The sequence below is a fragment of the Antarctobacter sediminis genome (genome assembly GCF_019218285.1).
Taxonomy (GTDB): Bacteria; Pseudomonadota; Alphaproteobacteria; order Rhodobacterales; family Rhodobacteraceae; genus Antarctobacter; species Antarctobacter sediminis.
In genome coordinates, this window is the sequence record NZ_JAHUZG010000002.1 from 555298 (window position 1) to 1006789 (window position 451492).

A 451492-nucleotide genomic window follows, 5' to 3' on the forward strand; every position below is an offset into this window, starting at 1 on the left:
GAGCACAAAGATTTCATCGCGCCCCCAGCCAAGAAAAACCATTTCCAGCCGGTCGCGCTGCACGTCGATTCCGGCCGTCACGAATAGCACCTCGGGCGGGATCGCGTCGGGCAGCGCGAAGGGCTCGGCCCGGGCGGCCAAGGCGGCGTCGTCAATCTCTTCGGCCGCCTCGCGCCAGCCTTGGCCCATGAGCGTATTCGTCCAGACTTGCAGCTTGTCCGGGTGGGCCTTCGACTCCAGAAACTCTTGCGCGATCTTGCCCCAAGAGGCGTTCGCCAGCGTGGACACCAGAGCATTGAGCCGAAAGCCCGCGTGGCCTTCCACCTCGGGCCGGGTGATACGCCAGCGCCCGGCGGCCACCATGGCGGGCTTGTGCCGCTCTTCCGTCACGCCGTCGCAGCTCGGGCAGACATAGGCGGCCTTCAGGGGCTCGCCCTCGGGCCACTGAATGTCTGCCCACGTGATTTCATGGAATCCGCCGCAATGGGGGCAAGGCACCTCATAGACGCGGGAGTCGCTGGTGGCGTAGCTGCGTAGCACGTTGCTGGTGGCTTCCAGCGTGGGCGTGCTGCCCAGCACGATCTTGCGATTGGGGAAGCTCAGAGTGCGGCGTTCCGCCAGCGTCAGGGGCGAGCCCTCGGCCCCGGGCTCCATGGCGTCGGCTTCATCTATCAGCAGGACGCGGATATTGTGGCGGCGCAGGTTCCGGGGGCTCTTGGCAGCCACGACTTTCAGGCTGCCACCCGGAAACCGGCGGGACAGGAGCGTGTTGCGCCCGGCTTCGTCGGCCTCGGCCGCCAGCAAGCCCTTCAGCTCGGGCGTGGCGGCGAAGATCGGTTCAAGGTCGCTCACCACGTAGTCGCGGGCGTCGGCTTCGGTCGGCTGCAAGACCATGATCGGCGCGGGTTCGTTGGCGATGTAGGACGCCACCGTGCCGGACAGCAGCGTGGTCAGCCCGACGCGCACCGGCTTGACCACCGTCACACGCTCAATCAGCGGGTCGCTGATAGCCTCGGCAATGCCGCGCTGATAGGGCCAGAGGCCCACCCGGCCGGGCGTGGCCGAGACGCCCTCGGGCAGCCGCATGGTGGACTCGATCCAGTCGGGCAGGCTCAGGCGCGGCGGGGGCCTCAGCGCCGCCAGAGCGTTGCGGCGGGTCCGGGTCAGCGCGTCAATCATCGTCGGCCAGCTCCATGAGCACGTCGCGCACCTCGGCGTCCAGCGTCTTCAGGTCGTGCGGGGTCAGGTGGCCGAGCTTGCCAGCGGCCCGGCTCGGCAGGGCGAGGAAGGCGGCCCGTACGTCGCGCAGGACGCCAGCCCAAGCGCGTTCCACCTCGGCCGCCGCGATCAGCTCGCCCCGGGCCTTGGCGTTTGCCAGTTCGAGCTTATCCGCGTTCGCCTTCGCCAGCCGCAGTTTCTCGGCCGACAGTTCGGAGTCGGCCCGGCGGCCAATTGCCCCGGCACGGGCGTGCTCGGCATAGGCCCGGACGGCAGCCTTGAGCGGAAAGCGTTTCGCGTCGTCGCGGGGAATGGTGCCATCACGCGCCAGAGCTGAAACGCGGTTGGCGGTAATGCCCAGCCAATCCGCCAGCTCGCCAGCGGTCACCGTGCCGGGGTCCGGGGGGCCACCCACCAGTGCGTCAATCTCTGCCAGTTCGGCGTCGGTAATCGTCATGCGTGCCTCACGGTAACGGCGGTGCTCACGGTAAAGTCGGTAAAACCCGGGTTCCCAATTTCAATTTTTCTGTGAAGTGGAAAAGCCCGGGGCTCCGCGCCCCCCGCGTTCCCACCCGCCGGGAAGGACCCGTCACGGTAAAGCCGGTAAAGTCGGTAACGCTTTACCCTCACGCTCTCTCTTCGCCACTGTCCGGGGCTGGGGCGGACCGGACAACCGGACACCCCTAAAGGGGTGTGTCCGTGTCTGTCCGGCCAACCGCCTGCCATTGCCCGTCGGACAAGTTTGGACATGTCCGGCAATGTCCGTGTCTGTCCGGCCCTATTCATCGGGAAAGTCACTTGCCAAATCCTTGCTGTGTCGTTCCACGTATTTGCCCTCTGCGAAAATGACCAATCCTCTTCGGGTCAGGTCTTTCACCGCACGCTCAAAGGCTTTGCGTCGGGAATCCGGTTTGTCGGCAGCAGACACTTCACGCCCGTCAATGCAGGCGTCGCGCCACACCTCTTCCGGCACTCGCATGGTTCCCTTGCCAAGATCGCGCAACACGGACAGGGCGGCTTGGACGCTGGGCGACAGTTTCAGTCCACGCCCACGGCTGGTGTTGTCCGCCTCTTCGCAGATTGCGGCCGTGATCGCTTCGCCGTCTTCGTCGGTGCCGACTTCCCGGACACCAACCGTAAACGCCAGCTCCTGTTCGGTCGTGCCGTTGCGGTTCTTGGACGGCCTCACGCTCACCACGCCGTCTTCCCGCTTCAGGTAAAGCGCCACGTCCAGAGCGCCGTTCAAGAGGCTATGGCCACGGGGCAACCCGTCGCCCGCCTTGGTATCGTGGTGGATCAGCACGACAGCCGCGCCCCACTTGGTCAGGGATCGGGAGGCCGCCACAACCTGCCCCATTCCTTTCGCATCGTTCTCTTCCAGCCCCGGGAAGGCCACGGCCAACGTGTCGATGATGACAAGCGCGGGCCGCCGTTCCTTCACAGCCCGTTGCAGCGCCTTGAGCTGGCCTTGCTTGCTCAGAAGATCGGAGACGCCCTCCACCACCTTGAAGTCCGGCGCGTCGCCATGTTCGGCGGACAAGGCTTGGACACGCCCTCGCATTCCGTGGCCGTCTTCCGCTGCCACATAGAAGACGCCGCCCGTCTTCACGCGCCGCCCGAAGACTTCGGCTCCTTGGGCAACGGCATAGCCGAGACGCGGCGCGAAGAGGCTTTTGCCAGCGCCCGGTGCGCCCACAATGGCCGCCACGTCGCCTTGAGCAAGGAGTCCCTTGATGACATAGGGGCGTGCTGCCGTGGCCGCGCAATCGCTCGGGCTCAGGAAAGTCAGGCCGCCGGAACGGTCAACCGGCCCGCCCACCAACTCGGCAATTTCATCCAGCTCGGTCGCGCCCCAATCATCATACTCCGGCGTCATACCAAGATCGTCCCAAAGCGAGTCAAAGTCTTCCAGCAACTCAATCCGGCGAAGCTCGGTCACGGCGGCGTCGCGCCAGCCGTGCCGCTCGGCCTCATGGACAACGTGCCAGCCAGTCAGGCCACGGTCGGCATTGCAGGAATCCCAAGCCGCGTCGGTGCTATCCGAGTCATAGCTCGGGTGTTGCCGGGACCATTCGTGAACCGCCTCGCGCCCCTCTTCGCTGCCCCCTGTCTCGCAATGCACGGCCATAACCATGTGCAACCAAGCGTCACGGCTGGCGTAGGCGTCTCCATCATTCGGGCACGTCATGAGCGCGGCGCGGGTCACGTGGAAGGGAAGGCCCGTAGGCTCGCCCTGTCCCGGCTCAGAGGGCCGCTTGCGGATTGGCAGAGCCTCGGGCCACTTGGGCAGCTCGCGCGTCAGGCGGCCCGTATAGACGCCTTTGCCATTGATCGCCCCCGGGGCCACCACGAAGCCGCCCTCGCCGCGCACGTCCAGCCCAGCGGGCAGCCCGGCGGCGCTGTTGCCTTCCCCGCCCCAGCGGAAATAGATGTGTCGCCCGCCGCTGGCGGTTTCGACTTGGCAGGGCGACATGGCGTCAGCGTCCAACCCCAGCGCCTTCAACTCGGCAAAGCCGTCTTTCCCGTTCTTCTGGTCAATATCCAAGACGGTGAATCCGTTGCGCTCACCAGACGGAATGCCGGGCATGGCGTCGGGCCATTTCGCCCACCAGCGTTCAATCTGCCGGGCGTCGCTGGTGGCCTTATCCTGCCAGCCCTTCACAAGAGGGCGCTTGTTCGGCCCCAGCGGAATTACTTTCCAGTCTTCGGCGGCCAATTTCAAAGCGGCGGCCAAATTCGGATTGGCTTGGCCTTTGGCGACTTTCAGGCTATATTCAGTGTGCATCGTTTTCCGTCCTTTGATGCCGCGACATGGGGATTTCGCATATCCCGCAAGTCGGATTATTTGGCCCCCGTCGGTTCAGCTCCGGCGGGGGTTATTCATTTGGAGAATCTACAGCAGAGCCCGGGGAGAGTCCCGAAAATTGTGCCATATTTTGTTGCACTAAGCGTGACACATTTCAGGAATCGAGATTTATAATATCGTTATTTCTCAATTGCTTAGCCATATTGCGAGACGGATATTGTCGGACTTCCTCTCCGCCATACATACCGATCAGCAGTGATTTCACGTGGTTTGCCATGTACCGGGCAGATACATGCGCGCCTGTGCTGTGGAGGGATGTGAGGGCTGGCGAGTCAAAGCCGGCCGCATTCAAGGAAAGATCCCCGAGATTGCCAGCGGTTGGCTGTTGGCGTCAGGCCGTGTTGTCACACAAGTAGGGCGGTATCAGCCCGCGGACGGGCTGATACCGATGGTGTCACGCAGCGGCGGCTTTTGCCTCTTTGCGTGATTTTGCGTCCTCTTTCCGCGCCCGCGGAAAGAAGCTGTAGTAGAAGACGGGCGCCGCAATCAGCGTCAGGATCGATGCAAACCCAAGGCCGCCCATGATCGTCACCGCCATCGATGCAAAGAAGGCATCCGACAGCAGGGGGATCATGCCAAGGATGGTCGTCGCCGCAGCCAGCACCACCGGTCGCAAACGCGAGGTCGAGGCTTCGATCACCGCCTGACGGAAGGGCACGCCTTCGGCCCGCACAAGGTCGATTTCCTCGACCAGCACGATGCCGTTCTTGATCAGCATCCCCGAAAGCGACAACAGGCCCAGCAGCGCCGTAAAGGAGAATGGCAGCCCCGTCCCCAAAAGACCCAGCGCGACGCCGTTCACACTCATCGGGACCAACAGCCAGATAATCACCGGCTGGCGGATCGTGCCGAACAGCAGAACCGAGATCAGCACCATGATGATCAGCGACAGCGGCAACTGCTTGCCAAGGCTGGCCTGCGCATCGGTGGAGTTTTCGTATTCGCCGCCCCACTCCAGCACATAGCCTTCGGGCAGGTCGATGGCCTCGACCGCGCCGCGGATCTGGGTAAAGACCGCTGATGCGTTCACACCGGCCGGAACCCCTGCCTGAACAGAGATCGTCGGCACCCGGTCACGCCGTACAAGGAAGGTGTTCTGTGCCTCCCAGGAAAAACCGTCGATGATCTGGGCCACCGGGATATAGGCACCCGCAGCGGCAGAATAGACCGGCAGGTCTGCCAGATGCGCGGCACCTTCGCTTTGCGCGTTGTCGGTGCGCATGATGATGGGAATCAGGCGATCTTCCTCGCGATAGTATCCCACCTGCACGCCATCCGATCCGATCAGCAATGCCTGCGCCAGATCCTCACGCGTTACGCCCGCCGCCTTGGCGCGTTCGTCGGCAAAGCGCGGCACCACGACCAATTCACGCTCGCGCCAGTCGGTGCGCAGATCCTGCAACTGGTCGGATGCGCCCAGCAACGCGGCCTCGGCCTGTTCCGCAAGTTCGCGCAAGACTACCGGGTCCGGCCCGGAAAAGCGCGCCACGATCGGTGCCCCGCCACCGGGGCCAAAGGCCAGCCGTTCGGTGCGGAATTCGCCAGTGGTCAGCGTGCCCCGGCCAAAGGCTTCGAGATCGGCACGCAAGGGCGGGATCTGTTCGAGGCTGTCCGTGCGGATGATCAGATGGCCATAAGTCGGCAATGCTTCTTCGGGCGCATAGGTCAGCATGAAACGAGTCGCGCCACCGCCGATAAAGGTCGCCACGGATTCCACCTCTTCGCGCTCGGCCAGCCAGTCTTCCAGCAGCGCCATGTCCTTGGACACCTGATGGATGCTGGCCCCCTGCGGCAGCTTGTAGTGGACGTAAAACAGCGGCGTGTTGCTGTCAGGAAAGAACTGCTGTTTGACCTGACCAAAGCCGATATAGCACACCACCGTGATGCCGATCAGCGCAAGGATCACAAGATGGCGTAGCGTCAGAGCCGCCGAAAGCACCGCCCGATAGGCACGGAACAGCGGACCGCCATAGTGATCGCCACCTTCACCGGAGCCAACCTTGAAGAAGTAATGCGCCAACAGCGGGGTCGCGGTGATCGCAAGGATCCACGACAAAAGCAGGGAAATCCCGATGACCGCAAAGAGCGAGAACAGGAACTCGCCGGTTGCATCGGGCGACAGGCCGATCCCGGCAAAGGCCATGATGCCGATCACGGTCGCGCCCAGCAGGGGCACCTGTGTTTTCTTCGCCACGTCCTCGGCGGCATCTCGGGCCGATTTGCCCTGAGCCATATCCCCCTGCATGCCTTCGGCGACAACGATGGCATTGTCCACCAGCATCCCCATGGCAATGATCAGCGCACCAAGCGAGATACGCTCCATCTCGATGCCAAAGATCGCCATCAGGAACACGGTGCCGACCACGGTCAAAAGCAAGGTCACGCCAACGACCACCGCCGCGCGCCAGCCCATGAACAAGGCCAGAACGATGACCACGATGGCCACAGACATGGCCAGGTTCATGAGAAAATCGTTGGACGCCTCGTCCACCACCACATGCTGCTGATAGATCGGGTGCAATTCCACGCCGGCGGGAACGTCAACCATGATTTCGGCCAGCCGCGCGTCCACGCGCTTGCCCACATCGACGATATTCAGAGCCGCCTTGCCCGCCACGCCTAGCGTAAAGGCCTCTTGCCCCTGAAAGCGGATGATTTCGGTCGGATCGGTCACGCGCGAACGCGACACTGTTGCAAGATCCAAAAGGTCGATCACATCACCGCCGACACCGATGGTCAGGTTGGCAATGTCGACCACGGTATCAGACCCTCCGGGTGCCTGAAGCCGCACATCCTGCCCGTTTTGCCGAATGCTGCCGGCAGGTGTGCGCGAGTCCGTATTGGACAGCGCGCCCGCAATGGCCTCTGGTCCGATGCCCAGGTTGGTAATGATCGAGGTATTTGCGTCGACATAGATCGCCTCGGACGGCAGGCCCGCGACGGCCACATCGGCCACGCCATCGACCGCCAGCAACTCACGCCTGAGGAATTCGGATATCTCGTGGATCTCGGCATCGGTAAAGCCGGGCGCGGTCACCGCGTAGAACACACCGAACACGTCGCCGAAGGTATCGTTGACGATGGGCGTTCCGGCCTCGGGTGGCAGGCTGCGCTGTGCGTCGGTGACGCGATTGCGCAGCTTGGTCCAGATAGCCGGCAGTTCCGTGCCGTCATAGGTCGACTCGATGTTCACCGAAATCCGGCTGACGCCGGGCTTGTTGGATGAGGTGATGAAGTCGATCTCACCCATCTTCTGAAGCTCGGATTCAATCGGCTCGGACACCTCGCGCGCCACCTGCTCGGCACTGGCGCCGGGGTATTGCGTGATGATGATGGCGTTCTTGATCGTAAAGGCGGGATCTTCGAGACGGCCGATCGTTCCAAAGCCCCAGATGCCGCCCAGAAGGCAGCCCAGCATGAGGAGCCAGGTGATCAGCGCCTTGTCGATGGAGGCGCGCGCGATGGACATGGAATTACTCCCCGATGCGGGTGAAGGGGCGCACGGACTGGCCGTCACGCAGTTGCGAAGCGCCGGTCATTACGATTTGGGTGCCGTCCTCGGGGCCTTCGGTCATGTAAAGACGCCCGTCTTCGTGAAGGACGATCTTGACCGGTGTCTGCCGGACGACCCCGTTGTCATAGACCATGACAGCGGCAGCCCCGGCGGGATCGTAAACCAGCGCCGTTTCGGGCAGGATGATCCCGTCGGGAGCCTTGCCTTCGACACTGGTGTAGACCGTCACGGACGCCCCCGGAAAGACGAAGGCCCCCGGGTTTTCCTCGAAGGCCAGTGTGATCGTGTAGGTTTGCCCAACGCTGGAGGTTTCTGCCTCGAACTCGCGCAGGACCAGCGGATGGCGCTTGGGGTCGCCGGGAAACTCGGCCGCGAAGGTCACCGCTTCGCCCGCCCCCGCCTGACGGAACAAGACCTCGGGAACTTCGATATCGACCCGCATTTCCGAAATATCGTGCAGCCGCACAACCGGTGTGCCGGCCGAAACCGTCTGAAAGTTGGCCACAAGTCGACGGGCCACCAGCGCGTCGAAAGGTGCCCGCAGGCTGGCATGATCAAGGTCGTCCTTTGCCACCTCTAGCCCGATTTCCGCCAGCCGCAGCTGGGTTTCGGCATCGCGGACCTGAACAGCTGAAACCGCCTGCCCGCTGAGCGTTTCCAGACGCTCGGCATCCCGCTGCGCCTTGTCGAAATTCGCTTGCGCCTGCGCGACGGCGCGTTCGTAACCTGACAGGTCCAGCTGCGCGACCATCTCGCCCTTGGGCTTGGTGCTGCCTTCCTCGGCATTCAGGATCAAAAGCTGACCGCCTACCTGAAATGCAAGGTCCACGGTCTGCCGCGCTGTGACCTGACCAAAGAACTGCCGTTGCAGCACAACCGGCTTGGTGGAAATCTCCATCAGCTTGACCGGTTTCGGCGCGGGCGGCGCCGCTTCGTCCTGAGCCATTGCGGCTATCGGTGAGATAAGGCCCACAAGGGCAAGGGCGGGAAGAAGGCGGCGCATGCAAGGGACTCCTGTCATGGAGATAAAATCAGTCCGGCGCTGATCTATGATGGATGCCGCAAAAAGCAAACCGTTTCGTTTAGAAATGCACGATTCCGCGACCGCGCCGCCACTGTGCGCCGGCGCACCGCCGAAATCTGGCCATCAAAAGGGCGGTTCAGCAGGTTCCGGGCCTATTGACTGTCCCGAAAGCATCGACTACCCACCTCGGCACTGGGCGGGCGTTGTGTAATGGTAAGACCTCAGCCTTCCAAGCTGATGATACGGGTTCGATTCCCGTCGCCCGCTCCAGATCATCCCTCTTTCCCCTCTGCCCCGCGTCAAGACGGCGCTTGACCCTCGCGCCCCGCGTGGCAAAACGCCCTGTGCGCGACAAGGAAGGAGACCCCATGGCTGCCAAGACCACGCCAGGCACCGGTGAACAGGAGCGTGAGAAGTCGCGCAAGCTGGGTTCGCTTGGGGCGCTTTGGCCCTTCATGCGCCCCTACCGGCTGTTGATGTTCGCCGCTTTTGCCGCACTGGTGGCCACGGCGACGATCTCGCTGATCCTTCCGCTGGCCGTGCGCCGCGTGGTGGACAATTTCAACACCCAGGATGGCGCGCTTCTGGACAAGTATTTCGGCGCGGCGCTGGGGATCGCGGCCGCATTGGCCGTCGGCACGGCGCTGCGATACGCTTTGGTTACGCGACTGGGCGAAAGGGTGGTCGCCGACATCCGCAAAGCCGTCTTTGACAAGGTCATCGGCCTGTCGCCCGCGTTCTATGAAAAGATCATGACCGGCGAGGTTCTCAGCCGGATCACCACGGACACCACGTTGATCCTGTCGGTGATCGGCTCTTCGATCTCGATCGCCCTGCGCAACACGCTGCTGTTTATGGGCGGGCTGGTCCTGATGCTGTTCACCTCAGCCAAGTTGACCGGCCTTGTGCTGTTGATCGTTCCGGTGATCGTGGTGCCGATCCTTGTGCTGGGGCGCCGTGTCCGCAAGCTGTCGCGCGAGAACCAGGATTGGATCGCCGCCTCGTCCGGCAATGCTTCCGAAGCATTGGGCGCCGTCCAGACCGTTCAGGCCTACACGCATGAGGACCAGTCCCGCGGCGGCTTTGCCGATGTGACGGAAAAAAGCTTTGACGCCGCCCGCCGCCGGATCACCACCCGCGCCGGCATGACGATGATCGTGATCTTTCTTGTGTTCACAGGCATCGTCGGCGTTCTGTGGATCGGTGCATGGGACGTGCGCGCCGGATTGATGAGCGCGGGCACGCTGATCCAGTTCGTGATCTATTCGGTCATGGTGGCCGGGGCTGTTGGTGCCCTGTCCGAAGTCTTTGGCGAATTGCAGAGGGCCGCAGGCGCGACCGAACGTCTGGTCGAATTGTTGCAGGCCGAGGACACCGTCCGGGATCCGGCAACACCGGTGCCCGCCCCTGCCCCGATGCGCGGCGAGATCCGGTTCGAGCATGTCAGTTTTTCCTATCCGGCACGCCCCGGTGTGTCCGCCCTATCGCAGGTCGACCTGACCATCGCCCCCGGTGAAACCGTGGCGCTGGTTGGCCCTTCGGGCGCGGGCAAGACCACCATCATTCAACTGTTGCAACGGTTTTACGACCCGGCAGAAGGGCGCATCCTTCTGGACGGCGTCGCGCTGACCGAAATGGCCCGGCATGATTTCCGGCGTTACATGGCGCTGGTGCCGCAGGATCCGGTGATTTTTGCCGCCTCGGCCCGTGACAACATTCGTTTTGGCCGCCCCGATGCTACAGATGCCATGGTCGAAGGTGCAGCCAAGGCTGCCGCGGCCCATGACTTCCTCACGGCCTTGCCAGAGGGCTATGGCACATGGCTGGGAGAACGCGGTGTGATGCTGTCCGGCGGCCAGAAACAGCGCGTCGCCATCGCCCGCGCAATCCTGCGCGACGCGCCTGTCCTTTTGCTGGACGAAGCGACCAGCGCGCTGGACGCCGAAAGCGAACGTGCCGTGCAACAGGCCGTCGACAAGCTGGCCGAGGGCCGGACCACCATCATCGTTGCGCACCGGCTGGCAACCGTCAAAAAGGCCGACCGGATCATTGTCATGGATCAGGGACGTATTGTCGCCACCGGCACCCATGATGCGCTGGTGGCCGAAGGCGGGCTCTACGCGCGCCTTGCCCGGTTGCAATTCACCGATGGAGTGGCCGCAGAATGATGGCCTGCGGCGGGTATCATCCCGCCGCCTCTGCTTCCAACCAAGCGCGAAAGGCCCGTACCTGCGGACTGTCCCAGCGTTCGCGCGCCCCCAGCACACAAACCCGGCCCAGATGCGACTCGCAAATCATTTCCGGGAACGGCATGACCAGCAGGCCCGAGGCCAGTTCGTCGCGGCACAGAAACATATCCGCCATCACGACCCCCTCCCCCATCACCGCGGCGCGTGTCGCAATGTCGAGATTCGGGAAATCGCTGCCCGACGATCTGTCGACCCCGGCCACATCAAAACTGTCCAGCCAATCGCGCCAATCCATGCGGCGCGGCGTTTCATGCAAAAGCGTCGCGCGCGCAAGGTCTGCCGGAGCCTTCAACCCCAGACGCTGCAAATAGGAGGGCGCGCAGGCCGGGGTCAGGCGGGTCTGAAACAGCGGCAAAACCTCGACATCGCTCGCTCTGTTCGGCCAATGTTCGATCGAAAAGGCAAGGTCATAGCCCGCGCCGACAAACCCGGCGCTATCGTGGAAATCCGTCGTCAGGCTTAGGCGTATGTCCGGGTGCCGGGCCCGAAAACGATCCAGACGCGGGATCAACCAGCGGATCGACGTGGCAGGCGGGCAAAGAATACGCAGTTCCGCCGCATCCCGAGAGATCCTCCGGGCTTCTGTTTCGATCCGGGCAAAGCATTCGGTCAAAACAGGCAGGAACCGCTGTCCTGCCTCTGTCAGCGTGACGCCCCTAGTATGACGCCGAAACAGAGGCACGCCCAGATGATCCTCCAGCAACTTCACGTGACGGCTGATCGCGCCGCGAGTGACATGTAACTCCTCTGCGGCATCGATATAGCCGCCATGACGCGCCGCAGCCTCGAAGGCGCGCAGGGCATTCAGGGGTGGCAGCTTGGTCATCAGGCGCATTCTGGATCAGAAAAACTACCCCAAACTATGAGAAAGCCTGGTTTGCGCGCAAGCCCCCTCAGACATAGCCTTTGTGTGCCAAACTTATCCGGAGGAGCCAAAAATGTTGACAGACGCGCAAACGCCCGCCCGCACGTCAGGACCCAGCATTGCCTTCAGTCTATCGGTCTGGCTTAGGAAAATTTCCGTTTCCCTCTCCCACCGAAAGGCGCGGCGCAGGGATCATGCGGGCTTGGCGCATCTGGCGCTGGCTGCGCCGCATGTCCTGACCGACATCGGGTTCCGCCGGCTGAACCCGAACCAACATGATACCGCAAAAGAGTGGCAACGGGGAAACCTGCGGATCACTTGCGACGCGGCCGACGTAACGGTCAAGATCATAGACACGGCCACCGCCGCAGAGTGACTTTCCAACAAGGAAAACGGCGCGCCGGTCCCCCGGCGCGCCGCCTGCCATCCCTTCCGGTGTGGCTTATTTCTTCAGCGTGATCCGGCCATCGGTGTAGGGCTGATAAGGCGCTTTTTCCGCGAGGTATTCGGCGGTCACATCCGCAAGGTCCGGACCAAAGTCATAAGCGTTCTGCGCGTCGCGGAACATCTTGTAACCGTCACCGCCGTTGCGGACATAGTTGTTGGACACAACGCCATAGACCTTGTCCATCTCGACAGCCGCGCCGCCGACCATGACCTCGGAAATCCGGCTGCCCGGCTCTTGGGTCAGATCCACCGTGAAGGTCATGCCCGCCACCTGCGGGAAACGGCCAGCGCCTTCTTCGACCTGGCTAACGCCGTTTTCCAGCGCCTCGATCAGCGTCGCACCGGTCACCTGGAAGGTCGACAGTGTGTTCTGGAACGGCAGCACGGTCAGCACTTCGCCCATGGTGACATCGCCTGCGTCGATCGACGCCCGGATACCGCCGCTGTTCTGGATCGCGATGTCGATGCCTTGGTCCTTGACCCGTGCCAGCATGGCGTCGGCGATCAGGTTGCCCATCGAACATTCCATCGCACGACAGACCGAACGGTCTCCTCCGATTTCCACGTCGGTAAAGGCCACGACACGGTTGCGGATCTCTTCCAGCGGCTTGGCGGCTTCCTTGATGCGTGCAGCGACATCTTCGTTGGCGAGGATAGCCGCATCCACAAGGATCGGGTTGCCGGTTGCCTCGGTGACAACACCGGCATCGTCAAAGGTGACGTTCAGTTCACCCAGATACTTGCCATAGGCATAGGCCTGCACGATCTGCACGCCGTTCACCACTGTCGGATAGGGGCCGTCCGCGTTGTCGTCGTTGTTGGCAAGATAAGTGTTGGAATGGCCCCCCACGATCACGTCGACACCGGTGGTGTTTTCCGCCACGCGCTGGTCCACGGCGTAGCCGGAATGCGACAGGACGATGATCTTGTTCACGCCCATTTCGGTCAACTTGTCGACTTCTGCCTGCACCGCATCGGACGGATCGGTGAAGATGATGTTGTCGCCCGGGCTGGCCAGTTCATCGGTGTCCTGAGGCGTCAGGCCGATCAGGCCCAACTTTTCGCCACCCCGTTCGATCACCGTGGATTTCATCAGCACATCCGCCAGCAGCGGTTCACCCGAAACATCGGCGTTCGACATCAGCACCGGGAATTCAACCGCATCCATAAAGCCGCGCAGCACCTCGGGGCCATCGTCGAATTCGTGGTTGCCGACCGTCATGGCATCATAGCCCATGAGGTTCATCATCTCGGCGGCCAGCTTGCCCTTGTAATAGGTATAAAACAGCGTGCCCTGGAACTGGTCGCCACCATCCACCAGAATGTGGTTGTTGCTGCGGGCCTTGGCCTCGTTCACGGCAGTCACAAGACGGGCCGACCCGCCAAAGCATTTGCCTGCCGCGTCGTCCTCGACCGAACAGCCCGAGTCATACTTGCTGATCGGTTCGAACCGGGCGTGGAAATCGTTGGTGTGCAGGATCGTCAGAGTATAGTCGGCCTGCGCGGCACCGGCCATCATGGCCAGCGCGGCAGCGCCTGTCAGCAGCTTGTTCGTCATTGGAAAACCTCTCTGCAGAGTCTTGTTGTTGGTGGCGAAAGCCTGCCCCGGCGCAGAGCCCGAGTCAAAGCCTGTCGTTACGCTACTATCGCACGGCCCTTGTCGGTTTGATGACGAATGCCCGGGGATGCAGCGCTTGACCGCGCGGAACGGGCGCGGCATCACGGCGCCATGGAAATCTACAAGATCCTCCGTGCCGACGAATGGTCGGCCCTGCGCGCCGAAAAGGAAACCAAGGGCGCGCCGATCGACGTGGCCGATGGCTATATCCATTTCTCCACCGCCGAACAGGCCCGCGAAACCGCGTCCAAGCATTTCGCCGGAGCCGAGGGCCTGTATCTGGCCGCGCTGGACAGCGAGGCATTGGGCGAGACCCTGAAATGGGAACCTTCCCGGGGCGGCGCGCTGTTTCCGCATCTTTACGGCCCCCTGCGTCTGGCCGACATCCTTTGGTGCCAGCCCCTTCCACTGGACCAAGACGGCGGACACCGCTTTCCGGACGGGTTCGCATGACCCATGTCGATCCGACCCGCCCCCAGTTCGAAGCCTTCAAGGCGCTGGACCGGGATGAACCCTGCGAAATGCTAAACTTGGTGCGCCTGCGCGATACGGCCGCCTATCCGGATGACCATGACCTGCATGGCTCCGGCCTTGGCGGCGCAGAAGCCTATCGCCTCTACGGTCAACACAGTGGCCCGGTTCTGGCACGTGTCGGCGGATCAATCCTGTGGCGCGGCGAGTTCCGGACCATGATGATCGGCCCGCCAGACGAACACTGGGACCACGTCTTTGTCGCCCGCTACCCGTCGGCCCATGCCTTTCTGGCCATGGTGACGGACCCGGAATACCAAAGGGCGGTTGTCCACCGACAGGCCGCCGTCAGCGACTCGCGCCTGATCCGCTGCGCACCGTCGCCCTCAGGGGAGGTCTTTGGATGACACCGCTGGAACGGATCGGCCTTGCCGCCCTGCACCGGGTTGACCCGGAAACCGCCCACGGCCTTGCGATCAAGGCGCTTCAGGCCGGACTTGCCCCCGCGCCGGGTGTCGTTACCTCGGACAGGCTGCGCACTTCGCTGGCGGGTCTGACGCTGCCAAACCCGATTGGGCTCGCGGCCGGTTTCGACAAGAACGCCACCGCGCTACAGGGCCTGTCCCGAGCCGGTTTTGGCTTTGCCGAGGTCGGCGCCGCCACGCCACGCCCGCAACCGGGCAACCCGCGCCCCCGGCTGTTCCGCCTGACCGAAGATCAGGCCGCGATCAACCGCTTCGGCTTTAACAACGACGGGATGGAAGCCATTGGCGCGCGTTTGCAAAAGCGGCCCGAACGCTTTGTGCTGGGCCTGAACCTTGGCGCCAACAAGGACAGCGGCGATCGCGCCGGCGATTTCGCGCGCGTCCTGACACATTGCGGCAGCAACGTCGATTTCGCCACCGTCAACGTCAGTTCGCCCAACACTGAAAAACTGCGCGACCTGCAAGGCAAGGCCGCGCTCGCCGCCCTGCTTGCCGGCGTTATGAAGGCGCGGGACGACCTTGCCACCCCAATCCCCGTCTTCCTCAAGATCGCGCCCGATCTGGATGACGCCGAACTGGCCGATGTCGCAGAGGTCGCGCTTGGCTCCGGTGTCGCCGGGGTCATCGCCACCAACACCACCCTGTCACGGGCCGGATTGGCCTCGCGCCACGCCTCCGAAACGGGTGGCCTGTCGGGGCAGCCGCTGTTTGACCGCTCGACACGGGTGCTGGCACGTCTGTCGCAATTGACCAATGGTGCCCTGCCCCTGATCGGGGTCGGCGGCATCGGCTCCGCCGAACAGGCCTATGAAAAGATCCGCGCCGGGGCAAGCGCCGTGCAACTCTATACGGCGCTGGTCTATGGCGGTCTTAGCCTTGTGCAGGAACTGGCTATCGGACTGGATGCGCTGCTTGCCCGCGACGGTTTCACCAATGTGGCCGATGCCGTGGGCAGCGGACGGAACCACTGGCTATGAATCCCGACCCCCGGCGTCACAACCGGGGCACGGCCTCCGCCTCGCGCGCAGCCGCTACAAAAGCGGCCACTTTCGAGGCATCCTTGACGCCGGGCGCGCTCTCGACACCAGACGACAGGTCCACCTGAACCGCCCCGGTCATGGCAATGGCGCGGCCCACATTTTCAGACGTCAACCCACCAGCCAGCATCCATGGCCGCGACCAGCGCCGCCCGGCGATCAACCGCCAGTCAAAAGCAAGACCATTGCCCCCCGGCAGCACACCGCTCTTGGGCGGCTTGGCATCCACAAGGATCTGGTCGGCCACCTGTTGATAGGTCACCAGTTTCTGCAAATCCGCCTCTTCGGCAACGCCCACCGCCTTCATAACAGGCAGACCATAGCGCGCGCGCACCTCTGCCACCCGCTCTGGCGGCTCGCTGCCATGCAACTGGATCATATCCAGCGGCACCGCGGACGTGATCCGGTCCAACAGCTCATCGGTCGGATTGACCACCAACGCCACCTTGGCCAACCCCACCGGCGCCTCTAACGCAAGCGCCCGAGCCGCCTCGATTGTCACGTTGCGCGGGCTCTTGGGAAAGAACACCAGCCCGCCATACGAGGCACCCGCCGCGGCAACCATCTCCATGTCGCCGGGCCGCGTCAGCCCACAGATCTTGATCCGGACACTCACCAGCCCAGTCCTTGTTTCTTCTTGGCAAAAATACTCCGGGGTGAATGCGCCAAAAGGCGCAGAGGGGCAGCGCCCCTCCTCCGGTTCACGCGATCAGCTGGCCTGGTCGAGGATCGCCAGAACCTCGTCCTTGTCCTTATCCCGCTCGGCCTGCGTCTTTTTCAGCTGACGCTCCAGCTTGCGCACCTCGGTCTTCTTGGCCGAGGCTTCAGCGCGGTGCTTGTATTCCCGCAGCCACTCCCAGACGAATCCGATCAGGAGGCCCGCAACGATCCCGGCGAAAATCGCAAGAAACAGCGGCATCTCGATCGAGAAGGACAGGATGTCCATACCTGGAACCCGCGCCAGGCCTTCGGGCAAGGTGTTCAACGTCACCGTCGCTCGGTTGGCAAGCGCAACAGTAATCAGGGCGACGGCCAGCGCCGCAAGGAATGCGTAACGGATGTAGCGCATGGGTTACTTCCCGTTCAGGCGGTCCCGCAGGAGCTTGCCAGTCTTGAAGAAGGGCACGTGCTTTTCCTCGACCTGGACAGACTCTCCCGTCCGGGGGTTCCGGCCGACGCGCGCATCCCGCTTCTTGACCGAAAAGGCCCCGAAGCCCCGCAGCTCGACCCGGTCGCCCCGGGCCATGGCATTGGTGATCTCGTCGAAGATCGTGTTCACGATCCTCTCTACGTCACGCTGATACAGATGCGGGTTCTCGTCTGCAATCTTCTGGATCAATTCGGATCGGATCATACCCCACGTCCCCTGGTGGATTTCGGCCTTCGCCTTGTTATTTGAGACAAACTATACGCGGCGAGAGTTCAAACGGGAACCGCCCAATTTTGGGGAAAACTCATATTTTGCAGCAGTTTGCGGCTGTTTTCCGCCGAAATTGCATGCATCCCCGCCACCCGCGCCCCTGCGCGGCATCGCAGCATGGCGATGACCTGCGACCGATTCGCCCGGTGGTCCGCCTATTGGCAGACCGCCGCGAATTGCGTCCATCCTTTCGAGTCCCGCCCCCCCGGCTGGAAATACACAAGCCGCATCCCCGCCTCGCCACAGACCTGTGCCGCGCGGGCGCGCACCTCGTCAGCTTGCCATTTGTCGCCAAAACTGCCGCGCAACTGGTTCTGATCCTTGACGGTCACCGCCCGCATCTTCAGCCCCGTTCCGCCGCCCGTTGGCGCCTCCTGAATAAAGCGCGTGTCTTCGTCCGGGATCACGATCTGGTCTTGGGCCAGCACCGGCAGGCCAAGCGCCGTCCCCATGCACAGAATAGTCAGATGCAAGGGCCCGATGCGCATGTCACGTCCTCCAACCTCGACTCGCCTGCCGAGAAAAGCAAACACCCGGCGCAAAGGCGAGCATTTCTTTTGGGCCGCTCCGCATCGTCTTGCTGGCCGCTGGTCAGAAAAGGTCGATTTCAACGCTGACCTTCGCACGGCGGCTGGCCCTGGCGGCGGCACCTTTGATCCGGTTCATCACAAAGGGACCGGAAATCGCATAGCCCGGCCCGCGGATGGTCCAGCGACCTTCGATCCGGTTTCCGTCAGCCGACACATGCCCGCTATAATGCACCGGATCCTCGCCGCCCCTTGGGCGCGCGAAATAGGCTTTGCGGAAATGCACCTCGCGCGCGCTGCGGCTGCCGCTGATCTCGGCTTCCAGCTCCGCGCCCGCCTCCGGTGCAAAACTGTTGGGTTCCAGCGTTGTCCCCCAGACAACCCCGCAAACGTCGAAAAGGGAGGCGGTAAAGGGCACCGCCTCGGCACCCTCGTGACCGTAATCATAGACCCCGGTCCAGTCGCCGCTCAGATCCAGTCCCTGCCCCTGCATGGTTCCCCCGTCTTTCAGGGTCGAGCCTACCGCAGGCGCCCTCGGGATCAAGCGCCAACGAAAAGGGCCCCCGCATCAGCGGAGGCCCGAATTTCTTTCAGCCTGAAGGCTGTGCAACGATTATTCGTCGCGCTTCAGGGCTGCGCCAAGGATGTCGCCCAGCGATGCACCCGAGTCGGAGGAGCCGAACTGTTCGACGGCCTCTTTCTCTTCGGCGATTTCGCGTGCCTTGATCGACAGGCCCAGACGACGGGTCTTCATGTCGATGTTGGTGACGCGCACGTCGACCTTGTCACCGACCGAGAAACGCTCGGGGCGCTGCTCGGAACGATCACGCGACAGGTCGGAGCGGCGGATGAAGGACTTCATGCCTTCGTATTCCACCTCGATGCCGCCGTCTTCGATCGCGGTGACCTCGACGGTCACGATCGAGCCGCGCTTCACGCCGCCGGTTGCCTCTGCGAACTTGTCGCCGCCCAGTGCCTTGATCGAGAGCGAGATACGCTCTTTCTCGACATCCACTTCGGAGACGACGGCCTGAACCACGTCACCCTTGCGATATTCCTGGATGGCTTCCTCGCCGCGCTGATCCCAGCTGAGGTCCGACAGGTGCACCATGCCGTCGATCTCGCCCGGCAGGCCGATGAACAGACCGAATTCGGTGATATTCTTGACTTCGCCTTCGACCTGCGTGCCCTCGGGGTGCGTTTCTGCAAACACTTCCCACGGGTTGCGCATGGTCTGCTTGAGACCCAGCGAAACGCGGCGCTTGGCGCCGTCGATTTCCAGCACCATGACGTCCACTTCCTGGGAGGTGGAGACGATCTTGCCGGGGTGCACGTTCTTCTTGGTCCAGGACATTTCGGACACGTGAACCAGACCTTCGACACCGGGCTCCAGCTCCACGAAGGCGCCGTAGTCGGTGATGTTGGTCACGCGGCCCTTGTGGACCGAGCTCAGCGGGTACTTGACGCCAACCAGATCCCACGGATCTTCCTGAAGCTGCTTCATGCCCAGGCTGATACGGTGGGTTTCCTTGTTGATCTTGATGACCTGGACCTTGACGGTCTCGCCGATCGACAGGATCTCGGAGGGGTGGTTTACACGGCGCCATGCCATGTCGGTGACGTGCAGCAGGCCGTCAACGCCGCCAAGGTCGACGAATGCGCCGTACTCGGTGATGTTCTTGACCACGCCGTCAACCGCGTCGCCTTCTTGCAGCTTGCCGATGACTTCGGCGCGCTGTTCGGCACGCGACTCTTCGAGGATCGCGCGGCGCGAAACAACGATGTTGCCACGGCGACGGTCCATCTTGAGGATCTGGAACGGCTGCTTGAGACCCATGAGCGGGCCAGCGTCGCGCACGGGGCGCACATCGACTTGCGAACCGGGCAGGAAGGCAACGGCACCGCCGAGATCGACGGTAAAGCCACCCTTGACGCGGCCAAAGATCGCGCCTTCGACGCGGGCATCGTCTGCGTATGCTTTTTCCAGGCGGTCCCAGGCTTCCTCGCGGCGGGCCATCTCGCGCGAGATGACGGCTTCGCCACGGGCGTTTTCGGCGGCGCGGAGGTAAACCTCGACTTCGTCACCGACCTGAACGTCGGGCTGCTCACCCGGCTCTGCGAATTCTTTCAGCTCGACGCGGCCTTCCATCTTGTAACCGACGTCGATGATGGCCTGACCCGCTTCGATTGCGATGATCTTGCCTTTGACAACCGAACCTTCGTCCGGTGTGTCCATTTCGAGGCTTTCATTAAGGAGGGCCTCGAATTCCTCCATCGATGCGCTGGGCATATGTGCGTTTGGTCCTTTATAACGGTTTTCTGGCCGAGCGGTTGTCTCCGCCGGTCTTGAAGTTGGTCACTCGGTCGTCCGCAAAACAAAGAGGGCCGGAATAGTCCGACCCTGCTCGATCTCTTTGCCGCGGCGTTTGATGCCTTGTCGACCCGCGCGGTATAGAGCACGCAAGCCCGGCGGTCAAGCCGGATGCCCGGAGGCGCGAAAGGCGGTCAAGCCCCCTGTCAGACTTCGGGCGGGGGGGGCAACAGGCAATCGCGTGCGCCGATCCCTGCCGCGCCCCTAAAAATCCGCCCCACGCTCCCTATCTTAAAAGCATTAACATTGCTCACCACCCAGATGGAGTCCGGAATGAACTATGTCCTTGCCCTCTTTCTTCCGCCGCTCTCGATCCTGCTGACCGGCCGGGTGATCCTGTCGATCATCGTGTTGCTGATCTGGATTCCGGCGATCCTCTTTTCCGGCGGCCTGACGCACCCGATGTTCATCGCACTGGCCTGGATCCTGATCTACCAGTCGGGCGAAGAGCGACGGACGCGTCGTATCGAACGCAGCCGCGACGTCTTTTGACGCCGCGGCGCGGCCATCAGGCCACCTGCCGCCCCCGGCTCCAGACGCCCCGCAACAAGGGCACATGGGCCGAAACTCGAAAGCGCATCATATCGGCCCGGCGTCCTGGTTCCAGAACGCCGCGATCGTCCAACCCGACGGCTTCGGCCGGAGTTTTCGTCACCGTGGCAATCCCGCGGGCCATGTCGCCCCAGATCTCGCTCAGTTTGACCGCAGCCAACAGCAAAGCCGCGGGCACATAGTCCGAAGAAACGATGTCCAACAGGTCCAGACGCGCCAGTTCCTCGGCCGCGACATTGCCCGAATGCGATCCGCCCCGGATCAGGTTGGGCGCGCCCATCATCACCGCGATGCCATGGTCGTGACAGGCCTGCGCCGCTTCGACGGTGGTCGGAAATTCCGCCAGCCGTATGCCATATCCCGCCGAGATCTTTACCTGTTCGCGCGTGGTGTCATCGTGGCTGGCCAGCACGGCGCCAAAGCGCCCCGCTTCGGCCACGGTGGCCGCCTCATGCGCCGCCCCGAAACGATCCCGCAATTCCTTGAGCCCGGCCACATGTTCGATGAATTCGGCATCCGACATGCCCCGCTTGGATTTGACGTATTGTTCCAGCTTCGAGATGTCGCGGAACTGCCGCTGGCCCGGGGTGTGATCCATCAGGCTGACCAGCCCGACGCGGTCTTCGCGCCCGAATTCGGCCAGTTCCGGCACCAGTGTCTCGGAACAGACCTCCGCTCGCAGGTGCAGGAAATGGCTGATCTTGAGCATGTCCTTCGCCCGCAAGTCCAACATCTCGCTGGACAGAGAGCGGGCGTATTTCAGATAGCGGCCCTTGCCCGAAGGGATCGAACCTACGCGCATGGCGTCGAAAACGGTGGTGATCCCGGTCGAGGCCAGTTCGGCGTCATGGGCCACAATGGCCGCCGCATGGGGCCAGTCGACGCCGGGGCGCGGTTCGATGTGCCGCTCAAGGTTGTCCGTGTGCAGTTCGATCAGGCCGGGCGCAAGGAAATCTCCGCCGCAATCCACCGCGCCGGCAGGCAGATGCATACCTTCGCCCATCTCGGCGATGACGCCGTTTTCCACGCGCACCCAACCCCGCGCCACCCGGTTGGGCAGCACCAGTGTCGCATTGGCAAGCGTGAAACTCTCTGTCACGCCGCCGTCACGTGCATCGGGCATAGGCCCGGCAAGAGTGGAGGTCGTCATGCATTTCTCCCGATACGCTGTCTATGTAACCCTTCCCAAGGGTCCGCTGTCTGATTTCGGCGCTGCCTGGCTGGGCTGGAACGCCGCGACAGGCGAACGGCCCGACGCGCCGATGGTCCATGGCCTGCCGATGCCCGTTCACGACATCACCGCCACCCCGCGCAAATACGGGCTGCACGGCACAATCAAGCCGCCTTTCCGTCTGGCCGAAGGGCAAAGCTTTGCGGCCCTTCAGGATGCTTTTGCAACGCTTTGCGGCGCGCTGGCACCTGTTACGCTGGACGGGTTGGCGCTGACCCGGCTTGGCGGGTTTCTTGCGTTGACCCCGACCGGCGGCACCGATGCGCTTTCGGCCCTTGCCGCGCAGACGGTCGAGGGGCTGGATCGCTTCCGCGCACCCGCGTCCGCGTCCGAATTGGACAAGCGCCGAAAATCCGGCCTCTCTGCGCGGCAGGAAGACCTGCTGGTTCAATGGGGCTATCCCTACGTGATGGACCAGTTCCGCTTTCACATTACGCTTAGCGGTAAGCTGGGGAAGGAAACCGCCGAACAGGTCCGCACCGCGCTGTTGCCCCACATCGACCAACGCCTGCCGCGCCCGTTCATCATCGACGCGCTGACGCTGTGTGGCGAGGATGCGACGGGCTATTTTCATGAATTGCACCGCTACGCCCTTTCCGGCTGAAGCCGGGACAGGATCGTATCTATCGTCTGGTCCAGCGGGCCAGAGTTGTCGACGGTCAGGACCGGCAGTTCCCTGGGCAGGTCTGACACCTTGCGGCGCAACCGCGCGGCGATGTCCTCGGCGCTTTCCCGGCCACGGCCCGCAAGACGGGCGGCCAGCACCTCGACCGGCGCGGTCAGCGACAGAACGACGAAACGGTCGAACCGTTTCTGTGCCTGCTCCAGCACCGCACGGGACAGGTTCACCAAGACCTCGTTGCCCTGCGCCAGTTGCTGGTCCACTGCGACGGGGATGCCATAGGACAACCCGTGCGCCTGCCACGACAGGGCAAAACCTCCGGCGCTTTGAACGCGCGCAAACTCTTCGTCGCTGACGGCGATATGATCTTCACCGCCCGCGGCCTGCGGCCGGGTGATCATCCGGCGCAAACACAGGAAACGCGGGTCTCGCGCGGCCAGCGCCGACATGACGCTGTCCTTGCCGACACCGGACGGCCCGACAACCGCGATGAACCGCCCTGCCATCATGCGGCGGCCTTGGGGGTAAAGCCCGTCACGTCGATTTCCCGGTCGCAAACCCGCTGTCGGGCGGCCTCGTCGTGAAAGATCCCGACAATGGCGGCACCGCGCGCCTTTGCCTCTTCGATCAGGCCAAGCACGGTTTCACGGTTCGTCGCATCCAGAGAGGCCGTCGGTTCGTCCAAAAGCAAAGCCGGATACCCATGGGCAAAGCCGCGCGCGATGTTCACGCGCTGCTGCTCTCCGCCGGAAAACGTGGTCGGAGACAAGCCCCACAGCCGCTCCGGAATCCGCAGGCGGGTCAGCAGGTCACGCGCCCGCGCCTCTGCTTCGGCCCGTTCAGTGCCAACCGCCAGCAAGGGTTCGGCCACCACGTCCAGGGTCGGCACGCGGGGCACCACCCGAAGGAACTGGCTGACATAGCCCAGAACCTCGCGCCGCAACTGGATGATCTCACGCGGCTCGGCCTGTGCCACGTCCACCTCTCCGACCCGGATACTGCCAGAGGCCGCAAGGTAATTGCCGTAGATCATGCGCATCAGCGTGGACTTTCCCGCGCCCGAGGCCCCGGTCAGCGCAACGCATTCCCCGCGCCCGACAGTCAAGGAAGCCCCGTCCATCACGCGGATCACGGCAGCGCCCTGATTGTGAAGGGTGAAGGTTTTGGAAACGTCGCGGATTTCGATCATGGCGGTCATAGCCAGCCCTTCCACTTGAAAAACAGATAGGTGCCCAGCGCCGAACCCGCCATGAGGCCTGTAGCGATCAGGTAGCCGTGCGGTTGGTCCACACCGGGCAGGATTTCGAAGTTCATGCCATAGACAGAGGCCACCAGCGTCGGCGGCAGAAACAGGACGGCGACGACAGACAGCGTCCGGTTCGCATCGCTTTGTTCAAGGTTGACCATGCCAAGCACTACGTCCGTCACATGGGCCACGCGCCCCATCAGGAAATCGGCGTGAACCACCAGTGCCTGAATATCGCGGGTATGCGCCTTGAGCACCTGCCGCAGTCCCTGCCCGTTTTTCTGCGGCAGGTTCAGCGAAAATGTGGTCAAGGCACGTTCCAGTGTCAGCAGAGACAGCCGGTAGTTGGCCAGTTCCTCGCCTCTGCGGCCTACGTTGCGCAGCATTTGTTCAAGAATCTTCTCGGGGTTCTCTCCCTCGAACAATTCGCGCGAGGCCGTGTCCAGCGCGCGACCGACGCCTTCCAGCAGGTCGGCGATCCGGGCCACGATTTCCTCGATCAGACCAAGGAACAGGTGCAACGGACCGCCACAGCCAGCGGCCGTCAGCGCCGCATGCCCCGGAAAGGTCGTAAAACTGCGCGGCGCGTGATAGCGCACCGTCAGCATGCGCTGCGGCGTCAGCATGAAGGCCACCGGGCCGAACGTGCGGCGGTCTTCTTCGTCCAGCCCCGGCAGCATGACGGTCAGCACCTCGGTTGCGCCCTCGCGGTAAAGCCGGTTCGAGATCTCGATCTCTTCCATGTCCGCAAGGCTGGGCAGCGTGATGCCCAGCGCCTGAACCGTTTCCGCCTCTTCGGGCGAAGGCTGATGAATGTCGACCCATTGGGCCGACTCCAGCGCCTCTGCCTCGGTCAGGGCGGCCAGCTTGTCGCCATCTATGCGGAACCCGCGCAGCATCAGACCTGCAACACCGAAGAGACCAACAGCTGCGTATAGGCATGCTGGGGGTCGTCCAATACCTGATCCGTCAGCCCGGTTTCGACCACATGCCCGTCTTTCATCACCATCAGCCGGTCCGCCAGCAAGCGCACCACGGCAAGGTCATGAGTGACGATGATCGCCGACAGCCCCATTTCGCGCACCAGACCGCGCAACAGGTCCAGCAGGCGCGCCTGTACCGACACATCCAGCCCGCCTGTGGGCTCATCCATAAAGACCAGCCGGGGACCGGTCACAAGATTCCGGGCAATTTGCAGACGTTGCTGCATACCGCCGGAAAAAGCCGTGGGGCGGTCGTCGATCCGGGTCCGGTCAATCTCGACCCGGCCCAGCCAGTCCTCGGCCTGATCGCGGATCTCGCCATAGTGGCGGGCGCCCACGGCCATCAGGCGTTCACCCACATTGCCGCCAGCGCTGACATTCATGCGCAGACCATCACGCGCGTGCTGATGGACAAAGGCCCAGTCGGTCCGGCCCAGCATCCGGCGTTCGGGTTCGGACATGACCACCGTGTCCTTGAGCCCCTCGGCGCGGGTATCGAACAGGACGCGGCCGGTATCCGGCTCCAGATGGCCCGCCATGCAATTCAGCAAGGTGGATTTCCCCGACCCGCTTTCCCCGACGATCCCCATGACCTCTCCGGGGTAGAGATCAAAGGACACGTCGGCACAGCCAATCCGCGCACCATAACGTTTCGCCAGGTTTTCGACTTTCAGCAACGGCGTCATGCGGCATCCTCCTGCGCGGGTTTTGACCCGGTATGGCCTGCCTCGCGCCGGGCGCGACAGAAATCGGTATCGGAACAGACGAACATCCGCCCGCCCGCGTCGTCCACGATCACCTCGTCCAGATAGCTGTCTTCTGCCCCGCAAAGATCGCAGCAAGCGTCGGCCTTCGACGCTTCGAACGGGTAGTCATTGAAATCGAGGCTGACCACCTGCGTATAGGGCGGCAGCGCATAGATGCGCTGTTCGCGGCCAGCGCCAAACAACTGGATCGCCGCATTCCCCGACATCTTGGGGTTGTCGAACTTGGGGATCGGCGATGGGTCCATGACATAGCGGCCCTCGACCTTGACCGGGTAGGCGTATGAGGTCGCGATCTGGCCGTGCCGCGCAATATCCTCGTACAGCTTGACGTGCATCAGGCCATAATCCTCCAGCGCGTGCATCTTGCGCGTCTCGATCTCGGACGGCTCCAGAAAGCGCAGAGGTTCCGGGATCGGCACCTGATACACAAGGATCTGATCCTCGGTCAGCGCCTCTTCGGGAATGCGGTGGCGGGTCTGGATGACGCTGGCCTTGGCAGTTTCCTCGGTGGTTTCCACCCCGGCGGTGCGCTCAAAGAACTTGCGGATCGACACGGCGTTGGTCGTGTCATCAGCCCCCTGATCGATCACCTTGAAGGTATCTTCGGGCATCAGCGTCGCCGCCGAAACCTGCACCCCTCCGGTGCCCCAGCCATAGGGCATGGGCATCTCGCGGCTTGCGAAAGGCACCTGATACCCGGGAATGGCCAGCCCCTTGAGAATGGCACGGCGGATCATCCGCTTGGTCTGTTCGTCAAGATAGGCAAAGTTATAGTCGGACATGGGATACCCCAACGGAAGAGAGTGCGCTGACATGTGGTACGGTTTCGGCTTCCTGGCCTTCGTGGGCCTTGCCATCTGGTTGAGCGTCCGGGACCAGCGCCGCAAGGCACGCCGACGGGCAACGCTGCGGCAGGACGGCAGCACGTGGATCTGGATCGACTTCGATGGCAGTACACGCCGATCGGACATTCACCCCGAACGCCCCGGCGGCGACTGGTACAGCGACGGAGGGTCGGACAGTGGCAGCGACGGCGGAGACGGCGGCGATTGACCCCGAAAGATCGCTAAAATCCCGCTCAAGTTTCAGGCGGAGGACCGCCGCCCGCTTCATATTGCTGCCCTGATTTGGTGACAGGATCCCGGCATCCGCCCCAATGTCAGGACGCCGCTCATGTTCACCGTTGCCACAGCCTTGTTGATCGTCTTCAGCCTTGCCCTGATCGCCAAGGTGATCCACGCCCGCAAGTCGGACGACTGAAGCGGTATAGATTGCCCGCCTTACGGTCATGACGTCCCTCCCTTGGCCGGATCGTGATCCGGCAAGAGGGGGTTGAACTCTTCCCGGCGTTTCCAGTCGGGCACTTTTGCCTGCCCGTCCCCCTGATCAAGGTAGTCCGACAGCTGTCCGCCCGAATGGATATAGCGCGGGCAATTCGTAAAGATCGCCAGTTCATCCACATGGATCATCGCCATGGCACCGGGCACCTCGGCCTGACGCGGATCGTCGAACACCAGCCGCGCGCGGCCATTCACCCGCAGCCTGCGCGGCGCTTCGAAATCGATGAAAAGCAGGCCGACAGACGGGTTGGCCTGAATGTTCCCCATGCTGCGGAACATGCCGTTGCCATCCAGACACGGAAAGGACAGCGACCCTGGCGACAGGACTTTCAGATGCCCGGGCGCGCCCCCCTTGTAAGAGCAGTCGGGAAAACCGTCGGCGTCCGTGGTCGCGAGGAAGAAACAGGTCAGCCGCTCGACAAAGGCGGTGTCATCCGCGGTAAAGGCCTCGCGCCGGTTATGGCGGGCCAGCGCGTCGGCCAGCGCCTCGGTGCCAAAGCGTCGCTGCAACGCGCGCATGGCGTCGTTGTAGACGGGGCGCTGTGTCATCCCGCGGCCTCCGGCTGGGTGCTTTCAGCCTCGCGGCGCAGTTTGCGCACCAGCTCCAGTTCGGATTGGAAATCGACGTAATGGGGCAGCTTGATATGCTCCAGAAACCCCGTCGCCTGAATGTTGTCCGAATGGTAGAGGACAAATTCTTCGTCCTGCGCCGGCGCGCCCATGTTGTCTTCGCCCAGCTCCCGCCAGCGCAAGGCACGGTCCACCAGCGCCATTGAAATGGCCTTGCGTTCGGTCTGGCCAAAGGTCAGCCCGTAGCCACGGGTAAACTGCGGCGGTTCGGTCTTGGACCCGGTGAACTGGTTGACGGTCTCGCATTCCGTGACCTCGACCTCGCCGATCTCGATCGCAAAGCCCAGTTCGGGAATATCCATTTCCACGGCCACGGTGCCGATGCGCAATTCGCCGACAAAGGCATGGTTGCGCGCGTATCCGCGTTGCGTCGAATAGGCCATGCCAAGGATGAAACCTTCGTCGCCCCGCGTCAGCGCCTGCAAGCGCAAAGCCCGCGAACCCGGCAGCTCCATCGGCGCCCGTGTCAGGTCGGGCGGGGTTTCGTCGCTCTCCACCTCTTGCTGGATCAATCCCTCGCGGTTCAGGAAACCGGTGATATGGGGCGTAGGCTCTTGCCGGGGGGCGGCGGCCGGGGCCTCGGGAACTTCGCCATCGGCGGCGAGTTTGAAGTCCAGCAACCGGTGCGTGTAGTCAAATGTCGGCCCCAGCACCTGCCCGCCCGGCGCATCCTTGAACGTGGCCGAGATCCGGCGGATGCAGGCCATGTCGGCGGTACTCACAGGGATCGTCGAGCCAAAGCGCGGCAGGGTCGTCCGGTAGGCGCGGATCAGAAAGATCGCCTCGATCAGATCGCCGCGCGCCTGCTTGATCGCCAGAGCGGCAAGGTCGGGATCATAGAGCGAGCCTTCTGACATGACACGGTTTACGGCCAGTTTGAGCTGCTCGCGGATCTGCGCCACGGACAGTTCGGCAACCTCTGTATCGCCACGGCGCTCTTCGGCAAGCCAAGCATGGGCGTTCTCGATGGCGCGCTCGCCCCCTTTGACGGCAACATACATGGCTTAGCCCTCTACCTTGGTGCTGCGCGGCAGCGCGGCCAGCCGGGAGCCAGCACAGAAATAGGCATCCCAGCCCAATGGAAAACGGGCCGCATTGGCCTGAAAGGCCGCGACCTCGGGCAACGAAAAACGGGCCGTGTCACGGATGCCCGGCCCGCTGAGCATAGCCCCTTCGGAGGACAGCGCATCGCATTCGACAACCAGCGTCGCGGACCGATCCGGGTATTGCGAGGTGCCGATGCGGTAACGGTCCAGCGGGTGCAGCGCCTGCCATGTCCCGACGGCAAAGTCGCAGGTTTCCGCACCAACCAACGGCGCGCCCGCATGGAAGGTGATCCAGTCGCGGACCGGCTTGCAGTCATGCTCACCGGCCAGATGCACCCCGGTTTCAGGATCGCATAGGGTAAGGATCAGCGCCGCAGCCGCCGGGGACAGCGGTGCAGGCGGGACGGCGCCGGTGATGTCGTGGATCGACCCCGGCCGCGCCATGGCCTGCATGGCCACCCGAAAAGCGCGAGAGGATTCGACCGGAGCATCGGCAAAGCCGCCCTTGAGAACAGTGGCGTCCATCAATCCTCTCCTCGTACCAGAGTAAAGAACTCGACCTTCGTGGCCGCGGCCTTGGCGGCACGGGTCTTGGCCTGATCTGCCATCCGGGCACGCAACGGGGTCAGAACGTCGGCCTCGACCGTCTCGGCCGCGTCGGTCTGCATCAGCGCATCCACCAGCGCCGCCCGTTCGGCATGCGCCTTGTCGCGGCCCTGCACATAGCCATGGCCGACGGTGCCATCGTCAAGCTGCAACGAGCAGCGGGTCACCGTCATCTCTCCCATGTTGAAGGGCGCGCCAGTGCCGCCCATGCGACCGCGCACCATGGCTGCCCCGATCTCGGGCGCGCGAAGCCATGTGAATCCGGGCATGTCGCGCCCTTCCATCAGCGCGTTCAGCGCCGGGGGCGGCGATTTGGCCAGAAGGCTCATCCAGTTCTTTCGGGCGGTCTGCTCTTGCATCTAGACACCTTGCGGAGTTGTCTGAATAAATATACAACTAGACAAGTTCTACCCCGCTCCCCCGAGTCGGACAAGCCCGCCCCGGTGAAAGTTTCATGACATGCCGCGCCCCGCGCTTTGGACCGCCATCTCTGACAACCTGACCCGGGACATTGCTGCCGGACGCTATCGTCCCGGCGACAAGCTGCCGACCGAGGCAGAGCTTTCGGCCCGTTTCGGTGTGAACAGGCACACGGTGCGCCGCGCCTTGCAGGCCATGTCGGACGGTGGGCTGGTCCATTCGCGTCGCGGCGCCGGTGTCTTTGTCGCGGCCACCCCCACGGATTATCCGCTGGGACGGCGCGTGCGGTTCAACCAGAACCTGCGGGCGGCAGGCCGTGTCCCGGGGCGCGAAATCCTGATGTCGGAAACACGTTCTGCCGATCCCGGAGAAGCGCGCGCCCTGGCGATCGACCCGGGCGACCCGGTGCATGTCTACGAAACACTGGCCACCGCCGATGGCGTGCCCATCGCACTGGGCGCCGGGGTCTTTCCCGCGCGGCGCATACCGAACTTCCTCGAGGCGCTGCATAGCACCGATACTGTCACGGATGCGTTGGCAGCCTGCGGGATCATGGATTACACGCGCGCATCAACCCGGGTGACGGCGCTGTTGGCGACCCCCACGCAGGCGGTTCGCCTGCGGCTTGCCGAAGGCGCGCCCATCCTCAAGACCTCCAGCGTCAACATTGACCCCGACGGCGTGGCCATCGAATACGGCGAAACCCTGTTCGCCGGGGACCGTGTTGCCCTCACGCTGGAAGCTTAGCCGCGAATACGCCTTATTTTCTTGGAAGTCTGGGGCAATCTGTCACTACGCTGATACAAAATAAGCGTAGGCAGGCCGAACAATTTTCGTGCCGAGCCGTTCCATGCCACTTGCCCCCTCCTCCCTGCGCCTGACTGGCGCCACTGTTCTGCGCGAAGGCGCGATGCAGTCGCGGTCCGTCGCCATCGAAGACGGCCGCATCTCCAAGGGACCGCTGCCCGAGGTGGACCTGAGCGGCTATTTCATCCTGCCCGGCATCATCGACTTGCATGGTGACGCATTCGAACGTCACCTTGCACCGCGCCCGACGGCCCCCTTCCCGATCCGCACCGCCTTGCAGGCGACCGACCGCGACGCAGCGGCCAACGGCATCACCACCGCATGGATGGCCCACAGCTGGAGCTGGGAAGGCGGCGCACGGGGCCCGGACCACGCCGAAGCTTTTCTCTGCGCGATGGATGACTATGCGGAAATGGCGCTGACCGACCTGCGAGTGCAGATCCGATGTGAGACTCACACGGTCGACACCATCGACCGGCTGCTGGCCGCGGTGCGCAGGCACAAGATCGACTATGTGGTGTTCAACAACCACCTCGACGAAGCCACCCAACTGGCGGGGATCGACTCGGCGCGCCTTGCCCATTGGGCGCGGCAGGCCGGACGTTCGGTCGAGGAACACCTTGAGGTCGTGCGCCACGCGCAAAAGCAAAAGCGCGATGTTCCGCGCTATCTCTGCCGCCTCGCCGAAGCCTTCGACATTCTGGGTGTCAGCTATGGCAGCCACGATGACGGCGATGGCGAAACGCGCGAATACTATTCCCAGATCGGTGCCAAGATCTGCGAATTCCCGACACGGCGCCCTGCCGCCGCGCTGGCCCGCGCGGTGGGTGATCCGATCCTGATGGGCGCGCCAAACGTGGTGCGCGGCGGATCGCAGTCGGGCAATATCTCGGCCCAGAAGCTGATCGAGGAAAGGCTCTGCGATGCTCTGGTGTCGGATTATTACTATCCGGCAATGATGCAGGCGGCCTTTCACCTTGTGGATCAGGGCGTATTGGATCTGCCACGAGCATGGGCGATGATTTCGACACGGCCTTCAGAAATCCTGCGAATGCCAGACCGCGGCGTGATCGACTATGGTCGCCGTGCAGATCTGGTGGTGGTGAACCCCGCCACGCGCGTCGTCGAAGCGACGCTTTGCGCAGGCCGAATTACCCATCTTGCGGGTGAAGCGGCGCATCGCTTTCTTGGAGCAAGCGGCGGGTTGCGGCTGGCCGCCGAGTGAACGCGTGACAATCACGCGTTTCCCACACGTTTCGCCGAATTCTTCACATAGATGTAACATCACCCGCTTAATGAAACGCCTGTGAGTGTGGCCACTCGCCGGAGTCTTCTAGTCGATTGTTCCGGGCGTGTTGGAGTGGTTCCAGGGTATTTCAGAACCAAACGGGCGGCCTTTTTTTCGGCCGCCTATATTTTTTCCAGAACCGTGATCTCCCCGATCAGGTTTCGTATTTCTCAAGGAATGCAGGCACGCTCAGCTTGCGGAAGTCCTCCAGCGCGTCACGCAGCGCGTCGTGGCCCCACTCCCACCAGCCAAGCGCTTCGATCCGCTCGGCCAGCTCTTGCGGCAGACGGTCACGCACCGGCTTGGCCGGAATGCCCGCCACGATGGTATAGGGCGCAACGTCGCGCGTCACGATTGCGCCGGAGGCCACAACGGCACCGTTGCCGATGGTGACCTCGGGTTTGACCTGCGCATTGTGACCGATCCACGTGTCATGGCCGATCTTGGCCATCCGCCCGGCGCGATGCGCGAACCAATCCGCGTCATCTGCCGCGTCGTCCCAGTAAGACGCCGAACGGTACATGAAATGATGCAGGCTGGCGCGGTCCAGCGGATGATCTGTTGCACCAATCCGGGTGAAACTCGCGATATTGGCGAATTTTCCGACCTCTGCATTCGCAATGTCAGCGTAGCGGTCGCAATAGCTGTAGGCCCCGAAACGGGTATTGGCGATGCGACTGCCCTGCCCCACTTCGGTATAGGGACCGAAATCGCTGTTGGTGACGGTGCACCCGTCGTGAAAAAGGGCGCCGTCGGCGGATAGTTTTTTCATGTCGTCCTTCCTGTGGCCGCGCGCAGTTGCGCCGCCGGTTTAGCGCCGCGCAGTCTAGTGACCGCTGCCGTCCCCCTTGATCAGGCGGCGGCGCAGCTTGCCTGAAATCCAGTCCATCAGGATGACCATCAGCACGATCAGCGTGATGTAATAGCTCACCTCTTCCCAGTCCTTCTGGGTGATGATCGCCTGCGTCAACATCAGGCCGATGCCGCCGCCAGTAATCGCACCGATGATGGTTGCGGAACGGGTGTTGGATTCAAGGTAGTACAGCACCTGACTCAGCAGGACGGGCGTGATCTGAGGGATCACGCCAAAACGATAGCGTTGCAAAGGTTTCGCGCCGGTCGAGGAAACCCCTTCGATTTGTTTCTGATCGACGTTTTCCAACGCTTCCGAAAACAGCTTGCCCAGCGACCCCGAGTCCGTCAGCAGGATCGCAAGCGCACCGGTCAGCGGACCGGGGCCAAAAGCCCGGCTGAGCAAGATGGTAAAGATCAGCGCATCCACACCGCGCACGAAATCAAAGATGCGCCGCACCAATTGGCGCACCACCACAACCGGCGTAAAGTTCTTGGCTGCAAGAAAAGCCAGCGGCAAAGCCACCAACGCGGCCCCCATGGTCCCAAGGAAGGCCATCAGGATCGTTTCGCCAATGGCCCAAGCGACCTTTCCGTGGTGCCACAAGGGGTTTGCCCAGAAGTCCTCCCACGCGCCGGCAATGTTGCCCCGCGTCGGATCGATCTGCGGCCCGAAAAAGACCTCAAGGACCGAGCGGTTATGATAGGGGCTGTCCAGCGTGAACCAAAACAGTTCCCAGCCAAAGAAATAGCGGAACACCTCGGTTCTGGCGCGGGTCATGGTCATGCGCCCCGCCTCGGTGCGAATGTCGAGCCGTGCGCTGGTGTAACTGATCCAGTCGGGCAGGTCTTCTAGGGGAATGTCGATGGTTACGCCCGGATCCAGCCGGGCGGTGATGTCGCCGAACTCCGGGTGCCGGTAAATCGCGGTCTGTCCGGGCAGGAAGACGACGCTGTGCCCTTTGAGCAGGTCGATGATCACGGTTTCCCCGTCCACATCCACCCAGTCAGGCGTAACGCCTTCGGGATAGGTGGCGGGACGCTCGCCCTCTTTGGCGACGGTCAATTCGCCGTTGCGGTTCGAACGCGTGACGTGCGTCTTGTAGCTGTAAGTATCCCGGATCAGCGTCATCGCATTGTCGAGCCGCGCACGCTCGGCCAATCCGCCCACGTCGAAGGCCACAAAAATATAACCAAGATACAACAGGATGACCGCTGGCACGGCCATGGCAATCAGGCGTTTGCGGCGGAACAGTGTTTCCGCCTCGGTCCGGCGCTGGGCCAGCGACAGGTTCACGGTGGCATCGGTCATTTTCCGGCCCCTTCGCTCAGTCGGTTGCGCAGGGCAGACGACAACTGGTCCACCACGACGATGGTCACGAACAGCAGCACGAAGATCGCCGCCGCCTCGTCAAACCGGCCCGGCCCCCAGGCCATCGAGTTGCGCAGCTCGTAGCCGATCCCACCAGCCCCGACGAAGCCAAGGATGGCCGAGGCGCGAATGTTGATTTCGAACCGCAACAGCCCATAGCTGAGATAATTCGGCGCCACTTGCGGCATCACGCCCAGCAGCATCCGCTGGCTCCATGTCGCGCCGACCGAGGTCAGGCCATCTACCGGCTTGAGATCGGCGTTTTCGTTCACCTCGGAGTACAGCTTGCCCAGCGCCCCGGCGGTGTGCAGGGCGATGGCGATCATGGCGGGGATCGGCCCGCCGCCCAACATGTAGATCAGCACCAGAGCGACCACGATTTCCGGCAATGCGCGCGACACGTCCATGATGCGACGAAAGACAGGGATCAATACCGGCCACTTCGCCAACCCGCGCGTCGACAAAAGCGACAACAGCAGGCCAAGAGCCGCGCCCAGAAGCGTGGCCACGGCGGCGATGTTCAGCGTTTCGATCAGGTCGGGCAGGTATTTCCACAGCAGGCCAAGCATGTCGGCGCGCTTGTCCCAGGCTTCGCTGATCACGTCCGCCGGAAAATCAAAGATCCGGTGCAGCCCGTCAAAGAAACCGCCCGCGTTGCGGTCATTGGCAACCCGGAAACCGGACACCAGCAGAACGATGAAAACAAGAATCGCGATGCCGCTATACAGCCGTTTCTGGCGCACCATGGCCATATAGCTGTCTTGCGTCGCGCTCAGCGGCGTTGCGCCCTGCGTCAAATCTGTCATCTGCCCAGCCTTCATGTGAGAACCCCGCCCCTAGCAGGGGGCGGGGTTCGATGGTCTTGACGGATCCGTGGATCAGCCGTCGATCTTCTTCTTGCGGACGGCGATGATGGTCTCATACGCCTCATGCGTGATCGGCTCGAAACCGGCGGTATCGCCAAAGGCCACGTTGTAGGCGCAGTCCTTGTCCTTGGCGTAGAGCCCCAGGACCAGAGCCTTGACCTTGTCCTGAACGTCGGCGGGCAGAGCCTTGCGGATCACGACCGGGCCTTCGGGGATCGGCTTGGACTTCCAGATCTGGACCAGTTCGTTCATGTCGACCAGACCGTTGTCCACGGCGCGGCGCAGAGCACCCGAGTTATAACCGTCTTCCCAGTTGCCAAGGCCGTCGGCCCAGGTCACGCCGGCGTCGATGTCACCGTTGTAGACGGCAACGATGGTCTGCTCGTGCCCGCCGGTGAATTTCACTTCACCGAAGAAGTCGCCGGAGTCCATGGTCACGCCATACTGGTCGGGGATCTCGACGGAGGGGATCAGGAAGCCCGAGGTCGAGTTCGGATCGCCAAACCCAAAGACCTTGCCTTCGAGATCTTCGATCTTGGTCACGCCGCTGTCCTTACGGGCAAAACCGATCGAATGGTAGGAATAGGAACCGTCGAGGTTGGTCTTGACGGCGAAAGGCTCACCCGCTTCGGGGTCTTGCAGGTAAAGCGCCGCGTAGGACGAAGCGCCGAACCATGCGAGATCCAGAGTGCCGCCCAGGAAGCCCTGGATCACGCCGTTATAGTCGGCGGGGGTGAACATCTTGACCTCGACGCCCAGCTCTTCGCCAACATAATCGGCAAGGCACTGGTAGTTGTTCAGACGGCTCTGAACGTTGTCGCCGCCCAGAATGCCGATGCGGAACTCGGTGATTTCCTGTGCCATGGCCGGAGCGGCCAGCGCGGTGGTTGCTGCAAGAGCTGCAATGATCTTTTTCATCGTCGTCCTCTCTGTTGGTGGCCCCTGCCAATCGCTGACCGGGGGTGATGAAAACGGAAAGCGATGCTCAGGCCGTCAGCGGCTGGCGATCGTGTTCTAGCGCGTTGATGTCGGTCGAGGTTGCGGCCTCGGAAAACTCGGCCCCGGCGCCATAAATGTCGCGGGCAACGCCGGTGGTCAGCTGATCGGGCCGCCCATCAAAAACCACCCGCCCCTTGCGCATGCCGATGACCCGGTCGCAGTAACGGCGCGCGGTATCCAGCGTGTGCAGGTTGGCGATGACCATGCGACCGTCTTCCTCGTGGATGCGGCGCAACGCATCCATGACGATCTGGGCGTTCATCGGATCCAGCGAGGCAATGGGTTCGTCCGCGAGGATGATTTGCGGGTCCTGCATCAACGCACGGGCGATTGCGACACGCTGCTGCTGACCGCCGGACAGCGCTTCGGCGCGCTTGGGTGCGTGTTCGGCGATGCCCAGCCGGTCGAGAATCTCGATCGCCTTGTGGATGTCTTCGGTCGGATAGAGGTTGAACAGGGTCGAAAGGGTCGACCGCCGGTTCAATGTGCCATGCAGGACGTTCGACACCACATCCATGCGCGGCACGAGGTTGAACTGCTGGAAGATCATGGCGCATTCGGACTGCCACTTGCGCTTGGCGCCGCCCGTCAGCCGCGTAACGTCCCTGCCCTGAAAGGCAATGGTGCCCTCGGTGGCATCCGCAAGACGGTTGATCATCCGCAACAATGTCGACTTCCCCGCGCCAGAGGCGCCGATCACGCCGATCATGGCCGGTTTGTCGATGGTAAAGCTGACGTTATCCACGGCAGCATTTGCGCCAAAGCGCTTGGTCAACTGTTCGATGCGTAGCACGCAACACCCCCTAAGTCTGGGCGCGTGCTACGGGGCGTCGTTATCCGTTCCATGACGAAACGACTAAATTTTTGTAACGCCGTTGAAGAAGGTTGCGGATATCCCTGTACACACTCTGCCCAATGTTTCGGCAGCCATGCAGAGGCCCGAAGGCGGCTATGCAGCAGCGCCTCTGGTGCTGCGCCGCAGCGAAACCTAGTATCTAGGCCAAGGGAGGGAACCCATTATCACAATGAGGAGTCCTGCAATGGCAAACGTTCACACAGCAATCGCCGCTCCCAGCGGCAACATCTTCGGAGCTTTCTTCACGAAGCTTTTCAACGGTCTGGTTTCCATCGCCGAAGCCAACAGCCGCGTGCGCACTGTCGAACGGCTGAACGCGATGTCCGACGCCGAGCTGGCCCAGATGGGTATCCAGCGCGCTGACATCGTGCGCCACGTGTTCCGCGACAGCTTTTACATCTGATCCAGACCACAGTCGCAGGCGGCATTCCCGCCTGACGAGTTGACCGCCGCGCTCCGCAAGGAGTGCGGCGTCACTGTTTCCGGAGCGGTCAATTCCCGGCGCGGCGCATCATCATCTCGTGCACTGCCGCCATACCACGATCGGCCATCTCTGTGACTTCGGCCGCATGGGTCTGCAAGGCCGCGACCAGTTCCGGCGCACGCGCTGTCTGAACCACGACGATCCCCTCGTCCGTAATGTCGATCTCGGTCGCTATTTCATCGTGCCGGGCAAAGAAGACGTCCAGCGTCGGGCTTTGGATCATCACCTTGGGGTCACGTCCCTCTTCGACGCGGGCAATCATGCCGGCCACATGGCTGACCAGCACATCCATCACAGCCGGATCACTGGAGAAAGTTACCGTGCGAATCCCGTCCGGCAGGTTTTCGACCCGCCGGTCGATCTTGGTAAAGTTGCGGAACATTACCGCCAGTTCGGCGCTTTCCTCCGGCGTTGCATCCAGACCGCGCAGGCCCGGCATATTGACCATGTCATGCCCTGTGCCGTCGGCCCCATGGTGCAGCCCCGCCCCTGCATGACCATGACCGGCCATCTGCGCGCCGGCACCCGGCGCAAAAACAACGGCCCCACAAAGGCCGATCAGCGCCGCCCTTACAATCCCCGCCATATCGCCTCTCCCTTTGCCGAACCGATCGGATTCACATCTCGGTCTTACGATACGTCGGCTGATCCTCCGAACCAAATGGAAAAGGCCGCCCCGGGGGACGGCCTTTCCAGATTCCTGTCGGAGGCAGGCCCGGGGCCTGCATGCACTTAGTTCTGTGCGTAGTATTCGATGACGAGGTTCGGTTCCATCACCACGGCGTAAGGCACATCGCCCAGCTGCGGGGTGCGGACGAAGGTTGCGGTCATCTTGGAGTGATCCGCTTCGATATAGTCCGGAACATCACGCTCGGGCAGCTGGGTTGCTTCCAGCAGGGCTGCCATTTGCTTGGACTTCTCGCGCACCTCGATAACGTCGCCTTCCTTGACGCGGTACGAGGGGATGTTCACGCGCTTGCCGTTCACCAGAACGTGGCCGTGGTTCACGAACTGACGGGCTGCGAAGACGGTCGGCACGAATTTCGCGCGGTACACGACGGCGTCCAGACGACGCTCGAGCAGGCCGATCAGGTTTTCACCGGTGTCGCCCTTCAGACGCTCGGCTTCGGCGTAGATGCGGCGGAACTGCTTTTCGGTCATGTCGCCGTAGTAGCCCTTGAGCTTCTGCTTGGCGCGAAGCTGCAGACCGAAGTCGGACATCTTGGCCTTGCGGCGCTGACCGTGCTGGCCCGGGCCGTATTCGCGGCGGTTGACGGGCGACTTTGCGCGGCCCCAGATGTTCTCGCCCATGCGGCGGTCGATTTTGTACTTGGCAGACGTGCGTTTGGTCACGGCTGATCTCCTTCGTTCAGGTTTCGAAGGGCGTTGTCCTCTTTCCGGATTAGGCCGGAGCGACAGGCATCCCCTTGCGGGGGCCACCAACACCAATGAAGCGGCGCTTATACAGGCGGAACCACGGCTGTCAAGCGGCCTCGCCGGGGCGCGTACAATTTGAACCAAACCGGAACATTAACAATTGTTTCACACCTCGGGTCGCAAATAGGGCAGGACCACGGCACGGAGGCGGAAGTGGCGAAATCGGCAGCATTCGACGGTGGCGCGCGCAATGCGTTGGAACATGCAGTCATGACGCGCGACAAGTCCGTCATGGAGATGGTTCGGCAGTCGATCCAGCACAGGCAGGTCATGCTGGCCTATCAACCCGTGATGCAGGCGCAGGCACAGGACCGCACCGCCTTTTACGAAGGGTTGATCCGCGTTCTCGACGAAACCGGGCGGGTGATCCCGGCGTCCGAATTCATCGAAACGGTCGAAGATACGGAATACGGGCGCATCCTTGATTGCATCGCTCTGGAAAAGGGGCTGGCAGAACTGGGTCAGGTGCCGGGGCTGCGCCTGTCCATCAACATGTCGGCCCGGTCTATCGGTTACAAGAAATGGATGCGCATCCTGAATCGCGGGCTGGATCAGGATGCCACCATCGCGGAACGCCTGATTCTCGAAATCACCGAAAGCTCGGCCATGCTGGTGCCTGAACTTGTGGTCAGCTTCATGGACGATCTGCAACGCCGGGGAATCACCTTTGCGATTGATGATTTCGGCGCCGGCTACACGGCCCTGCGACACTTCAAGGAATTCCGCTTTGATGTGCTCAAGATCGATGGCCAGTTCTGCGATGGCGTCGCGGCCGACCCTGACAATCAGGTTCTGGTCGGGGCAATGGTAAAAATTGCCGAACAATTCGACATGTTCACCGTCGCGGAAAAGGTCGAATCGCAGGACGATGCAGATTGCCTTGCCGCCTTGGGGATCGATTGTTTGCAGGGCTATCTCTTTGCCGCGCCCAGCGTGCGGCCGCCATGGCGGCAATCGGACGCCGACCGGCGCGCCGGTTGACCTCATCGCGCCACGAATTGCATGCATATCCGCCATGCAACTTCGGGATGAGACACCCTGTCCGGTAGTTATGCTCCTGAGTTTCGGCTATTTCCCTTGCGACAAGCGAGGAAGAGAAGGGCCCGCAACCGGCGGATCCGCGTCTTTCTGTGAGGCTCCCGCTTGCCTGGAGGACAACATATGACCAACGTCGTTATCGCAAGTGCTGCCCGGACGGCTGTCGGCAGCTTTGGCGGTTCCTTTGCCAACACTCCGGCGCATGATCTTGGCGCTGCCGTCCTGGAAGCTCTGGTCGAGCGCGCCGGTGTCGCCAAAGAGGATGTGTCGGAAACCATCCTCGGCCAGGTGCTGACCGCGGCCCAGGGGCAGAACCCGGCACGCCAGGCGCATATCAACGCCGGCTTCGCCAAAGAAGCGGCTGCCTGGGGCATCAACCAGGTCTGCGGTTCGGGCCTGCGCGCGGTTGCGCTGGGCGCACAGCACATCATGTTGGGCGATGCCTCGATCGTCGCCGCCGGCGGCCAGGAAAACATGACCCTTTCGCCCCACGCCGCGCACCTGCGCGCCGGTCACAAGATGGGCGACATGAAATACATCGACACGATGATCCGCGACGGCCTGTGGGATGCCTTCAATGGCTACCACATGGGCCAGACCGCTGAGAACGTGGCGGACCAGTGGCAGATCACCCGCGAAATGCAGGATGAATTCGCCGTTGCATCGCAGAACAAGGCCGAAGCCGCCCAAAAGGCAGGCAAGTTCGACGACGAGGTGATTCCCTTCACCGTGAAAACCCGCAAGGGCGACATTCTTGTCAACAAGGATGAATACATCCGCCACGGTGCCACCATCGAAGCCATGCAGAAACTGCGCCCGGCCTTCACCAAGGACGGGTCGGTCACAGCCGCCAACGCATCGGGCCTGAACGACGGCGCGGCCGGTGCCCTGCTGATGTCCGCGGATGAGGCGGAAAAGCGCGGCATCGAACCGCTGGCGCGTATTGCCTCTTACGCGACCGCCGGTCTGGATCCGTCGATCATGGGCGTCGGCCCGATCTACGCCTCGCGCAAGGCGCTGGATAAAGCCGGCTGGAAGGTCGAGGATCTCGACCTTGTCGAAGCAAACGAAGCCTTCGCCGCTCAGGCCTGCGCCGTGAACAAGGACATGGGCTGGGATCCGGCCATCGTGAACGTCAACGGCGGCGCAATCGCCATCGGCCACCCGATCGGCGCTTCGGGCGCGCGCGTGCTGAACACCCTTTTGTTCGAGATGAAGCGCCGCAACGCCAAGAAAGGCCTCGCCACGCTGTGCATCGGCGGCGGCATGGGCGTCGCTCTTTGCGTGGAGCGCCCGTAAGGCTCGCGGAACCGCATATCAGGGGCGTCCTGCGGGGCGCCCCTTTTTTTGGCCAGATTTCGGCCCCACCCCGGGTCCACCGAAAAAACCGCCAAGTCTGCGCAATTATGTTGCGCAACCCAAACCACAAAGGTAACGAAGTTACCAACGACGGACAGTAGAACTGGAGGAACTCTCATGGCACGTGTAGCACTCGTCACCGGCGGCAGCCGCGGTATCGGCGAAGCCATTTCCAAGGCACTCAAGGCAGAAGGTTACGAGGTCGCCGCGACCTATGCCGGCAACGATGAAAAGGCCGCCGCCTTCACCGAAGCCACGGGCATCAAGACCTACAAGTGGAACGTGGCCGACTATGACGCCTCGAAGGCAGGCATCGCACAGGTCGAAGCTGATCTTGGCCCGATCGACGTGGTAGTCGCCAATGCCGGCATCACCCGCGACGCGGCCTTTCACAAGATGACCCCGGACATGTGGAAAGAGGTGGTCGACACCAACCTGACCGGCGTTTTCAACACCGTGCACCCGGTGTGGCCCGGCATGCGTGAGCGCGGCTTTGGCCGCATCATCGTGATCTCTTCTATCAACGGCCAAAAAGGTCAGATGGGTCAGGTCAACTATGCGGCCACCAAGGCGGGCGATCTGGGCATCGTGAAATCGCTGGCACAGGAAGGCGCCCGCAAAGGCATCACCGCCAATGCGATCTGCCCCGGCTACATCGGCACCGAAATGGTCCGCGCGATTCCCGAGAAAGTCCTGAACGACGTCATCATCCCGCAGATCCCCGCAGGACGTCTGGGCGAGCCCGAGGAAATCGCGCGCTGCGTGACCTTCCTTGCCTCGGATGACGCCGGCTTTATCAACGGTTCGACCATCTCGGCCAACGGCGCTCAGTTCTTCGTCTGATCGACCGTTAACCTGATTATCAAAAGCTAAAGGGGCGCGTGGTTGAATCCATGCGGCCCTTTTCTCTTTATAGGTTACCTTGTCAGGGCAGTCGGCGGACTGCACCAACAAGGAGACAGCAATGAAAAAGACACTGACCTGCATGGCCCTTGCGTTAACCCTGGGCCAGGGGCCCGCCCCGGCGACCGCGCAATCCACCGAAGCCTACCTTGGAGCGATCTGGCTGTTCGGCGGCAATTTCTGCCCGGTTGGCACCAGGGAAGCAAATGGACAGATCCTCTCGATCAGCGAATATTCGGCGTTGTTCGCCCTGTTCGGGGTTCAATACGGTGGCGACGGTCGCACCACCTTTGCCCTTCCCGACATGACCAGCATGGTGCCCAGCCAAGGCGGAAAATACTGCGTGAACATTCGAGGCGTGTTCCCTTCCCGATCGTGATCTGACGCGTCGGAACGGAATCCCCAAAATATAAGCGCCTCCGGAGCCTGACGGTTCGGAGGCGCTTGTTGCCCGGACTAGACCGGCGGGAGCGGGGAGACTCGCGGCCTGCGGTCAGCGACGCCAGGCGAAAACCATCTGCCAAAGGCCAGAGACAAGGGCTCCGCGCGCATCATGCGCGGCACGGATGGCATCGCGGTGACGCATATCGATGGCAGATTCGAACATTGAAGTCCTCGTAGGGTAAGCAATCCTTGATATTCGTTAGGATAGTCAGGCGGGTGACCGACGACAAACGAGACTTTTCAGGCGGTCAGTTAAGATATACTTATGTATCCATGTCCGACAGACTGCCCCCTCTGACCGCCCTGCGCGCTTTTGAAGTTGCTGCGCGCCACTTGTCCTTTGCCAAGGCAGCGGATGAATTGAACGTGACACCCGCCGCCCTGTCCTTTCAGATAAAGAACCTCGAAGAGCATCTGGGCGCGCCGTTGTTTCACCGCCTGAACCGGGCTGTCGAACTGACAGAGGCCGGTCGCATCCTTGCCCCCGGAGCCACGCAGGGGTTTGAACGGTTGATGACGGCATGGCGTGCAGCGCGCAGGTTGCAGGACACCGGCAAGCTGACCGTGACCGCAGGGCCGGCATTTACGGCCAAATGCCTTGCACCTCGGCTATATGGGTTTGCGCAGGCCCACCCCGAGATCGAACTGCGGTTCATCGCCGGATTGCGCATGATGGATTTCGACCGGGACGAGATCGATGTGGCGATCCGCTACGGATATGGCCGCGATCAAGGGCTGTACAGCGCACATTTCCTCGACGAAGGCATCACCCCCATGATGCGCCCCGAACTTGCGGCGCAATATCCGACACCTGAAAGCCTGTTGGACGCACCGCTGCTGCACGATGCCTCACATGATTTCATGGATCCGCCCGCCGGATGGCGCCAATGGTTCAACGCCTGCGGAATCGATCAGGTCCCAACGCCGGCCGCAAGATTTTCACAGGCCGATCACGCGCTGGACGCCACGCTGGCAGGCAGTGGCGTCGTACTTTCCCGCACTTCCCTGGCGCAGCGATCACTTGCCTCCGGGCAATTGGTCGCGCCCTATAAGATCGCGCTGACCACCTCGGCCCGATTCCGGTTTCTTTGCGTGAAGGGGACGGAAAGCCGACCTCAGATCGCTGCTTTCCGGGACTGGCTCTTTTCAGAGATCAGGGCATTGCCGACAGGCCTTGATGGCAAAACGCTGATTTCCGTCGAAGACCTGTCCCAAGCGTGAAAGACGGGGCACCTTGGCCGCGTCGCGCCGGGACAGGCCCCCAAAAGCGCGGTTACATAACCGTTTGCGGCGACAGCCGCGTGATCTCTTCCTTGATCCTCAGCTTCTGTTTTTTCAGATCCGCAATATGCAGGTCATCAGTTCCCGGGGCGCGCTGCGCCTCTTCCACAGCCTCCGACAGGGCGTGATGCTTCTTTTTCAGTTCCTGCAGGTGCGAACTCAAGCTCATGGGATCCTCCTTTCAGATGATGAGACTCTCAGTGCATCACAGAATTTCTCTCAAGTCACGCTGCGGGTGCATCATGAATTCACAAAAATGTAACAGAGATATAGGTCACTTCACCGATGCCGGAAATTCCAGCGCCGCACCGCGCATCATGATTGCCTCAAAGCGGTCCGTGTAGCGGTTGCCCGGCTCTTCGTGACGATCACCAGAATGAATCACCGCGCCCGCGTGAAAGCGGAACGGCGCGCGCCCTTCCTTGCGGCCCCGCACCAGAACAAGGCGCGGCGCACGCCCCAAGCGCGGCAGCAACGGAAAAAGTTCGATCGCGCCCAACCGCCCCTGCATCGCAACCAGCAGATCCGGCAACCGCTCGGCCCGCTGGATGAAGGTGGCATAGCCCTTGGGCTTCAGCCGCTTGGCCGCGCATGTGACCCAATCCGTCAGCGGCGTGTCGCCGGCCAACGCGATTTCCCGCCCGCTTTCCTCGGCCTCGATCCGCTTGCCCGCCTCAAAGTAGGGCGGATTGGCAAACACATGGTCAAAGCTCTGCGCCCTGAGCTGTGGCGGCGGTTCAGACAGGTTGCCCGTCCAGATCTCGCCTTCAAGCTTGTTCAGGGTCAGGTTCTGGCGCGCCAATGCGGCATAGCCCGGCTGCAATTCCAGCCCCGTCAAGCGCAATCCCGGAACCCGGATGCCAAGGCAACACAGGCCCGGCCCGGCCCCGCATCCCAATTCCAGAACGCTTTGCCCCGGTACGGCTGCCACGGCGGCAGCCAGAACCACCGGATCGGTGCCCGCGCGATAGCCGTCCCTTGGTTGCAACAGGCGCACCTTGCCGCCCAGCATCGCATCCTCGGTCAGCGCGTCCGCGGAAAAGGGCTCAGCCCTCAAAGTTCACCCCGGCCTCGCGCAGCAGGCGCCGGGCCTGTTCGATCTGGTCGGCGCGTACCATCAGGCGCCGCGGCAGAATGCCTATGGAGCCCTCGAGTACGCTCATGTTTACGTCCAGTTCAAAGCTGTCTATACCCTCCTCGTTCAGGAGGGTTCGGACCAGCGGGATCAACGTGATGTCGTTTGTGCGCAAGAGCTCTTCCATGGTGGGGATGTAAGGACAAGGCCTACGGTTTGTCGAGCCTTGCACGGGAGTTTGATGAGCTTGGACGAAGCCACCCAGAAGCCGCATGAGCGCCTTGCCACCTTGCTGGCGGGTGATCTGGACGCAGTCAACGCCCTGATCCGCACGCGGATGGCCTCGGAACATGCGCCGCGCATCCCGGAAGTGACAGCGCATCTGGTCGAGGCCGGAGGCAAACGTCTGCGCCCTCTGTTGACATTGGCCGCGGCCCGGATGTGCGGCTATGACGGCCCCTACCACATCCATCTGGCCGCGACGGTCGAATTCATCCACACGGCAACCCTGCTGCATGACGACGTGGTGGATGAAAGCAAGAAACGCCGCGGACGACCCACCGCGAACCTGCTGTGGGACAACAAGTCCAGCGTGCTGGTGGGTGACTATCTTTTTGCGCGCTCCTTCCAGTTGATGACAGAAACCGGCAACCTGCGGGTGCTGCGCATCCTGTCCAACGCCGCAGCCACCATCGCTGAGGGCGAGGTGCTGCAACTGACGGCAGCGCAGGACCTGACCACCACCGAGGCGACCTACCTGCAAGTGGTGCGCGGCAAGACGGCGGCGCTATTTTCGGCGGCAACCGAAGTCGGCGGCGTCATTGCCGAACGACCCGAGGAGGAAGTGAAGGCGCTGTTCGATTACGGCGACGCCCTTGGCATCGCCTTCCAGATTGTTGACGACCTCTTGGACTACTGGGGGTCCGATGCGACCGGCAAGAACCTTGGCGATGACTTCCGCGAGCGCAAGCTGACCCTGCCGCTGATCAAGGCCTTTGCCGCGGCCGACGCGGAAGAGAAAGCCTTTTGGAAGCGGGTGATCGAAAAAGGGGATCAGCAGGACGGCGACCTTGACCACGCCATCGACCTGCTGAACAAGCACGGCGCGCTGGAGGCGACCCGGCAAGAAGCGCTGGCCTGGGCCGGGCGTGCCAAGAAAGCCATGGAAACCCTGCCGCCCAGCGAGCTTCGGAACCTGTTGATCGACCTCAACGATTACGTCGTCAGCCGGGTCAACTGATCAACGCCTCGCGGGCCGTCGGGCCTGCCGCCGGCGCCAGTTTGCTCAACATCCTTGGCCTGCGGGGACCGAGCCGTTAGCCAAGGGTCGCGCTTTTGACCCACCAGTTCGGAAATCTGCGGCGCAACTCCTGCGCCATGGCCTCGCTCTGGGCGCGGCTGTCGAACACTGCGAAACAGGTTGCGCCAGAGCCGGACATGCGCACCAGTCGCACCCCGTCCAGACACGACAGTTCGCGCAAAACCTGTTCGATCTCCGGGCGCAAGTCCGAGGCAGGGGCTTCCAGATCGTTGCGCTGATCACTCAGCCATGTCAGCACATCGCCAACGCGCCCGCTGGCAGGAATTTCGGACATTGGCGGATTATCGCGCCGCGCCAGCGCCTTGAACACCGCCGGGGTTGCGACCTCGACCCTCGGGTTGACCAGAAGCGCCTCCAGCGGCGGCACATCGACCGGCGTCACCGTTTCCCCGATCCCCTGCATCCGGGCAGAACGGGCCGCCATGCAGACCGGCACATCCGCGCCGAGCCGCAGCGGATCAAGGCCCGGAGCCGCCCCGAAGAGCGTTGTCATCGCGCGCAGCACTGCAGCCGCATCCGAAGAGCCACCGCCGATCCCGGCAGCGGCTGGCAGATGTTTGTCCAGCGTGATCGCGACCGGCTGGCCAAAGGCTTCCGCCGCCCGCCAGCAGAGGTTGCGGGCATCCTCGGGCACACCCGCCGCCATGGGGCCTGTCACCTGCAATGACATATGCTCCGCAGGCGCGACCGTCACCCGGTCCCCCACATCGGCGAACATCACCAGCGAATCCAGCAGGTGATACCCGTCGTCACGCTGTCCGGTGACGTGAAGGGTCAGGTTGATCTTCGCGGGGGCAAACTGCTCAATTGCCCGAAGCGTCATCCGTGACCTGCAACGGCGGCGCACCTTCCTCGATCAGCACCTGATCAAGGCCGATCTCGATCTTGCGTTTGATCCGTTCCGGGTCGGCCTCGGCTGCGGCATCCTCCCAATCCACGAAGGACAGCGCGCGTTTCCACATGAATTCGGCCTCACGTTCACGCCCGACCGCCCAATACACATCGCCCAGGTGATCGTTCACCACGGGATCGATGGGCATCAGTTCGGCGGCGCGTTCCATGTGCGGCACCGCTTCTTCATAGCGGCCCAGACGGAACAGGACCCAGCCAAGGCTGTCGACGATGTAGCCTGCGTTCGGCCGCGCCTTTACGGCGCGTTCGATCATATCCAGCGCCTCGTCCAGCTTGATCTGCTTTTCGACCAGTGAATACCCGAGGTAGTTCAGAACTTGCGGTTGTTCCGGATTCAGGTCCAGAGCCTTACGGAAATCGGCCTCGGCCTCCTGCCATTTGCCTTGGCGTTCGTAGGAAATCGCACGGGCGTAAAAGAGGAACCATTGGCGGTTCGAAACTTCGACGACACGCGACAGGCCCTCGGTATAGGCGGTGACCGCCTCTTCGTAACGCTCTTCCTGACGCAGGTAGTCGCCCATCGTGGTGTAGACCACGGCCATGGACCCATGCGTTTCGGTCAGCCCCTCAAGTACGGCGATGGCCTCGTCCATCTTGGCCTGTGCGCGCAACGCCTCAGCCTTGCCCAGTTCCGCCGCATGAAACGCCGGATGATCAGCAGGGACCTTGGCATAGGTTTCAATGGCCAGTTCGTTCTGACCGATGCGCGACAGAACCTCGGCCGACAGCAGGATCGCGTCGACATGATCGTTGCGCAAATATTCAGCGATTTGCGCGTAAAGCAGCGTCAGATCCTCATTGTTCTCTGCCGCCAGCGCCCCCGCCAGCGTGTAAAACACTTCGGCGATACCGTCGCGCGGCGAACGGACATGAGTAAAGGCCACGGATTCGCCAGCGGCAAGTCGGTTGCGCAGCGCCTCCAGCCCCGGGTCCAGATCACCATTGAATGCCGCAGACAAAAGTTCCAGTGCATCGTCATTGCGATCCAACTGGCTGAGGATTTCCGCACGTGCCATGACACCACGGCGCGTGCTGCCCATGCCCGCGCCGGGGTTGTTGGCAAAGATGGATTCGGCGCCTTCGAAATCGCCGACAGAGGCAAGCGCAAACGCCTTGTGATAGGCGGCAAACGGCCCCAGCCCCTGAATGCGCGACACCTCGTCAAAGGTCAGCGTCGCAGCGGCCATGTCGCCGGTGCCAAGCTGCGCCCAAGCCTTGATCAGCCCGTCCGCGAGCGGCCCAAGACCGCGCTTGTTGTTGACCGCCTCAATGATCGAGGCATAGGCCTCGCCCCGTGCGTCGCGGGCGACCAGCGCCATTTGTGCGATCTGGCTGGCAAATCCGTCCTGTGCCAGCTGTTCGGCATAGCTGGCCGCGCGATCAACCTGTCCAAGCGAGATATTGGCCAGAACCGCCCGCTCCAGCAGTTCAGGACGGCCGGGATCACGCGCCAGCGCCTTGCCGTAAAAATGGGCGGCTGCCTTGAAATCCGCAAGGAAAGAGGCCTGTCGCGCAGCGAGGTAGTCCCCGGCAAAGCCTGCCCCGATCGTGGCACGGCGCAGGCTGTCGGGGGCGGCCGCCGGATTCGCCTCGGGCGAGGGGCTGGCATCCGCCAATAGCAGCGGCTGCGGATCGGTCGCGGCAAGCCGGAGCTTGTCGGGGTCTGGTTGCGGTTGCGGATCGGGGTGTACAGCCAGTTCCGCATCGGGCTGCGGATTGTCCGGCTCTTGCAGAACCACCCACCCCAGCGCAAGCGCAAGGGCCACAGCAGAAACGCCAGCAAGCTTGCCCGCGCCGACCTTCGAAATCCAATCCGTCAAATGCCGGTCTCCTCAGTCACCATTCAGGCAAAGCCTAGAGCCCTTGTGCAGGCATGGCAATCAGGAGCGGCGGTGTGATGACCCCAAGACAGTCATCACAACCGCGCGAGTCCGGCATCACATGTTGGGATAGTTCGGCCCGTCGCCGCCCTGCGGCACCGTCCAGTTGATGTTCTGGCTGGGATCCTTGATGTCACATGTCTTGCAGTGGACACAGTTCTGGAAGTTGATGACAAACCGCGGGCCGGTTTCGTCCTCGACCACTTCGTAGACCCCGGCAGGACAGTAGCGCTGTGCCGGTTCCGCGTATTTCGGCAGGTTGATTGCCGTGGGAACATGCGGATCTTTCAGTTGAAGATGCGCTGGCTGGCTTTCTTCGTGGTTGGTAAAGCTGAACGACACGTTGGTCAGACGGTCAAAGCTGAGCTTGCCGTCGGGCTTGGGATAGTCGATCGGCTCACAGACCTGCGCGCTCCGGGTGGCCTCGGCGTCGGTCTTGCCATGGCTGATGGTCCCGAAGAAGGAAAAGCCCAGCAGGTTGTTCGTCCACATATCCAGACCGCCCAGCGTCAGGCTGGCGGTGAGCCCGTATTTCGACCAAAGCGGCTTGACGTTGCGGACCATCTTGAGGTCCTTGCCGATGGCGCCGGTGCGCACTTCGGTTTCGTAATCGGACAGTTCATCGCCGGAACGGTCGCTCTTGATGGCGGCATAGGCCGCTTCGGCCGCGGCCTTGCCCGACAGCATGGCGTTGTGGTTGCCCTTGATGCGCGGGACATTGACCATGCCGACCGAACAGCCCAGCAGCGCAACACCGGGCGCGACCATCTTGGGCATCGACTGATAGCCGCCTTCGCTGATCGCGCGGGCGCCATAGGCGACACGTTTGCCGCCTTCCAGCAGCTCGGCCACCATCGGGTGATGCTTGAACCGCTGGAATTCCATGTAGGGATAAAGGTGCGGGTTCTCGTAGTTCAGATGAACCACGAAGCCGACATAAACTTGGTTATTGTCGAGGTGATAGATAAACGAGCCACCCCCGGCGTTCGATCCCAGCGGCCAGCCCATCGTGTGCGTGACCGAGCCTTCCTTGTGCTTGGCCGGGTCGATTTCCCAGATTTCCTTCATGCCAAGGCCGAACTTCTGCGGCTCTTTCCCGGCTGACAGATCGTATTTGGCAATCACCTCTTTCGACAGCGATCCGCGCACGCCTTCGCCGAGGAAGACATATTTGCCCAAAAGCTCCATGCCGGGTTCATAGCCCGGGCCACGCGAACCATCGGCTTCCTTGCCGAATTCACCTGCCACAACACCGCGCACTTCGCCGTTTTCGCCGTAGACCAGTTCGGAACAGGCCATGCCCGGAAAGATCTCGACGCCCAGCGCCTCGGCCTGTTCGGCCAGCCAGCGGCAGACATTGCCCATCGAAACGATGTAGTTGCCGTGGTTGTTCATCAGCGGCGGCATGGGGAAGTTGGGGATCCGCAGCTTGCCCGCTTCGCCCAGCATAAAGAAGTTGTCCTCGCGCACGGGGACATTCAGCGGCGCGCCCTTTTCCTTCCAGTCGGGGATCAGCGCATCCAGACCGCAGGGATCCAGCACCGCACCAGACAGGATATGCGCGCCGATTTCCGAACCTTTTTCCAGCAAGACGACATCAAGGCTATCGTCCAGCTGTTTCAGTCGGATCGCGGCGGACAGCCCTGCCGGGCCACCGCCCACGATGACGACATCATATTCCATGGATTCGCGCTGCACGTCGGACATTCCGGCTCCTTCCGCGGGGCATTGAAATTTTGTTTCGCGATTGAGTAGCGCGGCAGTGCAGCACGGGTCAATCAAGACACGGCGTCGCAAGGAAAGAAAGCGACATGGAAAAGGCAGGTTCCGGGTGGTTTTTTCCAGAAAGGCCAAGGGACCTGCGCAGTTCAAAGGGCAAACAGGCGCGATCCACCCCTAGGCCGAGGACACAAATCCCCGTCATGGCTCCCGGGCATGCTTTGAGGGCGCGGTCGTCCAACCGCCTGTTGAAAGGCAATTATTCGGCCACTGTCCCGCCGGTCGTGCCCGATGATGGCCTCATGGGCAGATCAAGGATACCGCTTCTCTTCGGGCGGTTTCTGCAACTGCATCGCGCCGAAACGGTCAAAACCGGCCCGCCTGCCCAACTACTGCCCCTGCGTAACACGCCTTGGTCCCGCGTGGGCCCAAGGCCAAACAGACGGGCCGCCTCCCGACGCGGCATCGCGTCGATTCGCCGGCAAATATCACATCCGCTCCGGCAAACCGCCTGGTATCCGAAACGACAAAGGGGGCGATCCCGCCCCCTTTTCGCGTTGCAGATAAAGTGACGGATCAAAAGATCGGAGCGATCTCGATCTTGCCGCGGTCCGGGCCGACCTTGAGCAGACGATAGGCATTGGTGCCGAAATACAGCGTGCCATCCGGGGCCTCTGCCATGGCGGTCACCCATTCCGCAGGGCCACCGCGCAGGCGTTCGCCCTTCAATACCCCTTCGGGACCGTCTTTGCCCACGGGCACGAACCTCAGATCAACCCCTTTGGTCAGGATGTAGTTTTCCCCCTTCGCATCCATACCGGCAAAGTTGAAATAATCCTCGCCCAGATCGATCAGCGCGCCAGAGCCATCCGCCGAAAACATCATCGAATCGAAATTCGTCCGCAGCACCATCAACTGGTCCCCCATCATCCGCACGTCCTTGGGGAACGAGACGCGATAGGGTGTTTCGGCCATTTCAAAACTTCCGGTGCCAAAGTCCACCGACACGACATTGCTCACATAGCCATCGTGCAATTGCTTGAAATCGGCCTTTTGCAGCTTGGTCAGATCGGCGGGTTCATCCTGTTTCTCTTCGGCGTCGGATTTGTCGTAATTGGTCAGCACCATCGCCTTGTCGGCCCCGGGCGCAAGCGCGATCAGGTTGGCCTTGATCTTGCCCATGGCAACGCGGGCCATCTGCTCGCCGGTGGCGGCAAAAAACAGCGTCACCGAATCGTCCTTGTAATGCTGGTCCAGCGCGGCAATCGCCCCCGCGCGCGCGTCGTAGACCATGTCGTCCACATCCGACGCCTTCCATGCGACGGACATGTCAGCGGTTTTATAGGCGGTCAGCGTATCGGCATCATCGCGGAAAAAGACCATCTCGCCGTCCGCGCCATGCACGATCTGGCGCACCAATTGCGGCACATAGCGGCGACCGGTCACTTCCAGCGTGCCGGCCGTAACGGTATAGACCGTGCGGTTGGTGCCACCGACAAGCAGCGTCTTGCCATCGGGCGAGACACTTATGGTTTCGATGGATTGGGCACCGGCAGAGCTTGCCGCAACACCCGCCACGGCAAGGCCCGCGATCAGGGAAATAAGGGTACGCATGTCAAAATCTCTTTGTTAATCGGATGCAGATCAGACTACCCCCACCCCTTTGAAAGTCAAACCCGTGCGCAGACCGGTAAAAACCCGCTGGTCTGAGCGCGTCGTTGGCTTTACATCGACGCGACAGGCTACGACACTCCCGAAACACTCGCTGAGCAAGGCAGAGACGATCCGAAAATGGACAAGATCCTGATGACCCGCGCGGGTTACACCGCGCTTGAAACCGAATTGAAACAGCTCAAATCCGTCGAGCGGCCCGCCATCATCCAGGCGATTGCCGAAGCGCGCGAACTGGGCGACCTGAAGGAAAACGCCGAATACCATTCGGCGCGCGAAAAGCAGGGGTTCATCGAGGGCCGGATCAAGGAACTGGAAGGCGCGATCAGTCTCGCCGAGGTGATCGACCCGGCGTCCCTGTCCGGGTCGGTCAAGTTCGGCGCCACCGTGACCCTCGTGGACGAAGACACGGACGAGGAAAAGACATGGCAGATCGTGGGTGAACATGAGGCCAGCGTCGAAAAGGGCCTGCTGAACATCAAATCGCCCATCGCCCGCGCCTTGATCGGCAAGGAAGAAGGCGACAGCGTCGAGGTGCGAACACCCGGCGGCGCCAAATCCTATGAAATCCTGAGCATCGCCTACAAGTAAGGCCACCGCCATGAGCGACCAAAAGGACGCCCGCCCCACGCTGCCCGGCCTCTACGCCCGGGGTTCCGCCGAGGGCGTCACCGGCATCGAAATCGCCGCCGCCGCGGTTTCGGTCGTCTGGGTTCTGCTCTCCGGCTGGTATTTTCTCGGGCTGCCCGCCGAAGAAGGCGGGCCGCTACGCTTTTTGCTGGCGCTGATGGTCATCGTGATGCCGGTGGCCCTGATCTGGGTGGCCGCGCTGGCCATCCGCGCCGCGCGCGTCATGCGTGCGGAAAGCCAGCGCCTTCAGGCCGCCATCGACGCGATCCGCCAATCCTACGTCTCGCAAGCTCAAAGCGGTCGCAACCAACCGCCTCACCCGACAGTGATCAAGCGGCTCGACGATCTGGCCAGTGCCCAGAAAAACGTCGAGGCTACATTGGCGATGCTGGCAGGCATCCGGCAAGGCGGGCACCCTTCCGCCCTGCCCGCCCCCGAAACGGCCGAGGGCGAACACCAGCCCGCCCTGTCGCTGGGCACCCCGGCAGAGGCGCTGCAACCGCCTCTGTCCAATGCCGATTACATCCGCGCCCTGCATTTCCCCGAAACCGCAGAGGACGAAGAAGGCTTTGCCGCCCTGCGTCGCGCGCTCAAGGATCGCGGCACCGCCAAGCTGATCCAGGCAGCACAAGATGTGCTGACCCTGCTAAGCCAGGACAGCATTTATATGGACGACCTGCGGCCCGACCTTGCCCGCCCCGAAGTCTGGCGCGCCTTCGCACAGGGTGAACGCGGCCGCGCCATCGCCTCGCTGGGCGGCATCCGCGACCGCTCCTCGCTTGCCCTCGCCGCGGGCCGCATGAAACAGGATCCCATCTTCCGCGACGCCGCCCATCACTTTCTGCGCCGCTTCGACACAAGCTTCTCAGCCTTCGAACCCAATGCCTCGGACGAAGAAATCTCAGGCTTTGCCATGACCCGCACGGCCCGCGCCTTCATGCTGCTGGGGCGCGTGGCGGGCACTTTCGACTAGGCCCCGGCTTCTTCTTGGCCAAAATACTCCGGGGGAGTCGACCGGAGGGCGACGGGGGCAGAGCCCCCTTGCGCCGCTAGATCCCGAAACCACCGAACGGCAGGAAACGGACCGGCACACCGGGCGTGATCTCTGCCGCGCCATCCGGCAGTTCCACCAGACCTTCGGCCCAGCTCAGGCCCGAAATCCGCCCCGACCCTTCGGATTTGAACACTTCGGCGCGTCCGTCGCGCAGCCGCGCGCGCAGGTATTCGCGCCGCCCCGGCTTCTTGCGCTTGGCAAACCCTGCCGGCACCAGAAAACCTTCGGGGTCGGACCAATCCGCCCCGGCCAGCAACCGCAGCGCCGGACGTGCAAAGACCAGTGTACAGACAAAGGCCGCCACCGGATTGCCCGGCAGACCAAAGACCGGCCGCCCCTGCCAAAGCCCCAGAGCCAGCGGCCGCCCCGGTTTCAGCGCGATCCGCCAAGCGGTCAGCACGCCGCTTTCCCGCAACAAAGCCGAGACATGATCCTCATCCCCTGCCGAAGCTCCGCCCGACGTCAGGATCGCATCCGCGTCCGCACTGTCGAGCCGGGCACGCAGCACATCCCGGTCGTCCCTGACATGGCCCAGATCTACCGGGACATGGCCAAACCGCGCAATCAGCGACAATAGCATCGGCCGGTTGGCATCATAGATCTGCCCCGGCGCGGCGGGTTGGCCCGCGGGCACCACCTCGTCCCCCGTAGACAGGACCCCCACGCGTAAGGGCGCAAAAACCGGCAGATCCGCAAGGCCGGTCGCCGCCGCCAGCGCCAGATCCGCCGGGGTCAGCATCCGTCCCTGCCGCAGGATCTGATCGCCGGTCTTCACGTCTTCACCCGCGCGCCGGGTGTTTTGCCCGGGTTTGATCGGTCCGCGAAAGGCCACCTGCCCCTCGCCGGTGGCGCAATCCTCATCCAATACAACCGTGTCCACGCCCTCGGGCAAGGCAGCGCCGGTCAGGACGCGAATGGCGTATCCCGCAGGGACTGTGCCGGGATAGGCCAGCCCGGCAGCCGCCCGGCCTTCGACCAGGGGCAAGGCAATTTCTTCCTGCCCCGCAACCGAAGACGCGGCAAAACCAAAGCCATCCACCGCCGTGTTCGGCAGCGGCGGATTGGACCGCCGCGCTGTCAAAGGCGCGGCCAACACGCGACCTGCCGCCTGCATCAGCGGCACGGTTTCCCTGGCAACAACCGGCTGCAACCTGTCACGCAACATGGCCAGCGCCTGATCGACCGGTGTCCAATTGACCCCCGGCGGCAAGGCGAAACAATCATTTTGAAGGGGCGGCGGTTTCAGGCTCATGCGGCAAGCGTTTCCATGAGTTCGTGTTCACACCCCAATCCAAAGATCCAACCTTCTTCCGGGGCCTCGACATCCAGCATCGCGGCCAATCGACCCGCAGGCAACTGCTGCAAAACGCGCGCCATCAGGTCAACCTGCACGGCATCGCGTATCGTGTTCCCGCCGGTGGCCGCAACCACTGCGCGATTGATCAACGTCGGCCAGATCTCGACAAAGGCAACGGGGCGGTCCAACGGCTCGAACGGCCAGACGGCGATATTCCCGGCAAACCGTTGGCGCAGCCTGTCCAGTACCGGCAAACCCATCATGACCTGCGAACCGACGGCCCCCGCACCTGCCAGTTGCCAACAGGTGAACGAGCCTTTGGCGGCGCTTTCCACGCGGCGCCTGTCCGGGAAGGGATTGCGGTAGGCGGATTTGTTGCGCGGCAATCCGGGGACATCCCGATTCAACCCGTTACCCCAGAAAGGCCCCAGCCCCGCACCCAGCGACAGGTTGATCTGTCCAGCCAGATCAAAACGATTGTTTTTCTTCGGCGCATCCTCGATCCGGTCCGCCAGCCATCCCCAGACAGACAGCGGATCGGCGCGTCCGGTCAGGGCCTCCGCAAATCCCGCCGGATAACCAAAGGGGAAATCGAACCCGATCAACATCCGCTCTCCGGTGGTCAGCGCCGCCTCGATCCGGTCAGACAGGGTGGTCTCGGCGATGGCCCGGTTGCGTTGATACAGCGGCGCGCCACCGGTTTCGCCGATCCAGATCGCGTCCTTCCTTGGTGTCGGACCCGCATCATTGCCCCCCGACCAGTCGACCATCAGGAAACGGTCAAAGCCGGTCATTCCGCCGCCTGCATCAGACCGACCTCCGCAAGGATGAAATCGGCGATGGCGACGGTGTCGTTCAGGTCAAAGACCGGGCGATCAAGCGCCAGCGGTGTGTCGGACGCAACGGCGCGGATTGTCGGATCCTCGGGCGCGATCAGCGGATTGCCGGTTTCGGCGCGATGCGCCTCGACCTTGGGGTGGCGGTCGCGTTTGTAGCCTTCGACCAGAACCAGATCCACCGGGGCCAGCCGTGCCAACAGGTCTTCCAGCATCGGTTCGCCCGAGCCGCGCAGTTCAATCATATGCGCCACACGGTTGCGGGACGACAGGATCACCTCGGATGCGCCTGCCTGACGGTGGCGGTAGCTGTCCTTGCCCGGGTGATCGACATCAAAGCTGTGGTGGGCGTGTTTGACCGTGCTGACCGTCAGCCCGCGCCCGGTGATCTCTGTCACCAGCCGTTCCATCAACCCTGTTTTTCCGGCGTTCTTCCACCCGGTCACACCATAAAGCCTCATAGCAGCGCCTCCGCCTGTGCCAGATCTTCCGGCGTGTTCACGTTGAAGAATGGGTCGAAGGGCGTCGAAGGAAAGAGCGCCTCGCGCCCGCCGTGCTTCTCTGTCCAGAGCACGACTTTTTTCAACCCGTCCTGCAAGGCCGCCCGCAGGTCATCGCGCAACGCCACCGGCCAAAGGCCAAAGGTGGGATGGCGGATCAGGCCAGAGCGTGACTTGCTTCGGGTCTGCGCCTCACCCTTGGTGGCGGCAAGGACCAGAGGATGCGCCTGCCCTTCGGCCTGCAACAACAGGCGCGGGACAAGATCACATGGAAAAAAGGGCGTATCCGCGGCTACGCTGACCAGCGTATCGGCCCCCTGTGCTGCCGCCCAGTCCAATCCTGCCAGCACGCCTGCCAAGGGGCCTGCAAAATCCGGGATCGTATCGGCCACCACGGGCAAACCATAGCTGGCAAAACGCTCGGGAGCGCCATTGGCATTCAACGCCAGCGCAGCCACCTGCGGTGACAGCCTGTCGATGACGCGGGACAGCAAAGTCTGACCGCCAAGGGTCAGCAAGGCCTTGTCCCCGCCCCCCATGCGCGTGGCCTGCCCACCCGCAAGGATCACGCCAACCGGTTGTTTCATTCCGCCTCCGCGCTTTTGCGGCGATGCTTGCGGCCTTCGTCGGGCACGCTGTCCGGATCGACATCGCGCACCAGCCGTTCCACCCCGGACAGGCAGGTGAACCGCTTGCCGCGCATCCTGCCGATGCAGGTCAGCCCGACCTGTCGGGCGATTTCCACGCCCCAGGCGGTAAAACCTGACCGCGACGCCAGCACCGGAATACCCATCAGAGCGGTCTTGATGACCATCTCCGAAGTCAGCCGCCCGGTGGTATACAGGATCTTGTCATGCGCCGGCACGCCTTCGCGGAACATCCAGCCTGCGATCTTGTCGACGGCGTTGTGACGGCCCACGTCCTCCATATAGACCAGCGGACGGTCGCCCTGACACAGCACCGTGCCGTGGATCGCCCCCGCCTCGAGATATAGCGAAGGCGTCGTGTTGATTTTGTGCGCCAGCTCATAAAGCCAAGAACTTCGCACCTCTGTCGCGGGCAGGCGGACCTGTTCCAGCCCTTCCATCATGTCCCCAAAAACGGTGCCGACCGCGCAACCAGAGGTGCGGGTCTTTTTCTGCATCTTCTCTTCATAGGTCGTCTGCGAGGCCGTCCGCACGACGACCGTTTCCAGATCTTCGTCATAGTCGATGCCGGTGATCTCTTCGCCATCGGCCAACATGCCCTGATTACGCAGGAAACCGACCGCAAGGTATTCGGGGTAGTCCCCGATGGTCATGGCGGTCACAACCTCTTGGCGATTCAGGAAAATCGTCAGCGGGCGTTCTTCGACCACCGATATTTCGACCTCGGCTCCGGTCTGGTCGAAACCCGTGACCGCACGGGTCAAGCGCGGCGCCCGCGGGTCGGGCGTGATCAGGTATTCGGAGGAAATGTCGGTCTCGGTGCTGTCAGCGGGTGATTGCATCTGGCCTCTCGCAAGGATAGGGCGAACTGCGGCGTTAGGGGTGTAGTCATGGACGGGACAGAGGTGATGTCAAGCTATTGGCGGGGTGTGCGGAACGGCGTGCCCTTCCTGTTCGTCGTCGGACCCTTTGCCCTGCTGTTTGGCGTCGTGGCCACCGACGCCGGGCTGAACGTCTTTGAAACACTTATGTTTTCCATTGTCGTCATTGCCGGTGCGGCACAGTTTACAGCCGTGCAACTGATGCAGGACAACGCGCCAACCGTCGTCGTTCTGGTTTCGGCCATGACGGTGAACCTGCGCATGGTGATGTACTCTGCCTCGATCACGCCACACCTTGGCCCACTGCCGCTGTGGAAGAGGGTGATCGTCGCCTATTTCCTCGTCGACCAGACCTATGCCGCCTCGGTGATCGACTTCGAAGAGCGCCCGCAGCAGACCGTGGCGCAAAAATTCGCCTTTTTCATGGGGGTCGCCACGCCGATCTGTCCGCCGTGGTATTTGTTTACGCTTGCAGGTGCCTGGCTGGGCGAGGCGGTGCCGCCCGAACTGGGGTTGGATTTTGTCCTGCCCATCGCCTTTATCGCACTGTTTGCCCCGGCCTTGCGGACCGGCGCGCACCGTGCCGCGGCTTTTGTCGCGGCGATCATGGCGCTGCTTTTTGCGTTCCTGCCTTATAACCTTGGGCTGATCGTCGGGGCAGTGGCAGGAATGATGACAGGGGCAGAAATCGAGCGTCGCGCCGGCCTGCCCGCAGACCGGAGACCGGGCGCATGAATGACCTTTGGATCGTCATCATCGGAATGGGGCTTGGCTCTTTCGGGCTGCGCTTTGTCTTTCTGGGGCTGGTCGGCGACCGTGCGATGCCGGACTGGCTGTTGCGACACCTGCGCTACACCGCCGTTGCGGTGATGCCCGCACTGGTGGCGCCGCTGGTCGTCTGGCCCACCGCAACCGGCGGCGAAACAGATCCCCTGCGCCTTGTTGCCGCGGCGGCTGCGCTGATTGTCGGATATGTCTGGAAGAGCCTTTACGGCGCGGTTGCCGCAGGCGCCATAGTCATGATCGCAGGCGCCTGGTTGCCGTTCTGAACCAGCCTAGGGCTGGTTCTGTTTCTTTTTGCCTGCTTCCAGCTGGGCAATCGCGGCATCCTTGTCGTCACCGTCATCTTCGCGGAGCACGCGGCGGGTGACATTGGGCAGCTTTTCAAAGCCGTTTGCCAGCTTCTTCGGCGTCCAGATCCCGCGCAGCGGTTCGAACCCCGGCAGCTGGCCAAGAACATCCGACACGGCATTGGAACACAGCGCCGGCCCGGCTGGCCCCTTTTCCCGCACCAGTTTCAGCGCCAGTTCAGCCACGGCCCCGTCAACAGGGCGGCTGAGCGCCAGCATCCTGTAGGTGCTGCGGGCATGTGCGCTTTCGAAAAATTGCTTGGCCTGCGGCGTGATCCCGTAAAGGACATCGCCGATCTCTGGCACGCTGGAAAACCGAACCGATCCGGCGGGGTCATAGATCACGCGCTGCGACGGCGCGTTAATCAGCATGGACGAATGCGCGCCCGCGCCGGTGCGGTTGTTGATCATCGTGTAAAGGATGATCTCCGGCTCTCCCGGGTGACGGTATGCGGCGGCGGCCGCTTCTGCCGGGCTGGAATCGGGGCCAGACATGCTGCCTGCACAGCCAGCCACCAGAATCGACGACCCCAGCGCCGTCATCGCCGCACGTCTGTTCATCACGTCACCCTACCCCACCCAGACGGGCGGTTTTCCTGATCAGGAGTTGAAGATCGCCATGAAGATGACAATGCAGAGGATCACGATCACGCTGCGGATCGTGAAATTGATGAAGCCCTCAAAGGTCTTCTCCTGAACGGTGATGTCCATGCTTCCGTGCTTGTGCTCAGCCATATTGGTGTCCTGCGGCCTGTCCAGTGGTTGCGTTCCGTATGGGGTTAGCGCAATTCCGCGCCCCTGTCACGCGCCCCTGGACGCCAGGATGTCGCGCCTGCGGCAGAAGCACGCAGATGTGAGCAGGCGCGCGCCTCAAACCGCCCGAAAAACCCATGCACCATCGGCGCGACGTTCGCGGGTTGCACGCCCTTCGTGCCAAAGGTGGAGGCAATGGGCCATGGCTTCGACCAGTGCCAGCCCATACTCCGCAGGTCCGATCCGGCGTTTGAATAGCGGTGGGAAACACTCCCCTGCCGAATGCGGCTCTGCCAGATAGGCATGAAGGCGGTTCAGGGCGCTGTGGTGATTCTCGATCAACTGCGCCATGCGCAGCGGCAATCCGGTAAAGGGCAGCTTGTGGCCGCCCATGGCCAGATGTTCGGGCCGGGCCAGGGCTGCCAGCCGTTCGCAGGCCTCCAGCCAGTCGGCAACAGGGTCGGCCTCGGGTTCGGTGGCATAGACGCCGAGGTTGGAACTGATCGAGGGCAGGATCTGGTCGCCGGACAAAACCAGCGCATCATCGCGCGACCACAGCGTCGCATGTTCCGGCGCATGGCCGTTGCCTATGTGCACGTCCCATGTCCGCCCCCCTGCCCGAACGACAGAGCCTTGCCGGATGCGGGTGAACCCCAGCGGCAAAGGCGCGACGCAGTCGGAAAAGTTGAAGGGCCGTTCGGCCATGCGTTCAGCAAGGATCTCTGGCTGCATACCCGCACCGCGCCAATAGGCGAGGGTTTCTTCGGTCGGCCTGTCCTGCGTGTCCAGTTGCAGCATCCGCGCAAACAACCATGCGGTGCGCGTTGTCACCAGTTCAGCGCCATGCGCCGACTGGAACCAGCCCGCCAGCCCGACGTGATCGGGGTGGTGATGCGTGACCACCACCCGGCGCACCGGCTTGCCCCCAAGTGGACCCGCCATCAGATCCGTCCAGAGTCCGCGCGACTTGTTCGAGGCAAAGCCGGTATCGACCACGGTCCAGCCATCGCCATCGTCCAATGCATAGACATTGACGTGGTCCAGCTTCATCGGCAGCGGCAGGCGCATCCACAGCACCCCCTCGGCAAGTTCGATTGCCTCGCCCGGGGCGGGTGGCTCTTCCCAAGGATAGCGGATCGCCTGTGCTGCGCCGTCCATCACGCCACCAGATCGTCTGTAAGGATGTCGGCCAGCGCGGCGGTATCCGAACGCGCCTCGACCAGCAAACCGGCGTGTTCCGGCAATAGGCGTTGAATATAGAACGCCGCCAGCCGGGCATCGGCGCTGTCCGGGGCCGCCATGGCCGCCCTCAGGTGGAAATGCGCCCCCAGAACACGCGCGAATCCCATCAGATAGGGTACGGCACCGCCGAAACGGTCGCCCATATCGCGGGCGACCAGCGCCTCGGTGGTTTCGCGCAGCGATTCTGCCGCCTGCCAGACCGGCTCGGCCAGATCGGGGATCGTGCCCCGCGCCGCCTCGGCACCGGTTTCGATCTCATCCAGCAGGGCAAAGATCGCCTCGCCACCGTCCATCATCTTGCGCCCGACAAGATCCATGGCCTGAATGCCATTGGTGCCTTCGTAGATCGCCGTCACTCGCACGTCGCGCAGGTATTGCGCCGCGCCGGTTTCCTCGATGAACCCCATGCCGCCATGCACCTGAACGCCAAGATTCGCCACCTTGATACCGGTTTCGGTGCCAAAGGCCTTGGCAATCGGCGTCAAGAGCGCGGCGCGCGACACCCACTCGGCGTCGCCGCTGGCGTTGCCCATGTCGATGGCCACGGCAAGAGACAACGCAATCGCCCGCGCGGCAAAGGTTTCGGCCTTCATCGTCGCCAACATGCGCCGCACATCCGCGTGACCGATGATCGTCCCCTCGGGGGAACGCCCCTGTTTGCGTTCCTGAGCATAGGCCAGCGCGTGCTGAAGCGCGCCTTCGGCGACGCTGACCCCCTGCACACCCACGCCAAGGCGGGCATTGTTCATCATGGTGAACATGGCGCGCATCCCGTCGTGGGGTTCCCCCACCAGCCAGCCCTTCGCGCCATCGTACTGCATCACGCAGGTCGGCGAACCGTGCAGGCCCATCTTGTGTTCAAGGCTGACCACCTTGAGATCATTGGCGACACCCGGATTGCCGTTTTCGTCCGGGATCAGCTTTGGCACGAGAAACAGGCTGATCCCCTTGGTGCCAGGCACGCCATCAGGCAGGCGCGCCAAGACAAGGTGGCAGACGTTCTGGGTAAAGTCATTGTCGCCCCAGGAGATATAGATCTTTTGCCCGGAGATCGCGTAGGTGCCATCGCCGTTGGGCACGGCCTTGGACGACAGCGCGCCCACGTCCGAACCGGCCTGCGGTTCGGTCAGGTTCATGGTGCCCGCCCATTCTCCGGAAATCAGCTTGGGCAGGTACAGCGCCTTCAGTGCGTCGCTGGCGTGATGCTCCAGCGCGTCGATCTGACCTTGCGTCATCAGCGGGTTCAACTGGATCGACAGGCAGGCGGCCCCCATCATGTCATTGATGCAGGTCGTCACCGTCAGCGGCAACCCCATGCCGCCGAACTCCTCCGGTGCCGAAGTCGCGATCCAGCCGCCTTCGGCCAGCGCGCGATACCCCTCGGCATAGCCTTTCGAGGTCCGCACAACGCCGTTTTCCAGCCGCGCCGGATCAAGGTCGCCATTGCGCTGCAACGGGGACAGCACGTCTTCGCACAGTTTCCCCGCCTCGCCCAGAACGGCGGCAACGGTTTCGGAATTCGCTTCGGCGAAACGCTCGGTCCGGGCAACGGAATCGTATCCGACAACGTCGCGCAAAAGCCGCATGTAGGCATCGATCGGCGCACGATAGGGCATGGGGGTCTCCTCCGGCTTGGCAAGCACGCTCTGCTCTTGTAGCACGCGCGCAACGCGAGGGTGAACGTACCGTGCATCGCCCACGCTTCAACCGGAACGCCGCGTCATCAGGGGATCCCCGCGATGCCTGCCCTTCATCTCAGCGCCAGTACCCGCGATCTGACCCGCGCGGCCGAGCTTCTCGGTCAGGGCGATCTGGTCGCCTTTCCGACCGAGACGGTCTATGGCCTTGGCGCCGACGCCACGCAGGATCAGGCCGTGGCGCGTATCTACGCGGCCAAAGGCCGGCCCGAGTTCAATCCACTGATCGTTCATGTGGCCGATATCGAGGCCGCCAAGGCACTGGTTGTCTGGAGCGCCGAGGCCGAGGCGCTGGCACGGGCCTTCTGGCCGGGGCCGCTGACCCTTGTCTTGCCACTGCGCGACGGCGCGCCGGTGTCACGGCTGGTGACTGCCGGTCTGGACAGCCTTGCCATCCGCCTGCCCGCCGCGCCGGTGGCACAGGGATTGCTGCGCGCCTTTGGCGGGCCGGTGGCCGCACCGTCGGCCAACCGGTCCGGCCAGATCAGCCCGACCCGCGCCAACCATGTGCTGAACGACCTTGGCGACCGGATCGAAGCCGTGGTTGATGGCGGCCCCTGCACCGTGGGTCTTGAATCAACGATTCTCGGCCTTACCGGCACACCCACCCTGCTTCGCCCCGGCGGCGTCACCGAAGAGGCGCTCAGCGCGGTGCTGGGCACCCGGATCGCATTGCGCCGCGAGACCGATGGCATCACGGCCCCAGGGCAGACCCGTTCCCATTATGCGCCACGCGCCCGGGTGCGCCTGAACGCGGTGGATTTCGAACCGGGTGAGGCACGGCTTGGCTTTGGCAAGGTCGATTGCGACCTGAACCTGTCGGCCGAGGCCGACCTGACCGAGGCCGCCGCGAACCTTTTTGAGTATCTGCATCGGCTGGACGACGGGCAGGCACAAACCATCGCAGTTTCACCCATCCCGCATGTGGGCCTTGGAGTGGCCATCAACGACCGTCTCAGCCGCGCCGCCGCAGACCGCTAAGCGCCGCATGGACGGAACGGGCGTCAGCTTCGCCCTGCCAAGCCGTGGTGCGAAACGCCAACCGAGGGCTGGCGGGCGGGCGATGGTCCCGCAGGGGCCGAGTCCCGTCCCGACGCCTTCAGGCACGCCCTCCGGCGGAACTCAGCGCCAGTGCGGCAACGCCCAGTGTCTTCAGCGCCGCTTCCCACTTGTCCATGTCCGGAAGGTCAAAGATCAGTTCTGGCGCGGCGTCACAGACCAGCCAGCCATTTTCGGCAATCTCGCCTTCCAGTTGGCCGGCGGCCCAGCCGGAATAGCCCAGCATCATCATCCATTGCTTCGGACCTTCGCCGCTGGCCAGATCTTCGAGGATGTCCAGAGTCGCGGTCATGTGGATGTCGTCACGCACCTCCAGCGTGGTCACAACCGATTGATAATCCGGCGTATGCAGCACAAAACCGCGTCCAACTTCGACCGGGCCGCCGAAATGCACACTGCGGTGTGACAGGTCAGCCGCCGAGTCGATGTTCAGCTGCGACAGAAGAGTCGGAATGTCCACGTCATCGCTGGGCTTGTTCACGATCAGCCCCATCGCGCCCTCATCCGAATGGTCGCAGATAAAGACCACGCTGTGCTCGAACCGCGGATCCCCCATGCCCGGCATGGCAATCAGAAGATGCCCGGTCAGATTGGTGGGTGCGGTTCCTGTCGCGCCAGTCATAGGCCTCCCTTTCGCGTTGGACAAAAGCACCATGACCGCCCGCGCCGGGACTGGCAAGCCCGTCACATCTTCGTCATGTCACACCCTGTTTCGCTGGAACGTGACTTTTCATTTCAGTCCGGACAGGCCACATCCAATGGTCATGAGACACGCCCTTCTGATCCTTCTTCTGGCGCTGATGCCCGGGGTTGCCGCCGCCCAGTCCTACGATGACGTGGTCGACGCCGAACTGCGCCCCGGCTGGCGCTTGCCCAATGGCGACCACATGGCCGCCCTACACCTGAGGCTGGCCCCCGGGTGGAAAACCTATTGGCGCTCACCCGGCGATGCGGGCATCCCGCCGCAATTCGACTGGAGCGGGGCACGCAACATGGCCGCCATCGGCATTTACTGGCCTGCGCCCCACGTCTTTTGGCAAGAGGGCATGCGGTCAGTCGGTTACAAGGATGAGGTCATCCTGCCGCTGAAAATCCGCCCAAAACAGGCCGGGCAGGACGCGCGTCTGGGCGGCGTGATTGATATCGGCATCTGCAAGGACGTCTGCCTGCCACACCGCCTGCGGGTGACGGCCGTCTTGCCGGCCGATCACAAAAAACCCGATCCGGTGATCGCAGCCGCCATGGCCGATGTGCCTTTCGGTGCCACGGACGCCGGTGTGACCGCCGTATCCTGCCGGATTTCACCGCGCTCCGACGGTCTGGGCCTCAGCGTTGCAATTTCCATGCCACGCGGCACCGGCCACGAGGAAACCGTGATCGAAGCCGCCGATCCCAATCTCTGGATCGCGGACCCCAAGACTTCGTGGAGCGGTGGCAAGCTGGTCGCGGAAACGCGCGTGACCCATATGTCCGGCAAGACCTTCGCGCTGGACCGGTCCTCGCTGCGGATCACTATCCTTGGCGGGCGGATGCCGGTCGAGATGACGGGATGTACCGGGTAACACGGCAAACCACCTTTCGCGCGGAATGCAAAAGGCCGGGACACGTCGTTCCGGCCTTTTTTCTGGCGCACGGTTTTATGTCGGCGCGCGTTTCCCGGTGATCCGCCCAAGCGCGATGGCCAACCCGACAAGCACATAGATCACCAAGGGCAAGATCAACGCCCCCAGCAGAAACAGCGCCAACGCGGCAAACGCAGGCGGCAAGTCCGCCATTCCGCCGACAGCCAGCGCCGGCAACAGGTCCCCGCTCACCCCGGTATAGCCAAGCGTCGCGCCCAGCCACGCCAGCATCGCCAGCAATGCCGCCACAAGCACGCCTCGCAGGGCTTCGCCACGGAAGCGCAGCCCCTTTTTCAGGGCCGCCACCTGCTGTCCCACGTCATGTTGAATCGCCACCAATGAGGGCACGATCACAAGAACAAGAACCACCCCGAACCCAAGCCCATAGACCAGCGTGATCACCGTGGGTTTCAGGAATTGCGCCTGCGACGAACTTTCGTACAGCAGCGGCGCAAGTCCCAGAACCGTCGTGGCCGTAGTCAGGAACACCGCGCGCAAACGGTCCGCCGCACCGTCGATGATCGAGGGGATCAATCCGCGATCCTTGGCGTATTCGTCGATCTGCGTCACCAAGACGATGGAATCGTTGATGATGATACCCGTCATGCCCAGCAGGCCGACCACCGTGAACATGCTAAGCGGCACGTCCCACAAGGCATGACCGAATATCGTGCCGATCAACCCAAAAGGAACGATGGCCATGACGACGAACGGCCGTGTCCAACTGGCAAAGACCCAGGCCAAAACAAGATAGATCCCCAAAAGCACCATGATCAGACCATTGCGGGCATCGGTCAGGAACTCGTTTTCCTGCTCTGCCAACCCCGCAAGGCGATAGTCCACCTGCCGGGCTTCGGCGATCTGGGGCAGGATTTCCTCTTGCAGGGCTTTGACGATAGCCTCGGCTCGGGCTGCATCGTCCTCAGAGATGTCACCGGTGACGGAAACGACGCGCAACCCGTTTTCACGCCGGACGGTCGAGAACCCGGTACGCCGTTCAACGCGCACGATATCCGCAAGCGGCACGTAGTTCCCCGCCGGGGTCCGCAACTGCATCCGCTCCATGAAATCGGCGGTCAACTCTGCTTCGGGCAGTTCAACGCGGATCTCAGCCGAACGCGGACCGTCGGGATAAGTCGCCGCCTCGATCCCGCCCAGCCGATGACGCAGGGTGCGGCCAAGGCTGTCGATGTCAAAGCCCAGCGCCAACCCCTGCGGCGTCAGGTCAAGGATCAGCTCATCCTTGTCATACGACAGGTTGTCCTCCACCGCCGACACCTCGGGAAAGCGCAGAACGGCGGTCTTGAGGTCCTCTGCCGCGGCCTTGAGCGTTTCGGAATTGGCCCCGTAGAACTGAACATCCAGCGAATCGCCTCCCGGGCCGCCGCGCCAGCCGCGGAAGGAAATCGTTTCAGTCAGCGGATGGCGGGTCACACGGTCCTGCAATTCGGCCACGAAGGCAAAAGAGGAATAGGGGCGCAGGTCGGCGTCGATCAGTTCGATCGAAATCGCGCCCAGTTGCTCCGGGTCCTTGGTATCGGCCCCGGGCAGAGCCCGCCCCGCATTGCCGCCGATTTCGGCCAGCACGTAGTCCAGCGGGTTGCGGCCATATCGTTCGGCATATTCACGGCCCAAATCCTCGGTCGCTTGCTGGAACAGGCGCATTTGCTCCAACGTGTCCGCGCGCGTAGCACCGGGGGACATGGCAAAGTTGCCAGTCACCGAACCCTGTTCCGGCGAGTTAAAGAACCGCCAGGTCACATCGCCATTGATGAACGCGGTGATCTGCGTCGCCAGCGCAAGAAAGACAACCGCGACCACCGCATAGCGCGCCGCGATCACGCCGCGCATAAAGGGGCGGAACAGGTTTTCCCGCATCCAGCGAAAGCCCCGGTTGACAAGGATCGACGCCATGTCGATGCCGCCATCGGACAGTTGCTGCATCATTGGTTGCCGGGACGCGCGCGGCATCAATACCAGCCGAAGCAGCGTGCTGACCGCGACCAACGCGGCCAGTCCGCCCACAAGCCAAGGCAGTTCGGCCCAGATCGAAGCGCGCAGGTCATTGGATGCGGTTCGCAATGCGCCCAGCGCCTCGGGCAGCGCGCCAAATTGCGACCACAGGCCAGCCAGAGCGACGGGCAGCATCAATACCGCAAGCGTCGACAGCGCCACCGCCAGCACACCGATCAGTGTCACGCCCAGCACGCCCAACCCGACACGCCAGATCCGCACCCCGCGCTTTTCGCGCGGTTTCAACGCATGCGCCATGTGGTTGGGCAGGATCAGGAAGCATTCCACAAGCGAGGCGATCAGCACCACGATGACGGTAAAGGGGATGTCCGCGATCAATTCGCCAAAGCGGCCCCCGATGGCCACAAGGCCGAAAAAGGCGATGACCGTTGTGATAGTGGCGGAAAATACCGGCAACGCCATACGGCGGGCGGCGTTTTCAGCGGCATCGAAGGGCCCCTGCCCGCGCCGCGCAAGATGGTCGGCATGTTCGCCGACGACGATGGCATCGTCGACCACGATGCCCAGCGTGATGATCAGCGCAAAGAGCGAGATCATGTTGATCGTCAGTCCCGCCACATACATCAGCGCAATCGCCGATAGCAGCGCGGTCGGAATACCTGCCGCCACCCAAAAGGCCGTGCGTGTGTTGAGAAAGAGGAACAACAGCATGACAACCAGCGCCAGACCGGACAGCGCATTGTCGATCAGGATGTTCAGACGGCCGGTGATCGCCTCTGACCGCGTGCGGATCAGATCTATCTTCACCCCGTCCGGCAGAGAGGCCGTCAGTTCGGCGGCCACTTTCTCGACCGTCGACTGAATGCCGATGGCATCCCCTCCGGCGGACCGGTCCACCCGGATCGAAATCGCACGGTTCTGCCCCACGAAATAGCTCCGCTCGCGGTCGATCCCCTCCACCCGGATGCGCGCCACGTCGCCAACGGTCAGGTTGGATCCATCCGGGTTGGACCGCAAGACGATCGCGGCAATCGCCTCGGCCGAGCGTTTCTCGATCCCTGTCCGCACCCGCGCGCCTGCGCCGGCCACGTCGCCGGCAGGATCGGCCTGAACCTCGGCGGCAATGGCATCCGAAATCTCGCTCATCGTGACGTTGTGGGCGATCAGGTTCTGCGTGGGCACCTCGATCACGGTGCGGGGCGCGGACAGTCCCCGGATCGTGGTCTGTGTCACACCTTCGGCAAACAGGCGTACGACCAGTTCATCGGCAAACCGCGCCAGTTGATCCACCCCCACGGGCCCCGTGATGACCAGATCGGTCACCCGATCACGCCAGCCACCGCGCCGCACGGTCGGTTCGTCTGCATCGTCCGGCAAGGTGGTGATGGCATCCACCGCCTGTTGCACGTCATCGGCGGCACGGGCGATGTCCCACCCCGGTTCGAATTCCAGCTCGATGGCCGCGCGCCCCTCACGCGAGACCGCGCTGGAAGAGATCACCCCGTCCACCGCCAAAAGCGCCGGTTCCAGAACCTGAACGATGGCGGCATCCACGTCCTCGGCCCCTGCCCCGTCCCATGACACCGCGACGTCGATTTCGTCGACGATCACATCGGGAAAGAACTGCGCCCGCATGTTGGGGATGGCAAAGGCACCCGCCGCCAACATCATGACCAGCAATAGATTGGCCACCGTGGGATGGCGCGCGAAATACCCAAAGAGACCGCCTGCCGCCGAAGGAAGAGCACGCGCCATGGATCAGCCCCCCATCCGCGATTCGATACGTTCGACAACTTCGGCGGGCACCTGCTGTTGATCCAGCTGTGACAGGATGCGCGATTTGGCGGCCTCTGGCATGCGGGTGTTCGCCTCGATGAATGCCTTGAGCCGGGCGCGACGCTCTTCTGTCAGTTCGACCATGGCGGGCGGTTCCGGCGCAACGCCGGTCCGCAGCGGCTTGACCTTGATGCCAGCGCCCAGCAACGGTGTTCGCTGCGCCACGACCTCGCGCCCGCGCAGGTCTGCGCCGCGGATCAGCACGTCGTCCCCCTGTCGGCGCATCAATTGAACCTGCACAACCTCCAGCCTTTCGTCGGCCCCGACGACCAGAACCTCATCCGCTGCGTTCAGCGCCGTGGCGGGCAAACGTGCAACGCCGTCCAGTTGTGGCTCGTTGATTGTCACAGTCACGAAATCGCCCGGTTTGAAGCCGCGCGGCGCATCCAGCGTCGCAAACAGTTGCCGCCCCGTCTGACCGGCGCCAACCGCCGCACCATCACGGGAAATCCGCCCCTGAGCCGAAATATTGGTGCCGAAGAAATCCAGCGTCGCCGTCACCGGTGCCTGACGTATCCCGCCATCCCCATCCAGAAGGCGGGCGTATTGCTGGGTCGACACCCGGAACGCCACCTCAAGCGCTTGCGGGTCGACCAGTTGCGCCAGTTGTTCGTTCGTCGACACCAGACGCCCCGCAACGACGGTCACATCCGACAGGGTGCCGCCGAACTGGGCGCGGATTTCAGTGTCATCCAGCCTGCGTTGCGCCTCGTCACGGGCGATTTCAGCCCGGCGCAATTGGGTTGCGGCCTGATCAATCCGGGCCTCGGCGGTGGCCACCGCCTGCCGCCGTGTCAGGACCGACTGACGTTCGCTGGCCAAGGCAAGCTCGGCGGTTTCGACCGCGGCCGCCGTACCCACATTGCGATCCAGCAGGTCGCGTTGGCGCCGCAGGGCCGTTTCGCGCAAGACCACCTGTTCTTCAGCCGCAGACAGTTCGTCGCGGGCGATCTCCAGAGCGCGTTCGGCCTCACGCACCTCGGCGCTTGCATCCAGCAGATCACTTTCCGCACGGTCCAGCGCCGCCTGCGCATCAGCCGGGTCGATCCGCGCCAGCACCTGACCTGCCGTGACCTGCCCTCCCTCGACAAAAGCCGGATCCAGTTCGACGACCGCCCCGGAAGAAGCCGCGCGGATTTCCAGCGTCCGGCGGCTTTGCACTTCTCCGAAAGAGGTCAGCACCGGCGTCACGGTTTCAAATGTCACCGGCAGAACGTTGACCGCAAAGACCCGCTCACGCGCCTGCGGCACACGCGCCTCGGCGGCCATGCGCGCCAGAACGGCATCGCGCACCATGATCCCGGCATAGGCCATCAGACCAAGGGTGACCGACACAAGGAACAGCCCGGTCAGGCTCTTTCGCAGAAAGCGCATGGTTCAAATCATCTCCGCGGACGTCCCCTCAGGAAATAGAAGGGAGCAGATTGTTGCCAACCCTACGCACTTATACGCAGGTCGCGATCACTTCCGTCGCTGGTGTTCGTCCAGGCGGGGGAAAATCTCGACGAAATTGCAGGGGCGGTGCCGGTAATCCAGTTGAAGCGAGAGGATCTCGTCCCAGGCATCTTTGCAAGCCCCGGTGCTGCCCGGCAGCGCAAACAGGTAGGTGCCGCCCGCAACACCCCCGGTGGCACGGCTCTGCACCGCTGAGGTGCCGATTTTATTGAAGGAAACCATGGTAAAGACCGTCCCGAAAGCGTCGATTTCCTTTTCATAGACGTCGCGATGCGCTTCGACCGTCACGTCGCGCCCGGTCAGACCGGTGCCGCCGGTCGAAATCACCACATCCACGTTCGGGTCTGCGATCCAGCCGCGCAGGCAGTCGGCGATCTCGCCGCGCTCGTCCTTCACGATCTTGCGATCTGCCAGAATATGACCCGCATCGGCCAATCTTTGCACAAGCGTGTCGCCGGAACGGTCCTCTGCCAGCCCGCGGGTATCGGACACGGTCAGAATGGCGATTCGGACCGGAATGAATGCCTTGCTTTCGTCGATGCGGGACATGCGGAACTCCTGCGCTTGTAGATCACCGGCACTGTCGGCAGCCAACCGGTGAAGTCAAGCGCCGCTCAGGCCGCAAGACGCAGCGCCAGACCGCCAAAAAGCGTTGCACAGGCATAACGCAGGCCACGTTCGGTGCGCGACCCGCCGCGCAGATGCCGCCGCATGGCACCCGAAAACTGGCCCACCAGCCCGTTGATCACCACCCCTCCTGCGGACATCAACAGGCCATAGATCAGGAACTGCGGCAGGACCGGCAGCGCGGGATCGATGAACTGCGGCACAAAGGCCAGCACGAAAAGGATGAACTTGGGGTTGGTGATATTGACGACAAAGCCCTGCCGCATCGCCCTGGAAGGTGTCAGCGCCGGCGCGTCACTGCCCGCAATCGGCGTGCGCAGGGTTTTCCACGCGATCCACGCAAGATAGGCGGCCCCGCCCCAGCGGATCACGTCAAAGGCCCCCGGCAGCGCGGCCACCAATGCGCCCAATCCCAGCCCGGCCAACAGGACATGCACCATGCCGCCCAAAGCAACCCCGGTCGATGCCGCCCAGCCGCAGCGCGCCCCGCCCCGCAGCCCCTGCGCCAGGCAGAACATCATGTCCGGCCCCGGCGTCAGGTTCAGCGCAAGCCCCGCAGGCACGAAGGCCAGCAGCAAGATAGGATCTACGATCATGACAACCCTTTCAGTTTCGCCCGAAGCGACAACAGGTCGGCCCAGGTCTCGCGTTTCGCCTGCGGGTTCCGCAAAAGGTAGGCCGGGTGCAACATCGGCAGCGCCGGCCTGTCAGCGGCTTCGGTCCAGGTGCCGCGCAATCGCGTGATCCCCCGCCGCCCCAGCAACGCCTGAGCCGAGGTATTGCCCATGATGACCAGAAGATCGGGATCGGCCAGCGCGATATGGCGGTGCAGGAAAGGCATCAGCATGGCAATCTCGTCGGGCCTCGGATCGCGGTTCTGCGGTGGCCGCCAAGGCAGCACATTGGTGATATAGACAGACTCGGCTCGGCTCAGCCCGATGGCGGCCAGCATCTTGTCCAGCAACTGGCCGGCACGACCGACAAAAGGTTTGCCCTGCAAATCCTCGTCCCGCCCCGGCGCCTCGCCCACCAGCATCACCCGCGCCCCGGGCACACCATCCGCAAAAACAAGACTGCGCGCACCACGTTTCAAAGCACAATGTTCAAACTGCTCCAGCGCCCCGCGCAACCCATCCAGATCCGCAGCCCCCTTGGCCAGCATGCGTGCTTCGGCAACCGGATCCACCTCGGGTTCGGGCACGGGCGCTCCACCCGGCGCCGCCCCCGGCTTCTTCGCGCGCTCGGCATGGCGCGCCTTCAGTTCCGCCTCGGCGGCAAACCGGTCCACGGGCGCGTCGACGATCGCCTCGTCCACCCCCATTTCCATCTGCCATTCCAAAAGCGCCTTCGCGGCGTACCAGTCGAGTCCCTGATCCATGGCCATCATCTTACGCCCCGCCAGAGGGGAAGAAAATCGCCCCCGTTTCTTCTTGGTCCAAATACTCAAAAACGCGCCAAAGGCGCGACTCCGGAACACTTGCCCCGCAAGACCGCCCTACCTAAAAGGTCACAACGCCGCCAAGGGATCAAAATGCGCTTCGACCACCGCCACCTCCTGGGGATCGAACCCCTGCGCCCGGACGAGATCACAACGATCCTCGACCTTTCCGACCAATATGTCGATTTCAACCGCCGCCGTGACAAACACGCCAATGCGCTGGCAGGGTTGACGCAAATCAACATGTTCTTCGAAAACTCCACCCGCACGCAGGCCAGCTTCGAACTGGCGGGCAAACGTCTGGGCGCGGATGTGATGAACATGTCGATGCAGGCCAGTTCGATCAAGAAGGGCGAAACCCTGATCGACACGGCCATGACGCTGAACGCCATGCACCCTGATCTTCTGGTGGTGCGCCACCCGCATTCCGGGGCCGTCGACCTGCTGGCACAAAAGGTCAACTGCGCGGTGCTGAACGCGGGCGACGGGCGGCACGAACACCCGACTCAGGCCTTGCTGGACGCGCTGACGATCCGCCGCGCCAAGGGCCGCCTGCACCGGCTGTCGATCGCCATTTGCGGCGACATCGCGCACAGCCGCGTGGCACGGTCGAACCTGCTTCTGCTGCATAAGATGGAAAACCGCATCCGCCTTGTCGGCCCATCGACCTTGATGCCCTCCGGAATCGAGGCTTTTGGCGTCGAGGTCTTCGACGACATGCGCGAGGGTCTCAAGGACGTGGACGTGGTGATGATGCTGCGCCTTCAAAAGGAACGCATGGACGGCGGGTTCATCCCCTCGGAACGGGAATATTACCATCGTTACGGACTGGACGCCGAGAAACTCTCGCACGCCAAACCCGATGCGATTGTGATGCACCCCGGTCCGATGAACCGCGGTGTCGAAATCGACGGGACGCTGGCCGATGATATCAACCGTTCGGTGATTCAGGATCAGGTGGAAATGGGTGTTGCCGTGCGCATGGCCTCGATGGACCTTTTGGCGCGCAACCTCCGGGCGCGCCCGAAGGAGGTCATCGCGTGACACAGGTTCAGGTCAACGGATCGGATGGCGCGACGCTGCACCTTGTCCACCTCGACCTGCCGCCCGAGGCAGTCCAGCGGTTCACCCAGATGGCCGGCACCGGCGAATGGCCGCTGAAATATGCGCTTGGCGCAACCACGCTGCGCGAGAGTTTTGTCGACGTGGTCGCGCTCCGGGATCTGGGCGACATGCGCCTGTCGCAATATCTCTCGTCGGCCTATGACGTGCCGGCCCGCGCGCTTGGAGCGGATCGCGACCGCATCGACGCGCTGCAAGGCCATGTGATCGTTCTGCCGCCGCAGGCCTTTGGCGGCACGTCGCAGATGCTGACCATTGCGCCCCCGCTGAGGATGATTGGCAGTTATGGCGAGGCCCGCCCCACCGCGCGCGGGGCCAGCCCCACGTCCCGCGCCGCCAAGGGCCAGGTCGGATCGGCCAGCGCCGCCCCATCGGCCAGCGGCAATTCTCCCGTGCTGAAACTCATCCTCGCGGCGTTGGCCATTGTGCTGGCCGTCGTGCTTTGGCTGGCTCTGATATGACCGGCGCGACCGATCGACCCGCGGCAATCGCCCCGCCCGCAGGCTGGGACGGCCTGCTCGACCCCGGAGAACGTATCCTGTGGCAGGGCCGCCCCGGCACCGGCATCCGCATCGGCATCGGCGACGTCGTGTTGATGGTCTTTGGCACCTTCTTTGCGGGGTTCGCGCTGTTCTGGATGGTCATGGCGGCGGGGGCAGGCGGAATTTTCTGGCTGTTCGGGTCGCTGCATTTCATGGTCGGTCTCGGGATCATCACCTGGCCGCTGCTGGGCCGCCCCTTTCTGCGGCGAAACACGTGGTACACCCTGACCGACAAGCGCGGATTCATCGCAACCAACGTGCCCCTGCGCGGCAGGCAGTTGAAAAGCTATCCCATCACCGCCGAAAACCGTCTGACCTTCGAGGACAATACCCCAGGCTCGGTGATCTTTGCCTCGGAATGGCGGCGCGGCAAGAAAGGCAGCTACGAAACCTCCATCGGGTTTCATGACATCGACGACGCGCGCAAGGTTTATGCCCTGATGCGCAAGATCCAGCGGGGAGAGGCATGACGGAATTTGCCCCGGACCGGGCCACCTATATTCGCACCCACTGGATCATGGCCGCCGTGGCCATGGCGGCCGGCATGGCGATACTCTGGGCTGCGGGCAATCCGCATGTCTGGACCGGCGCCATCGGCGGGCTGGCTGCCGTGGCTCTGCGCGGCTGGTATCTGATGGGCGAGGAACTGGGCCACCGCTGGCATCTGACCGATACCGCGCTGAAAGGCCCGGCAGACCGCATCGTGCCGTTCGACCAGATCGCCAAGCTGCGCACCATTGGTGCCGCCGTTCAGGTCGTGACCAAAAGCGGCGACAAACATCTCATAAAATTCCAGGCCGACCCGAAGGCAACCATTGCCCGGATCGAGGCCGCCCGCCCACGAGGCCACGCATGACAAAGACCCTGATCCACAACGCCCGCCTGATCGACCCCGAAGCCGGAGTGATCACCCCCGGCGCCCTTCTGATCAAAGACGGAACCATCGCCGAGATCCTGCCGCAGGACGCAGATGTCGAAGGCCTGCTGAGCGGCCTCGGCCTTGCGCCCGAGCGGATCGACGCGGGCAATGCCTTTCTTGCGCCGGGCATCGTGGACATGGGCGTCAAGGTCGGCGAACCCGGCGAGCGGCACAAAGAAAGCTATGGCAGTGCCGGACAGGCGGCTGCGGCGGGCGGGGTGACCACCATGGTCACGCGCCCTGACACCCTGCCCTGTATCGACACGCCAGAGGCACTGGAATTCATCCGCCGCCGCGCGATCGAAGAGGCCCCTGTCAACGTGCTGCCCATGGCGGCCCTGACCAAGGGGTTCGAAGGCCGCGAGATGACCGAAATCGGGTTTCTCATGGACGCCGGGGCTGTTGCTTTTACCGATTGCAACAACGTGGTCAGCGACACAAAGGTTCTCAGCCGGGCCATGACCTATGCGCGATCTCTCAACGCGCTTATCGTCGGTCATCCACAGGATCCCGGCCTGTCCAAGGGCGCGGCCGCGACCTCGGGAAAATTTGCCAGCCTGCGCGGCCTGCCGTCGGTATCCCCCATGGCCGAACGGATGGGGCTGGATCGTGACATCGCCTTGGTCGAAATGACCGGCGTCCGCTATCATGCCGACAAGATCACCACCGCGCGCGCTTTGCCCGCGCTGGAGCGCGCCAAGAAAAACGGGTTCGACATCACGGCGGGGATCTCGATCCACCATCTGACCCTGAACGAAATGGACGTGGCGGATTATCGCACCTTCTTCAAGGTCACGCCGCCGCTGCGCTCTGAAGAGGACCGGCAGGCCGTTGTCGAAGCGGTCCGAACCGGGCTGATCGACATGATCGGCAGCTATCACACCCCGCAGGACGAAGAGAGCAAGCGCCTGCCTTTCGAAGAGGCCGCAAGCGGTGCTGTCGGGCTGGAGACCATGTTGCCGGTGTTGCTGCGCCTGTATCACGGCGGCGAGCTGGACTTGCCGACGCTGTTCCGTGCCTTGTCGTTGAATCCGGCGCGCCGACTGGGCCTGAACTGCGGACGGATCGCCAAGGACGCGCCCGCTGACCTTGTCCTGTTCGACGCCGACAAACCCATTGTGCTGGACCGGTTCCAGCTGCGGTCGAAATCCAAGAACACGCCGTTTGACGGGGGGCGCCTGCAAGGCCGCGTTTTGGGCACATGGGTTGGCGGCAAAAGGGTATTTTCGGCATGAGCGGCGGGCTGATCCTTTGGGCCGCTCTTGGCTATCTGCTGGGCTCCGTCCCCTTTGGCGTGCTGATTTCCAAGGCGATGGGGCTGGGCGACCTGCGCAAGATCGGTTCGGGCAACATCGGCGCGACCAACGTGCTGCGTACCGGCAACAAGGGGGCCGCGCTGGCGACCCTGCTGCTGGACGGTGGCAAGGGCGCGGCGGCGGTGCTGATCGCACGTGCCTTCGAGGCCGACGGCTTTGCCGTGCAGGCCGCAGGTGTTGCGGCCTTTTTCGGACATTGCTTCCCGGTCTGGCTGGGCTTCAAGGGCGGCAAGGGCGTGGCGACTTTCCTGGGCCTGATGCTGGCACTGGCCTGGCCCGTGGGTCTGTTGTGCTGTGCCAGTTGGCTGGCGGGTGCCTTCCTTTCGCGGATTTCCTCGGTCGGGGCGCTGGTGGCGTCTGCCTCGGCTCCGGTTTGGCTGCTGTTGACCGGGCGCACCGAAATGATCGTCAGTGCGATCCTTTTGGCGGTGCTGGTCTGGTGGCGCCATTCGGCCAATATTGCCCGCCTGCGCGCGGGCACCGAACCGAAGATCGGCAAAAAGTAACCCGCCGTGCGGGTTATGACGTCGGCAATTGACTGGCCAGCGCGGCAGTGACCGCCTTGGGATGAGAGGTCAGCACCATGTGACCGGCCCCGCCCACAACCGTTTCAGATGCCTGTGGCAGGCGCGCCATCAGGCCACGATGCACCTCGGGGATGATCGGAACGGTTTGCGCACCGCGCAGCAAGGTCACAGGAAAGCTCAGCCGTTCCAAACCGCCCGGGGCCAGCATTCCGGCAGCATCCTGCCACAGCGACGGCTCTGTCGCCCGGACAAAGGGCATCTGCACGGCCATCGCCTTTTGCACCTTTTCCGGGAAGCTGTCCCAAGGCACCCCGCCGCCCCAAAGGCGGTTGAAACCCCTTGCCGCCTCCAGCAAGTTGCCCGCATCGACCTGCTCATACAGCGCGTCTTCGGCGGCCTTATGCTCGCGCTTCAGCACGCTGTCCGCGGCGGCCGCAAAGAAAACCGGTTCGATCAGCAGAAGCGAGGCAATCTTTTCGGGTGCCTCAAGCGCAAGGCGCAGCGCAAGCGTTGCGCCGAAACTGTGGCCGGCAAGATGAACACCGGGGCCCAGATGCGAACGAACGGCGGCGGTGGCCACATCATGCACGTCTTCGCCATCGGGAAAGGCCGGGCTGCGGCCATGGCCGGGCAAATCAGGGGCGCGCAGCGTGCATTGGCTTTCCAGGGGCTGCGCGGCGCTTTTCCACATGCCGCCCTGCCCCAGACCACAATGCAGCGCCACAACCTCTGCCGCCCCCTGCCCCAAGGTGCGCCAGTGCAGCTCCATCCCGGAACCGCCGTCACGCATTACAGCTGTCCCGCGAGATGGGCATCCAGATCGTCCAGCCGATCATTGCCCCAAAAGACGGCGCCATCGTCCACCACATAGGTCGGCGCGCCAAAAACACCTTTCTCGATCGCGTCCTCAAGGTTGGCCGGATAGGTTTCCGCCCCCGCCAGAAGGCCCGTGTCAGCAAGCGCGGGATCGAACCCGGCCTCGGACAGACATGTCTTGATCACCGCGTCATGGGCAATGTCCTTTTCCCCGGCCCAGCAGGCCGCAAGGATCGAATGCACCAGCTTGCCCAGATCGCCGCCGCCCGCCTTTTGCGCCGCGATGATCGCATAGGACGACGGCGCCGGGTTGGTCGGGAAATGCGCCGGTTTCGGGTTCACCGGCAGACCGGTCTTTTTCGAGGTCCGCGCGATTTCCTGCAAGCGATAGGCTTGACGGCTGGGGTGACGCTGCGGCAAGGGCGTGCCGCCGGTCCGGGCAAACAGAGCCTGAATATCCAGTGGCTTGTAGGCAATGGTCGCCCCATGTTTCGCGGCAATCTCTTCCAGCCGTGTGCCCGCAAAATAGGTAAAGGGCGAAATCGTGGAGAAGAAGTAATCGATGTGAGCCATGGTGTCGCCTCCGGGGTCCTTTGCTGGCGCAGACCGTAGGCGCATGCTAACGGGACCGCAACATCGTCACGAATCCGTCATGCTCCGAGGACGCCTCCCATGCCCACCGTCATCGAACCCAAACTGATCGCCGGCAACGCCAATAAACCTTTGGCCGAAGCCATTGCCCGCCGCATGTCGCTGTACCGCGGCATGAGCGTTGGCCTTGTCGATGCAAGGGTCGAGCGTTTCAACGATCAGGAAATCTTTGTCGAAGTGTTCGAGAACGTGCGCGGCGAGGACATGTTCCTGCTGCAAAGCACCTCGAACCCGGCGAACGACAACCTGATGGAACTGCTGATCATGGCCGACGCGCTGCGCCGGTCGTCGGCGGCGCGGATTACCGCCGTGATCCCCTATTTCGGCTATGCCCGGCAAGACCGCCGCACCAAGGCGCGTACACCGATCACCGCCAAGCTGGTCGCCAACATGATCGCCGAGGCCGGGATCGAGCGGGTCCTGACAATGGATCTGCACGCCGCCCAGATTCAGGGGTTCTTCGACATCCCCGTGGACAACCTCTATGCCAGCCCGATCTTCGCGCTGGACATCATGAAACAGTTCGACACGCTTGAGGACGTGATGGTGATCTCGCCCGACGTCGGCGGCGTGGCCCGTGCCCGGGAACTGGCCAAACGGATCAATGCGCCTTTGTCGATCGTTGACAAGCGCCGCGAAAAACCGGGCGAAGTCGCAGAGATGACCGTGATCGGGAATGTCGAAGGCAAGCGCTGCATCATCGTTGACGACATGTGTGACACTGCCGGAACGCTCTGCAAGGCGGCCGAAGTCCTGATGGAACACGGTGCGACCGAAGTCCACGCCTACATCAGCCACGGCGTCATGTCTGGTCCGGCAGTGGAGCGGGTCACAAAATCGGTGATGAAGTCTCTGGTGCTTACGGATTCGATTCAGCCCACCGGTCCGGTTGCCGATGCGCCCAATATCCGCATCCTGCCCACGGCTCCGATGTTTGCCCAGGCGATCCTGAACATCTGGAACGGAACCTCGGTCTCGTCGTTGTTCGAGACCGATACACTGGGCCCGATCTACGAAGGCATCCTGTAACTCTTGCGAATGAACAGGCCCTGATCCGCCGTCACCCGGCGGGTGGGGCCAAAGCCCGAGACGCCCCCTTGGGGGATCAATAAAGATCCCAGTCGTCCTCGCTCTTGATCTCGCCAATGGCGAGCCAGTTCATCCGGACGCGGGCAACCTTGGTATCGGCCCAGGTTCGAAAGACTAGATCGAACCCCTCACGCGTGATGTCTTCGGCACTGACATCGGCCCGCACATTGGCCCTTTGGTCGATGTCCCAGAGGGACAGGGCCACCTGAACCGAAGGAGGCGCGCGAAACGGCTCGGAAAAGCGGACGGCTTTGCGACGTTCGCGCGACCCGTCGCCCGTCCACATAGAGCCACCGGTGGCGAATTCGGAAAACACTTCTTCGTCGCCCTGATCGATCCCGATCCGGCTGCCCGTCAGTTTCTTCATGGCCTGCCTCGTGTCATCGCACAGGCAATAATTGTCCAATCGGGCGAAATTGTGAACCGTGCTTGACTGCCGCGATCACAGCGGGCCGGTTGTGCCGGTCAGATTCAGGACGCCCACGGCATCCAGCCCGCCAAGCACTGCATCCACCGCGACCGTGGCAAGGATGATCCCCATCACCCGCGAGATCACCGAGGCCCCTGAGTTGCCAAGCACCCGCTTGAGCAGCGTCCCCAGCAACAACAGGCACAAGGTCAAAACCAGAACCAGCGTCAGCAATCCGGCCGTCATGATCTGGTCCGGGATCGAATTCTGGTGATTGTCCGTCAGGACCACAACCGCCAGCATCGCGCCGGGCGAGGCGATGCTGGGCATGGCCAATGGAAAGATCGCCCCGGAGAGATCGCTGCGTTCCGCCTCTTCGATTTCCCGTTCGGCCTTGGATTCCCCAAAGATCATCGTCAGCGCAAAAAGGAACAGGACAATGCCCCCTGCGATCTGGAACGAGCCAAAGCGCAAGCCGACCCCTTCGAGCAGGATCTGCCCCAGTACAAGAAAGCCCATCAACACGATCCACGCCACAAAGACGGCGCGCAGGGCAAAACGCCAATGCAGCGCCGCAGGCACGGTGGCCGTCGCGAAATAAAACACCGGCAAGGTGCCGATCGGATCGATCACCACCAAGAGCGTAATGAATTCGCGCAACAGCGCGCTTGTGTCAAAGATCATGGCTCAGCTTCTTCCAAGCGGTCCGCCGGGCCGGCGGGACGGTCGTTGGCCTCCTGTCAGAACAGGTGCCGCAGTTCAAGGTGATGCGCGGGAAACCGCGCCCGGGCAAGGTCAGACCGGCCCCGGCGCCGGTTTTCCCGGCCGCAATGGCCAGAAAACAACCGCACTAAGCAAGAGCAGCACGGCAGTCATCAAGAAAGGCGCGCCGGGCAGGTAGATAGCCGCCTCCGGGGATGCGAACGTCTTGAACATCGGGGTGACGATCAGCGGAGCGGTGATCGCGGCAATGGCGCTCATGCTGGCGATGACGCCTTGCAGCAAACCTTGCCTGTCCTCTTCAACAAGGTTCGAGGCAATACCGGTGGCATTGGGCGGAGCCATGTCCGAAAGACATGCAAACGGCAGGAACACCCACAAGAGCCACGCCGATGAGATGAATCCATAGGCGACTGAGGCGATGACGCCACCGGCAACCGCAAGCATCAGGGTCGGCCATTCCCCGAAACGCGGGATCATGATCCGCATCAGCCCCCCTTGGGTGATGACCACTCCAACACCATAGGCCGCAAGCGACAAACCGATCAGCGCCGAGGACCAGCCAAAAGCCTCGCGCGTCCAGAAGGCCCAAAGCACCGGGTAGACCATATTGGCAAACTCGAACAGGAACAGCCCGATCAGCGGCAGCCCCAGGCCCGGCAGGCGCGCCGCCTTGAGGATCGCGCCGAAAGGGTTCAGATCCTGTCGGTCAAATCGTCGGCGTTTTTCGACCGGCAGGCTTTCGGGCAGGACTGCAAGGCCGAACAAAAAGTTGACCGCCGCCAGAACCGCCGCCGCCCAGAAGGGCGCGGTCACATGAACCCCGGCCAGCAGGCCGCCCATGGCCGGGCCAATAATGAAACCAACCCCGAATGTGGCCCCGATCAGGCCAAAATTCGCGGCGCGGTCCTTGGGCGCGGAAATATCGGCAAGATAGGCCGTTGCGGTGATATAGGTCGCCCCCGCGATGCCCGCCAGCAACCGCCCGACCAGCAGGACCCAGAGGCTGCCGGCCAAGGCCATGATGACATAGTCGACCGCCAAGGCCGCAAGGGTGAACAAGAGCACGGGCTTGCGCCCCAGAGCGTCGGAAATGCCCCCCATCGCAGGCGAAAACAGGAATTGCGCACCGGCATAGCCAGCCATCAGGACACCGCCCCAGAACGCTCCGGTCGCGGTGTCCCCTGCCCCGACACGTTCCATCAGATCGGGCATGATCGGAAAGATCAGTCCGATCCCGATGGCATCCAGCAGAATGGTGGCAAGAATGAACCAGACAGCGCCGCGTTTCTTGTCCATAGAGGCAATCCCGATACCGCCCGGCGGCGGCCAAACAAACAAAATGAAAGGCCCCGCCGGATGGCGGGGCCTTGTCAGGATAGTCTGTCAGACGCCTCAGAGCGAGGGCTGTTTCGGGTCCAGCCCGATATGGGTGCCGACGGCAACCATGTCTTGCAGCATCTTGACCGCGTCATCCACCAAGCCAGGATGCTCGGCGGTTTCCTTGGTCTGCTGGTAGACGCGGTGTGCCTCGTCGACCAGGGCCTCGTAGGTGGCCTGATCCATGTCCGCACGCGGCAGTGCCTTTTCCGCCAGAACCGACAGGCTCTCGCCGATTTCGGCAAAGCCGCCGGTGACGACGAACTGTTCGGTGCCCTTTTCGGTTTCAACCGTCAGGATACCGGGACGCAGCGTGGTGATCAGCGGCGAATGGTTCGGCATGGCGGTCAGGTCGCCATCCGCGCCGGGGATCTGAACCGAGGTCACCTCGGCCGACATCAGACGGCGCTCGGGCGACACGAGGTCGAATTGCATCGTTTCTGCCATGTTGTCCTCCGTTCAGGCCGGGGGCGCGGCAGGCGCCCCCATGCGGTGGATTGGATCAGGCAGCCTCGGCGGCCAGTTTCTCGGCTTTGGCGATCACCTCGTCGATGCCGCCAACCATGTAGAAGGCTGCTTCGGGCAGGTGGTCGTATTCACCGGCGACAACCGCCTTGAACGACGTGATGGTGTCTTCCAGCGGAACCTGAACACCGTCCGAACCGGTAAAGACCTTGGCCACGTCGAACGGTTGCGACAGGAAGCGCTGGATCTTGCGGGCACGGGCCACGGTCAGCTTGTCCTCTTCGGACAGTTCGTCCATCCCGAGGATGGCGATGATGTCCTGGAGCGACTTGTAACGCTGCAGGATACCCTGAACGTCACGTGCCACCTGGTAGTGCTCTTCGCCCACGATCTGCGGGTCCATCAGGCGCGAGTTCGAGTCGAGCGGGTCCACGGCGGGGTAGATGCCGAGTTCCGAGATCGCACGGTTGAGAACCGTGGTCGCGTCGAGGTGCGCAAAGGTGGTTGCAGGTGCGGGGTCGGTAAGGTCGTCCGCGGGAACGTAGACGGCCTGGATCGAGGTGATCGAGCCGGTCTTGGTCGAGGTGATGCGTTCCTGCATGGCGCCCATGTCGGTGGCCAGCGTCGGCTGGTAGCCCACCGCCGAGGGGATACGGCCGAGCAGAGCCGACACCTCGGAGCCCGCCTGTGTGAAGCGGAAAATGTTGTCCACGAAGAACAGAACGTCGGTGCCCGACTGGTCACGGAACTGTTCGGCCAGGGTCAGGCCGGTCAGGGCAACACGGGCACGCGCACCCGGAGGCTCGTTCATCTGGCCGTAGACCAGGGCCACCTGCGACTCTTCCAGGTTATCGGGCTTGATAACGTTGGATTCGATCATCTCGTGGTAAAGGTCGTTGCCTTCACGGGTCCGTTCACCAACACCGGCGAACACGGAGAAGCCCGAGTGCACCTTTGCGATGTTGTTGATCAGTTCCATGATGAGAACGGTCTTGCCCACGCCGGCACCGCCGAAGAGGCCGATCTTGCCGCCCTTCGAGTAAGGGGCCAGCAGGTCGATGACCTTGATGCCGGTCACGAGGATTTCCGACTCGGTCGACTGCTCGCTGAACTCGGGCGCGGGCTGGTGGATCGCGCGGTATTCATCCGCGTTCACCGGTGCGCCTTCGTCCACCGGCTCGCCGATGACGTTCAGGATACGGCCGAGGGTCGCGTTGCCGACCGGCACCGAGATCGGGGCGCCGGTGTCTTCGACTGCCTGGCCGCGGACCAGACCTTCGGTCGCGTCCATCGCGATGGTACGGACGGTGTTTTCGCCGAGGTGCTGAGCCACTTCCAGAACCAGGCGCTTGCCGTTGTTGTCGGTGTTCAGGGCGTTCAGAATTGCCGGCAGGTGGTCGTCGAACTGAACGTCGACCACGGCGCCAATCACCTGGGTGATCTTGCCTTGTGCGTTTGCCATGTTTCGTCTCCGGGTGTCTTTAGAGCGCCTCGGCGCCCGAGATGATTTCGATCAGTTCGTTGGTGATGACGGCCTGACGCGAGCGGTTGTATTCGATGGTCAGCTTGTCGATCATCTCGCCAGCGTTGCGCGTGGCGTTGTCCATTGCCGACATCCGCGCGCCCTGTTCGGACGCACCGTTTTCCAGCAGGGCCGCAAAGATCTGGGTTGCGACACCACGCGGAAGAAGGTCTGCAAGGATCGCCTCTTCGTCGGGTTCGTAATCGTAGAGCGTGCTTTCGCCCGCGTCTTCGGAACCCTCGCTTTCATAGGCGGCAGGGATGATCTGCTGAGCCGTCGGCACCTGTGCGATGACGGACTGGAACTTCGCGTAGAAGATCGTAGCCACGTCAAATTCGCCACCGTCGAACCGGCCAAGGATATCGCGCGCGATGTCCTGAGCGTTGCCGTAACCGATACGCTTGACCTCGGAGAGGTCCACGTGGCCCACGAAAAGATTTCCGTAGTCACGCTTGAGCTGCTCGCGGCCTTTCTTGCCGACGGTCAGGATCTTGACCGTCTTGCCTTCGGCCTGGAGCTTTTCGGCGTGGTTTTTCGCCAGCTTCACGATGTTCGTGTTGAAGCCGCCGCAAAGCCCGCGTTCGGCGGTCATAACCACCAGCAGTTGCACGTCGTCTTTGCCGGTCCCCGCCAGAAGGCGGGGAGCCGAGGCACTGTCACCGACCGAGGCTGCAAGCGACGCCATCACACCGTTGAAGCGTTCCGCGTAGGGGCGGGCCGCTTCGGCCGCGTCCTGTGCCCGCCGCAGTTTCGCGGCGGCCACCATCTGCATGGCCTTGGTGATCTTACGCGTCGACTTGACGCTCTCGATCCTGATTTTTAGGTCCTTCAGGCTGGGCATCTGATGATCCCCTTACGAGAAGTCTGCTGCGTATTCGTCGAGAACCGCTTTGATCTTGGCTTCGTTGTCACCCTTGATCTTGGGATCTTCGTTGGTGATCCAATCCAGCAGATCCTGGTGCTTGCCACGGACATGGGCCAGCAGGCCCTTTTCAAAGCGACCCACGTCGGAAACCTTGACCTTGTCGAGGTAGCCCAGCGTACCGGCGCAGATGACAACGACGATCTCGGCGTTGGTCAGCGGCGAATACTGCGGCTGCTTCATCAGCTCGGTCAGGCGCGCGCCACGGTTCAGCAGGTTCTGCGTCGCGGCGTCGAGGTCGGAACCGAACTGGGCGAAGGCCGCCATTTCGCGGTACTGGGCCAGCGACAGTTTGATCGGGCCTGCGACCGACTTCATGGCGTTGGTCTGAGCCGACGAACCCACGCGCGAAACCGACAGACCGGTGTTCACGGCGGGGCGGATGCCCTGATAGAACAGTTCGGTTTCAAGGAAGATCTGGCCGTCGGTGATCGAGATCACGTTGGTCGGAATAAAGGCCGAAACGTCACCACCCTGGGTCTCGATGATCGGCAGAGCGGTCAGCGAACCGGCGCCGTTGTCTTCGTTCAGCTTGGCCGAACGTTCCAGCAGACGCGAGTGGAGGTAGAAAACGTCGCCCGGGTAAGCTTCGCGGCCCGGCGGGCGGCGCAGCAGCAGGGACATCTGGCGGTAGGACACGGCCTGTTTGGACAGGTCATCGTAGATGATCAGAGCGTGCTTGCCATTGTCGCGGAAGAACTCGGCCATTGCGGTCGCGGCGTAGGGCGCCAGGAACTGCATCGGGGCCGGGTCGGACGCGGTTGCGGCAACGACGATCGAATAATCGATGGCGCCGGTTTCTTCCAGCTTCTTCACCAGCTGGGCAACGGTCGAACGCTTCTGGCCGACGGCGACGTAGACGCAGTACAGCTTTTCCGAGTCGTCCTTGGCAGCGTCGTTGTACGACTTCTGGTTCAGGATGGTGTCGAGCGCGACAGCGGTCTTGCCGGTCTGGCGGTCGCCGATGATCAGCTCACGCTGGCCACGGCCGATCGGGATCATCGCGTCAACGGCCTTGAGGCCGGTCGCCATGGGCTCGTGCACCGATTTCCGCGGGATGATGCCCGGCGCCTTCACGTCCGCGATGCGGCGCTCGGAGGCTTCGATCGGGCCCTTGCCGTCCAGCGGGTTGCCAAGCGCGTCAACGACGCGGCCCAGCAGGGCGTTGCCGGCGGGAACGTCCACGATGGCGTTGGTCCGCTTGACGGTGTCGCCTTCTTTAATGTCGCGGTCCGAACCGAAGATAACGATACCGACGTTGTCGGTTTCCAGGTTCAGCGCCATGCCCATGATGCCGCCCGGGAACTCGACCATTTCACCCGCCTGGATGTTGTCGAGGCCGTAGACACGGGCAATACCGTCACCGACGGAGAGCACGCGACCGATCTCGGCGACTTCGGCATCCTGACCGAAGTTCTTGATCTGGTCCTTCAGGATCGCAGAAATCTCTGCTGCTTGGATACCCATTTATCCGACCTCTTTCATTGCATTCTGGAGGGAATTGAGCTTCGAGCGGATCGAAGTGTCGATCATCTTCGAGCCCACCTTTACGACAAGACCGCCGATGAGGCTTTCATCGACGGTCGCACTGATCTTGACGTCCTTGCCGACCTTCGCCTTCAGGGTATCCGCCAGTTGGGCGGCCTGCGCGTCGGTCAGGGCGGTGGCCGAGGTTACCTCGGCGGTCACTTCACCCTTTTCTACTGCAATCATCTCACGCAGGCGCGCAACCATGTGCGGCACCACGAAGAGACGGCGCTTGGAGGCCATCAGCCCAAGCACATTGGTCATGGCCGGCATCAGGCCCATCTTGTCGGCCACGGCCTTGACCGCCGCGCCCTGCGCATCGCGCGAGTAAACGGGGTTCACCAGCAGATCCCGCAGGTCAGCGCTTTCAGCAAGCGCGGCAGAGAGATCATCCAGGTTGCCTTCGAGTGTGGGAAGCGCGTCGGCCTCCTTCACGATCCCGAAGACGGCGGTGGCATAGCGCTCTGCGATGCCGGAGGAAATCGATGCTGAGTCAGACACGTCCACCCTTCCGATAGTGTGCCACCAAAGACGCGCGTCCCGGTCCCCGGGGCGGCGTCTGGCAGCGTTTCCTTACCTTGACCTGCGTCAAAGCAATCAAATCGTGGCGGATGTAGCAGAGCCTCCCCCACCTCGCAACATGCTTAGAAAAGATAAACGCTTGCGCTAAATTGATGCTTTTCAATCAGTTAGCTGAAAAGCGAGTCATGGTGCGACCTTTCGTGCTCTGACAAGATGCATAGAAACCACGGTTTTTGCTGCAAATGCACGATTCCCGGGCACCGCGTCAGGCATTCGCCCGCTTTCACGGCGAGCCGAAAAACCCGCCCGCAGGCACCCTCTGTCAGACCGGCTTGGCCTTGCCCGTGGGGCTCAGCACCTCCAGCGGGTTCAGCACCTTTGCGGCCTCCCCCACCCGGCGGCGGGACGGCGGGTGCCGTTTGGACGCCTCGACGATCATCACACCACCGGCGGTCACGGGGACCGCGCGGCCCATCCGCTCCCACACGGTGCTGGTCTTCATCCAAAAGCGGCGATTCGACGGCGGTTGGTACAGCACCGAGACATGCGCCTCGGGGACGAAATCATGGCGCTTGAGCTGTGTTTCCAACTGCCCGATGGAATAGGGTCGACCATAGCCGAAAGGCGTGTGATCCGCCCGCGCCCAAAGACCCGCCCGATTGGGTAGGATGAACAACGCCCGCCCGCCGGGACCAAGCACGCGATACGCCTCATCCAGAAGGTCGGACGGGCGCTCTGAGGTCTCCAGCCCGTGCATCAGGATCAACCTGTCCACATGGCCGGTTTCCAGCGGCCAGAGGGTCTCTTCGCTGAGGACCGAGACATTGGCCATGCCCGCAGGCCATGACATCACCCCCTGCGGCGCCGGCATCAAGGCTACGACGCGGCGGGCCTCTTTGAGGTAGGGTCGCAGCATCGGCACGGCGAACCCATAGCCGACCACCGTCTGCCCCTGCGCCTCGGGCCAGAAACGGGTGACCTGACCGCGCAGGATTTTCTGCGCCGCGCGCCCCAGCGCACTGCGGTAGTAGAAATCACGCAACACCTGCACATCCAGATGCATTGATACCCCGGCCCTGATGCGCCACTTTGACAGTGCCTGCATCCTGACAAAGCCTTGAAGGAAAGACCATGCCTCTCGACATCGTGACAGTTCCCTGCCTGTCGGACAATTACGCCTACCTCGTGCATGGCCCGGACGGCACCGCCCTGATCGACGCCCCCGAGGCCGCGCCGATCATCGCCGCACTGGAGGAACGGGGCTGGACGCTGGGCGTGATCATGATCACCCATCACCACCACGACCACGTGGGCGCGGTGGCGGAACTGCGTGAGAAATACGGCTGCCCGGTCATGGGTCCGAAGGCCGAAGAGGCCAAGCTGCCCAAGCTGGACATGGCGTTGGAACCGGGTTTCTCCGGCGGCACGGGCGAAGGCCGCTGCGAGGTGATCGCCGTCCCCGGCCATACACTGGGCCATATCGCCTATTACTACCCCGAGGCGGGCGCGGTCTTTACCGCCGACAGCCTCATGGCGCTTGGCTGCGGCCGCCTGTTCGAAGGAACGCCGCAGATGATGTGGGATAGTCTGGAAAAGCTGGCCTCTCTGCCGCCGGAAACCATGGTATACTCGGGGCATGAATACACAGCCGCGAATGCCGCATTTGCCCTGACCATTGAACCGGAGAACGAAGCGCTTATCTCTCGGTCACGGGCAATCGAAGAAGCCCGGAGCGAAGGGCGGCCCACCGCGCAGGTGCCGCTGTCGCTGGAACTGGACACCAACCCCTTTCTCCGCGCCAATCGTGACAGCGTCAAACAGGCCGTCGGCCTGCCCGATGCGTCGGATGCGCAGGTCTTTGCAGAAGTGCGGGCGCGCAAGGACCGTTTCTGACCATCCTCGCGGCAGGTTTCGCCGATACGACTATTTGTGAAGCAGGAGTCCCGAGAAAAAACTTGAAGGTTGGCCGCAATCGACCAAACTTTAACCTTATGAGGCAAAGCTGATCCTCACGGATCCGCGCAGACAAGAGGAGCACTCCCGTGCCTTCATTCTCGAACACACTAGAGCAGGCAATCCATTCGGCCTTGGCCCTCGCAAACTCGCGCAGCCATGAATTCGCCACGCTTGAACATCTTCTTCTTGCGCTGATTGACGAACCCGATGCCTCCCGCGTGATGAAAGCTTGTTCCGTCGACACCGAGGAACTGCGCACCACGCTGGTCGAATTCATCGACGACGACCTGTCGAACCTCGTGACCGATGTCGAAGGCTCCGAGGCGGTTCCCACCGCGGCCTTCCAGCGCGTGATCCAGCGCGCCGCCATTCACGTGCAATCCTCCGGCCGGACAGAGGTGACGGGTGCCAACGTGCTGGTTGCCATCTTTGCCGAGCGTGAGTCGAATGCCGCCTATTTCCTGCAGGAACAGGACATGACGCGCTACGACGCGGTGAATTTCATCGCGCATGGCGTGGCCAAGAACCCTGCCTATGGCGAGGCGCGCCCGGTTCAGGGCTCCACCGACGCCGAGGAAGAAGCCCAGCAGGCAGAGGCCGCAGCCCCCGGCGCGGACAAGGAATCGGCCTTGGCGAAATACTGTGTCGACTTGAACGCCAAGGCGCGGGATGGCGACGTGGACCCGCTGATCGGCCGCGACTCCGAGGTGGAGCGCTGCATTCAGGTGCTGTGCCGCCGTCGCAAGAACAACCCGCTTTTGGTGGGGGATCCCGGGGTCGGCAAAACCGCCATCGCCGAGGGGCTTGCGCGCAAGATCGTTGCCGGCGAAACGCCCGAGGTCCTGTCAGAAACCACGATCTATTCGCTCGACATGGGCGCGCTTCTGGCCGGAACCCGCTATCGCGGCGACTTCGAAGAGCGGCTGAAAGCGGTCGTGACCGAACTTGAGGAACACCCCGACGCGGTTCTCTTCATCGATGAGATCCACACTGTGATTGGTGCGGGGGCCACCTCTGGCGGTGCAATGGATGCCTCCAACCTGCTGAAGCCCGCGCTTCAGGGCGGCAAGCTGCGCACCATGGGGTCCACCACCTACAAGGAGTTCCGCCAGCACTTCGAAAAGGACCGCGCGCTCAGCCGCCGGTTCCAGAAGATCGACGTGAACGAGCCTTCGGTCGAAGACACCGTGAAAATCCTCAAGGGCCTCAAACCCTATTTCGAGGAGCATCACAGCGTCAAATACACCGGCGACGCGATCAAGACCGCGGTCGAGCTTTCGGCGCGCTACATCAATGACCGCAAGCTGCCGGACAAGGCCATCGACGTCATTGACGAGGCTGGCGCCGCTCAGCACCTTGTGGCCGCTTCCAAACGCCGCAAGTCCATCGGCACCAAGGAGATCGAGGAAGTTGTGGCCAAGATCGCCCGCATTCCTCCGAAAAACGTCTCCAAGGACGATGCAGAGGTGTTGAAGGATCTGGAAAACACGCTCAAGCGCGTGGTCTTCGGTCAGGACAAGGCCATCGAGGCGCTGTCCTCGGCGATCAAACTGGCCCGCGCTGGCCTGCGCGAACCGGAAAAGCCCATCGGCAACTACCTGTTCGCGGGCCCGACCGGCGTGGGCAAGACCGAAGTGGCCAAGCAACTGGCCGATACGCTGGGTGTGGAACTGCTGCGTTTCGACATGTCGGAATACATGGAGAAACACGCGGTCAGCCGGTTGATCGGCGCGCCTCCGGGCTATGTCGGCTTTGATCAGGGTGGTCAGCTGACCGATGGCGTCGATCAGCATCCGCACTGCGTGCTGCTGCTGGACGAGATCGAAAAGGCGCATCCGGATGTCTTCAACATCCTGCTGCAGGTCATGGACCACGGCACGCTGACCGATCACAACGGCCGTTCGGTGGATTTCCGCAACGTGATCCTGATCATGACCTCGAACGCCGGCGCCGCGGAACAGGCAAAGGCCGCCATCGGCTTTGGCCGCGACCGCCGCGAGGGCGAAGACACCGCCGCGATCGAGCGGACCTTCACGCCGGAGTTCCGCAACCGTCTGGATGCGGTCATCAGCTTCGCGCCGCTGCCCAAGGACACCATCCTTCAGGTGGTCGAGAAGTTCGTGCTGCAGCTTGAGGCCCAGTTGATGGATCGCAACGTGACCATCGAACTGACCCGTCCGGCGGCAGAATGGCTGGCCGACAAGGGCTATGACGACAAGATGGGCGCGCGTCCGCTGGGCCGCGTAATCCAGGAACACATCAAGAAGCCGCTGGCCGAGGAGCTGCTGTTCGGCAAGCTGGCCAAGGGTGGCGTCGTCAAGGTCTCGGTCCGCGATGGCGAACTGTTCCTCGACCTCAGCGGACCGGACAATCCGCGCCTCGGGTCGAAAAAGCCGCCGCTTCTGACCGCGGAATGACGCGTCCCCGCGCAGCCTTTGCGGCCGCGCTGGCCCTTATGTCCTCCGTCCCGCCAGCTGGGGCGGAGGATTTTCGTCTTTCTGTCCCTCTGCATTGCGAGATGGGCAAAACCTGTTTTATCGAAGACTACGTCGACAACGATCCAACCCAAGGGCGCCACCGTGATTTTGCCTGTGGCATCAATTCGCGCGATGGCCACAAGGGCACCGATTTTGCGCTGCTTGATTTCGGCGTGATCCAAAGTGGCGTGTCGGTTCTGGCCTCTGCGCCCGGGGTCGTGAAACGGATACGGGACTCGATGCCCGACGATCGCCTGATGCGAGGCGTCACCGCGCAGAACGCCTGTGGTAACGCGGTGCTGATCGATCACGGCGAAGGCTGGCAAACACTCTACTGCCACCTGCGGCTTGGCTCGGTGGCCGTTGCCCCCGGTGATCTGGTACAAACCGGTGATCCGCTTGGCCTTGTCGGTCTGTCCGGGCAAACCAACCACCCGCATGTCCATCTGACCGTCTTGCGCAATGGCCAGGTGGTCGATCCCTTCCGGCCCGAGGCAACCGGCACCTGCGGCGATCCGGGACCGACGCTTTGGACCGACCCGCCGACCTATGTGAAAACCGGCCTGATCACGGCGGGTTTCTCTGATGGCGTACCGACACTGGCCGCCGTCAGCGACGGCTCCGCCCGGCGTCTTGGGCTGACACCCGACCAGCCGATGGTGCTTTACGCTCATGCAGGCTATGCCCAGCCCGGAGATGTCCTCACCCTGACCGCGCACAGCCCCGCCGGCACCGAGGTTTTTCGCCGGGCGATCACGTTGGACCGCGACCAGATCAGCCAGATGCGCGCCTTTGGACGCAAGGCGCCGTCGACGGGGTGGCCACTGGGCGAATACCTTGGCCGGTCGAAACTGACACGCGACGGAACCGTGATCGCGCATCGCTTTGCCCATGTGACCGTAGCCGAATAAACGCCCTCAGCGTTCTGTCAGCTTCAACTCGATCCGGCGGTTCTTGGCCCGCGCCTCGGGCGTGTCCGCGGGATCTATCGGCTGAAATTCACCAAATCCGTTTGCAGACAAACGTTTCGGCGGAATGTCATAGTTGTTGATCATGTCACGGACGACGGACAAGGCCCGCGCCTGACTAAGCTCCCAGTTGTCCGCAAAATTGCCGCCCGGGCGAATCTGCTGGCTATCCGTGTGACCATCCACCCGGATCACCCAATCGATGCCTTCCGGGATCTCTGCCGACAGGTCCAGCAGGATACTTGCGACCTTTTCGATCTCGCGCCGTCCCGCAGCGGACAGATCCGCCGATCCCACTTCGAACAGCACCTCGGAGGAAAAGACAAATCGGTCCCCTTCGATCCGGATCCCGTCACGGTCCCCGACCACCGCCCGCAGCTTGCCGAAGAACTCCGAACGATAGCTTTCAAGATCCCTCTTCTCGGCCGCCAGACGTTCGGCCCGCTCCTCCTCCAGCCGGCGCTTTTCCTCTTCGGCCTTGCGCCGTGCCTCTTCGGCCAACCGGCGGCGGCGTTCTTCCTGCGCCACGCGGGCGATGGCGGCGTTCAGTTCGGACCCGAGGTTCTGCAACCGCACCTCGGCCGCGGCGTCCTTGACTTTTGAATCGTCCAGAAGGGCCTGCAACTCTCGCAATTGCCGGCGCAGTTCGGCCACGTTCTGATTCAGGGCTTCGACCTGCAATTCCGCCCGGGTGGCCCGCTCTTCCGTCTGGGCCAGCTTTTCACGGGCGGTGTTCAGCAGGACCTGCCGTTCTTCCACCGCATCCAGCCGCTCATCCAATTTGGACTCGGCCGCCTTTTGCGCGGCAAGCGCCGCCGTCAGCTTGTCCCGCGTCTCGGCCACCGAGGTTTCGGCGGCAAGACGCGCGGCCAGCGCGGCGGCAAGGCGTTCCTCCAGGGTCCGCGTGTCGTCGCTTTGCTCGGCGGCGCGGGCTTCGGCCTCGGCCAGTTTCTGGCGCAGGTCAGCGATCAGGGCATCGCGACGCGCGTCCCGCGCCCGTAGCGATTGCAACTCGGCAGAAATCCGGTCGATCCGACCTTTCAGCAAATCCATCTCGGCGGCGCGTGTCGCCTCTCGCCCGTCGGCCTCGGCCAGCTTGCGGCCAAGATCGGCATTCTCCGCCTCCAGCGTGATCACCCGCGACAAGCCCTGAGTTGCCCGTGACTGCGCTGCCTCCAACTGGGTGCGCAGCTGGGCAAGCTCGCCCCGCAGGGTTTCCAGTTCTGCCGCCTCGGCGGTACGGTCCTCTATCCGCGCCTCAGCCCGCGCCAATTCTTGTTGCAACCGCGCCATCTGGACATCCCGTTCGCCCGCCCGGGCCCGCGCAACATCCAGTTCACCGGACAGCCGCGTATTTTCCGCGCGCAATGCCGTGACGGCTGCATCCTGCTGTGCCGCCTCACCGCCCAATCGCGCCAGCCGGCCCGAAAGATCCGCGTTTTCAGCCTGCAACCGATCAATCCGTACACCCCGGTCCTCGACCCGTTTCAGCGCGGAATCCAGTTGCGCCTGCACCTGGGCAACCTGCCCGCGCAGCCCCTCGATCAGGTCGGTTCGCTCGGCCACGCGCCCCTGTGCGGCGGCAAGCTCTGCCTCCAGCGCCGCAACCTGATCCTGCAAGCTGGCGACCGCGCCGCGCGCCTCTCCCACTTCGGAGCGGGCCAAGGTCAGCGCCGCGTCCAACCGATCGCGTTCCACCGTCAGTTCGGCCAGCGCGGCGGCGCGGTCATCGGCCTTTCCTTCTGCTGCCGAAAGATCCGAAACAAGCGACTCATTGCGGACACGCAGCGCGTCCAGCTCGGTCTTGAGCGCCTCTGCCTCCGCAAGGCGGGCCAGCGCCTGAGCCAGTTGCGCCGAAAGATCCGTCAACCGCGTTGCCCGCGCCGTCGCCTCGGCCTGTGCATCTTTCAAGGCCCGTTCGGCCACCCGGCGCGCAGCTTCTTCGCGGGACAGTGCCTGCTCGGCCTCGCGCCGGGCCTGCTGGGCGGCGGACAGATCCCCGCGCAACGCCGTCAACCGGCTGTCGGCCTGTGCCCCCTGTGACCGCGCGTCGGCCAATGTCTCTTCAAGCTCTCTGATACGGGCAAGCGCCGCGTCGACCCGCGCCTGCAAGGCACGCGCTTCGCGCTCGCCATCCGCCAAAGCCGTCGCCAGCTCAGTGTTCAGCTTGGCTTCGTCCTGACGGGCCTTCGACAGCGCCGCTTCAAGCTCGGTGATCCGGGCCAGCGCGGCGTCGACTTGCGTCTGTAGGGTAACCGCCTGCGCCTCACCGCTGGTGCGCGCCTTTGCAAGATCAGCCGCCAGTTGCGCACCAGTCCTTTCCGAAGCGTCCAACGCGGTTTCCAGTTGAGCGATGCGGGCAGTAGCCTCGTCCAGCCGTGCCTTGAGCCGGGTGGCCTCCAACGCCGTTTCATCCTCAAGGTCAGCCAATTGGGCCGCCATGCGCGTGGCCTCTTGCCGTGCCACAGCCAGAGCCGCCTCCAATGCGTCGATCCGCTTTTGCAAATCGTCGCCTTGTTGCTGACCAGCCAAAACAGCCGCGGCAAGCTGGGCGTTCAGATCTGCCTCTGCCTTGCGCGCCGCCGCGAGAAGGGTCAGTGTTTCCTCGGCCCGGGCGCGCTCTTGCTCCAGCGCGAGGGTCATGGCCGTCAGCTCGGCATCAGCCTCTTCCAGACGTTTGCGCAGGGCCACCGCGGCCTCCGCCTCGGCCAGCTTGGCCGCTTCTTCATCGGTCAGAGCCTTTTCCGCAGCGTCCAGATCGGCGGTCAACGAGGCGATGCGCGCGTCGCGGTCCGCGTTCCGCGCACGCAGATCAGCGATCAGCGCCTCCAGCGCCTCACGACGGGTCGCGGCCAAACGGGCGGCTTCGGCCTGTTCGTCGATCTCGCTGCGGGCAGCGGTCAGGGCCTCTGTCAGCGCATCCCGCGCCTCTGCCAGTTCCGCGGCCTCTGTTCGCGCGGCATCGCGGGCCTGCGTCAGTTCCTTGACCTCACCCAGTGCCGCGTCCCGCTCAATCAAAAGTGCCGCGACGCGTTCCTCGATCGAAGCGATCCGGACAGCCGCCGCATCCAGTTGCGCCGCCTGCCGGTCGCGTGTCGCGGTCAGGCTGTCGATGATGCTTTTCTGTTCGGCCAGTTGCAGATCGCGGTCGTCCAGCGTGGCCGTCATCTGGCCCAGTTCGTTCTGCAACCGGGTTGTGCGGCTTTTCTCGACGCCCAGCGCCTGTGCAAGGGCGCTGATCTCGGCGTTCAACGTATCCAGTTCGCTTTCCTGCCCCGAAATCGTTTCGTTCAGGACGAACTGCATCACCATGAAGATCGACAGCACAAAGGTCAGCACCAGCAGCAGGCCCGTCATCGCGTCGACAAAGCCCGGCCAGATCGAGGCCTGGAATCGCGCGCCGGTGCGTCGCGACAGCGCCATGGCTTATCCGTCCCCGCGCGGCCGAGTTGCGCGGGTCACCCCCAGCGAGCGCGACAACGCGGCCAGATCGGTGCGCAATTCCGCCATGCTTTCCTGACGGCCTGCGCTGATCTCTTCGAGGATACGCAGCATCTGCACGTCGATGGACCGCAACCGCATCCGGCTTTCGGCATCCAGCCCCTCGTCCGTTTCCTTTTCGCGGATGGCCTGTGCCAGCAATTCCTGTCCCTCGGCGATCCGCGCCAAAGACGAGGCCGACGGCGATGTCGCCTCGATCCGTTCGGTCAGGCGTTCCACGCTGTCGGCCAGTTGCGCCAGACGGGTGTCCACCTCGGACCGGCTTTGTTCGGATTCGGCAAAGAGATACTGCAAGCGGTCCATTTGTTCGGCCATCTGGTCCAGAACAAGCCCGGCAGGGCCAAGATCCGGTCCATCGCCGTCGTGTGAAAACCCAAGGCGGGTGATCGAGGCCAGCCATTCCTCAAGCTCGCGGTAGAAGCGGTTCTGCCCGTGGCCGGCAAACAGTTCCAGCAGGCCAACGATCAGCGAACAGGCAAGACCCAGCAGCGAACTGGCAAAGGCCACGCCCATGCCACCCAATTGCGATTCCAGCCCGGTCATCAACCGGGCAAAGGCAGCGGTGCCGTTTTCGCCCTCTTGCGGCGCAAGGCTCTGGATCGTTTCGACAAGCGCCGGAACAACCGTCGCAAGCCCGTAGAACGTGCCCAGAAGGCCAAGAAAGATCAGCAGCGAAACGATGTAGCGCGTGATTTCCCGTGCCTCGTCGATCCGCTGGGCGACGGAATCAAGGATCGAACGGGTCGAGGTGGCCGTGATCTGCATCCGTTTGTCCCGGCGCGAGCGCAGCAGCGCCGCAAGGGGCGCCAACAGACGCGGCGGTGTGGCCCGCACCCCCTGATCGCCGCGGGCGGTATAGCGTTCGATCCAACGGACCGAGACCATAAGCTGCGCCACCTGCCAGAAACAGGCCAGCACCCCAATGACAAAAACCACCAGGATAAAGCCGTTCAGATAGGGGTTTGACTGAAACACCGGCAGGACGCGCGGCAGGGCAAGGAACCCGCCGAACCCCGACAGGCCAAGCACGGCCAGCATGAGGATCACCTGGCGGAAGGGTTGGCTGAAATGTGGCTCTGCCTCTAGGTCGGGCTGGCCCATCGGACACCTGACGCTTGTTCTCTTGCGTTATGTCTATGCGTTTAACGCCGCAGAGCCAAGAAGTTATGAACAATTCCGGGGTTGCCCTCGGGAAAAGCGGCAGTTTGGGCAACAGTCAGCCAATGTCGGCGAACAGCGCGGCTACAAATGCTTCGTAAAGCGCGATCTGTCGGGGCAGCGCCTCTTTCTCGCGCAGGGTCTTGGACAGGATGATCGCTCCGTCCACCAGCACGACAAGCATATCTGCAACGCCTTCTAGGTCCACCTCCTGACGTGGTGGATGCCGTGCCGCGATCTGAACCAGCCGCGCGTGAAACCGGTGACGCCAGTTCAGCAGGTTCTGGCGGGCAAGGTCATGTACGGTCTCGGTAAACAGCCGCTCCTGAAAGCAGGTGGCGGCGATCAGGCATCCGGGATGAACATCCGGCAGCGCCTCCATCTGTTGACGCAAGAGCCGCAGAAAGCACAGGAACTGTGTCAGGGGATCGTCGCTGTCCCCGGCGGCCTGTTCGAACAACCCGTCCAGCCATGCCTCTTCGGCGCCAAGATGACGCTCCAGAATGGCTTCGATCAGCGCGCTCTTGTCCTTGAAATGGTAAAAGAAACCGCCTTTGGTGATGCCGACCTCGGCAATCAGTTCCTCGATCGAGGTCGCGGCGTACCCCTTGTCGAGGATCGCCACCTCGGCCGCCGTCAACAGGCGGTCACGGGTGGTTTCAGTACTGCGCGGTTTGATGAAGGTCATGCGCTCTCCCTCCCCCGGTCAGTCTAACCCGGTCCGGCCCCGGGATCACTGTACCGACGGTACACTAGACCACGAGTCCACTGGCGGGCCAGCCTCCCTCCCGGTCACTCTGTCCGAAAACAGGAGACCGCCATGCCCCCCGTCTTTGCCCCGAATGCCCAAGGCCTGCCCTTCTTTACCGAGGGCGGGACCGAAACCGAGCTGATGTACCGCCACGGCCTCACCTTCGATCATTTCTGCGCCTTCACCTTGCTGGACAACCCTCGGGCCATGTCAGTGATCCGCGACATGTACCGCCGTCTGCTGGACAAGATCGCAGCTTCGGGCGGTTGTGCCCTGATCTCCGGTCTGGACTATCGCGCCAGTTCCGATTGGGGCGCACTGGTCGGCTATGACGCGGCGGCCCTGACCGACATCCAATTGCGCAACATCGCCTTTTTGCGTGAGGTCAGCGCGCCTTATGCCGGCGAGATCCCGGAAATCCGCATCGCCGGCATCCTTGGTCCGCGCGGCGATGCCTATGAACTGAACCGGACAATCACGACAGAAGAGGCCGAAGAGTACCACCGCCAGCAGATCGAAACCTATGCCCGCGACGGCGTGGACCTGATCTGGGCCGCCACGATCAACAACATCCCCGAGGCGGTCGGCATCGCCCGCGCCGCCACCTCTGCCGCGATCCCGGTGAATATCTCCTTTACCCTGACCTCGGATCACCATCTGCGGTCGGGCGACAGCCTTGCCGCCGCCGTAAGGGCCACGGATGCGGCCTGCGGTAGCGACAACCGCCCGGACAGCTATGGCGTCAACTGCTCTCATCCGCTGGAATTTGAACCTGCGCTGGGGAATGGCGACTGGCAAGACCGGCTGCGCAGCTTTCGCCCCAATGCCGCCGCGATGGACAAGATCGCCCTGTGCAAGCTGAACCATCTAGAAGAAGGCGACCCGCAGGAACTGGGCCAGCAGATGGGTGCCCTTGCCCGCCGCTATCCGCAGGCCGACATCTGGGGTGGATGCTGTGGAAGCTGGGACAGGCATCTCGGCCACATCGCGCCCGCAGTCATGGCTGCCCGTCGCGTGACAGCCTGACGCGCCACGAAAGTTCGCGTCAGGCGCTGCGGGCCAGCGCCTTGACCTCACGTACCAGCCACTCAAGGTCCGCATCCGGCACGCCGATCTCATGCAGGTGCTCGGCCGTATTGTAGAGGTATTCCGTGTTCGGCCCGCGCCCGCCCTGCGCCCGCGCGATGATCCGCGCCTGTTCCTCCAGTGCGAGGTGGCAGTATTGTTCATGATGCGGATCGATCACATAGGCCACGGCCTGAACATGCCGCCCATCGGTCAGCACCAGTTCCAGCTGCTTTTCAAGGTAGGCCGAGGAAATCAGCTCGCGCTCGCGCAGGTAGGCCAGCGTTTCTTCTTCGCTGCCCGGTGCGGCGCGCAGGGCCAGCCCGTCGCAGGATGCGCCCTCTTGTTCGTCCAGCGCCAGCACCAGACCCGGCTGTTCGACCGTGCCCCGGTGATGTATCGAATACATGCAAAAGCTGCGCGCATAGCCGTGCAGCTTGGCCTGCACTTTTTCGGCCACCGGGAACCCGGGGTTCCACAACAGCGAAGCATATCCGAAAACCCATAGCGTCATCGTTCTGGTCCTTCCCGCTGGCGGCCTGTAAACACGATCCGGCTGGGCAGGAAAAGGGGCAGGTGCCATGTATCGCTGGATATTCGCGGTGACGCTGGCGCTGGCGCTGGGATGGACCGGTCTGTGGTTTCATTCCTCTTCGGCGCTGAAGCGCGACATCGCCGCATGGTTCGAAGACCGCCGCGCCGACGGCTGGCAGGCGGAATACGACAGCCTTTCGGTGCGCGGTTTCCCCAGCCGTCTGGACGCCACGTTGACAGGGCTGCACATCGCCGATCCCACCAGCGGTTTTGGCTGGCAAGCACCGATGTTCCAGATCCTTGGCTTGACCTATCGTCCCGGACACCAGATCCTCGTGTTCCCGGATAATCAGGCCGTGACCCTGCCATCGGGTCAGGTCAGGATCACTTCGAAGGCCCTGCGCGCCTCGCTCATCCATGATGCCGAAGGCCGGGTTCTGCGGGGCAACCTGGAGGCTGACAGCCTGCGAACCGATGCCCCCCTGCCCATGTCCATGATGTTTGTCCGCGCCGCTTTTCAAGAGATCGCTGCGCAGTCCGCGCAGTATCGATTTGGAATCGGTGCAAGGACGGTCAATGGCGACAGCGTGCGGGAAGATCTGCGCCTTCAGGCAGAAATCGCCTTTGATCAAAGATGGACAATGGCGGCGCTCGCCGGTCCGCGCCCTCGGGTGCAAAGGCTTGATCTTCGCGAGGGCCACGCCGTTCTCGGGGGACAAGAGCTTTCCGTTTCCGGACGCATTGGCAACATCCAAGGCGGAGCGACCGGATCGCTGCAACTACGCGCGCAAGACGGCGCCGCATTGCTGGACATCCTCCGCCCCTTGTTGCCCCTCAACTGGATTGAAGCGCTTGAGGCCGCCGACCTGACTGGCCCGCTGGACATTCCCCTTGTCTTCGATGCCGGACAGATGTCGCCGGGTGAGCCGCCGCTGCCCTGACAGCAGGCAAAGCCGGCCTTGACGTAACGGCATCCAGACACGCCCCCCTTGCACCGGCCCGTCACGCGGCAGACACTTCACCCTATGACAGACAAGCTTTTTGCGCGCATTGATGGCACCCGCGACGATCTGATCGCGCTCACTCAGGATCTGGTGCGCATGCCCACGCTGAACCCGCCGGGCGCGCATTACCGCGAGATCTGCGACTACCTTGAACGCCGGCTGGCGTCATCGGGCTTTGCCTGCGAGCTGATCCGGGCCAAGGGCGCACCCGGCGACAGCGACCGCTATCCGCGCTGGAACGTCGTCGCCCGCCGCGAAGGCGCGCGCCCCGGTGACTGCGTGCATTTCAACTCGCATATCGATGTGGTCGAGGTCGGCCACGGCTGGACCCGCGACCCCTTTGGTGCCGTTCTGGAAGGCGACCGTATCTACGGGCGCGGCACCTGCGACATGAAAGGCGGACTGGCCGCGTCGATCATCGCCGCCGAGTGTTTTCTGGCCGAACATCCGGACTACGCCGGCGCCATCGAGATTTCCGGCACCGCGGATGAGGAAACCGGCGGGTATGGCGGCGTCGCGCATCTTGCGCATCTTGGCTATTTCGATCCCAAGCGGGTGCAGCACGTCATTATCCCCGAACCCTTGAACAAGGACCGCATCTGCCTTGGCCATCGCGGGGCATGGTGGGCTGAAATCGAAACCAAGGGCGAAATCGCCCATGGCTCGATGCCTTTCCTCGGCGATTGCGCGGTGCGCCACATGGCCGCCGTCCTGCACAAGCTGGAGGCCCAGTTGTTCCCCAGCCTGACGGAACGCGAAACCGCCATGCCCGTCACGCCCGAGGCCGCGCGCCATTCCACCCTGAACATCAACTCGATCCACGGCGGCGAACCGGAACTGGAGGATTTCGACGGACTGCCCGCGCCGAACGTGCCCGACAGTTGTCGCATGGTGATCGACCGGCGGTTCCTTGTTGAAGAGGCCTATGACGACGTGCGCGGGGAAATCATCTCCCTGCTTGAGGATCTCAAGGCCAGCCGACCGCGTTTTGACTATGAAATCCGCGACATCAACCGGATCGACCCGTCGATGACCGCGCAGGATGCGCCGGTGGTGACAACCGTCGCCGAGGCGATCGGCGACGTGCTGGGGCAGGCCCCGGACTACGTCGCCTCGCCCGGGTCCTATGACCAGAAACACATCGACCGGATCGGGCGGCTGAAGAACTGCATCGCCTATGGTCCTGGTGTCCTGGAACTGGCGCATAAACCCGATGAATGGGTCGGCGTGACCGACATGCTGGACAGCGCCAAGGTCATGGGCCGGTCACTGGAAAAGCTGTTGCTGCCCTAGCCGCGACCTCACACAGCGATATTGTCGATCAACCGGACCCCGGCCAGCCATGCCGCCACCAGCAGGCGCGCGGGCCGGTCGGGACGTTCCAGCAGGGACAGGTCATCATTGGCCCGCAGGTCGAGGTATTCGACCTCGGTGAAGCCAGCTGCCGTCAGCCGAGACTCGGCCGCAGGCCGCAGGTCCGAGGCCCTAGCCCCCCCGCGCAGCCCTTCGGCCATTTCCTCCAACGCCTCGTTCAGTGCTGCCGCCCGTGCCCGCGCCCTGTCAGACAACAGCAGGTTGCGCGAAGACATCGCCAGTCCGTCAATTTCACGGATGGTCGGGCAGCCCATTATCTGACAGGGCAGGTTCAGGTCGGCCACCAGCCGCCGCACCACCTGCAACTGCTGCCAGTCCTTTTCGCCAAAGAACGCCCGGTCTGCCGCCGTCTGCAACAAGAGCTTGGTCACGACGGTCGCCACGCCATCGAAATGGCCGGGCCGGTGCGCGCCGCACAGCACATCGGTCAGCCCCGAAACCGACACCCCGGTGGCAAAGCCCTGCGGATACATTTCATCCCCGTCAGGCACGAAAATCGCGTCCACTGCAAAGCGTTCCAGCTTGCGCGCATCGTCATGTTCGGTGCGCGGATATTTTTCGTAATCCTCGCGGCTGTTGAACTGTTTCGGGTTCACAAAGATCGTCACGATCACCCGGTCGCACTGATCCTTGGCCGCAGCCACAAGGCTCAGGTGCCCGTCATGCAGCGCGCCCATCGTGGGCACCGCCCCGATGGTTTCACCCGCGCGACGCCAGCCATCTGTCATTTCGCGCAATTCGGCAACCGAACGGACAATCGGTGCAATCATGCTTTCTTCTCCGGTTCGGCATCGCCGAAGACATGTTCCGCCGCAGGGAAGGCCCGCGCCCGGACCTCTTCGGCATAGGCGGCAATGGCGGCTTCGCCCTGTTCGCCCAAAGAGGCATAGCGTTTGACGAATTTCGCCTTGAAGGCGGTGAACAGGCCCAGCATGTCATCGACCACGAGGATCTGACCGTCGCAGCCCGCGCTGGCACCGATGCCGATGGTGGGGATCGGCACCTCGGCCGTCACCTCATCCGCCAGCGTTGCCGGCACCTTTTCCAACACCACCGCAAAAGCGCCGGCCTCGGCCACCGCCCGCGCATCGGCCATCAAGGCCTCACCGGCGGCCCCGCGTCCCTGCACCTTGTAGCCGCCCAGCGTGTTGATCGACTGCGGCGTAAGCCCGATATGCGCCATGACCGGCACGCCGCGCTTGACCAGAAAGGCGATCGTCGGCGCCATTTCGACGCCCCCTTCCAGCTTGACCGCCCCGGCCCCAGTTTCCGCCATCAGGCGGGCGGCGTTGCGAAAGGCCTGCTGCGGGCCTTCTTCGTAGGAACCGAACGGCATGTCGATGACCATCATCGCGCGGGACAGGCCCCGCGACACCGCCTGCCCGTGCAGGATCATCATTTCCATCGTGACACCCAGGGTCGATGGCAACCCGTGCAGCACCATGCCAAGGCTGTCGCCTACCAGCACGAAATCGCAGTGCGCGTCCATTATCTGCGCCATCGGCGTCGTATAGGCCGTCAGGCTGACCAGCGGCACGCCGCCCTTTCGGGCCCGGATGTCCTCGGGCATCGGGGCCTTTTTCTTCGCGGTCGCACTCATCCTCGGGTCCTCCCCTTCAACCGGCGCAAGCTCGTGACCCGTCCGGAACACCTCGCGCAACAAAGTTGCGCACCGCATTAGCATTTGCTGCGCCGCAGAACCAGAGGGCAATTGCAGGCCAAGCTTGAACCGGGGGCGGCAAAGCGCAACACTCGGGTCAAAGCAACAGGGAACCCGCCATGAAACTTCGCCTTACCCTCGCGGCCGCCTTGCTCAGCGGCAGCGCCGTCTTTGCCCAGCAGACCGACCTGACCATCGCGATTCAGTTGGAACCGCCGCATCTGGACCCGACCTCGGCCGCCGCCGGGGCCATCGACAGCGTGCTATATGCCAATGTCTTCGAAGGGCTGACCCGCTTTACCGACACCGGCGAGATCGTGCCCGGCCTCGCGCGCAGCTGGGACATTTCCGAGGACGGGCTGACCTATACCTTTCACCTTGCCGAAGGGGTCAAGTTCCACGACGGCACCAGCTTTGACGCCGAGGACGTGAAATTCAGCCTTGACCGCGCCCGGGCCGAGGACAGCACCAATGCGCAAAAGGCGCTGTATTCCGACATCGCCGAAGTGACGGTCATCGACCCCGCCACGGTCGAACTGAAGCTGAATGCGCCCAACGGTAACATGTTGTTCAACCTCGCATGGGGCGATGCGGTCATGGTTGCGCCCGAAAGCATCGAGAACATCAAGACCACCCCCATTGGCACCGGCCCGTTCAAGTTCGACGAATGGAAAAAAGGCGACAGTGTCCACCTTGTCCAGAACCCCGATTACTGGGCCGAAAAGCCCTTCCTTACCGAGGCGACCTTCAAGTTCATCCAGGACCCGACCGCCGCCTTCGCCGCCATGATGGCGCAGGACATCGACGTCTATTCCAATTTCCCCGCCCCGGAAAACCTGCCACAGTTTCAGGCCGATCCGCGTTTTCAGGTCCTGCTGGGGTCTTCCGAGGGCGAGGTCATCCTCTCGACCAACAACAAGCAGCCGCCCTTCGACAACCCGATGGTGCGCGAGGCGCTGGCCCATGCCATCGACCGTCAGGCAATCATCGACGGCGCGATGTTCGGCCTTGGCACGCCCATCGGCACGCATTTCGCGCCGCATAGCCCCGACTATGTCGATCTGACCGGCATGTCCGTCTACGACCCCGATCGCGCGCGCATGTTGCTGGTCGATGCCGGTTACGCCGAAGGGTTCAAGACCACGCTCAAGCTGCCGCCGCCCTCCTACGCCCGTCGCGGCGGCGAGATCATCGCCGCCCAGTTGCGCAACGTCGGGATCGAGGCCGAAATCACCAATCTCGAATGGGCGCAATGGCTGGAAGAGGTCTTTCGCGGCAAGGACTACGGCCTGACCATCGTGATGCACAGCGAACCGTTCGACATCGGCATCTATGCCCGCCCGGATTACTACTTTCAGTATGAAAACCCGGAACTTCAGGCACTGATGGCCACGCTGAACGCGACCACCGATCCCGAAGCGCGCTCGAACATGCTGGCCGAGGCGCAGACCATCATCGCCAAGGACTATGTCAACGGCTACCTGTTCCAGATGGCATGGCCGACGGTGGCCGACGCCCGCGTCGAAGGGCTGTGGGTCAATGCGCCGACACAGGCCAACGACCTGACCAAGGTGCGCTGGTCTCGGTAACGCGCACCTTTGCCCAACAAGGGCCCCTGCATCCCGGCGGATGTGGGGGCCTTTGTTCGTCAGGGCTTCTTGGATCGAAAAAACCCATGCTAGGGTTGCCCGGCATTTCAAGGCAAGGACCCGCGCCCATGTCGATTTTTCCATTCTCCCGTTTCATTCGCCTTTGGACCGCCGGACCAATCTGGATCGTGGCGGTGTTCCTATGCCTGTCGTCCGCCGTACCGGCGGCCACGGTGCAGGAAGGGGCCGCGCCCTGCGATTTCACCTTGGACGGTTCCATCACCGCAGGGGATTTCGACAAGCTGGCCGCCTTTCGAACCAACCCGGACACATGGTACAAAGACGGCCTTTACTGGGAGCCGACGCTCTGCCTGAACAGCCCGGGCGGAAGCCTCTCGGAAGGCGCGAAAATCGCCCGGTTTGTCTATGACACCGGATTGCAGACCCGGATCGGCAACGGCAGCGCATGCTATTCTGTCTGCGCGATCATCTTCATGATGGGCAACAAGCATTCAGGCCCCACTACGGTCGAGGAAACGCGCACGCTGCACATTGGTGGCGACCTTGCCTTCCACAGTCCGTCCATCACAATCGACGGGTCACAAAGCTATGGTGCCGATGAACTGAGATTGGCCTACGAACTTGGCGTCGAAAGCATCCTGAACATCGTCGAACTGGCCAACCTGCAACGACGCTATGAATCCGGGGCCATGATGCACCCCGGCCTGATCGGCGCGCTGCTGGACACACCTGCCAACCAGCTGTTTCACATTACCACTATCGAACAGGCGCTCAGTTGGGACATCGGGCTGGAAGGCGTGCCAGAACACCTGCCCCAAATGGACGTGCAACGGTCGATGACCTGCGAAAACGCGTTGTCCCGCGGCTATCGCCGCCCGTCCGAGATTTATGGCGGGACCGACAATCACTTTCTGACAGCAGATGTCTTTGCGCTGGCACCGCTCAGCACCACCGCGCAATACCGGCTTTTCTGGGATTACCAGCCCGAGGATCTGGACCATGGGCTGGTGTTCAGCTTTCGCTATTGGGACCTGCCCGTCGAATGCCGTGTCAAACTGAACAACGGCAAGGTCGAGGTCTGCGGGTTCGACAGCAGGTTCCAGCTCGAGATCGGCGACTGCCAGTCCGACCGCTTCGTTCGGCTGCCGCACTACGCCCGTTATCACCCGCAGACCGAGTTCCGGACGCTCGACCGCACCGGGATTTCGGCCGATATCTTGCGCGCGGCCCGGTGTTCTTGGCGCTCGGTTTCGGGGGCGACGCTGCGCGAAGAGGCCTGCACGCAGGCCATCGACATGTTCCAGCGCGCGGATCGCAAATTCGCCCGCCACACCCTGCACTGGCCCAACGGTGAACGGACAGTGGTCGAGATCGCCACCAAACCCGGTTTCGGGATCGATGATGCCATCGACATCTTTCGCGTCGATGGCGAAGCGGCCGAGCCGGTCGCCGGTATGCAACACTGCCTAATGCTGCCGCGGTCAGGCCAATCCATCTGTGTCAGCGAGGCACAATGACCGAACCACGCAACGACATCCCCGGCTTCTCCCCGGCGCGCGCCACGCTGGACGGGGTCGAGATCGCCTATGAAAGCGGCGGCAATGGCCCGCCTTTGCTTCTCCTCCATGGATTTCCCCAGACCCGCGCCATGTGGGCCGAGGTCGCGCCGGATCTGGCACGCGATTTCACCGTCGTCTGCCCCGATCTGCGCGGCTATGGCGAAAGCACCAAACCCACCGGTGTCAGCAGCTACAGCTTCCGCGAAATGGCGCGCGACATGCGCCTGCTGATGCAGTCACTGGGGCACGACAGTTTTCACGTGGCGGGCCACGACCGGGGCGCACGCACGGCACATCGCATGGCGCTGGACACGCCCGGGGCCGTGCGCAGCCTTACCGTCATGGATATCGTTCCCACGCATTTCCTGCTGGATCGCCTGACCCATCCCGTCGCCAAGGCCTATTACCACTGGTTCTTTCTGGCCCAACCCGAACCCTTCCCCGAAAATATGATCGCGGCCGATCCGGACGCCTATTACGAAAGCTGTCTTCTGGGGTTCGGCAAGGCCAGCCTTGCGGATTTCAAACCGGCGCAACTGGCCGCCTACCGTGCCGCATGGTCCGATCCGGACTGTCGCCGCGCCATGTGCGACGATTATCGCGCCGCGATCGAGGTCGACTTCGACCTCGACGCCAAGGACCTTGGCCGCCGCGTCACCTGCCCGGCGCTGGTCCTTTATGGCGCGGAGGGCGCCATGGCCCGCGCCTTCGACGTTCCCGGAACATGGGCTGACCGGCTTTCCGACATGACCTCGCGATCCATCCCCGGCGGTCATTTCTTCATCGACCAGTCACCTGCGGACACGGTCCGCGCGCTGCGGAAGTTTCTGCACAGCTGACCTCTGGACGCCCGGCCAAGCCGCTCATACGGTGCCTTCATGCTGGCCTATCTGACACGACGCCTGATCTCGCTGATCCTCAGCCTCGCCGTCGCCTCGGCGGTGATCTTCCTCGTGGTCGAGGTCGCCCCGGGCGATCCGGCCAGCTACATGCTGGGCATCAACGCCCAGCCGGAAACCGTCGCCGCCCTGCGCGCGGAACTGGGTCTCGATCAATCGCGCCTGCAACGGTACGCTAGCTGGACCACCGGCATGCTGACCGGCGATTTCGGCACCTCCTACACCTACCGCGCCCCGGTGGCCGAGATGATCGGCGAACGGCTCTGGATCTCGCTACCGCTGGCGCTTTATGCGCTGACGCTGGCGATTCTGCTGGCCTTTCCCGCCGGGCTGATCGCCGCCGCCACGCGGGGGCGCGCACCCGATCTTGCCGTCATGGGCTTTTCGCAACTTGGGGTCGCGGTGCCAAATTTCTGGTTCGCCATGCTGCTGGTGCTGGGTTTTGCCATCACGTGGCGGATCTTTCCCTCCGGCGGCTTTCCCGGCTGGGACAACCCGATGCAGGCGATCCGCGCGCTCACCCTGCCCGCCGTGGCGCTGGCCCTTCCCCAAGCCGCCATCCTTGCCCGCGTCCTGCGCTCTTCACTGATCGACGCCCTGTCCGAGGATTACATCCGCACCGCCCGCGCCAAAGGGTTAAGCCGCACGCAGACCCTGTGGCGCCACGGCGTTCGCAACGCGCTGATCCCGGTGCTGACCATCATCGGGCTGCAATTCTCCTTCCTGATCGCCGGGGGCATCATCATCGAACAGGTCTTCTACCTGCCGGGCCTTGGGCGGCTGATCTTTCAATCCATCAGCCAGCGCGACCTGATCGTCGTCGAATCCACTGTCATGCTTCTGGTCTTCGCGGTGATTGTCGTGAACTTCCTTACCGACCTCGCCTATGCGCTGGCCGACCCAAGGTTGCGCCGCGGATGAGCCGGAACCTCATTCTCGGCGGCACGCTGACCGCACTGTTCCTCGGGGCCGCGTTGCTGTCCTTTTTCTGGACACCGGGCGATGTGACCGCGATGGACATCCCCGCCCGGCTGCGCCCACCCGATACCGACAACCTCCTTGGCACCGATCACTTCGGCCGTGACATCCTGTCGATGCTCATGGTCGGGGCCCGCACCTCCATCGCGGTGGCGCTGGTGGCGGTGGGCATCGGCCTTGGTCTCGGCGTGCCGCTGGGCCTTGCCGCCGCCGCAAACCGCGGCGGCATGCTGGACGAACTGATCTCGCGCACGTCGGACCTCATCTTCGCCTTCCCCAGCCTCGTCATCGCGATCCTCATCACCGCCGTCTTCGGCCCCGGTGCGATCAACGCGATCCTTGCCATCGGCATCTTCAACATTCCCGTATTTGCCCGCCTGACCCGAGGCGCGGCGCTGTCGCTCTGGACCCGCGATTTCATCCTCGCCGCGCGCGTGGCGGGCAAGACCGCGCCCCGCATCAGCGCCGAACACATCCTGCCCAACATCGCCAACCTGCTGATCGTGCAAAGCACAATCCAGTTCTCGCTGGGCATCCTTGCCGAGGCCGGGCTCAGCTACGTGGGCCTTGGCGCCCAGCCGCCAGTGCCCTCCTGGGGACGGATGCTCGCCGATGCGCAGACGCTGGTCTCGCTGGCCCCCCATGTCGCGGTGATCCCCGGCCTGACCATTGTCTTCATGGTGCTCGGGCTGAACCTGATGGGCGACGGACTGCGTGACGCGCTCGACCCGCGGCTCAAGGTCATGCGCACATGACCCCTTCTTCTGTCCGTAAATATCCCGGGGGAGGCCGCAGGCCGGGGGCAGAGCCCCCACTGCTCGACATCTCCGCTCTCACGGTCGGGATCCACGGCAAGCGCATCCTTGACGCGATCGACCTGCACATCGCCCCGGGCGAGATCCTCGCCCTGACCGGCGAATCCGGCTCCGGCAAGTCGATGACCGCCCTTGCCGCCATGGGGTTGCTGCCACAGGGCGCCCGGGCGCGGGGCACCATCTCGCTCGACGGAACCGATCTCTTGGCGCTGCCCGAACGAAAACTTTGCGCCATTCGCGGCAATGACATCGGCATGGTCTTCCAAGAGCCGATGACCGCGCTCAACCCGGTGCAGACCATCGGCCGGCAAGTGGCTGAAACCATCCTCCAGCACCTCCCCCGTACCCCCCGCGCCAAGGCACGAGATCAGGCACGCGAGGCGCTCCTGCGCTGCGGGCTGGACCTACCGCTGTCGCGCTATCCGCATGAACTGTCGGGGGGACAGCGGCAAAGGGTCGTGATCGCCATGGCCATCGCCCTGCGCCCGCGGCTTCTGATCGCCGATGAACCCACCACCGCGCTCGACGTGACGACGCAGGCGCAGATCCTAGACCTGTTGCAGGATCTCACCCGGTCCGAGGGCATGGCCCTGATGATGATCACCCATGACCTTGCCGTGGTAGCCAAAATGGCCGACCGCATCGCCGTCATGCAGAATGGCCACATCGTCGAAAGCGCGCCAACAGCGCAGCTTATGAAAGACCGCCGCCACCCTTACACTCAGGCCCTGTTCCGCGCGTCCGGCCACCGACCGCAACTGCCGCCACGCCGCGAAACCGGGCCGCTGCTTCAGGCCCGGAACGTCACCTGCACCTACCCCCTGCCCCGCCCGCATCCCTTTGCGCGGCGCCCCGGCTTTACCGCCGTCCGAGATGTCAGTTTTCACATCGAACGGGGCGAGCGCATCGGACTTGTCGGAGAATCCGGCTGTGGCAAATCCACCCTGACGCGCGCACTGCTTGGTCTGACGCCAATTGCTGGCGGCAGCATTACGCTGGACGGGGAACAGGTTTTTGACGGCCCCCGGCCCAATCCCTCTGTCCGTCGCCGCATACAGGTCGTCTTTCAGGACCCTTACAGCAGCTTCAATCCAAGGCACAGGGTCGCACGGCTGATCACCGAACCCTTTCACCTGATGCCAGACCCACCACAGGGCCGTGCCCGCGACGAGGCCATCGCCGAGGCGCTTACCGCCGTTGGTCTGTCCCCCGAAGATGCCGGAAAGCACATCCACGCCTTTTCCGGGGGCCAGCGTCAAAGGCTCGCCATTGCCCGCGCGCTCATCATCCGGCCCGAACTGATCGTCTTTGACGAAGCCGTGTCCGCGCTGGACGTCCGGGTGCGGGCCCAAATCCTCGACCTTATGGCGGACCTCAGCGCCGCTTATGGCCTTGCCTATCTCTTCATCAGCCATGACCTGTCAGTGGTCCGCGGCGTGACCGATCGCGTCATGGTCATGCGCGCCGGGCGGATCGTCGAAGAAGGCGCAACCGAACAGGTTTTTTCGGCACCGACCCATCCCTACACCCAGAGCCTTCTGGCCGCTGCCCCGCAACTGCCCGATCTCGGCGCCGCCTGACTGGCATAACCGGGCTTCGGCCCGCGCCAAAGGGCTGGCGGGCGGGCGCTTTTGCGGCGCAGCCGCAAACAGTCCCGTCCCGGCAGTGATCCCACTGGACCTTCGCCGTGACAGGTCGCAGGATGCCTGAAAAGGGAGGAAAACCATGCGTTTCGAAAACCGCCACGCGGTGGTCACGGGCGGTGCTTCGGGCATCGGCGCGGCCATCACCGCGCGCCTTGCTACCGAAGGTGCCCAGGTCACCGTCTGGGATATTTCCGAGGCCAACCTCGCCGCCTTCCAAGACAAGCCAAACATTCGGACCCGACAGATCGACGTGACCGATGCCACTGCCGTCAGCCGCGCCATGGCCGAGGATCAGACCGCCATGGGCGGGCTGGACACGCTTGTCTGTTCCGCCGGGATCACCGGCCCGAACACCACTGTGATCGAATATCCCACCGATGCATGGAAGCAGGTCTTCGATCTCAACGTCCACGGGCTTTTCTATTGCAACCGCGCCGCCGCCGCGCTGATGCGGCCCGCGGGCTTTGGCCGGATCGTCAACATGGCCTCCATCGCCGGCAAGGAGGGCAATCCCAACGCCTCGGCCTATTCCGCCTCCAAGGCTGCCGTGATCGGACTGACCAAATCACTGGGCAAGGAACTGGCCGACACCCGGATCACGGTGAATGCCATTGCGCCCGCCGCTGTCCACACGGCGATCTTTGACCAGATGACCGATGATTTCATCGCCTACATGAAATCCAAGATCCCGATGGGCCGCTTTGGCTCTGTCGAGGAAATCGCCGCCATGGCCTGCTGGCTGGCCTCTGACGAGGCGAGCTTTACCACCGGGGCGGTCTTTGACCAGTCCGGCGGGCGCGCTGTCTATTAGGGAGAGGGATCATGAGACTGGAAGGGAAACGCGCCATCGTGACCGGCGGCGGTTCGGGTTTTGGCGAAGGGATCGTCACCCGATTTGCTGCGGAGGGCGCTCAGGTCGTCGTGGCCGACATCAATCTGGACAACGCCCGCAAAGTGGCCGAAGCGACCGGCGCGCATCCTCTGCACACCGATGTCGCAGACGGGGCAAGTGTCCGCGCCCTGATCGCGCTGGCCACCGAACAGATGGGGGGCATCGACATCCTTGTGAACAACGCAGGCATCACCCATCTGCCCGCGCCGATGGAAACCGTCAGCGAAGAGGATTTTGATCGCGTCTTTGCGGTGAACTGCAAGTCGGTCTACCTGACGGCCCGCGCGCTGGTTCCGCAACTGAAGGCGCAAGGATCGGGCGCAATCCTCAACATCGCCTCCACCGCAGGCGTGTCGCCCCGCCCCAACCTCAACTGGTACAACGCCTCCAAGGGCTGGATGAACACGGCAACCCGGGCAATGGCCGTCGAACTGGCCCCGGCAGGCATCCGGGTGAACGCGTTGAACCCGGTCGCGGGCGAAACACCCCTGTTGGCCAGCTTTATGGGCGAAGACACGCCAGAGATGCGGGCCAAGTTCCTTTCGACGATACCTCTGGGCCGTTTCTCGACTCCGCGTGACCTTGCCAATGCCGCGCTGTTCCTTTGCTCGAACGAAGCCGACATGATCACCGGCACCTGCCTTGAGGTCGACGGGGGACGCTGCATCTGACGCGCTGGCCGGGCATCGTTTTTCTTGCCAAGTTGCGCCTGCCCGGCCACTCTTTCCCCATGTTTCGCTTTGCCCTTTTCAGCCTGCTCTTTCTTGCGGCCTGCGGCCGGACCGTGACGCCCAGCGAAACCGCGTTTCTCCGGGCGTTCCATGGCGAGAGCCTTGATCCCGGCAAGATCCGGATCATCGACGGCAACCCGGCCGGCGCAGTCACCTATGAAATTCCGGTCCGCCCCCGAACCACCTGTCAGGAACGGATCTGGCCACCGCTGAACAAGGCGCGGACGGTCACGGTATCACCCGCTGCAACGGTGGTGTTCAACAAGATGCTGCTGCGGGATGACATCTACCGCGAGGATTTTCTCAAGGGTTATCCGCATCAGATCGACCTGTTCGACGCCATGCTCTTTGCCCATGAGGCAACCCATGTCTGGCAATGGCAGAACCGCAAACTGACCGGCTATCACCCGCTCAAGGCGGCGCGCGAACACGCCCAAAGCGATGACCCCTACCTGTTCGACACCGAAGCCGCCCGCGATTTTCTTGACTTCGGCTATGAACAACAAGGCAGCATCGTCGAGGAATATGTCTGCTGCCGTCTGCTGGATCCAAACGCGCCGCGCACAGACCGGCTGCGGGCGATGATCGGGAAATACATGCCGATCGACCGGCTGGACGCGGCGATCGACAGGCCCCGTGTCATCCTGCCGTGGAAAGACGCACAAACCAACGGGATCTGTCGCATCACCAGCGGGTGAACGATCAGTCCGTTTCGACCCTTTGCAGCTCCATCAGGTAGGCGACCAGATCGACCACCGGCTGCGAGGTCAGGATCGGCTGGCCCGCATCAGTCTTCATCGGCACGTCAAAGCTCTGCTCAAAGAAATCGCCAAAGACCGGCATCGGCGAGCCATGCGCCACCAGCGGGTCCCGCCCATCGATTCTTTGCACCACGCGGAACAGGGGAAAGACCCCACCGTTCCGGATCGTCAGTTCGGTCAGGTTGCTGGGTGGAATCGTCAGAACCCCCGCCATGGGGCCATCGCCCCGCCCTTCCAGCCCATGGCACGTGGCGCAGTGCGAATAATAATGGGCGCGTCCAATGTCGGCATCCTGCGCCAGCGCAGGCGCGGCCAGAAGGCACAGCAGGGCAATACGGGCGATCATCAACATATCCTCCGGTTGGTGGTTGCAGTAACTGTGCCATGACCCCGCACGTCAAAACATGACTCCGGTCAATTTTGGCAAACGACAGGCCTGCGCTACAGTGGCGCCAAAGGGGGAATGCCCATGCGGATTCTACTTATGGCGCTGTTGCTTTGGGCCGGGATCGCCCGGGCGCAGGACACGGATCTGGAGCTTGTGCTACTGGCGGATGCGTCGGGCAGCATCGACCAGCGCGAAATCCTGTTTCAGCGTCAGGGTTATGCCGAGGCGATCACCGATCCCGAGGTTCTGGCCGCCATTGCGAACACGGCTTATGGCAATATCGCGGTGACCTATGTCGAATGGGCCGCCAATCAGGCCGTCGTGGCCGATTGGCGGTTGATCGACGGCCCGTCCAGCGCTCGGGCCTTTGCCGATGAACTTATGGCCAAACCCCGGCAGGCCTATGGCCGCAACGCCATCGGCGCTGCCCTGCTCGAGGCCTTGCGGCTGATGGACACCAATGAGTTCGACGGCTGGCGGCGTGTCATCGACTTTTCGGGTGACAGTGTGAATTCCTATTCCGGTCCGCCTATCGCCGTGGCGCGCGAAAAAGTGCTTGCCGCCGGGGTGACGATCAACGCGCTGCCGATCCTGCGGCCCGACGATCCCGGACGTGCGCACGGCGGACTGGAGGCGCTCTATGCCGAACGGATCATCGGGGGAACCGGGGCTTTTGTCGTGACAGCCGAAAACCGCGCCAGTTTTGCCGAAGCGGTCAAACGCAAACTGATCCTCGAAATCTCGGGCACGGTCCCGCGACGGCAGGTTGCGGGGCGTTAGGGTCAGCTGACGGCGGTCAGATGCGCGGCGGGGTGGCGGGCCTCTTGCGGCCATGCAACGGGTGTTCCGTCGCGGCGCAACTCTGCATAGCCACGCCCAAATCGGCGCGGGTGGGCCTGTACATGCAGGCTTTGCCCGTCGAAATCCCGGAAAGACAGATCCGCGCTGCGGTTGTCCTGTTCCATCCGATCGCGCAGCAGATGCAGGGCGATGGCCTGCCCCAACCGCAAGTCCTGAATGTTCTCGGATGGGAAAAACCCGCCCGAAACGCAGCGCAACAAGCCGATATTGGCCGCCAGACGGTCCGCCTGATCCTCTAGCGCAAGCGCGGGGGCGCGCTGCCCCACCGGCTGCAACTGGGTTCGGCGCGAGGTATCGAACACCGCCTTGATCAAAGTCGCCAAGACACCGGCGACAACCACATGGGCGCCAAGGTCTGACGGATTCAGGTGCTGCCGCTCGGGGCCGGCAAGAGGCAGGAACAGGGCCGGATCGGACCGTTGCGGCCCACGGCGCGCACGATTGGCGCGGCTGACCCAATGCAAGAGGTTCGGCGCAGCAGCCGCAAGCTCTTCGGCGGCGATGCGATAGCCTTCGCCCCCCGCCACGGCGCGGTCATCCTGTGAAAGCCAGGCGGTCATCTGCGCGGCCACCACTGCCGGACGCGACAGCCGCCCTTTTTGCGCGGCCTGCGCCTGAACAAACTGGCAGGCAAGGGATTCACCCTCTGCCATCAGCGACATCAGCCGCGAACCGGTCCACAGCTCTGGCCCCGGCAGTCCGCTGGCCATCGCCATGCCCCGCGCCAAAGCGATCAGCGCGGCATTGTGAAAGGGACGCGCCGCCGGCGTCCGGTGCAATGCGGCGGCACGGTCCCCCAACGAAGGATCAAGCGGCGGCAGGACGGCGGACCACGGCAACTGCAATCCGGCACGGCTGTGATCCGCGCACCAACCGATCCACTCGGACAAAGGCGCATCTTCGGAAGGCCACTCACCTGCGGCACGCGGCGTGGTCGAGACCATGTGATCGCTGTCCCAGAAAGCCGACAAGACCGGCCCGCCCCCTCGCAGCGCCACACCGCCGCGCAGCAGGCTGCGCAGGGTAAACTGCCCCTCTGCGTTCCGGCGCAGCGCCCGACGTTGCGCTGCCTCGTCCTGCCCGGATTCCGTTGCCGCCTGTCGGGCAGCCGCACCGCCATCGAACCAGCCAAGGTTGCGCAATTCGCACAGCAACTCATGCATTGTGAACCGCGTGGCGCCATCGATCCGGACGGCGCAATGCGGATCCTGCAAGGCTTCGGCCCGCAGATCCTGTACAAGCCCGAGAGCAAAGATTTCGGCCATGTCGGCGGCCAGTTCCGCAGCCGACAGGCTTGGCGCAGGCGGCAGTGTGATACGGTCACGCAGCGACTTGCCCTTGCCGTCCCCATGGATCACGCCGAACCTTGCTTTTGAACTTTTGCCTGCCATGGTCAATCCCCCGGCCAATCCACCCCGATGCCCGTCATTGACGGTGCGTTAACCCGACATTGCACCGCCCCCGTGAACCCATCGCAAACGGCCCGCAATCGAAACGTGAAACTGTTATGAAATTCCCCCCATCCGTGGCAAAGCGCCGCCCTGTGCGGCGTGAATTTCCCGCAAACAACCGCGCCCGCAACGCGGCTTCCTTGACCCGGGGGGCAAAAGCCCCTTTTCTGAAGGCGGGCGAAAATGTCCTGTCGGATCAGAGGGATCATCATGTCGCATAGCTGGACGAACCCAAGCGAGCACGCCTTTCGCGACGCCTATCTGGACTGGTCACGATTGATCGGGCTCAGGCGCGACATGCTGCCGCCGGCCCGCCCGGACCGCGGACCGGAATACGCCCCAGTCTTTGTCCGGTTGAAGACGGCCGAGGATGCGCAGGCCGCCCGGACGGCGCTGCGCAATCACGTTCAGGATTCCGACGGCCCCCTGCGCATGGACAGCACGGAATTCGCAGCCCTGACGGCACGGATCAACGACCCCGCCGAACTGGCCGCACTCCCAGACGAATACATGCTGTATCGCCGCGTCGGCACTGCCGCAAATGCGCATGCCCCCCTGTTCGAGGTGATCGATACGGGATGTCCTGTTCAGATGCAGAGCGATGCGCCACCCCCCGGACCGGCAGGCCCTGTGCCGCCGACAGCCTCGCCCGGCGCGCCGATCGTTGCGATCATCGACGATGGCATCGGCTTTCTCAACGCACGGTTCTGCCGCAATGCGCCCCACCGCAAAACGCGGTTTCATGCCTTGTGGCTACAGGCGCTGGAACAGCATGCAGAACAACCGAAGGGAACCTTGGCCGGGCGCATCATGGACCCGGACGAGATCGACGCAATGCTGGCCACGGGCGATGAACGCGATGTCTATGCCCGTCTGAACGCCGCGCTGTACCCCGGAAAAACACGGGATGAAACCGGGTTTGGCACCACCCATGGCACGCATGTTCTGGACCTTGCCGCCGGGGCGGACCCCGGCGATGACAATGACCCGGTGCGCGACTGGCCGCTTCTGGGGGTGCAACTGCCGCCCGAAAGCATCGACGATACCTCGGGCACGTGGTTTGAAAGTTATCTGGTGATGGGACTGCGCTGGGTCTTGCGTCAGGCCCGGCAAGTCGATCCGGACGCACCGGTGATCGTCAATATCTCACTTGGTGTTCTGGCGGGCCCCAAGGACGGATCGCGCTTTGTTGAATATCAGGCCACACGCGAAGCCCGGCTTTGGGAACGGGCGACAGGACAGCCCGTGCGGCTGGTCTGGGCTTTTGGCAATGGCTATCGCAGCAGCCAAGTGGCGTCGATCACCACAAAGGGGGCGCCTTCGGAACTGACGTGGCGCGCCCAGCCCGACGATGAGACCGCCAGCTTTGTCGAGATCCATTGCCGGGACGCCGGATCATTGGGTTTGCAGGTTGGTCTGACAGCACCGGATGGTACGGCATCGGGCCCGATGCCAATGGCTCCCGGTGAGATCCGCTCGCTCGAACGGCCTGATGGCGCGGCCATGGCTCGCATCTATCACGTGGCGGCACGACACCGCGATGAAACGACCGAGGAACAGGCACATTACGTTCTGGCCCTTGCGCCAACGCGCGGTCAAAAGACCGGCGAACCGGAAGCCTTGCCCGGTGCCTGGACCGTGACCGTTCAGGGTGGCGGAGAGATTCTGCTTCAGGTTCAGCGCGATGACGCGATCCGCGGGGCGGAAGTACGCGGGCGGCAATCCTACCTCGATCACCCTGCCGCCTATGACTGGGACCCCGAACGCGCCGCCTATGTTGCCCCCGGCAACGGCCCGATCACCGACGCCGGCACGCACAGTGCCTTTGTCACCGCCCAGTGCCGGCAATCCTTCTGCGTTGGGGCGGCCGTTGCGTCGGACAGCCTGGGATCGCCCTGTGCAGATGCCTTCCATCCCGCCGCCTACAGCGCCCAAGGCGCGGCATGGTCGATGGGTGGACCGACGGTTTCAACACCGGTCGGAACGGGCGCCTTTGCACAGGGACTGCGCGCGGCGGGCACGCTCAGCGGCAGCACCCGGCGGCTTCAGGGCACCAGCGCCGCCGCCGGACACGTGACCCGCGCGCTTGGCCTGTCCTCGGCGCGTCTGGTCGCAAACGTCAACAACCCTGCCTCGGGCAAGCTGGACGACATCGACCCGGCCTATCTGGTTACGACGGACCAGCAGGATGCCCGGCTTGGCGCGGCCATTGTGACCGTCGCGGGAACGCTGCCCGTCAGCTAGGCAGGTTTACCATTCATCCTTGGCCTCGTCCCACATCTTGGCCAGCCAGCCGGGCACCATCCCGGCAGGCAGAGACAACGTGGTGGTTTCGATTTCCAGCGGGTTGTTCAGCGCCTCGACCATCCGCGACAGGGTAAAGTCGCCATCGTAGGTCGCGCCGTGGAAGATGCGCACAGGCGTCTGCGCCACGCCGTCCAGAAGGTTGATCAGCGCCTCGGCCACGCTGACGCCCAGAACCGCGCCCGCCATGCTGTCAGTCGGGAAATGCACCCCCGCCACGGTGCGGTTCATCGCGATCCGCTCGGCGTGGCGATACAGTTCGCTGCCTGCGGTGATCTGCTGAACCGGGTCAACCGCCGCGTTCATGAACAACCGCGACAACAGCGTGGCGCAGGCAAAGGCCTCGGTCGCGTGTCCCGACGGCCACGCCCCGTGACCCGGCGTTTGAATCAGCGGCTGAACCTTGCGGGACATGGCGATGGGACGGGCCACGTCAAACCCGTGTTTCAAAGGCATTTCAATGGCCGTACACAGCCGCAGCATCGCCTGGTTCAGCGCCAGCGTCCATTTGGTTGCATCCGGGGCCATGTACCCGACAAGGCCGAAAAAGCTCTGGATGTCGCCGGTCTGCATGATGATCTCGTTCAACCGGTCGGCCCGCAGATCCGCATAGGTCCGCAGGTAAGGCAGTTGCTTGTCCGCCAGATGGCCGTTGCCCGGGGCCTCCAGCGTCACAAGGGGCGCGCCCCCTATTGCGACCGTGCCTGTCGCGGGCCGGCTGCTGGTTTGCGCCTCCAGCGTGACGTTGAACATGCCCTGAAGGCAGGCATCCATGACCGCCCGGCGCGGCCCGGTGGCCATAGCGGTCAGGGCGTCCCAACCGCTGCGCCCTTCCTGTTTCGGAACCCGGTCCGCGGAACCGTCCCAATGCCCGACGGTCCCGTCCCGAGCCAGCCCAAGGGCGGAACTGGAAAACGTATTGTCCGGCCCGCCCTGCGAGTTTTCCGCAGCCTGACTATTTTGCGAATTTTGCGAGTTCTGGGAGTTTTGCGAATTCCGGCTGTTTTGGGAATTCTGAGAGTTCTGTGAATTATAAAGACCGGAGACAGGCATGGTTTCCTCACAAATTTTGGCGCAAGTTTTTGGCACTGCCTGCCACAGGTCAAAGCCTAACTGCCTGTGGGCGATTTATTTTGCGGAAATTTCACGTCCGTTGCCGCGTCGTCACGGCAATGCTAGTTTCGCCCCAACTGTCAGGAGCATGCATGGCCAATAGTGCTGGCAACAGGATCACGATTACCGTTCTTGGACCATTCATGGTGCGGGACGGCGACGGTGTATCCCTGCCCATCAAAGGCGCCAAGAACCAGGCGCTGCTGGCCATGCTTGCGCTCAGCCCCGACATGTCGCGCCCCCGCCGCTGGCTTGAAGACAAGCTGTGGTCCACCTTCGGCCCCGAGCAGGCCAGCGCGAACCTCCGGCAGGCGCTGTCGAAACTGCGTGGTGCGCTTGGCGAGGCTGCCCGGATTCTCGATGCCGATCGCAGCACCGTCAGGCTGGACCCGCGCGCCGTTACCGTCGATCTGCTGGAAGAAGTCGTGCCCGAGGATGACCGGGTCGAACTGTTGCAGGGGATCGACGTGCGCGACCCCGAATTCGAGGACTGGTTGCGGCAGGAGCGCGCCTCGCTGCTGGCCAAGCTGAACTCGGCCACGCCATCGGACAGCCGCGGTATCCTCATCAATTGCCGCGCCGATACGGAAGCACCCGGGCGCGACCGGATGCTGGGCGAGGTGCTGGCCAACCAGATCGGCGAGAATATCGCGGAACAGGTCCGCGCGTGGCGGCAATCGGATTCCGATGCCTCGCTGGTGGATGGCGCGCCGATGAGCGATGTCACCGTCAGCACCCAGTTGATGGAAAACGGCGATGGCGGTCATGCGCTGTTCATCAAGGCAACCCATCAACCCAGCGCCCGCATCCTTTATTCCAAGCTCCAACAGCTGAACCGGCTGGAGGACATCCTGACGGCGGAAATCGACGTGTCGCGCACCGTGTTCGAAGCCGCCGACCAAATCATCGGCAAGCTGCCGCATGTGCTGGAAAAAGACCGTCCCGAAACCCGGGCCACCGCCCTGTCGCGGCTGGGACTGTACCGGATGTTCTCGTTTGAAAAGGACGCCCTGCGCGAGGCCTATGGCCTGATGGATCAGGCATTCAAACGGGATGAAAACGGCATCTACCTTGCATGGGCCAGCATGATCCGCCTGACCCAGATGATCGAAATGGCGGAAGAAGACCAAAAACCGCTTCTGGATGAAGCGGTGGACCTGCACTATCGCGCGATGGAACTGAGCCCGGACAACGTTCTGGTGCATGCCATTGTGTCAAAGGTCCGCGGGACGGCGCTTGGCGATACAGCGGGGGTTCTGGACCTCGCGCAGAACGCGGTCGAACGGAACCCGGCCAGTGCCTTTGCATGGAAATCCCTGTCCGAAGCGCTGATCCTGTCCGGCGATATGGAGGGTGGGTTCAACGCCTCGGAGCGCGCCTGCCGAATCGCGCGCACCTCACCCTTCAAGCATTACTGGGACACAGGTCACTGCATCGTGGCCATCGCCTGCAACCGCCCGCAACAGGCCATCGAGGCAGGAGAGGCCGCCGTCCGGTCCGCGCCCCTTTCCCGCCCGGCGCACCGGCATCTTTTGGCGCTATATGCACTGGAAGGCCAGTTGGACAAAGCGCAGGCCGTGGCCGAAAAATTGGCCAAGATCGAACCGGGCTTTACGCTCGACAAGCTGGTGAACGACGACAGCTATCCGGTCAGAACCCTGCGCAACAAGGGCATGCTGGAACCGATCCGCGCGCTTTTGTAACCCTTCCCCGGGGCGGTTTTCGCGTGTCCCGGCGATGACAAGGGCCTATTTTCCTACATTCCGACCAATTCAGGCCACATTTTGGTTGTTTCTCTGCGCCTGCGCAATGCGCCGATAATTGGGGCAGGACGGGGAAGGCTGGAAACAATCACCCCCGCCGTGTGAGGTGAGGATCGCTGAATGGCGACGTATACGGTTACAAGTTCGAACTGGAATTCCGCATCCTTCTGGAACGGGATCAATCAGGGCAGCGCGGGACATACGTTGGATTTCTCCAACCTCGGCGCAAATTATTCGGTGACCTACGACGCCAATGGCGGCTCGCTGGTGATGACCAACGGGGCCAGCACCTTTACCGTTGGCGATATCTGGTACAGCGGCTTTGCCAATGCCTATCTGGGCGGTACCACCCAGTTCGAAGCCTTCACCACGATGATCCTGCCCGACGGGTCGGATTTCTATTCGGGCAGCGACCGGTCGGAAACCATCGAACTGGGCGGCGGCGCGGATACGATCTTTGCCTCGGATGGCACGGACACGGTCACGGGCGTCGATGGCGATGATTTCGTCAATCTGGGCGCAGGCGACGAATCCCTCGACGCAACCGGCGGCAACAACACGATTCTGGGCGGCGACGGCAACGATACGCTGACTTCGGATCTTGGCTCGGACGAATTGCAGGGCGGTGCCGGGGCGGATGTGATCGACGCGCTGGGTGGCGACAACACGATTGACGGCGGCACCGGTGCGGACAGCATCACCACGGGCGCGGGCAACGATGAGATCACCGGCGGCTCTGGTCAGGACACCATCAACGCGGGCGACGGCAACGACACCATCTATGGTGACGGCGGCGACGTCGGGACCAGCGCAGGCACCCTGTCCAGCTTCAACTTTGGCACCATCAGCGATACGGGCGACACCGGGAACGGCATCATTGGCTCTTATGCCGTCTACGACAACATCGGCGTCACCGATGAAGGCATCGTGGTACAGGCGCGGGTCACGGTGCTGGATTCCGAAGACCCGAACATCGCGTTCGAGTTCAACACAAACTCTGTCTACATCAACCGCGACGGCGCGGCGGACGCAGGGACAGGGGTCACTTTGGGCTTCGAATTCTACGATCAGGCCACGGGCGAGCCGATCAAGATCACCGGCGTCTTTACCTTTCAGGACATCGACACCACCGCCGAAAGCGTCACCGCGCAGACGGCGGATGTGACCAGCCTCGGGCTGGGCTCTTCCCCGACGACCAACCTGACCGCGACGGACTCCGGCGAGGAGCTGGGCGCGCAATCCGACAACACCAGTTCCAGCAATGCAGATCAGAACCACTGGGCGCAGTTCAGTTATAGCGAGCAGCAGGAACTTGTTTTTGTCGTGACCTCGCGCGGGGGCGGCACCAACTATGCGTTTTCGACCACCGGGTTCACCGATACACCCACGGTCATCACCTCGACTCCCGAAAGCCAGGACGACTATATCGACGCTGGCGACGGCAACGACCTTGTCTATGGGCTGGCGGGCAATGACACACTGATCGGCGGCGCGGGGCGCGACACGCTGGATGGCGGCAACGCGGCCGACACGATTGATGGTGGCGCGGACGAGGACGTGATTGCCGTCACCGATGATTTCGGCGCGGATGTGATCCGGGGCGGCGAAACGGTGACCACCGGCGCCGACTACGACACGCTGGATTTCTCTGGCATGACCCGCGGCGTCAACGTCACGATGACCGGCGACGAGGCCGGCACCGCGACCGATGGCACGGATACGCTTGGCTATACCGAGATCGAGCGCGTGGTCCTGAGCGATCAGGGAGACAGTTTTGACGGGCAATATGGCCCGGCGGGAACCGGCGTCACCGTCGAAGGCGGCGCGGGCAACGATTCTCTCATCGGCACCGAAGCGGCGGATTCCCTTGATGGCGGCGATGACAATGACACGCTGCGCGGCGGTATCGGCGCCGACACGCTGACCGGCGGCGCGGGCGATGACAGCCTTTTCGGAAACGAAGATGGCGACTCGATCACCGGCGGGGCAGGCAGCGACACGATTTATGGCGAAACCGGCAACGATTATGTCGATGGCGGCGACGACAACGACACCGTCGAAGGCAATGAGGGCGACGATACGCTGGTCGGCGGCGCGGGCGACGACTGGCTACGCGGCTCCTTTGGTCAGGATGCGCTGTATGGTGGCACCGGGGCCGACTATCTCTGGGGCGGTTGGGGCGACGACACGTTCCATATCGAAAACGATTTTGGCAACGACACCGTCGATGCCGAGGGCGTCGATGAAACCACAGGCGACGTGCTGGATCTGTCTGCCGTTACCGATGACCTGACCATCGACCTGACAGCGGCCAACGCCGAAAACGGAACCGTCACCGACGGTTCGGGCACGCTCGGCTTTACCGACATCGAAACCATCGTGCTGGGCAGCGGGACCGACACTTTGGTGCTGGCCAATGGATCGGGCGCCGATGTGGTCACGGGCTTTGCCGCCCCGACCGATCTTGGCGGCGGGACGTTCGCGGGTAATGACCTGCTGGATGTCTCGGGCCTGAGCGACACCGACGGCAACCCGGTCAATGTGACCGACGTGGTGGTCAGCGACACGGTGGGGGACGGGTCCGGCGACGCGGTACTGACCTTCCCGGGGGGCGAAACGCTGACCTTGCTCGGTGTTCCGGTTTCCGACGTATCCTATGCCGCGCAACTGGAAGCCATGGGAATCCCCCCTGCCCCGCCGGACTACGTGGTTTCGGGTACAGTTGGGGACGACCTTATCAACGCGGACTACCTCGGCGACCCCGAAGATGACCGCATTGACAACGCCGACAATGCCACGGCGGACGACGATGACGTGGTTCTGGCGGGCGCAGGCGACGATACGATCGACGCGGGCGCAGGTGATGACACTGTCTTTGGCGAGGCCGGAGACGATGAGATCTTTCTGGACGCGGTGCTGGACAATGACAGTATCGTCGGCGGAGAAACCGGCGAGACCGAAGGCGACCGGATCAACTTTTCGGCCATTTCCGACGACATCACGGTAACCTTCACCGGGGCCGAGGCCGGCACGCTCAGCGATGGCGTCAGCACCACGACCTTCGAGGAAATCGAACGGTTCCAGATGGGGACCGGCAACGACAGCGTGACCGGTTCGGATGCGGCAGAGCATATCATCGGCAACTATGGCGATGACACGATCATTGCGGGCGGCGGCGACGACACGATCTTTTCCGGTTTCGACAATGACAGCGTCTCGGGCGGCGAAGGCGCAGACAGCCTTCTGACCTCTTCGGGCGCGGATACAGTCGAAGGCGGCGCAGGCAACGATACCATCGACGTGGGCGCGGCAGATGGCGAAACCGACGTCGTGGTGCTGGCGGATGGATCGGGCGACGACCTGATCTCGGGTTTTGAAACGCCCACGGATCTTGGCGGCGGAGCCTATGCGGGCAACGATCTGCTGGATGTCAGCGCCCTGACCGATCTGGACGGCAACCCGGTCGATACCGGTGATGTGACTGTCAGCGATTCTGTGGGTGACGGCTCGGGCCACGCGGTGCTGACCTTCCCGAACGGGGAATCGATCACGCTGGTCGGGGTGACACCGGCCGAGGTGCAAAGCCCCGAACAGCTGAACGCGATGGGCATTCCGCTGTTCACCGGTGATTACATCGTCGAAGGCACCGGTCTTGGCGACACGATTGACGTGGGTTACGCAGGTGACCCGACCGGGGATTTCGTCGACAACAGCGATGGGATCGGCGGGTCGCAGGATGACACGATCCTTGCCTATGGTGGCGATGACAGCGTTGTGGCGGGGCTTGGCGATGACAGCGTTCTTGGTGGCGCGGGCGATGATACGCTGGAAGGTGGCACCGGGGCCGACACGCTTCTGGGGGGCGACGGCGCGGACCTGCTGAAAGGCGGCGCGGGCGCGGACCTGCTGTCCGGCGGGGCCGATGCCGACCGCGTGGTGCTGGAGGATGGCTTTGGCGCCGACACCATCACCGGCGGCGAAACCGCGACCAGCGGCACCGACAACGACGTGCTGGACACAACGGCGCTGAGCGCGCCTGTCACCGTGACCTATTCCGGCGACGAGTCCGGCACGGTCACGAATGGCGCGGAGACCGCCGACTTTGCGGAAATCGAGTCGCTGACGCTGGGCGCAGGCGATGACAGCGTCGATGGCAGCGCGGATGGTGCGGGTCTGAACGTCAGCGGCGGGGCCGGCGGGGATAGCCTGACCGGCGGCACCGGTGACGACACGCTGGACGGTGGCACCGGCGCGGACAGCCTGACAGGCGGCGCGGGATCGGACAGCCTGACCGGTGGCGACGGGGCCGATACCATCACCGCAGGCTCTGGCGACGTGGCCTTCGGCGGCGACGGCGACGATGTGTTCAACGTCCATGCGGACGATATGACCGGCGCGGACCTGACCATCACCGGCGGCGAAAACGATGAAACCGGCGGCGACACGCTGAACATCACCGGCCCGGCCAAGATCACCATGACCGGGGCGGAATCCGGCACAGTGGAATGGCTGGACGGATCGACCCTGACCTTTTCAGAGATCGAGAACGTCAAATACACCCCCTGTTTCACACCGGGCACCCGGATCAAGACCAACAAGGGCGAAATCGACGCCGCGCAGATTGCGCGCGGGGACCGCGTGCTGACCCGCGACAATGGCTATAAAAAGGTGCTTTGGGCCGGGTCCAAGACGATCAGCGGCGCGGAACTGGCCGCCACCCCGGACCTCTGCCCCATTCGCATTGCGGCGGGGGCCTTGGGCCGGGGTGTCCCGGAACGCGACATGCTGGTTTCTCCGCAACACCGGGTTGTCATGGGTGGCGCGGCGGTGGAACTGCTGTTCGGCGAGGACGAGGTTCTGGTCGCGGCAAGCCATCTGGTCGGCCGTCCCGGCATCACGCGCATCTGTCCCGCAGAGGGCGTCACCTATGTGCATTTCATGTTCAACGCGCATGAACTCGTTATGTCCGATGGCGCGTGGACCGAAAGCTTTCAACCCGGGGATCTTTCGCTGGCCGGTTTGGATGACGGGCCGCGCAGCGAATTGCTGACCCTGTTCCCGGAACTGTCGAACACTCCGGGGCGCGAGGCCTACACCGCTGCGCGGGCCTCGCTGAAAGCGGATCAGGCGCGCCTCTTGCTGGCCGCCTGACCCGTCAGGGCCTTAGCCCAGCGCCTGTAGCAAAGCGCGCGAGGGCTGGCCGGTCACGGGCAGCCCCTTGGCCTGTTGATAAGCGCTGATTGCGGCCTCGGTCTTTTTGCCGATCACACCGTCCGGCGTCCCCGCGTCAAAACCCGCCCGCGTCAGACCGCGTTGCAACGCCTTGCGGTCTTCCAGCGTCAGGCCGTTCTTGTCGCGGCCAAAATCCCCGACCAGCGGCCCCGCCCCGGCAAGGCGGTCCGAAAGATACCCCACGGCCAGGCCGTAGTTCTCGGATGGGTTGTAGCGCAGGATCATGTTGAAGTTGTGGAAGACAAGGAAAGCCGGCCGTCCCACACCCATCGGCGCAAGGATCGCGGCCGAGCCATGATCCGGCAGGCTGCCGCCCGTCGCGGTGCGCACGCCAAGTTCGCGGAACCGCGCCACGTCGGCCCGGTTCTTGCGCCCGGTCGGACCGGAATAGCCTTGCGGCAGGCGTACCTCGATCCCCCAAGGCTGGCCCCGGCGCCACCCGGCCCGGGCAAGGAACCGCGCCGTGGTGGCAAAGGCGTCAATCGGGTTGTCGGTCCAGATGTCCCGCTTGCCGTCACCGTCGAAATCGACCGCGTGCTCTTGGTAGGCGTTGGGGATCAACTGCGTGTGCCCCATCGCCCCGGCCCAACTGCCGACCAACTGTTCGGGGCGCGCGTCGCCGGTCTGAACGATTCGCAGCGCATCCATCAGGTTCGATTCGAAGAACCGCCCACGACGCCCTTCCCAGGCCAGCGTCGAGGTGGCCGAGATCACCGGGATCTTGCCACGCTTGGTGCCGAAATAGCTTTCGACACCCCAAATCGACGCCATGACCTGTGCGGGCACACCGTATTCCGCCTCGACCCGTTGCAGGGCGCTGCGCTGTTTGGCGAATTCTCCCCGGCCAAAGCGAACCTTTTCTTCGGGAGCGACGATGGCGATGTAGTCTTCCAGCGTGCGGGTGAATTCGGTCTGGTTGCGGTCGCGTTCGATCACACCGGGCAGGAAACCCTGCCCGCGAAAGGCGCGATCAAGGGTTGCCTGCGTGATGCCTCGGTCGCGGGCGCGCACCTTGAAGGCCGCGACCCATTCATCATAGGCCGCATTGGGTTGCGGTCGCAGACCGGGTTCCAGCGCGGGGTCCGGACGGGCCACGACAGGCCCCCCACCGCCCGGCAGGCAACCGCCCAGCCAGATCGCCGAAATGCCCAGCGCAAAACCTCTTCGGGAAAGGCGCATCTCCTGTCTCCTGCTCTTGTTTTCGGAGTTATCCGGCGCAGGCTAGACCGGCGGCAGGATACACTGCAACAGGCTGTCAGGCAGGAAACTGCCGAGCTGCGGTCACAAATGGTAGAACCAGATCACCGCGCCAATCACAGCCAGCAGGACGATGGGAAACCACCAGCGGTTCCAGATCGGGGTCGGTCGAAAACAATAGCTGCAACTGCTGCTGCCATACCGCAGCTCATGATTGCACGAGCACCTGAAAATTCGAATTGTCTTAATCACGCACATGTCCTCCGGACCGACACCATACCACTAGAGACCAAAAATTACGCGCTTTTCGTCGACAAGGCTTAATCAGGCGACGGTCCGGCAAAAACGGTCAGTTTGAGGCTAGTTAGGTCCAGGCGATTGGTTTTCAAGCAACCTTTCGTATCGAGCCGTCTTCGGCAAGGTGAACCAGCCGCGCCAATTCCCCGGCACACAGCCTGCCGGCACCTTTTCGCCCAAGCAAACGGCCCGGCACCGACGTCGCCATGGCCAGCACCTGCGACAGCGGAAGCCCCACGGTTCCGGTCATGATCCGGATCGCCTGCGGCAGGGTCACATCAGCCCCGGCAAGCGTCCCGTCCTCCAGTGTCAGGCGACCGTCCCGCCGCAGGACACGGCGACCATTAAGCCGAAATTCCTGCAACTGAGAGGCGAGCGGCGCCATGGCATCTGTCACAAGGTAGATCCGGTCTTGCCCACGCTTGGCCGCAACCGCCGCGCGAATTGCGGCGGGGTGGACATGCACGCCATCCGCAATGAGCCCGGCGCTGACAGTTTCGGTGTCCAGAGCCGCGCCAACCAGACCCGGTTCGCGATGGCGTAGCGGGCTCATGGCGTTGAACAGATGTGTCACGCAACTGGCCCCGGCAGAAAAGGCGGCCATGGCGTTATCATAGCTGCAATCACTGTGGCCAAGTGCAACCAGCGCCCCGGCGCGAACCAACCGCGCGATCTGGGCCGGGCGAACGCTCTCTGGCGCGACAGTCAGCTTTAACAGCGGCAGGCGGTGCGCGGCGGCCATCAGCACTTCAAGATCCGCGTCAGTCATGGCGCGGATCAATCCACCATCATGCGCCCCCTTGCGGGACAGCGCCAGATGCGGTCCTTCAAGGTGCAGCCCGGCGATGCCCGGCACGCCTTGGGCCACAGCGGTTTCGACCGCGTCTATGGCGGCGAGCGTACGGTCGGGCGTGTCCGTGATCAGCGTTGGCAGGATTGCTGCCGTCCCGGTCGAGGCGTGGGCCTCGGACATGATGCACAGCGCCTCGACGCTGGTGTCATCGTTGAACTGAACGCCGCCGCCACCGTTTACCTGCAAATCGACAAAGCCCGGCGACAGGACGCCGCCCTCCAAGGCAATCCGCTCGCCATCGGGGGCATCACTTTCTGGCACCATTCCTGAAATTCGGCCGTGTTCGACGACCAGCACAGCGCCTTCGTGCAGGGTTGCGCCGTCAAAGATCCGGGCGCCGGAATAGATCTTGCGTGTCATTTCAGCCTTTCCGCTGCCGCGCGCGCCAGTTGCAACGCCCCGTCCAGCGCGGTCCCCTTGGCGGGAACGATTCTGCGCGAAAGGTCGCCCAACAAGGGAGCATAGGCCGGCCCAAGACCACCGGTCAGACATATCGGAAGGCCCGCCCCCCCATCCAGAGCCCGAATGGCCTGTGACAGGTAGTCCGCCCCTTCGCCAAGGATCGCCCCGGCATGAAGATCCGCGCCGGCCGCGCTGACGATACGTGGCGCCAGGGCTGCGAAATCCCCCGGGGCCGCGTGGCTGGCAAAGGCAACGATCCCCAAGGCTCCGCCGGTGAATTCATCCAGCACGGCGCGCGTCAACTCTGAATGCGGCAACAGCCCGTCATGGCACAGCAGGACCCGTTCCATCAGGCACCGTCCCAGCCATGCGCCCGAGGCCTGATCAGACACTTGCAGTCCCCAGCCGCCGATCCGGCTCACGGCTCCGCCCTTGCGCCCCGCCAGAACCGATCCGGTGCCAACAGACACAAGGATGCCGTCACCAGCCCCCAGCGCCCCGGCCAAGGCGGTTTCAAGGTCATCGCTGACGGTGGCCCGAGGCACACCGCAGCCATCGGCAATCCGCGCCTGAACGTCGGCCGTCAGCGCACCGGCCAGACCAAGATGCGCGACCTGCGGGCCAGTCGTCAGGCCTGCCGCTAGAACCGCAGCCTCAATCGCCGCCCGTGCGTTGGCAATGGCCAACTCGGGATCCGTGGTCGCATTGGCCGGACCCGCCCGCCCGTGGCCAAGAACGGGACCGTCCCGCCGGGCGATCACCGCCCGACAGCCGGAACCGCCGCCGTCCACCCCCATCACCAGAAATTCGTCCATCTCCGACATGGTCGGATCATTGACACAGCGCCGCGACCCGCAAAAGCCACAAATGCCGCGTCATTCGTCCATGACCTCGGACAGGCGCTGAAGCCCCTTGCGAAGGCCGTCCAATGCCTCGGGGCCAAGCGCCTCTTCCAGCCGCTGGTTCCGCGCAACGAAACGGGGCCGCACTTCGTCCAACTTGGCCCGCCCCTCTTTGGTCAGGGCCACCAGCTTTTTGCGTTTGTTGTCACTGTCGCCTTCAAAGCGGACAAGCTCTTGTTTGGCCAACGCCTCGGCGGTGCGGCTGATCTGTCCGCGGTCGATTCCACAGGTCCGACTGAGATCCGAGATCGAGATCGCCCCCCACGTGTCGACAATATTCAGGATCCGGTAAGCCGTCAGGTTGATCGACTGATCGCGCAACATCTCGGCCCCTTGATGATCCAGTGCGCGGGACAGCACTGCCAGTTGAAAGGTCAGGCGACTTTCCAGATCGCGCACTTTGCGCAACTGGTCCTCTAGCTCCGCAGATTTAAGGCGCATGTTGCATCCTTCTTATTATTGTTGCGCGCGCATCATTATTGACGTATTTGTCAAATCATCGAATACCACGAACACATCGCATGCGCCAAGATGCTGGCGCGCAGGGAAGGCCGGAAATCATGCGCAAGGCGCCGAACATTCTGTTCCTGATGGCCGATGAGCACCAGGCCACCGCCCTGTCCTGCCTTGATCACGGCGTGGTCCGGACACCCAACCTTGATCGACTGGCGGCACGGGGGACCCTGTTTCGCAATGCTTATACGCCCAGCCCGATCTGCGTTCCGGCCCGCGCCGCTGTTGCCACGGGCCGCTATGTTCATCAGACCGGGTACTGGGACAATGCGCAGGCCTATGACGGCAGTGTGCCGTCTTGGGGCCATCACCTGCAAGCTGCCGGGGTTCCCGTAACAAGCATTGGCAAGCTGCATTATCGTTCGGCCGAGGATGACACCGGCTTTGACCGCCAGATCCTGCCCATGCACATCATGGGCGGCGTCGGGCAGGTCTGGGGCTCGGTCCGCAACCCCCTGCCCGACCGTCCGCGCGGGGGCGAGATGCTGGGCGGCATCGGGGCCGGCCTGTCAAAATACAACCGTTATGACATGGACGTGGCAGAGGCCGCCTGCGGGTTTCTTGCCACCAGAACCGGGGACGACGCGCCGTGGGCCGCCTTTGTCAGCTTTGTCGCGCCGCATTTCCCGCTGATCGTGCCGCCCGAATACCTCGCGCTATATCCGGCCGAAGACATGCCGCTGCCACCGGTGCGCCCTGCCAATGGCCACCCCACCCACCCATGGGTGGACCGAATGAACCGGATCGAGGATTCCGACAGCCAGTTGGGCAGCGATACCCGCCGCCGCCAAGCGATTGCCGCCTATTACGCCTTATGCAGCTTTGTCGATGCGCAGATCGGGCGGGTGCTGGATGCGCTGGACGCGGCAGGGATGACCGAAAATACGCTGGTCATCTACACCTCGGATCATGGCGAGCAACTGGGCATGCGCGGGCGCTGGGGCAAGTCGACGCTCTACCGCGAGTCGACACAGGTTCCGCTGATTGCAGCCGGGCCGGGTTTTGGCAGGGGCCAGCAAGTCAACACCTCCGTCAGCCTGCTGGACATCGCGCCCACCTTGACCGCCGCACAGGGGCTGCCCCCGGATCCTGCTTGGGTCGGGGCTCCGCTGCAAACAATCGCCGCCGGACCGACGGATGACACGCGCGTGGTCATGGCCGAATACCACGCGGTTATGTCTGCCTCGGGTGGATTTATGGTGGCCAATGCGGATTGGAGCTATCACCATTACATCGGCTACCCGCCACAACTGTTCGATCTGGACAACGATCCGTTGCAGACCCGGAACCTCGCAGGGCAGGCCCGTTATGAACCGGTCGAAACGCGGCTGCGCAACGCGCTGTTCGCCATTTGCGACCCGGAAGAGGTCGATACCCGCGCCAAGGCAGATCAGGATCGGCTGGTGGCGCAATTCGGCGGGCCCGAGGCCGCCTATGACACCGGACCCGCTGGCGCGTCCCCCGTGCCCGGCGCCTAGACAGACAATCGCAATCAGGTTGAGGAGGAGAACCAGATGAGATTTGCAGCACTGAAAACCGCGCTAGCCAGCGCCGCGCTGATGTTTGGCACCCTGCCCGCCGCGGCGCAGGACTGGGCACCGCAAGGCCCCGTCAAGATGATGATCGCCTTTGCCGCCGGTGGCGGGGCCGACACGCTGGGCCGGCTATTGGCCGAGGAACTGAACACGCGCTATGGCTGGGAAATCATCCCCGAGAACGTCACCGGCAAGGGCGGCGTGACCATGGCGGTGGCGTTGAAGGACGAACCGGCAGACGGGTTGTCCATTGGCATTTCGGTGACCGAAGCCGTGGCATATGCACCGCAGACCATGCGCAGCCCGGCCTATGCGCTGGAGGATTTCACCTTCCTGTCCACGATCACCGGCACGCAAATGGGCATCATCGCCAAGTCGGATCGCGGCTGGACCAGCCTGTCCGACGTGATCGCCGCCGCCAAGGCCGGAGAAACCATCACCGTCGGCGCCATGAGCCAGAAGCTGGCCGACGCGACCTATGTTCTGGCCAAACGCAACGGGATCGAGTTCACAACCGTCATGACCGGCGGCGGCAAGGCCAGCCTGAACGCGGTGATCGCCGATGACGTCGACATCGGCTGGTCCGCCGGGGCACAAACGGCCTCGGTTCTGGCCGGAGATGTGGTCAACCTTGCCTCGGCCGAAGATGCCGCGCTGAAGGTTTCGCCCGATGCCCCGCTGCTGGCGGAATACGACATGCCCTATACCTTTGGGGTCAAGTTCATGGTCATGGCCCCCGACGGCCTGCCCGAAGAGGTGCGCGCCAGCTGGGAAAGCAAGATCGCCGAGATCCTGAACGATCCGGACGGCAAGCTGCATGCCTTTACCAAAAAGGTCTTTTCCGGTCCCGAAGTGATCCAGGGCGCTGCTTTCACCGCCTTCATGCAAAACAGCTATGACGCCAATGGCGCCTTGCTGGACGAATCCGCCGAATAAGCCCGCATACGGCCCGGACGCCCAATGCGTGCGCCGGGCCGCTTTCATCCGGAGGCCCCCATGTCGGGACGCAGAACGGAATTGATCCTTGGCGCGGTGTTCTTGGTGCTGGGCCTGCTGGCGGCCCTTGTCTGGGTGCCCATGGACAGCGAAACACCGGTTCTCTACAGCCATCGGCGCCAAACTTATATCGGCGACGCGATGCTGCCCCTGCTGGCCGCGCTGGGGATCGCGATCTGCGCCGCGGTGCAAATCGTTGTGACCCTGCTGAACGCGCCGGACGGATCGCCGCGCGGAGCGGTCTTTGATCGCTATTCCGCCGGGTTCCTGCTGTCGGTCTTTGGCGTGCTGGCCCTCTCGGCGGTTGTGACCTTCTGGGCCGGTCCCGCTGCGCTGGCGCTCTTTGGGTCCGACGCGGAGCCGCCGCTGACCTATCGGCTGATGCGTAGCACCGCTCCATGGAAATACATCGGCTTTACCCTTGGCGGCACCCTGCTGGTCTTTGCGCTGATCTCGCTGCTCGAGGGCAGGATGCGCGGATCGCGGCTTGTTCTGGCCATCGTGGCGGTTGTGATGCTGATCGCCATTTTCGACCTGCCCTTCGACACGCTGCTGCTGCCGCCGAACGGAGATTTCTGATGGGTGTCTTCGACTACGTCTGGGCCGGGGTCATGGCGGTCATCGCCGGACCCGCCGCCTTCGAAATCATGGGGATCGGTGTGCCGATCACCGTGCTGATGACCGCCGCCGGATTCCTGCTGGGCATCCTTGGCGGAGCGACGCCGGGGCTGGCCGGGCCGTTCCTGATGGCTGTGTCGCTGCCGATCCTGCTGTCGATCTTCGGGTTTACGCCCGACGCTCTCTTGCCCGTCATGGGATTCCTTGTCGGCGTGATGAAAGGTGCCACGGTCGGCGGCGCGGTCCCCGCGATCCTGTTCAACACGCCCGGAACGCCCGATGCCATGCTGACCACGCTGGACGGCTATCCGATGGCGCAAAAAGGACAGGCCGGAAAGGCGCTGCGCACGGCGCATTTTGCCTCGGTCACGGGCGACACATTCTCGGACCTCGTGCTGTTCACCTGCGCGCCCTTCCTTGCCATCGTGGTCGAGGCCTACCTGGGCTTTGGCGAAAAGGCGGCGCTGATCCTGCTGAGCCTTGCCTTTGTCGCCGCCGTCGTCGGCGCCTCGCCGATGAAGGGCCTGATCGCCGCCTTTCTTGGCCTCTTCGTGGCCTCGGTCGGGACGGGAGAAGATGTTTACTCGCGCCTCTCTATGGGCACCGATGTTCTCTCTACCGGCTTTCCGCTGATCACCGCCGTGCTGGGCGTGCTGATCCTTGGCGAGGTGCTGTTTTCCTTTGAGCAGATGTGGCGCAACCGCCGCGACGCGCAGATGGCCGAGGAGACACCCCAGTCCGGCGACAACCGCCTGACATGGGGCGAACGGCGCCGCCTGATGCCCTATATCTCGATTTCGGCCCTGATCGGCACCGGCATCGGCGCGCTGCCCGGCATCGGCTCGACCCTGGCTGCCACGCTGGGCTATGCCACCGGGCAAAAGATGCACAAGGGGCCCGTCCGATTTGGCCAGGGCACGCCCGAAGGCATCGCCGCAACCGAAGCCGCCAACAGCTCGGTCTCGGGTGCGAACCTGATCCCGGTGCTGTCGCTGGGCATTCCGGGCAATGTCGGCGCGGTCTTCCTCATCCTCGCCGCCGAAAGCATCGGCGGTTTCAACCCCGGCCCGTCGGTCTTTCGGTTCTCGACCACCGAGGTGAACCCCGAACTGGTCATCGCCTTCGGCTTTTTCACAACGATGATGCTGGCCAACCTGATGAACTGGGCCGTGGGCGGTCAGATCATGCGCGCCACGGGCATCATGGCCCGCATCCCCAAGACCGTCCTGATGCCGATTGTGCTGCTGCTGACGCTGACCGCGATCTACGTGCAGGAAACCGATTTCACCGCGCTCTACTTCGCCATGGGCTTTGCCCTTCTGGGCTGGGGCATGCGCAAGCTCTCGGTGCCGATTCTGCCCTTTGTCATCGCTTTCATCCTTGCGGGCAACCTTGAACAGACCGTGCGCCAGGCCTTTGCCGCCTCGGGCGGAGATCCCTGGTTCCTGTTCCAAAGCCCGCTGTCCGTCACCTTCCTGATCCTCGGAGTTCTCGTGATCCTCTTCTTCCTGCGCAAACCCGCAACCGAGGCCAAGGCATGAGCCGCCCCAACATCCTGCTCATCAGCGCCGACCAGCACCGCGCCGATTGCCTCGGCGTCGAAGGGCGGCGCGTGCGGACCCCGAACCTTGACCAGTTGGCGCAGGAAGGCACGCGGTTCACCTCGGCCATCTGTCCCTCGCCCGTCTGCCAACCCGCCCGCGCCTCGATCCTGACCGGTCAGCTGTGCCGCACCCATGGCGTCCACGACAATGGCATCGATCTGGACACAGAAACCGGCGAGGCCGGCTTTGCCGGTACGCTGTCCCGCGCCGGCTATGACACCGCGCTTTTCGGCAAGGCGCATTTCTCCAGCTATGACGCCCGCGAACCTAACGGGCGCCCGGAATCGGCGGTGTCTTCGGTGGATTTCGGCCCCGACTGGTTCGGCCCCTACATGGGCTTCGACCACGTGGAAATGATGCTGAGCGGCCCGTCCAACCATCCTCCGCAGGAACCGCCAAGGGGCCTGCACTATGAACATTTCTTCTACGCCGACGGGCGCGGCAAGGAACGCGCCGCGCAATATGAGGCAGGCCCTCGCCCGGGCGCGGCACAGACATGGCATTCGCAACTGCCCGAGAACTGGCATTACACCCCATGGACGGCAGACCGCGCCATTGACTGGCTGCGCCATGGCCGTGACGCCGGCAAACCCTTTTGCGCATGGGTCAGCTTTGTCGACCCGCACCACCCGTTCGACTGCCCCGAACCCTGGTCACGCCTGCATGACCCCGCCGATGTGGACCTGCCCGAACACCGGAGCCGCGATCTGGAAAGCCGTCCATGGTGGCACCGCGCCGCGCTGGAAAACCGCCCCAAGGGCGACGCGGACGAGGTGCGCGTGCGCTCGCAATACTCACGGATCGACCCGCAGAGCGATGAGCAATTGCGCCAGATCATCGCCAATACCTACGGGCAGATCAGCTTCATCGACGCACAGGTGGGCCGCCTGCTGACCACGTTGCGAGAGATCGGCGCCGATGAGAACACGCTGGTGATCTACACCTCGGATCACGGCGACTGGCTGGGTGAGCACGGGCTGATCCTCAAGGGGCCCATGCCCTACGAAGGGCTGCTGCGCGTGCCCCTCTTGATGCGCGGCCCCGGCGTGCCCGCGGGCCAGACCTGCGATCAGCCGGTTTCGACTCTCGATCTGGCCGCCACTTTCCACGAATTCACACAGGTCCCGCCGACCCTGCCGCAACACGGGCAAAGCCTGTTTCCCACCTTGCAAGGCCAAAGCCGCGACCACGCGATGATGGAATGGGAACTGCTGCCCAATCGCGTTGGCGTGGCGCTCTCGCTCCGCACGGTCCGCACGGGATCCGCCAAGCTGACCATGGATCTGAAAAGCGGCGCTGGCGAAATGTACGACCTCGCGCGGGATCCGCATGAACTGCACAATCTCTTCGATGACCCGGCACATGCCAAGCTTCAAGCGGACCTGACCGCCCGCCTGCACAGCCGCCCAGATGACATGATCCCCAACCGCAGCGCCGTCGGTCCCGGCTGAGCCAACCGCCTGTTTCCCGGAGCCGCCCCTCGCTTGAGGCCGATCAGGACCGGGCCGCTGCCCGCCGCAAGGGGCCGAAGGCCCGCCGACAGGCGGCTTGCCCTTGCGGCGGGCAGCGGATTGGTTCAGGCCTGCGAACAGCGAACGGGCGGGCCGGGAAACAGGCTTGTTTGCTGGTGAGCCTCGAAGCGAAATCCGACGCCCAATAGGGTCGGTGGGCGGGCGCCTTTGCGGCGCAGCCGCAAACAGTCCCGCACAGCGACATGTCCCTTATCCCGGCGTGCGCTCCGCCCAGCCGGCAAAGATCTTTTCCAAAGCGACCACGACATAGTACAAAAGGATCCCCATCAGCGCCAAGGCGATCAGAACCGCGAACATCAGCGGATAGTCCGAATTCGTCTTTCCGCTGTCGAACAATGCCCCAAGGCCGCGCCCGTGCGGCGAGACGATCTCCATCAGGTTGGTCCCGATAAAGGCCAGCGTCACCGACACTTTCAGCGCGCCAAAGAACTCCGGCAGGGTCTTGGGCAAGGCGATCTTCCAGAAAATCGTCGTCTGCGAGGCACCCAGCGACCGCAGGATGTCGCGGTATTCCGGTTCCAGCGTGCTCAGCCCGATGGAAACCGACACGGCGATGGGAAAGAACGAGATCATGAAGGCGATCAGGATGGTGTTGAAATCATGTGCGCCGACGAACAGCAGCGCCACGATAGGCACCACGGTCGCCTTCGGAATGGCATTGAACCCCACCAGCAACGGATAAAGCGCGTCGCGCATCAGGCGTGAGAACCCCATGACCATGCCGACCAGAACGCCAAAGATGATCGCCACGACCAGCCCGACCACCGTGCGCCAAAGCGTCTGCCACCCCATCACAAGAAACAGGTTCCAGTATTTCGAATAGGCCGGTGGCAGGTCCGAGGGTGAGGCCATGACATAGTTCGGCCAGCCGTTGGCCCAGACCAGCAGTTCCCACAGCAGGCCAAAGACGACCATCGCCACAATCGGAACAAGGATCTTTTGCAAGCTCATGCTGCCGTCCCCTCGGGTTCGCCAGCCGCGCGCCCCTGCGCGATCTGGATCTGGTGGCGCAGGATGTTCAGCGCCTCGGCGCTTTCCGGCGTGTAGAGATGTTCAAGATCGCGGTCGCCGCCCAGATGGACGTCCATCACATATTGCGTCCGCGCGGGCCGGCCGGACAGCACCACGACCTGGTCGGCCAGAAAGATCGACTCGCGCAAGTCATGGGTGATCAGCACGCCGGTAAAGGGTTCCTCGGCCTTGACCTTGTGCATGGTTTGCCAAAGGTCCTCACGCGTAAAGGCATCCAGTGCGCCGAAAGGCTCATCAAGGATCAGAACCTCCGGCTTGTGTACGATGGCCCGGCAGAGCGAGGCCCGCTGCCGCATTCCGCCCGACAATTCGCTTGGGCGCTTGTCCTCGAACCCTTCCAGCCCCACCAGCGCCAGCAGGTGACGCGCGCGCTCTTCCTGTTCGCGCTTGTTCATCCGGGTCGAAACGATCTCCAACGGCAGCATGACGTTTTGCAGGATCGTCCGCCATTCCAGCAGCACCGGGTTCTGAAAGGCCATGCCCACCGTCGATCGTGGCCCCTTGACCCGTTCACCGTGCAGCCACACTTCGCCCTCGTCCGGTTTCATCAAGCCGGCAATCAGGCGGGTCAAGGTGGATTTGCCGCACCCCGAGGGGCCGACCACGGCGACAAACCCGCCTTCGGGCACGCTCAGTTCCAGCCCGTTCAGCACCGGCAACGGGCCGGCCTGCGTCTTGTAGGCGTGCCGGACGCCCTTGATCTCGATCAGCGGTTGCGACACGCGACGCTCCTTGCACAAGAAGACCCGCGGCGCGACATGGGCACGCGCCGCGGGTCGGGTTGTGTTGATTACTTCAGCATTCGCGCCGCTGCATCCGGCAGGTATGCGTCCGTGAAGTAAAGCGAGGCATCGGGCGCGTTCTGGAATTCGTAGGTTTCCGCCAGTTGCACCAGCGCCGCGTCAAGACGCGCCGGGTCGATCCCGCCCATGCCGTTCGTTTCGGCGTAGTCGGTCAGCACGTTGGCATCGATGGCCAGTTGCAGACGCCGCTGTTCCAGCGCCGCATCGGCTGCCGGGTTGCGCTGGATCAGGCTTTCGATGGCCGAGGCGGGATCTTCGATCGCGTCTTTCCACCCGGCCGCGATGGCCGTCAGGAAACCGGTGATGACCTCGGGGTTCGCGGCGGCATAATCGGTGTTGACGATGATCGCGTTGCCGTAAAGTTCCAGACCGTAGTCGGCCATGAGGATGGTCGAGATGTCGGCCTCATCCACGCCCAGCCGCACGAGGTTCAGGTAGGACGAGAAGGAAAAGCCGGTGATCGCGGCCACGTTGCCTTCGGCCAGCATCGGTTCGCGGGTGGGGAAGCCGACGGGCTCGACGGTGATCTTGGACATGTCCAGACCGTTGGCCGAGGCAAAGGCCGGGAACTGCGCCCATGCGCCATCCGGCGGCGGCGCGCCCAGCACCTTGCCTTCCAGATCTTTCGGCGCTTCGACGCCCAGAGACTTGCGGCCCACCACGGCAAACGGCGGCTTGTCATAAACCATCATGACCGCCGTCACCGGCGCGCCCGGGTTCTGGTCAAGGAACTTGATCAGCGAGTTGATGTCGGCAAAGCCCACCGGGAACGCGCCGGTCGCCACCTTTGGGATCGCGTCCAGCGACCCCTGCCCGGCAGAGATTTCCACCGACAGGTCCTGTTCCGCGAAATAGCCATCGTCGATGGCGACGAAATAGGGCGCGGCCGGACCCTCGAATTTCCAGTCCAGCGCAAAGGGTACGGCGGTTTCCGCAATAGCCGTGCCCGCAAGCACGACACTTGCGGCGAAGGCCGCAAAACTCTTCTTCAGCATTGGTCACTCCCTGTTAGTTATCGGACGGGACACTGCTGCAACGCGGGCGGCGGGAAAACCGGACAAGGCGGCCCCACCGTGCCAGCGCTGGCAGTTGCCTCTTTATTGACAGGCAGAGTGCAACCTGCCCGTTGATTAGGCAACTCTCAAATCCGCATTCTTGAATGGGACTAGGGGCAGTCAGGCCTGATAAGGCCCCCCATCCGCGTCATCGCCCGAAGCCAGCATAAGCGCCTGTAGGTCCGGCACATCGAACACGCGGCGCGAACGGGGCACCAACAGCCCGTCACGAACCAATCCGGTGATCTGCCGCGAAACGGTTTCGAAGGTCATGGACAGAAGATCGGCAAGCTGTTCGCGGCTAAGGATCATGTCCAGCCGACACCCGCCCGAGTTCAGCGGTGCCGTGTTCTGCCGCATCGCCAGCACAACCATCAGGCCCGCCAGCTTCTGCCGTGCGGTTTTGCGCCCCAAAACACCCAACCACGAACGCGCGGCATCCAGATCGGCCAGCACCATAGTCATCAGACGCGCCTGCAACCCCGGCACCCCTTCCAACAGCGCTTCGAAACTGTCAGCCTTGATCGCGCAGGTCTCGACATGGGTCAGCGCCTCGACATCGAAGGCATTGGCCGATTGCCAATGCTGCCCGATCAGATCCCCGGGCTGGATCAAGCTGACGATCTGGCGCGTTCCACGCTCTTGCGTGCGGCTCATGGTGGCCATGCCGGTAAGAACAGTGGCCACTTCACCCGGCTTGCGACCGGCCAGAAGGATACGTTCACCCGGTGCATAACGGCGATAGATCTTGACGGCTTCCAGCTCGTTCAACCCGTTCCGATCGACTCCGGCACAGACGCCGACAAGTCGGGCAGGACAGGTTTCACAACCGGGCAACTCCCCGAGAGATAAGGTATTTTGCTTCGCGCGCATGGCCCGCCTCTTTGCGCACTCCCCGATGGAACGCTAGGCAATCATGCATCTGTGATCAACCTTATGGAGAGCCAGAGCGCCGAAACGCCGCAGACGTTCACACGGTCAACTGTGGCGCCGGGGCAAGGTGACATGCCAGTGCCGGTCGGCCAGTCGTTCGCCTTTCCAATCTGCCGTCAGGCGACCGTCGATCACATAGGATTCAGCGTCACATCGCGCGGTCAGCACGCTGTGCATCTCCGCCAGTCCGTCGGGGCGGCGATAGCAGGCGCGATGCTCGAAACGGCTTTGGGCCGAGGCGGGGACACCCTCGTCAACCCGATGAAGGGCGTGGGTCTCGTACCCGAAATCCGTGCCCGTTTCCGTATAGTGCACCTCAGAATAGGGCTGATCCCAACCGGACAGCAATTGGCCGTCCTCGACCGATTGGAACCTCTGGATCTGCGGGGCGCTCTTGACGGCAAAGTTCTTGACCTCTGGCAGGTCCAGCGCGGGCGGCAGGTCTTGCGTCAGCGGCCGTGGTTCACCCTGAAACAGTGGCAACACCAACTGCCCCGCCGTGACGGTCAGGCCCCCTGCCTCTGCCGACGGCCAGATCATCGGCCAGCAAGAGGCGGACAGAGCCAGCCGGATCTTGTGCCCCTTTCGGAAACGATAGGCCTTGGTATGGAAAGGTACCGTGATCGCCCGCCCCTTGGCTGGCAGGGATTGGGCGGGCACGTCCAGCGCCTCGTCCAAGGCAAGGTTTCGCAGGCAAAGCCCCACCTTGACCGAAGTCCCATCCGGCGCGACGTCGTTCAGCCGCAGCGCCAATTGCCGGGTCCCCTCGGGCGCATCGACCTGTAACTGAACCTCGCCCGCGCCGTAGAGGATAAGATCCTCTGCCAAGACCTGACTGTCGAAACACAGCGACAGCGCATCGTCGTCCCGCTGATCCAGTGGCAGCCCGCCGAAACGCCCGAAATAGCCCGTATCGCCCAGCGCCTGCCCGATCCGCAGGTCCGATGGCACCGTCCAGTCCCCCTCTGCCGCGTCGTCCGACAGCCCGCCAGCGGCCAGATGCCAGACCCGCGGCGCGGTATGATCCTGCGGGGCGCCGGTTTCGATCCAGCGGCCATTGCGTTCGTCCAACACGTCCGCGGGCGGATCGTATTCGCGCAGCCAAGCCCGCATTGACGGCCAATACTCCTTGCGGCCCTCACCTTTCAACCAAAGGTCCCACCATTGAAGTGCAAGCTGCTGGAACCCCATGGCCGGACCGGGATGGCCGTGATCGGGATAGTGGTGCCCCCAAGGACCGACCACGCCACGTACAAGATCGGGGCGCGCCGCGACCAGCGACATGACCGAATTGGAATAGCGGTCGGACCAGCCCCCAACGGCCAACACCGGGCGACGAAGGCGATCCGCCTGATGGATCACCGACCCGTGCCGCCAGTACTCACCGCGCGCCTCTTCGCGCACCCATGCCTCGACCGGGAAACTCAGCGCCTCCACCCGCTCTTGCCACATGGTTTTCCAAGTGTCCCCGACGCTCGTCGTCGGCGGTGCCCCAAGGATCGCTGGCAGCGTCGCACCCCATTCAAAGGTATCCGTCAGCAGGCAGCCGCCCTTGTGGTGAATGTCGTCCTCGTAGCGGTCATGGGTGGCACAGACGGCGATGATGGCCTTCAACGCCTCGGGCGCGTCGATATTTGCCTGAAGCGAGGCTGTCCCCCCCCATGAGGTCCCGAACATGCCCAACCGCCCGTTGCACCAAGGTCGGGCGGCGATCCAGTCGATGGCGTGGCGGATGTCTGACAGTTCATGCGCGGAATACATGTCGTCCATCCGGCCTTCGCTGTCACCGGAGCCGCGCATGTCGATCCGAAGGCAGGCATAGCCGTTGGCCGCGAAATAGGGGTGGTTCCGTTCGTCCCGGGCACGAACCATGTCCGTCTTGCGATAGGGGATGTATTCCACGATTGCCGGAACCGGGTCATCGGCAGCCCCCTCCGGCAACCAGAGGCGCGCCGCCAACCGCACACCGTCCGGCATAGGAATCCACAGATGCTCTGTCACCGTGACTCGATGTTGTCCGGGCTCTGGCCGCATGGTCATCGGGGTCTTCCTCTGTGCTGGGGGCAGTAGAATCTTGCAATGATTCACCGCGAGAACATAATTTAGCAACAAAATTCTAGTCACGCGGAATAATCCAGGTAGAGTTTCGTCACACAGAGCCAAGGATCGCCCCATGACCGCCCCGTCCGATGTCATCCCCATGGTCGACAGCCTGTCTTCGCTGGGTTCGGAGCTGCGAGAGTTGCGCAAGGCCCGCGAGATGACGCTGAAAGACCTCAGCCACCGCGCCGGCATATCGCTCAGCCACCTTTCAGCCATCGAACGTGGCGCTTCGAAACCGTCGCTGGACGTGCTGGACGCGCTGTCCCGCGAGCTGGACGTCACCCCGGACTGGTTTTTCGTCCGACGCAGCGGTGCCGGTCCCTATGAACGCAACTGCGTCGTCCGCAGCCAGAACCGGCGCGATCTCAACACGCTATACGGGGAGGATGCCGGAGCACTGGGCTATGCGGACAGCCTCTTGTCCAGCTCGATCGGGGGGCAGTTCTACATGGGTCTGGCCGTCTATCAGCCCCGGTCGGAAACGCCGGTGGACCGGGTGCAACTGCACGAGGGCGAAACACACGGGCTGGTTCTGGAAGGCGAGCTGGAAATGCGGATCGGCGATGAGGTCATCACCCTGCGGGAAGGCGACAGCTATAGCTTTGACGCCCGCATCCCCCACCACGCCCGCAACCAAAGTGACAAACCCTGTCGCCTTGTCTGGGTGGTTTCCCCGGTGGTGATCCCAAAAAACGTCAGCGCCCGCGAAGACGGATAGCCCCCGATAGAACTTGCCGGAAAATATGGCATCAAATTCGTAATACAGGAATTTTCGCAAAAATTTCTTCTCAACCGTCGAATCGTCGTTACAGTTACGTAACGAAATCTTCCAGGAGGCGATTCGTGACACGGGCGCGCAAGACAGACTCGGCACGGGTGACACCGGACGAAAGCCTTGCCACCTTCGGGGCTGAGGTGCGGCAGTTGCGCAAGGCGCGGCAAATGACGCTGAATGACCTTGCCCGGAACAGCGGTGTCTCTGTCAGCCATCTTTCCGCCATCGAACGCGGTGCCGTGAACCCGACACTGGGCAAGATCCGCCGCATCGCCGACGCGCTTGGCGTGCCCGAAGACTGGTTCTTTACCCCCCGCCCCGGTCACGGGCCAATGGAACGAACCTATGTCGTCCGGCAGGAAAACCGCCGCAACCTGAACCTGCTTTATGGTGAAACGGTCGATACCGCGGGTTATTCCGACGCGCTTCTGTCCTCTTCCCTTGGCGGGGAATTCCACATGGGGATCTCGGACTATCCGCCCCACAGCGAGGCGGTGGCGGATGAACTCTATGCCCGCGACGGCGAACAACACGCGCTGGTTCTGGAAGGAGAGCTGACCCTGACGCTGGAGGACGAGGTTATCACCGTCCGCGCGGGCGACAGCTTTAGCTTTCCGGGCCACATCCTGCACAGCACCCGCAACAAAAGCGACAAACCCGCCCGGCTGATCTGGGTGAACTCGCCCGTGATCATCCCGAAATACGCGGCCCTCGATTCCGAAGACGCCCCGGAGACAGACAATACCGCGAAGAAAAAGCGCTCCGGCACGTGACTGGCAACGGTCCTGTCCGCGCCTCGGGCGCGGGCCGGGCAAAAAAGACAGACCAAGACAACAGGGAGACGACCATGACACAGAACAAGACCCACGGCCTGACCCGCCGTTCCCTTCTTGCCAGCGCCGGGGCCTTTGGCGCCGCGACACTGGCGATGCCGCGCATGGCGATCAGCCAAGATGGCAAGGTGCTGACAATCCGCTCCTACTCGGACCTGCAATTGCTGGACCCGGCCTTCCGCCTCTCGCTGCCCGAGGATGACATCATCCGCGCCATCTATCCCCCACTGATCGAACCGGTGTCCGGTGACGTCTGGGACTGGAAAGCGGTGGCCGTCGACAAGATCGAACAGCTGGACGATCTGACCATCGCCTTTACACTGAAGGACAACATCGGCTTTACCGACGGCTATGGCGACATGACCGCCGATGACGTCAAGTTCTCGATCGAACGGATTGCCGATCCCGCGAACGAAAGCCCCTATGCGGGTGACTGGGCCGCGCTGAAAGAGGTCGAGGTCAAGGACCGCCTGTCCGGTCTCATCCACCTCAAGAACAAATTCGTCCCGCTGTGGACCACCACACTGCCAACGCCTGCCTCTTGCGTCGTGTCGCGCAAGGCGGTCGAGGAATTGGGCGGCAAGATCGGCACCGAGCCGGTGGCCCAGTCCGGCCAGTACCTGCTGACCGAATGGGTGCCCAAGCAGCGCACCGTGCTCAAGCGCAACCCCGACTGGAAACACGAACCGGGCGGCTTTGAGGAAATCCACATCATCCCGATCGAGGACCCCGCCACCGCCGAGCGCGGTTTCGAAGCGGGCGATCTGGATTACACCTGGACCAGCGTTTCCTCCCTGCCCCGCCTCAAGGAAAACCCGCCCGCCAGCAGCGTCGTGCTGGAAAAGCCCTCGCTTGCCTATGTCTGGCTGGGCATGAACAAGGACAACGAAACGCTGAAGGATGTGCGCATCCGCCGCGCGATCCAGCACGCAATCGACCGCGAGATCGTCGTCGACGCCGCCTATTTCGGCGCCGCCGGTGTCGCCAATGGCATCATCGCCCCCGGCCTGCCGGGCAGCCGCGATGCCGTGACCTACGACTATGACCCCGACAAGGCCCGCGCCCTGCTGGCCGAGGCCGGTGTCACAAACCTGAACGTGACGCTGGACATCCTCAACCAGTCCGAACGCCTGACCGCCGCGCAGGTGATCCAGGCCAACCTGGCCGACGTGGGCATCAACTGCGAAATCAAGCAGAACGACAGCGGCACCTTCTGGTCTCTGGGTTCCAAAGACGGCGACTATTTCATGGACCTGCAACTGGTTCTCAGCCGCTTTTCGATGCAGCCCGATCCCTCTTGGGCGACGGTCTGGTTTACGCCGGAACAGGTCGGCGTCTGGAACTGGGAGCGGTTCGACAACGCCGAGTACAAGGAACTGCACGATCAGGGTCTGGTCGAAAGTGATCCAACCAAGCGCGACGAGATCTACAAGAAGATGCAGTCGCTGATGGACGAAAGCGGATGCTACGTCTTCCTCACGCACGAGGTTGTCGGCGCGATCCACAAGGACACCATCACGCCCGGCCTCAAACCCAACGGCGAGTCCCTGCTGTCGGATTTCAAACCGGCCTGACGGACCTTGCAGGCGGGCCCGAAACGGGCCCGCCGCCCCCTTCCCGAAGGACATCCCGATGTTGAATTACGCCCTCAAACGGTTGGGGCTGGCGGTGGCTATCGTGTCACTGGCCATGTTCCTGCTGTTCTGCATGATCTACCTCGTCCCCGGTGACCCGGCCTCGGTCGCGCTTGGGCCCCGGGCCACGGAGGCGATGAAAGAGGCGCTTCGGGTCAAGATGGGCCTCGATCAACCGATCTGGGTCCAGTTCTGGCACTTCTTCTCTGGCGCATGGACCGGCGATCTGGGCGAAGAGGTCCTGTCCGGCCGTCCGGTGCTGGACGTGGTGCTGGAACAACTCCCCTACACGCTGGCGCTGATCGCCGGCGGTATCAGCTGGTCCGTGGCGCTGGGGATCCCGCTGGGTTGCTGGGCCGCGATCAACCGGGGCAGCCTTGCCGACCGGTTCGTCGGCATCCTCTCGGTGGCGGTCATCGCCGTGCCTTCCTTCGTGATCGCCATCTACGCGCTGCTGATCTTTGCCGTCACCCTGCGTTGGCTGCCCGCCATTGGCGCCGGAGAGCCGGGGGATCTGGGCGACCAGCTGGTACACCTTGCCCTGCCCTCGCTCGCGGTGGGGCTTGGCTGGGTCGGCTACATCGCCCGCATGGTGCGCGCCTCGATGCTCGAGGTGCTGGAGGCCAGCCACATCCGCACCGCCCGCGCCTTTGGCCTGCCGGACAACATGATCACCTACCGCTATGCGCTGACCATCGCGATCCTGCCCACAATCACCCTTCTGGGTGTGGGCATCGGCCAGATGCTGTCCTCTGCCGTCTTTGCCGAGATCGTCTTTGCCCGCCCCGGTGTCGGCAAGCTGGTCTACGACGCCATCCTGACCCGCAACTTCCCGGTGGTGACGGGCGCTGTCCTTGTGACGACCGTTCTGTTCGTCCTTCTCAACCTGATCGCAGATCTCATCGTCGGAGCCTTGGACCCCCGTGTCAGAAGCAGCCTCTAACCCCCCCGCCCCGGCCTCCGAGCTTTGGCGCTCGATCCGCCGCCTGCTGCGTGAACCGCTTGGCGTGTTTGGCCTGACCCTTGTCGTGCTGGTGATCCTTGGCGCGGTTTTTGCCGACCTGCTGACCCAGTGGGACCCTACCCGCATCAATCCCCGCGACCGGTTTCAGGGACCGTCCGGCGCGCATCTTCTGGGCACCGACCAGCTGGGCCGCGACCTCTTTGCCCGGGTGCTGCACGGTGGCCGGATCGCGCTTTACGTCGCATTGTTTTCAACCGCCATCTCGCTGGGCATCGGCATCGTTCTTGGGCTGATCGCGGGCTATGGTCCGCGCTGGCTGGACAACCTGATGATCCTGCTTTTCGACGCGATGAAAAGCTTTCCCACCGTGATGTTGGCATTGGCGCTGGTGACCATTGTCGGTCCATCTCTGACGGCGGTGATCGTGGTGGTGATCCTCGTCAACGTGCCGGGATACGCGAGGATCATCCGTACCCAGACCATCGCCATCAAATCATCCGAGTTCGTGACCGCGGCCAAGAGCATGGGCGCCTCCAGCACCCGCATCCTTGGCGTGCACATCATGCCCAATGTCATCGGTCCGCTGGTGATCCTTGCGTCGATGGACATTCCCGTGGTGATCGCCATCGAGGCTGGGATGAGCTTTCTGGGCCTTGGCGTGCGCCCGCCGACGCCCAGCTGGGGGTCAATCCTGAACGACGGCTTCAGCCAGATCCGCGAAACTCCGTGGATCGCCATCGCGGGCGGGTTGCCCATCATCATCACCACGCTGGGCTTTACCTTTCTCGGCGAAACGCTGCGGGACGTCTTTGACCCCCGGCTGAAAGGACGCTGATGAACATGCTCAGTATATCCGGCCTGAACGTCTGGTTCTCGACCGAAGACGGGCCGCTGCACGCGCTCAAGGACGTGGGGTTTGACGTACCCGAAAAACGGATCGTCGGCATCGTCGGCGAATCCGGGTGCGGCAAGTCCACGCTTATCAACGCGATCCTCGGGCTGCTGGCCGACAATGGCGAAATCCGCAGCGGCGAGATCCTGTTCGACGGCAGCCATAACCTTGCCCAACTGTCCCCGCGCGACATGCGCGAGTTGCGCGGCCCGCGTATCTCGACCGTCTTTCAGGACCCGATGGGCGCATTGAACCCGGTTCTGTCGGTCGGCAAACAGATGATCAACATCCAGTACCGGTCCAAGCAATCCAAGGCCGAAAAAGCCGCCCGCGCCATCGAGATGCTGAAACTGGTCCGCATTCCCGATGCAGAAAGCGCCCTGTCGCGCTATCCGCACCAGTTCTCGGGCGGGATGAAACAGCGCATCGCCATCGCCATGGCGCTGATGATGGAACCGGCGCTATTGATCGCGGACGAACCGACCACCGCGCTGGATGCCACGCTCGAAGTCACGACCATCGAACTGCTGAAGGATCTTCAGGAAAAGATCGGTTGTTCGGTCATGTTCATCTCGCACCATCTTGGCGTCATCGCCGAGCTTTGCGACGACGTGGTGGTGATGTACGCGGGCGAAGTGGTGGAACGCGGCACCGTGCGCGAGGTGTTTCAAAACCCCAGCCATCCCTACACGCGTCGCCTGCTGGAATGCGACCCGGCGCGTCAGACGGAACGCACCCGCGTCCTGCCGACCATCCCCGGTGAAATCCCCGATCTGCGCGCGCGGCCCGATGGCTGTGTCTTTGCGGCCCGTTGCCTTGAACGTCACGGCGGTTGCGACAGCCCGCAGGTCGAACGCCGTGTCCGGGCCGATCATTTCGCCCGCTGCAACCTTGCAGGCCAAACCGCAACAGAAGGGGCCGAGGCATGAGCGACGATCCAATCCTGAGCGTCGAGGACGTGCAGGTTTCCTTTCCCGTCGGACGTCTGACAAACCGCAGCGCCATCCTTGGCGTGGCCGGTGTCAGCTTTGAGGTCAAGCGCGGCGAAACCTTTGCCCTTGTGGGCGAAAGCGGCTCTGGCAAGACGACGCTGGCCCGCGCCATCAATGGCTTGCAAGAGATTTCGCAAGGCGCGATCACCTTCGAAGGGCGGCGCATCGACGGGTTGGGCAAGGGGCAGATGAAACCCATCCGCAAGCGCATGTCGATGATGTTTCAGGACCCGGTCGGGTCGCTGTCGCCCCGGATGACGGTCGGCGATCTGGTGACGGAGCCATTCCGCATCCACGGCAGCGATGGGCGGGACCTGCGCGAGGAAACCCAGCGCTTGCTGTCCTTGGTGGGACTGCCAACAGATTTCGCCTCGCGCTATCCGCACCAGTTGTCGGGCGGTCAGGCCCGGCGGGTCGGCGTGGCACGCGCCATTGCGCTGGACCCGGCGCTGGTGATTGCGGATGAACCCACGGCGGGACTTGACGTGTCGGTGCAGGGCGAGGTGCTGAACCTGCTCAATGACCTGCGCGAAAGGCTGGGTCTGGCCATGGTCATCATCACCCACAACCTGCACGTGGTTCATCACGTGGCCGACCGCACCGCCGTCATGTACCTTGGCCGTTTTGTCGAAACAGGCGAGACCGAGGCAATGTTCGCCGCCCCACGGCACCCCTATACGGCGGCGTTGCTTTCGGCCAATCCCGAACCGGACCCGGACAAGATCCACGACCGGATCTCGCTGCGCGCCGAGGTGCCTTCGTTGTTGTCGCGCCCGTCGGGGTGCGAATTTCACACCCGCTGTCCCTGGGCGCAATCCAAATGCGCCACGGTCCCGCCGCCCGCCGGCGACGTGGCCTGCCACTTCCCCCTTGCGCCCGGCGCACAACCCCCAGTTCACGAGGTCCCCTCTTGACCGAAGTCATCGAAACCGTCTGGATCACCATGCCTGACGGGGCGCGGCTGGCCGCCCGCCTCTGGCTGCCCGACGGTGCCCGCGACACCCCGGTGCCCTGCATCCTTGAATACATCCCCTATCGCCGCCGCGACCGGACCCGGATGCGCGATGAATCCATGCACCCGCTTTTTGCCGAGGCCGGTTATGCCTCGATCCGGGTGGATATTCGCGGCTATGGCGACAGCGACGGGCTGGCCGAGGATGAATATTCCCATCAGGAAATGCAGGACGGCCACAACGTCGTGCAATGGATTGCCGAACAGGACTGGTGTGATGGCAATGTCGGCATGTTTGGCAAAAGCTGGGGCGCTTACAATGCCTTCCAGGTTGCCTCGACCCGTCCGCCCGCGCTCAAGGCGATCATCCCGGTCATGGGAACCGACGACCGCTGGCGCGAAGACATTCATTTCTACGGCGGCTGCCTTGCCAACGACAATTTCTGGTGGGGCACGATCATGCAGCTCTATAATGCCATGCCGCCCGACCCCCAGATCGTGGGCGCAGACCGCTGGCTGGACATGTGGCGCGACCGATTGAACGGGGCGCAGTTCTGGCCCGCCATGTGGCTGGAACATCAGACCCATGACGAGATGTGGCGGCGCGGCTCGATCTGCGAAAACTACGATGATGTGCAGGTCCCGGTCTATTTCTTCGGCGGCTGGGCAGACCTGTTCCGCGATACGCCGTTCCGCATCGCCGAGAACCTCAAAGGCCCGGTCAAAGTGATGATGGGCCCTTGGGCACATCTTTACCCGCATGAGGGCATCCCCGCCCCGCGCGCCGATTTCGTGGGCGAGGCGATCCGATTTTGGGATCATTGGCTGAAGGGCAAGGATACCGGATTGATGGACGAACCGCCGCTGCGGTTCTTCCTTCAGGAAAGCGTGGCCCCTGCCGGCATGCACAAGGCACGCGATGGCCGCTGGATCGAAGAGGCCAGCTGGCCTTCTCCCAATGTGTCCGATCAGACGATGTGGCTGAATGATGGCACGCTGGACGCGGCCCCCGCTGCGGGTGAGGCGCTGTCGGTTTGCTCTCCGCAGACCTTTGGCGGCGCGGGCGGCGACATGTGTTCCTTTGCCATTCCCGGCGACATGGCGATCGACTGCCGCACCGACGCGGGTGGCGCGTTGCAGTTCAAAGGCGCACCGCTGGAGGCCCCGCTGGACATCCTCGGCCAGCCCAGCCTTTCGTTGAAGCTGTCCGCCGACAGGCCGCAGGGCTTTGTTGCCGCGCTCTTGGTGGACGAGGCCCCGGACGGCGCGCAGACGCTGCTGGCGCGCGGGTTTTGCAACCTCACTCACCGCAACGGCGACATGGATCCGACCCCGGTCACACCGGGCAAAGAGATGGCGGTGACCGTGCCACTGTATGGCACCGGCTGCCGTGTGCTGCCCGGCCACCGGATCGTGGTGCAGATCGCCTCGGCCTATTGGCCGATCCTCTGGCCCGCCCCGCAGCCGGTCACGCTGACGGTGACGCCGGGGACATCTGCCCTGCATCTGCCGGTCCGCCACGACCCGCCCGACGCCCCTGCCCCGCGCGACCTGCACGAACCGGCCAAGCGCAGCGGCAAACGCGCGATTACCCGCGTCCGCGAAGGCGCGATGGAACGGTCGATCCACACCGATCTGACCACCGGAGAGGTGACGCATCGGTTCTTCCTTGATGGCGGGGTCTTTGGCCCCGTGGGCGACATGCGGCTGGACGAGATCGGCACCGTGCTCAGCGATATTTCGGACCGGCGCTATGTCATCCACGCGGATGACCCGCTGTCGGCCCGCGTTTCGATGCAGCAAAAGGCCAGCTTTACCCGCGACGATTGGGTGGCACGGATCGAAGCCTACGCCGAACAGACCGCCACCGAAACCGAGTTCCACCTGCTGTCACGGGTGAAATGCTGGTCCGGGGACGAGTTGATCTTTGAACGAGAAAAAACCTTCGCAATTCCAAGGAACGGCATGTGATGCAGGCAATCGCGGTCAAGACCGATTTCCCCCGCAAGGTGCGCGAAATCGAAAACACATGGATCCCCATGCCCGACGGTACACGGCTGGCGGCGCGGATCTGGCTACCCGAAGATGCCGAGGACAATCCCGTTCCGGCGATCCTTGAATACCTGCCTTACCGCAAGCGCGACGGCACGGTGGAGCGCGATCACCTCACGCACCCTTATTTCGCAGGTCACGGATATGCCGGCGTGCGCGTGGACATGCGCGGCAGCGGTGACAGCGAAGGTGTCTGCCTTGGTGAATACCTGTTGCAGGAACAGGATGATGCGCTGGCGGTGATCGACTGGCTGGCCGCCCAGCCCTGGTGTTCCGGCAAGGTGGGCATGATCGGCATCAGCTGGGGCGGTTTCAACGGTCTACAGGTCGCCGCGCGCCAGCCCAAGGCACTGGGCGCGGTGATTTCGCTCTGCTCGACCGATGATCGCTATGCCGACGACATCCATTTCATGGGTGGCGCCATGTTGACGGACAAGCTGGCTTGGGGCGCCACCGCCTTTGCCATTGCCAACACGCCCCCCGACCCTGAAATCGTCGGCGACCGTTGGCGGGACATGTGGGTGCAACGGCTGGAAAACAACGGGCTGTGGTTCCTTGACTGGGTGCGCCACCAGCGCCGCGATGACCTTTACCGCCATGGTTCCATCTGCGAGGACTATGCCGCCGTGCAGGTGCCCGTCTACGCGGTGGGCGGGTACGCGGACGGTTACACCAACCCGATCTTTCGCATGATGCAGAACCTGTCCTGCCCGCGAAAGGCGTTGGTCGGTCCATGGGCGCACAAATACCCGCATTTCGCCACGCCCGAACCGCGTATCGGCTTTTTGCAGGAATGCCTGCGCTGGTGGGATCAGCACCTGAAAGGCATCGACACCGGCATCATGGAGGAACCCATGATCCGGGCATGGGTGCAGGAACCAACCGCCCCCAGCCCCGAGTCCACGGAACGGCCGGGACGCTGGATTTCGGCAGCCGGATGGCCATCTGCCGCAACGCGGGAAACCGTGCTGCATGTGACGCCGGACGAATTGTCGGAAACAGCTTCCGACGCAGCCGTCCAGATCGACTGCCCGGAAAACGCGGGCCACGCGGCACAGACGTGGTGCATGTATGGTGCCGATCCCGACGGCCCTCTGGATCAGAACCGCGAAGCGGGGCGCATGGCATTCTTTGAAACCGCGCCACTGGATCAGGATCTGGAAATCTTCGGCTTTCCCATGCTGCATGTGAAGGCGGCCAGCGATGTGCCACAGGCCAACCTTGCCGCCGTGTTGTCGCTGGTGGCCCCGGACGGGCGCGCCACGCTGGTCAGCTTTGGCACGCTGAACCTGACCCATCGCAATGGACACGCCACCCCTGAGCCGCTGCCACCCGGACAGGCCGTGGAGGCGGTGCTGCAACTGAACGTTATCGGTCAGCGGATTCCGGCGGGCTATCGCCTGCGCCTTGCCTTGTCACAGGCCTACTGGCCGCTGATCTTCCCCTCGCCGCAAAAGGCGCGCCTGACCCTGACCAAGGCACGGCTTGTCCTGCCCAGCCATGATCCCGCACAGGACGGGCCGGCGCTGGCCCCCTTTGATCCGCCCGAGGGGGCGGCCCCGCTGGAGGCAGAGGTGCTGCGGCCGGGGTCCGGCCATCGCACCCTGACGCTGGACTATCCCACCGGGCTCGAAACCTACACGCGCTACGGCGATACCGGTGAAAGCCTGCACAAGCACACCGGCATCACCGTGCATTACGAAAACGAGGATCGGTTCGAAATGCATCCCGACGATCCCAATTCCGCCCGGGCGACCTGTCGCTGGACGAAACACTATCGCCGCGACGACTGGCTGGCCGAGCTTGACGCCTCGGTCACGGTCGAGGCGCTGCGCGACGTCTGGCGTGTCACCGCACGGCTGGAGGCCCGCGATGCCAATGGCACGGTATTGGCCCGCGACTGGAACGAAGACATCCCCCGAGATCACGTCTGAGGAGACTGACATGGCCGTATTTCCCGGCTTCGGCGACAAGGCCGAATTTCACCAACTGACCACCAAGGACGGCGTGACCATGCGCGTCGTGATCGAAGGCACCGGCCCAAGCGTGGTTTTCGTCCCCGGCGGCGACCAGGTGGCCGACGCCTATTCGCAGCAGTTCGCGCGCCTGACCGACCGTTACCGCTGTATCTCTTTCGATCCGCGCGGCGCCGGTGACACCAAGGCCCCGCCGCCGCCCTGGACCATGGCGGATTACGCCCGGGACTGCGCCGCGGTGATCGACGCCTTCTGCGATGGCAAGGCCGTTGTCACGGGCCTGTCGCTGGGCGGGTTGGTCACGCAGGCCACGGCGATCGATTTCCCCGACAAGGTGCAACTGGCGATCCCCATGGGCACCGCCGCCTATATCGACGGCTTCACCCGCGACTGGATGCAGGCCGAGATCGACCTGCGCCGCCAAGGGATCAAACTTCCCGATTATTTCCTTGCCCCGCATTACGCGGCCTATGCCTTTCCGGCCAAGGCGCTGCACGACCCCGAACTTTGGGCGCAGGTCAAGGAAAGCTATACCGAACGGTTCCGCGACCGCGATCCGCAGGACACCATCGACCAATGGCAGGCCTGCCTCGATTTCGACTGCCGCGAACAGCTCAAGACCTGCCCGGTGCCGTTCCACGTCATCTCTTTCTCCGAGGACGTGCAGACTGCGCCCTCCATGTGCAAGGTGGTCTCGGACCTCGCGCCCAACGGCACCTTCCATGAGATCCCGGGCCTTGGCCACGTCTCGCTGGTCAGGCACAAGCCCGAGGTCGTCGCCGCCAAGCTGCGCGAAATCCTCGACGACGTGCTGGCCCCTGCCTGACACCTCATGCCAAGGATTGCGATTGCCGGGTTTCAACATGAAACCAACAGCTTTGGCATCGGTCGTGCCGGGCTGACCGAGTTCGAGATGGCCGACAGCTGGCCCGGCCTTCTGACCGGGCCGGATGTGATCCCCGGCACGCAGGGCATGAACCTGCCCATCGCGGGGTTTGCCGCTGCCGCTCAGGCGGCAGGGGCGGACCTGTTCCCGATCCTGTGGTGCGCGGCAGAACCTTCGGGCCTTGTCACCGACGAGGCCTTTGACACCATCGCGGGCCGCATTGTCACCGCGCTGGGCCAAGCCGGGCCGCTGGATGGTCTCTACCTCGACCTGCATGGCGCGATGATCACCGACAGTCATGACGACGGCGAAGCCGCCCTGCTGGAACGCGTCCGGGCCGTTACCGGCCCGAACCTGCCCATCGTTGTCAGCCTCGACATGCACGCCAATGTCTCGCCCCCCTTCGTGGCGCTGGCCGATGAGGTCTGCATCTATCGGACCTATCCGCACCTCGACATGGCGTTGACCGGCGCGCGTTCGTGGGACCGACTGTTACCGCTGTTGCAGGGGACGCGCCCCGCCAAGGCCTTTCGCCCCGCGCCATTTCTCGTGCCGCTCCATGCTCAGAACACAGGCAGCGACCCGGCGCGCAGCCTTTACGCCGGACTGACCGACACGGCGGACGCACATGTCGAACTGGCCTTTGGCTTTACTGCCGGGGACACGCCGCACACCGGCCCCTCAGTCATCGCCCACGCCCCCACGCAGGCCAAGGCAGATGCGCTTGCCGACGACACCCTAAGCCGCCTGATCGCCGCCGAAATGGCGTTCGACGCAACACTGGCCCGCCCCGCTGCTGCGGTGGCCCGCGCCATGAGCGCGACAGGCGACAAACCCGTTGTCCTTGCCGATGTGCAGGACAACCCCGGCGCGGGTGCCTCATCGGACACGACCGGCGTTCTGCACGCGCTGGTCGAGGCTGGGGCGCAGGGCGCGCTGCTGGGCCTGATGCACGACCCCGAGATGGCGCTCCGCGCGCATGAGGCCGGTCTGGGCGCGGAAATCTCTGGCGCGCTGGGCGGAAAATCGGGCGTCCCCGGCGACAGGCCCTTTGCCGGCCGGTTCCGTGTCGAAACGCTCAGCGACGGCAACGTGCGCTATACCGGAGAGATGTACGGCGGCGGTGTCGCCACGCTTGGCCCCGCCTGCGCGCTGCGCATCCTTGATACCCCGGCTGAGGTGACGGTGGTGGTGACAAGCATCCGCAACCAATGCCTTGACCTGGCGCAGTTCACGCATTTCGGGCTGAGCCCCGCCACCGCCCGCATCGTCGTGGTCAAAAGCACCGCGCATTTCCGGGCCGATTTCGAACCCATCGCCTCCGAGGTGATCTGCGTCGCTGCTCCGGGTCTCTTTCCCTGCGAAAGTGCCGCGCTGGGCAATCGCAAGCCCTGACACCTTGCAGACCGCCGCCGAAGGGGGTCTGCGAAACGCTTGGTCTTGGCAAGAAATGGCGATCCCTGAAGGACTCGAACCCTCAACCTGCTGATTAGAAGTCAGCTGCTCTATCCAGTTGAGCTAAGGGACCGCTGAACCCGGTTTTGCAGGCTTTCCCGCCGCAGGGCAAGGGCTACAGCGCGCGGTACATGAAAACGCTGAGAGGGTCCGGGCGATAGCTGCCGAAAGGTGGGCATTCGGAAAAGCCCTGCGACAGGTAGAGCGCCCGCGCGGCCGCAAACCCGGCGTCCGACCCGGTTTCCAGACAGGCACCGCCTGCGCCGGCCAGACGCGCCTCTGTCAACATCTGCGACAACAGAGCGTGGCCCAGGCCGCGCCCGCGCCCTGCTGCCGCCACATGCATGCTTTTCAACTCGACCACCGGACCACAACCCGCCAAGGCAGTGGGTTCATCGCCAGCAGGAACCGCCTTGAAGGCACCAACCGCCAGAACGGTCCCGGCTTCGTCACTGAGGGAAAAAACCCGCGCGCCGTCTGCCCGCAGCGCGGCCCCGGTCATCACATGACAGCTTTCTTCCGGGCTTTGCGCGCGCATGGCCGCGTGATGTGCCGCCAGCAGCGTTTCAACACCCGGTTCAGCGCCTGTGGCCTCGACCAGTTGGGGCGTCAGTGCGTCCACGCCGACCGCCGGTCCACGGCGAAATTCTCGGCGTAGCCGCGCGGGCGGATGTTGGGCTTGCGCTTTTTCGGCTCAAAGACCTGCGCCTCGATCCCATTGTCTCGGGCATAGGCAAGCGCAGCCTCTTTGCTGTCGAACCGCAGGCGCACCTGCGTCTGGGTATCCTGCGACGAGGTCCAGCCCATCAGAGGGTCAACCGACCGCGCCGAAGCCGGTGCAAACTCCAGCACCCAAACCTTGGTCTTGGCCTGCCCCGAGGACATGGCAGTCTTGGCTGGCTGATAAATGCGTGCCCGCATGGCGCACCTCCTGTCACTAAGCCTCTTTCTGCGCGATATGCCGCGACGACACAAGCAGCGCAAGCGCGCCCTTTGTCACATTTTTTCGGTGCAGGGATGACGAAGGAGGCAAGCAGGCCAAGACCCGCATCGGGCCGCGGGGAGCGAGGGGTGGGTGTGTGCGGACCAGAACGCGGGTTCAGGGCACTGCTTGCTATCCAAAAAGGTACATTTCAGCCTAAGTTGACGCAATGTTAACCTAGATTGACGAATTCGGCCCGGGCGGTAAGAAGCCTTCGAAACTCCGGGCAACCACCTGAAACCAATTACAAACCCGCGCCCAACAGAAAATTTCGCCACTGCGCGACATTGGTCTTATTGGCGCGGCTTCCCGATTCTTTTCGGTTGTTTCGTCAACTATCTTGCCCGCAAGATCACCCCAGAAGCCAGTCTACCAGCTCTTCGAGGCTGTACGATACGGCCAGATTCTCCTGATCTTCGAAATTATAGCCGCTGGCGGTTCCCTGAAACATTCGGAGCGTGCCAAAGCCCATGTCGCTGTCCACGAGATACCCGCGCCTGATACCTTTGCGGCCCGGGAACCGGGGGATGATAAAGGCGTGGGTCCGGAATTCAGACGAACCATAGGCCGCAAAATCATGGCCTCTGAAATCCCACAAGGTTGGCAAATCCGCACCAAAGCGGGGATCTTCAACAACGCAATGCATTGCCTCGGCCAATTCGTCACGTGTCAGGTAGCCATGCGGACGCCCGCGCAACAGGCGACGGCCATTTCCCAATCTCCAGACCATCAGGTCCACGCTGCCCGCAGCCCCGTCGATCCGCGCCGTTGCCTCGGTCTTGCAATCCGGCACCCTGCCCATCGCCCCTGTCCTTTCCGGCCCCGACCAGGTTGCGATGCGTCGAGGCTTGCCCCAACTATAGAAAACTACCGCATAGGTTGAAAGCTGTTTGATGTCGATAACATCAGGAAAGGTAAACGCCACTCCGCCCGCTGGATTTCGGACCTCCCCTTGTCGCCCACCACCTTGCGCGACATATTCCACACGGAACGGAGCCTCCCCATGCACAACAATTCCCCCGAACAGATGCCCGCCTTGCTGCACGCACCGGCGCCCGATGTCCGCGAGCGCGAAAAGCTCGAAGGCGGCAAGCAGTTTGTCATGCATACGGAATTCTCGGCCGCCGGCGACCAGCCCACCGCCATCGCCGAGCTGTCCTCGGGCGTGAACAATGGCGAACGTGATCAGGTGCTGCTGGGCGCGACCGGCACCGGCAAGACCTTCACCATGGCCAAGGTAATCGAGGAAACCCAGCGCCCGGCGATCATCCTTGCCCCGAACAAGACCCTGGCCGCGCAGCTATATGGCGAGTTCAAGGGCTTTTTCCCCGACAACGCCGTCGAGTATTTCGTCAGCTACTATGACTACTACCAACCCGAGGCCTACGTGCCGCGCTCGGACACCTATATCGAGAAGGAAAGCCAGATCAACGAACAGATCGACCGGATGCGCCACTCGGCCACCCGGGCGCTTTTGGAACGCGACGACGTGATCATCGTCGCCTCGGTGTCCTGCATCTACGGTATCGGTTCGGTCGAAACCTATGGTGCCATGACGCAGGATCTGCATTCGGGCCGCGAATACGAAATGCGCAAGGTCATGGCCGATCTGGTGGCGCAGCAGTATCGCCGAAACGATCAGGCCTTTCAGCGCGGCTCGTTCCGGGTGCGCGGCGATTCGCTCGAAGTCTGGCCCGCCCACCTCGAGGATCGTGCCTGGAAGCTGTCCTTTTTTGGCGAGGAACTGGAGTCGATCACCGAGTTCGACCCGCTCACCGGTCAAAAGACCGACAGTTTCGACCGCATCCGCATCTACGCCAACAGCCACTACGTGACCCCGCGCCCGACCATGCAGCAGGCCGTGATCGGCATCAAAAAGGAACTGCGCCAGCGGCTCGACCAACTGGTTGGCGAAGGCAAGCTGCTGGAGGCGCAGCGGCTGGAACAGCGCACCAATTTTGACCTCGAAATGCTGGAGGCGACCGGCGTCTGCAACGGGATCGAGAACTATTCGCGTTATCTGACCGGCCGCGCGCCGGGCGAACCGCCGCCCACGCTGTTCGAATTCATCCCCGACAATGCCATCGTCTTTGCCGACGAAAGCCACGTCAGCGTGCCGCAGATCGGCGGCATGTACCGGGGGGACTATCGCCGCAAGTTCACGCTGGCCGAACATGGTTTTCGCCTGCCCTCCTGCATGGACAACCGCCCCCTCAAATTCGAGGAATGGGACGCCATGCGACCGCAGTCGGTTTTTGTCTCGGCCACCCCCGCCGCATGGGAGCTGGAACAATCGGGCGGCGTCTTTACCGAACAGGTCATCCGCCCCACCGGCCTTTTGGACCCCGAGGTCGAGATCCGCCCGGTCGAGATGCAGGTCGACGATCTGCTGGACGAAGTGCGCAAGGTCACGGCGGCGGGCTACCGGACGCTGGCCACAACGCTGACCAAACGCATGGCCGAGGATCTGACCGAATACATGCATGAACAGGGGATCAAGGTCCGCTACATGCACTCCGACATCGACACGATAGAGCGGATCGAAATCCTCCGCGACCTGCGCCTTGGCGCCTTCGACGTGCTGGTGGGGATCAACCTGCTGCGCGAGGGTCTGGATATTCCCGAATGCGGGCTGGTCGCCATTCTGGACGCGGACAAAGAAGGTTTCCTGCGGTCGGAAACCTCGCTGATCCAGACCATCGGGCGCGCCGCGCGGAACGCCGATGGCCGCGTCATCATGTATGCCGACCGCATCACCGGCTCGATGGAACGCGCCCTGGCCGAGACCAACCGCCGCCGCGAAAAGCAGATCGCCTATAACGAGGAACACGGCATCACGCCCGCGACGGTCAAGAAGAACGTCGATGACATCCTTGCGGGCCTCTATCAGGGCGACGTGGACATGAACCGCGTGACCGCCACCATCGACCCGGCCCGTCAGGGCGCCAACCTGCAAGCCGTTCTGGACGGGTTGCGCACCGACATGCGCAAGGCCGCCGAGAACCTCGAGTTCGAAGAGGCCGCCCGCCTACGGGACGAGATCAAGAGGTTGGAGGCGGTCGATCTGGCGGTCTCGGACGACCCTCTGGCCCGTCAACAGGCGGTCGAGAAGGCATCAGCCGACGCCGTCAAAGCCAAGGGCCGGTCGACAGCGGGGAAACCGGGCCAGCGTGGCGGTAATGTGAAAAGGCGGAAGAAGGGGTAAGGGAATGCCAGTTTACGATCGCCCTACAAAAGAACTGATGCGCGAGTGGGCCGCAGGTTGCCTAAAAAAAGGAGAGCAATTCTCAAAAATTGATGCCGTGGAATGGTTCAAAGAAAACTATCCAAAAATAAAACCAGGCACGGTAGAGATGCATGTCGAGGTTATGTCCACGAATAATGGCCGCATCAGGAAGCATCATAAATCTGTCTACGCGGGGTCAGGTCATGACCTATTTTTCAAAATTGGCCCCAACCGCTTCAGGTTGGCAGATCCAACTACTGACCCCGAGCCAATATACGACACCCAACAGGATCGGGAAGAACAGGAAGAAAGATCTCTTCGTCCACAGGATGAAGAAACAATTGTTGAACAACTTGACGATCAAACCCTCGATGCAGCATCGCAATTCGCCTATGAACGAGACTTACAGAATTTTCTCGTAAAAGATCTTGAACGACTCGAAACAGGATTGCGCCTCTACCGCGAAGAAGACGATGATGGACTTGTCGGCGTAGAGTTTGTTGTAGGCGGTCGTCGAATAGACATTCTTGGTGTAGATGCCGAGGACAGACTCGTAGTGATAGAACTCAAAGTCGGCAACACATATGACCGCGTTGCGGGCCAATTGGCGCGCTATATGGGATGGATCAAGGAAAACTTCCGCCCCGAAAAAGAGGTTCGCGGAATCATTGTGGCCAACAAGATATCGGACGACCTCAGACTCGCTTGTTCGATGATAGAGAATGTCGACTTGGTTGAATATGAGATCAATTTCAACGTCCGGAGAATAAAATAGAAAACACAATAGGAAGGCCATCTATCAATCAACCTTCCCTAGCCTGGATCAAAGGCCGAAGGCCCGTCGGGCACCAGCTTTGGGGCATGCTTTGCCCACCACCCCCACAAACAAAAAACGCGGCCCCCAAGGGACCGCGTCACATCATTCCAAAGCCGATTGGCTTCAGACCAGTTCCAAGTTCACTGCGCTCTCGCGGCCGTCACGGCCGGATTCGAGGTCGTAGGTCACTTTCTGGTTGTCGGCGAGGCCGGTCAGGCCCGAACGCTCGACCGCAGAGATGTGCACGAACACGTCCTTGCCGCCCGATTCAGGCTGAATGAAGCCGAAGCCTTTGGTGGTGTTGAACCATTTCACAGTGCCATTGGCCATCTGTCTGTTTCCTTGTGTATCTGCCGCTCGCAACATGCAGCGGCCCGGCGAAGGCGCGTCTTGATCGAGTGACTGCGCGCCGGTAACGGAAAACAGGTATCGAAGAGAAGGTCTCAGCCACGCCGACCTCGCAGGTTTTGACCGATCTGGCAAGGCTTAGATGTTGCGGCAGGCAGAACCCCGCCTCTTCCCCGCACGTCACCATCATGACATGTTTGCGCCATCAAACCGGAGAACCGCATGCCTCTCACCGCCTTCGACCACGTCAATGTCCGCACCGGACAACTGGACAAGATGATCGCCTGGTATGGCGAGATCCTCGGCCTGCATCCCGGTCCCCGCCCGCCTTTCGGATTCGGTGGCGCCTGGCTTTACCTCGGCGAGCAGGCCTATGTGCATCTGGTCGAGGTCAAAGACCAGCCGCCCGCCGTCCCCAAAGCCACGCTGGAGCATTTTGCCTTTCGCGCCGCCGGAATGACAGAGTTCCTTGCGAAACTGGAAGCCGCGCAATTGCCCTACAGCGTCGATGAGGTGCCAGGGTTCCCCATCGTTCAGGTCAATTTTCACGATCCTGACGGCAATCACATTCATGTGGATTTCGACAAGGCCGAACGGCAGGATTGAACCCGCCGTGCCAAAAGAAAGGGGCGCATAACGCCCCTTTTGCAACCAAGGTCGGGCTTAACTCTCGCCGCCCGCCACGGTCAGACCCAGCATGCGCCAGCCCTGCATACCCCAGCGATAATAGCTGATCTTGGCGGCAGGATAGCCTGCCTCGATCATGCGCCGGATTGCCGTAGGCGACTGGCCGCACCATGGGCCGTTGCAGAAAAGAACAACCTCGCGGACACTCTCGGGGGCGCATTCATAGCCTTCGAAATCCACTTCGCAGCCCAGTTCACCAAGCCGGTCGACCATTTCGGTGTAAGGGATGCTGACCGAGCCGGGAATCGTTCCCGTCTGCCAATCCGGACGCACACGGCTGTCGATGACCATGATTGCCGGGTCCTGCAACGCGGCCAGAACCTCCAGCTCACCTATGGCTCGCACCCCTTCGGCGGGCGATACAGGTTGAATGCAGAAGCTGGGACAGGGCCGCGCGATGCGCGCAAACTCTCCTTCGATCACTGCATCCGTGTCCTGCACGCGCGAGATCGTCACCTCTCCACCCGACGGCGTTGGCACGGCCACCTCGGCCATGCCTCGCGTGATATTGACCTCTTCGGCCCACAGGGGCGCGGCGAGCATCAGCCCGAAGGCTGCATATGCCAGCGGTTTCATCTGTCCTCCAAACGCGTTGCCAATACGCTGATCAAAGCCTAGCGCGGCCGCGAAAAAGGGTCAGTCGAAATCGAACAGGTCTTCCAGGAAACCGCGGCGCTTTTTCTTGCGGTAGTGGCCATCGTCATCGTCCCGGCGCTTTTCCGGTCGATAGCTTTCAGCAGCGTGCGGCGGAGCCGCCTGCGGCAGGCTGCGTTCGATGATCTTGTCCAGTTCGCCGCGATCCAGCCAGACACCCCGGCATTTCGGGCAGTAGTCAATCTCGATCCCCGTACGTTCGGCGATCACCAACTCGCTTCCGTCGACAGGGCACTTCATGCGCGCTCTCCTCTCCTTGTTCAGGTAGCAGATAGGGAGCCATCCACCGCATTCCCAGCGCAACATCGGCCCCCCGGCAGGAAAGCGCGGGTTAGGCGGGATTTCCGGACCTGCCCGGCAAAGGAACATCATCTATCTCTGGGGCGGACCGGCTTCGCCGCAACAATGGCTGTGAAAAAGATCCCGCGCAGCAAGGCGGAGAGATGACGCAGAAAAATGAATGGGCTAGGATTCCCGCATGATACGCTTCGGATTGATGTTCGCCTTCCTCATCTCGCTCTTGCCCGCCATGCTTTCGGCGCAGGAATACGACACGCGCACACTGATGCGGCACGGCCAATGGCAGGTCGATGTGACCTACAGCCAGAGCAGTGACAGTTATTGGTGCAGCGCCGGGGTGGAAAATGGCAGCGCGCAAAAGTTCAATCTGGTCGCCTACCAGAACGAGGCTTTTGCCCTGTTCATCTTCGATCCCCGCTGGGATCTGGAGCCGCGCAGCGTCCGCTTTATCGTCGATGTGGATCGTGACCGCTGGACCATGGATGGCAGCGGCGACGGCACCGGCATTGCGCTTAGCATGACCGATGCCGAAAAAGCGGCGAAGTTCCTTGTTCAGCTCAAGCGGGGCAACACCGTCTACGTCTATAACGAAGACCAACAGCGTCAGGCGACCTTTTCGCTTAGCGGTTCGTCGCGGGCCATCGACGCGCTGTTCGATTGCTGGGACACGATCGTCAGTTCACAGGATCCGTTCTGACCGCAGGCGCGCGTGCGCACGGTTCTGAACAGCAGCGGCGCCAGACCGGCGCCGCCTTGTTTTGTTAGGGATCAGCCGCGCACCCAACCAACGATCTGACCGGCTGGCATCGCGCCGGACTGGCGTTTTCGCTCGCGGCCACCGGCAAAGGAAACCATCGTCGGAATCCCCCGGATGCCGTGCTGCGCACCGGCTTGCGGAAAGCTTTCGGTGTTGAGTTTGACAAGTCGCGCCTCTTGCCCAAGCGTCGACGCCGCCTTGCCGAACTCTGGTGCCATCATGCGGCAGGGGCCGCACCACGGTGCCCAGAAATCCACAATCAGTGGCACTTCGTCATTGCGCGCCGCCTTGGCCAGCGTGGCCGCGTCCACTTCGACCGCCTTGCCGGGCATCAGGGCCGCGCCGCAGGTGCCGCATTTCGGGCCCGCGCCCAGTTTCTCTACCGGCACACGGTTGACCTGCCCACAGTCGAGACAGGTCAGCTTTTTGCCCGCCATCTCATTTCCTCCGATTCACATTCACCATTCCATATGCGAACCTGCATCACGCCAATCAAGACTCACGCCCGAAAACCACGGCGCTGGCCGGACGGGCCCGTCGCGCTATCTGCTGCGCTATGCGCCTGTTTCCGATCCTGTTGCTGGCCTCGACGCCGCTGCACGCGTGGGAGTTTTCCCCCGTGCCTGTCTGCACCGTGGTCAATGAAGCGCCCTTGCGGGTAGAGGTCACCTATGACGGCGCGCTTTACGCGATCCGACTGACGCGACGGGGCGGGTGGCCGGATGGCCCGGTGTTCAGCCTCCGGTTCTTGCCACAGGGCCCTGCGATCTCGACCACTCGGCACGTGATCGACGGCGAGACCCTGACCGTCACCGACACCGGTTTCGGAAACGTGTTGAACGGGTTGCAGTTCAACCGGACCGCCTTGGCCGTGATTGGAACGCTGGAGGCACCGATCAATTTGACCGGTGCCAGCGAACCGGTCGCGGCGTTCCGCACCTGCCGCCCCGGTCCGGCTGTCTAGGCCGTCTCAGGCACGGTCAGCGCAGGACATGCACTGAACATTGCGCGTGGCGCACCACCTGCGCCGCCGTCGATCCCAAGAGGTAATCCTGCATCCCCGGACGGTGCGAGGCGATCACGATCAGGTCCACGGAATTGTCGCCGGCCCAATCCAGAATCGTGCGCCCCGAATGGCCCGAGATGACCTGCCCCACACCGCCCGGAACCGCCGCTGCGATATCCGAGATTTCGTCCTCAATCGCCTTGCGGGCCTGAGCGGTATAATCCGCCGGCAAATAACTGGCGACATACCCCGGCACCTGTTCCAGCACATGCAGAAAGGTGATGCGCGCCCCGTCGTCAGCCAGTTTGCGGGCAGCGGACGTGGCCATGCCGATGCGCGCGTCGCTGTTTTCGTCAAAGGCAATCGGCACGAGAATGTTCTTGTACATGGTGGATCCTCCTGTCCAGACAGAGTGACCGCTTGCCCGCCCGACCACCTTGACACAGGTCATGTGCCCATCGGCCGCCACGCAGATGCCACAATCCAAACACAATGTCCGAATACAACATCAACCGGTGTCAGAACGCACCGCAAACAGGCCCCACACCCGATCACAGAACGGATCGACGGCGCCGGACATGCCCAGTGGCGCGCCGCATGGCGAACGCCCGCAGGATGGCAAGGAGTTTGCACCATGCGTTACCTGATCGCCGAAACCAGTTGGCCCCTCATGGCACTTGCCAGCGAGCTTGCCACCGCCGGAGTTCTGCTGACCCGAACGGACCGGCCCGAAGACATTCCCCAATTCCTGCAAACCACCGAAGCGGATCTTTTGGTCCTCGACGCGTCGGATCTGGACCGTCCGGGCCTGTCGCTGACACATCTGCGCCGCCTTCACCCCGAATTGCCCATCGTATTGATGAGCCGCGACCCCTCGCATGGCGACATCGTGCGCTGGCTGGACAGCGGCGCGGACACGGTTCTGGACGCCTCCGTGCCCCCCGAAGAGGCCGTGATGGTTCTTGCCGCCATCGCCCGCCGCGCGCATGGCATGTCTCAACCGGTGCTGCGCTACGGCCCGCTGGCCGTCAACCTTCAACGTCGCAAGGCCTATCTGAACGACTGCCCGGTCAAGCTCAGCCCCAAGCTGTACGAGCTTTTGGAATATATTGCGCTGCGCCCCGGTCGCCTTGTCAGCCGTGCGGCCCTCCTCGGCCATATCTACGGGCTGGAAGATGAACCCGATCCGCGCGTTTTCGATGTCTATGTCTGCAACCTGCGGGCCTGCCTTGAGGTGACCGAAGGGGCCGTCGACATCGAAACCGTCCGCGGGTCGGGATACCGTTTCACGGCGGCCTGCCTAGACGCAGCGATTGCCGCCTGACCGGACCTAGAAAGTGGCCGCAACGTCATACAGCACCGGTTCGAAACTCCGGCACAGGGCGTTCAGATCCCGGTTGCGCTTGCGCATCTCCGGCGATCGCAGCATGGCAAGGAAATCGTCGCGTTTCTGCCATTGCGAATAGTTGGCAATCCGCGTCTGGGCATCGTTCACATGCAACGCGGCCGCAATGAAACCGGGCTGTTTCGAGATAAATTCGGCATAGGCCGATTGCAGCGCATCCAGCAGATCCTGACACTGGCCCGGGCTGGTTTCAAACGTGGTGATGACGGTCTGGGCATCAGAGGTCACGGTGATGGTTGGCATGGGCGACTCCTCCTTGTGTTCCGAAGTGTTGCACGGATTCGGACCGTGGCCAAACCCGCGCGTTGCCCCACAGACACCCGCCAGAAGGGGCGGATTTCCTTGACACGAACAGGCGCGACGGGCGACACACTTTGCATTCCGTGACAAAACAAGCGCCCAAGCGCAGCACGAGCAGGATAACAGGCCCATGAACAGCACCCAGCGTATCGAGGAGTCCATCCGCGACTCGATCATTTCGCGTCCCGACATCATCCTCGACGACAAGGACCTGATGCAGGCCCTCATCGCCGCCAATGAACGGGCCATGGGCGGTAATATCATCGACCTGCGTGGCATCGCCATGGAACGGCTGGAGGCACGGCTGGACCGGTTGGAGGACACGCATCGCAGCGTGATCGCCGCCGCTTATGAAAACCTCGCCGGCACCAATCAGATCCACCGCGCCGTTCTGCGGATGCTGGACCCGGTGGATTTCGAAACCTTCCTGCATGACCTCGGCGGTGAAGTGGCGCAGATCCTGCGCGTCGATTACATCCGGCTCGTTCTGGAAACCGCCCAGGAAGAAGACGACCCCGTCGTCAACCGCCTTGGTGACGTGCTGTCGGTCGCGGAACCCGGTTTTGTCGAAAGCTACGTCGGTCAAGGCCGCGAGGCGCCGTTGCGCCCGGTTGTCCTGCGCCAGCTTCAGCAAGGAAACGAGGCTATCTTTGGCGAGCGCGCCGATTACATCCGGTCCGAGGCCTGCCTGCGGCTGGACTTCGGTGCCGGCCGCCTGCCCGGCCTGCTGCTCATGGGATCCGAGGATCCGCACCAGTTCACGCCGCAACAGGGCACCGACCTGCTGGCCTTCTTCGGCGGCGTCTTTGAAAGGGCGATGCGGCGCTGGCTGGCGTAAGGCCGGCCCATGAGCCTCGATATCTCTCCCGCCGCCCGCGACGCTTTGGCCAACTGGCTGGAGTCCTGCAAGGCGCTCGATGGCGCAGCCGACAACACGCTGCACGCCTATCGCACCGATGTGCTGGACTTTATCGCCTTCCTGACGGCGCATCACGCCGAACCTCAGGGGCTTGCGCCGCTCTCCAAGGTCAGCACCACGGACATGCGCTCCTGGATGGCGCATCTGCGGCGGCAGGATGTCGGATCACGCTCGATCGCGCGCAAACTCTCGGCGGTCAAGAATTTCTACCGCTGGCTCTCGCGGCGGGAAGGTTTTGAACCAACCGCCGTCCTGTCCGCCCGCGCGCCCAAGTTCCAAAAGAAACTGCCCCGCCCACTGACCGAAGACGCGGCGCGGGCGATGATCGACACGGTCGAGATGCAATCCACCGACAGTTGGCAAGGCGCCCGCGATGCGGCGGTCGTAACGCTGCTCTACGGCTGCGGGCTGCGGATCTCCGAGGCCCTGGGATTGAAAGGGCGCGACCTGCCCTTCGGATCCGCCCTGCGCATCCTCGGCAAAGGCGGCAAGGAACGCGTCGTTCCGGTGCTGCCCGTCGCCAGCCGCGCTGTCGACACCTACCTGCGCCTCTGCCCCTACCCGGTCGAACCCGACCATGCGCTGTTCCGGGGCGCCCGTGGCGGGCCACTGAACCCTCGGATCGTTTCCAAGGTGACGGAAAAGGCGCGTATGCAGCTTGGCCTGCCCGCCAGCGCCACGCCGCACGCCATGCGCCACAGCTTTGCCACCCACCTTCTGGCCGCCGGCGGCGACCTGCGCGCGATTCAGGAATTGCTGGGCCACGCTTCGCTCTCGACAACGCAGGCCTATACCGCAGTCGACGAGGTACACCTGATGAAAGTCTACGAGGCAACCCACCCAAAGGCCTGACCGCCACCTCTGCTTTGCTTCGGAGCCGCCGTCGCTTGCGCCCCCAAAGGCAGTGACGACGCCGCCGGGCAAGCGAAATCGCCGAGGGGCCCCATGAAATGGGGAGACGGCTATTTTGCTTGAGCGGAGGGGGCGGCTCTGCCATGCAGGGGTCAAGTGAAGGTGGATCCGAAGCTTTTGCTTTGGTGAGCCTGAAGCGGTTTCACACTTCCGAAAGGACGCCATGCAGCTTCTTCAATCGCCCGCCTCGCCCTTTGTGCGCAAAGTCAAGGTCACCCTGCACGAAACCGGTCAGCTTGACGACGTCGAGATGGTCGGTGTGACCGCCTCGCCCATGACCCCGGACCCGGCGCTGATTTCGGCCAATCCGCTGGGCAAGATTCCTGCGTTGATGCGCGACGATGGGCCCACCTTGTATGACAGCCGCGTGATCTGCCGCTTTCTCGACGCCCGCGCGCAGGCCGGGCTTTATCCGGAAAACCGGATCTGGGACACGCTGACGCTCGAGGCGACCGGCGATGCGATCATGGAAGCCGCCGTTCTGATCATCTACGAAGAACGATTTCGGCCTGCCGAAAAGGTCTCGATGGATTGGATCGAGGGACAGTGGGCCAAGGTCTCCCGCGCGCTTGATGCGCTTGGCACCCGTTGGATGAGCCATCTGCACGGCCGTCTGGACATGGGGCATCTGGCTGTCGGCTGCGCCCTTGGCTATCTCGATTTTCGGCACGAGGCGCGCTCGTGGCGCACCGGGCGGGATGCGCTGTCCGACTGGTACGCCGATTTCGCAAAACGCGAGTCTATGATCGCCACCACGCCGTCGGGCTGAAACGACAAAGGGCGGACCAATGTCCGCCCTTTTGCTTGTGATCGGACCCCGGTTCGCCCCGGGCCAATCCAGATCAGAAATGCAGCGACACGCCGATGTTCAGCGCGTTGGTCTTGATGTCGGTCTTGAAGGTGCCGCCATCGTCAAAGGTGCCTTCGTTGGTCGAATAGGTGAACTGGTATTCGCCAAAGACCGAAAAGCGATCATTGATCGGATAGCTGGCGCCTGCGGTCAGGCGCACGGCCGGGCCGGTCACCTGATAGCCATAGGTCCGCGATCCGCTGGCGTGATCCGCATCCACATGCGGAAAGGCGAAACCGATACCGCCGCCGACATAAGGGGTGATCTTGCCCCACTGTTCCTTCCAGCGGCGCATGACGTTTGCGGTGATCACGTTATGGCCGTCCGTGAACTCGAGTCGCGAAAAGCCAAGAGCCGCCCGGGCCTTGTCATCGGCATAGGCTTTGGTGTGCGTGTATTCGACACCGAAACCCAATGTCTCGCTCCGCCACCATGTCGCGCGGGCACCATAATACGGAGGGGCAGAAAACGGCTTGCCTTCCCAACCGACAAGCTGGTCATAGCTGCCGCCGCCATTGGGCAGGTCGCCCGAAATGCGGCTGTGCGGCAGGGTTTGCCAACCCGAGTAGATCGACAGTTCCATCTCGGCTGCGGCGGGCGCTGCGAGGCCGATCAGGATGCCAAGGGAAAGAATCAGTCGACGCATGGTGCCGCCCCCAAGAATTGCTCGCCGGGACATAATCATCGCGGGAACGGTGTTTCAACCGCGACAGATGCGCGCGAGCGTGGAGTGTGAGCCTTTTGCATCCTTTACCCGTCATGGGGTCCCGGATAGATAGCGTGCCTGAGCGGGGTCCGGAGTCTTTCGAGCCTCCGGAAACCATGGGTTTTACCGCGGGCCGACGGCCCCACAGAAATGGAGCGAACCTCGTGTCCCACGCAGAAGACCACGAAGGCACCCGAAGGGATTTCCTCTACTACGCCGCCGCCGGCGCCGGGGTCGTCACGACCGGCGCTGCCGTCTGGCCGCTTGTCAACCAGATGAACCCCTCGGCGGACGTGCGCGCGCTGTCCACCATCCGGGTAGATGTCTCGGGCGTTGCCCCGGGCACGCAGCTGACGGTCAAGTGGCTGGGCAAGCCGGTGTTCATCCGTCACCGGACCGAGGACGAGATCGCCGAAGCCAAGGCACAGGACGTCGCGATCGAGGACGGGTCCGCTCCGGCTCTGGTCGATCCGCTGGCCAACAACGCCAACATCGATTCGGGCGCACCGGCGACCGACGCCAACCGCACCCTGCCCTCGCCCGAAGGTCAGCCCGCAGAGGCATGGGTCGTCCAGATGGGCGTCTGCACGCACCTCGGCTGTGTGCCGCTGGGCAACGCAGGCGAGTTCGGCGGCTGGTTCTGCCCCTGCCACGGCTCGCACTACGACCTCGCCGGTCGTATCCGCAAGGGTCCGGCACCGCGCAACCTTCCTGTCCCCCCGGCCGCTTGGGTCGACGACAGCACCATCCTGCTGGGTTAAGGAGCACAAGACATGGCTGGAATCCCGCACGACCATTACGAGCCCAAGACCGGCGTGGAAAAGTGGCTGCATAGCCGCCTTCCGATTGTCGGCCTGCTCTATGACACCATCATGATCCCCACGCCCAAGAACCTGAACTGGATGTGGGTCTGGGGTATCATTCTGACGTTCTGCCTTGTGCTGCAGATCGTGACCGGAGTTATCCTGGTGATGCATTACACGCCGCATGTCGATCTGGCGTTCGCCTCGATCGAACACATCATGCGCAACGTGAACGGCGGCCACTTTATCCGCTACCTGCATATGAACGGTGCCTCGCTGTTCTTTGTAGCGGTCTACGCGCACATCTTCCGCGGCCTCTACTACGGGTCGTACAAGGCCCCGCGTGAAGTGACGTGGATCATCGGCATGCTGATCTACCTCTGCATGATGGGCACCGCTTTCATGGGCTACGTTCTGCCCTGGGGTCAGATGTCCTTCTGGGGCGCGACCGTGATCACCGGCCTCTTTGGCGCCATCCCGTTCATCGGTGAGCCGATCCAGACATGGCTGCTGGGCGGACCCGCCGTGGACAATGCCACGCTGAACCGCTTCTTCTCGCTTCACTACCTGCTGCCGATGGTCATTGCCGCGCTTGTGGCCGTGCACATCTGGGCCTTCCACACCACGGGCAACAACAACCCCACCGGTGTCGAAGTGCGTCGCGGCTCCAAGGCCGAAGCCGAGAAGGACACCGTTCCGTTCTGGCCCTACTACGTGATCAAGGACCTGCTGGCGCTGGCCGTGATTCTGGCGATCTTCTTTGCCATCGTCGGCTTTATGCCGAACTACCTCGGCCATCCCGACAACTACATCGAAGCCAACCCGCTGGTGACGCCCGCGCACATCGTCCCGGAATGGTACTTCCTACCGTTCTACGCGATCCTGCGCGCCTTCACTTCGGACGTCTGGCTGGTGCAGCTGGCATCCTTCGTGACCGGCGGCATCATCGACGCCAAGTTCTTTGGTGTTCTGGCGATGTTCGGCGCGATCCTGGTCATGGCCCTGGCGCCCTGGCTGGACACCTCGTCGGTGCGTTCGGGCCGTTACCGCCCCATGTTCAAGTGGTGGTTCTGGCTGCTGGTCTTCGACTTCTTCGCCCTGATGTGGCTTGGTGCAATGCCCGCCGAAGAACCCTTCGCCAGCCTCTCGCTGATCGCCTCGGCCTACTGGTTTGCCTATTTCCTGGTGATCCTGCCGCTGCTGGGCGTGGTCGAAAAGCCGCTGGCGCAGCCCGACACCATCGAGGCCGACTTCGACGCGCATTACCCGCCGAAAGCTGACGCCAAGGGCGCCGGCGCCGCGACCCCGGCGGAATAAGACAAGAAGGACCGTTAGAGATGTTCAAGAAACTCACCCTCGCGGCCCTCGTGGCCTTCGGTCTGGCCGGCGGCGCACATGCCGCCGGCGGCGAGGCCCACGTCGAGGACTTCCAGTTCTCGTTCGAGGGGCCCTTCGGCACCTGGGACCAGAACCAGCTTCAGCGTGGCCTCAAGGTCTACACCGAAGTCTGCTCGGCATGTCACGGGCTGCAATACGTCCCGCTGCGTGACCTCGAACAACTGGGTTACTCCGAAGAGCAGGTCATCGCCTACGCGGCCAACTTCGAAGTCTACGACGAAGAACTCGAAGACTTCCGCCCCGCCAAGCCGACCGACCACTTCCCGGCCAACACCGCGGCCGGCGCGCCCGACCTGTCGATGATGGCAAAGGCACGCGCAGGGTTCCACGGCCCCTTCGGTCTTGGGATCAACCAGCTGTTCAAAGGTATGGGCGGCGCGGAATACATCGCATCGCTGCTGGACGGTTACACCGGCGAGGAAAAAGAAGAAGCAGGCGCCATCCTGTACGAAAACCACGCCTTTCCCGGCGGTTGGATTTCGATGGCTCCGCCGCTTTACGGTGACGACGTCGAATTCGACGATGGCCACTCGACCGACCTGCATCACACGGCGGCTGACGTCGCGGCCTTCCTGATGTGGACGGCGGAACCCAAGATGATGCAGCGCAAGGAAGCAGGCTTTATCGGCGTGTTCTTCCTCGTGGTTCTCTCGGTGCTGCTGTACCTTGTGAACAAGCGGCTCTGGGCACCGATCAAGCGCAAGCCGACGGCCTGAGCCACGGCAGCCTGAAAAAGCAAAGCCCCGCCAAACTGGCGGGGCTTTCGTTTTTTGACGCCGGTTCATTGTGGGTCACGATCAACCCGGCATTCCGATATATGCGCGAAACGCCTCTGGCGGATCACCAAAGAACCGCTCGACCGGTATCGGCGCGTCGACCCGGCCATCCGCCACCAAAACAACCTCTTGCGCCCAATCCTCGGCATCGCGGGGGTCATGTGTAACCATGACCACCAGCGCGGCCAGGCTCTCTCCGACCTCGCGCACCAGCGTCAGCATCTCGCGCTTGAGCGCCGGGCCAAGAGCCGCGAAAGGTTCGTCCAGCAGGATCACCGGGCGCGCCATCAGAAGGACACGCGCCAAGGCGGCGCGACCCTGCTGGCCACCCGAAAGCGTACCGGGTTTACGGTCAGACATCCCGTCAAGCCCCACGCGGGCCAACGCTCCGCCTATGCGTTCACGCATTTCGGCGTCCGGGCGCCGCCCATCGGGACGCAGAGCCAGCCCAAGGTTGCGCTCCAGCGTCAGATGCGGGAACAGGTTGCTGTCCTGAAAGAGAATAGAGATCGGTCTCTTTTCGGGAAGCGAGGCCGTCAGGTCACGCCCCTGCCACGAAATCCGCCCCGACAGGATCGGGCGAAATCCGGCAATTGCGTCCAACAAGGTGGATTTCCCCGCCCCCGACGGCCCGACCAGCGCAACACGTCGACCGGGCGCAAATCCAAGGTCCGCGCTTAGCGGGCCACTGTCCATGGCAACCTTCATGGCTTCAAGCCGCAGCATTTGCCCGCCCTCCCCTGTCAAACAGCCAGAACAGGCCAAGGCTCAGTCCAAGCAACAGCAATGCCGCTCCGGCGGCGGCTTCCATCTGGTAGGATCCCATCAAACGATAGACCTGCAAGGGTAGCGTCGCCCGGTCAGGATCGGCGAACAGCGCGATCACGCCCAGATCCCCCATCGCCAGCGCGGCGGTCAAGCCGGCAGCAAACCCCATCGGGCGCCGCAGGCGCGGGATCCAGACCAGACGCAGCCATGCCAGCCGCGTCAGCCGCAGGCTGGAAGCAAGCCGGCCATAATCGCGTGATACGGCCTCTGCCTCGGGGCGCAGGATACGCAGCGCGAAGGGCAACGCCATCAGCGCATTGACCACGCCAGTCACCGGCAGCGCCATGTCAAACGGATTCACGAACGGACGCAGGATCAGGAACAAGCCGGTGCCCAGCACAAGCGGCGAAATCGCGATGGCGGGCAGTGCCAGAAGCTCTCCGCGCCGCGTCGCCAAGGGCAAGGCCCATGCCATACACAACGCCGTCGACCCCAGAGCCAGCAACAGAGAATGCCCCGCTGCACGCAGCGTGTCCGGTGAGATCAGCAGCAGGCCGGGCATTCCGCGCAGAATGACGGCCAACAAGGGCACGATAAGGAACAGCGCCGCGGCCATGATCCAAACCACATCCCAGATCCGCGCCAAACGCCCCTGCCCGTCCCAGCGCGGCACCCTGCGATCCCGGCCAACGCCAAACCCGGCCTTGGCCGAAACGCGCACGGCCACCACGCCCGCCGCAAGCGCCAAGACAAGCTGCAACACCGCCAGAGAGGACGCACGCCCCAGATCGAAATCGAAACGCATCGCCTGGTAGATGGCCAGTTCAACGGTGGTCGCGCGCGGCCCGCCGCCAAGGGTCAGGGCCACGGCAAAGCTTGTCAGGCAGATGACAAAGATCACGGTGAAGGCTCCGGGCAGCACCCGGGCAATCAATGGCCATTCGATCACCAACCAACGCGCGCGCCACGACAAGCCCAGCGAGGCGGACAGGCGGAAATGTTCCGCAGGCACCGTGACCCAGGCCGAAAACAGCATCCTGACCGCAAGCGGAAGGTTGAAAAAAACATGGGCAAGGACGACGCCGTGCAACCCGTAGATGTCCAGTGTTGGCGCCCCCAGCACCCGAAGCGCCGCGTTGACCAGGCCGGACTGACCAAAGACCGCGATCAACCCCATGACCGCGACGATCACGGGCAAAATGAACGGCGCGCCGAGCAGGGTCACCAACAGCGCCCGCCCCGCAAACCGCCGACGGGCCAGCGCCTTTGCCACCGGAAGGGCAAGAACCACGCTGACACTGGCCGACAGGAACGCCTGCCACAGCGTAAAACGCAATGCCTGCCAGTCCCCCGGGCCAAGCGCGCCAAAGCCCCCGGCCCGGGTCAGAACGACGGCGACCGGCCCCAGCGTCAGGAACGCCAGGACCAGTGCGGCGCTTATTGCGACAGCGCGCGACGCCATGCCTCGATCGCCTCGCCGCGCAGCGCTGCCGCCTCATCCTCGGAGTAGAAAAGCACCTTTTCCGGCATGTCCAATTGCTGGAAACCCGCCGGCCACTGATCTTCGGGCAAAGCTGCCGGGAACGACCAGTTGCCGGTGGCGATCATGCCCTGAAAATCCTCAGACAAGATGAACTGCATGAACTGGTCGGCAAGCTCGGGCTGGTCCGTCCCGGCCAGCTTGGCGGCCAGCTCCACCATGAAATAGTGGCCTTCGGGAAAGATCGCCGCCTTCTTGGTCTCATCCCCTTCGGCGATGATGTGGTAGGCGGGCGAGGTCGTGTAGCTCAGCACCATGTCGGCTTCGCCATCGGTGAACAGCCCGTAGGATTCCGACCAGCCCTTCGTGACGGTCAGGATCTTGGGCGCCAGTTTGGTCCACGCCTCTTCGGCCTTGTCGCCATAGACCGCTTGCACCCACAGCACCAGGGCCAGCCCCGAAATCGACGACCGCGGATCCTGAATCACCAGCCGCAGGTCGTCGGGTGCATTCAGCAGCGCCTCAAAGCTCTGCGGGGCAGTGTCGACCCGGGTCGTGTCATAGACAAAAGCCGTGTGGCCATAGTTGAACGGCACGAAAACCTCATCCGTCCATTCGATCGGCAGCGTCAGCGCCGAGAAATCCACCCCGTGTTCGGCGAAAAGGCCGGATTCGCGCGCTTTTTTGGTCACATCCGTGTTCAAGCCGATGACCACGTCCGCTTCGGTCCGAGCGCCCTCCAACAGGATGCGCGGCAAGAGATCGCCGGGTTTGAATTGAAGATCGCAGGCGCAGCGTGCCTCGAACAGTTCCTCGATCTTGGGGCCCGGGCCCCATTCCGAAACGAAGTAATCAGGCGCATAGACTGTCAGAACGGGGGTGTCCGCCAAGGCCATGCTGGCGCTCAGGCATCCCGCGGCAACAGTGAAGGTCAGTGACTTCATGAAGTCCTCCAATATTGCGGCGCAAGGGCAAGATTGGAGTCCCGGTGTCCGGTCCCTACCTTCCCTCCGCCGGTGTTAACCGGTTCAGGTTCAACGGGTTCGTCCGGCAAACGGACATCTCAGACGGCTTGTGCGCCGCCACCCCGAGGTGAGGCGGAACCTAGCGGCGACAGGTAGGAACATCAAGAAAAACCGTGATTTTTCGCATATGTTATGGTAAGTCTTTGCCATCCCGATAATTCAGGAGAAAGGAGGCGCCCTTGGGGGAACGCGTGTACTGATTTTATGTCTCGAGCTGGTAGTGATCTGGCTCATCTATCTTTTCTTCGGCTGGCTGGCGGCCTTCGAGATGCCCCTCTGGCTTTCCACTTTCATCGTTATTGCCGTAGACCGTGCGACCAGCGCGGTGGGCGATTTTGCCCGTCAGCGGCGCGATCTTCTCGAATAGTCTTGGCATTGGTCCCCGGCTTGCGTATCCCGCCCGGAAACGAGGGGAACCCGCCATGAGCCTGAACACGTTCGGACATCTCTTCCGTGTGACCACCTGGGGCGAAAGCCACGGACCGGCGCTTGGCGCCACGGTCGATGGCGTCCCCCCGGGGGTCGAGATCGACGAGGCGCAGTTGCAGCACTGGCTGGACAAGCGCAAGCCCGGCCAGAACAAGTTCACGACGCAACGGCGTGAACCCGATGCGGTGCGGATCCTGTCCGGCGTGTTCGACGGCCGCACCACCGGGACCTCGGTTCAGCTCATGATCGAGAACACCGATCAGCGGTCCAAGGACTACTCCGAGATCGCGCAGAAATTCCGCCCCGGCCATGCGGACATCACCTATTTCCAGAAATACGGCCTGCGCGACTATCGCGGCGGCGGGCGGTCCTCTGCGCGCGAAACCGCGGCGCGCGTCGCGGCGGGCGGTCTTGCGCGGGCGGCGCTGTCGGCGCTTGCTCCGGGGATCGAGATTCGCGGTTACATGGTGCAGATGGGCACCCATGCGATTGACCGGGCCCGGTTTGACGACGCGCAAATCGATGCAAACCCGTTCTGGTGCCCGGACGCCAAGGCGGCAGAGGATTGGGCCATCTACCTGGACGATCTGCGCAAGTCAGGTGAGAGCGTAGGCGCAGTCGTCGAGGTGGTGGCGCGCCGCGCGCCCGCCGGTCTGGGCGCGCCGATCTACGGCAAGCTGGACACCGATCTTGCCGCAGCGATGATGTCGATCAACGCCGTCAAAGGCGTGGAAATTGGCGAAGGTATGGCCTCGGCCGCGCTGACCGGCAGCCAGAATGCGGATGAGATCTATATGGGCGAGGATGGGCCGGTCTATTCCTCGAACCACGCCGGTGGCATTCTGGGCGGCATTTCGACAGGGCAAGAGATCGTCGTGCGTTTCGCCGTCAAACCGACCTCGTCAATCCTGACCCCGCGCAAGACCATTACCCTGACGGGAGAAGAGACCGAGATCGTGACAAAGGGGCGTCATGACCCCTGCGTCGGTATCCGTGCCGTTCCGGTGGGCGAGGCGATGATGGCCTGCGTTCTGCTTGATCACCTTTTGCTGCACCGCGGACAGGTGGGCGACGCTGGCGGGCGGATCGGCGGCTGAGACCTGCGCGTCAGAAATCCTTCCACTGTCCTGCGTCCCCCACGGCCTGCTTGAAGGCAGGCTGTGGCGACTGCACGGGCACGCCATAATCCGGGTCCTCTTCATCGATCGTGGCCTGAACGGGCTGAAGTTCCTCGGCATCCCAGCTGCCATGAACCAGCGTTTCCATATCCGGCAGGGCAGCGTCAAACTCCGCGGCGGGGTCCTCCCCTACATACGAAGTGTCGGTATCTGTCGCGCGTGCAGGAGGTTGCCAGTCATCGACGCCCTGCACCGCAGTTTCCTGCGCAGCAAAGCGTGCGAGCACATCCGACAGGCGCGTGGCCTCTACCCTCAGTTGCTGGCTGGCGGCATTGGTCTGACTGACCATCGCGGCGTTCTGCTGGGTCACCTTGTCCAGTTCGCCAACACCGACGTTGATTTCCTGAACGCCGCTGGCCTGATCCTTCGCCGACGCGGCGATATCCGAAACCATCTCGGACACTTCGCTGACGCTTTCGACGATATGGGTCAGCGTCTCGCTGGTTTCCTGCACCAGCTTTTCGCCGTCTTCCACCTGCTGGGTGCTGTTCAGAACCAGTTCCTTGATCTCACTGGCCGATTCCGACGCGCGCTGCGCGAGGCTGCGAACCTCGGAGGCCACGACGGAAAAGCCCTTGCCGGATTCCCCGGCGCGCGCGGCCTCGACCCCCGCGTTCAGCGCCAGCAGATTGGTCTGAAAGGCAATATCGTCGATCACGGTGATGATCTGTGCAATCTGTTCGGAGGATTTCGCAATCGACCCCATGGCCTGCAAGGCCCGTGCCATCACGTCGCCGCCCTGTTCGGCCCGGCGGCGTCCTTCACCCACCTTTGCATCCACTTCGGACGCCCGGTCCGAAGCTGTCTTCACACTGGCAGAGAGTTGGTCCAGCGCCGCCGCGGATTCCTCCAGCGTGGCGGCCTGCACCTCGGACCGGCGCGACATCTCGTCAGACATGGAAGACAGTTCATTGGCGTTGCCTGTCACCGCATCCGCGCTTTGCCTCAGTGAACCGACGAGATCCTCCAACGCCCCGGCAAGGTTATTGAAGTCAGCGCAAAGCGTGACATAGCTTTCGCCCAGATCGCGCCACTCCCCCTCTTCCATCCGGCTTTGCAGATCGCCGCCGCGCAACCGGCTCATGGCGCCGCTGAGGGTCTGGAACAGATCCACGCGCCGCCCGTTTTCCTCGGTTGCGCGTTTTTCGGCGGCATCGGCCGCCAAAAGCTTGCCGCGCAGATCATCAAGGCTGCGTGAGATCATGCCAACCTCATCCGCCCGTCCCGTATCGGCGATATCGACCGCATAGTCCCTGTCCGCCAACCGGGCGACGGAATCCCGCGCCCGCTGGATCGGTGCGGACAGCGAGCGCCCGAAGATAAACGCCAGCACCAGCGCGATGACCACGACAATGCCATTGCCAAGCAACTGCTTGATATCAGAGGCGGCGGCGGTATTCGTGGCGTCAGCCTCAAGCCGGGTAACATCAGCGGCCAGTTCACCGCTGACCTGAAACAGCTCCAGCCGGATTTCCTCTAGCTCGGGCAAAATGGCTTTGTAGGCAAAAGCCTTGCGGTCGAACAACGCCAATCCAGACAGGTGATCGAACTCATCCTCCAGCGCGCCCAGGCGTTGCGCCATCTCTGCCAACTGGGTGACGGTTGCATCCCGGCGCGCTTCGGCGACGCGCGTATCCGCGAAACTGGCCGGAACCTCGGCAAAACGATCCGACATTGCCCCGATCTGATTCTGCATCACGTCGATCTGCGGATCATCCCCTGCGACGAACAGCAACAACGCCATTTCCGCGTTCTGCATGTTCTGCGTGAGCTCGCCCAATAGCTTGCTTTGAGAGAACACGTCAGACGCATGGTACAGCTTGCCCGTCAGTTCCGATTTGACCGTCCAGGAGATCACGGACAGCACCAGAAGCGTGGCGATGAAGGCAGACGCCAGCATCATGACCTGAATACGGATCGAAAACCTACCCATCAAAAACCCTCGCCTTTGGCAGCGGGGCAAATCCCCCGGCCTATCAGAGAGGGTTTAGCGGGAGCCCGGTAAACAAAACTTTCCGGGCGGACAGGAATTCACATTCAATTCTTCGCAGTTTTGCGTTCAACTGACGGGATCTTGGCCAATTGCACCGCAAGAATACCTGCCGCAATCACCGCAACGCCCAGCATGTCCAGCGGCCGCAGAGACTCGCCCAGAAAGGCCGCCGCGATGGCAACGCCAAGGAACGGGTTGAGAAAGTGGAATGTCGCCGCGCGCACCGCGCCGATCCGGTCAACCAGCAGCACCCAGACAAAGGTCGCCGCCAGACCGGGCACCAGAGTGGTGTACAGGAAGGCCGAGATCAGAGAGGCGGACCATTCGACCTGTACCGTTTCCAGCGCCAGTGCCGGCACCCAAAGCACCGCGCTGCCCACCAGCATCTGTAGCCCCACCACCATCATGAAATTGCCCCCCGACGTTGCGCCGTGCAGCGACAGGGTTGCCACGGTCAGCGCCAGCACCCCGATCACGCAAAGCCCCACACCGTAAAGGTCCAGCCCGCCGCCGAACCGTGCGCCCATGATGATCGCCACCCCGGCAATACCCGCCAAAAGGCCGAACACCGCCTGTTTGCGCAGCGTATCACCCAGAAACAGCCACCCCGCCAGCGCCACCAGCAAAGGCATGGTCGAGGCGATGATCGCAGCCAGAGAAGCCTCGATTGTCTGCATGGCGACGAAGTTCAGGCCCAGATACAGCGCATTCTGACAGATGCCAAAGACGATTGTCGCCCGCCATTGATTACGGGTCAGCCGCCAAGTCTGGCCCATGGCCCGGGCGATCACGACCGCCAGCAGCCCGGAGATCAGAAAGCGCAACGCCAACGCAGACAGGGGCGGCGCCGCAGCAACGATGATACGGGCAGAGGTGAAGGCCGAGGACCACATGACCGCAAAGGCGAGGCCCATCAAAATCGCACGAATATCCATGGCCATATGGGTAGGGGCTTTCCTGACGTTGGGAAAGCCCTCACGCGCGGCTTTGCTCCGGCGATTGGCAGCCATGCACACAGCGCATTGCCGCGATGCTTTTATTCGGCGACCTGCGCGGGTTTGATCAGCGACTCCAGATGCCGGGTCTTGATGTAAATCAGACACCCACCTTCGCTGCGGATCCGGTTGCCAGAGCCGGTCGGACTGCGCAGCCATGTGCCCGCCGGATAGGTTCCGTTTTCATCCGTCAGCGAGCCCGCAACCACAAAGATCTCTTCCGGCGTTCCATGACCTGTCCCATCCAGAGTTGCGCCGGGTTGAAAGCGAACCATGCGCACGCGTTCGCCCGGAACGTCATGCAGCAACAGTTCCTGCACTCCCTCCGTCTTGCCGGGGGCAAACTCTGCCCTGCGGGTGTCGATCACCTTTTGCTCGGTGTCATCCTCTGCGAACTGGCACAGCTTGACCAGGATCGTCGCCCCTTCGGGACCGATGTGCGGGCGATGGGCCGTGCCGATGGGGTTCCGTACATAAGTACCCGCCGCGTAGTCCGCGTGTTCATCGGAAAAAACGCCCTCCAGCACAAGGAACTCTTCGCCGCCACCGTGGGTATGCGCGTCGAACTGGCTGTTGGGGGCAAAGCGCACAATCGTCGTCGCCCGCGCAACTTCATCCCCGATCCGGTCCAGCATCATGCGTTCGACACCATTGGCGGGGGAAGCGCGCCACTCATAGTCCTCGGGGCGGATCACGACACGTTTCGAAAAATCGGCGTTCAGTTTCATCCATCCCTCCAGAGTCGCGGATCAATCGGGCGCCGGCGGGGCGCTACGGGCTATACATATGCAGATCACGCGGTTTGTCTGCCAGTCCTGCGCCGCTAGTTCACGCAGGGTTGTACAGTGGAGTGGCCGTGATGTCTTTTGCCCTAGTTTTCGACTGCGAGTTCCTGACCGCCGAAGGGTCGCCCTCGCGTTTCTGGTGCGGTCCGCGTGACCCCGATCCGGTGGTGGCCCAGATCGGTATTGCCAAGCTGGGACTGGCCGGGGATTTCCCGCTGCTCGACACCATCCGGCTATACGTGGCTCCGCGGAACCGCCACGGAGCGCCGTGGCATCTGGACCCGTTCTTCACCCGGCTGACAGGGATCACGCCAGACCATATCGCCGCCGAAGGTATTCCGCTGGAACAGGCTTTGCGCCGTGTCGAGGATTTTGCCGAGGGGCGCAAGCTGTGGTCCTGGGGCAAGGATGAATTCAACATGGTTGCGATAAGCTGTTATGTCGAAGGCCTGACGCCCCCGCTCCCGGCCCGGCAATTCGGCAATGCCTGCGACCTGCTGCTGAAGGCCGGAATGCCCTACGACGATCTCAAACGCACGCGAAGTGACAAACTGGCCGACCATTTCAAAATCGAACATCCGCCGTTGCGTGGTCATGATGCTTTGGATGACGCCCTGTCGGTGACCTACGTACTGCAACATTTTTTGCGCCAAGGCGCGCTGACCCAAGCCGATTTTGCCTGATCCCATCAAAAATGCCCCGCCTGCCAACGGGCAAGCGGGGCCAGTTCGTGCCGCGGGCTAGTGCGCGGCATCGGCGGTGTTCATCTTGATGTTGTTGAAGGTGCCGCCCCTCAGTCGGGGCGGTCTGTCATTTCCGAACGGATCTGTTGACGCAGCACGTCGATCGGCACGGTCTGGCCGTCGCGCTTGAAACACCAGTAGGTCCATCCGTTACACGAAGGCGCGCCTTCCAGCTTGGCCCCGACCTGATGGATCGAACCTTTGACGTCGTTCCCGATCAGCGTGCCGTCCGCGCGTACCTTGGCCTTGTGGCGGCCGTTCATGCTCCACAGTTGTTCGCCCGGACGCAGCATGCCGCGCTCGACCAGTTGGCCAAAGGGAACACGCGGTTCCGACCGTTTCGAGGCACTGACCTCAAGCGCGACCTTGTCGAAGGCGCGCACCTTCGAAATCCGCTTTTCCGCAACTTCGCGGTACGCTTCTTCGCGTTCGATACCGATCCAGTCGCGGCCCAGCATCTTGGCCACGGCGCCGGTTGTTCCGGTGCCAAAGAAGGGGTCCAGCACCACGTCGCCGGGGTTCGTTGAGCCGACCAGCACGCGATGCAGCAGCGAGGTGGGCTTTTGCGTCGGATGTGCCTTGTCGCCGTTGGCGTCCTTGATCCGTTCGCCGCCGTTGCAGATCGGCAGTACCCAGTCGCTGCGCATCTGGATGCCTTCGTTCAGCGCCTTCAGCGCCTCGTAGTTGAAGGTGTATTTCGCACCTTCCCCCTTCGAGGCCCAGATCATGGTCTCATGGGCATTGGTGAACCGCTTGCCACGGAAGTTCGGCATCGGGTTCGACTTGCGCCAGACAACATCGTTCAGGATCCAGAAGCCCGCGTCCTGTAGCGCGGCCCCCACCCGAAAGATGTTGTGATAGGAACCGATCACCCAGATCGCCCCGTCGGGCTTGAGCAATCGGCGCGCCGCTGCGAGCCAGTCTTGGGTAAACTTGTCGTAGGCGGCAAAACTGGAAAACTGGTCCCAATGGTCGTCAACTGCGTCCACCTGGGAGTTGTCGGGCCGGTGCAGCGTGCCTTTCAGCTGCAGGTTATAAGGTGGATCGGCAAAGATCAGATCCACGGACGCCTCTGGCAGGCTATTCATCACATCGATGCAATCGCCTGCAAGAATCGTGTTGAGAGGGAGCGCCTGAGCGCTCTTCACCTTTGTCATCGTCTTCATTCTCTGCCTCTAGTCCCCGGCGCTTTTGCGCTCATTGGTTGAGCAAAAGATGAGTCAAAGGTGATTCGCGGTCAATTATATTTTTGAATCAGACACTTGAGTTTTTCGCTTGCCACAAGATATCGCGCACCGGAGCGAAGGAACGTCTATGAAGTGGGGTCACCCCCAAATCTCGGAGTGCAGATTTGTGACACTTCGTCGGGTATCCGGCGTTTGTTTCCCAGCCATATCCCGGAAACTGCGTGGCGGCCTTTTTCATGACATCATCCCGCCAGTTTTTTGCCACAATTGAGGCCGCCGCGATCGACGGTGAGCGCCCGTCGCCGCCGACAATCGGCGTCGCGGGACAGGGCAATTCGGTCGGAAGACGGTTGCCGTCGATCAGCAGATGGTCAGGCACGACCGGCAGATCGGCAACAGCACGCCGCATTGCCAAGAGACTGGCCTGAAGGATGTTCAGTTCGTCGATTTCCTCGACACTGGCCTGGCCGATCCCGACAAGCGCGCTTTGGCGCAGTAGCGGCACAAGGAAGTCCCGGCGCTTGGCCGACAGTTTCTTGGAGTCGTTCAGGCCTTCCGGGATCGCATCCCGGTTCAGGACAACGGCCGCCGCGACGACCGGTCCCGCCAAAGGCCCACGGCCCACTTCATCTACCCCGGCCACACGGGACAACCCGCGCGCCCAGAGCGACTCTTCAAGGTCCAAATTCAGCGTCATGCCCCGGTTGAACCCGAACACCGGGCCCGAGGCAAGGGCGCGTCAACCCGCCAGCCGCGCGACAGCGGGCAAACGCATGGCCAGCGCCCCGGCCCCCACGATCCCCAGAAGGACCAGCACGATCCAGCCAAGAACCGGGATCAGGCCCAACAGCCCTGCCGCCAAAGCGCCAAGGAAGGCTGCCGCAACGGCGGTCAGACGGTCCGAAAGAGAAATCGGCAGATATTCCACCCCCCAAGCGCCCAGCGCGTACAATCCGACGACAAAGCCAAGACCACCAAGGGCCGCCGCCGCGATCCAGAAGAAAGGGGTCAGCAGCGCTCCGATCACAGTGACTGCGACCAGAACCCCTCCGCCGGTCAGCATCGACAACGACAGAAAGCCGATCAATCCAACGCGGAACGGACGATCCGCGATTTCGGTACGCATCGACGACATCCACGACGGCAGAACCAGCGCCACAAGCGCCGTCACCGCACCGGCGATCAACACCCAGACAAGGAAATCCGCCACCAGTTCGCCGGTCTTTTTCTTCTTTGGCCCCTTGGGATGCTGGAACGCCCCGCTGACCCGTTTGAACTTCAGCTCTGTCCGCACCAGCCGGTCGGCAGGCACCACGGTTTCGGGCACCACGGTTGCGCCGATTTCCTCTTCGAAGATCGTCAGCGTGCCACCGATCCGCGCATCGGGGCCAAAGATCAACTCCCGGGCCGAAATCACCGCGTCCCCGCTGACTTCGGCATTCAACTCGACGATCTCGCCGTTCAGGATCGCGCTTTCGGAGATCGGCGCATTCAGGGTCAGCTCAGAGCCGAAGGCCCGCAAATCGCCGCCGACGGGGGCCGAAATGTCCAGCGTATAACCGGCCAATGCCGCATCCCCCGCAATCGGTGCCGCAAGCCGGATCCGCTGACCCGCGGCGTAAAGATTGCCGCCCAGCTCTGCCTCGACATCGACCCAGCGACCCGCCATATGCGCCGTGCCCGCAACCGGGGCCAAGATCTGGACACGCTGACCGGCCAGAAAGGCATCCTCTCGCCCGCTGTCGGACATGCGGACGGTTTGCCCGGCCTGATAGACGTCATTGCCCAGAAAGGCCCGTTGTTCAGTATCCTGTGCCAAGGCAGGGCCAGCCAGCACAAGGCTCAGGATCACCAGTAGCTTTTTCAACATGCGCAAAACTCCCCTGCCCCGGCGGGCACGATTCCCACGCCTGACAGATCAGGCGCCTTGCGCCGCTTTAAAGCGCGGGTCGGGGAGCAGGCTCAACCCTTTTCCGGGTCTTGCCCCTGTGCCTCTTCTTCCAGAATGGCCGTTATGAGGGACAAGACAGCCTCTTCTTCGGACACTTTCCTGGACGCGACCCACATCTCCAGCCGCGCCCGCTCTTCACAGCTCAGTTGCACAAGGATGGGGCGGCGGTCGCCGGAATTCACGGTCTTGTCCCAACCGATGCCCGCATCAAGGGCACGCCGAAGGGTCTGCCGGACAAGATAGGCCAGCGGCACATGGGCCACGGCCTGCTGAACCAGCTCTTTGCGCAGGGATTCTGGCAGGCCCAGGACCAGGGCTTTTCTCGCGTCTCGCCGACTCATGATTGTCCTCGTTTTGGCATGAGTTTCAATTTTAACAGAATGTCGGGCAGCGGCGAGGCCTGATCTCGTGAAAGTTGTAGCTGCTTTGCACGTCTTCCCTGCGGAAACAGCGGGGTTTGCCCAGCGACCAATTCAGGGTACAGCGGCCCCGCCCCCTGAAATGGAGCCGTCAAACATGCATCTTTTTGTCTATGGCACCCTGCTGACCGTTGCTGACCATCCTATGGGGCGCAAGCTGCATGAAGCGGCTGATTTTGTCGGGTCCGGCTGGATCCGCGCCTGCCTTTATCACATCGAGGATCCTGAAGAACCGGGCAACCGTTATCCCGGAGCGGTCCCGTCCGGCTATGACGATGACCGGGTTTATGGCGAGCTTTACGCCCTGCATGACGCCGAGGCCCTGCTGCCCGCCTTCGACAGATACGAAGCCTGTGACCCTTCGCGCCCGGAGCCGCATGAATTTCAGCGCCGCGAGATCCCCGTCACGCTTGAAGACGCCCGGGTGATCCCGGCAGTTTCCTATCTCTATGCATGGGATCTGTCGCGCGCGGCCCGCATCCCCTCGGGACGGATCACAGAGGCGATGCCATCCGCGCGTTGATACGCCGATAAAACGAACAAGGGCGCCCGAAAGCGCCCTTGCGTAATCCTGTGACGGCGTGACGCGCAACCTTCTGGTCCCGCGCCACCCGGCCTGTATCCCCGAAGGGAAACGGCCGTATTACATCATGCCGCCCATGCCGCCCATGTCGGGCATGCCGCCGCCTGCGCCTGCGCCTTCTTTGGCGGGCTTGTCAGCAACCATGGCTTCGGTGGTGATCAGCAGACCGGCAACCGATGCTGCGTCTTCCAGAGCGGTGCGGACAACTTTGGCCGGGTCGATGACGCCGAACTTGAACATGTCGCCATATTCGTCGGTCTGAGCGTTGTAGCCGAACTTGACGTCGTCCGATTCACGGACCTTGCCAGCCACAACCGAACCGTCAACGCCTGCGTTCTCGGCGATCTGGCGCAGCGGAGCTTCCAGCGCGCGGCGCACGATGGCGATACCCGCGTTTTGGTCGCTGTTTGCACCGTTCACGCCTTCCAGCGACTTGGCACCCTGAACCAGGGCCACGCCACCGCCGACCACGATGCCTTCCTGAACGGCGGCACGGGTTGCGTTCAGCGCGTCGTCGACGCGGTCCTTGCGCTCTTTCACTTCGACTTCGGTCATGCCGCCAACGCGGATGACAGCCACACCGCCTGCCAGTTTGGCTACGCGCTCTTGCAGCTTTTCACGGTCGTAGTCCGAAGTGGTTTCTTCGATCTGGGTACGGATCTGCGAAACGCGTGCTTCGATTTCGGCTTTTTCGCCAGCACCGTCGACGATGGTGGTTTCGTCCTTGGTGATCTGAACTTTCTTGGCGGTGCCCAGCATGTCCATGGTCACGGACTCGAGCTTCATGCCGAGGTCTTCCGAGATCACCTGGCCGCCGGTCAGGATCGCGATGTCCTGCAGCATGGCCTTGCGGCGATCGCCGAAGCCCGGTGCCTTGACGGCTGCGATTTTCAGGCCGCCGCGCAGCTTGTTGACCACGAGGGTCGCCAGCGCTTCGCCTTCGACGTCTTCCGCGATGATCAGCAGCGGCTTCTGCGACTGGATCACCGATTCCAGCAGCGGAACCATCGGCTGCAGCGACGAGAGTTTCTTCTCGTGCAGCAGGATCATGCAGTCTTCCAGCTCGGTGGTCATCTTGTCGGCATTGGTCACGAAGTACGGCGACAGGTAGCCACGGTCGAACTGCATGCCTTCGACGACATCGGTCTCGGTTTCCAGACCTTTGTTCTCTTCGACGGTGATAACGCCTTCGTTACCGACCTTCTGCATCGCGTCGGCGATCTGACGGCCGATTTCTGCTTCGCCGTTGGCCGAGATGGTGCCAACCTGAGCGACTTCGTCCGAGTTCTCGACGGTACGGGCTGCCGATTTGATCGCGTCGACGACCTTGGCGGTTGCCAGATCGATGCCGCGCTTGAGGTCCATCGGGTTCATGCCAGCCGCAACAGCTTTCAGGCCTTCCTTGACGATGGCCTGTGCCAGAACGGTCGCGGTGGTGGTGCCGTCACCGGCTTCGTCGTTGGTGCGGGAAGCAACTTCCTTCACCATCTGCGCGCCCATGTTCTCGAACTTGTCTTCCAGTTCGATTTCCTTGGCGACAGAAACACCGTCCTTGGTGATGCGCGGCGCGCCGAACGACTTGTCCAGAACCACGTTGCGGCCTTTCGGGCCCAGGGTCACCTTGACGGCGTCGGCGAGGATGTTGACGCCTTTCAGCATCTTCGTGCGGGCGTCGGTATCGAACTTCACGTCTTTTGCAGACATATGCGTTCTCCTAGATTCGGGTTGATGTCAGCGGTGGACGGGCCTGCGGCCCATCGTTTCCTCAGGCGATGATGCCGAGGATGTCGCTTTCTTTCATGATCAGCAGCTCTTCGCCGTCGACCGTCACTTCGGTGCCCGACCACTTGCCGAACAGGATCTTGTCGCCTTCGGCAACATCCATGGCGATGCGATCACCGTCGTCGTCCTTGGCGCCGGCGCCCACAGCCACAACCAGACCTTCAGCCGGCTTTTCCTTGGCGCTGTCGGGGATGATCAGGCCACCAGCCGTCTTTTCGTCGCTCTCGACGCGACGAACCAGCACGCGGTCATGAAGCGGTTTGAATGCCATCTTCGAGTTCTCCTGGCTCAAAGTTTTCCCTATCGACCCCGTGATCCGGGGCCGTTAGCACTCATCAGGGTCGAGTGCTAACGGCGCTGAGGTAAGGAACGCCCCGAGTCGTGTCAACACGCTGCCGTGAAAATTTGTGCTGAGCCGGAATTTCCCGGCGGCCTGCCCAGTGGTCGATGTAGGGTTTCAACGACAAAGCTGCCAGTCTGACGGCACTGGTGCGAAAGCAGCGACGGAGCACAGCATGAAGATCGGAATCGTCGGGGCCGGCATGGTCGGGGCAGCGGCGGCCTTTGCCTGCGTAATGCGCGGGGCGGCATCGCGCATTGTTCTGGTCGACATCGACGAGGCCCGTGCCCGGGCCGAAGCCGAGGACATCGCCCATGCGGCCCCTTTTGCCAGTGCCGCGCAGATCGCCGCCGGGACATATGATGACCTTGCCGGGGCACGGATCGTGGTTCTGGCCTGCGGGGTCGGCCAGAAGCCGGGCGAAACGCGCCTGCAATTGCTGGACCGCAATGCCGCGGTTTTTCGCTCGGTTGTGGACGAAGTCATGCGGGTCTGCCCCGAGGCGATCCTGCTGGTGGCTTCGAACCCGGTCGACATCATGGGACAGGTCACACAGGCGCTGTCGGGCCTGCCGCCAGGGCGGGTCATTGCCTCTGGCACGATCCTTGATACGGCGCGTTTTCGCTGGCTATTGGGGCGGCATCTTGGAATCGCGCCACGGTCTGTCCATGCCTATGTGCTGGGCGAGCACGGCGATTCCGAGGTTCTGGCATGGTCCGCCGCCCGCGCAGGCTCTGTGAGCGTTCAAAGCTTTGCCGCCCAGATCGGCGCTCCGCTGTCATCTGCGCTTCAGGCGGAAATCGACGAAGGTGTGCGCCGCGCCGCCTATACGATCATCGAGGGAAAAGGAGCCACGTGGTACGGGATTGGGGCCGGGCTTGCCCGCATCGTCAGCGCGATCACACAGGACGAAGGCGCGGTTCTGACTGTTTCGACCGTGGACGACGTCATGGGCGTTCAGGGGACAGCCTGTTCCGTGCCGCGCGTGGTCGGAGCAGCCGGCGTGACCGAGGCACTGGTTCCCGATCTTTCCTCCAGCGAAGCCGACGCCTTGCGCGCCTCGGCTGAAATGTTGCGCGACCGCTTCAGGGAACTCAGCCTCTGACGCGGACCTTGCGCCGCAACTTCATCGCCAGCGCCACGGAAAAACCCGCCGCCACAGCAAGTGCCGCCAACAGACCCGCCCAATCGCTGACCACCTGCGAGACGGCATCTATCTGCGTGCCAAACCCATAACCCAGCCCCACGTAGGCCCCGACCCAGATCGTTTCTCCCAGCGTGTCCCAGACGGCAAACCGCCAGCGGGACAACCCCATGGCGCCGGAAATCAGGTTCACCCAAGGCCCCAGCGGCGCCACAAGCCACGTCGAGAAAAAGACACCCAGCGCACCGTAGCGATGCACCGCCAGCCGCCCGCGCGCGATCAAGCGCCGCTTGCCGGTGCGCCGCGCGATCTGCCGAACCAGAGGGCGGCCGCCCCAACGACCCAGCTGATACCCGGCATTGTCCCCGGCCAGCGCCGCCAGCCAGCCGGCAAGAAAAACCTGCCCCAAGCTCAGGTCGCCCGCTGCGGCAAAAGCCCCGGCCGCCAGCATGACCAGCGCCGTAGGCACCGGCACCAGCAGACAGGACAGAAAGGCCGACCCGGCGACCACCCACAGGCCATACCCCGCGACAAGCGCAAAAATCGCATCACTCATGCCGTGCCCCACGGTGCGCGGCTATCGCCTGTTCCAGATCATCAATCAGGTCCTCAACCGGAACGCCGCGCGTCTGGGCGATCTTCCACAAAGGTTCAGGCCCCTTGCCATCACGGGTCAGCTCCAGCGCCTCACGGACGACCTCGGGCGGCAGATGCCATGACATGCCGACGAAACGCGGCGTCATCCATGCTTCGATGGGCATGTCCTGATGGCGCGGGTCCGCCCAAAAGATCATGCCCATGGCCATGCGCACCGCAAACACCAGCACGATCAGCAGGCTAAGCCCAAGGCCCGCCGTCAACCAAGGCGCATCGCGCCACATCCGTCGCATCAGGCTTTCCTCTGTTCCCGACATCCCATATCCTTCCTGAAACGAGTCACGCCCGCCTGTCCGTCGCTTGTCACGGCCCTTGGACCTCTGGCACGTCCCGATCCATCATTCCCATTTTTCGACACGGGGCAAAACCCGCGCCGTTTCTTTTCGCCCTCAGGATTGCCCATGCCCACGCCACAGGCTGCGCCGTTCCGCACCGCGCCCGCGCCTTCCCAACCCGACAACCTGCGCGGTATCGTGCTGATGCTGCTGGGTTTCTTTTCCTTTGCCGCCTGCGACGTGCTGGCCAAACTGTTGACTGAATCCTTCCATGCCGCACAGGTGGTGTGGTTCCGCCAGATCGGGCTGGCGCTGGGGATCATCGTTCTGATCGTGTTGCGGGGGCCGTCGCTTTTGCGGTCCCGCCTGCCCTTCCTGCAAATTTTCCGAGGCATCACCGCCGTGCTTTCGGCGGTCTGCTTCGTCGTAGGCGTCAGCTTTGTTCCGCTGGCCGATGCGGTCGCCGTGACCTTTATCGCGCCCTTTGTCGTTACCGTCCTTGGTGCGGTCTTTTTGCGCGAACCGGTGGGCATCCGCCGCTGGATCGCAGTCGGAATCGGTTTCGTTGGCATGCTGATCGTTATCCGCCCCGGCATGGGCGTGCTACATCCGGCCATCGGCTTTACCGTGGCTGCCGCCTGTTTCTTTGCCCTGCGCCAGGTTCTGTCGCGCAGTCTCAGCGGCACCGATCCGGTGGTCACGACCGTGGCCTATACCTCGCTGACGTCGATCACGCTGGTCAGCTTTGCCCTGCCCTTTGTCTGGATCACACCGGGGGAAACTTGGCTCTGGCTGGTCGCAATCGGGCTCGCCGTGACCGCGGGTCTGGGCGAGGTGCTGGTCATCCGTGCGCTGGACATTGCCCAAGCCGTCGTCGTCGCGCCTATGCACTATTCGCTGATCCTGTGGAGCACCTTCTACGGCTACGTGGTCTTTTCCGACCTGCCAGACGGCTGGACCATCTTCGGCTGTTCGATCATTGTCGCCTCTGGCCTGTACACGCTGCATCGTGAAAGGCTCGCCAACCGGAAAAAGCCCGCCTAGGGCTTTTCCTCCCAGCTATAGGCCCAATGTTTCAGTCCCGCCCGCCCGGCCTTTGTCAGGGCGTAGACACCGGTATCGACCTTCTCGAACCAGCCATAGTGATTGTCGCGCAGGATCCGGGTGGCCGCGACAACTCCGGTTGCCTTGGCAACGTCGCGCCCCCGGCAGGCACCTTGCTGCGCAAGATGCGCCGCGCAGGCCAGCGAATCCTGTCGATAGCCGGTCACGATTCCATGTCGGGTCGCGCCGCCTTCGTTGGGATCGCCCCGCAACCGTTCGAACGCGCGCAACAGGCGCACCGCCTTGGCCTTGTTCTTGCGCGGCACATATGGCCCTGGGTCGCAATGAACCTCGACCTTGCCGTCGGGCCGGACAGTGATGAACCCCAGCCCCAGCCGCCGACACATTGACAGATTGTCCTTCATCGCCCGTCGCGCCGTGCGCCCCGTGGGCCGCGCCACGGCGATATAGACGCTTTCGGACACGGCCAGCCGCGCGCAGGCCTGATGATACAGCGCCAGCGTGATCCGCAATTTCAGCTCGACGATGACCGGCGCTTCGCCCTCCCGCACGGCCACAAGATCGGCCGCGCCGACCTCGCCCTTGACCTCATATCCCTGCCCTTCCAGCAAGGCTTTGACCGGCCCGTATAGATCGCTTTCCCGCTTCATTTGCGCAGTCTCTTCTCGGTGCCTGCCCTTGTCCAGAACCCGCCTCAAGGACTAAGTGAAACACAACCTGACGCAGAAAGAGACGCCATGCGCCTGATCCTCCTCGCCCTGACCTTCCTTGGCCTCTGCGCCACCTCCCTGCGCGCCGCCTGTGACGGTCGCGATCTGATGGACACGCTGACGCCCACGGAACAGGCCGAATTCGACGCCCGGCTGGCCAAGACCGCCTTTCCCTCGGGTAATCACTGGCGGGCCACACGGGGCCAAAAAGTGCTGCACCTGGTCGGCACCGTCCATCTGGACGACCCGCGACTGGACGGACCGGTCGAACGGCTCGCTCCCCTGATCCGGGGGGCGGACATGCTGCTGTTGGAAATGGACGCCGACGAAAAGGCCGCGCTGGAGCAGGCGCTCAAGACGCGCATGGACATGCTGCTGCTACAAGAGACGACCCTGCCGGAACTCTTGCCCGAAGACGAATGGCAACGGCTGTCCGAAGCCATGCGCCTGCGTGGCATGCCCCCCTTCATGGCTGCCAAGATGCGGCCGTGGTACGTGTCGATCCTCTTGTCCATCCCGCCCTGCATGAAGGACCAGCTGGCCGAGGCCAACGGGCTGGACGCGCAACTGGAACAGATGGCAAGGGCCGACGGCGTGCCGACCCGGTCGCTTGAACCCTATGGCACCGGGTTCGAGGCCTTTTCCGACATGCCCATCGAAACACAGCTTTTGATGATCCGTTCAGCCCTAAGCTCACCGGAAAGCGGCGAAGACCTGTTCGAAACCATGCTCGCCGCCTATTTCGCCGAAGAGCACGGGGCAAGCCAACTGGCGCTGGAGGTGCTGTCGCCCCGGTTGACCCCGCTCAGCCGCGCGGAAAACGATGAGGTCTACAGCATGATCGAAGAGACCCTTCTGACCGCCCGCAACCGCGCTTGGATCCCCGAGCTTCTGGATGCGTTGGCACTGTCCGACGGGTATGTCGTCGCCGCCTTTGGCGCGGCGCATCTGGCAGGCGAAAACGGCGTCCTGCATCTACTGGCGGACGAGGGCTTTACCCTCGAACGCCTGCCGTTCTGAGCACTCCGACCGCCCCGGCGCGCCAGTGGCCGGGGATGGTGGGCGGGGCGACGTCGGGGCCAAAGGCCCCGTCGAGCGCCGTCCCCCCGGCCAACCTCAGGCCGCCAGCCCCCGCCCTTTCAGCAATGCCTCGACCCCTGGCATCCGACCACGGAATTGCATGTACAGGTCCTCGGCCTCGACCGAGCCGCCTTTCGACAGGATGAACCTTTCCAGCTTGGCCGCCGTTTCGGGATCAAAGGCCCCGCCCGCATCCTCAAAGGCTTCGAAGGCATCCGCGTCCATGACCTCGGACCACATGTAGCTGTAATATCCCGACGAATACCCGTCCCCGGCAAAAACATGTGCGAAATGCGGTGTCGCATGGCGCATCACGATGGCGCGGGGCATCCCGATACTCTCCAATACTTCGGCCTGCTTCTGCATCGGGTCTGCGGGCGCCGCACCCGAATGGAACTCCAGATCCACCAGCGCCGAGGCGACATATTCAACCGTTTGGAACCCCATGTCGAAATTCGCCGCCTTCAGGACCTTCTCCAGCAACGCCTCGGGCATTGCTTCGCCTGTCTCGGCATGGGTGGCAAATTCCGAAAGCACCTCGGGCACCTCCAGCCAATGCTCGTACAGTTGCGACGGCAGTTCGACAAAATCACGGGCAACCGACGTGCCCGAAACCGAACCAAAGGTCACATCCGAAAGCATCTGGTGCAAGGCATGGCCGAATTCGTGGAACAAGGTCCGCGCGTCGTCGTAGGACAGCAACGCAGGCTTGCCTTCGGACGGTTTGGCGAAATTACAGACATTCACGACGATCGGGGCCTTTTCCACCGGCCGTTTCGCCTGAGTCCGGAAGGCCGAACACCATGCGCCCGACCGTTTCGACGCCCGCGCGAAATAATCGCCGATAAACACCGCCACATGTTGGCCGTCCCGCGTGACCTCCCACGCGCGGCAATCTGCATGGTACAACGCCACGTCCAGCGGCTTGAACTCCAGCCCGAACAGACGGTTCGCACAGGCAAAGGCCGCTTCGATCATCCGGTCGAGTTGCAGGTAAGGCTTCAGCTCCGCCTCATCCAGATCGTGCTGCGCCTTGCGGCGCTTCTCGGCGTAATAGCGCCAATCCCATGGCTCCAGCGGTCCGTCGATCCCGTCGGCATGCAACATCTCCTGCATCTCGACCGCATCCCTCTCGGCCGCCGCCTTGGCCGGCTCCCAGACGGCCATCAGCAAGGCACGCACCTTGTCCGGAGCGCCCGCCATTTCGGTTTCCAGCTTGAAGGCGGCAAAATCCTCATAGCCCAGCAACCGGGCGCGTTCTTCACGCAGCTTCAACACCTCCGCTGCGATGCCACGATTGTCTGTTTCGCCACCATTTTCGCCGCGCATCACCCACGCCCGCCACGCTTTTTCGCGCAGATCGCGGCGCGGCGAAAATTGCAGGAAAGGCACAATCAGCGATCGTGACAGGGTCACGACAGGTCCGTCGGCCTCCAACGCCGCACCGGCGGACCGGGCGGCATCCACCACAAACTCCGGCAACCCGTCCAGATCCGCCTCGGTCAGGGCCATCGACCAGTCGGATTCATCCTTCAGAAGGTTCTGAGTAAATTCGGTCCCCAGAACCGCCAACCGCGACTTGACCGCCTTCATCCGCTCGGCCTCGTCGCCGTCCAGCGACGCACCGGCGCGCACGAAATCCCGATGCGTCAGATACAGGACGCGCGCCTCTTCCTCTGTCAGGCCCAGCGTGTCGCGCCGCTCCCAAAGGTCGCTGATGCGCCCGAACAACGCCGCATTGGAATAGATCGCCGAACTATGCGCCGACAACTTGGGGGAAAACGCCCGCTGCAAGTCCTGTCGCGCGGGGTTGCTGTCTGCGCCGGCAATGTTGAAAAACGTGCCCAGCACCTTGTCCAGAGCCTCCCCCGACCCTTCCATCGCCTCAATGGTATTGGCAAAGCTCGGCTCATCGGGGTTCGCGGCAATTGCCTCGATCTCGGCCGTATGCGCCGCCAATGCCGCGTCCAGCGCGGGGGCAAAATCCTCGTCCGAGATCTCGGCAAAGGGCGCGATGCCGAAAGGGGTGGTCCATTCGGCCAGCAGCGGGTTGGTCATCTGCAAATCTCCTGATCACTTACGCAAAACTATGCCTCGGCGCCCGCCGCTTCAATCGCGCCGGAACAGCTTTGTTCCGGCCTCTCCGCCCGGTTCACCCCTCTCGCGCCCCACAGACCGGACAGCTTTCACGCCGCTTCAACCCGATCTTGCGGGTTTCGCCCCATAGCGCGTCATAGATCAGCATCTCCCCCCGCAGCACGGCCCCGGCCCCGGCAATCAGCTTGATGCATTCCACCGCCATCATCGACCCAACGACACCGGGCAAAGGACCAAGAACACCGGCCACGGCACAGCTGGGGGCCAACCCCGGCGCGGGGGCCTCGGGAAAGATGCACTGATAACACGGGCCGCCCTCTGCCGGGTGAAAGACGCTGACTTGCCCCTCCCATTGGCTCAAGGCCCCGGAAATCAGCGGCTTGCCCGCCGCCACACAGGCCTTGTTCACCATGTAACGAGTTTCGAAATTATCCGTCCCGTCCAGCACGACATCGAAATCCTCAAGCAGGGCGGAAACGGTCTCTGCATCCAGCCGCCGCTTGTACGGCTTGACCGTGATGTAAGGGTTGATCCCCTCCATCGCGGCCTGTGCGGAAAACACCTTTGGCATTCCGATGCGCGCATCGCTGTGGATCACCTGCCGTTGCAGATTGCCGCTGTCGACCTCGTCGTCGTCGATCACCCCGATCGTCCCGACACCCGCAGCGGCAAGATACAACAACACCGGAGAACCAAGCCCCCCGGCACCCACCACCAGAACGCGCGCCTCCTTCAGCCGCTTCTGCCCCGGACCGCCCAATTCGCGCAGCACGATATGCCGGGCATAGCGTTCCAGCTCGCCCTCGCGGAACTTGCCCGGATCCTGCGCCGGGGCTTCTGCACTTGTCTTTTCCACCGCTCTTGCCTTCAACCAGCGCAGCCCCAGCGCATAGGCCAGCCCCAATGCGCCAAATCCGCCAAGGATCAACCATGGGGCCGCGCTGCCCCCTGTTGCCTCCCGCAGCGGGTGCCCGGCAGGCAGGATCACCTGCACCGCCAGCACACCCACGTAAAGCAGTCCCAGCATATAGCCCCGCGCCGCCCGAGGGGCCTTCATCAGGTGGCCGATCCCCCAGATCATCGCCGCAAGGCCCAAAACCAGCATCATCAGCCGCGTCCCGTGGAACCGAAACCGCCCGAACCCCGTGCGGTCTCCTCCAGCGCCCCCTCGCGGAACACCGCACGCACCACAGGGGCCACCACCATCTGCGCAATCCGGTCACCGTGGGCGATCACGAAATCCTCCCCGCCCGCATTCATCACGATCACGCCAAGCGGGCCGCGATAGTCGCTGTCGATCGTTCCCGGCGCATTGGGCAGGGTGATCCCGTGTTTCAGCGCCAGCCCGGACCGTGGCCGCACCTGCACCTCGAACTCCGCCGGGATGGCTATCCGCAACCCCGTGGGCACCAGCACCCGCGCGCCCGGTGCAAGGCGGATCTCCCCCCGATCCGGCAGGTTGGCGCGCAGATCCGCGCCCGCCGCCCCGGCGGTGGCATAGACCGGCAGGCCCAGCGCGCGATCCGCACCGTCGACCCATTCGAACCCAATCACGACCTGTGTTTCTTCTTGGCTCAAATACTCAATCTCCACCGGTGCCGCCTGCACCATCCCACGGACCGGGCGCGCGCGAACTGACGCCAAGCGCCTCGGCGATCCGGCACGCCAGCCGCTCCGCCACGGCACGTTTCGACGCCCGGGGCCAGCTCTCGGCCCCGGCCTCCGAAATCAGCACAACGGCGTTTTCGCTGCCCCCCATGATGCCCGTCGCGGGCGAGACATCATTGGCCACGATCCAGTCACAGCCCTTGCGCACCCGCTTGGCGGTGGCATGGGCCACCACGTCGTTTGTCTCGGCGGCAAAGCCGACCACCAGCGCCGGGCGCCCCTCCGCCAGCTGTGAGACCTCGGCAAGGATGTCCGGGTTCTCGGCAAACTCCAGTACGGGCAGCTTGCCGCCTTCCTTCTTGATCTTCGCGTCCGAGGCGCTGGCCACGCGCCAATCGGCAACGGCAGCGGCAAAGACCCCGGCCTCCACCGGCAGCGCGCCCATCACGGCGTCGCGCATTTCGCGCGCGCTTTCCACCTCCACCACCTGCACACCAACGGGCCGCGCGGCCTCGGCGGGACCGGTGACAAAGACCACCTCGGCCCCAAGGTCGCGCAGCGCCTCGGCGATGGCGGTCCCCTGCGCGCCTGACGAACGGTTGGCGATATAGCGCACCGGGTCGATGGGTTCATGCGTCGGGCCGGATGTCACCAACACGCGCCGCCCGGCCAGCGGCCCCTTGGCAAACACCGCTTCCACCGCGGCAATGATTTCCAGCGGCTCGGCCATACGTCCCGGCCCGTATTCACCACAGGCCATGTCGCCCGAATTGGGGCCGACCACCCGAATGCCGTCCCCTTGCAGGACCTCAAGATTGCGCTGTGTTGCGGGATGCTCCCACATACGGACATTCATGGCCGGCGCGATCATCACCGGCGTATCCGTCGCCATCAACAGCGTCGTGGCAAGGTCGTTTGCGTGACCGCCCGCCATCTTGGCCATGAGGTCCGCCGTCGCCGGGGCCACAACCATCAGATCGGCCACCCGACTCAGCTGGATGTGCCCCATCTCCGCCTCTTTGGTCAGGTCAAAGAGGTCGCGGTGAACCTCTTCGCCCGCCAGGGCCGACACGGACAAGGGGGTGACGAATTCCTCCGCCGCCCGTGTCATCACCGGCGCCACCAAGGCCCCGCGTTCGCGCAGCCGGCGGATCAGGTCCAGACATTTATAGGCAGCGATGCCGCCCCCGATAATCAGAAGAATGCGTTTTCCGGCCAGCACGTCGCGCCCTCTCTCAAGACGCCCGCACTATGCAGCACAGGCCCCTGTCCGCAAGTCCCCCACCCGCACGACCCTGCGATCACTTGCTGCGAAACGCCTCGCAGGGGTCACCACGGTCGACGGGCGGCGCGGTTTCGATCTGGTCAAAGCCCCCGTCCGGGACAGAGCGGCCCTTTTCACCTTGGCCCAGCGCAAAGATCACAACCTCGGGCGCGGCGCGCGACACAAGGGCCGGCGCGCCCCAGTCCAGCCGCGCATGGCCGTTTCCGGTAATCACCGCCACCGGCCCACCGGTCTGTTCCAGCGCCGCAAGCGCCGCAGCCGCAAGCCGCGCGTCCCGCAAACGTTGGATATCGACCATGGCGGGCAGCATCTCGGGAGGCAGCGCATCGCAATGGGCTGCCATTTGCAAGGCCTCCCGTGCCGCCTGCTCCCCCTCGGGCAAAGGTGTGTCCAACCCGAACCGCGCCGCGTCTTCACCAAAAACCTCGGCCAGCCCCTGACCCATAACGGCGCGCGCCTCGCCGCGGGGCAGTTGCGCACCGAAATGCACCGCCTCCGGGGCGGCGGCAAAAATCGGGTAGTACATGGAAAAGTCGGGCCAGCCGCTGTCAGCCCAGCCCAATGCCGCCTCCAGCGCGCTTTCGTCTGCGATCAGTTCGGGCGTCAACACGTCGGACGCGCCGGGCTCCAGCATTTCCCAGACGATGGCAGCAGGTTTGACCTCGGCCACAAAGGCCGCCTGCGTCAGGTGGTGCGCCGGATTGTCATGCACCTCGCCCAAGAACAGAACTTGCGCATCGATATGTCCGTCTGCAAAGGCTGGGGACGCGACGGCCATCAGGCCAAAAATCAGATGTCTCATGCGAGGAAGTGATGCACTTCTCCGCTCTGGGCCTCAAGCGACTTGCGCATCTTTCCAAAGGCCGCAGCCTCCAATTGGCGAACGCGCTCTTTGCTCAGGCCCAGTTCATTGCCCAGAGATTCAAGCGTCCGCGGATCCTCACGCAGCTTGCGTTCACGCACGATAAACCTTTCGCGATCATTCAGCGCCCCCATGGCCTGAACCAGCCACTCTCGGAGCTGTTCGCGATCATGTTCGTTTTCGACGATCTCCGAGGCCTGCGCCCCGTCATCCTCGATGGTGTCTATCCACTCCCGACCTTCATCCTCGACCGATTGGGTCGCGTTCAAAGAGTAGTCGGAACCGGACAGCCGACCTTCCATCATCTCGACGTCGCGCAGAGGCACACCGATTTCGGTTGCAATCTTGTGACGCAACTGGTGGCCGTCCAGCTGCTCGCCATGGGCCGCCGCCTCACGCTCGATCCGGGCCTGAACACGACGCATGTTGAAGAACAATGACTTCTGAGACGAGGTCGAGCCCGTCCGCACCATCGACCAATTCCGCATCACGTAGTCCTGGATCGAGGCCTTGATCCACCAGACCGCATAAGTCGAAAAGCGCACCCCGCGGTCCGGATCGAACTTGTCCGCCGCTTTCATCAGGCCCAGCCCCGCCTCCTGAATGAGGTCGTTCATCGGCGCGCCATAGCGTTTGAACTTGGCTGCCATTGAAATCGCCAGCCGCATATAAGCCTGAATCAACCGGTGCAGGGCCTGTTCGTCACGGTCATCACGCCAAGCGTAGGCCAGTTTCAGTTCCGTCTCTGCATCCAGCAATTCGGCCTTCATGGCCCGACGAGACAAGCTTTGGTCATTGAACGTATCAAGCGCCATATCAGCTCCCCTGATGATCTCGGGGCCCCTTTGTCGTGGGGCTCTTTGATCTTACTACGTGGCTCGATCGCGACCGGATCACTTTCGCGTCGGCGAAATTCGGGGCATTTGGCGAAATAGCGTTCTGCCTGCGTGATCGCACCGGCAACAAATCCTGATTTTCCGCAGACTGACCCATACGGTAGACAAACGCAGCAACGGCGGAGAGGTTCCATGGACGACAGGCTTTTTCTTGGCGACTACAGTTATTCCAGTTGGTCCCTGCGGGCCTGGCTCCTGTTTCACCGGTTCGACATTCCGGTCCGGATCGAGATCGTCGATTTCATGCAGGCCCCGGTCTCTGACCAGATGGCGCGCTATGCGCCGGCGCGCACCGTGCCGACCTTGGTGACGGGTGATGGCACCGTGATCTGGGACAGCCTCGCGCTCGCCGAAGAACTGGCTACCCGCAACCCGGAGGCCGGGCTTTGGCCCGCCGATCCGGCATTGCGGGCAATGGCACGCAGTCTCGCGGCAGAGATGCATTCCAGCTATGGCACGCTGCGCGAGCTATGCCCGATGAACCTGCGCGCCACCTATGCGCACAGCCCGGTTCCCGAGGCCCTGCAAGCCGATCTTGACCGGATCGAAACGATCTGGAGCCACGCGCTGACCCGCTCGGGCGGGGCTTGGCTTGCCGGAGGCTATTCCGTGGCGGATGCGTTCTTTGCGCCGGTTGCTGCGCGCATCGCCGGTTATGCTCTGCCCGTTTCGGAAACCGCGCGCAGCTATGTGGATCGACACCTTGCCGACCCGGCGTTCCGCCGGTGGCGCGCCATGGGGCTGGCGCGTGGCGCCACCCTGCCCTGGTATGATCGCGACTACCCGCAAACGGGCTGGCCCGGCCCCGCGCCGCGTCTTGCCCATGCCATCGACAGCGGCTCTGCGGAAAACGATTGCTGTCCCTATTCCGGAAAGCCCGTCACACATCTTTTGGAAACCGAAGGCCGCGTCTTTGGCTTCTGCAATGCCTTCTGTCGGGACAAGACGGTCCATGATCCCGATGCCTGGCCTGCCTTCGTGGCCCTGCGCGACGGGGCAGCGACATAAGCGCCGCACCTTAACGGCCTGCCAGCGGCGTTAACCAATTGCTAACCACGCGCGGGTCAGGCTCGCCCCGTCCTGATGCGGTAGGGGGTCATGGTCGCTCGCGCTCATACGGTTGCCTTTGAAGGCGTGCAGGCCCGTCCGGTCGAGGTGCAATGCGCCGTCACCCCGGGCGTGCCCGCCTTTTCCATCGTCGGTCTGCCGGACAAGGCCGTATCCGAGGCACGCGACCGCGTGCGAACGGCGCTAAGCGCGCTGGCCATTGCCCTGCCTTCCAAACGGATCACGATCAACCTCGCACCCGCCGACCTGCCTAAGATCGGATCGCATTTCGATCTGCCCATCGCACTGGGCCTTCTGGCGGCGCTCGACATTCTGCCTGCCGACGCCATCGCCCAGACCGTGGCCCTTGGTGAATTGTCTCTGGACGGTGACATTCTTCCCGTGGTCGGCGCGCTGCCCGCCGCCATGGCCGCGGCCGAAGAGGACCGCATCCTGCTGTGCCCGCGGGCCTCGGGGGCCGAGGCTGCCTGGGTCGATGCCTGCACGGTGATCGGCGCGGGCAACCTGCTGGACATTGTGCGCCATTTTACCGGTGTAAACGTGCTGGAGCCTGCCTCTCCCGGCGAAGTGACGACGGAAACCGCCGCCCGCGACCTGCGCGACGTAAAGGGACAGGAGCGGGCCAAGCGCGCCATGGAAATCGCCGCCGCGGGGCGGCATCACCTGATGATGATCGGCCCGCCCGGGGCCGGAAAATCAATGATGGCGGCGCGTTTGCCCGGAATCCTGCCACCGCTGACACCGGTTGAGGCGCTGGAAACCTCGATGATCCATTCGATTGCCGGATTGTTGAGCGATGGTGGCATCTCGCGCAGCCGCCCCTTTCGCGAACCCCATCACACGGCGTCGATGGCGGCGCTGATCGGCGGCGGACGCACCGCGCAACCCGGAGAGATCAGCCTCGCCCACAATGGCGTGCTGTTCATGGATGAATTCCCCGAGTTTCCCCGCACCGTACTGGAAACCCTGCGCCAACCCATCGAAACCGGCGAGGTGATGGTCGCCCGCGCCAATGCTCATGTCCGTTATCCTGCCCGGTTTCTGCTGGTGGCGGCGGCCAACCCCTGCAAATGCGGCTATCTCACCGACCCGTCGCAGGCCTGCTCTCGCGCGCCGAATTGCGGCGAAGATTACCTTGGCCGCATTTCCGGCCCGCTGATGGACCGGTTCGACCTGCGGCTGGAGGTGCCGCCGGTGGGCTTTACCGATCTGGATCTGCCCGCCACTGGCGACAGTTCGGCACAGGTGGCCAAGCGTGTGGCAGCCGCACGGGCCATTCAGCAGGACAGGTTTGCCGGGCAGGATGCGCTGCGCACAAACGCCGACGCCGAAGGGCAACGGCTGGAAGAGATTGCAACGCCCGATACCGAAGGCCGCGAATTGCTGACCCGCGCCGCCGACCGTTTTGGCCTGACCGCCCGGGGCTATCACCGCGTCTTGCGCGTGGCGCGCACCATTGCCGATCTGGATGACTCCGCCGAGGTGCGCCGCCCCCACGTGGCCGAGGCGCTCAGCTATCGCCTTTTGTCGGCGAAAGAGAGTTGATCCAGGACACCAGGCGCCGCAACGTCGCGCGCGCCTCGGGCAGGATATTGTGAAAGATCGGCCAGACATGTGGCAGGTCGCGCGCGATTTCCTCATGTACGGCCACTCCCTGCGCGCGCAGCCGCGCCGCCATGCGGCGGGTATCGTCCAGCAGGAACTCCCGATCCCCGGCGGCAAGCCAGACCGGACCCGCCCCCGCAAACTCGGCCCAAAGCGGAGACACGCGCGGATCCCGAACGTCCACATCGCGAGGGACATACATGTCGGCTGTTTCATGCACCCGGCTGACAGGCAGTACCACGTCGGTTGCCGCGTTTCGCGCAACGCTTTCGCCCGAGAAACTGAGATCGGTCAGTGGGGAAAAGGCAAATGCCCCCAAGGGGCGCGGCAGATCCAGCCGCAGCAGTTCGGCCAGCAGCGCAAGCACCAGCCCGCCACCCGCACTGTCTCCGCCAAGGATCACGCCGCCGGGATGGTCCATAACCGCACGATAGGCGGCGCTGGCATCCTCCAGCGCGGCGGGAAAGGGGTGCTCTGGTGCAAGCCGATAGTCGATTAGACAGGCAGGCACCTCCGCCAATCGGGACAGCCGCCCCATCAACGCCCTGTGCGTATCGGCAGACCCCATTACAAAAGCACCGCCGTGGAGATACAGGATCAAAGGCCCCGGTCTGTCGCAATTGACCCAAAGCACCGGAACGCCGTCCAACCTGTCCCGGACCAACCGTGTGCCCATCGGCGCGCGAAAAAAGATGCGCGCCTTGCGCTCGAACGAGGCCCGCAAGTGTTCCGGGTGCCTTGTTCGTTCCAGATGCGGCCGCTCCGTCAGTGCCAACCAGCGGTTCAGGAGCGGCCGCACAAGGCTCATGTCAGCTTGGCCTCGATCGCCTGCCAGATCTTCTCGGCGACGTTGATACCGTCGAAACGTTCAAGTTCCTGAATGCCGGTGGGCGAGGTCACGTTGATCTCTGTCAGCCAATCGCCGATCACGTCGATCCCCACAAAGACCTGCCCTTTATCCCGCAGGACGGGGCCAATCCGAGAACAGATTTCAAGGTCGCGTTCGGTCAGGGCGACCTTTTCGGGGCGCCCACCCACATGCATGTTCGAACGCACTTCTCCCTTGGCCGGGACACGGTTGATCGCGCCGACCGCCTCACCGTCAACGAGGATCACCCGCTTGTCCCCCTTGGACACGTCGGGCAGGTATTTCTGAACGATCAGCGGCTCTCGCGAGAAACCGGTGAACATCTCGTACAGCGAACTGAGGTTGCCGTCGGACGCACCAAGCTTGAAGACCCCGGCGCCGCCGTTGCCGTACAGCGGCTTTACGATCACATCGCCATGCTTCTCCCGGAACGCGCGCAGCACACCCAGATCCCGGGCAATCGCCGTCGGCGGTGTCAGGTCCGGGAAGTTCAGAACCAGCAGCTTTTCCGGCGAGTTGCGGACCCAGAACGGATCGTTCACCACCAGAACCTGACCTTTCAGGCGGTCCAGCAAGTGTGTCGTGGTGATATAATGCATGTCAAAGGGGGGATCCTGCCGCAGCCAGATCACATCCATGTCGGCCAGATCGACCGTCACCCGATCCCCAAGCACGGCCGGGGTTCCGGCCACCCGCTGAACCGTCATCCAATGGCCACGCGCCGTCACGCGCCCCTCTTCATAAGCCAGTTGATCCGGACCGTAGTAAAAAAGCTCGTGCCCGCGCGCCTGTGCCTCTTCGGCAAGGCGGAAGGAACTGTCTGCGTTGATATCGACCCCGGTGATCGGGTCCATCTGAAAGGCGATCTTCATGTGCATCCCCAGCAATCCTTTCGCCATAGATGGCGCAGGACGCCGCCGGGCGCAATGTGCGCAGCCCACCGGATGACGCGACCTTAATCCTCAGAGGAATGCGTTTTCGATCACACGAATGGCCCCATGGCCATCGACAAGCGCAAGGTCAAAGCGGATATCGGTCAGCGATCCACGCGGCCGGGTGCCAAGAAATTCCTCGCCCGCACGCATCAAGCGCCCGATCTGGCGTTGCGACAACCGCTCCGCAGCGCGCGAGAACGACCGGCTTTTCTTGACTTCGACAATGATCACGCCGTCGCCATCCGCAACCACAAGGTCGATTTCACCCGCATGCCCGCGCCAGCGTTGTGCCAACAGCGGATAGCCACGGCGGGCGTAATCCTGCGCCACCCCGTCCTCTGCGGCCAATCCGGCATGATATCCGCACCGGCCGGTGATCTGGCGTTCAGCCATGCCTGTAGTCCCTTGCCTGGCGTGAAGCGCCTTCATGTGTCCCCTTTCGCGGAAAGCCGCATCGCCATCTGGTAAACCGGACGCCTCTTGACGCCGAAGCGCGCGGAAACGAAATCCGCGGCATCCCGTACCGACATGGTTTCCAGCGCCTTGTTCACCTCCTGTTCTAGGTCAAATTCCCTAACAGATTCTGAATCACCTTTGCCAATCAGGACGACAACTTCGCCTTTGGCCGGGGTTTCGCGATAGTGGGCCGCCAGCTCGGACAGAGGCCCGCGCCGCGTTTCCTCGAATTTCTTCGTCAATTCCCGGCAGACGGCGGCCTCTCGGTCGCCCAGCACGTCTTTGGCAGACTCCAGCATATCGACCAGCCGTTTTGGCGATTCGTAAAAGACAAGTGTCGCCGGAGAGGCGGACAGCTCGCGCAGGGCGGTTTTCCTTGGCCCGCCAGCGTTAGGCAAGAATCCCGCAAAAAGGAACCGATCCGTCGGCAGACCGGCAAGGGTCAACGCCGTCACCACGGCACTTGCGCCCGGCGCGCTGGTCACCGCATGACCATCCTCGACCGCGGCCCGGGCCAGATCAAAGCCCGGGTCCGAAATCATCGGCGTACCGGCCTCGGAGGCATAGAGCACCGATTTCCCTGCCGCCATCTCTGCCAACAGCCGTGGCCGCACCCGCGCGCCGTTGTGGTCGTGATAGGCCACCAGCGGACGATCCCCCAGCGCGACGCCATGCAATTCCATCAAACGGCGCAGGCTGCGGGTGTCTTCGGCGGCCAGCACATCTGCGACCTTCAAAAGGTCCAGCGCCCGCAGGGTAATGTCCCGCGCGTTCCCGATGGGCGTGGCCACCAAGTACAAACCCGGCGTCAATCCGCCGTTCCCCGTGCCACTGTCCGCAATCGTCACTGGCCCCCCCTTTCGCCCTTCTCTATGATCAGCGCCAAATCGCGCCGCGCGCCACCCGTGCCGCGCATGACGCGCAAAAAACGAGGGAGTCCGCCGTCCATGTTCGCCATTTTTTCCAAGTTCCGCAAGGCACTGCGCCCGCTCGCCGGGATCGCTGCCGCGCTGACCCTCGCCGCTTGCGACCCCTCGGCGCTGACCAATATCGGCGGCGGGGGCGATGGCCCGCGCATCAATACCGGCAAACCCATCCCGGTGGCCCTGCTGGTTCCGCAATCGGATCAGGGCGCCGCGCCAATCGCGGTTTCGCTGGAAAACGCCGCGCGGCTTGCCATGGCCGACCTTGGCGAAGGCGTGACCATCGACCTGCGGGTTTATGACACCGGCGGCCAGGCACCCGCCGCGGCCGCGGTCGCGCAAAAAGCCGTCGACGAAGGCGCCAAGATCATTCTCGGCCCGCTGCGCGCCGACGCGGTCAACGCGGCTGGGCTTGCCGTTGCGGATGAGGGCATCAACGTACTTGGCTTTTCCAACAACCCGACCATCGCGGGCGGCAATGTCTTCATCCTTGGTTCGACCTTCGACAATACCGCGCGCCGGATGATGGCTCACGCCCGCCGCAACGGCAAATCCAACATGGTCATCATCTATTCCGACGATGTGGCCGGACAGCTGGGCAAACTCGCCATCGAAAAGGCCGCCACCGAATTTGGCGTGAACATCGTCGGCAGCCAGGGCTACCAACTTTCGATCGAGGGCGTGTCCTCGGCCGCCAGCGCGGCTGGACGGGTGGTCGCTTCGGGGGCTGCGGACAGCATTTTCATCACCACGGCCGCCAGCAACGAGGCGATGCCGATCCTGCTTGATCGCCTGCCCTCTGCCGGCGTCAGCCCGGATCAGGTTCAATATATCGGCCTGACCCGCTGGGACGTGCGGCCCGACCTGTTTGGCCTGCCAGCCTCGGACGGCGCATGGTTCGCGGTTCCGAATGTCGCACGGCTCGAAGGGTTTTCCGGCCGGTACAGCAGCACCTATGGCACCGCGCCGCACCCTCTGGCCGGGTTGGCCTATGACGGGATCATGGCCATCGGAACGCTTGCCGCGGAAGGCCGCGGCGACGCGCTGTCTGCCACGGCGCTCACCTCGACTGGCTTTACCGGCACGGGCGGTGTATTCCGCCTGATGACAGACGGCACGAACCGGCGCGCGCTGGCGGTGGCCACGGTGACAGACAAACAGATGGTGATCCTTGACCCTGCCCCCAGCAGCCTCCCGGGCGGCGGCCTCTGAGACCGAGACGCTCCCTGACGACCTGATCGCGCCCGCCGCCGAGATCTTTGACCCTGCGGCGGTGCGCAGCATCCTCTTTGCCGGAATGCCCAAGGGCACCGGCGAAGCCGAAGTGCGAAAACATACTGTGGCGGTCCTGCGGCAGGCCCGCGACGCGGGCCGCGAGGCCGTCGCCACCGCTTTTGCCAGCGAGCCTTTCGGGGCCCGGCGCACGACCCGCGCCTACACCTGGATCACCGATTGCCTGATCCGGCTGACCTTCGAAGTCGCCACAGAGGTGTTGCACCGCAATCCCACACCCACCGACTCGGAACGCCTTTCCGTGCTGTCCGTCGGCGGATACGGGCGGGGTGAAATGGCACCTTTTTCGGATGTCGACCTGCTGTTCCTGACGCCTTACAAAATCACCCCATGGGCCGAGAGCGTCATTGAATCGATGCTCTACATCCTCTGGGATCTGCGGCTGAAGGTCGGGCACAGTTCCCGCACGGTGCGTGACTGCCTGCGCCTTGGCGCCGAGGATTTCACCATCCGCACCGCCATGCTGGAAAGCCGTTTCCTGACAGGCGACGCCAGCCTTGCCGATGATCTGGACCGGACGTTGTGGAACGATCTGTTCAACTCGACCGCCCGCGAATTCGTTGAGGCCAAGCTGGCCGAACGTGATGCCCGCCATGACAAGCAGGGCCAGCGCTATATGGTCGAGCCCAACGTCAAAGAAGGCAAGGGCGGCCTGCGCGATCTGCAATCGCTGTTCTGGATCATCAAATACGTGCACCATACCGACGACGTGTCGGAACTGGTCAAGACCGGGGTCTTTCGTCCCGAGGAATACGAAACCTTTGTCCAGGCGGAACGCTTTCTCTGGGCCGTACGCTGTCACCTGCACCTTGCGGCCAACCGGGCAAACGAACAGCTCAGCTTTGACATGCAGGTCGAGGTGGCCAGCCGCATGGGGTACAACGACCGTGGCGGACGCCGCGCGGTCGAATGGTTCATGCAGGACTATTTCCGCCACGCCACCGCCGTGGGGGACCTGACGCGCATCCTGCTGACCTCGCTCGAAGCGGATCACACCAAGGGCGCCCCGCTGCTGCAACGCCTCTTCAACCGGCCGCCCCCTGTCAAGGATGGCTATCGCGTGGTGCACAACCGGCTTGCGATCGCCGATGACGAGACCTTTCTGTCGGACAAGCTGAACCTGCTGCGCGTTTTCGAAGAAGGGTTGCGTACAGGCTTGTTGATCCATCCGGACGCCATGCGTCTGGTCAAGGCCAACCTGCACCTGATTGACAACGCCTTTCGCGAGGACGACGAGGCGCGTGAATTGTTCCTCGACCTGCTGCTGAAACACGGCAATCCCGAACGCGCCCTGCGGCGGATGAACGAACTGGGCGTCCTGTCCGCCTTCATCCCCGAATTTGCGCCCATCGTGGCGATGATGCAGTTCAACATGTACCACCACTACACGGTGGACGAACACATCATCCAATGCATCTGGAACCTGTCAGAGATCGAGAACGAGCACCTGACAGAGGAACTGCCCGTCGCCTCGACCATCCTCAAGGAGGGCGTCAATCGCCGGGTTCTCTATGTCGCGCTGCTGTTGCATGACATCGGCAAGGGACGGGATGAGGACCATTCAATCATCGGCGCCCGCATCGCCCGCACCGTGGCCCCGCGCCTTGGCCTGTCCAAGGCCGAGGCCGCCACGGTCGAGTGGCTGGTGCGCTATCACCTGCTGATGTCCGACATGGCGCAGAAACGTGACATTGCCGATCCGCGGACCGTGCGCGATTTCGCCAAGGCGGTGCAAACGCGCGAGCGGCTGGACCTGCTCTGCGTCCTGACGGTCTGTGACATCCGGGGCGTCGGCCCCGGCGTCTGGAACAACTGGAAGGCCGCGCTGATCCGCGCACTCTACCGCCAGACGCGCCGCGCGCTCGAAGGCGGAATGGAGGCGCTCAACCGCGAGAACCGCGGCACGGAGGCCCGCAAAGCGCTGCGCGCGGCCCTGTCTGACTGGGACAGCGAAACCCTCGCACACGAAATGAAGCGGCATTACCCGCCCTACTGGCAGGGCCTGCACGTCACCGCGCACGAGGTCTTTGCCACCCTGCTCCGCGACCTCAAGGACGATGAGATCGCCATCGACATCCACCCGGACGAAGACCGCGACGCCACCCGCGCCTGTTTCGCGCTTCAGGATCATCCGGGCATCTTTTCGCGGCTGGCGGGGGCGCTGGCGCTGGCGGGGGCCAATATCGTCGACGCCCGCACCTTTACCACCAAGGACGGCTATGCCACCGCCGCCTTCTGGATTCAGGATGCCGAGGGCAGCCCCTATGAAAACCTGCGCATCCCGCGCCTGCGGGAAACCATCCGCAAGACGTTGATGGGCGAGGTCGTCGCACGGGAAGCGATGAAGCCGAAGGACAAGCTGAAAAAGCGGGAAAAGGCCTTCAAGGTTCCGACACATATCACCTTCGACAACGACGGGTCCGAGATCTTTACCATCATCGAGGTGGATACCCGCGACCGTCCCGGCCTGTTGTTCGACCTGACGCGCACGCTGGCGAACCTGAACATCTACATCGCCTCAGCGATCATCGCGACCTATGGCGAGCAGGTCGTCGACTCCTTCTACGTCAAAGACATGTTCGGGCTGAAATTGCATTCGAAGGTCAAACGCGACCTGATCGAAAAGAAATTGCGCGCCGCCATCGAAGAAGGTGCCGAGCGCGCGCGCGGCTAAGGCGTCGGCACTTCGTTGTCCCAGATTTCCCGCAGGCGCAGTGCTTGCGGGGTCTGGGGCCGGATGCCCAGAAAACCCATCGCCCGCTCGCGCCGGCGAAAGACTCCGATTTCCCAAGGGCTGACCCCATCAGCAATCGACTGGTACATGCGCGACATGCCAAAAACCACATCGCCCGGTGCGTAGACCGCAGTTTTCGAGCTTGGCGCCCGCACCGCGTAATAATCCTTGAGCCGATAAGCCAGCCGCTGCATGTCATCGAAATAAGCATCGTCCAATGTACAGTCGGACAAATCGACAAGAGCGTGCTGTCGACCGTCGAACAAAGGGTGCCGGGCGTATTCCTCGAACGAGGCGATGTGTTCCTCGGTGCCTACTTCGCCATGAAATCGCGCGAGCACCAGATTGAAGTCCGGCAAGATCTGAAAAGTAACAGGCAAAACAATGATCCTTTGAAACTGGCAACAAACGGATTGGACCAGCCTCGGCCAAGTCCGGGCTTCAAATCAACCGTCGCTTTGCCCTGATGGTGGATTTCCAACGCCCAAAGCCCAGATCGCCGCCTCTTCCGCGTTCGCCCGGATTGGGATAGGTCAGGCGGCAGAGCAGCAAGCGAGACCATCCATGAAACCCATCCGCCTTGTCGCCGGTGTCATGACCGTCGGGTTCTGGACCCTGATGAGCCGGGTTCTGGGGGTCGTCCGCGAAATCCTGATCCTTGGCCTGATCGGGCCCGGGCCGGTGATGGATGCATTTGTGGCAGCCTTCCGCCTGCCGAACCTCTTTCGCCGCTTCTTTGCCGAAGGCGCGTTCAACGCGGCCTTTGTGCCGCTGTTCTCCAAGAAATACGAGGGCGAGGAAGATCCCCTGATCTTTGCCCGCGACGCGCTGAACGGGTTGGCGACGGTTCTGTTGGCCCTGACTGCGCTGGCGATGGTCTTTATGCCGGCGCTGGTCTGGGCCACGGCCGGCGGGTTTGCCGGGGATGCGCGGTTCGACCTGACAGTCGGCTTTGGGCGCATCGTCTTTCCTTATATCCTGCTGATCTCGCTCGCGGCCCTGTTTTCAGGGGCGCTGAACGCCACCGGCCATTTCGCTGCTGCTGCCGCGGCCCCCGTGTTGCTGAACATCCTTGTCTGCCTGTCGATGGCGCTTGGCGCTGCGCTGGAGGGCGATGTCATCCTGTACCTTGTCTGGACGGTTCCGGTGGCAGGGGTGGCGCAGCTGGCGCTGGTCTGGGTGGCGGCGGACCGCGCCGGGGTGCGCATACGTCCGGGCCTGCCGCGCCTGACCCCCGACATGAAACGGCTGGTCGTGATTGCCGTGCCCGCCGCTCTTGCCGGGGGGGTCATGCAGATCAACCTGCTGGTAGGTCAACAGGTCGCCAGCCACTTTGAAAAGGCGGTGGGCTGGCTTTATGCTGCGGACCGCCTGTACCAGTTGCCGCTGGGCGTGGTGGGAATTGCCGTGGGCATCGTGCTGCTGCCAGACCTGTCACGCCGACTGAAGGCACAGGACGATACCGGCGCGCGCAATGCTTTTTCCCGCGCAGGAGAACTCAGCCTTGCGCTAACCGTTCCCGCAGCCGTGGCGCTGGTGGCGATCCCCCTGCCCATGGTCTCGGTCCTGTTCGAACGCGGTGCCACAACCGCCAATGACAGCGCGGCCATCGCGCTGGCCGTGGCGATATACGGGCTCGGCCTGCCCTCCTTCGTGCTGCAAAAAGTGTTGCAACCGCTCTATTTCGCCCGTGAGGACACGCGCAGCCCGTTCCGCTTCGCGGTCTGGGCCATGGTTGTGAACGCCGTCATCGCCGTGGGTCTGGCCCCGGTGATTGGCTGGATTGCCCCGGCCATCGCCACCACGCTGGCCGGATGGATCATGGTCTGGCAACTGGCCCGGGGTGCCCGCGCCATGGGCGAAGTCGCCCATTTCGACGATCGTTTCCGCCAGCGCCTGTGGCGCATCGTGGCGGCCTCGGTGATCATGGGGGCGGCTCTTTGGGGCTTCAACCTGTTGCTGGCCCCGTGGCTGGCGGTGCCCTACCTGCGGTTTGCCGTGCTCTTCGGCCTGATCCTTTCGGGCGTCCTGGTCTACGGGGTGGCGGGGCAAGCCCTTGGCGCTTTCCGCCTGTCCGAGATCAAGGCCATGTTCAAACGGTCACGAGGATGACCGCGCGCGCGCTGACCTCTGCGGCCGAGGCCTGGGCCGCCTTGGAACGCCTTGCCGCCACCGCGCGCCAAGACCTCTTGCTGTGCCTGCCGGCACTTTCCGCGGCAACGCCACTGGTCATGCCGGAACTGCGGGAACGCGGGCTGGAGACATGGGGCGACCTTTTGGCCCTGCTGCCCCGGCGCGGTGTATCGTTGCGCATCCTTGTCCCCGATTGCGACCCATTGCAGGATCCCGCCCGCCATCGTGCGGCATGGGCCGCGGTCTCGGGCCTCGCCGACGTGTTGCCGGGGGAGGTACAGTTGCTGTGTGCCGCACATGGACAGCGCGCCTCAGGCCTGAAAGGCTGGCTGCTAGGGCGTCACCTGCGCCCCGCGCTGGGCAGTCTCCGGGCAGACGAACAGCCCGGCCTGACCCCGGTTCAACGCGGTCTTCTGCGCCATCGCCCCGCACCGCAGCCGGTCGAAATCAACCAGACCTTTGCCGTGGCCGATGGGCAGCGTGCGATCCTTGGGGGGCATGACCTTGGCAGCGACGGCATGCAGGTCTTGGCTCTTTGGGTTGATGACGGCGATTTTGCCGGGGCTTTGAGAGGGCATTTCGCCGATACATGGTCTGACGCCATGAACGCAGGCGCGCCATCGCTGGGCGCAAGTGCCACCGAGATCCCCACGCCGACACGCCCGCAAAGCCGCGATGACCTGCGCCTGCTGCGCACACGCTCTTGCCCCCGACCCGGCTTTGCCCCCCGGCCTGTCGCCGAAGATTTTGCCCCTGCCTTGAAACGTCTGATCGGAACGGCGCGCCAGCGGATTGTGATCCGGACAACCGCCCTTTTGCATCCGGATCTTGCCGATGCTCTGGTGCAGGCCTCCGGACGGCAAGACCTGCAATTTTTCCTGCTGTTGCCACAACAGCCGGTCGGCACATGGGACAATGCCCAAGCGGCAGGTTTGCAAGCAAAGGTAATGGCACGGCTGCACAGCGCTTATGGCCAGCGATTGGTCGCGCGGACCCTGACGAATCCGACACCCGCCACGCTTTGCCTGATCGACGACACTTGCGTCATCGGCTCGACCGCGTTGACGCTTCGCGCCTGCCATTGGAACACGGAAACCGCCGCCCTTGTTCGGGACGGCGCATTGACGCAGGCCTTTCTGGAGGCGCTGGCCCCCGGGATGGCGCGCGACGGGGCGGATGCGGCAGACCGGTGCGGCCTTGGCGCACCGTTTGAACCGCAAGACAACACCGCCCGAAGAGGGTGGCTGCCTGCCTCGCTGTTCTAAGGCCCATTACCTGCGGCGGATTTTCTGTACAACCCGGGCCATGCCACCCGGAGCCAACACAAGCGTCAGGGCAAAGCCGGTCACGAAGCCGGCGACATCGGCGATCCAGTCCTGCCCGCCGCCGAACAGCATGCCAAAGACCAGTTGCACCGCGAGCAGCATGCCGATCAATGTAAAGGCCCGCACCTGCGGCGCGCCCTCTTGCCCAAGGCGCAGCCATAGCAGGAAGGTAAAGGCCCCGATCAGCCCGTAGACCGCTGGGAAGGCACCGATCAGCCACGGCTCATCGCTGATCACTCCAAAGGCCACCGCCCCGACAATCCCGGACACAAAGAAGACGCCCACGAAAACCAGTGCGCCGGCGGTTTCGGCAAGGATCTTGCCCATGGCCAGCAGGATCACCATCGCGAAAAGCGCATGGCTGAAACTGGCATGCAGGAAAAGGTAAGAGACGAAACGCACCAGATGTTCGGGCGGGTATTGCCCGGTCTCCAGCATCCAGTCAAAGGCACGACCGGAAAACGCATAGGTTTCGATTGCCGAATTGCGCCAGCCCACCGCCTCGGGCCCGCCGACGATGCCCTGCCCGCCCAGCCAGAGCACCAGCTCGATCCCGGCCAGCACAAGGAACAGCGCCACCACCACCGGCGGCAGAGGGTTGACCGGGGGTTCATTTACCGGATGCGTCATATGGGCCTCTTTCTTGACGGTGTCCGGCCGCATGGGTAAGCCAGCCGCGCGACAATTGCCACCACGGGAGTTCCCATGTCCGAGCCGCAGCCCAATGCCGCCTTCACCCCGCGTGTCTTCTCGGGCATCCAGCCTTCGGGCGGGCTGACCCTTGGCAACTATCTCGGCGCGCTCAAGCGGTTTGCCGACAGCCAGGAAAAAGGCATCGAATCGGTCTATTGCATGGTCGACATGCACGCGATCACCGTCTGGCAGGACCCCGAGGCGCTCAAGCGCCAGACGCGCGAGTTGACCGCCGGTTTCATCGCCTCAGGTGTCGATCCGGAAAAGTCGATCCTGTTCAACCAGAGCCAGGTTGCCGAACACGCCCAGCTGGCCTGGATTTTCAACTGCGTCGCCCGCATGGGCTGGATGCAGCGCATGACCCAGTGGAAGGACAAGGCCGGCAAGAACCAGCAGAACGCCTCGCTGGGCCTGTTTGCCTATCCCGCGCTGATGGCGGCGGACATCCTTCTGTACCATGCCACCCACGTCCCCGTGGGCGAGGACCAGAAACAGCACCTCGAGCTGACCCGCGATATCGCGATCAAGTTCAACAATGACTTCGGCGTCGATTTCTTTCCGATCACGGAACCGGTGATCGAAGGCGCCGCCACCCGGGTCATGAGCCTGCGCGACGGGTCCAAGAAAATGTCGAAGTCCGATCCGTCGGACATGAGCCGCATCAACCTGACCGATGACGCGGACGCGATCGCGCAGAAGATCCGCAAGGCCAAGACCGACCCCGAGCCGCTGCCCGAGACGGTCGAAGGACTGGAGGGCCGCGCCGAGGCGCGCAATCTGGTAAATATCTACGCCGCGCTGGCCGACCTGTCGGTGGAGCAGGTGATCGCGGAACATGGCGGCCAGCAGTTCGGCACCTTCAAACCCTCGCTGGCGGATCTGGCGGTGGCCAAGCTTGAACCGATCTCGACCGAGATGAAGCGCCTGACCTCGGACCCCGCACAGATCGACGCGATCCTGCGGCGCGGGTCGGACCGCGCACGCGAAATCGCCGCACCGATCCTGGCCAAGACCTACGAGATCGTGGGCATGGTGCGCTAAGGCAGCGGCCTGCGCCTGCGGCAAAGGGGGAACCGGGGCCCTGCCCCGGACCCCGGAGCACTTTCACCAAGAAGAAGCACAGGCGCGGGCGGGCGGTCTATTGCGCCTGAGCAGCAGCAATCCGTGCGGAAAGACGCAGCGCATGTGTCGGATCAGCGGCGGCGACTGGCAGGACCGGATCATAGGCCGCCCGGATCACCGCCGCGATGTCGGGCCGCAGGATCACGCGCCCGCCGTCCAGCCGGGCCAGGGGCGAGCGATCCGTGAAAGCCCGATCGGACCAGAGCAGGATCGCCTGCACAACCTGTGACAGCGCGAGCGTTTCGGCCGGCACCTTGGCCAGTTCGGCATCCATTCGAAGAAAGATGAAGCAGGCCTTGATGCCGCCGTCCGGGTCAAAGCGGAATACGCGGTACTGGTTGGCTTTTGCCTCTTGCAGCCGGTCCACCAGCGGGGCCAGCCCCTCGACCAGCCGGTCGAGATCCGGCACTTCGAGCAATTCCGCCCAGTCGCGGAAGAAAAAGACCATCACGTTGCTGCCCAGTTCCGGGTCTGTCTCGGCCATCTGATGACCAGCAAGAGTGCAGATGGCCTCGAACGCGCCTTTCACAACTTCGAGTGTCTTGTCCTCGACCCCGAAGACAATGGGGGCCAGCGGCCTGCCCCAGCGCGCGCAAAGGTAGCTGCCGTCGGAACGGGTAAAGAGGGACTCGATCTCTTGCGGGGTCAGCCTGTCTGCCATGCGGGTCGTGTCTTTCGTCTTGCGGAACTTTGGGCCTCAGCCCTCGAAAAGGTCGCTTTGCCCGGGCGGGACCGGCGCTGCAAGCCCAAGGTGTTTCCACGCCTTCTGGGCCAGCATACGGCCGCGCGGTGTGCGGCTGATCAGCCCTTGTTGCAGAAGGTAGGGTTCGACAACCTCCTCCAGCGCATCGCGGCTTTCGGAAAGGGCGGCAGAGAGTGTTTCGATCCCAACCGGGCCTCCCGCGTAGTTTTCCGCCATCAAGGACAGGTAGCGCCGGTCGGCCCCGTCAAGACCCAGCGAATCCACCCCCAGCCGGGTCAGCGCATTGTCCGCCAACGCGCGGCTGACAACGCCGCCGCCTTCGACAACGGCGAAATCCACGACCCGGCGCAGCAGTCGACCGGCGATACGCGGCGTCCCCCGCGAGCGGCGGGCAATTTCCAATGCCCCGTCCCCTTCGATGCGGACGCCGAGCTTGACCGCGTTGCCCGCCACGATGGTTTCCAGTTCGGGCACGGTGTAAAAGTTCAACCGCGTCGGGATGCCAAACCGGTCCCGCAGGGGCGTGGTCAGCAGGCCAAGCCGGGTTGTGGCCCCCACAAGGGTAAAGGGTTGAAGCTCAATCCGAACGGTGCGCGCCGCCGGCCCTTCGCCGATCACGAGGTCCAGTTCATAGTCCTCCATCGCGGGATAGAGCACCTCTTCGACAGCAGCGTTCATGCGGTGAATTTCGTCGATGAACAGGACGTCGTTGCGTTCGAGATTGGTCAGGATCGCGGCAAGGTCCCCAGCCTTGGCCAGAACGGGACCAGAGGTCATGCGGAACCCGACTCCCAGTTCGCGTGCCATGATCTGTGCAAGTGTCGTCTTGCCCAGACCCGGCGGGCCATGGAACAACGTGTGATCCATCGCCTCGCCGCGCGAGCGTGCGCTTTGGATAAAGACGCGGAGGTTGGCGCGCGCCTCGGCCTGACCGATGAAGTCGCCGAGCATCTGCGGGCGCAAGGCGCGGTCGCGGTCTTCGGGCAGCGGATCGGGGCGCAGGGTGGGGTCGGGATCGCTCATGCCCATCCTTTACCCCTTGGGCGCCAGCAGCTTCAACGCCGCGCGGATCAGGCTGGCGGTGTCGGCCTCCGGGTCCGCCCCCGCGGCTTCGGCCACCGCGCTGGCGGCTTCGGATGGGCCGTAACCAAGATTGCCCAGCGCCGAAAGCGCTTCGGCCTGGGCGCTGGACCGGCGCGGGGCCGCCGGTTTCGGTGCCGGGGCCGCCGTCGCTGGCCCTACCTCGATCACCTCAGGGGCGGGAGTATCGGCAGGCTCGACCACGCCCATGGCCATGATGGCGGGAGCCTTGTCCTTCAGTTCATTGACCACGCGCTGCGCCGTCTTGGGGCCAATGCCACGGGCAGCCTTGATCGCGGCCCAGTCGCCCAGCGCAAGCGCGCGGCTGACACCATCCGGGCCAAGTGTCCCCAGAATGGCCAGTGCAGCCTTGGCGCCCACGCCCTGCACTGACAGCAACAGGCGGAACCATTCCTTTTCCACCAAGGTCGGAAAGCCGAAAAGTTGCAGCAGGTCCTCGCGCACCAGAAGATCGGTGAACAGTGCGGTGGCCTCACCCGCTCCGGGCAGCCCCGCGCGCACGCGATCGCTGCAATAGACCACATAGCCCACGCCCTGCACGTCGATCAGAACGTGATCTTCGCCGTGGTAGACGATGCGCCCCGCAATCCGCCCGATCATGCCCGCACCTTCATGCGCCGTGTGCCCATATGATGGGCGTGGCAGATGGCGATGGCCAAAGCATCGGCTGCGTCCGGTCCTTCGGGCTTTGCACCGGGCAATTGCAAACCGACCATATGTTCCACCTGATGTTTTTCCGCATGTCCGACGCCGACCACCGTCTTTTTGACCGAGTTCGGCGCGTATTCCCCTATGGTCAGGCCAAACTGTGCCGGAACCAGAAGGGCAATCGCCCGCGCCTGCCCCAGTTTCAGCGTGCCCGCACCATCGCGGTTGACGAAAGTATGTTCGACTGCGGCCTCATCCGGCATCATGCGCGAGACGACATCGGTCAACAGCGAGTGCAGAGACAGCAAACGTTCGGCCAATTCCTTGCCCGCAGGCTTGCACAACCCGTTTGCCACATGCCTGAGTCGGCTGCCTTCGACCTCGATTACGCCCCATCCAAGGGTGCGAAGCCCCGGATCAATGCCCATTATCCGCATGGATGCCTGCACTTGTTGTTTTTCAGACACGGCTAGCACGAAACGCGAACAAAAGCCAAGGTTAATACCCTGAGGACCGTTTGCGACGCACCCTGTTCCAGCACCGACAAATAGGCGCTGAAAACGGCAGCATCGAGTCGGAAAACGACTTGGATTCAGGCGAATTTCTGCGTATAAATCCAGTAGGTTAACAAGACTTTCTGCTATGCAGAAACTGCATGCGACCCATGCAGAAAATGCGGCTTGTTGCATCGTTTTGCCCAAACTATGTGCGGTTTCAGAACGAACACCCCCATCTATGGAGACCAGCGATGGCCGCATACGACATCACCCGCCCGCACGCCGCTTCGGGCTCCGCCGCTCGGATCGGCGGTATCTTCACCGCAATGATCAGCGCATTTGCCGCTTGGAACGACGCACGTCTGACCCGCAACAGCCTGTCGGCCCTGACCGACCGCGAGCTGGACGACATCGGCCTGCACCGTGGCGATATTGACGCTGTTTCGCGCAATTCCTGAAAAGACCGGCGCCTGTCGGTCGGGATGAACGGACAGGCGCTTTCGCCACTCACGGCATGAGAAAAGCCCACGCGTTTTCGCAACGCGGGGGCTTTTCAATTTCTACGGTCAGGTAAGCTGTCAGCCGATGACAGGCGTCAGGTAACCGGCCAACGTCCGCGTCACCGGGTCGATCTGCATGATCCAGGCACCGGCTTTTTCATGGATGGCCCCGCTGGCAAGCGCCGCAACATGGTTCGCGTAGTTGTCCTCGCCCAGCCAGACCAACGCCATGACCTTGAACCCCATCAGCACCAGACACAGCCGCAGCGCGACTTGAAATCCGAAACCTCCGATTTTCCTGTCCGGGATCTGTTCAATGACACCGTTTCGGTTCATCCGTGTCACATACCCCTGTGACATGCGGATATGTTTGCGTCGCAGCGCCTGTTCGCGCTTGCGAAAGCTCCTTTGAGCGTCGTCCATGGCAGCCTCATTTCACCCGGCCCCCACCGGATGAGGCAATTTTTAGCCAAACTTTACGGCAAGAATGGGGCAATTAGGATCTAATTTGCCCCATTTTGTTTCCTTAACCCTTATTTTACGGGTTTTTCCGAAGCGTCAGCGTCACCCATTCACCAATCACATCGCGGCGCAATTGCGGCATCCCGTGGGCGGTATAGACCTCGACGACTTCATCCGCCTGCCAAGTCAGGATTCCCGAAAGGATGGCATAGCCCCCGGGGGCAAGATGGCTGGCCATGTCGGGGGCGAGGTCGATCAGCGGCTGTTTCAGGATATTCGCAAACACAAGGTCGTAGGGCGCGCCGCCATGCAGGTCAGGGTGATCGAAACCGGCCGCCTCGACGCAGGTCACCTTGCCGGCCAGGTCGTTGGCACGGACGTTTGCTTCGGCCACTTCGACAGCCACCTCGTCGATGTCCGAGGCGATCACCGGATCGGGCCAGATACGCGCGGCCCCCATGGCCAAAACGGCGGTGCCGCAACCGATGTCGGCAACCTTGCGGCCCTGAAAGCCATCGTTCGCCAAGCGATCCAGCGCCTCCAGACAGCCCTGAGTCGTACCGTGGTGGCCGGTGCCAAAGGCCATCGCCGCCTCGATCAGAAGCGGTTCGCTGCCTTCCGGGATCTTGTCCGCGTCATGGCTTCCATAGACAAAGAACCGCCCGGCCTCGACCGGGGTCAGTTCACGGCGCACCTTGTCGACCCAATCGGTGTCGGGCACCTCGGAGATGACAAAGCTTTTGGCGTCATAGGCGGCGGCCAGCAGGGCCAGCTCCACGTCGTTGGGCGCTTCGGTGAAATAGCCGCCCACCTCCCAGGTGCCAGAGCCATCCTCGATTTCAAAGACTCCGACGCCGGTGGGCTCCGGTTCTAGATCCTCAAGGGCAAGACCAAGGGCCTCGGCCCGGTCCTTGTCGGCAAGCTTGGTGAAGGCGGTCCAGGTTCTTGGCATTTTGGCTGTCCATTGGCGGGAAAAAACGCATTTGCTGTGGCATGAAAGCCCGCCCTTCGCAAGCGGCGGCGCGACCGACGTGATTCCGACGGGCAAGCGTGCTACCGCCAATCAGGACCAATCGCGTGACGCCATGCCCGCCGCCCTGCTTGTTCTGTTCTACCTTGCCCTGACCTGCGCGCCGCTGGCGCTGGCGGCGCTTCAGGGCCTGCCGCCGCGCCCGTTCCGCGATGAACTGGCCAGCGGGATGGCGCTGGCCGGGTTGGCGATCCTGCTGGTGGAATTTGCGCTTTCGGGGCGGTTCCGCGTCATCTCGGGGCGGATTGGCATGGACGTGACCATGCGCCTGCATCAGTTGCTGGCTCGCGCTGCCTCGGTCCTGATTTTCGCGCACCCGTTCCTGTATTCCGGCCCGCAAAGCCTGCGCCCCGGCCTGACGCCGCCCGGGTCCGCGCCGCTGAATTTCGACTGGTCCGGACTTTGGCCCGGCATCCTCGCATGGCTGCTGTTGGGCGCGGTGATGGTCATGGCTTTGGGGCGCGAAGGGTTATACCGGCACGAACGCTGGCGCATCCTGCATGGGGGCATGGCGCTGATCATGGCCGGGTTTGGTGTGCTGCATGCCACCCGAGCGGGCCGCTACAGCGGGGGCGACGCACTGGCTCTGCTTTGGTCGGGCATGTTTGCCGTGGCGGTCATGTCACTGGTTTGGGTCTACTTGCTAAAGCCCCTGATAAAAGCCCGTCACCCATGGACCGTCCGCGCAGTGACACGCCTTGCCGATCGCACATGGGAGCTGCGCCTGTCGCCCGTCGGCCACACGGGACTGCGCTATCGGGCCGGGCATTTTGCCTGGATCAGCATCGGCAAATCACCCCTGTCGCTGGATGAGAACCCGTTTTCCATCGCCTCGGCCCCCGACGAAGGGGAGGACTTGCGGTTCGTCATCAAGGAACTGGGCGATTTCACCGACCGCCTCGGGCAGATCGCCCCCGGCACCCGCGCCTATGTCGATGGGCCCTTTGGGTCGCTGACGCTGGAACGGCACACAAAGGCCAGCGGCATCGCTCTGATCGCGGGCGGCGTGGGGATCGCGCCCATGCTGTCACACCTGCGCCAACTGGATGCGCAACAGGATCCGCGCCCCCGCCTGCTGATCTATACCAACCGGACCAAGGATCAGATCGCCTGCGGCGACGAATTGCGCGACCGTGCGGCCAAGGGCCCCTTGCGCGTGGTTCACAGCCTGTCACAGCCACCAGAAGGCTGGACCGGCGAAACCGGTTTTGTCACCGCCGAGATGCTGCGCCGCCATCTGGAGCCGGACGCTTTGAGCGGCTGGGTCTTTGTCTTGTGCGGCCCGCCGCCTATGCTGCACGCTGTCGAGGACGCTTTGCTGGGCCTAGGCGTGCCCGCCCGGAACATCCTGCTGGAGCAATTCAGCTATGACTAGCCGCAGACAAATCACAGTCACTTTTTGGTGGCTGACGGCCTTGATCGCCCTGGCGATTCTTGCCTTTGCCCTGCGCGGAGGGCTTTAGCGCCGCCGCCAGCGGTTGGGATCACGCCAGGCCCGACGCTCCCTCAGATTGACCTCTGGCAGAGGGCCATCGCCGATGCCACGCACGAAACGCCATCCCAGCCAGCCAGCGATGACACCCATGATCACCCCGACCAGCGCCTGTGCATAGATCACACCCTGCGCGGCATAAAGGCCGGAAAGCCAGATCGCGGCAGGCCAGAGGAACAGGCACTCGCGCAGCCAGCTTTGCACCGAAGCCCAGACCGGCCGCCCCAGCGTGTTGAACGCGGCGTTCGAGACAAACAGCAGCCCGCCCAGCGTAAAGGACAGCGCACCGATGCCGGTGAAAGCCGCCAGTACCTGTGCCGCTTCCCCCGTCAGGCCGAAACCGGCGGCGATCTGCCCCGTCAGCGCCCAGAGGATCAGCCAGACGCCCCCGGCATAGAGAAGACAGAACAGCGCCGCGTCGCGATAGGTCTGGCGCAGGCGGGCAAATTGCCGGGCCCCGAAATTCTGGCCAAAGATGCCGCCGATCGCGCCCGCCAGCGAGAACAGCCCGCCAAAGGCCACCACGGTCAGGCGATTGATAACGGCCCAGGCCGCCACAGCCGTGTCGCCATAGACCGCGATCAATCCGGTGAGCAGGAAATTCCCGAATGGCGTAGCCATCTGGGTCACGATGGCCGGCATGGCCACGCGCAACAGCCCGGGACCATGCCGCAGCAACAGGCGTGGATCCGGCCGCGCCAGCAAGGGGTTGCGAAACCCGCCAAACCAGATCGCCAGCGACGCCATGATGATGCGAAAGATCCAGATACTCAGCGCCGCACCGTCAAGGCCCAGCTCCAGAACGTAGATCAGCAAGGGGTCCAGCCCCAGCATGATCAGGCCGCCGCCCATGGTGACCATCATCGCCTGTCGCGCCAGCCCATCGGCGCGCAGCACCGCGCTGCCGCACAGACCAATGGCCATGATCACCAGCGACGGCATCGACAGGGCGACATAGCGCGCCGCCAGGTCCAGCGCCGCGCCCTCGGCCCCGGCGCTGGCCAGCAGGTCATGCCGGAACAGGATCACAAGGCCGGCGGTCACCGCCTGCACCAACATGGTCAGCAGAACACCCGCAGTGCCCTGTTCACGCGCCAGCGCGCGTTCGCCGCGCCCAATGCTGCGCGACACCAGCGCCGTAGTGGCGATCATCAGGCCAACGCCGATGGAGACGGTAAAGAATTGGATTGCGAAGGCATAGCCAATGGCCGCCATCAGGATCGGCTCTCCCAACTGGGAGAGCCAGAACAGATTGGCTGCATCGACCACGAAAACAAATGTGATCCCCGCCGCGCCCGTCAGCGTCATGCGCACAACGTGGCCCATGGTGGGGCCGCTGAGGAACCGCCCCTGTGCCTCGGCTTCGGTCACGGGTTACTCGGCCGGGGCCGCGACGACCCCGCTGAATACGGTCTCGTTACCCGGTTCCGGATGGCGCGGGATCATCATCGCCAACACAAGGCTGGTCATCGCCATGGCGGCGGCCAGCCCAAAGACCGCACCGGGCGACACCAGCCAGAGATAGCCAAGCAAGGCGGGCAGGAACACCGCCGCGATGTGGTTGATGGTAAAGGCCACGGCAGCCGTGGGGGCAATGTCGCCCGGGTCCGCGATCTTTTGAAAATAGGTCTTCAACGCCAGCGCCATGGCAAAGAAAAGATGGTCAATCACGTAAAGCGTTGCCGCCAGCAGCACGCCCCATCCGAACCAGTAGATGCCCCCATACAGCAGGAACACCACCGTCAGCCCGACATATTCGAACACCAGCGTGTTGCGTTCACCGAACTTGAAAACCGCCCGGCCGAAAACCGGTCCGATGATCATGTTGGCGACAAGGTTGATAAGGTACAGCGCCGTCACCTCATGCACGTCGAACCCAAAGCGTTCGACCATCATGAAACCGGCAAAGACGACAAAGATCTGACGCCGCGCGCCCGACATGAATTGCAGCGCGTAATACAGCCAGTAGCGGCGGCGCAGGATGAACTTCTTGACCTGCGGATTGGGGCTTTCGAATTGCGGGAAAGCGAACCAGCAGTAGGCCACGATAGCCAGTGTCAGCCCGCCCGACACAAGGTAGACGAAGTTATACGACAGGTCCCACGCTTCCCAGGTCAGAACGATGGCGACATAGGCGATCAGCGTCGCCCCAGATCCCGCAGCGATCAGCCAGCCCAGCATTTGCGGCGCGCGATCCTTGGGCAACCATTGCAATTGCAGGCTCTGGTTCACTGTCTCGTAGTAATGGAAACCGATGGAACTGAGCAGCGTGATGAACAGCAGCCCGCCCATGCTGGGGAACATGGCCGTCAGGCCCGTCGCCACCCCCAACAGCGCAAGCGAAACCAGCGCCAACACCTGTTCCCGCATGACCAACAGCACGACGATCACGCCGATGGCGAGAAATCCGGGGATCTCACGCACGGTGTGCAGCCAGCCGATGTCCTTGCCGTCGAACGCCGCGGCTTCGATGACAAAATTGTTCAGCAGCGCCGACCAGGTGGCGAAGGAAAGTGGCATGGCAATCGCCATCAACGTCAAAAGCGCCGCGGGGCGGCGCCAGACAGGGAGGTGATGTGCGTCAGAAAGGGAAACCGGTGTCATCCTTTCGCTTTACGCCCCGGCACCCCGCTTGGCGAGGCCGCAATCTGTGCGTGCACGCACAGTGCTGCCGCCATGCGCCGACCTGCGCGCCGGAAACGGGGGGAGCCTCCGGCGCGCATCGGCCTGCGGCTCAGGTCGCCTGAGCGGCAGAGAACCGGTATTCCACTTCGGCAAAGCGATCCTTGGCAAAGACATAGAGGAACCGCAGCCCCTCGGGCCCGGCAACCGTGTCATGCTCGGCGTCTTCGGGGATATACAGCGCCATGCCCGGCGTCAGTTCATGCGCCACGCCGTCAATGGTGACGACACCCGACCCATCCAGCCCGAAATAGATCTCGGACGGGCCATGACGGTGTGGCAGCAGCGTGCCTTCGGGGCCGAACTCGGCCACGCCCAGAACCATGCCCGAAGTCTGGGTGCGATCCGCACAGAACAACGTTTTCCAGCGCACCGTCCCAAAGGCCGGATCTTCGCCGCCTTCCAACGGGGCATGGTTGGCATTGGCGATAACCGGCAGGGCGGCCAGCGCGGCGGCGGTCAGTTCGAATTGCGCGGTCTCTGTCTGGGTCATGGCTGTCTCCATGGGCTGAACTGGGAGGCAGTTGGACCGAATCGCGCGCCCCTGACTGGCCGAAAAACGACCCGGTGGTCGCATTCGAAACGGGCGCGTGCGAAGAATTTTCAGGCTGTCCCGATCGCGACCATTGCCGCTGCGTCACCGACATTGCGCGGGCATGATCTGCATCAAGGCAGAGCGCCACCGAACCGGTGCATCACGCTGCGCAACGCGCGCAAGGAGGTGCCGGAATGGATATTGTCCCCCTGATCGAACGCATCGGAGAAAATCCGACGGCGGCCTTTTTCGGCCTGATCACCGGGGTGATCTTCGGCATCGCGGCACAGCGGTCCCGGTTCTGCCTGCGCGCGGCCACCGTCGAATTTGCGCGCGGGATGATGAAAGACAAGGTCGCGGTCTGGCTGCTGACCTTTTCCACGGCCGTCGTCTGGGTTCAGGGGGCACAACTGTTTGGCCTGCTCGATACGTCGGACGCGCGCATGATGGCTGTGCCGGGAAGCTGGTCAGGCGCGATCATCGGCGGCCTTCTCTTTGGGGCGGGCATGGTTCTGGCGCGCGGCTGTTCCGGTCGGTTGCTGGTGCTGGCCGCCACGGGCAACCTGCGGTCGGTGGTTTCGGGGCTGATCTTTGCGGTCGTTGCCCAGATGTCGCTGACCGGCTGGCTGGCCCCGGTCCGCGACAAGCTCGCCGCGCTTTGGGTCACCAGCGGTGGCCGCAACATGGACCTGCTGGCAGCGCTGCACCTCCCGCGGGAGGCCGGGCTGGTGATCGGACTGGCCATTGCCCTTTTGGCGTTGGAACTGTCGCGCCGAAACCGCATCGGGTTCTCACGGCTGGTCTTTGCCTCGGGTGTCGGATTTGCCGCCGCCGTGGGCTATGGCCTGACCTATGCGCTCAGCCAGTCCGCCTTCGACCCGGTGCAGATCGAAAGCCTGACCTTCACCGGCCCCTCGGCCAACACGCTGATGTTCTTCCTCGACCGCAATTCGGTGCTGGAATTCGACATTGGCCTTGTGCCGGGCGTGGTGCTGGGCAGCTTTCTTGCCGCCGCCGCCAACAAGGAGCTGAAGTTTCAAGGCTTCGAGGGTCCGACCCCCATGCGCAACGCCATGATCGGCGCCGTGCTGATGGGCTTTGGCGGAATGCTGGCAGGGGGCTGCGCCATCGGCGCGGGTGTCTCGGGCGGGTCGATCTTTGCAGGCACTGCCTGGCTGGCGCTGTTCTGCATGTGGATAGGCGGCATGAGCATGGACGCCATCCTGGGTGGGCGGGGCCAGCCCGCCCACGTCTGAGCAATTTAGTTTCCCCGCACCGTGTCGATCATCAGCTGAACGTTCTCGGGGTCCGCATCCGGCGTGATCCCGTGGCCAAGGTTGAAGATATGCGGCCCTTTGGAGAAAGCATCGACCACACGCCGGGTTTCCTCGACCAGCGCCTGCCCGCCCGTCACCATGTGCGACGAGGCAAGGTTGCCCTGCACACAGCCCGACACCTGCACATGTTCCGCCGCCCATTCCGGCGTCACGCTGTCGTCCAGCGCCACGCAATCTGCCCCGGTGGCCTGATGAAAGCCGATGTACTTGTCGCCCGCCTGCCGCGGAAAGGCGATCACCGGCAGTCCCGGAAAGCGGCTTTTCAGTTCTTGCGTGATGGTCCGCGCGGGCGCGGTGCAATAACGGTCGAAATCCTCGCCCTGTAGCGATCCGGCCCAGCTGTCAAAGATCTTGACCACTTCGGCCCCGGCTTTCACCTGTTCCGACAGGTAGTCGATGGTGGCTTCGGTCAGCCGGTCGATGATCTTTTCGAACAAGGCCCGGTTCTCGGCTTTCAGCGCATGGGCCGGGCCCTGATCCTTGGTCCCCTGCCCGGCGATCATGTAGGTTGCCACTGTCCATGGCGCGCCCGCGAAACCGATCAGCGTCGTTTCCGACGGCAGCCGTTCGGAGAGGTTGCGCACCGTCTGGTAGACCGGGTTCAAGGTGTCATGGATCATCTCGCCCCGACCCAGCTTGTCGAAATCCGCATCGCTGGTGATGGTCGACAGGCGCGGCCCTTCGCCGGTGACGAACCACAGGTCCATGCCCAGCGCCTGCGGCAGCAACAGGATGTCCGCGAACAGGATCGCCGCGTCGAACCCGTAACGCCGGATCGGTTGCAGTGTCACCTCGGTGGCAAGCTCAGGGTTGTAGCAGAGCGACAGGAAATCCCCGGCCTCGGCCCGCGTCGCCTTGTATTCCGGCAGATAGCGCCCGGCCTGCCGCATCATCCAGATCGGCGGGGTCGGCAGCGTTTCGCCCGCAAGGGCCCGCAGGATCGTCTTGGTCATTCGGGTCGCTCCTCTCGTTCGTTCGTCGTGGTCCAATGCTAGCCCGCCGGTGTCAAGCGGCGAGACCCCACCGGGCGCGCGTGCCGCAGGCATCCGGCGCAAATCCCGTTTCCTTTCCCGTGTTCCCGCGCTAATCCCAAGGCATGACCGATCTGCCCACCGCTTCGACCCCGATGAAACTTGGCACCCGTGGCTCGCCGCTGGCGCTGGCACAGGCCCATGAAACGCGCGACCGGCTGGCCGCCGCCTTCGACCTGCCGCAAGAGGCGTTCGAAATCGTGGTCATCAAGACCACCGGCGACGACCGCAGCCTGATCGACGCCGACCGCCCCCTGAAGGAGATCGGCAACAAGGGCCTGTTCACCAAGGAAATCGAAGAGGCGCTGCTGGCGGGCCGGATCGACATCGCCATCCATTCGATGAAGGACATGCCGACGGAACAGCCCGAGGGGCTGATCTTGGATTGCTACCTCCCGCGTGAGGACGTGCGCGATGCTTTCATCTGTCCCGACGCCAACAGCCTGCATGACCTGCCCGCCGGGGCCGTGGTCGGCACCTCGTCGCTGCGCCGTCGCGCGCAATTGCTGCACCGCCGTCCCGACCTGACCGTGGTCGAGTTTCGCGGCAACCTGCAAACCCGGCTGAAAAAGCTGAACGACGGTGTGGCCCGCGCCACCTTCCTTGCCTGCGCCGGTCTGAACCGTCTGGGTATGAGCGATGTGCCGCAAACGCCCATCGCCACCGAGGACATGCTGCCCGCCGTGGCGCAGGGCGCCATCGGGATCGAACGCCGGACCAATGACAGCCGCGCAGCCAACATGCTGGCTGCCATCCACGATCGCCCGACAGAACTGCGCCTGAACGCAGAACGCGCCTTTCTTGCGGCGCTGGACGGTTCTTGCGAAACGCCCATCGCGGCCCTTGCGGAGCTGGATGGCAACAGCCTGAACCTGCGGGGCGAGATCCTGAAAACCGATGGCTCTGCGGCCTTTTCAGGCGAGGTCGACGGCCCCGCCGAACAGGGCGCAGATCTGGGCAAGGCGTTGGCCGCCGACTTGCTAGCGCAGGCAGGCGACGGCTTTTTCGACCACAAGCCCTGATCGCCGGAAACCGGCCTCTCACCAGCGTGATAGGCATTTCCGGCAATTCGTGCTACCTTTTGACGCATAAGCGCGTCTGACCGGCCCGACCGTCGCCGCGCGGCGGCCCCGCCCCTTTGACGCCGTTTCCCGTCCAAAGGAGAGCACGCATGACACAAACCATCGGAAACCCCGGAACATGGGTGGCGCAGGCCCTTGGCCTGGCCGGGCGTCACGCCGCACAATCGACGCAACGGCTTGGCGGCGTCGAAACCATGACCCGGCCGCGAACACGGCAACTGACAATGGAGGATCTGCACGCCGCGCTGCGCGCCGGATGGGCTGATTTTCAGGCATGCCGCACCGACGTGATGTTCCTTGTGCTACTTTATCCGATCATAGGCATCGGGCTGGCGGTATCGGCCCTGCACATGTCGCTGATCCCACTGATCTTTCCGCTGATTGCAGGCTTTGCCCTGCTGGGGCCGGTTACTGCCGTCGGGGTCTATGAAATCAGCCGCCGCCGCGAACAGGGCGAAGAAATCGGCTGGTTGAGCGCCCTCAAGGTCGTCGAACGTCCGCGTTTTGCTTCGATCGTTGTCATGGGGCTCTACCTCGCGGTGATTTTCTGCCTCTGGATGGTCGTGGCCGGGCATGTCTATGGCGCGACCCTCGGGCCAGAGGCGCCGGCCTCGCTCGGTTCTTTCCTCGGGGATCTCATGACCGGCGCCGGCATCGCCATGACCCTGATCGGATGCGCCATAGGCGGAGTTTTTGCCCTGACCGTGCTTGCCACCAGCGTGGTCTCCTTCCCGCTGTTGCTTGACCGCCGGGTTGGTTTGCCGGTGGCGGTGCTGACCTCGGTGCAGGTGACGCGCGAAAACCCCCGCGTCATCCTGACTTGGGGCGGCATCGTCGCCGCCGGGCTGGTGCTTGGCAGCATTCCGATGCTGCTGGGACTGGTGATTGTGCTGCCGGTGCTGGGACATGCCACATGGCACCTCTACCGCCGCGCTGTGGTCTGACAAACAAAAGGCGCGACGCCCCGGTTGACGCCGCGCCTTTGATTTCGGTTCGGTCCGCGCCTCGGGCGCTTACCCGGCCACTTTCAACACGATCTTGCCGATATGGCCCGAGCTTTCCATCCGGGCATGGGCGGCGGCCGCGTCCGCCATCGCGAATTCGCTGTCCATGACAGGGGCGATTTTGCCCGCGTCCAACAGCGGCCAGACGTTTTCCCGCAACGCATCGGCGATGCGCCCCTTGGCTAGGTCGCTTTGCGGGCGCAGCGTGCTGCCGGTGATGGTCAGGCGGCGCATCATCACCTGCGCAAAGTTCAACGCCACCTTGGGTCCCTGCAAAAAGGCGATCTGCACCAACCGCCCGTCATCGGCCAGCGCCTTGACGTTACGCGGCAGGTAATCGCCCCCCACCATGTCGAGGATCAGGTTGGCGCCGCCCTCGGCGCGCAGCACTTCGACGAAATCCTCGTCGCGATAGTTGATCGCCCGTTCCGCGCCGAGGTCGGTACAGGCCTTGCACTTGGCCTCGGACCCGGCGGTGGCAAAGACCCGCGCGCCAAAGTGATGCGCCAGTTGGATGGCCGTCGTGCCGATCCCGCTGGAGCCGCCATGCACAAGAAACCGCTCTCCCGCCTGCAAACCGCCGCGCTGAAAGACGTTGGACCAGACAGTGAAAAAGGTCTCCGGCAGGCAGGCCGCCTCTTTCATGCCCATGCCGGAGGGCACCGGCAGGCAATGCGCGGCGGGCGTCACCACGTATTCGGCATAGCCGCCACCGGGCAGCAGCGCGCAGACCTTGTCACCCAGCGCGATATTGTCGACGCCGGCACCCAGCGCCACAACCTCGCCCGAGGCTTCCAGCCCGGGCAGGTCGGATGCCCCCGGAGGCGGCGCATAGCTGCCGGCGCGTTGCAGCGCATCGGGACGGTTGACCCCGGAATAGGCCACTTTCAGAACCACCTGCCCCGCCGCCGGCTGTGGTACGGGACGTTCCGTTGGCTTCAGAACCTCGGGCCCGCCGGGTTCGGTGATCTCGATGGCGCGCATCATTTCTGACATGGTCAGCCTCCCTGTTTGCGGTTTGGTAGCAAGCCGCACAGGGTCGGAAAAGCGCTTTCGCCGCCGTGCCCTGCGCCGATTGCGCACGGGCAGACGGCCCCCTAGCGAGATACCGGCGTGCCGCCCGGCAGGTCCTCGTCGCGCGATGACGGAGCCTTGACGCGATCCAGCACCCGGCCGGGCCCCGCCATCAGTCCGCTGAGCAGACGGTTGCCGCGCACCTGTGCCTTGAACTTCTCAAACCGCATCACGTCCTCGATCCGGCGGTCCAGAAAGTCCCAGGTGGCTTCGGCACCAAGGGAATCATCGCCCAGCCAATACAGCACCGTCGAGGAATAGACCCCCGACAGCGTCGCCCGCTTGGTGTACCAGTTGAAATCGCGCGACGTATCGCCCAGCGCGGTCCAGATCGCATCCGCCGTGCCCCAGATCAGCCGCGCGCCGTCCGGCGCATACAGCGGCAAGGCGAACAGCGTGGTGCCACGACGGACAGCCTCGCGATCATCCACTGCTTCGATCCGCGCGCGGACGGCAAAGGCCACCTTGTCGCGAAACCGCATGTCGTCCAGATCAGCCGCCGCGATCCGGCGCAGCATCTCGGCATCACCGCGCTTGTGATAGGCCACGGCAAGATCGACCGCCCCGCGCGGGAACAATCCGCAGGCCACCACGGGATCCACGCCAGCATCGGACACAGCGGCGCGAAAGCTCTCTTCGGACCAGCCGTCAAAGGGCACATGCATCAGCGCGGCATCAAGGATCTTGTCTGCGGTGTCAGGCATCGGGAGGGGTCTCCTTATGTTGCTCCGTCAGCCTAGACAAATAGGCCGGTGCTTGCTATAGGGCCACCTCCTGCAATCTTCCTTGCAACTTCAACCTAGAAAGGTGGTGACAACCACATGCAGGTCAGTGTTCGCGACAACAATGTCGATCAGGCGCTCCGTGCCCTGAAGAAAAAGCTGCAGCGCGAAGGCGTTTTCCGCGAAATGAAGCTCAAGCAACATTTCGAGAAGCCGTCCGAGAAGAAAGCCCGTGAAAAGGCCGAGGCGATTCGCCGCGCCCGCAAGCTGGCGCGCAAAAAGGCCCAGCGCGAAGGGCTGCTGTAAGCAACCGAACGCACTAATAATCGTTAAAACCCCTGCGGTCCCGCCGTGGGGGTTTTTCTTTGCCGGCCAGTTTTGCGCCCGACTTTGCCGCCGGTGTCCTGCAAAAGCGCGCTGCGGCGACAAGCGCGGGAATTCCCCACCTTGTTCCGACTCGGCAAGCCCGCATAATCATTCCCCGAATGGATTCTCCTGCCCGCGAGGGATGACGATGCTGCTTGCCCGATCCGTATTTCTAATGTTGCTTGCCTGTCTTTCGGTGGCCCCCGCCCCCGGAAGGGCGCAGGACATCAGCCGGGTCATCGCGCTGGACTCTCTGGCCGGGACCGACCCTTTCCAGGCCTTGCAACAGGTGGACATCGCGCTGAGCGATCCACGTGTTCTGGGCACTCCGCCACAGATGCAGATTCTTGTCGACCTGATGCAGTTGCGCGCCGATCTGCTGGACGGGCTGGGCTATGTGCAGGCCAGCGACGCCTGGGCCGACTTGGCCCGTACCCGCGCCTTTGCCCGCAATGAATTGGGTGAGGATCCGGTTCCGGCCTTCGTCAAGGCCGCACGTATCTATGAGTCGCAGGGCGCCATCGGCTCGGCCCGCACGATGATCGAGGCCGCCATCGCCGCCGAACAGGAAACCGGGCGCAGTGACGCCATCCTGCGCGACCTCTATGCCGAACTGATGCGCCTCGCTGTTCTGATGGACGACGAAGAGACCGCGGAACGGGCCGAAGAGTTTCTTGAGGCGTTGAAATCACCGTCGCTCGAAACCGCCTTCAGCGATGCCGGTGACGGGTTTCACGCGGTGGACGTCTATTATGCCACCGACCGCGCGCGCACCGGGTCCGCGCACCCGGCCGATTTCTACGGAGGCGAACGTGGCGACCGTCTGGACCTTGGGGTGGCGACAGTCACGATCCCCAATATCCACGTCGCAGGCCAAGTCGAACGCCCCTCGATCTGGCGGCTGGAGTTCCGCGCCAATCCTTCCAAACACATCCTTCTGAAATCGGTCGAACCCGTCGATCCCGACAGTTTCTTTGGACGATTGCAGGGAGAGTTCGAGGATGACAGCCAGCGCGATCTGCTGGTCTTTATCCATGGCTACAACACCAGCTTCGAATATGCCGCGCAGCGCACCGCCCAAATGGTACACGACATGGGCAACGGCACGGTGCCGGTGCTGTTCTCATGGCCCTCTCGCGACACCACCATCGGCTATAACGCCGATGCGGCGGTGGTGCGTTTGTCGGGCCGTCGTCTGGCGCGCTTTCTCGAAGATCTGGTTTTGCGCTCGGGCGCGCGGTCGATCAACGTCGTGGCGCATTCGATGGGCAACCGCGCCCTGACCGACGCGCTTGAAATCATGGCGCTGCGCCGCGATGCCCGGCCCGGAGACCAGCCGATCCTCCATCAGGTCATGTTTGCCGCGCCAGACGTCGACGCGGACCTGTTCAGCGCCATGGCGGGCACCTTCTCGCCGCTCGCGCGGCGGATGACGCTCTATGCCTCGTCGACGGACTGGGCGCTGGTGTCCTCGCGCAAGCTGCATGGTTCGGCACCGCGCGCCGGTCTGGGTGGCGACGTGCTGCTGTCTCACCCGGCATTCGACAGCATCGACATGACCTCGCTGGGCGATGACATGCTGGCGCACAACTATTTCTCGAACGACAGTTCGGCCCTTGTCGATATCATGACACTGTTCTGGCAGGACGTGCCGCCCGAACGCCGCTGTGGCCTACAGGCGCGTTCGGCCCTGAATGGTACGGTCTGGGAATATCGCGAGGGCGTCTGCCCCTCCAATGACCTGATCGGCGTGATTTCTTACGCGCAGGCGCGTCATCTTCAGACCAGCAATGAACTGCGTGCCCTTGTCGCCGACCTGCTGTCCGAAGAAAGCCGTGTGGAACGGGTGATGAGCGTCATCGAACTGATCCTCGAAACAGTCCGCTGACCCCCACAAAATGAAAAAGCCGGCCACGTCTGAACGCGGCCGGCTTTTTCATGTCCAATGCCCCCCCGGATCAGCCGGGTCCAACCATGAAACAGGTCATCTGCCGCGCTTGCAGACGCCGACAGGCAAGTTCGGCCCCGTCGCGGGTCAGCCCCATGAAGGTGGCGTCGAAACCGGTCTTGCCGCGAACAACCTTGCGCGAGGCACCGTCCAGCGTAGCCGTTTCGCTCAGCGCCGTTTTCAGCAGGATCTTCTGTGCCGTGTATTCGCTGGGGAAACGGCCGATATTGATGCCCCAGTGCCGCCCACCTGACGTGGACAGACGTGTGACAACCTCGGCCTCGCGGGCGGGGGTTGGTGTATCTTTGAAATTCAGCGTCGCGGCGGCGGCCATTGCCACGGGCCGCTGCACTGGCTTGCGCGATTCGGCTGGTGCGGCGACGGCTATCTCGGTCACGTCCGGCGGTTCGGCCACCGGTGCGGTGTCCGACACCTGCGCAACCTCCATCAGTTCGCGTTCGATGTCTTCTTCGACGCGGGCCACCAACGGCGCAACCGCTGCCGGGTCTACGGTGCTGCCCGGGCGTGCCATGGGCCGCAAGCTGCGGGTCACAGCGGCCGAGGCCACGCGAATCGACTTGGCGCGCGTGCCGGGGGCCGGGTCAGAGGTGTTGGCCACGACGATGCCGCCTGCCCCTGCCCCCTTGCCCAGATAGGGCGGACGCTTGGGGTCACGCTTCTTTGCCCATTTCGGCGATTCCTTGAACCCGAGATCCAAAAGCTCAGCCACGCGTGCATTGCGCGACGCCGTGGACCGGCCACCAAAAACCGTGGCGATCACCCGCTCGCTGCCGCGTTCGGCCGAGGCAACAAGGTTGAACCCCGCCGCGCGGGTGTATCCGGTCTTGATCCCGTCGGCCCCCCGATAAGAGCTCAGCAGGCGCGAGTTGGTATGGCTGACCTTCCGCACACCCGCATCTGCCGTCTTGCGAGAGAAAAGATTGTAGTACTGCGGGTAGTCATAGATCACGTGCCGCCCGAGAATGGTCATATCCCGCGCCGTCGACAGGTGGCCACTTTCGGTCAGGCCGTGCGCATTCTTGAAGGTCGTGCGGGTCATCCCCATCGCCTTGGCCGTCCGGTTCATCCGGCGGGCAAAGGCCGCCTCGGATCCTTCGATCCCTTCGGCAATGGCGGTGGCGGCATCATTGGCGGATTTCACGGCCGCCGCACGCACAAGATAACGCAGCTTGATCTTCTGTCCCGCCCGCAAGCCCAGCTTGGACGGCTCTTCGGCGGCGGCCTTGCGGGACACGGTGATCAGCGTGTCCATGGTCAGTTCGCCGTTCTGTACCGCCTCAAAGGCGATATACAGCGTCATCATCTTGGTCAAAGAGGCAGGATGCAGCCGCGTGTCCGCGTTATGCGCATGCAGCACCTTCCCGTTTCGTGCGTCCATCACCATGGCGGCGTAGGGCGCTGCCGATACGCTGAGCGGCAACAAAACCACCAGCCACACGAACATGAAGAGATACAGGCCACAATGGCCCGTCTGCCTGCGACGTCCCGTCACGATACACTGCCTTTCTGCCTCGTCCCCCCGATTTTTCGGTTGGGGTTGTTGCTTTTGTCCCGGACCCATTTTGCGGGTTCCATGGTTAATAGGATGCTAACACGAGAAAGGCTTCAAGAGAAGGCCGCAATGCCCTGATTTTTAATGATATTTACCAAGGGGCAGCCGCAACATCTTGCGTTTTCCCCGGAAACAAGCCCCAAGACCGGCCAATGCGGCGGGATTGTGGCGAATTGAGGCGGAAATGTGGCGACTCGCAAGGTCCCCACGGGACTCAGCCGATCTCGGCCACGAGGTCCGGCAGATCCCCTAGATCCGTCACGCTGCGGAACCTGGGGGCCTCGGGAGGCTCGGCGTGCTCCAGCGCCCAGGCAAGGTCATGTGGCACGTGAACGCCCCAGGCCCCTGCCTCGATCGCCGGCACAACATCGGATTTCATCGAGTTGCCTACCATCATGGCGGCCTCGGCCCCGCCGGGCAACGGCCCGAAGATCCGCGCATAGGTCTGGGGTTGCTTGTCCGAAACAATCTCGACGCCGTCGAACAACTCGCCCAGCCCGGATTGCGCCAGCTTGCGCTCCTGATGCAGCAAGTCGCCCTTGGTAATGAGGACAAGGTGATGCGTTTCGGCCACGGCCTCGACCGCTTCGCGCGCATGGGGCAACAATTCGATCGGATGCGCCAGCATCTCGCGCCCCGCCGCCATCAACTCGGAGATGACAGAGGCCGGAACCCGCCCCTCGGTCACCTCGATGGCGGTTTCGATCATCGACAGGACGAATCCCTTCACGCCGAACCCATAGTGGCCGATATTGCGCCGCTCTGCCTCGATCAGGCGCTCGGCAAGGTGGTCGCGTTCTGCGTAATCCCGCAGAAGGTCTGCGAATCGCTCCTGTGTCAGCACGAAAAAGCGTTCGTTGTGCCACAGCGTATCGTCGGCATCGAAACCGATTGTTTGAAGTTTTCCCGCCATCTTGTATGCAGCTCCGAACGGCCCCCTTTTCGGCAATGCCTCTCACCCTATATACAGGGGCCGAACACGGAAACCCAAAGCGCGATTGCCCTGATGACCGACGCCCCCATCACACGGACGTTCACGATGACCGGCACCACGCCCGATGACGGCGAGGGTGACGCCGGCGTTGCCGTTCAGACAAAGCCCAAGACCAAGCGGCCACCGCTGTACAAGGTGCTGCTGCTGAACGACGATTACACGCCCATGGAATTCGTCGTGCATGTGCTGGAGCGGTTCTTTGGCATGACCCATGCCCAGGCGTTCGAAATCATGCTGACCGTTCACAAGAAAGGCGTCGCCGTGGTCGGCGTCTTCAGCCATGAAATCGCAGAGACCAAAGTTGGTCAGGTGATGGATTTCGCCCGCCGCCACCAGCACCCTCTGCAATGCACGATGGAGAAGGAATAGGCCCCCGCGCCATTCCGCCCCATGTCAGCAGATCGTCTCTCCTTCGCCCTCGCCTCCGGTGGCCTCGACTTGCCGGAAAGCGGGTCCATCGCGCTGATCGGCGCGCCCGGCGACGTCGCGCTGGACGGGCTGGACCCGTCGCGCATCGACGTTATCCAGACCTGCTTTCCCGACCATGCGGCGTGGCTGCGCCGTGGAGTGACAGCCCGAACCTCACCCGAAGGCCCCTATGCCGCGGCCATCGTGACCCTGCCGCGCGCCCGTGATCTGGCCGAGGACCGCATCGCCCGCGCCAGCGCGCTGACACCGGGCGGTTTGGTCGTGGTCAATGGCGCCAAGACCGACGGAATCGAGGCACTGGCCAAGGCCCTTCGCAGCCGCGTTACCATTCAGGGTCAGGTGTCCAAGGCGCATGGCAAATGCCTGTGGTTCGACGGGGGCACCGATCTGTCGGACTGGTTCCGCGAACCGGCGCGCCTGTCCTCTGGCGATCTGACGGCGCCGGGGATCTTTTCCGCCGATGGCCCGGATCCGGCCTCGCAGGCGCTGGCCGCCGCGCTGCCGGTCAATCTCAAGGGTCGGTTTGCTGATCTTGGTGCCGGGTGGGGTTGGCTGTCGCGCCAGATCCTGGGCCACGACAGCATCACCGAATTGCATCTTGTCGAGGCCGAGAAAGCCGCGCTGGATTGCGCCCGCGAAAACGTCAGCGATCCGCGCGCGCGGTTCCACTGGGCCGACGCCACGGATTGGACGGTTTCGCCGACGCTGGACGGCGTCATCATGAACCCGCCCTTTCATCAGGGACGCAAGGCAGATCCCGATCTGGGCCGTGCTTTTATCGCCTCGGCGGCGCGCCTGCTGGCGCCGCACGGCCGGCTCTGGCTTGTCGCCAACCGCCACTTGCCTTATGAGGCCGCGCTTGCCGACTCGTTCCGAGAGTCGTCAGAGATTGGCGGCGACAACCGCTTCAAGATCCTGCACGCCGCGCGGCCCACTCGCCAGCGGCGCTGATCCCGGCTAGCTTGACCGGGCAACCTTCACGAGGCCCCCAATGAGTTTCTCCATCGAAGGCAAGACCGCGATTGTCACCGGCGCTGCGAACGGCGTCGGCCTGGCTATCGCCCGGCATTTCGCCAACAAGGGCGCAAACGTCATGCTCGCCGACATGGACGAGCCGCAGCTTTACAAGGAATGCGGTGACGAAACCGACGAAAGCGCGATCCGCTACTTTGCCGGTGACCTGCGGGAACGGCTGACCATGGCCAACCTGCTGTCGGCGACGCTGGATGCCTTCGACCGTGTCGACATCCTGATCAACGGCTCGCGCCAGTTGCTGACCTCGGATCCGCTGGATCTTGAGGATGATACAGTCGAGACCCTGATGACGCAGAACCTGACCACCGCCTATCGCATGACTCAGTTGGTGGCCAAACGCATGATCAAACAGGCCGAAGGACAAGACGAAGGCCAGGTCGGTGCGATCGTGAACCTGTCGTCCATCGCCGCGCGCCGCACCCACCCCGAGCTTCTGGGCTATTCCGTTTCCTGTGCGGCGCTGGACCAGATGACCCGCTCGATGGCGGTGGCGCTGGCGCCGCATCGCATCCGGGTCAACGCCGTGGCCTTTGGTTCGGTCATGTCCGCCAGCCTCAAGGACACGCTGCGCGAGCACAAAAGCTATCGCTCGGATATCGAAGAACATACGCCGCTGGGCCGGATCGCCGCCCCGCGCGAACTGGCCGAGTCGGTGCAGTTCCTGTCCTGCGAAGGTGCGGGCTTTGTCACCGGGCAGATCATGACCGTCGACGGCGGCCGTACGCTGTTGGATCCGGTGGCCGCCCCGGCGCACTGAGCCTTCTTGTTCCCGCAGCCGGGCTGGCCTACACCTCCCTGAAAAGGGAGAATTCCGCATGATGGACGCTGAAAAGACCCGCGCAAGTCAATGGTTCCGCCAGCTGCGCGACGAGATCGTCGCGGCCTTCGAGGCGCTGGAGGACAGCCATGCCGTCGGTCCGTTTTCCGACATGGACGCGGGTCGCTTTGAAGTGACGGAAACCAAACGCGCCTCAGACGACGGCTCGGATGCAGGCGGCGGGTTGATGAGCGTCATGCGCGGCGGGCGCGTCTTTGAAAAGGTCGGCGTCAACGTGTCCACCGTTTACGGCACCCTTGGCGAGGCCGCGCAAAAGGCCATGGCCGCGCGCGGCGTGCCGGGGATCGAGGCGGACCCGCGCTTTTGGGCTTCGGGCATCAGCCTTGTCGCCCATATGCAGAACCCGCATTGCCCCGCCGTCCACATGAACACCCGTATGTTCTGGACCCCGGGGGCGTGGTGGTTCGGCGGCGGGTCGGACCTGAACCCTTGCATCGAATACGATGAGGACACCGCGCATTTCCACGCCACGCAAAAGGCGCATCTGGATCCGCATGGCGACACGCTCTACCCCGAGCTCAAGGCTTGGGCGGATGAGTATTTCTATATCCCGCACCGCCACCGCGCCCGCGGCGTCGGCGGCATCTTCATGGACGACCGCAACTCCGGCGACTGGGAAGCGGATTTCGCCCTGACACAGGACATCGGTCGCGCCTTCCTGCCCGCCTTTCTGCCGCTGGTCGAAAAGCGCCGGGTGCAGGATTTCACCGAGGCCGACAAAGAGACACAACTGGTCCACCGGGGCCTCTATGCCGAATACAACCTCGTCTATGACCGCGGCACCAAGTTCGGACTGGCCACCGGCCATGACGCCAATGCCGTTTTGATGAGCCTTCCACCGCTGGCGAAGTGGATCTGAACCGAGCGTCAGGCCTCCCGCCATTCTCCCGGCGGGAGGTCGTCCAGCGTCCAGTCACCGACAGACCAGCGCACCAGCCGCAGGCACGGAAGGCCGACATGGGCGCACATGCGGCGCACTTGCCGATTGCGGCCCTCGGTGATCGTCAGTTGTAACCAGGCATCGGGCACGGTCTTGCGGAAACGCACCGGCGGTACGCGTGGCCACAAATCGGGCGGGTCAAGCGCCACGCAACCCGCGGGCCGGGTCGGTCCATCCTTCAACGTGACACCCTTGCGCAACGCTTCGATCTGGTCCGGCTGCGGCGTGCCTTCGACCTGCACAAGGTAGCTCTTGGGCCGTTTGAACTTGGGACTGGCAATCCGCGCCTGCAACCGCCCGTCATCCGTCAGCACCAGCAAACCCTCACTGTCCCGGTCCAGCCGCCCCGCAGGATAGACGCCGGAAACATCGATGAACTCGGACAGGGTGGTGCGCGGGCTGTCCGCATTGCCCTTGTCGGTAAATTGCGACAGCACGCCGAACGGCTTGTTGAACAGGATCACTCGGGCCATGCGCTACCTCCGCGCCGCAAAAAATTCACGCAGCAGGGCCGAGGCGTCCTCGCCCCCGATGCCGTCATAGACCTCGGGGACATGGTGGCACTGGGAGTGCGAAAACACCCGCGGCCCTTGCCCGACCCCGCCCGATTTCGGATCCGATGCCCCGTAATACAATCGCCTGATGCGGGCGAACCCGATGGCGGCGGCACACATGGGGCATGGCTCCAGCGTCACGTACAGATCATGGTCAGGCAAACGTTCCGCCCCCAGCCGGGCACAGGCCTCACGGATCGCCAGCATCTCGGCATGGGCGGTGGGATCGTTCAATTCGCGGGTCCGGTTCCCGGCCCGTGCGATCACCTTGCCATCGGGGGCGACAAGAACCGCACCAACCGGCACTTCGCCACGGGCGGCGGCTGCGCGCGCCTCGTCCATTGCGATGTCCATGTGGCTGCGGAAGGTCATGGCACCTGTTAACGCGGGCAGAGAAGCGGGGGAAGGTGCTTCAAAGCGGCTTTTCCCCCGACGCCGCCCTGCGTTATGGAACCTCATGGAGAACACCACCCCCAAGGGCGAGCGAATCGCCAAGGTCATTGCCCGTGCCGGCCGCGCCAGCCGACGCGAGGCCGAACGCATGATCGAAGAAGGCCGCGTGACGGTGAACGGAAAGACGATCGACCGCGCCGCGCTGAACGTCACGGACAAGGACAAGATCACCGTCGACGGCACGCCGCTGGAAGCCCCGGAAGAACCACGGCTGTGGCTGTACCACAAGCCAACGGGACTGGTGACAACCACCCGCGACGAACAGGGCCGCCCCACGATCTACGACGACCTGCCCGAAGACCTGCCCCGGGTCATGAGCGTCGGCCGGCTGGATCTCAACTCCGAAGGTTTGCTGCTGTTGACGAACGACGGCGGCATCAAGCGCAAGCTGGAACTGCCCTCGACCGGCTGGCTGCGCAAGTACCGGGTCCGGGTGAACGGACGACCGACCGACGACATGCTGAAACCCCTGCGCGACGGGATCGAGGTTGACGGCCAGAAATTCCAGCCGATGCAGGTCAGCCTAGACCGGCAGCAGGGCGCAAACGCATGGCTGACCGTTGGCCTGCGCGAAGGCAAGAACCGCGAGATCCGCCGCGCCATGACCGACATCGGCCTGACGGTGAACCGCCTGATCCGGGTGTCCTACGGACCGTTCCAGCTTGGTCAGATGAAACAGGGCGAAGTGCAGGAAGTCCGCCGCAAGATCCTGCGAGACCAGCTTGGCCTTGATGCGGAAAAGCCCACCGGAACGGCCAAACCCTCTCGCCCGCCAAAGCGAAATGTCACGCGGCGGCGACCGCCGAAAAAGGGTTAACGCGGCGCCAAACCCACAGGGTTTGGCAACCTTCTGTTAACTTTTCTTTCTTTTTCCTGACGATTGCCCCGGTTTCGCCCGGTTTCACACGAAAGTTGTCCTCATGGTGACAACTTTCATAGCCCTCGCGATTCTACTGGCCTCGGCCCTTCTGGTCGTCGGAAACCTGCGCATGGTCGCGCTGGACACCTTTGATGCGGTCCAGACCTATGCTCGACATGCCCGACAAAGCGGTCAGTTGACCCGGCACGTCGCCTATTTCGCGCTGTGGCTGATGATCTTCATCATGAGCTATACCTGAGGGGGCCGACAATGGCGCAGGCGCAGATCGACAAGACGGCAAAAGCAGAAACCGGGGAACAGACCGGACGACTGTCCGACAGTCGCGCGCAGCTTGACCTCGGTTTGAACTTTCTCTTCCTCGCTGCCTTTCCCCTGTTGCTTTGGGTTTTTCAGGAATCCTTTGCCGGGATCGCCACGGCAATCGCGTTGATGTGGGTCTTTTCCTTGGCCCTGCGCCTGATCGCTTCGGGGCAACAGGTTCACCACGACTATGCCCGTGCAGAGGTGGCCCAAGCCCCCCGCATCCCGCGCAAGGTGATCGGATCGCTGATGATCGGCTTTGTCGTGATGGTTCTTGCCGGCCACAAATACGACAATCTCTGGATGCCCGCGCTGGCGGGTCTGATTGCCGTCGGCCTTGCGATTGCCGCCTTTGGGCTGGACCCGATGCGCAACAAGGGGTCAGAGCGCGCCCGGCAGGTGGCCGCCCTGAACAGTGCCGAAACCGCCATGGCTGCGCTGGTCGACCGGATTGCCGCGCTGGAGGATCCGGCCCTGACGCTGAAAATCGAGGCCGCGCGCCGGTTGGTGCTGCGCCCGATGCGGCAAACCACGGATGACGCCCGAACCTCGGCGCGCCTTGACCGGCCGGTGCGCAAGGTCATCGCGATCCTCGACGAAGAGGTCCGCCGGCTGGAAACCGCGTGGACCGGTCAGGGCAAGGCTTTTGCCCGCCGACGCTTTCTTGCCAAGCTTGAGGTCATGACCGAAAGCTTCGAGGCCTTTGCCGTTCACAACGGCGTCCGGGGCGCCCGGGATGCCTTTGAACGGCAGGCGGACATGCTCATCGACCGGATGCCACGGGAATCCGCCGCCTGAGCCGTTCGGGTCGGACTTCCCCCTAGCAAGCGCAGCATTTTGCCCCTAAGTTGCTGAGTGAAAAGGCGCAGGCAAGCGCCGATACCCGGGGAGTGCGATGTCTGGTAACGCCTTGCAAAAGGTGAGCTATATCCTGCTGATCGTGCTGCTTTTCGGAGTGGCAACCGGTTGGCTGGGAGGGCTTTGAACCCATGGCCCAGCGGTTTGGTGGAAAATTCAGCCCCGACGGCAAGTCTGACGGCCCCGATGCGCGCCCGCATGACGAGCGTCCGGCTTATCACGGCGCACGTGTGTCACCGGCGGGGGCACGGTCCAACGTTCTCTTTGTTCCCGGCGTCGTTCTGGCGATCCTTTCGATCAATGACGGTGCCATCGGCATGGCCGCAGGGCTTGCCGGGGCCGCATCGCTGATCCTTGGCGCATGGCTGTTGCGCGACGGTTTGATCGCCGAAGCGGCCTTTCACGACCGCAAGGTCGCGCGACGTCCGGCTATCCCACGCAAGATCTTTGCCGCCGCGCTGTGCGGCATTGGTGCCGGAATCGCGGCATGGCGGTCGGAGCCCGGCCTGCTGGCGCCGCTGATCTTTGGTGGCGCGGCAGGTATCCTGCACCTTGGCGCATTCGGCATCGACCCGATGAAAGACAAGGGAATGGAAGGCATCGACACCTTCACGCAGGATCGCGTGGCCAAGGTGGTGGATGAGGCCGAAAGCTATCTGACTGCCATGACCGACGCGGTGAAACGCGCAGGCGACCGTCAGGTGGAAACCCGCGTGGACCGGTTCGTGGTCAAGGTGCGTGAGATGATCCGCACCGTCGAGGAAGATCCGCGTGATCTGACCGGCGCCAAGAAGTTCCTTGGCGTTTATCTTATGGGCGCGCGTGACGCGACGGTGAAGTTTGCCGATATTTTTTCGCGCCAACAGGACCGCGACGCGCGAAGCGATTACATGATGCTGCTGACAGATCTCGAAGAAAGCTTTGACAAGAAGATCGACAAGCTGCTGGCAGACAATAACGAAGACTTGAACGTGGAAATCGAGGTGTTGCGCGACCGGCTGCAACGCGAAGGCGTTCACCTCGACAGAAGATGAATTTATTGAACGGGGGATCCCATGTCTGAGAATATTCGTCAGGAAGCCGAGAAGACCCTAGCCCTGGTCGACGAGGTCAACGCCGTCGTCCTGCCCGAACCGGTCGAGGCGAATGCCGTCGTGCCGCTTAAGGATGCCCCGGCTGAGGTCAGCTCGGAAATCCGCTCCCGGATGGACGAGCTGGACATGGGCGATACCAATTCGATCGTTTCGTTCGGCTCTGCCGCGCAGGCGGAATTGCAGGAAATCAGTCAGGCCATGCTGACCGATGTCCGCAACAAGGACGTGGGTCCGGCGGGCGACAGCCTGCGCAACATCGTGACAACGATCCGCGGCTTTTCGGTTTCAGAGCTGGATGTGCGCCGCGAACGCAGCTGGTGGGAAAAACTGCTGGGTCGCGCTGCGCCCTTTGCCAAGTTCACCGCCCGTTTCGAAACCGTGCAGGGCCAGATCGACAAGGTCACCGACGACCTTCTGAAGCACGAGCATGTGCTGCTGAAAGACATCAAGTCGCTGGACCTGCTGTATGAAAAGACACTCCAGTTCTACGACGAGTTGGCGCTGTATATCGCCGCCGGTGAGGCCAAGCTCGAAGAGCTGGACACCGTTACCATCCCGGCCAAGGAGGCCGAAGTCCAGGCTGCGCCGGAAAACGATGCGGTCATGATGGCGCAGGAACTTCGCGACATGCGCGCCGCCCGGGATGATCTGGAACGCCGCGTTCACGACCTGAAACTGACCCGGCAAGTCACTATGCAATCGCTGCCGTCGATCCGGCTTGTCCAGGAAAACGACAAGTCGCTGGTCACCAAGATCAACTCGACCCTCGTCAACACCGTGCCTCTCTGGGAAACCCAGCTTGCCCAGGCGCTGACCATCCAGCGGTCGAAAGAGGCCGCGGCGGCCGTACGCGACGCCAACGATCTGACCAACGAACTGTTGACCTCGAACGCCGCCAACCTGCGCGAAAGCAACAAGATGATCCGTCAGGAGATGGAGCGTGGTGTCTTTGACATCGAGGCCGTCAAGCAGGCGAACGCCGACCTGATCGCCACGATCGAGGACAGCCTTCAGATCGCGGACGAAGGCAAGGCGCGCCGCGCCAAGGCCGAGGAAGAACTGAAGAAGATGGAATCGGAACTGCGCGACACGCTGGCCTCGGCCACCTCCCGTCGCGACGCCTCCGGTTCGGTCCCGAACTGAGGAACGCAATGAAGGGCGGCCTGAAAATTGCATCGGCGCTTGGGGCCGCCCTGATCCTGTCAGGGTGCCTCGGGTCGCAACTTGCTCCGCGCAAGACCTCTGTCACACCGGCGGCACGCCCTGCCGCGCTGGCCCCGCCGGAAAAACCGGCGGCGGTCGAACCCTCACGCGCCAGTATTGCGCTGGCCAATTACTATAACCGTGTGCAAAGCGACCTGCTGGCGCGCGGCCTGTTGCGCACCGACGGCGGGGGGCCGGACACGGCTTTTACCGATACCATGTTGGTGCGCAATTTCGCGGCCGTCGCGCTTGAAGAAGAATACGAACGCGGTGCCGGCCTGCGGCCATCCTCGGGTGCGCCCAGCGCGATCAAGAAATGGACGGTGCCCGTCCGCATGACGACGGAATTCGGCCCCGGGGTTCCGCAAGATCAGATCGCGGACTCCAAGGCCGAGGTCGCCTCGTATGCTGCACGGCTGTCGCGGATCACCGGCCATCCGATCTCGATGGTCGACAAGGGGGCGAACTATCACGTGCTGTTCATGTCCGAGGACGACAGCGCCCGGATCGCCCCGCGCATCCGTCAGATCGTGCCTGACGTGAACCCCAACGCGCTGCGTATCTTCGACAACCTGCCGCGCAGCATTCATTGCGTGGTGGTGGCCTTTTCGCGCAGCCGTGGCGGCTATGACTATGGCACCGCCATCGCGGTGATCCGTTCCGAACATCCGCCACTGTTGCGCCGCTCGTGTATCCACGAGGAACTGGCACAAGGCATGGGGCTGACCAATGACAGCCCACGCGCGCGGCCGTCGATCTTTAACGACGACGACGAATTTGCACTGCTCACCGGCCATGACGAACTGTTGCTCAAGATCCTTTACGATCAACGGCTAAAGCCGGGCATGACTGCCGAAGAGGCGTTGCCCATCGTGCGCAGCCGGGCGGCGGAACTGATGGGCTCGGGCGGCCCAAGCTGATTAAGGGAGAAAAGACATGGGCATTTGGGATTTCCTGTCAGGTCAATTCATCGACGTCATCCATTGGACGGATGACACCCGCGACACGATGGTCTGGCGGTTCGAACGCGAAGGCCATGAAATCAAGTACGGCGCCAAGCTGACGGTCCGCGAAGGACAGGCGGCGGTCTTTGTCCACGAAGGCCAGCTTGCGGATGTCTTTACCCCCGGTCTCTACATGCTCGAGACCAACAACATGCCGATCATGACCTCGCTTCAGCACTGGGACCACGCTTTCCAGTCGCCGTTCAAGTCCGAGATCTATTTCGTCAACACCAACCGCTTCACCAACCTCAAGTGGGGCACCAAGAACCCGATCATGCTGCGCGACCCGGAATTCGGGCCGACCCGCATTCGCGCCTTCGGGACCTACGCGATCAAGGTCGCGGACCCGGCGCTGTTCATGACTGAAATCGTCGGCACCGACGGCGAATTCACCATGGACGAGATCAGCTTTCAGATCCGCAATGTCATTGTGCAGGAGTTTTCCAAGGACATCGCCGCCTCGGGCATCCCGGTGCTGGACATGGCCGCGAACACCGGCGAGGTCAGCGAGCTGATCCGCAAGGCGATCGACCCGGTGATCCACCAATACGGTCTGGAACTGTCCGAACTCTACATCGAAAACATCTCGCTGCCCCCTGCGGTGGAAAAGGCGCTGGACGCGCGCACCTCGCGCGGGATCGCGGGCAACCTTGACGACCACATGAAGTGGAAGGCCGCCGAGGCCATGGGTCAGGGTGGCGCCATGGATCAATCCATGGGCATGGGCTTTGGTGCCGGGATGGGCATGCAGATGGCCAACTCCATGGCACAGCAAGGACCTTGGGGTGCAGCGCCACAACATGCACAGCCCCAAGCCGCGCCGATGGCCCCGCCACCGCCGCCGGTCGAACACGTCTGGCACCTTGCAAAGAACGGCCAGACCTCGGGGCCGTTTTCCAAAGCGGACCTTGGCAAGATGGTCGCCACTGGCGAGTTGACCCGCGAAACCCACGCATGGACACAAGGGCAGGACGGCTGGAAACGCGCGGGAGAGGTGCCGGAACTGGCACAGCTCTTTACCGTGATGCCGCCGCCTCCGCCGCCTATGTAAACGCCTACAAGCTTGCCGGAGCGCCTGTGACGCCCCGGCAAGCCAGCCCCGAAAAGGATCCCCTCTTGCGCATTGCCATGACCGACTTCGCCCGCCGCAACTGGGAACTGGGCGCCAGCGGTACGCGGATCGTGGGGCTTTCGCCCGAGGATCTGACCCGCCGGTGCAACGAGGCCGTCGCCGCGGGCGTTCCGCTGGTCGATGGCTATGCGCCTTTCTGCAAACACCTGTTCCTGCGAAATGAAACCTCCACGCGCTGCGGTTTTGCCCCGATCACCGCGGACAACGCCCATCTTTTGCGCAGCGGCTACCGCGCCCGGCGCGAGGGCGAGATGGCCGTGCTGGAACGCTGGTTCGAAGGCGGCGCACCACGGGCCGAATGGCTGGATGTGATCCTGTACAGCCATGCGCAGATGCTGGCCGAAGCCGCGGACTATCCCGAAGATCAGGCTGTCCCCGACTGTGACTGGTGCGTGGTGTCGATCATCGGCACGCTGGAGCCGACCGAACCGCCCATGCCCCCAATCACCCAATGGCGCAATGCGCTTGGCCGCGCCGAAGGCGGGTCCGGACAGCCGGTTGATGCCACGGCCTATGCAAAAGCCGTGGATTTCTGGGAGCGTCACGCGCCGGTCAAGACCGCCGGCTGACCCCCGGCTCGGTCACTTTGCGGCACCACTTCGGGGTCATTGCAAAAGACTCAGCATCGCGGGGGCATTGCAGGCATCGCCCGGAAAGGCGAACTGCTCGACCCGAACGGCCGGGAAGGGCACATCCGGCGCGACCTGACTGTCAAAGATCAGGGTATCATCCACGCAGATATCCTGCGCCGCGTTGCCGATGTTGAACCCGAAACCGCCGGGGCCGCAATCATCCCCTTCGCCGTTCATGTTCCAGGCCTGCGGCATCCAGACCCCCTGTCCATCCACGACAAAGCTGCCGGTGGCCGGGTCGAAATGCAAACGCCAGCTGGTTTGTTCATTGACCATGGTCAGCGCCCAGCGCCCGACCGGATCGCCCTCTTTCCTCCCCTCGATCACGAAACACGCCAGGTCGTGTTCCCGCACGAAGGGGCCGGTGACCGCATCGCTGTCATACTGCAACGCGCCTTTGACCACGTAGCCGCCGCTGCCCTGCCATTCAAAGGCATAGGTCACGGGTTCTGCTGCGGCATTGCCCGCCGTCGCCATCAGCCAAACGCAAAGGCCCCATTTCATCCGCTTCGCTCCATCGTCACCCCGGGGCAGGCTAACGACCGGGGCGGGCCGCGCCAAGGGTTCTCGGGTTTTGCAGTTTTTTCCTTTTCCTGATGGCCGATCCGCGCAAGACTGCGGCCAAACCCAACAGCTTGATGTATTTTCCAGCATGAGTGATCTGCCTCCTCCTCCGCCCTCCGACACACCGCCGCCCGCCGCGCCGAAGGACATGGTCGACGAACATCGTTTTCCCTGCGACCAATGCGGCGCGGATTTCCGGTTTGACCCCGACCGCGGGATGTTGGTTTGCGAGCACTGCGGAAACACCGCCGAAATCGCCGACAGCACCGGCCCGTGGGACGGCGGCATTCGCGAGTTGGATTTCAAGGCAGCCATCGACAACCTGCTGCCACTGCAAGAGATGGAAGAAACCCGGGTTTCCACCTGTCCGAATTGCGCCGCGCAGGTGGAATTCGACCCGGACGTCCATTCCGCCGAATGCCCCTTTTGCGCCACGCCGGTCGTGACCGATACCGGCACACATCGCCATATCAAACCGCGCGGGCTGCTGCCCTTTGCACTGGACGAAGAAGCCGCGCGCGAGGCGATGTCAGAATGGCTGGGCAAGCTCTGGTTCGCTCCGAACGGTTTGCAGGCCTATGCCCGCAAGGGCCGCAAGCTGACCGGCATTTACGTGCCCTACTGGACCTTCGATGCGGACACGACCTCGGATTACCGGGGGGAACGCGGCACCGTCTATTACGAAACGCGGCAGGTGACGCGCGACGGCAAAACGGAAACCGAGCGCGTGCAAAAGATCCGCTGGTCCCCTGTTTCAGGCCGGGTAAAACGGTTCTTTGATGACGTGCTGGTGTTGGCCTCCAAGGCGCTGCCCAAGCGGTTCACCGACGCGCTGGAACCTTGGGACCTGTCGGCGATGGAACCCTATCGGCCCGAATTCCTTGCCGGCTTCCGGGCCGAAGGATATCAGGTCGATCTTGACGAAGGCTTTGCAGAAGCCAAAGCCAAGATGGACCAACAGATCCACCGGGACGTCAAGTTCGACATCGGCGGAGATCGTCAGCGTGTCCACAATGTCGACACGGAAATGCGGGACATCACCTTCAAACACGTGCTGTTGCCCGTCTGGATGGCCGCCTACAAATACCGTGGCAAAAGCTATCGTTTCGTGGTCAACGGCCGTTCGGGCCGTGTGCGCGGGGAACGCCCGTGGTCGGCATGGAAGATCGCCTTTGCCGTGGTGCTGGGCCTGATCATTGCCGGTGGTATTGGCTATCTGGTCGCTATGAACCAATAGGATCGGCGCAGGTCTGAGGCTTTGACGCGGGGATACTTCCGCTGTAGAGAGCGCGAAGCAGTTAGCGCAAACATAAGGATAGGGAGAGAGCCATGATCCTCTGCTGCGGCGAAGCTCTGATCGACATGTTGCCCCGCACATCGGTCGACGGGGAACAGGCCTTTGCTCCATATGCCGGCGGGGCCGTGTTCAACACGGCCATCGCGCTTGGGCGGCTGGGTGCGCCCTCGGGATACCTTGGCGGGCTGTCCGAAGACCTCTTTGGCCAGATCCTTGCCGATGCTCTTAGCGCCTCCAAGGTGGATTTCAGCCTCTGCCCGCGTTCGCCCCGCCCCACCACGCTGGCCTTTGTCACGCTGACCGACGGGCAGGCACGCTATGCCTTCTACGATGAAAACACCGCCGGGCGCATGCTGACAGAAAGCGACCTGCCAATGCTGGGTGATGAAACGCAGGCGCTGTTCTTTGGCGGCATCAGCCTTGTCAGCGAACCGCAGGCCGACAGCTATGCCGCGCTCTGTGCCGCGGCCGGCGACCGCGTGGTGATGATTGATCCCAACATCCGCCCCGGTTTCATCACCGACGAAGCCCGCTATCGCAGCCGCCTTGCCGGAATGCTGACGCGTGCAGACATCATCAAGATTTCTGACGAGGACATGGAGTGGCTGGGCACCGATGCTGCGTCGCTTTTGTCCGGCGAAACACGGGTTGTCCTTGTGACCCGGGGGGCCGAGGGCGTGGACGTGGTCACAGCGCGGGGCACGAAACGCGTACCCGCCCGCAGGGTCGAGGTTGTCGACACGGTCGGCGCTGGGGACACCTTCAACGCCGGTTTCCTCAGCGGGCTGCATCAGGCCGGTCTGCTGACCCGCGCCGCGCTGGCCGAAGCCACGGAAGAGGCGCTGTCTCTCGCGGCGGATCTTGGCGCGCGTGCCGCTGCCGTCACCGTCAGCCGGGCCGGCGCCAACCCGCCATGGGACACCGAACTGTGAGGGCGCTGATCCAGCGCGTCTCGCAGGCTCGGGTTGACGTGGGCGGTGCCACGATCGGGGAAATCGGGCCGGGCGTGCTGGTGCTGATCTGTGCCATGCAAGGCGATACCGAGGCGGAGGCAGACAAGCTGGCTGGCAAGATCGCCAAACTGCGGATTTTCAAGGACGACGAGGGCCGGATGAACCGCTCGGTCCTCGACACCGACGGATCGGCACTGGTGGTCAGCCAGTTCACGCTGGCCGCCGATACCTCGCGCGGCAACCGGCCGGGCTTTTCGTCGGCGGCCGCACCCGCTGATGGCGAAAGACTGTATGAATATTTCGCCGGAGCGATGCAGGCTCAGGGCATGTCTGTTGCCACCGGCCGCTTTGGCGCGGACATGGCCGTGCATCTTGTCAACGACGGTCCGGTCACGATCTGGATGGACACCGACGGGTGATCCCCGCGCTCACCAGAGTTTTTTGACCTGCCCCGGCGGCCCGCCGTGCGGGTGATTGCCCCACAGACCGCCGTTGTAGTTCGACGAATTCGTGGACGGCGCCGCCGCAGCCGAACGGGCGTCCAGCGCCGTCAGCAGGACCGCGCTGCCCCCCAGAATGCTGCGGGAATATTTGGCAAGCGCCTCACGCCGCCTTGCATCTTCCGGTTCGTCCCCCGGTTTCTGTTCACCAACCATGCTGCCTCACGCTTTTTCTTGTTGTTGATGCGGTGCAAAACCGATGATCGTTAATCAGGCCTAGGGTTCCCTGAAGGCCTCACGCGATTTGTAGAGCGGCTTCAGCAGGTATTGCAGAACCGTCTTTTCGCCGGTGTGCAGTTCCGCCTGTGCCTGCATGCCCGGCCGAATTTCCATGGCCACCTGCCGATCCGTGAGCGAAGACATGTCCACCCGCAGCGTCACCTTGTAGTGAGGCTCTGCCTCGGGTCGGCGTTCATCCTTGAAAGTGTCGGCAGAGATCACATCGACCCGACCCTTGAGTGTGCCGTAAATCGTGTAGTCATACGCTGTCAGCTTGATCGTCGCCTCTTGGCCCGGGCGGATATTGGCGATGTCCTGCGGGCGCACCTTGGCCTCGACATACAGTTCCTCGTCGACGGGAATGATCTGCATGATTTCTTCGCCCGGACGCACGACGCCGCCGATCGTCGTCACCGACAGCTTGTTGACCACGCCATGCATCGGAGAGGTCAGCACCGTCCGGTTCAACTGATCCAGCGAGGCCTTGAGGTTCTGTTGCAGCGTCGCCAGCTCCTTGAGCGTCTCTGAATATTCCTCGGCCCGGACCAGCTCCGTCTGTGTGACGATCTCGTCAAACAGTTTTTGCGCGTCCGCATGCGCCTTGCGGGCGCGTGTGACCTCGATCAGGGCGACCACTTTCTTGTCCAGCAGGTCTTCCATCAGCTTGAGTTCGGAAACCGCCTGTTCCAACACCCGGTCGGCCCCTTGCCGCCGCTTGAAATAGTCGGACTGTCGGGCGGCCAGCAGCGCCTGCTCCGAGGCCACCAACTGTGGCGACCGTTGCGCCAAAGAAGGGGGGACCTCGACAACCGAGGCCCCCTCCAGTTCAGCCTCGAGCCGCAGGCGTCGAATCTCGAGGGCGGTGATCTGGTCCTGCAAATCGTCCACGGAGGATTGAAACTGTGTCCCGTGCAGCCGCGCCAGCACATCGCCGCGCAGCACCTCGTCGCCTTCCTTGACCATCAGTTCCGACAGGATGCCGCCTTCGAGGTTCTGAATGATCTGCGGGCGCGAGGACGAGATGATCTCGCCATCGCCGCGCACGATTTCATCCAGCCAAGCAAAGTTGGCCCAGAGGATAAAGGCCCAGACCGCCCCGGCGCAAAGCCAGATGGTCATCGACGGGCCCTTGAGATCCTTGGACAGTTGCGCGGCAAGATTTGTGCTGGTGGCGGCCATTTACCCGGTCCCCGTCTGGGTGGTGCGCAGATGGTCCAGCACCTTGTCGCGCGGCCCGTCGATCACCATACGGCCGTTGGCAAGGATCAAGGTGCGCGACACGAGGCTGAGGATCGGCACCCGATGCGTGGCGATCACCGCCGTGCGTCCCTGCAACCACCCTTCCAACCGCGAGATCAGCGTCTTTTCCAGCGTCTGGTCCAGTGCCGCGGTCGGTTCGTCCAAAAGACAGATGTCGGGGTCCTGCAACCACAGCCGCGCCCAGCCGATGGATTGACGCTGGCCCACGGACAGGCCCTCACCACCGTCGCGAATATCAAGATCCAGCCCCTTGGGGTGCGTTTTGACAAACGGACCAAGACCCGCAAAATCCAAAGCTTCCAGCAGGCGGTCGTCGTCACGCTCCAACAGGCTGAGGTTGAGATTGTCGCGCAACGTGCCCTGAAACAGGCGCACCTCTTGGCCCAGATAGCCGATGGACCGGCGCAAGTCGCGCGGTTCGATCTGGCTCATCTCGGTTCCATCCACCAGAACCTTGCCACCGGTGGGCGCATATAGCCCGGACAAAAGCTTGAGCAGGGTAGATTTGCCCGATCCGTTGGCGCCCAGCACGGCAACGGTCTGTCCCGGCTGAATGGCAAGCTGGTTCAGGTCCAGCACGGTCGCGCCTTCGGGGTCGTAGCGGTAGGTGGTTTCGCGAAGTTCGTATTTCCCCGACAACCCCTCGCGGCGCAGATAGTGCCGCCCCTCGGAACGGTCCTGCGGTACATTTGCAATCGCGTCCAGCCCGTCCAGCGCCGCCTTGACGTTGCCCCATCGGGCAAGGATGCCGGACAACTGCGTCAGCGGGGCAAGCGTCCGCGACGACAGGATGCTGACGGCAATGATCGACCCGACAGTGAATTCGCCTGCAAACACAAGATAGGTGCCGGTGATGACGGCAGCGACATAGGTGCCCTGCTGGATTCCCTGGCTCCAGAAGGTCAGCTTGGCCGCAAGCCTGCGCTGATCCGAGGATTTCAGCGCCTGCACCGCGCTCAGTTCTTCCCAAAGGCGGACAAAGCGATCTTCGGCGCGCTGGGTCTTGATCGTGTCCAGTTCGACCACGGATTCCTGCAACAGGCGCGATTGGCGCGCGCTGGCGCCCTGCATTTCCTGTGTCAGCCGGATCATCCGTTTCTGCATGAAAAAGCCCGGCACGACCATCAGCAGACCGCCAAGGATCAAAACCCAGACGACGCTGCCCGCGATCGACCAGACCAACAGCAGAAATACGAAGATGAACGGGATGTCGGCCAGCGCCCCCACGGTCGAGGCGGTAAAGAACTCGCGCACCGATCCGAATTCCCGCACGGCCGAAAACAACTGTGACGGCGACCGGCCGGGCAGGTCCGAACGCATGCCCAGCAGCCGGTTCATCAGCAACCCCTGCACGCCCAATTCGATCTGGCGCCCCGCCCCATCCAGAAGATGCGAGCGCGAGACCTTCAGCAGCCCCTCCAGCAAAAGCGCCATCAAGGCACCGGCCGCCAAAACCCACAACGTGGCTTCGGACTGGTGCGGAATTACCCGGTCATAGACCTGAAGCGAAAACAGCGCGACCGAGACCGCCAGAAGGTTGGCGACGAAACTGCCCAGCGCCACTTCGGCGAAATGCTTGCTGAACCGGCGGAACTGCCCCCAGAACCAATGCGCCTGACCATCGACCGACGCATGCACATCCGACAGCGCCTGCACCGGGGCATCGGCCCGCAAAAGCTCTCCCGTAAAGACGGATCCGAACTCGTCCAGAGACACCTCGGACCGACGCGCGGCAGAGGTTTCATCATAGATGGTCAGGCTGTGCCCCTCTTGCGAGAGCACAAGCACCGCCTGCCCGTTGGTCATCATGGCCAGCGCGGGCCAAAGCGCGGGCACAAGGCTGTCCGGCGTTTCGACCTGGGCGATCAGACCCGCGGCCTGCACCCCGGCCAATAGCGCAGCCCCGTCGTAGCGGTCGCCATCAAGCGCACGGGGCGACAGCGCCTCGAGAATGTCGGCCTGCTTGGCCTCGACGCCAAGGCGGCCAGCCAGAACGCGGATCAGGCTGGCGCGGGCGCGGGCGCGATCCGTATGGCGCGGCGCCCGACGCGCGGCATTTGCAGCACCGGTTGCGGGCACTGCGCGCAACATCGCCTTGCCCGCTTTTCCCGCTGCCTGAAAAACATTCTGGCTCACAGTTGTGCCCCCTCGGCAAGGGCACCGCGCAGGCGGGCCAGTTCCAACCGGGCGCGCGCGGCCTTGTATTTCAGCGAAATGGCAGACTCGAGCGCCGCCGCATAGGTTTCGTAAACCCCGACCACATCCATCACCTGCCGTTGTCCGCCGTCATACTGGCGCTGGAACAGATCAAGGTTCTGCTTGGCCTGACGGGTCAGCACCTCTGCCTCCTTGGCCTGACGGGTATAAGCCGCCAATTGGCTGGACTGGCTGCGGATGGCGCGCTCGGCGGTTTCGCTGGCCTCGCCGATGCGGCGGGCTGCGGCCTCTGTCGTGGCTTCGATTGCCCGCAGGTCCGAAACGGTGCCCAGCGAAAACAGCGTATCCGTGCCAAGGTTCAACCCGCCGACCGTCCCACTGTCGCCAACCGATCCGCTGGCCACAAGGCTGGGCAGATGGCTGGCCCGGGCGATGCGCGCCTCGGCCACGGCGATGTCACGTTCAACACGGGCGCGCAGCACGCCAAGCGCCTCGCCGCCCGCGGCCTCCCGCAGCGCCCCCAACCCGCGCACATCGGACAAGGGGCTGGCCGCCATGGCGTCCAGTTCCGCCAACGCCGTGCGTGCGGTTTCCAAGGCCTCACCCCGGCGCGCGCGGATGCTGGCCAGTTTCTGGCGCAACACGTTCAGATCGGACATGTCCGATACGCCGCCGCGCACCCTTTCGTTCATGATCCATTCGAACTGGGTCATGTCTTTCAGGGCAAAATCCAGATGCGCCGCCAGTTCGCGGCTTTCTTCGGCACGCAGGTACAGTTTCAGCGCGTCGTTGACCCGGGCATTGCCATCTTCGACCAGCTTGACGGCGGCCAGTTCGACATTGGCCTTGGCCAGATCGCGTTCCGCCTGTTTGCGGCCATTGTCGAACAGAACCTGATTAATCACCAGATCGGCAACAAAGGCCCCCAGTGAATCCAGCGAGATGCGCGGCCCGATACTAGGCAGCCAGTTGTATTTCGCCGCCGCGGCGCGCAGTTGCGCCACGTGCAACTCTGCTGCTGCAACGCGGTTGTCGGACGCGATCACCGCGTTCGCCACCTGCGCGTAGGGTGTCCCCGGCTCGACCGCCGAGGCGCGCAGCGACAAAGCATGAATGACCGGCGCCGCCTGCGCGGGATCAGGGCGCGCCGCCAAGGCCGCGCGCGTGACGGTTTCTTCCGCCGGTGGCTTGGTCCCTGCGCCGAAACGCGGAACCGCCATATCCTTCATGCAACCCGAAAGCGTGACTGCCGCAGCAATCAGCCCCAGGGCTTGCCTGCCTATCCTCATTCGGGCCCCCGTCTCGGCGCGATTATCGTTATGTGCGGGATCCGCGACCCGGTTCTGCGCCGGGCCTGCGAACGGTACGTATTACGCGGTTACGTGACGCCGTGAACCTGCGTGATGTCATCCTCGATCAGCAGGGTCGCGTCACCCAGACTGAAGACGTTAAAGCCATTACCATCATTGCCCTCTGCCGTGGCGCCGGTGATGGTCACGCTGTCGTCTGCGCCACCACGGATCACAACGGTATCGGTGTGATCCGACAGCGCCTTGATCTGCGCCTCGGTGATGGTCAGGTTGCTGTCCTCGGCGAAATGCAGGTCGATGGTGTCGATCTGGAATTCGGACAGTGCGCTGGCAATGTCGTCGGACATCAACACCGTGTTCGTCGCCGGATCGTCCGTCACGAGGTAGGACCCGGAGGTGTTGCCCGCCGGATCGGTCGAGGCAAGAACCAGATGCGTGCCGTCCGGCACCGACCCGGTGAGGTCGATATAGCTTTGCCCGATGGCCGGAATGTCCGTTGTCGTGTCGATGGGCACTGCCGTCACGTCGGGCGTGCCCGCCGGATCGGTCAATTGACCCAGAAAGACATCGTCGGTGGTGATCTCGGTCCGGATCAGGTCAACGCCAGATCCATCGCGGCCATAGCCGGTCCAGTGCAGTGTGTCCGGGGCATCCGTGTCGATGCTCAGCGTTTCGTTGATCGCGCGGGTATTGCCCGCCGCGTCCACCGCCTCGATCAGCACCGGTGCGGTCAGTGTGCCCGTCGGAATGGCGCTGGATGCAATGTCCACCGACCAGTTGCCCGAGGCATCCACGGTGGCCACATGCGCCATGCCCCCCACCGTGACGGTGACGGTCGATCCCTGCTCGACCACGCCGGTCAGGGTGACGCCCTGCGCCGCCTCGGCGGCGTTGATCACGCCATCCGGTGTCACCGGGTCCGAGGACATGGCCAGACTGTTCACTTCGGTGTCGATGTCGAATGTTACCGAGGTCGTCGCGGTATTGCCCGCGGCATCCGTGGTGTCGATCACCGCCGAACTGCTCTTTTCGCCGGCGGGAATATCCCCGGCGCCAAAGCCCACGGACCAGTTGCCCGCGGCATCCACCGTGGCAGAGCGCGTAACACCTTCGAAGGTAACAGAAACGGTGCCGCCCGGTTCGGTTGTTCCGGTCAGGACAAAACCGTCGCTGGCTTCGTTCGCGTTGATTACATTGTCGCCCTCGACGGGCGTGGTCGAAGCGGCAAAATTCAGAACCTCGGTATCCACCTTCACGCTGTCGGTACGGGTCAGCACATTGCCCGCGCTGTCCGTGATCGTGGCGGAAATATCCGCGGTATAGGTGCCCGGAGCGATCTCGCCCGGGGCGTAGTCCACCGACCAGTTGCCGGAGGCATCGGTCAACACGGCATGGGTCACGCCGTTCATCGTGACATTGACCACCTGCCCCGGGTCCGAGGTGCCTTTGATCGTCACCCCGTCCGAGGCCTCGACAAAGTTCACGACATCGTCGGTTTCCACCGGGTCGGGGCTGATGGTCAGCGTGCCCGCATCCGTGTCGATGGTCACCGGCTGGGTGATGGTTTCGGTGTTGCCAGCCGGATCGGTCGACACGGCGGTCAGGGTGACGGTCTGTTCCCCCGAGGGGAGCTGTGCGGGATCAAAGCTGGCGGTCCAGTTGCCGCCCGCGTCGACGGTGGCCTGCACTGTATGACCGTTCAGCGTGATCGCCACCGTGCCACCCGGTTCTGTCGTCCCGGTCAGGACCAGCCCCTGCGCGGCCTCATCCGCGTTGATGACGGCATCCGCGCCACCCGGCGTCGAGGTGATGGCAAAATTGCGCACCAGCGTATCGACATCAATCGTGCCGTTTGCGGTGGCGGTATTGCCTGCGGGGTCCGTCGAGGTGGCGGTCACGGTCAGGCTACGCTCGCCCGCCGGGATCTCGGCGGCGGCGAAATCCACGGACCAACTGCCATCGGCGGCGACAGTGGCCTGATGCGTCACCGTACCCAGCGTCACCATGACCGTGCTGCCGGCCTCGGCAGTGCCCGTCAGGGTCACACCGTCCGACCGCTCGGCCGCGTTGACGACACCGTCGCCTTCGACGCCGGTGGTCATGACCGCAACGTTTGTTGTCGTGTCGATCTGGATGGTGCCGGTGGCCGTAACCACATTCCCCGCCCCGTCAATCGAAGTGGCCAAGACATCAAGCGAAGTTTCGCCCTCGGGGATCTCTGACGCGGGCAGGACCACGGACCAGTTTCCGTTGAAATCCACAGTCGCGTTATAGGCGGTGCCATTGACCGTCACAGTGACCGAAGACCCTGCATCGGTGGCCTCGGTATAGCCTGTCAGCAATACGCCGTCGGCACGTTCAGCCGCGTTGACGACGCCATCGCCTTCGACGGACGAGGTGTAGACCTCGACATGGTTGGTCACGTCGATTTCGAACCCGCCCGAGGCAAAGGCCATGTTGCCCGCCGGATCGGTCGAGGTGACCGTTGCCAGTACAGCGATACTGTCAGGCGATCCCGCATTGGTGGGCAGGACATGCGCCGGGAAAGGCATGGACCAGCTACCATCGGCGGCCACGACCGCAGTGACGCTCTCGCCATACAGTTCCAGAGTCACCGTGGCACCCGGTTCGCCGGTGCCGATGAAGGTGACCATGCCCGCGTGTTCGGTGCTGTTGATGATCCCGTCAACGGCAAGCGCCGAGGTATCAATGGTCAGCGCAAGTTCCGTGTCGATATCGACAGTGCCGGTCGCGGTCACGGTATTGCCCGCCGCATCGGTCGCGATGGCGGAAATATCCATCGTGGTGGTGCCCGAGGGCAGGTTCACCGCCGGGATGTTCACCGACCATGCACCGGACGCATCCGCCGTTGCCGTATAGCTGTAACCATTCGCGGTGACGACCACGCTGGCGCCTGCCTCGGCGCTGCCGGTCAGGACCGTGCCATCGCTGGCCTCTGCCGCATTGATGACGCCATCGCCCTCAACCGTATCGGTATGCAGCGACAGGGTGATCTCGGTATCGATGCTGACGGTGCCCGACTTGGTGATCGTGTTGCCCGCGTGATCGGTGGCCGTCGCCGTAATATCCAGCGGCATTGACCCGCGCGGCAGGCTGACCGAGGGGATGTCGATCGTCCAGCCACCGGAGGCATCCGCCGTGGTGGTGAAACTGGTGCCATTGGTGGAGACGACCACCGTGGCGCCACCCTCGGCAGATCCGGTCACGACCACACCGGCGTCGGCCTCTGCCCCGTTGATCACGGCGTCGCCGCCGACCGCGCCTGTGTTCACGGCAAGCGTGATTTCCGTGTCGACGTCAAAGCTATGGCTCAAGGTCGCCACGTTCCCCGCCGGGTCGGTGGACACGATCTGCGCCGTGGTGGTGTAGGTCCCTTCGGGCAGGTCGCCCGCAGCGAAATTGACGGACCACTTGCCATCCACGTCCGCCGTCGCCGTCACGGTCACACCTTCGACGGTCACGGTCACGGTCGATCCGGCATCCGTGGTGCCGGTGAAAGTCACGCCCGCATCTGCCTCGACCTGACCGATCAGATCATCGCCGGTCAGCGGTAGGTTTGTCAGGTGAACGCTGTTCTGCGTATCCACGGCCACCACATCGACAACGGTCGTGCTGTTGCCGAACCCATCGGTGGAAACCAGCGTGATGTCCTTGTCGTAGGTGCCTTCGGGAAAGACCGTACCGTCAAAGTCAAAAGACCAATCACCGTTTTCATCGACAACGCCTGTCTGCGTCGTGTCATCGACGGCGATGGTGATGGTTGTGCCCGGCTCGCCCTTGCCGGTCACGGTGACACCGTCGCTCTGGTCGTCGGCGTTCACAAGGACGCCGGTCGAAACGGTGCCGTCGGTCACGTCCACCGGCGGAGGCGTCGTGTCGATTTCGAACGACGGGCCATAAAGGTTGGTCACCGTGCCATCCGGATCCGTGACCACGACGGGAATGTTTTCATAGATGCCATCGGGCGGAAAGTTTTCGCCGTCAAAGACTATCTGCCACGTGCGGTCATCCCCGGCGATCCCGGTCAGGGTCACACCGCCAATGGTGACCTCGACAACCGAACCGGGATTGGCCGTGCCGGTGATCGTGATGCTGGGCGTATCGCCGCCCGCGATGTCATAACTGGCATCCGGATCGTCAACGGTCGGAGGGGTCCATCCAAAGGAACCGCCGCCTCCGCCACCGCCGCCGGAACCGCCCAACAGGGCCGCCCCGCCCAGCGCCGCAGCGCCAAGTCCGGCTGCACCCAGCCCGCCCATGCCGATCAGCCCGGCCGCCAACATGCTGACTTCGCTTCCGTCATCGGCAACGATGGGCGCTTCGGCAACCACGGTGGGCTCGTCGATAAAGATAAGCGCGTCCTCGGGGCTCCACTTGCCCCATTCTTCGGTCGGTCCGTATTGCGCGAACAACGCGCCGCCATCGGCCTCGACAAAGCTGACTTCGTTCAGCGAGCCGTAGGAACTGAGGAAAAGCCGACCTGCGTCGCTTTCGAAATAGCCCTCAAGGACGATGACCCGACCGTCGGCAAGCGTGATCAAAAGGTCGTCCCCGGCACGGTCATAGCCGCGCACATCGGACTGGGAAATGTTCAAGGAAATGTCTTGATCGCCCGCCGCATTGATAAGGAACCCTTTCTCGTCCCCATCGACAGCGCCACGCTCTACAATGCCCGCACGGGTACGGGTCACGAATTTAATCGCGTTCATAATTACACCGCTCTACCTCTGCGTCCGCCCGTTCAATGCCGGCAGACTTGTTTTTTTCACTTTGCGAAATATCGCATTTTTGTGGCTTTCGCTACTGACTTTTTCCCCAATATCCCGAGAAGTGGGGGAAAATCCCTGCAAAAGCACCAAATCTGCGTCGGGCTGTGACATAAATGTGGCGACCACTTTGGCGAAGACAGTCGCCTCAGCGGCGGCGCGCGTTAAGTCAGGAACACGCTGGACCACGGGCGCTGCATCGCTGATGTTGCGGACGCGGCCCGCCGCACGACCACCGACGAAGGATGACAGGCACGCAATGACCGACAGCTTCGATCCCTCCCAGACCGACAGCCATGCCTTTCGCGACGCCCTTGGCCGGTTCGGCACCGGGGTGACGGTGATCACCTGCGCCACACCCACCGGCCCTCTGGGCATCACCGCCAACAGCTTTTCCTCGGTCTCGCTTGATCCGCCGCTGGTGCTGTGGTCACCAGCCAAATCGTCGTCGCGCTATCCCTTTTTCATGGCCGCCCAGCGCTTTGCCATTCATGTCATGGGCGCCGAACAGTTTGATCTGTGCCGGGGGTTCGCACGCAGCGGCGATGCTTTCTCTGAAACCGACTGGCGGACAAGCGCGCAGGGCGTGCCGCTGATTGACGGCTGCCTGGCCCTTTTCGAATGCCTCCAGGTTGCCGCTCATGACGCCGGAGATCACTCCATCCTCGTTGGACAGGTCGAACGGGCCGCGGCGCGCGACGGCGCGCCACTGCTGTTCCAAGGGGGACGTTACGGCAGCTTTGCCGCCTCCTGACCCGCGATACCACCTCAAAACATAGCCCGAGAGCATTTCCCGCGCCGGAAACCTTTTGTTTTTCCTTCAAAAATTCCCGTTGGAAAATTGCGAACTTTCCGAAGCCTTGCCAAGAAGCACTCGATTGCTCACACTTTTGTTATCGGCTGTGATTTACGGCATTTCAAAAAACGGGTTCGGCATGTTTCGCAAATTATTCCCGCACACCGCACGTCTTTCGGCACCGGCGACCCTGGCCGCCGCACTTGCAGCCGCCGCGCCCCCTGCTTTTGCAGACATGATCGACCCGCAGGATTTCCTCCAGTTCGATCAACAGCAGGCCCAGCTTGGCCGCCTACTGTTTTATGACAAACTGCTGTCCGGAAATCAGAACATCAGCTGCGCCACCTGCCATCACCATTCGCTGCACGGGGCCGATGGCATCAGTCTGGGCATTGGCGAAGGGGGTGCGGGCCTGGGCACCGAACGCACGCCCGGCGACGGAACCGCCCGGATCGAGGCGCGCGTACCACGCAACGCCCCTGCCTTGTGGAACCTTGGCCACCGCGAGGTGCGCGAACTGTTCCATGACGGTCGCGTCGAACGGATCGGCGCCGGCTACGTGGCCTTCAAGACGCCCGCCAAGGAATACACTCCCGCCGGATTGAACTCACTGCTGGCAGCGCAGGCCCTGTTCCCCGTCAGCTCGGCCGTCGAAATGGCCGGACACCCGGACGAAAACCCCGTCAGCGCTGCATTTGCCGAACGGATCGACCTTGGCTGGGCGATACTGGCCGACCGCGTGCGCGACGTACCCGAGTACGAAGCCCTCTTTATCGACGCCTTCCCCGAAGTGCGCGACGGCGGTGACATCACCATTGTTCAGATCGCCAATGCCATCGCCGCCTTCATCGGGACCGAATGGCAAAGCCATGACAGCCCCTACGACAAATGGCTGAGTGACGGCACGCCGATGCCACCCATGGCCGAACGTGGTCGCCAGCTTTTCTTTGGCGAGGCGGGCTGCTCTGGCTGCCACAACGGGCCGCGCTTTACCGATCAGGCGTTTTATGCGGTCGGCGTCCCACAATTTGGCCCCGGGCGACCCTTTGGCGATGACACCATGCCCCATGACCTTGGCCGAATGGAAACCACACGCAACCCCGACGACGCCTACAAGTTCCGCACGCCAAGCCTGCGCAACGTGGCCCTGACAGCCCCCTATGGCCACAACGGCGCATATCCCACCCTGCGCGACATGATCCGCCACATGTGCGACCCGCTGACCGCACGCAGCGAATGGACGCCGGGCATGGCGCGCCTCCCGGATGTTTCATGGCTGAACGATGGTGACTTCACGCTTGTGTCCGACCCATTGGAAACCGCACAGCAGATCTCGTACCTCGACATCTCACCGGTGCAGATGGTTGATGCCGATATCGACGCGCTCGAAGCGTTTCTGAACGCCCTGACTGGCGAAACAGCTGAAAAGCGCCCCATGGGCCGCCCCGATGCGGTGCCAAGCGGCTTGCCGGTCGACTAGAACGCGCAGCAACCTTCCAAGCCTTCGCGCGTCGACTCGACGCGCCACTGGTTGGCAAAAGTTTGCAATTCGAAATGACCCGGGTGCTGGATCTGGATGGCATAAACACCGTCCGCGGATTGCGGGTAATCGTGATTGAAGCCATGTTTTTTTTGCATGAACACGCGAAACCTCGGACTTTCACGCGGGGTGTCGGCTTGCAGCAGCCGTCAAAGGAATTCAGCGGAACCTGCGTGTATTCCGTGCAATAGCCAAAATCCTCACCATCGACCTCCTTCAGCACCCTCTGAAGGAAATGATGGCCATAGCGCGGCCGACGTTCTGAACATCCAACAACGCGCTGATACCGCCGGGGTTTCAACAACAGTCCCGCCTATGGCAGGCGATCCGAGGTGAATCCCACCGCAAAGCAGCCTTGCCAACGATCGTCGACAGAGTTCCGTCAGGCTTCGTCGATCAGATCACGAATGGCGGGGATTTTGTGCGGTTTGCTGCGCAGGCTCAACAGCAACTCGGCAAGTTCGGGTTCATTCACCCGCTTGGCGGCAGCCTCGGGCTTGAACCACTTGCGCTTGCGCTCTTTCCGCTCCTTCCAATCCCGCAAGAGCTTGTCCACGAACATCGGGTAGACCTCGACAAGGCAAGGCACGACGTTGCCGTCGTCCAGCACCTTGCCATAGCAATAGCTGCCGATCATCGCACTGCCGATGCGGCCCTTGGCACCGGCCTCTTCCAGCGCCTCGATCTCGGCCGCGCGCCATGGCTTCTTGCCATCCATCTGCCAGCCTTTGGGCATGACCCAGCGCCCCGTGTCACGCGAGGTCACCATCAACACCTTGACCTGATCCTTGGCATCCCTGCGCATGGGCAGGGCGGCTATCTGTGCGCCCCGTTCCGACACGAAACCCCCTTTAGAAACAACCGATCGTCTCCGCGCGCAAAGCGCATAGCTCTATTAATTCCAATCAATCTTGCCCCGATCTTCTCAGATTTTCCGAGAGGACGCCAGAAAGGCCCGGAGCCGCGCAGAGAACTGCCGCTAAATTGATCGCCAGCCACCCGCGTTCCTCCCCGACCGCACGCAACAAAAAACACGCCCGAGGGCGTGTCATTTATCGGCATCTTGTCCGGAAAATCCTGCCCTACCGGGTGGTAGTGGCGGACCGAGGAGGATTCGAACCCCCGACCCCTTGATTCGTAGTCAAGTACTCTATCCAGCTGAGCTATCGGTCCGTGAGGGCTGCGTTTACCCCCCACTCCGGGGCTTGGCAAGGGCCTTTCCAAAGTTTTTCGCCTCAAACCCAAACTCTTTGCACCAAAGACCGGATGACCAAGCGTCACCCGACCCCACCCATCGGCAGGCGGATTTCGAAACAGGTGCCGCCTTCGTCTGACCGGGCCAGCTTGACCGTGCCGCCATGGCCGCGGATCAATTCCATCACGATGGCCAACCCCAAACCGGAGCCGCCTTTTCGAACACCCCCCTGAAAGGCTTGGAACAGGTGTTCGCGCGCCTTGGGCGGCAGCCCCGGGCCGGTATCCGTCACCGTGATCACCCAATCCGCCTCATCAGAGCGCGCGGCCACGCTGATTTCGCCGGGCTGGCCGGTGGCAACGATGGCCTGCCGCGCATTGCGGATCATGTTGGACAAGGCGCGATAGATCTGCTCCGGGTCGCCGCGCACCATCAATCCAACCGGAATATCTTCGGAAAGCGAGACATCCGCCTCTCCGATCGCAAGGCGCTCGGCCTCCAGCACCTCGCCGGTCAGTTCGGCAAGATTGAACAGCATCAGCCGCGGAGCGGGTTCCTCGGCCCGGCCAAAGGCCAGCGTGCTTTCACAAAGCGAAATCGCCCGCGTGATCGAATTCACCAGTTTGGGGGCCATGCGCTGAACAGCCGGATCCTCGGACATCTCGATCCGGTCGGTGAACAACTGCGCCGAAGTCAGGATATTACGCAGATCGTGACTGACCCGCGCAACAGCGCCACCCAACTGCGCCAGGCGCTCCTTCTGTCGCAACGCCTGCGTCAGCTGGGATTGCAGCGATTGAAGCGATTCCTCGGCCTCGCGCAACTCTCGGACGGTGGCCATGGGCTGAATGATCCGCCGCGCGTCCTCGGGGGCCGCGGCGTAGTCACGGATATGGCCAACGACACCCTTGATCGGTTTCACCAGCAACTTGCGCACGGCGAGGAACAACAGACCCGCCGTGATGATCGAGATCGCCGCCGACAACAGCAGGATCCGCACACCATAATCCAGCATCGCCGCGCGCAGCGGTCCGCTGTCCATTGTGACCTCGATCAGTTCGCCGCCATCGCGCAGCGGATTGCCCATCACCCGGATCACCTGCGGCTCGGCATCGACAAGACAGGCGATTGCGTCCCGCATGAGCGTCACCGCCGGGGCGTCGCGCAGATCGAAGGTTTGCGACACCTCGCCTGGCACTTCGGACGACAGCATCAACTGGCGGATCTGGTCACGTTGCAGCACGATGTTGAAGACACCGGCATTTTCCAGCAGCTCACGCTCCAGCTCCGGCTCGATCATGTCGTCCGCCAGCAGCGCCAGCGAGGCGATCTGCGCCCGTTCCAGCCGGGCCAGCAGGTAATCCTCGCGGAACCGCGCCACCGAGGGCACAAAGATCAGCACTTCGGCGACCATGACAAAGATCACGGTCAGGATCAGGAAACGTCCGGAAAGCGAGTTCAGAATGCGCATTTCTCTCTCAGGGAAGCCAGCGCTGCACCAGCCGTACCACTCTTTTCACCATGTCGCTCTCAAAGAGCTTCGGTGAGAAATAGGCCCCCGCGACCCGTTTGTTAATCTCCCCGATGGTCGGATAGGGCGAAACCATGGCGGAAACCGCGCTCATCTTCAGCTTGTTGGCGATCACAAGGGACCAAAGGTTCGCCAGTTCCCCCGCCTGATGACCCACGATGGTCACGCCCACCGGTCGGCCCTTGACCACCATCGCCTTGATGAAACCGCGCGTCTTGCGCTCGGCAATCAGCCGGTCGTTGTGGTGAAAGTCAAAGCGGGCAACCTCGACCTTGTCGCCATGCGCCGCGCGCGCTTGCGCCTCGGTCAGGCCGACCTGCGCCAGTTCCGGTTGGGTATAGGTAGCCCAGGGAATATGGGCCTGGCTCACCTTGGCGGGCAGGCCCAGCACGGCCGATCGCACCACGATCCCGGCGTGATACCCGGCCACATGGGTGAATTGCAGTCCGCCCGCCACATCGCCGATGGCATAGACGCGCCGGTTCGAGGTCTTCAGATTGTCGTCCACCTTGATGCCGCTGCGGGTCGTCTCGATCCCGGCGGCATCAAGGTTCAATTTGTCGGTATTGGTCTTGCGTCCGACCGCGACCAGCAGATGAGAGCCCCTGAAAACGCGCCCGTCCTTGGCCTCGACCTCGATGCCACCATCGACGTCCCGGATCTCGGCGGCCAACGCCTCCTCGGCAATCTCGATCCCCTCGGCCCGCAGGTGTTCCAGCACCAGTGCGGCGGCCTCCGGGTCATCCTTGCCCAGCGCCTTGGCCCCTTCGATCACCGTCACCTGCGATCCCAGCCGCCGATGCGCCTGTGCCATCTCCATCCCGATGGGGCCACCGCCGATGATCAGCAGATGCTCGGGCTGTTCGCGCAACTCCCACAGGGTTTCATTGGTCAGATAGGGCACCGCGTCCAGCCCCGGGATCGGCGGCACCAGCGGCGATGATCCGGTGGCGATGACGATCCGCCGCGCCGTGATGCGATACTCTCCGGCCTCGACCTCGTGATCCGAAACAAAGCGCCCGTATTCGCGGATCACCCGCACGCCGAAACCTTCGAACCGCTCTTGACTGTCCACCGGCTCGATCTGCGAAATCACATCGGCCACGTGATCTTTGGCGGCGGCGTAATCCACCTGCGGCACCACGTCGGACACCCCGTAGACCGAGGCATGTTGCATTCCGTAAGCGACCTTGCCCGAGGCAATCAGCGCCTTGGACGGGACACAGCCATAGTTCAGACAGTCGCCGCCCATCTTATGACCTTCCAGCAGGATCACGTCGGCCCCCATCTGGCTGGCCCCCGCCGCCACGGATAACCCCCCGGAGCCTGCACCGATGATCAGGATGTCGCAGTTCAGCTTTTCCATGGTCACAGGCCTTTCTTGCCGCGCAGGGATTTCAGAAGGATCGGCAGCGCCGACAGCGCGGCAAGACCAAGGATCGGCAGGATCACATGCGGCGCAAAGATGATGCCCAGGTCCGGGGTTTCGCCGCGGGCAAAAACCTCGCCCAGCCCCGCGCCGACCGAAGTATAGACCACCGCGCCCGGGATGATGCCAAGGAAGGTCGAAATCACGTAGCGATGCACCGGCACCTCAAGAAAGGCGGGCACAAGGTTGGCGACAAAGAAGGGCACCGCCGGGACCAGCCGGATCAGGAACAGCATCGACCACTGGTTTTCGTCGATCCCGTCCTTGATCTTTTTGACCATCCCTTGCGAGTTTTCCAGCTTGGCCCCCAGCCCGGCCCCCAGCCCCCAACGCGCGGCAAGGAAGATGCCGGTGGCCCCCAAGGTTGCCGCGGTCACATTGAACAGCGCGCCCGGAAAGGTCGCAAAGAGAAAGCCACCGGTCAGCGTCGCAATTGTTGCGCCCGGCAGCGAAAAGGCCACGATGATGATATAGGCCACCATGAACACCGCCAGCGTCAGCCCATAGTTCGCGTCCCGAAAGGCCAGCAGCGCCTCGCGATTTTCGGTCAGCGTCTGAAAGCTGAGGTAATCGCGCAGCGTGAAAAAGCCGATGATCGCGCCGATGAGAATCGCGATCAGGGGCAAATGGCGTTTTATTCCGGGTTGGGGCGTGTGGGTCATGTCGCTCATGGGTTGGGGGGCCTGTGTGATGTTGCGGCGGTATGCAGGATAGATGCCCTTCATTCCCGCGCCGAAACAGCCGCCTCACGCCCGCTTGATCTGACTTGTGCCCCAGCGTGAGAAATCGCCGCGCGAAAGGCCAGAGTGAAACATTTTCCGCGTCAGGCTGACCTGTCTTTGTTGCAAAACCGACGGGCACACAGGGGCCGAAAGCGATTTGAGCAGACCTGACAAAGATAAAGAAACCGCGTAGACAGTCGGGGGCGAGCGTCCGACAGACCGACGCAACGGATTCCGCCCGGCCTTGCGGCGAAAAAAACATGACATCCGTTTGACAGATCTCCCACGCCCCCCTATAGGCAGGGCTTCGAATTTCCTGTCCCCGAGTCGACTCGCGGGCATTGAACCGGAGTAGCCGCGATGAAACGTACTTTTCAGCCGTCGAACCTCGTCCGCAAGCGTCGCCACGGGTTCCGCGCCCGTATGGCCACCAAAGCGGGCCGCAAGATCCTCAACGCGCGCCGCGCTCGCGGCCGCAAGAGCCTGAGCGCCTGATATACCGCCTTTTGCGGGTATGACGAAGCACGCCAAGACAGCCGCCCCGGACAGGCCCGAGGCGGCTTCTTTGCCATTGACGGTCCTGTCGAAACGCGCGGATTTCCTGCGCGCCGCTCGCGCCCGCCGCGCCCCTTGCGAAGGATTCCTTCTGCAAGCCCGGCAACGTGGCGAGGACGAGCCCAAGACAGGCATCCGGGTCGGTTTCACCTGCTCCAAGAAGGTCGGCAATGCCGTTGCCCGCAACCGCGCCAAACGCCGCCTGCGGGAAATTGCGCGCATGATCCTGCCCGAACTCGGGCAGGATGGATGGGATTATGTCCTGATCGGTCGCGCCGAGAAAACCGCGTGGCGCGATTTTGCTGCCTTGCAAAACGACCTCCGCTACGCGCTGGCCAAGGTCCACGGCGGCTGCAAGTGAGTCCGCTGGCCCATATCGTCGCCCTGCCCGTGCGCGCCTACCGGCTGTTGCTGAGCCCTTGGGTCGGGCACGGTTGCCGCTTTCACCCCACCTGTTCCGTCTACGCGCTCGAAGCGTTGGAAAAGCACGGAGCCGTCAAAGGCAGCTGGCTTGCGGCAAAACGCATCGCACGCTGCCATCCGTGGGGCGGATCCGGCATCGACAACGTGCCCGATTGACGACACCCGGCGCGGTTTTCCGCCTTTGACGGCTTTTTCCCGAGAAACCTGTATCTTTTTCGATTCCATTCCGCTACGAGCCTACCCAGAGACCCACGCAACGTAAAGGGAGGGCTGGCATGTACAATCTGACACTCTCTGCCTGTGCGGGTTCTCAAGAAGCGACCTGGGGCAATGGCTTTCGCCGATCCCTTCAGGGCTGACACCGCTTCACTTTTGGCCCCTGTCTGACGCGGGCCGTTTTCCAAACCTGAACCGCTGATCCTTTCGCCCGGCATTGCTGTGCGATCTCGGCATTCCTCTATCCTGAACAGGGGCCCGGTCGCCATGGCGCCGGGACAGTTATATGCATAGTCACACCACGATTCCGTTTCCGGACACCAATATCGACACCACCATCGCGCAACATGGCGCGCTCAGAGTACTGGCCGCCGCGGCTGTCGCGCTGTTTCGGGCGCCGACATTGCGGCCTCCGCCCACTCCGACCGATGCGCTGAGCGACCACCTGCGGCGGGATGTCGGCCTGCCTCCCCACACGGTCGAAGACAGGCGGGTCTTGGCGGATCCCTTCCGCTACTGACCCCATGCGCCCGGCGATAGGGCTTGCTCTGGCTGTGGCGGGGACGTATCCCCGCCACATGCTGGACGAAACCGACGAGATTCACCCCCTGTTTCACGGGGCGCCCAAGACCACCGAGTTCAAGAAACTCCGCAAACGGATCGTGCAGAACGTGCGCGAGGCCGTCGATCAGTATGGAATGATCGAGGAAGGCGCCAAGTGGCTGGTCTGTCTTTCGGGAGGCAAAGACAGCTACACGCTGCTGGCCATCCTGCACGAACTGAAATGGCGCGGGCTCCTGCCTGTCGAGCTGTTGGCCTGCAACCTCGATCAGGGGCAGCCGGGGTTCCCCTCGACCGTCTTGCCGGAATTCCTTGAGCGGATGCAGGTTCCGCACCGGATCGAGTATCAGGACACCTATTCCATCGTCACCGACAAGGTTCCGCAGGGCCGCACCTACTGCGCTCTGTGCTCGCGGCTGCGTCGCGGGAACCTGTACCGGATCGCCCGCGAAGAAGGCTGTTCCGCGGTTGTTCTGGGCCACCACCGGGACGACATTCTGGAAACCTTCTTCATGAATCTCTTCCACGGCGGACGGCTGGCAACCATGCCTCCCAAGCTGGTGAATGAAGAGGGCGATCTCTTTGTTTACCGCCCGCTCGCCCATGTGGCCGAAGCGGATTGCGAGCGATTCGCCCGCGCGATGAACTATCCGATCATTCCTTGCGACCTTTGCGGCTCGCAGGATGGCTTGCAGCGCCAGCAGGTCAAGCAAATCCTTGATGGATGGGAAAAAAATGCTCCTGGCCGACGCCAGGTCATGTTCCGGTCCCTGATGAACATCCGGCCCTCTCATATGCTGGATCCCAAACTTTTCGACTTTGCCGGTCTCATGCGTGACATGGAATCGCCCAATTCGTTGAAAAACCCGGAGCCGCGTTAAGAACCGAGTTACCGACGTCGCCTAGTGTCCGATCCATGAAGAACAAGGATACGGGCATGTTGGCGTCACTTCGCACGCTTCCGGCCACGCTGCGCACGGGTCTGCGGCGGGGGCTGTTGGGACCACAGGCACTGGCTTTTCTTCCGGCGGCGGCGCTTGCCGCCTTCTGGTTGGGCGGCGAACCTCTTTTGCTGGTTGTGGCGCTTGGTATGCCGGGTCTGTTTCTGCTGGTCGGCATTCCGTGGGACGGGGGCGAACGCAGCGTCCGTACCGAACATGCCGATATCATTGACAGCATTGCCGCCGGCCGGATGGCGCAACAGGCGCTGGATCGGGCGCGGGCGGCCAATCTTGCCTCCGCCTGCCTTCTGATCGAGGTCGACGGCCTCGACCATGTGGCGCTTCAGGCGGATACGGCCACGGTGGATGCGCTGCGCGATCTCACGCTGGGTCGGCTGCGCAAGGCGCTGCGCCGCGATGATGAGGCCGTGCGCCTTGGCGAAAACCGTTTTCTGATCCTGCTTGGCCCTTCGCTGCGTCTGGACCTTGAGGCTCTTCTGCAGTTGTCGGGACGATTGCAAAATGCCGTCGAAGAACCCGCCTCTGTTGGCGATGCCATGCGCTATCTTTCTGCCTCTATCGGATTCTGCGGCAGCCTGCGGCTGGCGAATGAGGCTGCGGGTAAACAACTGCTGGAGGCGGCGCATGTCGCGCTGGAAGAGGCCAAGGCCAACGGTCCCTCGGCAATCCGCGCATGGTCGGAAAACATGCGACAAGCGCATATCGAGCAAACCTCCCTCCGCAACGAAGTCGACCGCGCCTTGTCCAATGGCCAGATCCAGCCGTGGTTTCAGCCGCAGATCTGTACCTCGACCGGGGCAATCAGCGGGGTCGAGGCTTTGGCCCGCTGGATTCACCCGGAACGCGGCATCGTGCCCCCGGCGCAATTCCTCCGCGTCCTCGAAGATGCCGGGCGGATGGATCACCTGAGCGAGGTCATCCTTCAGCACTCGCTGACGGCGCTGCGGAGTTGGGATCAGGCCGGGATCGACATTCCCCGCGTCAGCGTGAACTTCTCAGACCCCGAATTGCGCGACCCGCGACTTGTCGACCGCATTCAATGGGAACTGGACCGCTTTGGCCTGACGGCCGAGCGGCTGGGCATCGAGGTTCTGGAAACGGTGATCGCAGGCGCTCCGGAAGGGATTGTCGCCCGCAATATCGTCGAGCTGGGCAAGATCGGTTGCCATATCGACCTTGATGACTTTGGCACCGGCCATGCGTCGATTACTTCGCTGCGCCGCTTCAAGGTGCATCGGCTCAAGATCGACCGCAGCTTTGTCACCCGTATTGACCGTGACGAGGAACAGCACCGGATGCTGGCGGCCGTGCTTGGCCTTGCGGACCGCCTTGGCTTGGAAACGCTGGCGGAAGGTGTCGAAAGCGTCGGAGAACACGCTTTGCTGGCCCAACTGGGATGCGACCACGTGCAGGGCTTTGGCATTGCCCGCCCGATGCCGGCGGACAAGCTGATCAAATGGGCGCATGACCACGCCGACCGGATTGCCGACGCGCAAAAGCTGGGCCGCAGTTCCGGCTGAGTTCTGCGCCCCGGCGAGAGTTATCAAATCTGGGTGAAACCTCTCCACCTTGGCCCGAAAGGGCCGGCACCCATGTGCCACACCGTCCCTGCCACTTGGATTCCGCTTGACCTTTGCAGCGCGGAACGTTTGAACCCAGCGGTGACTTTCAAAGGATAGGTGGCCGGCCTCATGGACGATCAGAACAAGAACCTGCTTCTCGCGACGGCGCTCAGCATGGTCGTGATCCTTGTATGGTTCCTCTTGTTTCCCCCGCCAGACCCGGCAGAGGATCCCAATGCCCCGGTTGCAGCCGAGACGGGCGCCCCGGTTGCGCCCGATGGCGTGGCCAGCGCCCCCCGCGCGGCCGATCCGGTCGGCGGTGCCCCGGTCCCGGGCGCTGCGCCCGCGGCAGACGCCGCAGAGGCGCCGCGCCTGCCGCTGGACAGCGCGCGGCTTGAAGGTTCGATCTCTCTGACCGGCGGCCGCATCGACGACCTCCGGCTCAAGGACTACCATGTCGAACTGTCCGAAGAGTCCCCGATCGTTCAGTTGCTTGACCCGGTCAGCAGCACGAACCCCTACTACGCGCTCTTTGGTTGGGCACCGGGCAACGGTCTGGCCCTTGCCGATGTGCCCGGCGCGAACACCGCATGGACCGTCGAATCCGGCGAAACGCTGACCCCCGACAATCCCGTGACCCTGCTGTGGGAAAGCCCGGCTGGTCTTGTGTTCCGCCGCACCATCTCGGTTGACGAGGATTTCATGTTCTCGGTCACCCAGTCGGTTGAGAACACCGGTGACAAGACTGTTTCGTTGGCACCCTACGGCGTTCTGGCCCGCCATGGCGAACCGGATGACCTGAAAAACTTTTTCGTGCTCTTCGAAGGCGCGCTCCAGATGTCCGATGGCATCCTTGAGCAGACCAAATATTCGAACATGCCCGACCTTGATGTTGTCCCCTCCGAAGGCACGCAAGCCACGGTCGAACGGGTGCAAGAGGCGGGCTGGATCGGCTTCACCGATCACTACTGGATGGCGACGCTGATCCCCGACAGCGGCACGCCGTTCAAATCGGTCGTCAAATACGACGCACGGCGCGACATCTATCAGACCGAGGCCGTGCTGCCGACCATCGAACTGGCGCCCGGCACCACGCAGGAAGTCAGCAGCAAGCTTTTTGCCGGTGCCAAGGAATGGGAAACCATCCGCGAATACCAGAAAGCCGGCATCGACCGCTTCCTCGACTCGATCGACTGGGGCTGGTTCTTTTTCCTGACCAAGCCGATGTTCGCGGTTCTGCACTGGCTGAACCTTTATATCGGCAACATGGGTCTGGCGATCATCGGTCTGACCATCCTGCTCAAGGCAGTTCTCTTCCCGCTGGCGTATAAATCCTACGCCTCGATGGCGAAGATGAAGGAATTGCAGCCCGAGATGGAGAAGCTGAAAGAGCGCGCGGGCGACGACCGCGAAAAGCTCCAGAAAGAAATGATGGCGCTCTACAAGAAGGAAAAGGTAAACCCGGCCGCCGGCTGTTTGCCGATCCTTCTTCAGATCCCGATCTTCTTCAGCCTGTACAAGGTGATCTTCGTCACGCTGGAACTGCGCCACGCCAATTTCTTTGGCCCGTTCAACGACCTCTCGGCGCCTGATCCGACCTCGATCTTCAACCTGTTCGGCCTGCTGCCCTGGGCATCGCCCGATCCGCAGTCGATTCTGGCGCTGATCTTCATCGGCATCCTGCCGCTGTTGCTGGGGATCTCGATGTGGCTTCAGCAAAAGCTGAACCCGGCACCCGCCGATCCGACACAGCAGATGATCTTTGCGTGGATGCCTTGGGTTTTCATGTTCATGCTGGGCGGATTTGCCAGCGGGCTTGTGGTCTACTGGATCACCAACAACGTGATCACCTTCATCCAGCAGTACCTGATCATGCGCAGTCATGGCTACACGCCGGATATCCTTGGCAACATCAAGGCCGGGGTCAAAAAGAAGGGCAAGGAGCAGGATAGCAAATGACCCGCTCTCTGACCGCGATCTGGCGCTTTCCGATCAAGAGCCACGGCCGGGAAGAGCTGGACGCGGTCAGCCTTGTCACGGGCCAGTCCCTGCCATGGGACCGTCAATGGGCCGTGGCGCACGACCAGTCCGATGCCGACGGATCGAAATGGGTGTCTTGCAACCATTTCTCACGTGGCTCCAAGGCCCCGGCGCTTGCCGCGATCACCGCCCGGCTGGATGAGACGTCTGGCACCGTCACGCTGTCCCACCCGGACCGGGATGACCTGACGCTGAACCCCGATGCCGAAGGGGACAGACTGGTGGCATGGGCCGGAGGCTTTATCCCGGAGAACCGCGCGCCCTCTGCGCGGGTGATCCGGGGCCGGACCCAAGGCTTTACCGACAGCGACTTTCCCTCGATTACCCTGTGCAACCTGTCGTCTCACAGGGCCGTGGAACAACGGCTGGGCTATGCCCTGTCGATTCACCGTTGGCGCGGCAACCTGTGGTTCGATGGCGGCGCCCCCTGGGAAGAGTTCGACTGGATCGACCGTGAGGTTCAGATTGGCGAGGCCGTGCTGATCCCCCGCGAACGGACCGACCGTTGCCTTGCCACGCATAACAATCCCGACACCGGGCGGCGCGACCATGACGTGCTGGGCGCGCTGGATCATTGGGACCACCGCGATTTCTCGGTCCGGGCCGAGGTCGTGCGCAGCGGGCGGATTGCCCTTGGCGACCGTGTAGAGGTGCTTTGATGGAACTGACCTTTCCCTTGGCCGAAGAGCCCGATGACGCCACCCGTGAGGCGGCGCGCAAACTGTTTGTCGGCGATGTCGACTTTCTCAAAGGTGTCGTGGCCATGAACGGCCTGCCGCCGGACGACCGGGCCGAAGTCTGTTTCGCCGGTCGTTCGAACGTGGGAAAATCCAGCCTGATCAACGCACTGACCGGCCGCAAGGGGCTGGCCCGTGCGTCGAACACGCCCGGACGGACGCAGGAAATCAACTATTTCACGCTTGGGGGTGAACGCTATCTTGTCGACCTGCCGGGCTATGGTTTCGCGAATGCTCCGGTGGCCGTGGTTGCCAAGTGGCAGGCCCTGCTGAAATCCTACCTCGCGGGTCGCGTCAGCCTGCGCCGCGCCTTTGTGCTGATCGATTTCCGTCACGGCGTCAAACCCGTCGACGAAGAGATCATGACGCTGTTGGACCGCTCTGCGGTAACCTTTCAGGCGGTGCTGACAAAGGCCGACAAGGTCAAGGACAAGGACCAGGAAAAGATCCTGGCCCAGGTGCGCGAAAAGCTGTCCAAGCACCCCGCCGCCTATCCCGAGATCGTGGTGACGAGCAGCGAAAAAGGCGATGGCATCGCGTCGCTGCGCGCGATCATCGCCGGGCTGGACTGACCCCCGGTCCGCGCCCACTCGCGCCCGCGACCTCTGGCCTTCTTCACGCCAAGCGGGCATGCTGCGGCCTGTCAGCCGCGCGAAAGACCCGAGATGAGACGACAGAACATGAACAGAGACTGGATTGCCACCGCCCGGACCCTCTCCGAGGCCCTGCCCTACCTGCAGCGCTATACCGGGGCCGTCGTGGTGGTGAAATTCGGCGGCAACGCCATGGGCGACGATGAGGAAATGGCGAATTTCGCCCGAGACATCGTTCTCATGCGGCAGGTCGGTGTGAACCCGGTTGTCGTGCATGGCGGCGGCCCGATGATCAACGACATGCTCAAACGGCTGAACATCGAAAGCACCTTTGTCCGCGGCAAACGCGTGACCGACAAGGCCACCGTGGAAGTTGTGGAAATGGTGCTGACCGGGCTTGTGAACAAACGGATCGTGCAGGCGATCATGGACGAAGGCGGCCGGGCGGTGGGCTTGTCCGGCAAGGACGATGACCTGATGGTCTGTGAACCTGACGATCCCGAACTGGGCTTTGTCGGGCGTCCGATCGAAATGAACGTGCAGGTGCTGCGCGATCTTTTTGCCGCCGGGATCATCCCCGTTGTGGCCCCCGTGGCCACCGGCACCGAAGCGACCGAAACCTATAACGTCAACGGCGATACGGCCGCCGGGGCAATCGCGGGCGCGTTGAAGGCTGATCGCCTGTTGCTGTTGACCGACGTTCAGGGCGTCAAGGGCACCGACGGCGAGGTCGTGACCGAACTGACCCCCGACGACGTGCGCAAGATGACATCCGAAGGGGTGATCGCGGGCGGCATGATCCCCAAGACCGAAACCGCTCTCAAGGCGATCGAGGAAGGCGTGCGTGCCGTTGTGATCATTGACGGGCGCGTTCCAAACGCTTGCCTGCTGGAACTGTTCACCGAACATGGTTCTGGGTCGATGATCCGCTCCGACCGGTTGGCCCCGCTCAAGCGATGATCCCGGACACGGTGCATGCGGCGGACCGTGCCGCGGCCCGTGTCGGGCTGCGGGTACGCGGCGCCCTGCACCCCGGCCCTGGGGACGACGCGCCGGAGGGCACCGGCACGCTTCTGCTGCTTGGTCCGGACGAACCACGGTTCTGGTCCCTGTTCAGCCGCAGCCCTGAATACACGGACAAGGCCGCCGACCCTCTGGACCGATGGTCCAAACGTGTTGTCCGCACACTGGCAGAGGATTGGGATGCCACGGCGCTGTTCCCCTCGGACGGCCCCCCCTATGCACCCTTCCTTGCCTGGGCCTTGGGAACTGGCCGGGCGTGGTCCTCGCCGGTGGGGATGCTGGTGCATGATGCGGCAGGGCTGTTTATCAGCTACCGCGCGGCTGTGGCGCTGACCGCGCGCCTTGATCTGCCTGTGACGGGCAGCGCGCCTTGCGCACCCTGCCCCCGTCCCTGCGAAACCGCCTGCCCGGTGGGCGCACTGAAACCGGGGCACCCCTATGACGTGGATCGCTGCAAGGCTCATGTCGCCTCGCCCGAAGGCGCGACGTGCCGGACAGAGGGCTGCCTGACCCGACGCGCCTGCCCGGTTGCGGTGGATTTCACCCGCCGCCCGGAACAATCGGCCTTTCACATGGACGCATTCCTGGGGGTTCCGCGATGAAACACCTGATCCTCATGCGCCATGCCAAATCCGACTGGAGCCACGATCTGCCGGACCATGACCGCCCGCTGAACAAGCGCGGTCGGCGCGCAGCCCCGGCCATCGGCGCGTGGCTGCGCGCAGGCGGACACCTGCCCGATGAGATCCTGTGTTCCACCTCTGCCCGCACGCGCGAAACGCTGACACGCCTGAACCTGCCCGCGCCCGCCCGTTTTGAGGCAGACCTGTACCATGCCGCGCCCGACACCATGCTGGACATTTTGCGCACGGCCCGCGGCGATAGCGTCATGGTGATCGGTCATAACCCCGGCATCGCGGCCTTTGCGCAGATGATGTTGGCCACGCCACCCGAACATCCGCGGTTTGCAGCCTATCCGACCTGCGCCACGCTCGTGGCCGAATTCGATATCGGGGATTGGTCCGATCTGCGCCCGCACAGTGGCCGGGCAACGTCCTTTGTCGTGCCACGGGACCTGACGGATTGATCCCGCCCCTGCGGGATCAACGGAACGGCGGGCTGTAAAGCAAGCCGCCGTTGGTCCATTGCAGGTTCAACCCCCGCGACAGACCAATCGGCGTTGTTTCCCCGATGTTGCGGGCAAAGATCTCGCCATAATTGCCGCCCGCGCGGATCGCCCGCACGGCCCAATCCGCGTCCAGCCCAAGCATCTCGCCCATGGTGCCATCCGTCCCCAGAAGGCGGGCAATTTCAGGGTTATCGGTGCTTTCGCGCATCTCGTCGATGTTGACAGAGGTCACGCCCAGTTCCTCGGCCGAGATCAGCGCGTTGAGAACCCAGCGCACCACGTCGCCCCATTCGTCGTCGCCGTGACGCACAACGGGTCCCAACGGTTCTTTGGAAATCACATCGTTCAGTAGCAGGTGATCGCCCGGCGCTTTGAAGGTCGCGCGGATGGCGGCAAGTTCGGATGCGTCGCCGGTGAAGACATCGCATTCGCCTTCAAGGTACAGTGTTTGCGCCTGCGCAGTGCTTTCCACCGGCACCGGATCATAACTGATGTTATTGCGCGCGAAGTATTCGTTCAGGTTCATCGCCGTCTTGGTGTCCGGCTGCACGCAGACCCGTTTGCCGTTCAGTTCGGTCGGCGAAGAGACACCCAGCGCCTTGGGCACCATGAACCGCTGCCCGTCGAAATAGTTGATACCCGCGAAATCGACCTTCACCCCGACATCGGTGGCAAAGCTCCAGGTCGTGTTGCGGGCCAGCACGTCCAGTTCGCCGGACAGCAACAAGGTAAACCGCGTGCGGTTCGTGGTTTCGACGAAATCAACCGCTGTGGGATCACCCAGGACCGCCGCCGCAAGAGCGCGACAGAAATCCACGTCGAACCCGGTCCACTGGTCTCGCGCATCCCGCGAGGCAAAGCCGATCAACCCTGAATTCACGCCGCAGGTCAGCACCTCGCGATCCTTGACGTCCTGCAGCGTTCCCGCCGAGGCGCCGCCGACGGCACAGGCCAGGGCGGCCGTCGCGCTTAGTAGTAACCTCAGCATTCCGTTCTCTTTCCCCGGGTTTCGCTTCCCACAAACCGGCTCACCCTGCCGGACATGACAAAAGGGGGGCGTCTTCGCCGTTCCCCCTCGCCGCTGGACCAATTTGGGCGGATTCCCGCGCAAAGGTCAAGCAAGGATGCCGCCGGGGCAGGCAAGGCCGATCCGGGGCGCATCCCAGTTAAGCGCCTGCCAAAGAATGGAAAACAGCGGCATGCAGGAACTCGCCGCGTTTTCGTTGGGCGATTTCGGCCGCTTCTTCGTCTACGCCCCATTGCTCTTCTTGCCAGACCTCGTCGATCCGCGACAGTTGCCATGCGGTCTCGGCGTCACGCTCTCCCCGGATGACGGCCAGCGCCAGAACCAGGGAACCGGACATGGACACCAGGTCGTGGAAGGCGGCAAGCGCAAATGGCGACTGCCCATGAACTTCGGCGGTCAACCGCGCAAGCGCGCCCTTGTCCTGCGGCTGGTGCATGACACCCAGCACCGGCACCAACCGCGCGCCAAAGGTGGCATCCGCCCAGTCCAGCAGCGGATCCCAGCCTGCGGTCTGCCGTTCGACCAGCCCTTCGGGATGGTCGGCGCGGTAACACAGCAAATCACTGTCGCCATAGGCCGCCAGCATGTCCGCCACCGCCGCCTGTTGCGGCGTCACCTTGTCCAGCGCGGAATTGGCCATGCGGGTAAATGGCATGGTGACCGGGTTCACCCGTTCTTCCTGCACCTCCCACTCTGCCGCGATTTCGCGCGCCAGCGCCTCGGTCGGCACCACCAGCGCGGTTTTGGCCGGAGTCTTGACGCCGCGCCCGTCCAGCGTGACGGCAAAGCCCTCTGGCCGTTCCGCCACCTCGGCGTTCTTCCAGAACCGTTTGAGCGCCCATTCGCTCATGCCATGTCTCCCAGCAAGTCTTGGATAGCCCGCTCCAGACCGGCGGCATCATCGACCACGCGCTGCGCCCCTGTCAGCGCCTCCCGCGGATGATAGCCCCAGGTCACGGCGATGCGGGCAATCCCCGCCGCCTCGGCCATTTCCATGTCGTAACTCGTATCGCCGATCATCACCGCGCGATCTGCCTCCACCCCGGCTTCGTCGACGGCGTTGAACAGCATGGCGGGGTGTGGCTTGGATGGATTTCCGTCCGCACATTGCCGCGTGACGAAACGTTTGGTCATGCCGTGGCTTTCCAGCAGCGCGGTCAGCCCGCGACGGGATTTGCCCGTGGCGATGCCCAGCAAGACATCCTCACGCGCGGACAGGCGATCCAACAGTTCGGGAATGCCCGGATACAGCGGCGATGCCTCGGGGCCACCGGTCAGCCGCAGGTTGGCATAGGCCTCTTTGTAGGCTTCGACCAGCCGGGTGCGCTGCACCGGCCCGACCTCGGGGACCAGCTTGGTAAAGGCCTGCGGCAGGGACAGGCCGACAATCGACAGGATCTCTTCGCGTGAGGGGCAGGGCAGGTTTTCCTGCCCAAAGGCCGCGCCCATCGCGCCCAGAATATCGCCCTGGCTGTCGACCAGCGTGCCGTCGACATCAAAGATCACAAGGCTCAGGTTCATTGCAGCTCCTCAAAGGGGTCGTCGGCGGCAATATCCTCGGCCCAACCCAGCGTGTCCCAGCTTTGTGCCATATGTTCGGGCAGCGGCGCGGTCAGAGCCAATGGCTTGTGGGTAAACGGGTGTTCGAACCGCATGGACCGCGCGTGCAGGTGCAGCTTGCGCGAGATCATCCCGCCCAGTTGCGCGCCCCAGCCGTCGCCAAGGTTTTCCTGCCCGGAGCCGCCGTATTTGCCATCGCCGATGATCGGGTGCCCGATCTCGGCCATATGGGCGCGCAGCTGGTGCGTGCGCCCGGTGATCGGCTCCAGCGCCACCCAGGAGGCACGGCCCGCGACCCGATACAAGGTGGCGTACAATGTGTGCGCACGTTTTGCACCTTCTGTATGCGCCATGTCGCGCGGGTGTACGCACAGCATCTTTTCGCCTTCGCCGTGGTGGCCGTGGCCCGGCGCCTTGACCAGCCCATAGCGGATCTCGCCAAGGTACGGCGTGGGCACACCTGCCACCAGCGCCCAGTAGATCTTGCGCGTCAGTTTGTGCCGGATCGCGGCGGTCAGCGCCTTGGCCGCCTCGCGCGTGCGCGCCAGAACGAGAACGCCGGACGTATCCTTGTCCAGCCGGTGTACAAGGCGCGGTTTCTCGTCATAGCCAAAGGTCAGCGCCTCGGCCAAGCCGTCGACATGACGGGTTTGCTTGCTGCCGCCCTGAGTCGCCAGCCCCGGCGGCTTGTTCAGAGCGATGATATGGTCATCTTTGTAGATCACGCAGGCGCGGATCATCTCGGCATCCTGATCCGAGACGCGGGGTTTCGGCGCGCTTTCCACCTGTCCCGGTTCCGGCAACGGCGGGATGCGCACCTGCTGGCCAACCTCCAGCCGGGTCGAGGCCTTTGCCCGCGCGCCGTCCACCCGCAATTCGCCTTTGCGGCACATCTTTTCGATGCGCCCCTGAGCGACATGCGGGAAATGCCGTTTGAACCAGCGGTCAAGCCTCTGGTCGCCGTCGCCGGGGCCGACGGTCACGGTCTGTACGCGGCTCATGTGGCAAGACTCCGTGCAATGAATAGTCCCGCGCCCAGCGCGAGGATCGACAGCAGCACCGAGGCTGCAACATACAGGCCGGCCAGAGCAAGCTCGCCGCGTTCATAGAGCGTGACCGCGTCCAGCGAGAATGCCGAGAAGGTGGTGAATCCGCCCAGCAGCCCGGTCATCAACAGTGGCGCGAACCGGTTGCCGTTGAGATGCAACAGTCCAACCACGAGGACGCCCATAAGGAAGGAACCGACGATATTCACCGTCAAAGTCCCCCATGGGAATCCCTTTCCCAGCAGGCGAGCGGTGGCAATGCCTGTCATGTAGCGGGCCGACGCGCCAATGGCGCCGCCCAGCGCGACCTGAAGAATGGGTGTCATGCGCGCGGACATGGCGGCGCGCGTCTGTCTTGTCAAGCGGCGCGCCTGTCGCAAAGCCTGCATGGGGGTTCCACCCCCAGACCCCCGGGAGTATTTCGACCAAGAAGAAACGGGCGGCGGTTCAGCCCTTGTTCCGCTGCGCCCGGAGGCGTGCAAAATAATCGACACGCTTGCGAAGGTCGCGTTCGAACCCGCGTTCGACCGGTTCGTAGAAGGCCGGACGTTCCATCGTTTCCGGGAAATAATCCTGCCCGGAAAACCCGTCCTCGGCGTCGTGGTCATAGGCGTAGCCCGCGCCATACCCCTGATCCTTCATCAGGTTGGTTGGTGCGTTCAGGATATGTTTGGGGGGCATCAGGCTGCCGGTCTGCGGGGCACTGCGCCGTGCGGCTTTGTAGGCGGTATAGCCTGCGTTCGATTTCGGTGCGAGGGCGAGATAGATCAGCGCCTGCGCAAGGGCCAGTTCGCCCTCGGGGCTGCCAAGGCGTTCGTAGGTGTTCCAGCTGTCGAGGCAGATGGCCTGCGCCTGCGGATCGGCGAGGCCGATGTCCTCGACCGCCATGCGGGTGATGCGCCGGGCAAGATAGCGCGGGTCTTCGCCCGCCTCCAGCATCCGCGCGAACCAGTAAAGCGCCGCGTCCGGGTCCGAACCGCGCACGGATTTGTGCAGGGCCGAGATCAGGTTGTAGTGGCCGTCACCCGATTTGTCATAGAGTGCGGCCCGTTTCATCAGCCGGGTTTTGAGGCCCTGGGTATCCAGCGGTTTTTCCAGCCGCCAGGACATGACCTGTTCCACGAGGTTCAGCAGCGCCCGCCCGTCGCCATCTGCCATGTCCAGCAGCGCCGCGCGGGCCTGAGCCTCCAGCGGCACGTCGCGGCCCAATTCGGTTTCGGCCCGTTTCACAAGCGCTTCGAGGTCGTCCGGCCCCAGGCGTTCCAACACCAGCACCTGCGCGCGGCTGAGCACGGCGGCGTTCAGTTCGAACGAGGGGTTTTCCGTGGTTGCACCGACCAGAAGGATCGTGCCGTCCTCCATATGCGGCAGAAAGCTGTCTTGCTGGGCCTTGTTGAACCTGTGGATCTCGTCGACGAACAGCAGGGTGCCCTGCCCGGTGCGGCGGCGCTGTTTGGCGGCCTCGAAAACCTTGCGCAGTTCGGGAACGCCGGAAAAGATCGCGCTGATCTGGACGAAGTGCAGGTCGGTGGCATCGGCCAAGAGCCGCGCGATGGTGGTCTTGCCCACCCCCGGCGGCCCCCAGAAGACGATCGAGCCCAGCGTGCCGGCCTCCAGCATCACGCCCAGGGGCGCATCGGGCCCAAGCACCTGCCGCTGGCCAATGACCTCATCCAGCGAACGGGGCCGCAGCCTGTCGGCCAGGGGGCGCGGCGCGCGGTCGGTAACGGCCTCGCCGGTATCGAAGAGATCCGCCATGCCTCAGGCCCGGAACCGCAACAGCAGGCGACGGTTGCCCCGGCCCACGTCGATCTGCACCACGCCCGCACGGCGCAGCAGGCGATCCACGTCGCGGGGGGCGTCGACACGGCGCCCGTTGATGCCCAGCACCCTGTCTCCGGCCTGAAGGCCGATCTGAGCGCCATAGGGGCCGGGATCCAGCACCACGACACCGGAGGCATCGACGGGCAGCCCCAGTTCGGCGATCACCGCCGGGTTGGTCCGTGCCACGCGCAGCCCCGGAAGCACGGTCATTTCGCCCAGATCCACGGTTTCGCGTGGCGGGCTGTCAGGCGGGGCGATCATCGGCACGGTGGCGATCTTTTCCTGTCCCTGCCGAATGTAGATCACCTCGGCCGAGCGTCCGATTCCGCGCATCGACATGCGGAACAGCATTTCCGCCGGGGTGTTCACCGGCGCGCGGTCGACCTCGGCCACAACGTCGCCAACGCGCAGACCCGCGGCGGCAAACGGGCTGTCCTCATGCAGTTCGGCAATCACGACGCCACCGGGCAGCGCAAGGCCGAGGCTGTCGGACAGTTCCGCCGTAACCGGCTGGCCCACCATCCCGGCCCAGGGGCGCTGAAACCGGCGCTGGCCTTCCTGCGCCTGCTTGACGAATTGTGCCACCAGCCCCGAGGGAATCGCAAAGCCGATGCCGTTCGACCCGCCCGAACGCGTCAGGATCGAGGTGTTGACGCCGATCAACTGCCCGTTGACGTCGATCAGCGCCCCGCCCGAATTGCCCGGGTTGATGGGTGCATCGGTCTGGATGAAATAGCCGCGCGCGTTGCCTGTGGCCGTACCGGACCGCGCCAGCCCTGACACGATCCCCGAAGACACCGTCTGGCCGATGCCAAAGGGGTTGCCGATTGCCAGCACCAGTTCGCCGACCTCGACCGTATCGCTGTCGCGCAGTTCCAGATGCGGCATGTCTTCGGCCCCGGCGAGCTTCATGATCGCAAGATCGGATTCCTCGTCCGCCAGCAGGATCTCGGCGTCGTATTCCCGGCGGTCGTTCAGGACCACGCGGATGTCCGTCGCCTGCCCGACCACGTGGTAATTCGTGACCGCGATGCCATCGTCAGACAGGATGACCCCCGAACCAAGCGAGTTCTGCACCCGCGGGCGCTGTTCGAACTGGCGAAAGAAATCGCCGAAAACCGGGTCGCTGGCAAAAGGACTGCGGGCTTCGACGATGCGTCGGGCGTAGATGTTGACCACGGCCGGGGCCGCCTCTTTCACAAGGGGCGCGAAGCTGAGACTGATTTCGGCGGGGCTTTGCGGCACGCGCGCATCCTGCGCCCCGGCGGGGACGGCCAGCATAATCAGGCAAACAAAAGCTCTGAACATGAAATTCCTCCGGCTCTTTCGAATGTGTAGGATATGTCCTCCGGCCCGGCCCGTTGCAAGCCGCAGGCACAGCCTGACCGGTGCCGCGGCAATTGCAACCCGGGCGCAATTGCTTCATGACGGTTCCATGACGCACCGCATGAAACCCGAGACCCGCGCGCTCTCTGTTCACCTGCTGACCGCGACAGGCGCGGTCTTTGCCATGCTCGCCATGCTGGCCGCGGTGCAGGAAAAATGGTCGCTGATGTTCCTTTGGCTGGTTGTGGCCTTCGCCGTTGACGGGGTCGACGGACCATTGGCGCGAAAATACGACGTCAAGACCTTTGCCCCGCGGTTCGACGGTGTGCTGCTGGATCTTATCATCGACTATCTCACCTATGTCTTTATCCCTGCCTTTGCGTTGTTCCAGTCCGGTTTGCTGCCGGGGTGGACGGGCTGGGTGGCGATCATCCTGATCACCTTTTCCAGCGCGATGTATTTCGCCGACAACCGCATGAAGACGGCAGATAATTCGTTCCAGGGTTTTCCCGGTTGCTGGAACATGCTGGTACTGGTGCTGTTCGCGATCAAGCCGGATTTCTGGGTGATCCTCGCGTTGGTGGGGGCCTTGGCCACAGCGATGTTCCTGCCGCTGAAATTCATTCACCCGGTGCGCACCGCACGCTGGCGCAGCCTGTCGCTGCCGGTGGCGCTTGCCTGGACGATTTTTGCCGGATGGGCGGCCTGGGTCGATTTCCATCCCCAAAGCTGGGCGCATTGGGGATTGGTGACGACCTCTGTCTACTTGCTGTTTGCCGGGATCGCCCAGCAGATCATCCCCGCGCGCAAGACCGCCTAGATCAGCACAGCCCCCGCACCGCCGGATAGATCTTGCGCCAGTTGGCATAGGCCGCGTCATAGGCGGCTTGCAGATCGACCCGTGGGTCGATTGTTTCCCGCACCGGCGGCGGGGTCATGATCTCTTCGACAGTGGCCCCGCCGCTGCCCACCATGGCCAGCCGGGCCGCGCCCAGCGCCGCGCCGAAATCGCCCTTTTCTGGCAAGGACAACGGCACGCCCAGAACCGTCGCGATCAATTCGACCCACAGACGGGACTGCGCACCGCCGCCGATGGCCAAGATGCTGTCAAGGCGCGCGCCGGAGGCTATCAGCGCCTCGGCACTGTCGCGCAGGCCAAAGGCCACGCCCTCCATCACCGCGCGCGTCATGTCAGACCGCGAATGACCAACGTCGATGTTCAGAAAGCCACCGCGAATGCGGCTGTCGTTATGCGGCGTCCGCTCGCCAGACAAATAGGGCAGGAACCGCAAATTCCCCGGCCCGGTCGTCTCTTGGTCCAGTTCCGCCGACAGATCCGCCGGAGTGGCGCCGGTGATCCGTGACAGCCAGTTCAGACTGTCGGTGGCCGCCAGCATGACCCCCATCTGATACCACTGCCCCGGTACAGCGTGGCAAAATGTGTGCACCGCGCTTTCCGGCAGCGGCGCATAACCGTTGCGTCCGGTCAACACAACGCCGGACGTCCCAAGCGAGACAAAGCCAGCGCCGTCACCAAGCGCGCCCACGCCGCAGGCCGACGCCGCGTTGTCGCCCGCACCGCCCACCACCTGAACATCGGCAGGCATACCCCAGCGGTTCGCAAGATCGGCGCGCAGCATGCCGCCTGTCTCGCACCCTTCGACAAGGCGCGGCATCTGATCGGACCGCATACCCGATACGGCAAGCAGGCGCGCCGACCAGTTTCGGGCTCCGACGTCCAGCCATGCCGTGCCGGCACTGTCCGACATATCGGCAAAAAGGGCCCCGGTGAGATGATAGTTCATATAGGCGGCTGGCAGCAGAACATGAGCCACGCGGGCAAAGATCTCGGGCTCGTGCCGCGCCACCCAGACCAATTTGGGCGCGGTAAACCCGGGGAAGACGATGTTGCCGGACAGGTCCCGGACACCGTCCATGGCATCCAGTTCCCCGGCCTCTGCCGCGCTGCGCGTGTCGTTCCAAAGGATGCAGGGCCGCAGGATCGCACCCGCTTCGTCCAGCAAGGTCGCGCCATGCATGTGCCCCGAGATGCCGATGCCTCGCACCTGCGCCATCTCGCTGCCATGGGTGGCGGACAATTCCGTCAGCGCGCCGTCCACCGCGTCCACCCACGCAATTGGATCCTGTTCTGACCATCCTGGCCGGGGATGCACCGCTGCATAAGAGCGCACCGCATTGGCGACGGGCCGCCCCTCGATATCCACCAGCAGGGCGCGCAGCCCCGAGGTTCCCAAGTCCAGTCCCAGGTACATGTCGGCCTCCCCGTTGTTGGCGCTAACGAACGCCAATTCGGGGGGCACTGTCAAATCCAGACATGAAAAAAGGCGCGCCCGCTGCGGACATGCAACCGGGTCGCGCCTGTCTGTGCAGGGCTGTCAGCTGGCAAAACGCTGCCATCAGGGACGGTGGGTGGGGCGACGTTCCGGCCCCCTCGGGCCGGGACGAGCGTCACCCCCGGACCGTCATTCGTTTTCCAGCGCGTCCAACCGCGCCTTGAGCGCTTCGTTTTCCTCGCGCGCTTTTTGCGCCATGGCACGCACGGCGTCGAATTCCTCGCGGGTAACAAAATCGCGATCCGCCAGCCAGCGGTCGATCATCGACTTCATGGCGGTTTCCGCCTCGTCCTTGGCCCCCTGCGCCACGCCCATGGCATTGGTCATCAGTTGGCTGAGGTCTTCGAAAACCTTGTTACGCGTCTGCATTGGGTCACTCCGCCGTTGCAATCCCTACCTATATGGTCGCACAAGGCGAAACCCTCAAGGTTGACTTCGCCGCACGACAAGAGGCAACAGGACGCATGCAGGCCGCAATCCCCTTTCCCGACCTCTCGTCAGAGGTCTTTTCCATCGCGCTGTTCGGCTTTGAATTCGCCCTGCGCTGGTACGCCCTGGCCTATATCGCGGGCATCCTCATCGGCTGGCGCCTTGCGGTCTGGGCCGTCAAGCGCGCCGAGCTTTGGGCGGGGAACAGCCCGCCCATGACCCCGCGCCAGATCGAGGACCTGCTGACTTGGGTCATCCTCGGTATCATCTTAGGCGGGCGGCTGGGCTTTGTGCTTTTCTACATGCCGGGCCATTATCTGACCCACCCGGCCGAGATCCTGATGATCTGGCAGGGGGGCATGGCTTTTCACGGCGGGTTGATCGGGGTTGTTCTGGCGGTCTGGATCTTTTGCCTGCGCAACAAGGTTCCTCTGGCTTCGGCCTCTGACATGCTGGCACTGGCCACGCCGCCGGGCCTTTTGTTGGGCCGGATTGCGAATTTCATCAATGCCGAGCTATGGGGCCGCCAGACCGACGTGCCTTGGGCCGTCATCTTTCCGGGCCAACTGGCGCAGGACTGTGGCCAGCCTCTGGGAGAACTCTGCGCCCGCCACCCCTCGCAGCTTTACGAAGCCGCACTCGAAGGCTTGCTGCTGCTGATCGTCCTGCTGTGGATGGTGCGGCGGGGCTGGTTGAAGCGCCCCGGCGCCGTGGCCGGCACCTTTTTCATGGGTTACGGCATCGGACGTTTCATCGTTGAATTCTTCCGCCAGCCCGACGTGCAGTTCCAGTCCGAAGGCAATCCGCTGGGCCTTGCCCTGCAGGTTGACGGATATGGCCTGACAATGGGCCAGTTGCTGAACCTTCCGATGATCCTTGGCGGCGCGCTGGCGATCTGGTTCGCCATGCGCCGCGCCCGCAAGGCCGACAACACCGCCGCCAGCACATCGTGACCCCGCTCGCCGATATCCTATGCCGCCAGATCGCGGCCTCGGGGCCGATCACGCTGGCCGATTACATGGCCGCCTGCCTGATGCATCCGCAGCACGGCTATTACAGCACCCGCGACCCGCTGGGCGCGGCCGGGGATTTTACCACGGCGCCCGAGATCAGCCAGATGTTCGGCGAACTTCTGGGCCTCAGCCTTGCGCAGGCCTGGATGGATCAGGGCGCGCCCGCCCCTTTCGTTCTGGCCGAGCTTGGCCCCGGACGCGGCACACTGATGGCGGACATCCTGCGAGCCACCGCCCGCGTGCCGGGCTTCCACGATGCCGCCCGCCTGCATCTGGTCGAAACTTCGCCGACACTCAGGGCCGAACAGGCCAGCCGCCTGCCACAGGCCAACTGGCATGACCGTGTCGAAGATTTGCCTGATGGCCCGCTGTTCCTTGTCGCCAATGAATTTTTCGACGCTTTGCCGATCCGCCAGTTCCAGCGTGACGGCGCTGCGTGGCGCGAACGCGTGGTGGGACTGAACGACGGCGCGCTGACGCTTGGCTTGGCCGCCCCTGCCCCGCAACCCGCGCTGGATCATCGGCTGGGCGATACGCGGGACGGCGACATCGTCGAAACCTGCGCCCCGGCCCAAGGCATTGCCGCAGAGATCGGCAGACGGCTGGCCGCGCAGGGCGGCGTCGCCTTGATCGTCGACTATGGCGACTGGCGTTCGCTTGGCGATACCCTGCAAGCGCTGCAAGGCCACGCCCCTGCGGACCCGCTCAAGGCCCCGGGACAGGCCGATCTGACCTGCCATGTGGATTTCGAGGCGCTGGCCCGCGCGGGGGCCCCTGCCACACACAGCCTTTTGACCCCTCAAGGCATTTTTCTGGAGCGGCTGGGAATCACGGCACGGGCGCAGGCTTTGGCACAACGGCTGACCGGAGAGGCGCTTGATGCCCACATCGCTGCACATCGCCGGTTGACGCATCCCGCCGAAATGGGATCACTGTTCAAGACACTCGCCCTGCTGCCACGGGGCGCCCCACCCCCGCCCGGACTGGAGCAGCGCGCCACGCCATGACGCTCGAGATCATCACATCGGATAGCCTCGCCCCGTTTCGGCACGGGTTCTTTACCCGCAGGGGTGGCGCGTCTTCGGGGATTTTCTCGGGGCTGAATTGCGGTCCCGGATCCTCGGACCAGGCCGAAATCGTGGCGATCAACCGGGCCCGCGTGGCACAGGCGATGGAGGTGCCCGCCGCGGCTCTGGCCACCGTGCATCAGGTGCATTCGCCAACGGTTCTGACCGTGACCGCACCACCGACGGACCCGCGCCCCAAAGCCGACGCCATGGTTACCGCGACGCCCGGGATCGCCATCGCGGTCCTGACAGCCGATTGCCAGCCCGTGTTACTGGCCGATGCCGAGGCCGGCGTGATCGGAGCCGCCCATGCCGGGTGGCGCGGCGCGCGCGACGGTGTGCTAGAGGCGACCGTGAACGCCATGCTGGCCCTTGGTGCGTCGCGTGACGGCCTGAAGGCGGTCATTGGCCCATCGATCAGCCAGCGCGCTTACGAGGTCGGGCCGGAGTTCTTCGAGGATTTCATCGCCGAAGATCATACCAACACACGGTTCTTTGCGGGCGGCAACGGCGACCGGATGCATTTCGACCTGCCCGCCTATGGTCTGCACCGCCTGCGCGAGGCAGGTGTTCAGGCCGAGTGGACCCGTCATTGCACCTATTCCGATCCCGAGCGTTTCTATTCCTACCGCCGGACGACCCACGCGGGCGAAGCCGACTACGGCAGGCTGATCTCTGCGATCCGGCTATAGCCCGGCCCACCCGGAAACAATCCGCCTATGGGCGCGGGATTGTCCCAATGCTGCCCCAATTCGATGCAAATTGTCAGATCAGGCAAGACGCATCGAGAGAGCAGAGGACAGGTCATGAAACCCCAGCGCCGCTTTATCGCATCCATTACCGCCACCGCGAAACAGGGGGCGCCTCGGCTGCCGTTTGAACGGGGAGCGCCCCGCGCCGCGATGATCGCGCGCCGCGACCAAGATACCGCGCCGCAACCGGTAAAGGCCAAACGCGCCTAACGGGTAGCAGACCGCGATGACAAAACGCACAGGGGCGCGACGCCGCGCCCCGTGAAACACCTTGGCGCGAGCGATTCCCACCGCCGCCAGCCGCCCCGGCACGGGGCCACGATTCGCCGCTTCCCCAGCGGAATGTGGCGGGATCGTACACTCAACCCCAACAATCCAGAGCCACGCCACGCATTGTCGCGCACCTGCCGGGATGTGCGAGGCCAATTTTGACAGGCGGACCGGATTGCCGACAAATCGTCATCAGTCAGATGCGTAGTTTTAACCGTCCGTCTGTCGTTGTTGGTGGGGGCCAACACGGATGTGACCTTCCGTAAGGGTGATCACATGACTCGTCTCCACCGCGGTTTGTCGGGCAGCGCCCCGGCGACCAATCCGGCTCTCTCTCTGCCCGTTTCGCCGGAACGGGAGGACACACTTGACGGGCGGCCTCGTCGCGCAGCTTCTCTCATGCGCAAATACGAGGTCGCCGCCCTTCTTCCCGACCTGACCGTATCGTTCACCCAGCATGTCGCACCGGCCTCGCCTCTGTTCGAGGAATGCGCCTCGGCCTTTGCGCGCGGCACACTTATCGAAACCCTCCGCGGCCCCGTGGCGATCGAAGACCTTGTTCCCGGCGATTACATCGAAACCGCGAATGGTTCGGAACCGGTGACATGGATCGGATCAACCACCTATGTGCCGGGCCACGGCGATGAGGCCACAACGCTGACCCATATGACGCGGATCACCACCGATGCCTTTGGCATGGGGCATCCGCCCATGGATCTGTTGCTGGGTCCGTCCGCACGCATGGTCGTGCGGCATCCGCGCCTTTCGGACCTGCTGGGACAGGATAGCGTGCTGGCCCCGGTGCGTGACTACGTGGACCATGATCGTTTTTTACAAATCACGCCAATGGGGACCGTGCAACTGTTCCACCTGATGGTACAACGTCACACGACGATCCGCGTCGGCGGTATCGAAGTCGAGACCTACCATCCCGGCAATACCGTGGGCCAGTCGCTGGGCCAGAACATGCGGGCGCTGTTCCTGACGATGTTCCCGAACATCTCGGCGTTGGACGATTTCGGGCAGGTCAGCATGACACGCACGGCCCGCGAGGTGATCGACAACCTTGTCGACGCCTGACGAGACTATTGGCGTCCGAGTATTAAAGAACATGCGAGGGGCCAGCCCCTCGCGCTCCCCGGGATATTTTCGGACAGAAGAAACGAAAGACGCGCCGCGCCCTGTCAGGCAGTGCGGCTCAGTCGTTCCTCCAGCACCTCGAAAGGCACGCCCGGTTCATCCTTGGCGTTGCGGATCACCAGCGAGGTCTTGACGCTGGCCACGTTGGGCGCAGTCAACAGATCGCCGGTCAGGAAGCTCTGGAAGGTGGACAGATCCGGGGCGACGCATTTCAGGATGAAATCCACCTCGCCGTTGAGCATGTGGCATTCGCGCACCAAAGGCCAGGCGCGGCAGCGTTCCTCGAAGGCGCTCAGATCGACTTCGGCCTGGCTTTGCAGCCCGACCATGACGAAGACCTGCACCTCGAAGCCCAGCGCGCGGCTGTCGACATCGGCGTGGTAGCCGCGGATATACCCCTGTTCTTCCAGAACACGCACGCGGCGCAGGCAAGGCGGAGCCGAAATACCGACGCGGCGCGCCAGCTCGACATTCGTCATTCGGCCGTCCGCTTGCAGTTCTGCCAGAATCTTGCGATCGATCGGATCAAGCCGGTGACCTGCCATAGTCTCCCCCGTCATTTTCGCGATTGTTATAACAGCCTGCGGGCCTTGCGCAATAATATTTCAACATGGCGCAAGAATCTTTGCCCTGTATGGTCAATTCCGCGTCACCGCGCCACCCCTCTTTTTTCGCGGCCCTCGCGCGGCTATATGACGGGCCTGTTGCCGCTTAGGAGAGCTTCCATGTCCGAGACACGCCACACCAAGGTTCTCATCATCGGGTCCGGCCCGGCAGGGTATACCGCCGGTGTCTATGCCAGCCGCGCGATGTTGAACCCGATTCTGGTGCAGGGTCTGGAACCCGGCGGCCAGCTGACCACCACCACCGAGGTGGAGAACTGGCCCGGCCACACAGAAATTCAGGGCCCCGACCTGATGGTCAACATGGAGGCCCATGCCCGCGCCATGGGCACCGAGATCATCGGCGACATCATCTCGAAGATCGACTTCGACAAGCGGCCTTTCGTGGCGCATGGCGACAGCGGCACCACCTACACAGCCGATTCGATCATCCTTGCCACCGGCGCCCGTGCCAAATGGCTGGGCTTGCCGTCCGAGGAGGCCTTCAAAGGCTTTGGCGTGTCCGCCTGTGCAACTTGTGACGGCTTCTTCTATCGCGGCAAGGAAATCGTCGTGATTGGTGGCGGCAATACCGCCGTCGAAGAGGCGCTGTTCCTGACCAACTTCGCCAGCAAGGTGACGTTGATCCACCGCCGCGATGAGCTGCGGGCGGAAAAGATCCTGCAGGATCGCCTGCTGAAACACCCCAAGATCGAGCCGCTTTGGTTTCACCAGCTTGAGGAAGTTGTCGGCGACGACATGCCCAAGGGTGTGACCGGGGTGAAGGTCAAGAACGTCAAGACCGGCGAAATCTCCGAGATCCCCTGCGCAGGCGTTTTTGTGGCCATTGGCCATGCGCCCGCCAATGAGCTGGTAAAAGATGTGCTGGAAACCCACATGGGCGGCTATGTCGTGACCAAGCCGGACAGCACTGAAACCTCGATCCCCGGCATCTTTGCCGCGGGTGACCTGACCGACCACAAGTATCGCCAGGCCGTGACCTCGGCCGGGATGGGCTGCATGGCCGCGCTGGAGGCCGAACGCTGGCTGGCCGAACAGGACGCAGCAGGCGAACCGGCGACCGACGCGGCAAATGAGCCGGAAAGCGCCTGACCAAAGCGGACATCACTGGGACCGCATCCCGATCAGCCCGGCGTTTTTCGCCGGGCTTTTTGTTTTCCCTGATACCGCGCGGCCCGGAGGCACGCGATTTTTCGGCAACAGCCCGCCTGTTCGGGCGAAAAGAGCTTTTCTGCAACTGCGAAATATGTGATGCGTTCACCCGTGAACACACTTTGAGTCGCCCGCCATGTCCGCCCCCAAGGCACCGCTCATTTCGGATGAAGAAGGCCTGCTCTTCCGGCTTTTGCGTCAGCTTGACGTAGCGCCGGACGTGTCGTCGCAGCGCGCCATCGCATCCGCGCTGGGTGTGTCTCTGGGTCGGTTGAACGGGCAGCTCAGGGCAGCCGTCGAGGCCGGGTTCATCTCGATCAGCGAACGCGAGGGGCCGGACCGGCGCCAGAGGTTCGCCTATGCGCTGACCGCCCGCGGGGCGGCCGAGAAGAACCGGCTGACTGACCGGTTTCTTGCCCGGAAATTCGCGGAATACGACGCGCTTCACGCCGAACTGACAGGCACCACCAGCAACCTGGTTCCCATTAAGCACAGGACCGAATTGATGCAGAACAACCTTGCCCCCATCCCCGAGCTTTACGTTTCGTACGACAGTGCGCAGAAGCTGAAGGTCGAAGCCGCCGATCTGACCAGCCATGACCTGACGCCGCGCCAGATCTGTGACCTGGAACTGCTGATGAATGGCGGTTTCAACCCGCTCAAGGGCTTTCTGGGCGAAGAAGACTACAACGGCGTCGTCGAAAACATGCGCCTGGCGGACGGCACCCTGTGGCCGATGCCGATCACGCTGGACGTGAAAAAGGACTTCGCCGACAGCATCGAAATCGGTCAGGACATCGCGCTGCGCGATCAGGAAGGCGTGATCCTCGGCACCATGACCGTCACCGACAAATACGTGCCGAACAAGTCGCGCGAGGCCGAAAAGGTCTTTGGCGCCGACGATCTGGCGCATCCGGCCGTCAACTATCTGCACAACACCGCGGGCGAAGTTTACCTGGGCGGCCCCGTCACCGGCATTCAGCAACCCGTGCACTATGATTTCCGCGCCCGCCGCGACACGCCGAACGAACTGCGCGCCTATTTCCGCAAGCTGGGCTGGCGCCGCGTCGTGGCCTTCCAGACCCGCAACCCGCTGCACCGCGCGCACCAGGAACTGACTTTCCGCGCCGCCAAGGACGCGCAGGCCAACCTGCTGATCCATCCCGTCGTCGGCATGACCAAGCCGGGCGACGTCGATCACTTTACCCGCGTGCGCTGCTACGAGGCGGTTCTGGACAAATACCCGGCATCGACCACCACCATGTCGCTGCTGCCATTGGCCATGCGCATGGCGGGCCCCCGCGAAGCGGTCTGGCACGGCCTGATCCGCAAGAACTATGGCTGCACGCATATCATCGTCGGCCGCGACCACGCCGGCCCCGGCAAGAACTCGGCCGGTGAGGATTTCTACGGCCCCTACGATGCGCAGGACCTCTTCCGCGAGCACGCCGAGGAAATGGGCATCGAAATGGTCGACTTCAAACACATGGTCTATGTGCAGGAGCGCGCCCAGTACGAACCCGCCGACGAGATCGAGGACAAGGACAACGTCACGATCCTGAACATCTCGGGCACAGAACTGCGCCGCCGTCTGGCCGAAGGCTTGGAAATTCCCGAGTGGTTCTCCTTCCCCGAGGTCGTCAAGGAACTGCGCCGCACCAAACCGCCGCGGTCCAAGCAGGGCTTTACCGTTTTCTTCACCGGCCTGTCGGGTTCGGGCAAGTCGACGATCGCCAACGCGCTGATGGTCAAGCTGATGGAAATGGGTGGCCGCCCTGTGACGCTCTTGGACGGTGACGTGGTGCGCAAACACCTGTCGTCGGAACTGGGCTTTTCGAAAGAGCACCGCGACATCAACATCAAGCGGATCGGTTACGTCGCCTCCGAGATCACCAAGAACGGCGGTATCGCGATCTGCGCGCCCATCGCGCCCTACACCGCGACCCGTCGTGCCGTGCGCGAGATGATCGAGGAATATGGTGCCTTCTGCGAAGTGCATGTCGCCACCTCGCTGGAAGAATGCGAACGCCGCGACCGCAAAGGCCTGTACAAGCTGGCGCGCGAAGGCAAAATCAAGGAGTTCACCGGGATTTCGGATCCCTATGAAACCCCCGAAAATGCCGAACTGGTCGTGGAAACCGAAAACGTGGATGTGGACAACTGCGCCCACCAGGTGATCCTCAAGCTGGAAAGCATGGGCCTGATCGCCGCGCAATAAGCCGCGCCCCTGCAAGTAACGACAAAGCCCGGCGCCGTTGCGCCGGGCTTTTTCCGTTCTGCCAGAGCCGTCAGGGGATCAATCGCCCCCGGCCCGCGTGACCCAGCCGCCCCGTGCCCTTCAGCGGGCCAAAGCGCATATCCAGACCGTAGGGTTCCTTCGCCTGCGCGAATTTCACCAGATTGGTGAGGTCGCCGCGCAACTCTTCGAACAGGTTCTCGAAGTCGGTCAGCTTCATGCCATAGACGGTCTCGAAAGCGGTTTCCCAATCGTCATGCTCGCCGGCGGCACGCCAGAAGGCCGCCATGCGCTCCTCTCCATAGCGCAGCGCCAGCACCGCCGCCGCAAGGTTCGAAGCCGAGTATTCGCCGCCCGTGCGGACCGATTGTTTCTTGCGGATATAGTCAAGCGGCACCGCTTCTTCGGCATCGCGTGACCGCAGCGACACCAGCATCGGTACAGAAACCTCGCGCGTGGGTCCGCCGCGCGACTTGATCTGAGCGAGGTAGGCGCTCCCCTCGACCATCCAGCCCGGCCCCATCCGGCGACGGCCGGTTTCGTCGTAGGGCACCTTGTCATAGGTCATCTCGCGTTGAACGTGATGCATGTATTCATGCAGCATCACGTATTGATACCGCCCCTGCCAGATCTCGTAGCTGGTGATGCTGTCCTGATGTTCGGCGGGCATGCACAGCGCGATGCGGTTGCGATAGGCGCTGCCCATGACCCGCTCGACCCCGATGCAGAGATCCTCGGCGGTGTCCCGCGCCGCACTTGGCGACAGATCGGGAATGCCGGGCACCGGCTCCAGCAGCAGTTCTTCAAGATCCTGCGGGTTAAAGGCCACCACAAGCACCGGCTTGCTGGCCGTGGTGATCCCCCATTCTTGCGCGAACATCAGGCGGGCGTCCTCGTAAGACCGCTGGATATAGCCGCGAAGCTCCTGCGAAACATCCGGCTTTGTCAGGATCACCGGCGGTTCGGCAGAAGGCATAAGCGCCGCCGCTTCTGGCGCATAGCCGCCGATTTCGCGGCACCAACCCACCGCGGCGCGTTCTGAAAAATCGGGCAAACCGTCAAAGATCGCGTGAACATCTTCTCCGACCAGGCCATGGACGAACTCTGCCAACGCCTGCCGCGTGCGCGAACCGCTGACGCCGTCGGCCTCGCCCGGATCAAGCCCGAGAGTGGCCAGTTGCCGCTGGACGCAGGTCACATGCCTGTCCGAGGCATCGGCGGCCCCGGCGGTCGCGCCGACACAAAGGGCAATGGTGCAAACCAATTTCCTGATCGTCATGGTATCAGTCCCTTGATGCTCTCTGGCATCAATTTAGGGGCAGCAGGACATATTCAACAAGTCAGGGGATTCCTACCTCTCGGCCCCTGCCGCCCCCAGTTCGGCCTCGGTCAGAGGGCGGTGGGCAAGGATCTGATCGCCATTCATGTCGCGATCCGCAAGGAATTCCCGCTGCGCCATCTGATCGTCCCGCAACGTGGGATAAAGCGCCTCGAATTCTTCGACCGACAGACCATAGACCTGCTGAAAGGCGGTGAACCAATTGTCGGTCTCACCCACCGCGCGCCAGAATCGGAAAAGGGTTTCCTCGCCAAACCTTTCGACCAGCATGGCCACCGCATAGGCAGAGACATCATAGGCGTCGGCGGTACGCACCTCGCCCGCCAAACGAATCTGCCGGAGGGTCAGGGCCGAACGCGCCGCCTGTTGGCGCATCAGATGCAGGCCCGGCTCCAGCCGGCCAAAGCGTTCTGCCATAAAGACCTGTTCGATCACCTGCGCGGTGCCCTCGACCATCCAGGCAGGCCCCATGCGCGGACGCACCGCATCCGGGTTGTGAACCCATCGCGCCACCTTGTCATAGCTGTATTCGCGCTGGGCGTGATGGACGACCTCATGGGTCATCGTGACCGACAGCACCATGCGATACAGATCGCCCAGTGCGGGTTCTTTCAGCGCCAGAACCGTACCACAAAAGGACAGTCCATCCCGAGAGGCGCTTGCACCCAGACCGAATTCGGTCTCGCAATCGCGGCGACCACGCGCGCGGACATCAGCCCAGCTTTGCAGCCGCATTGTCCCCGCCTGCGTCACCAGACGATGCCATGGCTCGACCTCGGTCGCGACGATGATCTTGACCTGACTGGCCAACTCGACGCCATAGCGACGCTTGAGAAAAGCCTCTGCCTCCAAAAAGGCGGTGCGGACATGTTCGGCAATCTCAGGGTGAACGCCAGGACCCACAAGGATCTGCGGCGGGACGCGCGAGGGCATGAGCGCAGCGGCCCTGTCGTCGCTCAGGCCGATCTCGCGGCACCATCCGACCGAAGCGCGATTGTCAAACGGCGGCAGCGTATCAAAAACGGCGCGGTCCGTTTCGTTCTGTGTGTCCAGGTAGGCGCGCAGGGCTGCGCGGGTGCGCGGGCCGCTTTGCCCATCCATGGGACCGGGGTCAAACCCCAGCGCGGCAAGTTGCCCCTGAACACAGGCCACATGCGGGTCACCCGCCGCGTCGGCCCGCAAGGCGCCAAGGCTGAACAACAGCCCCGCCATCAGAGTAAACGTCCATCCGTGCATCGGCGGCTCCGATCCTGTGACCCGACGTGCAGGCAATGACGCCTGCACGCGGGCAACCTGTCAAGCCTGCGACATGGCGGGCCAAGGCTCCGAACAAGGCCGATCCGGACAAGCCCCTGTCCTGTCAGGATTCCTGTTCCCTGACAAAAAAGTGACGCCGCCGGGGGCCATCTGCTACACTAAATCTGACCCATCGCGGGTTGAGAGAGCCTTAACGTTTCGACGCGCTAGATTGTGATGATGATTCCCGGTCGCCTTCTTCCTCTTGCGGCGCTGCTTCTGGGTGCCGCCCCGGCCTTTGCCACCACGCTCGATTGCTCGACCGTGCAAGGGGTCGTGCATACCGCGCCCGCCTATGTCACCGTGAACCTGCAACAGGGCGAAACGCTGAACATTTCGACGCCGGATGGCGGCACCTTGGCCGTGTCGATCGAATTCGGCGGACAGGGCGGCAAGGATGACAGCATCTGCAACCCGGCCTTTGATGGCACGTCCTGCGACGGGTTCAGCCATCAGGCACAGTTGACCGGCGATTACGGGGTCGAAGCATTTGCACAGGCGGGCAACACCTTCACCCTGTCCTGCGGCGGCGGCGGCGGCGGTGGCGGCGGGGCTGCGGCAACCGGCGTTCAAGGGGCGCAAGGCACCGGCGCCTTTGTTTCGGCCAGCAGCTCAATCGGCTTTGTAGGATCGGCAATCAACGGCTCTCTTGCCGGTGCCGCCCCCGCAACCGTCACACGCAACGGCCTGTTTCTGTCCACGCTGGGCGCGGACTCGGGCGTGACCGGCTGGGCCGCCCTGCAAGGCCGTCAGTTTGACGGCGACGTGGACGGCAGCGCGCGGGAACTGACCTTTGGCATGGATTTCGAGGCTGGCGCAGCCACCCGCCTTGGCCTGTTCGTCTCGATCGGGAAATCCGACCTGGACATCTCGGGGGTCTCTGTCGACAGCGATGCGATCAGCTTTGGCCCGTATTTCAAGACCCAACTCGGCGACCGCTATTCCGTGACCGGCTATGCGCTGTTTGCGCGCCCCGATTATGATGTCGGCGGCATAACCTACCGGGCAGAGCGTCGCACGGCGGGCCTGACCGCGAACGCCGATTACACCTGGGGCAGCGCCGATATCCGGTCATTCATCGGCCTGTCCGGATTTGCCGAGGATCACCCGGCTGCGGGCGGCCTGAGCGCGCGCAGGATCTCTGGGTTGACCGGGTCCATCGGCACGCGGGCCAGCTTTGACATCGGCACCTCGCTGACGCCCTACGTCAGCCTTGGCGCCGAGTATAATCGCTATGACGACGGGCTTGGCACACGTGAGGATCACACCGGCCCCCGCATCGGCACCGGCTTTGCCTATGACGCTGGAAAGGGGCGGTTGACGCTGGACGTCGATGGCGGTCGGCTTCTTGATGACACACGAGATCTGAAACTTCGGATGAACTACAATCTCAATTTCTGACTCCGCGCGCCCCATCATCACGCTGACCTCGATCCCACCCCGATTCGGCGCATTGCAAAACGTGCTGAACAGCCTGTTGGCCCAAGGCGCAGCACGGGTCGCGTTATGCCTGCCACGCCGTTACCGCCGATTTCCAGGGCCAGTCGCACCTCCTGCCCTGCCAGAGGGCGTCACCTTATTGTGGTCGGAAACGGATCACGGTCCGGCGACCAAGCTCTTGCCCGCATTGCAAGCCTACCCAGATCGCTCTTTGGTCTATTGCGACGATGATTGCCTCTATCACCCCGGCTGGCTGAAGGCGCTTTGCGCCGCGAACCGAAAGGGCGAGGCAACAGCCGCCTCCGGCTGGTCCGTCAAGCGGCTGCAGCGGCAGGGGGCAAAACCACCATTCACGGACATCGCGCAGGGGTTTTCCGGCGTGTTGATACACCCCGGCATGATCGACCCGCGTGCGATTCCCGTCCCACCTCTGGCGATGACAGTGGATGACATCTGGCTTTCCGGAATGCGCGCCTTGACCGGCACGCCCCTAAGGCTGGCCCCGAAAGCCCGCGCGCTGGTCACACCGATGGACCAACCGTACCCCTTGCAAGACAGCGGCGACCGCGCGTCGGACAACGTGCGCACCGCAGAGTATCTGTGCAACAAATTTGGCCTTTGGCCACGCTGCTGAGACCCGGGCCCAGCAGTGTCGGGCGGGGGGGGCAAAGCGCCCCCTTCCCGTTTTAGTGTACCGTCACCGGCGCAAGGTCATTCTGACGCGCCAGCACAAAGGCCAGCGAACGATCCTTCACAAGGGCCAGCCGTTCGCCATCATCGGCACGATGGACGGCATAAAGCGTATCCACATCCTCGACCTGACGGCGCAGCTCATCCGGCAGATCAGCCGTCTTCACCGAGCGGACATAGACGGTCCGCCCTTCGGAAAGTTTGTCAAAATCGTACTTGGCATGCATCGAACTTACCCCTTCCTGATCTTGATTGTCTGCACCACGGTCTCGGGCCGGCTCATGGTCAGATCCACGTGCAGCAGCCCGTTTTCCATCGCAGCTTCGCCCACTTCGACACCATCCGCCAAAACAAATGAGCGCTGGAACTGACGCGAGGCAATGCCGCGATGAAGGAATATGCGGTCCGCACCATCATCGCGCTGACGGCCCCGGATCACCAACTGACGGTCTTCAACGGTGATCGACAGGTCGTCTTCGCAGAAACCGGCCACAGCAAGCGTGATGCGATAGGAATGATCCGAAGTCTGTTCGATATTGAAAGGCGGATAGCCTTCCGATGTTTTCGCGGTGCGCTCAAGCAGGCGCTCCAACTGCTCGAACCCGAGCATATGGGGATAAGATCCCAAAGTCAGTTTGGTCATCGACACGTCCTTTGCACAAGCGACCGTCCTCCGCGGTCCCATCTGGCAACCACAGCACCAGAAATATGGGCACAGGGACCAATCCGCGCAAGGGGCTATGCGCAAGGCTTTCGAATCGCTATGTTTATGGTCCGTGCATCACTCAAGGGGACAGGTCCATGAACGCGCCCACGGATATCGCCATGAAGAGCGAGGACGTCCTGCGTGTCGAGCTTGAGGTCTTTCGCCGCGAACACCGCGACCTCGACGAGGCGATCCACGCCCTGCAAGACACCGGCACCGCCGATCAACTGACCCTGCAACGGCTGAAAAAGAAAAAGCTGATGCTGAAGGACAAAATCGCCCTGATCGAAGACAGGCTTCTGCCCGATATCATCGCCTGAGCGCCGGAAATCCGCGTTTCTCGGTGAAAACCGCCCCCCATGGGCCGTTGCGGCCCATTGCACCCCCGCCCGCTTCGCCTATAACGAAAGCCTCGCAACGCGGAGGCACGGATGGACAGCCCCAAGGTCGGCATCATCATGGGCAGCCAGTCGGACTGGCCCACCATGGTCGAGGCCGCGGATCTTCTCGACGAACTTCAGGTGCCCTACGAAGCGCGCATCGTCTCGGCCCACCGCACGCCCGACCGGCTCTGGAACTATGGAAAGACGGCAGTGGACCGCGGTTTGCAGGTCATCATTGCAGGCGCCGGCGGTGCCGCGCATCTGCCCGGCATGATGGCGTCGAAAACCCGCGTCCCGGTGATCGGCGTCCCGGTCCAGACGCGCGCACTGAGCGGTGTGGACAGCCTTTATTCCATCCTCCAGATGCCACGCGGCTACCCGGTCGCCACCATGGCCATCGGCGCGGCAGGTGCCAAGAACGCGGGCCTCATGGCCGCTGGCATCCTCGCGCTTCAGGATGCGGCACTGGCCGCCCGGCTTGACCAATGGCGCGCCGATCTCTCTGCCTCGATCGCCGAGGAACCCACACGCGACTAAGCCGCGCGCCCGACAGCACAACTCCCGAGTGACCCCATGACCCAGCCCCTTCCCCCCGGCAGCACTATCGGTATTCTCGGCGGCGGCCAGCTTGGTCGCATGCTCTCCGTCGCAGCCAGCCGCCTTGGATTTCGCACCGTGATCTTTGAACCCGGTGCCGATTGCCCCGCCTCCCATACCGCGATGCGCCATGTTCAGGCAGGCTATGACGATCTCGACGCGCTGCGCGACTTCGGCAATGCGGTCGATGTCATCACCTACGAATTCGAGAACATACCGACAGAGGCGCTCGACGCCCTTGAAAACATCCGCCCCATCCATCCGGGCCGCGAGGCTCTGCGCATCAGTCAGGACCGCCTCACCGAAAAGACGTTCCTCCGCGATCTTGGCCTGCAAACCGCACCTTTCGCTGCCGTCGACGACGCCCAGACGCTGGCCGAGGCCATCGCAACCATCGGCACGCCCGCAATCCTGAAAACCCGCCGCTTCGGCTATGACGGCAAAGGACAGGCGCGGCTCACCTCCCCCGACGACGCTTCCGCTGCGCTGGAGGCTGTGCAGGGCGCACCTTCAGTGCTCGAAGGCTTCGTCAACTTCACCGCCGAAATCTCGGTGATAGCCGCCCGTGGCAGCGATGGCCGTGTCGCCGCCTTCGATCCCGGGCAGAACGTGCACAAGGAGGGCATCCTGCGCACCACCACGGTGCCGGCTGACCTGCCCAACCGCATCGTGACCGACGCCGTGCTGACAGCGGGGCGCATCCTGAACGCCCTTGATTACGTCGGCGTCCTCGGGGTGGAATTCTTCGTGGCCCCTAACGGTCTTATCATCAACGAAATCGCCCCGCGGGTGCACAACTCCGGTCACTGGACCCAAAACGGCTGCATGACCGACCAGTTCGAACAGCACATCCGCGCGGTCGCCGGCTGGCCGCTGGGCGACGGCAGCCGCCACAGCGACATTCGCATGGAAAACCTCATCGGTGACGACATGGATCGCGTTCCGGCCCTCGCCGCCGATCCGGCCTGCGCGTTGCACCTCTACGGCAAGGCGGAAACGAAACCCGGCCGCAAGATGGGCCATGCCAACTTCCTCACCTCCGGAACCTGACCCCGGCTTCTTCTGTCCGGAAATATCCCGGGTGGAGTTTGAGGAGGGCAGAGCCCTCCTCAAGGCCTGCGTGGCCTGAACGCAAATGACCCTGTGCGCCGTCAGGCGCGCCGCTAGGCGATGAAACGCTCCGCCACCGCGCCGCTCATCCAGGCGACTTTGCCGCCCGCCAGCGTGGCCTCGATCCGGCGCGTTCGGCGGTTCATGACGACCATGTCCGCCCGCAGCCCCGTCTCCAACCGTCCGCGATCCGACAGGCCCAAGACCCGCGCCGGCCCGTCCGACACCAGCGCCCAGGCCGCTGTCTCGTCCAGCAGCCCAAGTTCGACACAACGCCACGCGGCCCGCGCGGGCGAGGGATAGTGATAATCCGAAGCCAGCGCATTGCATAACCCGGCACCGATCAGTTCCAGCGCCGAGACATTGCCCGCGTGACTTGCCCCCCGCACCACGTTCGGCGCGCCCAGCACCACCGGTTCGCCGGCGGCCCGCGCCGCCTCTGCGGCCTCCAGCGTCTCGGGAAACTCCGAAACTTGCACGCCCCGCGCCCGCCATTCGGCACGGCCCTCGGCCGTTCGGTCATCATGGCTGCCCATACGCACGTCGCGACCGGCCAGTCGGGCGCAAAAGGCATTCAGGGCCTCGGGCACGGCCTCCCCCGCCTCGTGCAAGCGGGTCATCAGGGCAAGATGCGCCTCTGGGCTACGGCCGCTTTTCAGGGCCTGCCCGGTCAGCCGCTGCGGTTTGCGCCCCTGCGCCAGCCGGTCATGCGGAAGGTGATCGTTGAACACCACATAGCCGATGTCCCATTGCGTCAGCGCCGCCTCGGCCTCGGCAAAACTTTCGGTGTAGTGGGTCTCCAGCCGCATCTGCAATCGCAGATCCAACGGGACCGTGGGCGCGACGGCGGCAACAGAGGCAAAGACCTCGCGCGCGAATTCTGGCCCGCGCATCCCGCCTTCCCATGACCAGAACTGTGCCAGAACCGCGGTTGTGATGCCACAGGCGGCCAGTTCGGCGGCACAGGCGACCATGCCGGACTCCCGCTCGCGCAGGGCACCGCGCCGAGGTGCCATGTGCCGTTCGAACCCGTCGCCATGCACATCCACGATACCCGGAAGGACGTCATAGCCGGACAGATCCACACGCCGCCCGACAGGCCCGTCAGCAATCGCGCCAGCAGCGATGGAAACATCGCCCGCGTCCCATCCTTCGGGCCGCATGACCCGCGCCCCTTGCAATGTCAGTTCCAAAGCCATGGCACACTCCTTCGCGCGGGCTGGCATAGCGCCGGTCGTCGCCTTAGAAAAGCGACAAAGGAGCCTTGCCATGCCCAGCCCACGCCTTGCCGCCCGCGCCGTGATCCTGCATCGCGACCGGCTCTTGCTGGTGAACGCATGCGCAGACAAACGCTCGGACCTGTGGTGCGCGCCCGGTGGCGGCGTTGAACGCGGCGCGAGCCTGCCGGATAACCTCATCCGCGAGGTCTACGAGGAAACAGGCCTGACGATCGCGGTCGGCGCGCCCTGTCTGGTGAATGAATTCCACGACCCCAAAAGCAGCTTTCATCAGGTCGAGGTCTTTTTTCGCGCAACGATCACCAAGGGCACGCTGTCTGACGATTGGAAAGACCCCGAAGGGGTCGTGCACAAGCGACGGCTCTTTACCCGTGATGAGGTCGCTGCGCTGCGTTTGAAACCCTCCAGCCTGCCGGACATCGCATGGGGCACCGGGCTGGCCTATGATCCGCTGGAGCCGATCCTGCGCTGACGCTCAGCGCCGCAGCACCGACAGAGCGACACCGCCCAGAACCACCATCGCCGCGATAGTGAAATCAAGGCTCAGCGCCTCGCCCAGAAACAGCATGCCGCCCGCCATGGCAATCACCGGGACGCTCAGTTGCGCCACGGCTGCGACGCTCCCCTTGACCTGAGGCAGGACGTGATACCAAAGCGCATAGCCCATACCCGAAGTGATTGCGCCAGACACCACAGCCAGCAACAGGCCTTGCCATTCCGGGGCCATGGCCTCGGGGCTGACCGGCAGCATCAGTCCCAGCAAAAAGCCCAGCGGTGCCGCAAGAACAAAGTTCGCCCCCGTCGACAGCAGCGAATCCTCGGCCTTACGCCCCGCCAGCGAATAGATGCCCCAGCCAAGCCCCGCCAGCACCATGGCCGCGCCATGCACCACGCTCAACTCCAGCCCGCCACCGGGCCAAAGCAGCCAGACCAACCCGGAAAAGGCCAATCCGGCCCCCAGCCAGCGCAGCAGAGGCACCTTTTCACCGCCCGCAAGGCTTCCGGCGAACATGGTCACCTGCACAGTGCCGAATAGGATCAGCGCGCCCAGCCCCGCGTCCAGCGACACATAGGCCACCGAGAACCCGTAGATATACAGCACAAGCCCAAGCACGCCCGCCACGCGGCCCGCCCCGCCAAGGCTGACCCGTCCCCGCAGGACCAACCCAAGCAGCACCAGCGTCACAGCGCCCGACCACAAACGGATGGTGCCAAAGCTGACAGCGTCGATCCCCCCACCGGCCAGCGCCGCACGGTTCAGCACCGAATTGGCAGCAAAAGCCACCATGGTCAGGGCAATCAACAAGAACAATCGCATGGATCCACCATCTGGAAACTGGAAAGCGCAGAGCCTTCGCCGGATGGCAAAAGCCTACACCGCGCCGTTTCCGGAACGGAAGCGGGTGCAAGGGCCACCGAGGTCACGAAAAGGTCAGGCCACCAAGCTTTCGGCCCGCTTGAGATCGACCGAGACCAGCTGGCTAACGCCCTGTTCCTGCATGGTCACGCCAAACAGCCGGTCCATCCGCGCCATCGTCACCGCGTGGTGGGTGATGATGAGAAAGCGCGTATCGGTGCGGCGGCACATTTCGTCCAGCATATCGCAGAAACGGGTGACGTTCGCGTCGTCCAACGGCGCGTCCACCTCGTCCAGCACGCAGATCGGCGAGGGGTTGGCCATAAACACGGCAAAGATCAGCGCCAGACAGGTCAGTGTCTGTTCACCGCCCGACATCAGCGACAAGGTCGACAGCTTCTTGCCCGGCGGCTGGCACATGATCTCAAGCCCCGCTTCCAGCGGATCATCGCTTTCGACCATCATCAGGCTGGCCTCACCACCACCGAACAGATGGGTGAACAGCATCGAGAAGTTGCTGTTCACCTGCTCAAAGGCCGTCAGCAGACGTTCGCGGCCTTCGCGGTTGAGGCTGGCAATGCCTGAACGCAAGGTTTTGACCGCCTCTTCTAGGTCGGATTTCTCCGCGACCAGCGCGTCATGCTCTTCCTGAACTTCGCGCGCGTCCTCTTCGGCCCGCAGGTTGACCGCCCCCAAGGAGTCCCGCTGCCGTTTCAGGCGCGAGACATCGGCCTCGATCGCTTCGGAGGCGGGCATCTGGTCTGGGTCGACGTTCAACTGGGTCAAAAGCTCGGCTGGCGTGCATTCCAATTCGTCCTGGATTCGCCCCTGCGCAATTTGCACGGTTTCGCGTGCGGCCTCGGCCCGCGCTTCGGTTCGGGCGCGCGCCTCGCGGGCTTCGCTGGCCTGCCGCTCTGCGTCCCGTTCGGCGGCGATGGCATCGCGCAAGGCCCCCTCGGCAACGGCAAGCGCATCGCTTGCGGCAGCCTTGCGGTCCTGCGCGGCTTCCATCGCCTCGGTCAGTTCGTCATGCTGGGCTTGCAGGGCACCGGGAACGCCCTCGGCCTCGACCAGTTCCCGTTCGCTTTCGGCCTTGCGGTCAGCCAGTTCCGCTGCGCGCTTTTCGGCGGTTTCCAGACGGTGACGCCAGCCGGACAGATCCTTGGTCACTTGCTGGGCGCGGCCCTTGCGGGCATCGCCGTCGCGGCGCAATTCGTCATGGGCCGAGCGCCGCGCCATCATCGTCATTCGCGCCGCTTCGACCGTCATCTTGATGTCTTCGGCCTTGCCGCGCGCCTCTTCGAGGTCTTCCAGCCCCTCTACGGCGCGCTCGGCCTCACGCAGTTGACCACGCGCGGCGCTGGCCTCGTCCTCGTAGCGTTTGACCGAAAGCGCGGCGCTTTCGACCTTGCCCTCGGCCATGTCGCGTTCGGCTTCTGCGCGGCTGAGCGCGCGCGCCGCATCGGCCATGGCCTGATCCGCCGAACGCCGGGCCGTGCGCGCGGTCTTTTCGGCCTCGGACTGGTCCTTGAGACGAGTGACCAGCGCCTCATGCGCGGCCTGCGTCCCTTCAAGCTGGGCCGTGGCGCGGGCCATCTCCTGCTTGAGCCCTTCAAGGCGGTTCAACTGTTCCAAACGCAACGCCGCGGCCGAGGGCTGATCCTCGGCCCAAGCGCGATAGCCGTCCCAGCGCCACAGGTCACCTTCGAGCGTCACCAGGCGTTGACCGGGCTTCAGCAAGGGTTGCAGACGGGCGCCCTCTTCGGCGTCGACAAGGCCGATCTGGCTCAACCGCCGTTCCAGCACATCGGGAACCGACACATGCCCGGCGAGAGGTTTGACGCCCGCAGGCAGCGGCTGTGTCTCATCATAAGCGGCAAGAACCACCCAGCCGGTGGGGCCGTCCCCCTCGACCTCGGGGGCGCGCAGATCATCGGCCAGCGCGGCGCCAAGCGCCTTTTCATAGCCCTGTTCCACCTGCAACCGGTCAAGGATCTGGCCACCCTCGGCAGTATCCCGTTCCAACAGGCGGGCCAGTGCCGTCACCTCGGCCCGTAGCGCGTTCATCTGACCTTCGGCCTCGGAACGCTCGCCGCGCGCCTCGGCCTCGCGGGTCTGGGTTTCGGCACGGGCGGCTTCGGCCTCGTTCAGCGTATCCTCGGCGTGTTCGGCGTAGGCCTGAGCCTCTTCCAGCCGGGCTTCTGCGGTTTCCGCAGCTTCACGCGCGGCCGCGCGGGCGGCCTGCGCGGCCTCGACGGTATCCCGTGCCTTGGTGGCCTCGGTTTCGTTCCGCTCGACTGTCTTGCGGCAATCTGCAAGGAAACGCTGCGCCGACTGGTGGCGCGCCGCCAGACGCGCCACGTCTTCGGTCTGCTGTTCCAGTTCTGCCTCGCGCTCTTGCAAGACCTGCGCCGCCTCGCGGGCGGCGTCATGGGCCTCGGCCAGCCGGTCGTCATGCCCTTCCGAGGCTTTTTCCAGTTCGCGGGCTTCCCATTCAAGCCGCTCGATGGTCTCGCCTGCGTCGCGGTTCAGCCCGGCCTCGCGATCCATGTCGCGAACAAGCTGGGCGATGCGGTTTTTCAGTGTCTCGATCCGGGCGACCGCCTGCTTTTCCTGATCCGTCAGCGTGTCACGCTGAACGATCAGCCGTTGCAGTACAGCGGCGGCAATCGCCTCTTCCTCGCGCCGGGGCGGCAGGGCTTCTTCGAGTTCGCCACGGATCTTCTCGGCAGCCCGGGCGGCGGATTCTGCCTGCGATGCCTTGGTGATCGCCTCACGCAGGGCGGCCTCGGCGGTCAGCCGTGCCTCATCCGCCTCGCGCCAGCGACGATATAGCAACATGCCTTCGGCCTGTCGCAAATCGGTGCCGATGGCCCGGTAGCGGGCGGCCTGCTTGGCCTGCCGCGCCAACGCAGAGAGTTGGCCCGCCAACTGCTCGACCACGTCATCCACGCGCAACAGGTTGGTTTCCGTGTTCTTCAGCTTCAGCTCGGCCTCGTGCCGACGCTGGTATAGCCCGCCGATGCCCGCAGCATCCTCCAGCACCTTGCGCCGATTCTTGGGCTTGGCGTTGATCAGTTCCGAGATTTGCCCCTGACGGACCAGCGCGGGCGAGGTCGCGCCCGTCGCCGCGTCGGCGAACAGCATCTGGACATCACGCGCCCGGGTGTCCTTGGAATTGACCTTGTAGGCACTGCCCACGTCGCGCGTGATACGGCGGACGATTTCAAGTTGATCCTGATCGTTGAACCCCGCGGGCGCAAGACGGTCCGCATTGTCGATCTGAAGGCTGACCTCGGCAAAGTTCCTTGCAGGGCGTGAGGCCGCGCCAGCAAAGATCACATCCTCCATCCCGCCGCCGCGCATTGCCTTGGCGCGGGTTTCGCCCATGACCCAGCGCAGCGCTTCCAGCAGGTTCGACTTGCCACAGCCGTTCGGCCCGACCACGCCGGTCAGTCCCGGGTTGATGATCAGGTCCGTCGGATCGACAAAACTCTTGAAGCCTGTGAGTTTCAGCCTGGTAAAGCGCAAAGGGACTGCCCCGATTCCTTGGTTGACCCTCAACCTGCGCTTTTGACTGGGGACGAGTCAAGGAATGCACGGCTCATATGGCGGGTTCGCGCCACTTCTCCACAAGATATTGCGGGCTATCTGCGCGTTGGGCGACACTGCAAATCGGTAAATCCTGCGCTTTTCGGAGCCTCAAAGCTGCACTGGATCACGCGGGTCCGTCGCGGCAATTTCGGGGCGGGGGCACCATTGCACGACAGGCCAATCCACATCATGGCCGGATCTCCCTGGACCCATGCCGCGCGGCATCCGCTATGGATCTGGGCCGCGATCCCCGCTTTGCGCGCGACCTCTTCAAATCGGGGCATCCATTCCGGGGAGGTGCGCGTTGCTTCGACCAAGGCTCCTTGAAATCGAAGGGTAAACCGCGAACCCTCAACCTCGTGCCGGATTTCGCGGGCGTCGCGAAATGCTGGCCCGGCCGAGTCGCAGGCAGCAATGGGAAGACACAGAATGAGACTCAAGATCAGGCGCATCGCCTGAGCCTCCCTGTTCTTGGTTACCAATTTCCTAACAGCGGCACCCACCAATCTTGCCATCGCGATTCCCCTTTACATTCTATTTTTAGAATGTATAAACATTCCACATATAGAATGTTTCCTCTGTTACAGGAGGCCCCGATGGCCCAAGCAGCACCAAGACCCGCCGACAGCTATTCCCCGATCTATTTCCTCGCCTCGCTCGGCGCGGGAGGCATCGCCGTCACCTTTTTCATGTTCCTGATGTTCTGGGTGCCCCACCCCGGTCAACCGGTGCCAGTGTTCGAAGACATCATGGGCGCATGGGCCAAAGGATCTGCGGTCAAGCAAACCGCCATTGCCATTGCAATGATCGGAATCGCGGCCTTTGCCGTCCTGAACATCAAATCCCTGATCTGGAACCTGTCGTCCTACGTCGCCTTCAAGAAAACACCCGCATTTGATCAGCTCCGCTCATCGAACGCCGAATCAACGCTTTTGGCCATGCCTCTGTCACTGGCCATGACCGTAAACGTCGGCTTTATCATCGGGCTGGTCTTTGTTCCGCGGCTTTGGTCGGTGGTCGAATACCTTTTTCCGCTGGCCATGGTGGCCTTTGGCCTGATCGCGGTGCTTGCCTTCCGGCTGATCGGGGATTTCCTTGGCCGCGTGTTGGCCAAAGGCGGATTGTTCGACGTCACAGCGCATAATTCCTTTGCCCAACTGACCCCGGCCTTCGCCGTGGCGATGATAGCGGTCGGCCTTTCCGCGCCAGCAGCCATGAGCACCACTCCCGCCACTGTTGGAACCGCGCTTGTCCTGTCGACCATCCTTGGCACCATTGCCATTCTCTATGCGGCCTTTGCCAGCATCACTGCCTTTGCCTCTATGCTGCAACATGGCACCGCCCGCGAGGCCGGTCCGACTCTGATGATCGTCGTGCCGATCGTCACCGTCCTCGGGATCATGTTCCTGCGTCAGGACCACGGCCTGCACACCACCTTCGATGCCCATGGTAATGCCGGGCAAACAATGGTCTTCCTCGCCCGCCTGTTGGGAATCCAGTTGGCCTTTCTTGGGCTGGGCGCGGTTGTGATGCGGGCGCAGGGCTATTTCAAAGATTTCGTCTTTGGCCCCAAAACCTCGCCGGGTTCTTACGCGCTGGTCTGCCCCTTTGTTGCGCTGTCGGTGATGATCCACTTCTTTGTCAACAAGGGGCTGGTCGCCGCGGATGTCATCACCAAGTACGACCTGACCTACTGGGGCGTCACCGGGATCGCCATTGCAGCCCAGCTGGTGGCCATCGTGCTGGTACTGCGTCTGAACCGCCAGCACTTTGCCCGCCCGACCGCCACCGTCATTCCGGCCGAGTGACACTCCTCCAAGAGATCGGTCGAATCTGGCCGGGCCTTCGGGTCCGGCCTTTTTTAGTGGGGATCGCGCGGCGGATCAGAAGCGGACTTCGACACCCGGCAGTTTCAACGCCTTGATCAGGTCGCGCACCTCTTGCCGGGCGGCGATATTGGAAAGGCTGAGGCTGCGCACCCCAATGTCCCGCAGATCCAGAAGGGTCAGCCCACGCGGGAACAATTCGCGGAACACAACCCGTTCCGAAAACCCCGGTGCGACGCGAAAACCGATCCGCTTGGACAGGGTCGCAACCGCTTTTTCCATCTTGGCCTTGTTGATCATCTGCTGTGCACCGATCCGGTTCCGCAGAACCACCCAGTCCAGCGGAGACAGGCCGGCCTGTGCCCGCAATTGCCGAGCCGACCAGACCATTTCGGCATAAACCGAAGGCCCGGCTATTGTCTCGCCATCGCCTTCGATGCGGGCCAACAGGTCAAAATCAACGAAACTGTCGTTCAACGGTGTCACAAGCGTGTCGGCCAGCGAATGCGCGACCTGCGCAAGCCGCGTATAGGCCCCCGGGCAGTCAATAATGATGAAGTCGGATTTGGGTTCCAGTTCGGCCACCGCACGGCGCAACCGGTTGTCCGGGGCCTGTTCGCCAGCGGCAACAGCCTCGGGGTCGGCCTCGGGCAGCGCCATGTAGCCGGGCACGGGAAGATCTTTTTCTTCCTTTTTCAACCAGGCGCGGCGGTTCGACAGGTAACGCCCAAGGCTTTGCTGTCTGAGGTCAAGGTCCAGCGTCCAGACCCTATGTTCCATCCGCGCCAGCGCTGTCGCCACGTGCATCGCGATCGTCGACTTGCCCGCGCCACCCTTTTCGTTCCCGACAACAATAATATGTGCCACGCTTCAGCCTCTGCCTCGTTTCGCCACGGTGCGCCCCGTGGTCGTAAATTACCGTCAAAGAGCAAGCCGGCGTCACGGCCGTATCTTGCAACGCGCAAGGCCCGGCACTTGGGCCGGGCCTTAACGCAGTCCCTCGGATCGCGTTTAGTGCAGCTTGTTGCCCACTTCGGCGATCGCGTCATCAATCAGCTTGCCCGCGTTGGCCGGGGTCATCTGGTCGGCAACCACGTCACGTGCAGCGGCGATAGCCACAGCGGCGGCGCGATCACGCACGTCCTTGATCGCGGCGGCCTCGGCCGATGCAATCTGACCTTCGGCGGCCAGCAGGCGGCGTTCGATGGATGCCTTGATGTCTGCCTTGGCCTGCTCGGCGGCCAGTTCGGCCTCCTGCTTGGCGTGGGCGACAATGCGGTCTGCCTGATCGGCCACTTCGCGCTGCTTGCGCTCGTAGCTTGCCAGCAAGGTCTGGGCTTCTTCACGCAGTTTGCGCGCTTCGTCCAGTTCGTCCTGAATGCCTTCGGCGCGCTTGTCCAGCAGGCCTGCCAGCATGCCGGGCACTTTGAAGTAAACCAGCACCGCGATGAACAGCAGGAAGCCCAGCGTCACCACGAAGTCGGTATTGTGCAGCGAGAAGAACGGGCCGGAAGCGGCGGCAGCAGGGGTCGCGGCCAAGGCGGCGACGGCGGGAAGGATGATCTTTTTCATTACCTTACCCTTTCAGCTGCGCGTCGACCGCGGCTGCGATCTTGGCATCGTCTGCGGACCCGCCCAGCGCGGCCACGATGGCCCCTGCGGTGTCCTTGGCAACGGTTTCGACATGCGCCATTGCGCTGTCCCGGATCTCGGCAATTGCCTTTTCCGATTCAGCGGCCTTTGCGGCGATTTCCGCGTCGGCCTTGGCAAGGGCGTCATCAAGACCGGCCTTGATTTCGTCACGCGCTTTCTGTGCGATGGTCTGGGCCTCGGCCCGGGCATCGGCAAGCGCCTTGTCATAAGCGGCTTCGGCCTCTTCGGCTTTGCGCTTGAGATCTTCGGCAGCGGCGATATCGTTCGTGATCGTCCCCTGGCGTTCCGCCAGAACCGCCGCAATGCGCGGCAGGGCGATGCGGGCCAGCACGAAGTAGATCACGACCAGCGTGATCACCAGCCAGAAGACCTGGTTGCCGATCCAGTCACCACAAAGCTGCGGCATCCCGACGGCAGAGCCGTGCGAGTCCACGCAGGTGCTGACGGCTTCGGCCCCGTGAGTTTCGGTCGCCATGTTGTCCTCCGTCGGAACTTGTCTCTACATCGGGCGGTCAGGCGTGCCTGACCGCCCGCGCGTAAGGATCGTTAAGTTCCGTGGATTAGACGGCGAACATCAGCAGCAGCGAAACGAGGAAGGCGAAGATGCCCAGCGCTTCCGCGAATGCGATGCCGATGAAGAGGGTTGCGGTCTGGCCGGCGGCTGCCGACGGGTTGCGCAGGGCGCCTGCCAGGAAGTTGCCGGCAACGTTGCCCACACCGATGGCGGCTGCGCCCGAACCGATTGCTGCGAGACCGGCGCCGATGAAGTTGAGACCTTCCATTGTGTATCTCCTTACGATTGGAAGTTTCTGTATTAGGTGTTCTTTGCGGAGGGCCGGGCAATCAGCCCGGCTCCGACATTAGTGATGCGGATGCAATGCGTCCTTGAGGTAGACGCAGGTCAGGATCGTGAAGACGTAGGCCTGAATGAAGGCCACGAGGATCTCCAGACCGTACATCGCGGTGATCGCCAGAACCGAGATCGGCGAGATGGCCGCGATGGCTGCGAAGCCGGCGAAAACCTTGATCACCGCGTGGCCGGCCATGATGTTGCCGGCAAGACGGATGGAGTGGCTGACCGGACGCACGAAGTAGGAAATCAGTTCGATCACAGCGAGGATCGGGCGCAGCGGCAGCGGCGCGCTCGACACCCAGAAGAGGCTGAGGAAGCCTGCGCCGTTCTTGACAAAGCCCAGCACGGTTACGGTGATGAACACAGCAAAGGCCAGAACGACGGTCACGGCAAAATGCGACGTAGTGGTAAAGCTCTTGGGCAGCAGGCCCAGGAAGTTTGCCGACACGATGAACAGGAACAGCGTCATGATATAGGGGAAGAACTTCAGACCGTCCTTGCCGGTCACGTCCTCGACCATCTTGTAGACAAAGCCGTAAGCCAGTTCCGCGATCGACTGCGACCGCGACGGGACAATCGCCCGCTTGGAGGTGCCGACCACCATCAACAGCACGATGGCCACGATGGCCAGAAACAGCCAAAGGGTCACGTTGGTGATGGTGAACATGCCAACTTCGCCATGGCCGAACAGCGGCTTGACGATGAACTGGTCCATCGGGTGGAACACCAGGCCGCCGCTCTCTGCTACGGGTTCTGCGCCGTGCGTCTCAGTCGCCATCTTTTTTCCCCTCGTCCGCGCCGGTGCCCCGGGCGCTTGCTTCGTTACCCCCGTCGGGGCCTGTATTCGCGCCCCCAAGGGAGGCCTGTTTCGCCTGGACCTCTTTCGCCGTCCGCAACATCACGTTGATGCCCGCGGCGATGCCCAGCAATGCGAACACCACCATCAGCAACGGAGTGGTGCCTAGCAGGATATCCAGCCCATAGCCGATCCCGAAACCGATCCCCAGACCGGCCACCATTTCCGTCACCATCCGCCAGGCGATGTTCGCCTGAGAGTAGTGCTCTTCCTGATGGGCCTTTTCTCGTTTCTGGCTGGCCTTGTAGGCGGTCAGCCTGGCGTCCAGGTCGTCCAGCTTGCGCTTGGGGTCAGGGTCGCTCACGAAGGAAAAGGCTCCGGTCAGGTTCGCCATGGTGCTATGCCGGGCCGCGCCACGAGTCAACATGGCAGAAACCGGTCGTCCGGCCCCGTCAGCATGCTGATTTTAAATGATTTTCCAAAAGATATTGCGGGCATGGTCATTCCGCCGCAGGGCTTGTTGGCGCTGACAATGCCACAAATGCAAATTCAACTTTTCGGTTGAGTTTTCCCGGACACCCGCTCAAACCCGGCGGAAAGCCTTACAGGAGCGACCGATGCGCCACGCCCTTGCCCTTGCCTTTTCCGCCGTCTTGGCTGCTGGCCCGCTGGCTGCCGAGGAGCTTTCGGTTGACGCCGGTGACGCGCGACTTTCCGGCAGTTTCCTTTCCGCCGAACCGCCCAAGGCGCTCGCAGTGATCCTGCCCGGATCCGGACCAACAGACCGCAATGGAAACTCTCCCGCAGGGCTGCGCACTGACGCCTATCGCCTGCTGGCTGAGGCATTGGCCGATCAGGGGATTGCCAGCCTGCGCGCCGACAAACGTGGTGTCGGGGCCAGCACCGGGGACGGCAATGCGGTGACGCTGGACCTCTACGCCAAGGATGCGGGTCTTTGGATCGATCTTGCTCGTGACAAGACCGGCCTGCCGTGTGTCTGGCTGATCGGCCATTCCGAAGGTGGCCTGGTGGCCATGCAGACCGCCGAAATTCGCAATGACATCTGCGGCCTGATCCTGCTGGCCGCGCCCGGACGACCGGTCAGCCAGATCCTGCTGGAGCAACTGCGCGGCGTCCCGGCGTTGCAACCGCATATGGAGGCTCTGCAAAAGGCAATGATCTCGCTGGTGGCGGGGCACCCCGTGCCGCCCGAAGACCTGCCCGGCCCGCTGATCGGCATCTTTGCGCCGCCGGTGCAACCGTTCCTGATGGATCTGTTCGCCTTCGCCCCCGCCGAACGCGCGGCCGCGATCGACCTTCCGGTTCTGGTGGTGCAAGGCAGCGCGGACCTGCAAATCAACCCCGATGACGCCGAGCTTTTGGCCACGGCCCTGCCAAACGGCAGCCTTTTCAGGGTCAACGGCATGACCCATGTGCTGAAGACAGCGCAGGATGAAACCCGCTCCGCTAACCTCGCCACCTACGCCGATCCGTCCCTGCCTTTGGCCGACGGGCTGGTCGGGGCCATTTCCGACTTCATCCTGACGCCGCGATGACAGCCCGCCTCGACACCGTTTTTGCCGCACTTGCGGACCCGACCCGCCGCCGCATCCTGTCGATGCTGCTTGAGGACGACATGGCGGTGACCGACGTGGCCGAACCTTTCGAAATGTCGCTGGCCGCCATCTCGAAGCATCTTACCGTGCTCTCCTCGGCCGGTCTGATCAGCCAGGAAAAGCGTGGGCGCGTGAAATGGTGCAAGCTCGAGCCGGACGCCCTGCGCGAGGCCAGCATCTGGATGCAGGCCTTTGGCCAGTTCGACCAGTTCGACCTAGACGGGTTCGAACGTTTTCTGGAACAGGAACTCGCCGATCCGCATGAGGGCGAAGACACACCGCCCCCGGACGACCACGCGCCGACTTGACGACCTTGCGCCCCTTTAGCCCTTCGTGCCGACGGGTACGGGCGCTTTTTCCTCGTCCTTCAACAGCAACAGCAAAGACAGCGCCGTCAGCGCCACCCCCGGCAGCACCAGCGCCGTCGGCACGCCGCGGCCCAGCGCCAGTTCCCACAGGATCACGCAGGACGGCACGATATAAGTGTAGGCCATGACCTTGGCCGCTGGCAGCCGCAGCGTCGCATAGCGCAGGATCACGAAGGTCACGCCCGTCGCCGCCAGCGCCACATAAAGGATGGTCCACCAGACGATCGCCGGCAGGGCCGCCCAGTCCATCGCCACCAGGTCCGGACCCGCCCAGACGCACAGGATGATCGCTCCGGCGCTGAGAATGCCCGCGTTGAAGGCGATGCCGGATTCCCCCCGGCTCAGCTTGCGCAGCATCGGCGCATAAAGCGCATGGGCCACGCAGCCCCAGAAATAGACCGCCTCGCCCTGCCCGACCTCGAAGCGCATCAGCGCCGCAAGATCCGCGTCAAAGATCACCCACAGCGCACCAACCATGCCGACCGCGATGGCCAACGCCATGCGCGGCGTTGTTACCTGTCGCACAACGACATAGCCAAAGACCGCCGTCAGCGCCGGGTTCAGCGTAAAAACCGCCGCCATGCTGACTGGCGCCGCCGTCTTTAATCCCTCGAACATCGTGACGAAATAGATCGCGAAAAGCCCGGCCAGCACAAAATAGCGCCAAGGCGCGGCAAAGACCGCGCGCGTCACCTTGCCCGTGGCCAGCGCCCAGCCCCAGAGCACCGCCGCCGCCAGCAGGAACCGCACCGCGTTCAGCACGTCCGGTTCGATATGAGGCGCCGCAAGCGCACCCAGCGAAAACGACCCCGAGACCAGCATGGCAAAGCCCAGCATGGCAAGATGGCCGCGCCCGGCCTCGCTCATCGCACGGACCCTTCGGAACAGAGCGACTTGAGGTGGCTGAGGAAGGCCTGAACCTTGGCGGTGCGATGCAGGTCCACATGCGTGACCAGCCACAGGGGCGAGGTCCATTCGTCCCTTGGTGCCATGACCTGCACCAGTTCTGGATGCAGCGCCGCCTCTCGCGTGCCCATGAAGCCGATCCCGGCGCCCTCGATCACGGCAGCCTCCAAGACCCGCGTGTCCGTGCTGCGGAACACCACCCGGTCAAAAGGCACATGAGAAGTCAGCCAGCGCTGGAATGGCGCGCGACTGTCGGGATCGTCATGGGCGACAAACCAATGCTCCTTGAGCGCCGCCTCATCCTCGGGCATGCCGTTGGCCTCGATATAGTCGCGATGTGCGTAAAGCCCGATATCCTGCCGGGCAAAGGGCTGCACCACGTTGTCCGGCTCTTGCGGCGCGGGCCCGGCGCGCAGGGCCACATGCGCTTCGCCATATTCAAGGCGAAAGACCCGGTCATCGGTCAGGAACCGGACAACCACATCCGGGTACTGCGCCCGGAAACTGCTGAGCGCGGTGACAAGGATCGGTGCCAGCGACACCAGCGACGTCACCAGCAACTCGCCCGCCACTTCGTTGCCACGCCCGCGAATGCGGCCTTCCAGCTGTTGCAGCTGGTCGGCGGTGGTCTGCGCCACGCGCATCAGGTCGGACCCGGCCTCGGTCGCGGTATAGCCGCGCGCGTGACGCTGGAACAGCTTGACCCCCAGCCGCCCCTCCAGAGCGTCGATATGGCGGATCACCGTAGCATGGTGGACGCCCAGAACCTCGGCCGCGCCGCTGACCGTGCCCAGACGCGCCACCTGATAGGCGGTGCGCACCTCGTCCCAATTGTCCATTGCCAACTCCGAATATGTGCATTTCCTCACAGACCCTGTGATTTTTGCGCAATTGTGTTCGCCAGCGCAAGGGGCAATTTATGGGCCACAGACAACGCATCCTGACAAGGACCCCGAAAATGACCAACACTGTTCTGCGCATCGACGCATCCGCCCGCACCGAAGGTTCGGTAAGCCGTGAACTGGCCGACAAGGTGATCGAACGCCTCGCGCCCGAAAAACTCATCAGCCGCGACCTCGTGGACACCGTGCCCCAGATCGACGGCGACTGGCTGGGCGCGAACTTTACCCCGGCAGACCAGCGCACCGCGGCCCAATCCGCCAAGCTGGCCCTGTCCGACGCGCTGATCGAGGAAGTCAAAGCCGCCGATACGCTGGTGATCGCACTGCCGATCTACAACTTTGGCGTACCCTCCAGCCTCAAGGCATGGGTCGACATGATCGCCCGCGCCGGCATCACCTTCAACTACACCGAAAACGGCCCCGTCGGCCTGCTGGAAGGCAAGCGCGCGATCTTTACCATCGCCTCGGGCGGCACCGAAGTTGACGGTCCGATCGACTTTGCCACCCCGTGGCTGCGCCACGTGATGAGCTTTATCGGCATCACCGACGTACAGATGGTCCGTTCGGACCGCCAGATGGTCGACGCCGAAGCCTCGAAAGCCCGCGCGGAAGAAGACCTGGCGCATCTGGCCGCCTGAACCTCGGCTTCCCCCCGGGCCGGGGTGCCCTCCAGAAGTCCCGGCATTTGACGCCCGTGCGCCCGGCGCATAGCCTGACCGCATGGGCGTCATTCACAATACCGACACAACGTTCGAGGCCAGCATCCGATCCTATCTGACCGGGGTGATCCTGCTGGTGCTTGGCCTGGCTTTTTCGGCCATCGGCATTGCCGCCCTTGGCGAAGGCGAACCGCAAGGTGGCATCTTCGTCGCCGTCGGACTGGGCCTGACCGGACTGGCCGTGTGGATCCTGTCTCGGCGCACGCGGTTGCGACTGGACAAGACCGAGAACTCTGCGCAGATCACGGTTTCCAGCCTGCTGGGCAGCACCCTGATAGACCTGCCGTTGACATCCGTCACCCGCGCCCGCGTTCTTAAACGCCGAAGCTCGGGCAAGCGGCAATACATGCTGGTGCTGCAAGTGGACGAGGGCGAACACGCGGGCAACTATTCCCTGACCGGCGGCTACAGTTCCGGCGGATGGCCCAAGGGGCGCATGGCGCGCGCCATCAACGGCTGGCTGGGCGTGGACGACCCCGACTGATCCCGACAGGCCCGGACTACCCCGAAACAGACCCGATCCCCACGCTGCCCAAAAGGCTTCGCACCTCTGGGTCACGCGGATCAAGCTCTGCGTAGACCAGCGCCGATTCCGGGTCCCGGAACACGTCTAGCGGATAGGGCATCCGTGCCCGGACGGTATCTCTGTATAGCTTGCAGATCCCGAAGTTCACCTTGCCCGGAGCAAAGATCGAGGTCCGCGCCCGCGGGTCTCGCGCCTCGTGGTAGGCCGTCAGCCGTTGGGCAATGCGCCCCATCTCGGCAAAAAAGTTCTCGGGAAACCGGCAATCCATCACATCCAGAAGGATATGCTGCCCGCCATCGAACAGCGGGTCCTCCCTGTAACGGGTCAGGGTTTCAACGTTCTGGTCCACGGTGATATCGCCGCGGAACAGGACAAGAACGATGTTGAGATGCGGATAGATGCGATAGCTGGCTGGCATGGCGTCACCGGGCGCTGATGAATACTCGTGAACGTCACTCCCCCATGACATAAACCACGTTGACAAGGCAACTTGTCCAGACGACGCAGCAATCGGCGCGTAACACCCGCGCCGCTTGACTCAGGCGCCCCCTTCCCCTAACAGCCAACCATCTCCGGAAGCCGTCTGAGTCTTCCGGTCCCTTGGGCTATGCCCGGGATCGCCCTCCGTCAGCGCGTTGCGCCCACGGGGGCTCTCGTGCATTGGCCCGCCGATTGTGATGCCGGTCCCGCGCCCTTACCTTTGGGAGCAGACCAGAGGAAGAAGAGAAAAGGAGGCCAGGCGCCCCATGTTCGAAAATCTCTCCGAACGCCTTGGCGGCGTTTTCGACCGGCTGACCAAGCAAGGCGCCCTGTCCGAGGATGACGTCCGCACCGCCCTGCGCGAAGTACGCGTCGCCCTGCTGGAGGCCGACGTGTCGCTGCCCGTGGCACGCCAGTTCATCAAGGCGGTCGAGAAAAAAGCCACCGGCGCCGCCGTGACGAAATCTGTCACCCCCGGCCAACAGGTCGTCAAGATCGTCCATGACGAACTGATCGGCGTTCTGGCAGGCGAAGACGGCGACCCCGGCAAGCTCAAGATCGACAACCCGCCCGCGCCGATCCTCATGGTCGGCCTGCAAGGCGGCGGCAAGACGACAACCACTGCCAAGCTGGCCAAACGGCTGAAAGAGCGCGACGGCAAAAAGGTCCTGATGGCCTCGCTGGACGTCAACCGCCCCGCCGCCATGGAACAGCTGGCCATCCTTGGCCAGCAGATCGGCGTCGACACGCTGCCCATCGTCAAGGGCGAAGACCCGGTGGCCATCGCCAAGCGTGCGAAAACACAGGCGGGCCTTGGTGGCTACGACGTCTACATGCTGGACACCGCCGGTCGCCTGTCCATCGACGAAGAACTGATGGCGCAGGTCGAAGCCGTCCGTGACGTCGCCAACCCGCGCGAAACCATCCTCGTGGTCGACGGCCTGACCGGACAGGACGCCGTTCACACGGCTGAAAACTTCGACAATCGCATCGGCATTTCCGGCGTCGTGCTGACCCGGATGGACGGCGACGGACGCGGCGGCGCGGCCTTGTCCATGCGCGCCGTCACAGGCAAGCCGATCAAGTTCGTCGGCCTTGGCGAAAAGATGGACGCGCTCGAAACCTTCGAGCCGGACCGCATCGCGGGCCGCATCCTTGGCATGGGCGACATCGTGGCCCTGGTTGAGAAGGCGCAACAGACGCTCGAGGCCGAACAGGCCGAACGCATGATGAAGCGCTTCCAGAAGGGTCAGTTCAACATGAACGACCTCAAGATGCAGCTGGAACAGATGATCAAGATGGGCGGCATGGAAGGCATGATGTCCATGATGCCCGGCATGGGCAAACTGTCCAAACAAGCCGCCGAGGCGGGCATGGACGACAAGGTTCTGAAACAGCAGATCGCCCTGATCAACTCGATGACCAAGAAGGAGCGCGCCAACCCGCAGATCCTTCAGGCAAGCCGCAAGAAACGCATCGCCGCTGGTGCCGGGATGGAGGTCGCGGACCTCAACAAGCTGCTCAAGATGCAGCGCCAGATGTCCGACATGATGAAAAAAATGGGCAAGATGGGCAAAGGCGGCATGCTGAAACAGGCCATGCGCGGCATGTTTGGCGGCAAGGGCGGCCTGCCCCCGGAAATGGCGCAGGGCATGGACCCCAAGGCGCTCGAAGCCGCGGCCAAGCAGATGGGGGCCAAAGGCGGCCTGCCCGGCCTTGGCGGCGCGGCGCTGCCCCCCGGCCTCTCCGGCTTCGGCAAAAAGAAGTAACGCAAAAGGAAAACCCGACCGGCTGTTTCTTCTTGGTCCAAATACCTCCCGCCGGAGGCATCCAACCGCCCCGCAAGAGACACCGCCTGATCTGACACACCATGCCCGCCCCCACGCTGCATACCCCGCGCCTGACGCTGCGCCCCCATGTCCTCGCCGACATGGAACCGTTCTGGGAATTCTACCAGAGCGACCGCGCCGCCTATATCAGCGGGCCGCGGGACCGCGGTCATTTCTGGTACGGTTTCACCTCCGAAGTCGGAACCTGGGACCTTTGCGGCTATGGCGGCTGGGCGGTTGATCTCAAGGGTGGCGGCTTTGTCGGGCAGGTTGCGATCATCCAGCCACCGGCCTACCCGGAGCTGGAAATTGGCTGGATTCTCTTCGACGGGCACGAAGGCAAAGGCTATGCCGCCGAAGCGGTGACAGCGGCCCTGCACTGGGCATGGGAAAACCTGTCGATCGACACGCTGGTCAGCTACATCGACCCCGCCAATACGCGGTCCCGCGCATTGGCCGAACGCCTGGGCGCGGTGCAGGACCCGGCGGCGGCGCTGCCTCAGGGCGACACCGCCGAAGATACGCTCGTCTACCGCCACAGCCCCGACGCGGACGGCAGCCCGGAGGCCTACGCATGAGCCTGACCAACGCCCCCCGCCTGGAAACCGAACGCCTGATCCTGCGCGGCCCCGAACCGCAGGACGCCGAACCGCTGATCGCCTTCCTGATGGATCAGGACCGCGCCGCCGGTTTCGGAGCCTATGACAACCGAGGAGATGCCTGGCGCTGGTACGCGCTCAACATCGGTCACTGGCACATCCACGGCTACGGGTACTTCACCATCGAAGTAAAAGGCGAAGGCAAGCCCGCCGGAATCTGCGGCATCTGGAACCCCGAAGGCTGGCCCGAACCCGAGGTCGGCTGGGTCGTCTTTGATGGCTACGAGGGACGCGGCATTGCCCGCGAGGCTGCGGAACGTGCGCGCCGCTGGGCCTATGAGGATCTGGGCTTTACCACGTTGACCTCGAACATCGTGCCGGGCAATGCGCGGTCCGCCGCGCTTGCCTCGCGGCTGGGGGCGACCTACGAACGCACCTATCACAATGAAAACATGGGTGAAGACGAACTCTGGCGCCACCCGGGACCGGAGGCGCTGAGATGATCCCCACCATCACCCTGACCACCAATCGCCTGACCCTGCGCACCCCGCAGGAAGAGGATTTTGCCGCGGTCGCCGCCTTCATGGCCTCCGCCCGGTCCCGCTTTGTCGGTGGCCCGGTCGGCGACAGCTTTGACCAGTGGCGCGGGTTCCTGTCCGGGATCGGCCATTGGTGTATGCGCGGCTACGGGTTCTTCACCGTTCTGCACGACGGAGAAAAGGTCGGCCGCGTGGGCCTGATCAACCACGTGATGTGGGACGAACCGGAACTGGGCTGGCACATTTTCGACGGCCACGAAGGCAAGGGCTATGCCACCGAGGCGGCCGCCTGCGCCCGCGACTGGGCGGCGCGGGAACTGGGCCTTGGGCCGTTGATTTCCTATATTCACCCGGACAACACGCCCTCCCGCCGTGTGGCCGAACGGCTTGGCGCGCATCTGGAAAGCGAAAAATCCCTGTTGGGGCACCCCGCGCAGGTCTGGCGTCACCAGAAGGTGGACACATGACCGCGCCCTGCGAACGCCATACGCCGGGTCCCGCCGCCCGCGCCGCCGCCCGTCTGGGCGGACGGCTGCCCGTGCTGGACACGCGCCGCCTGCAACTGCGCGGGCCGCGGATCTATGATTTCGATGCCTACGCCGGGATCTTCTGTTCCCAACGCGCCGTCCATATGGGGGGCCCGTTCAGCCGCGAGGCCGCTTGGGGCGATTTCACCAATTACTGCGCTTGCTGGTTGCTGCACGGCTTTGGCCTTTGGACCATCGACGCAAGCACGACCCCTTCGGCAGGCTTTGCCCTGCTGGGGTATGAATACAGCGATCCCGAACCCGAACTGGGCATCTTCCTGACGTCCGAGGCCGAGGGCGAGGGTTATGCCGCAGAGGCGTTGGAGGCCGTGCGCGCCCATGCCTTCGAAACCCTTGGCTGGGACAGCGTCGCCTCATTCGTCGATCCGGACAACACGCGCTGCATCTCGCTCATGACACGGCTGGGCGCCCGTCGCGACGCCGAGGCAGAGGCAAAGCTGACCGACGACACCCTTGTTTTTCGCCATGTCAAAGAGGCCGCCTGATGGGACATCGCGACATTCCCGTGCTTGAAACCAAGCGGCTGATCCTGCGCGGCCCCGAGCCAGGCGATTATCCGGACTTCAAGGCCACTTTCGCCTCGTATCGCTCGCGCTTTATGGGCGGACCGCTGAATGCCTATGAAACATGGATGCTGTACGCGGCTGAAATCGGTCACTGGGAAATCCGCGGTTTTGGCATGTGGATGGTCCACCTGCGTGACAGCGATGAAACCGTCGGCATGGCGGGCGCCTGGTTCCCGGCCAAATGGCCGGAGCGGGAAATCGCATGGATCATCTGGCCGGACAAGGCGGGCAAAGGCTATGCACTGGAAGCGACCGACCGCGTGCGCCGCCACCTGTACGAGGATCGCGGCTGGGACCGGGCGGTGAGCTACATCGACCCCAAGAACCTCGAAGCGATCCGACTGGCCGAGCGGCTGGGCTGTACCAAGGACCATGACGCGCCCTCCATTGATGGCAGCGACGCCGTCTATCGCCACCCAAGCCTTGCCGACCTGCAAGGTCAGGTCGGCCACGGGGTCGCCATGGAAATCGCCCACTACCAGGATCCGCTTTTCAAACCGAAAGGCTGGGCCGTTGACTGATACCCGCCAACCGACCGCAAAGGACCGACGCATGACCGATGATGTCACCCGCGCCGCAGAGCTGCTGAAAGAACACCGCAACAGCATCGACCGGCTGGACGCGATCCTTGTGTTCACGCTGGCCGAGCGGTTCAAGCACACTCAGGCCGTGGGAGTCCTCAAGGCGCAGCACGAGCTTCCCCCATCCGACCCCGCGCGAGAGGAAAAACAGATCGCGCGGTTGCAGGATCTGGCACTCCAGGCCGATCTGGACCCGGAGTTTGCCAAGAAATTCCTGAACTTCGTCATTCAGGAAGTCATCCAGCACCATAAACAGCACCAATCCTGACGGAACGATCCGTCAGTCAAGCCATTCGACAAAGGAGAAAACAAATGGCAGTCAAGATTCGTCTCGCCCGTGGCGGCTCGAAAAAGCGTCCCTTCTACCGCATCGTGGCAGCCGACAGCCGCATGCCGCGCGACGGCCGCTTTATCGAAAAGCTGGGCACCTACAACCCGCTCCTGCCCAAGGACAGCGAAGACCGCGTCAAGATGGACATCGAGCGCATCCAGTACTGGCTGGGTCAGGGCGCACAGGTCACCGACCGCGTGTCGCGCTTCCTCGAAGCCGCCGAGGTGATCGAGAAGAAAGAGCGCTCGAACCCCAAGAAAGGCACCCCGGGCAAGAAAGCCCAGGAGCGCGCCGAAGAGAAAGCTGAAAAAGCAGCAGCAGCCGCCGAAGCCGCTGCCGACGCTGAATAAGCATCGTTACGGGGGCGGCGGGCCATGCCTGCCGTCCTCTTTCCCGGATTTCCATGTTCCGCCTGTTTCGCAGCCTGTTCCTTTTGCTCATCGCCTTTCTTGCGGGGTTTCTCTATTCCGAGATGACGTGGCATGATCGCTGCGTCGAAAAAGGGGGCGAGGCCCGAGGGGGCCTGTGTTTCGGGGTGTCGCGATGACTGAAATGATCTGTGTCGGTGCGATTGCGGGCGCCTTTGGCGTTCACGGTGAGGTCCGGCTGAAAAGCTTTACCTCGGATCCGCTGGCCGTCGTGGATTACGCGCCTCTGTCGACCGAAGATCAAAAGCGCCATTTCGACATCGAGATCACGCGAGAGATCAAGAACGGCTTTGCCGCCCGCCTGTCAGGCGTGGCCACCAAGGAAGAGGCCGATGCGCTGAAAGGCGTCCGCCTGTTTGCGCCGCGCGATCGCCTGCCAAACCTTCCCGACGATGAATACTATCACGCCGACCTGATTGGCCTTGCCGTCTTTGACACCGGCGGCGCGCCACTGGGCAAGGTCAAGGCCGTGCACAACCACGGCGCCACCGACCTGCTGGAGCTTCAGCTTCCCGGCCAGTCCCGTACCGTTCTGATGCCCTTCACCATGGCCGCCGTGCCGACCGTCGACCTGACCGCCGGGCGCATCGTGGCCGACCCTCCCGACGGCTTGCTGGACTAGGCAAAATACGCCACATAGTTGTGAAACATGCGCCGCTGGCAACTGCTGGCCGTGACTCGGTCTTGCCGAAAATTGACGGGATTTCCCCTTATTCACGATCCACGACCTGGCTACTCCGCCCTTGTTCGGAGACAGATATCGGCCCAGCCCGTCACTGTCCCGAATGGGGAAACGTGAGGCAGTGAATCCGCACCCGGACCGCCACGATCAGGCCTCAATTTTCGTCCAATTTTAGCCGCAATCGAATTGGTTTTGAGGGGGTTGTCGTGGACGCACTGGTGTATCGACTGGCACTGGCCAGCGTGGCAATCGGGCCTGCCCTTGTTGCGACGACGCTGCCGGTTTCATGGATCGGCCTGCCTATTGGCGTGGCCATCGGCGGCGCGGGCGGCGTCTATGCCCTTTTGGCTGCGCTGAAGGGCGGCAAGGACCAACCACGCCGGCGCGGCCCCGTCCTGTTGCGGCGCGCCACCCTACGCCAGCGGCACGCCGATCTGCCCTCGGACGACGCGCAGAAACTCGCGCTGGCAGAGGCGCTTGCCGCCGCCGTGGACCTGCGCGCGGAACCCGAGGCCCCGCCAAGTCGCGCCACCGCGGTCGCCCGCATCTTGTCCCGCATCATGGACAGCTGGAACGCATCGGACATGGCCGCGCTGCCGCGCGACATGACGCTGACGCTCACGCTACTGGAACGGCTGCTGAACGCAGAGCCGGGAGAGGCGGGCCGGATCGCGCAGATGTTCCGGCGTCCGGACGTTGTGTTGGGCCTGCGACAGGAAATCGACACCATCGCAAAAGCCCGCGCCGCCTATGACCGGGCCTTCGCGGCCTTTCAGGCAACTCGGCTGATGAACGCGGCGGATCCCAAGCCTCGAACCCTGATGCAGGCGCTGCACAGCCTTGGTACGCCGGACACAGACCTTTGGCACCGGATCGTCCGCGACTATGACCCCACGGATCCTGACCAGCGGAACGCCGCCCTGTGGTGCGTCGGCCGGCCCGAATGTGACCGCGCCACAGTTGCGACCTTCCTGTCCCGCCTGCCTGAGGGCGCGCAGTTACAGAACGCATGGCTGGACGGCGACGACGCGTTCTTGCAGCACGTCCGTCAGGTGATCGGCAATTGTAACGACGGGCTGTACCGTCAGCAGGAAATCGGTTTTGATCCCGAACCGCTGGCGGCCGAGGCCTTGGCAAAGGAACTGGATGCGCTGGCCACGCTCAGCGGCAAGGCCCGCTGGCCGGACGCGCAATGCGCCATCGTCGCGCTGGACGGGCGCGCCCCGCGCCCGCGCCCGGCTTGGGATATCAAAGCCGGTCAACTTGCGGCCCCGCCCGCCCGCGCCGACTATCTCTAGGCTGGAATTTGGCATCCTTTGGGGCCAAAGCTTGCCCCGCCCCCCGGGCTCGGGCTAAACGGCGCCCCAAAGCAGGACGCCAGCCCGATGTCAGACCAGTCTCCCCCCAACCGCTCTCATGGTCGCAAGTCGATCCGCCCGACGCTGAAACCGCGCGATCTGATGGAGCCGGACCCGGAAATCGCGCGCGCATGGCGGGCGCAGGTCATTACCCTTTTCCCCGAGGCATTCCCCGGGACTCTGGGCCTTTCGCTGACCGGCAAGGCGCTGAAAGAACGGCGCTGGCAGCTAAGCCCGATCCCCCTGCGCAGCTTTGGCGAAGGCAAGCACCGCAACGTCGATGACACCCCTGCCGGAGGCGGGGCCGGCATGGTCCTGCGGCCCGACGTCATGGGCGCCGCCATCGACGCCGCCCGCGAAGAGCAACACGCCGGTGCGCCGCTGATCTATCTTTCACCGCGTGGTCGCCCCTTTTCGCAGGCCATGGCCCGCGATCTGGCCACCCGGCCGGGTGTGACGCTGATCTGCGGCCGGTTCGAAGGGCTCGATCAGCGTGTGATCGACCACTACAACATCATCGAGGTTTCGATTGGCGACTATGTCCTGACCGGCGGCGAAATCGCCGCGCAGGTCATGCTGGACGCCATCGTGCGCCTGTTGCCCGGCGTTTTGGGCAATGCGGCTTCGACCGAAGAAGAAAGCTTTTCCGACGGGCTGCTTGAACATCCGCAATACACCCGCCCCGCCGAATGGCAGGGGCGTGCTATTCCGCCGGTTCTGTTGTCGGGCGATCATGGTGCAGTCGCCCGCTGGCGCCGCGACCAGAGCGAGGCATTGACCCGGGAACGCCGCCCCGACCTGTGGCAAATCCTCAAGGAGCAAGAGGAATGATGCACCTGCGCCGCGCCACAGAGGCCGATCTGCCCGCCATCGTTGCACTCCTGGCGGATGACCCTCTGGGGGCCACGCGCGAAGATGCCTCGCTGCCCCTTGATCGCGCCTATGCCAAGGCATTCGCGGCCATCGACGCCGACCCGAACCAGTTGCTGGCCGTGGCCGATGCAGACGGGCAGATCCTTGGCTGCCTTCAGATTACTTTTCTGCCCGGACTGTCCCGCAAGGGCGCGTGGCGGGGCCAGATCGAATCCGTCAGAGTGGCTCAGTCCGCGCGGGGTATCGGGCTGGGCAAGACGATCTTTGAATGGGCCATAGAAACCTGCCGTGCCCAAGGATGCAGCCTTGTTCAACTGACTTCGGACACAGGCCGCCCGGATGCGCACCGGTTCTACGAAGCCTTGGGCTTTGTCGGCAGCCACACAGGGTTCAAGCTGGCGCTCTGACGGCTTTACCCATGGTGCGGCCCCGTGCCACCCTGTCCCGAAAATGGAGGTGCCCATGATCAGAACCGCCGCCTTTGCACTGTTCCTGGCCACGCCTGTTCTGGCTTGGGAACATACTGTGGAATGGCGCTTTTCAGGCGATGAAATCCGGTCATTCTCGGTCACGGAACCGGCGTTTGACGAAGACCCGGTCGTGCTGGAGGTTGAACTGGCGCATGAGTCCTCGGGCACGACGCGGATCATGATCGAGGCTGACAACGGCATCGGCGACTGCGCGGATCTTCTGCGGTTTGCACAGGGCAATCCCTTCGAGATCATCGTGCTGACCGCCAACCTGAATGCGCAGACGATCAACGGGGTGACGCTGGCCCAGTGTTCGACGCGTTAGAGCCGCTGACCGGGGCCTTTTGCCTTGATCCAAAGGCCCGCCGCTTCTATACACGCGCATCTTTCGGCGTCGGGGCGACTCGGCGCCGTTGGGTTTCGTGAGCCGGTCCGTCGGCGCACGAAGGAGCAAAGAAAAGCTGGCGCATCCCTGTTTCCCTTTTGGATCAAGGCACTGGCCAGACATCTCCGCGGGCAAACCGCGACGAACATAGGAGAAGGTCAGATGGATCTGATCGCACAGCTCGAGGCAGAACAAATTGCCTCGCTCGGGAAAGAGATTCCCGATTTCAAGCCCGGCGACACCGTTCGCGTCGGCTATAAGGTGACCGAAGGCACCCGTACCCGTGTGCAGAACTACGAAGGCGTCTGCATCAGCCGCAAAAACGGCAAGGGCATCGCGGGTTCGTTCACCGTTCGCAAGATTTCCTTCGGTGAAGGCGTGGAACGTGTGTTCCCTCTGTATTCGACCAACATCGAAACCATCGAAGTTGTCCGCCGTGGCCGCGTCCGCCGCGCCAAGATGTATTACCTCCGTTCGCGCCGCGGCAAGTCGGCACGGATCAAGGAGGACACCACCTACAAGCCGCTCAAGTCCAAGAGCGCTGGCGCCGACGCGTAAGGAGCTCAGACGATGAAAAAGAATCTGCACCCCGATTACCACCTGATCACCGTCAAGATGACCGACGGGACCGAGTATCAGACCCGTTCGACCTGGGGCAAAGAGGGCGACACGCTTGTTCTCGACATCGACCCCACCGTGCACCCCGCATGGACCGGCGGCACCTCGCGCCTGATGGACCAGGGCGGCCGCGTGTCGAAGTTCAAGAAGAAATACGAAGGCCTGGGCTTCTAAGCCTTTCTGCCTTTCGAAACGAAACGCCGCCCCTTGTTCGGGCGGCGTTTTTTGTTGGCAAAGGCCAGTGTCCGACCCGATTTGCCTGTTCGACCTTGCGGGTGATCTGCCCCCTGCGCCGGTCCACCGCCCCGTCCGTGGTCTCTGCCTCTGGACACTTCGCCGTGCCGCTGCCAATTCGGGCAAAACCCGCGATGGAGACACGCCATGAAGGACGAGAACTTTCTCAAGGAGAACAACGCCCGCCAGCTTTGGCACCCGATGGGCCATCCCGGCGACGCCCAGACCACCCCGCCGCGCATCATCAAAGGCGCAACCGGCAGCACGATCACCGACATCGACGGTCACAGCGCTGTGGACGCGGTTGGCGGCTTGTGGTGCGTGAACCTTGGCTATTCGAACGACAAGGTGAAACAGGCCATCGCGAACCAGCTTTTCGAGCTGCCCTACTACTCGGCCTTCGCGGGCACCTCGAACCCGCCCGCCATCGAAGCCGCTTATGCCGTGCAAGAGTTCTTTGCCGAGGACGGGATCGAGCGCGTCTTTTTCACCTCGGGCGGGTCGGATTCCGTGGAAACCTGCCTGCGGCTTGCGCGGCAGTATCACGGTCTGCGGGGCGAGCCCACGCGGACCAAGTTCCTCAGCCTGAAAAAAGGCTACCACGGCACGCATTTCGGCGGTGCGTCGGTCAATGGCAACAATCGTTTCCGCATCAACTATGAACCGCTGCTGCCGGGATGTTTCCACCTGCCCGCGCCGTACAGCTACCGCAATCCATTCAATGAAACCGATCCGGCCCGGCTGGCGCAACTGATCGCGCAGGCCATGGAAGACGAGATCGCCTTTCAGGGCGCGAACACCATCGCCGCCTTCATCATGGAACCGATCCAGGGGGCGGGCGGCGTAATCGTGCCGCATGAAACCTTCATGCCGCTGATGCGCGAGATTTGCGACCGGCATGGCATCTTGCTGATCTCAGACGAGGTGATCACCGGGTTTGGCCGCACCGGCGATTGGTCCGGCGCGCGTCACTGGGGCGTGAAACCGGACATGATGAGCACGGCCAAGGGCATCACCTCCGGGTATTTCCCGGTCGGTGCGGCGCTGATGTCTGGCAAGGTGGCGGAGGTTTTCGAAACATCCGGCGCCGATGGCGGCATCTATCATGGCTACACCTATTCGGCCCATCCGGTCGGGGCTGCGGCGGTGATAGCCTGCCTTGAGGAAACGCTGCGTTTGAACACAAAGGCAAACGCAGCCGTTCGGGGCCAACAGCTTTATGATGGCGTGCTCAAACTGGCCGAGAAGTATTCGATTGTCGGCGACGTGCGCGGCGGCCACGGGTTGATGACAGGCATCGAGCTGGTCAGTGACCGCGCCGCGAAAACGCCCATGGACAACGAGACCATGCAGCGGATTCACCGCACTGCCTATGAGGCCGGGGCCATGGTGCGGCTGGGAATGCATAACATCCTGATGTCGCCGCCGCTGACCATCACCGAGAGTGAGGTGAACACCATTCTGGCCGCTCTGGACAAGGGCTTTGCCGCCGCCTGAGCATCGGACATACCGGAACGACAAAAGGGGCCGCAATCGCGGCCCCTTTCCTGTTTGCGGCAAGGCGTTTGTCAGTGCTTGAACTTGCGGATCTCACCCGATTTCAAGCGCGACAGATAGCTGTCGACCTCGCGCTTGACGATCGGCATCAGGAAGTACAGGCCAAAGACGTTTACGACTGCCATGGCAAAGATCGCCGCATCCGAGAAGTCGATCACCGGGCCAAGGTTGGCCGAGGCACCGATCACAACGAAGATGCAGAAGATCACCTTGAACACCAGTTCCTTGGTCTTTCCTTCGCCGAACAGGAAGGTCCAGGCCTTCAGTCCGTAGTAGGACCAGCTGATCATGGTCGAGAAGGCAAAGAGGATCACGGCAATCGCGAGGATCGTCGGGAACCAGCTGAAGGCGCTGCCAAAGGCGGCGGCGGTCAGGCTGACACCCGTGTTGCCGTCGACGGTGGCGATGGCGCTGCCTGCCTCGTTCAGGATGTAATTGCCCGTCGCCTCATCGATCAGCAGTTGCTGCGTGATGATGATGACCAGCGCGGTCATGGTGCAGATGACCACCGTGTCGATGAACGGCTCCAGCAAGGAAACGAAACCTTCGGTGATCGGCTCCTTCGTCCGCACGGCAGAGTGCGCGATGGCCGCCGAACCGACGCCCGCCTCGTTGGAAAAAGCCGCCCGTTTGAAGCCCTGGATCAGCGCGCCGACCATGCCGCCCGCGACGCCCAGCCCGGTGAATGCACCGGCAAAGATCTGGCCAAAAGCCCAGCCGATCATGTCCGCGTTCATGATGAGGATGACCAGAGCCGCGCCGACATAGATCACCGCCATGAAGGGCACGACCTTTTCCGTGACCGATGCGATGGATTTCAGACCGCCGATGATCACGACAAAGACAATCGCGGCAAAGACCAGCCCGGTGATGAACCCCGGGTAATCACCGACCACACCGGCAATCGCCTGGTGCGCCTGGTTGGCCTGAAACATGTTACCGCCACCCAGCGAGCCGAGGATACAGAAGATCGAGAACAGCACCGCAAGGATGCCGCCACCCGGCAGGCCGCGTTCGGCAAACCCTTTTGTCAGATAGTACATCGGACCGCCCGAAACATGGCCGTCCTCGAATTCGTTGCGGTATTTCACGCCCAGCGTACATTCGGTGAATTTCGATGCCATGCCCATCAGGCCGGCAAGGATCATCCAAAAGGTCGCCCCCGGTCCGCCGATGCCCACGGCCACCGCGACACCCGCGATATTGCCCAAACCCACGGTGCCAGAAAGCGCCGTCGCCAAGGCTTGGAAATGGCTGACCTCGCCCGCGTCATCCGGATCGGAGTAGTCACCTTTGACCAGCGCGATGGAATGGCCAAAGGCGCGGAACTGGATAAAGCCGAAGTAGAGGGTAAAGACCGTGGCCGCAATCACCAGCCAAGCCACGATCCAAGGGAAATTCGTGCCCGGAAAGGGGCTAAAAATGAAGGCCACGAACCAGCCGGTCGCCCCGGCAAAGGCATCGTTCACCATCTGATCGACGTTTTTTTCCTGCGCGCTGGCGGAACCGGCCAGCAGAATCAGGCTCATCGCGGCCAAGGCCGCTTGTTGTGTCACTCTTTGCATGTTGGGTGTCCTGTTTTCCGGGCGCGCTTAGGGAACGATGGTGCAGGGCACCGGGGCGGTCTGGACCAGCGATCCGGCGACAGAGCCAAAGACCCGGCTGCCAAAAGTCGAATGCCCGTTGCGACCGATGAACAATTGCGCTGCCTTCTGTTTCTCGGCGATGTCGCAAAGCGTTTCGGCAATGTGGCCATAACGCAGGGCTGTTTCGATCGGCACACCGCGTCCTTCGACCGAGGCTTTGGCCGGCGTGATGATCGAGGCCTCGGCCCGCGCCAGTTCTTCTTTGCGCCGGGTGTGACGCTCTTCCAGTTCCGTTGGCGTCAGGAAGGAATAGGGCGACCATTCCAGCACATGGGCTATCAGGACTGTCGCCCCCTGCGCCGTGGCGCGTTCCATGGCGAAGTCCAGCGCCCGCCGCGCCGCCTCGCTGCCGTCGAATCCGACGACGAATTTATCTGTCATCTAAAGTGTCCCCTGTTGTTGTTATTCGCCTTTCGGCTGAGTGAAGTGTAACAACCGCGTGACAGGGGATTTTCCCGAAAACAGGGTTTACCTGCGCTGATTTGACCGAAAAGCGCCGCTTTTCAGGCGCAGTTCGAAACATCTCCCTCATATTCAGCCGCTTTGGAACGGATATTGCAGGCGGCGCGCGCTGCTGCGACGGTTTCGCCCATCACGCATTCACGCATGCGAATGTATATAGCAGCATACACAGAGTCGCGACGGCCGGAGGAGCGCGCCATGGAATTCCGCAAGATCACCGACGACATCACGGTGTCCCCGCAGATCACCGCAGACCACCTGCAAGAGATCGCAGATGCGGGCTATCGCGCCATCATCTGCAACCGTCCTGATGGCGAAGGTGCCGATCAGCCAACCTTTGACGAGATCGCCACCGCCGCGCGGACTATTGGGCTAGAGGCGCGTTATCTGCCCATCGTCAGCGGAAAGGTCACGGATCCGGATGCCGATGCATTTGGCCAGTTGATGCGCGAACTGCCCGGGCCGGTCTTTGCCTATTGCCGCACCGGCACCCGTTCGGCAACGCTCTGGTCGCTCAGTCAGGCCGCCGCGTTGGAACCCGCGACGATCCTCGCCGCCACCAAGCAGGCGGGATATGACATGGCAGGCGTCGTGCGCCGCATCGTCAACGGCGGCAAGACCCCGACGGACGAAGGCGATGCCAAATTCGACGTGGTCGTGGTGGGCGGCGGCGCAGCGGGGATCGCCGTGTCCTCCAGCCTCAAGGCGCGCAAGCCGGATCTGAACATCGCCATCCTCGACCCGGCGGATGTGCATTATTATCAACCCGGTTGGACGATGGTCGGCGGCGGCGTCTTCGAAGCTGCGACCACCGCCCGCACAATGGGCAGCCTGATCCCGCAGGGCGTCCACTGGATCAAAGCCGCCGTCGCCGCTTTTGAACCGCAGAACAATGCCGTGATCCTCGATGGCTGCCGCGTGGTGAAATACGACCGGCTGATCGTCTGCCCCGGGCTGAAGCTGAACTGGCACGCCGTCGAAGGGCTGGTCGACACGCTGGGCAAGAACGGCGTGACCTCCAACTATCGCTATGACCTTGCGCCCTACACATGGGAACTGGTCAGCAAGATGGTTGAAGGGCGCGCGATCTTTACCCAGCCGCCGATGCCGATCAAATGCGCCGGAGCCCCGCAAAAGGCCATGTATCTTTCTGGTGACCACTGGTTCCGCACCGGCCGCCTGAAAGACATCGACATCCAGTTCATGAACGCCGGGGGCGTGCTCTTTGGCGTCAAGGACTACGTTCCGGCACTGATGGACTACGTTCAGAAATACGATGCCTCGCTGAACTTCTTCCACAACCTCGTGGCCGTGGACGGCCCCGCGAAGAAAGCCACGTTCAAGGTCGCCAAACCCGATGAAGATCCGACCGAAGTCACCGTCGACTTTGACATGATGCACGTCTGCCCGCCGCAGACCGCGCCGGATTTCATCCGGGTTTCGCCCCTGGCCGACGCGGCGGGATGGGTCGACGTCGATCAGGCCACGCTGCGGCACAAGACCTATGACAACATCTGGTCGCTTGGGGACGTGATGAACGCGCCCAACGCCAAGACGGCCGCCGCCGCGCGGATGCAGGCGCCCGTGGTGGCCGAAAACCTGGTCTCCGACATGCGCGGCCTCAGCCCCCATGCGGTCTACAACGGCTACGGCTCCTGCCCGCTGACCGTCGAGAAGGGCAAGATCGTGCTGGCCGAGTTTGGCTATGGCGGTGCCCTGCTGCCGTCTTTCCCCAAATGGCTGCTGGACGGGACCAAGCCGACGCGGGCCGCTTGGCTGCTCAAGGAACAGATCCTGCCGCCGGTCTATTGGAAGGCCATGCTGCGCGGCAAGGAATGGATGGCAAAACCGGAAAGCGTTTCGGCGGGATGATACTGTGCCGGCCGGGCCTTGGACAGGCCCGGTCCCATTCGGGAAAATTGCGTCGGCCTCTTTTAAATTCCATTTTATGAATGTATATACTCAAGGAACGCGACTCGGGTCCGATCCCGAACCGACAGCAGGATTCGCCATGACCCTCCCTTGCCAAGTGACCCGCTACCTGCCGATCCTCGACTGGGGGCGCAGCTACAACCGCGAAACCGCCTCTGCCGACATGCTGGCCGCGGTGATCGTGACGATCATGCTGATCCCGCAGTCGCTGGCCTATGCGCTGTTGGCGGGGCTGCCCGCGGAGATGGGGCTTTATGCCTCGATCCTGCCGCTGGTGGCCTACGCCATTTTCGGCACCAGCCGTGCGCTGGCTGTCGGCCCTGTGGCTGTCGTTTCTCTCATGACCGCCGCCGCCATCGGCAACCTTGGTCTGACCGATCCCGTCGAAATCGCCGTTGCAGCCGGGACACTGGCCTTCATTTCGGGGGTGATGCTGTCACTACTCGGGCTTCTTCGGCTCGGCTTCCTCGCCAACTTTCTGTCGCATCCGGTTATCGCAGGTTTCATCACCGCGTCGGGCGTGCTGATCGCGGCTTCGCAGCTAAAGCACATCCTTGGCATCGACATGCACGGTCACACGCTGGTCGAACTGATCCGCACGATGTTCAGCCACATTGGCGAAACCAATGTCTTTACCGTCGTGCTTGGCCTTGCGGCGCTGGCCTTTCTTTTCTGGGTTCGCAAGGGGCTGAAACCGCTCTTGTTGAAAAAGGGCGTGCCGCCGAAACTGGCCGATGTCCTGACCAAGGCGGGCCCCGTCGCCGCCGTTGTCGTCACCACACTGGTTACTTGGATCTTTGGCCTGTCCGGCGTCGGTGTCCGTATCGTCGGCGAGATCCCGATGGGCCTGCCGCCGCTTACGGCACCCAGCTTTTCACCGTCGCTGTGGAATGACCTGTTCATGTCGGCCTTGCTGATCTCGATCATCGGGTTTGTCGAATCCGTCTCGGTGGCGCAAACGCTGGCCGCCAAACGCCGCCAACGCATCTCGCCGGACCAAGAGCTGATCGGGCTTGGCACCTCGAACATCGCATCGGCGGTGTCGGGCGGTTTCCCGGTCACCGGCGGCTTTTCCCGCTCGGTGGTGAATTTCGACGCGGGTGCTGCCACCCCCGCTGCCGGGGCCTATACGGCCGTTGGCATCGCCATCGCGACGCTGTTGCTGACCCCGCTGCTGTACTTTCTGCCCAAGGCCACGCTGGCCGCGACCATCATTGTCGCCGTGCTGAGCCTTGTCGATTTCTCGATCCTCAAGAAAAGCTGGGGTTATTCCAAGGTCGATTTCGCTGCTGTCTTTGCCACGATCGTTCTGACGCTGGGGTTTGGCGTGGAACTGGGCGTTTCGGCCGGTGTTCTGATCTCGATCGGGCTGCACCTGTACAAGACCTCGCGCCCCCATGTGGCCGAGGTGGGGCTTGTCCCCGGCACCCAGCATTTCCGCAACATCAAGCGCCACAAGGTCGACACCAGGCCGCATCTGGTCAGCCTGCGGGTCGACGAAAGCCTGTATTTCGCCAACGCCCGTTTCCTTGAGGACTACGTTCTGGCCCGTGTCACCTGTGACCAGCCGCTGGAACACGTGGTCCTGATGTTCCCCGCCGTGAACGAGGTCGACATGAGCGCGCTGGAAACACTGGAGGAACTGAACCGCCGCCTGTCGGAAATGGGCATCAAGATGCACCTCTCCGAGGTCAAAGGCCCGGTGATGGACCGGCTGCGACGGTCGCATTTCCTCGACGACCTGACTGGCACGGTTTTTCTGTCCCAGTACGACGCATGGCAGGCCTTGGGGGAACCCGCGCCCAAAGCCGAAAGAGGCTCACCCTCCGAGGTGGACGCGGCCTGACGGTTCAAGACTGAAGATCGCGCCACTGTCTTCCAGCACAGCCACGGTGGGCGGGCGCCCATAGCCCGCCCCGGTATCAAGGTTAAGCCGGTTCGAATGCAATTCCGGCGCTTTGACCGGCGTGTGGCCATGCACGATCAGCGCACCGTGATCGCGCGGGTCATCGTGAAACTCCTGCCGGATCCACAGCAGGTCTTCCTCGTCCTGCTGATCCAGCGGCACACCGGGGCGAATGCCCGCGTGAACAAAGAACTTGCCCGCCTCGCGGTGCGACAGCTTGAGGTTCCGCAGGAAATCAAGATGCGCCTCCGGCACCGCCGCGCGAAACTCTGCCGCCATATCCTTTTGCCGGATGCGGTCGGGCACGTCGACGCCATACGAGGCCGCCGTCTCGCGGCCACCGATGCGTTCGTGGAACCAGTCGTAACCCAGCATCAGGTAGGGATCGTTGCGCGGCGCGGGCGGCGCGATGAACCATTCAAACAGGCGGTCATGGTTGCCTTTCAGGCAGACCCAGTTGCGCCCTTCCGCAAGCCCGCGACTGAGGCGTTCGATCACCCCGCAAGACTCCGGCCCGCGATCGACGTAATCGCCAAGAAAGATCACACGCGCCTCCGGCCCGCCGTCCGCCTCGATTCGGTCCAGCGCGGTGTCCAGCATGGCCAACTGGCCGTGAATGTCGCCTATGGCGTAGATCGTCTTGGTCATATGCGCCGCCTACCATGTTCCCCGCCCGCCAACCAGTCAGCGCCGGTTTGCGCCTGTCGCATGGCGCTGGTCGTGCCGCGGCAATCGCCTTAGTGTCGCGGCATTGACCAAAAGGAATACAGGATGCCGACACCCCCCTTGCCCCTCAACGGGTCGTGCCGCTGTGGCCGGACCCATATCCGGATCACGAAACCGCCGCTGATGACCGCCGCCTGCCATTGCCGGGGGTGTCAGAAAATGTCCTCCAGCGCCTATTCCCTGACGGTTCTGGTACCGCTTGACGGGTTCGAGGTGACACAGGGCGAACCGGTGGAATGCGGCACCCACGGCCCCGATCAGGACCACATGGCCTGCCCCCATTGCATGAGCTGGATGTTCACGCGGATCACCGGCGTCGATGCCTTTCTGAACGTCCGCCCGACCATGTTCGACGAAACCTCGTGGTTTGTACCTTACATCGAGACGATGACCAGCGCCAAGCTGCCTTGGGTCACAACCCCGGCCCGCCACAGTTATTCGGAATGGCCACCGATGGACCGGTTCGAAGAGCTGATGGCCGAATACATGGCACAGGCCTGACCCAGCCAAGAAAAAAACCCTCTCCCGCGGCGCGGGAGAGGGGCATAATCTCAGGACCGTCCAGTTGTGGTCAGGCCACGTCGAATTGCAGCGGCTTGATCTGGTTGAACAGGCCGGTTTCCGCCAGCTTGGCGCGGGCCTCGGCGGGCACGGGTTCGTCGACGTAGAGCAGCGCGATAGCCTCGCCACCCGCGTCTTTGCGGCCAAGGGTAAAGTTCGCGATGTTCACACCCATCGCCCCCATGGTCTGACCCAGCGCACCGATGATGCCCGGCTCGTCCTTGTTGGTGGTGTACAGCATATGCGCGCCCACCTCGGCGTCGATGTTGATGCCCTTGATCTGGATAAACCGCGGCTTGCCGTCGCTGAACACCGTCCCGGCCACCGAACGTTCGCGCTTTTCGGTCACGACGGTTACCTTGATATAGCCTTCGAAAGCGCCCGACTGGCTTTGGTTGGTGGTCGAGATCTTGACCCCGCGCTCTTTCGCGACCATCGGCGCCGAAACCATGTTCACCTCCGGGTTCACCGATTTCATGATCCCGGCGATCAGCGCACAGTTCAGCGCCTCCAGGTTCATGGTCGCGGCTTCGCCGTCATAGAGGATGTTGATCGCCTTGATCGCCTCGTCGGTCATCTGGCCGATAAAGCTGCCAAGGTGGTCGGCCAGCTTGATCCACGGCCCCATGACCTTGGCCTCTTCGGCGGTCACGCTGGGCATGTTCAGCGCGTTCTGCACCGCGCCGGTCAGCAGGTAGTCGGCCATCTGCTCGGCCACCTGCAACGCGACGTTTTCCTGCGCTTCCGAGGTCGACGCGCCAAGGTGCGGCGTGCAGACCACGTTCGGCAGGTTGAACAGCGGGTTTTCCTTGGCCGGTTCCTCGGCAAAGACGTCAAAAGCCGCGCCAGCCACATGGCCGGACTTGATCAGTTCCGCCAGTGCCGCTTCGTCCACAAGGCCGCCACGGGCACAGTTGATGATCCGAACACCCTTCTTGGTCTTGGCAAGGTTTTCCTTGGACAGGATGTTGCGGGTCTGGTCGGTCAGCGGCACGTGCAGCGTGATGAAATCGGCGCGCTTTAGCAGGTCGTCCAGATCCTCGATCTTCTCGACCTGCATTTTGTCCGCCTTCTCTTCCGACAGGAAGGGGTCATAGGCGATGACTTTCATCTTCAGGCCACGCGCGCGGTCACAGACAATGCCGCCGATGTTGCCCGCGCCGATCACGCCCAGCGTCTTGCCGGTCAGCTCAACGCCCATGAACTTGGACTTTTCCCACTTGCCCGCATGGGTCGAGGCGCTGGCCTCGGGGATCTGGCGCGCCACGGCGAACATCATCGCGATGGCGTGCTCGGCGGTGGTGATCATGTTGCCGAAGGGCGTGTTCATGACGATCACGCCTTTCTTGGAGGCCGCTTCCTTGTCGACGTTGTCGGTGCCGATCCCGGCCCGGCCAACCACCTTGAGCTTGGTGGCATGTTCAAGGATCGACGGCGTCACCTTGGTGGCCGACCGGATCGCAAGGCCGTCATACTGGCCGATGATCTCGGCCAGTTTCTCCTTGTCCTTGCCCACGTCGGGCAGGAAATCCACGTCGATGCCGCGATCGCGAAAAATCTGAACGGCGGTTTCGGAAAGCTTGTCGGAAACGAGAACCTTGGGTGCAGTCATGGTATCCACGCCCCGGACGAGATCCGGGGCCTCCTGTCAAAAGGATGAAATCGGGGGAAAGGCCCCGGGGCAAGCCCGGGGCGGGTGTTGTCTCAGGCGGCCTGTGCCTGCGCGGCAATCTCGGCCTCGAAGGCATATTCCAGCCAGGGCATCAGCGCCTCAAGGTCCGCGGTTTCCACCGTGGCCCCGCACCAGATGCGCAGCCCCGCCGGGGCGTCGCGATAGGCACCGATGTCCAGCGCCACGCCTTCGGCCTCCAGCCGCTTGGCGACGGCCTTGGCAAAGGCAGCGCCGTCCTGAATGCGCGCATCGGTGAACTTCAGGCAAACCGAGGTGTTCGACCGCGTGGCCGCATCCTCTGCCAGGTTCGCAATCCAGTCATGGCTGTCGCAGAAATCCCAGATCACCTTGGCATTGGCGTCGGCGCGGGCCATCAGCGCGGTCAGCCCGCCGATCTCACGCGCCCAGTCCAGCGCCACAAGGTAATCCTCGACCGCCAGCATCGACGGCGTGTTGATCGTTGCACCGGTAAAGATCCCGTCGATCAGCTTGCCGCCCTTGGTCAGGCGAAAGATCTTGGGCAGCGGCCATGCGGGCGTATAGCTTTCCAGCCGCTCGACGGCGCGCGGGCTGAGGATCAGCATCCCGTGCGCAGCTTCGCCACCCATGACTTTCTGCCAGGAGAAGGTGGTCACATCCAGTTTGTCCCAGGGCAGGTCCTGCGCAAAGGCCGCCGAGGTGGCGTCACAGATCGTCAGACCTTCGCGGTCCGCCGGGATCATGTCGCCATTGGGCATCCGCACGCCCGAGGTCGTGCCGTTCCAGGTAAAGACGACATCGGTGTTGTAATCGACCTTGGCCATGTCGACGATCTCGCCATAGCCGGCTTCCAGCACCTCGGCGTCGATCTTCAACTGCTTCACGACATCGGACACCCAGCCCGAGCCAAAGCTTTCCCAGGCCACCATGGTCGCCTTGCGGGCGCCCAGCATGGACCACATGGCCATTTCAACCGCGCCGGTGTCAGACGCGGGAACGATGCCAATCTTGTAGTCCGCGGGAATACCCAGAACCTCGCGCGTGCCTTCGATGGCCGCCAGCAGCTTGTCCTTGCCAACCTTGGCACGGTGCGACCGGCCAAGGGCCGCGTCGGAAAGCTTGTCGAGGGTGAATGTGGGGATCTTGGCACAGGGGCCAGAGGAAAAACGCGGGTTTGCCGGCCGCGATGCCGGTGCTTGGGGTGCCATAGCTGAGCTAACCTTCCAGATAGATGCCCCTCGTTGGGGAGGGGTGTCCCAAGACCGCATCTACGGCACGCCCCTCGACTCGGCAAGTCGCTTTCTTTCGCCAAAAGGTCGGAATTCAAGGTTTCGGATCGCCGGGCGACGCCAATCGGAAACAAAAAGCCGCGTCGCGCCCCTTCGGCCAGAGTGGGCATGAAAAAGGCGCCAAAGGCGCGTTCAGGGGATGGTGGGCGGGGCGATGTTGCGGCCCGAATGGGCTGCGACGAGCGTCCGTCCCACCATCTTTCGCCAGATTTCCGGCTCAGGTCTTGGGGCGGTTATCCACGATCCGGACCGCCTTGCCCTGACTGCGCTCGACTCCGCCGGGCCCGCTGACATCGACCTTGATCGACACGCCCACGACCTGTTTGACCTTCGCCGCCAGCTCGCGCCCGGCCTGATCGCCCAGTTCCACCGTGTCGGCCAGCGTTTCGACCTTTACCCGCATCTCGTCCTTGTGGTCGACACGGTTCAGCTCCAGCTGGAAATGCGGCGCCAAGGACTTCACCGTCATCAACTGCTCTTCGATCTGTGTCGGAAAGACATTGACGCCGCGCAGGATAATCATGTCATCGCTGCGCCCCGTGACCTTTTCCATCCGCCGCATGGACCGCGCCGTTCCGGGCAACAACCGGGTCAAGTCGCGCGTGCGATAGCGGATCACCGGGAACGCTTCCTTGGTCAGCGAGGTAAAGACCAGTTCGCCCAGTTCGCCATCCGGCAGCACCTCACCGGTTTCCGGGTCGATGATCTCGGGGTAGAAATGGTCCTCCCAGATGTGCAGGCCATCCTTGGTCTCGACGCATTCATTCGCGACACCCGGTCCCATGACCTCGGACAGGCCATAGATGTCGACCGCATGCATGTCGAAAGCCTCTTCGATCTCCAGCCGCATGGCATTTGTCCATGGTTCGGCCCCGAAGATCCCGACTTTCAGCGGTGACTTGCGCGGATCGCGCCCCTGCGCGGCATATTCGTCGATGATCGACAGCGCGTAGGACGGCGTGACCGTGATGCCGGTGGCTCGGAAATCCTCGATCAGCCGCACTTGGCGTTGGGTCATCCCGCCCGAGATCGGCACCGTCGACAGGCCAAGCTTGTCCGCACCAAGGTGGATGCCCAGACCGCCGGTGAACAACCCATAGCCATAGGCATTGTGCAGCACGTCCCCCGGTTTCAGCCCCGCCGCCCGCAGTGACCGCGCCACGACTGTTCCCCATGCATCCAGATCATTGTCGGTATATCCCACAACAGTCGGCTGGCCCGTGGTGCCAGAGGAGGCATGGATACGGCGCACCTGCTCTCGCGGCACGGCGAACATGCCGAAGGGGTAGTTGTCCCGCAGATCGGTCTTTACGGTAAAGGGGAACTTTGCCAGATCGGCCAGCGAGGTCAGGTCGTCCGGGTGCACGCCCGCCGCATCAAAACTTTGCTTGTAGAAAGGCACGTTGTCATAGGCGTGGCGCAGCGACCATTTCATCCGCTGCAATTGCAGGGCCGAGATTTCGTCACGCGACGCGATCTCGATCGGATCGAGGCTGTCCTTGGACGGGGTCAGGTCTTCCATCGGGTCTCCTCCGGGAACGTCGGGCGCGTCAGGCGCCGCTTGCTTGTGTCTCTTCTTCGGGGAAATGCTGCCCCTTTACGGTGCGCGACAGGCCCCGCATCAGGGCCACCTTGCGCCCGTCGGCTCCGGTCACCGTGATGTCATAGACGCCGGACCGCCCTGCCAGCGCCTGTTCCTGTGCCGAGGCCGTCAACCGTTCCCCCAACTGTCCGGGCGCCAGAAAGGTGATCTGGTTTTCCTGCGCCACGGTCAGGCGGTTGTAGCTGTTACAGGCAAAGGCAAAGGCACTGTCGGCCAGGGTAAAGATGAAACCGCCGTGACAGATCTTGTGTCCGTTCAGGTGATGGGGCTGCACCTCCATCGACAGGACGGCCCGCCCCGGCGCGATCTCGTCCAGCCGCATGCCCATCTGCTGGCTGGCCTGATCATTGGCCCACATGGCCCGGGCCGCGCGTTCGGCGCGTTCTTGCGGTGTCATCGGCTCCTCCCTCGATGGGCAGACCCTGCCCAAAACCGACCGTCCGGTCAAGTAATTTTTGAACGCACCGCAACCCCCTTGATTTATGGGCGGAAGAACGCAAATCTGATGACATGAACAGCTTGACGCCCTTCCCCGGCCAGGGGTCCGCGCATGAGGTGGTCGCCTTTCAGCGGCCCGAGCTCAACATCATCCTATCGCTTTACGGGCGCATGGTCGCCGCCGGAGAATGGCGCGACTACGGCATTTCCAGCCTGCGCGAGGTGGCCGTTTTCTCGGTCTTTCGGCGCACCGCGGAACATCCGCTCTACCGGATCGAAAAGCGCCCCAAGCTGCGCGGTCGGCAGGGGGAATACACGGTTTTTGGCATGGAGGGGCAGGTGCTCAAGCGCGGGCACGACCTGAAGACCGTGCTGCGCGTTCTGGAACGCAAACTGATCCGCCCGGTCGACTGAACGGGCGCGCCCTCACTGCGGGTGCAACCAGGATTCAGGCTACAGGCTTGCTCAGCATGGCACACAAAAGTTCAAACATGATCGACACGCCCAGAAAGGCCGTACCGCCCGCCTGATCGAAGGGGGGCGAGACCTCGACCAGATCGGCCCCGGCGATGTTCAACCCCGCCAGTTCACGGCAGACCTGCAAGGCCTGATAGCTGTTCGGACCGCCAACCTCGGGCGTGCCCGTGCCGGGGGCAAAGGTCGGATCGACGAAATCAATGTCATAGCTGACATAGCAGGGCGCCTGCCCGGCAATCTCCCGCGCCTCTTGCATCACGTCCTCGACCCCGCGGGCAAAGAACTCTTCGATCGGGACGATCCGAATGCCGTTCGCGGCGGCAAAATCCCGATCCTCGGCATCATACATAGTGCCCCTGATCCCGATCTGGATCACCCGTTTGGGATCAAGCAGCCCCTCTTCGACCGCGCGCCGGAAGGGCGTGCCGTGGGTGTACATGGTCCCACCGAAGTAGCTGTGGAACAGGTCGGTGTGGCTGTCGAAATGCACCATGCCCAGCGGCCCATCCTTGGCAAGCGCGCGCAACACCGGCAACGAGGTCAGGTGATCTCCTCCCGCGGTCAGGGGCCGGATGCCCGATGCTGTCAGTTGGGCGTAGAAACTCGTGATCCGCGCCATGCTATCGGGAATATCCGCCGGGTTTGGCCCCACATCACCAAGGTCCGCGCAATTGGCGGCCTCGAAAGGGCGGACCCCGGTCGAGGCATGTTGCGCCCGGATCATGGTCGATGCATCGCGCAACTGGCGCGGCCCGTGGCGCGGGCCGGGGCGGTTGGTTGTCCCGCTGTCCCACGGCACGCCGACAAGCCCGATCTCGACCTCGGCGAAACGCGGGTGATCCGGGGTCAGATGCGGCAGGCGCATAAAGGTCGGGACACCGGCAAAACGGGGCAGATCAAAGCCCGAGACCGGGTGAAAGAAGGGATCGGACATGGCGTGCTCCTGCAAGTTGGGCGGCTTGGTGTGGCACCGGGGCGAGGGGCCAGCCCCTCGCGCTCCCCGGAGTATTTTCACCAAGAAGAAGACAGGGCCCGATCAGGGCGTCAAGCGAGCGTGTCGCGTGACCGCGCCATCACCCTGAGCTTTGATCCGGGCGATGGCGCTTTTGATGGGCTCATAGGCGACAGCCATGTGAAACGCATTGGCGTGGATCAGGGTTTCAGAGTCCGCGACCCAAGCCACGTGGCCTTTCCAGAACATCAGATCGCCGCGTTCCGGTGCCGTGCCGGGTGGCAGAGCCTGCCCCATCGCTTCTTGCATGTCGCTGTCGCCGGGACAGTCCCGCCCGCAGGCGTGCAGCGCGATCTGGACCAGGCCCGAACAGTCGATGCCCTGGCTGCTGTTGCCGCCCCAGAGGTAAGGAGTGCCAAGCAGGCGTTCCGCGACGGTGACGGGATCGGTTTCCGGCTGATCGACCGGCGCGAGGTGCTGTGCCGGAACGTAGAGATCACGCGGGACAAGACCGCGCAACCAGGCGACGCGCGACCAGCCGTCCATTTCTTCGAGAACGGCCAGCCGGGTGCCCAGCGACAGCGGCGTAATCTGCCCCATTGGCTTGAGGCCCGGTGTAGATTTGCCATAGCTCCGAGCGCTGGCGATGCGGTGAGTCTCGGCGTCCTTGGGCATCCCGACGAGATCGACGGCATCAATCCAGCCCACATAGCCGTCCCGGGCGGCGAAACCGTAGAGCCAGTTCTCATGCAAATCCAAGACCTGAAAAACCGCTCCGCGCAGCAATTGCCTGTCGCGGGCGCCTTTGGGCTTGGTCAGCAGATCCGCGATGGGGCGCGCGACCCGGTGGCTTTCCCCTTCGACAAAGCGTTCCGCCTCGACCTGACCTTTCAGGGACACATGTGCGACCCGGCCGTTGAATGGCGTCAGCCGGCGATCGGTCACAGGCCCAGCACCTGCGGGAGCGCGTAAAGGATGGCGCGCGGCCCTTGCATCAATCCGCCTTTGGCGCGGCCCGGTTCAGGTTTCGGCTGCCATGCGTAGATGTCGAAATGCGCGTACCGCGCGGCCTGTTCGGTGAACCGACGCAGGAAAAGCGCCGCGGTGATCGAGCCGGCAAATCCGCCCGCCGGCGCATTGTCCAGATCGGCGATCCCCGGTTCGATCATCGCCTCGTAGGGCGCATGGAATGGCATCCGCCAGACCGGATCGGCAGCGCCGGGGGCGGCCGCCGTCAGGGCAGCGGCGAAATCCTCGGCATCGGTGTAGAACGGCGCGAGGTCAGGGCCGACGGCGACCCGCGCCGCGCCTGTCAGCGTGGCCATCGAGAGCATCAGGTCGGGCTTTTCCTCGTCGCCGTAAGCCAGCGCATCGGCCAGAACAAGGCGTCCCTCGGCGTCGGTGTTATTGATCTCGACCGTCAGCCCCTTGCGCGAGGTCAGAATGTCACCAGGGCGAAAGCTGTTTCCGGCCACGCTGTTTTCCACCGCCGGCACCAGAAGACGCAGGCGCACGGGCAGGTTCAACGCCATGATGGCCCGGGCAAGGCCGATTGTGTTGGCGGCTCCGCCCATGTCCTTTTTCATCAGCCCCATGGACGCGCCCGGTTTCAGGTTCAACCCGCCGGTGTCGAAACAAACCCCCTTGCCGACAAGCGTCAGCAAGGGGCCGCTTTGGCCCCAGCGCAGGTCCATCAGGCGAGGCGCCTGCTCTGCCGCGCGTCCGACCGCGTGAATCATCGGAAAGGGATTGTCCGCGCGCAGCAGGTCATCGCCGGCGATGGTCACGATGCCCGCGCCAAATTCCTCGGCCAGACGGCGCATTTCGGCTTCCAGCGCCTCGGGTCCCATGTCCGACGCAGGCGTGTTCACGAGGTCGCGTGTCAGCGCCTCTGCCTCGGCCAGAACAGTGAGGCGCGAGGCGTCGACGCCCTCGGGCGCGGCCAGACGCCGTTCGGCCCCGCCACCGTCGCGATAGCGGTTAAAGCTGTAGCCTGCCAGCAGCCAACCCAGCGACTCGATCCCGGCGCGTTCGGCCGGAAGGCCGGAGGCGATACGATAGCTGCCCGGCGCGAGGGCAGGAATAGCCCCGGCCAAGGGAAACCGCTGGCGTGCCCGTTGTGCGGCGGTTCCATAGCCCGCAAGTGCTGCGACCGGTGTGCCGTCCGGGCCGGGCAGCATCAGGGCCGTCCCCAAGGCTCCGGCAAAACCGCTGGCCGTGACCCAGGCGCAGGTTCGGTCGTCCTGCCCCTCTAGCCAAGACGACAACACGTCTGCTTCGATCAGGTGCAGGGGAAGGGTGGCGGCATCGGGCGCGGCGAAAGAGGCGGGCATGGAGGCTCCTGTAACAAGTTGCCGCCAGCGTATTGCCTGCATCGCGGGCCGCAAGCGGATTTCACCGCCTGCGCCCGGCCCCGGTCAGACCGAAAACTCATTGATGTCCCAAAGCGCCGTCAACGACCGTTCGCCGACCCGAGCAAGGCGCGCCATGGTTGCTGCCTCGGCCACGGCGTCGCCGAGTTCGATACAGGCCATGACGTCATGCGCCACCCGGCTGAGGGAACACAGGCCGATCTGATCGGCAATCGCGGCAAGCGCGCGCAACCCCTTGTGCATCTCTTCGCGCGGACCGGACAGAGCCTGATTTTGCAGGGTGCACATCCTTTGTGCCACCTCTTCCATCGCGCGGCAGACCACGTCCTCTGCCGCCGGGCGGCCAAGATCTCCGCGCAGCGTTTCGATCTGCGCCGGATCCATCGTCGGACGTTCCGCCGGTGCCAGATAGGTTACCTCTTTCACATCTCACCCCATTCAAGTGCCCACACAGGCGGCAACATGGACGCGATGGGGTTCCCAAAAGGTTATCCCAGAGATGTGTTTTCGCTCGAATTTCCCGTGAATTCATCGTAGTTGAACGTCGCCAATTCGACGACCGGAGGCTCAAATGGAATTCGCACGTCCCCTGCCCGGCTTTCTCATGCAGCGCTATCATGGCTGGAAAGCCACGACGCATGCAGAGAACAGCGCGTGGTACCGCCGCCTTGCCGACGAGGGCCAGCGCCCCCGAGCCATGGTGATTTCCTGCTGCGATTCGCGGGTCCACGTGACGTCGATCTTCGGCGCGGACCAGGGTGAATTCTTTATTCACCGTAATATCGCAAACCTTGTGCCTGTCTACGAACCGGACGGTCAGCATCACGGCACCTCGGCTGCGGTGGAATACGCCGTGACGGCGCTGAAGGTGGCGCATCTGATCGTGCTGGGCCATTCCAACTGCGGCGGCGTTCAGGGCTGTCTGGACATGTGCGAAGGCCGCGCGCCGGAACTGGAAGAAACCGCCAGCTTCGTTGGACGCTGGATGGACATCCTGCGCCCCGGTTACGAGGCGGTGAAAGGTCACCCCGACATGCCGCATGCTTTGGAAAAAGAGGCCGTGGCCGTATCGCTGCGCAACCTGATGACCTTCCCCTTTGTGCGCGAGGCGGTCGAGGCCGGCAAGCTGGGCCTGCACGGCCTGTGGGTTGATATCGGCGAAGGTGGCTTGGAAAATCTCGACGGCAAGACCGGCAAATTCGTGCCCGTCTGACGGCAGCGTCATTCGCGTTTTTCAGCGGCCCGAATGCAGATGGCGTTCGGGCCGTTTGCGTTTGCCGGCCTTAGGCGCGGCCCTCGGACGGCTGCGCCTGTATGGCAAGCTCGCCCGCTTCGCCGGTCCGGCTTGCACAGACGCGCGGACGGCCAAGTCGTTTGGCCAATCGTGCCAAGGGCATCCCCAAATCACTGCCGGTGCACAGAGCCTCGCCGCCGTCATTCAGAATGACGAAACGGCCTTGTCTGAATGTCAGGGTAAAGCCCTTTGCGCGCAGACCTTCGGAAAGATCGTACCAGCTGCGTGCTCGTTCCAGGATCGGTGTCAGAAACAGCCTGAGAAGCGACAGCGCCTCGCTGTCCAGCGGCCTTGGCAGTCCGGTTGTCCTTGGGGCTTGGGGCCAATTGGCCCGGTGTATGGCAGTATGAAGCATCTCTGTCTCCTTGCCTGTCCAATCACGCTGGCACGCGATTACGGCGGAAGTTGGGCGGTCGCCCGGGGTCTGCCTAGGGTTTGTTGCAATCCAGTAACGCAGTCTTAACCACCCGTGCGGACTGTTTACGGTTGGGCACAGATGCGCTTCGAGGGGCGTTCAACCGTGGGGTGAACGCGTTGCATTGTCGGTATTTTCGCGAGGTTTGGGCACATCTGTTCCGGGCCGTGGCAGGCATCCCAAAATAGAAAAACCCGCGCCAATCGGCACGGGTTCTCTGGTATTGGCGACTTTGGGGTTTGCCCCCGGAGGTTTGGCCCGCGCGATGCGCGGGTCAGTCAATTGCCTTTCGGCCCGGGGCTCCGCCCGTGAACTGACCCAAACCTCCCCCGGAGGTTTGGCCCGCGCGATGCGCGGGTCCGTCAATTCACCCCTTCTTCAGGGCTTTCTGGCCCAGCACTTCGGCGATCTGCACCGCGTTCAGCGCTGCGCCCTTGCGCAGGTTGTCGGACACACACCACAGGTTCAGACCGTTATCGATGGTCGAGTCCTGGCGGATCCGGCTGATGAAGGTGGCGAAATCGCCAACGCATTCCTTCGGCGTGACGTAGCCGCCGTCCTCGCGCTTGTCGATCACCATGATGCCCGGCGCCTCGCGCAGGATGTCGCGCGCTTCGTCCTCGTCGAGGTAATCTTCGAATTCCAGGTTGATCGCCTCGGAATGGCCGACAAAGACCGGCACGCGCACGCAGGTCGCGGTGACCTTGATCGCCGGATCGACGATCTTCTTGGTTTCGGCCACCATCTTCCACTCTTCCTTGGTGGAACCGTCTTCCATAAAGACGTCGATGTGCGGGATCACGTTGAACGCGATTTCCTTGGTGAACTTGGACGGCGCCACGTCCGAGGTCGGGTTGTAGACCGCCTTGGTCTGATCCCACAACTCGTCCATGCCCTCTTTGCCCGCGCCAGACACCGACTGGTAGGTCGACACGACAACGCGCTTGATCTTGGCGCGGTCGTGCAGCGGCTTCAGCGCGACAACCATCTGCGCGGTCGAACAGTTCGGGTTCGCGATGATGTTCTTCTTGGTATACCCCATGACCGCATCGGCGTTCACCTCGGGGACGATCAACGGCACATCCGGATCATAGCGGTAAAGCGACGAGTTATCGATCACCACACAGCCCGCCGCAGCGGCCTTGGGCGCAAATTCCTTCGTCGGGCCCGAGCCAATCGCAAACAGCGCGATGTCCCAGCCAGTGAAATCGAATGTGGCGAGGTCCTGGGTCTTGAGGGTCTTGTCGCCAAAGCTCACCTCTGTGCCCAGCGATTTTCGCGAAGCAAGTACGGCGATCTCGTCGACGGGGAATGCCCGCTCGGCGAGGATGTTCAGCATTTCACGGCCCACGTTACCCGTGGCGCCCGCAACGACAATACGGTAGCCCATCTGGCCCTCCTTTGAATACGCCGCCGCCCACACGCGGATCGCGCGGGCGGCGGACTGGCGCGGTTCATATCGCAGCCGCAGCATGGGCGAAAGCCCTCATTCGTTGCAGGTACGCCGCCACAACAAGCAGTCAATGCCCGGATCATGAGAGTTCTGCACATTCTTTTGGCAAGATGCCCGGTAATTTTCCGCCGGAACTCGCAACCGCAGAAACAAGCCGCTTGCCTGTTCACACTCGTGTAACCTAAGAGATAGAAAAGCGGAGCACCCGCAGCAGGCGAATTGACCGGGCCAAATTGCCGGCCCGGAACGTGCAAGACGCCCGCCGGACAAGCTCCCGAAGGCCACCTGCGAGGGACCAGGCAGAATGTTTTACAGCATCGTGACGGCGTTGTCCCGGGCGCAGAAGCAAGCGCTTTTCATCCTGATGGATGCCATCGTCGTCCCGCTGGCCCTGATTGCCGCTCTCGCGCTCGAAGCGACAGTGACCGCCGACAGCACCATGTTGACCATGCTGCTGCCGATGCTGGCAATCCTGAACACCGCCGCCGTGGCGCTTGGCTGGTGGCTGGGGCTGACCCGGATTACCCTGAACGCCTATGAAATGCGGGGCGTCATGCGGACGGCGACCTATTCCGCCGTGCTGGGTGGTCTGGGGCTGGCGCTGAACTTTGCCCTTGGCACCGGCCTGCCCATGGGCGCTTTCGTGATCTTTGCGCTGCTGCTGCTGGTCATGTCCGCCACGTGGCGGATCGCGCTGCGGCAGTTTACTCTGTACGTCTATCGCCATGGCAAAGACCGGATGCGCGTGCTGATCTACGGGGCGGGCCAGACCGGGCAACAACTGGTCGCAGCCCTGCGCCACGACGATTCCATCCTTCCGGTCGCCTTCATCGACGACAACCCCACGTTGCAAAGCCTGATGGTCTCGGGGCTGCGCGTTCATGCGCCTTCCAACCTCAAGAAGCTGGTTCTGGACCGTGACATCGACCGGGTCGTGCTGGCCATGCCGTCGATCAGCCAGCCCGCGCTGGCACGGATCGCGCACAAGGTGCGCCACATCGGGTGCGAAGTGCACGCCCTGCCCTCTTTCGCGGCGCTTGTCGGCGAAGGCGAGATCCGCAAAAAGGTGGCCCCGGTGTCGATTCAGGACCTGCTGGGCCGAAACCGTCTGGAAAGCGAACTGCCCGGTGTCAGCCATGTCTATTCGGGCCGCCGCATCCTTGTGTCGGGGGCCGGCGGGTCAATCGGATCCGAACTGTGCCGCCAGTTGATCGCCTGCAAACCGGCCTGCGTCGTTCTGGTCGAACATTCGGAACTGGCGCTTTATAACATTGACAAGGAACTGCGAGACATCGGCGACGGGCTGCATATCGTGCCCGTGCTTGGCTCTGTTCTGGATGACAAGTTGATGCGCGACACGCTGGTCGAATACGACATCGACGTTGTTTTGCACGCTGCCGCCTACAAGCACCTGCCGCTGGTCGAAAAGAACGTGATGGCGGGTCTGCGCAACAACGTGCTGGGCACCAAAATCCTGGCCGAAGCCGCCCGCGCCGCCGGCGTTGACCGGTTCATCCTTGTTTCGACCGACAAGGCGGTACGCCCGACCAACGTGATGGGCGCATCCAAGCGGCTTGCAGAACTGGTGGTGCAGGACCTTGCCGCCCGGACCCCGGGCACCCGCTATTCCATGGTGCGCTTTGGCAATGTTCTGGGGTCTTCCGGCTCTGTCATTCCTCTGTTCGAGGAACAGATCGCCCGCGGCGGTCCGGTCACGCTGACCGATCCGCAGGTGACGCGCTATTTCATGACAATTTCCGAAGCCGCGCGCCTTGTTTTGCTGGCCGGATCCTTTGCCCGCGGCGGCGATGTGTTTGTTCTGGACATGGGCGACCCGGTGCCGATCCGCAAACTGGCGCGCCAGATGATCGAAGGCGCAGGTTTCAGCGTTCGCGACGACAAGAACCCTAGCGGCGACATCGAGATCGAGATCACCGGCCTGCGTCCTGGCGAAAAGCTGCACGAGGAACTGCTGATCTCGCCAGACATGCTGACAACGCCGCACAACAAGATTCTGCGCGCTCAGGAAAGCTTTTTGTCTGAATTCGAAATGGCTACCGCCCTGAAGGATCTGCGCCTTGCCATCGACGCCTATGACGAGGGCGCGGCCCGCGCCGTCATCTCGCGCTGGGTCGAACAGGCCGTGTTGGACGAAGCCGCCCAATCGAACTGAGGCGGGCCTTTCGTCAAAGCCCGCCCCTGCCCTTATTACCGATCCGGAATATCCGTCCGGGCCTCTGCCGGGCCCCAGTTCTCGACGATCTCGACAGCCTCGGCAGCGTTCTCGACATAGCGGAACAGTTCCAGATCCTGCGCGCTGATCGTGCCCGCATCGGCAAGTGCGTCCCAGTTGACGATCTTTTCCCAGAACCCGCGCCCGAACAACAGCACCGGAACCCGCTGCATACGGCCCGTCTGAATCAGGGTCAGCGTCTCGAACAATTCGTCCAGCGTGCCGAAACCGCCAGGGAAGACGCAGATCGCCTTGGCCCGCATCAGAAAGTGCATCTTACGAATGGCGAAATAGTGAAAGTTAAAGGCCAGCTCCGGTGTCACATAGGGGTTCGGTGCCTGTTCATGCGGCAGCACGATGTTCAGCCCGACCGAAACGCCGCCTTCTTCATGCGCGCCGCGGTTGCCCGCCTCCATCACGCCGGGGCCACCGCCGGTCACAACCACATAGTCGCGGTTGCCGGTTTCCTTCGACTTGCGCGTCATCAGGCGGGCGAACTCCTGCGCCTCGTCGTAAAAACGCGACAGCTCGGCCAGCGTCTGCGTCCGCGCCTTGTCCTTGTCGGCGGGGGACGGGATGCGCGCGCCACCGAACAGCACCACGGTCGAGTCGATCTGGTACTGGTCCATCAGCATTTCGAACTTCAACAATTCGAGTTGCAGGCGCACCGGACGCAGGGCCTCCTGCCCCAGGAAATCCACGTCCGCAAAGGCCAGCCGATAGCTGGGGGATTCCGTCTGCGGGGTCTGCGGCACCTGCTGCGCAGTGTTTCGGTCGAGGTTCGCATCGCGCAGTGGGCTGCGGCGGTCGTCTTTCATGTCGCGGCTCCTTGTTCGCCTCTTCACAGGACTATAGCGTGCCGCTCCAAAGCGCCAGTTGCCGCGTGCCGCCACAGGCCGCCATGGCGCCCTGACAGAAGGACCGCCCATGGACTGGACATCCCAGATCGAAAGCGCCGCAAGCCGCATCGCCGGCTACACCGTTGAAACCCCGGTGATGCAAAGCGATGCGCTTTGGGATCACCCGATCGAGCTCAAGCTGGAACAGTGCCAGCATACAGGCAGCTTCAAGGCCCGCGGTGCCTTCAACACCCTGCGCGCCAGCGATATGCCCGCAGGGGGCGTCGTCGCGGCCTCTGGCGGCAACCATGGCGCGGCGGTGGCCTATGCCGCGCACAAGCTTGGCCATCCGGCACAGATCTTTGTCCCGGAAATCGCCGGCCCGGCCAAGATCGCCCTGATCGAACGCACCGGTGCCAATCTGACCGTGGTGCCCGGCGAATATGCCGACGCACTGGACATGGCAAAACGCTACGAAGACGCGCGCGGCGCAATGCAGGTCCATGCCTATGACGCCCCGCTGACCGTTGCGGGTCAGGGCACGCTGATGCGCGAATGGGACCGGCAAGGCCTGCAAGCCGACACCGTGCTGATCGCCGTGGGCGGCGGCGGCCTGATCGCCGGGGCCTTGGCCTGGACCCAGGGCGCGCGCAAGATCGTCGCCGTCGAACCGGCCTCCTGCAACGCGCTTCAGGCCGGAATGCAGGCAGGCGAACCTGTCGACGTCCCGGTCTCCGGCGTGGCCGCCAATGCGCTTGGCGCACGGCGGATCGGCAGCATCTGCCTTGATCTCGCCCGGGCGCAGGGCACCGCGGTCGTCACCGTCACCGACGAGGCCATAACCGAGGCCCAGCACGCGCTCTGGCAAACCCACCGCCTGCTGGTCGAACCTGCCGGCGCCACCGCCCTTGCCGCCCTGCGCTCGGGCGCTTATCGCCCCGCACCGGGCGAACGGGTCGCCGTGCTGCTCTGCGGCGGCAACATCGCGCCAGACCCGCTGGGCTAGGGCTCGCGCGCCAAGGATTGTTCCGGTCAGACAGGACCGCTATAGGGCATCAACCGCATTCGAGGGAGAGGACACATGTCCAACGCACAGCTTGAGACCGCCATCGAGGCCGCCTGGGAGGTCCGCGATACCATCACGCCCGAAACCAAGGGCGAAACCCGCGACGCCATCGAAGCCACGCTGAACGCGCTGGATACCGGCAGCCTCCGCGTTGCCGAACGTCAGGACAGCGGCGACTGGCACGTGAACCAATGGGCCAAGAAGGCCGTGCTGCTGGGCTTCCGCCTGAAGGACATGGAAAAACAGTCCGGCGGCCCGCAGGGCGGCGATTGGTGGGACAAGGTCGACAGCAAGTTCGCCGACTGGAAAAAGAAGGACTGGAAAGAGGCCGGCTTCCGCGCCGTCCCCAACTGCATCGTCCGCAAATCCGCCTATATTGCCCCCGGCGTGGTGCTGATGCCCTCCTTCGTGAACCTCGGCGCCTATGTCGACAGCGGCACCATGGTTGACACCTGGGCCACCGTCGGCTCCTGCGCGCAGATCGGCAAGAACGTGCACCTGTCGGGCGGCGTTGGCATTGGCGGCGTCCTTGAACCCATGCAGGCCGGGCCGACCATCATCGAGGACAACTGCTTCATCGGCGCCCGTTCCGAAGTTGTCGAAGGCTGCATCGTGCGCGAAGGCTCGGTCCTCGGCATGGGCGTTTTCATCGGCAAGTCGACCAAGATCGTCGACCGCGAAACCGGCGAAGTCACCTATGGCGAAGTGCCGCCCTACTCGGTTGTTGTCGCAGGCTCCATGCCCTCCAAGAACGGCATCAACCTTTACTGCGCCGTGATCGTGAAACGCGTCGACGAGCAGACCCGGTCCAAGACCGGCATCAACGAACTGCTGCGCGACTGACCGCGCCCCTGATGGCCGCCCATGCCGGACAAACACGCCGGCATGGGCACCCTCCCCCAAACACACGAAACCAACACCGGGCGACCGGGCCAGAAATCGCCGCCGCCTCCGTGTTTCTTCTGTCCTGAAATATCCTGGGGGAGTCGCCTCTGGCGACGGGGGCAAAGCCCCCAAATGCACGGACGCCTGCGATCAGACCGCCGTCACCCTTCGTCGAACCAACTGTCGACCAGCGCGTCGTATTCGCCTGTTTCGCGCAGCTTGAGCAGAGCTTGGTTGATCGGCTCGCGCAACGGGCTGCCGCTGGGCAGGGCGATGCCATAATCCTCGGCTCGAAACACCCGTTGCAGCAGGTAGGCATCGCTCTGCGGGTTGCGTTGCAGATAATATTGCAGCAGCGGTCCATCATATACCAGCGCCTCGACCTCTCCCTCTTCGAAGGCTTCGATCATCTCGGCAAACCCGGGATAGGCGGCGTGACGGACCTCGCGCGCCTGCAAGAACAGCGATGCCGTCGACCCGTCGACGCTGCCCACCCGCCGACGGTCAAGATCATTGATCGAGTCGATGGTGCTGGTCAGGGCGGTGACCGTCATGGCGGCGGTGATCCGCGCGACAAAGATCGACACAAAGAACAGGCTGGCCACAACCAGCAACACCCCCAACACGCGGCCAAACGGCGACCGCGGCATGCGCTCCTCAAACCCGCCGTTCACCACCAGGTTCAGCGCCCACCAGAAGTTCGGAAACATGGATTCCTTCAAGGGGCGCTCGAAATAGGGCTGCATGCGGCGTTCGAAAACCCACATCAGCATCCCGCCGGCGAACAACAGGCCAAAAGCCAACAGGACATAGGCCGCAACCTCCAGCGTCAGGATCTGTTGCCACAGCGAAACCTGCGCCGTTCCCGCCACCATGATCTGCAAGCCGCTCTGAAAAATCGGCTGGGTGAAGTCGAGCACGATCTCGCGCTCCGAGGTGATCGAGATATTTGCGATGGCCCCATCGGTCTCGCCGCTGCGCACCTTGGCCAGCATCTCGGCAAAACTGGGGGCGGTTTCAAAACGCACGTCTCGCCCGATCTGTTCGCCAATCATGCGCATCAGGTCGATGCTGAAACCCTGATGCTCTGGCGTGCTCATCGCAAAGGGCGGGCGATCGACGGTGGAAAAGACCAGCGTCTGCGCCGCCGCCCCTAGGGGCATGAGAACGATCAGAAAGAAAAGGGCCAAGAAACGGAAACGGGGGATCATGTCTTCTCCGGACAATTTGCGCCGTCGGTGGCAGCCGCGCGCGCTTCTGGCACGCTCTCGTCAGTCTACGCAATCATTCCTGATCCGATATATAAAAACAGTGTCCCAACGGCCATGATGGGCAAATCCGGGCAATTCGTGGCCGCCGAGATCACTCGGCGGCCACGGCGGGCGCACTTTCGGGCAACAGGCCCGTGGCACGCGCAGCGGCCTGCGGGTCCGTCGCATGTTGCAGCAGCCAGCCCTGAAGCGCCGCCGGGGCGATGCGTGCCTCGCCCAGCCTTGAGGCAAAGCCCTGCGCCAGCGCCTCTTCGCCGGGAAAGAAGCGGCGAAACAGATCTGCCGCGACCGTGGCGGGAACCGGCCCAAGTTCCACGTGCAGATCTGCACGCCCCGGACGGGTCAGTGCCGGGTCCAGCCGTTCGGGGTGGTTGGTGGTCATCACCACTACCCGGCCTTCCTGTGCCGCGACACCATCGATGGCGTTCAACAGGCCGGAAAAGCTGACCCCGCTGCGCTGTTCTCCCTGGGTTCGCCCGGCAAAGGCCGCGTCGATGTCTTCCAGTACAAGGAAGGCCCCCTTGGGCGCGCAGGCCATACCGCTGCGCAGATCCTCGTCATTGCAGCCCGGACTGGCAAGGCTGATGCTCGCCAGATCCTTGCCAAGATCGCTGGCGAGGGCGCGGATGACGCTGGACTTGCCGGTGCCTGGCGGTCCGTACAACAGGTACCCGCGGCGCCACGGCACGCCGCGGTCCCGATACCAGCCTTCGTTGTCATAAAACCACGCCATGTCGTCCCGCAGCCTGTCGATCCGGTCGTCTTCGGCAAGGATCGTGTCCAGCGCCCGGCGCGGCAGAGCGCAGACATGGTCCCACCAATCGCCACGCAACACATGCAGATCCGGCGGACGCTCTTCCTCGGTTGCACAGATGGCAGCGCCTTCGTCAATCCAGTTGCGCAGCGTCGCGGTGGACCCGAACAGCATGGTGACCGTCAGCACCTCCATCGGGCCGCCATCACCGGCGACGCGGGTCTTTTCACGCAGCGTTCTTTCAAAGGAACACAGACACCCACCATGCAGGAACCAATGCCGCCCCTCGGCAGGGGCAAAGATTTCCGCCGCACCGGTCCGCACCCCGGTGGCCTGCACCTGCCGGATGCGCCGCAGCGCGCCCTTTCGATCGAGCCAGACATAGAGGTGGCGATAGGCGTCGGACCGATTGTCGACGGTCAGCGAAACCGCCCAGCGCCGCCGCGCCTGTGCCCGCGCCATGAACCAGACCATCCGGACCAGCCCGATCAGCGTGCCAAAAGCGCCCAGCGCCAGGCCGCCGGCAAAGAAATCGCTGCCCACCGCACGGGTGAGCATGTCACTGAAAAACGTATCCATGAGATCACCGGCGCGATCCAGCGCCGCCTTCGGAAACTCTGCCCCCGTCATCCGGGGGCCTTGGGAAATCTACGGCTGCGCCGCGAGGGCGCGTAGCAAATCATCGTTCATCATGGGCGCCCTCCTTTCCTGATTGTTGCCTCGGGTAGGGCGACTTATCGCCACGGCGCGATTCGGACCAAGTGGGGTTTTCCCGACGCTTGTGCCAACCGTGACGCAAATGCCACGGCGCGCGGCTTGACTCCGCGCGCCCAAAGGCACATCGGGGACGCCAATCTGGGAACCCGGTCACGGAGGCACTTATGGCAGGCAAGAAGCCGCAACAGGTCTATACGCTGCTGGTCGAGGTCGGGCGCAAATCCGGCGACGGCCTGCCGGACAAGGCAACCGGCGCTGCGCTGATGTGCTATGCCTCCGGCGTGGACGAGGCCGAGGCCGTGCGCGAAACCGTGGCGATCCTGAAACAGGCCGACATGGCCCCGCTGGACGTGACAGGCTATGGCACGCGCGAGGAGCGTGAGGCGCAGGGCCACGAGATCGACGCGGCCGAGGCCGATCTGATGGACCGCGCGCTGGCCGAAAACGCGGTGATCGTGGCGCAGGTCACGCCGTTCCTCGACTAGGCCGCCCGCGCCTCTGCCAGCGTTATGGCCTCGTAAGGGGCCAGCAGCTTTAGCGCGGTGCCGCCATGTTCGGGCATCAATCCCGGCGGCACATCCGCCAGCAGCGTTTCACGCAACACCTCGCGACGGCGGCGCAACCGACCGACGTAGAGGCTCTCGATCCCGGCGCCATGCGCCACCATCGCCTCATGCCCCGGCAGCAGCAACTGGTGCCATGTGACCAGCGGGCCGCTGTCCTCGAACACTGCCGCACGACCGTTGACCAGCGCCGAGGCCGGGACCAACACCGCGTCACAGCCGAACAGATAGGCCACGTCGGCGCCAGAGACGACAAGGCTCTGACCCGGTGCCACCACCAGATCATCTGACAGGCCAAAGTAGGGCGCGCGCAGGCGCACCGGCCTGAACCCGCCCCGCGCGGGCACCGTCCGCGTCAGGCGCGCCAGCACTGGCACCACCTGCCCGCCCTGTGTGCGCACCGTGTCGCCGCAGCGCAATTCGCTCAGCGCCCGCAGCCCTTGCGGCGTCTGGACCGGGGTCTCTGCTGCCAGCGTAGGCAGCGGCCCCAGCGGTTCAACCATTGTCGAGAGCGCGGCAAAGGTCAGCCCGTCACCCGCCAGCGCCCCGACATCCGCCGCCGTCAGCGGCGGCGGGGCCTCTACGCCGCGTTTCGCTAGAACCGTGCCATCCAGCCGCTCCACCGCGAAACGGCCCCACCGCGCCGGACTGTCCCATGCGAAACTGATCCGCTCCGAACCTTCGCGCCGGTCCAGATCCAGCGGCAAGACGGCCTGTGCCACCTGACCACCCTGTTCAACCACCAGAGCCACCCCCTGCCCCGGCAACAAGGTCAGCGACAGGCTGCCGGGCCACGGCGCAAGGCGATCCAGCGTCAGCAGACGTTCCGGTCGCGGACCGGCCCCAAGATCGGCCTCGACCATCAGCGTACCGCGCGGCAGCAACCGCCCGGCGGGTGCCTCTGCCCAATCGGCGCACAGCCATCTTTCGCCCTCATCCGCGACCGCGATCCACCCCATGCGCCTGCCCTTTCTGCCCGGTCCCACAGGCTTATCACGGCAGCGCCATTTGCCAAGCACGGCAGAGCGCGCTAGCCCTTGTCCGAACGATCCAAGGAGACACCTGATGACCGATCCGGTCGACCTGACCGCCCGCCTTGTGCAATGCCCCTCTGTCACGCCAGAGGAAGGCGGCGCGCTGGTCCTGCTGCAAGAGCTTTTGGAAGGTGCGGGCTTTGCCTGTACCCGCGTCGACCGGGGCGGCGTGTCCAACCTCTTTGCCCGCTGGGGGGATAAACGCCACAGCAGGACTTTCGGCTTTAACGGTCACACCGATGTTGTGCCGATCGGCAATGCCGACGATTGGCAATTCCCGCCCTTCGGCGCCCGGATCGAAGACGGCTTTATGTACGGGCGCGGCACAACCGACATGAAATCCGGTGTTGCCGCCTTTGCCGCCGCGGCGGTGGATTTCGTCACCGAAACGCCCCCGGACGGCGCGGTGGTCCTTGCCATCACCGGCGATGAAGAGGGCGACGCCGACCATGGCACCACCGCCCTTCTGGACTGGATGGCCGAAACCGACGAACAGATGAACGTCTGCCTTGTCGGAGAGCCCACCAGCCCCGACCACATGGGCCAGATGATGAAGATCGGGCGACGCGGCTCTTTGACGGCATGGTTCACCGTCACCGGCAAACAGGGGCATTCCGCCTATCCGCACCGCGCGCTGAACCCGATGCCCGCCATGGCGCGGTTGATGGACTGCCTGTCCAGCCACGTGCTGGACGAGGGCACGCCGCATTTCGATCCCTCGACGCTGGCGGTTGTCACCATCGACACCGGCAATGCCGCCACCAACGTCATTCCGGCACAGACGCGGGCCACCGTGAACATCCGTTTCAACGACCTGCACACCGGCGCGGGTCTGTCTGACTGGCTGCGCCAGGAGTCGGCCAGCGTCGACGCCGAGTTCGGCACCACGACCGAGGTCAAGATCAAGATCTCGGGCGAAAGCTTTCTGACCCCGCCGGGGCCGCTGTCCGATCTTGTGGCCAAGGCCGTCGAGGCGGAAACAGGCGTCACGCCAGAGCTTTCGACCACGGGCGGCACCTCGGACGCGCGTTTCGTCAAGGATCACTGCCCGGTGGTGGAATTCGGCCTTGTGGGCAAGACCATGCACGCGGTCGACGAACGGGTCGAGGTGGCCCAGATCCACCAGTTGAAGGGCATCTATACCCGCATCCTGCGCGATTACTTCGCATGAGCCGGGTCGAGGTCACAGAGGATCTGGCGGCCTGCCACGCGCTGCGGCGGGCCGTTTTCATCGACGAACAGGGCATCTCCGAAGCCGAGGAATGGGACGATCTGGACGATCAGGCCACCCATCTGCTGATCCGCGACGGCACCCGGCCCGTGGCCACCGCCCGCCTGTTGCGGGACGGTGCCACAGGCAAGATCGGGCGGATCTGCGTGCTGTCCGATTTTCGCGGCCACGGTTACGGCAAGGATTTGGTCCGCTACGGGATCGGGGTCTTTTCCACCGATGTGGCGATCTCCAAGGTCCGCCTCAGTGCGCAGGAACATGCCCTGCCCTTCTATGCGGCGCTTGGCTTTGTGGCCGAGGGCGACAGCTATGACGACGCGGGCATTCCGCACCGCGACATGGTCCGCGACGTATGACCCGCACCCTGATCGTCATGGTCAAGGAACCGCGCCCCGGTCGGGTCAAGACCCGGCTGGCGCGCGACATCGGGACGGTGGCCGCCGCATGGTGGTTTCGCCGCCAATGCACGCGACTGCTGCGGCGTCTGAGGGACCCTCGCTGGCAGATCGTTCTTGCGGTTTCGCCTGACCGCGAAGGGCTGACCAGCCGTATCTGGCCCGCCGACCTGCCCCGCCTGCCGCAAGGCTCCGGTGATCTGGGCGCGCGCATGGCCCGCGCCATGCGCAGCGCGCCGCCCGGCCCGGTCTGTGTGATCGGCGCCGACATTCCCGGCATCACCCGCCCCGCGATCTGGCGCGCCTTCCGGGCGCTGGGGGCGGCTGATGTTGTTTTTGGCCCGGCCGAGGACGGTGGCTATTGGTTGGTGGGCCTGCACAACGCCGCGCAGGTGCCGCACGGGCTGTTCGGGGATGTGCGCTGGTCCACCGAACACGCGCTGGCCGATACAATCGGTTCGGTTCCGGGCGCGCGCATCGCCCTTGTCGATCAATTGCGCGACGTGGACACCGTCGAGGACCTGCGCAGCCTCTGAGCGTGGAATCGACATGACGCCGCCATATGCCCGTGCTACCTGATCCTCATGAGCAAGCTGCCCACCAAGGCAGAGGTCCTCGACTGGATCTCCGCCAACCCGACCCTCACCTCGAAACGCGACATCGCCAAGGCCTTTGGCATCAAGGGTGCTGACCGGATCGACCTGAAACGCATCCTGCGAGAGCTTGAGGACGAGGGGCACCTCGAAAAGCGCCACAAGACCTATCGCGACCCTGACCGCCTGCCGCCGGTTTCGGTGCTTCAGGTCAAAGCGCCGGACGACAACGGCGACCTTTTTGCCCGCCCGCTGGAATGGCATGGCGAAGGCGTAGAGCCGACGGTGCTGATCATCGCCCGCGCCACCGACCCCGCGCTTGGCGAAGGCGACCGCATCCTTGCCCGGCTCCAGGTGGTGCACCACGCCGACCACAACTACGAGGCACGCCTGATCCGCCGCATCGGCACGTCGCCCCGCAAGGTGGTGGGCATCTTCCGCAAAGGGGCCGAGGGCGGCCGCATCCTCCCCATCGACAAGGGGTCGGACAAGGAATGGTCGGTCTCGCCCGACGCCACCGGCGGCGCGCAAGAGGGTGAACTGGTCGAGGCGGAACAGGCCGGCCCCGCACGCGGCCGCATGGGTCTGCCCAAGGCGCGTATCACGCTGCGTCTGGGCGATCCGACCGCGCCGCGCGCCGTGTCGCTGATCGCGATCCACCAGCACGGCATCCCCGACGATTTCCCCGAAGACGTTCTGGCCGAAGCTGACCGCATGAAACCGGCAGGACTGAAAGGCCGCACGGACCTGCGCGACCTGCCGTTGATCACCATCGATCCATACGACGCGCGCGACCATGACGACGCCGTCTTTGCCGAACCCGATGAGGATCCGCAGAACGAAGGCGGGCATGTGCTCTGGGTCGCCATCGCGGATGTGGCCCATTACGTCACCCCCGGCTCGGCGCTGGACCGCGAGGCAAAGACCCGCGGCAACTCCTCGTATTTTCCTGATCGCGTGGTGCCCATGCTGCCCGACCGGCTGTCTGGCGACCTGTGTTCGCTGCACGAAGGTGTGCCCCGCGCCTGTATCGCCGTGCGGATGCGGATCGACGCCGAGGGCAACAAGCTGGGTCAGAAGTTCTATCGCGCCCTGATGCGATCGCCTGCCTCGCTCAGCTATCAAGAGGTGCAAGAAGCCATCGACGGCACCCCGAACGGCAAATGTGGCCCGCTTCTGGAACCGGTTCTGAAACCGCTTTACGCCGCTTATGCCGCCCTGCGTGCCGCGCGGGAACGGCGCCAGCCGCTGGACCTTGACCTGCCAGAACGCAAGATCAAGCTGGACGACGAGGGCAAGGTGACCTCTGTCGATTTCGCTGACCGGTTGGATGCGCACAAGCTGATCGAAGAATTCATGGTTCTGGCCAATGTCGCCGCCGCCGAAACCCTGATCGCCAAGGACACACCGCTTTTGTTCCGGGTCCATGAGGAACCGCCGCAGGACAAGCTGGAATCGCTGCGCGACACGGCGCAGGCCGCCGGCCTGACCTTGGCCAAGGGTCAGGTGCTGAAAACACGCCACCTGAACCAGTTACTGCATCAGGCCGCCAAGACCGGCGAGGCCGAGCTGATCAACCTGGCTACGCTGCGGTCCATGACGCAGGCCTATTACAGCCCCAAGAACTTTGGCCACTTTGGCCTTGCGCTGCAAAACTATGCGCATTTCACCTCGCCCATCCGGCGCTATTCCGACCTCATCGTGCATCGCGCGCTGATCTCGGCCCACAAGTGGGACGACGACGGGTTGAGCGTGCAGGACATCGAACGGCTGGACGCCACGGCACAGCACATCAGCGATACAGAGCGCCGTTCGATGATGGCCGAGCGTGACACGACGGACCGTTACCTTGCGGCCTATCTGTCCGACCGGCTGGGGGCCGAGTTCACCGGCCGCGTGTCCGGCATCGCCAAGTTCGGCATCTTCGTCAAACTGGATGAAACCGGGGCCGACGGGCTGGTGCCGATCGGGACGCTGGGCAACGAATATTTCCACTTTGACCGCGACTCGGGCACGCTCATGGGCGGCAGCACGGGGCGGATCATCGCCCTTGGCATGCGCGCGCGGGTCAAGCTGGTCGAGGCGGCGCCCGTGACCGGCGGCATCGCCTTTGAACTGCTGGAACTGGACGACGAGGAATACGAAAGCCGTTCCAGCGGGCGCATGGGACGGGGGCGCGGATCGCGCAAACCGGGGCCGAACCCTCGCCGCAAACTGACCAAGGCCAAGGCCAAGGATGCCAAGACCAAGCGCAAGGTGACGCGCCAGAAACGCGCTAAGCGCTGACCGGCAGCCCGGCGTACAGCCGGGCGCGCCCCCGCGCCACATAGTCCATCAGGTTGCCGCGCGCCCGCAGGTTGGCCTGCAAACCCGTCTGTACTGGCAGCCGGTCGATCATACTGAGCACCGGCAGGGTCGTGGCATCCGCAGCCGTGGGCCGATCCCCGAACAGCCACTCGCCTTCGCCCAGCTGCACTGTCAGCGCGTCCAGATCTGCCCCCAGCAAGGTCAGGCGGTCTGCTTCGGAAAACCGGGCGATGCCCTGTGTCTTCAGCCCCTGCACCACCTGCCGCCGCATGATGTCCGAAACGACCACGCGAAACGGTGCCGGAACCGAGGCGAAAAAGGCGAATTTCATCGTAGCCCAACAATCGTCCCGCGCCCAGCGATCATGGGTCAGCCCATGGCGCAGGCTGTCCTCGACCATCCGCATCAGCATATGCGCCTGTACCCTCTCCTCCAGCCCCAGCCCGGGAAACAGGTCCGCCCCCTGCCCGGTCAGCCAGCGCAGGATCAAACCACTGTCGGGAACGATCCCTTCGGGCGTGCGCAGCGCGGGCAGCTTGCGCAGGGGCGCCTTGCGCGGATCCGCCTGCCAATCGGGTGCCCAGCTCTGACCGGCCATGTTCAGCAGGATCATCGCCTTGACACAGAACGGACTGAGGCTGGGTTCCTGCATCCCCGGCGGAAAGCTCATCAATTTCAACATCGCCCACCTGCTCACCGTCCATCCCGGGCGCAGGAAACACCCCATTGCCCGGAAAAGCGAGCGGCAATCACGGCAGGAAATCGCAAGCCCGCCCCGCGGCACCTTCGCAAGCGGGGTAGTCCGCGTTAGTCTTTGGCAAAAGATAACGAGCAGCAGGATTGTTTTGATGACGTGTCGCGCCATTCCCGGGCTGATCGCCCTTGCCCTGACCGCCACCGTGGCCGTGGCGGATCAGGTCGATTCGTCCGTCCGTCCGGTGGCCCGTGGCGAATTGAAGGCCCGGATCACGGCACAGGCGATCAAGGATTCGCCCCGGCCCATCGGGCGCGGCGAGGCGCCCGAGGTCGAGGATCTTCCGCTGATCGTCGATGGCATTCCCGAAGACGAACTGGAAATCGTCAGCCGCGCCGCCACGCTGACACCAACCTTGCTGGCACCGTCGGGATCCCTGCGCCCGATGTTGCGCCCCGCGGTGGTCGAAGCATTTGCCGCGCATTCCGCCCGCATCACCGGAACGCAGGCCGGGTTCCGCGACTGGGTGCGCGATTTCCGCCCGCGCGCGCTGGAACAGGGGATCAAGCCCGAGGTTTTTGACCGCGCCTTCAAAGGGGCCGAATTCGACCGCAAGGTGGTGGAACGCGACCGCAACCAGTCCGAGTTCACCAAGACGATCTGGGTCTACCTTGACAGCGCCGCCTCTCCGACGCGGATCAGCAACGGCAAGGCCGCGCTGGCCAAACACCGCAAGCTGCTGGACGCCATCGAAAAGGAATACGGTGTCCAGAAAGAGATCGTATTGGCGATCTGGGGGCTGGAATCGGCTTATGGCACCTTCAAGGGCACCACCCCGGTGATCGAGGCCATGGCCAGCCTTGCCTATGACGCCCGGCGGGCCGAGTTCTTTGAAGGGCAGTTGATCGACGCGCTGAAGATCCTTCAAGACGGGCATACCACGCAAAAGAACCTGCGCGGATCATGGGCCGGGGCGATGGGGCATACCCAGTTCATGCCCGGCTCTTTCCAGACGCTTGCCGTCGACCACGACGGCGATGGCAAGCGCGACATCTGGGGCGAAGACCCCGCCGACGCGCTGGCCTCGACCGCGAATTACCTCAAGGCCAACGGCTGGCAGACCGGCGTGCCCTGGGGCGTCGAGGTGCGCATTCCCAAAGGCTTCGACTATCTGCAAGCCAAGCGAGAAATCACGCGCCTGCCTTCTGAATGGGCGGAACTGGGCGTAACAGGCGTGGACGGCAAACCGGTCGAGGATTTCGGCCCGGCCTCTGTGCTGCTGCCTGCGGGGCACAGGGGGGCGGCTTTTCTTGTCTTCGCCAATTTCGAGGTGATCGAGACATATAACACCGCCGATGCCTATGTGATCGGGGTCGGCCACCTTGCCGACCGCGTTGCCGGGGGCAAGGCGATCCAGGGCAACTGGCCGCGCAAGGACCGTGCGCTGACCTTCGAGGAACGGATCGAATTGCAGCAACGGCTGACCGCGGCCGGGTTCGATACCGAAGGGATCGACGCCAAGATCGGGCCGCTGACGGTCGAAGCAGTGCGCCAATACCAGAAATCACAGGGGCTGGTGCCCGACGGATACGCCTCGCTCGACGTGCTGAAACGCCTGCGCTAGGGCGCGCCGCTCAGAACTTGCGTTCCTCGCAGGGGCCGCCGGCGAAACAGGTCCGCACGCGGTCCAGATCGTATTTGCGCGGATTGAGATACAGCCAGCCGCCGCAGGGATCGGCGTGAATGATGCGCTTGCCGTTCTCATGCTTGATGAAGGCCAGATAGCGCCCGCCGCTTTTCGGTTCGGCACACCACGGGCCGAAACACAGGACCCGCAGCGTCACATTGGCCTGAAAAACCGTCTTGAACCCGTTCATGTCCAGCGAATGGCCAATGAACTGGGCGCGCAGATCGGTCTGCGGCGGCACTTCGTCCTGTCGGTCCCAATCCACCTGCGGCAAACGCTCGGCGTTGAAATCAAGTCGCCCGAGGGCGATGCCCCAACGATCCTGCGAGCTTTCGGCCTCTTTGAAATCGCGCACCGGATCCGGCGGAAGGCAGGACAGCGCGGTGGCGGGACCTGCTGCCATAACCCCCGCGACAAGTGCCAGCCAGCGCATCACAGGTGGCCTCGGAAGGCTTCGACCACCTGTTCATAGACGGGCCGCTTGAAGGGAACGATCTGCGCCACGACGTCGTCAGCCGCCAACCAGCGCCATTCCGAAAATTCCTGGTGGTCGTCCGCATCCAGCCGCACCTGATCGTCGGTGCCATGGAACCGCAGCAAAAACCATTTCTGTTCCTGCCCCTTGTAGCGGCCTTTCCAGATCCTCGGCACGATGTCATGCGGCAGATCATAGGCGATCCAGCCATCGGTTTCGGCCTCGACCGTCACAAGGTCACGGGTGACGCCGGTTTCCTCTTCCAACTCGCGCAGCGCGGCTTCGCGCGGGTCCTCGCCCTTGTCGATCCCGCCCTGCGGCATCTGCCATGCCGGTATCTCGCTGTCGATGCGCTGGCCGACAAAGGCATGGCCTTCGGCATTGACCAACATCACGCCGACATTGCGGCGGTAAGGAAGGGCGGCGATTTCGTCGGGGGTCATGGTCTTGTGCTTGGTCATGGCGGATCCTCTGTTGTCCCGGTTTAGCCGCGTGACCGCGACGGTGGCAAGCCGCCGGTCAGGCGCATGAACCGCGCGCAAAAAAAGATCCGGCAGCCGTCAGGCTGCCGGATCTCCGAAACGCAAGGGCGTTCAATCTCAGTTCTTCGGACCCAGCGCCGACAGGCCCTTGAGGATGTCGATGGCATAGGCCAACTGGTAATCCTCCTCGCGCAGCTTGGCTGCGGCCTCGGCCTTGGCACGGTCGCGTTCGATCTGTTCGATCTCTTCCGGCGTCAGCGAGTCATTGTCGAGGCTACCCCGCAGGTCCGCCTCGGACCGGGTGAAGGGGTTTGTCGGCTCGTCATTCTCATCCGCGTTCGGGTCGCGGCGCGGCTGGGCCACGATGATGTCGGGCGACACGCCCAGCGCCTGAATCGACCGGCCCGAAGGCGTGTAATAGCGCGAGGTGGTCAGGCGCATGGCCCCGTTGCCCCGCAGCGGCATGACCGTCTGAACCGAACCTTTGCCAAAGCTCTTGGTGCCGACAACGATGGCGCGGCGGTGGTCCTGCAAGGCACCTGCCACGATTTCGGATGCCGAGGCCGAGCCGCCGTTGATCAGCACGACGATCGGCTTGCCTTCGGCCAGATCGCCCGGTTCGGCGTTGTACCGATCTCCATCCGCCGGATCACGGCCACGGGTCGACACGATCTCTCCCTTGTCGAGGAAGGCATCGGCCACCATGATTGCCTGATTCAGCAGGCCACCGGGGTTGTTGCGCAGATCGACGACAAAGCCGTTGACCTTGTCCATTCCGCCCGCTTCGGCCACCTGCTTGGCGATGCCATCGGCAAGGTTCGGGTAGGTCTGGTCGTTGAAGGTGGTGATCCGCAGCACCACGGTCTCGCCCTCGGTGCGCGAACGCACGGCGGTCAGCTTGATCGTGTCACGGATGATCGAAACGTCAAAGGGTTCGTCGACGCCCTCACGCACCACGGTGATGACGATTTCCGAGCCGACCGGCCCGCGCATCATGTCCACCGCTTCGTCCAGCGTCAGGCCCAGAACGGATTCGCCATCGACATGGGTGATGAAATCGCCAGCTTCGATCCCGGCCTCCATCGCGGGGGTGCCGTCGATCGGAGAGACCACTTTGACGAAGCCGTCCTCTTGCGTGACCTCGATGCCCAGACCGCCGAATTCGCCACGGGTCTGAACGCGCATGTCGGCGGCGTCATCGGGGGCCAGATAGCCCGAATGCGGGTCCAGCGAGGTGAGCATCCCGTTGATGGCTGCCTCGATCAGGTCCTTTTCGTCGACTTCCTCGACGTATTGGGCCCGGATGCGTTCAAAGATGTCGCCGAACAGGTCAAGCTGCTCATAGACACTTTCCGGCCGGCTGCCCTCCTGTGCCAGCAGCGGACCCACGAACTGGGTGGTCGCCACGACGGAGGCCAGCGCACCGCCGGCGGCGGCCATCAAGAATTTTCTCATACCTCATTCATCCCTTGTCGGTTGTGAACCACCGCAGTGGATCCTCGGGCACTTCGCCCTCTCTGACTTCTATATAGAGCGTTTCCGAACGACCTGCGCCAGCCCCCTCACCCGAAGGTGACATATTGTTGCCGGCGGTCCCGCCCATCAAGCCCACCGGCGACCCGGCAGGCACCACCTGCCCCGCCTCGCCAAAGGCCGTGTCCAGTCCCGCAAAGACGAACATCAGGTCCGCTTGCGGTTCAAGGATCACAACCAGCCCATAGTCCAGCAACGGACCCGCATAACGGATCGTAGCGGCGGTGGGCGTGGTGACAAGCGCGCCGGGGCGCGTGGCAATCACCACACCGGGGCGCGTGACCCCGGCGGCATCGCGGTCGCCTGCTTCGTGCAGGACCACCCCGCGCACCGGCAAGGGCAGACTGCCCTTGCGGTCGGTGATAGACGGCAGCGGCGGCCCACTGTCCTCGTCGGAAATATCCGCCAGACCAGAGGCAAAGCCCTGCAAGGTTTCCGTCGCGCTGATGAGGATCGCCGTGCGGATCGGATCCTCGGTAAAGCGGCGCGGCAGATCGGTGCGGTCTGCGATGGCCTGACTCAGCGCCGTCCGCGCCTCTTGCACGCCGCTCAGGCCCTTTTGCAGAGTGTTGGCCGCGCTTTGCTGCAAGGCCCGCAGCGCCGTCACCTCTTCGAGATCCGCCCGCAGCGCTGCTGCCTGCGCCGCCAGCCCCGGCGTCAGAGAGGCAACCAGCATCCCCGACCGCGCAGCCCCCAAAGGCCCGTCCGGATGGATCAGGGTCCGCGGAGCGGCCCGGTCCCCCACCGCCATCAGCGCGCCCAGCAGGCGGGCCACCTCGGCCTCTTGCGCGGCCAGCTTGCGGCTCAGTTCGGTTTCGCGGATCGTCGCGGCGCGCAGGCCTTCGCGCATCGCGGCAAGCCCGTCCTCATAGGCACGCACCGTATCGGTCAGCGCTGCCACCCGATCCTGCGCATCCTCGGCCGTGTCCAGCAGGATCGAAGCGGCCTCCAGCGCCTCGGCCGCCACCCGTGCCTTTTCACCGGCGTCCTGCGCCGCCAAGGGCGCCGCGCACAAGGACAGGATCAGCGCCAGCCGCCTCACGAGATCAGGCTCTCCCCGGTCATTTCCGCGGGTTTGGGCAGATCCATCAGATGCAACAGCGTCGGTGCCACATCCGCCAGCCGCCCATCGCGCAGGGCAGCGCCCGTGGGGCCGCCAAAAAGGATCACGGGTACCAGGTTGGTGGTATGCGCGGTATGCGGGCCGCCGGTTTCCGGGTCGACCATGGTTTCGCAATTGCCGTGATCGGCAATGACCAGCAGCGCGCCGCCTGTCTCTTCCAGCTTGGCAACGATCTGCCCCAGCCCGGCGTCCACCGCCTCGCAGGCCTTGATCGCCGCGTCCAGATCCCCGGTGTGTCCAACCATGTCGGGGTTGGCATAGTTCACCACGATCAGGTCATAACCATGGTCGATGGCTTCAAGGAATTTCTCGGTCACCTCGCCCGCCGACATTTCCGGCTGAAGGTCATAGGTGGCCACCTTGGGGGACTTCGGCATGAAGCGGTCCTCATGCGGTTCCGGCACTTCCTTGCCGCCGTTGAGGAAGAAGGTCACATGCGGATATTTTTCGGTTTCCGCCAGACGGAACTGGGTCTTGCCCTGTTTGGCGACCCATTCGCCCAGCGTGTTGACGATCTCGCGCTTGGGGTAGGCAGTGGTCATATAGGCATTGTGGGCATCGGAGTATTCGACCATGCCCAGCAGCGCCGAAAGCTGCGGCTTCTCACGCTGGAACCCGTCGAAATCCGCTGCGCCAATGGCCGCAAGGATTTCACGCGCACGGTCCGCGCGGAAGTTCAGAAAGAACAGGCCGTCGCCCTCATCGAACCCCGCGTATCCCTCGATCACCACGGGGGCGACGAATTCGTCCCCCTTGCCTTCGCGATCATAGAAGCCGGAAATCGCCTCTTCGGGCGTGGCGGCATACCCGCCCGAGACGAAATCGCCGTGGTCGACCCCGGCATAGCCGGTCATGGCGCGATAGGCGCTTTCGACCCGTTCCCAACGGTTGTCCCGGTCCATCGCGTAATAGCGCCCGATAACCGTGGCGAAACGGATCGGGCCGCTGTTGTCCTTGGGCATATCCAACGCGCGGCGCAGGGTTTCGACATGTTCCAACGCACATTTCGGATCGGTATCGCGGCCATCGGTCAGAACGTGCAGCCAGACCTGAAGCCCCTTGTCGCGCATCAGCTTGGCCGCGGCGACCATGTGGCTGACATGGGCATGCACCCCCCCGTCCGAAGTCAACCCGGCCAGATGCACCGCGCCACCCGCATCCTGTACCTTGTCCGCAAAGGCAAGAATGGCCTCGTTGTCGAAAAAGCTGCCGTCCTCGATCGCGAGGTCGATCTGGCCAAGGTCCATCGCCACCACGCGGCCAGCCCCGATGTTGGTGTGCCCCACCTCCGAGTTGCCCATCTGCCCGGTCGGCAGGCCCACATCGGGGCCATGGGTGATCAGGGTTGCATGCGGGCAGCTTTCGGTCAGCCGGTCGATGGTGGGGGTGCGGGCCAGCTTGGGGGCGTTGTTCGCCTCTTCCTCGCGCAGGCCCCAGCCGTCGAGGATGGTGAGGATGACCGGTTTCATGGAAAAATCCCTCTGGAAAGCGTTGAGAGCGGTTTAGCAGCGCAAACAAGGGATGTGGAGAGCGATTGCAGACATCGGCGGATCGCTGTTTGCCCTTGTTCGCAGCGCCGATGTGGTATCGCTTGGGGGCATCGACGCGGATGAAAAGGACCCGAAGAGGCAGGATGGCAGGACGCAAACCGATACCGCTGATCGTTGCCGGGTTGCTGGCGCTGCTGTTCATTGTGCTGGCCGCCTTGATCTACAGCGCCTCGTCAAAGGCTGCGCGGTTTGATCGGGACGGAGTCGAAACCTCGGCGACCTTCCTGTCTGGCCGCACGGTACGCTATCAAAGCCAGCCCGAGAAACCGGTGCGCTATCGCCACTATGCCACGGTCCGCTTCGAAGCCGGCGGCCAAGTTGTCACGGCAGAGGCCGAGGTCACAGGGGATTTCCTGCGCGCGCATGATCCGGGCGCGCGGGTTCCGGTGACTTATCTGCCGGACGACCCGCAAACCGTGTTGGTGGACCCTCTGCACGAAAGCCGCGGACTGGCGCTGGCTTGGATGTTCCTGATCTTTTTTGCCGGTGCGCTGCTTTGGCCCCTTTGGCAGCGATGGCGCACGCGGGGTGCCCCGCCTCGTCCTTCGCCAGAACGCGCGCCGCGCCCCAAGGCCGGGCCGATGCCGCGCTGGGTGCGTTTGGTTTCGATTGTACTGATGCTCTGCGCGCTGGGGTCGTTTTTCACCCTGTCGGTCTGGCTGCGCTACGCGGTCGAAGCCTGGGCCCTGCCGCATGTCGGCTGGGTCAGCCTTCCCTTGGGCATGGCGGCAATGCTGGTGCCGCCTGTGGGATTCGGCTTGGCGAATTTGACGTTGATCTGGGGGGTGCAGAGGTTTGGGCGCGCGGCGGGGTAGAAACCCGGCCTACAGAGTGCGGAGCCGGGCGCGCGACTGACCGGCGGGGAGGCGCTGCGACGGATGTGGCTGGCAGTTTATCCCCACGTCTCCCGCGTAAGGATTGCGTGGAACAAAACGGCTGACAAAGCGCCTGCACGGTGGAGCCGGGCCATGCCGGAGGCACGCCTGTGGCGTGACCGCGCGCCCGGCGGGCCTGCGGCCCTTGTTTCCGGGCTTGAGGCAGATACGTCGGAGATGGGATGAAAGCGGTTGTCGGGCGCTATTCAGGGCTTCGCCACGTCCTGCCGCGTCGCACAAGGGTACGCAGCAAAACAAATGCAAACCCGACAAGAAGCCAAACAATTCCCTGGTCGATCACTTCTCCAGTGGTCTCTGCGCTTGCAAGGTAATGGCTGATCGCCATCATATAGGCAGCGCCTTCAAACGAAGCCGCTGCCTATACCGCCATGGCAACTCGAAGTCCGCCAAGGACTATGGCGACCCAACCAACGATTCGAGCATCCGACCCAGACGACTTACCCCTGAAGGCTCTTCACCACCAGTTCGCCCTCTTCCCGTGCTTTCATGGCCAGAGCGGCGGCATGGGCGCCCGCGGCGGTCGTGAAGTAGGGGATCTTGTCGTAAAGCGCGACCGAGCGGATCTCGCGGCTGTCCTCAACCGCGGCCGAACCTTCGGTGGTGTTCATCACCAGCTGGATGCCGCCGTCCTTCATCAGGTCGACGATGTTCGGTCGGCCTTCGTAGACCTTTTTCACCAGTTGGCAGGCGATGTCATGCGCGGCAAGGAAAGACGCCGTGCCCGAGGTCGCCACGATGGCAAAGCCCAGATCCACAAGGGTGCGCGCTGTTTCGACCAGCAGTTGCGTCTTGTCCTCGTCCTTGATCGAGAAAAAGACCGTGCCTTCGGTCGGCAGATGCGTGCCTGCGCCCAGCTGTGCCTTGAGGAAAGCGCGGGCAAAGGATTTGTCCCAGCCCATGACCTCGCCGGTGGAGCGCATTTCCGGGCCAAGGATCGTGTCCACGCCGGGGAAGCGCGCGAAGGGCAGGACCGCCTCCTTGACCGAGAACCACGGCATGTTCGGATCCGCCAGCGTCATCATGTCGGCCATGGGCACATCGGTGTCATAATCGATGCTGGCGTCATAAGGCGCGCGTTTGGGGAAGTTGGACAGCGGCTCGCCCGCCATGACGCGGGCGGCAATCGACGCGATGGCGCTGTCGGTCGCCTTGGCGACGAAGGGCACCGTGCGGCTGGCGCGCGGGTTCACCTCGATCAGGTAAACCTCGCCGTTCTTGATCGCGAATTGAACGTTCATCAGGCCGACCACGTTCAGCGCCTTGGCCAGCGCGTGGGCCTGACGCTCGATCTCGGCCAGCACTTCGGCGTCCAGCGAATAGGGCGGCAGCGAACAGGCGCTGTCACCCGAGTGGACGCCGGCCTCTTCGATGTGCTGCATGATGCCCGCGACGTGAACGTCCTTGCCATCGCAGATCGCGTCCACATCCAGTTCCGTCGCACCGGAGAGATAGCTGTCCAACAGAACCGGACTGTCGCCCGACACGACCACAGCCTCTTTGATGTAGCGTTTCAGTTGATCCATGTCGCGGACGATTTCCATCGCCCGGCCGCCCAGCACGTAGGAGGGGCGGATCACCAGCGGAAAGCCGATTTCTTCGGCGATTTCCAACGCCTGCGCATCCGTAGAGGCAATGCCGTTGCGAGGTTGCTTCAGACCCAGTTCGTTGACCAGCGCCTGAAAGCGTTCCCGGTCTTCGGCAAGGTCGATGGCGTCCGGAGTGGTGCCGAGGATCGGGATGCCCTCTGCCTCCAAAGCATTGGCGAGCTTCAGCGGTGTCTGGCCGCCGAACTGGACGATGACGCCGTGAAGGGTGCCGTTCTCCTGCTCTTTTGTCAGGATCTCCATCACATGTTCGAAGGTCAGCGGTTCAAAATACAGCCGGTCCGAGGTGTCGTAGTCGGTCGACACCGTTTCTGGGTTGCAGTTGATCATGATGGTTTCAAAGCCCGCTTCGGTCAGCGCGAAACAGGCGTGGCAGCAGCAATAATCGAACTCGATCCCCTGCCCGATCCGGTTCGGACCGCCGCCGAGGATGACCACTTTCTTGCGGTCGCTTGGGCGCGCCTCGCATTCCACCTCGCCCATCATGGGCTCTTCGTAGGTGGAATACATGTAGGGGGTCTGGGCTTCGAACTCGGCCCCGCAGGTGTCGATCCGCTTGAACACGGCGGTAACGCCCTGCGCGTGGCGGCGCGTGCGCACGTCCTTTTCGGAGAAGCCGGTCAGCTTGGCGAGGCGGGCGTCCGTGAACCCCAGCATCTTGAGCGCGCGCATGCCCTCGGTATCCTGCGGCAGCCCGTTGGCGCGGATGTCGTTCTCGGCCTCGACGATCTCGCGGATGCGGGCAAGGAACCACGGGTCAAACATGGTGACACCGTGGATTTCATCATCCGACAGCCCGTGGCGCATAGCCTGCGCGATGGTGCGCATCCGGTCCGGGGTCTGTTCGCTGATCGCCTTGATGACGGCGGCCTTGTCGGGCGCTCCGGGGATTTCGACCTCGTCAAAGCCGGTCAGGCCGGATTCCATCGAGGCCAGCGCCTTTTGCAGCGATTCGTGGATGGTGCGGCCAATGGCCATCGCCTCGCCCACGGATTTCATCGCGGTGGTCAGATAGGGCTGCGAACCGGGGAATTTCTCGAAGGCGAATTTCGGGATCTTGGTGACGACATAGTCGATGGTCGGCTCAAAGGACGCCGGGGTCACTTTCGTGATGTCGTTGTCCAATTCGTCGAGGGTGTAGCCCACCGCCAGCTTGGCCGCGATCTTGGCAATGGGGAATCCCGTCGCCTTGGAGGCCAGCGCCGAAGAGCGCGACACGCGCGGGTTCATCTCGATCACGACCATGCGGCCGTTTTCGGGGTTGATCGCCCATTGCACGTTGGACCCGCCGGTTTCGACGCCGATCTCGCGCAGGACGGCGATCGAGCCGTTGCGCATGATCTGGTATTCCTTGTCGGTCAGGGTCAGCGCCGGGGCCACGGTGATCGAATCGCCGGTGTGCACGCCCATCGGATCGACGTTCTCGATGGAACAGACGATGATCGCATTGTCCGCCTTGTCGCGGACAACCTCCATTTCGTATTCCTTCCAGCCCAGCAGCGACTCGTCGACAAGGATCTGACCCACCGGCGAGGCATCCATGCCCGAACGGCAGAAGTGGATGTAATCCTCGCGGTTGTAGGCCACACCGCCGCCCGTGCCGCCAAGGGTAAAGGCGGGGCGGATGATGGCGGGCAGACCGATTTCTTCCAGCGCGTCCAGCGCGATCTGCACGCCTTCTTCGAGGTCGAACTTGCCCTTGGCATCCTTGGGCGCGGTGACGATGGTCGCCTTGGGGTTTTCCAGCCCGATGCGGTCCATCGCTTCGCGGAAGAGCTTGCGGTCTTCTGCCATTTCAATGGCATCGCGCTTGGCACCGATCATCTCGACACCGAATTTCTCCAGCACGCCCATCTCTTCCAGCGCCAGCGAGGTGTTGAGCCCGGTCTGCCCGCCCATCGTCGGCAGCAGCGCGTCGGGGCGTTCTTTCTCGATGATCTTGGCCACCACTTCCGGCGTGATCGGTTCGATATAGGTGGCGTCGGCCAGGCCCGGATCGGTCATGATCGTCGCCGGGTTCGAGTTCACGAGGATGACGCGGTAGCCCTCTTCGCGCAGCGCCTTGCAGGCCTGTGCGCCGGAATAGTCGAATTCGCAGGCCTGCCCGATGACAATCGGCCCCGCCCCGATGATCATGATCGACTGGATATCGGTACGTTTGGGCATGGCGGACCTCTGCTGATATGGCGGCTGCTGATGTGGCGGCGTGAGCGACAGGCCCGCAGACTCGCGTCCGGGCCAAATTGTCGTGCGTTATAGGCACCGCGCCAAAAGGTGCAAGGGCGTGTGGCCTGCCGTCTTCAATATGTCGCCTTCGGACTTTCGTGCCCAGCGCGTCTGGCGTAAAACCACAGGCTGACGCAGCAGGAGCCAGACAATGCGCATACGCTTCGATCAGGGGCCTTCGGGCGCCGGGACCGGCTTTGCCGAGGCAAGCGAGGTGATCCGCGCCGATACGCCTGCCGAAGTGCCCGCGGCGTTGGCCCGGCTGGATGCCGCGCGGGCGGCGGGCGCATGGGTCGCGGGTTTTGCCAGTTACGAGTTGGGCCATGTACTGGAACCCAGACTGGCGCGGTGGATGCCCGGCGAACGCCGCCTGCCGCTGATCTGCTTTGGTGTCTACGACGCGCCGCGCGCCCTGCCGCTGGCGCAGCCGGGCGGCGGCATCACCGGTTTCACGCCGCGCTGGGATGCGACCCGCTATCGCGAAGCGTTCCAGACGGTGCATTCCGCCATTGCTGCCGGCGACATCTATCAGGCGAACCTGACCTTCCCCATCGACCTGACCATCGATGGGCGCCCCGAGGCGCTGTACGCCGCGCTGGCCGACCGGCAACCGGTGCCGCATGGCGCCCTTGTCGAAATCGACGGGCTGGCCTTGCTGTCACGCTCGCCCGAACTGTTCTTTCGCACCGATGCACTTGGGCGGATCGAAACCCGCCCGATGAAAGGCACGCAACCGCGCAGCGTGGATCCGGCCGAGGATGCACGCCGCCGCAACTGGCTGGCGCAGGACGAAAAGAACCGCGCCGAGAACCTGATGATCGTGGACCTTTTGCGCAATGACATCAGCCGGGTGGCGCGGCCCGGCTCGGTCAAGGTGCCGCAACTCTTCCACGTCGAAAGCTATGCGACCGTGCACCAGATGGTGTCGCTGGTGCAGGCGGAACTGGCCGAGGGTGTCACCCTGTCCGACATCTTGCGCGCGCTGTATCCCTGTGGCTCGATCACCGGCGCGCCCAAGATCCGCGCGATGGAGATCCTGTCCCTTCTGGAACCCTGGCCGCGCGAGATCTATTGCGGTTCGATCGGCTGGGCCGCACCGGATGGCCGGTCCGAGTTCAACGTGGCGATCCGCACCCTGATGGTGGACGGCGCACGCGCTGTGCTGAACGTGGGCGGCGGCGTGGTCTGGGACAGCACCGCCGAATCCGAATACGAGGAAGCCCTGTGGAAGACACGCTTTGCCCGCCAGATGATGCTGGATTTCGCCTGATCGAAACCGGCTTGTGGACGCCTGACATCGGGCTGCACCGGCGCGATCTACATCTTGCGCGGCTAACCCGCAGCGCCGCGCGCCTTGGCATTCGCCCCCAAGGGGTTGAGGCAGCGCTGGAGGCCGCGCGGTTCGACGGGCCGACCCGCCTGCGGCTGACCGTAACGCGCGACGGCGCTGCCGAGGTCACGGGCGCGCCATTTGCCCCCCTGCCGCAAGATACGGTCTGGACGCTGGCCATTTCCCAGGATCGCCTGCGCAAAGACGACCCGTGGTTGCAGGTCAAGACAACCGAACGGGCGCTGTATAACGCGGCGCGGACTGCCCTGCCCGATGGCATCGACGAGATGCTGTTCCTCAACGAGGAAGGCGCGCTGTGCGAAGGCACGATCACCAACCTCTTTCTGGAAACGCCCGAGGGCATGGTGACCCCGCCGCTGGCCGATGGCTGTCTGCCCGGCATCCTGCGGCAAGAGTTGCTGGCGAAGGGCGCGCGGGAACGCCGCCTGCTCCCTGCCGACCTGTCGCGGGGGCGGATTTTCGTCGGCAATGCCCTGCGTGGGCTGATCCCCGCGCGCCTGTAGCCCGCTTATCGCGTCGAAACCGGCAGTCCGCCTTGACTTTGCGAGCGCGGGACTGTGTATCGGCGCCTGATTTACGCCTCATCCGAAAGGTATCCGACATGCACGCCTATCGCAGCCATACCTGCGCCGATCTGACCAAGGCCAATGTGGGCGACACCGTCCGCCTTGCCGGTTGGGTGCATCGCATCCGAGATCACGGCGGCGTCCTGTTCATCGACCTGCGCGACCATTACGGCGTGACGCAGGTTCTGTGCGATCCCGACAGCCCGGTCTTCAAGGACGTCGAGAAGGTGCGCAGCGAATGGTGTATCCGCATCGACGGCAACGTGAAGGCGCGCGACGAGTCGCTTATCAACGCCAAGCTGCCCACCGGCGAGATCGAGGTCTATATCCGTGACCTCGAAGTGCTGGGCGAAGCGCAGGAACTGCCGCTGATCGTCTTTGGCGATCAGGAATACCCCGAGGAAACCCGCCTGAAGTACCGCTATCTCGACCTGCGCCGCGAAGCGATGCAGAAGTCGATGACCCTGCGGTCGGACGTTGTGGCCTCGATGCGCCGCCGCATGTGGGACAAGGGGTTCCGCGAATACCAGACGCCGATCATCACCGCCTCGTCGCCCGAAGGCGCGCGCGACTTCCTCGTGCCGTCGCGCCTGCATCCGGGCAAGTTCTATGCCCTGCCGCAGGCCCCGCAGCAGTTCAAGCAGCTGATCATGGTCTCGGGCTTTGACAAGTATTTCCAGATCGCGCCCTGTTTCCGCGACGAGGATCCGCGCGCCGACCGTTCGCCCACCGATTTCTATCAGCTCGACCTGGAAATGTCCTTTGTCGAGCAGCAGGACGTGTTCGACACCGTCTCGCCCGTGATCGCGGGCATCTTCGAGGAATTCGGCGGCGGCAAGAAGGTCGACGCGCCCGAGACATGGCCGCAGATCCCCTATGCCGAGGCGGCACTGAAATACGGCACCGACAAGCCCGACCTGCGCAACCCGATCGAGATGCAGGATGTCAGCGAGCATTTCCGCGGCTCGGGCTTTGCGATCTTTGCCAAGCTGCTGGAGCAGGACGGCACCCAGATCCGCGCCATCCCGGCGCCCACTGGCGGGTCGCGCAAGTTCTGTGACCGCATGAACGCCTTTGCCCAGAAAGAGGGCCTGCCGGGCATGGGGTATATCTTCTGGCGCGCCAAGGGCGACGAAATGGAAGCCGCCGGTCCGCTGGCCAAGAACATCGGCCCCGAGCGGACCGAGGCGATCCGCCAGCAGCTGGGCCTTGGCGTCGGTGACGCGGCCTTCTTCCTCGGCGGCAAACCCTCGGCGTTTGAACGTGTGGCGGGCAAGGCGCGCGACGTGATCGGCGCCGAACTGAACCTGACCGACCAGAACCGCTTTGCCTTTGCATGGATCGTGGATTTCCCGATCTACGAGAAGGACGAAGAAAGCGGCGAGATCGACTTTGAACACAACCCCTTCTCCATGCCGCAGGGCGGGATGGAGGCGCTGCTGGGCGATCCGCTGGCGGTCAAGGGTTTCCAGTACGATCTGGCCTGCAACGGCTATGAACTGGTGTCGGGCGCGATCCGGAACCACAAGCCCGAGGTCATGCTCAAGGCCTTTGAACTGGCCGGTTATGGCGAGGACGAGGTCAAGAACCGCTTTGGAGCGCTTTACAATGCGTTCCATTATGGCGCCCCGCCGCACGGTGGCTGCGCCGCCGGCATCGACCGGATCGTGATGCTGCTGGCCGAAACGGCGAACATCCGCGAAGTCATCATGTTCCCGATGAACCAGCGTGCCGAAGACCTGATGATGAACGCGCCGTCCGAACCGTCTTCGGATCAGCTGATGGAACTCAGCTTGCGCGTGATTCCGCAGGAATAATCAGGCCGTAGGGCACCATTCCGCCGAACCGGCGGACACAAAGACGTGCGGGGCGATGCAAGCGCGCCCCGCATCCGTTATACGGATCTCAGCAGTCTTGAGGTCTCGTATATGTTCGACCCCGTCCTTGCCGACATTCGTTTTGGCTGCGGCCTGTCCCCGCACATTGCGCCCCCCCATAGCGCGGAGGCCATGCTGGCCGGGTTGACGGCACCGGACACCATGGCGCGCAGCTTTGCGGTCGTCCCCTTTGCCGAATTTTCGCAAGATATGCTGGACAGCGGCGTGACCCTTGGCCGGATCAACCGGATGACCAAGGGCACCGAGGCCAATAGCCTTGTGATCGCCCAGATCCGCAAGCTGCGGCAGCGCGCCCGCAAAGCACAACGCGCATGGCTGGTTTCCCATGTGGCGCGGCGCGTACATAGCCCCACTCCTTTCCGAGAGCGGCTGGAAAGCTTTTGGGCGGATCACTTCACGGTCCGAGGCAAGGCCAATGTTCTGGAATTCGGCGTTTCGCCCTACGTCGAATCCGCGATCCGTCCCAATTTCGCCGCGCGGTTCGAGGATCTGCTGATCGCGGCGGCCCTTCACCCGATGATGCTGCATTATCTGGATCAGCATGCCTCGGCCGGGCCAAATGCCGAGCGAGCGAAAAACGCCCCCGGAAAGTTCGGCTTCAACGAAAACCTCGCCCGCGAGTTGTTGGAGTTGCATACGCTGGGCGTGGACGGCCCCTATACTCAGGCCGATGTCCGCCAACTGGCCGAGCTTTTGACCGGGCTGATGTATTCCGCTGATGACGGCACGATCTTTCGGCAATCTCTGGCGGAACCCGGTGATGAAACGGTATTGGGCAAACGCTATGGCGGGCATCCGGGCGGCGGGTTGCAGGATATTCACGCCGCTCTGCGCGATCTTGCAAGGCATCCGGTCACCGCGCGCCATATCACGCAAAAGCTGGCCGTGCATTTTGTCGCGGACATGCCCGATCCGGATCTGATTGCGGCCATGGAACGGGCTTGGCTGGATACCGACGGCGCCTTGTTGCCGGTCTACAAGGCGATGTTGTCACATCCCGCAACATGGCAGCCGCGCCCCGCCAATGCCAAGCAACCGCTGGATTTCATCGCTTCGGCCTGTCGGGCGCTTGATGTGCCCCATGCCGTGCTGACCAAACGCGCCTATGTTGCAATCGAACAACCGATGCGGCTGATGGGCCATTTCTGGCAGGAACCGTCCGGGCCAGACGGTTTGCCAGAGGGGGATGACGCGTGGCTTACGCCGCAGGGTCTGGCAGCGCGCCTGCAATGGGCCTTTGTCATGCCGCAGACCCTGCTGGGCAGGCTCCCGGACCCGCGAGAGTTCGTGCAGACCGCGCTGGGATCGCGGGCCGACCAAGACCTGCGCTTTGCCGCCTCCGCCGCCGAAACCCGCGCTGACGGGATCGGCGTCGTTCTGGCCTCGCCCGCGTTTCAAAGGATGTAAGCAGATGGACAGACGCAGTTTTCTGACCCAAGGGGCGATGATCGGCTGTTCGTTGGCAGCCAGCCCGCTGATGACGCCGGTCAGCTTTGCCGCTACGCCCGGTGACGCCCGGCTGGTGGTCATCATCCTGCGCGGCGGCATGGACGGTCTGGGTGTTGTAGCGCCCTACGGAGACCCGGATTTCGCGGCCCTTGGCCGTCCTGTGCCGGACTTTTCCAATGGTGCCATGGATCTGGACGGCCGGTTCGCCTTGCACCCGGCGCTGTCGCCCTTGCGCCCCCTGTGGCAGGCCGGAGAGCTTGGCTTTGCCCATGCCGTTTCGATCCCCTATCGCGACAAGCGCAGCCATTTCGACGGGCAGGACCTGCTTGAGGCTGGCGTGGCGGAAAACGGCGGGCCCCTGCCCCCTGACGGCTGGTTGAATCGCGTGGTCCAGAACTTGCCCGGGGCCACCGCCGACAGCGCCTATGCAATCGGAGGTGAGCCGTTGCGCATCCTGTCCGGGCCCGCTCAGATCAGCCGTTGGACCCCCGAGGCCGATCTGCATCTCTCGCCGCAGGCGATCCTGCTTACCCGGCGCGTCATGCAGTCCGACCCGGCAATGGCAGCAGCCCTCGACAGCGCCTTTGCTCTTGCGGGCAGCGACGGGGATGCATTGGCCTTTACCGGCGGGACAGAGGACATGATGGCGGCAATGCAGGATGACATGATGTCACCGCGCGCGCGCAGACGGCCCGGCGTGGCGCTGGCTGCTTTTGCGGCGCAACAGTTGCGGGAACAGGCGCGGATTGCCTGTTTTTCGCTGATGGGCTGGGACACGCACAAAGGTCAGGCGCGCGGCCTGTCGAACGCGCTGGGGCAACTTGCGGACACGCTGACCACCCTGAAACAAACGCTGGGTGCCTCTGCATGGGAGCGCACGACAGTCGCTGCCGTGACCGAATTCGGGCGCACCGTCCGGATGAACGGATCGGGCGGCACAGACCACGGCACCGGCGGCGCGATGATCCTGGCCGGTGGCGCGCTGCGTGGCAGACGTGTTCTGACGGAATGGCCCGGCCTTGACGAAGCCTCGCTATACGAAGGGCGCGACCTGAAACCGACACGGGATATGCGGGCCTATCTGGCCTGGATGCTGCGCGGGCAATTCGGACTTGCCCGCAGCACGTTGGAAACCGGGATCTTTCCGGGACTCGACATGGGCGAAGACCCCGGTTTTTTGCTGTAGGGCCGCGACCTCAGATCGCCATGCGGTCGGCCACGCGATCCTGAACCAGCGCCGAAACGCGATCCAGTCCCGCTTTCACCGGAAGGCCCGCAGCACGGGCATCGGCCAGATCCTCGGCAGCTTGTTGCAAGACACCGTCGCCCGCGCTGCGCGCGACACCGGCAAGGAACTGCGTCAGGTAGGCCAGCGTGCTTTCGTTGCCTGCATCGCCCAGAACATCCGCCGCGTGGGCCATGTCATCGCGATAGGCCAGCGGATCGGGATTGACAGGATCGTCGCTGACAAGGCGCGGCCCCGTCGGACGGCGTTCGACCGGCAGCACCGAAAGAATCGCATTCTGAAAGGCAACGACCGAGGACACCGGTTTGCCCAGAAAGCCATCCGCGCCGGCGGCAAGCGCCACCTCTTCCGAAAAGGTATCGCCGCTGGTGCCAAGGATGACATCCACGCGCGGGCAGGTAGTCGCCAATTCCGAAATCAGTTCCGCCCCCGATCCGTCAGGCAGGCCAAGATCAATGATCACGACGCTGGGCCGATACACTTGCAGGTGACGCCGCGCCGATTTCAGGCAATCTGCCCGGCGGATGCGCGCGCCAGAGCGCAGGCACAAAAGGCGCATGGCATCGCAGGAATACCGGCTGTCCTCGACAACCAGAATGGTCAGCCCCAAAAGCGGCCGCGTGGCCGTGGGACGCAGATGCGGTGAGAGATGTTCCAGTTCGTCCATGTCGGGGCTCCTTATCGAGTCGTGAACAAGATTGGCCTGACAGGGTGAACAAGCGGTTAAGGGTCGCACCGCCTTGTCCGGGCGTGGTGCAGAGGCCATAACCTCTGCCAACGCCAGACATGGAGAGACAAAGATGATCGGACGCCTGAATCACGTTGCCATCGCCGTGCCCGACCTAGAGGCCGCCGCCGCACAATACCGCACCGCATTGGGTGCAACGGTCGGCGAACCGCAGGACGAGCCCGACCATGGCGTGACGGTGATCTTCATCGAACTGCCCAACACCAAGATCGAACTGCTGTATCCACTGGGCGAGAACTCTCCGATTCAGGGCTTTCTGGACAAGAACCCTTCGGGCGGCATTCACCATGTCTGCTACGAAGTCGAAGACATCATCGCCGCGCGTGACCACCTGAAGGAAACCGGAGCGCGCGTGCTGGGCACCGGAGAGCCCAAGATCGGTGCCCACGGCAAGCCGGTGCTCTTCCTGCACCCCAAGGATTTCAACGGCTGCCTCGTGGAACTGGAGCAGGTTTGATGGGCATCACCTCGGCCATCGTGCTGTTCGCGGTTATCTGGTTCATGACCTTCCTCTGCGTGATCCCGATCCGCCTGAAAACGCAGGGCGACCTGGGCGAAGTCGTCCCCGGAACCCATGCGGGCAGCCCCGAGGTGCACAACCTGAAACGCAAGGCTTGGATCACCACGGCCATCGCCTTTGCGATCTGGGCCGTGGTTGCTTCGGTCATCGTTTTCGAACTGATCACGGTGCGCGACATCGACGGATGGATGTTCAACCGGATGGACGGCACCTCGCACGTCGATTGATCCGGGACAGGCCATCTGGCCAAGGCCCCTTTCCCGACGTAATCGCGAACCGGCGCGCGCCTCTTGGAACGCGCGCCCTCTTTGGCCCAGCAGACCAGCGACGAAATGTGGCTAGTCATTTGCCTTTCCCGGCCAATGCCCCTGTCGCCAGATTTGGCCGAACCGCCGATGATCAGAGCGGAGGCAACGCAGGCAGGGGAGCCGTTACCTGCGCCCGACCCGGTGGAACACATGGGTGAAGGTGGCTGCCCCCAGAACCGGCACCAGCAGGTTCACGATGGGGATCGTCAGCGGCACCGCCATCAGCACCCCCGCCGCCCAGATCGTCACCAAATGGCGACGGCGCAGTTTGCGGGCCTCTTGGCGACCGACGCGGCGCATGGCCGCGAGGGTGAAATATTCCCGCCCCAACAGAAAGCCGTTCAGCCCCCAGAAGATTACCGGCGCAAGCGGCGCGAACAGCAGGTAAAGCACCAAAGCAAACAGGTTGGCCACGATCATCGTGCCAAGGAACCCCAGCGAATCGATCAGCCCGTCGGCAAAACTGGGCGGCGTTGCGGGGCCGAGGCCCGGGTAATGCTTGTCTTCGACCGCCTGCGCCACTTCTTCGAGAAACATCGAGGTGATGGCCGAGGCAATCGGCACCATCAAAAAGGCAGAAAGCACCAGCATGACCGGAACGGCGGCCCAACTCGCCGCGTTGTCCAGCCATTCCACCGTGCCGATCCAGGGCAATGAGATCGAATCACCGATCAGCCACCCCAATCCCCAGATCACGGTCATGCTGACGGCGACAAGGATCGCCAGAGTGATCCCGATCCCGCGCAGCAGAACCCCGCGGAAACGCGGATCGGGCATTTGCGCAATCGCGCGCGAGACAGAGTCAAAGATCATTCGGAGACCCAGCTGGTGATCTGCGCAAGGTCAGGGCGCGGGCGTTCCGGCGGTGCGGCGCCTTCGGTCCCGATATGGATGAACCCGGCTACCTTTTCGTGTGACGCAAGGCCCAGCGCCGTCTCGACAAAGCCGCGATCATGACTGGCCCACCCGGACAACCAGTTTGCGCCCCAGCCCGAGGCCAGCGCCGCATTCAACAGGGCAAGGCAAACCGCGCCAGCCGAATATGTCTGTTCCACGGCCGGTATCTTGGGGCTGTCCTTTTGCACCTCGACCACTACCACGCACAGCGGGCTGCGCTCCCACGCGTCCTGCGCCTTGGCGATGTCTTCGTCGCTTTTGCCCAGTCGCACGCCACAGGCCGCAACCTCGCCCGACAGGCGGCGCATGGCGGCCTCGCGTAGCACGATGAAACGCCATGGCTCCAGCTTGCCGTGGTCGGGGCTGCGCGCGGCGGCAGTCAGCATCGGCATCAGGGCCGCGTCCTCGGGACCAGGGGCCAACAGCGTCTTGGCCGGACGCGAGCGGCGCGTCAGAAGAAAGTCCATCGCGGCGGGATTGGGCGTGGGCATGGCGTCTCCTTTTGTACTTGCCGTTATGTCAGACGCCCGAGGGCCGGATTCAACCGCGAATGTTGCCTATCCCTGTCCAGCCTGTATGCCAGCCTCATGAAACAACCCGATCTTTCCGATCTTGCAACGCCGGGCGCCATGCTGGCCGTACGCGTCACGCCCAAGGCATCGCGCAATGCGGTGCTGCGCGACGGGGATGACCTGCGCGTGACGGTGATAACGGTGCCCGAGGGCGGCAAGGCCAATGCCGCGGTCATCAAACTGCTGGCCAAGGCCCTTGGCATCCCCAAAAGCCGTCTGGAGCTGGTACGCGGAGAGACCTCTCGCGACAAACAGTTCCGGATTATCGGGTAGCCGCGCCTAGTCAGGACGGCGATAAACGCCTTCAGGGGCATTCACCGCCGTCACCAGATCGCGCATCTGCGTCAGCGACAGCGTGATTCGCTGCATCCTGTCTGTGCGCGGGTCGAATTGCTCGACCGTCACGCAATCTTCGAAACCGGAGATGACCACATCCTCTTGCAGGTGTGCTTCTCCCTCATCCACCAAGGTTACGACGGTGGCGTCGAAATCGTGCTCTACGCTGAACATGGGATCAGGTTAGCGCCCCTCGTCCGTCACTGAAACCGATTTCTCGCGATGGGGCGGCGCTCCCCCGCAATCCGGTCGAATGACACCCCCGTGAACCGGCACAACACCGCTAGTTTACTGCGAGCGACTGGTACAGTCCGGCAGCGCGGCATAGATTTGGCGGACTCTCTGTAAACGTCGGGATTCTGAATGCTCCGCTTGCTGCCGTATATTGCCCTTGCGCTGCTTGCCGCTTGCGCCGCGCCGCTGCCGACACCGGCCCCCGACGCCCTCGGCGGATCTGGTGCGCAATTGCGCGCCAATCGCGCCGCTCGGCAATTTGTCGAAGTTGTCCAGACCGTCGAACCCGTGGCCGAACGGGAATGCCGCAAACGTACCACGGGTATGAACTGTGATTTCCAGATCGTGGTGGATGACCGGCCCGATCTTGCCCCCAACGCCTTTCAGACCGTCGATCGCTTTGGCCGTCCGATCCTTGCCTTTAACGTCGGCATGATCAACTCCGTCCGCAATGCCGATGAACTGGCCTTTGTCATGGGGCACGAAGCAGCGCACCACATCCTTGATCACCTTGCGAAGACACGTCAAAGCGCCACCATCGGGGCCGTGGTCTTTGCCGGGATCGCCGCCATCAGCGGGGCCGAAGCCGAGGCCGTGCGCAATGCCGAACAACTCGGCGCGGCGGTCGGGGCGCGCACCTATTCCAAGGAGTTCGAGCTGGAAGCCGATCAACTGGGCACGATCATCACCTTTCGGGCAGGCTATGATCCGGTAAACGGCGCGGCCTTTTTCGGGCGCATTCCCGATCCGGGCAACAAGTTCCTTGGCAGCCATCCGCCCAACGCGGCCCGGTTGCAGATCGTGGCCGAAACCGCAAAGGCGCTGAAGGCCGAGTAAGCCCGATCAACCCGGCGTTGACCTGTGTCAATGCGCGCCGCCGGCACTTCGTTCATCCTCGACCCTGTCGGGATCAGGACAGAGGGGACCGGAAAGATGCATCGTGAAACGACCCTGAAGCGCCACGCGGCGCTGGTGGACAACATGGCCCGGGCGCGCGGCGTCGACCTTGAAGAACAGATGCTACGCGGCAAGCTGACGATTTCCGAACTGGAGGACGCGGTGCTGCGTTGCACCGCATGCACCTCACCCGAGGCCTGCGAACACTGGCTGGCCGAGCAGTCAAAGACTGCGGCAGAAACGCCGGAATATTGCCTGAACGCCAACGTCTTTCGTGCGCTGGACGAAGGATGACCATGGCCGGACAACGCCCCGCCGATCCGCGCCCCCGGATTCTGGGGGACGAAACCGAACATTACTGGCTGGTCCAGCGGATGGCCAAGGCAACCGGGGTCGATCTCGTCGGTGCCATGGACGCCAAAAAGATGAGTCACGAGGACTGGTTCGCAATCGTCACCCGCTGCCGCGCCTGCCAATGGGCGGAGGGCTGTGCCCAGTGGCTGGACCAACCTGCCGAACAGACCCGCGCCCTGCCCGACGGCTGTCATAATCGAAAACACCTTTCCGCGCTGAAGGAGGCGCTGACAGGCACCGTGCCCCAGGAGACAAGACATGGCACTGACGCTTGGTGATCCCGCCCGGCATTTCTTTATGACCCGCAGCGTGGCGCGTGTGATGGGGCTCAACCTTGGCGAAGCTTTGAACACGGGCAAACTGGCACCGGACACCTATGCCGCCATGGTCACAGCCTGCCGCAGTTGTGCGCTGGTCGATGCTTGTGAGAAATGGCTGGCCGGACAGGTGTCTTTGACAGCAACCCCGCCGCCGGGCTGTTGCAATGGCCCGAAACTCGCAGAGTTGCGCCGCAGCCACTAGGATCGGCCCGATTGGACAAACATAAAGGCGCCGCGTGACCGTGGCGCCTTTGTCGTTCCGGACAGGTTGGCAGGGCTTTCGCCCCACCGAATGTCAGTTCGAGCGCAGGTTCTGCGCCGATTCCTTGATCGCCTCATACTGCCCCGAGGGACGGAAGCGCCAGAGATAGTCAGGCAGCACCGCCCGAACCGAGGTCGGCGCGACCCCCAGATCCCGCAACCCCTTGGCGCCGTCCGAAACCACATTGTCCTGACGCAGGCTGCGCACCTGGTCCGCGGTCACCTGAGCGGGCACCAGCCCCAGCGAAATCGACTGCACGAAATCCGACAGGGACCCGATGATCGACGCGACGAAGAACGGGATGTTGACCACCAGTCGGCGGCGGCGGATCACGTCCAGCATCACCGCCATCAACTCGCGGAAGCTCATGACATCCGGGCCGCCCAGTTCATAGACGCCGGGCTGCGCCTGCCCCAGCAGGGCCTTTTCCGCGGCCTGCGCCACATCGTCGACATAGACCGGCTGAAACTTGGTCGCGCCGCCGATGATCGGCAGGATCGGGCCCAGACGAGTCATCGCTGCGAATCGGTTAAAGAATGCGTCTTCGGGACCAAAGACCACCGAAGGCCGCAGGATCACCGCTCCTGGCATGTGCTCAAGGATGCCTTCCTCGCCCTTGCCCTTGCTGCGGGCGTAAAGGCTTGCCCCCTCGGCGTCGGCCCCGATGGCCGACACATGCACAAGACGTTCGATCCCCTCGGCGGCGGCAATGCGCGCGATTCGCTCGGCGCCTTCGTGTTGAACGGCGTCAAAATTGTTCTTGCCGCCCTTGTCGAAGGTGCCCACGCAATTCACCACCGCGTCGGCGCCATGCATCGCCGCGCGCACGCTGTCATCATCGCGGATATTACAGAAAATCGGCTCCACCTGGCCGACAACACCGTAGGGGCGCACAAAGATCGCCTCGTTCGGGCGACGGCAGGCCACGCGGACGCGCCACCCCTCTTTCGCCATACGGCGGGCGATATAGCGTCCGACGAATCCCGAGCCGCCATAGATAGTGACGAGTTTGGACATGGGCGTCGCCCTCCTGTTGCCAGCTTGCAGCGCAGGAATACCGGCGCGGGCGCCCGCCCGCAAGGCGCCGCATTGCCGCGCGAAGATTTCTTCAAAAAGGTCGTTGACACCCCCTCGTACCACCTTTAAACGCCTGCCTCACGCTCCTGATGCCCAGGTGGCGGAATTGGTAGACGCGCTGGTTTCAGGTACCAGTGACTTCGGTCGTGGAGGTTCGAGTCCTCTCCTGGGCACCAAAAATTCTCAAGACCACCAACGTCTTGAGGATTTTGATCGAAGCCCACACCACCAGCTACAGCCCATCCAATCAACCGCAGTCGCCGATGCGCCCCTGCGGTTTTCCCGATTGGACACGGCCAATCCCACGGACAAAGCGCGCGCCCTATCGCAAGGGAATCGGGCGCTGCTCTTCGATCGCCTCCATCGCAAAGTACGACGTCACGGTTTCCAGCTCGATGTTCTCGATCAGGCGTTTGTAGACATCATCATAGCCCGCCATATCGCGCGCCACGATCTTGAGCAGGTAATCGTACTCTCCCCCAATTCGGAAGAAATCGATCACCTCCGGGATGGCCGAGACATGTTTGCGGAACAGGCGCAGCCAGTCCGCAGAATGATGCCGCGTCTTGACCAGCGAAAACACGACGAATCCGCCTCCCAGCCTTTCGCGGTCGATCACCACGGTCCGGTTGCGAATTGCGCCGGACGACTCCAGTGCCTTCAACCTGCGCCAACAGGCGTTTTGCGACAGCCCGACCTTGTCGGCCAGGGCCCGCTGCGACAGACCGGCATCGCGCTGAAGCTCTTCCAGGATGCGGCAGTCAAATTGATCCAGTTTATGTGCCATTCTCCGATCATATGACCCAATTTTTGGAATTCAATCGCAAAGAACTGTGAAGATTTTTGCGAAACTTGCGTCATCATGAACAGAACAAACTCATGGCCCGACAGCCGGGCCGAAACCCCAAGGGGACAAGATGACCGCGCTCGAAGACTTCAAGGCCGCGCTGAACAGCGGCGATGGCGATATTCACGACCGGATCCGAAAGGGACTGATCGGCGAGGATGTCCGCATCGACGGCCCTTATGGCCCGCGCCCCCTGGTCTATGCCGATTACGTTGCTTCGGGGCGCGCGCTGACGCAGGTCGAAGATTTCATCCGCGACCGCGTGCTGCCCTACTACGCCAACACTCATACCCAGGCTTCGTTCTGCGGCGAATACATGACCCGCCTGCGCGAGGCCGCCCGGGCCGAGATCGCGCGACTGGTCAACGCCGGGCCAGAAATGAGCGTCGTGTTTACCGGCGCGGGATCCACGGCGGGGATCAACCGGATCGTCGGTCTGTTGGATATCGCGCCGCGCGTGCGCGCCGGACAGCGCGTGGTTGTGCTGACCGGACCATATGAACATCACTCGAATATCCTGCCGTGGCGCGAATCCGGGGCCGAGGTGATCGAAATCGCCGAGGCCACGGCCGGCGGAGTCGACATGGACGACCTGACAGCGGCACTGAGCGCCGCACAGGGGGCCGACCTGATTGTAGGCACCTTCTCGGCGGCTTCGAATGTGACCGGCATCCTGACCGACGTGGACACCGTGACCCGCACGCTCAAGGCGCATGGCGCGCTGGCAGTCTGGGATTATGGCTGTGCCGGTCCCTACGTGACGATGGACATGAAGCCGGGCACCGATGCCCGGAAAGATGCCATTGTCTTTTCCGTTCACAAGTTCCCCGGCGGTCCCGGGTCCAGTGGTGTCGCAATCATCCGCGACGGGATCGCCCGCCGTGCCACCCCGACTCTCCCCGGCGGCGGCACGGTCAGTTTCGTCTCTCCTTGGGGGCACGTCTATTCCGGCAGCCTGACAGCCCGCGAAGAGGGTGGCACGCCCAACGTGACCGGAGACATCCGCGCTGCGCTGGCCATGCTGGTGAAAGACGCGCTGGGACAGCAATGGCTGGACAGCCGTCAGCAAGAACTGCGCCAACGCGCACTCAAGGTCTGGGCCCAGAATGACCGGATCGAATTGCTGGGCAAACCGAATGCTACGGCCTTGCCGATCTTTTCGTTCCGGGTGCGGAACGAAAACGGCGGATTGGTGCATCATCAGTTTTTCACCCGCCTGCTGAGCGACATGACCGGCGTTCAAGCGCGCGGAGGTTGTGCCTGCGCAGGGCCATACGGCCACCGGTTGCTGGGACTGGATCGCGCGGATTCCGACGCAACGATCGCCGCGCTGGAAAACGGTGAAGAAACCGCCAAGCCCGGCTGGGTGCGGCTTAATCTTTCGGCGCTCATGAGCAATGAGAAGGCAGATTTGGTCATCGCGGCGGTGGACAATCTGGCACGCATCGCCCCAGACTATGCGAAAGACTATCGCGTCGACACCAGTACCGCCCGGTTCAACGTCGATCCTCACCGCAAGGATTCCCTCGCCTCATGACCGAAGCTCGGATAAGCCCGATCGCCAATCCGTCGTTCCGCACGCTATTCGCCGCTCAGGTGTTTTCGCTATTGGCGATTGGCCTGATGACGGTGGCCATGTCCTTGGCAGCCTATCGCATTGGCGGAACGGCCGCGGCCGGGCAGATCCTCGGATTTCTGCTGGCGGTCAAGATGATCGCCTACGTTGGCATTTCGCCATTGGCCGAAGCGCTGTTCGCAGGCCGCCCGCGCAAACGAGTGATGGTGGGGCTGGATCTTGGCCGGATGCTGCTGTTGCTGCCGATGGCCTTCGCCTCGGAGGTCTGGCAGATCGCCGCCCTGGCGCTGCTGTTCTTTGCGGTCTCTTCGGGGTTTACGCCGATCTTTCAGTCCGTGATCCCCGACGTGTTGCCCGAAGAACGCGCCTACAGTCGCGCGCTGGTCTGGTCGCGGATCGCCTACACACTGGAATCCGTGCTGTCCCCGATCATCGCCGCCATGGTACTGCAACTTGTGTCCGCAGAGTTCCTGTTCTGGGTGGCCGCGCTGGCCTTTGTCGGCTCGATCCTCTCGCTGCTTGTGACCCGCTTTCCGTCCGAAAAAGGCGACCGCCGCAAGGGACCGTTCCTGAAACGTGCGCTGAAGGGGCTGGACATCTACCGCCGCACGCCGCGTCTGCGCGGGCTGTTCCTGCTGAACTTCGCGCTGTCGCTGAGCATGGCCTGGGTTCTGGTGAACTCGGTCGTACTGGCCGAACTGCGTTTCGGCGACACGGAACGCTACTACCCGATCCTCATGGCCTTTTACGGGCTGGGTGCCGCGATTGGGGCCATTGTCGTCCCGCGCCTGATCGAGGCGTTCGGAGAGCGCCACCTGATGGTGGCAGGCGCAGTGATGCACGCGGTCGTGGGGCTTGGGATCGCCATGCCGCTTGGCTTCGCCGGAACAATGGCCCTTTGGGTCGGGTTTGGTCTGGCTTCTTCGCTGGTGCTGACGCCCGGCGGGCTGGTCATCACGCGCTCGGCCAAGTCCACGGACCGGCCCGCCGTCTTTGCGGCACAGTTTTCGCTGTCCCATGCGGGGTGGCTGATCGCCTATCCGCTGGCCGGGCAATTGGGCGCACTGGCCGGGCTGTCGCCCGCGCTGCTGATCCTTTCCGGCCTGACATTGGCCGTCGCGCTTTTGGCCACCCGGGTTTGGCCCGCAGAGGATCCGCTGGCCCGCGAACATGATCACCCGGAACTGCCCGAGGACCACCCGCACCTGCGCGAGGCCCCGGCGCATGGGCCCGACCACCGGCACGCCCATGCCTTCCACATCGACGAGCTTCACCCGAGCTGGTCCGGCAGCCGCCCTGCCTGATCGCGCCCGGGACAAGACTGACAGGAAAGACGATATGACAGAGCACAACGCATCTCCGATCGACGGCCAAGGCCTGCCCGCACTGGAGGCACGGCTGCACGAGAACCTCAAGTTCCTCTGCTGGCCGGGCAAGGACTGGGTCCCGCCACGCCAAGGCGTGACGGATGTGGTCATCATCGGTGGCGGCATGTGTGGCATGGTCGCGTGGATGGCGATGAAGACCGGCGGCATCCATAACATGCGCGTTCTGGACCGTTCGCCCGAAGGACTGGAAGGCCCGTGGCTGACCTATGCCCGCATGGAAACGCTCCGCTCTCCGAAAGAGCTGACCGGCCCGGCCTATGGACAGGGTGCGCTAAGCTTTCAGGCTTGGTATCGGGCGCAATTCGGCACCGCCGACTGGGAAAAGCTGGACAAGATCCCGCGCCCGATGTGGATGGAATATCTCAAGTGGTATCGGCAGGTCTTGCAGATCCCCACGGAAAACGGTGTTTCGGTCGATTTGGTCGAACCTGAGGGCGACCTGCTGCGCCTGCATGTTTCCGGCGCCAAGGAAGACACGATCCTTTGCCGCAAACTGATCTTTGCCACGGGTCGCGATGGCACCGGCCAACCGAACATCCCCGGCTTTGTCGACGGGCTGGACCGGAAATACTGGGCACACAGTGCGGATGAGATCGACTTTGCCGCGCTCAAGGGCAAGCGCGTCGCGGTGGTTGGCGTCGGGGCCTCGGCCGTAGACAACGCCGCCGAGGCGCTGGAACATGGCGCGGCCGAAGTGCGCCACCTGATCCGCCGCAAGGAAATGCCCACGATCAACAAGATGATGGGCATCGGTTCTTTCGGGTTCACCGCCGGGTATGCCAGCTTGCCGGACGAATGGCGCTGGCGTTTCATGCAGTATTCCTTTGCCACCCAGACCCCGCCGCCGCATGGATCGACAAACCGGGTCAGCCGTCACCCGAACGCCTACTTCCATTTTGGCAAGGCAGTGCAATCCACGGTCGAACAAAACGGCGCGGTGACGGTCGGTTTTGCCGACGGCACCGAATACGAGGCGGATTTTGTCATTCTTGGCACAGGTTTTACCATTGATCCGCTGTCACGTACCGAATTCGGCGAGGCCGCAACCGACATTCTGCTGTGGCAGGATGTCTATACGCCCCCGGCGGATGAACCTTCGCGTGATCTGGGCCGTTTCCCCTATCTGAATCAGGATTTCACCTTCCGCGAAAAGGTGCCGGGCAAGGCCCCGTGGCTGGCCAATGTCTACTGCTTCAACTACGGCGCCTCTGCCAGCCTCGGCAAGGTCAGCGGCGACATTCCCGGCATCTCGGAAGGCGCAGGCTGGCTGGCACGCGAGGTGGCGGCCAAGCTTTATGCCGAAGACGTGGACCAGCATTGGCAGGCGATGATGGACTACGCCAAGCCGGAACTGGACGGCAGCGAATGGACCCCGTCCGAGCTGGTAACCGAAGACACGAAAGGGAAAGTGGCCTGATGGCTATGCAGACGACCGCGCTGAACAGTGCAGACGTGACCCCGGGCAGCGCCGTTGACGCCGCCGTGCAGGGACGCGCAAACATTTTTGAAATGACCCAGGCCGCCGAGGACGCAGTGATGCGGCCGACCGATACAGGCTCGTTCAGCCACGCCTTGCGCGCCGCACTGGCCGCCCGGATCGCGCGGCTGAACGACGAACCCGAACTGGCTGCGCGCTATGCCAAAGACGCCGGTGACTTTGCCACGCTGGCCGATCCGACAAAGGACGGCTCCGCACAGGATCTGGCGGCCATCACCGCTTTCATGGACAAGGTCGCCGCCGACACGCGGCGCGTTGCGGCCCCCGACATCTCGGGCCTGCAAGCAGCCGGGATCGCCGATGCGGACATTGTGCGCCTGTGCGAGCTGAACGCCTTTCTTGCCTACCAGATCCGCGTGATCGCGGGACTGCGCCTGATGAAAGGGGCCTACGAATGAACAAGGTCATCACCAAATTCACTCGCAACGTGCCGCATTGGCAACCGCGCGTGACACCCGTCGACCTGCAAGAGGCCAGCGAGGAACAACTGGACGCGCTGAAGGTCACGCCGTCGAACACCAAAGTGTCGGAATACGTACTGACTCTGGCGCATGACGTCGAAAGCCTGAAGGTCCGTTCGCCCCTGTTCAACGCGATCATGTACGACAAGGGCGGGATGAGCCGGGCAGAGCGTGAGCTGGGCGCGCTTGGCGCGTCGATGGTCAATCACTGCATCTATTGCGCCGCCGTACACGCGGCCCGTCACGCGCAGATCGAGAAATCGACCGAGGTCACGGACAAATTGTTCCGCGATGGCGCGAAGGCCGATCTTGGTCCGCGCGACCGGGCGATCTTTGACTTTGCCGTGGCCCTGTCGGAATGCCCCTCGCAAGCGGGCCCCGAGCACATGGAGGCCCTCAAGACCGCCGGGCTGGACGAAGCCGAAGTGCTGGACCTGATCCTGTCTGCATCGCTGTTTGGTTGGGCAAACCGCCTGATGCATGTGCTGGGAGACCCGGTAAGGCTTGCAGAAACCGCCGAATGACGGCAAAATTCTGATATAGCGGATTAAATTCCGCTATTGCAATGCAATCAAAGGTTGAGGCCGCAAGGCCTGAAAGGAAAGACGTGGGGAAGACGGTAGGACTGGCGGGCGCAGGCTCGATCGCATTCGGGACGGCAGCGCTGTTGCATGAGGCGGGCCATGACCCGATGCTCTGGTCGCCTTCGGGCAAGGGAACAACAGAACTGGCCGGGGGCGCGGCGCTGACCGCCACCGGCGCGCTGGAAACGACCCTCGCCCCACGTATCGCCGACAGCGCCGAGACGCTGGCGCGCGAAAATGACGTGCTGATGATCACCCTGCCCGGTTACGGCCACAAGGCGGTGTTGGATGCGCTGGCCCCGCATATCGGCCCCCACCATCAGGTCATCATTTCGTCCCACGCGTCTTTTGGCGCGGTCTATCTTGCGCAACTTCTTGCGGATCGCGGCATCTCCGTTCCGATCACGGCATGGGGCACGACGATCTGCACCGGCCGCCGCCAGTCGGGGACAGAAGTGAAGGTCAACACCGTGCGCAGCCGCGTCGACCTTTGCACCGTCCCAGAGGACCGTTCGCGCGAAGCCCTGGCCCTGTGCCAAGAGCTGTTTGGCGACAGGTTCCAGCCGCGCGACGGCTTGCTGGCGATTACGCTGTCCAACCTGAACCCGCAGAACCACATGGGCATCGCCCTGGGCAACATCACCCGAATGGAACGGGGCGAAACATGGAGCCAGGGCCAGAACGTGACGCCCAAGGTGGGCCGCCTGCTGGAACAGCTGGATCTGGAACGGCTGGAGATCGCCAAGGCGCTGGGGCTGGAGGTCAAGACGATCTTCGAGCACTTTCACCTGTCCTTTCACGTGCCCATCGCCTCGATTTCCGAGATGAACCAGCAGATGCACGCGGCCGGCAATGGCGGTGTCGGACCGGCAACCGCCGACAGCCGCTATGTCACCGAAGACGTGCCCTATGGGCTGGTCGCCACGGCGGTTCTGGGTCGCCTGACCGGCCATCCCGCGACCCTGCACGAGGCGGGTACGCGCATCTTCTCGGCCATGTACGACCGCGATTTCGAGGCCGAGAACGAGATCCTGACTGCGCTGGAGCTGGACCGCTACAGCCTCGACGATCTGAAACGAGCGGCCAAGACCGGCTTGCTGAAACAGCCCGCCGCCGCCTGAGCCCGAACCAATAACAAGAAGCAGACCACTGGACCAACAAGGAGAGACCAAATGTCGAAACTAATCCTGAACCGCCGCCGGTTCCTGAACACGGCCGCCGCCACCGGCGCCATGCTTGCCAGCCCGGCCTATCTGCGCCGCGCCTCGGCCCAGTCGGGCGGCGAGGTCAATATCTGGACCTACAACAACTTCGTCCCCGAAGCCTTCAAAAAGCAGTTTGAGGCCGACACCGGCATCAAGGTCAACGTGCGCCTGGTCGACGACCAGGGCAAGCAGTTCAACCTGCTGGCCGCCGAACAGCCCAACCCGACCGTCGACATCATGACCGTCGCCGGCCACCGCTTTCTCCAGTTCATCGACAGCGAATTGCTGGCCCCGCTGGACACCGACCGCCTGACAAACTGGAACAAGATCAACCCGACCTTCTCGGAAAGCGACTGGTCGACGATCAATGGCAACAAGTGGGGCGCGCCGATCCTGTCGGGCATGGAAGTGCTGTCTTACAACTCGGAAATCGTCAGCGAAGAAGAAGCGCTGACCTGGGACACGCTGTTCAGCGAGAAATACAAAGGCCAGACCGCGTATATCATTCAGGACATGATGAGCATCGTCATGCTGATGAAAGGATACGACGGCAACATGGTCGCCTACATGGACGACCCGGAAAAGGCCGCGGCCATCGTCGAGGAAGCCAAGCAGTTCCTGATCGAAAAGAAACCGCTGGTGCGCAAGTACTATGACGGCGGCGCCGAATTCCAGCAGATGATGGTGAACCAGGACATCGTTTTGGGCCATTCGTGGAACGGCCCCGCAGCGGCGTTGATCAACGACGGCTTCCCGCTGGGAATGGCGATCCCGAAAGAGGGTTCTTACGGCTTCGTCTACACCTACAACATCGCCAACAACGCGCCCAACGCGGACAACGCCTACACCTTCCTCGACGCGATCCTGTCGTCGCCGGAAATCGGCGCGGCGATGACCAAGGCATCGGGATTCATCTCGACCTACAAGGATGCGTCGAACTACCTGAACGATCTCGAAAAGAAATCGACCTCCTTCCCGGACGAGCAACTGGCCAACCTCCAGTTCTTCCGCGCCGAGGCGAACGAGATGAAATACGGCCTCGTCGACCCGGCCGTCGAGGCGATCAAGGCCGCCTGATCGCATCACTCACGGAACCTGCCCTTGTCCTGCCGCGCGCGGGGCAAGGGTACGCATGACCGAAAGACACCCGATGACTTATGACGCATCCGCTGAACAGGACGGACGAGCCATGGCGAAAGACAGCACGGACCGGACATTCTGGGGCCGTCTGGCCAACTGGGGCCCGTATCACACGCTGATGCGGCTGGCGACAGCCTCGCCCCGCCGACAATTCCTGATCCTCGCCGCCTTTCCGATCCTCTGGGTTCTGACCCAGCACCTTGGCCCGATGCTGCAAATGCTGCGGGTGTCGCTGACCGATGCCTACCCGGTTGCCCCGGGCGTGGAACAGCATTTCACCCTCGACAACTATGCCCGCTTCTTTGGGGACAGCATCTTTTGGATGCCGTTTTTCAGGACGCTGGTCTTTGCCGGGGTCTTTACCTTTTGCACACTGATCATCACCTATCCGGTGGCCTATTTCCTTGCCCGCCACGTCAGCCGCAAGAACCAGATGCTGTTCCTGCTGTTGCTGCTGATCCCCTTTTGGGTCGGAGAGATCGTGCGCACCTATGCCATCATGATCCTTCTGGGGAACACCGGCGCGGTGAACCTCGTGCTCAAGTACTTTGGCCTGATCGACCGGCCCATCCCCTTCATGTACACCAGCTTTTCCATGGGGGTCGGCATTGTCTACCTGACCGCGCTCTACATGCTGCTGCCGCTGTATTCCGCGCTGGAAAAACTGCCCAAAAGCATGAACGAAGCCGCCGCCGATCTGGGCGCGGGCGCATGGACCCGGTTCCGCCGCGTCTCGCTCCCGCTGACGATCGAAGGCATTTCTTCGGGCTGTACGCTGGTCTTCCTGATCTCCACCGGTTTCTACGCGACACCGGTTCTGCTGGGCGGCCCGTCGACCACGGTCTTTGCCGAAACCATCGCGGGTTTCTTCCACGTGGCGGGTGACCAATGGCCCACCGGCGCGGCCTTTGCCACGATCATGTTCTTGGCGGCCCTCGTCATCACCGCCACCTTCCAGCGCCTGATGAACGCGCTCCGCAAGGGAGAGAAGAAATGAACAACCGTCACGAGCTGTTTCGCGGCAACCGTATCTTTCTGGCCTGCATCTACTGGGCGTTTGTCCTCTACGTCTTTGTGCCGCTGATCCTGATGGTCATGATGGGCTTCAAGGACAGCAAGTTCATCGGCTTTCCAATCCGGTCCTGGACGCTGGATTGGTATACGGGCGTCTTTGCCGATACCGAGGTCCTGTCGACCTTCGGCTATTCCGTCGCCATCGCCGTGTTGTCGACGCTGATCTCGGTCTTTGTCGGCACATGGATCGCCGTGCTGCTGGAAGGGCGCAAATTCATGGGCCGCACCGTCACCTTCGGCCTGACGGTCCTGCCGGCACTGGTGCCGGGGATCATTTCGGCCATCGCGTTCCGCATCTATGCCCGCTGGCTGGGGATCGAACCCGGGATGGGCGCGATCATCTGGGCGCACGCGGTACATAATGTGCCCTTCGTCGCGCTGGTGGTCATGGCCCGGCTGTCCACCCTGCCGAAAAGCCAGATCGAGGCCGCGCGCGACCTTGGGGCAGATCCGCTGATTTCCTTCATGCGCGTGACCCTGCCCTATCTTGTGCCCGCCATCTTGGGTGCCTCGATCTTTTGCCTGCTGTTGTCCTTCGACGATTTTGTCCGCTCTTTCTTCCTGGGCGGGTACGAACCGACGCTGCCAGTGCTGATCTTTGCCAAGCTTCGTTCGGGCATGAGCCCGGAAATCAATGCCATCGCGACTGTCGCGCTGATCCTGACCGCCGTGATCGGCGTCTGGGCCGAGCGTTTCACCCGCCGCATGAACAAGGAATCCTGATCCATGAGTGAACAGACACCGCTTGTCCGTATCGAGGGCCTCTCCAAGCACTTCGGAGAGACCGTCGCACTCGACGACCTGACGCTGGACATCGCGCGCGGCGAGTTCGTCACCTTCCTCGGCCCGTCAGGCTGCGGCAAGTCCACGACCCTGCGTATCCTTGGCGGCTTTGAACGTCCCACCACCGGCCGGGTGATCCTTGACGGCGAGGACGTGACCAATGTGCCGCCTGAAAAACGCCACGTGAACATGGTGTTTCAGGACTACGCCCTGTTCCCGCATATGACGGTGGCACAGAACATCTCTTTCGGGCTGGAACTGAAGGGGATGGGCAAGGGCGATATCAAACGCCGGCTGGACGAAATCATGAGCTTTCTGGAACTGGACAGCTATGCCAGCCGCTATCCCGTGCAACTGTCAGGCGGTCAGCGTCAGCGCGTCGCGCTGGCCCGAGCGCTGGCACCCGATCCGGCGCTGCTGTTGCTGGATGAACCGCTGGGCGCACTGGACGCCAAGCTGCGCGGTCAGGTTCAGCAGGAACTGAAATCGATCCAGCGCCGCACCAGCAAAACGTTCTTCTTTGTCACCCACGATCAGGAAGAAGCGCTGACCATGTCCGACCGCATCGTGGTGATGAACAAGGGCCGGGTCGAACAGGACGGCACCCCGGAAGAACTGTACTTCCAGCCCGCCAGCCGCTTTGTGGCCGAGTTCATCGGCGAAACCAATCTGCTGTCCGGCTGGATGCGGGGACTGGACGGCGACAAGGTGGTGATGGACTGGGAAGGCACGACACTGTTCGGCCGCGCACCGTCAGGCGTGCCCGCCGAGGGCAAACCCATCACGGCTTCGGTCCGGTTGGAGAAACTGGGTTTCAGCGCCGAACGTCCTCAAACCGCCAACGCGGTGCAGGGGCGCGTGGTTGGCAAGACCTTCCTTGGCTCGCGCATGGCGATGGAGGTCGCCGTGGGCGACAAGGGCGACGCGATGCTCAAGGCCTATGTCGACGCAGAAACCGGCCAATCCGTGGGGGCTGACCCGATCTGGATCGGCTGGGAAGCGGACAACATGGCCGTGCTGAACGACTGACGGGCGCCCCGTGCGACAGGCCCGGGTGAAACACGCCCCGGGCAGGACAAGAAAGGCCGGAAGGGTTCCCTTCCGGCCTTTTTCATTGTGTCGCGATGCTCAGACCAGCGGCACGTCGCTGTCGTAGACAAAGCTGCGGTCGATCTCGTTTCCGGCGGCATCATAGGTGATGTCGATCCGGTGCCAGTCGTGGATGTCGCCCGCGTCCTGAATGGTCCGGCTGGTGATGACACCGTCAGCGAAGCTGCTGGTTGAGATCCGACCGTCGTCATAGGTCACGACGCGCGAAACCAGATCACCGCTCGCAGCATCGTAGTCGTTCTGCTGCTGCGCCCAGACAAAACTGTCGGCGGTATCCTCCATGACCCTCGAAACCCGCGCACCACCGCTGTAGGTGATGGTCGAGGTCCGCCCATCGTCATAGACGACCACATTCGACTGCAACTCGCCTGCACTGTCATAGGTCCGCAGGAAGCTGTCCCAATGCTGGGTATCGCCCAGATCGCGCCCGGTCACGGTGGAACGGACACCGCTTTCGTAGGTCGTTTCGATCACGCGACCATCATCATAGGTGAACTCACGCGCGATGCGCGACCCGTCCGAACCGCTGAATGTGTCGAAATAAGAGGTCCACGGCGTGGCATTGCCATTGTCGACGACAATCGCGCCTTCGTAGTCCAGCGCAAGGCCGACGATCACCGGATCATGATCCGAGGCGCGGAAGGGTTCGGATCCGTCAAAGATCGAACCGTCTTTGCCGAAGTCGAGGTTGTAATCGATGGCGTCCGGTTCATCCGCGTTGATTGCCCATTCCGAGGTGCCGGTGATCTGCGCCGTCAGCGGTTCGTTCGCAAAGGCATAGTCCAGCGTTCCCGTCAGACCGTCAAAGACAAAGGAGTAGGCATCCGGGCCGACGAATTTCTCGACCAGATCGGTAAAGCCAACCCCTTCAAGGTAGGTGATCGGATCTTCCATCGCGTAGGCGTTGAAGTCGCCCAGCAGCAGAACATCGTCGTCCCCCGAACCGGTCGGATCGGTGTCGAGCCAAGCATTTAGCGCGGTGACACCGTTCAGACGCATCTGGTTCGACGTCCCGACACCATCGTTCAGATCGGCATTGCCGGCGCCGGGCGCTTCGGACCCTTTGGACTTCATGTGGGTGACGACCACGTTAACCTTGGCACCGTTAGACAGCTGCTCAAAGGTCACAGCAATTGGCGAACGGTTTGTGCCCGCGCCGTCAAAGACCGGGCCCAGACTGTCCAGTCCCAGCGCGGTCAGATCCCCATCGGTCAGAACCTCGACCGTGGTGCCCGGCGCGATCTGCACCACTGCCGGCTTGTAGATCACGCCCACGGCGATGGCATCGCTGCCGACGAACCGGGTGCCCGGATCGACCCAAGCGTACGTGCCTGCGCCCAGTTCGGCGTTCAGATATTCGACCAGATGTTCAATCGCATTGCCATCGGCCCCGGCAAGGAAGTCATTTTCCAGTTCGACCAGACCAAGAATGTCGGCGTCCATCTCGATGATCGCTGTCGCCAGCTTTTCCAGCTGGCGGTTGTACTCGTCGATACTGTCGGCGCCGCGCGGATCAAAGCCATTGGCAGTGGTCACGCCGGTTTCGTCGATGGTCGAGAAGAAATTCAGCACGTTCAGGCTGGTGACTTTCAGAGTCCCGCCCACATCTGTCGGCGTGGTCGGACGCACGCTTTCCTTGGTAAAGCTGTTCTCACCGTCAAAGGTCGAGATCACCCGCCATGTCGCGCCCGAGGCCGAGTTGCCGGCCCACTGATAGGTCAGAACCCCCGAAAGATCGGTGATCGTGTCCCCCATCCGAATGTCCGAAGCGGTTGAAAAGACCGGACCAAACCCGTCAAGGTTGCCAATCAGTGCGTTCTGCTGCTGCAACCCGTCGTCATAGGTGATCGTGCGCGACCCAACATTCTGCAAGAAGGCATCATACCCCGCTGCATCCGGTGTGTTGGTCTGGGTGTACTGCTGTTCACGTCCCCCCTGGATCAGCTTGATCTCGTTGAAACGGTCAAGTTGGAACATCTCGGAAATCGTCAGCTCATCCGAGAAGGTGACGCGCATACCTTCATATGCTTCGAGATCCGGCTGATAGTCGCCATCCTGATTGGTGGTCACCGAAGCCGAGGGCAGCGAGATGACCGAGGCCGTGGGCAGGGTGCCCGCCGACCCGACAACCGTGACGCTGGTCACATTGGAAATCTGGGTTTCGCCAAATCGCTCTTGTACCGTGCCGGTGACCTGAACGATGTCCCCGACGTTGACGTCGATGCCGGGCGCGCTGCCGTCAAAGACAAAGATGCCTTCGGAGGTCAGCAGGTTGCCGTCCACATCGGCGTCTTCTTCCTGAAGATAGAAACCGCGCATATTGCGGGCTGTGTCCGCGTCGCCGTCCTGAAAATCGCCCACGACGACCGCTTCGACGGTCACGGTCTGGCCGACCAGAGGGCTGGTGTCGGTCGCGCCCTGAATGTCGTGGATGGCGGTGATGCCTACGTCATCGGTCTGGATCGTGCCATCCGCTGCCGCCGTGGCGATGGTGGCCCCACCGGTCGCATTGGACAGGGTGACGGTAAAGGCTTCGTCGAACTCGATATCCGTGTCGCCAGACACCTGAACCGTGATGAGCTTCGAGGTTTCACCCGCCGCGAAGCTGACGGTGCCCGACGGCAGCGCGCCGCCGAAATCCGCTGCATCCACATCGGTTCCGCTGACGGCATAGTCGACATCCGTTGCGCCCGAGGTGTCGCCGGAACGGGTGACGGTAAAGGTAAAGTCGACGGTGCCGCTGTCGCCTTCGGCCTTCATCGCATCGGTGGCGGCGATAGCCAGAACCGTACCGGCAGGCGGCGTCGGCGTGCCATGGCTGCCCAGCCCGTCAAAGCTGTCCTGTGCGAACCCTGTCCACTCGGCGCTGGGGTCAAAGGCGTCGGACCCGTCGGCATCTCCGCTGAAGACCGAACCGTCACGGCGCAGGGTTTCGTTCTGGGTGCCGATGCCGCCACCAGACCATTCGCTGCCCGGATCAGTGCCGATCTGGCCGATCACGTCGATGATAACGCCGTTCTTTTTCAGCACGATGGCGTCGTCGCCGTTGAAGAAACTGGCGTTGCTGGTCTGATCCGCCTCGGCCAGAATAGCCGCCGTCGCGTCATCATCGGCCAGCACGAAAACGTCACCTGCGGCCACGGTGCCGGTCAGCGAAATGGTCGTGCCCGGGCTGGTGCCTCCGTTGAAATAGAATTCAACGGTATAGCCCGCCGCCGCAAGATCGATGGGCGCACCGGTGCCATTGTAGATCTCCAGCGCCTTGTTGTTCGATGACCCCTCGACGTATTCCGAGAAGAAAAGCTCGGTCGGACCTGCGGGTGCGGGCACCGTGACAGAGATGTTGTCCAGCCCCAGTTCATCGCGCGAACCGCCGCCGGTGGCGTCATCGGTCTGCCACTGGATGTACATGGTCTCGCCGGCCGCAAGGCTGAAACCGGTCAGCGTGGTGCTGCGGGCCACGGTCTGAAAGCCCAGCGCATCCGCGACTTCGGGGCTGGTATAGTCCAGCGCGGCAACCGCCGTGTAGGTCGCATCGTCCAGCGACCACGCGAAATTCATCGTATTGGCGCGCGGCTGGTCGTTGTTGACCATGATGTCATAGGACACATCCAGCGAGGTGATCGTGCTGCCGGTGTCATTGGTGACCCTGAGGGTGATTGTCCCCGGGGTCACGTCCGACCCTGTCGGCTGAAAGCCGAGAAAGGTGTTGCCGCTGACCTGAAAGGCATAAACGCCACCAGAGCTGACGCCGCCGTCCGCATCGGTGCCGCGCGCGTAATCGCCGCTGTCGAAAGTGCCGCCAAAGCTGGTCGCGCCATCGGACAGGCCCGTGACCCGCCACAGGTCGGAATCAAGCTGGCCGGCGGTCGGAACCGGCGCAAAGCCTGCGCCCGTGAAGGATTCAAAATCTACAGAAACGTTGGTCATCAAGCACCCTCTAGCTATCTCGCCCAAGGGCACCCCCCCTGTCGCGGCCCGTTGACCCGGAAAATTCGGACGACAGGCCGCAGCGGAGCTAAGATGGATCAGCAACACCGCTTCAACGAAAAGATTAAAGTTTTGTAAACATTTTCAGCTTCGCCAAGGTCGCCCTCATGCGTCAATGGGCAATCATGCCCCAAGCTCTTGCGGCACAGCAAAAAACGGCATCACGAAATCCACGCGCCAATAATTCGGGCGTGGCCGTCAGGTCTTGAGAAAGGCGTTCCGGTCAACAAGGAACCGATCGGACAACGCTAGGCTGGCAGCGCCCAGCGCGCGGGCGTCGCGGCCTATGCTGCCTTCGCGCAGGTCAGGCACTTCGATACCCGCGACGCGGATCTCGTTCAGGCGTCGGGCGGTCTGCGCAACAAGCGCCGCCCGCACTGGCTCTGGCAGCCAGCCATCGATCACGACGCTTTCGAAATCGATCAGGCAGGACGCCGAAAGGATCGCATAGGCCAGCCCTTCGGTTGCCTTGGCGATCCAGTCATCAAGCACGCCATCGGGCAGGCTCCATTGCGAGGGATCGTCCCAAATCATGCCGCTGTCGCCACCAGCCTCCAGCACCAGTTGCTCAAGCGTATAGATCGAGGCGACATCCACCAGTTGGCGCACCTTTGCGCCACGGATCCCGATGGGCAACGAGGCCAGCGCAGCGGCATTGCCACTGCGCCCGGTGAACACCGTGTTGTCGATCACAAGGCCGCCTCCGACGAAGAACCCGACGAAGAAATAGAGGAAGTCGCGCGGTTTGTTCTGATCGCCAAAGACCAGTTCGGCCCCGCAGGCCGCCGATCCATCGTTGCGCATGTAGACCGGGAAATCCCATGCATCGGCGATTTCGGTCGCGATGTCCCGATCGCGCCATGCCTCCATTTCATCGGCCGCCAGCCCCAGCGGACCGGCCCAGTCCCACAAGCGAAAGGGAATCGCGATGCCAAGCCCGGCCACACGCGCACGGTTCTGCGGCGTCATTTGGTCCAGCAGTTGTGTAATCGCGATATTCGCAAAGCGCACCACGCTGTCCGGCGTCGGATACCGATGCGACAGGTGCACGCGCCCTTCGACGTGGCCGTGAAAATCGGTCAGGATAAGGTCCAGCGACCGCCGCCCAACCTTGAGTCCCAGAAAGAACGCGCCGTTGCGCGCCAGTCCCATGGGAACCGAAGGCTGACCGACCTTGCCGCGAACCGGTTCGCCCTTTTCCAGCAAGCCGTCCTTTTCCAGCGCCCGCATGATGACCGACACTGTCTGAGCCGACAGGCCGGTACGCCGCGCGATCTCGGCCTTGGCCAGCGGTCCGTACTGACGAACAAGCGACAGGACGAGACGTTCGTTATGGGCGCGTACACCGCTTTGGTTCGACCCGCGCACACTGTCGGGCGGACCGGCGGCCCCCTCCCCTTCTCCCTTGGTGGTGTCCAGTTTCATTTGTCCGCTCTCGTTTTCTGTCACGGTTACTACCCTGAAAGACTCCATGTTCGGAGGGCTTCTGTCAATAATAAATAAAGTGGATTTATTAATGTTGACAGGAGCGGCGCGAATCTGTTTTCTAGGCCTTGCAGGGAGGGAGTTTCCCGCCCTTCGGCCCGAATCATTTCCGCGTTGGGCCTGCGGACCGTCGAAAGACACTCTGGGAGGATAACATGAAAAAGCTTCTGACTGGCTCGGCCATTGCCCTGACCGCCGCCGTTTTCGCTTCTGGCGCCAGCGCCGCAAGCCATGGGATCAGCGCCTGCCTGATCACCAAGACCGACACCAACCCCTTCTTCGTCAAGATGAAGGAAGGCGCCACCGCCAAGGCCGAAGAGCTGGGCATCACGCTCAAGAGCTTTGCCGGCAAGATCGACGGCGACCATGAAACCCAGGTTCAGGCTATCGAAACCTGCATCGCAGATGGTGCGAAGGGCATCCTGCTGACCGCGTCCGACACCTCGTCGATCGTCCCTGCGGTTCAGCAGGCGCGCGACGCGGGCATCCTTGTCATCGCGCTGGACACGCCTCTGGATCCGATCGACGCAGCGGATGCGACCTTTGCCACCGACAACTTCCTTGCCGGTGAACTGATCGGCCAGTGGGCCGCCGCCAAGCTGGGTGACGATGCCGCCGACGCCAAGATCGCCATGCTGGACCTTGCCGTATCGCAGCCGACCGTTGGCGTCCTGCGCGATCAGGGCTTCCTTCAGGGCTTTGGCATCGACCTTGGCGACCCCGGCAAATGGGGCGACGAGACCGACCCGCGCATCGTCGGGAACGACGTGACCCAAGGCAACGAGGAAGGCGGCCGCCGCGCGATGGAAAACCTGCTGGCGCAGGACCCTTTCATCAACGTGGTCTACACCATCAACGAACCCGCAGCCGCGGGGGCCTATGAGGCGCTCAAGGCCATCGGCCGTGAAAACGACGTGCTGATCGTTTCGGTCGACGGCGGTTGCCCCGGCGTTCAGAACATCGCGGACGGCGTGATCGGCGCGACCTCGCAGCAGTACCCGCTGCGCATGGCCTCGCTGGGCATCGAGGCCATCAAGAAATGGGCCGACGAAGGCGTGAAGCCCGAGCCGACCGAGGGCAAGGACTTCTTCGACACCGGCGTGGCTCTGGTCACCGACGAGGCCGTCGAAGGTGTTGACTCGATCACCGTCAAGGAAGGCATGGACCTCTGCTGGGGCTGATCTCCCGGACCTGACGACACGCGAAGGGGCGGTGCCCGCCCCTTCGTCATGGACGCATTGCCAGCCTGTCGATTAGGCTGAGGGCACATGCGCAAAAGAACGCAGCCACATATCCCGGGAGGACCCCATGTCTGATTCTGCCTCAAAGGGGCAGGACTTCGAATCCTCGTTGTCCAAGGCCAACGCTCAGGTGGCCGAGTTCGAGAAACGCGAAGGCCTCGGCCCCAAGATCCAGCACGCCCTGCATGTCACCCCTTCGCTGGTGCCGCTGATCGTGCTTGTCATCTCCGTCATCATCTTTGGCGTCCTGCTGGGATCCAAGTTCTTTTCGCCCTTCGCGCTGACTCTGATCCTGCAACAAGTGCAGATCGTCGGCATTGTGGCGGTGGCGCAATCCCTTGTCATTCTGACCGCAGGCATCGATCTGTCGGTCGGCGCGATCATGGTGCTAAGCTCGGTGGTCATGGGGCGGCTGGCCTTTTTCGGCATCGCCTTTCCCATTCCTCTGGTCGGCTATGCCGTTGCCGATAGCGGGTTTTGGTACTGGCTGACGGTTCCCGCGCTGCCGACCGGCCTTGCGATCCTTGTCGGTCTGTGTGTCGGCACCTTTGTGGGCTTCCTCAACGGCTGGCTGGTCGCCAAGGTGAAACTGCCACCCTTCATCGTGACACTGGGGATGTGGCAGATCGTTCTGGCGACGAACTTCCTCTATTCCGCCAATGAAACCATCCGCAGCCAGGACATCGCCGCCGATGCGCCGCTGCTGCAATTCTTCGGCACCACCATCCAGTTGGGCAGCGCGCGGCTGACCTATGGCGCGGTCTTCATGGTGCTGCTGTTCATCTTGATGGCCTACATCCTGAAACAGACCGCATGGGGGCGGCATGTCTATGCCGTGGGCGATGACAAAGAGGCCGCCGAGCTTTCCGGGATCGAAGCGAACAAGGTGTTGATCTCGGTTTATATGGCCTCGGGCCTGATCTGCGCCTTTGCCGGCTGGGCCCTTATCGGGCGGATCGGCTCGGTTTCGCCGACCTCGGGGCAGCTGGCCAATATCGAAAGCATCACCGCCGTGGTGATCGGGGGCATCTCGCTCTTTGGCGGGCGTGGCGCGGTCATGGGATCGCTCTTCGGGGCGCTGATTGTCGGCGTCTTTACCCTTGGCCTGCGCCTGCTGGGCGCGGATGCGCAATGGACCTACCTGCTGATCGGCCTGCTCATCATCGGCGCCGTGGCGGTGGACCAGTGGATCAGAAAGGTATCGTCGTAATGGACCCCATCGTTCAAGGCCGCGGAATCGTGAAGCGCTATGGCCACGTGACCGCCATCGACCATTCGGACTTTGACCTCTTTCCCGGCGAAGTGCTGGCCGTGATCGGCGACAATGGCGCGGGCAAATCCTCGATCGTCAAGGCAATCTGCGGCGCGGTTCAGCCCGACGAGGGCGAGATCCGCATAGAAGGAAAGCCGGTGCATTTCGCCTCGCCGATCCAGGCGCGGGAAATGGGAATCGAGATCGTCTACCAACAGCTTGCGCTGTCGCCCGCCCTTTCGATTGCAGACAACATGTTTGCCGGGCGCGAGCTGCGCAAACCCGGCATTCTGGGCACGGTCTTTCGCCAGCTGGACAAAAAGCGGATGGAGGATTTCGCCCGCGACAAGCTGACGGAACTGGGCCTGATGACGGTGCAAAGCATCAATCAGGCGGTCGAAACCCTGTCCGGCGGTCAGCGTCAGGGCGTCGCCGTGGCCCGAGCGGCGGCCTTCGCCAAGAAGTTCATCATCATGGACGAACCCACCGCCGCGCTGGGCGTCAAGGAAAGCCGCCGGGTGCTGGAACTGATTCAGGACGTGCGGGCCAAGGGCATCCCGATCATCCTGATCAGCCACAACATGCCCCATGTCTTTGAAGTGGCCGACCGTGTCCACATCCACCGACTTGGCAAACGTCACGCGGTGGTGGACCCGGCCAAAATCTCGATGTCGGACGCGGTTGCGATCATGACGGGCGCGATGGAACCGCCGCCTGTCGAAGAACAGCAATTGACGCCGAAAGCCGCGTGATGGCAGCACCGCTGCCCCTGAAACAGGCAGGGGCAGCGGCAGACTGGGGCCAGCGTGCAACATCCCGGGCAGCGGATACCCGGATCCCGCGGCGGCTCTGGCCTTTGAACAGAAACTGTCGTTAGCGGAAACAGGCGCGCCTGACTCATGCAGCTTCGACCATGGTTGCGCCACGTGCCGCCCGCAGGACAGGACAGGACCGATCCGATGAAAGACGAAATCCTCGCACATCTGCGCTATTCGCTTGGCAAGGACGCCGGACACGCCGCCGTCTATGACTGGCGCATGGCGCTTTCGTTGGCCCTGCGCGACCGCATGGTGGATTCATGGTTCAACAGCACCAAGGCCAGCTATGACGGACACGCCAAGCGCGTTTATTACCTGTCGATGGAATTCCTCATCGGGCGACTGGTTGAGGATGTGGCCGCCAATCTTGGCCTGGTGGACGAGGCAAAAGCCGCCGTCGCAGCGCTTGGTCAGGATTATGATGCATTGGTCAAGGACGAACCGGATGCGGCCCTTGGCAACGGTGGCCTGGGGCGTCTTGCCGCCTGCTTCATGGATAGCCTCGCTACGTTGGGCATTCCGGCGATGGGCTATGGCATCCGCTATGAACACGGGCTGTTCGAACAGGATTTCGTCGAAGGCCAGCAGATCGAGAAGCCCGAAACATGGTTGGAACAACGCCACGCCTGGGAATTCGAACGCCCCGAAGTGACCTACAAGGTCGGCTTTGGTGGCCATGTGCATCATCATGACGGCAAGGCGCAATGGCGCCCGCATGAAACCGTGCTGGCCACCGCCCATGACACGCCAATCGTCGGCTGGCAGGGCCGCTGGGGCAACACACTGCGCCTGTGGTCCGCACGGCCGCAAAAGGAATTCGACCTCGCCAGTTTCAACCGCGGCGACTACCTCGCCGCCAGCCGGTCCGAGGCGCTGGCCCGTACCATCTGCCGCGTCCTCTACCCGGACGACACCACCGAAAGCGGCAAGGAACTGCGTCTGAAGCAGGAGTATTTCTTTACCTCCGCCTCGATCCTCGACCTTTTGCGCCGCTTCTTCGTCGATCACGACGACATCCGAAAACTGCCCGACGCTGCGGCGATCCAGTTGAACGACACGCACCCGGCCATTGCCGGGCCGGAATTGATCCGCATTCTCGTGGACATTCACGGGCTGGACATGGCCGAAGCGATCGAACTGGCGCGCCGCTGCCTTGGCTACACCAACCACACGCTGTTGCCGGAGGCGCTGGAACGCTGGCCGGAATGGCTCTTGGGTCGGGTCCTGCCGCGTCATCTGGAAATCATTCGCGCCATCGAAGGGGCGCAGCAGGAACAGCACCCCGGCAGCCCGCGCATCCTTGACCATGGCAACGTGAACATGGGCGAACTGGCCTTTATCATGGCGCATAAAGTGAACGGCGTTTCGGCACTGCACACCGAGCTTGTGAAATCCACGGTCTTTGCCGATCTGCACCGGATTCACCCCACACGGATCGTGAACCAGACCAACGGGATCACGCCACGGCGCTGGCTATACGGCTGCAACCCGGCGCTTTCGCGCCTGATCACCCGCGAAATCGGGGATGCATGGCCCGCCGATCTGGAAAAACTGGCGGCCCTGCGCTCCAAGACCGGCGATCAGGCCTTCCTGACCGAGTTCATGGACGCCAAGCGCGAAAACAAGGTGCGCCTGTCCAACTGGGCCGCCGAACATTGCGGCATTCAGGTCGACCCCGACGCGATGTTCGACATCCAGATCAAGCGCATCCACGAGTACAAGCGCCAGTTGATGAACATCCTCGAAACCATCGCGCTGTGGAATGAGATGCACGCCAACCCGGGCGCCAACTGGACGCCACGGGTCAAGATCTTTGGCGGCAAGGCCGCACCCGGTTACCATGTGGCCAAGGAAATCATCCGGCTTATCAATGACGTCGCGGCGGTGGTGAACAAGGATCCCGTCACAGGCGATCTGCTCAAGATCGTCTATCCGCCCAATTACAACGTTACGATGGCCGAGATGCTGATCCCGGCGGCAGACCTTAGCGAACAGATCTCGACCGCCGGCAAAGAGGCCTCGGGCACCGGCAATATGAAATTCTCCCTGAACGGCGCTCTGACCATCGGCACGCTGGACGGTGCCAATGTCGAGATCCGCGAACATGTCGGGGCCGAGAACTTCTTTTTGTTCGGACTGACCGCCGAAGAGGTGATCGAACGGCGCAGCCATCACGGCTATGCCCGCGCCGCCATCGAACAAAGCCCGCGAATGCAAAAGGTTCTGGCCCAGATCGCCGAGGGGCGCTTTTCCCCGCAAGACCCCAGCCGCTATCACGGATTGGTCGGCAATCTCTGGGATCACGACCACTTCCTCGTATCCTGTGATTTCGACAGCTATTTTGACACCCAGCGCCGCGCCGACGAAGCCTTCAAACACAAGGCCACCTGGGCCGCGATGGCGCTCAGCAATACGGCAAGCGTTGGCTGGTTCTCCTCGGATCGCACGATCAAGGGCTATGCACGGGACATCTGGCAAGTGCACAGTGCCATAGACAGAGACCTGGAGCAGAGCGCATGACAGCCCCCCTCGACAATATGACCGCACGGCAGATCGTCGAGGGCCGCCATGGCGATCCGTTTTCGGTTCTCGGGCAACACGGCCTGCCGGATGGCAGCCAATGCGTTCGCGTCTTTTACCCCGGCGTCGATCGGGTCGAGGTTCTGGCGCGTGACACGGGCGTCCTGCTTGCCCTGCTGGAGCCCGTCGAAGGGGCCCCGGGGCTGTACGATGGCATCCTGTCGGGCATCACCGGGCGCTACGATTACCGCCTGCGGATCACCCGTGGCGAAGAGATCTGGGAAACCGAAGACCCCTACGCCTTTGGCACCGTACTGGGCGAGATGGATGAATACCTGCTGGGCGAAGGCACGCACGGCCAACTCTGGCGCGCGCTTGGTGCCCATCTGACCAGCTACGCCGGCGCCCCCGGCGTGCATTTTGCCGTATGGGCACCCAATGCATCGCGCGTGTCGGTCGTTGGTAATTTCAACGATTGGGACGGGCGGCGGCACGTGATGCGCCGCCGGGGACAGACCGGCATCTGGGAAATCTTCATCCCCGGCGTCGGCGAAGGCACGCTCTACAAATTCGAACTTCTGGACGGCAACGGGATGCTTTTGCCGCTCAAGGCGGATCCGGTGGGTTTCGGGGCCGAGGTACCGCCAAGCACCGCCTCGGTTGTTCGCAACCTTGACCAGCACCGCTGGACCGATGCCGACTGGATGGCCGGGCGCGGCCAGAAACAGCGGGTCGATCAGCCGATTTCGATTTACGAGGTCCATCTGGAAAGCTGGCGCCGCGTCCCCGAGGACGGGAACCGCGCACTCAGCTACCGGGAGCATGCAGATCAATTGGTGCGTTATGCCGCCGACATGGGTTTCACCCATATCGAGCTGACGCCGATCTCGGAACATCCCTTTGGCGGTTCCTGGGGCTATCAGCCTGTGGGACTTTATGCGCCGACCTCCCGGTTCGGGACGCCCGAGGACTTTCGCGCGCTGGTCGAGGCTACCCACGCGGCTGGTCTTGGATTGATCATCGACTGGGTGCCCGGGCATTTCCCGACCGACAGTCACGGGCTGGCACGTTTCGACGGCACCGCGCTGTATGAACATTCCGATCCCAAGGAAGGTTACCACCCGGACTGGAACACGCTGGTCTACAACTATGGCCGCACCGAGGTTTCCAATTTCCTGATCGCCAATGCGCGCTACTGGCTGGAGGAATTCCACGTCGACGGGCTGCGCGTGGATGCTGTGGCCTCGATGCTGTACCGAGACTATTCGCGGAAAGAGGGTGAATGGGTGCCCAACCAGCACGGGGGGCGCGAGAACCTCGAAGCCATCGCGTTCCTGCAACGGATGAACGAACAGGTCTACGCGGCCCATCCCGACGTGATGACACTGGCCGAGGAATCCACCGCCTTTCCGGGCGTCAGCGCACCCACCGACACCGGCGGGCTTGGCTTTGGGTTCAAGTGGAACATGGGGTGGATGAACGACACCCTGCGGTACATGGGCGAAGACCCGATCAACCGTAAATACCACCACGACAAGATGACCTTTGGCCTGCACTATGCCTTCAGCGAAAATTTCGTCCTGCCGCTAAGCCATGACGAGGTCGTGCATGGCAAAGGCTCGTTGATTGCGCGGATGCCGGGCGACGACTGGCAGCGTTTCGCCAACCTGCGCGCCTATTACGGCTTCATGTACGGCCATCCCGGCAAGAAGCTGATGTTCATGGGTGGCGAATTTGCCCAATGGGCCGAATGGAACAATGACAGCAGTCTGGACTGGCACCTGCTGGAACACGCAACGCACAAGGGCATGCAGGATCTGGTGCGCGACCTGAACGCGCTTTATCGCGCAACGCCCGCCCTGTACCAACTGGACAGCAAACCCGAGGGGTTTCGCTGGATCGACGGCGGCAATGCGGCCGAGTCGATCTTTGCATGGGTCCGCATGGGCGAACCCGATACAGCGCCTGTCCTGATGGTGTCTAATTTCACTCCGGTGACACGTCACGGCTACAGGATCGGCGTGCCCGCGCCCGGCCACTGGGAAGAACGGCTGAACACCGACGCCCAGATCTATGGCGGCAGCGGGCAGGGCAATTTCGGCGGCGTCACCGCCGACCGCGAACCGGCGCACGGCTGCGGATATTCGATAGAAATCACCGTTCCGCCCTTGGCGACGGTGTTCTTCCAACTGTCCGGGGAGGAGAGACCGGGCACCTGATCACGGGAGAGGATCACATGGAAAACGACAGGTTCAAGCTGGCCCAGCAGACCATGGCCTATGTGCTGGCGGGCGGGCGCGGGTCGCGTCTCAAGGAGATGACCGACATCCGGGCGAAACCCGCTGTCTATTTCGGTGGCAAGACCCGGATCATCGACTTTGCCCTGTCCAACGCCGTCAACTCTGGCATCCGGCGCATCGGCGTTGCGACCCAGTACAAGGCGCACAGCCTGATCCGCCACCTGCAACGCGGCTGGTCGTTCTTCCGTGCGGAACGGAACGAAAGTCTGGACATCCTGCCCGCCTCTCAGCAGCTGGACGAAGAAAACTGGTACAAGGGCACGGCGGACGCGGTCACCCAGAACCTTTTTGTCATCAAGGGTTATGATCCGAAATACATCCTGATCCTCGCGGGCGACCACATCTACAAGCAGGATTATTCGTTGATGATCGAACAGCACGTCGCCTCGGGGGCCAAGGTGACGGTCGGCTGCATCGAAGTTCCGCGCGACGAGGCCAAGGGCTTTGGTGTCATGGCTGTGGATGCCAACGACAAGATCCTTGATTTCGTCGAGAAACCGGACGAACCGCCCACCATGCCCGATGATCCGACCCGATCACTGGCCTCGATGGGGATCTATGTCTTTGACACGGACGTGCTTTGCGACCTGTTGGAAGAAGATGCACGCAATCCCGACTCCAGCCATGATTTCGGCAAGGACATCATCCCGGCGCTGGTCGCCGCGGGCCAGGCGGTGGCCCATCCCTTTGGCCGGTCCTGCATCATGTCGGGGCTGGAAACCAAACCCTACTGGCGCGACGTCGGCACGCTGGATGCCTATTGGCAAGCCAATATCGATCTCACCGACTTTGAGCCGGAGCTGGACATCTATGCCACCGACTGGCCCATCTGGACCTATTCGGAACTGACCCCTCCGGCCAAATTCATTCACAACGAAGAAGGCCGCAGGGGGCAGGCCGTATCGTCCATGGTGGCGGGCGGCTGTATCATCTCGGGATCCTCGCTGTATCGCTGCCTCTTGTTCCGGGGCGTCAAGACCCATTCCTATTCCCAGCTCGAGGGCGTTGTGGCGCTGCCCTACTCCGAAGTTGGTCGCCGCGCTCATATCAAGAACGCGATCATCGACAGGGGCGTGTCCATCCCGCCGGGGCTGGTGGTGGGCGAGGATCCCGAGCTGGACGCCAAGCGGTTCCGCAGGACCAAGAACGGCATCTGCCTGATCACAAGCAGCATGATCGACGCATTGGAGAAATGACATGAAGGTGCTGATGGTCGCCTCGGAATGCGCCCCTTTCATCAAGACCGGCGGGCTGGCGGATGTGGCTGGCGCTCTGCCGGGCGCGCTTGCGCCGCTGGGGGTTGAGGTCAAGACCGTCCTGCCGGCCTATCCGGCCTTGTTCCCCTTGCTGGCAGAGGGCACCGAAGTCGCCAGTTTCGGTGACCTGCCCGGCGGACCGGGGCGGCTGGTCGAAGTTCAGGCCGCAGGCATCACCCTTCTGCTGCTGGACGCACCACAATTGTTCGACCGACCCGGCGCGCCCTACACGGACGGTGACGGCCGGGACTGGCCCGACAATCATCGCCGCTTTGGTTCGCTTGCGCAGGCGGCGGCGCGGATCTGTTTCGACGGGCTGAACGGCTGGGTGCCGGATGTGCTGCACGCCCATGACTGGCAGGCTGGCCTTGCCCCGGTCTATCTGAAGCAGGACGGGCGCGCCGGGCCGCGTTCCGTCATCACGATCCACAACATTGCCTTTCAGGGCCGATTCGGCCCGCAGGTCATGGGCGACCTGCAACTGCGCAGCGACTGGTTCCACCCGGGCGGGCTGGAGTATTACGGCGATGTCAGCTTTCTCAAGGCAGGCCTTGTCTATGCCGACCACATCAGCACCGTCAGCCCCACCTATGCGCGTGAAATTCTGACACCGGAGTTCGGCATGGGACTGGACGGCGTTCTGGCCAGCCGCGCCGCCGACCTGACCGGCATTCTGAATGGCATCGACATCGAAACCTGGAACCCAAGGACGGACCCGGAACTGTCCGCGCGCTTTGGCCCCAAGCGGCTGAACGGAAAGATCACCAACCGGGACGAAGTCTGTCGCAGGTTGGGGCTGAACCCGGATCACGACGGGCCGCTGTTCTGCGTCATCAGCCGGCTGACGCTGCAAAAAGGGTTGGATGCCTTGGCAGGTGCCCTGCCCGCGCTGGTCGAAGGCGGGGGGCAACTGGCGCTTCTGGGCTCTGGCGACCCACTGCTTGAACGCGCCTTTTCCGAGGCCGCGAGCCGCTATCCCGGCAAGGTCGGCGTCCACATCGGCTATGACGAGGCGTTTTCGCACCTGCTGCAAGGCGGAGCCGATGCCATCCTGATCCCCTCGCGTTTCGAACCCTGCGGTCTGACCCAGCTTTATGGTCTTCGCTATGGCACGCTGCCTGTGGTCGCCCGCACCGGCGGTCTGGCGGATACGGTGGTCGACGCCAATCATGCCGCACTGGCGGCGGGGGTCGCCACGGGCTTTGTCTTTGACGATGTCTCGGTCGCGGGGATCGAACAGGTCATCGCCCGCGTCACCGCCGCCTTTGCCGACCGCGAAACATGGCGGGCCATGCAAGTATCGGCGATGCGGCATCCGGTGGGCTGGGAAAGCTCGGCCCGGGAATACGTCCAGATGTACACACAGCTTGTCGCATGACATCCGCCAATGTCGGGACATACGGGATCCGGTCAGGACGCCCGAACCGGCTGGGCGCGCGGTATGATGGCGACGGCACGAATTTCGCGCTGTTCTCGGACCACGCGCAGCGGGTCGAACTTTGCCTCTTTTCGCCCGACGGCAAAAAAGAGCTTCAGCGTCTGCCCTTGCCCGACCGGCAGGGCGCGGTCTGGCACGGCTATGTGCCCGGTCTGAAACCCGGGGCGCTGTACGGCTATCGCGTACACGGCCCCTTTGCGCCCGACCGCGGCCATCGTTTCAACCCCAACAAACTGCTTCTGGATCCTTACACCCGCAGCCTGCACGGCAGCTTTACCACCCATCCCGCCACTTTCGGCTATAGCACCGGGTCGCCCGATGCCGACTTGTCGCTGAACCCGATGGACAGCGCTCCGCACACGCCGAAATCCGTCGTTTGGGCCCCGGAAGAGTATCCGACCGACGCGCGCAACCTGCGCCGTGGCTGGGGCGACACGATCATCTACGAAGCGCATGTGCGCGGAAGCACGATCCGGCACCCGAAAGTGCCCGAGGCGTTGCGAGGCACCTTCGATGGTATGGCTTCGGACGCCATGCTGGAGCATCTGACCCGTCTGGGCATCACCACGGTTGAACTCTTGCCGGTGCAGGCCATCCGGTCGGAAAACGCGCTGACCGGTCGCGGGCTGGTCAACCACTGGGGCTATAACACTGCCGCCTTCTTTGCCCCCGAACCGAGGTATCTTGGCCCGTCGGGCGTCGCCGGATTCCGCGCAATGGTGGACCGTTTTCACGCCGCCGGGATCGAAGTGGTGCTGGACGTGGTCTACAATCACTCGGCCGAAGGCGATCACCTTGGCCCGACCTTTGCCTTTCGCGGGCTGGACAATGCCTCGTACTACCGGCTGGTCGAAGGGCAGCCGCGGTTCTATGTCAATGACACCGGCACCGGCAACACGCTGAACACCGATCACCCCTTTGTCTTGCGCATGATCCTCGATTCCCTGCGGTTCTGGGTCGAATGCATGGGCGTTGACGGTTTCCGTTTTGACCTTGCCACGGCACTGGGTCGGGAACGTCACGGGTTCGACCGGCAAGGCGGTTTCATGGATGCGCTGCGGCAGGATCCCGTGCTGGCGGAGGTCAAGCTGATTGCCGAACCATGGGACCTTGGACATGGCGGCTATCGGCTGGGCCAGTTCCCGCCCGAATTCGCGGAATGGAACGACCGGTTTCGCGACACGGTCCGGCGATTCTGGCGTGGCGACGGGCACGCGGCACAGGATCTTGGGTCGGCGCTATTGGGAACGGCAGACCTGTTCGACACGCGGGGCCGACAGGCGTGGGCCTCGGTCAATTTCGCTGCGGCGCACGACGGGTTCACGCTGGCCGATGTGACGGCCTATTCCCGACGCCACAACGCGGCCAACGGCGAAGGTAACCGCGACGGGCATCACTCGAACTATTCGGACAACCTTGGCGAAGAAGGCGAAACCCGCGACGAAACGATCCTTGCGGCCCGTCGCCAGCGGGTGCGCAACATGCTGGCGACTGTCCTGCTGTCTCAGGGCACACCGATGATCCTTGCCGGGGACGAAGGCGGCAATTCGCAGGGCGGCAACAACAATGCCTATTGTCAGGACAACCCGATCAGTTGGCTGGATTGGGACACCATGGACGACGACCTGATCCGGTTCACCGCCGCCCTGATCGCCTTTCGCAAGGCACATGGCGTCTTGCGGCAAACCCGTTTCCTGCACGGGGTCCAGCGGGATGACGGCACGCCAGATGTGGAATGGCGTGGGTTCGACGGCAGCGCGCTGAACTGGCGCGATCCAGGGCTCTCCTCGCTTTGTCTGCTGTTGCGCGGCTGCGCCGAAACCCCGGCGGGCTGTGCCGACGGCGAAGAGATCCTTCTGGCATTCAACCGCGAAGGTCTGGAACAGACGCTGGAACTGCCGGCCCCCGAGGGCGGGACATGGCGGCGCGAAATCGACACCTCCTTGGCCCGTCAGATCCCGCAAGAGATCACCGAGGCGACGGTCTCCGTCGCCGCCTTCAGCGTCGCGGGCTTTGTCCGCCATCCGGAGAAAAGATCATGACCGGCGCCGACGACAGCCTGCGCAGCCTTGCGCGAGCCTACGGGGTTCACCTGTCCTTTCATGACCTGCAAGGCACCGAACATGCCGCCGTTCCCGACACGCTAAGGGCGCTGTTGGGCGGGATGGGCGTTGCGGCAGAGACGCCCGCCATGGTGGCCGAGGCGCTGGCAGAAACGCGCGCCCGCCACGACGAGGCGCACCTGCCGCCCGAAATCCTGACCCGCGCCGGGGCCGCGCTGCGCCTGCCGGTAGCCGCCCCCTGCGACTGGCTTTTGCTGGACGAAGCCGGTGCCGAAGTTCAGTCCGGACGCGCCGAGGATCACATCGAAATGGCCCCGATGGAGGTCGGCTATTTCATCCTGCACGCGGCGGCCCCGGACCGGCATACCGAATCGCTGGTGCTGTCCATGCCGAACCAGGCGCCGGGCGTCAGCGTTCTGACAGGCCGGGCCAAGGGCTGGGGCGTTTGCGGCGCGCTTTATGGCCTGCGGTCGGCGCACAACGGCGGCCTGGGCAGCTATGGCGATCTGCCTGCGGCGCTGAAAGGGCTTGCCGCCTCTGGGGCGCAGTTCCTTGGCCTGAACCCGATCCATGCGCTGGGATGGGCTGCGGATGAGATGATCAGCCCCTATTCGCCCACCCATCGCGGCTTCTTCAGCACCGATCACATCGCGCCGCGCGCAGGTCTGGGGCCAACCCCGGCGGATGCATTGATCGATTATGATGGTTTCCGCCGCCGCCACAGGGGCGCCCTTAAGGCCGAATTCGCAAAGTTCGGTACGGCCATCGCACCCGAACGGAAGGCTTTTCAACAGTTCCGCGCCGCAGGCGGTGCGGCTTTGGATACCTTTGCCCAATTCGAGGCGCTGAGCACCCACCACGGCGAAGATTTCCGCCAATGGCCCGCCAATTTGCGCAAACCCGGCCCCGACGCGGCGCGCGCCGCAGCCGAGGACGTGGCCTTTCACCAGTGGCTGCAATGGCGGGCCGAAACCCAGATCGACGCCGCGCAGGACACCGCGCTAGAGGCGGGCATGGGGTTCGGCCTGTATCTTGATCTTGCCGTGGGCGCGCGCCCCGGCGGGGCCGAGGCATGGATGCACCGCGACACCATCGCGCGCGGCGTGACGATAGGTGCGCCGCCCGATCACCTGAACCCCGAGGGCCAAAGCTGGAACCTCGCTGCCCATGCGCCCGCCCGGTTGCGTGCCGCGCATTACCGGCCGCTGCGGGCCATGCTGCGCAAGCTGATGGCCAAGGCGGGAATCCTCAGGGTCGATCACGCGCTGGGCCTGTTGCGCAGCTTTTGGATCCCCGACGACGGCAGCCCGGGCGGCTATGTTTCCCAGCCTTTCGAAAGCTTGCTGGCCGTCATCGCCATCGAAGCTGCGCGGGCCAACTGTCTTGTGGTCGGAGAGGATCTGGGCCTTGTGCCGGATGGCTTCCGCGAAACACTGAACCGCGCCGGACTGCTCAGCTATGCGGTCTGGCAATATGAAACCGCCGAGGATGGCAGGCTTTGTGATCCGCGCGACCTGCGCCCCTTCGCGCTGGCCTGTTTCGGCACCCACGACACGCCAACGTTGCGCGGGTTCTGGTACGGGCAGGACATCGCATGGTGGCAACGCATGGGATGGCTGTCCGGCGGACAGGCCCGCGCCCGTCACGACGAACGCGCCCGGCAACGCGCGGGCCTGCGTGACCTTTGCGAACTGCCGCCGCTGGCCAGCGCCCGGACGATTGCCGAAACGGTACAGGCGCGGCTGTGCACCGCGCCCTCGGCGCTGGTCGCGCTGCAACTGGACGACCTTCTGGGGTGTCTGGACGCGCAGAACCTGCCCGGCACTGTGTCCGAACACCCCAACTGGCGCCGCCGCCTGCCGATAACGGTCGAGCAACTGGGTGACGCATTGCCCGCGTCGCGCATCCAAGCTTTCATGCCCGCAGATCGCGGCAGCAACGCATAGACAAGGACTCTTTCCATGACGCCGATTACCCGCCCCCTCACGCCGTTCGACGGGCAAAAGCCCGGCACCTCCGGCCTGCGCAAGAAAACCCGGGTCTTCATGCAGGACGGCTATGTCCAGGCTTTCGTTCAGGCCATTTTCAACGCCATCGACGGTGTCACCGGCAAGACCTTGGTGGTGGGTGGCGATGGTCGCTATTTCAACGCCGAAGCGATTCAGATCATCCTGCGAATGGCCGCGGCGCAGGGCGCGGCCCGCTGCATCGTCGGACAAGGCGGGTTGTTGTCGACGCCCGCTGCCTCGAACCTGATCCGCAAGCGCGGGGCCGACGGCGGCCTGATTCTCTCGGCCAGCCACAACCCAGGCGGCATCGACGAGGATTTTGGCCTGAAATATAACATTTCGAATGGCGGACCGGCCCCCGAAGGTGTCACCGCCGCGATCTTTGACCAGACCAAAACCGTATCCGAATACACGACGCTGGAGACAGCGGACCTTGACCTTTCCGCCATTGGCGAGGTCCAACTGGCCGACATGATCGTCGAGATCGTCGACCCCGTTGCCGACTACGCCGCGCTGATGCAGGACTTGTTCGACTTTGACGCCATTCGCGCCATGATCGCGGGCGGCTTTACCCTGCGGTTCGATGCCATGCACGCGGTCACCGGCCCCTATGCGACGGCAATCCTCGAAGGTATCCTGGGCGCGCCAGAGGGAACGGTGCTGAACGGCGTGCCCCTGGTCGATTTCGGCAAGGGACACCCGGATCCGAACCCGATCTGGGCCAAGCCGCTGGTCGATCTGGTCATGTCCGCCGACGGGCCGGATTTCGCCGCCGCCTCGGACGGGGATGGCGACCGCAATATGATCCTTGGCAAGGGTATCTATGTCACCCCCTCGGACAGTCTTGCCGTGCTGGCCGCCAACGCACATCTTGCGCCCGGCTATGCGCGCGGTCTGGCCGGAGTGGCCCGGTCCATGCCCACCAGCCGCGCCGCGGACCGGGTGGCCGAGCGATTGGGCATCGAAGCCTTTGAGACGCCGACCGGGTGGAAATTCTTTGGCAACCTTCTGGACGCTGGCCGGGCAACACTGTGCGGCGAGGAAAGCGCCGGCACAGGGAGCGATCACGTCCGCGAAAAGGACGGTTTGTGGGCGGTGCTCTTGTGGCTGAACATCCTTGCGGCGCGCAAGGTGTCGGTTCAGGAGATCCTGCACGACCATTGGCGGACCTACGGTCGCGACTACTATTCCCGCCACGATTACGAGGCCGTCGACAAAGCCGCTGCCGAGGGCATCATGGCCGATCTGGCGGCCCGTGCCGATCAGACTCTGCCCGAGGGTGTCGAGCGGATCGACAGCTTTTCCTACACTGATCCGGTCGATGGCTCTGTCTCGGAAAATCAGGGGGTGCGGATCTTTTTCAAAGATGGCGCACGAGCGGTCATGCGCCTGTCGGGCACCGGCACCGAGGGCGCAACAATCCGCGTCTACCTCGAAAGATACGAACCCGCGGAGGGAGATCTGGAGATCGAAACGCAGGCCGCGTTGCAGTTTCTGGCCGATGCGGTGGACATGCTGACAGGGCTGAAAGAGCGGAGCGGAAGAACCGCGCCGGACGTGATGACCTGACCGCAAACCGGCGGGGTCCGGCGGGATGCGGCGCGCTTTCGCGAATCCGCTTGCGTTTCACGGCTCTCCCGCCTATATCCGCATCAACAGCGGCGCGCCGGCACCCGGCGCCCACCGAAACGTTCAACGGGCCGCTGGCCCGTTTTTTTTGTGCCCGAAAGGCAAGTGACCGATATGACCAACCTGATCGCCAAGACCGGTATGGACAAGCGCCTGGCCGAGATTGTTCAGCCGGTGATCGAGGACATGGGTTTCGAGCTGGTGCGCATCCGCCTGATGGGCGGACAGGTGCCGACCCTGCAAATCATGGCCGAACGCCCGCAGGGCGGGATCGAGGTGGACGAATGCGCCGAGATCTCGACCGCCGTCAGCGCTGTGCTGGATGTCGAAGACCCGATCATCGACACCTACACGCTGGAAGTGTCGAGCCCCGGCATCGACCGCCCGCTAACGCGGCTCAAGGATTTCGACACCTACGAAGGCTACGAGGCCAAGCTGGAAACCGACGAGATGATCGAGGGTCGCAAACGCTTTCGCGGCGTCCTGGCCGGTGTCGAGGATGGCGAAGTGCTGATCAACCTTGACGAAGGCACCATCGGGCTGGAGTTCGACTGGCTGACCGATGCCAAGCTGGTGATGACCGACGAGCTGATCCGCCTGATGCTGAAGGCGCGCAAGAAGGCGGGCACCGACGGATCAAGCGAGACACTGGACGAGAGCAAGTTTGACGAGATCGAGACCGAGCCGTCTCGGGACGAGGAGTAAGAACAATGGCAATTACCTCTGCTAACCAGCTTGAGCTTTTGCAGACCGCCGAGGCGGTGGCACGCGAAAAGATGATCGACCCCGGTCTGGTCGTCGAAGCGATGGAAGAGAGCCTCGCCCGTGCCGCCAAGTCGCGTTACGGCGCCGAGATGGACATTCGCGTGTCGATCGACCGCCGCACCGGCAAGGCCACATTCACGCGCGTCCGCACCGTGGTCGAAGACGAGGAACTGGAAAACTACCAGGCCGAAATGACCGTCCAGCAGGCCAAGCAGTACATGGCCGACCCGCAGGTGGGCGATGTCTTTTCCGAAGAGGTTCCGCCGGTGGAACTGGGCCGGATCGCAGCACAGTCGGCCAAGCAGGTGATCCTGCAAAAGGTCCGCGAAGCCGAGCGTGACCGCCAGTACGACGAATTCAAGGATCGCGCAGGCACGATCATCAACGGTCTGGTCAAGCGCGAAGAATACGGCAACGTCATCGTCGACGTGGGCCGTGGCGAAGCCATCCTGCGCCGCAACGAAAAGATCGGCCGCGAAAGCTATCGCCCCGGCGACCGCATCCGCTGCTACATCAAGGACGTGCGCCGCGAAACGCGCGGCCCGCAGATTTTCCTGTCGCGCACCGACCCGCAGTTCATGGCCGAACTGTTCAAGATGGAAGTGCCCGAGATCTACGACGGCATCATCGAGATCAAGGCCGTGGCCCGCGACCCCGGTTCGCGCGCCAAGATCGCCGTTATCTCTTATGACAGCGGCATCGACCCGGTGGGTGCCTGCGTCGGTATGCGCGGCAGCCGCGTACAGGCCGTTGTGAACGAACTTCAGGGCGAAAAGATCGACATTATCCCGTGGAACGAGGATGTGCCGACCTTCCTTGTGAACGCGCTGCAACCGGCCGAAGTCAGCAAGGTGGTTCTGGACGAAGACGCCGAGCGAATCGAGGTGGTCGTGCCCGACGAACAGCTGTCGCTGGCCATCGGCCGTCGTGGTCAGAACGTGCGTCTGGCCAGCCAGCTGACCGGTCTGGACATCGACATCATGACCGAGGAAGAAGAATCCAAGCGCCGTCAGGCCGAGTTCGAAGAACGCACCAAGCTGTTCATGGAAACGCTGGACCTCGACGAATTCTTTGCCCAGCTTCTGGTCTCGGAAGGCTTCACCAACCTCGAAGAAGTCGCCTATGTCGAACTCGACGAACTGCTGGTCATCGACGGTGTCGATGAAGGTACCGCAGAAGAGCTGCAAACCCGTGCCCGCGAGTTCCTGGAAGAACAGGCCCGCAAGGCGCTGGAACGTGCCCGCGAACTGGGCGTGGACGACAGCCTGATCAACTTCGAAGGCCTGACCCCGCAAATGGTCGAGGCACTGGCCGAGGATGGAATCAAGACGCTGGAAGACTTTGCAACCTGCGCCGACTGGGAACTGGCCGGTGGCTGGACCACGGTTGACGGCCAGCGGACCAAGGACGACGGCCTGCTGGAGAAGTTCGAAGTAGACCTCGAAGAGGCGCAGAACATGGTCATGACCGCCCGCGTCCTGTTGGGCTGGGTCGATCCGACCGAACTGGAAGCCGAGGCCGAGGAAGGCGACGAGGAATTCGCCGAAGACGGCGACGAAGAGCAGGAGGCATAAGACCAGCATGACTCGCGGCGGACGGGCCAAAACCCAGGACGACGGACCCGAACGGAAGTGCATCGCCACCGGCGAGGTGCAACCGAAAGACGGGCTGATCCGCTTTGTCCTGGGCCCGGACGGACGGATCGTGCCGGATCTGGCTGGTAAATTGCCCGGACGCGGACTATATGTGTCCGCCAACCGGGCGGCTATCGAGAAGGCAGCCGCAAAGGGGCTTTTCAGCCGGGCCATGAAACAGCCTGTGAAAGTCCCCGACGGGCTGTCCGATCTGATCGAACAGATGCTGGTGAAACGGGTCGTTGACCTGATTTCATTGGCGCGCAAGTCGGGCGAGGCCGTCTCGGGCTATGAGAAGGTCAAGTCCTGGCTTCAGATGGAAGAGGCCTCTGTATTGATCCAGGCCGAAGACGGATCGGGACGAGGCAAGTCGAAACTGTCCACGCCATATGGCGGGCGGTACATCGGTTGGTTGACGGCAGACGAGCTTGGCGCGGCCTTCGGTCGACAAACTGTCATACATGCGGCGCTAGGCTCTGGCGGACTCGTGCCGCGTATTGTAGAGGAAGCCCAACGCTTGAAGGGTGTACGCGTCGGATCTGACGCGGATCGCGGTGGCAGGGGCCACCGGAAAGGATGAAGAAGCTTTATGAGCGATAACGACGGTAAAAAGACCTTGGGTGTGCGTGGTGGCGGTCCCCGTTCCGGGAGCGTAAAGCAGAGCTTTAGCCATGGCCGCACCAAGAACGTCGTGGTGGAGACCAAGCGCAAGCGCGTCGTGGTGCCGAAGCCCGGCGCCGGTGGTGCGGGCGGCAAGGGCGGCCCGGTTGGTGGATCGGGCGGCAAGCGCCCGGCTGGCATCTCGGACGCCGAGATGGAACGCCGCCTGAAGGCATTGCAGGCCGCGAAGGCCCGCGAGGCGGAAGAAACCGCCAAACGCGAAGCCGAGGAAAAGGCCCGCGCCGAAGAGCGTGAGCGCCTCCGCGCCGAGAAAGAACAGAAAGAGCGCGAACAGCGCGAAGCCGAGGAAGCGCTGAAGCGCAAGGCCGAGGAAGAAGAGCGCAAGAAGCGCGAAGCCGAGGAAGCCGCCAAAGCGGCTGCCGCGGCTGCCGCACAGCCTGCGCCCAAGGCCGACGATCAGGCCCGCGCCAAGCCCAAAAAGGACGAGGCCCCGCGCCGCGCTCCGGAACGCGACAACCGCGACGACCAGAATCGTGGCCGTGGCCGTGGCCGCGACGACGGCAACCGTCGTTCGGGCAAGCTGACCCTGAATCAGGCCCTTGGCGGCGAAGGCGGGCGTCAGAAGTCTCTGGCTTCGATGAAGCGCAAGCAGGAACGTGCCCGTCAAAAGGCCATGGGTGGCGCGCAGAACCGTGAAAAGGTCACGCGCGACGTTCAGCTGCCCGAAGCCATTACCGTTGCAGAACTGGCGAACCGGATGACCGAAAAGGTCGCCGATGTGGTCAAGTCCCTGATGCAGAACGGCATCATGGCGACCCAGAACCAGACCATCGACGCCGATACCGCCGAACTCATCATTGAGGAATTCGGCCACCGGGTGACCCGTGTCTCTGACGCTGACGTCGAAGACGTCATCAAGGAAGTCGAGGACAAGGACGAAGACCTGAAGCCGCGGCCCCCGGTCATCACGATCATGGGCCACGTCGACCACGGCAAGACCTCGCTTCTGGATGCGATCCGCGATGCGAAGGTGACCGCGGGCGAAGCCGGCGGCATCACCCAGCACATCGGTGCCTATCAGGTGACCACTGACAGCGGTGCGGTCCTCAGCTTCCTCGACACGCCCGGCCACGCGGCCTTTACCTCGATGCGTTCGCGCGGGGCCCAGGTGACGGATATCGTCGTTCTGGTCGTCGCTGCCGACGACGCGGTGATGCCGCAGACGATCGAGGCGATCAACCACGCCAAGGCGGCCGAAGTGCCGATGATCGTGGCGATCAACAAGGTCGACAAGCCCTCGGCCAACCCGACCAAGGTCCGGACCGACCTGCTGCAACACGAAGTCATCGTCGAAGAGCTTTCGGGTGAAGTGCAAGATGTCGAAGTTTCGGCCATCACCGGTCAGGGCCTCGACGAACTCTTGGAAGCCATCGCGCTTCAGGCAGAGATCCTTGAACTGAAAGCCAACCCCGACCGCGCCGCCGAAGGTGCCGTGATCGAGGCACAGCTGGACGTGGGTCGCGGCCCCGTTGCCACCGTTCTGGTGCAGCGCGGCACCCTGAAACAGGGTGACATCTTTGTAGTGGGTGAGCAGTACGGCAAGGTCCGTGCGCTGATCAACGACAAGGGCGAGCGCGTCAAAGAGGCTGGCCCGTCGGTTCCGGTCGAAGTTCTGGGTCTCAACGGCACCCCCGAGGCAGGCGACGTTCTCAACGTTGTCGAGACCGAGGCACAGGCCCGCGAGATCGCCGAGTACCGCGCCAATCTGGCCAAGGAAAAGCGTGCCGCCGCCGGTGCGGCCACCACGCTGGACCAGTTGCTGCAAAAGGCGAAAGACGACGAGAACGTCAGCGAACTGCCCGTTATCGTCAAAGCCGACGTGCAGGGGTCGTCCGAAGCCATCGTTCAGGCGCTGGAAAAAGTCGGCAACGACGAGGTCCGCGTGCGCGTGATCCACTATGGCGTGGGCGCGATCACCGAGACCGACGTCGGCCTTGCAGAAGCGTCGGGCTGTCCGGTGATCGGCTTCAACGTGCGTGCCAATGCACCCGCACGGAACGCGGCCAACCAAAAGGGCGTGGAAATCCGGTACTATTCGGTGATCTACGATCTCGTCGACGATGTGAAAGCGGCGGCCTCGGGCCTGCTGTCGAACGAAATCCGCGAGAACTTCATCGGTTACGCTTCGATCAAGGAAGTCTTCAAGGTGTCCAACGTCGGCAAGGTTGCCGGCTGTCTCGTCACCGAAGGTGTCGCCCGCCGGTCGGCCGGTGTGCGCCTGCTGCGCGACGACGTGGTGATCCACGAAGGCACGCTGAAGACGCTCAAGCGCTTCAAGGATGAAGTTGCCGAGGTCCAGTCGGGCCAGGAATGCGGCATGGCCTTTGAGAACTACGACGACATCCGCCCCGGCGACGTCATCGAAATCTTCGAGCGCGAAGAGATCGAACGGACGCTCGACTGACACTTGGGCATATCAAACCAGAAAGGCCGGCGCATCGCGCCGGCCTTTTGCGTTCATATCGGTAAGGCGGCGATCAGGCCGCCTTGTCAGTCTTGGTCCAGGCGAATTTTTCGAACACTTTGTCCACCGGAGTCTTGGCAAGGTGGTTGGTGTAGTTCGACATGATCTTCTGGCTGTAGCCAAGGATCACTTCGAGGATGTTCTGACGGGTATAGCCTGCGTCAAGGAAAGCCTGCACGTCTTCGTCCGCCACGAAACCGCGCTGGCGCACAAGTTGCAGCGTGAAGGTCCGCAGCGCCTCCAGCTTGGACGTGGGCAAAGGGGTTTCGTCCCGCAGCGCGTTGATAACGGCATCGTCAACGCCCATCTGCTTGGCAATGCCAGTGTGCGCGGGAACGCAGTAATGGCATTCGTTTTCCACGTTGATCGCCTGCCAGACGACGGTCAGTTCGTCCTTGTCGAAGCTGGTCTTTTGAAACAGGGCGTGCAGCGTCTGGTAGGCTTCGAGGAACTCAGGCGATTCCGCCATCACCTTGTGCAACCCCGGGAGACGGCCAAACGCGGCCTTGGATTTTTCCAGCAACGGCTTGGAGGCGTCGGGGGCGGTGGTTTCATCGTGGAAGGTGAAATCGGTCATCAGTCTCTCCTTTGGGCGAACCGGGCTGGTCCGTCGATGAACGAGACATAGTCAACTTGAGTGATCACTCAATGACGATTTTGAGCAATCACTCAAACGTGAGCCGGGATCACAAGGCCACGACAACAGAGCGATTTGGCCCTATATCCCCTACATGACACGCGCACGCCCCTATGACCGCGATACAGCACTGGATGCTGCCCTGACGCTATTCTGGCGAAAAGGCTATCACGCCACCTCTTTGAAGGATCTGGAAGGCGCTTTGCGAATGAAGCCCGGCAGCATCTATGCGGCCTTCAAAAGCAAGGAGGCGCTGTTTCTGACAGTGCTGGAGCGTTACTACCAGCGCAATACGCAGGTGTTACAGACCCTGCTTGCCCAAGACGGCTCGCCACTGGATGCGCTTGCGCAGTTCCTGCGATCCTTTGCCAAGGCCGAACTGGACGATCCCCGGCGACAGGCCTGCATGGTCGTACGCACGATGCTGGAAACCACCGCCGGAGAAGCCGCCCTTAGTGAAAAGGCGCGTGGTTACCTCGACGATATGACGGAACATTTCCGTGCCGCATTCGAAGCGGCCAAAACCGCGGGCGAACTGCCGGCGGACGCGGATACAAAACGTCTGGCCCGCCGTTTTCAGGCCAATCTGACCGCCTTGCGGATCGAAGCACAGCGGGCGATTGCACCAGAAGCGCTGAACGATCTGGCCGACGACATGGCGGCTGAATTGGACGCCCTGAAATTGAAAACGGGGACAGCGCACCGCCCTGCCCCCGCAAACTGACTCTGGCCGGATCGAAAATCCGGCTAATTATCCGGCGGGCTTGCCGACATAAACATTCTGCCCGACACGGACAGAGATACGGCCATCGGGAAAGGTCTTTTCCAGAAAGCCCTGAACTGACACACAACTACCGATCACGATTGTCTTGAGCATAACGCGTCTCCAAGTGTCCCATTGCCTAAAATCTAGAGCGAATGTGGAAACAGTTCTACGCCCTCGCGTCACAAAAATGACGCAATTGTGCCAAAGTCGCAGGCAAAGGCGACCAATTTTCAGGCAGTTACCGATCAACGCCGACCGATAGGCAGAAATCCGGGCAATGCCGCTTGATCAAAGCCAGTCCCTGAGAATCGGGATCAGGGGAATATCGGCAGGCGGCATGGGATAGCTGCGCAGGTCTTCCTTGCGCACCCATTTCAAAGCCTGCCCCTCTTTTGATTGCGGAATGCCACCCCATTTGCGGCACGCGAAAAGCGGCATCAGCAAATGGAAATCATCATAGGCGTGCGAGGCGAAAGTCAGCGGCGCAAGGCAACTGGACCAGGTTTCGATTCCCAGTTCCTCGTGCAATTCTCGGATCAGCGCGGCCTCGGGGCTTTCGCCCGCCTCGACCTTGCCGCCGGGGAACTCCCAGAGACCGGCCATGCTTTTGCCTTCGGGACGTTGAGCGAGAAGGACACGGCCATCGGCATCGATCAGGGCGACGGCGGAGACGAGGATGATCTTCATGCTGCGGTGCGCTCTTGCTGGGCGGACAGGGCGAGGGGCCAGCCCCTCGCGCTCCCCGGGATATTTCAGGACAGAAGAAAGGGGGGCGTTTTGGCCCCCCCCGGATTGGATCAGGACCGGTAATCGGCGTTGATCTGGATGTAGCCGTGGGTCAGGTCGCAGGTCCAGACGGTCGCCTGCCCCTGCCCGAGGCCGATGTCGACGTTGATGTCGATTTCCTGACCTTTGAAATAGGTTGCGCCCTGTTCCTCGCGATAGCTTTCGGCGACCCAGCCTTTTTCGGCCACAGTGATGTCACCGAAACGGATCGAGAGCAGGTCGCGGTCAGCGGCGGCGCCGGACTTGCCGACAGCCATGACGATGCGACCCCAGTTCGGATCCTCACCCGCCAGCGCGGTTTTGACCAACGGCGAGTTGGCAATGGCCAATGCATGGGTGCGCGCATCGGATTCACTTGCGGCGCCAGAGACATGCACGGTCACGAACTTGGTCGCGCCTTCGCCATCGCGCACGACCTGATGGGCGAGATCGAGCATCACGCCATAGAGCGCCTGGGTGAATTCCGCATTCCAGGTGACATCGACTCCCGACGCGCCGGTCGCCGCCATCAACAGCGTGTCCGAGGTCGAGGTGTCGCTGTCCACGGTGATATTGTTGAACGTCTTGTCGTTCAGTTCGGACACCATGGATTGCAGTTCGGCGCGCGGAATCCGCGCATCGGTGAAGATATAGACCAACATGGTCGCCATATCGGGTGCGATCATGCCGGATCCTTTGGCGATGCCCGCGATGCGCACTGTCTTGCCGTCCACCTCGATTTCCGCCGTGGCGGCCTTGGGGAAGGTATCCGTTGTCATGATCGCGCGGGCGGCATCGGCCATGCCCTCGGGCGAGAGCGCGGCATGCAGCTCGTCGAGCTTGGCCGTGATGCGGTCATGCGGCAGGCGTTCGCCGATCACCCCGGTCGAAGAGGTGAAGACGCGCGCCGCCGGAAGACCAGTGCGTTCGGCCACCGCCGCACAGATGGCGGCGACGGAACCTTCGCCGGCGCGACCGGTGAAGGCGTTGGAGTTGCCCGAATTGACGATGATGGCGGCCCCTGCGGCGCTGTCTGCGCCGATCTTGGCCTGGCAATCCAGCACATTGGCGGAACGGGTGGCCGAGCGGGTAAACACCCCGGCCACCACGCTGCCCGGGTCGAGCAGCGCCAGCATCACGTCCGGGCGGCCCTTGTAACGGACCCCCGCTTCGGCGATGGCGAAACGCACGCCCCCGATGATCGGGAGCGCGGGAAACTCTGCGGGGGCAAGCGGGGACCGGGGAGGCATCGGATCAGTCCGCCAACAGGCCGAGGTTGTTCAGGATCGAGGTATCGACCTTGGAATAGTCGAAGCGCGAGACCTCGCCTGCCTCGGTCTGTTCCTTGATGAAGGCCTGAACCGCATCCTGACGCAGTTGCTGTTCGATCTGGCCGCGCACTTTTTCAAGCTCGGGCGCGTCGATGGCACGGGTTTCATTCAGCTTGATGACATGCCAGCCGAACTGCGTCTGGACCGGGGCAGAAACATCACCCGCCTCCATACCGGCCACGGCGTCTTCGAAGGGTTTGACCATGCGCCCCTTGCCGAACCAGCCCAGAAGGCCGCCGTTGGGGCCGGTCGGGCCGGTGGAATTGGCACGGGCCAGTTCCGCGAAATCCGCGCCGCCATTCAGTTCTTCGACCAGTTCCTTGGCCTTTTCCTCGGTCTCGACCAAAATGTGCGAGGCGTTGTATTCCAGCCCCAGATCCGCATCCACGTAGTCGGCCTTGTAGGCGGCAGCAATCGCCTCGTCGGTGACGGCGGCATCGGCCACGGCCTGCATGGCTTCGGCGGCCATGAGCTCGCGCTTTTCATTGTCCAGCGCCAGCGCGACGCGGAAGGTTTCGTCACCCTTGTCGGACTGGGCCAGCACTTCGTACTGGATCAGGCGTTCCAGCAGACCTTCCCACAGCTGATCGGTCGGCGCCTGCTGGAATCGCTCGGGCAGCGAGGCCCGCGCCATCAGCATGTGGCCAAAGGTGATGTCCTTGCCGTTCACGGTGGCAACCACGGTATCGATGGTCACCTCGGCGGGTGTATCTGCATCCTGGGCCGCAACCGGCAGGGCGACGCAAAGCGCAATCGCCGCTGCGGACAATTTCATGAGGGTTTTCGACATCGGTTCTTCCTCTTGATCGGTGCCGCGTCCCTGGGCGGCGTTGACACTGTACAGCCGTCCCCTTACATGCCCGGAAGGCTCTGCGAGGCCGGTCTTTTCGTTCCGTCATATGGCTCATGTGCGAGGCGGGCAAGCAGATGCCGCACTTGACGCTGGAAACAGGTACGACAGACCATGCTGGGAAAAATCGCGCGCAAGGTGTTCGGAACGCCGAACGACCGCAAGATCAAGGCGGTTCGCCCGCTGGTGCAGAAGATCAACGCGCTGGAGCCGGAGTTCGAGAAACTCGACGACGCGGGTCTGATCGCCAAAAGTCAGGAATTCAAGGAGCGGATCGAAAAGGGCGAAAGCCTCGACTCGCTGCTGCCCGAGGCCTTTGCCAACTGCCGCGAGGCCGCCAAGCGGGCACTGGGCCTGCGCGCCTTCGACGTGCAGCTGATGGGCGGTATCTTTCTGCATCAGGGCAATATCGCCGAGATGAAGACCGGTGAGGGCAAGACGCTGGTCGCGACCTTCCCAGCCTATCTGAACGCGCTGACCGGCAAGGGCGTGCATATCGTCACCGTGAACGACTATCTCGCCAAGCGTGATGCCGAATGGATGAGCAATGTCTACACCGCGTTGGGCCTGTCGACCGGCGTGGTCTATCCGCGTCAGCCCGATGACGAGAAGAAACAGGCCTATGCCTGCGACATCACATACGCGACGAACAACGAACTGGGCTTTGACTATCTGCGCGACAACATGAAGTCCGAGCTGGATCAGATGTTCCAGCGCGACCATTATTTCGCCGTGGTGGACGAAGTTGACTCGATCCTGATCGACGAGGCGCGGACGCCTCTGATCATCTCCGGCCCCTCGGACGACCGCAGCGAGCTGTATCAGACCATCGACAAGCTGATCCCGGAACTGGCCGAGGATCACTATACCGTCGATGAAAAGACCCGGAACGTCACCTTCACCGACGAAGGCAACGAATACCTCGAACAGATCCTGCAACAGCGCGGGCTGCTGGAAGAGGGGCAAAGCCTTTATGATCCCGAAAGCACGACCATCGTGCATCACGTCAATCAGGCGATCCGCGCGCACAAGCTGTTCACCAAGGACAAGGACTATATCGTTCGCGACGGCGAAGTTGTCCTGATCGACGAATTTACCGGCCGGATGATGGCGGGGCGCCGCCTGTCCGACGGTCTGCATCAGGCCATCGAAGCCAAGGAAGGCTGCAACATCCAGCCCGAGAACGTGACGCTGGCCAGCGTGACCTTCCAGAACTATTTCCGCCTGTATGACCGGTTGTCCGGCATGACCGGCACCGCCGCCACCGAGGCCGAGGAATTTTCGGAAATCTACGGTCTGGGCGTGGTCGAGATCCCGACAAACCTGCCGATTTCGCGGATCGACGAGGATGACGCCGTCTATCGCACCGGCGCCGAGAAATACGCAGCCATCGTCGAGGAAATCCGCAAGGCACATGAAAAGGGCCAGCCGGTTCTGGTGGGCACCACCTCGATCGAGAAATCGGAAATGCTGAGCATGATGCTCACGCAGGCCGGGTTGAAACACAACGTGCTCAACGCTCGACAGCACGAGCAGGAGGCGCAGATCGTCGCCGATGCCGGCAAGCTGGGCGCGGTGACGATTGCAACCAACATGGCGGGCCGCGGGACCGACATCAAGCTGGGCGGTAACGTGGAGTTCAAGGTGATGGAGGCCATCGCCGCCAATCCCGACCGCCACCCCGACGAAATCCGGGCCGAGATCGAATCCCAGCACAAGGCCGACGAACAGGCGGTCAAGGACGCGGGCGGATTGTTCGTTCTAGCCACCGAGCGCCATGAATCGCGCCGGATCGACAACCAGCTGCGCGGCCGTTCGGGCCGTCAAGGGGATCCGGGCCGGTCGTCCTTCTTCCTGTCGCTCGAAGATGACCTGATGCGCATTTTCGGTTCGGAACGGCTGGACAAGGTGCTGTCCTCGCTGGGCATGAAAGAAGGCGAAGCCATCGTTCACCCGTGGGTGAACAAGTCGCTGGAACGGGCTCAGGCGAAGGTCGAGGGGCGCAACTTCGACATCCGCAAACAACTGTTGAAGTTCGACGACGTGATGAACGACCAGCGGAAGGTGATTTTCGGCCAACGCCGCGAGATCATGGAATCGCAGGACGTCAGCGAGATCACGACCGATATGCGTCACGAGGTGATCGACGATCTGGTCGATGTTTATGCCCCGCCCAAGGCCTATGCCGACCAGTGGGACATGACCGGTCTTTATGCGGCCGTGCTGGAAAAACTGGGCATGGATCTGCCGATCATCGGCTGGGCCGAAGAGGACGGCGTGGATCAGGACGTGATCCGCGAACGTCTGGTCGAAGCCAGCGACGCCATGATGGCCGAAAAGACCGAGGCCTTTGGTCCCGACACCATGCGCCAGATCGAAAAGCAGGTTGTCCTGCAAGCCATCGACGGCAAGTGGCGTGAACACCTTCTGACGCTGGAACACCTGCGCTCTGTCGTGGGTTTCCGGGGCTACGCCCAGCGGGATCCGCTGAACGAATACAAGAACGAATCCTTCCAGTTGTTCGAGAACATGCTCGACAGCCTGCGTGAAACCGTGACCGAGCAGCTGAGCAAGGTCCGCCCGATGTCCGAAGAGGAACAACAGGCGATGATCGCAGAAATGCGGCGTCAGCAGGAAGAGATGCGCCGCCAGATGGAACAGGCCGCAGCCGCCGCAGCCCCCGCAGGTGACGCCTCTGCCGCTGCACCGGGGGCGCAGACCTCTGCGGCCGAAGGCTTTGACGAGAACAACCCGGAAACCTGGGGCAACCCGGGCCGGAACGATCTTTGCCCCTGCGGGTCCGGCAAGAAGTTCAAGCACTGCCACGGCAAGCTGAGCTGATCCCCTCCGGGGCCCCCGATCGGGGCCCCAAGGCCCGACAAAGGCCCAAATGACTCCGCGACCGCGCCCCAAGCGCGCCATCTTTCCCGCTCATCGTGGGATCGAATGAAAAGGACAGGAGTCTGATCATGGCCCGGCTTTCCAGTTACGTTCTTGGTGCGGCAACGCTGGCTTGCGCGCTTGGGACCGGCTACGTGATGCAATACGGGTTCGCCCTGCCGCAAAGCGCCGCCAAGGCCCCCGATGTCCAGCTGGAGATTTCCGCGATCACGCCGACCTCGTCGGCCACGGTCGTGCCACTGATCCCCGCCGACCGCGCCCCCGAAGCGCCGCTGCCTGTGGAACCAGTGGTGGTCAAGGCCGCCGTGGAACCGGACCTGCCCGACACTGCCCTGCCCGAAGCCCCCGAAGAGGCCGGGTTTTCCTGTGATCTGACGATGACCGCGACCCCCGCCGCCGGGGCCATGGTCGATGTTCTGTTGACGGCTCCGTGTCGCGCCAGCGAACGGGTCACCATCCACCATCAGGGCATGATGTTCACCGAGGTCATGCAGCCCGACGGCACGCTTTTCCTGACCGTACCCGCGCTTGCCGAACAAGCGGTCTTTATCGCCAGTTTCGCGGGCGGCGACGGCGCCATGACCAGCGCAGGCGTCAGCTCGCTCCCCTTCTACGACCGCGTGGCGGTACAGTGGAAGGGCGAAGCCGGGTTGCAATTGCATGCCCGGGAATTTTCGGCCGAGTATTTCAGCGAAGGCCACATCTGGGCCGCAAGCGCGGGCAACCTGACCGCTGCCGCACGCGGCGAGGGTGGTTTCCTGACCCGCCTTGGCAGGGCCGACGCGCCGGATGCGCTTGTGGTCGAGGTCTATTCTTTCCCTGCGGGGACCGCACAACGCAGCGGCGAAATCCTGTTGTCGGTCGAAGCAGAGGTCACCGATCTCAACTGCGCCACCAAGGTCGAGGCGCAAACGCTGGAAATCCGCGAGGGAGGAGACCTGCGGACCCGGGATCTTGCCATCGAGATGCCCGCATGTGACGCCTTGGGCGACTTTCTGGTGTTGAAAAACCTTGTCGAAGACCTGACAATCGCGGGCAGATGACACACGGGTGACGGGGACTTCATGTCGATCAATCGTGCGGCGGTTTTCGCCGCACTTTTCTTTGTTTTGCAGGCCGGTATCGCCCTTGCGCAGGACATCACGCTGAAATCGCGCGATGGCTCGATTTCGCTCAGGGGAACGCTTCTTGGTTTTGACGGCGAATTCTACCGGATCGAAACCCGCTTTGGTGAATTGACGGTTGATGGGTCAGGCGTGACCTGCACCGGCATCGGCTGTCCATCGCTGACCGATTACGTGGCCGATGTGACTTTTTCAGGTTCTGCCACCCTTGGCCGCGCGCTCTTGCCCGCATTGATCGAGGATTTCGCCCGCCGCAACGGGCTTGACGCTCGACGGACCGAGGGTGAGGCGCTGGTCTATGCCCTGCACGAAGGCACGGCGGGCCGCCTGCTGGGTCGCTTTACGCTGCGCAACACCGACACGGACCGCGGCTTTGCCGATTTGCTGGCGGATGAGGCCGACCTTGCCATGGCCCTGCGCGAAATCCGTCCCGAAGAGGCCGTACTGGCCCGTGAGGCCGGTCTGGGCGACCTGACGCAGGCCAACCGTTCCCGCGTGCTGGCGCTGGACGCCATGGTGCCGATCGTGGCCCCCGGCAACCCGCTGGATCGCCTGTCGATCGCGCAGGTGGTCGACATCCTGGCCGGCGAAATCCGCAACTGGAGCGAACTCGGCGGGCCGGACGCGCCCATCACCGTACACTTGCGGGACAACCGCGCCGGTATGGTGCAAGGCCTTCAGGACCGCCTCCTCCGGCCTCAACGGCGCGTTCTGGCCGAAACCACCCGACCCTACGGCGACAACCGGTCGCTGGTCCGGGCGGTCATGGCGGACCCTTTCGGCATAGGGTTGACCAGCCTCACCGAGACCGGACAGGCCAAAACGCTAGTCCTGACCGGGTCCTGCGGGTTTACGCTGCGCGCCGGGCGCAGCAGCATCAAGACCGAAGACTACCCGCTGACCGCGCCGATGTTTCTCTATTCTCCCGCGCGGCGCCTGCCCAAACTGGCGCGTGATTTCCTTGCCTACAGCCACGGCCCCGCCGCGCAGGCGGCCATTCGCCGTGCCGGCTTTGTCGATCAGGCCCCCGAAGAAATCGCGCTCGACCGTCAGGGCGACCGTCTGGCCAATGCCATCGCCGTGGCGGAGGGAGAGGAAGGGCTGGTTGTTCTTCAGGAGATGGTGGCCGATCTGGCGCCGATGCGCCGCCTCAGCACGACCTTCCGTTTCGAAACAGGTTCTTCTAAGCTGGACGCGCAATCGCGCTCGAACGTGCTTGCACTGGCCCATGCGCTGGAAACCGGCGTCCACGATGGCCGGGAACTGGTGTTTGTCGGATTTTCCGATGGGGTGGGCCCCGCGTCAGCGAATCTGGATATCGCCCGGCGACGTGCCGAAGCCGTCCGTGACGCAGTTGTGACGGCGGCTGAAACCGCCGATCTAGATCGTGTCACAATCGGCACGCAGGCCTATGGCGAGGCCCTTCCCATGGCCTGCGATGACAGTGCGTGGGGTCGACAGGTCAATCGCCGGGTTGAAGTCTGGCTGCGCTGAGGCGTCTATAGCAACCCTTCGCTGCGAAAGCTCAACTCACGCGATTTGCCGATGACGAGGTGATCGTGCAGCGTGATCCCAAGCGCATCTGCCGCCAGTTGGATCTGCGCCGTCATGTCGATGTCCGCCTGACTGGGCGTAGGATCGCCGGACGGGTGATTATGAACGAGGATCAGTGCCGAGGCGTTCAATTCCAGCGCGCGTTTGACAACCTCGCGGGGATAGACGGGCACGTGATCGACGGTGCCGCGCGCTTGTGGTTCATCTGCGATCAGGACGTTCTTGCGGTCAAGAAAGAGGATGCGGAATTGTTCGGTATCACGATGCGCCATGGTCGTCTGGCAATAGTCCAGCAGCGCGTCCCAGCTGCTGACCACCTGTTTGCGCAGCACCCGGGCCTGCGCCAACCGGTGTGCGGCAGCCTCGACGATCTTCAGCTCGGTGACGACTGCCTCGCCCACGCCCTTGACCTCTCGCAAGCGGTGAAGCGGGGCTGAAACGACTCCGTTGAAGTCCCCGAAGCAATCCAGCAATTGCCGTGCCAGTGGTTTTACATCCCGCCGCGGGATCGCCCGGAAAAGCACCAGTTCCAGCATCTCATAGTCCGGCAGAGCATCCGCCCCGCCCACCAGAAACCGTTCACGCAGGCGCGCGCGGTGGTCCTTGATATAAGAAGGCAGCTTGTCCGCTCCGGGTGTGGGCCGTGCCACAACCTCATCGGCGTCAAAAAGCGCCGCCTGGGAATCGGAAAAATGAGGGCCACGTGTCATGGCGACATCGTGGCCCGGCTTGGTGAACAAGAGGTTAACGCAGCTTGGCCCCGAAAGGCCAAACTCAACCTTTCATGCTGTCCCAGAAATTCTTCACCGAGGTAAAGAAGCTGTGCGATTCCGGGTTGTTGTCCTCGGCCAGCGATTCGAATTCGCGCAGCAGTTCTTTTTGCTTCGCGGTCAGGTTCACCGGTGTTTCGACCGCCAGTTCGATGAACATGTCGCCGGTCGCCCCGCCACGCAGCGCGGGCATCCCCTTGCCGCGCAGACGCATCTGCCGGCCCGACTGGCTGCCCGAAGGGATCTTGACCCGGCTGCGACCGCCGTCAATCGTCGGCACCTCAATGTCGCCGCCCAGCGCCGCCACGGTCATCGCGACGGGCACCCGACAGTGCAGCTCGGCACCGTCACGCTCAAAGATCTCATGCGGCTCGACCTCGATAAAGATATACAGGTCGCCCGGAGGCCCGCCACGCATGCCTGCCTCACCCTCACCGGCCAGCCGGATCCGGGTGCCGGTTTCGACACCGGCAGGGATGTTGACCGAAAGCGCGCGCTCTTTCTGCACGCGGCCCGCGCCGCCACAGGTGTTGCAGGGGTTCTTGATGATCTGGCCCAGCCCCGAACAGGTCGGGCAGGTCCGTTCGACGGTAAAGAACCCTTGGGTGGCGCGCACCTTGCCCATGCCCGAACAGGTGGGGCAGGTCGTTGGCTCCGCGCCGCCCTCAGCACCCGATCCATTGCATGAATCGCATTGGACCGAGGTCGGCACTTTGATTGTCTTTTGCAGGCCGTTATAGGCGTCTTCCAGCGTCACGCGCAGGTTATAGCGCAGGTCGGCGCCGCGCGCCGCGCGCTGGCGTCCGCCCTGACGTCCGCCCATGAAATCCCCGAAGAGATCGTCAAAGACATCCGAAAAGGCGCTGGCGAAATCGGCATTTCCGCCCATGCCGCCACCGGGACGCGGACCGCCGCCCATGCCACCTTCGAAGGCGGCGTGACCAAAGCGATCATAGGCCGCTTTTTTGTCGGCGTCCTTCAGGACGTCATAAGCTTCGTTGGCTTCCTTGAACTGCGATTCGGCATCCGGGTTGTCGGCGTTGCGATCCGGGTGCAGTTCCTTGGCTTTCTTGCGGTAGGCTTTCTTGATCTCGTCCGCCGAGGCGCCCCGCTCGATGCCAAGCACGTCGTAGTAGTCACGTTTGGACATGACCGTCCTCCTGGTTACGGAACGTCATGGGGCCGGCCCGGTGTCCGGACCGGCCCCAGATTGGTTCCGAGGGCGATGGCCTTACGCCCGCTTGTTGTCGTCGAGATCCTCAAAGTCCGCGTCAACGATGTCATCGTCGCCCGGGCCTGCGGCGTCATCGGCGGCTTCGGGCTCGTCAGAACCTTCGCTGGCCTGTGCCTTGTAGATGGCTTCACCCAGTTTCATGGCCGCTTCGGTCACGTTCTGGATGCCTGCCTTCAGCTTCTCGGCAGTAATGTCATCCTTTTCAAGGTCATCCTTGAGCGCAGCGACGGCCAGTTCGATCGCTTCGACGGTCGAAGGATCGACCTTGTCGCCGTGATCCTCGATCGACTTCTCGGTCGAGTGGATAAGGCTTTCCGCCTGGTTGCGGGCCTCGACCAGCTCCTTGCGGGCCTTGTCCGCCTCGGCGTTGTCCTCGGCTTCCTTGACCATGCGTTCGATATCGTCGTCCGACAGACCGCCCGATGCCTGAATGGTGATCTTCTGCTCTTTGTTGGTGCCCTTGTCCTTGGCACCGACCGAGACGATGCCGTTGGCATCAATGTCGAAGGTCACTTCGATCTGCGGCATACCGCGCGGCGCCGGCGGGATGTCCTCAAGGTTGAACTGGCCCAGCATCTTGTTGTCGGCTGCCATCTCACGTTCGCCCTGGAAGACGCGGATCGTCACGGCCGACTGGTTGTCTTCGGCGGTGGAGAAGATCTGCGACTTCTTCGTCGGGATCGTCGTGTTGCGGTCGATCAGGCGGGTGAACACGCCACCCAGCGTTTCGATGCCCAGCGACAGCGGGGTCACGTCCAGCAGAACCACGTCCTTGACGTCACCTTGCAGAACACCGGCCTGAATGGCGGCGCCCATTGCGACGACTTCGTCCGGGTTCACACCCTTGTGCGGCTCTTTGCCAAAGAACTTGGTCACCTCTTCGATGACTTTCGGCATACGGGTCTGACCACCGACCAGAACGACTTCGTCGATCTCGTCCTTGGAGATACCCGCGTCCTTCAGCGCCGCCTGACATGGCTTGATCGAGTTCTTGATCAGGTCACCGACAAGGCTTTCCAGCTTGGCACGGGTCAGCTTCATCACCATGTGCAGCGGCTGGCCATTGGCGCCCATCGAGATGAACGGCTGGTTGATTTCGGTCTGCGTGGCCGAGGAAAGCTCGATCTTGGCCTTTTCGGCGGCTTCCTTCAGACGCTGAAGCGCCATCTTGTCCTTGGTCAGATCGACCGAGTGCTCTTTCTTGAACTCGCCCGCCAGGTAGTTGACGATCCGCATGTCGAAATCTTCGCCACCAAGGAAGGTGTCGCCGTTTGTCGACTTCACTTCGAACAGGCCGTCGTCGATTTCAAGGATGGTCACGTCGAAAGTACCGCCGCCAAGGTCATAGACCGCGATGGTTTTCGAATCTTTCTTGTCCAGACCATAGGCCAGCGCGGCCGCCGTCGGTTCGTTGATGATACGCAGGACTTCAAGGCCCGCGATCTTGCCGGCGTCTTTGGTCGCCTGACGCTGGGCGTCGTTGAAGTAGGCCGGAACCGTGATGACCGCCTGGGTCACGTCCTCGCCAAGATAGCTCTCGGCGGTTTCCTTCATCTTTTGCAGAGTGAAGGCGGAAATCTGCGAGGGCGAGAATTTCTCGCCGCGGATTTCAACCCACGCGTCACCGTTGCCGCCGTCGACGATGTTGTAAGGAACGATGTCCTTGTCCTTCGTCACTTCGGGGTCGGTGGTGCGGCGGCCGATCAGGCGCTTCACCGCAAAGACGGTGTTTTCCGGGTTGGTCACGGCCTGCCGCTTGGCGGGCTGGCCGACAAGTCGCTCATCTTCGGTGAAGGCGACGATGGAGGGGGTGGTGCGAGCACCTTCGGAGTTTTCGATCACGCGGGCCTGGCTGCCATCCATGATGGCGACGCAGGAGTTGGTGGTCCCGAGGTCGATACCGATCACTTTACCCATGTTTCGATCCCTTTCATTCTCAAGGCGATGTCACGAGGCGACGGACCCGTTACGGCATCCAGCCCCGTATGGTTGTCGCTGGGCACGCATTAGGGGGCGTGCCCGGCGTTCGGAGGACATATAAGGAGGGGTATGAAGGCCTGCAAGCGTCCTGATGGCGGCATTTCACGGCTTTCTTGCTAACACCGGTTGGCATCTAGCCTGCAATCCTTGACAACCTCCTTATGGCGACATCGATCCGGCAAAAAGGCTTTGTCATATACCCCGGCTTCCTTGACCGCCCGGCGCAAGAGGAGCTGGTGGCCCGATTGCGCAAAATTCTGGCTCGGGCACCGCTCTTTACCCCCAGCACCCGGCGCGGCCCCATGTCCGTCAGGATGAGCGCGGCGGGACGCTTTGGCTGGATCAGTGATGCCCGCGGATATCGCTACGAAGAGAATCACCCCAACGGCTCCCCCTGGCCCCCGATTCCCAAAGAGGTTCTGTCGATCTGGAACACGGTGTCTGACTGCCCGCGCGAACCGGAATGCTGCCTCATCAACTGGTACGGCGAGGGCGCGAAGATGGGCATGCACAGCGACGCGGACGAGACGGATTTCACTTGCCCGGTCGTTTCGGTTTCACTGGGGGACGAAGGCCTGTTTCGCATGGGCAACCTCGAGCGCGGCGGCAAGACCGAGTCGATCTGGTTGAAATCGGGTGACGTGGTGATGATGGGCGGCACGGCGCGCAGGGCGCATCATAGCGTCGATCGGATCCGGTTCGGTTCCAGCACGCTCTTGCCGGAAGGCGGACGCATCAACCTGACCCTGCGCGTGGTCACATAGACCGGGCGCTAGTCCGTCAGTTCACAACAGCCGGACAAGACATAGCCGTCGGGGCCGGAGACGATCAGCGTGGCGTCAAAACCGTATTCATCATCGGACATTCCATTGTCGCAATAGGTCTTGGCAATGATCAGGGTCAGGTCGCGCGTCCCGTCTGTGCCTTGCAGAACGTATTTTTCCAACGGATTCCACGCCCGCTGGAACAGCCCGGCCGAAAACCCCTCGCCCGGGTCGTAGTTCATCGGGGTTTTCACGGTGGCGCTTTGGCCCTGAAAAACATCGACGTCCCAGAAAGGCTCTGTCCCGCCACAGATCACCCGGCGGGTGTTCGCCAGATCGCCGTCGGCACGCGGGGCAAGATAGCGCAACGAGGTCCAGCCCGGCAGGCCGTCGACATTGACCTGACCCCAATTGCCTTCGGCGCGCACAACCTCGACCCCGCGGGCATCATGGGCCAATTCGCCCACTTTGGGATGACTGGCGCCCGGCCCGGCGCGGACGTTCAGCACGTCGTCTGGCGCCACGCCCACAACATCATGCAGGCGTGGATAGCTGTCCTGGGCAACGGCGGTGCTGCCGATCACAAGCAAGGTGCAGATCAATCGCAGCATCACCGTCCCTCCGCTCAGTTCATATCGAGCGAGCAACAGCCGGTGTAGACCTGCGTGTCATAGCCGCCGATCACGACCGTCCCGGAAAACCCGAACCGGTAATCGGACATCCCGTCGGTGCAGATCTCATGTGTCACGACAAGCGATACGTTTTCGCCCAACTTGGACCCTTGCAAGGCATGCGGGTGATCACGGCTGACAGCGGTTGTCAGTTCGCCGACGGTAAAGGCCTTGTCGTCATCATCGGGGCGCGTAAAGGTCATCTTGTCCCCCTGAATGACTGTCGCGCTCCAGAACGGTTCCGTGCCAAAACACTTGAACTGGTAACCGGCGGGCATTTGCGTGCCGTCCAGACGTTCCATCGAAGTCAGCGGAACCCAACCGGACAGGCCCTCGACGTTGACGCGGCCCCAGCCGTCATCCTCTTCGATCACTTCGACCAGCTTGGCGTCAAAGGCCAGCGCCCCGATCACGGTGCCGTTTTCCGTTGGCCGCGTGCGCATGTTCAACACATCGCCGTCATCCACGCCGGTGACATTATACAGCGCAGGGAAATCCTGTGCCGAAGCTGCGCCTGCGAGGCAGATCAAAATTGCCGCAAATCTATTCATTATCTCGTCCTTAACTATCCGCGCCAAAGCCCGGAGGAGCGAGACCATCAGCGGCGCGCACTCCACGAGGCCGAAGCGTGTTTGCGGGTGTAGAACTCACCCATGAGACCAATCATGACCAAAATGATACTCAGATAGAAAGCATATTCCCAGTCGGAATTCCGGGGGTTGTAATCCACGAAAGCGTATCCCCGGGACTGGTCGATGGTGTGGAACAGGGGATTCCAATCGAACATCACCAACATGTAGCTGGGCAGCGTGTTGGCCACGAACATCTTGCCTGAGGCGATCATATTGGCCCGCTGGTAAATGGTCGAAATGATTCCCACCGGCGTCGGAAACCACGGTTTCGCCGCAAGAAACACCAGCCCGATCGCCCCGCCGGAAAACCACGAAAGGATGATCATGGCCATGCAACCGATCGGATCGTGGATCTCTTGCATGACGAAAGGATTGAAGGCCACGTCATAGACAAACAGGATCGCCACCAGCGACAGGATCTGGATGTAGAGGGTCGAGATCATGGCCGAGGCGATGGCGATCGCCGTATTCATCGGCGCATGCTGCATCATCGGACTGGCCGGCCCCTCGGACCCGGCGACAGCGCCCAGTGTCTTGGTATGCGTCATGAACAGAAAGACGCCGGTCATGATGTAGACCATGAAATCGCCCCGCAGAGCGGTGCTGCGCATCCCGAGGATCTGGAACATGAAGTAAAAGGCCAGAACGAAGATGATCGTCTGGAGCATGTTCATGAAGATCGCCATGAAGGCGTTGCCATGAGTCTTGCGGACGGCGCGGACGGAATTGTGGTAGATCAGTTCAAGTATGTAGACAAACGAACCCAGCCGGGACCGGGGTTGTGAAACCTGAAACATCTTGCCTGCTCCGGGTGCGATGTTGCGATTGACCGCACACTTGCCGTTTTTGATTGTCGGCAGCATAAGGCGCATGAGCTTTCAAATCAATAAATCCGCGCGTGGCCCTGCGCGGACTGGAGCCTTGTCATGAATTATTCCGAACTGACCGCCGTGATGCGCCGCCTTGCCCTGGAGGCAGGCGAGAAGATCATGGAGATCTACAATTCCGACGATTTCGAAGTCATGGTCAAATCCGACAACAGCCCGGTCACCGTCGCGGACGAAGCGGCCGATGCGCTGATTTCGGCGGGCCTGCGCGAGGCCTTCCCTGACGTGGCTCTGGTCACCGAGGAACAGGCCGACAGCCATGACATCACCGCCAAGACCTTTTTGATCGTCGATCCGCTGGACGGCACCAAGGAGTTCATCAAGCGCCGCGGCGATTTCACCGTGAACATCGCGCTGGTCGAAGACGGCGTGCCGACACGCGGCGTGGTTTATGCTCCGGCCAAGGGCCGCATGTTCTACACCAACTCTGTCGGCCAGTCGGTCGAGGAAACCGGCGCGCTGGAACTGGAAACCGTGGGCGAAACCACCCCGATCAAGGTCACCAACCCGGACAACAGCGCGCTGATGGTCGTCGCCTCGAAATCGCACCGCGATCAGGCCACCGACGACTATATCGCAAAATATGGCGTGAAGGACATGACCAGCGCCGGCTCCTCGTTGAAGTTCTGCCTTGTGGCCACCGGTGAGGCCGACCTCTATCCACGCCTTGGCCGGACGATGGAATGGGATACCGCTGCGGGCCACGCGGTTCTGAACGGCGCAGGCGGTCGGGTGGTGCGTTTCGACGATCACACTCCGCTGGCCTACGGCAAGGAAGGTTTCGCCAATCCGTTCTTCATCGCCTACGCTCCGGGTGTGGAGTTGAAAGAGGCCTGAACACTCGTGACCCTACCGGTCAGCATCGTCATCGTCAGCCGGGACCGACCGGCAGCCTTGATGCGGTGCCTGACCGGGGTGTCGCAACTGGACTACGCGCCTTTCGAGGTCATCGTCGTCGCCTGCCCCGCGGGCGCCGACGCGACGGCAGCCCGCCACGACGCAAGCCATTTCAAACTGCTCCGCTTTGACGAGGCGAATATTTCCGCCGCCCGAAATCTGGGCATATCCGCCGCAAGCGGTGAAATAATCGCCTTCATCGACGATGACGCTATCCCGGAACCGCTCTGGCTCCGGCATCTGACCGGCCCGTTTTCTGACCCCGCCGTCGCCTGCACAGGCGGATACGTCATCGGTCGCAATGGCATCTCTTTTCAGTGGCGGGCGCGCAGCGTCGACGTGACCGGGCAGGCCCGTGACCTGACTTTGCCGGATACATCGCCCGCCGTTCCCGACGCGCCACCGGGCCACGCGGTCAAGACCGAAGGCACCAATATGGCTCTGCGCCGAGAGATCCTGGCCTCGCTGGGCGGATTTGATCCGGCCTTTCGCTTTTACCTTGATGAAACAGACCTGAACCTGCGCCTTGCGCAAGCCGGTCATCGCACGGCGTTGGTGCCCTTGGCACAGGTCCATCATGGTTTTGCACAAAGCGCCCGCCGCAATCGCGACCGCAGCCCGCGCGACCTTGGCCAGATCGCCGCGTCGCAGATGGTCTTTCTGCGCAAACACTGTCCGAAGGCCGAACAATCCTCTGCATGGCAAGCCTTTGAACAAGGCCAACGCCAGCGTTTGCTGCGGTTCATGCAACGCGGGCCGCTGGATCCTCCAGACGTGGTGCGCCTGATGCGCAGCCTGCGTCACGGGGCGCGTGACGGCAACAACCGCACCTTTGGCGAAACCCCGCCGATGGCCGCCCCGACACAGGCCTTCCTCCCCTTCCCCGGTCGCCCCGATGCCCCGCGCGTGCATCTGGCGGGCCGCCCGTGGCAGGCTGCGCGCCTGCGTGCCAAGGCTGCGCAGGCGGTTCGCGATGGGGCTATTGTCAGCCTTTTCATCTTTTCCCCAACGGCGCGGCGCCATCGGGTGAGCTTCCTACCCGAAGGGGTATGGCTCCAGTCCGGTGGGCTTTTCGGGCAAAGCCTTCGGGGCGGCCCCGCGATCCGGTTGCGGCACTTTTCTTCTCGCCTCTCGTCAGAGATTATGCGAGTGCAGAAACCGCGCGGATAGCGCGCCTCTGTGGGTCGCAAGACCCTTCGCGACATATTGGGAACACAACTTTACCAAGGTTTTTGCCCCGCCGTAGGATAAACAGGTCGCATATGCGGCCACACCGGCCAGATGGCGAAGACAGATGGAGACTGTAATGACAAAGAAAGTCACCAAGGCGATCTTTCCCGTGGCAGGGCTTGGCACCCGCTTTCTTCCCGCCACCAAATCCGTTCCAAAAGAAATCATGACGCTGGTGGACCGCCCGCTGGTTCAATACGCGATCGACGAGGCCCGCGCCGCCGGGATCGAGGAATTCATTTTTGTCACCTCGCGCGGCAAGAGCGCGCTTGAGGATTATTTCGACCACGCCCCCCAGCTGGAGGACGAACTGCGCGCCAAGGGCAAGGATGACCTGCTGCGCACCCTTGAAACGACGAACATGGAATCCGGGCAGATCGCCTATATCCGCCAGCACAAGCCGCTGGGTCTTGGTCACGCGATCTGGTGCGCCCGCCGGCTTGTCGGCAACGAACCCTTTGCCGTCATGCTGCCCGACGACGTGATCGCCGCCGACAAACCCTGCCTTCAGCAAATGGTCGAGGCGTATCAGGAAACCGGCGGCTGCATGGTTGCCGCGATGGAAGTCCCCACCGACAAGGTCAGCGCCTATGGCGTTCTGGACATCGACGAGGACATGGGCCGCATGGTCAAGGTCAAGGGCATGGTTGAAAAGCCGCCCGCTGAAAAGGCACCGTCGAACCTTGCCGTGATCGGCCGTTACATCCTGACGCCAGAGGTCTTTGATCACCTCGAAAACCCGAACACCGGTGCAGGCGGTGAAATTCAGCTGACCGATGCCATCGACAAGGAAATCAACGCCAGCGGCGTCTACGGCTATCGCTTCAACGGCCAGCGGTTCGACTGCGGCTCCAAGGCCGGGTTCTTGCAGGCGACCGTCGCCTTCGGCCTTGCCCGGGACGAGCTGAAGGACGATCTGGGCGCCTATCTGGACGAACTGGCAATCAGCCGCAAAGCCGCGGAATAACGCCGTGTCGCACGTGCTTGTGACGGGCGGGGCCGGCTATATCGGCAGCCATGCCTGCAAGGCGCTACGCGCCGCAGGCTATACGCCCGTCACCTATGACAACCTCGTCACCGGCTGGCAGGACGCGGTGAAATTCGGCCCCTTCGAACAGGGTGACCTTTCTGACCGCGCGCGGCTGGACGAGGTCTTTGCCAAGTGGCAACCGGTGGCCGTCATGCATTTTGCGGCCCTGTCCCAAGTGGGCGAGGCGATGGCCAAGCCCGGCCTGTACTGGCGCAACAATGTCGACGGGTCGCTGACCCTGATCGAAGCCGCCTGCGCCGCCGGGTGCCTTGATTTCGTCTTTTCCTCGACCTGCGCCACCTACGGCGAGCATGACAATGTCGTGCTGGACGAACAGACACCACAAGAACCGCTGAACGCCTATGGCGGCTCCAAGCGCGCGGTGGAAAACATCCTGCGCGATTTCGAAGCTTCACACGGCCTGAAATCGGTGATCTTCCGCTATTTCAACGTGGCCGGTGCCGACCCGGACGGCGAGGTGGGCGAACACCATCGCCCCGAAACCCACCTGATCCCCGTCATGCTCGAGGCCGTCGACGGCAAGCGCCCCGGACTGACTGTTCATGGCACCGATTACGACACGCCCGACGGCACCTGCATCCGCGATTACGTTCACGTCATGGACCTTGTGGATGCGCATGTTCTGGGGCTGAAATGGCTCCGCGATGGCAAGGGCAGCCGGGTCTTTAACCTTGGCACCGGGCGCGGCTTTTCCGTCCGCGAGGTGATCGAGGCCGCAGGTCATGTCACCAACATGGCCGTTCCCTGCACCGATGGTCCCCGCCGCGCAGGGGACGCGACCAAACTGGTCTCGGGTTCGACCCGCGCCAGCGAGGAACTGGGATGGGAGCCGCGCCGCTCGACCATGCCACAGATGATCGCGGACGCTTGGCGCTGGCACAAGAATGGGCATTACGAAGCGTGATCGCCTGCTGGACCTGACCCGGCTGATCAGCCGGGCAGGCCGCCCCATGACCGGGGTTGACCGGGTCGAATTCGCCTATCTCACGCATTTGCTGGACGCTGGCCCGCTTTGGGGGCTGGTGCGCAGTTCACTTGGCTATGTCCTTTTGGATCAGCGCGGTTGTGCCGCCCTGCGCGCGTTGGTGATTTTGCAGAACTGGGGCGCGGCGGACCGTCTGTCATGGCTGAGGCGCGGAATGGACCCGGTGCGCGCCCGCGCCGAAGCTGACCTGCGCCGCCTCTGCCTTGACCGCTGTCTTCCGATGCGCCTGCCCGCCATGCTGCGCCGACATTTGCCGCGCGGCATCACCTATGTGAACACCGGTCACACCAACCTGACAGATCGCGTGATCTCTGCGCTTGGGCACATCGATGCGTCGATCACCGTCTTTATCCACGACACGATCCCGCTGGACGTGCCGCAATATCAACGCCCCGGCACAGTCGAGCGTTTCCGCCATTTCCTGATGCGCGCCGCGCGGGCGGATCTTCTGGTCTGCAACTCGCATCAGACAGAGACCGATCTGGCCCGGCACCTTGGCGACGGCCTGCCCAAAACCGCCTCTGCGCCGCTGGGGCTGGACCTGATGCAGCCCGGAACAGCTCCCGCTGGCCCGTGGAAGGCACCATATTTCGTGACCCTCGGGACCATTGAACCGCGCAAGAACCACGCGCTGCTGCTGGATCTCTGGCAGGACAATCCAGATGCAGACCTGCTGATCTGCGGCAGTCGGGGGTGGGAAAACAAGGCGGTCTTTGACCGGCTGGACACAAGGCCACCACGCGTTCACGAACTCCCCGGTCTTGACGACGGGCAAGTGGCCGCATTGCTGGCTGACAGTGCCGGGATGCTCTTTCCAAGCTTTGCCGAAGGTTATGGCCTCCCCCCGGTCGAGGCTGCTGCGCTGGGGGTTCCCGTGCTGGTCAACGACTTGCCCATTTACCGCGAAGTGCTTGGCGACATTCCCGTTTACGCTGATGTGACGGACCGCTATCGTTGGCGCAACGAAATAAGCCGGATGGCAGCGGATCACCGGACAGGACAGGCCCGCGCGGAACAGGCGCCGCGCTTTTCGCCCCCCACGTGGGAGGCGCATT

General features: G+C 63.2%; 437 protein-coding genes, 4 tRNA genes and 1 riboswitch (2 of these 442 running past the window's edge). Of the genes, 226 read left to right on the forward strand and 215 right to left on the reverse strand.

Annotated elements, in window-relative coordinates; all coding sequences use genetic code 11:
- The 5 genes from KJP30_RS10575 to KJP30_RS10595 form a co-directional block, all read right to left on the reverse strand.
- A protein-coding gene (locus tag KJP30_RS10575) for a phage terminase large subunit family protein (RefSeq protein ID WP_218449101.1) crosses the window boundary here: on the reverse strand, positions 1-1179 show its 5' portion. The gene continues 594 nt to the left of window position 1, outside the view; 1179 of the gene's 1773 nt are visible here — the first part of the coding sequence; its start codon is at positions 1177-1179; the stop codon falls past the left edge of the window.
- On the reverse strand, positions 1172-1675 hold the full coding sequence (locus tag KJP30_RS10580; RefSeq protein ID WP_218449102.1) for a DNA packaging protein: 504 nt from the start codon (positions 1673-1675) through the stop codon (positions 1172-1174). The genes KJP30_RS10575 and KJP30_RS10580 overlap by 8 nt, the downstream gene beginning before the upstream one ends.
- A 321-nt stretch (positions 1676-1996) precedes the next feature.
- Positions 1997-4003, reverse strand: a complete 2007-nt coding sequence (locus KJP30_RS10585; RefSeq protein ID WP_218449103.1) for an AAA family ATPase — start codon at positions 4001-4003, stop codon at positions 1997-1999.
- 475 nt (positions 4004-4478) lie between these two features.
- Positions 4479-7553, reverse strand: a complete 3075-nt coding sequence (locus KJP30_RS10590) for an efflux RND transporter permease subunit (RefSeq protein ID WP_218449104.1) — start codon at positions 7551-7553, stop codon at positions 4479-4481.
- Between the two features lie 4 nt (positions 7554-7557).
- Complete coding sequence (locus KJP30_RS10595; RefSeq protein ID WP_218449105.1) at positions 7558-8601, reverse strand: efflux RND transporter periplasmic adaptor subunit; 1044 nt, start codon at positions 8599-8601, stop codon at positions 7558-7560.
- Between the two features lie 217 nt (positions 8602-8818).
- On the opposite strand from KJP30_RS10595, the gene KJP30_RS10600 reads away from it, so the two are divergent.
- Both KJP30_RS10600 and KJP30_RS10605 read left to right on the forward strand, forming a co-directional pair.
- A tRNA-Gly gene (locus KJP30_RS10600) sits at positions 8819-8892 on the forward strand.
- A gap of 98 nt (positions 8893-8990) precedes the next feature.
- Positions 8991-10790, forward strand: coding sequence for an ABC transporter transmembrane domain-containing protein (locus KJP30_RS10605; RefSeq protein ID WP_218449106.1), 1800 nt, complete (start codon positions 8991-8993; stop codon positions 10788-10790).
- A gap of 16 nt (positions 10791-10806) precedes the next feature.
- On the opposite strand, the gene KJP30_RS10610 is transcribed toward KJP30_RS10605, so the two are convergent.
- The gene (locus KJP30_RS10610) at positions 10807-11697 is read right to left on the reverse strand and encodes a LysR substrate-binding domain-containing protein (protein WP_218449107.1); all 891 of its coding nucleotides are present in this window, start codon (positions 11695-11697) and stop codon (positions 10807-10809) included.
- 241 nt (positions 11698-11938) lie between these two features.
- Between KJP30_RS10610 and KJP30_RS10615 the strand changes: the two genes are divergently transcribed.
- Positions 11939-12112 (forward strand): hypothetical protein, encoded by a 174-nt coding sequence (locus KJP30_RS10615; protein ID WP_218449108.1) that lies wholly within the window; start codon positions 11939-11941, stop codon positions 12110-12112.
- Between the two features lie 66 nt (positions 12113-12178).
- On the opposite strand, the gene KJP30_RS10620 is transcribed toward KJP30_RS10615, so the two are convergent.
- Positions 12179-13741, reverse strand: coding sequence for a bifunctional metallophosphatase/5'-nucleotidase (locus tag KJP30_RS10620; RefSeq protein ID WP_218449109.1), 1563 nt, complete (start codon positions 13739-13741; stop codon positions 12179-12181).
- Between the two features lie 171 nt (positions 13742-13912).
- Between KJP30_RS10620 and KJP30_RS10625 the strand changes: the two genes are divergently transcribed.
- The 3 genes from KJP30_RS10625 to KJP30_RS10635 are packed head-to-tail and all read left to right on the forward strand — an operon-like array spanning position 13913 to position 15734.
- Entirely contained in the window at positions 13913-14254 is a 342-nt protein-coding gene (locus KJP30_RS10625; protein ID WP_218450111.1) for a DUF952 domain-containing protein, read from the forward strand.
- On the forward strand, positions 14251-14679 hold the full coding sequence (locus KJP30_RS10630) for a DUF1330 domain-containing protein (protein ID WP_218449110.1): 429 nt from the start codon (positions 14251-14253) through the stop codon (positions 14677-14679). Before KJP30_RS10625 ends, KJP30_RS10630 begins: the two co-directional genes overlap by 4 nt.
- Entirely contained in the window at positions 14676-15734 is a 1059-nt protein-coding gene (locus KJP30_RS10635; RefSeq protein ID WP_218449111.1) for a quinone-dependent dihydroorotate dehydrogenase, read from the forward strand. Before KJP30_RS10630 ends, KJP30_RS10635 begins: the two co-directional genes overlap by 4 nt.
- 16 nt (positions 15735-15750) lie before the next feature.
- On the opposite strand, the gene KJP30_RS10640 is transcribed toward KJP30_RS10635, so the two are convergent.
- From KJP30_RS10640 to rpsA, 6 genes are all read right to left on the reverse strand, one after another.
- On the reverse strand, positions 15751-16413 hold the full coding sequence (locus KJP30_RS10640) for a phosphoribosylanthranilate isomerase (protein ID WP_218450112.1): 663 nt from the start codon (positions 16411-16413) through the stop codon (positions 15751-15753).
- A 90-nt stretch (positions 16414-16503) separates the two neighbouring features.
- Entirely contained in the window at positions 16504-16863 is a 360-nt protein-coding gene (locus tag KJP30_RS10645) for a LapA family protein (RefSeq protein ID WP_218449112.1), read from the reverse strand.
- 3 nt (positions 16864-16866) lie between these two features.
- Complete coding sequence (gene ihfB / locus KJP30_RS10650; RefSeq protein ID WP_218449113.1) at positions 16867-17148, reverse strand: integration host factor subunit beta; 282 nt, start codon at positions 17146-17148, stop codon at positions 16867-16869.
- A 221-nt stretch (positions 17149-17369) separates the two neighbouring features.
- Positions 17370-17702 carry a hypothetical protein gene (locus KJP30_RS10655; protein WP_218449114.1) on the reverse strand — a complete coding sequence of 111 codons (333 nt, stop codon included), beginning with the start codon at positions 17700-17702 and terminating at the stop codon, positions 17370-17372.
- A gap of 103 nt (positions 17703-17805) precedes the next feature.
- Positions 17806-18234 carry a hypothetical protein gene (locus tag KJP30_RS10660; protein ID WP_218449115.1) on the reverse strand — a complete coding sequence of 143 codons (429 nt, stop codon included), beginning with the start codon at positions 18232-18234 and terminating at the stop codon, positions 17806-17808.
- Positions 18235-18354: 120 nt separating this feature from the next.
- On the reverse strand, positions 18355-20031 hold the full coding sequence (gene rpsA, locus KJP30_RS10665; RefSeq protein WP_218449116.1) for a 30S ribosomal protein S1: 1677 nt from the start codon (positions 20029-20031) through the stop codon (positions 18355-18357).
- A 354-nt stretch (positions 20032-20385) separates the two neighbouring features.
- On the opposite strand from rpsA, the gene KJP30_RS10670 reads away from it, so the two are divergent.
- Entirely contained in the window at positions 20386-20604 is a 219-nt protein-coding gene (locus KJP30_RS10670) for a hypothetical protein (protein ID WP_218449117.1), read from the forward strand.
- A 16-nt stretch (positions 20605-20620) separates the two neighbouring features.
- Here the strand turns inward: KJP30_RS10670 and KJP30_RS10675 are convergent, their stop codons facing one another.
- Positions 20621-21763, reverse strand: coding sequence for an alpha-D-ribose 1-methylphosphonate 5-triphosphate diphosphatase (locus KJP30_RS10675; RefSeq protein WP_218450113.1), 1143 nt, complete (start codon positions 21761-21763; stop codon positions 20621-20623).
- Positions 21764-21812: 49 nt separating this feature from the next.
- On the opposite strand from KJP30_RS10675, the gene KJP30_RS10680 reads away from it, so the two are divergent.
- Complete coding sequence (locus KJP30_RS10680) at positions 21813-22499, forward strand: DUF1045 domain-containing protein (protein ID WP_218449118.1); 687 nt, start codon at positions 21813-21815, stop codon at positions 22497-22499.
- Here KJP30_RS10680 and phnN read toward each other — a convergent pair.
- From phnN to KJP30_RS10705, 5 genes are read right to left on the reverse strand one after another with little or no spacing between them, the layout of a single operon-like run.
- On the reverse strand, positions 22481-23023 hold the full coding sequence (phnN, locus tag KJP30_RS10685; protein WP_218449119.1) for a phosphonate metabolism protein/1,5-bisphosphokinase (PRPP-forming) PhnN: 543 nt from the start codon (positions 23021-23023) through the stop codon (positions 22481-22483). The two genes, KJP30_RS10680 and phnN, sit on opposite strands and share 19 nt — an antisense overlap.
- On the reverse strand, positions 23023-23706 hold the full coding sequence (phnL, locus tag KJP30_RS10690) for a phosphonate C-P lyase system protein PhnL (protein WP_218450114.1): 684 nt from the start codon (positions 23704-23706) through the stop codon (positions 23023-23025). The genes phnN and phnL overlap by 1 nt, the downstream gene beginning before the upstream one ends.
- 5 nt (positions 23707-23711) lie before the next feature.
- Entirely contained in the window at positions 23712-24662 is a 951-nt protein-coding gene (locus tag KJP30_RS10695) for a magnesium transporter CorA family protein (RefSeq protein ID WP_218449120.1), read from the reverse strand.
- Positions 24662-25432 (reverse strand): phosphonate C-P lyase system protein PhnK, encoded by a 771-nt coding sequence (gene phnK, locus KJP30_RS10700; RefSeq protein ID WP_218449121.1) that lies wholly within the window; start codon positions 25430-25432, stop codon positions 24662-24664. The genes KJP30_RS10695 and phnK overlap by 1 nt, the downstream gene beginning before the upstream one ends.
- The gene (locus KJP30_RS10705) at positions 25429-26295 is read right to left on the reverse strand and encodes an alpha-D-ribose 1-methylphosphonate 5-phosphate C-P-lyase PhnJ (RefSeq protein ID WP_218449122.1); all 867 of its coding nucleotides are present in this window, start codon (positions 26293-26295) and stop codon (positions 25429-25431) included. Before KJP30_RS10705 ends, phnK begins: the two co-directional genes overlap by 4 nt.
- Between KJP30_RS10705 and KJP30_RS10710 the strand changes: the two genes are divergently transcribed.
- Positions 26294-26566, forward strand: a complete 273-nt coding sequence (locus KJP30_RS10710; RefSeq protein WP_218449123.1) for a hypothetical protein — start codon at positions 26294-26296, stop codon at positions 26564-26566. The genes KJP30_RS10705 and KJP30_RS10710 overlap by 2 nt on opposite strands.
- A 233-nt stretch (positions 26567-26799) precedes the next feature.
- Here KJP30_RS10710 and KJP30_RS10715 read toward each other — a convergent pair whose 3' ends face one another.
- Genes KJP30_RS10715 through phnG form a run of 4 tightly spaced genes read right to left on the reverse strand, consistent with a single transcriptional unit; the run spans position 26800 to position 29494 of the window.
- A complete protein-coding gene (locus tag KJP30_RS10715) occupies positions 26800-27402 on the reverse strand; it encodes a pyridoxamine 5'-phosphate oxidase family protein (protein WP_218449124.1) in 603 nt (200 codons plus the stop codon).
- Complete coding sequence (locus KJP30_RS10720) at positions 27399-28484, reverse strand: carbon-phosphorus lyase complex subunit (RefSeq protein WP_218449125.1); 1086 nt, start codon at positions 28482-28484, stop codon at positions 27399-27401. The genes KJP30_RS10715 and KJP30_RS10720 overlap by 4 nt, the downstream gene beginning before the upstream one ends.
- Positions 28485-28487: 3 nt before the next feature.
- A complete protein-coding gene (phnH, locus tag KJP30_RS10725) occupies positions 28488-29054 on the reverse strand; it encodes a phosphonate C-P lyase system protein PhnH (protein WP_218449126.1) in 567 nt (188 codons plus the stop codon).
- The gene (gene phnG / locus KJP30_RS10730; protein WP_218449127.1) at positions 29054-29494 is read right to left on the reverse strand and encodes a phosphonate C-P lyase system protein PhnG; all 441 of its coding nucleotides are present in this window, start codon (positions 29492-29494) and stop codon (positions 29054-29056) included. Before phnG ends, phnH begins: the two co-directional genes overlap by 1 nt.
- A 100-nt stretch (positions 29495-29594) precedes the next feature.
- On the opposite strand from phnG, the gene phnF reads away from it, so the two are divergent.
- Together phnF and KJP30_RS10740 are read left to right on the forward strand one after the other, a co-directional pair.
- Complete coding sequence (phnF, locus tag KJP30_RS10735) at positions 29595-30302, forward strand: phosphonate metabolism transcriptional regulator PhnF (RefSeq protein WP_218449128.1); 708 nt, start codon at positions 29595-29597, stop codon at positions 30300-30302.
- A gap of 103 nt (positions 30303-30405) precedes the next feature.
- Positions 30406-31587 (forward strand): alpha-D-ribose 1-methylphosphonate 5-triphosphate diphosphatase, encoded by a 1182-nt coding sequence (locus tag KJP30_RS10740; protein ID WP_218449129.1) that lies wholly within the window; start codon positions 30406-30408, stop codon positions 31585-31587.
- Positions 31588-31804: 217 nt separating this feature from the next.
- Here the strand turns inward: KJP30_RS10740 and KJP30_RS10745 are convergent, their stop codons facing one another.
- From KJP30_RS10745 to phnC, 5 genes are all read right to left on the reverse strand, one after another.
- Positions 31805-32422, reverse strand: coding sequence for an LbetaH domain-containing protein (locus KJP30_RS10745; RefSeq protein ID WP_218449130.1), 618 nt, complete (start codon positions 32420-32422; stop codon positions 31805-31807).
- 54 nt (positions 32423-32476) lie between these two features.
- Positions 32477-33814 (reverse strand): phosphonate ABC transporter, permease protein PhnE, encoded by a 1338-nt coding sequence (gene phnE, locus KJP30_RS10750; protein ID WP_218449131.1) that lies wholly within the window; start codon positions 33812-33814, stop codon positions 32477-32479.
- On the reverse strand, positions 33811-34680 hold the full coding sequence (phnE, locus tag KJP30_RS10755; RefSeq protein WP_218449132.1) for a phosphonate ABC transporter, permease protein PhnE: 870 nt from the start codon (positions 34678-34680) through the stop codon (positions 33811-33813). Before phnE (KJP30_RS10755) ends, phnE (KJP30_RS10750) begins: the two co-directional genes overlap by 4 nt.
- Before the next feature lie 72 nt (positions 34681-34752).
- Complete coding sequence (gene phnD, locus KJP30_RS10760) at positions 34753-35658, reverse strand: phosphonate ABC transporter substrate-binding protein (RefSeq protein WP_218449133.1); 906 nt, start codon at positions 35656-35658, stop codon at positions 34753-34755.
- 67 nt (positions 35659-35725) lie between these two features.
- Positions 35726-36532, reverse strand: coding sequence for a phosphonate ABC transporter ATP-binding protein (phnC, locus tag KJP30_RS10765; RefSeq protein WP_218449134.1), 807 nt, complete (start codon positions 36530-36532; stop codon positions 35726-35728).
- 247 nt (positions 36533-36779) lie between these two features.
- Between phnC and KJP30_RS10770 the strand changes: the two genes are divergently transcribed.
- Positions 36780-36998 carry a DUF1127 domain-containing protein gene (locus KJP30_RS10770; protein ID WP_218449135.1) on the forward strand — a complete coding sequence of 73 codons (219 nt, stop codon included), beginning with the start codon at positions 36780-36782 and terminating at the stop codon, positions 36996-36998.
- 88 nt (positions 36999-37086) lie between these two features.
- Here the strand turns inward: KJP30_RS10770 and KJP30_RS10775 are convergent, their stop codons facing one another.
- The gene (locus KJP30_RS10775) at positions 37087-37665 is read right to left on the reverse strand and encodes a hypothetical protein (protein WP_246594466.1); all 579 of its coding nucleotides are present in this window, start codon (positions 37663-37665) and stop codon (positions 37087-37089) included.
- 146 nt (positions 37666-37811) lie between these two features.
- The gene (gene rpsD, locus KJP30_RS10780; RefSeq protein WP_218449136.1) at positions 37812-38432 is read right to left on the reverse strand and encodes a 30S ribosomal protein S4; all 621 of its coding nucleotides are present in this window, start codon (positions 38430-38432) and stop codon (positions 37812-37814) included.
- Positions 38433-38726: 294 nt separating this feature from the next.
- Between rpsD and KJP30_RS10785 the strand changes: the two genes are divergently transcribed.
- From KJP30_RS10785 to KJP30_RS10805, 5 genes are all read left to right on the forward strand, one after another.
- Positions 38727-39497: an EAL domain-containing protein gene (locus KJP30_RS10785; RefSeq protein ID WP_218450116.1), complete on the forward strand. Its 771-nt coding sequence runs from the start codon at positions 38727-38729 to the stop codon at positions 39495-39497.
- 180 nt (positions 39498-39677) lie between these two features.
- Positions 39678-40853 (forward strand): acetyl-CoA C-acetyltransferase, encoded by a 1176-nt coding sequence (locus KJP30_RS10790; RefSeq protein ID WP_218449137.1) that lies wholly within the window; start codon positions 39678-39680, stop codon positions 40851-40853.
- Positions 40854-41030: 177 nt separating this feature from the next.
- Complete coding sequence (phbB, locus tag KJP30_RS10795) at positions 41031-41756, forward strand: acetoacetyl-CoA reductase (RefSeq protein ID WP_218449138.1); 726 nt, start codon at positions 41031-41033, stop codon at positions 41754-41756.
- Positions 41757-41877: 121 nt separating this feature from the next.
- Positions 41878-42195 (forward strand): phage tail protein, encoded by a 318-nt coding sequence (locus tag KJP30_RS10800; protein ID WP_218449139.1) that lies wholly within the window; start codon positions 41878-41880, stop codon positions 42193-42195.
- Between the two features lie 338 nt (positions 42196-42533).
- Positions 42534-43481, forward strand: coding sequence for a transcriptional regulator GcvA (locus KJP30_RS10805; RefSeq protein ID WP_218449140.1), 948 nt, complete (start codon positions 42534-42536; stop codon positions 43479-43481).
- Positions 43482-43533: 52 nt separating this feature from the next.
- Here KJP30_RS10805 and KJP30_RS10810 read toward each other — a convergent pair whose 3' ends face one another.
- The 3 genes from KJP30_RS10810 to KJP30_RS10820 form a co-directional block, all read right to left on the reverse strand.
- Positions 43534-43710, reverse strand: a complete 177-nt coding sequence (locus KJP30_RS10810; protein ID WP_218449141.1) for a YdcH family protein — start codon at positions 43708-43710, stop codon at positions 43534-43536.
- 105 nt (positions 43711-43815) lie between these two features.
- On the reverse strand, positions 43816-44598 hold the full coding sequence (locus KJP30_RS10815) for a tRNA1(Val) (adenine(37)-N6)-methyltransferase (protein ID WP_224874120.1): 783 nt from the start codon (positions 44596-44598) through the stop codon (positions 43816-43818).
- On the reverse strand, positions 44588-44803 hold the full coding sequence (locus tag KJP30_RS10820; protein ID WP_218449142.1) for a putative signal transducing protein: 216 nt from the start codon (positions 44801-44803) through the stop codon (positions 44588-44590). Before KJP30_RS10820 ends, KJP30_RS10815 begins: the two co-directional genes overlap by 11 nt.
- Positions 44804-44857: 54 nt before the next feature.
- Between KJP30_RS10820 and KJP30_RS10825 the strand changes: the two genes are divergently transcribed.
- On the forward strand, positions 44858-45856 hold the full coding sequence (locus KJP30_RS10825; protein ID WP_218449143.1) for a polyprenyl synthetase family protein: 999 nt from the start codon (positions 44858-44860) through the stop codon (positions 45854-45856).
- 76 nt (positions 45857-45932) lie between these two features.
- Here the strand turns inward: KJP30_RS10825 and KJP30_RS10830 are convergent, their stop codons facing one another.
- The 4 genes from KJP30_RS10830 to KJP30_RS10845 all read right to left on the reverse strand — a co-directional run bounded on the left by KJP30_RS10830 (position 45933) and on the right by KJP30_RS10845 (position 52062).
- Positions 45933-46760, reverse strand: a complete 828-nt coding sequence (locus tag KJP30_RS10830; protein WP_218449144.1) for a 4-(cytidine 5'-diphospho)-2-C-methyl-D-erythritol kinase — start codon at positions 46758-46760, stop codon at positions 45933-45935.
- On the reverse strand, positions 46741-48669 hold the full coding sequence (locus tag KJP30_RS10835) for a tetratricopeptide repeat protein (RefSeq protein ID WP_343222762.1): 1929 nt from the start codon (positions 48667-48669) through the stop codon (positions 46741-46743). Before KJP30_RS10835 ends, KJP30_RS10830 begins: the two co-directional genes overlap by 20 nt.
- Before the next feature lie 117 nt (positions 48670-48786).
- Positions 48787-50436 (reverse strand): electron transfer flavoprotein-ubiquinone oxidoreductase, encoded by a 1650-nt coding sequence (locus tag KJP30_RS10840; RefSeq protein WP_218449145.1) that lies wholly within the window; start codon positions 50434-50436, stop codon positions 48787-48789.
- Between the two features lie 588 nt (positions 50437-51024).
- Positions 51025-52062: a hypothetical protein gene (locus KJP30_RS10845; protein WP_218449146.1), complete on the reverse strand. Its 1038-nt coding sequence runs from the start codon at positions 52060-52062 to the stop codon at positions 51025-51027.
- A 177-nt stretch (positions 52063-52239) separates the two neighbouring features.
- Between KJP30_RS10845 and greA the strand changes: the two genes are divergently transcribed.
- Positions 52240-52710 carry a transcription elongation factor GreA gene (greA, locus tag KJP30_RS10850; RefSeq protein ID WP_218449147.1) on the forward strand — a complete coding sequence of 157 codons (471 nt, stop codon included), beginning with the start codon at positions 52240-52242 and terminating at the stop codon, positions 52708-52710.
- A gap of 10 nt (positions 52711-52720) precedes the next feature.
- Positions 52721-53722 (forward strand): hypothetical protein, encoded by a 1002-nt coding sequence (locus KJP30_RS10855; RefSeq protein ID WP_218449148.1) that lies wholly within the window; start codon positions 52721-52723, stop codon positions 53720-53722.
- Positions 53723-53798: 76 nt separating this feature from the next.
- Here KJP30_RS10855 and KJP30_RS10860 read toward each other — a convergent pair whose 3' ends face one another.
- Genes KJP30_RS10860 through KJP30_RS10880 form a run of 5 tightly spaced genes read right to left on the reverse strand, consistent with a single transcriptional unit; the run spans position 53799 to position 57925 of the window.
- Entirely contained in the window at positions 53799-55055 is a 1257-nt protein-coding gene (locus KJP30_RS10860) for a molybdopterin-binding protein (RefSeq protein WP_218449149.1), read from the reverse strand.
- Positions 55052-55894, reverse strand: coding sequence for a molybdopterin guanine dinucleotide synthesis (locus tag KJP30_RS10865; RefSeq protein ID WP_218449150.1), 843 nt, complete (start codon positions 55892-55894; stop codon positions 55052-55054). Before KJP30_RS10865 ends, KJP30_RS10860 begins: the two co-directional genes overlap by 4 nt.
- Entirely contained in the window at positions 55891-56397 is a 507-nt protein-coding gene (mobB, locus tag KJP30_RS10870; protein WP_218449151.1) for a molybdopterin-guanine dinucleotide biosynthesis protein B, read from the reverse strand. The genes KJP30_RS10865 and mobB overlap by 4 nt, the downstream gene beginning before the upstream one ends.
- Complete coding sequence (gene mobA, locus KJP30_RS10875; RefSeq protein WP_218449152.1) at positions 56394-57023, reverse strand: molybdenum cofactor guanylyltransferase MobA; 630 nt, start codon at positions 57021-57023, stop codon at positions 56394-56396. Before mobA ends, mobB begins: the two co-directional genes overlap by 4 nt.
- A complete protein-coding gene (locus KJP30_RS10880; protein ID WP_218449153.1) occupies positions 57020-57925 on the reverse strand; it encodes a formate dehydrogenase accessory sulfurtransferase FdhD in 906 nt (301 codons plus the stop codon). The genes mobA and KJP30_RS10880 overlap by 4 nt, the downstream gene beginning before the upstream one ends.
- A gap of 48 nt (positions 57926-57973) precedes the next feature.
- On the opposite strand from KJP30_RS10880, the gene KJP30_RS10885 reads away from it, so the two are divergent.
- Positions 57974-58699 (forward strand): AzlC family ABC transporter permease, encoded by a 726-nt coding sequence (locus tag KJP30_RS10885; protein WP_218449154.1) that lies wholly within the window; start codon positions 57974-57976, stop codon positions 58697-58699.
- On the forward strand, positions 58696-59013 hold the full coding sequence (locus KJP30_RS10890) for an AzlD domain-containing protein (RefSeq protein WP_218449155.1): 318 nt from the start codon (positions 58696-58698) through the stop codon (positions 59011-59013). Before KJP30_RS10885 ends, KJP30_RS10890 begins: the two co-directional genes overlap by 4 nt.
- A 6-nt stretch (positions 59014-59019) precedes the next feature.
- On the opposite strand, the gene KJP30_RS10895 is transcribed toward KJP30_RS10890, so the two are convergent.
- From KJP30_RS10895 to KJP30_RS10910, 4 genes are all read right to left on the reverse strand, one after another.
- Positions 59020-59655: a hypothetical protein gene (locus KJP30_RS10895; RefSeq protein ID WP_246594467.1), complete on the reverse strand. Its 636-nt coding sequence runs from the start codon at positions 59653-59655 to the stop codon at positions 59020-59022.
- 39 nt (positions 59656-59694) lie between these two features.
- Positions 59695-59829 (reverse strand): aa3-type cytochrome c oxidase subunit IV, encoded by a 135-nt coding sequence (locus KJP30_RS10900; protein ID WP_218449156.1) that lies wholly within the window; start codon positions 59827-59829, stop codon positions 59695-59697.
- Positions 59830-59964: 135 nt separating this feature from the next.
- The gene (locus KJP30_RS10905; RefSeq protein ID WP_218449157.1) at positions 59965-61005 is read right to left on the reverse strand and encodes an MBL fold metallo-hydrolase; all 1041 of its coding nucleotides are present in this window, start codon (positions 61003-61005) and stop codon (positions 59965-59967) included.
- Complete coding sequence (locus tag KJP30_RS10910; RefSeq protein ID WP_218449158.1) at positions 61005-62705, reverse strand: acyl-CoA dehydrogenase family protein; 1701 nt, start codon at positions 62703-62705, stop codon at positions 61005-61007. Before KJP30_RS10910 ends, KJP30_RS10905 begins: the two co-directional genes overlap by 1 nt.
- Positions 62706-62828: 123 nt before the next feature.
- Between KJP30_RS10910 and KJP30_RS10915 the strand changes: the two genes are divergently transcribed.
- A complete protein-coding gene (locus KJP30_RS10915; RefSeq protein WP_218449159.1) occupies positions 62829-63767 on the forward strand; it encodes an L-threonylcarbamoyladenylate synthase in 939 nt (312 codons plus the stop codon).
- Between the two features lie 118 nt (positions 63768-63885).
- On the opposite strand, the gene KJP30_RS10920 is transcribed toward KJP30_RS10915, so the two are convergent.
- Positions 63886-64467 carry a YqgE/AlgH family protein gene (locus tag KJP30_RS10920; RefSeq protein ID WP_218449160.1) on the reverse strand — a complete coding sequence of 194 codons (582 nt, stop codon included), beginning with the start codon at positions 64465-64467 and terminating at the stop codon, positions 63886-63888.
- Between the two features lie 142 nt (positions 64468-64609).
- Here KJP30_RS10920 and KJP30_RS10925 point away from each other — a divergent pair, with 142 nt between their 5' ends.
- Positions 64610-65407 carry a protein-disulfide reductase DsbD domain-containing protein gene (locus tag KJP30_RS10925; protein WP_224874125.1) on the forward strand — a complete coding sequence of 266 codons (798 nt, stop codon included), beginning with the start codon at positions 64610-64612 and terminating at the stop codon, positions 65405-65407.
- A gap of 75 nt (positions 65408-65482) precedes the next feature.
- Here KJP30_RS10925 and KJP30_RS10930 read toward each other — a convergent pair whose 3' ends face one another.
- The 5 genes from KJP30_RS10930 to KJP30_RS10950 form a co-directional block, all read right to left on the reverse strand.
- Positions 65483-69196: an efflux RND transporter permease subunit gene (locus KJP30_RS10930; RefSeq protein ID WP_218449162.1), complete on the reverse strand. Its 3714-nt coding sequence runs from the start codon at positions 69194-69196 to the stop codon at positions 65483-65485.
- 3 nt (positions 69197-69199) lie between these two features.
- Entirely contained in the window at positions 69200-70651 is a 1452-nt protein-coding gene (locus KJP30_RS10935) for an efflux RND transporter periplasmic adaptor subunit (RefSeq protein WP_218449163.1), read from the reverse strand.
- Positions 70652-70738: 87 nt separating this feature from the next.
- Positions 70739-71281 carry a molybdenum cofactor biosynthesis protein B gene (moaB, locus tag KJP30_RS10940; protein ID WP_218449164.1) on the reverse strand — a complete coding sequence of 181 codons (543 nt, stop codon included), beginning with the start codon at positions 71279-71281 and terminating at the stop codon, positions 70739-70741.
- Positions 71282-71346: 65 nt separating this feature from the next.
- A complete protein-coding gene (locus KJP30_RS10945) occupies positions 71347-71955 on the reverse strand; it encodes a LysE family translocator (protein ID WP_218449165.1) in 609 nt (202 codons plus the stop codon).
- A complete protein-coding gene (locus KJP30_RS10950) occupies positions 71952-72737 on the reverse strand; it encodes a uracil-DNA glycosylase (RefSeq protein ID WP_218449166.1) in 786 nt (261 codons plus the stop codon). Before KJP30_RS10950 ends, KJP30_RS10945 begins: the two co-directional genes overlap by 4 nt.
- Before the next feature lie 153 nt (positions 72738-72890).
- Here KJP30_RS10950 and KJP30_RS10955 point away from each other — a divergent pair, with 153 nt between their 5' ends.
- Genes KJP30_RS10955 through plsY form a run of 6 tightly spaced genes read left to right on the forward strand, consistent with a single transcriptional unit; the run spans position 72891 to position 77202 of the window.
- Positions 72891-73841, forward strand: a complete 951-nt coding sequence (locus tag KJP30_RS10955) for an aspartate carbamoyltransferase catalytic subunit (protein WP_218449167.1) — start codon at positions 72891-72893, stop codon at positions 73839-73841.
- The gene (locus KJP30_RS10960) at positions 73838-74380 is read left to right on the forward strand and encodes an aspartate carbamoyltransferase catalytic subunit (RefSeq protein WP_218449168.1); all 543 of its coding nucleotides are present in this window, start codon (positions 73838-73840) and stop codon (positions 74378-74380) included. The genes KJP30_RS10955 and KJP30_RS10960 overlap by 4 nt, the downstream gene beginning before the upstream one ends.
- Entirely contained in the window at positions 74377-74931 is a 555-nt protein-coding gene (locus KJP30_RS10965; RefSeq protein WP_246594468.1) for an aspartate carbamoyltransferase catalytic subunit, read from the forward strand. The genes KJP30_RS10960 and KJP30_RS10965 overlap by 4 nt, the downstream gene beginning before the upstream one ends.
- The gene (locus KJP30_RS10970) at positions 74928-75317 is read left to right on the forward strand and encodes a hypothetical protein (RefSeq protein ID WP_218449169.1); all 390 of its coding nucleotides are present in this window, start codon (positions 74928-74930) and stop codon (positions 75315-75317) included. Before KJP30_RS10965 ends, KJP30_RS10970 begins: the two co-directional genes overlap by 4 nt.
- Entirely contained in the window at positions 75314-76615 is a 1302-nt protein-coding gene (gene pyrC / locus KJP30_RS10975) for a dihydroorotase (RefSeq protein WP_218449170.1), read from the forward strand. The genes KJP30_RS10970 and pyrC overlap by 4 nt, the downstream gene beginning before the upstream one ends.
- On the forward strand, positions 76612-77202 hold the full coding sequence (plsY, locus tag KJP30_RS10980; protein WP_218449171.1) for a glycerol-3-phosphate 1-O-acyltransferase PlsY: 591 nt from the start codon (positions 76612-76614) through the stop codon (positions 77200-77202). The genes pyrC and plsY overlap by 4 nt, the downstream gene beginning before the upstream one ends.
- Before the next feature lie 13 nt (positions 77203-77215).
- Here plsY and KJP30_RS10985 read toward each other — a convergent pair whose 3' ends face one another.
- Complete coding sequence (locus tag KJP30_RS10985) at positions 77216-78013, reverse strand: alpha/beta fold hydrolase (RefSeq protein ID WP_218449172.1); 798 nt, start codon at positions 78011-78013, stop codon at positions 77216-77218.
- A complete protein-coding gene (locus KJP30_RS10990; RefSeq protein WP_218449173.1) occupies positions 78013-78612 on the reverse strand; it encodes a 2-hydroxychromene-2-carboxylate isomerase in 600 nt (199 codons plus the stop codon). Before KJP30_RS10990 ends, KJP30_RS10985 begins: the two co-directional genes overlap by 1 nt.
- Positions 78613-78711: 99 nt before the next feature.
- On the opposite strand from KJP30_RS10990, the gene KJP30_RS10995 reads away from it, so the two are divergent.
- The gene (locus KJP30_RS10995) at positions 78712-79719 is read left to right on the forward strand and encodes a ribose-phosphate pyrophosphokinase (protein ID WP_218449174.1); all 1008 of its coding nucleotides are present in this window, start codon (positions 78712-78714) and stop codon (positions 79717-79719) included.
- A gap of 76 nt (positions 79720-79795) precedes the next feature.
- Here the strand turns inward: KJP30_RS10995 and KJP30_RS11000 are convergent, their stop codons facing one another.
- The 9 genes from KJP30_RS11000 to KJP30_RS11040 form a co-directional block, all read right to left on the reverse strand.
- Complete coding sequence (locus tag KJP30_RS11000) at positions 79796-80146, reverse strand: H-type lectin domain-containing protein (RefSeq protein WP_218449175.1); 351 nt, start codon at positions 80144-80146, stop codon at positions 79796-79798.
- Between the two features lie 75 nt (positions 80147-80221).
- On the reverse strand, positions 80222-80872 hold the full coding sequence (locus tag KJP30_RS11005) for a MarC family protein (RefSeq protein ID WP_218449176.1): 651 nt from the start codon (positions 80870-80872) through the stop codon (positions 80222-80224).
- A gap of 111 nt (positions 80873-80983) precedes the next feature.
- The gene (locus KJP30_RS11010) at positions 80984-82207 is read right to left on the reverse strand and encodes a TCR/Tet family MFS transporter (protein WP_218449177.1); all 1224 of its coding nucleotides are present in this window, start codon (positions 82205-82207) and stop codon (positions 80984-80986) included.
- Between the two features lie 96 nt (positions 82208-82303).
- Positions 82304-82735, reverse strand: coding sequence for a F0F1 ATP synthase subunit epsilon (locus KJP30_RS11015; protein ID WP_218449178.1), 432 nt, complete (start codon positions 82733-82735; stop codon positions 82304-82306).
- A gap of 55 nt (positions 82736-82790) precedes the next feature.
- Positions 82791-84215 carry a F0F1 ATP synthase subunit beta gene (atpD, locus tag KJP30_RS11020; protein ID WP_218449179.1) on the reverse strand — a complete coding sequence of 475 codons (1425 nt, stop codon included), beginning with the start codon at positions 84213-84215 and terminating at the stop codon, positions 82791-82793.
- A gap of 19 nt (positions 84216-84234) precedes the next feature.
- On the reverse strand, positions 84235-85116 hold the full coding sequence (locus KJP30_RS11025) for a F0F1 ATP synthase subunit gamma (protein ID WP_218449180.1): 882 nt from the start codon (positions 85114-85116) through the stop codon (positions 84235-84237).
- A 12-nt stretch (positions 85117-85128) separates the two neighbouring features.
- On the reverse strand, positions 85129-86664 hold the full coding sequence (atpA, locus tag KJP30_RS11030; protein WP_218449181.1) for a F0F1 ATP synthase subunit alpha: 1536 nt from the start codon (positions 86662-86664) through the stop codon (positions 85129-85131).
- Positions 86665-87231, reverse strand: coding sequence for a F0F1 ATP synthase subunit delta (locus tag KJP30_RS11035; protein ID WP_218449182.1), 567 nt, complete (start codon positions 87229-87231; stop codon positions 86665-86667). It abuts the gene before it with no gap.
- Between the two features lie 337 nt (positions 87232-87568).
- Complete coding sequence (locus tag KJP30_RS11040; protein ID WP_218449183.1) at positions 87569-88309, reverse strand: class I SAM-dependent methyltransferase; 741 nt, start codon at positions 88307-88309, stop codon at positions 87569-87571.
- A 68-nt stretch (positions 88310-88377) separates the two neighbouring features.
- Between KJP30_RS11040 and gloB the strand changes: the two genes are divergently transcribed.
- From gloB to KJP30_RS11055, 3 genes are all read left to right on the forward strand, one after another.
- A complete protein-coding gene (gloB, locus tag KJP30_RS11045) occupies positions 88378-89139 on the forward strand; it encodes a hydroxyacylglutathione hydrolase (protein WP_218449185.1) in 762 nt (253 codons plus the stop codon).
- 149 nt (positions 89140-89288) lie between these two features.
- Positions 89289-91619, forward strand: a complete 2331-nt coding sequence (gene clpA / locus KJP30_RS11050; protein WP_218449187.1) for an ATP-dependent Clp protease ATP-binding subunit ClpA — start codon at positions 89289-89291, stop codon at positions 91617-91619.
- Complete coding sequence (locus tag KJP30_RS11055) at positions 91616-92590, forward strand: M23 family metallopeptidase (protein WP_218449194.1); 975 nt, start codon at positions 91616-91618, stop codon at positions 92588-92590. The genes clpA and KJP30_RS11055 overlap by 4 nt, the downstream gene beginning before the upstream one ends.
- A gap of 6 nt (positions 92591-92596) precedes the next feature.
- Here KJP30_RS11055 and KJP30_RS11060 read toward each other — a convergent pair whose 3' ends face one another.
- From KJP30_RS11060 to KJP30_RS11070, 3 genes are all read right to left on the reverse strand, one after another.
- Positions 92597-96070 carry a peptidoglycan -binding protein gene (locus tag KJP30_RS11060; RefSeq protein ID WP_218449196.1) on the reverse strand — a complete coding sequence of 1158 codons (3474 nt, stop codon included), beginning with the start codon at positions 96068-96070 and terminating at the stop codon, positions 92597-92599.
- 3 nt (positions 96071-96073) lie between these two features.
- Positions 96074-97249, reverse strand: a complete 1176-nt coding sequence (locus KJP30_RS11065) for a biopolymer transporter ExbB (RefSeq protein WP_218449198.1) — start codon at positions 97247-97249, stop codon at positions 96074-96076.
- A 115-nt stretch (positions 97250-97364) separates the two neighbouring features.
- Complete coding sequence (locus tag KJP30_RS11070) at positions 97365-97994, reverse strand: TetR/AcrR family transcriptional regulator (protein WP_218449199.1); 630 nt, start codon at positions 97992-97994, stop codon at positions 97365-97367.
- Between the two features lie 132 nt (positions 97995-98126).
- On the opposite strand from KJP30_RS11070, the gene KJP30_RS11075 reads away from it, so the two are divergent.
- The gene (locus tag KJP30_RS11075; RefSeq protein ID WP_218449200.1) at positions 98127-99083 is read left to right on the forward strand and encodes a homocysteine S-methyltransferase family protein; all 957 of its coding nucleotides are present in this window, start codon (positions 98127-98129) and stop codon (positions 99081-99083) included.
- Positions 99084-99102: 19 nt separating this feature from the next.
- On the opposite strand, the gene KJP30_RS11080 is transcribed toward KJP30_RS11075, so the two are convergent.
- Positions 99103-99636 carry a gamma-glutamylcyclotransferase gene (locus KJP30_RS11080; protein WP_218449202.1) on the reverse strand — a complete coding sequence of 178 codons (534 nt, stop codon included), beginning with the start codon at positions 99634-99636 and terminating at the stop codon, positions 99103-99105.
- A 67-nt stretch (positions 99637-99703) separates the two neighbouring features.
- Between KJP30_RS11080 and KJP30_RS11085 the strand changes: the two genes are divergently transcribed.
- Together KJP30_RS11085 and KJP30_RS11090 are read left to right on the forward strand one after the other, a co-directional pair.
- On the forward strand, positions 99704-100597 hold the full coding sequence (locus KJP30_RS11085) for a DUF2125 domain-containing protein (RefSeq protein WP_218449203.1): 894 nt from the start codon (positions 99704-99706) through the stop codon (positions 100595-100597).
- 84 nt (positions 100598-100681) lie between these two features.
- A complete protein-coding gene (locus tag KJP30_RS11090) occupies positions 100682-101953 on the forward strand; it encodes an acetylornithine deacetylase/succinyl-diaminopimelate desuccinylase family protein (RefSeq protein ID WP_218449204.1) in 1272 nt (423 codons plus the stop codon).
- A gap of 8 nt (positions 101954-101961) precedes the next feature.
- On the opposite strand, the gene panC is transcribed toward KJP30_RS11090, so the two are convergent.
- Complete coding sequence (gene panC / locus KJP30_RS11095) at positions 101962-102804, reverse strand: pantoate--beta-alanine ligase (RefSeq protein ID WP_218449213.1); 843 nt, start codon at positions 102802-102804, stop codon at positions 101962-101964.
- On the reverse strand, positions 102801-103634 hold the full coding sequence (gene panB, locus KJP30_RS11100; RefSeq protein WP_218449217.1) for a 3-methyl-2-oxobutanoate hydroxymethyltransferase: 834 nt from the start codon (positions 103632-103634) through the stop codon (positions 102801-102803). Before panB ends, panC begins: the two co-directional genes overlap by 4 nt.
- A gap of 179 nt (positions 103635-103813) precedes the next feature.
- Between panB and KJP30_RS11105 the strand changes: the two genes are divergently transcribed.
- The 9 genes from KJP30_RS11105 to KJP30_RS11145 all read left to right on the forward strand — a co-directional run bounded on the left by KJP30_RS11105 (position 103814) and on the right by KJP30_RS11145 (position 113522).
- A complete protein-coding gene (locus tag KJP30_RS11105) occupies positions 103814-105283 on the forward strand; it encodes an ABC transporter substrate-binding protein (protein WP_218449219.1) in 1470 nt (489 codons plus the stop codon).
- A 128-nt stretch (positions 105284-105411) separates the two neighbouring features.
- Positions 105412-106821, forward strand: coding sequence for a hypothetical protein (locus tag KJP30_RS11110; RefSeq protein ID WP_218449221.1), 1410 nt, complete (start codon positions 105412-105414; stop codon positions 106819-106821).
- On the forward strand, positions 106818-107702 hold the full coding sequence (locus tag KJP30_RS11115) for an alpha/beta fold hydrolase (RefSeq protein WP_218449222.1): 885 nt from the start codon (positions 106818-106820) through the stop codon (positions 107700-107702). The genes KJP30_RS11110 and KJP30_RS11115 overlap by 4 nt, the downstream gene beginning before the upstream one ends.
- A gap of 39 nt (positions 107703-107741) precedes the next feature.
- Positions 107742-108683, forward strand: a complete 942-nt coding sequence (locus KJP30_RS11120; protein ID WP_218449223.1) for an ABC transporter permease — start codon at positions 107742-107744, stop codon at positions 108681-108683.
- Complete coding sequence (locus tag KJP30_RS11125; RefSeq protein WP_218449226.1) at positions 108680-109495, forward strand: ABC transporter permease; 816 nt, start codon at positions 108680-108682, stop codon at positions 109493-109495. Before KJP30_RS11120 ends, KJP30_RS11125 begins: the two co-directional genes overlap by 4 nt.
- Positions 109492-111135 carry an ABC transporter ATP-binding protein gene (locus tag KJP30_RS11130; RefSeq protein WP_218449227.1) on the forward strand — a complete coding sequence of 548 codons (1644 nt, stop codon included), beginning with the start codon at positions 109492-109494 and terminating at the stop codon, positions 111133-111135. Before KJP30_RS11125 ends, KJP30_RS11130 begins: the two co-directional genes overlap by 4 nt.
- Before the next feature lie 145 nt (positions 111136-111280).
- The gene (locus KJP30_RS11135) at positions 111281-112012 is read left to right on the forward strand and encodes an SDR family NAD(P)-dependent oxidoreductase (protein WP_218449228.1); all 732 of its coding nucleotides are present in this window, start codon (positions 111281-111283) and stop codon (positions 112010-112012) included.
- Between the two features lie 11 nt (positions 112013-112023).
- Positions 112024-112764, forward strand: a complete 741-nt coding sequence (locus tag KJP30_RS11140; protein ID WP_218449230.1) for a glucose 1-dehydrogenase — start codon at positions 112024-112026, stop codon at positions 112762-112764.
- Between the two features lie 59 nt (positions 112765-112823).
- Positions 112824-113522, forward strand: coding sequence for a hypothetical protein (locus KJP30_RS11145; protein WP_218449232.1), 699 nt, complete (start codon positions 112824-112826; stop codon positions 113520-113522).
- Positions 113523-113526: 4 nt separating this feature from the next.
- On the opposite strand, the gene KJP30_RS11150 is transcribed toward KJP30_RS11145, so the two are convergent.
- Positions 113527-113937 carry a c-type cytochrome gene (locus tag KJP30_RS11150; protein ID WP_218449233.1) on the reverse strand — a complete coding sequence of 137 codons (411 nt, stop codon included), beginning with the start codon at positions 113935-113937 and terminating at the stop codon, positions 113527-113529.
- A gap of 117 nt (positions 113938-114054) precedes the next feature.
- On the opposite strand from KJP30_RS11150, the gene KJP30_RS11155 reads away from it, so the two are divergent.
- Positions 114055-114753 carry a DUF1194 domain-containing protein gene (locus KJP30_RS11155; protein WP_218449234.1) on the forward strand — a complete coding sequence of 233 codons (699 nt, stop codon included), beginning with the start codon at positions 114055-114057 and terminating at the stop codon, positions 114751-114753.
- A gap of 2 nt (positions 114754-114755) precedes the next feature.
- Here KJP30_RS11155 and KJP30_RS11160 read toward each other — a convergent pair whose 3' ends face one another.
- Positions 114756-116225, reverse strand: a complete 1470-nt coding sequence (locus tag KJP30_RS11160) for a bromoperoxidase (RefSeq protein ID WP_218449235.1) — start codon at positions 116223-116225, stop codon at positions 114756-114758.
- A gap of 270 nt (positions 116226-116495) precedes the next feature.
- Here KJP30_RS11160 and KJP30_RS11165 point away from each other — a divergent pair, with 270 nt between their 5' ends.
- Entirely contained in the window at positions 116496-118529 is a 2034-nt protein-coding gene (locus tag KJP30_RS11165; protein ID WP_218449236.1) for a S8 family serine peptidase, read from the forward strand.
- Between the two features lie 6 nt (positions 118530-118535).
- On the opposite strand, the gene KJP30_RS11170 is transcribed toward KJP30_RS11165, so the two are convergent.
- Positions 118536-119390 carry a phosphatase PAP2 family protein gene (locus tag KJP30_RS11170; protein WP_224874129.1) on the reverse strand — a complete coding sequence of 285 codons (855 nt, stop codon included), beginning with the start codon at positions 119388-119390 and terminating at the stop codon, positions 118536-118538.
- 404 nt (positions 119391-119794) lie between these two features.
- On the opposite strand from KJP30_RS11170, the gene KJP30_RS11175 reads away from it, so the two are divergent.
- Both KJP30_RS11175 and KJP30_RS11180 read left to right on the forward strand, forming a co-directional pair.
- Entirely contained in the window at positions 119795-121405 is a 1611-nt protein-coding gene (locus KJP30_RS11175; RefSeq protein WP_218449237.1) for an AfsR/SARP family transcriptional regulator, read from the forward strand.
- Positions 121406-121585: 180 nt separating this feature from the next.
- Positions 121586-126616 (forward strand): Hint domain-containing protein, encoded by a 5031-nt coding sequence (locus tag KJP30_RS11180; protein ID WP_218449239.1) that lies wholly within the window; start codon positions 121586-121588, stop codon positions 126614-126616.
- Between the two features lie 12 nt (positions 126617-126628).
- Here KJP30_RS11180 and KJP30_RS11185 read toward each other — a convergent pair whose 3' ends face one another.
- The 4 genes from KJP30_RS11185 to KJP30_RS11200 all read right to left on the reverse strand — a co-directional run bounded on the left by KJP30_RS11185 (position 126629) and on the right by KJP30_RS11200 (position 130789).
- Entirely contained in the window at positions 126629-127876 is a 1248-nt protein-coding gene (locus tag KJP30_RS11185; protein ID WP_218449246.1) for a lytic murein transglycosylase, read from the reverse strand.
- 403 nt (positions 127877-128279) lie between these two features.
- The gene (gene nagA, locus KJP30_RS11190) at positions 128280-129404 is read right to left on the reverse strand and encodes an N-acetylglucosamine-6-phosphate deacetylase (RefSeq protein ID WP_218449250.1); all 1125 of its coding nucleotides are present in this window, start codon (positions 129402-129404) and stop codon (positions 128280-128282) included.
- Positions 129401-130270 carry a glucosamine kinase nucleotide-binding domain-containing protein gene (locus KJP30_RS11195; RefSeq protein WP_218449251.1) on the reverse strand — a complete coding sequence of 290 codons (870 nt, stop codon included), beginning with the start codon at positions 130268-130270 and terminating at the stop codon, positions 129401-129403. The genes nagA and KJP30_RS11195 overlap by 4 nt, the downstream gene beginning before the upstream one ends.
- A gap of 51 nt (positions 130271-130321) precedes the next feature.
- The gene (locus tag KJP30_RS11200; RefSeq protein WP_218449255.1) at positions 130322-130789 is read right to left on the reverse strand and encodes a MarR family winged helix-turn-helix transcriptional regulator; all 468 of its coding nucleotides are present in this window, start codon (positions 130787-130789) and stop codon (positions 130322-130324) included.
- Positions 130790-130869: 80 nt separating this feature from the next.
- Between KJP30_RS11200 and KJP30_RS11205 the strand changes: the two genes are divergently transcribed.
- The 5 genes from KJP30_RS11205 to KJP30_RS11225 are packed head-to-tail and all read left to right on the forward strand — an operon-like array spanning position 130870 to position 137065.
- Positions 130870-132339: a sulfatase family protein gene (locus tag KJP30_RS11205; protein WP_218449256.1), complete on the forward strand. Its 1470-nt coding sequence runs from the start codon at positions 130870-130872 to the stop codon at positions 132337-132339.
- A 36-nt stretch (positions 132340-132375) separates the two neighbouring features.
- Positions 132376-133332 carry a Bug family tripartite tricarboxylate transporter substrate binding protein gene (locus KJP30_RS11210; protein ID WP_218449257.1) on the forward strand — a complete coding sequence of 319 codons (957 nt, stop codon included), beginning with the start codon at positions 132376-132378 and terminating at the stop codon, positions 133330-133332.
- A 60-nt stretch (positions 133333-133392) separates the two neighbouring features.
- Complete coding sequence (locus KJP30_RS11215) at positions 133393-133971, forward strand: hypothetical protein (protein ID WP_218449258.1); 579 nt, start codon at positions 133393-133395, stop codon at positions 133969-133971.
- Positions 133971-135551 (forward strand): tripartite tricarboxylate transporter permease, encoded by a 1581-nt coding sequence (locus KJP30_RS11220; RefSeq protein WP_218449260.1) that lies wholly within the window; start codon positions 133971-133973, stop codon positions 135549-135551. Before KJP30_RS11215 ends, KJP30_RS11220 begins: the two co-directional genes overlap by 1 nt.
- Positions 135548-137065 carry a sulfatase-like hydrolase/transferase gene (locus tag KJP30_RS11225; protein WP_218449263.1) on the forward strand — a complete coding sequence of 506 codons (1518 nt, stop codon included), beginning with the start codon at positions 135548-135550 and terminating at the stop codon, positions 137063-137065. Before KJP30_RS11220 ends, KJP30_RS11225 begins: the two co-directional genes overlap by 4 nt.
- 270 nt (positions 137066-137335) lie before the next feature.
- Here KJP30_RS11225 and KJP30_RS11230 read toward each other — a convergent pair whose 3' ends face one another.
- From KJP30_RS11230 to KJP30_RS11250, 5 genes are all read right to left on the reverse strand, one after another.
- Positions 137336-138097, reverse strand: a complete 762-nt coding sequence (locus KJP30_RS11230) for an ABC transporter permease (protein ID WP_218449272.1) — start codon at positions 138095-138097, stop codon at positions 137336-137338.
- Entirely contained in the window at positions 138094-138900 is an 807-nt protein-coding gene (locus KJP30_RS11235; protein WP_343222763.1) for an ABC transporter ATP-binding protein, read from the reverse strand. Before KJP30_RS11235 ends, KJP30_RS11230 begins: the two co-directional genes overlap by 4 nt.
- A gap of 68 nt (positions 138901-138968) precedes the next feature.
- Positions 138969-139976 (reverse strand): ABC transporter substrate-binding protein, encoded by a 1008-nt coding sequence (locus tag KJP30_RS11240; RefSeq protein ID WP_218449273.1) that lies wholly within the window; start codon positions 139974-139976, stop codon positions 138969-138971.
- A gap of 180 nt (positions 139977-140156) precedes the next feature.
- Complete coding sequence (locus KJP30_RS11245) at positions 140157-140807, reverse strand: Crp/Fnr family transcriptional regulator (RefSeq protein ID WP_218449274.1); 651 nt, start codon at positions 140805-140807, stop codon at positions 140157-140159.
- Positions 140808-141014: 207 nt separating this feature from the next.
- On the reverse strand, positions 141015-143009 hold the full coding sequence (locus KJP30_RS11250; protein ID WP_218449278.1) for a CocE/NonD family hydrolase: 1995 nt from the start codon (positions 143007-143009) through the stop codon (positions 141015-141017).
- Between the two features lie 133 nt (positions 143010-143142).
- On the opposite strand from KJP30_RS11250, the gene KJP30_RS11255 reads away from it, so the two are divergent.
- The 11 genes from KJP30_RS11255 to KJP30_RS11305 all read left to right on the forward strand — a co-directional run bounded on the left by KJP30_RS11255 (position 143143) and on the right by KJP30_RS11305 (position 156423).
- Positions 143143-143790 (forward strand): helix-turn-helix domain-containing protein, encoded by a 648-nt coding sequence (locus tag KJP30_RS11255; RefSeq protein ID WP_218449280.1) that lies wholly within the window; start codon positions 143143-143145, stop codon positions 143788-143790.
- Positions 143791-143915: 125 nt separating this feature from the next.
- The gene (locus KJP30_RS11260) at positions 143916-144620 is read left to right on the forward strand and encodes a helix-turn-helix domain-containing protein (protein WP_218449282.1); all 705 of its coding nucleotides are present in this window, start codon (positions 143916-143918) and stop codon (positions 144618-144620) included.
- A gap of 74 nt (positions 144621-144694) precedes the next feature.
- Complete coding sequence (locus KJP30_RS11265) at positions 144695-146254, forward strand: ABC transporter substrate-binding protein (protein WP_218449284.1); 1560 nt, start codon at positions 144695-144697, stop codon at positions 146252-146254.
- Positions 146255-146312: 58 nt separating this feature from the next.
- The gene (locus KJP30_RS11270; protein ID WP_218449287.1) at positions 146313-147257 is read left to right on the forward strand and encodes an ABC transporter permease; all 945 of its coding nucleotides are present in this window, start codon (positions 146313-146315) and stop codon (positions 147255-147257) included.
- Entirely contained in the window at positions 147238-148113 is an 876-nt protein-coding gene (locus tag KJP30_RS11275; protein WP_218449289.1) for an ABC transporter permease, read from the forward strand. The genes KJP30_RS11270 and KJP30_RS11275 overlap by 20 nt, the downstream gene beginning before the upstream one ends.
- Positions 148114-148118: 5 nt before the next feature.
- Positions 148119-149099: an ABC transporter ATP-binding protein gene (locus KJP30_RS11280; RefSeq protein WP_246594469.1), complete on the forward strand. Its 981-nt coding sequence runs from the start codon at positions 148119-148121 to the stop codon at positions 149097-149099.
- Positions 149096-150076, forward strand: a complete 981-nt coding sequence (locus KJP30_RS11285) for an ABC transporter ATP-binding protein (RefSeq protein WP_218449292.1) — start codon at positions 149096-149098, stop codon at positions 150074-150076. The genes KJP30_RS11280 and KJP30_RS11285 overlap by 4 nt, the downstream gene beginning before the upstream one ends.
- On the forward strand, positions 150073-152085 hold the full coding sequence (locus tag KJP30_RS11290) for a CocE/NonD family hydrolase (protein WP_218449299.1): 2013 nt from the start codon (positions 150073-150075) through the stop codon (positions 152083-152085). Before KJP30_RS11285 ends, KJP30_RS11290 begins: the two co-directional genes overlap by 4 nt.
- Entirely contained in the window at positions 152085-154100 is a 2016-nt protein-coding gene (locus KJP30_RS11295) for a CocE/NonD family hydrolase (protein ID WP_218449307.1), read from the forward strand. The genes KJP30_RS11290 and KJP30_RS11295 overlap by 1 nt, the downstream gene beginning before the upstream one ends.
- Before the next feature lie 10 nt (positions 154101-154110).
- Complete coding sequence (locus KJP30_RS11300) at positions 154111-154968, forward strand: alpha/beta fold hydrolase (RefSeq protein ID WP_218449310.1); 858 nt, start codon at positions 154111-154113, stop codon at positions 154966-154968.
- A 6-nt stretch (positions 154969-154974) separates the two neighbouring features.
- Complete coding sequence (locus KJP30_RS11305; RefSeq protein WP_218449312.1) at positions 154975-156423, forward strand: M81 family metallopeptidase; 1449 nt, start codon at positions 154975-154977, stop codon at positions 156421-156423.
- Positions 156424-156479: 56 nt separating this feature from the next.
- On the opposite strand, the gene KJP30_RS11310 is transcribed toward KJP30_RS11305, so the two are convergent.
- From KJP30_RS11310 to KJP30_RS11325, 4 genes are all read right to left on the reverse strand, one after another.
- Positions 156480-156556: transfer RNA gene (locus KJP30_RS11310), tRNA-Arg, on the reverse strand.
- 42 nt (positions 156557-156598) lie between these two features.
- Complete coding sequence (locus KJP30_RS11315) at positions 156599-157105, reverse strand: GNAT family N-acetyltransferase (RefSeq protein ID WP_218449314.1); 507 nt, start codon at positions 157103-157105, stop codon at positions 156599-156601.
- On the reverse strand, positions 157093-157404 hold the full coding sequence (locus KJP30_RS11320) for an ETC complex I subunit (RefSeq protein WP_218449316.1): 312 nt from the start codon (positions 157402-157404) through the stop codon (positions 157093-157095). The genes KJP30_RS11315 and KJP30_RS11320 overlap by 13 nt, the downstream gene beginning before the upstream one ends.
- Positions 157405-157817: 413 nt before the next feature.
- Complete coding sequence (locus tag KJP30_RS11325) at positions 157818-158267, reverse strand: hypothetical protein (RefSeq protein WP_218449318.1); 450 nt, start codon at positions 158265-158267, stop codon at positions 157818-157820.
- A 201-nt stretch (positions 158268-158468) separates the two neighbouring features.
- Here KJP30_RS11325 and uvrB point away from each other — a divergent pair, with 201 nt between their 5' ends.
- The gene (uvrB, locus tag KJP30_RS11330) at positions 158469-160670 is read left to right on the forward strand and encodes an excinuclease ABC subunit UvrB (RefSeq protein ID WP_218449320.1); all 2202 of its coding nucleotides are present in this window, start codon (positions 158469-158471) and stop codon (positions 160668-160670) included.
- Positions 160671-160674: 4 nt separating this feature from the next.
- A complete protein-coding gene (locus KJP30_RS11335; RefSeq protein WP_218449328.1) occupies positions 160675-161466 on the forward strand; it encodes an endonuclease NucS domain-containing protein in 792 nt (263 codons plus the stop codon).
- A gap of 165 nt (positions 161467-161631) precedes the next feature.
- On the opposite strand, the gene KJP30_RS11340 is transcribed toward KJP30_RS11335, so the two are convergent.
- Positions 161632-161838, reverse strand: a complete 207-nt coding sequence (locus KJP30_RS11340; protein WP_218449330.1) for a cold-shock protein — start codon at positions 161836-161838, stop codon at positions 161632-161634.
- A gap of 240 nt (positions 161839-162078) precedes the next feature.
- Between KJP30_RS11340 and KJP30_RS11345 the strand changes: the two genes are divergently transcribed.
- Complete coding sequence (locus KJP30_RS11345) at positions 162079-162462, forward strand: VOC family protein (RefSeq protein WP_218449332.1); 384 nt, start codon at positions 162079-162081, stop codon at positions 162460-162462.
- Positions 162463-162519: 57 nt separating this feature from the next.
- On the opposite strand, the gene KJP30_RS11350 is transcribed toward KJP30_RS11345, so the two are convergent.
- Positions 162520-163119 carry a rhodanese-like domain-containing protein gene (locus KJP30_RS11350; RefSeq protein WP_218449341.1) on the reverse strand — a complete coding sequence of 200 codons (600 nt, stop codon included), beginning with the start codon at positions 163117-163119 and terminating at the stop codon, positions 162520-162522.
- Between the two features lie 60 nt (positions 163120-163179).
- Entirely contained in the window at positions 163180-163437 is a 258-nt protein-coding gene (locus KJP30_RS11355) for a TFIIB-type zinc ribbon-containing protein (protein WP_218449343.1), read from the reverse strand.
- A gap of 238 nt (positions 163438-163675) precedes the next feature.
- Here KJP30_RS11355 and KJP30_RS11360 point away from each other — a divergent pair, with 238 nt between their 5' ends.
- A complete protein-coding gene (locus tag KJP30_RS11360; protein WP_218449344.1) occupies positions 163676-164194 on the forward strand; it encodes a hypothetical protein in 519 nt (172 codons plus the stop codon).
- Between the two features lie 71 nt (positions 164195-164265).
- Here the strand turns inward: KJP30_RS11360 and KJP30_RS11365 are convergent, their stop codons facing one another.
- Complete coding sequence (locus tag KJP30_RS11365; protein ID WP_218449346.1) at positions 164266-164691, reverse strand: thioredoxin domain-containing protein; 426 nt, start codon at positions 164689-164691, stop codon at positions 164266-164268.
- Between the two features lie 119 nt (positions 164692-164810).
- Here KJP30_RS11365 and KJP30_RS11370 point away from each other — a divergent pair, with 119 nt between their 5' ends.
- Positions 164811-165218 carry a hypothetical protein gene (locus KJP30_RS11370; RefSeq protein WP_246594470.1) on the forward strand — a complete coding sequence of 136 codons (408 nt, stop codon included), beginning with the start codon at positions 164811-164813 and terminating at the stop codon, positions 165216-165218.
- A gap of 16 nt (positions 165219-165234) precedes the next feature.
- Here the strand turns inward: KJP30_RS11370 and KJP30_RS11375 are convergent, their stop codons facing one another.
- The gene (locus KJP30_RS11375; RefSeq protein ID WP_218449348.1) at positions 165235-165648 is read right to left on the reverse strand and encodes a universal stress protein; all 414 of its coding nucleotides are present in this window, start codon (positions 165646-165648) and stop codon (positions 165235-165237) included.
- Between the two features lie 246 nt (positions 165649-165894).
- Between KJP30_RS11375 and KJP30_RS11380 the strand changes: the two genes are divergently transcribed.
- Complete coding sequence (locus KJP30_RS11380; protein ID WP_218449350.1) at positions 165895-166584, forward strand: response regulator transcription factor; 690 nt, start codon at positions 165895-165897, stop codon at positions 166582-166584.
- Between the two features lie 6 nt (positions 166585-166590).
- Here KJP30_RS11380 and KJP30_RS11385 read toward each other — a convergent pair whose 3' ends face one another.
- Entirely contained in the window at positions 166591-166908 is a 318-nt protein-coding gene (locus tag KJP30_RS11385; RefSeq protein WP_218449352.1) for an antibiotic biosynthesis monooxygenase family protein, read from the reverse strand.
- A 187-nt stretch (positions 166909-167095) separates the two neighbouring features.
- Here KJP30_RS11385 and KJP30_RS11390 point away from each other — a divergent pair, with 187 nt between their 5' ends.
- The 3 genes from KJP30_RS11390 to KJP30_RS11400 all read left to right on the forward strand — a co-directional run bounded on the left by KJP30_RS11390 (position 167096) and on the right by KJP30_RS11400 (position 169565).
- Positions 167096-167803 (forward strand): DUF484 family protein, encoded by a 708-nt coding sequence (locus KJP30_RS11390; RefSeq protein WP_218449353.1) that lies wholly within the window; start codon positions 167096-167098, stop codon positions 167801-167803.
- A gap of 9 nt (positions 167804-167812) precedes the next feature.
- On the forward strand, positions 167813-168736 hold the full coding sequence (locus tag KJP30_RS11395) for a tyrosine recombinase XerC (protein ID WP_218449354.1): 924 nt from the start codon (positions 167813-167815) through the stop codon (positions 168734-168736).
- 223 nt (positions 168737-168959) lie between these two features.
- A complete protein-coding gene (locus KJP30_RS11400) occupies positions 168960-169565 on the forward strand; it encodes a glutathione S-transferase (protein ID WP_218449355.1) in 606 nt (201 codons plus the stop codon).
- Between the two features lie 73 nt (positions 169566-169638).
- On the opposite strand, the gene KJP30_RS11405 is transcribed toward KJP30_RS11400, so the two are convergent.
- Entirely contained in the window at positions 169639-170292 is a 654-nt protein-coding gene (locus KJP30_RS11405) for an outer membrane protein (protein ID WP_218449356.1), read from the reverse strand.
- Positions 170293-170516: 224 nt separating this feature from the next.
- Here KJP30_RS11405 and petA point away from each other — a divergent pair, with 224 nt between their 5' ends.
- From petA to KJP30_RS11420, 3 genes are read left to right on the forward strand one after another with little or no spacing between them, the layout of a single operon-like run.
- The gene (gene petA, locus KJP30_RS11410) at positions 170517-171113 is read left to right on the forward strand and encodes a ubiquinol-cytochrome c reductase iron-sulfur subunit (protein WP_218449357.1); all 597 of its coding nucleotides are present in this window, start codon (positions 170517-170519) and stop codon (positions 171111-171113) included.
- A gap of 12 nt (positions 171114-171125) precedes the next feature.
- Positions 171126-172472: a cytochrome b gene (gene petB / locus KJP30_RS11415; RefSeq protein ID WP_218449360.1), complete on the forward strand. Its 1347-nt coding sequence runs from the start codon at positions 171126-171128 to the stop codon at positions 172470-172472.
- A gap of 20 nt (positions 172473-172492) precedes the next feature.
- The gene (locus tag KJP30_RS11420; protein ID WP_218449361.1) at positions 172493-173269 is read left to right on the forward strand and encodes a cytochrome c1; all 777 of its coding nucleotides are present in this window, start codon (positions 172493-172495) and stop codon (positions 173267-173269) included.
- A gap of 81 nt (positions 173270-173350) precedes the next feature.
- Here KJP30_RS11420 and KJP30_RS11425 read toward each other — a convergent pair whose 3' ends face one another.
- Genes KJP30_RS11425 through thiB form a run of 3 tightly spaced genes read right to left on the reverse strand, consistent with a single transcriptional unit; the run spans position 173351 to position 176521 of the window.
- The gene (locus KJP30_RS11425; RefSeq protein ID WP_218449364.1) at positions 173351-174055 is read right to left on the reverse strand and encodes a thiamine ABC transporter ATP-binding protein; all 705 of its coding nucleotides are present in this window, start codon (positions 174053-174055) and stop codon (positions 173351-173353) included.
- Positions 174042-175559 carry a thiamine/thiamine pyrophosphate ABC transporter permease ThiP gene (locus KJP30_RS11430; RefSeq protein ID WP_218449365.1) on the reverse strand — a complete coding sequence of 506 codons (1518 nt, stop codon included), beginning with the start codon at positions 175557-175559 and terminating at the stop codon, positions 174042-174044. The genes KJP30_RS11425 and KJP30_RS11430 overlap by 14 nt, the downstream gene beginning before the upstream one ends.
- A complete protein-coding gene (thiB, locus tag KJP30_RS11435) occupies positions 175535-176521 on the reverse strand; it encodes a thiamine ABC transporter substrate binding subunit (RefSeq protein ID WP_218449366.1) in 987 nt (328 codons plus the stop codon). The genes KJP30_RS11430 and thiB overlap by 25 nt, the downstream gene beginning before the upstream one ends.
- A gap of 44 nt (positions 176522-176565) precedes the next feature.
- Positions 176566-176677, reverse strand: a riboswitch (TPP riboswitch).
- A gap of 145 nt (positions 176678-176822) precedes the next feature.
- On the opposite strand from thiB, the gene KJP30_RS11440 reads away from it, so the two are divergent.
- Both KJP30_RS11440 and aroC read left to right on the forward strand, forming a co-directional pair.
- On the forward strand, positions 176823-176969 hold the full coding sequence (locus KJP30_RS11440) for a hypothetical protein (RefSeq protein WP_218449367.1): 147 nt from the start codon (positions 176823-176825) through the stop codon (positions 176967-176969).
- 55 nt (positions 176970-177024) lie between these two features.
- Positions 177025-178128, forward strand: coding sequence for a chorismate synthase (aroC, locus tag KJP30_RS11445; RefSeq protein WP_218449371.1), 1104 nt, complete (start codon positions 177025-177027; stop codon positions 178126-178128).
- Positions 178129-178138: 10 nt separating this feature from the next.
- On the opposite strand, the gene KJP30_RS11450 is transcribed toward aroC, so the two are convergent.
- From KJP30_RS11450 to KJP30_RS11460, 3 genes are all read right to left on the reverse strand, one after another.
- Complete coding sequence (locus tag KJP30_RS11450) at positions 178139-180142, reverse strand: methyl-accepting chemotaxis protein (protein ID WP_218449375.1); 2004 nt, start codon at positions 180140-180142, stop codon at positions 178139-178141.
- A gap of 104 nt (positions 180143-180246) precedes the next feature.
- Positions 180247-181137, reverse strand: coding sequence for a DMT family transporter (locus tag KJP30_RS11455; RefSeq protein ID WP_218449377.1), 891 nt, complete (start codon positions 181135-181137; stop codon positions 180247-180249).
- 101 nt (positions 181138-181238) lie between these two features.
- Positions 181239-181925 carry a cupin domain-containing protein gene (locus tag KJP30_RS11460; protein ID WP_218449380.1) on the reverse strand — a complete coding sequence of 229 codons (687 nt, stop codon included), beginning with the start codon at positions 181923-181925 and terminating at the stop codon, positions 181239-181241.
- Positions 181926-182056: 131 nt separating this feature from the next.
- Between KJP30_RS11460 and KJP30_RS11465 the strand changes: the two genes are divergently transcribed.
- Positions 182057-182665: a 3'-5' exonuclease family protein gene (locus tag KJP30_RS11465; protein ID WP_218449381.1), complete on the forward strand. Its 609-nt coding sequence runs from the start codon at positions 182057-182059 to the stop codon at positions 182663-182665.
- Positions 182666-182775: 110 nt separating this feature from the next.
- On the opposite strand, the gene KJP30_RS11470 is transcribed toward KJP30_RS11465, so the two are convergent.
- The 4 genes from KJP30_RS11470 to KJP30_RS11485 all read right to left on the reverse strand — a co-directional run bounded on the left by KJP30_RS11470 (position 182776) and on the right by KJP30_RS11485 (position 186204).
- Positions 182776-183891 carry a site-specific DNA-methyltransferase gene (locus tag KJP30_RS11470; protein WP_218449382.1) on the reverse strand — a complete coding sequence of 372 codons (1116 nt, stop codon included), beginning with the start codon at positions 183889-183891 and terminating at the stop codon, positions 182776-182778.
- Between the two features lie 88 nt (positions 183892-183979).
- Positions 183980-184609, reverse strand: a complete 630-nt coding sequence (rnhB, locus tag KJP30_RS11475; RefSeq protein WP_218449384.1) for a ribonuclease HII — start codon at positions 184607-184609, stop codon at positions 183980-183982.
- Between the two features lie 42 nt (positions 184610-184651).
- On the reverse strand, positions 184652-185782 hold the full coding sequence (locus KJP30_RS11480; RefSeq protein WP_218449386.1) for a DUF8173 domain-containing protein: 1131 nt from the start codon (positions 185780-185782) through the stop codon (positions 184652-184654).
- A gap of 92 nt (positions 185783-185874) precedes the next feature.
- Positions 185875-186204: a hypothetical protein gene (locus KJP30_RS11485; RefSeq protein ID WP_218449387.1), complete on the reverse strand. Its 330-nt coding sequence runs from the start codon at positions 186202-186204 to the stop codon at positions 185875-185877.
- A gap of 175 nt (positions 186205-186379) precedes the next feature.
- Here KJP30_RS11485 and KJP30_RS11490 point away from each other — a divergent pair, with 175 nt between their 5' ends.
- Positions 186380-186805 (forward strand): gamma-glutamylcyclotransferase family protein, encoded by a 426-nt coding sequence (locus KJP30_RS11490; protein ID WP_218449388.1) that lies wholly within the window; start codon positions 186380-186382, stop codon positions 186803-186805.
- 120 nt (positions 186806-186925) lie between these two features.
- Here KJP30_RS11490 and groL read toward each other — a convergent pair whose 3' ends face one another.
- Positions 186926-188569 (reverse strand): chaperonin GroEL, encoded by a 1644-nt coding sequence (gene groL, locus KJP30_RS11495; protein WP_218449389.1) that lies wholly within the window; start codon positions 188567-188569, stop codon positions 186926-186928.
- A gap of 61 nt (positions 188570-188630) precedes the next feature.
- Positions 188631-188918, reverse strand: coding sequence for a co-chaperone GroES (gene groES / locus KJP30_RS11500; protein ID WP_218449390.1), 288 nt, complete (start codon positions 188916-188918; stop codon positions 188631-188633).
- Positions 188919-189162: 244 nt separating this feature from the next.
- Here groES and KJP30_RS11505 point away from each other — a divergent pair, with 244 nt between their 5' ends.
- Positions 189163-190092, forward strand: coding sequence for an L-lactate dehydrogenase (locus KJP30_RS11505; protein ID WP_218449401.1), 930 nt, complete (start codon positions 189163-189165; stop codon positions 190090-190092).
- On the opposite strand, the gene KJP30_RS11510 is transcribed toward KJP30_RS11505, so the two are convergent.
- Positions 190082-190687, reverse strand: coding sequence for a DedA family protein (locus tag KJP30_RS11510; protein ID WP_218449403.1), 606 nt, complete (start codon positions 190685-190687; stop codon positions 190082-190084). The genes KJP30_RS11505 and KJP30_RS11510 overlap by 11 nt on opposite strands.
- Entirely contained in the window at positions 190680-191045 is a 366-nt protein-coding gene (locus tag KJP30_RS11515) for a hypothetical protein (RefSeq protein ID WP_218449405.1), read from the reverse strand. The genes KJP30_RS11510 and KJP30_RS11515 overlap by 8 nt, the downstream gene beginning before the upstream one ends.
- A gap of 144 nt (positions 191046-191189) precedes the next feature.
- Between KJP30_RS11515 and KJP30_RS11520 the strand changes: the two genes are divergently transcribed.
- A complete protein-coding gene (locus tag KJP30_RS11520) occupies positions 191190-192107 on the forward strand; it encodes a DMT family transporter (RefSeq protein ID WP_246594471.1) in 918 nt (305 codons plus the stop codon).
- On the opposite strand, the gene KJP30_RS11525 is transcribed toward KJP30_RS11520, so the two are convergent.
- On the reverse strand, positions 192104-192778 hold the full coding sequence (locus KJP30_RS11525) for a DUF2161 domain-containing phosphodiesterase (protein WP_218449407.1): 675 nt from the start codon (positions 192776-192778) through the stop codon (positions 192104-192106). The genes KJP30_RS11520 and KJP30_RS11525 overlap by 4 nt on opposite strands.
- Before the next feature lie 87 nt (positions 192779-192865).
- Between KJP30_RS11525 and KJP30_RS11530 the strand changes: the two genes are divergently transcribed.
- Complete coding sequence (locus KJP30_RS11530) at positions 192866-193858, forward strand: TraB/GumN family protein (RefSeq protein WP_218449408.1); 993 nt, start codon at positions 192866-192868, stop codon at positions 193856-193858.
- Between the two features lie 96 nt (positions 193859-193954).
- Here the strand turns inward: KJP30_RS11530 and KJP30_RS11535 are convergent, their stop codons facing one another.
- The 6 genes from KJP30_RS11535 to KJP30_RS11560 all read right to left on the reverse strand — a co-directional run bounded on the left by KJP30_RS11535 (position 193955) and on the right by KJP30_RS11560 (position 200585).
- The gene (locus KJP30_RS11535) at positions 193955-195976 is read right to left on the reverse strand and encodes a M3 family metallopeptidase (protein WP_218449409.1); all 2022 of its coding nucleotides are present in this window, start codon (positions 195974-195976) and stop codon (positions 193955-193957) included.
- 94 nt (positions 195977-196070) lie between these two features.
- Positions 196071-197123, reverse strand: a complete 1053-nt coding sequence (locus KJP30_RS11540) for a HesA/MoeB/ThiF family protein (RefSeq protein WP_218449410.1) — start codon at positions 197121-197123, stop codon at positions 196071-196073.
- Positions 197123-197593, reverse strand: a complete 471-nt coding sequence (dut, locus tag KJP30_RS11545; protein WP_246594472.1) for a dUTP diphosphatase — start codon at positions 197591-197593, stop codon at positions 197123-197125. The genes KJP30_RS11540 and dut overlap by 1 nt, the downstream gene beginning before the upstream one ends.
- Before the next feature lie 4 nt (positions 197594-197597).
- The gene (coaBC, locus tag KJP30_RS11550; RefSeq protein WP_218449421.1) at positions 197598-198845 is read right to left on the reverse strand and encodes a bifunctional phosphopantothenoylcysteine decarboxylase/phosphopantothenate--cysteine ligase CoaBC; all 1248 of its coding nucleotides are present in this window, start codon (positions 198843-198845) and stop codon (positions 197598-197600) included.
- Positions 198846-198924: 79 nt separating this feature from the next.
- Positions 198925-199710 (reverse strand): ChaN family lipoprotein, encoded by a 786-nt coding sequence (locus tag KJP30_RS11555; RefSeq protein WP_218449422.1) that lies wholly within the window; start codon positions 199708-199710, stop codon positions 198925-198927.
- A complete protein-coding gene (locus tag KJP30_RS11560; protein ID WP_218449424.1) occupies positions 199707-200585 on the reverse strand; it encodes an RNA polymerase factor sigma-32 in 879 nt (292 codons plus the stop codon). The genes KJP30_RS11555 and KJP30_RS11560 overlap by 4 nt, the downstream gene beginning before the upstream one ends.
- Before the next feature lie 213 nt (positions 200586-200798).
- On the opposite strand from KJP30_RS11560, the gene KJP30_RS11565 reads away from it, so the two are divergent.
- Both KJP30_RS11565 and KJP30_RS11570 read left to right on the forward strand, forming a co-directional pair.
- The gene (locus KJP30_RS11565) at positions 200799-201674 is read left to right on the forward strand and encodes a glutathione S-transferase (RefSeq protein ID WP_218449426.1); all 876 of its coding nucleotides are present in this window, start codon (positions 200799-200801) and stop codon (positions 201672-201674) included.
- A 90-nt stretch (positions 201675-201764) separates the two neighbouring features.
- A complete protein-coding gene (locus tag KJP30_RS11570) occupies positions 201765-203279 on the forward strand; it encodes a YifB family Mg chelatase-like AAA ATPase (protein ID WP_218449429.1) in 1515 nt (504 codons plus the stop codon).
- Here the strand turns inward: KJP30_RS11570 and KJP30_RS11575 are convergent.
- The 4 genes from KJP30_RS11575 to rsmI form a co-directional block, all read right to left on the reverse strand.
- A complete protein-coding gene (locus KJP30_RS11575) occupies positions 203245-204147 on the reverse strand; it encodes an alpha/beta hydrolase (protein ID WP_218449430.1) in 903 nt (300 codons plus the stop codon). The genes KJP30_RS11570 and KJP30_RS11575 overlap by 35 nt on opposite strands.
- Positions 204144-205079: a glutathione synthase gene (gene gshB / locus KJP30_RS11580; RefSeq protein ID WP_218449431.1), complete on the reverse strand. Its 936-nt coding sequence runs from the start codon at positions 205077-205079 to the stop codon at positions 204144-204146. Before gshB ends, KJP30_RS11575 begins: the two co-directional genes overlap by 4 nt.
- A gap of 90 nt (positions 205080-205169) precedes the next feature.
- The gene (locus KJP30_RS11585; protein ID WP_218449432.1) at positions 205170-205535 is read right to left on the reverse strand and encodes a YraN family protein; all 366 of its coding nucleotides are present in this window, start codon (positions 205533-205535) and stop codon (positions 205170-205172) included.
- A 32-nt stretch (positions 205536-205567) separates the two neighbouring features.
- Positions 205568-206446, reverse strand: a complete 879-nt coding sequence (rsmI, locus tag KJP30_RS11590) for a 16S rRNA (cytidine(1402)-2'-O)-methyltransferase (protein WP_321206932.1) — start codon at positions 206444-206446, stop codon at positions 205568-205570.
- A 99-nt stretch (positions 206447-206545) separates the two neighbouring features.
- Between rsmI and KJP30_RS11595 the strand changes: the two genes are divergently transcribed.
- Together KJP30_RS11595 and KJP30_RS11600 are read left to right on the forward strand one after the other, a co-directional pair.
- Entirely contained in the window at positions 206546-207733 is a 1188-nt protein-coding gene (locus tag KJP30_RS11595) for a penicillin-binding protein activator (protein WP_218449433.1), read from the forward strand.
- Positions 207693-210488 (forward strand): [protein-PII] uridylyltransferase, encoded by a 2796-nt coding sequence (locus KJP30_RS11600; RefSeq protein ID WP_224874144.1) that lies wholly within the window; start codon positions 207693-207695, stop codon positions 210486-210488. Before KJP30_RS11595 ends, KJP30_RS11600 begins: the two co-directional genes overlap by 41 nt.
- On the opposite strand, the gene KJP30_RS11605 is transcribed toward KJP30_RS11600, so the two are convergent.
- On the reverse strand, positions 210485-210889 hold the full coding sequence (locus tag KJP30_RS11605) for a hypothetical protein (protein WP_218449434.1): 405 nt from the start codon (positions 210887-210889) through the stop codon (positions 210485-210487). The genes KJP30_RS11600 and KJP30_RS11605 overlap by 4 nt on opposite strands.
- A 223-nt stretch (positions 210890-211112) precedes the next feature.
- Between KJP30_RS11605 and murJ the strand changes: the two genes are divergently transcribed.
- Together murJ and KJP30_RS11615 are read left to right on the forward strand one after the other, a co-directional pair.
- Positions 211113-212660, forward strand: a complete 1548-nt coding sequence (gene murJ / locus KJP30_RS11610) for a murein biosynthesis integral membrane protein MurJ (protein WP_218449435.1) — start codon at positions 211113-211115, stop codon at positions 212658-212660.
- Positions 212657-213946 (forward strand): phospholipase D-like domain-containing protein, encoded by a 1290-nt coding sequence (locus KJP30_RS11615; protein WP_218449436.1) that lies wholly within the window; start codon positions 212657-212659, stop codon positions 213944-213946. The genes murJ and KJP30_RS11615 overlap by 4 nt, the downstream gene beginning before the upstream one ends.
- Before the next feature lie 6 nt (positions 213947-213952).
- Here the strand turns inward: KJP30_RS11615 and KJP30_RS11620 are convergent, their stop codons facing one another.
- On the reverse strand, positions 213953-214636 hold the full coding sequence (locus tag KJP30_RS11620) for a rhomboid family intramembrane serine protease (protein WP_218449437.1): 684 nt from the start codon (positions 214634-214636) through the stop codon (positions 213953-213955).
- Between the two features lie 75 nt (positions 214637-214711).
- On the opposite strand from KJP30_RS11620, the gene trpS reads away from it, so the two are divergent.
- Positions 214712-215740, forward strand: a complete 1029-nt coding sequence (trpS, locus tag KJP30_RS11625) for a tryptophan--tRNA ligase (RefSeq protein ID WP_218449439.1) — start codon at positions 214712-214714, stop codon at positions 215738-215740.
- A gap of 97 nt (positions 215741-215837) precedes the next feature.
- On the opposite strand, the gene KJP30_RS11630 is transcribed toward trpS, so the two are convergent.
- Genes KJP30_RS11630 through ruvC form a run of 4 tightly spaced genes read right to left on the reverse strand, consistent with a single transcriptional unit; the run spans position 215838 to position 218710 of the window.
- The gene (locus tag KJP30_RS11630; RefSeq protein WP_425515706.1) at positions 215838-216482 is read right to left on the reverse strand and encodes a hypothetical protein; all 645 of its coding nucleotides are present in this window, start codon (positions 216480-216482) and stop codon (positions 215838-215840) included.
- A 36-nt stretch (positions 216483-216518) separates the two neighbouring features.
- A complete protein-coding gene (gene ruvB, locus KJP30_RS11635) occupies positions 216519-217547 on the reverse strand; it encodes a Holliday junction branch migration DNA helicase RuvB (RefSeq protein WP_218449450.1) in 1029 nt (342 codons plus the stop codon).
- A gap of 9 nt (positions 217548-217556) precedes the next feature.
- A complete protein-coding gene (ruvA, locus tag KJP30_RS11640; RefSeq protein ID WP_218449452.1) occupies positions 217557-218225 on the reverse strand; it encodes a Holliday junction branch migration protein RuvA in 669 nt (222 codons plus the stop codon).
- Positions 218222-218710: a crossover junction endodeoxyribonuclease RuvC gene (ruvC, locus tag KJP30_RS11645; protein ID WP_218449453.1), complete on the reverse strand. Its 489-nt coding sequence runs from the start codon at positions 218708-218710 to the stop codon at positions 218222-218224. The genes ruvA and ruvC overlap by 4 nt, the downstream gene beginning before the upstream one ends.
- A gap of 311 nt (positions 218711-219021) precedes the next feature.
- Between ruvC and KJP30_RS11650 the strand changes: the two genes are divergently transcribed.
- Complete coding sequence (locus KJP30_RS11650) at positions 219022-219228, forward strand: DUF1127 domain-containing protein (RefSeq protein ID WP_218449454.1); 207 nt, start codon at positions 219022-219024, stop codon at positions 219226-219228.
- A 120-nt stretch (positions 219229-219348) separates the two neighbouring features.
- On the opposite strand, the gene KJP30_RS11655 is transcribed toward KJP30_RS11650, so the two are convergent.
- Both KJP30_RS11655 and KJP30_RS11660 read right to left on the reverse strand, forming a co-directional pair.
- Positions 219349-219693 (reverse strand): hypothetical protein, encoded by a 345-nt coding sequence (locus tag KJP30_RS11655; protein ID WP_218449455.1) that lies wholly within the window; start codon positions 219691-219693, stop codon positions 219349-219351.
- Positions 219694-219808: 115 nt separating this feature from the next.
- Positions 219809-220684: a 50S ribosomal protein L11 methyltransferase gene (locus KJP30_RS11660; protein WP_218449456.1), complete on the reverse strand. Its 876-nt coding sequence runs from the start codon at positions 220682-220684 to the stop codon at positions 219809-219811.
- A gap of 133 nt (positions 220685-220817) precedes the next feature.
- Between KJP30_RS11660 and KJP30_RS11665 the strand changes: the two genes are divergently transcribed.
- On the forward strand, positions 220818-222137 hold the full coding sequence (locus tag KJP30_RS11665) for a ferredoxin reductase family protein (RefSeq protein WP_218449457.1): 1320 nt from the start codon (positions 220818-220820) through the stop codon (positions 222135-222137).
- A gap of 84 nt (positions 222138-222221) precedes the next feature.
- On the opposite strand, the gene KJP30_RS11670 is transcribed toward KJP30_RS11665, so the two are convergent.
- The 3 genes from KJP30_RS11670 to KJP30_RS11680 form a co-directional block, all read right to left on the reverse strand.
- Positions 222222-223625: an MATE family efflux transporter gene (locus tag KJP30_RS11670; protein WP_343222765.1), complete on the reverse strand. Its 1404-nt coding sequence runs from the start codon at positions 223623-223625 to the stop codon at positions 222222-222224.
- Positions 223626-223628: 3 nt separating this feature from the next.
- Positions 223629-224858 carry an MFS transporter gene (locus KJP30_RS11675; RefSeq protein ID WP_218449458.1) on the reverse strand — a complete coding sequence of 410 codons (1230 nt, stop codon included), beginning with the start codon at positions 224856-224858 and terminating at the stop codon, positions 223629-223631.
- A gap of 130 nt (positions 224859-224988) precedes the next feature.
- Positions 224989-225429, reverse strand: coding sequence for a cupin domain-containing protein (locus KJP30_RS11680; RefSeq protein ID WP_224874150.1), 441 nt, complete (start codon positions 225427-225429; stop codon positions 224989-224991).
- 236 nt (positions 225430-225665) lie between these two features.
- Here KJP30_RS11680 and KJP30_RS11685 point away from each other — a divergent pair, with 236 nt between their 5' ends.
- Positions 225666-226727 carry a YeeE/YedE family protein gene (locus tag KJP30_RS11685; RefSeq protein WP_218449460.1) on the forward strand — a complete coding sequence of 354 codons (1062 nt, stop codon included), beginning with the start codon at positions 225666-225668 and terminating at the stop codon, positions 226725-226727.
- Between the two features lie 5 nt (positions 226728-226732).
- Here KJP30_RS11685 and hemE read toward each other — a convergent pair whose 3' ends face one another.
- A complete protein-coding gene (gene hemE / locus KJP30_RS11690; protein WP_218449461.1) occupies positions 226733-227761 on the reverse strand; it encodes a uroporphyrinogen decarboxylase in 1029 nt (342 codons plus the stop codon).
- A 143-nt stretch (positions 227762-227904) separates the two neighbouring features.
- Between hemE and hemC the strand changes: the two genes are divergently transcribed.
- A complete protein-coding gene (gene hemC / locus KJP30_RS11695; protein ID WP_218449462.1) occupies positions 227905-228861 on the forward strand; it encodes a hydroxymethylbilane synthase in 957 nt (318 codons plus the stop codon).
- 149 nt (positions 228862-229010) lie between these two features.
- Entirely contained in the window at positions 229011-229865 is an 855-nt protein-coding gene (locus KJP30_RS11700; RefSeq protein ID WP_218449463.1) for a DUF2189 domain-containing protein, read from the forward strand.
- Between the two features lie 69 nt (positions 229866-229934).
- On the opposite strand, the gene KJP30_RS11705 is transcribed toward KJP30_RS11700, so the two are convergent.
- Complete coding sequence (locus KJP30_RS11705) at positions 229935-230921, reverse strand: NAD(P)H-quinone oxidoreductase (RefSeq protein ID WP_218449464.1); 987 nt, start codon at positions 230919-230921, stop codon at positions 229935-229937.
- Between the two features lie 101 nt (positions 230922-231022).
- The gene (locus KJP30_RS11710; RefSeq protein WP_218449465.1) at positions 231023-231703 is read right to left on the reverse strand and encodes a COQ9 family protein; all 681 of its coding nucleotides are present in this window, start codon (positions 231701-231703) and stop codon (positions 231023-231025) included.
- A 117-nt stretch (positions 231704-231820) separates the two neighbouring features.
- Between KJP30_RS11710 and rpsU the strand changes: the two genes are divergently transcribed.
- Both rpsU and KJP30_RS11720 read left to right on the forward strand, forming a co-directional pair.
- The gene (gene rpsU, locus KJP30_RS11715; protein WP_005614280.1) at positions 231821-232027 is read left to right on the forward strand and encodes a 30S ribosomal protein S21; all 207 of its coding nucleotides are present in this window, start codon (positions 231821-231823) and stop codon (positions 232025-232027) included.
- 235 nt (positions 232028-232262) lie between these two features.
- Positions 232263-233975: an alpha/beta hydrolase gene (locus KJP30_RS11720; protein ID WP_218449466.1), complete on the forward strand. Its 1713-nt coding sequence runs from the start codon at positions 232263-232265 to the stop codon at positions 233973-233975.
- 70 nt (positions 233976-234045) lie between these two features.
- Here the strand turns inward: KJP30_RS11720 and KJP30_RS11725 are convergent, their stop codons facing one another.
- Positions 234046-235500, reverse strand: coding sequence for a D-alanyl-D-alanine carboxypeptidase family protein (locus KJP30_RS11725; RefSeq protein ID WP_218449467.1), 1455 nt, complete (start codon positions 235498-235500; stop codon positions 234046-234048).
- A gap of 322 nt (positions 235501-235822) precedes the next feature.
- Positions 235823-236521, reverse strand: coding sequence for an HAD family hydrolase (locus KJP30_RS11730; protein ID WP_218449468.1), 699 nt, complete (start codon positions 236519-236521; stop codon positions 235823-235825).
- Between the two features lie 126 nt (positions 236522-236647).
- Between KJP30_RS11730 and clpS the strand changes: the two genes are divergently transcribed.
- Genes clpS through hemF form a run of 4 tightly spaced genes read left to right on the forward strand, consistent with a single transcriptional unit; the run spans position 236648 to position 239763 of the window.
- Positions 236648-236971: an ATP-dependent Clp protease adapter ClpS gene (gene clpS / locus KJP30_RS11735; protein WP_246594544.1), complete on the forward strand. Its 324-nt coding sequence runs from the start codon at positions 236648-236650 to the stop codon at positions 236969-236971.
- A 21-nt stretch (positions 236972-236992) separates the two neighbouring features.
- Complete coding sequence (locus tag KJP30_RS11740) at positions 236993-237982, forward strand: class I SAM-dependent methyltransferase (RefSeq protein WP_218449470.1); 990 nt, start codon at positions 236993-236995, stop codon at positions 237980-237982.
- 40 nt (positions 237983-238022) lie between these two features.
- Positions 238023-238823, forward strand: coding sequence for an SDR family NAD(P)-dependent oxidoreductase (locus KJP30_RS11745; RefSeq protein WP_218449471.1), 801 nt, complete (start codon positions 238023-238025; stop codon positions 238821-238823).
- A 58-nt stretch (positions 238824-238881) separates the two neighbouring features.
- The gene (hemF, locus tag KJP30_RS11750) at positions 238882-239763 is read left to right on the forward strand and encodes an oxygen-dependent coproporphyrinogen oxidase (RefSeq protein ID WP_218449472.1); all 882 of its coding nucleotides are present in this window, start codon (positions 238882-238884) and stop codon (positions 239761-239763) included.
- A gap of 8 nt (positions 239764-239771) precedes the next feature.
- On the opposite strand, the gene KJP30_RS11755 is transcribed toward hemF, so the two are convergent.
- Together KJP30_RS11755 and KJP30_RS11760 are read right to left on the reverse strand one after the other, a co-directional pair.
- Positions 239772-240317 carry a pseudouridine synthase gene (locus tag KJP30_RS11755; RefSeq protein ID WP_218449473.1) on the reverse strand — a complete coding sequence of 182 codons (546 nt, stop codon included), beginning with the start codon at positions 240315-240317 and terminating at the stop codon, positions 239772-239774.
- Between the two features lie 3 nt (positions 240318-240320).
- On the reverse strand, positions 240321-240770 hold the full coding sequence (locus tag KJP30_RS11760) for a nucleoside deaminase (RefSeq protein ID WP_218449474.1): 450 nt from the start codon (positions 240768-240770) through the stop codon (positions 240321-240323).
- A gap of 85 nt (positions 240771-240855) precedes the next feature.
- On the opposite strand from KJP30_RS11760, the gene KJP30_RS11765 reads away from it, so the two are divergent.
- From KJP30_RS11765 to KJP30_RS11800, 8 genes are all read left to right on the forward strand, one after another.
- Entirely contained in the window at positions 240856-241668 is an 813-nt protein-coding gene (locus KJP30_RS11765) for a pseudouridine synthase (RefSeq protein ID WP_218449475.1), read from the forward strand.
- A 103-nt stretch (positions 241669-241771) separates the two neighbouring features.
- On the forward strand, positions 241772-241969 hold the full coding sequence (locus KJP30_RS11770; RefSeq protein WP_218449476.1) for a hypothetical protein: 198 nt from the start codon (positions 241772-241774) through the stop codon (positions 241967-241969).
- Between the two features lie 11 nt (positions 241970-241980).
- Positions 241981-242829, forward strand: coding sequence for a DUF4079 domain-containing protein (locus tag KJP30_RS11775; protein ID WP_218449477.1), 849 nt, complete (start codon positions 241981-241983; stop codon positions 242827-242829).
- A gap of 191 nt (positions 242830-243020) precedes the next feature.
- A complete protein-coding gene (locus KJP30_RS11780) occupies positions 243021-243923 on the forward strand; it encodes a 5-bromo-4-chloroindolyl phosphate hydrolysis family protein (RefSeq protein WP_218449478.1) in 903 nt (300 codons plus the stop codon).
- Between the two features lie 21 nt (positions 243924-243944).
- Positions 243945-245126, forward strand: a complete 1182-nt coding sequence (locus KJP30_RS11785; protein WP_218449479.1) for a toxic anion resistance protein — start codon at positions 243945-243947, stop codon at positions 245124-245126.
- A gap of 8 nt (positions 245127-245134) precedes the next feature.
- Positions 245135-246106, forward strand: coding sequence for a DUF2927 domain-containing protein (locus tag KJP30_RS11790; protein ID WP_218449480.1), 972 nt, complete (start codon positions 245135-245137; stop codon positions 246104-246106).
- 16 nt (positions 246107-246122) lie between these two features.
- Entirely contained in the window at positions 246123-247241 is a 1119-nt protein-coding gene (locus tag KJP30_RS11795) for an SPFH domain-containing protein (RefSeq protein ID WP_218449481.1), read from the forward strand.
- A gap of 77 nt (positions 247242-247318) precedes the next feature.
- Positions 247319-247891 (forward strand): DUF3228 family protein, encoded by a 573-nt coding sequence (locus tag KJP30_RS11800; protein ID WP_218449482.1) that lies wholly within the window; start codon positions 247319-247321, stop codon positions 247889-247891.
- 36 nt (positions 247892-247927) lie between these two features.
- On the opposite strand, the gene KJP30_RS11805 is transcribed toward KJP30_RS11800, so the two are convergent.
- Positions 247928-248458 (reverse strand): hypothetical protein, encoded by a 531-nt coding sequence (locus KJP30_RS11805; RefSeq protein WP_218449483.1) that lies wholly within the window; start codon positions 248456-248458, stop codon positions 247928-247930.
- 148 nt (positions 248459-248606) lie between these two features.
- Between KJP30_RS11805 and KJP30_RS11810 the strand changes: the two genes are divergently transcribed.
- From KJP30_RS11810 to dtd, 3 genes are all read left to right on the forward strand, one after another.
- On the forward strand, positions 248607-249755 hold the full coding sequence (locus tag KJP30_RS11810; protein WP_425515707.1) for a primosomal protein N' (replication factor Y) - superfamily II helicase: 1149 nt from the start codon (positions 248607-248609) through the stop codon (positions 249753-249755).
- 92 nt (positions 249756-249847) lie between these two features.
- Positions 249848-250747 carry a carbohydrate kinase family protein gene (locus KJP30_RS11815; protein WP_218449484.1) on the forward strand — a complete coding sequence of 300 codons (900 nt, stop codon included), beginning with the start codon at positions 249848-249850 and terminating at the stop codon, positions 250745-250747.
- Positions 250744-251187, forward strand: coding sequence for a D-aminoacyl-tRNA deacylase (dtd, locus tag KJP30_RS11820; protein WP_218449485.1), 444 nt, complete (start codon positions 250744-250746; stop codon positions 251185-251187). The genes KJP30_RS11815 and dtd overlap by 4 nt, the downstream gene beginning before the upstream one ends.
- A gap of 9 nt (positions 251188-251196) precedes the next feature.
- Here the strand turns inward: dtd and KJP30_RS11825 are convergent, their stop codons facing one another.
- The 5 genes from KJP30_RS11825 to KJP30_RS11845 all read right to left on the reverse strand — a co-directional run bounded on the left by KJP30_RS11825 (position 251197) and on the right by KJP30_RS11845 (position 260926).
- Positions 251197-251424: a hypothetical protein gene (locus tag KJP30_RS11825; RefSeq protein WP_218449486.1), complete on the reverse strand. Its 228-nt coding sequence runs from the start codon at positions 251422-251424 to the stop codon at positions 251197-251199.
- Positions 251425-251484: 60 nt separating this feature from the next.
- Entirely contained in the window at positions 251485-252666 is a 1182-nt protein-coding gene (locus tag KJP30_RS11830) for an HlyD family type I secretion periplasmic adaptor subunit (RefSeq protein WP_218449487.1), read from the reverse strand.
- A complete protein-coding gene (locus KJP30_RS11835; protein ID WP_218450130.1) occupies positions 252667-254838 on the reverse strand; it encodes an ATP-binding cassette domain-containing protein in 2172 nt (723 codons plus the stop codon).
- 41 nt (positions 254839-254879) lie between these two features.
- A complete protein-coding gene (locus KJP30_RS11840) occupies positions 254880-256193 on the reverse strand; it encodes a TolC family protein (protein ID WP_246594474.1) in 1314 nt (437 codons plus the stop codon).
- 89 nt (positions 256194-256282) lie between these two features.
- Positions 256283-260926 (reverse strand): Ig-like domain-containing protein, encoded by a 4644-nt coding sequence (locus tag KJP30_RS11845; RefSeq protein ID WP_218449488.1) that lies wholly within the window; start codon positions 260924-260926, stop codon positions 256283-256285.
- Between the two features lie 334 nt (positions 260927-261260).
- On the opposite strand from KJP30_RS11845, the gene KJP30_RS11850 reads away from it, so the two are divergent.
- Together KJP30_RS11850 and KJP30_RS11855 are read left to right on the forward strand one after the other, a co-directional pair.
- Positions 261261-261755: a flavin reductase family protein gene (locus KJP30_RS11850; protein WP_218449489.1), complete on the forward strand. Its 495-nt coding sequence runs from the start codon at positions 261261-261263 to the stop codon at positions 261753-261755.
- A gap of 181 nt (positions 261756-261936) precedes the next feature.
- On the forward strand, positions 261937-263277 hold the full coding sequence (locus KJP30_RS11855) for a cytochrome-c peroxidase (protein ID WP_218449490.1): 1341 nt from the start codon (positions 261937-261939) through the stop codon (positions 263275-263277).
- A 442-nt stretch (positions 263278-263719) separates the two neighbouring features.
- Here the strand turns inward: KJP30_RS11855 and KJP30_RS11860 are convergent, their stop codons facing one another.
- From KJP30_RS11860 to KJP30_RS11880, 5 genes are all read right to left on the reverse strand, one after another.
- Entirely contained in the window at positions 263720-264178 is a 459-nt protein-coding gene (locus KJP30_RS11860) for an NUDIX hydrolase (protein ID WP_218449491.1), read from the reverse strand.
- Between the two features lie 255 nt (positions 264179-264433).
- A tRNA-Arg gene (locus KJP30_RS11865) sits at positions 264434-264510 on the reverse strand.
- A gap of 104 nt (positions 264511-264614) precedes the next feature.
- On the reverse strand, positions 264615-265997 hold the full coding sequence (locus KJP30_RS11870) for a sensor histidine kinase (protein WP_218450132.1): 1383 nt from the start codon (positions 265995-265997) through the stop codon (positions 264615-264617).
- A gap of 13 nt (positions 265998-266010) precedes the next feature.
- The gene (locus KJP30_RS11875; RefSeq protein WP_218449492.1) at positions 266011-267429 is read right to left on the reverse strand and encodes a dihydrolipoyl dehydrogenase family protein; all 1419 of its coding nucleotides are present in this window, start codon (positions 267427-267429) and stop codon (positions 266011-266013) included.
- Between the two features lie 2 nt (positions 267430-267431).
- Complete coding sequence (locus KJP30_RS11880) at positions 267432-268163, reverse strand: TVP38/TMEM64 family protein (RefSeq protein WP_218449493.1); 732 nt, start codon at positions 268161-268163, stop codon at positions 267432-267434.
- Positions 268164-268574: 411 nt separating this feature from the next.
- Here KJP30_RS11880 and rpmH point away from each other — a divergent pair, with 411 nt between their 5' ends.
- The 12 genes from rpmH to KJP30_RS11940 all read left to right on the forward strand — a co-directional run bounded on the left by rpmH (position 268575) and on the right by KJP30_RS11940 (position 277973).
- A complete protein-coding gene (gene rpmH / locus KJP30_RS11885) occupies positions 268575-268709 on the forward strand; it encodes a 50S ribosomal protein L34 (RefSeq protein WP_012177012.1) in 135 nt (44 codons plus the stop codon).
- A gap of 19 nt (positions 268710-268728) precedes the next feature.
- Positions 268729-269130: a ribonuclease P protein component gene (gene rnpA, locus KJP30_RS11890; RefSeq protein WP_218449494.1), complete on the forward strand. Its 402-nt coding sequence runs from the start codon at positions 268729-268731 to the stop codon at positions 269128-269130.
- Positions 269127-269348, forward strand: a complete 222-nt coding sequence (gene yidD / locus KJP30_RS11895) for a membrane protein insertion efficiency factor YidD (protein ID WP_218449495.1) — start codon at positions 269127-269129, stop codon at positions 269346-269348. Before rnpA ends, yidD begins: the two co-directional genes overlap by 4 nt.
- Before the next feature lie 346 nt (positions 269349-269694).
- Positions 269695-269928, forward strand: coding sequence for a hypothetical protein (locus KJP30_RS11900; protein WP_218449496.1), 234 nt, complete (start codon positions 269695-269697; stop codon positions 269926-269928).
- 58 nt (positions 269929-269986) lie between these two features.
- Complete coding sequence (gene ttcA / locus KJP30_RS11905; RefSeq protein WP_218449497.1) at positions 269987-270850, forward strand: tRNA 2-thiocytidine(32) synthetase TtcA; 864 nt, start codon at positions 269987-269989, stop codon at positions 270848-270850.
- A 56-nt stretch (positions 270851-270906) separates the two neighbouring features.
- Positions 270907-272451, forward strand: coding sequence for a putative bifunctional diguanylate cyclase/phosphodiesterase (locus tag KJP30_RS11910; RefSeq protein WP_218449498.1), 1545 nt, complete (start codon positions 270907-270909; stop codon positions 272449-272451).
- 171 nt (positions 272452-272622) lie between these two features.
- A complete protein-coding gene (gene yidC / locus KJP30_RS11915; RefSeq protein ID WP_218449499.1) occupies positions 272623-274452 on the forward strand; it encodes a membrane protein insertase YidC in 1830 nt (609 codons plus the stop codon).
- Entirely contained in the window at positions 274449-275192 is a 744-nt protein-coding gene (locus KJP30_RS11920; RefSeq protein WP_218449500.1) for an MOSC domain-containing protein, read from the forward strand. The genes yidC and KJP30_RS11920 overlap by 4 nt, the downstream gene beginning before the upstream one ends.
- The gene (gene yihA / locus KJP30_RS11925) at positions 275192-275842 is read left to right on the forward strand and encodes a ribosome biogenesis GTP-binding protein YihA/YsxC (RefSeq protein WP_218449501.1); all 651 of its coding nucleotides are present in this window, start codon (positions 275192-275194) and stop codon (positions 275840-275842) included. The genes KJP30_RS11920 and yihA overlap by 1 nt, the downstream gene beginning before the upstream one ends.
- Positions 275843-275935: 93 nt before the next feature.
- Complete coding sequence (gene argB / locus KJP30_RS11930; RefSeq protein WP_218449502.1) at positions 275936-276823, forward strand: acetylglutamate kinase; 888 nt, start codon at positions 275936-275938, stop codon at positions 276821-276823.
- Positions 276820-277488 (forward strand): ferredoxin, encoded by a 669-nt coding sequence (locus KJP30_RS11935; RefSeq protein WP_218449503.1) that lies wholly within the window; start codon positions 276820-276822, stop codon positions 277486-277488. Before argB ends, KJP30_RS11935 begins: the two co-directional genes overlap by 4 nt.
- Positions 277485-277973, forward strand: a complete 489-nt coding sequence (locus KJP30_RS11940) for a SixA phosphatase family protein (RefSeq protein WP_218449504.1) — start codon at positions 277485-277487, stop codon at positions 277971-277973. The genes KJP30_RS11935 and KJP30_RS11940 overlap by 4 nt, the downstream gene beginning before the upstream one ends.
- Before the next feature lie 16 nt (positions 277974-277989).
- Here KJP30_RS11940 and KJP30_RS11945 read toward each other — a convergent pair whose 3' ends face one another.
- The 7 genes from KJP30_RS11945 to KJP30_RS11975 form a co-directional block, all read right to left on the reverse strand.
- Complete coding sequence (locus KJP30_RS11945) at positions 277990-279003, reverse strand: amino acid ABC transporter substrate-binding protein (RefSeq protein ID WP_218449505.1); 1014 nt, start codon at positions 279001-279003, stop codon at positions 277990-277992.
- A 178-nt stretch (positions 279004-279181) separates the two neighbouring features.
- Positions 279182-279892, reverse strand: a complete 711-nt coding sequence (locus KJP30_RS11950; RefSeq protein ID WP_218449506.1) for an ATP12 family chaperone protein — start codon at positions 279890-279892, stop codon at positions 279182-279184.
- Complete coding sequence (locus KJP30_RS11955) at positions 279889-280563, reverse strand: HAD-IA family hydrolase (RefSeq protein ID WP_218449507.1); 675 nt, start codon at positions 280561-280563, stop codon at positions 279889-279891. The genes KJP30_RS11950 and KJP30_RS11955 overlap by 4 nt, the downstream gene beginning before the upstream one ends.
- Positions 280560-281603, reverse strand: coding sequence for an RluA family pseudouridine synthase (locus KJP30_RS11960; RefSeq protein ID WP_218449508.1), 1044 nt, complete (start codon positions 281601-281603; stop codon positions 280560-280562). Before KJP30_RS11960 ends, KJP30_RS11955 begins: the two co-directional genes overlap by 4 nt.
- Positions 281600-281974: a fluoride efflux transporter CrcB gene (crcB, locus tag KJP30_RS11965; protein ID WP_218449509.1), complete on the reverse strand. Its 375-nt coding sequence runs from the start codon at positions 281972-281974 to the stop codon at positions 281600-281602. Before crcB ends, KJP30_RS11960 begins: the two co-directional genes overlap by 4 nt.
- A gap of 121 nt (positions 281975-282095) precedes the next feature.
- A complete protein-coding gene (locus KJP30_RS11970; RefSeq protein WP_218449510.1) occupies positions 282096-283406 on the reverse strand; it encodes a replication-associated recombination protein A in 1311 nt (436 codons plus the stop codon).
- A 3-nt stretch (positions 283407-283409) separates the two neighbouring features.
- A complete protein-coding gene (locus KJP30_RS11975; protein WP_218449511.1) occupies positions 283410-284780 on the reverse strand; it encodes a trypsin-like peptidase domain-containing protein in 1371 nt (456 codons plus the stop codon).
- Positions 284781-284907: 127 nt separating this feature from the next.
- Between KJP30_RS11975 and KJP30_RS11980 the strand changes: the two genes are divergently transcribed.
- The gene (locus KJP30_RS11980) at positions 284908-285618 is read left to right on the forward strand and encodes a CDP-alcohol phosphatidyltransferase family protein (RefSeq protein WP_246594477.1); all 711 of its coding nucleotides are present in this window, start codon (positions 284908-284910) and stop codon (positions 285616-285618) included.
- Position 285619: 1 nt separating this feature from the next.
- Here KJP30_RS11980 and xylB read toward each other — a convergent pair whose 3' ends face one another.
- The gene (gene xylB / locus KJP30_RS11985) at positions 285620-287071 is read right to left on the reverse strand and encodes a xylulokinase (protein WP_218449512.1); all 1452 of its coding nucleotides are present in this window, start codon (positions 287069-287071) and stop codon (positions 285620-285622) included.
- 210 nt (positions 287072-287281) lie between these two features.
- Positions 287282-287521, reverse strand: coding sequence for an accessory factor UbiK family protein (locus KJP30_RS11990; RefSeq protein ID WP_218449513.1), 240 nt, complete (start codon positions 287519-287521; stop codon positions 287282-287284).
- A gap of 95 nt (positions 287522-287616) precedes the next feature.
- Between KJP30_RS11990 and lgt the strand changes: the two genes are divergently transcribed.
- The 5 genes from lgt to KJP30_RS12015 all read left to right on the forward strand — a co-directional run bounded on the left by lgt (position 287617) and on the right by KJP30_RS12015 (position 291763).
- A complete protein-coding gene (gene lgt / locus KJP30_RS11995) occupies positions 287617-288534 on the forward strand; it encodes a prolipoprotein diacylglyceryl transferase (protein WP_218449514.1) in 918 nt (305 codons plus the stop codon).
- A complete protein-coding gene (locus tag KJP30_RS12000; RefSeq protein ID WP_218449515.1) occupies positions 288531-289601 on the forward strand; it encodes a class I SAM-dependent methyltransferase in 1071 nt (356 codons plus the stop codon). The genes lgt and KJP30_RS12000 overlap by 4 nt, the downstream gene beginning before the upstream one ends.
- Positions 289598-290353 carry a peptidoglycan editing factor PgeF gene (gene pgeF, locus KJP30_RS12005; protein ID WP_218449516.1) on the forward strand — a complete coding sequence of 252 codons (756 nt, stop codon included), beginning with the start codon at positions 289598-289600 and terminating at the stop codon, positions 290351-290353. The genes KJP30_RS12000 and pgeF overlap by 4 nt, the downstream gene beginning before the upstream one ends.
- Before the next feature lie 114 nt (positions 290354-290467).
- Positions 290468-290623 (forward strand): hypothetical protein, encoded by a 156-nt coding sequence (locus KJP30_RS12010; RefSeq protein ID WP_218449517.1) that lies wholly within the window; start codon positions 290468-290470, stop codon positions 290621-290623.
- 336 nt (positions 290624-290959) lie between these two features.
- Positions 290960-291763: a Hint domain-containing protein gene (locus KJP30_RS12015; protein WP_218449518.1), complete on the forward strand. Its 804-nt coding sequence runs from the start codon at positions 290960-290962 to the stop codon at positions 291761-291763.
- Between the two features lie 104 nt (positions 291764-291867).
- Here the strand turns inward: KJP30_RS12015 and KJP30_RS12020 are convergent, their stop codons facing one another.
- Positions 291868-292368 carry an Lrp/AsnC family transcriptional regulator gene (locus KJP30_RS12020; RefSeq protein ID WP_218450134.1) on the reverse strand — a complete coding sequence of 167 codons (501 nt, stop codon included), beginning with the start codon at positions 292366-292368 and terminating at the stop codon, positions 291868-291870.
- Between the two features lie 180 nt (positions 292369-292548).
- On the opposite strand from KJP30_RS12020, the gene trxB reads away from it, so the two are divergent.
- Both trxB and KJP30_RS12030 read left to right on the forward strand, forming a co-directional pair.
- Positions 292549-293538, forward strand: a complete 990-nt coding sequence (gene trxB, locus KJP30_RS12025; RefSeq protein ID WP_218449519.1) for a thioredoxin-disulfide reductase — start codon at positions 292549-292551, stop codon at positions 293536-293538.
- A 196-nt stretch (positions 293539-293734) separates the two neighbouring features.
- On the forward strand, positions 293735-295816 hold the full coding sequence (locus KJP30_RS12030) for a bifunctional sulfate adenylyltransferase/adenylylsulfate kinase (protein ID WP_218449520.1): 2082 nt from the start codon (positions 293735-293737) through the stop codon (positions 295814-295816).
- Positions 295817-295886: 70 nt separating this feature from the next.
- Here KJP30_RS12030 and KJP30_RS12035 read toward each other — a convergent pair whose 3' ends face one another.
- On the reverse strand, positions 295887-297113 hold the full coding sequence (locus KJP30_RS12035; RefSeq protein WP_218449521.1) for a peptidoglycan-binding domain-containing protein: 1227 nt from the start codon (positions 297111-297113) through the stop codon (positions 295887-295889).
- 72 nt (positions 297114-297185) lie between these two features.
- Complete coding sequence (locus KJP30_RS12040) at positions 297186-298409, reverse strand: peptidoglycan-binding domain-containing protein (protein WP_218449522.1); 1224 nt, start codon at positions 298407-298409, stop codon at positions 297186-297188.
- A gap of 237 nt (positions 298410-298646) precedes the next feature.
- Here KJP30_RS12040 and KJP30_RS12045 point away from each other — a divergent pair, with 237 nt between their 5' ends.
- Positions 298647-299870: an autotransporter outer membrane beta-barrel domain-containing protein gene (locus KJP30_RS12045; protein ID WP_218449523.1), complete on the forward strand. Its 1224-nt coding sequence runs from the start codon at positions 298647-298649 to the stop codon at positions 299868-299870.
- Positions 299871-300048: 178 nt separating this feature from the next.
- Positions 300049-300543 (forward strand): hypothetical protein, encoded by a 495-nt coding sequence (locus tag KJP30_RS12050; RefSeq protein WP_218449524.1) that lies wholly within the window; start codon positions 300049-300051, stop codon positions 300541-300543.
- Positions 300544-300595: 52 nt separating this feature from the next.
- Here the strand turns inward: KJP30_RS12050 and KJP30_RS12055 are convergent, their stop codons facing one another.
- Both KJP30_RS12055 and KJP30_RS12060 read right to left on the reverse strand, forming a co-directional pair.
- Positions 300596-300826: a DUF1150 family protein gene (locus tag KJP30_RS12055; RefSeq protein ID WP_218449525.1), complete on the reverse strand. Its 231-nt coding sequence runs from the start codon at positions 300824-300826 to the stop codon at positions 300596-300598.
- Between the two features lie 5 nt (positions 300827-300831).
- Positions 300832-301242, reverse strand: coding sequence for an Hsp20 family protein (locus tag KJP30_RS12060; RefSeq protein WP_218449526.1), 411 nt, complete (start codon positions 301240-301242; stop codon positions 300832-300834).
- 158 nt (positions 301243-301400) lie between these two features.
- Between KJP30_RS12060 and KJP30_RS12065 the strand changes: the two genes are divergently transcribed.
- From KJP30_RS12065 to KJP30_RS12075, 3 genes are all read left to right on the forward strand, one after another.
- Positions 301401-301625, forward strand: coding sequence for a YdcH family protein (locus tag KJP30_RS12065; RefSeq protein ID WP_218449527.1), 225 nt, complete (start codon positions 301401-301403; stop codon positions 301623-301625).
- Positions 301626-301736: 111 nt separating this feature from the next.
- Positions 301737-302225: a 5-(carboxyamino)imidazole ribonucleotide mutase gene (purE, locus tag KJP30_RS12070; RefSeq protein ID WP_218449528.1), complete on the forward strand. Its 489-nt coding sequence runs from the start codon at positions 301737-301739 to the stop codon at positions 302223-302225.
- A 36-nt stretch (positions 302226-302261) separates the two neighbouring features.
- The gene (locus KJP30_RS12075; protein ID WP_218449529.1) at positions 302262-303335 is read left to right on the forward strand and encodes a 5-(carboxyamino)imidazole ribonucleotide synthase; all 1074 of its coding nucleotides are present in this window, start codon (positions 302262-302264) and stop codon (positions 303333-303335) included.
- A gap of 113 nt (positions 303336-303448) precedes the next feature.
- On the opposite strand, the gene KJP30_RS12080 is transcribed toward KJP30_RS12075, so the two are convergent.
- A complete protein-coding gene (locus tag KJP30_RS12080; protein WP_218449530.1) occupies positions 303449-304594 on the reverse strand; it encodes an alpha-D-ribose 1-methylphosphonate 5-triphosphate diphosphatase in 1146 nt (381 codons plus the stop codon).
- 70 nt (positions 304595-304664) lie between these two features.
- Between KJP30_RS12080 and KJP30_RS12085 the strand changes: the two genes are divergently transcribed.
- Entirely contained in the window at positions 304665-305105 is a 441-nt protein-coding gene (locus KJP30_RS12085; RefSeq protein WP_218449531.1) for an NUDIX domain-containing protein, read from the forward strand.
- A 3-nt stretch (positions 305106-305108) separates the two neighbouring features.
- Here the strand turns inward: KJP30_RS12085 and KJP30_RS12090 are convergent, their stop codons facing one another.
- Both KJP30_RS12090 and smc read right to left on the reverse strand, forming a co-directional pair.
- Positions 305109-305951 (reverse strand): DMT family transporter, encoded by an 843-nt coding sequence (locus KJP30_RS12090; protein ID WP_218449532.1) that lies wholly within the window; start codon positions 305949-305951, stop codon positions 305109-305111.
- A gap of 114 nt (positions 305952-306065) precedes the next feature.
- Positions 306066-309521 (reverse strand): chromosome segregation protein SMC, encoded by a 3456-nt coding sequence (gene smc, locus KJP30_RS12095; RefSeq protein WP_218449533.1) that lies wholly within the window; start codon positions 309519-309521, stop codon positions 306066-306068.
- A gap of 659 nt (positions 309522-310180) precedes the next feature.
- On the opposite strand from smc, the gene KJP30_RS12100 reads away from it, so the two are divergent.
- Complete coding sequence (locus KJP30_RS12100) at positions 310181-311392, forward strand: TsoY family (seleno)protein (protein ID WP_218449534.1); 1212 nt, start codon at positions 310181-310183, stop codon at positions 311390-311392.
- A gap of 75 nt (positions 311393-311467) precedes the next feature.
- Here the strand turns inward: KJP30_RS12100 and KJP30_RS12105 are convergent, their stop codons facing one another.
- From KJP30_RS12105 to KJP30_RS12130, 6 genes are all read right to left on the reverse strand, one after another.
- Positions 311468-312277: a division plane positioning ATPase MipZ gene (locus KJP30_RS12105; RefSeq protein WP_218449535.1), complete on the reverse strand. Its 810-nt coding sequence runs from the start codon at positions 312275-312277 to the stop codon at positions 311468-311470.
- 144 nt (positions 312278-312421) lie between these two features.
- A complete protein-coding gene (locus tag KJP30_RS12110; protein WP_218449536.1) occupies positions 312422-312982 on the reverse strand; it encodes a F0F1 ATP synthase subunit B in 561 nt (186 codons plus the stop codon).
- 4 nt (positions 312983-312986) lie between these two features.
- Positions 312987-313538, reverse strand: coding sequence for a F0F1 ATP synthase subunit B' (locus KJP30_RS12115; protein ID WP_218449537.1), 552 nt, complete (start codon positions 313536-313538; stop codon positions 312987-312989).
- Between the two features lie 85 nt (positions 313539-313623).
- Complete coding sequence (locus tag KJP30_RS12120) at positions 313624-313845, reverse strand: F0F1 ATP synthase subunit C (RefSeq protein WP_218449538.1); 222 nt, start codon at positions 313843-313845, stop codon at positions 313624-313626.
- 78 nt (positions 313846-313923) lie between these two features.
- Positions 313924-314694 carry a F0F1 ATP synthase subunit A gene (locus tag KJP30_RS12125; protein WP_218449539.1) on the reverse strand — a complete coding sequence of 257 codons (771 nt, stop codon included), beginning with the start codon at positions 314692-314694 and terminating at the stop codon, positions 313924-313926.
- On the reverse strand, positions 314684-315076 hold the full coding sequence (locus tag KJP30_RS12130; protein ID WP_218450135.1) for an AtpZ/AtpI family protein: 393 nt from the start codon (positions 315074-315076) through the stop codon (positions 314684-314686). Before KJP30_RS12130 ends, KJP30_RS12125 begins: the two co-directional genes overlap by 11 nt.
- A gap of 253 nt (positions 315077-315329) precedes the next feature.
- Between KJP30_RS12130 and KJP30_RS12135 the strand changes: the two genes are divergently transcribed.
- Complete coding sequence (locus tag KJP30_RS12135) at positions 315330-316268, forward strand: alpha/beta hydrolase (protein ID WP_218449540.1); 939 nt, start codon at positions 315330-315332, stop codon at positions 316266-316268.
- Entirely contained in the window at positions 316265-316636 is a 372-nt protein-coding gene (locus tag KJP30_RS12140) for an ArsR/SmtB family transcription factor (RefSeq protein WP_218449541.1), read from the forward strand. Before KJP30_RS12135 ends, KJP30_RS12140 begins: the two co-directional genes overlap by 4 nt.
- Before the next feature lie 15 nt (positions 316637-316651).
- Here KJP30_RS12140 and KJP30_RS12145 read toward each other — a convergent pair whose 3' ends face one another.
- On the reverse strand, positions 316652-317563 hold the full coding sequence (locus tag KJP30_RS12145) for a DMT family transporter (protein WP_246594478.1): 912 nt from the start codon (positions 317561-317563) through the stop codon (positions 316652-316654).
- Positions 317560-318441, reverse strand: coding sequence for a LysR family transcriptional regulator (locus tag KJP30_RS12150; RefSeq protein WP_218449542.1), 882 nt, complete (start codon positions 318439-318441; stop codon positions 317560-317562). Before KJP30_RS12150 ends, KJP30_RS12145 begins: the two co-directional genes overlap by 4 nt.
- A 119-nt stretch (positions 318442-318560) precedes the next feature.
- Between KJP30_RS12150 and KJP30_RS12155 the strand changes: the two genes are divergently transcribed.
- Positions 318561-319142, forward strand: coding sequence for an FMN-dependent NADH-azoreductase (locus tag KJP30_RS12155; RefSeq protein ID WP_218449543.1), 582 nt, complete (start codon positions 318561-318563; stop codon positions 319140-319142).
- An 82-nt stretch (positions 319143-319224) separates the two neighbouring features.
- Positions 319225-319707 carry a hypothetical protein gene (locus tag KJP30_RS12160; protein ID WP_218449544.1) on the forward strand — a complete coding sequence of 161 codons (483 nt, stop codon included), beginning with the start codon at positions 319225-319227 and terminating at the stop codon, positions 319705-319707.
- Between the two features lie 16 nt (positions 319708-319723).
- Here the strand turns inward: KJP30_RS12160 and KJP30_RS12165 are convergent, their stop codons facing one another.
- Entirely contained in the window at positions 319724-320167 is a 444-nt protein-coding gene (locus KJP30_RS12165) for a hypothetical protein (protein WP_218449545.1), read from the reverse strand.
- A 328-nt stretch (positions 320168-320495) separates the two neighbouring features.
- Here KJP30_RS12165 and ffh point away from each other — a divergent pair, with 328 nt between their 5' ends.
- From ffh to KJP30_RS12250, 17 genes are all read left to right on the forward strand, one after another.
- Positions 320496-321998 carry a signal recognition particle protein gene (ffh, locus tag KJP30_RS12170; RefSeq protein WP_218449546.1) on the forward strand — a complete coding sequence of 501 codons (1503 nt, stop codon included), beginning with the start codon at positions 320496-320498 and terminating at the stop codon, positions 321996-321998.
- Between the two features lie 101 nt (positions 321999-322099).
- Positions 322100-322636 carry a GNAT family N-acetyltransferase gene (locus KJP30_RS12175; protein ID WP_218449547.1) on the forward strand — a complete coding sequence of 179 codons (537 nt, stop codon included), beginning with the start codon at positions 322100-322102 and terminating at the stop codon, positions 322634-322636.
- A complete protein-coding gene (locus KJP30_RS12180; protein ID WP_218449548.1) occupies positions 322633-323160 on the forward strand; it encodes a GNAT family N-acetyltransferase in 528 nt (175 codons plus the stop codon). Before KJP30_RS12175 ends, KJP30_RS12180 begins: the two co-directional genes overlap by 4 nt.
- Entirely contained in the window at positions 323157-323663 is a 507-nt protein-coding gene (locus tag KJP30_RS12185; RefSeq protein ID WP_218449549.1) for a GNAT family N-acetyltransferase, read from the forward strand. Before KJP30_RS12180 ends, KJP30_RS12185 begins: the two co-directional genes overlap by 4 nt.
- Positions 323660-324229: a GNAT family N-acetyltransferase gene (locus KJP30_RS12190; RefSeq protein WP_218449550.1), complete on the forward strand. Its 570-nt coding sequence runs from the start codon at positions 323660-323662 to the stop codon at positions 324227-324229. The genes KJP30_RS12185 and KJP30_RS12190 overlap by 4 nt, the downstream gene beginning before the upstream one ends.
- A complete protein-coding gene (locus KJP30_RS12195; RefSeq protein ID WP_218449551.1) occupies positions 324229-324831 on the forward strand; it encodes a GNAT family N-acetyltransferase in 603 nt (200 codons plus the stop codon). The genes KJP30_RS12190 and KJP30_RS12195 overlap by 1 nt, the downstream gene beginning before the upstream one ends.
- 31 nt (positions 324832-324862) lie before the next feature.
- On the forward strand, positions 324863-325159 hold the full coding sequence (locus tag KJP30_RS12200; RefSeq protein WP_218449552.1) for a chorismate mutase: 297 nt from the start codon (positions 324863-324865) through the stop codon (positions 325157-325159).
- Positions 325160-325203: 44 nt separating this feature from the next.
- Entirely contained in the window at positions 325204-325572 is a 369-nt protein-coding gene (gene rpsP / locus KJP30_RS12205; RefSeq protein WP_218449553.1) for a 30S ribosomal protein S16, read from the forward strand.
- A gap of 53 nt (positions 325573-325625) precedes the next feature.
- Positions 325626-325769 carry a hypothetical protein gene (locus KJP30_RS12210; protein ID WP_218449554.1) on the forward strand — a complete coding sequence of 48 codons (144 nt, stop codon included), beginning with the start codon at positions 325626-325628 and terminating at the stop codon, positions 325767-325769.
- Positions 325766-326272: a ribosome maturation factor RimM gene (rimM, locus tag KJP30_RS12215; RefSeq protein WP_218449555.1), complete on the forward strand. Its 507-nt coding sequence runs from the start codon at positions 325766-325768 to the stop codon at positions 326270-326272. Before KJP30_RS12210 ends, rimM begins: the two co-directional genes overlap by 4 nt.
- Positions 326273-326538: 266 nt before the next feature.
- The gene (locus KJP30_RS12220; protein WP_218449556.1) at positions 326539-327630 is read left to right on the forward strand and encodes a hypothetical protein; all 1092 of its coding nucleotides are present in this window, start codon (positions 326539-326541) and stop codon (positions 327628-327630) included.
- A gap of 87 nt (positions 327631-327717) precedes the next feature.
- A complete protein-coding gene (gene trmD / locus KJP30_RS12225; RefSeq protein WP_218449557.1) occupies positions 327718-328521 on the forward strand; it encodes a tRNA (guanosine(37)-N1)-methyltransferase TrmD in 804 nt (267 codons plus the stop codon).
- Positions 328518-328970: a GNAT family N-acetyltransferase gene (locus tag KJP30_RS12230; RefSeq protein ID WP_246594479.1), complete on the forward strand. Its 453-nt coding sequence runs from the start codon at positions 328518-328520 to the stop codon at positions 328968-328970. Before trmD ends, KJP30_RS12230 begins: the two co-directional genes overlap by 4 nt.
- Before the next feature lie 55 nt (positions 328971-329025).
- Positions 329026-329358 carry a hypothetical protein gene (locus KJP30_RS12235; RefSeq protein WP_218449558.1) on the forward strand — a complete coding sequence of 111 codons (333 nt, stop codon included), beginning with the start codon at positions 329026-329028 and terminating at the stop codon, positions 329356-329358.
- Positions 329359-329580: 222 nt separating this feature from the next.
- Positions 329581-329976, forward strand: coding sequence for a 50S ribosomal protein L19 (gene rplS, locus KJP30_RS12240; RefSeq protein WP_218449559.1), 396 nt, complete (start codon positions 329581-329583; stop codon positions 329974-329976).
- Positions 329977-329988: 12 nt separating this feature from the next.
- Positions 329989-330210 carry a 50S ribosomal protein L31 gene (rpmE, locus tag KJP30_RS12245; RefSeq protein WP_218449560.1) on the forward strand — a complete coding sequence of 74 codons (222 nt, stop codon included), beginning with the start codon at positions 329989-329991 and terminating at the stop codon, positions 330208-330210.
- 207 nt (positions 330211-330417) lie between these two features.
- The gene (locus KJP30_RS12250) at positions 330418-331767 is read left to right on the forward strand and encodes an aminotransferase class III-fold pyridoxal phosphate-dependent enzyme (protein ID WP_218449561.1); all 1350 of its coding nucleotides are present in this window, start codon (positions 330418-330420) and stop codon (positions 331765-331767) included.
- A gap of 71 nt (positions 331768-331838) precedes the next feature.
- Here KJP30_RS12250 and KJP30_RS12255 read toward each other — a convergent pair whose 3' ends face one another.
- Together KJP30_RS12255 and KJP30_RS12260 are read right to left on the reverse strand one after the other, a co-directional pair.
- Positions 331839-333356 carry an alanine/glycine:cation symporter family protein gene (locus tag KJP30_RS12255; RefSeq protein ID WP_425515708.1) on the reverse strand — a complete coding sequence of 506 codons (1518 nt, stop codon included), beginning with the start codon at positions 333354-333356 and terminating at the stop codon, positions 331839-331841.
- A gap of 63 nt (positions 333357-333419) precedes the next feature.
- Positions 333420-333854 carry a universal stress protein gene (locus KJP30_RS12260; protein WP_218449563.1) on the reverse strand — a complete coding sequence of 145 codons (435 nt, stop codon included), beginning with the start codon at positions 333852-333854 and terminating at the stop codon, positions 333420-333422.
- 279 nt (positions 333855-334133) lie between these two features.
- Here KJP30_RS12260 and KJP30_RS12265 point away from each other — a divergent pair, with 279 nt between their 5' ends.
- Positions 334134-335807: a bifunctional protein tyrosine phosphatase family protein/NAD(P)/FAD-dependent oxidoreductase gene (locus KJP30_RS12265; protein WP_218449564.1), complete on the forward strand. Its 1674-nt coding sequence runs from the start codon at positions 334134-334136 to the stop codon at positions 335805-335807.
- A gap of 139 nt (positions 335808-335946) precedes the next feature.
- Positions 335947-337713, forward strand: coding sequence for a SulP family inorganic anion transporter (locus KJP30_RS12270; RefSeq protein WP_218449565.1), 1767 nt, complete (start codon positions 335947-335949; stop codon positions 337711-337713).
- Here KJP30_RS12270 and KJP30_RS12275 read toward each other — a convergent pair.
- Complete coding sequence (locus KJP30_RS12275) at positions 337687-338421, reverse strand: metallophosphoesterase family protein (protein WP_218449566.1); 735 nt, start codon at positions 338419-338421, stop codon at positions 337687-337689. The genes KJP30_RS12270 and KJP30_RS12275 overlap by 27 nt on opposite strands.
- Before the next feature lie 123 nt (positions 338422-338544).
- On the opposite strand from KJP30_RS12275, the gene KJP30_RS12280 reads away from it, so the two are divergent.
- Positions 338545-339000 carry a GFA family protein gene (locus tag KJP30_RS12280; protein WP_218449567.1) on the forward strand — a complete coding sequence of 152 codons (456 nt, stop codon included), beginning with the start codon at positions 338545-338547 and terminating at the stop codon, positions 338998-339000.
- 70 nt (positions 339001-339070) lie between these two features.
- Here KJP30_RS12280 and serA read toward each other — a convergent pair whose 3' ends face one another.
- The 4 genes from serA to paaI all read right to left on the reverse strand — a co-directional run bounded on the left by serA (position 339071) and on the right by paaI (position 344000).
- A complete protein-coding gene (gene serA, locus KJP30_RS12285) occupies positions 339071-340672 on the reverse strand; it encodes a phosphoglycerate dehydrogenase (RefSeq protein WP_218449568.1) in 1602 nt (533 codons plus the stop codon).
- A gap of 92 nt (positions 340673-340764) precedes the next feature.
- Entirely contained in the window at positions 340765-341919 is a 1155-nt protein-coding gene (locus KJP30_RS12290; RefSeq protein WP_218449569.1) for a phosphoserine transaminase, read from the reverse strand.
- Between the two features lie 298 nt (positions 341920-342217).
- Positions 342218-343522: a phenylacetate--CoA ligase PaaK gene (gene paaK, locus KJP30_RS12295; protein WP_218449570.1), complete on the reverse strand. Its 1305-nt coding sequence runs from the start codon at positions 343520-343522 to the stop codon at positions 342218-342220.
- 28 nt (positions 343523-343550) lie between these two features.
- Positions 343551-344000, reverse strand: coding sequence for a hydroxyphenylacetyl-CoA thioesterase PaaI (paaI, locus tag KJP30_RS12300; protein ID WP_218449571.1), 450 nt, complete (start codon positions 343998-344000; stop codon positions 343551-343553).
- Positions 344001-344113: 113 nt separating this feature from the next.
- Here paaI and KJP30_RS12305 point away from each other — a divergent pair, with 113 nt between their 5' ends.
- On the forward strand, positions 344114-344455 hold the full coding sequence (locus KJP30_RS12305) for a DUF2794 domain-containing protein (RefSeq protein WP_218449572.1): 342 nt from the start codon (positions 344114-344116) through the stop codon (positions 344453-344455).
- 34 nt (positions 344456-344489) lie between these two features.
- Here KJP30_RS12305 and speB read toward each other — a convergent pair whose 3' ends face one another.
- From speB to KJP30_RS12325, 4 genes are all read right to left on the reverse strand, one after another.
- A complete protein-coding gene (speB, locus tag KJP30_RS12310) occupies positions 344490-345452 on the reverse strand; it encodes an agmatinase (protein WP_218449573.1) in 963 nt (320 codons plus the stop codon).
- Positions 345453-345554: 102 nt separating this feature from the next.
- A complete protein-coding gene (locus KJP30_RS12315; RefSeq protein ID WP_218449574.1) occupies positions 345555-346415 on the reverse strand; it encodes a C40 family peptidase in 861 nt (286 codons plus the stop codon).
- Complete coding sequence (locus KJP30_RS12320; RefSeq protein WP_218449575.1) at positions 346412-347803, reverse strand: leucyl aminopeptidase family protein; 1392 nt, start codon at positions 347801-347803, stop codon at positions 346412-346414. Before KJP30_RS12320 ends, KJP30_RS12315 begins: the two co-directional genes overlap by 4 nt.
- 84 nt (positions 347804-347887) lie before the next feature.
- A complete protein-coding gene (locus KJP30_RS12325) occupies positions 347888-348268 on the reverse strand; it encodes a hypothetical protein (RefSeq protein ID WP_224874163.1) in 381 nt (126 codons plus the stop codon).
- A 145-nt stretch (positions 348269-348413) separates the two neighbouring features.
- On the opposite strand from KJP30_RS12325, the gene KJP30_RS12330 reads away from it, so the two are divergent.
- Complete coding sequence (locus tag KJP30_RS12330; RefSeq protein WP_218449576.1) at positions 348414-349055, forward strand: carbonic anhydrase; 642 nt, start codon at positions 348414-348416, stop codon at positions 349053-349055.
- A gap of 70 nt (positions 349056-349125) precedes the next feature.
- Here KJP30_RS12330 and KJP30_RS12335 read toward each other — a convergent pair whose 3' ends face one another.
- Together KJP30_RS12335 and KJP30_RS12340 are read right to left on the reverse strand one after the other, a co-directional pair.
- A complete protein-coding gene (locus KJP30_RS12335) occupies positions 349126-349491 on the reverse strand; it encodes a hypothetical protein (protein ID WP_246594480.1) in 366 nt (121 codons plus the stop codon).
- Between the two features lie 427 nt (positions 349492-349918).
- Positions 349919-350941: an aspartate-semialdehyde dehydrogenase gene (locus KJP30_RS12340; RefSeq protein WP_218449577.1), complete on the reverse strand. Its 1023-nt coding sequence runs from the start codon at positions 350939-350941 to the stop codon at positions 349919-349921.
- Positions 350942-351308: 367 nt separating this feature from the next.
- Between KJP30_RS12340 and KJP30_RS12345 the strand changes: the two genes are divergently transcribed.
- Positions 351309-353177, forward strand: coding sequence for a nucleoside-diphosphate sugar epimerase/dehydratase (locus tag KJP30_RS12345; protein ID WP_218449578.1), 1869 nt, complete (start codon positions 351309-351311; stop codon positions 353175-353177).
- Positions 353178-353212: 35 nt separating this feature from the next.
- Here the strand turns inward: KJP30_RS12345 and KJP30_RS12350 are convergent, their stop codons facing one another.
- Complete coding sequence (locus KJP30_RS12350) at positions 353213-354055, reverse strand: LOG family protein (RefSeq protein ID WP_218449579.1); 843 nt, start codon at positions 354053-354055, stop codon at positions 353213-353215.
- A gap of 109 nt (positions 354056-354164) precedes the next feature.
- On the opposite strand from KJP30_RS12350, the gene KJP30_RS12355 reads away from it, so the two are divergent.
- Together KJP30_RS12355 and dapD are read left to right on the forward strand one after the other, a co-directional pair.
- On the forward strand, positions 354165-355082 hold the full coding sequence (locus KJP30_RS12355) for a threonine/serine dehydratase (RefSeq protein ID WP_218449580.1): 918 nt from the start codon (positions 354165-354167) through the stop codon (positions 355080-355082).
- A 75-nt stretch (positions 355083-355157) separates the two neighbouring features.
- Positions 355158-355985, forward strand: coding sequence for a 2,3,4,5-tetrahydropyridine-2,6-dicarboxylate N-succinyltransferase (gene dapD, locus KJP30_RS12360; protein WP_218449581.1), 828 nt, complete (start codon positions 355158-355160; stop codon positions 355983-355985).
- A gap of 203 nt (positions 355986-356188) precedes the next feature.
- On the opposite strand, the gene KJP30_RS12365 is transcribed toward dapD, so the two are convergent.
- Together KJP30_RS12365 and KJP30_RS12370 are read right to left on the reverse strand one after the other, a co-directional pair.
- Positions 356189-357238: a transporter substrate-binding domain-containing protein gene (locus KJP30_RS12365; protein ID WP_218449582.1), complete on the reverse strand. Its 1050-nt coding sequence runs from the start codon at positions 357236-357238 to the stop codon at positions 356189-356191.
- 151 nt (positions 357239-357389) lie between these two features.
- Positions 357390-358682, reverse strand: coding sequence for an AAA family ATPase (locus KJP30_RS12370; RefSeq protein WP_218449583.1), 1293 nt, complete (start codon positions 358680-358682; stop codon positions 357390-357392).
- A 251-nt stretch (positions 358683-358933) separates the two neighbouring features.
- Here KJP30_RS12370 and KJP30_RS12375 point away from each other — a divergent pair, with 251 nt between their 5' ends.
- Complete coding sequence (locus KJP30_RS12375) at positions 358934-359254, forward strand: DUF8846 family protein (protein WP_218449584.1); 321 nt, start codon at positions 358934-358936, stop codon at positions 359252-359254.
- Here KJP30_RS12375 and KJP30_RS12380 read toward each other — a convergent pair.
- Entirely contained in the window at positions 359251-360291 is a 1041-nt protein-coding gene (locus KJP30_RS12380; protein WP_218449585.1) for a Hint domain-containing protein, read from the reverse strand. The two genes, KJP30_RS12375 and KJP30_RS12380, sit on opposite strands and share 4 nt — an antisense overlap.
- A 106-nt stretch (positions 360292-360397) precedes the next feature.
- Between KJP30_RS12380 and dapE the strand changes: the two genes are divergently transcribed.
- From dapE to rnr, 4 genes are read left to right on the forward strand one after another with little or no spacing between them, the layout of a single operon-like run.
- On the forward strand, positions 360398-361537 hold the full coding sequence (dapE, locus tag KJP30_RS12385) for a succinyl-diaminopimelate desuccinylase (RefSeq protein ID WP_218449586.1): 1140 nt from the start codon (positions 360398-360400) through the stop codon (positions 361535-361537).
- Positions 361534-361953, forward strand: a complete 420-nt coding sequence (locus tag KJP30_RS12390) for a GNAT family N-acetyltransferase (RefSeq protein ID WP_218449587.1) — start codon at positions 361534-361536, stop codon at positions 361951-361953. The genes dapE and KJP30_RS12390 overlap by 4 nt, the downstream gene beginning before the upstream one ends.
- Positions 361950-362528 carry a TIGR04282 family arsenosugar biosynthesis glycosyltransferase gene (locus tag KJP30_RS12395; protein WP_218449588.1) on the forward strand — a complete coding sequence of 193 codons (579 nt, stop codon included), beginning with the start codon at positions 361950-361952 and terminating at the stop codon, positions 362526-362528. The genes KJP30_RS12390 and KJP30_RS12395 overlap by 4 nt, the downstream gene beginning before the upstream one ends.
- 48 nt (positions 362529-362576) lie before the next feature.
- Entirely contained in the window at positions 362577-364871 is a 2295-nt protein-coding gene (gene rnr, locus KJP30_RS12400; protein WP_218449589.1) for a ribonuclease R, read from the forward strand.
- On the opposite strand, the gene KJP30_RS12405 is transcribed toward rnr, so the two are convergent.
- A complete protein-coding gene (locus KJP30_RS12405) occupies positions 364861-365574 on the reverse strand; it encodes a glutathione S-transferase family protein (protein ID WP_218449590.1) in 714 nt (237 codons plus the stop codon). The genes rnr and KJP30_RS12405 overlap by 11 nt on opposite strands.
- A 166-nt stretch (positions 365575-365740) precedes the next feature.
- Here KJP30_RS12405 and KJP30_RS12410 point away from each other — a divergent pair, with 166 nt between their 5' ends.
- Positions 365741-367210 (forward strand): lytic murein transglycosylase, encoded by a 1470-nt coding sequence (locus KJP30_RS12410; RefSeq protein ID WP_218449591.1) that lies wholly within the window; start codon positions 365741-365743, stop codon positions 367208-367210.
- 10 nt (positions 367211-367220) lie between these two features.
- On the opposite strand, the gene KJP30_RS12415 is transcribed toward KJP30_RS12410, so the two are convergent.
- From KJP30_RS12415 to gpmI, 5 genes are all read right to left on the reverse strand, one after another.
- Positions 367221-367706, reverse strand: coding sequence for a hypothetical protein (locus KJP30_RS12415; protein WP_218449592.1), 486 nt, complete (start codon positions 367704-367706; stop codon positions 367221-367223).
- Positions 367706-368191, reverse strand: a complete 486-nt coding sequence (locus KJP30_RS12420) for an RNA pyrophosphohydrolase (protein WP_218450140.1) — start codon at positions 368189-368191, stop codon at positions 367706-367708. Before KJP30_RS12420 ends, KJP30_RS12415 begins: the two co-directional genes overlap by 1 nt.
- 156 nt (positions 368192-368347) lie before the next feature.
- Positions 368348-369685 (reverse strand): S41 family peptidase, encoded by a 1338-nt coding sequence (locus KJP30_RS12425; RefSeq protein ID WP_218449593.1) that lies wholly within the window; start codon positions 369683-369685, stop codon positions 368348-368350.
- A gap of 7 nt (positions 369686-369692) precedes the next feature.
- Positions 369693-370805: a murein hydrolase activator EnvC family protein gene (locus KJP30_RS12430; RefSeq protein WP_218449594.1), complete on the reverse strand. Its 1113-nt coding sequence runs from the start codon at positions 370803-370805 to the stop codon at positions 369693-369695.
- Positions 370802-372355: a 2,3-bisphosphoglycerate-independent phosphoglycerate mutase gene (gene gpmI / locus KJP30_RS12435; protein ID WP_218449595.1), complete on the reverse strand. Its 1554-nt coding sequence runs from the start codon at positions 372353-372355 to the stop codon at positions 370802-370804. Before gpmI ends, KJP30_RS12430 begins: the two co-directional genes overlap by 4 nt.
- A gap of 164 nt (positions 372356-372519) precedes the next feature.
- Here gpmI and KJP30_RS12440 point away from each other — a divergent pair, with 164 nt between their 5' ends.
- Positions 372520-373251 carry a DUF3592 domain-containing protein gene (locus KJP30_RS12440; RefSeq protein WP_218449596.1) on the forward strand — a complete coding sequence of 244 codons (732 nt, stop codon included), beginning with the start codon at positions 372520-372522 and terminating at the stop codon, positions 373249-373251.
- Positions 373252-373769: 518 nt separating this feature from the next.
- Here the strand turns inward: KJP30_RS12440 and carB are convergent.
- A complete protein-coding gene (carB, locus tag KJP30_RS12445) occupies positions 373770-377102 on the reverse strand; it encodes a carbamoyl-phosphate synthase large subunit (protein ID WP_218449597.1) in 3333 nt (1110 codons plus the stop codon).
- A gap of 211 nt (positions 377103-377313) precedes the next feature.
- Here carB and KJP30_RS12450 point away from each other — a divergent pair, with 211 nt between their 5' ends.
- The 5 genes from KJP30_RS12450 to KJP30_RS12470 all read left to right on the forward strand — a co-directional run bounded on the left by KJP30_RS12450 (position 377314) and on the right by KJP30_RS12470 (position 383612).
- Positions 377314-378432 carry an aminodeoxychorismate synthase component I gene (locus tag KJP30_RS12450; protein WP_218449598.1) on the forward strand — a complete coding sequence of 373 codons (1119 nt, stop codon included), beginning with the start codon at positions 377314-377316 and terminating at the stop codon, positions 378430-378432.
- Positions 378387-379016, forward strand: coding sequence for an aminotransferase class IV family protein (locus KJP30_RS12455; protein ID WP_218449599.1), 630 nt, complete (start codon positions 378387-378389; stop codon positions 379014-379016). The genes KJP30_RS12450 and KJP30_RS12455 overlap by 46 nt, the downstream gene beginning before the upstream one ends.
- A 98-nt stretch (positions 379017-379114) precedes the next feature.
- Positions 379115-380896, forward strand: coding sequence for an aspartate--tRNA ligase (gene aspS, locus KJP30_RS12460; RefSeq protein WP_218449600.1), 1782 nt, complete (start codon positions 379115-379117; stop codon positions 380894-380896).
- 111 nt (positions 380897-381007) lie between these two features.
- Complete coding sequence (locus tag KJP30_RS12465; RefSeq protein WP_218449601.1) at positions 381008-382384, forward strand: DUF1800 domain-containing protein; 1377 nt, start codon at positions 381008-381010, stop codon at positions 382382-382384.
- 4 nt (positions 382385-382388) lie between these two features.
- On the forward strand, positions 382389-383612 hold the full coding sequence (locus KJP30_RS12470) for a DUF1501 domain-containing protein (protein WP_218449602.1): 1224 nt from the start codon (positions 382389-382391) through the stop codon (positions 383610-383612).
- Positions 383613-383622: 10 nt separating this feature from the next.
- Here KJP30_RS12470 and KJP30_RS12475 read toward each other — a convergent pair whose 3' ends face one another.
- Positions 383623-384339, reverse strand: a complete 717-nt coding sequence (locus KJP30_RS12475; protein ID WP_218449603.1) for a response regulator transcription factor — start codon at positions 384337-384339, stop codon at positions 383623-383625.
- Positions 384340-384472: 133 nt separating this feature from the next.
- Here KJP30_RS12475 and mce point away from each other — a divergent pair, with 133 nt between their 5' ends.
- Together mce and KJP30_RS12485 are read left to right on the forward strand one after the other, a co-directional pair.
- Positions 384473-384877, forward strand: coding sequence for a methylmalonyl-CoA epimerase (mce, locus tag KJP30_RS12480; protein ID WP_218449604.1), 405 nt, complete (start codon positions 384473-384475; stop codon positions 384875-384877).
- Complete coding sequence (locus tag KJP30_RS12485) at positions 384877-385167, forward strand: DUF1467 family protein (RefSeq protein WP_218449605.1); 291 nt, start codon at positions 384877-384879, stop codon at positions 385165-385167. Before mce ends, KJP30_RS12485 begins: the two co-directional genes overlap by 1 nt.
- 204 nt (positions 385168-385371) lie before the next feature.
- On the opposite strand, the gene KJP30_RS12490 is transcribed toward KJP30_RS12485, so the two are convergent.
- Complete coding sequence (locus tag KJP30_RS12490; RefSeq protein WP_218449606.1) at positions 385372-386061, reverse strand: EI24 domain-containing protein; 690 nt, start codon at positions 386059-386061, stop codon at positions 385372-385374.
- Positions 386058-386636 carry a nitroreductase family protein gene (locus KJP30_RS12495; RefSeq protein ID WP_218449607.1) on the reverse strand — a complete coding sequence of 193 codons (579 nt, stop codon included), beginning with the start codon at positions 386634-386636 and terminating at the stop codon, positions 386058-386060. The genes KJP30_RS12490 and KJP30_RS12495 overlap by 4 nt, the downstream gene beginning before the upstream one ends.
- A gap of 96 nt (positions 386637-386732) precedes the next feature.
- Between KJP30_RS12495 and KJP30_RS12500 the strand changes: the two genes are divergently transcribed.
- The gene (locus tag KJP30_RS12500) at positions 386733-386990 is read left to right on the forward strand and encodes a DUF167 domain-containing protein (RefSeq protein WP_218449608.1); all 258 of its coding nucleotides are present in this window, start codon (positions 386733-386735) and stop codon (positions 386988-386990) included.
- A 6-nt stretch (positions 386991-386996) separates the two neighbouring features.
- Here KJP30_RS12500 and KJP30_RS12505 read toward each other — a convergent pair whose 3' ends face one another.
- Positions 386997-387227: a DUF8831 family protein gene (locus KJP30_RS12505; protein WP_218449609.1), complete on the reverse strand. Its 231-nt coding sequence runs from the start codon at positions 387225-387227 to the stop codon at positions 386997-386999.
- A 189-nt stretch (positions 387228-387416) separates the two neighbouring features.
- Here KJP30_RS12505 and KJP30_RS12510 point away from each other — a divergent pair, with 189 nt between their 5' ends.
- From KJP30_RS12510 to KJP30_RS12525, 4 genes are all read left to right on the forward strand, one after another.
- Positions 387417-388124 carry a M48 family metallopeptidase gene (locus tag KJP30_RS12510; protein WP_218449610.1) on the forward strand — a complete coding sequence of 236 codons (708 nt, stop codon included), beginning with the start codon at positions 387417-387419 and terminating at the stop codon, positions 388122-388124.
- A 96-nt stretch (positions 388125-388220) separates the two neighbouring features.
- Positions 388221-388478, forward strand: coding sequence for a DUF6455 family protein (locus KJP30_RS12515; RefSeq protein ID WP_246594481.1), 258 nt, complete (start codon positions 388221-388223; stop codon positions 388476-388478).
- A 2-nt stretch (positions 388479-388480) separates the two neighbouring features.
- Positions 388481-388816, forward strand: coding sequence for a DUF6455 family protein (locus KJP30_RS12520; protein WP_218449611.1), 336 nt, complete (start codon positions 388481-388483; stop codon positions 388814-388816).
- Positions 388797-389060, forward strand: coding sequence for a DUF6455 family protein (locus KJP30_RS12525; RefSeq protein ID WP_218449612.1), 264 nt, complete (start codon positions 388797-388799; stop codon positions 389058-389060). The genes KJP30_RS12520 and KJP30_RS12525 overlap by 20 nt, the downstream gene beginning before the upstream one ends.
- A gap of 93 nt (positions 389061-389153) precedes the next feature.
- On the opposite strand, the gene KJP30_RS12530 is transcribed toward KJP30_RS12525, so the two are convergent.
- Positions 389154-390137: a complex I NDUFA9 subunit family protein gene (locus KJP30_RS12530; RefSeq protein WP_218449613.1), complete on the reverse strand. Its 984-nt coding sequence runs from the start codon at positions 390135-390137 to the stop codon at positions 389154-389156.
- 151 nt (positions 390138-390288) lie between these two features.
- On the opposite strand from KJP30_RS12530, the gene KJP30_RS12535 reads away from it, so the two are divergent.
- Positions 390289-390373, forward strand: a tRNA-Leu gene (locus KJP30_RS12535).
- 146 nt (positions 390374-390519) lie between these two features.
- Here KJP30_RS12535 and KJP30_RS12540 read toward each other — a convergent pair.
- Complete coding sequence (locus tag KJP30_RS12540; RefSeq protein ID WP_218449614.1) at positions 390520-390984, reverse strand: Lrp/AsnC family transcriptional regulator; 465 nt, start codon at positions 390982-390984, stop codon at positions 390520-390522.
- 130 nt (positions 390985-391114) lie between these two features.
- On the opposite strand from KJP30_RS12540, the gene KJP30_RS12545 reads away from it, so the two are divergent.
- The 10 genes from KJP30_RS12545 (at position 391115) to KJP30_RS12590 (ending at position 401782) form a co-directional block, all read left to right on the forward strand.
- Positions 391115-392581 (forward strand): aminotransferase class V-fold PLP-dependent enzyme, encoded by a 1467-nt coding sequence (locus tag KJP30_RS12545; protein WP_218449615.1) that lies wholly within the window; start codon positions 391115-391117, stop codon positions 392579-392581.
- The gene (locus KJP30_RS12550) at positions 392578-393924 is read left to right on the forward strand and encodes an MFS transporter (protein WP_218449616.1); all 1347 of its coding nucleotides are present in this window, start codon (positions 392578-392580) and stop codon (positions 393922-393924) included. The genes KJP30_RS12545 and KJP30_RS12550 overlap by 4 nt, the downstream gene beginning before the upstream one ends.
- Before the next feature lie 34 nt (positions 393925-393958).
- Positions 393959-395425 (forward strand): NAD(P)-binding domain-containing protein, encoded by a 1467-nt coding sequence (locus KJP30_RS12555; protein WP_218449617.1) that lies wholly within the window; start codon positions 393959-393961, stop codon positions 395423-395425.
- Positions 395425-395904, forward strand: a complete 480-nt coding sequence (locus KJP30_RS12560; RefSeq protein WP_218449618.1) for a hypothetical protein — start codon at positions 395425-395427, stop codon at positions 395902-395904. Before KJP30_RS12555 ends, KJP30_RS12560 begins: the two co-directional genes overlap by 1 nt.
- Positions 395901-396491: a peroxidase-related enzyme gene (locus tag KJP30_RS12565; RefSeq protein WP_218449619.1), complete on the forward strand. Its 591-nt coding sequence runs from the start codon at positions 395901-395903 to the stop codon at positions 396489-396491. Before KJP30_RS12560 ends, KJP30_RS12565 begins: the two co-directional genes overlap by 4 nt.
- Positions 396492-396574: 83 nt before the next feature.
- Complete coding sequence (locus KJP30_RS12570) at positions 396575-397672, forward strand: NAD/NADP octopine/nopaline dehydrogenase family protein (RefSeq protein ID WP_343222767.1); 1098 nt, start codon at positions 396575-396577, stop codon at positions 397670-397672.
- Between the two features lie 51 nt (positions 397673-397723).
- On the forward strand, positions 397724-398833 hold the full coding sequence (locus KJP30_RS12575) for an ABC transporter substrate-binding protein (protein WP_218449621.1): 1110 nt from the start codon (positions 397724-397726) through the stop codon (positions 398831-398833).
- 73 nt (positions 398834-398906) lie between these two features.
- A complete protein-coding gene (locus KJP30_RS12580) occupies positions 398907-399893 on the forward strand; it encodes an ABC transporter permease (protein ID WP_218449622.1) in 987 nt (328 codons plus the stop codon).
- 14 nt (positions 399894-399907) lie between these two features.
- Complete coding sequence (locus KJP30_RS12585; RefSeq protein WP_218450142.1) at positions 399908-400693, forward strand: ABC transporter permease; 786 nt, start codon at positions 399908-399910, stop codon at positions 400691-400693.
- 3 nt (positions 400694-400696) lie between these two features.
- Positions 400697-401782 (forward strand): ABC transporter ATP-binding protein, encoded by a 1086-nt coding sequence (locus KJP30_RS12590; RefSeq protein WP_218449623.1) that lies wholly within the window; start codon positions 400697-400699, stop codon positions 401780-401782.
- Positions 401783-401881: 99 nt separating this feature from the next.
- Here KJP30_RS12590 and KJP30_RS12595 read toward each other — a convergent pair whose 3' ends face one another.
- Together KJP30_RS12595 and KJP30_RS12600 are read right to left on the reverse strand one after the other, a co-directional pair.
- Positions 401882-405793 (reverse strand): ExeM/NucH family extracellular endonuclease, encoded by a 3912-nt coding sequence (locus KJP30_RS12595; protein ID WP_218449624.1) that lies wholly within the window; start codon positions 405791-405793, stop codon positions 401882-401884.
- A 258-nt stretch (positions 405794-406051) separates the two neighbouring features.
- Entirely contained in the window at positions 406052-407278 is a 1227-nt protein-coding gene (locus KJP30_RS12600; protein WP_218449625.1) for an ROK family transcriptional regulator, read from the reverse strand.
- A gap of 215 nt (positions 407279-407493) precedes the next feature.
- On the opposite strand from KJP30_RS12600, the gene KJP30_RS12605 reads away from it, so the two are divergent.
- The 14 genes from KJP30_RS12605 (at position 407494) to infB (ending at position 429348) form a co-directional block, all read left to right on the forward strand.
- Entirely contained in the window at positions 407494-408519 is a 1026-nt protein-coding gene (locus KJP30_RS12605; RefSeq protein WP_218449626.1) for a sugar ABC transporter substrate-binding protein, read from the forward strand.
- Positions 408520-408646: 127 nt separating this feature from the next.
- A complete protein-coding gene (locus KJP30_RS12610) occupies positions 408647-409789 on the forward strand; it encodes an ABC transporter permease (protein ID WP_218449627.1) in 1143 nt (380 codons plus the stop codon).
- A complete protein-coding gene (locus tag KJP30_RS12615; protein ID WP_218449628.1) occupies positions 409789-410583 on the forward strand; it encodes an ATP-binding cassette domain-containing protein in 795 nt (264 codons plus the stop codon). The genes KJP30_RS12610 and KJP30_RS12615 overlap by 1 nt, the downstream gene beginning before the upstream one ends.
- 207 nt (positions 410584-410790) lie before the next feature.
- On the forward strand, positions 410791-413169 hold the full coding sequence (locus KJP30_RS12620; protein ID WP_218449629.1) for a glycogen/starch/alpha-glucan phosphorylase: 2379 nt from the start codon (positions 410791-410793) through the stop codon (positions 413167-413169).
- Positions 413166-415388, forward strand: a complete 2223-nt coding sequence (gene glgB, locus KJP30_RS12625) for a 1,4-alpha-glucan branching protein GlgB (protein ID WP_218449630.1) — start codon at positions 413166-413168, stop codon at positions 415386-415388. The genes KJP30_RS12620 and glgB overlap by 4 nt, the downstream gene beginning before the upstream one ends.
- A 17-nt stretch (positions 415389-415405) precedes the next feature.
- Positions 415406-416665 carry a glucose-1-phosphate adenylyltransferase gene (gene glgC, locus KJP30_RS12630; protein WP_218449631.1) on the forward strand — a complete coding sequence of 420 codons (1260 nt, stop codon included), beginning with the start codon at positions 415406-415408 and terminating at the stop codon, positions 416663-416665.
- 1 nt (position 416666) lies between these two features.
- Positions 416667-418103 carry a glycogen synthase GlgA gene (gene glgA / locus KJP30_RS12635; protein ID WP_218449632.1) on the forward strand — a complete coding sequence of 479 codons (1437 nt, stop codon included), beginning with the start codon at positions 416667-416669 and terminating at the stop codon, positions 418101-418103.
- Positions 418100-420205 (forward strand): glycogen debranching protein GlgX, encoded by a 2106-nt coding sequence (gene glgX / locus KJP30_RS12640; RefSeq protein ID WP_218449633.1) that lies wholly within the window; start codon positions 418100-418102, stop codon positions 420203-420205. The genes glgA and glgX overlap by 4 nt, the downstream gene beginning before the upstream one ends.
- Positions 420202-422172 (forward strand): 4-alpha-glucanotransferase, encoded by a 1971-nt coding sequence (gene malQ / locus KJP30_RS12645; RefSeq protein ID WP_218449634.1) that lies wholly within the window; start codon positions 420202-420204, stop codon positions 422170-422172. The genes glgX and malQ overlap by 4 nt, the downstream gene beginning before the upstream one ends.
- Before the next feature lie 15 nt (positions 422173-422187).
- Positions 422188-423804, forward strand: coding sequence for an alpha-D-glucose phosphate-specific phosphoglucomutase (locus tag KJP30_RS12650; protein WP_218449635.1), 1617 nt, complete (start codon positions 422188-422190; stop codon positions 423802-423804).
- A 174-nt stretch (positions 423805-423978) separates the two neighbouring features.
- Positions 423979-424569, forward strand: coding sequence for a ribosome maturation factor RimP (gene rimP / locus KJP30_RS12655; RefSeq protein WP_218449636.1), 591 nt, complete (start codon positions 423979-423981; stop codon positions 424567-424569).
- Positions 424570-424574: 5 nt separating this feature from the next.
- Positions 424575-426203 carry a transcription termination factor NusA gene (gene nusA, locus KJP30_RS12660; protein WP_218449637.1) on the forward strand — a complete coding sequence of 543 codons (1629 nt, stop codon included), beginning with the start codon at positions 424575-424577 and terminating at the stop codon, positions 426201-426203.
- Between the two features lie 7 nt (positions 426204-426210).
- Complete coding sequence (locus tag KJP30_RS12665) at positions 426211-426843, forward strand: RNA-binding protein (protein WP_218449638.1); 633 nt, start codon at positions 426211-426213, stop codon at positions 426841-426843.
- A gap of 9 nt (positions 426844-426852) precedes the next feature.
- Positions 426853-429348: a translation initiation factor IF-2 gene (gene infB, locus KJP30_RS12670; RefSeq protein WP_218449639.1), complete on the forward strand. Its 2496-nt coding sequence runs from the start codon at positions 426853-426855 to the stop codon at positions 429346-429348.
- 73 nt (positions 429349-429421) lie between these two features.
- Here the strand turns inward: infB and KJP30_RS12675 are convergent, their stop codons facing one another.
- Positions 429422-429985, reverse strand: a complete 564-nt coding sequence (locus tag KJP30_RS12675) for a carboxymuconolactone decarboxylase family protein (RefSeq protein ID WP_218449640.1) — start codon at positions 429983-429985, stop codon at positions 429422-429424.
- A gap of 154 nt (positions 429986-430139) precedes the next feature.
- Here KJP30_RS12675 and KJP30_RS12680 point away from each other — a divergent pair, with 154 nt between their 5' ends.
- Positions 430140-430769: a TetR/AcrR family transcriptional regulator gene (locus tag KJP30_RS12680; protein ID WP_218449641.1), complete on the forward strand. Its 630-nt coding sequence runs from the start codon at positions 430140-430142 to the stop codon at positions 430767-430769.
- 27 nt (positions 430770-430796) lie between these two features.
- Here the strand turns inward: KJP30_RS12680 and KJP30_RS25090 are convergent, their stop codons facing one another.
- From KJP30_RS25090 to KJP30_RS12695, 4 genes are all read right to left on the reverse strand, one after another.
- Positions 430797-430922: a hypothetical protein gene (locus KJP30_RS25090; protein ID WP_261331941.1), complete on the reverse strand. Its 126-nt coding sequence runs from the start codon at positions 430920-430922 to the stop codon at positions 430797-430799.
- A gap of 177 nt (positions 430923-431099) precedes the next feature.
- Complete coding sequence (locus KJP30_RS12685; protein WP_218449642.1) at positions 431100-431498, reverse strand: (deoxy)nucleoside triphosphate pyrophosphohydrolase; 399 nt, start codon at positions 431496-431498, stop codon at positions 431100-431102.
- 110 nt (positions 431499-431608) lie between these two features.
- Entirely contained in the window at positions 431609-432826 is a 1218-nt protein-coding gene (gene argJ, locus KJP30_RS12690) for a bifunctional glutamate N-acetyltransferase/amino-acid acetyltransferase ArgJ (RefSeq protein WP_218449643.1), read from the reverse strand.
- 4 nt (positions 432827-432830) lie between these two features.
- Positions 432831-433682: a peptidylprolyl isomerase gene (locus KJP30_RS12695; protein ID WP_246594482.1), complete on the reverse strand. Its 852-nt coding sequence runs from the start codon at positions 433680-433682 to the stop codon at positions 432831-432833.
- Positions 433683-433871: 189 nt separating this feature from the next.
- Between KJP30_RS12695 and secA the strand changes: the two genes are divergently transcribed.
- The 3 genes from secA (at position 433872) to KJP30_RS12710 (ending at position 439276) form a co-directional block, all read left to right on the forward strand.
- A complete protein-coding gene (secA, locus tag KJP30_RS12700) occupies positions 433872-436598 on the forward strand; it encodes a preprotein translocase subunit SecA (protein WP_218449645.1) in 2727 nt (908 codons plus the stop codon).
- Between the two features lie 128 nt (positions 436599-436726).
- The gene (locus KJP30_RS12705; protein ID WP_218449646.1) at positions 436727-437701 is read left to right on the forward strand and encodes a translocase; all 975 of its coding nucleotides are present in this window, start codon (positions 436727-436729) and stop codon (positions 437699-437701) included.
- 21 nt (positions 437702-437722) lie between these two features.
- Positions 437723-439276 carry a phosphate ABC transporter substrate-binding/OmpA family protein gene (locus KJP30_RS12710; protein WP_218449647.1) on the forward strand — a complete coding sequence of 518 codons (1554 nt, stop codon included), beginning with the start codon at positions 437723-437725 and terminating at the stop codon, positions 439274-439276.
- A gap of 5 nt (positions 439277-439281) precedes the next feature.
- On the opposite strand, the gene radC is transcribed toward KJP30_RS12710, so the two are convergent.
- The 3 genes from radC to dnaK form a co-directional block, all read right to left on the reverse strand.
- The gene (gene radC / locus KJP30_RS12715) at positions 439282-440046 is read right to left on the reverse strand and encodes a RadC family protein (protein WP_218449648.1); all 765 of its coding nucleotides are present in this window, start codon (positions 440044-440046) and stop codon (positions 439282-439284) included.
- Between the two features lie 64 nt (positions 440047-440110).
- Complete coding sequence (gene dnaJ / locus KJP30_RS12720; RefSeq protein WP_218449649.1) at positions 440111-441256, reverse strand: molecular chaperone DnaJ; 1146 nt, start codon at positions 441254-441256, stop codon at positions 440111-440113.
- Positions 441257-441337: 81 nt separating this feature from the next.
- Positions 441338-443257 (reverse strand): molecular chaperone DnaK, encoded by a 1920-nt coding sequence (gene dnaK, locus KJP30_RS12725; RefSeq protein WP_218449650.1) that lies wholly within the window; start codon positions 443255-443257, stop codon positions 441338-441340.
- Positions 443258-443481: 224 nt separating this feature from the next.
- On the opposite strand from dnaK, the gene KJP30_RS12730 reads away from it, so the two are divergent.
- A complete protein-coding gene (locus KJP30_RS12730; protein WP_218449651.1) occupies positions 443482-444084 on the forward strand; it encodes an alpha-ketoglutarate-dependent dioxygenase AlkB family protein in 603 nt (200 codons plus the stop codon).
- 8 nt (positions 444085-444092) lie between these two features.
- On the opposite strand, the gene KJP30_RS12735 is transcribed toward KJP30_RS12730, so the two are convergent.
- The 3 genes from KJP30_RS12735 to KJP30_RS12745 are packed head-to-tail and all read right to left on the reverse strand — an operon-like array spanning position 444093 to position 446184.
- Complete coding sequence (locus KJP30_RS12735; protein ID WP_218449652.1) at positions 444093-444695, reverse strand: SH3 domain-containing protein; 603 nt, start codon at positions 444693-444695, stop codon at positions 444093-444095.
- A gap of 14 nt (positions 444696-444709) precedes the next feature.
- Positions 444710-445306 (reverse strand): COG3650 family protein, encoded by a 597-nt coding sequence (locus KJP30_RS12740; RefSeq protein WP_218449653.1) that lies wholly within the window; start codon positions 445304-445306, stop codon positions 444710-444712.
- 47 nt (positions 445307-445353) lie between these two features.
- Positions 445354-446184 carry an ABC transporter permease gene (locus KJP30_RS12745; protein WP_218449654.1) on the reverse strand — a complete coding sequence of 277 codons (831 nt, stop codon included), beginning with the start codon at positions 446182-446184 and terminating at the stop codon, positions 445354-445356.
- A gap of 129 nt (positions 446185-446313) precedes the next feature.
- On the opposite strand from KJP30_RS12745, the gene cysQ reads away from it, so the two are divergent.
- The 5 genes from cysQ to KJP30_RS12770 form a co-directional block, all read left to right on the forward strand.
- On the forward strand, positions 446314-447111 hold the full coding sequence (gene cysQ, locus KJP30_RS12750; RefSeq protein WP_218449655.1) for a 3'(2'),5'-bisphosphate nucleotidase CysQ: 798 nt from the start codon (positions 446314-446316) through the stop codon (positions 447109-447111).
- Between the two features lie 6 nt (positions 447112-447117).
- On the forward strand, positions 447118-448341 hold the full coding sequence (locus KJP30_RS12755; RefSeq protein WP_218449656.1) for a glycosyltransferase family 2 protein: 1224 nt from the start codon (positions 447118-447120) through the stop codon (positions 448339-448341).
- Positions 448342-448477: 136 nt separating this feature from the next.
- A complete protein-coding gene (gene galU / locus KJP30_RS12760) occupies positions 448478-449368 on the forward strand; it encodes a UTP--glucose-1-phosphate uridylyltransferase GalU (RefSeq protein ID WP_218449657.1) in 891 nt (296 codons plus the stop codon).
- Between the two features lie 4 nt (positions 449369-449372).
- Positions 449373-450356 (forward strand): UDP-glucose 4-epimerase GalE, encoded by a 984-nt coding sequence (gene galE, locus KJP30_RS12765; RefSeq protein WP_218449658.1) that lies wholly within the window; start codon positions 449373-449375, stop codon positions 450354-450356.
- A protein-coding gene (locus KJP30_RS12770) for a glycosyltransferase family 4 protein (RefSeq protein WP_218449659.1) crosses the window boundary here: on the forward strand, positions 450337-451492 show its 5' portion. Its footprint extends 26 nt past the window's final position; only the first 1156 of its 1182 coding nucleotides appear in the window; it begins with the start codon at positions 450337-450339; the stop codon falls past the right edge of the window. The genes galE and KJP30_RS12770 overlap by 20 nt, the downstream gene beginning before the upstream one ends.

Bases quoted from the DNA above. Each gene is read 5' to 3' on its own strand.
- KJP30_RS10580 (WP_218449102.1), bottom strand. From the start codon at position 1,675: ATGACGATTACCGACGCCGAACTGGCAGAGATTGACGCACTGGTGGGT.
- KJP30_RS10585 (WP_218449103.1), bottom strand. From the start codon at position 4,003: ATGCACACTGAATATAGCCTGAAAGTCGCCAAAGGCCAAGCCAATCCG.
- KJP30_RS10590 (WP_218449104.1), bottom strand. From the start codon at position 7,553: ATGTCCATCGCGCGCGCCTCCATCGACAAGGCGCTGATCACCTGGCTC.
- KJP30_RS10595 (WP_218449105.1), bottom strand. From the start codon at position 8,601: ATGCGCCGCCTTCTTCCCGCCCTTGCCCTTGTGGGCCTTATCTCACCG.
- KJP30_RS10605 (WP_218449106.1), top strand. From the start codon at position 8,991: ATGGCTGCCAAGACCACGCCAGGCACCGGTGAACAGGAGCGTGAGAAG.
- KJP30_RS10610 (WP_218449107.1), bottom strand. From the start codon at position 11,697: ATGACCAAGCTGCCACCCCTGAATGCCCTGCGCGCCTTCGAGGCTGCG.
- KJP30_RS10620 (WP_218449109.1), bottom strand. From the start codon at position 13,741: ATGACGAACAAGCTGCTGACAGGCGCTGCCGCGCTGGCCATGATGGCC.
- KJP30_RS10625 (WP_218450111.1), top strand. From the start codon at position 13,913: ATGGAAATCTACAAGATCCTCCGTGCCGACGAATGGTCGGCCCTGCGC.
- KJP30_RS10630 (WP_218449110.1), top strand. From the start codon at position 14,251: ATGACCCATGTCGATCCGACCCGCCCCCAGTTCGAAGCCTTCAAGGCG.
- KJP30_RS10635 (WP_218449111.1), top strand. From the start codon at position 14,676: ATGACACCGCTGGAACGGATCGGCCTTGCCGCCCTGCACCGGGTTGAC.
- KJP30_RS10645 (WP_218449112.1), bottom strand. From the start codon at position 16,863: ATGCGCTACATCCGTTACGCATTCCTTGCGGCGCTGGCCGTCGCCCTG.
- ihfB (WP_218449113.1), bottom strand. From the start codon at position 17,148: ATGATCCGATCCGAATTGATCCAGAAGATTGCAGACGAGAACCCGCAT.
- KJP30_RS10655 (WP_218449114.1), bottom strand. From the start codon at position 17,702: ATGCGCATCGGGCCCTTGCATCTGACTATTCTGTGCATGGGGACGGCG.
- KJP30_RS10660 (WP_218449115.1), bottom strand. From the start codon at position 18,234: ATGCAGGGGCAGGGACTGGATCTGAGCGGCGACTGGACCGGGGTCTAT.
- rpsA (WP_218449116.1), bottom strand. From the start codon at position 20,031: ATGCCCAGCGCATCGATGGAGGAATTCGAGGCCCTCCTTAATGAAAGC.
- KJP30_RS10670 (WP_218449117.1), top strand. From the start codon at position 20,386: ATGAACTATGTCCTTGCCCTCTTTCTTCCGCCGCTCTCGATCCTGCTG.
- KJP30_RS10680 (WP_218449118.1), top strand. From the start codon at position 21,813: ATGCATTTCTCCCGATACGCTGTCTATGTAACCCTTCCCAAGGGTCCG.
- phnN (WP_218449119.1), bottom strand. From the start codon at position 23,023: ATGGCAGGGCGGTTCATCGCGGTTGTCGGGCCGTCCGGTGTCGGCAAG.
- phnL (WP_218450114.1), bottom strand. From the start codon at position 23,706: ATGATCGAAATCCGCGACGTTTCCAAAACCTTCACCCTTCACAATCAG.
- KJP30_RS10695 (WP_218449120.1), bottom strand. From the start codon at position 24,662: ATGCTGCGCGGGTTCCGCATAGATGGCGACAAGCTGGCCGCCCTGACC.
- phnK (WP_218449121.1), bottom strand. From the start codon at position 25,432: ATGACGCCGTTGCTGAAAGTCGAAAACCTGGCGAAACGTTATGGTGCG.
- KJP30_RS10710 (WP_218449123.1), top strand. From the start codon at position 26,294: ATGGGATACCCCAACGGAAGAGAGTGCGCTGACATGTGGTACGGTTTC.
- KJP30_RS10705 (WP_218449122.1), bottom strand. From the start codon at position 26,295: ATGTCCGACTATAACTTTGCCTATCTTGACGAACAGACCAAGCGGATG.
- KJP30_RS10715 (WP_218449124.1), bottom strand. From the start codon at position 27,402: ATGACACAGCGCCCCGTCTACAACGACGCCATGCGCGCGTTGCAGCGA.
- KJP30_RS10720 (WP_218449125.1), bottom strand. From the start codon at position 28,484: ATGTATGTTGCCGTCAAAGGGGGCGAGCGCGCCATCGAGAACGCCCAT.
- phnH (WP_218449126.1), bottom strand. From the start codon at position 29,054: ATGGACGCCACTGTTCTCAAGGGCGGCTTTGCCGATGCTCCGGTCGAA.
- phnG (WP_218449127.1), bottom strand. From the start codon at position 29,494: ATGCAAGAGCAGACCGCCCGAAAGAACTGGATGAGCCTTCTGGCCAAA.
- phnF (WP_218449128.1), top strand. From the start codon at position 29,595: ATGCCGCGCCCCGCGCTTTGGACCGCCATCTCTGACAACCTGACCCGG.
- KJP30_RS10740 (WP_218449129.1), top strand. From the start codon at position 30,406: ATGCCACTTGCCCCCTCCTCCCTGCGCCTGACTGGCGCCACTGTTCTG.
- KJP30_RS10745 (WP_218449130.1), bottom strand. From the start codon at position 32,422: ATGAAAAAACTATCCGCCGACGGCGCCCTTTTTCACGACGGGTGCACC.
- phnE (WP_218449131.1), bottom strand. From the start codon at position 33,814: ATGACCGATGCCACCGTGAACCTGTCGCTGGCCCAGCGCCGGACCGAG.
- phnE (WP_218449132.1), bottom strand. From the start codon at position 34,680: ATGACAGATTTGACGCAGGGCGCAACGCCGCTGAGCGCGACGCAAGAC.
- phnD (WP_218449133.1), bottom strand. From the start codon at position 35,658: ATGAAAAAGATCATTGCAGCTCTTGCAGCAACCACCGCGCTGGCCGCT.
- KJP30_RS10770 (WP_218449135.1), top strand. From the start codon at position 36,780: ATGGCAAACGTTCACACAGCAATCGCCGCTCCCAGCGGCAACATCTTC.
- KJP30_RS10775 (WP_246594466.1), bottom strand. From the start codon at position 37,665: ATGGCGGGGATTGTAAGGGCGGCGCTGATCGGCCTTTGTGGGGCCGTT.
- KJP30_RS10785 (WP_218450116.1), top strand. From the start codon at position 38,727: ATGACGCGCGACAAGTCCGTCATGGAGATGGTTCGGCAGTCGATCCAG.
- KJP30_RS10790 (WP_218449137.1), top strand. From the start codon at position 39,678: ATGACCAACGTCGTTATCGCAAGTGCTGCCCGGACGGCTGTCGGCAGC.
- phbB (WP_218449138.1), top strand. From the start codon at position 41,031: ATGGCACGTGTAGCACTCGTCACCGGCGGCAGCCGCGGTATCGGCGAA.
- KJP30_RS10800 (WP_218449139.1), top strand. From the start codon at position 41,878: ATGAAAAAGACACTGACCTGCATGGCCCTTGCGTTAACCCTGGGCCAG.
- KJP30_RS10805 (WP_218449140.1), top strand. From the start codon at position 42,534: ATGTCCGACAGACTGCCCCCTCTGACCGCCCTGCGCGCTTTTGAAGTT.
- KJP30_RS10810 (WP_218449141.1), bottom strand. From the start codon at position 43,710: ATGAGCTTGAGTTCGCACCTGCAGGAACTGAAAAAGAAGCATCACGCC.
- KJP30_RS10820 (WP_218449142.1), bottom strand. From the start codon at position 44,803: ATGGAAGAGCTCTTGCGCACAAACGACATCACGTTGATCCCGCTGGTC.
- KJP30_RS10825 (WP_218449143.1), top strand. From the start codon at position 44,858: ATGAGCTTGGACGAAGCCACCCAGAAGCCGCATGAGCGCCTTGCCACC.
- KJP30_RS10830 (WP_218449144.1), bottom strand. From the start codon at position 46,760: ATGACGCTTCGGGCAATTGAGCAGTTTGCCCCCGCGAAGATCAACCTG.
- KJP30_RS10840 (WP_218449145.1), bottom strand. From the start codon at position 50,436: ATGTCCGACGTGCAGCGCGAATCCATGGAATATGATGTCGTCATCGTG.
- KJP30_RS10845 (WP_218449146.1), bottom strand. From the start codon at position 52,062: ATGCGTACCCTTATTTCCCTGATCGCGGGCCTTGCCGTGGCGGGTGTT.
- greA (WP_218449147.1), top strand. From the start codon at position 52,240: ATGGACAAGATCCTGATGACCCGCGCGGGTTACACCGCGCTTGAAACC.
- KJP30_RS10855 (WP_218449148.1), top strand. From the start codon at position 52,721: ATGAGCGACCAAAAGGACGCCCGCCCCACGCTGCCCGGCCTCTACGCC.
- KJP30_RS10860 (WP_218449149.1), bottom strand. From the start codon at position 55,055: ATGAGCCTGAAACCGCCGCCCCTTCAAAATGATTGTTTCGCCTTGCCG.
- KJP30_RS10865 (WP_218449150.1), bottom strand. From the start codon at position 55,894: ATGACCGGCTTTGACCGTTTCCTGATGGTCGACTGGTCGGGGGGCAAT.
- mobB (WP_218449151.1), bottom strand. From the start codon at position 56,397: ATGAGGCTTTATGGTGTGACCGGGTGGAAGAACGCCGGAAAAACAGGG.
- mobA (WP_218449152.1), bottom strand. From the start codon at position 57,023: ATGAAACAACCGGTTGGCGTGATCCTTGCGGGTGGGCAGGCCACGCGC.
- KJP30_RS10880 (WP_218449153.1), bottom strand. From the start codon at position 57,925: ATGCAATCACCCGCTGACAGCACCGAGACCGACATTTCCTCCGAATAC.
- KJP30_RS10885 (WP_218449154.1), top strand. From the start codon at position 57,974: ATGGACGGGACAGAGGTGATGTCAAGCTATTGGCGGGGTGTGCGGAAC.
- KJP30_RS10890 (WP_218449155.1), top strand. From the start codon at position 58,696: ATGAATGACCTTTGGATCGTCATCATCGGAATGGGGCTTGGCTCTTTC.
- KJP30_RS10895 (WP_246594467.1), bottom strand. From the start codon at position 59,655: ATGAACAGACGTGCGGCGATGACGGCGCTGGGGTCGTCGATTCTGGTG.
- KJP30_RS10900 (WP_218449156.1), bottom strand. From the start codon at position 59,829: ATGGCTGAGCACAAGCACGGAAGCATGGACATCACCGTTCAGGAGAAG.
- KJP30_RS10905 (WP_218449157.1), bottom strand. From the start codon at position 61,005: ATGGACGGCGCAGCACAGGCGATCCGCTATCCTTGGGAAGAGCCACCC.
- KJP30_RS10910 (WP_218449158.1), bottom strand. From the start codon at position 62,705: ATGCCCTATCGTGCGCCGATCGATGCCTACATGCGGCTTTTGCGCGAC.
- KJP30_RS10915 (WP_218449159.1), top strand. From the start codon at position 62,829: ATGCCTGCCCTTCATCTCAGCGCCAGTACCCGCGATCTGACCCGCGCG.
- KJP30_RS10920 (WP_218449160.1), bottom strand. From the start codon at position 64,467: ATGACTGGCGCGACAGGAACCGCACCCACCAATCTGACCGGGCATCTT.
- KJP30_RS10925 (WP_224874125.1), top strand. From the start codon at position 64,610: ATGAGACACGCCCTTCTGATCCTTCTTCTGGCGCTGATGCCCGGGGTT.
- KJP30_RS10930 (WP_218449162.1), bottom strand. From the start codon at position 69,196: ATGGCGCGTGCTCTTCCTTCGGCGGCAGGCGGTCTCTTTGGGTATTTC.
- KJP30_RS10935 (WP_218449163.1), bottom strand. From the start codon at position 70,651: ATGCGCTTTCTGCGAAAGAGCCTGACCGGGCTGTTCCTTGTGTCGGTC.
- moaB (WP_218449164.1), bottom strand. From the start codon at position 71,281: ATGTCCCGCATCGACGAAAGCAAGGCATTCATTCCGGTCCGAATCGCC.
- KJP30_RS10945 (WP_218449165.1), bottom strand. From the start codon at position 71,955: ATGATCGTAGATCCTATCTTGCTGCTGGCCTTCGTGCCTGCGGGGCTT.
- KJP30_RS10950 (WP_218449166.1), bottom strand. From the start codon at position 72,737: ATGGATCAGGGACTCGACTGGTACGCCGCGAAGGCGCTTTTGGAATGG.
- KJP30_RS10955 (WP_218449167.1), top strand. From the start codon at position 72,891: ATGCGCTTCGACCACCGCCACCTCCTGGGGATCGAACCCCTGCGCCCG.
- KJP30_RS10965 (WP_246594468.1), top strand. From the start codon at position 74,377: ATGACCGGCGCGACCGATCGACCCGCGGCAATCGCCCCGCCCGCAGGC.
- KJP30_RS10970 (WP_218449169.1), top strand. From the start codon at position 74,928: ATGACGGAATTTGCCCCGGACCGGGCCACCTATATTCGCACCCACTGG.
- pyrC (WP_218449170.1), top strand. From the start codon at position 75,314: ATGACAAAGACCCTGATCCACAACGCCCGCCTGATCGACCCCGAAGCC.
- plsY (WP_218449171.1), top strand. From the start codon at position 76,612: ATGAGCGGCGGGCTGATCCTTTGGGCCGCTCTTGGCTATCTGCTGGGC.
- KJP30_RS10985 (WP_218449172.1), bottom strand. From the start codon at position 78,013: ATGCGTGACGGCGGTTCCGGGATGGAGCTGCACTGGCGCACCTTGGGG.
- KJP30_RS10990 (WP_218449173.1), bottom strand. From the start codon at position 78,612: ATGGCTCACATCGATTACTTCTTCTCCACGATTTCGCCCTTTACCTAT.
- KJP30_RS10995 (WP_218449174.1), top strand. From the start codon at position 78,712: ATGCCCACCGTCATCGAACCCAAACTGATCGCCGGCAACGCCAATAAA.
- KJP30_RS11000 (WP_218449175.1), bottom strand. From the start codon at position 80,146: ATGAAGAAACTGACGGGCAGCCGGATCGGGATCGATCAGGGCGACGAA.
- KJP30_RS11005 (WP_218449176.1), bottom strand. From the start codon at position 80,872: ATGATCTTTGACACAAGCGCGCTGTTGCGCGAATTCATTACGCTCTTG.
- KJP30_RS11010 (WP_218449177.1), bottom strand. From the start codon at position 82,207: ATGGACAAGAAACGCGGCGCTGTCTGGTTCATTCTTGCCACCATTCTG.
- KJP30_RS11015 (WP_218449178.1), bottom strand. From the start codon at position 82,735: ATGGCAGAAACGATGCAATTCGACCTCGTGTCGCCCGAGCGCCGTCTG.
- atpD (WP_218449179.1), bottom strand. From the start codon at position 84,215: ATGGCAAACGCACAAGGCAAGATCACCCAGGTGATTGGCGCCGTGGTC.
- KJP30_RS11025 (WP_218449180.1), bottom strand. From the start codon at position 85,116: ATGCCCAGCCTGAAGGACCTAAAAATCAGGATCGAGAGCGTCAAGTCG.
- atpA (WP_218449181.1), bottom strand. From the start codon at position 86,664: ATGGGTATCCAAGCAGCAGAGATTTCTGCGATCCTGAAGGACCAGATC.
- KJP30_RS11040 (WP_218449183.1), bottom strand. From the start codon at position 88,309: ATGCATCTGGATGTGCAGGTGTTGCGTGATTTCTACTACCGCAGTGCG.
- gloB (WP_218449185.1), top strand. From the start codon at position 88,378: ATGCCTCTCGACATCGTGACAGTTCCCTGCCTGTCGGACAATTACGCC.
- KJP30_RS11055 (WP_218449194.1), top strand. From the start codon at position 91,616: ATGACGCGTCCCCGCGCAGCCTTTGCGGCCGCGCTGGCCCTTATGTCC.
- KJP30_RS11060 (WP_218449196.1), bottom strand. From the start codon at position 96,070: ATGGCGCTGTCGCGACGCACCGGCGCGCGATTCCAGGCCTCGATCTGG.
- KJP30_RS11065 (WP_218449198.1), bottom strand. From the start codon at position 97,249: ATGGGCCAGCCCGACCTAGAGGCAGAGCCACATTTCAGCCAACCCTTC.
- KJP30_RS11070 (WP_218449199.1), bottom strand. From the start codon at position 97,994: ATGACCTTCATCAAACCGCGCAGTACTGAAACCACCCGTGACCGCCTG.
- KJP30_RS11075 (WP_218449200.1), top strand. From the start codon at position 98,127: ATGCCCCCCGTCTTTGCCCCGAATGCCCAAGGCCTGCCCTTCTTTACC.
- KJP30_RS11080 (WP_218449202.1), bottom strand. From the start codon at position 99,636: ATGACGCTATGGGTTTTCGGATATGCTTCGCTGTTGTGGAACCCCGGG.
- KJP30_RS11085 (WP_218449203.1), top strand. From the start codon at position 99,704: ATGTATCGCTGGATATTCGCGGTGACGCTGGCGCTGGCGCTGGGATGG.
- KJP30_RS11090 (WP_218449204.1), top strand. From the start codon at position 100,682: ATGACAGACAAGCTTTTTGCGCGCATTGATGGCACCCGCGACGATCTG.
- panC (WP_218449213.1), bottom strand. From the start codon at position 102,804: ATGATTGCACCGATTGTCCGTTCGGTTGCCGAATTGCGCGAAATGACA.
- panB (WP_218449217.1), bottom strand. From the start codon at position 103,634: ATGAGTGCGACCGCGAAGAAAAAGGCCCCGATGCCCGAGGACATCCGG.
- KJP30_RS11105 (WP_218449219.1), top strand. From the start codon at position 103,814: ATGAAACTTCGCCTTACCCTCGCGGCCGCCTTGCTCAGCGGCAGCGCC.
- KJP30_RS11110 (WP_218449221.1), top strand. From the start codon at position 105,412: ATGTCGATTTTTCCATTCTCCCGTTTCATTCGCCTTTGGACCGCCGGA.
- KJP30_RS11115 (WP_218449222.1), top strand. From the start codon at position 106,818: ATGACCGAACCACGCAACGACATCCCCGGCTTCTCCCCGGCGCGCGCC.
- KJP30_RS11120 (WP_218449223.1), top strand. From the start codon at position 107,742: ATGCTGGCCTATCTGACACGACGCCTGATCTCGCTGATCCTCAGCCTC.
- KJP30_RS11125 (WP_218449226.1), top strand. From the start codon at position 108,680: ATGAGCCGGAACCTCATTCTCGGCGGCACGCTGACCGCACTGTTCCTC.
- KJP30_RS11130 (WP_218449227.1), top strand. From the start codon at position 109,492: ATGACCCCTTCTTCTGTCCGTAAATATCCCGGGGGAGGCCGCAGGCCG.
- KJP30_RS11135 (WP_218449228.1), top strand. From the start codon at position 111,281: ATGCGTTTCGAAAACCGCCACGCGGTGGTCACGGGCGGTGCTTCGGGC.
- KJP30_RS11140 (WP_218449230.1), top strand. From the start codon at position 112,024: ATGAGACTGGAAGGGAAACGCGCCATCGTGACCGGCGGCGGTTCGGGT.
- KJP30_RS11145 (WP_218449232.1), top strand. From the start codon at position 112,824: ATGTTTCGCTTTGCCCTTTTCAGCCTGCTCTTTCTTGCGGCCTGCGGC.
- KJP30_RS11150 (WP_218449233.1), bottom strand. From the start codon at position 113,937: ATGTTGATGATCGCCCGTATTGCCCTGCTGTGCCTTCTGGCCGCGCCT.
- KJP30_RS11155 (WP_218449234.1), top strand. From the start codon at position 114,055: ATGCGGATTCTACTTATGGCGCTGTTGCTTTGGGCCGGGATCGCCCGG.
- KJP30_RS11160 (WP_218449235.1), bottom strand. From the start codon at position 116,225: ATGGCAGGCAAAAGTTCAAAAGCAAGGTTCGGCGTGATCCATGGGGAC.
- KJP30_RS11165 (WP_218449236.1), top strand. From the start codon at position 116,496: ATGTCGCATAGCTGGACGAACCCAAGCGAGCACGCCTTTCGCGACGCC.
- KJP30_RS11170 (WP_224874129.1), bottom strand. From the start codon at position 119,390: ATGGCCACCGGGCCGCGCCGGGCGGTCATGGATGCCTGCCTTCAGGGC.
- KJP30_RS11175 (WP_218449237.1), top strand. From the start codon at position 119,795: ATGGCCAATAGTGCTGGCAACAGGATCACGATTACCGTTCTTGGACCA.
- KJP30_RS11180 (WP_218449239.1), top strand. From the start codon at position 121,586: ATGGCGACGTATACGGTTACAAGTTCGAACTGGAATTCCGCATCCTTC.
- KJP30_RS11185 (WP_218449246.1), bottom strand. From the start codon at position 127,876: ATGCGCCTTTCCCGAAGAGGTTTTGCGCTGGGCATTTCGGCGATCTGG.
- nagA (WP_218449250.1), bottom strand. From the start codon at position 129,404: ATGACACGCAAGATCTATTCCGGCGCCCGGATCTTTGACGGCGCAACC.
- KJP30_RS11195 (WP_218449251.1), bottom strand. From the start codon at position 130,270: ATGTCGGAGATGGACGAATTTCTGGTGATGGGGGTGGACGGCGGCGGT.
- KJP30_RS11200 (WP_218449255.1), bottom strand. From the start codon at position 130,789: ATGCGCCTTAAATCTGCGGAGCTAGAGGACCAGTTGCGCAAAGTGCGC.
- KJP30_RS11205 (WP_218449256.1), top strand. From the start codon at position 130,870: ATGCGCCAAGATGCTGGCGCGCAGGGAAGGCCGGAAATCATGCGCAAG.
- KJP30_RS11210 (WP_218449257.1), top strand. From the start codon at position 132,376: ATGAGATTTGCAGCACTGAAAACCGCGCTAGCCAGCGCCGCGCTGATG.
- KJP30_RS11215 (WP_218449258.1), top strand. From the start codon at position 133,393: ATGTCGGGACGCAGAACGGAATTGATCCTTGGCGCGGTGTTCTTGGTG.
- KJP30_RS11220 (WP_218449260.1), top strand. From the start codon at position 133,971: ATGGGTGTCTTCGACTACGTCTGGGCCGGGGTCATGGCGGTCATCGCC.
- KJP30_RS11225 (WP_218449263.1), top strand. From the start codon at position 135,548: ATGAGCCGCCCCAACATCCTGCTCATCAGCGCCGACCAGCACCGCGCC.
- KJP30_RS11230 (WP_218449272.1), bottom strand. From the start codon at position 138,097: ATGAGCTTGCAAAAGATCCTTGTTCCGATTGTGGCGATGGTCGTCTTT.
- KJP30_RS11240 (WP_218449273.1), bottom strand. From the start codon at position 139,976: ATGCTGAAGAAGAGTTTTGCGGCCTTCGCCGCAAGTGTCGTGCTTGCG.
- KJP30_RS11250 (WP_218449278.1), bottom strand. From the start codon at position 143,009: ATGACCATGCGGCCAGAGCCCGGACAACATCGAGTCACGGTGACAGAG.
- KJP30_RS11255 (WP_218449280.1), top strand. From the start codon at position 143,143: ATGACCGCCCCGTCCGATGTCATCCCCATGGTCGACAGCCTGTCTTCG.
- KJP30_RS11265 (WP_218449284.1), top strand. From the start codon at position 144,695: ATGACACAGAACAAGACCCACGGCCTGACCCGCCGTTCCCTTCTTGCC.
- KJP30_RS11270 (WP_218449287.1), top strand. From the start codon at position 146,313: ATGTTGAATTACGCCCTCAAACGGTTGGGGCTGGCGGTGGCTATCGTG.
- KJP30_RS11280 (WP_246594469.1), top strand. From the start codon at position 148,119: ATGCTCAGTATATCCGGCCTGAACGTCTGGTTCTCGACCGAAGACGGG.
- KJP30_RS11285 (WP_218449292.1), top strand. From the start codon at position 149,096: ATGAGCGACGATCCAATCCTGAGCGTCGAGGACGTGCAGGTTTCCTTT.
- KJP30_RS11295 (WP_218449307.1), top strand. From the start codon at position 152,085: ATGCAGGCAATCGCGGTCAAGACCGATTTCCCCCGCAAGGTGCGCGAA.
- KJP30_RS11300 (WP_218449310.1), top strand. From the start codon at position 154,111: ATGGCCGTATTTCCCGGCTTCGGCGACAAGGCCGAATTTCACCAACTG.
- KJP30_RS11305 (WP_218449312.1), top strand. From the start codon at position 154,975: ATGCCAAGGATTGCGATTGCCGGGTTTCAACATGAAACCAACAGCTTT.
- KJP30_RS11320 (WP_218449316.1), bottom strand. From the start codon at position 157,404: ATGCGGGCACGCATTTATCAGCCAGCCAAGACTGCCATGTCCTCGGGG.
- KJP30_RS11325 (WP_218449318.1), bottom strand. From the start codon at position 158,267: ATGGGCAGGGTGCCGGATTGCAAGACCGAGGCAACGGCGCGGATCGAC.
- uvrB (WP_218449320.1), top strand. From the start codon at position 158,469: ATGCACAACAATTCCCCCGAACAGATGCCCGCCTTGCTGCACGCACCG.
- KJP30_RS11335 (WP_218449328.1), top strand. From the start codon at position 160,675: ATGCCAGTTTACGATCGCCCTACAAAAGAACTGATGCGCGAGTGGGCC.
- KJP30_RS11340 (WP_218449330.1), bottom strand. From the start codon at position 161,838: ATGGCCAATGGCACTGTGAAATGGTTCAACACCACCAAAGGCTTCGGC.
- KJP30_RS11345 (WP_218449332.1), top strand. From the start codon at position 162,079: ATGCCTCTCACCGCCTTCGACCACGTCAATGTCCGCACCGGACAACTG.
- KJP30_RS11350 (WP_218449341.1), bottom strand. From the start codon at position 163,119: ATGAAACCGCTGGCATATGCAGCCTTCGGGCTGATGCTCGCCGCGCCC.
- KJP30_RS11355 (WP_218449343.1), bottom strand. From the start codon at position 163,437: ATGAAGTGCCCTGTCGACGGAAGCGAGTTGGTGATCGCCGAACGTACG.
- KJP30_RS11360 (WP_218449344.1), top strand. From the start codon at position 163,676: ATGATACGCTTCGGATTGATGTTCGCCTTCCTCATCTCGCTCTTGCCC.
- KJP30_RS11365 (WP_218449346.1), bottom strand. From the start codon at position 164,691: ATGGCGGGCAAAAAGCTGACCTGTCTCGACTGTGGGCAGGTCAACCGT.
- KJP30_RS11370 (WP_246594470.1), top strand. From the start codon at position 164,811: ATGCGCCTGTTTCCGATCCTGTTGCTGGCCTCGACGCCGCTGCACGCG.
- KJP30_RS11375 (WP_218449348.1), bottom strand. From the start codon at position 165,648: ATGTACAAGAACATTCTCGTGCCGATTGCCTTTGACGAAAACAGCGAC.
- KJP30_RS11380 (WP_218449350.1), top strand. From the start codon at position 165,895: ATGCGTTACCTGATCGCCGAAACCAGTTGGCCCCTCATGGCACTTGCC.
- KJP30_RS11385 (WP_218449352.1), bottom strand. From the start codon at position 166,908: ATGCCAACCATCACCGTGACCTCTGATGCCCAGACCGTCATCACCACG.
- KJP30_RS11390 (WP_218449353.1), top strand. From the start codon at position 167,096: ATGAACAGCACCCAGCGTATCGAGGAGTCCATCCGCGACTCGATCATT.
- KJP30_RS11395 (WP_218449354.1), top strand. From the start codon at position 167,813: ATGAGCCTCGATATCTCTCCCGCCGCCCGCGACGCTTTGGCCAACTGG.
- KJP30_RS11400 (WP_218449355.1), top strand. From the start codon at position 168,960: ATGCAGCTTCTTCAATCGCCCGCCTCGCCCTTTGTGCGCAAAGTCAAG.
- KJP30_RS11405 (WP_218449356.1), bottom strand. From the start codon at position 170,292: ATGCGTCGACTGATTCTTTCCCTTGGCATCCTGATCGGCCTCGCAGCG.
- petB (WP_218449360.1), top strand. From the start codon at position 171,126: ATGGCTGGAATCCCGCACGACCATTACGAGCCCAAGACCGGCGTGGAA.
- KJP30_RS11420 (WP_218449361.1), top strand. From the start codon at position 172,493: ATGTTCAAGAAACTCACCCTCGCGGCCCTCGTGGCCTTCGGTCTGGCC.
- KJP30_RS11425 (WP_218449364.1), bottom strand. From the start codon at position 174,055: ATGCTGCGGCTTGAAGCCATGAAGGTTGCCATGGACAGTGGCCCGCTA.
- KJP30_RS11430 (WP_218449365.1), bottom strand. From the start codon at position 175,559: ATGGCGTCGCGCGCTGTCGCAATAAGCGCCGCACTGGTCCTGGCGTTC.
- thiB (WP_218449366.1), bottom strand. From the start codon at position 176,521: ATGAAGTCACTGACCTTCACTGTTGCCGCGGGATGCCTGAGCGCCAGC.
- aroC (WP_218449371.1), top strand. From the start codon at position 177,025: ATGAGCCTGAACACGTTCGGACATCTCTTCCGTGTGACCACCTGGGGC.
- KJP30_RS11450 (WP_218449375.1), bottom strand. From the start codon at position 180,142: ATGGGTAGGTTTTCGATCCGTATTCAGGTCATGATGCTGGCGTCTGCC.
- KJP30_RS11455 (WP_218449377.1), bottom strand. From the start codon at position 181,137: ATGGATATTCGTGCGATTTTGATGGGCCTCGCCTTTGCGGTCATGTGG.
- KJP30_RS11460 (WP_218449380.1), bottom strand. From the start codon at position 181,925: ATGAAACTGAACGCCGATTTTTCGAAACGTGTCGTGATCCGCCCCGAG.
- KJP30_RS11465 (WP_218449381.1), top strand. From the start codon at position 182,057: ATGTCTTTTGCCCTAGTTTTCGACTGCGAGTTCCTGACCGCCGAAGGG.
- KJP30_RS11470 (WP_218449382.1), bottom strand. From the start codon at position 183,891: ATGAAGACGATGACAAAGGTGAAGAGCGCTCAGGCGCTCCCTCTCAAC.
- rnhB (WP_218449384.1), bottom strand. From the start codon at position 184,609: ATGACGCTGAATTTGGACCTTGAAGAGTCGCTCTGGGCGCGCGGGTTG.
- KJP30_RS11480 (WP_218449386.1), bottom strand. From the start codon at position 185,782: ATGTTGAAAAAGCTACTGGTGATCCTGAGCCTTGTGCTGGCTGGCCCT.
- KJP30_RS11485 (WP_218449387.1), bottom strand. From the start codon at position 186,204: ATGAGTCGGCGAGACGCGAGAAAAGCCCTGGTCCTGGGCCTGCCAGAA.
- KJP30_RS11490 (WP_218449388.1), top strand. From the start codon at position 186,380: ATGCATCTTTTTGTCTATGGCACCCTGCTGACCGTTGCTGACCATCCT.
- groL (WP_218449389.1), bottom strand. From the start codon at position 188,569: ATGTCTGCAAAAGACGTGAAGTTCGATACCGACGCCCGCACGAAGATG.
- groES (WP_218449390.1), bottom strand. From the start codon at position 188,918: ATGGCATTCAAACCGCTTCATGACCGCGTGCTGGTTCGTCGCGTCGAG.
- KJP30_RS11505 (WP_218449401.1), top strand. From the start codon at position 189,163: ATGAAGATCGGAATCGTCGGGGCCGGCATGGTCGGGGCAGCGGCGGCC.
- KJP30_RS11510 (WP_218449403.1), bottom strand. From the start codon at position 190,687: ATGAGTGATGCGATTTTTGCGCTTGTCGCGGGGTATGGCCTGTGGGTG.
- KJP30_RS11515 (WP_218449405.1), bottom strand. From the start codon at position 191,045: ATGTCGGGAACAGAGGAAAGCCTGATGCGACGGATGTGGCGCGATGCG.
- KJP30_RS11520 (WP_246594471.1), top strand. From the start codon at position 191,190: ATGCCCACGCCACAGGCTGCGCCGTTCCGCACCGCGCCCGCGCCTTCC.
- KJP30_RS11525 (WP_218449407.1), bottom strand. From the start codon at position 192,778: ATGAAGCGGGAAAGCGATCTATACGGGCCGGTCAAAGCCTTGCTGGAA.
- KJP30_RS11530 (WP_218449408.1), top strand. From the start codon at position 192,866: ATGCGCCTGATCCTCCTCGCCCTGACCTTCCTTGGCCTCTGCGCCACC.
- KJP30_RS11535 (WP_218449409.1), bottom strand. From the start codon at position 195,976: ATGACCAACCCGCTGCTGGCCGAATGGACCACCCCTTTCGGCATCGCG.
- KJP30_RS11540 (WP_218449410.1), bottom strand. From the start codon at position 197,123: ATGATGCTGGTTTTGGGCCTTGCGGCGATGATCTGGGGGATCGGCCAC.
- KJP30_RS11555 (WP_218449422.1), bottom strand. From the start codon at position 199,710: ATGAGACATCTGATTTTTGGCCTGATGGCCGTCGCGTCCCCAGCCTTT.
- KJP30_RS11560 (WP_218449424.1), bottom strand. From the start codon at position 200,585: ATGGCGCTTGATACGTTCAATGACCAAAGCTTGTCTCGTCGGGCCATG.
- KJP30_RS11565 (WP_218449426.1), top strand. From the start codon at position 200,799: ATGGACGACAGGCTTTTTCTTGGCGACTACAGTTATTCCAGTTGGTCC.
- KJP30_RS11570 (WP_218449429.1), top strand. From the start codon at position 201,765: ATGGTCGCTCGCGCTCATACGGTTGCCTTTGAAGGCGTGCAGGCCCGT.
- KJP30_RS11575 (WP_218449430.1), bottom strand. From the start codon at position 204,147: ATGAGCCTTGTGCGGCCGCTCCTGAACCGCTGGTTGGCACTGACGGAG.
- gshB (WP_218449431.1), bottom strand. From the start codon at position 205,079: ATGAAGATCGCCTTTCAGATGGACCCGATCACCGGGGTCGATATCAAC.
- KJP30_RS11585 (WP_218449432.1), bottom strand. From the start codon at position 205,535: ATGGCTGAACGCCAGATCACCGGCCGGTGCGGATATCATGCCGGATTG.
- KJP30_RS11595 (WP_218449433.1), top strand. From the start codon at position 206,546: ATGTTCGCCATTTTTTCCAAGTTCCGCAAGGCACTGCGCCCGCTCGCC.
- murJ (WP_218449435.1), top strand. From the start codon at position 211,113: ATGAAACCCATCCGCCTTGTCGCCGGTGTCATGACCGTCGGGTTCTGG.
- KJP30_RS11615 (WP_218449436.1), top strand. From the start codon at position 212,657: ATGACCGCGCGCGCGCTGACCTCTGCGGCCGAGGCCTGGGCCGCCTTG.
- KJP30_RS11620 (WP_218449437.1), bottom strand. From the start codon at position 214,636: ATGACGCATCCGGTAAATGAACCCCCGGTCAACCCTCTGCCGCCGGTG.
- trpS (WP_218449439.1), top strand. From the start codon at position 214,712: ATGTCCGAGCCGCAGCCCAATGCCGCCTTCACCCCGCGTGTCTTCTCG.
- KJP30_RS11630 (WP_425515706.1), bottom strand. From the start codon at position 216,482: ATGGCAGACAGGCTGACCCCGCAAGAGATCGAGTCCCTCTTTACCCGT.
- ruvB (WP_218449450.1), bottom strand. From the start codon at position 217,547: ATGAGCGATCCCGACCCCACCCTGCGCCCCGATCCGCTGCCCGAAGAC.
- ruvA (WP_218449452.1), bottom strand. From the start codon at position 218,225: ATGATCGGGCGGATTGCGGGGCGCATCGTCTACCACGGCGAAGATCAC.
- ruvC (WP_218449453.1), bottom strand. From the start codon at position 218,710: ATGCGGATAATGGGCATTGATCCGGGGCTTCGCACCCTTGGATGGGGC.
- KJP30_RS11650 (WP_218449454.1), top strand. From the start codon at position 219,022: ATGGCCGCATACGACATCACCCGCCCGCACGCCGCTTCGGGCTCCGCC.
- KJP30_RS11655 (WP_218449455.1), bottom strand. From the start codon at position 219,693: ATGGACGACGCTCAAAGGAGCTTTCGCAAGCGCGAACAGGCGCTGCGA.
- KJP30_RS11660 (WP_218449456.1), bottom strand. From the start codon at position 220,684: ATGCCAAGAACCTGGACCGCCTTCACCAAGCTTGCCGACAAGGACCGG.
- KJP30_RS11665 (WP_218449457.1), top strand. From the start codon at position 220,818: ATGCCCGCCGCCCTGCTTGTTCTGTTCTACCTTGCCCTGACCTGCGCG.
- KJP30_RS11675 (WP_218449458.1), bottom strand. From the start codon at position 224,858: ATGACACCGGTTTCCCTTTCTGACGCACATCACCTCCCTGTCTGGCGC.
- KJP30_RS11680 (WP_224874150.1), bottom strand. From the start codon at position 225,429: ATGACCCAGACAGAGACCGCGCAATTCGAACTGACCGCCGCCGCGCTG.
- KJP30_RS11685 (WP_218449460.1), top strand. From the start codon at position 225,666: ATGGATATTGTCCCCCTGATCGAACGCATCGGAGAAAATCCGACGGCG.
- hemE (WP_218449461.1), bottom strand. From the start codon at position 227,761: ATGACCAAGACGATCCTGCGGGCCCTTGCGGGCGAAACGCTGCCGACC.
- hemC (WP_218449462.1), top strand. From the start codon at position 227,905: ATGACCGATCTGCCCACCGCTTCGACCCCGATGAAACTTGGCACCCGT.
- KJP30_RS11700 (WP_218449463.1), top strand. From the start codon at position 229,011: ATGACACAAACCATCGGAAACCCCGGAACATGGGTGGCGCAGGCCCTT.
- KJP30_RS11705 (WP_218449464.1), bottom strand. From the start codon at position 230,921: ATGTCAGAAATGATGCGCGCCATCGAGATCACCGAACCCGGCGGGCCC.
- KJP30_RS11710 (WP_218449465.1), bottom strand. From the start codon at position 231,703: ATGCCTGACACCGCAGACAAGATCCTTGATGCCGCGCTGATGCATGTG.
- rpsU (WP_005614280.1), top strand. From the start codon at position 231,821: ATGCAGGTCAGTGTTCGCGACAACAATGTCGATCAGGCGCTCCGTGCC.
- KJP30_RS11720 (WP_218449466.1), top strand. From the start codon at position 232,263: ATGTTGCTTGCCTGTCTTTCGGTGGCCCCCGCCCCCGGAAGGGCGCAG.
- KJP30_RS11725 (WP_218449467.1), bottom strand. From the start codon at position 235,500: ATGTTCGTGTGGCTGGTGGTTTTGTTGCCGCTCAGCGTATCGGCAGCG.
- KJP30_RS11730 (WP_218449468.1), bottom strand. From the start codon at position 236,521: ATGGCGGGAAAACTTCAAACAATCGGTTTCGATGCCGACGATACGCTG.
- clpS (WP_246594544.1), top strand. From the start codon at position 236,648: ATGACCGGCACCACGCCCGATGACGGCGAGGGTGACGCCGGCGTTGCC.
- KJP30_RS11740 (WP_218449470.1), top strand. From the start codon at position 236,993: ATGTCAGCAGATCGTCTCTCCTTCGCCCTCGCCTCCGGTGGCCTCGAC.
- KJP30_RS11745 (WP_218449471.1), top strand. From the start codon at position 238,023: ATGAGTTTCTCCATCGAAGGCAAGACCGCGATTGTCACCGGCGCTGCG.
- hemF (WP_218449472.1), top strand. From the start codon at position 238,882: ATGATGGACGCTGAAAAGACCCGCGCAAGTCAATGGTTCCGCCAGCTG.
- KJP30_RS11755 (WP_218449473.1), bottom strand. From the start codon at position 240,317: ATGGCCCGAGTGATCCTGTTCAACAAGCCGTTCGGCGTGCTGTCGCAA.
- KJP30_RS11760 (WP_218449474.1), bottom strand. From the start codon at position 240,770: ATGACCTTCCGCAGCCACATGGACATCGCAATGGACGAGGCGCGCGCA.
- KJP30_RS11765 (WP_218449475.1), top strand. From the start codon at position 240,856: ATGGAGAACACCACCCCCAAGGGCGAGCGAATCGCCAAGGTCATTGCC.
- KJP30_RS11770 (WP_218449476.1), top strand. From the start codon at position 241,772: ATGGTGACAACTTTCATAGCCCTCGCGATTCTACTGGCCTCGGCCCTT.
- KJP30_RS11775 (WP_218449477.1), top strand. From the start codon at position 241,981: ATGGCGCAGGCGCAGATCGACAAGACGGCAAAAGCAGAAACCGGGGAA.
- KJP30_RS11780 (WP_218449478.1), top strand. From the start codon at position 243,021: ATGGCCCAGCGGTTTGGTGGAAAATTCAGCCCCGACGGCAAGTCTGAC.
- KJP30_RS11785 (WP_218449479.1), top strand. From the start codon at position 243,945: ATGTCTGAGAATATTCGTCAGGAAGCCGAGAAGACCCTAGCCCTGGTC.
- KJP30_RS11790 (WP_218449480.1), top strand. From the start codon at position 245,135: ATGAAGGGCGGCCTGAAAATTGCATCGGCGCTTGGGGCCGCCCTGATC.
- KJP30_RS11795 (WP_218449481.1), top strand. From the start codon at position 246,123: ATGGGCATTTGGGATTTCCTGTCAGGTCAATTCATCGACGTCATCCAT.
- KJP30_RS11800 (WP_218449482.1), top strand. From the start codon at position 247,319: ATGACCGACTTCGCCCGCCGCAACTGGGAACTGGGCGCCAGCGGTACG.
- KJP30_RS11805 (WP_218449483.1), bottom strand. From the start codon at position 248,458: ATGAAATGGGGCCTTTGCGTTTGGCTGATGGCGACGGCGGGCAATGCC.
- KJP30_RS11810 (WP_425515707.1), top strand. From the start codon at position 248,607: ATGAGTGATCTGCCTCCTCCTCCGCCCTCCGACACACCGCCGCCCGCC.
- KJP30_RS11815 (WP_218449484.1), top strand. From the start codon at position 249,848: ATGATCCTCTGCTGCGGCGAAGCTCTGATCGACATGTTGCCCCGCACA.
- KJP30_RS11825 (WP_218449486.1), bottom strand. From the start codon at position 251,424: ATGGTTGGTGAACAGAAACCGGGGGACGAACCGGAAGATGCAAGGCGG.
- KJP30_RS11830 (WP_218449487.1), bottom strand. From the start codon at position 252,666: ATGGCCGCCACCAGCACAAATCTTGCCGCGCAACTGTCCAAGGATCTC.
- KJP30_RS11835 (WP_218450130.1), bottom strand. From the start codon at position 254,838: ATGTTGCGCGCAGTGCCCGCAACCGGTGCTGCAAATGCCGCGCGTCGG.
- KJP30_RS11840 (WP_246594474.1), bottom strand. From the start codon at position 256,193: ATGAGGATAGGCAGGCAAGCCCTGGGGCTGATTGCTGCGGCAGTCACG.
- KJP30_RS11850 (WP_218449489.1), top strand. From the start codon at position 261,261: ATGACCGACAGCTTCGATCCCTCCCAGACCGACAGCCATGCCTTTCGC.
- KJP30_RS11855 (WP_218449490.1), top strand. From the start codon at position 261,937: ATGTTTCGCAAATTATTCCCGCACACCGCACGTCTTTCGGCACCGGCG.
- KJP30_RS11875 (WP_218449492.1), bottom strand. From the start codon at position 267,429: ATGGAAAAGCTGAACTGCGACATCCTGATCATCGGTGCAGGCTCCGGG.
- KJP30_RS11880 (WP_218449493.1), bottom strand. From the start codon at position 268,163: ATGAGCGACATGACCCACACGCCCCAACCCGGAATAAAACGCCATTTG.
- rpmH (WP_012177012.1), top strand. From the start codon at position 268,575: ATGAAACGTACTTTTCAGCCGTCGAACCTCGTCCGCAAGCGTCGCCAC.
- rnpA (WP_218449494.1), top strand. From the start codon at position 268,729: ATGACGAAGCACGCCAAGACAGCCGCCCCGGACAGGCCCGAGGCGGCT.
- KJP30_RS11900 (WP_218449496.1), top strand. From the start codon at position 269,695: ATGCATAGTCACACCACGATTCCGTTTCCGGACACCAATATCGACACC.
- ttcA (WP_218449497.1), top strand. From the start codon at position 269,987: ATGCTGGACGAAACCGACGAGATTCACCCCCTGTTTCACGGGGCGCCC.
- KJP30_RS11910 (WP_218449498.1), top strand. From the start codon at position 270,907: ATGTTGGCGTCACTTCGCACGCTTCCGGCCACGCTGCGCACGGGTCTG.
- yidC (WP_218449499.1), top strand. From the start codon at position 272,623: ATGGACGATCAGAACAAGAACCTGCTTCTCGCGACGGCGCTCAGCATG.
- KJP30_RS11920 (WP_218449500.1), top strand. From the start codon at position 274,449: ATGACCCGCTCTCTGACCGCGATCTGGCGCTTTCCGATCAAGAGCCAC.
- yihA (WP_218449501.1), top strand. From the start codon at position 275,192: ATGGAACTGACCTTTCCCTTGGCCGAAGAGCCCGATGACGCCACCCGT.
- argB (WP_218449502.1), top strand. From the start codon at position 275,936: ATGAGACGACAGAACATGAACAGAGACTGGATTGCCACCGCCCGGACC.
- KJP30_RS11935 (WP_218449503.1), top strand. From the start codon at position 276,820: ATGATCCCGGACACGGTGCATGCGGCGGACCGTGCCGCGGCCCGTGTC.
- KJP30_RS11940 (WP_218449504.1), top strand. From the start codon at position 277,485: ATGAAACACCTGATCCTCATGCGCCATGCCAAATCCGACTGGAGCCAC.
- KJP30_RS11945 (WP_218449505.1), bottom strand. From the start codon at position 279,003: ATGCTGAGGTTACTACTAAGCGCGACGGCCGCCCTGGCCTGTGCCGTC.
- KJP30_RS11950 (WP_218449506.1), bottom strand. From the start codon at position 279,892: ATGAGCGAATGGGCGCTCAAACGGTTCTGGAAGAACGCCGAGGTGGCG.
- KJP30_RS11955 (WP_218449507.1), bottom strand. From the start codon at position 280,563: ATGAACCTGAGCCTTGTGATCTTTGATGTCGACGGCACGCTGGTCGAC.
- KJP30_RS11960 (WP_218449508.1), bottom strand. From the start codon at position 281,603: ATGAGCCGCGTACAGACCGTGACCGTCGGCCCCGGCGACGGCGACCAG.
- crcB (WP_218449509.1), bottom strand. From the start codon at position 281,974: ATGACACCCATTCTTCAGGTCGCGCTGGGCGGCGCCATTGGCGCGTCG.
- KJP30_RS11970 (WP_218449510.1), bottom strand. From the start codon at position 283,406: ATGGCGGATCTCTTCGATACCGGCGAGGCCGTTACCGACCGCGCGCCG.
- KJP30_RS11975 (WP_218449511.1), bottom strand. From the start codon at position 284,780: ATGTTCAGAGCTTTTGTTTGCCTGATTATGCTGGCCGTCCCCGCCGGG.
- KJP30_RS11980 (WP_246594477.1), top strand. From the start codon at position 284,908: ATGACGCACCGCATGAAACCCGAGACCCGCGCGCTCTCTGTTCACCTG.
- xylB (WP_218449512.1), bottom strand. From the start codon at position 287,071: ATGTACCTGGGACTGGACTTGGGAACCTCGGGGCTGCGCGCCCTGCTG.
- KJP30_RS11990 (WP_218449513.1), bottom strand. From the start codon at position 287,521: ATGCAGACGCGTAACAAGGTTTTCGAAGACCTCAGCCAACTGATGACC.
- lgt (WP_218449514.1), top strand. From the start codon at position 287,617: ATGCAGGCCGCAATCCCCTTTCCCGACCTCTCGTCAGAGGTCTTTTCC.
- pgeF (WP_218449516.1), top strand. From the start codon at position 289,598: ATGACGCTCGAGATCATCACATCGGATAGCCTCGCCCCGTTTCGGCAC.
- KJP30_RS12010 (WP_218449517.1), top strand. From the start codon at position 290,468: ATGAAACCCCAGCGCCGCTTTATCGCATCCATTACCGCCACCGCGAAA.
- KJP30_RS12015 (WP_218449518.1), top strand. From the start codon at position 290,960: ATGACTCGTCTCCACCGCGGTTTGTCGGGCAGCGCCCCGGCGACCAAT.
- KJP30_RS12020 (WP_218450134.1), bottom strand. From the start codon at position 292,368: ATGGCAGGTCACCGGCTTGATCCGATCGATCGCAAGATTCTGGCAGAA.
- trxB (WP_218449519.1), top strand. From the start codon at position 292,549: ATGTCCGAGACACGCCACACCAAGGTTCTCATCATCGGGTCCGGCCCG.
- KJP30_RS12030 (WP_218449520.1), top strand. From the start codon at position 293,735: ATGTCCGCCCCCAAGGCACCGCTCATTTCGGATGAAGAAGGCCTGCTC.
- KJP30_RS12035 (WP_218449521.1), bottom strand. From the start codon at position 297,113: ATGACGATCAGGAAATTGGTTTGCACCATTGCCCTTTGTGTCGGCGCG.
- KJP30_RS12040 (WP_218449522.1), bottom strand. From the start codon at position 298,409: ATGCACGGATGGACGTTTACTCTGATGGCGGGGCTGTTGTTCAGCCTT.
- KJP30_RS12045 (WP_218449523.1), top strand. From the start codon at position 298,647: ATGATGATTCCCGGTCGCCTTCTTCCTCTTGCGGCGCTGCTTCTGGGT.
- KJP30_RS12055 (WP_218449525.1), bottom strand. From the start codon at position 300,826: ATGCATGCCAAGTACGATTTTGACAAACTTTCCGAAGGGCGGACCGTC.
- KJP30_RS12060 (WP_218449526.1), bottom strand. From the start codon at position 301,242: ATGACCAAACTGACTTTGGGATCTTATCCCCATATGCTCGGGTTCGAG.
- KJP30_RS12065 (WP_218449527.1), top strand. From the start codon at position 301,401: ATGAACGCGCCCACGGATATCGCCATGAAGAGCGAGGACGTCCTGCGT.
- purE (WP_218449528.1), top strand. From the start codon at position 301,737: ATGGACAGCCCCAAGGTCGGCATCATCATGGGCAGCCAGTCGGACTGG.
- KJP30_RS12075 (WP_218449529.1), top strand. From the start codon at position 302,262: ATGACCCAGCCCCTTCCCCCCGGCAGCACTATCGGTATTCTCGGCGGC.
- KJP30_RS12080 (WP_218449530.1), bottom strand. From the start codon at position 304,594: ATGGCTTTGGAACTGACATTGCAAGGGGCGCGGGTCATGCGGCCCGAA.
- KJP30_RS12085 (WP_218449531.1), top strand. From the start codon at position 304,665: ATGCCCAGCCCACGCCTTGCCGCCCGCGCCGTGATCCTGCATCGCGAC.
- KJP30_RS12090 (WP_218449532.1), bottom strand. From the start codon at position 305,951: ATGCGATTGTTCTTGTTGATTGCCCTGACCATGGTGGCTTTTGCTGCC.
- KJP30_RS12100 (WP_218449534.1), top strand. From the start codon at position 310,181: ATGGCCCAAGCAGCACCAAGACCCGCCGACAGCTATTCCCCGATCTAT.
- KJP30_RS12110 (WP_218449536.1), bottom strand. From the start codon at position 312,982: ATGAAAAAGATCATCCTTCCCGCCGTCGCCGCCTTGGCCGCGACCCCT.
- KJP30_RS12115 (WP_218449537.1), bottom strand. From the start codon at position 313,538: ATGGCGACCGAAACTCACGGGGCCGAAGCCGTCAGCACCTGCGTGGAC.
- KJP30_RS12120 (WP_218449538.1), bottom strand. From the start codon at position 313,845: ATGGAAGGTCTCAACTTCATCGGCGCCGGTCTCGCAGCAATCGGTTCG.
- KJP30_RS12125 (WP_218449539.1), bottom strand. From the start codon at position 314,694: ATGGCGACTGAGACGCACGGCGCAGAACCCGTAGCAGAGAGCGGCGGC.
- KJP30_RS12135 (WP_218449540.1), top strand. From the start codon at position 315,330: ATGCGCCACGCCCTTGCCCTTGCCTTTTCCGCCGTCTTGGCTGCTGGC.
- KJP30_RS12140 (WP_218449541.1), top strand. From the start codon at position 316,265: ATGACAGCCCGCCTCGACACCGTTTTTGCCGCACTTGCGGACCCGACC.
- KJP30_RS12145 (WP_246594478.1), bottom strand. From the start codon at position 317,563: ATGAGCGAGGCCGGGCGCGGCCATCTTGCCATGCTGGGCTTTGCCATG.
- KJP30_RS12150 (WP_218449542.1), bottom strand. From the start codon at position 318,441: ATGGACAATTGGGACGAGGTGCGCACCGCCTATCAGGTGGCGCGTCTG.
- KJP30_RS12155 (WP_218449543.1), top strand. From the start codon at position 318,561: ATGACCAACACTGTTCTGCGCATCGACGCATCCGCCCGCACCGAAGGT.
- KJP30_RS12160 (WP_218449544.1), top strand. From the start codon at position 319,225: ATGGGCGTCATTCACAATACCGACACAACGTTCGAGGCCAGCATCCGA.
- KJP30_RS12165 (WP_218449545.1), bottom strand. From the start codon at position 320,167: ATGCCAGCCAGCTATCGCATCTATCCGCATCTCAACATCGTTCTTGTC.
- ffh (WP_218449546.1), top strand. From the start codon at position 320,496: ATGTTCGAAAATCTCTCCGAACGCCTTGGCGGCGTTTTCGACCGGCTG.
- KJP30_RS12175 (WP_218449547.1), top strand. From the start codon at position 322,100: ATGCCCGCCCCCACGCTGCATACCCCGCGCCTGACGCTGCGCCCCCAT.
- KJP30_RS12180 (WP_218449548.1), top strand. From the start codon at position 322,633: ATGAGCCTGACCAACGCCCCCCGCCTGGAAACCGAACGCCTGATCCTG.
- KJP30_RS12185 (WP_218449549.1), top strand. From the start codon at position 323,157: ATGATCCCCACCATCACCCTGACCACCAATCGCCTGACCCTGCGCACC.
- KJP30_RS12190 (WP_218449550.1), top strand. From the start codon at position 323,660: ATGACCGCGCCCTGCGAACGCCATACGCCGGGTCCCGCCGCCCGCGCC.
- KJP30_RS12195 (WP_218449551.1), top strand. From the start codon at position 324,229: ATGGGACATCGCGACATTCCCGTGCTTGAAACCAAGCGGCTGATCCTG.
- KJP30_RS12200 (WP_218449552.1), top strand. From the start codon at position 324,863: ATGACCGATGATGTCACCCGCGCCGCAGAGCTGCTGAAAGAACACCGC.
- rpsP (WP_218449553.1), top strand. From the start codon at position 325,204: ATGGCAGTCAAGATTCGTCTCGCCCGTGGCGGCTCGAAAAAGCGTCCC.
- KJP30_RS12210 (WP_218449554.1), top strand. From the start codon at position 325,626: ATGTTCCGCCTGTTTCGCAGCCTGTTCCTTTTGCTCATCGCCTTTCTT.
- rimM (WP_218449555.1), top strand. From the start codon at position 325,766: ATGACTGAAATGATCTGTGTCGGTGCGATTGCGGGCGCCTTTGGCGTT.
- trmD (WP_218449557.1), top strand. From the start codon at position 327,718: ATGTCAGACCAGTCTCCCCCCAACCGCTCTCATGGTCGCAAGTCGATC.
- KJP30_RS12230 (WP_246594479.1), top strand. From the start codon at position 328,518: ATGATGCACCTGCGCCGCGCCACAGAGGCCGATCTGCCCGCCATCGTT.
- KJP30_RS12235 (WP_218449558.1), top strand. From the start codon at position 329,026: ATGATCAGAACCGCCGCCTTTGCACTGTTCCTGGCCACGCCTGTTCTG.
- rplS (WP_218449559.1), top strand. From the start codon at position 329,581: ATGGATCTGATCGCACAGCTCGAGGCAGAACAAATTGCCTCGCTCGGG.
- rpmE (WP_218449560.1), top strand. From the start codon at position 329,989: ATGAAAAAGAATCTGCACCCCGATTACCACCTGATCACCGTCAAGATG.
- KJP30_RS12250 (WP_218449561.1), top strand. From the start codon at position 330,418: ATGAAGGACGAGAACTTTCTCAAGGAGAACAACGCCCGCCAGCTTTGG.
- KJP30_RS12255 (WP_425515708.1), bottom strand. From the start codon at position 333,356: ATGAGCCTGATTCTGCTGGCCGGTTCCGCCAGCGCGCAGGAAAAAAAC.
- KJP30_RS12260 (WP_218449563.1), bottom strand. From the start codon at position 333,854: ATGACAGATAAATTCGTCGTCGGATTCGACGGCAGCGAGGCGGCGCGG.
- KJP30_RS12265 (WP_218449564.1), top strand. From the start codon at position 334,134: ATGGAATTCCGCAAGATCACCGACGACATCACGGTGTCCCCGCAGATC.
- KJP30_RS12270 (WP_218449565.1), top strand. From the start codon at position 335,947: ATGACCCTCCCTTGCCAAGTGACCCGCTACCTGCCGATCCTCGACTGG.
- KJP30_RS12275 (WP_218449566.1), bottom strand. From the start codon at position 338,421: ATGACCAAGACGATCTACGCCATAGGCGACATTCACGGCCAGTTGGCC.
- KJP30_RS12280 (WP_218449567.1), top strand. From the start codon at position 338,545: ATGCCGACACCCCCCTTGCCCCTCAACGGGTCGTGCCGCTGTGGCCGG.
- serA (WP_218449568.1), bottom strand. From the start codon at position 340,672: ATGACTGCACCCAAGGTTCTCGTTTCCGACAAGCTTTCCGAAACCGCC.
- KJP30_RS12290 (WP_218449569.1), bottom strand. From the start codon at position 341,919: ATGGCACCCCAAGCACCGGCATCGCGGCCGGCAAACCCGCGTTTTTCC.
- paaK (WP_218449570.1), bottom strand. From the start codon at position 343,522: ATGGAAGACCTGACCCCGTCCAAGGACAGCCTCGATCCGATCGAGATC.
- paaI (WP_218449571.1), bottom strand. From the start codon at position 344,000: ATGACACCGCAAGAACGCGCCGAACGCGCGGCCCGGGCCATGTGGGCC.
- KJP30_RS12305 (WP_218449572.1), top strand. From the start codon at position 344,114: ATGAACAGCTTGACGCCCTTCCCCGGCCAGGGGTCCGCGCATGAGGTG.
- speB (WP_218449573.1), bottom strand. From the start codon at position 345,452: ATGTCCGATCCCTTCTTTCACCCGGTCTCGGGCTTTGATCTGCCCCGT.
- KJP30_RS12320 (WP_218449575.1), bottom strand. From the start codon at position 347,803: ATGCCCGCCTCTTTCGCCGCGCCCGATGCCGCCACCCTTCCCCTGCAC.
- KJP30_RS12330 (WP_218449576.1), top strand. From the start codon at position 348,414: ATGGAATTCGCACGTCCCCTGCCCGGCTTTCTCATGCAGCGCTATCAT.
- KJP30_RS12335 (WP_246594480.1), bottom strand. From the start codon at position 349,491: ATGCTTCATACTGCCATACACCGGGCCAATTGGCCCCAAGCCCCAAGG.
- KJP30_RS12340 (WP_218449577.1), bottom strand. From the start codon at position 350,941: ATGGGCTACCGTATTGTCGTTGCGGGCGCCACGGGTAACGTGGGCCGT.
- KJP30_RS12345 (WP_218449578.1), top strand. From the start codon at position 351,309: ATGTTTTACAGCATCGTGACGGCGTTGTCCCGGGCGCAGAAGCAAGCG.
- KJP30_RS12350 (WP_218449579.1), bottom strand. From the start codon at position 354,055: ATGAAAGACGACCGCCGCAGCCCACTGCGCGATGCGAACCTCGACCGA.
- KJP30_RS12355 (WP_218449580.1), top strand. From the start codon at position 354,165: ATGGACTGGACATCCCAGATCGAAAGCGCCGCAAGCCGCATCGCCGGC.
- dapD (WP_218449581.1), top strand. From the start codon at position 355,158: ATGTCCAACGCACAGCTTGAGACCGCCATCGAGGCCGCCTGGGAGGTC.
- KJP30_RS12365 (WP_218449582.1), bottom strand. From the start codon at position 357,238: ATGATCCCCCGTTTCCGTTTCTTGGCCCTTTTCTTTCTGATCGTTCTC.
- KJP30_RS12370 (WP_218449583.1), bottom strand. From the start codon at position 358,682: ATGACGGGGGCAGAGTTTCCGAAGGCGGCGCTGGATCGCGCCGGTGAT.
- KJP30_RS12375 (WP_218449584.1), top strand. From the start codon at position 358,934: ATGGCAGGCAAGAAGCCGCAACAGGTCTATACGCTGCTGGTCGAGGTC.
- KJP30_RS12380 (WP_218449585.1), bottom strand. From the start codon at position 360,291: ATGGGGTGGATCGCGGTCGCGGATGAGGGCGAAAGATGGCTGTGCGCC.
- dapE (WP_218449586.1), top strand. From the start codon at position 360,398: ATGACCGATCCGGTCGACCTGACCGCCCGCCTTGTGCAATGCCCCTCT.
- KJP30_RS12390 (WP_218449587.1), top strand. From the start codon at position 361,534: ATGAGCCGGGTCGAGGTCACAGAGGATCTGGCGGCCTGCCACGCGCTG.
- KJP30_RS12395 (WP_218449588.1), top strand. From the start codon at position 361,950: ATGACCCGCACCCTGATCGTCATGGTCAAGGAACCGCGCCCCGGTCGG.
- rnr (WP_218449589.1), top strand. From the start codon at position 362,577: ATGAGCAAGCTGCCCACCAAGGCAGAGGTCCTCGACTGGATCTCCGCC.
- KJP30_RS12405 (WP_218449590.1), bottom strand. From the start codon at position 365,574: ATGTTGAAATTGATGAGCTTTCCGCCGGGGATGCAGGAACCCAGCCTC.
- KJP30_RS12410 (WP_218449591.1), top strand. From the start codon at position 365,741: ATGACGTGTCGCGCCATTCCCGGGCTGATCGCCCTTGCCCTGACCGCC.
- KJP30_RS12415 (WP_218449592.1), bottom strand. From the start codon at position 367,706: ATGCGCTGGCTGGCACTTGTCGCGGGGGTTATGGCAGCAGGTCCCGCC.
- KJP30_RS12420 (WP_218450140.1), bottom strand. From the start codon at position 368,191: ATGACCCCCGACGAAATCGCCGCCCTTCCTTACCGCCGCAATGTCGGC.
- KJP30_RS12425 (WP_218449593.1), bottom strand. From the start codon at position 369,685: ATGAGAAAATTCTTGATGGCCGCCGCCGGCGGTGCGCTGGCCTCCGTC.
- gpmI (WP_218449595.1), bottom strand. From the start codon at position 372,355: ATGAAACCGGTCATCCTCACCATCCTCGACGGCTGGGGCCTGCGCGAG.
- KJP30_RS12440 (WP_218449596.1), top strand. From the start codon at position 372,520: ATGGCAGGACGCAAACCGATACCGCTGATCGTTGCCGGGTTGCTGGCG.
- carB (WP_218449597.1), bottom strand. From the start codon at position 377,102: ATGCCCAAACGTACCGATATCCAGTCGATCATGATCATCGGGGCGGGG.
- KJP30_RS12450 (WP_218449598.1), top strand. From the start codon at position 377,314: ATGCGCATACGCTTCGATCAGGGGCCTTCGGGCGCCGGGACCGGCTTT.
- aspS (WP_218449600.1), top strand. From the start codon at position 379,115: ATGCACGCCTATCGCAGCCATACCTGCGCCGATCTGACCAAGGCCAAT.
- KJP30_RS12465 (WP_218449601.1), top strand. From the start codon at position 381,008: ATGTTCGACCCCGTCCTTGCCGACATTCGTTTTGGCTGCGGCCTGTCC.
- KJP30_RS12470 (WP_218449602.1), top strand. From the start codon at position 382,389: ATGGACAGACGCAGTTTTCTGACCCAAGGGGCGATGATCGGCTGTTCG.
- KJP30_RS12475 (WP_218449603.1), bottom strand. From the start codon at position 384,339: ATGGACGAACTGGAACATCTCTCACCGCATCTGCGTCCCACGGCCACG.
- mce (WP_218449604.1), top strand. From the start codon at position 384,473: ATGATCGGACGCCTGAATCACGTTGCCATCGCCGTGCCCGACCTAGAG.
- KJP30_RS12485 (WP_218449605.1), top strand. From the start codon at position 384,877: ATGGGCATCACCTCGGCCATCGTGCTGTTCGCGGTTATCTGGTTCATG.
- KJP30_RS12490 (WP_218449606.1), bottom strand. From the start codon at position 386,061: ATGATCTTTGACTCTGTCTCGCGCGCGATTGCGCAAATGCCCGATCCG.
- KJP30_RS12495 (WP_218449607.1), bottom strand. From the start codon at position 386,636: ATGCCCACGCCCAATCCCGCCGCGATGGACTTTCTTCTGACGCGCCGC.
- KJP30_RS12500 (WP_218449608.1), top strand. From the start codon at position 386,733: ATGAAACAACCCGATCTTTCCGATCTTGCAACGCCGGGCGCCATGCTG.
- KJP30_RS12505 (WP_218449609.1), bottom strand. From the start codon at position 387,227: ATGTTCAGCGTAGAGCACGATTTCGACGCCACCGTCGTAACCTTGGTG.
- KJP30_RS12510 (WP_218449610.1), top strand. From the start codon at position 387,417: ATGCTCCGCTTGCTGCCGTATATTGCCCTTGCGCTGCTTGCCGCTTGC.
- KJP30_RS12515 (WP_246594481.1), top strand. From the start codon at position 388,221: ATGCATCGTGAAACGACCCTGAAGCGCCACGCGGCGCTGGTGGACAAC.
- KJP30_RS12520 (WP_218449611.1), top strand. From the start codon at position 388,481: ATGGCCGGACAACGCCCCGCCGATCCGCGCCCCCGGATTCTGGGGGAC.
- KJP30_RS12525 (WP_218449612.1), top strand. From the start codon at position 388,797: ATGGCACTGACGCTTGGTGATCCCGCCCGGCATTTCTTTATGACCCGC.
- KJP30_RS12530 (WP_218449613.1), bottom strand. From the start codon at position 390,137: ATGTCCAAACTCGTCACTATCTATGGCGGCTCGGGATTCGTCGGACGC.
- KJP30_RS12540 (WP_218449614.1), bottom strand. From the start codon at position 390,984: ATGGCACATAAACTGGATCAATTTGACTGCCGCATCCTGGAAGAGCTT.
- KJP30_RS12545 (WP_218449615.1), top strand. From the start codon at position 391,115: ATGACCGCGCTCGAAGACTTCAAGGCCGCGCTGAACAGCGGCGATGGC.
- KJP30_RS12550 (WP_218449616.1), top strand. From the start codon at position 392,578: ATGACCGAAGCTCGGATAAGCCCGATCGCCAATCCGTCGTTCCGCACG.
- KJP30_RS12555 (WP_218449617.1), top strand. From the start codon at position 393,959: ATGACAGAGCACAACGCATCTCCGATCGACGGCCAAGGCCTGCCCGCA.
- KJP30_RS12560 (WP_218449618.1), top strand. From the start codon at position 395,425: ATGGCTATGCAGACGACCGCGCTGAACAGTGCAGACGTGACCCCGGGC.
- KJP30_RS12565 (WP_218449619.1), top strand. From the start codon at position 395,901: ATGAACAAGGTCATCACCAAATTCACTCGCAACGTGCCGCATTGGCAA.
- KJP30_RS12575 (WP_218449621.1), top strand. From the start codon at position 397,724: ATGTCGAAACTAATCCTGAACCGCCGCCGGTTCCTGAACACGGCCGCC.
- KJP30_RS12580 (WP_218449622.1), top strand. From the start codon at position 398,907: ATGACTTATGACGCATCCGCTGAACAGGACGGACGAGCCATGGCGAAA.
- KJP30_RS12590 (WP_218449623.1), top strand. From the start codon at position 400,697: ATGAGTGAACAGACACCGCTTGTCCGTATCGAGGGCCTCTCCAAGCAC.
- KJP30_RS12595 (WP_218449624.1), bottom strand. From the start codon at position 405,793: ATGACCAACGTTTCTGTAGATTTTGAATCCTTCACGGGCGCAGGCTTT.
- KJP30_RS12600 (WP_218449625.1), bottom strand. From the start codon at position 407,278: ATGAAACTGGACACCACCAAGGGAGAAGGGGAGGGGGCCGCCGGTCCG.
- KJP30_RS12605 (WP_218449626.1), top strand. From the start codon at position 407,494: ATGAAAAAGCTTCTGACTGGCTCGGCCATTGCCCTGACCGCCGCCGTT.
- KJP30_RS12610 (WP_218449627.1), top strand. From the start codon at position 408,647: ATGTCTGATTCTGCCTCAAAGGGGCAGGACTTCGAATCCTCGTTGTCC.
- KJP30_RS12615 (WP_218449628.1), top strand. From the start codon at position 409,789: ATGGACCCCATCGTTCAAGGCCGCGGAATCGTGAAGCGCTATGGCCAC.
- KJP30_RS12620 (WP_218449629.1), top strand. From the start codon at position 410,791: ATGAAAGACGAAATCCTCGCACATCTGCGCTATTCGCTTGGCAAGGAC.
- glgB (WP_218449630.1), top strand. From the start codon at position 413,166: ATGACAGCCCCCCTCGACAATATGACCGCACGGCAGATCGTCGAGGGC.
- glgC (WP_218449631.1), top strand. From the start codon at position 415,406: ATGGAAAACGACAGGTTCAAGCTGGCCCAGCAGACCATGGCCTATGTG.
- glgA (WP_218449632.1), top strand. From the start codon at position 416,667: ATGAAGGTGCTGATGGTCGCCTCGGAATGCGCCCCTTTCATCAAGACC.
- glgX (WP_218449633.1), top strand. From the start codon at position 418,100: ATGACATCCGCCAATGTCGGGACATACGGGATCCGGTCAGGACGCCCG.
- malQ (WP_218449634.1), top strand. From the start codon at position 420,202: ATGACCGGCGCCGACGACAGCCTGCGCAGCCTTGCGCGAGCCTACGGG.
- KJP30_RS12650 (WP_218449635.1), top strand. From the start codon at position 422,188: ATGACGCCGATTACCCGCCCCCTCACGCCGTTCGACGGGCAAAAGCCC.
- rimP (WP_218449636.1), top strand. From the start codon at position 423,979: ATGACCAACCTGATCGCCAAGACCGGTATGGACAAGCGCCTGGCCGAG.
- nusA (WP_218449637.1), top strand. From the start codon at position 424,575: ATGGCAATTACCTCTGCTAACCAGCTTGAGCTTTTGCAGACCGCCGAG.
- KJP30_RS12665 (WP_218449638.1), top strand. From the start codon at position 426,211: ATGACTCGCGGCGGACGGGCCAAAACCCAGGACGACGGACCCGAACGG.
- infB (WP_218449639.1), top strand. From the start codon at position 426,853: ATGAGCGATAACGACGGTAAAAAGACCTTGGGTGTGCGTGGTGGCGGT.
- KJP30_RS12675 (WP_218449640.1), bottom strand. From the start codon at position 429,985: ATGACCGATTTCACCTTCCACGATGAAACCACCGCCCCCGACGCCTCC.
- KJP30_RS12680 (WP_218449641.1), top strand. From the start codon at position 430,140: ATGACACGCGCACGCCCCTATGACCGCGATACAGCACTGGATGCTGCC.
- KJP30_RS25090 (WP_261331941.1), bottom strand. From the start codon at position 430,922: ATGCTCAAGACAATCGTGATCGGTAGTTGTGTGTCAGTTCAGGGCTTT.
- KJP30_RS12685 (WP_218449642.1), bottom strand. From the start codon at position 431,498: ATGAAGATCATCCTCGTCTCCGCCGTCGCCCTGATCGATGCCGATGGC.
- argJ (WP_218449643.1), bottom strand. From the start codon at position 432,826: ATGCCTCCCCGGTCCCCGCTTGCCCCCGCAGAGTTTCCCGCGCTCCCG.
- KJP30_RS12695 (WP_246594482.1), bottom strand. From the start codon at position 433,682: ATGAAATTGTCCGCAGCGGCGATTGCGCTTTGCGTCGCCCTGCCGGTT.
- secA (WP_218449645.1), top strand. From the start codon at position 433,872: ATGCTGGGAAAAATCGCGCGCAAGGTGTTCGGAACGCCGAACGACCGC.
- KJP30_RS12705 (WP_218449646.1), top strand. From the start codon at position 436,727: ATGGCCCGGCTTTCCAGTTACGTTCTTGGTGCGGCAACGCTGGCTTGC.
- KJP30_RS12710 (WP_218449647.1), top strand. From the start codon at position 437,723: ATGTCGATCAATCGTGCGGCGGTTTTCGCCGCACTTTTCTTTGTTTTG.
- radC (WP_218449648.1), bottom strand. From the start codon at position 440,046: ATGACACGTGGCCCTCATTTTTCCGATTCCCAGGCGGCGCTTTTTGAC.
- dnaJ (WP_218449649.1), bottom strand. From the start codon at position 441,256: ATGTCCAAACGTGACTACTACGACGTGCTTGGCATCGAGCGGGGCGCC.
- dnaK (WP_218449650.1), bottom strand. From the start codon at position 443,257: ATGGGTAAAGTGATCGGTATCGACCTCGGGACCACCAACTCCTGCGTC.
- KJP30_RS12730 (WP_218449651.1), top strand. From the start codon at position 443,482: ATGGCGACATCGATCCGGCAAAAAGGCTTTGTCATATACCCCGGCTTC.
- KJP30_RS12735 (WP_218449652.1), bottom strand. From the start codon at position 444,695: ATGCTGCGATTGATCTGCACCTTGCTTGTGATCGGCAGCACCGCCGTT.
- KJP30_RS12740 (WP_218449653.1), bottom strand. From the start codon at position 445,306: ATGAATAGATTTGCGGCAATTTTGATCTGCCTCGCAGGCGCAGCTTCG.
- KJP30_RS12745 (WP_218449654.1), bottom strand. From the start codon at position 446,184: ATGTTTCAGGTTTCACAACCCCGGTCCCGGCTGGGTTCGTTTGTCTAC.
- cysQ (WP_218449655.1), top strand. From the start codon at position 446,314: ATGAATTATTCCGAACTGACCGCCGTGATGCGCCGCCTTGCCCTGGAG.
- galU (WP_218449657.1), top strand. From the start codon at position 448,478: ATGACAAAGAAAGTCACCAAGGCGATCTTTCCCGTGGCAGGGCTTGGC.